Source organism: Methylobacterium currus (genome assembly GCF_003058325.1).
GTDB lineage: Bacteria > Pseudomonadota > Alphaproteobacteria > Rhizobiales > Beijerinckiaceae > Methylobacterium > Methylobacterium currus.
The window spans coordinates 5,799,709-6,252,359 of record NZ_CP028843.1 but is presented as its reverse complement, the minus strand read 5'-3'; the positions used below and the strand labels follow the sequence as shown (position 1 = coordinate 6,252,359).

At 70.9% G+C, this 452,651-nt stretch carries 399 protein-coding genes, 1 tRNA gene, 17 pseudogenes and 3 other annotated features (1 of these 420 running past the window's edge); of the genes and pseudogenes, 197 read left to right on the top strand and 220 right to left on the bottom strand.

Going from position 1 to position 452,651, the window contains the following annotated elements; translation table 11 throughout:
- The first annotated feature begins 140 nt into the window (after window positions 1-140).
- The 4 genes from DA075_RS28730 to trxA all read left to right on the top strand — a co-directional run bounded on the left by DA075_RS28730 (window position 141) and on the right by trxA (window position 7,602).
- On the top strand, window positions 141-1,880 hold the full coding sequence (locus tag DA075_RS28730) for a type I secretion system permease/ATPase (RefSeq protein ID WP_099956863.1): 1,740 nt from the start codon (window positions 141-143) through the stop codon (window positions 1,878-1,880).
- Window positions 1,880-3,205 (top strand): HlyD family type I secretion periplasmic adaptor subunit, encoded by a 1,326-nt coding sequence (locus DA075_RS28725; protein WP_099956106.1) that lies wholly within the window; start codon window positions 1,880-1,882, stop codon window positions 3,203-3,205. The genes DA075_RS28730 and DA075_RS28725 overlap by 1 nt, the downstream gene beginning before the upstream one ends.
- A gap of 481 nt (window positions 3,206-3,686) precedes the next feature.
- Window positions 3,687-7,142: a double-strand break repair helicase AddA gene (gene addA / locus DA075_RS28720; RefSeq protein WP_099956105.1), complete on the top strand. Its 3,456-nt coding sequence runs from the start codon at window positions 3,687-3,689 to the stop codon at window positions 7,140-7,142.
- A 139-nt stretch (window positions 7,143-7,281) separates the two neighbouring features.
- Complete coding sequence (trxA, locus tag DA075_RS28715) at window positions 7,282-7,602, top strand: thioredoxin (RefSeq protein ID WP_099956104.1); 321 nt, start codon at window positions 7,282-7,284, stop codon at window positions 7,600-7,602.
- Between the two features lie 199 nt (window positions 7,603-7,801).
- On the opposite strand, the gene DA075_RS28710 is transcribed toward trxA, so the two are convergent.
- Both DA075_RS28710 and DA075_RS28705 read right to left on the bottom strand, forming a co-directional pair.
- Window positions 7,802-8,155, bottom strand: coding sequence for a hypothetical protein (locus tag DA075_RS28710; protein ID WP_123834476.1), 354 nt, complete (start codon window positions 8,153-8,155; stop codon window positions 7,802-7,804).
- 111 nt (window positions 8,156-8,266) lie between these two features.
- On the bottom strand, window positions 8,267-8,578 hold the full coding sequence (locus DA075_RS28705) for a hypothetical protein (RefSeq protein WP_244936417.1): 312 nt from the start codon (window positions 8,576-8,578) through the stop codon (window positions 8,267-8,269).
- A gap of 138 nt (window positions 8,579-8,716) precedes the next feature.
- Here DA075_RS28705 and DA075_RS28700 point away from each other — a divergent pair, with 138 nt between their 5' ends.
- The gene (locus DA075_RS28700; RefSeq protein ID WP_099956101.1) at window positions 8,717-9,340 is read left to right on the top strand and encodes a glutathione S-transferase family protein; all 624 of its coding nucleotides are present in this window, start codon (window positions 8,717-8,719) and stop codon (window positions 9,338-9,340) included.
- A 97-nt stretch (window positions 9,341-9,437) separates the two neighbouring features.
- Here DA075_RS28700 and DA075_RS28695 read toward each other — a convergent pair whose 3' ends face one another.
- Window positions 9,438-10,289, bottom strand: coding sequence for a tetratricopeptide repeat protein (locus tag DA075_RS28695; protein WP_420813089.1), 852 nt, complete (start codon window positions 10,287-10,289; stop codon window positions 9,438-9,440).
- Window positions 10,276-12,009, bottom strand: coding sequence for a dihydroxy-acid dehydratase (gene ilvD / locus DA075_RS28690; RefSeq protein WP_099956100.1), 1,734 nt, complete (start codon window positions 12,007-12,009; stop codon window positions 10,276-10,278). Before ilvD ends, DA075_RS28695 begins: the two co-directional genes overlap by 14 nt.
- A 524-nt stretch (window positions 12,010-12,533) precedes the next feature.
- Between ilvD and DA075_RS28685 the strand changes: the two genes are divergently transcribed.
- Window positions 12,534-12,995, top strand: coding sequence for a hypothetical protein (locus DA075_RS28685; protein ID WP_123834474.1), 462 nt, complete (start codon window positions 12,534-12,536; stop codon window positions 12,993-12,995).
- Window positions 12,996-13,012: 17 nt separating this feature from the next.
- Here the strand turns inward: DA075_RS28685 and DA075_RS28680 are convergent, their stop codons facing one another.
- Complete coding sequence (locus tag DA075_RS28680; RefSeq protein WP_099956098.1) at window positions 13,013-14,173, bottom strand: zinc-binding metallopeptidase family protein; 1,161 nt, start codon at window positions 14,171-14,173, stop codon at window positions 13,013-13,015.
- A gap of 333 nt (window positions 14,174-14,506) precedes the next feature.
- Here DA075_RS28680 and DA075_RS28675 point away from each other — a divergent pair, with 333 nt between their 5' ends.
- Genes DA075_RS28675 through DA075_RS28665 form a run of 3 tightly spaced genes read left to right on the top strand, consistent with a single transcriptional unit; the run spans window position 14,507 to window position 21,244 of the window.
- Window positions 14,507-17,767: a transglutaminase family protein gene (locus DA075_RS28675; RefSeq protein WP_099956097.1), complete on the top strand. Its 3,261-nt coding sequence runs from the start codon at window positions 14,507-14,509 to the stop codon at window positions 17,765-17,767.
- Between the two features lie 11 nt (window positions 17,768-17,778).
- Window positions 17,779-20,337: a circularly permuted type 2 ATP-grasp protein gene (locus tag DA075_RS28670; protein WP_099956096.1), complete on the top strand. Its 2,559-nt coding sequence runs from the start codon at window positions 17,779-17,781 to the stop codon at window positions 20,335-20,337.
- A 13-nt stretch (window positions 20,338-20,350) separates the two neighbouring features.
- Window positions 20,351-21,244, top strand: a complete 894-nt coding sequence (locus DA075_RS28665; RefSeq protein WP_099956095.1) for a transglutaminase family protein — start codon at window positions 20,351-20,353, stop codon at window positions 21,242-21,244.
- A 656-nt stretch (window positions 21,245-21,900) separates the two neighbouring features.
- Here the strand turns inward: DA075_RS28665 and DA075_RS36140 are convergent.
- The gene (locus DA075_RS36140; protein ID WP_123834472.1) at window positions 21,901-22,242 is read right to left on the bottom strand and encodes a hypothetical protein; all 342 of its coding nucleotides are present in this window, start codon (window positions 22,240-22,242) and stop codon (window positions 21,901-21,903) included.
- A gap of 134 nt (window positions 22,243-22,376) precedes the next feature.
- On the opposite strand from DA075_RS36140, the gene DA075_RS28660 reads away from it, so the two are divergent.
- Window positions 22,377-22,640 (top strand): hypothetical protein, encoded by a 264-nt coding sequence (locus DA075_RS28660; protein WP_099956094.1) that lies wholly within the window; start codon window positions 22,377-22,379, stop codon window positions 22,638-22,640.
- Between the two features lie 300 nt (window positions 22,641-22,940).
- Here the strand turns inward: DA075_RS28660 and xth are convergent, their stop codons facing one another.
- A complete protein-coding gene (gene xth / locus DA075_RS28655) occupies window positions 22,941-23,732 on the bottom strand; it encodes an exodeoxyribonuclease III (protein ID WP_099956093.1) in 792 nt (263 codons plus the stop codon).
- A 106-nt stretch (window positions 23,733-23,838) separates the two neighbouring features.
- On the opposite strand from xth, the gene DA075_RS28650 reads away from it, so the two are divergent.
- The 7 genes from DA075_RS28650 (at window position 23,839) to DA075_RS28625 (ending at window position 28,330) form a co-directional block, all read left to right on the top strand.
- Entirely contained in the window at window positions 23,839-24,504 is a 666-nt protein-coding gene (locus DA075_RS28650) for a hypothetical protein (protein ID WP_099956092.1), read from the top strand.
- 128 nt (window positions 24,505-24,632) lie between these two features.
- On the top strand, window positions 24,633-25,955 hold the full coding sequence (locus DA075_RS28645) for a homoserine dehydrogenase (protein ID WP_099956091.1): 1,323 nt from the start codon (window positions 24,633-24,635) through the stop codon (window positions 25,953-25,955).
- 171 nt (window positions 25,956-26,126) lie between these two features.
- Entirely contained in the window at window positions 26,127-27,125 is a 999-nt protein-coding gene (gene glpX, locus DA075_RS28640) for a class II fructose-bisphosphatase (protein ID WP_099956090.1), read from the top strand.
- Window positions 27,126-27,229: 104 nt separating this feature from the next.
- A complete protein-coding gene (locus DA075_RS28635) occupies window positions 27,230-27,679 on the top strand; it encodes a GNAT family N-acetyltransferase (RefSeq protein ID WP_099956089.1) in 450 nt (149 codons plus the stop codon).
- A gap of 121 nt (window positions 27,680-27,800) precedes the next feature.
- Window positions 27,801-27,944: a hypothetical protein gene (locus DA075_RS38660; RefSeq protein WP_420813088.1), complete on the top strand. Its 144-nt coding sequence runs from the start codon at window positions 27,801-27,803 to the stop codon at window positions 27,942-27,944.
- A complete protein-coding gene (locus tag DA075_RS38655) occupies window positions 27,941-28,093 on the top strand; it encodes a type II toxin-antitoxin system RelE/ParE family toxin (protein ID WP_420813087.1) in 153 nt (50 codons plus the stop codon). Before DA075_RS38660 ends, DA075_RS38655 begins: the two co-directional genes overlap by 4 nt.
- Window positions 28,094-28,108: 15 nt before the next feature.
- A complete protein-coding gene (locus DA075_RS28625) occupies window positions 28,109-28,330 on the top strand; it encodes an addiction module antidote protein (protein ID WP_099956088.1) in 222 nt (73 codons plus the stop codon).
- A 205-nt stretch (window positions 28,331-28,535) separates the two neighbouring features.
- On the opposite strand, the gene DA075_RS28620 is transcribed toward DA075_RS28625, so the two are convergent.
- The 4 genes from DA075_RS28620 to DA075_RS28605 all read right to left on the bottom strand — a co-directional run bounded on the left by DA075_RS28620 (window position 28,536) and on the right by DA075_RS28605 (window position 31,643).
- Entirely contained in the window at window positions 28,536-29,417 is an 882-nt protein-coding gene (locus DA075_RS28620) for a tetratricopeptide repeat protein (RefSeq protein WP_099956087.1), read from the bottom strand.
- Between the two features lie 289 nt (window positions 29,418-29,706).
- Entirely contained in the window at window positions 29,707-30,807 is a 1,101-nt protein-coding gene (locus DA075_RS28615; RefSeq protein ID WP_099956086.1) for a 5-(carboxyamino)imidazole ribonucleotide synthase, read from the bottom strand.
- Complete coding sequence (gene purE / locus DA075_RS28610) at window positions 30,804-31,301, bottom strand: 5-(carboxyamino)imidazole ribonucleotide mutase (RefSeq protein WP_099956085.1); 498 nt, start codon at window positions 31,299-31,301, stop codon at window positions 30,804-30,806. The genes DA075_RS28615 and purE overlap by 4 nt, the downstream gene beginning before the upstream one ends.
- Before the next feature lie 123 nt (window positions 31,302-31,424).
- Window positions 31,425-31,643, bottom strand: coding sequence for a YdcH family protein (locus tag DA075_RS28605; RefSeq protein ID WP_099956084.1), 219 nt, complete (start codon window positions 31,641-31,643; stop codon window positions 31,425-31,427).
- Between the two features lie 215 nt (window positions 31,644-31,858).
- Here DA075_RS28605 and DA075_RS28600 point away from each other — a divergent pair, with 215 nt between their 5' ends.
- Entirely contained in the window at window positions 31,859-32,041 is a 183-nt protein-coding gene (locus DA075_RS28600; RefSeq protein WP_099956083.1) for a YdcH family protein, read from the top strand.
- Between the two features lie 153 nt (window positions 32,042-32,194).
- Here the strand turns inward: DA075_RS28600 and DA075_RS28595 are convergent, their stop codons facing one another.
- Together DA075_RS28595 and DA075_RS28590 are read right to left on the bottom strand one after the other, a co-directional pair.
- On the bottom strand, window positions 32,195-33,841 hold the full coding sequence (locus DA075_RS28595) for an acyl-CoA synthetase (RefSeq protein WP_099956082.1): 1,647 nt from the start codon (window positions 33,839-33,841) through the stop codon (window positions 32,195-32,197).
- A 165-nt stretch (window positions 33,842-34,006) separates the two neighbouring features.
- The gene (locus DA075_RS28590) at window positions 34,007-35,020 is read right to left on the bottom strand and encodes a substrate-binding domain-containing protein (protein ID WP_099956081.1); all 1,014 of its coding nucleotides are present in this window, start codon (window positions 35,018-35,020) and stop codon (window positions 34,007-34,009) included.
- Between the two features lie 353 nt (window positions 35,021-35,373).
- Here DA075_RS28590 and DA075_RS28585 point away from each other — a divergent pair, with 353 nt between their 5' ends.
- Entirely contained in the window at window positions 35,374-35,991 is a 618-nt protein-coding gene (locus DA075_RS28585; protein ID WP_123834470.1) for a hypothetical protein, read from the top strand.
- A 412-nt stretch (window positions 35,992-36,403) separates the two neighbouring features.
- On the opposite strand, the gene DA075_RS28580 is transcribed toward DA075_RS28585, so the two are convergent.
- The 12 genes and pseudogenes from DA075_RS28580 to DA075_RS37795 all read right to left on the bottom strand — a co-directional run.
- Window positions 36,404-37,384 carry a PLP-dependent cysteine synthase family protein gene (locus DA075_RS28580; protein WP_099956079.1) on the bottom strand — a complete coding sequence of 327 codons (981 nt, stop codon included), beginning with the start codon at window positions 37,382-37,384 and terminating at the stop codon, window positions 36,404-36,406.
- A gap of 76 nt (window positions 37,385-37,460) precedes the next feature.
- A complete protein-coding gene (locus DA075_RS28575) occupies window positions 37,461-38,492 on the bottom strand; it encodes an LLM class flavin-dependent oxidoreductase (protein ID WP_099956078.1) in 1,032 nt (343 codons plus the stop codon).
- 4 nt (window positions 38,493-38,496) lie between these two features.
- The gene (locus DA075_RS28570; RefSeq protein WP_099956077.1) at window positions 38,497-39,432 is read right to left on the bottom strand and encodes an ABC transporter substrate-binding protein; all 936 of its coding nucleotides are present in this window, start codon (window positions 39,430-39,432) and stop codon (window positions 38,497-38,499) included.
- Between the two features lie 34 nt (window positions 39,433-39,466).
- Window positions 39,467-40,393, bottom strand: coding sequence for an ABC transporter substrate-binding protein (locus DA075_RS28565; RefSeq protein WP_099956076.1), 927 nt, complete (start codon window positions 40,391-40,393; stop codon window positions 39,467-39,469).
- A 41-nt stretch (window positions 40,394-40,434) separates the two neighbouring features.
- A complete protein-coding gene (locus DA075_RS38260; protein ID WP_099956075.1) occupies window positions 40,435-42,201 on the bottom strand; it encodes an amino acid ABC transporter permease/ATP-binding protein in 1,767 nt (588 codons plus the stop codon).
- Between the two features lie 58 nt (window positions 42,202-42,259).
- The gene (locus tag DA075_RS28555; protein ID WP_099956074.1) at window positions 42,260-43,438 is read right to left on the bottom strand and encodes a M20 aminoacylase family protein; all 1,179 of its coding nucleotides are present in this window, start codon (window positions 43,436-43,438) and stop codon (window positions 42,260-42,262) included.
- Window positions 43,435-44,781 carry an LLM class flavin-dependent oxidoreductase gene (locus tag DA075_RS28550; protein WP_099956073.1) on the bottom strand — a complete coding sequence of 449 codons (1,347 nt, stop codon included), beginning with the start codon at window positions 44,779-44,781 and terminating at the stop codon, window positions 43,435-43,437. The genes DA075_RS28555 and DA075_RS28550 overlap by 4 nt, the downstream gene beginning before the upstream one ends.
- Window positions 44,782-44,798: 17 nt before the next feature.
- The gene (locus DA075_RS28545) at window positions 44,799-45,788 is read right to left on the bottom strand and encodes an MsnO8 family LLM class oxidoreductase (RefSeq protein WP_099956072.1); all 990 of its coding nucleotides are present in this window, start codon (window positions 45,786-45,788) and stop codon (window positions 44,799-44,801) included.
- Window positions 45,789-46,222: 434 nt separating this feature from the next.
- On the bottom strand, window positions 46,223-47,554 hold the full coding sequence (locus tag DA075_RS28540) for an NtaA/DmoA family FMN-dependent monooxygenase (RefSeq protein WP_099956071.1): 1,332 nt from the start codon (window positions 47,552-47,554) through the stop codon (window positions 46,223-46,225).
- A gap of 69 nt (window positions 47,555-47,623) precedes the next feature.
- Entirely contained in the window at window positions 47,624-48,247 is a 624-nt protein-coding gene (locus DA075_RS28535; protein WP_099956070.1) for a GNAT family N-acetyltransferase, read from the bottom strand.
- A gap of 302 nt (window positions 48,248-48,549) precedes the next feature.
- A complete protein-coding gene (locus DA075_RS28530) occupies window positions 48,550-49,926 on the bottom strand; it encodes an LLM class flavin-dependent oxidoreductase (RefSeq protein ID WP_099956861.1) in 1,377 nt (458 codons plus the stop codon).
- A gap of 248 nt (window positions 49,927-50,174) precedes the next feature.
- Window positions 50,175-50,372 (bottom strand): annotated as a pseudogene (locus DA075_RS37795) (ABC transporter permease); the annotation flags it as partial.
- A 587-nt stretch (window positions 50,373-50,959) separates the two neighbouring features.
- Here DA075_RS37795 and DA075_RS28520 point away from each other — a divergent pair.
- The 3 genes from DA075_RS28520 (at window position 50,960) to DA075_RS28510 (ending at window position 53,844) form a co-directional block, all read left to right on the top strand.
- Window positions 50,960-52,183, top strand: coding sequence for an acyl-CoA dehydrogenase family protein (locus tag DA075_RS28520; protein ID WP_099956860.1), 1,224 nt, complete (start codon window positions 50,960-50,962; stop codon window positions 52,181-52,183).
- A gap of 306 nt (window positions 52,184-52,489) precedes the next feature.
- The gene (locus DA075_RS28515; protein WP_099956069.1) at window positions 52,490-52,714 is read left to right on the top strand and encodes a hypothetical protein; all 225 of its coding nucleotides are present in this window, start codon (window positions 52,490-52,492) and stop codon (window positions 52,712-52,714) included.
- A 182-nt stretch (window positions 52,715-52,896) separates the two neighbouring features.
- Complete coding sequence (locus DA075_RS28510; RefSeq protein ID WP_099956068.1) at window positions 52,897-53,844, top strand: sulfonate ABC transporter substrate-binding protein; 948 nt, start codon at window positions 52,897-52,899, stop codon at window positions 53,842-53,844.
- 15 nt (window positions 53,845-53,859) lie between these two features.
- Here DA075_RS28510 and DA075_RS28505 read toward each other — a convergent pair whose 3' ends face one another.
- Entirely contained in the window at window positions 53,860-55,224 is a 1,365-nt protein-coding gene (locus tag DA075_RS28505) for an LLM class flavin-dependent oxidoreductase (protein WP_099956067.1), read from the bottom strand.
- A gap of 2,201 nt (window positions 55,225-57,425) precedes the next feature.
- Here DA075_RS28505 and DA075_RS28495 point away from each other — a divergent pair.
- From DA075_RS28495 to DA075_RS28480, 4 genes are all read left to right on the top strand, one after another.
- Window positions 57,426-57,779, top strand: a complete 354-nt coding sequence (locus DA075_RS28495; RefSeq protein ID WP_099956066.1) for a hypothetical protein — start codon at window positions 57,426-57,428, stop codon at window positions 57,777-57,779.
- 306 nt (window positions 57,780-58,085) lie between these two features.
- Window positions 58,086-58,943, top strand: a complete 858-nt coding sequence (locus DA075_RS28490) for an IS5 family transposase (protein ID WP_099956065.1) — start codon at window positions 58,086-58,088, stop codon at window positions 58,941-58,943.
- 250 nt (window positions 58,944-59,193) lie between these two features.
- The gene (locus DA075_RS28485) at window positions 59,194-60,576 is read left to right on the top strand and encodes a transposase (RefSeq protein ID WP_099956064.1); all 1,383 of its coding nucleotides are present in this window, start codon (window positions 59,194-59,196) and stop codon (window positions 60,574-60,576) included.
- Between the two features lie 957 nt (window positions 60,577-61,533).
- Window positions 61,534-62,300 (top strand): IS5 family transposase gene (locus tag DA075_RS28480; RefSeq protein WP_099952440.1). Its coding sequence is split into 2 segments (ribosomal slippage): window positions 61,534-61,849 and window positions 61,849-62,300, totalling 768 coding nucleotides; the frame shifts between segments, so codons are not numbered across the junction.
- Between the two features lie 515 nt (window positions 62,301-62,815).
- Here DA075_RS28480 and DA075_RS28475 read toward each other — a convergent pair.
- From DA075_RS28475 to DA075_RS28465, 3 genes are read right to left on the bottom strand one after another with little or no spacing between them, the layout of a single operon-like run.
- Window positions 62,816-63,394 carry a hypothetical protein gene (locus DA075_RS28475; RefSeq protein WP_099956063.1) on the bottom strand — a complete coding sequence of 193 codons (579 nt, stop codon included), beginning with the start codon at window positions 63,392-63,394 and terminating at the stop codon, window positions 62,816-62,818.
- Window positions 63,391-63,798: a hypothetical protein gene (locus tag DA075_RS28470; protein ID WP_099956062.1), complete on the bottom strand. Its 408-nt coding sequence runs from the start codon at window positions 63,796-63,798 to the stop codon at window positions 63,391-63,393. Before DA075_RS28470 ends, DA075_RS28475 begins: the two co-directional genes overlap by 4 nt.
- A 3-nt stretch (window positions 63,799-63,801) precedes the next feature.
- Window positions 63,802-64,302, bottom strand: coding sequence for a hypothetical protein (locus DA075_RS28465; protein ID WP_099956061.1), 501 nt, complete (start codon window positions 64,300-64,302; stop codon window positions 63,802-63,804).
- Window positions 64,303-64,463: 161 nt separating this feature from the next.
- Here DA075_RS28465 and DA075_RS28460 point away from each other — a divergent pair, with 161 nt between their 5' ends.
- From DA075_RS28460 to DA075_RS28415, 10 genes are all read left to right on the top strand, one after another.
- Window positions 64,464-65,366: a hypothetical protein gene (locus DA075_RS28460; protein WP_099956060.1), complete on the top strand. Its 903-nt coding sequence runs from the start codon at window positions 64,464-64,466 to the stop codon at window positions 65,364-65,366.
- Between the two features lie 11 nt (window positions 65,367-65,377).
- Window positions 65,378-65,629, top strand: a complete 252-nt coding sequence (locus DA075_RS28455; protein WP_099956059.1) for a hypothetical protein — start codon at window positions 65,378-65,380, stop codon at window positions 65,627-65,629.
- A 108-nt stretch (window positions 65,630-65,737) separates the two neighbouring features.
- Window positions 65,738-66,220, top strand: coding sequence for a hypothetical protein (locus DA075_RS28450; RefSeq protein WP_099956058.1), 483 nt, complete (start codon window positions 65,738-65,740; stop codon window positions 66,218-66,220).
- Window positions 66,221-66,312: 92 nt separating this feature from the next.
- Window positions 66,313-66,852: a hypothetical protein gene (locus DA075_RS28445; protein ID WP_244936416.1), complete on the top strand. Its 540-nt coding sequence runs from the start codon at window positions 66,313-66,315 to the stop codon at window positions 66,850-66,852.
- Window positions 66,853-66,925: 73 nt separating this feature from the next.
- A complete protein-coding gene (locus tag DA075_RS28440) occupies window positions 66,926-68,545 on the top strand; it encodes an AAA family ATPase (RefSeq protein WP_099956057.1) in 1,620 nt (539 codons plus the stop codon).
- A gap of 12 nt (window positions 68,546-68,557) precedes the next feature.
- A complete protein-coding gene (locus tag DA075_RS28435; RefSeq protein ID WP_099956056.1) occupies window positions 68,558-68,803 on the top strand; it encodes a hypothetical protein in 246 nt (81 codons plus the stop codon).
- The gene (locus DA075_RS28430) at window positions 68,800-69,138 is read left to right on the top strand and encodes a hypothetical protein (protein ID WP_099956055.1); all 339 of its coding nucleotides are present in this window, start codon (window positions 68,800-68,802) and stop codon (window positions 69,136-69,138) included. The genes DA075_RS28435 and DA075_RS28430 overlap by 4 nt, the downstream gene beginning before the upstream one ends.
- A complete protein-coding gene (locus DA075_RS28425) occupies window positions 69,120-69,530 on the top strand; it encodes a hypothetical protein (RefSeq protein ID WP_099956054.1) in 411 nt (136 codons plus the stop codon). Before DA075_RS28430 ends, DA075_RS28425 begins: the two co-directional genes overlap by 19 nt.
- Before the next feature lie 113 nt (window positions 69,531-69,643).
- A complete protein-coding gene (locus tag DA075_RS28420; protein WP_123834468.1) occupies window positions 69,644-70,069 on the top strand; it encodes a hypothetical protein in 426 nt (141 codons plus the stop codon).
- Between the two features lie 542 nt (window positions 70,070-70,611).
- On the top strand, window positions 70,612-72,795 hold the full coding sequence (locus DA075_RS28415) for a hypothetical protein (RefSeq protein WP_099956052.1): 2,184 nt from the start codon (window positions 70,612-70,614) through the stop codon (window positions 72,793-72,795).
- Window positions 72,796-73,041: 246 nt separating this feature from the next.
- Here the strand turns inward: DA075_RS28415 and DA075_RS28410 are convergent, their stop codons facing one another.
- The 5 genes and pseudogenes from DA075_RS28410 to DA075_RS36810 form a co-directional block, all read right to left on the bottom strand.
- Window positions 73,042-74,109, bottom strand: coding sequence for a Cj0069 family protein (locus DA075_RS28410; RefSeq protein WP_099956051.1), 1,068 nt, complete (start codon window positions 74,107-74,109; stop codon window positions 73,042-73,044).
- Between the two features lie 5 nt (window positions 74,110-74,114).
- A pseudogene (locus tag DA075_RS28405) lies at window positions 74,115-75,071 on the bottom strand (DUF1259 domain-containing protein).
- 382 nt (window positions 75,072-75,453) lie between these two features.
- Window positions 75,454-76,863 (bottom strand): annotated as a pseudogene (gene chrA, locus DA075_RS28400) (chromate efflux transporter).
- Window positions 76,864-76,865: 2 nt separating this feature from the next.
- Window positions 76,866-77,009: pseudogene (locus tag DA075_RS28395) on the bottom strand (sulfurtransferase); the annotation flags it as partial.
- A gap of 520 nt (window positions 77,010-77,529) precedes the next feature.
- Window positions 77,530-78,447: a hypothetical protein gene (locus DA075_RS36810; protein WP_164712506.1), complete on the bottom strand. Its 918-nt coding sequence runs from the start codon at window positions 78,445-78,447 to the stop codon at window positions 77,530-77,532.
- On the opposite strand from DA075_RS36810, the gene DA075_RS38650 reads away from it, so the two are divergent.
- Window positions 78,437-78,751, top strand: coding sequence for a transposase (locus DA075_RS38650; RefSeq protein WP_395411361.1), 315 nt, complete (start codon window positions 78,437-78,439; stop codon window positions 78,749-78,751). The genes DA075_RS36810 and DA075_RS38650 overlap by 11 nt on opposite strands.
- Complete coding sequence (locus tag DA075_RS38645; RefSeq protein ID WP_123834466.1) at window positions 78,652-79,275, top strand: RNA-guided endonuclease InsQ/TnpB family protein; 624 nt, start codon at window positions 78,652-78,654, stop codon at window positions 79,273-79,275. Before DA075_RS38650 ends, DA075_RS38645 begins: the two co-directional genes overlap by 100 nt.
- Here the strand turns inward: DA075_RS38645 and DA075_RS28375 are convergent.
- The 9 genes and pseudogenes from DA075_RS28375 to istA form a co-directional block, all read right to left on the bottom strand.
- Window positions 79,211-79,990, bottom strand: a complete 780-nt coding sequence (locus DA075_RS28375) for a COG4705 family protein (protein ID WP_099956047.1) — start codon at window positions 79,988-79,990, stop codon at window positions 79,211-79,213. The genes DA075_RS38645 and DA075_RS28375 overlap by 65 nt on opposite strands.
- A 30-nt stretch (window positions 79,991-80,020) precedes the next feature.
- Window positions 80,021-80,803, bottom strand: a complete 783-nt coding sequence (locus DA075_RS28370; protein ID WP_099956046.1) for a COG4705 family protein — start codon at window positions 80,801-80,803, stop codon at window positions 80,021-80,023.
- A 29-nt stretch (window positions 80,804-80,832) separates the two neighbouring features.
- Window positions 80,833-81,240, bottom strand: coding sequence for a histidine kinase (locus DA075_RS28365; RefSeq protein ID WP_099956045.1), 408 nt, complete (start codon window positions 81,238-81,240; stop codon window positions 80,833-80,835).
- A gap of 68 nt (window positions 81,241-81,308) precedes the next feature.
- Window positions 81,309-82,085, bottom strand: coding sequence for a COG4705 family protein (locus DA075_RS28360; protein ID WP_099956044.1), 777 nt, complete (start codon window positions 82,083-82,085; stop codon window positions 81,309-81,311).
- 92 nt (window positions 82,086-82,177) lie between these two features.
- Window positions 82,178-83,473 carry a sensor histidine kinase gene (locus DA075_RS28355; protein WP_099956043.1) on the bottom strand — a complete coding sequence of 432 codons (1,296 nt, stop codon included), beginning with the start codon at window positions 83,471-83,473 and terminating at the stop codon, window positions 82,178-82,180.
- Window positions 83,470-84,129: a response regulator transcription factor gene (locus DA075_RS28350; protein WP_099956042.1), complete on the bottom strand. Its 660-nt coding sequence runs from the start codon at window positions 84,127-84,129 to the stop codon at window positions 83,470-83,472. Before DA075_RS28350 ends, DA075_RS28355 begins: the two co-directional genes overlap by 4 nt.
- A 67-nt stretch (window positions 84,130-84,196) precedes the next feature.
- Window positions 84,197-84,592 (bottom strand): EamA family transporter, encoded by a 396-nt coding sequence (locus DA075_RS28345; RefSeq protein ID WP_244936411.1) that lies wholly within the window; start codon window positions 84,590-84,592, stop codon window positions 84,197-84,199.
- A 148-nt stretch (window positions 84,593-84,740) separates the two neighbouring features.
- A complete protein-coding gene (istB, locus tag DA075_RS28340; protein WP_420813085.1) occupies window positions 84,741-85,475 on the bottom strand; it encodes an IS21-like element helper ATPase IstB in 735 nt (244 codons plus the stop codon).
- Window positions 85,476-85,477: 2 nt separating this feature from the next.
- Window positions 85,478-86,665 (bottom strand): annotated as a pseudogene (gene istA / locus DA075_RS28335) (IS21 family transposase); the annotation flags it as partial.
- A 56-nt stretch (window positions 86,666-86,721) separates the two neighbouring features.
- On the opposite strand from istA, the gene DA075_RS28330 reads away from it, so the two are divergent.
- Entirely contained in the window at window positions 86,722-87,942 is a 1,221-nt protein-coding gene (locus DA075_RS28330; RefSeq protein ID WP_099956039.1) for an IS256 family transposase, read from the top strand.
- A gap of 41 nt (window positions 87,943-87,983) precedes the next feature.
- Here the strand turns inward: DA075_RS28330 and DA075_RS28325 are convergent.
- Window positions 87,984-88,298, bottom strand: a pseudogene (locus DA075_RS28325) (IS21 family transposase); the annotation flags it as partial.
- Between the two features lie 75 nt (window positions 88,299-88,373).
- Entirely contained in the window at window positions 88,374-88,910 is a 537-nt protein-coding gene (locus tag DA075_RS28320; RefSeq protein ID WP_244936409.1) for a MerR family transcriptional regulator, read from the bottom strand.
- Window positions 88,911-89,040: 130 nt separating this feature from the next.
- On the opposite strand from DA075_RS28320, the gene DA075_RS28315 reads away from it, so the two are divergent.
- The gene (locus DA075_RS28315) at window positions 89,041-89,688 is read left to right on the top strand and encodes a methyltransferase domain-containing protein (RefSeq protein ID WP_164712504.1); all 648 of its coding nucleotides are present in this window, start codon (window positions 89,041-89,043) and stop codon (window positions 89,686-89,688) included.
- A gap of 610 nt (window positions 89,689-90,298) precedes the next feature.
- On the opposite strand, the gene DA075_RS28310 is transcribed toward DA075_RS28315, so the two are convergent.
- From DA075_RS28310 to DA075_RS28300, 3 genes are all read right to left on the bottom strand, one after another.
- Window positions 90,299-91,147: a transporter gene (locus DA075_RS28310; RefSeq protein WP_099956036.1), complete on the bottom strand. Its 849-nt coding sequence runs from the start codon at window positions 91,145-91,147 to the stop codon at window positions 90,299-90,301.
- 29 nt (window positions 91,148-91,176) lie between these two features.
- A complete protein-coding gene (locus DA075_RS28305) occupies window positions 91,177-92,538 on the bottom strand; it encodes a hypothetical protein (protein ID WP_099956858.1) in 1,362 nt (453 codons plus the stop codon).
- Between the two features lie 466 nt (window positions 92,539-93,004).
- The gene (locus DA075_RS28300) at window positions 93,005-93,307 is read right to left on the bottom strand and encodes a metal-sensitive transcriptional regulator (protein WP_091887263.1); all 303 of its coding nucleotides are present in this window, start codon (window positions 93,305-93,307) and stop codon (window positions 93,005-93,007) included.
- A gap of 162 nt (window positions 93,308-93,469) precedes the next feature.
- On the opposite strand from DA075_RS28300, the gene DA075_RS28295 reads away from it, so the two are divergent.
- The 10 genes from DA075_RS28295 (at window position 93,470) to DA075_RS28250 (ending at window position 105,705) form a co-directional block, all read left to right on the top strand.
- The gene (locus tag DA075_RS28295; RefSeq protein ID WP_091887265.1) at window positions 93,470-93,802 is read left to right on the top strand and encodes a four-helix bundle copper-binding protein; all 333 of its coding nucleotides are present in this window, start codon (window positions 93,470-93,472) and stop codon (window positions 93,800-93,802) included.
- Window positions 93,803-94,732: 930 nt separating this feature from the next.
- On the top strand, window positions 94,733-96,025 hold the full coding sequence (locus tag DA075_RS28290; RefSeq protein WP_099956035.1) for a type II restriction endonuclease: 1,293 nt from the start codon (window positions 94,733-94,735) through the stop codon (window positions 96,023-96,025).
- A gap of 558 nt (window positions 96,026-96,583) precedes the next feature.
- The gene (locus DA075_RS28285; RefSeq protein WP_099956034.1) at window positions 96,584-98,011 is read left to right on the top strand and encodes a calcium-binding protein; all 1,428 of its coding nucleotides are present in this window, start codon (window positions 96,584-96,586) and stop codon (window positions 98,009-98,011) included.
- A gap of 424 nt (window positions 98,012-98,435) precedes the next feature.
- Window positions 98,436-98,780 carry an NADH-quinone oxidoreductase subunit A gene (locus tag DA075_RS28280; protein WP_091887272.1) on the top strand — a complete coding sequence of 115 codons (345 nt, stop codon included), beginning with the start codon at window positions 98,436-98,438 and terminating at the stop codon, window positions 98,778-98,780.
- Between the two features lie 8 nt (window positions 98,781-98,788).
- Window positions 98,789-99,673, top strand: a complete 885-nt coding sequence (locus DA075_RS28275) for an NADH-quinone oxidoreductase subunit H (protein WP_236012532.1) — start codon at window positions 98,789-98,791, stop codon at window positions 99,671-99,673.
- Window positions 99,670-100,608 carry an NADH-quinone oxidoreductase subunit J gene (locus DA075_RS28270; protein WP_091887277.1) on the top strand — a complete coding sequence of 313 codons (939 nt, stop codon included), beginning with the start codon at window positions 99,670-99,672 and terminating at the stop codon, window positions 100,606-100,608. Before DA075_RS28275 ends, DA075_RS28270 begins: the two co-directional genes overlap by 4 nt.
- Window positions 100,605-100,916, top strand: coding sequence for an NADH-quinone oxidoreductase subunit NuoK (nuoK, locus tag DA075_RS28265; protein WP_060850433.1), 312 nt, complete (start codon window positions 100,605-100,607; stop codon window positions 100,914-100,916). Before DA075_RS28270 ends, nuoK begins: the two co-directional genes overlap by 4 nt.
- Entirely contained in the window at window positions 100,913-102,763 is a 1,851-nt protein-coding gene (locus tag DA075_RS28260) for an NADH-quinone oxidoreductase subunit 5 family protein (protein WP_091887279.1), read from the top strand. Before nuoK ends, DA075_RS28260 begins: the two co-directional genes overlap by 4 nt.
- Window positions 102,764-102,778: 15 nt before the next feature.
- Window positions 102,779-104,254, top strand: coding sequence for a complex I subunit 4 family protein (locus tag DA075_RS28255; protein WP_091887281.1), 1,476 nt, complete (start codon window positions 102,779-102,781; stop codon window positions 104,252-104,254).
- Window positions 104,251-105,705 (top strand): NADH-quinone oxidoreductase subunit N, encoded by a 1,455-nt coding sequence (locus tag DA075_RS28250; protein ID WP_091887283.1) that lies wholly within the window; start codon window positions 104,251-104,253, stop codon window positions 105,703-105,705. The genes DA075_RS28255 and DA075_RS28250 overlap by 4 nt, the downstream gene beginning before the upstream one ends.
- A 121-nt stretch (window positions 105,706-105,826) precedes the next feature.
- Here the strand turns inward: DA075_RS28250 and DA075_RS28245 are convergent, their stop codons facing one another.
- From DA075_RS28245 to DA075_RS28185, 13 genes are all read right to left on the bottom strand, one after another.
- Complete coding sequence (locus DA075_RS28245) at window positions 105,827-107,116, bottom strand: multidrug ABC transporter ATPase (protein WP_091887284.1); 1,290 nt, start codon at window positions 107,114-107,116, stop codon at window positions 105,827-105,829.
- Window positions 107,117-107,378: 262 nt separating this feature from the next.
- Window positions 107,379-108,194 carry an aminoglycoside adenylyltransferase domain-containing protein gene (locus tag DA075_RS28240; RefSeq protein WP_099956857.1) on the bottom strand — a complete coding sequence of 272 codons (816 nt, stop codon included), beginning with the start codon at window positions 108,192-108,194 and terminating at the stop codon, window positions 107,379-107,381.
- A 135-nt stretch (window positions 108,195-108,329) separates the two neighbouring features.
- Window positions 108,330-110,690 (bottom strand): heavy metal translocating P-type ATPase, encoded by a 2,361-nt coding sequence (locus tag DA075_RS28235; RefSeq protein ID WP_099956033.1) that lies wholly within the window; start codon window positions 110,688-110,690, stop codon window positions 108,330-108,332.
- Window positions 110,691-110,772: 82 nt separating this feature from the next.
- A complete protein-coding gene (locus tag DA075_RS28230; RefSeq protein WP_395411332.1) occupies window positions 110,773-111,306 on the bottom strand; it encodes a lytic transglycosylase domain-containing protein in 534 nt (177 codons plus the stop codon).
- 388 nt (window positions 111,307-111,694) lie between these two features.
- A complete protein-coding gene (locus tag DA075_RS28225) occupies window positions 111,695-112,003 on the bottom strand; it encodes a hypothetical protein (RefSeq protein WP_099956024.1) in 309 nt (102 codons plus the stop codon).
- 179 nt (window positions 112,004-112,182) lie between these two features.
- Window positions 112,183-112,638 (bottom strand): hypothetical protein, encoded by a 456-nt coding sequence (locus DA075_RS28220; RefSeq protein ID WP_099901528.1) that lies wholly within the window; start codon window positions 112,636-112,638, stop codon window positions 112,183-112,185.
- Between the two features lie 231 nt (window positions 112,639-112,869).
- Window positions 112,870-113,736, bottom strand: a complete 867-nt coding sequence (locus tag DA075_RS28215) for an outer membrane protein (protein WP_244936405.1) — start codon at window positions 113,734-113,736, stop codon at window positions 112,870-112,872.
- A 1,419-nt stretch (window positions 113,737-115,155) separates the two neighbouring features.
- Window positions 115,156-115,626, bottom strand: a complete 471-nt coding sequence (locus DA075_RS28210) for a DUF411 domain-containing protein (protein ID WP_099956031.1) — start codon at window positions 115,624-115,626, stop codon at window positions 115,156-115,158.
- Window positions 115,627-115,676: 50 nt separating this feature from the next.
- Window positions 115,677-118,841 (bottom strand): efflux RND transporter permease subunit, encoded by a 3,165-nt coding sequence (locus tag DA075_RS28205; RefSeq protein ID WP_099956030.1) that lies wholly within the window; start codon window positions 118,839-118,841, stop codon window positions 115,677-115,679.
- On the bottom strand, window positions 118,838-120,367 hold the full coding sequence (locus tag DA075_RS28200) for an efflux RND transporter periplasmic adaptor subunit (RefSeq protein WP_091891549.1): 1,530 nt from the start codon (window positions 120,365-120,367) through the stop codon (window positions 118,838-118,840). The genes DA075_RS28205 and DA075_RS28200 overlap by 4 nt, the downstream gene beginning before the upstream one ends.
- The gene (locus tag DA075_RS28195; protein WP_091891552.1) at window positions 120,367-120,912 is read right to left on the bottom strand and encodes a FixH family protein; all 546 of its coding nucleotides are present in this window, start codon (window positions 120,910-120,912) and stop codon (window positions 120,367-120,369) included. The genes DA075_RS28200 and DA075_RS28195 overlap by 1 nt, the downstream gene beginning before the upstream one ends.
- Before the next feature lie 237 nt (window positions 120,913-121,149).
- The gene (locus DA075_RS28190) at window positions 121,150-121,551 is read right to left on the bottom strand and encodes a hypothetical protein (RefSeq protein ID WP_099956029.1); all 402 of its coding nucleotides are present in this window, start codon (window positions 121,549-121,551) and stop codon (window positions 121,150-121,152) included.
- A 135-nt stretch (window positions 121,552-121,686) separates the two neighbouring features.
- Window positions 121,687-121,971, bottom strand: a complete 285-nt coding sequence (locus tag DA075_RS28185) for a hypothetical protein (RefSeq protein WP_060850918.1) — start codon at window positions 121,969-121,971, stop codon at window positions 121,687-121,689.
- A 117-nt stretch (window positions 121,972-122,088) separates the two neighbouring features.
- Here DA075_RS28185 and DA075_RS28180 point away from each other — a divergent pair, with 117 nt between their 5' ends.
- Together DA075_RS28180 and DA075_RS37790 are read left to right on the top strand one after the other, a co-directional pair.
- A complete protein-coding gene (locus tag DA075_RS28180) occupies window positions 122,089-122,580 on the top strand; it encodes a hypothetical protein (protein ID WP_123834464.1) in 492 nt (163 codons plus the stop codon).
- On the top strand, window positions 122,577-123,476 hold the full coding sequence (locus DA075_RS37790; protein WP_244533648.1) for a DUF6036 family nucleotidyltransferase: 900 nt from the start codon (window positions 122,577-122,579) through the stop codon (window positions 123,474-123,476). The genes DA075_RS28180 and DA075_RS37790 overlap by 4 nt, the downstream gene beginning before the upstream one ends.
- 65 nt (window positions 123,477-123,541) lie before the next feature.
- Here the strand turns inward: DA075_RS37790 and DA075_RS28165 are convergent, their stop codons facing one another.
- The 3 genes from DA075_RS28165 to DA075_RS37215 form a co-directional block, all read right to left on the bottom strand.
- Complete coding sequence (locus tag DA075_RS28165; RefSeq protein WP_099956028.1) at window positions 123,542-124,192, bottom strand: NrsF family protein; 651 nt, start codon at window positions 124,190-124,192, stop codon at window positions 123,542-123,544.
- Window positions 124,189-124,797 carry a sigma-70 family RNA polymerase sigma factor gene (locus DA075_RS28160; protein ID WP_099956027.1) on the bottom strand — a complete coding sequence of 203 codons (609 nt, stop codon included), beginning with the start codon at window positions 124,795-124,797 and terminating at the stop codon, window positions 124,189-124,191. Before DA075_RS28160 ends, DA075_RS28165 begins: the two co-directional genes overlap by 4 nt.
- A 258-nt stretch (window positions 124,798-125,055) precedes the next feature.
- Window positions 125,056-125,346, bottom strand: coding sequence for a hypothetical protein (locus DA075_RS37215; RefSeq protein ID WP_082742923.1), 291 nt, complete (start codon window positions 125,344-125,346; stop codon window positions 125,056-125,058).
- 334 nt (window positions 125,347-125,680) lie between these two features.
- Here DA075_RS37215 and DA075_RS28150 point away from each other — a divergent pair, with 334 nt between their 5' ends.
- The 4 genes and pseudogenes from DA075_RS28150 (at window position 125,681) to DA075_RS28135 (ending at window position 128,390) form a co-directional block, all read left to right on the top strand.
- Entirely contained in the window at window positions 125,681-126,052 is a 372-nt protein-coding gene (locus DA075_RS28150) for a DUF305 domain-containing protein (RefSeq protein WP_060850413.1), read from the top strand.
- A gap of 427 nt (window positions 126,053-126,479) precedes the next feature.
- Window positions 126,480-126,743: pseudogene (locus DA075_RS28145) on the top strand (nickel/cobalt efflux protein RcnA); the annotation flags it as partial.
- Window positions 126,744-126,750: 7 nt separating this feature from the next.
- Window positions 126,751-128,085, top strand: a complete 1,335-nt coding sequence (locus tag DA075_RS28140; RefSeq protein WP_099956026.1) for an MFS transporter — start codon at window positions 126,751-126,753, stop codon at window positions 128,083-128,085.
- Between the two features lie 92 nt (window positions 128,086-128,177).
- Window positions 128,178-128,390, top strand: a complete 213-nt coding sequence (locus tag DA075_RS28135) for a hypothetical protein (protein WP_244936403.1) — start codon at window positions 128,178-128,180, stop codon at window positions 128,388-128,390.
- Window positions 128,391-129,505: 1,115 nt separating this feature from the next.
- On the opposite strand, the pseudogene DA075_RS28130 reads toward DA075_RS28135, so the two are convergent.
- A pseudogene (locus tag DA075_RS28130) lies at window positions 129,506-129,829 on the bottom strand (IS21 family transposase); the annotation flags it as partial.
- A gap of 484 nt (window positions 129,830-130,313) precedes the next feature.
- Between DA075_RS28130 and DA075_RS28125 the strand changes: the two are divergent.
- The 12 genes from DA075_RS28125 to DA075_RS28065 all read left to right on the top strand — a co-directional run bounded on the left by DA075_RS28125 (window position 130,314) and on the right by DA075_RS28065 (window position 142,417).
- A complete protein-coding gene (locus DA075_RS28125; protein WP_099901528.1) occupies window positions 130,314-130,769 on the top strand; it encodes a hypothetical protein in 456 nt (151 codons plus the stop codon).
- Window positions 130,770-130,948: 179 nt separating this feature from the next.
- Window positions 130,949-131,257 (top strand): hypothetical protein, encoded by a 309-nt coding sequence (locus DA075_RS28120; protein WP_099956024.1) that lies wholly within the window; start codon window positions 130,949-130,951, stop codon window positions 131,255-131,257.
- Window positions 131,257-132,864: a TolC family protein gene (locus tag DA075_RS28115; protein WP_099956023.1), complete on the top strand. Its 1,608-nt coding sequence runs from the start codon at window positions 131,257-131,259 to the stop codon at window positions 132,862-132,864. The genes DA075_RS28120 and DA075_RS28115 overlap by 1 nt, the downstream gene beginning before the upstream one ends.
- Window positions 132,865-132,898: 34 nt before the next feature.
- Complete coding sequence (locus DA075_RS28110) at window positions 132,899-134,320, top strand: multicopper oxidase family protein (RefSeq protein ID WP_091891621.1); 1,422 nt, start codon at window positions 132,899-132,901, stop codon at window positions 134,318-134,320.
- A 171-nt stretch (window positions 134,321-134,491) separates the two neighbouring features.
- On the top strand, window positions 134,492-134,776 hold the full coding sequence (locus DA075_RS28105) for a copper-binding protein (RefSeq protein WP_091891596.1): 285 nt from the start codon (window positions 134,492-134,494) through the stop codon (window positions 134,774-134,776).
- Between the two features lie 71 nt (window positions 134,777-134,847).
- Entirely contained in the window at window positions 134,848-135,546 is a 699-nt protein-coding gene (locus DA075_RS28100) for a copper-binding protein (RefSeq protein WP_091891599.1), read from the top strand.
- A 105-nt stretch (window positions 135,547-135,651) separates the two neighbouring features.
- A complete protein-coding gene (locus tag DA075_RS28095) occupies window positions 135,652-136,290 on the top strand; it encodes a c-type cytochrome (protein ID WP_091891602.1) in 639 nt (212 codons plus the stop codon).
- Between the two features lie 233 nt (window positions 136,291-136,523).
- Window positions 136,524-136,904, top strand: a complete 381-nt coding sequence (locus DA075_RS28090; protein ID WP_060850403.1) for a hypothetical protein — start codon at window positions 136,524-136,526, stop codon at window positions 136,902-136,904.
- Between the two features lie 203 nt (window positions 136,905-137,107).
- The gene (locus DA075_RS28080) at window positions 137,108-138,403 is read left to right on the top strand and encodes an RNA-guided endonuclease InsQ/TnpB family protein (protein ID WP_099956022.1); all 1,296 of its coding nucleotides are present in this window, start codon (window positions 137,108-137,110) and stop codon (window positions 138,401-138,403) included.
- A gap of 251 nt (window positions 138,404-138,654) precedes the next feature.
- Window positions 138,655-139,827, top strand: a complete 1,173-nt coding sequence (locus DA075_RS28075; RefSeq protein WP_236012695.1) for an SIR2 family protein — start codon at window positions 138,655-138,657, stop codon at window positions 139,825-139,827.
- The gene (locus tag DA075_RS28070; RefSeq protein WP_099956021.1) at window positions 139,827-140,357 is read left to right on the top strand and encodes a hypothetical protein; all 531 of its coding nucleotides are present in this window, start codon (window positions 139,827-139,829) and stop codon (window positions 140,355-140,357) included. The genes DA075_RS28075 and DA075_RS28070 overlap by 1 nt, the downstream gene beginning before the upstream one ends.
- A complete protein-coding gene (locus DA075_RS28065; RefSeq protein WP_099956020.1) occupies window positions 140,354-142,417 on the top strand; it encodes an ATP-binding protein in 2,064 nt (687 codons plus the stop codon). The genes DA075_RS28070 and DA075_RS28065 overlap by 4 nt, the downstream gene beginning before the upstream one ends.
- Before the next feature lie 213 nt (window positions 142,418-142,630).
- On the opposite strand, the pseudogene DA075_RS28060 reads toward DA075_RS28065, so the two are convergent.
- Both DA075_RS28060 and DA075_RS28055 read right to left on the bottom strand, forming a co-directional pair.
- Window positions 142,631-143,608 (bottom strand): annotated as a pseudogene (locus DA075_RS28060) (3'-5' exonuclease).
- 199 nt (window positions 143,609-143,807) lie between these two features.
- The gene (locus DA075_RS28055; RefSeq protein ID WP_164712502.1) at window positions 143,808-147,104 is read right to left on the bottom strand and encodes a DEAD/DEAH box helicase family protein; all 3,297 of its coding nucleotides are present in this window, start codon (window positions 147,102-147,104) and stop codon (window positions 143,808-143,810) included.
- Window positions 147,105-147,424: 320 nt separating this feature from the next.
- On the opposite strand from DA075_RS28055, the gene DA075_RS28050 reads away from it, so the two are divergent.
- Window positions 147,425-148,069: a hypothetical protein gene (locus DA075_RS28050; protein ID WP_099956018.1), complete on the top strand. Its 645-nt coding sequence runs from the start codon at window positions 147,425-147,427 to the stop codon at window positions 148,067-148,069.
- A 465-nt stretch (window positions 148,070-148,534) separates the two neighbouring features.
- Here DA075_RS28050 and DA075_RS28045 read toward each other — a convergent pair.
- Window positions 148,535-148,916: pseudogene (locus DA075_RS28045) on the bottom strand (transposase domain-containing protein); the annotation flags it as partial.
- A 335-nt stretch (window positions 148,917-149,251) separates the two neighbouring features.
- Here DA075_RS28045 and DA075_RS28040 point away from each other — a divergent pair.
- The gene (locus DA075_RS28040; protein WP_099956017.1) at window positions 149,252-149,644 is read left to right on the top strand and encodes a transposase; all 393 of its coding nucleotides are present in this window, start codon (window positions 149,252-149,254) and stop codon (window positions 149,642-149,644) included.
- Between the two features lie 9 nt (window positions 149,645-149,653).
- Window positions 149,654-149,998: a zinc ribbon domain-containing protein gene (locus DA075_RS38640; protein WP_099956016.1), complete on the top strand. Its 345-nt coding sequence runs from the start codon at window positions 149,654-149,656 to the stop codon at window positions 149,996-149,998.
- A 686-nt stretch (window positions 149,999-150,684) separates the two neighbouring features.
- Here the strand turns inward: DA075_RS38640 and DA075_RS28030 are convergent.
- From DA075_RS28030 to DA075_RS28010, 5 genes are all read right to left on the bottom strand, one after another.
- Window positions 150,685-151,512, bottom strand: coding sequence for an aminoglycoside adenylyltransferase domain-containing protein (locus tag DA075_RS28030; RefSeq protein ID WP_099956015.1), 828 nt, complete (start codon window positions 151,510-151,512; stop codon window positions 150,685-150,687).
- A 160-nt stretch (window positions 151,513-151,672) separates the two neighbouring features.
- Entirely contained in the window at window positions 151,673-153,028 is a 1,356-nt protein-coding gene (locus DA075_RS28025) for an adenylate/guanylate cyclase domain-containing protein (protein ID WP_099956014.1), read from the bottom strand.
- 5 nt (window positions 153,029-153,033) lie between these two features.
- Window positions 153,034-153,510: a hypothetical protein gene (locus DA075_RS28020; RefSeq protein WP_123834462.1), complete on the bottom strand. Its 477-nt coding sequence runs from the start codon at window positions 153,508-153,510 to the stop codon at window positions 153,034-153,036.
- Between the two features lie 328 nt (window positions 153,511-153,838).
- A complete protein-coding gene (locus tag DA075_RS28015) occupies window positions 153,839-154,243 on the bottom strand; it encodes a hypothetical protein (protein ID WP_099956012.1) in 405 nt (134 codons plus the stop codon).
- A gap of 126 nt (window positions 154,244-154,369) precedes the next feature.
- Complete coding sequence (locus DA075_RS28010; RefSeq protein ID WP_174800129.1) at window positions 154,370-154,573, bottom strand: heavy-metal-associated domain-containing protein; 204 nt, start codon at window positions 154,571-154,573, stop codon at window positions 154,370-154,372.
- 209 nt (window positions 154,574-154,782) lie between these two features.
- Between DA075_RS28010 and DA075_RS28005 the strand changes: the two genes are divergently transcribed.
- Both DA075_RS28005 and cueR read left to right on the top strand, forming a co-directional pair.
- On the top strand, window positions 154,783-157,347 hold the full coding sequence (locus tag DA075_RS28005; RefSeq protein ID WP_099956011.1) for a heavy metal translocating P-type ATPase: 2,565 nt from the start codon (window positions 154,783-154,785) through the stop codon (window positions 157,345-157,347).
- A gap of 16 nt (window positions 157,348-157,363) precedes the next feature.
- The gene (cueR, locus tag DA075_RS28000) at window positions 157,364-157,858 is read left to right on the top strand and encodes a Cu(I)-responsive transcriptional regulator (RefSeq protein WP_099956855.1); all 495 of its coding nucleotides are present in this window, start codon (window positions 157,364-157,366) and stop codon (window positions 157,856-157,858) included.
- A gap of 567 nt (window positions 157,859-158,425) precedes the next feature.
- Here cueR and DA075_RS27990 read toward each other — a convergent pair.
- Window positions 158,426-159,654, bottom strand: a protein-coding gene (locus tag DA075_RS27990; RefSeq protein WP_099956009.1) for an IS3 family transposase whose coding sequence is annotated in 2 segments (ribosomal slippage) — window positions 158,426-159,360 and window positions 159,360-159,654 — 1,230 coding nt in all. Because the reading frame shifts where the segments join, the coding sequence is not laid out codon by codon here.
- Window positions 159,257-159,373 (bottom strand) — a sequence feature (AL1L pseudoknot). Its footprint overlaps the gene before it by 117 nt.
- Window positions 159,655-160,138: 484 nt before the next feature.
- On the opposite strand from DA075_RS27990, the gene DA075_RS27985 reads away from it, so the two are divergent.
- Window positions 160,139-161,322, top strand: a protein-coding gene (locus DA075_RS27985) for an IS3 family transposase (RefSeq protein ID WP_099954489.1) whose coding sequence is annotated in 2 segments (ribosomal slippage) — window positions 160,139-160,403 and window positions 160,403-161,322 — 1,185 coding nt in all. Because the reading frame shifts where the segments join, the coding sequence is not laid out codon by codon here.
- A 254-nt stretch (window positions 161,323-161,576) separates the two neighbouring features.
- On the opposite strand, the gene DA075_RS27980 is transcribed toward DA075_RS27985, so the two are convergent.
- Genes DA075_RS27980 through dsbD form a run of 4 tightly spaced genes read right to left on the bottom strand, consistent with a single transcriptional unit; the run spans window position 161,577 to window position 165,231 of the window.
- Window positions 161,577-162,038, bottom strand: coding sequence for a DsrE family protein (locus tag DA075_RS27980; RefSeq protein ID WP_099956008.1), 462 nt, complete (start codon window positions 162,036-162,038; stop codon window positions 161,577-161,579).
- Complete coding sequence (locus DA075_RS27975; protein ID WP_099956007.1) at window positions 162,025-162,873, bottom strand: L,D-transpeptidase; 849 nt, start codon at window positions 162,871-162,873, stop codon at window positions 162,025-162,027. The genes DA075_RS27980 and DA075_RS27975 overlap by 14 nt, the downstream gene beginning before the upstream one ends.
- Window positions 162,873-163,508, bottom strand: a complete 636-nt coding sequence (locus DA075_RS27970; protein WP_099956006.1) for a DsbA family protein — start codon at window positions 163,506-163,508, stop codon at window positions 162,873-162,875. Before DA075_RS27970 ends, DA075_RS27975 begins: the two co-directional genes overlap by 1 nt.
- Before the next feature lie 40 nt (window positions 163,509-163,548).
- Window positions 163,549-165,231 (bottom strand): protein-disulfide reductase DsbD, encoded by a 1,683-nt coding sequence (dsbD, locus tag DA075_RS27965; protein ID WP_244936642.1) that lies wholly within the window; start codon window positions 165,229-165,231, stop codon window positions 163,549-163,551.
- 159 nt (window positions 165,232-165,390) lie between these two features.
- Between dsbD and DA075_RS27960 the strand changes: the two genes are divergently transcribed.
- Both DA075_RS27960 and DA075_RS27955 read left to right on the top strand, forming a co-directional pair.
- The gene (locus tag DA075_RS27960; RefSeq protein WP_091890996.1) at window positions 165,391-166,053 is read left to right on the top strand and encodes a response regulator; all 663 of its coding nucleotides are present in this window, start codon (window positions 165,391-165,393) and stop codon (window positions 166,051-166,053) included.
- A pseudogene (locus DA075_RS27955) lies at window positions 166,050-167,367 on the top strand (ATP-binding protein). The gene DA075_RS27960 and the pseudogene DA075_RS27955 overlap by 4 nt, the downstream one beginning before the upstream one ends.
- Window positions 167,368-167,373: 6 nt before the next feature.
- Here the strand turns inward: DA075_RS27955 and DA075_RS27950 are convergent.
- Window positions 167,374-167,697 (bottom strand): ArsR/SmtB family transcription factor, encoded by a 324-nt coding sequence (locus tag DA075_RS27950; protein WP_091891003.1) that lies wholly within the window; start codon window positions 167,695-167,697, stop codon window positions 167,374-167,376.
- Window positions 167,698-167,886: 189 nt separating this feature from the next.
- Between DA075_RS27950 and DA075_RS27945 the strand changes: the two genes are divergently transcribed.
- Complete coding sequence (locus DA075_RS27945; RefSeq protein WP_099956005.1) at window positions 167,887-168,360, top strand: YidB family protein; 474 nt, start codon at window positions 167,887-167,889, stop codon at window positions 168,358-168,360.
- Window positions 168,361-168,902: 542 nt separating this feature from the next.
- Here the strand turns inward: DA075_RS27945 and DA075_RS27940 are convergent.
- The 3 genes from DA075_RS27940 to DA075_RS27930 all read right to left on the bottom strand — a co-directional run bounded on the left by DA075_RS27940 (window position 168,903) and on the right by DA075_RS27930 (window position 170,775).
- Window positions 168,903-169,355 (bottom strand): Ros/MucR family transcriptional regulator, encoded by a 453-nt coding sequence (locus DA075_RS27940; protein ID WP_099956004.1) that lies wholly within the window; start codon window positions 169,353-169,355, stop codon window positions 168,903-168,905.
- Between the two features lie 32 nt (window positions 169,356-169,387).
- A complete protein-coding gene (locus tag DA075_RS36800; RefSeq protein ID WP_091891016.1) occupies window positions 169,388-169,732 on the bottom strand; it encodes an Hpt domain-containing protein in 345 nt (114 codons plus the stop codon).
- 362 nt (window positions 169,733-170,094) lie between these two features.
- On the bottom strand, window positions 170,095-170,775 hold the full coding sequence (locus tag DA075_RS27930) for a LuxR C-terminal-related transcriptional regulator (protein ID WP_091891019.1): 681 nt from the start codon (window positions 170,773-170,775) through the stop codon (window positions 170,095-170,097).
- On the opposite strand from DA075_RS27930, the gene DA075_RS38440 reads away from it, so the two are divergent.
- Together DA075_RS38440 and DA075_RS27920 are read left to right on the top strand one after the other, a co-directional pair.
- Window positions 170,705-171,367, top strand: coding sequence for a response regulator (locus tag DA075_RS38440; RefSeq protein ID WP_099956003.1), 663 nt, complete (start codon window positions 170,705-170,707; stop codon window positions 171,365-171,367). The genes DA075_RS27930 and DA075_RS38440 overlap by 71 nt on opposite strands.
- 179 nt (window positions 171,368-171,546) lie before the next feature.
- Entirely contained in the window at window positions 171,547-175,344 is a 3,798-nt protein-coding gene (locus tag DA075_RS27920) for a CHASE domain-containing protein (protein WP_164712498.1), read from the top strand.
- A 10-nt stretch (window positions 175,345-175,354) separates the two neighbouring features.
- On the opposite strand, the gene DA075_RS27915 is transcribed toward DA075_RS27920, so the two are convergent.
- Entirely contained in the window at window positions 175,355-175,825 is a 471-nt protein-coding gene (locus tag DA075_RS27915) for a response regulator (protein ID WP_099956001.1), read from the bottom strand.
- Window positions 175,826-175,943: 118 nt separating this feature from the next.
- Here DA075_RS27915 and DA075_RS27910 point away from each other — a divergent pair, with 118 nt between their 5' ends.
- Complete coding sequence (locus DA075_RS27910; RefSeq protein ID WP_395411288.1) at window positions 175,944-177,437, top strand: PAS domain-containing protein; 1,494 nt, start codon at window positions 175,944-175,946, stop codon at window positions 177,435-177,437.
- Between the two features lie 80 nt (window positions 177,438-177,517).
- Here DA075_RS27910 and DA075_RS27905 read toward each other — a convergent pair whose 3' ends face one another.
- The gene (locus DA075_RS27905; RefSeq protein ID WP_236012929.1) at window positions 177,518-177,862 is read right to left on the bottom strand and encodes a TDT family transporter; all 345 of its coding nucleotides are present in this window, start codon (window positions 177,860-177,862) and stop codon (window positions 177,518-177,520) included.
- Between the two features lie 133 nt (window positions 177,863-177,995).
- On the opposite strand from DA075_RS27905, the gene DA075_RS27900 reads away from it, so the two are divergent.
- Window positions 177,996-178,421, top strand: coding sequence for a hypothetical protein (locus DA075_RS27900; RefSeq protein ID WP_099955999.1), 426 nt, complete (start codon window positions 177,996-177,998; stop codon window positions 178,419-178,421).
- A 290-nt stretch (window positions 178,422-178,711) separates the two neighbouring features.
- Window positions 178,712-179,023: a hypothetical protein gene (locus DA075_RS27895; protein WP_099955998.1), complete on the top strand. Its 312-nt coding sequence runs from the start codon at window positions 178,712-178,714 to the stop codon at window positions 179,021-179,023.
- A gap of 137 nt (window positions 179,024-179,160) precedes the next feature.
- On the opposite strand, the gene DA075_RS27890 is transcribed toward DA075_RS27895, so the two are convergent.
- Entirely contained in the window at window positions 179,161-179,733 is a 573-nt protein-coding gene (locus DA075_RS27890) for a hypothetical protein (RefSeq protein ID WP_099955997.1), read from the bottom strand.
- 47 nt (window positions 179,734-179,780) lie between these two features.
- Window positions 179,781-180,197: a hypothetical protein gene (locus DA075_RS27885; protein ID WP_099955996.1), complete on the bottom strand. Its 417-nt coding sequence runs from the start codon at window positions 180,195-180,197 to the stop codon at window positions 179,781-179,783.
- A 278-nt stretch (window positions 180,198-180,475) separates the two neighbouring features.
- On the opposite strand from DA075_RS27885, the gene DA075_RS27880 reads away from it, so the two are divergent.
- The 11 genes from DA075_RS27880 to DA075_RS27830 all read left to right on the top strand — a co-directional run bounded on the left by DA075_RS27880 (window position 180,476) and on the right by DA075_RS27830 (window position 185,103).
- Window positions 180,476-180,742: a helix-turn-helix domain-containing protein gene (locus DA075_RS27880; RefSeq protein ID WP_164712172.1), complete on the top strand. Its 267-nt coding sequence runs from the start codon at window positions 180,476-180,478 to the stop codon at window positions 180,740-180,742.
- Window positions 180,739-181,197, top strand: coding sequence for a hypothetical protein (locus DA075_RS27875; RefSeq protein WP_099955994.1), 459 nt, complete (start codon window positions 180,739-180,741; stop codon window positions 181,195-181,197). Before DA075_RS27880 ends, DA075_RS27875 begins: the two co-directional genes overlap by 4 nt.
- Complete coding sequence (locus DA075_RS27870; protein WP_099955993.1) at window positions 181,194-181,418, top strand: hypothetical protein; 225 nt, start codon at window positions 181,194-181,196, stop codon at window positions 181,416-181,418. Before DA075_RS27875 ends, DA075_RS27870 begins: the two co-directional genes overlap by 4 nt.
- A complete protein-coding gene (locus tag DA075_RS27865) occupies window positions 181,415-181,729 on the top strand; it encodes a hypothetical protein (RefSeq protein WP_099955992.1) in 315 nt (104 codons plus the stop codon). The genes DA075_RS27870 and DA075_RS27865 overlap by 4 nt, the downstream gene beginning before the upstream one ends.
- Window positions 181,722-182,042, top strand: a complete 321-nt coding sequence (locus tag DA075_RS27860) for a hypothetical protein (RefSeq protein WP_099955991.1) — start codon at window positions 181,722-181,724, stop codon at window positions 182,040-182,042. Before DA075_RS27865 ends, DA075_RS27860 begins: the two co-directional genes overlap by 8 nt.
- On the top strand, window positions 182,039-182,353 hold the full coding sequence (locus DA075_RS27855; protein WP_099955990.1) for a hypothetical protein: 315 nt from the start codon (window positions 182,039-182,041) through the stop codon (window positions 182,351-182,353). The genes DA075_RS27860 and DA075_RS27855 overlap by 4 nt, the downstream gene beginning before the upstream one ends.
- Window positions 182,350-182,781, top strand: coding sequence for a hypothetical protein (locus DA075_RS27850; RefSeq protein ID WP_099955989.1), 432 nt, complete (start codon window positions 182,350-182,352; stop codon window positions 182,779-182,781). The genes DA075_RS27855 and DA075_RS27850 overlap by 4 nt, the downstream gene beginning before the upstream one ends.
- A 10-nt stretch (window positions 182,782-182,791) precedes the next feature.
- A complete protein-coding gene (locus DA075_RS27845) occupies window positions 182,792-183,265 on the top strand; it encodes a hypothetical protein (protein ID WP_099955988.1) in 474 nt (157 codons plus the stop codon).
- Entirely contained in the window at window positions 183,262-183,564 is a 303-nt protein-coding gene (locus DA075_RS27840) for a hypothetical protein (protein WP_099955987.1), read from the top strand. Before DA075_RS27845 ends, DA075_RS27840 begins: the two co-directional genes overlap by 4 nt.
- Window positions 183,565-183,599: 35 nt before the next feature.
- Entirely contained in the window at window positions 183,600-184,283 is a 684-nt protein-coding gene (locus DA075_RS27835) for a hypothetical protein (RefSeq protein ID WP_099955986.1), read from the top strand.
- 169 nt (window positions 184,284-184,452) lie between these two features.
- Window positions 184,453-185,103, top strand: coding sequence for a hypothetical protein (locus DA075_RS27830; RefSeq protein WP_123834460.1), 651 nt, complete (start codon window positions 184,453-184,455; stop codon window positions 185,101-185,103).
- Here DA075_RS27830 and DA075_RS27825 read toward each other — a convergent pair.
- Together DA075_RS27825 and DA075_RS27820 are read right to left on the bottom strand one after the other, a co-directional pair.
- Window positions 185,100-185,660 (bottom strand): metallophosphoesterase family protein, encoded by a 561-nt coding sequence (locus tag DA075_RS27825; protein WP_099955984.1) that lies wholly within the window; start codon window positions 185,658-185,660, stop codon window positions 185,100-185,102. The two genes, DA075_RS27830 and DA075_RS27825, sit on opposite strands and share 4 nt — an antisense overlap.
- Window positions 185,661-186,188: 528 nt before the next feature.
- A complete protein-coding gene (locus DA075_RS27820; protein WP_099955983.1) occupies window positions 186,189-187,841 on the bottom strand; it encodes an integrase family protein in 1,653 nt (550 codons plus the stop codon).
- Between the two features lie 286 nt (window positions 187,842-188,127).
- Between DA075_RS27820 and DA075_RS27815 the strand changes: the two genes are divergently transcribed.
- A tRNA-Arg gene (locus DA075_RS27815) sits at window positions 188,128-188,204 on the top strand.
- Between the two features lie 469 nt (window positions 188,205-188,673).
- On the opposite strand, the gene DA075_RS27805 is transcribed toward DA075_RS27815, so the two are convergent.
- Window positions 188,674-189,567 (bottom strand): outer membrane protein, encoded by an 894-nt coding sequence (locus DA075_RS27805; RefSeq protein ID WP_099955981.1) that lies wholly within the window; start codon window positions 189,565-189,567, stop codon window positions 188,674-188,676.
- Window positions 189,568-191,031: 1,464 nt separating this feature from the next.
- On the opposite strand from DA075_RS27805, the gene DA075_RS27800 reads away from it, so the two are divergent.
- Window positions 191,032-191,277, top strand: a complete 246-nt coding sequence (locus DA075_RS27800) for a hypothetical protein (RefSeq protein ID WP_099956854.1) — start codon at window positions 191,032-191,034, stop codon at window positions 191,275-191,277.
- 525 nt (window positions 191,278-191,802) lie between these two features.
- Here DA075_RS27800 and DA075_RS27795 read toward each other — a convergent pair.
- Window positions 191,803-192,693, bottom strand: coding sequence for an AraC family transcriptional regulator (locus tag DA075_RS27795; RefSeq protein ID WP_099955980.1), 891 nt, complete (start codon window positions 192,691-192,693; stop codon window positions 191,803-191,805).
- A 198-nt stretch (window positions 192,694-192,891) separates the two neighbouring features.
- Here DA075_RS27795 and DA075_RS27790 point away from each other — a divergent pair, with 198 nt between their 5' ends.
- On the top strand, window positions 192,892-193,470 hold the full coding sequence (locus tag DA075_RS27790) for a DUF308 domain-containing protein (protein ID WP_099956853.1): 579 nt from the start codon (window positions 192,892-192,894) through the stop codon (window positions 193,468-193,470).
- 147 nt (window positions 193,471-193,617) lie between these two features.
- Here the strand turns inward: DA075_RS27790 and DA075_RS27785 are convergent, their stop codons facing one another.
- Window positions 193,618-194,478, bottom strand: a complete 861-nt coding sequence (locus tag DA075_RS27785) for a LysR family transcriptional regulator (protein ID WP_099956852.1) — start codon at window positions 194,476-194,478, stop codon at window positions 193,618-193,620.
- Between the two features lie 168 nt (window positions 194,479-194,646).
- Between DA075_RS27785 and DA075_RS27780 the strand changes: the two genes are divergently transcribed.
- From DA075_RS27780 to DA075_RS27765, 4 genes are all read left to right on the top strand, one after another.
- Window positions 194,647-195,543 carry an NAD(P)-dependent oxidoreductase gene (locus tag DA075_RS27780; RefSeq protein ID WP_099955979.1) on the top strand — a complete coding sequence of 299 codons (897 nt, stop codon included), beginning with the start codon at window positions 194,647-194,649 and terminating at the stop codon, window positions 195,541-195,543.
- A complete protein-coding gene (locus tag DA075_RS27775) occupies window positions 195,540-196,364 on the top strand; it encodes an oxidoreductase (RefSeq protein WP_099955978.1) in 825 nt (274 codons plus the stop codon). Before DA075_RS27780 ends, DA075_RS27775 begins: the two co-directional genes overlap by 4 nt.
- A 51-nt stretch (window positions 196,365-196,415) precedes the next feature.
- The gene (locus DA075_RS27770; RefSeq protein ID WP_099955977.1) at window positions 196,416-197,264 is read left to right on the top strand and encodes an alpha/beta fold hydrolase; all 849 of its coding nucleotides are present in this window, start codon (window positions 196,416-196,418) and stop codon (window positions 197,262-197,264) included.
- Between the two features lie 106 nt (window positions 197,265-197,370).
- Window positions 197,371-197,901, top strand: coding sequence for a VOC family protein (locus tag DA075_RS27765; RefSeq protein ID WP_099955976.1), 531 nt, complete (start codon window positions 197,371-197,373; stop codon window positions 197,899-197,901).
- Between the two features lie 628 nt (window positions 197,902-198,529).
- Here the strand turns inward: DA075_RS27765 and DA075_RS27760 are convergent.
- On the bottom strand, window positions 198,530-199,828 hold the full coding sequence (locus DA075_RS27760; RefSeq protein WP_099955975.1) for a Y-family DNA polymerase: 1,299 nt from the start codon (window positions 199,826-199,828) through the stop codon (window positions 198,530-198,532).
- Window positions 199,825-200,145, bottom strand: a complete 321-nt coding sequence (locus DA075_RS27755) for a LexA family protein (RefSeq protein WP_099955974.1) — start codon at window positions 200,143-200,145, stop codon at window positions 199,825-199,827. The genes DA075_RS27760 and DA075_RS27755 overlap by 4 nt, the downstream gene beginning before the upstream one ends.
- A gap of 64 nt (window positions 200,146-200,209) precedes the next feature.
- Between DA075_RS27755 and DA075_RS27750 the strand changes: the two genes are divergently transcribed.
- Window positions 200,210-201,393 (top strand): IS3 family transposase gene (locus tag DA075_RS27750; protein ID WP_099954489.1). Its coding sequence is split into 2 segments (ribosomal slippage): window positions 200,210-200,474 and window positions 200,474-201,393, totalling 1,185 coding nucleotides; the frame shifts between segments, so codons are not numbered across the junction.
- 24 nt (window positions 201,394-201,417) lie between these two features.
- On the opposite strand, the pseudogene DA075_RS37785 reads toward DA075_RS27750, so the two are convergent.
- Window positions 201,418-201,528, bottom strand: a pseudogene (locus DA075_RS37785) (LexA family protein); the annotation flags it as partial.
- Between the two features lie 312 nt (window positions 201,529-201,840).
- On the opposite strand from DA075_RS37785, the gene DA075_RS27740 reads away from it, so the two are divergent.
- Window positions 201,841-202,032: a hypothetical protein gene (locus DA075_RS27740; protein ID WP_099955973.1), complete on the top strand. Its 192-nt coding sequence runs from the start codon at window positions 201,841-201,843 to the stop codon at window positions 202,030-202,032.
- A gap of 528 nt (window positions 202,033-202,560) precedes the next feature.
- Here the strand turns inward: DA075_RS27740 and DA075_RS27730 are convergent.
- The gene (locus DA075_RS27730) at window positions 202,561-206,544 is read right to left on the bottom strand and encodes a hypothetical protein (protein ID WP_123834458.1); all 3,984 of its coding nucleotides are present in this window, start codon (window positions 206,542-206,544) and stop codon (window positions 202,561-202,563) included.
- Window positions 206,545-206,991: 447 nt separating this feature from the next.
- Here DA075_RS27730 and DA075_RS27725 point away from each other — a divergent pair.
- Window positions 206,992-207,953 (top strand): IS630 family transposase gene (locus tag DA075_RS27725; protein ID WP_099955970.1). Its coding sequence is split into 2 segments (ribosomal slippage): window positions 206,992-207,337 and window positions 207,337-207,953, totalling 963 coding nucleotides; the frame shifts between segments, so codons are not numbered across the junction.
- A 263-nt stretch (window positions 207,954-208,216) separates the two neighbouring features.
- On the opposite strand, the gene DA075_RS27720 is transcribed toward DA075_RS27725, so the two are convergent.
- The 6 genes from DA075_RS27720 to DA075_RS27695 all read right to left on the bottom strand — a co-directional run bounded on the left by DA075_RS27720 (window position 208,217) and on the right by DA075_RS27695 (window position 212,693).
- Complete coding sequence (locus tag DA075_RS27720) at window positions 208,217-208,546, bottom strand: hypothetical protein (RefSeq protein WP_099955969.1); 330 nt, start codon at window positions 208,544-208,546, stop codon at window positions 208,217-208,219.
- A 4-nt stretch (window positions 208,547-208,550) separates the two neighbouring features.
- Window positions 208,551-208,820, bottom strand: a complete 270-nt coding sequence (locus DA075_RS27715; protein ID WP_099955968.1) for a Pam3-gp28 family putative phage holin — start codon at window positions 208,818-208,820, stop codon at window positions 208,551-208,553.
- Between the two features lie 46 nt (window positions 208,821-208,866).
- Window positions 208,867-209,442: a glycoside hydrolase family 108 protein gene (locus DA075_RS27710; RefSeq protein ID WP_099955967.1), complete on the bottom strand. Its 576-nt coding sequence runs from the start codon at window positions 209,440-209,442 to the stop codon at window positions 208,867-208,869.
- 98 nt (window positions 209,443-209,540) lie between these two features.
- On the bottom strand, window positions 209,541-210,140 hold the full coding sequence (locus DA075_RS27705; protein WP_099955966.1) for a hypothetical protein: 600 nt from the start codon (window positions 210,138-210,140) through the stop codon (window positions 209,541-209,543).
- Window positions 210,141-210,147: 7 nt separating this feature from the next.
- Window positions 210,148-211,740, bottom strand: coding sequence for a hyaluronate lyase N-terminal domain-containing protein (locus DA075_RS36790; RefSeq protein WP_164712497.1), 1,593 nt, complete (start codon window positions 211,738-211,740; stop codon window positions 210,148-210,150).
- Complete coding sequence (locus DA075_RS27695) at window positions 211,737-212,693, bottom strand: GTA baseplate fiber-binding domain-containing protein (RefSeq protein ID WP_099955965.1); 957 nt, start codon at window positions 212,691-212,693, stop codon at window positions 211,737-211,739. The genes DA075_RS36790 and DA075_RS27695 overlap by 4 nt, the downstream gene beginning before the upstream one ends.
- Before the next feature lie 55 nt (window positions 212,694-212,748).
- Between DA075_RS27695 and DA075_RS27690 the strand changes: the two genes are divergently transcribed.
- Window positions 212,749-213,977 (top strand): IS3 family transposase gene (locus DA075_RS27690; protein WP_099952597.1). Its coding sequence is split into 2 segments (ribosomal slippage): window positions 212,749-213,043 and window positions 213,043-213,977, totalling 1,230 coding nucleotides; the frame shifts between segments, so codons are not numbered across the junction.
- Window positions 213,030-213,146: a sequence feature (AL1L pseudoknot), on the top strand. Its footprint overlaps the gene before it by 117 nt.
- A 52-nt stretch (window positions 213,978-214,029) precedes the next feature.
- Here the strand turns inward: DA075_RS27690 and DA075_RS37780 are convergent.
- From DA075_RS37780 to DA075_RS27675, 3 genes and pseudogenes are all read right to left on the bottom strand, one after another.
- A pseudogene (locus DA075_RS37780) lies at window positions 214,030-214,656 on the bottom strand (phage tail protein); the annotation flags it as partial.
- 530 nt (window positions 214,657-215,186) lie between these two features.
- Window positions 215,187-215,648: a C40 family peptidase gene (locus DA075_RS27680; RefSeq protein WP_099955963.1), complete on the bottom strand. Its 462-nt coding sequence runs from the start codon at window positions 215,646-215,648 to the stop codon at window positions 215,187-215,189.
- Window positions 215,645-216,358 carry a DUF2163 domain-containing protein gene (locus DA075_RS27675; protein ID WP_244936641.1) on the bottom strand — a complete coding sequence of 238 codons (714 nt, stop codon included), beginning with the start codon at window positions 216,356-216,358 and terminating at the stop codon, window positions 215,645-215,647. The genes DA075_RS27680 and DA075_RS27675 overlap by 4 nt, the downstream gene beginning before the upstream one ends.
- Between DA075_RS27675 and DA075_RS36785 the strand changes: the two genes are divergently transcribed.
- The 4 genes and pseudogenes from DA075_RS36785 (at window position 216,273) to DA075_RS27655 (ending at window position 217,635) form a co-directional block, all read left to right on the top strand.
- A complete protein-coding gene (locus tag DA075_RS36785; protein WP_099955961.1) occupies window positions 216,273-216,536 on the top strand; it encodes a hypothetical protein in 264 nt (87 codons plus the stop codon). The two genes, DA075_RS27675 and DA075_RS36785, sit on opposite strands and share 86 nt — an antisense overlap.
- Window positions 216,536-216,799 (top strand): annotated as a pseudogene (locus DA075_RS27665) (trna delta -isopentenylpyrophosphate transferase); the annotation flags it as partial. The gene DA075_RS36785 and the pseudogene DA075_RS27665, both read left to right, overlap by 1 nt.
- A 249-nt stretch (window positions 216,800-217,048) precedes the next feature.
- Complete coding sequence (locus tag DA075_RS27660) at window positions 217,049-217,342, top strand: hypothetical protein (protein WP_099955960.1); 294 nt, start codon at window positions 217,049-217,051, stop codon at window positions 217,340-217,342.
- On the top strand, window positions 217,342-217,635 hold the full coding sequence (locus tag DA075_RS27655; RefSeq protein WP_099955959.1) for a hypothetical protein: 294 nt from the start codon (window positions 217,342-217,344) through the stop codon (window positions 217,633-217,635). Before DA075_RS27660 ends, DA075_RS27655 begins: the two co-directional genes overlap by 1 nt.
- A gap of 50 nt (window positions 217,636-217,685) precedes the next feature.
- On the opposite strand, the gene DA075_RS36135 is transcribed toward DA075_RS27655, so the two are convergent.
- Complete coding sequence (locus DA075_RS36135) at window positions 217,686-218,231, bottom strand: hypothetical protein (protein WP_123834456.1); 546 nt, start codon at window positions 218,229-218,231, stop codon at window positions 217,686-217,688.
- 297 nt (window positions 218,232-218,528) lie between these two features.
- On the opposite strand from DA075_RS36135, the gene DA075_RS36130 reads away from it, so the two are divergent.
- From DA075_RS36130 to DA075_RS36780, 4 genes are all read left to right on the top strand, one after another.
- Window positions 218,529-219,041 (top strand): hypothetical protein, encoded by a 513-nt coding sequence (locus DA075_RS36130; RefSeq protein WP_123834454.1) that lies wholly within the window; start codon window positions 218,529-218,531, stop codon window positions 219,039-219,041.
- 5 nt (window positions 219,042-219,046) lie between these two features.
- Window positions 219,047-219,481 carry a hypothetical protein gene (locus DA075_RS27650; RefSeq protein WP_099955958.1) on the top strand — a complete coding sequence of 145 codons (435 nt, stop codon included), beginning with the start codon at window positions 219,047-219,049 and terminating at the stop codon, window positions 219,479-219,481.
- Between the two features lie 8 nt (window positions 219,482-219,489).
- Entirely contained in the window at window positions 219,490-219,711 is a 222-nt protein-coding gene (locus DA075_RS27645) for a hypothetical protein (protein ID WP_099955957.1), read from the top strand.
- Between the two features lie 229 nt (window positions 219,712-219,940).
- The gene (locus DA075_RS36780; RefSeq protein WP_164712171.1) at window positions 219,941-220,117 is read left to right on the top strand and encodes a hypothetical protein; all 177 of its coding nucleotides are present in this window, start codon (window positions 219,941-219,943) and stop codon (window positions 220,115-220,117) included.
- Window positions 220,118-220,153: 36 nt separating this feature from the next.
- Here the strand turns inward: DA075_RS36780 and DA075_RS27640 are convergent.
- A protein-coding gene (locus DA075_RS27640) for an IS3 family transposase (protein WP_099952597.1) occupies window positions 220,154-221,382 on the bottom strand; the annotation gives its coding sequence in 2 pieces (ribosomal slippage) (window positions 220,154-221,088 and window positions 221,088-221,382; 1,230 coding nt in all).
- Window positions 220,985-221,101 (bottom strand) — a sequence feature (AL1L pseudoknot). It overlaps the preceding gene by 117 nt.
- A gap of 59 nt (window positions 221,383-221,441) precedes the next feature.
- On the opposite strand from DA075_RS27640, the gene DA075_RS27635 reads away from it, so the two are divergent.
- Entirely contained in the window at window positions 221,442-222,464 is a 1,023-nt protein-coding gene (locus DA075_RS27635) for a site-specific integrase (protein ID WP_099955956.1), read from the top strand.
- Between the two features lie 557 nt (window positions 222,465-223,021).
- Here DA075_RS27635 and DA075_RS27630 read toward each other — a convergent pair.
- Window positions 223,022-224,440: an FAD-binding oxidoreductase gene (locus DA075_RS27630; protein WP_099955955.1), complete on the bottom strand. Its 1,419-nt coding sequence runs from the start codon at window positions 224,438-224,440 to the stop codon at window positions 223,022-223,024.
- Between the two features lie 230 nt (window positions 224,441-224,670).
- Between DA075_RS27630 and DA075_RS27625 the strand changes: the two genes are divergently transcribed.
- A complete protein-coding gene (locus tag DA075_RS27625; RefSeq protein ID WP_099955954.1) occupies window positions 224,671-225,234 on the top strand; it encodes a thioesterase family protein in 564 nt (187 codons plus the stop codon).
- Window positions 225,235-225,256: 22 nt separating this feature from the next.
- Here DA075_RS27625 and DA075_RS27620 read toward each other — a convergent pair whose 3' ends face one another.
- A complete protein-coding gene (locus tag DA075_RS27620; protein ID WP_099955953.1) occupies window positions 225,257-225,505 on the bottom strand; it encodes a hypothetical protein in 249 nt (82 codons plus the stop codon).
- Between the two features lie 174 nt (window positions 225,506-225,679).
- Between DA075_RS27620 and DA075_RS27615 the strand changes: the two genes are divergently transcribed.
- The 4 genes from DA075_RS27615 (at window position 225,680) to DA075_RS27600 (ending at window position 230,630) form a co-directional block, all read left to right on the top strand.
- Window positions 225,680-228,022, top strand: a complete 2,343-nt coding sequence (locus tag DA075_RS27615; RefSeq protein ID WP_099955952.1) for an ATP-dependent helicase — start codon at window positions 225,680-225,682, stop codon at window positions 228,020-228,022.
- 432 nt (window positions 228,023-228,454) lie between these two features.
- Window positions 228,455-229,171, top strand: a complete 717-nt coding sequence (locus DA075_RS27610) for a PhoH family protein (RefSeq protein WP_099955951.1) — start codon at window positions 228,455-228,457, stop codon at window positions 229,169-229,171.
- Between the two features lie 201 nt (window positions 229,172-229,372).
- Window positions 229,373-230,023 carry an NAD(P)-dependent oxidoreductase gene (locus tag DA075_RS27605; protein WP_099955950.1) on the top strand — a complete coding sequence of 217 codons (651 nt, stop codon included), beginning with the start codon at window positions 229,373-229,375 and terminating at the stop codon, window positions 230,021-230,023.
- Between the two features lie 4 nt (window positions 230,024-230,027).
- Complete coding sequence (locus tag DA075_RS27600; RefSeq protein WP_099955949.1) at window positions 230,028-230,630, top strand: SOUL family heme-binding protein; 603 nt, start codon at window positions 230,028-230,030, stop codon at window positions 230,628-230,630.
- A 273-nt stretch (window positions 230,631-230,903) separates the two neighbouring features.
- Here the strand turns inward: DA075_RS27600 and DA075_RS27595 are convergent, their stop codons facing one another.
- Window positions 230,904-231,926 (bottom strand): alpha/beta hydrolase, encoded by a 1,023-nt coding sequence (locus DA075_RS27595; protein ID WP_099955948.1) that lies wholly within the window; start codon window positions 231,924-231,926, stop codon window positions 230,904-230,906.
- A 213-nt stretch (window positions 231,927-232,139) separates the two neighbouring features.
- On the opposite strand from DA075_RS27595, the gene meaB reads away from it, so the two are divergent.
- The gene (gene meaB / locus DA075_RS27590; protein WP_099955947.1) at window positions 232,140-233,117 is read left to right on the top strand and encodes a methylmalonyl Co-A mutase-associated GTPase MeaB; all 978 of its coding nucleotides are present in this window, start codon (window positions 232,140-232,142) and stop codon (window positions 233,115-233,117) included.
- Window positions 233,118-233,119: 2 nt separating this feature from the next.
- Here the strand turns inward: meaB and DA075_RS27585 are convergent, their stop codons facing one another.
- The gene (locus tag DA075_RS27585; RefSeq protein WP_099955946.1) at window positions 233,120-233,728 is read right to left on the bottom strand and encodes an NAD(P)-dependent oxidoreductase; all 609 of its coding nucleotides are present in this window, start codon (window positions 233,726-233,728) and stop codon (window positions 233,120-233,122) included.
- Between the two features lie 135 nt (window positions 233,729-233,863).
- Here DA075_RS27585 and DA075_RS27580 point away from each other — a divergent pair, with 135 nt between their 5' ends.
- Window positions 233,864-234,232, top strand: coding sequence for a winged helix-turn-helix transcriptional regulator (locus DA075_RS27580; protein WP_099955945.1), 369 nt, complete (start codon window positions 233,864-233,866; stop codon window positions 234,230-234,232).
- A gap of 120 nt (window positions 234,233-234,352) precedes the next feature.
- On the opposite strand, the gene DA075_RS27575 is transcribed toward DA075_RS27580, so the two are convergent.
- The 5 genes from DA075_RS27575 to DA075_RS27555 all read right to left on the bottom strand — a co-directional run bounded on the left by DA075_RS27575 (window position 234,353) and on the right by DA075_RS27555 (window position 237,933).
- Window positions 234,353-234,874 carry a prolyl-tRNA synthetase associated domain-containing protein gene (locus tag DA075_RS27575; protein ID WP_099955944.1) on the bottom strand — a complete coding sequence of 174 codons (522 nt, stop codon included), beginning with the start codon at window positions 234,872-234,874 and terminating at the stop codon, window positions 234,353-234,355.
- Window positions 234,871-235,827, bottom strand: coding sequence for a threo-3-hydroxy-L-aspartate ammonia-lyase (locus DA075_RS27570; protein WP_099955943.1), 957 nt, complete (start codon window positions 235,825-235,827; stop codon window positions 234,871-234,873). Before DA075_RS27570 ends, DA075_RS27575 begins: the two co-directional genes overlap by 4 nt.
- 1 nt (window position 235,828) lies before the next feature.
- Window positions 235,829-236,602 carry an enoyl-CoA hydratase gene (locus DA075_RS27565; RefSeq protein WP_099955942.1) on the bottom strand — a complete coding sequence of 258 codons (774 nt, stop codon included), beginning with the start codon at window positions 236,600-236,602 and terminating at the stop codon, window positions 235,829-235,831.
- A gap of 78 nt (window positions 236,603-236,680) precedes the next feature.
- A complete protein-coding gene (locus DA075_RS27560; RefSeq protein WP_099955941.1) occupies window positions 236,681-237,421 on the bottom strand; it encodes a phosphatase PAP2 family protein in 741 nt (246 codons plus the stop codon).
- Complete coding sequence (locus tag DA075_RS27555; protein ID WP_099955940.1) at window positions 237,421-237,933, bottom strand: 2'-5' RNA ligase family protein; 513 nt, start codon at window positions 237,931-237,933, stop codon at window positions 237,421-237,423. The genes DA075_RS27560 and DA075_RS27555 overlap by 1 nt, the downstream gene beginning before the upstream one ends.
- Window positions 237,934-238,018: 85 nt before the next feature.
- On the opposite strand from DA075_RS27555, the gene DA075_RS27550 reads away from it, so the two are divergent.
- On the top strand, window positions 238,019-238,960 hold the full coding sequence (locus DA075_RS27550) for an alginate O-acetyltransferase AlgX-related protein (RefSeq protein ID WP_099955939.1): 942 nt from the start codon (window positions 238,019-238,021) through the stop codon (window positions 238,958-238,960).
- 10 nt (window positions 238,961-238,970) lie between these two features.
- Here the strand turns inward: DA075_RS27550 and DA075_RS27545 are convergent, their stop codons facing one another.
- The 3 genes from DA075_RS27545 to DA075_RS27535 form a co-directional block, all read right to left on the bottom strand.
- On the bottom strand, window positions 238,971-239,816 hold the full coding sequence (locus DA075_RS27545) for a metallophosphoesterase family protein (protein ID WP_099955938.1): 846 nt from the start codon (window positions 239,814-239,816) through the stop codon (window positions 238,971-238,973).
- Entirely contained in the window at window positions 239,813-240,742 is a 930-nt protein-coding gene (locus DA075_RS27540; protein WP_099955937.1) for a diacylglycerol/lipid kinase family protein, read from the bottom strand. The genes DA075_RS27545 and DA075_RS27540 overlap by 4 nt, the downstream gene beginning before the upstream one ends.
- A 132-nt stretch (window positions 240,743-240,874) precedes the next feature.
- On the bottom strand, window positions 240,875-241,735 hold the full coding sequence (locus DA075_RS27535) for a glycoside hydrolase family 25 protein (RefSeq protein ID WP_414468076.1): 861 nt from the start codon (window positions 241,733-241,735) through the stop codon (window positions 240,875-240,877).
- Between the two features lie 202 nt (window positions 241,736-241,937).
- On the opposite strand from DA075_RS27535, the gene DA075_RS27530 reads away from it, so the two are divergent.
- From DA075_RS27530 to DA075_RS38435, 3 genes and pseudogenes are all read left to right on the top strand, one after another.
- Complete coding sequence (locus tag DA075_RS27530; protein ID WP_099955936.1) at window positions 241,938-242,381, top strand: DUF488 domain-containing protein; 444 nt, start codon at window positions 241,938-241,940, stop codon at window positions 242,379-242,381.
- Between the two features lie 100 nt (window positions 242,382-242,481).
- Window positions 242,482-242,694 carry a hypothetical protein gene (locus tag DA075_RS37775; RefSeq protein ID WP_244936396.1) on the top strand — a complete coding sequence of 71 codons (213 nt, stop codon included), beginning with the start codon at window positions 242,482-242,484 and terminating at the stop codon, window positions 242,692-242,694.
- Window positions 242,695-242,718: 24 nt separating this feature from the next.
- Window positions 242,719-243,309, top strand: a pseudogene (locus DA075_RS38435) (MFS transporter); the annotation flags it as partial.
- Window positions 243,310-243,457: 148 nt separating this feature from the next.
- Here DA075_RS38435 and DA075_RS27520 read toward each other — a convergent pair.
- A complete protein-coding gene (locus DA075_RS27520) occupies window positions 243,458-244,561 on the bottom strand; it encodes a glycosyltransferase family 4 protein (RefSeq protein ID WP_099955935.1) in 1,104 nt (367 codons plus the stop codon).
- Window positions 244,558-245,457, bottom strand: a complete 900-nt coding sequence (locus DA075_RS27515; RefSeq protein ID WP_099955934.1) for a UDP-2,3-diacylglucosamine diphosphatase — start codon at window positions 245,455-245,457, stop codon at window positions 244,558-244,560. The genes DA075_RS27520 and DA075_RS27515 overlap by 4 nt, the downstream gene beginning before the upstream one ends.
- A 266-nt stretch (window positions 245,458-245,723) precedes the next feature.
- Between DA075_RS27515 and DA075_RS27510 the strand changes: the two genes are divergently transcribed.
- From DA075_RS27510 to DA075_RS27495, 4 genes are all read left to right on the top strand, one after another.
- A complete protein-coding gene (locus DA075_RS27510; RefSeq protein WP_099955933.1) occupies window positions 245,724-246,707 on the top strand; it encodes a DMT family transporter in 984 nt (327 codons plus the stop codon).
- A gap of 132 nt (window positions 246,708-246,839) precedes the next feature.
- Window positions 246,840-247,544: a thiamine phosphate synthase gene (thiE, locus tag DA075_RS27505; protein WP_099955932.1), complete on the top strand. Its 705-nt coding sequence runs from the start codon at window positions 246,840-246,842 to the stop codon at window positions 247,542-247,544.
- On the top strand, window positions 247,541-248,374 hold the full coding sequence (thiD, locus tag DA075_RS27500) for a bifunctional hydroxymethylpyrimidine kinase/phosphomethylpyrimidine kinase (RefSeq protein ID WP_099955931.1): 834 nt from the start codon (window positions 247,541-247,543) through the stop codon (window positions 248,372-248,374). Before thiE ends, thiD begins: the two co-directional genes overlap by 4 nt.
- Before the next feature lie 194 nt (window positions 248,375-248,568).
- Complete coding sequence (locus tag DA075_RS27495) at window positions 248,569-249,189, top strand: helix-turn-helix domain-containing protein (RefSeq protein WP_099955930.1); 621 nt, start codon at window positions 248,569-248,571, stop codon at window positions 249,187-249,189.
- A 337-nt stretch (window positions 249,190-249,526) separates the two neighbouring features.
- Here DA075_RS27495 and DA075_RS27490 read toward each other — a convergent pair whose 3' ends face one another.
- From DA075_RS27490 to DA075_RS27470, 5 genes are all read right to left on the bottom strand, one after another.
- Complete coding sequence (locus DA075_RS27490; RefSeq protein WP_099955929.1) at window positions 249,527-250,126, bottom strand: ABC-type transport auxiliary lipoprotein family protein; 600 nt, start codon at window positions 250,124-250,126, stop codon at window positions 249,527-249,529.
- Between the two features lie 119 nt (window positions 250,127-250,245).
- Window positions 250,246-251,325, bottom strand: a complete 1,080-nt coding sequence (locus DA075_RS27485; protein ID WP_099955928.1) for an MlaD family protein — start codon at window positions 251,323-251,325, stop codon at window positions 250,246-250,248.
- Between the two features lie 128 nt (window positions 251,326-251,453).
- Entirely contained in the window at window positions 251,454-252,248 is a 795-nt protein-coding gene (locus DA075_RS27480) for an ABC transporter ATP-binding protein (RefSeq protein ID WP_099956850.1), read from the bottom strand.
- Window positions 252,249-252,314: 66 nt separating this feature from the next.
- Window positions 252,315-253,469, bottom strand: a complete 1,155-nt coding sequence (locus tag DA075_RS27475; protein WP_174800128.1) for an ABC transporter permease — start codon at window positions 253,467-253,469, stop codon at window positions 252,315-252,317.
- Window positions 253,470-253,562: 93 nt separating this feature from the next.
- Window positions 253,563-254,762, bottom strand: coding sequence for an MFS transporter (locus tag DA075_RS27470; RefSeq protein ID WP_167456064.1), 1,200 nt, complete (start codon window positions 254,760-254,762; stop codon window positions 253,563-253,565).
- Between the two features lie 169 nt (window positions 254,763-254,931).
- Between DA075_RS27470 and DA075_RS27465 the strand changes: the two genes are divergently transcribed.
- Window positions 254,932-255,837 (top strand): hypothetical protein, encoded by a 906-nt coding sequence (locus tag DA075_RS27465; RefSeq protein ID WP_099955926.1) that lies wholly within the window; start codon window positions 254,932-254,934, stop codon window positions 255,835-255,837.
- A gap of 221 nt (window positions 255,838-256,058) precedes the next feature.
- Window positions 256,059-256,499 carry a DUF1489 family protein gene (locus tag DA075_RS27460; protein WP_099955925.1) on the top strand — a complete coding sequence of 147 codons (441 nt, stop codon included), beginning with the start codon at window positions 256,059-256,061 and terminating at the stop codon, window positions 256,497-256,499.
- Between the two features lie 316 nt (window positions 256,500-256,815).
- Here the strand turns inward: DA075_RS27460 and DA075_RS38255 are convergent, their stop codons facing one another.
- A complete protein-coding gene (locus DA075_RS38255; RefSeq protein WP_099955924.1) occupies window positions 256,816-266,382 on the bottom strand; it encodes an apolipoprotein A-IV repeat region-like domain-containing protein in 9,567 nt (3,188 codons plus the stop codon).
- Window positions 266,383-266,809: 427 nt separating this feature from the next.
- Here DA075_RS38255 and DA075_RS27450 point away from each other — a divergent pair, with 427 nt between their 5' ends.
- The 3 genes from DA075_RS27450 (at window position 266,810) to DA075_RS38250 (ending at window position 268,960) form a co-directional block, all read left to right on the top strand.
- The gene (locus tag DA075_RS27450) at window positions 266,810-267,127 is read left to right on the top strand and encodes an Hpt domain-containing protein (RefSeq protein ID WP_099955923.1); all 318 of its coding nucleotides are present in this window, start codon (window positions 266,810-266,812) and stop codon (window positions 267,125-267,127) included.
- A 200-nt stretch (window positions 267,128-267,327) separates the two neighbouring features.
- Window positions 267,328-267,648, top strand: a complete 321-nt coding sequence (locus tag DA075_RS27445; RefSeq protein ID WP_099955922.1) for a 2Fe-2S iron-sulfur cluster-binding protein — start codon at window positions 267,328-267,330, stop codon at window positions 267,646-267,648.
- Window positions 267,649-267,901: 253 nt separating this feature from the next.
- Window positions 267,902-268,960 (top strand): methyl-accepting chemotaxis protein, encoded by a 1,059-nt coding sequence (locus DA075_RS38250; protein WP_099956848.1) that lies wholly within the window; start codon window positions 267,902-267,904, stop codon window positions 268,958-268,960.
- 87 nt (window positions 268,961-269,047) lie between these two features.
- Here the strand turns inward: DA075_RS38250 and DA075_RS27435 are convergent, their stop codons facing one another.
- The 4 genes from DA075_RS27435 to DA075_RS27420 all read right to left on the bottom strand — a co-directional run bounded on the left by DA075_RS27435 (window position 269,048) and on the right by DA075_RS27420 (window position 272,583).
- Window positions 269,048-270,223, bottom strand: a complete 1,176-nt coding sequence (locus DA075_RS27435; protein ID WP_099956847.1) for a vWA domain-containing protein — start codon at window positions 270,221-270,223, stop codon at window positions 269,048-269,050.
- A gap of 32 nt (window positions 270,224-270,255) precedes the next feature.
- Entirely contained in the window at window positions 270,256-271,152 is an 897-nt protein-coding gene (locus DA075_RS27430; protein WP_099955921.1) for a DMT family transporter, read from the bottom strand.
- Between the two features lie 9 nt (window positions 271,153-271,161).
- On the bottom strand, window positions 271,162-272,058 hold the full coding sequence (gene hemF / locus DA075_RS27425) for an oxygen-dependent coproporphyrinogen oxidase (RefSeq protein WP_099955920.1): 897 nt from the start codon (window positions 272,056-272,058) through the stop codon (window positions 271,162-271,164).
- 69 nt (window positions 272,059-272,127) lie between these two features.
- Window positions 272,128-272,583, bottom strand: coding sequence for a tRNA (cytidine(34)-2'-O)-methyltransferase (locus tag DA075_RS27420; protein WP_099955919.1), 456 nt, complete (start codon window positions 272,581-272,583; stop codon window positions 272,128-272,130).
- A 123-nt stretch (window positions 272,584-272,706) separates the two neighbouring features.
- Between DA075_RS27420 and DA075_RS27415 the strand changes: the two genes are divergently transcribed.
- Window positions 272,707-274,566 (top strand): ABC transporter ATP-binding protein, encoded by a 1,860-nt coding sequence (locus tag DA075_RS27415; RefSeq protein WP_099955918.1) that lies wholly within the window; start codon window positions 272,707-272,709, stop codon window positions 274,564-274,566.
- 307 nt (window positions 274,567-274,873) lie between these two features.
- On the opposite strand, the gene DA075_RS27405 is transcribed toward DA075_RS27415, so the two are convergent.
- The 12 genes from DA075_RS27405 to DA075_RS27350 all read right to left on the bottom strand — a co-directional run bounded on the left by DA075_RS27405 (window position 274,874) and on the right by DA075_RS27350 (window position 284,806).
- Window positions 274,874-275,335: a hypothetical protein gene (locus tag DA075_RS27405; protein ID WP_420813162.1), complete on the bottom strand. Its 462-nt coding sequence runs from the start codon at window positions 275,333-275,335 to the stop codon at window positions 274,874-274,876.
- Window positions 275,336-275,379: 44 nt separating this feature from the next.
- The gene (locus DA075_RS27400) at window positions 275,380-275,607 is read right to left on the bottom strand and encodes a hypothetical protein (RefSeq protein ID WP_099955917.1); all 228 of its coding nucleotides are present in this window, start codon (window positions 275,605-275,607) and stop codon (window positions 275,380-275,382) included.
- A 36-nt stretch (window positions 275,608-275,643) separates the two neighbouring features.
- Window positions 275,644-276,633 carry a formate dehydrogenase subunit gamma gene (locus DA075_RS27395; protein ID WP_099955916.1) on the bottom strand — a complete coding sequence of 330 codons (990 nt, stop codon included), beginning with the start codon at window positions 276,631-276,633 and terminating at the stop codon, window positions 275,644-275,646.
- Window positions 276,634-276,646: 13 nt separating this feature from the next.
- Entirely contained in the window at window positions 276,647-277,243 is a 597-nt protein-coding gene (gene fdh3B, locus DA075_RS27390) for a formate dehydrogenase FDH3 subunit beta (RefSeq protein ID WP_099955915.1), read from the bottom strand.
- A 14-nt stretch (window positions 277,244-277,257) separates the two neighbouring features.
- The gene (locus tag DA075_RS27385) at window positions 277,258-280,200 is read right to left on the bottom strand and encodes a formate dehydrogenase subunit alpha (RefSeq protein WP_099955914.1); all 2,943 of its coding nucleotides are present in this window, start codon (window positions 280,198-280,200) and stop codon (window positions 277,258-277,260) included.
- 7 nt (window positions 280,201-280,207) lie between these two features.
- Window positions 280,208-280,444 (bottom strand): formate dehydrogenase, encoded by a 237-nt coding sequence (locus DA075_RS27380; RefSeq protein ID WP_099955913.1) that lies wholly within the window; start codon window positions 280,442-280,444, stop codon window positions 280,208-280,210.
- A gap of 56 nt (window positions 280,445-280,500) precedes the next feature.
- Window positions 280,501-281,097 carry a TorD/DmsD family molecular chaperone gene (locus DA075_RS27375; protein ID WP_099955912.1) on the bottom strand — a complete coding sequence of 199 codons (597 nt, stop codon included), beginning with the start codon at window positions 281,095-281,097 and terminating at the stop codon, window positions 280,501-280,503.
- Window positions 281,098-281,229: 132 nt separating this feature from the next.
- Window positions 281,230-282,021, bottom strand: a complete 792-nt coding sequence (locus DA075_RS27370; RefSeq protein ID WP_099955911.1) for a DUF3306 domain-containing protein — start codon at window positions 282,019-282,021, stop codon at window positions 281,230-281,232.
- Window positions 282,018-282,539, bottom strand: coding sequence for a DUF3305 domain-containing protein (locus DA075_RS27365; RefSeq protein WP_099955910.1), 522 nt, complete (start codon window positions 282,537-282,539; stop codon window positions 282,018-282,020). The genes DA075_RS27370 and DA075_RS27365 overlap by 4 nt, the downstream gene beginning before the upstream one ends.
- Window positions 282,539-283,546: a DUF6352 family protein gene (locus DA075_RS27360; RefSeq protein WP_099955909.1), complete on the bottom strand. Its 1,008-nt coding sequence runs from the start codon at window positions 283,544-283,546 to the stop codon at window positions 282,539-282,541. Before DA075_RS27360 ends, DA075_RS27365 begins: the two co-directional genes overlap by 1 nt.
- A gap of 13 nt (window positions 283,547-283,559) precedes the next feature.
- Window positions 283,560-284,117 carry a DUF6505 family protein gene (locus DA075_RS27355; protein ID WP_099955908.1) on the bottom strand — a complete coding sequence of 186 codons (558 nt, stop codon included), beginning with the start codon at window positions 284,115-284,117 and terminating at the stop codon, window positions 283,560-283,562.
- Complete coding sequence (locus tag DA075_RS27350; RefSeq protein ID WP_244936389.1) at window positions 284,114-284,806, bottom strand: biotin/lipoate--protein ligase family protein; 693 nt, start codon at window positions 284,804-284,806, stop codon at window positions 284,114-284,116. The genes DA075_RS27355 and DA075_RS27350 overlap by 4 nt, the downstream gene beginning before the upstream one ends.
- A gap of 181 nt (window positions 284,807-284,987) precedes the next feature.
- On the opposite strand from DA075_RS27350, the gene DA075_RS27345 reads away from it, so the two are divergent.
- Window positions 284,988-286,967: a 4Fe-4S binding protein gene (locus DA075_RS27345; RefSeq protein ID WP_099956844.1), complete on the top strand. Its 1,980-nt coding sequence runs from the start codon at window positions 284,988-284,990 to the stop codon at window positions 286,965-286,967.
- A 3-nt stretch (window positions 286,968-286,970) separates the two neighbouring features.
- Here the strand turns inward: DA075_RS27345 and DA075_RS27340 are convergent, their stop codons facing one another.
- Entirely contained in the window at window positions 286,971-288,251 is a 1,281-nt protein-coding gene (locus DA075_RS27340) for a hypothetical protein (protein ID WP_099955907.1), read from the bottom strand.
- Between the two features lie 131 nt (window positions 288,252-288,382).
- Between DA075_RS27340 and zigA the strand changes: the two genes are divergently transcribed.
- The 8 genes from zigA (at window position 288,383) to DA075_RS27300 (ending at window position 296,436) form a co-directional block, all read left to right on the top strand.
- Window positions 288,383-289,603 (top strand): zinc metallochaperone GTPase ZigA, encoded by a 1,221-nt coding sequence (gene zigA, locus DA075_RS27335; protein WP_099955906.1) that lies wholly within the window; start codon window positions 288,383-288,385, stop codon window positions 289,601-289,603.
- A 7-nt stretch (window positions 289,604-289,610) separates the two neighbouring features.
- On the top strand, window positions 289,611-289,904 hold the full coding sequence (locus tag DA075_RS27330; RefSeq protein WP_244936387.1) for a hypothetical protein: 294 nt from the start codon (window positions 289,611-289,613) through the stop codon (window positions 289,902-289,904).
- A 298-nt stretch (window positions 289,905-290,202) separates the two neighbouring features.
- Window positions 290,203-291,312 carry a molybdopterin-binding protein gene (locus DA075_RS27325; protein ID WP_174800127.1) on the top strand — a complete coding sequence of 370 codons (1,110 nt, stop codon included), beginning with the start codon at window positions 290,203-290,205 and terminating at the stop codon, window positions 291,310-291,312.
- Entirely contained in the window at window positions 291,309-293,282 is a 1,974-nt protein-coding gene (locus tag DA075_RS27320) for a molybdopterin biosynthesis protein (RefSeq protein ID WP_099955904.1), read from the top strand. Before DA075_RS27325 ends, DA075_RS27320 begins: the two co-directional genes overlap by 4 nt.
- Window positions 293,283-293,284: 2 nt before the next feature.
- Entirely contained in the window at window positions 293,285-293,833 is a 549-nt protein-coding gene (gene mobB / locus DA075_RS27315; protein ID WP_099955903.1) for a molybdopterin-guanine dinucleotide biosynthesis protein B, read from the top strand.
- Window positions 293,817-295,070, top strand: coding sequence for a molybdopterin molybdotransferase MoeA (locus DA075_RS27310; RefSeq protein ID WP_099955902.1), 1,254 nt, complete (start codon window positions 293,817-293,819; stop codon window positions 295,068-295,070). The genes mobB and DA075_RS27310 overlap by 17 nt, the downstream gene beginning before the upstream one ends.
- Window positions 295,071-295,150: 80 nt before the next feature.
- A complete protein-coding gene (locus DA075_RS27305) occupies window positions 295,151-295,525 on the top strand; it encodes a VOC family protein (protein ID WP_099955901.1) in 375 nt (124 codons plus the stop codon).
- A 122-nt stretch (window positions 295,526-295,647) separates the two neighbouring features.
- Complete coding sequence (locus DA075_RS27300; RefSeq protein ID WP_244936384.1) at window positions 295,648-296,436, top strand: transporter substrate-binding domain-containing protein; 789 nt, start codon at window positions 295,648-295,650, stop codon at window positions 296,434-296,436.
- Window positions 296,437-296,484: 48 nt separating this feature from the next.
- On the opposite strand, the gene DA075_RS36125 is transcribed toward DA075_RS27300, so the two are convergent.
- From DA075_RS36125 to DA075_RS27280, 4 genes are all read right to left on the bottom strand, one after another.
- Window positions 296,485-296,985, bottom strand: coding sequence for a hypothetical protein (locus tag DA075_RS36125; protein WP_123834452.1), 501 nt, complete (start codon window positions 296,983-296,985; stop codon window positions 296,485-296,487).
- A gap of 345 nt (window positions 296,986-297,330) precedes the next feature.
- Window positions 297,331-300,504, bottom strand: a complete 3,174-nt coding sequence (locus DA075_RS27290; protein WP_099955899.1) for an efflux RND transporter permease subunit — start codon at window positions 300,502-300,504, stop codon at window positions 297,331-297,333.
- Between the two features lie 14 nt (window positions 300,505-300,518).
- A complete protein-coding gene (locus DA075_RS27285) occupies window positions 300,519-301,721 on the bottom strand; it encodes an efflux RND transporter periplasmic adaptor subunit (RefSeq protein WP_099955898.1) in 1,203 nt (400 codons plus the stop codon).
- A 231-nt stretch (window positions 301,722-301,952) separates the two neighbouring features.
- Window positions 301,953-302,339 (bottom strand): hypothetical protein, encoded by a 387-nt coding sequence (locus DA075_RS27280; protein ID WP_099955897.1) that lies wholly within the window; start codon window positions 302,337-302,339, stop codon window positions 301,953-301,955.
- Between the two features lie 142 nt (window positions 302,340-302,481).
- On the opposite strand from DA075_RS27280, the gene pcaF reads away from it, so the two are divergent.
- From pcaF to DA075_RS27265, 3 genes are all read left to right on the top strand, one after another.
- Complete coding sequence (pcaF, locus tag DA075_RS27275; RefSeq protein ID WP_099955896.1) at window positions 302,482-303,696, top strand: 3-oxoadipyl-CoA thiolase; 1,215 nt, start codon at window positions 302,482-302,484, stop codon at window positions 303,694-303,696.
- A 306-nt stretch (window positions 303,697-304,002) separates the two neighbouring features.
- On the top strand, window positions 304,003-304,947 hold the full coding sequence (locus tag DA075_RS27270; protein WP_099955895.1) for a helix-turn-helix transcriptional regulator: 945 nt from the start codon (window positions 304,003-304,005) through the stop codon (window positions 304,945-304,947).
- A 207-nt stretch (window positions 304,948-305,154) separates the two neighbouring features.
- A complete protein-coding gene (locus tag DA075_RS27265) occupies window positions 305,155-306,198 on the top strand; it encodes a KpsF/GutQ family sugar-phosphate isomerase (RefSeq protein WP_099955894.1) in 1,044 nt (347 codons plus the stop codon).
- Between the two features lie 7 nt (window positions 306,199-306,205).
- On the opposite strand, the gene DA075_RS27260 is transcribed toward DA075_RS27265, so the two are convergent.
- The 5 genes from DA075_RS27260 to DA075_RS27240 form a co-directional block, all read right to left on the bottom strand.
- Window positions 306,206-306,625, bottom strand: coding sequence for a YybH family protein (locus DA075_RS27260; protein WP_099955893.1), 420 nt, complete (start codon window positions 306,623-306,625; stop codon window positions 306,206-306,208).
- A 97-nt stretch (window positions 306,626-306,722) separates the two neighbouring features.
- A complete protein-coding gene (locus tag DA075_RS27255) occupies window positions 306,723-307,301 on the bottom strand; it encodes an NADPH-dependent FMN reductase (protein ID WP_099955892.1) in 579 nt (192 codons plus the stop codon).
- A 57-nt stretch (window positions 307,302-307,358) separates the two neighbouring features.
- Complete coding sequence (locus tag DA075_RS27250) at window positions 307,359-308,684, bottom strand: TRAP transporter large permease (RefSeq protein ID WP_099955891.1); 1,326 nt, start codon at window positions 308,682-308,684, stop codon at window positions 307,359-307,361.
- Window positions 308,681-309,283, bottom strand: coding sequence for a TRAP transporter small permease (locus DA075_RS27245; RefSeq protein WP_099955890.1), 603 nt, complete (start codon window positions 309,281-309,283; stop codon window positions 308,681-308,683). The genes DA075_RS27250 and DA075_RS27245 overlap by 4 nt, the downstream gene beginning before the upstream one ends.
- Window positions 309,284-309,333: 50 nt before the next feature.
- Window positions 309,334-310,143: a glutathione S-transferase family protein gene (locus tag DA075_RS27240; RefSeq protein WP_099955889.1), complete on the bottom strand. Its 810-nt coding sequence runs from the start codon at window positions 310,141-310,143 to the stop codon at window positions 309,334-309,336.
- A gap of 185 nt (window positions 310,144-310,328) precedes the next feature.
- Here DA075_RS27240 and modA point away from each other — a divergent pair, with 185 nt between their 5' ends.
- The 3 genes from modA to DA075_RS27225 all read left to right on the top strand — a co-directional run bounded on the left by modA (window position 310,329) and on the right by DA075_RS27225 (window position 312,455).
- Window positions 310,329-311,117, top strand: a complete 789-nt coding sequence (modA, locus tag DA075_RS27235) for a molybdate ABC transporter substrate-binding protein (RefSeq protein ID WP_099955888.1) — start codon at window positions 310,329-310,331, stop codon at window positions 311,115-311,117.
- 294 nt (window positions 311,118-311,411) lie between these two features.
- Window positions 311,412-312,122: a carbonic anhydrase gene (locus tag DA075_RS27230; RefSeq protein ID WP_099956841.1), complete on the top strand. Its 711-nt coding sequence runs from the start codon at window positions 311,412-311,414 to the stop codon at window positions 312,120-312,122.
- Between the two features lie 66 nt (window positions 312,123-312,188).
- A complete protein-coding gene (locus tag DA075_RS27225; protein ID WP_099955887.1) occupies window positions 312,189-312,455 on the top strand; it encodes a hypothetical protein in 267 nt (88 codons plus the stop codon).
- 112 nt (window positions 312,456-312,567) lie between these two features.
- Here the strand turns inward: DA075_RS27225 and DA075_RS27220 are convergent, their stop codons facing one another.
- A complete protein-coding gene (locus DA075_RS27220; RefSeq protein ID WP_123834450.1) occupies window positions 312,568-313,824 on the bottom strand; it encodes a GGDEF domain-containing protein in 1,257 nt (418 codons plus the stop codon).
- A 316-nt stretch (window positions 313,825-314,140) separates the two neighbouring features.
- Here DA075_RS27220 and DA075_RS27215 point away from each other — a divergent pair, with 316 nt between their 5' ends.
- Entirely contained in the window at window positions 314,141-315,412 is a 1,272-nt protein-coding gene (locus tag DA075_RS27215; protein ID WP_099955885.1) for a multidrug effflux MFS transporter, read from the top strand.
- A 58-nt stretch (window positions 315,413-315,470) separates the two neighbouring features.
- On the top strand, window positions 315,471-316,007 hold the full coding sequence (locus DA075_RS27210) for a DoxX family protein (protein WP_099955884.1): 537 nt from the start codon (window positions 315,471-315,473) through the stop codon (window positions 316,005-316,007).
- Between the two features lie 63 nt (window positions 316,008-316,070).
- Here DA075_RS27210 and DA075_RS27205 read toward each other — a convergent pair whose 3' ends face one another.
- A complete protein-coding gene (locus DA075_RS27205) occupies window positions 316,071-317,237 on the bottom strand; it encodes a PAS domain-containing protein (protein WP_099955883.1) in 1,167 nt (388 codons plus the stop codon).
- Window positions 317,238-317,626: 389 nt separating this feature from the next.
- Window positions 317,627-318,328: a response regulator gene (locus DA075_RS27200; protein WP_099955882.1), complete on the bottom strand. Its 702-nt coding sequence runs from the start codon at window positions 318,326-318,328 to the stop codon at window positions 317,627-317,629.
- Between the two features lie 282 nt (window positions 318,329-318,610).
- Between DA075_RS27200 and DA075_RS27195 the strand changes: the two genes are divergently transcribed.
- From DA075_RS27195 to DA075_RS27180, 5 genes are all read left to right on the top strand, one after another.
- Window positions 318,611-319,705 carry an extracellular solute-binding protein gene (locus DA075_RS27195; protein WP_099955881.1) on the top strand — a complete coding sequence of 365 codons (1,095 nt, stop codon included), beginning with the start codon at window positions 318,611-318,613 and terminating at the stop codon, window positions 319,703-319,705.
- 125 nt (window positions 319,706-319,830) lie between these two features.
- Complete coding sequence (locus DA075_RS27190; protein ID WP_099955880.1) at window positions 319,831-320,775, top strand: alginate O-acetyltransferase AlgX-related protein; 945 nt, start codon at window positions 319,831-319,833, stop codon at window positions 320,773-320,775.
- A gap of 65 nt (window positions 320,776-320,840) precedes the next feature.
- Entirely contained in the window at window positions 320,841-321,005 is a 165-nt protein-coding gene (locus DA075_RS36775; protein ID WP_164712496.1) for a hypothetical protein, read from the top strand.
- Window positions 321,006-321,677: 672 nt separating this feature from the next.
- Window positions 321,678-323,060, top strand: a complete 1,383-nt coding sequence (locus tag DA075_RS27185) for an MATE family efflux transporter (RefSeq protein ID WP_099955879.1) — start codon at window positions 321,678-321,680, stop codon at window positions 323,058-323,060.
- Window positions 323,061-323,063: 3 nt separating this feature from the next.
- The gene (locus DA075_RS27180; RefSeq protein WP_099955878.1) at window positions 323,064-323,519 is read left to right on the top strand and encodes a MaoC family dehydratase; all 456 of its coding nucleotides are present in this window, start codon (window positions 323,064-323,066) and stop codon (window positions 323,517-323,519) included.
- 105 nt (window positions 323,520-323,624) lie between these two features.
- On the opposite strand, the gene DA075_RS27175 is transcribed toward DA075_RS27180, so the two are convergent.
- Window positions 323,625-324,179 carry a sugar O-acetyltransferase gene (locus DA075_RS27175; protein WP_099955877.1) on the bottom strand — a complete coding sequence of 185 codons (555 nt, stop codon included), beginning with the start codon at window positions 324,177-324,179 and terminating at the stop codon, window positions 323,625-323,627.
- An 83-nt stretch (window positions 324,180-324,262) separates the two neighbouring features.
- Between DA075_RS27175 and DA075_RS27170 the strand changes: the two genes are divergently transcribed.
- The 5 genes from DA075_RS27170 to DA075_RS27150 all read left to right on the top strand — a co-directional run bounded on the left by DA075_RS27170 (window position 324,263) and on the right by DA075_RS27150 (window position 332,832).
- A complete protein-coding gene (locus tag DA075_RS27170; RefSeq protein ID WP_099956840.1) occupies window positions 324,263-324,826 on the top strand; it encodes a TetR/AcrR family transcriptional regulator in 564 nt (187 codons plus the stop codon).
- A gap of 62 nt (window positions 324,827-324,888) precedes the next feature.
- Window positions 324,889-326,721 carry a molecular chaperone HtpG gene (gene htpG / locus DA075_RS27165; protein WP_099955876.1) on the top strand — a complete coding sequence of 611 codons (1,833 nt, stop codon included), beginning with the start codon at window positions 324,889-324,891 and terminating at the stop codon, window positions 326,719-326,721.
- A 457-nt stretch (window positions 326,722-327,178) separates the two neighbouring features.
- Window positions 327,179-328,153 carry an HpcH/HpaI aldolase/citrate lyase family protein gene (locus tag DA075_RS27160; protein ID WP_099955875.1) on the top strand — a complete coding sequence of 325 codons (975 nt, stop codon included), beginning with the start codon at window positions 327,179-327,181 and terminating at the stop codon, window positions 328,151-328,153.
- A gap of 229 nt (window positions 328,154-328,382) precedes the next feature.
- On the top strand, window positions 328,383-329,651 hold the full coding sequence (locus DA075_RS27155) for an efflux RND transporter periplasmic adaptor subunit (RefSeq protein ID WP_099955874.1): 1,269 nt from the start codon (window positions 328,383-328,385) through the stop codon (window positions 329,649-329,651).
- Window position 329,652: 1 nt separating this feature from the next.
- Window positions 329,653-332,832 carry a multidrug efflux RND transporter permease subunit gene (locus DA075_RS27150; RefSeq protein ID WP_099955873.1) on the top strand — a complete coding sequence of 1,060 codons (3,180 nt, stop codon included), beginning with the start codon at window positions 329,653-329,655 and terminating at the stop codon, window positions 332,830-332,832.
- A 13-nt stretch (window positions 332,833-332,845) separates the two neighbouring features.
- Here the strand turns inward: DA075_RS27150 and DA075_RS27145 are convergent, their stop codons facing one another.
- The 10 genes and pseudogenes from DA075_RS27145 to DA075_RS27100 all read right to left on the bottom strand — a co-directional run bounded on the left by DA075_RS27145 (window position 332,846) and on the right by DA075_RS27100 (window position 340,914).
- A complete protein-coding gene (locus tag DA075_RS27145) occupies window positions 332,846-333,553 on the bottom strand; it encodes an aspartate/glutamate racemase family protein (protein ID WP_099955872.1) in 708 nt (235 codons plus the stop codon).
- A 303-nt stretch (window positions 333,554-333,856) separates the two neighbouring features.
- A complete protein-coding gene (locus tag DA075_RS38635; RefSeq protein WP_164712495.1) occupies window positions 333,857-334,315 on the bottom strand; it encodes a transposase in 459 nt (152 codons plus the stop codon).
- Window positions 334,316-335,118: 803 nt separating this feature from the next.
- Window positions 335,119-335,594: pseudogene (locus tag DA075_RS27135) on the bottom strand (DUF1348 family protein); the annotation flags it as partial.
- Window positions 335,595-335,668: 74 nt separating this feature from the next.
- The gene (locus DA075_RS27130) at window positions 335,669-336,619 is read right to left on the bottom strand and encodes a class I SAM-dependent methyltransferase (protein ID WP_123834448.1); all 951 of its coding nucleotides are present in this window, start codon (window positions 336,617-336,619) and stop codon (window positions 335,669-335,671) included.
- 8 nt (window positions 336,620-336,627) lie between these two features.
- On the bottom strand, window positions 336,628-337,176 hold the full coding sequence (locus tag DA075_RS27125) for an RBBP9/YdeN family alpha/beta hydrolase (protein ID WP_099955869.1): 549 nt from the start codon (window positions 337,174-337,176) through the stop codon (window positions 336,628-336,630).
- A gap of 78 nt (window positions 337,177-337,254) precedes the next feature.
- Entirely contained in the window at window positions 337,255-338,358 is a 1,104-nt protein-coding gene (locus tag DA075_RS27120; protein ID WP_099955868.1) for an apurinic/apyrimidinic endonuclease family protein, read from the bottom strand.
- 147 nt (window positions 338,359-338,505) lie between these two features.
- A complete protein-coding gene (locus tag DA075_RS27115) occupies window positions 338,506-339,309 on the bottom strand; it encodes a hypothetical protein (protein ID WP_232386818.1) in 804 nt (267 codons plus the stop codon).
- A 108-nt stretch (window positions 339,310-339,417) separates the two neighbouring features.
- Window positions 339,418-339,813 carry a DUF3618 domain-containing protein gene (locus tag DA075_RS27110; protein ID WP_099955867.1) on the bottom strand — a complete coding sequence of 132 codons (396 nt, stop codon included), beginning with the start codon at window positions 339,811-339,813 and terminating at the stop codon, window positions 339,418-339,420.
- Complete coding sequence (locus tag DA075_RS27105; RefSeq protein WP_099955866.1) at window positions 339,810-340,235, bottom strand: phage holin family protein; 426 nt, start codon at window positions 340,233-340,235, stop codon at window positions 339,810-339,812. Before DA075_RS27105 ends, DA075_RS27110 begins: the two co-directional genes overlap by 4 nt.
- Window positions 340,236-340,251: 16 nt before the next feature.
- A complete protein-coding gene (locus tag DA075_RS27100) occupies window positions 340,252-340,914 on the bottom strand; it encodes a hypothetical protein (RefSeq protein WP_331254756.1) in 663 nt (220 codons plus the stop codon).
- Window positions 340,915-341,227: 313 nt separating this feature from the next.
- On the opposite strand from DA075_RS27100, the gene DA075_RS27095 reads away from it, so the two are divergent.
- Window positions 341,228-342,646, top strand: coding sequence for an alpha,alpha-trehalose-phosphate synthase (UDP-forming) (locus DA075_RS27095; RefSeq protein WP_099955865.1), 1,419 nt, complete (start codon window positions 341,228-341,230; stop codon window positions 342,644-342,646).
- 545 nt (window positions 342,647-343,191) lie between these two features.
- The gene (locus DA075_RS36120) at window positions 343,192-343,677 is read left to right on the top strand and encodes a hypothetical protein (RefSeq protein ID WP_123834446.1); all 486 of its coding nucleotides are present in this window, start codon (window positions 343,192-343,194) and stop codon (window positions 343,675-343,677) included.
- A 146-nt stretch (window positions 343,678-343,823) separates the two neighbouring features.
- On the opposite strand, the gene DA075_RS27090 is transcribed toward DA075_RS36120, so the two are convergent.
- Together DA075_RS27090 and DA075_RS27085 are read right to left on the bottom strand one after the other, a co-directional pair.
- Window positions 343,824-344,462 (bottom strand): TetR/AcrR family transcriptional regulator, encoded by a 639-nt coding sequence (locus DA075_RS27090; protein ID WP_099955864.1) that lies wholly within the window; start codon window positions 344,460-344,462, stop codon window positions 343,824-343,826.
- A gap of 93 nt (window positions 344,463-344,555) precedes the next feature.
- A complete protein-coding gene (locus DA075_RS27085) occupies window positions 344,556-344,753 on the bottom strand; it encodes a hypothetical protein (protein WP_099955863.1) in 198 nt (65 codons plus the stop codon).
- Between the two features lie 168 nt (window positions 344,754-344,921).
- Between DA075_RS27085 and DA075_RS27080 the strand changes: the two genes are divergently transcribed.
- Window positions 344,922-345,488 (top strand): glutathione peroxidase, encoded by a 567-nt coding sequence (locus DA075_RS27080; protein ID WP_099955862.1) that lies wholly within the window; start codon window positions 344,922-344,924, stop codon window positions 345,486-345,488.
- Between the two features lie 21 nt (window positions 345,489-345,509).
- Here DA075_RS27080 and DA075_RS27075 read toward each other — a convergent pair whose 3' ends face one another.
- The 3 genes from DA075_RS27075 to DA075_RS27065 form a co-directional block, all read right to left on the bottom strand.
- Window positions 345,510-347,324, bottom strand: a complete 1,815-nt coding sequence (locus DA075_RS27075) for an NADPH-dependent assimilatory sulfite reductase hemoprotein subunit (protein ID WP_099955861.1) — start codon at window positions 347,322-347,324, stop codon at window positions 345,510-345,512.
- A gap of 235 nt (window positions 347,325-347,559) precedes the next feature.
- Window positions 347,560-349,335, bottom strand: coding sequence for a diflavin oxidoreductase (locus DA075_RS27070; RefSeq protein ID WP_099955860.1), 1,776 nt, complete (start codon window positions 349,333-349,335; stop codon window positions 347,560-347,562).
- Window positions 349,336-349,443: 108 nt separating this feature from the next.
- On the bottom strand, window positions 349,444-349,935 hold the full coding sequence (locus DA075_RS27065; protein ID WP_099955859.1) for an Lrp/AsnC family transcriptional regulator: 492 nt from the start codon (window positions 349,933-349,935) through the stop codon (window positions 349,444-349,446).
- Between the two features lie 213 nt (window positions 349,936-350,148).
- Here DA075_RS27065 and DA075_RS27060 point away from each other — a divergent pair, with 213 nt between their 5' ends.
- The 7 genes and pseudogenes from DA075_RS27060 (at window position 350,149) to DA075_RS27035 (ending at window position 357,227) form a co-directional block, all read left to right on the top strand.
- On the top strand, window positions 350,149-350,982 hold the full coding sequence (locus DA075_RS27060; protein WP_099955858.1) for a phosphoadenylyl-sulfate reductase: 834 nt from the start codon (window positions 350,149-350,151) through the stop codon (window positions 350,980-350,982).
- The gene (cysD, locus tag DA075_RS27055) at window positions 350,979-351,914 is read left to right on the top strand and encodes a sulfate adenylyltransferase subunit CysD (protein WP_099955857.1); all 936 of its coding nucleotides are present in this window, start codon (window positions 350,979-350,981) and stop codon (window positions 351,912-351,914) included. Before DA075_RS27060 ends, cysD begins: the two co-directional genes overlap by 4 nt.
- Window positions 351,914-353,326: pseudogene (cysN, locus tag DA075_RS37745) on the top strand (sulfate adenylyltransferase subunit CysN); the annotation flags it as partial. The gene cysD and the pseudogene cysN, both read left to right, overlap by 1 nt.
- 33 nt (window positions 353,327-353,359) lie before the next feature.
- Window positions 353,360-354,334: a sulfate ABC transporter substrate-binding protein gene (locus tag DA075_RS37740; protein ID WP_244936639.1), complete on the top strand. Its 975-nt coding sequence runs from the start codon at window positions 353,360-353,362 to the stop codon at window positions 354,332-354,334.
- On the top strand, window positions 354,331-355,200 hold the full coding sequence (cysT, locus tag DA075_RS27045) for a sulfate ABC transporter permease subunit CysT (protein ID WP_099955855.1): 870 nt from the start codon (window positions 354,331-354,333) through the stop codon (window positions 355,198-355,200). Before DA075_RS37740 ends, cysT begins: the two co-directional genes overlap by 4 nt.
- A complete protein-coding gene (gene cysW / locus DA075_RS27040) occupies window positions 355,193-356,089 on the top strand; it encodes a sulfate ABC transporter permease subunit CysW (protein ID WP_099955854.1) in 897 nt (298 codons plus the stop codon). The genes cysT and cysW overlap by 8 nt, the downstream gene beginning before the upstream one ends.
- 1 nt (window position 356,090) lies before the next feature.
- On the top strand, window positions 356,091-357,227 hold the full coding sequence (locus DA075_RS27035; RefSeq protein ID WP_099955853.1) for a sulfate/molybdate ABC transporter ATP-binding protein: 1,137 nt from the start codon (window positions 356,091-356,093) through the stop codon (window positions 357,225-357,227).
- A gap of 46 nt (window positions 357,228-357,273) precedes the next feature.
- On the opposite strand, the gene DA075_RS27030 is transcribed toward DA075_RS27035, so the two are convergent.
- The gene (locus tag DA075_RS27030) at window positions 357,274-357,993 is read right to left on the bottom strand and encodes a GntR family transcriptional regulator (RefSeq protein WP_099955852.1); all 720 of its coding nucleotides are present in this window, start codon (window positions 357,991-357,993) and stop codon (window positions 357,274-357,276) included.
- Between the two features lie 153 nt (window positions 357,994-358,146).
- Between DA075_RS27030 and DA075_RS27025 the strand changes: the two genes are divergently transcribed.
- The 3 genes from DA075_RS27025 to DA075_RS27015 all read left to right on the top strand — a co-directional run bounded on the left by DA075_RS27025 (window position 358,147) and on the right by DA075_RS27015 (window position 362,843).
- Window positions 358,147-359,199, top strand: coding sequence for a TRAP transporter substrate-binding protein (locus DA075_RS27025; RefSeq protein ID WP_244936381.1), 1,053 nt, complete (start codon window positions 358,147-358,149; stop codon window positions 359,197-359,199).
- A 282-nt stretch (window positions 359,200-359,481) separates the two neighbouring features.
- Window positions 359,482-361,044, top strand: a complete 1,563-nt coding sequence (locus tag DA075_RS27020; RefSeq protein WP_099955851.1) for a class I adenylate-forming enzyme family protein — start codon at window positions 359,482-359,484, stop codon at window positions 361,042-361,044.
- Between the two features lie 68 nt (window positions 361,045-361,112).
- On the top strand, window positions 361,113-362,843 hold the full coding sequence (locus DA075_RS27015) for a thiamine pyrophosphate-binding protein (protein WP_099955850.1): 1,731 nt from the start codon (window positions 361,113-361,115) through the stop codon (window positions 362,841-362,843).
- A 155-nt stretch (window positions 362,844-362,998) separates the two neighbouring features.
- Here DA075_RS27015 and bcsN read toward each other — a convergent pair whose 3' ends face one another.
- From bcsN to DA075_RS26955, 12 genes are all read right to left on the bottom strand, one after another.
- Entirely contained in the window at window positions 362,999-364,027 is a 1,029-nt protein-coding gene (gene bcsN, locus DA075_RS27010; RefSeq protein WP_099955849.1) for a cellulose biosynthesis protein BcsN, read from the bottom strand.
- On the bottom strand, window positions 364,024-366,051 hold the full coding sequence (locus tag DA075_RS27005; protein ID WP_244936378.1) for a hypothetical protein: 2,028 nt from the start codon (window positions 366,049-366,051) through the stop codon (window positions 364,024-364,026). The genes bcsN and DA075_RS27005 overlap by 4 nt, the downstream gene beginning before the upstream one ends.
- A complete protein-coding gene (locus tag DA075_RS27000; RefSeq protein WP_244936375.1) occupies window positions 366,036-367,343 on the bottom strand; it encodes a family 8 glycosyl hydrolase in 1,308 nt (435 codons plus the stop codon). The genes DA075_RS27005 and DA075_RS27000 overlap by 16 nt, the downstream gene beginning before the upstream one ends.
- Window positions 367,340-369,913 (bottom strand): cellulose biosynthesis cyclic di-GMP-binding regulatory protein BcsB, encoded by a 2,574-nt coding sequence (locus tag DA075_RS26995; protein WP_244936372.1) that lies wholly within the window; start codon window positions 369,911-369,913, stop codon window positions 367,340-367,342. Before DA075_RS26995 ends, DA075_RS27000 begins: the two co-directional genes overlap by 4 nt.
- 148 nt (window positions 369,914-370,061) lie before the next feature.
- Window positions 370,062-372,575 (bottom strand): UDP-forming cellulose synthase catalytic subunit, encoded by a 2,514-nt coding sequence (gene bcsA / locus DA075_RS26990; protein ID WP_099955848.1) that lies wholly within the window; start codon window positions 372,573-372,575, stop codon window positions 370,062-370,064.
- A 608-nt stretch (window positions 372,576-373,183) separates the two neighbouring features.
- Complete coding sequence (gene bcsS / locus DA075_RS26985; protein WP_099955847.1) at window positions 373,184-373,954, bottom strand: cellulose biosynthesis protein BcsS; 771 nt, start codon at window positions 373,952-373,954, stop codon at window positions 373,184-373,186.
- Between the two features lie 173 nt (window positions 373,955-374,127).
- On the bottom strand, window positions 374,128-376,620 hold the full coding sequence (locus DA075_RS38245; RefSeq protein ID WP_099956835.1) for a response regulator: 2,493 nt from the start codon (window positions 376,618-376,620) through the stop codon (window positions 374,128-374,130).
- A 117-nt stretch (window positions 376,621-376,737) separates the two neighbouring features.
- The gene (locus tag DA075_RS26975; RefSeq protein ID WP_099955846.1) at window positions 376,738-378,261 is read right to left on the bottom strand and encodes an FAD-dependent monooxygenase; all 1,524 of its coding nucleotides are present in this window, start codon (window positions 378,259-378,261) and stop codon (window positions 376,738-376,740) included.
- A 152-nt stretch (window positions 378,262-378,413) separates the two neighbouring features.
- On the bottom strand, window positions 378,414-378,737 hold the full coding sequence (locus DA075_RS26970; protein ID WP_099955845.1) for a helix-turn-helix domain-containing transcriptional regulator: 324 nt from the start codon (window positions 378,735-378,737) through the stop codon (window positions 378,414-378,416).
- A 51-nt stretch (window positions 378,738-378,788) separates the two neighbouring features.
- Window positions 378,789-380,045 carry a UDP-phosphate alpha N-acetylglucosaminyltransferase gene (locus tag DA075_RS26965; RefSeq protein WP_123834444.1) on the bottom strand — a complete coding sequence of 419 codons (1,257 nt, stop codon included), beginning with the start codon at window positions 380,043-380,045 and terminating at the stop codon, window positions 378,789-378,791.
- Window positions 380,042-382,018 carry a GumC family protein gene (locus tag DA075_RS26960; RefSeq protein WP_164712494.1) on the bottom strand — a complete coding sequence of 659 codons (1,977 nt, stop codon included), beginning with the start codon at window positions 382,016-382,018 and terminating at the stop codon, window positions 380,042-380,044. Before DA075_RS26960 ends, DA075_RS26965 begins: the two co-directional genes overlap by 4 nt.
- Window positions 382,019-382,256: 238 nt before the next feature.
- Window positions 382,257-383,453: an acyltransferase family protein gene (locus DA075_RS26955; protein ID WP_099955842.1), complete on the bottom strand. Its 1,197-nt coding sequence runs from the start codon at window positions 383,451-383,453 to the stop codon at window positions 382,257-382,259.
- A gap of 220 nt (window positions 383,454-383,673) precedes the next feature.
- On the opposite strand from DA075_RS26955, the gene DA075_RS26950 reads away from it, so the two are divergent.
- A complete protein-coding gene (locus DA075_RS26950; RefSeq protein WP_099955841.1) occupies window positions 383,674-383,928 on the top strand; it encodes an acyl carrier protein in 255 nt (84 codons plus the stop codon).
- Between the two features lie 249 nt (window positions 383,929-384,177).
- Here the strand turns inward: DA075_RS26950 and DA075_RS26945 are convergent, their stop codons facing one another.
- The 5 genes from DA075_RS26945 to nth all read right to left on the bottom strand — a co-directional run bounded on the left by DA075_RS26945 (window position 384,178) and on the right by nth (window position 391,014).
- Window positions 384,178-384,555 (bottom strand): hypothetical protein, encoded by a 378-nt coding sequence (locus DA075_RS26945; RefSeq protein WP_099955840.1) that lies wholly within the window; start codon window positions 384,553-384,555, stop codon window positions 384,178-384,180.
- Window positions 384,556-384,577: 22 nt separating this feature from the next.
- Complete coding sequence (locus DA075_RS26940; protein ID WP_099955839.1) at window positions 384,578-387,727, bottom strand: efflux RND transporter permease subunit; 3,150 nt, start codon at window positions 387,725-387,727, stop codon at window positions 384,578-384,580.
- Window positions 387,728-387,739: 12 nt separating this feature from the next.
- Window positions 387,740-389,452: an efflux RND transporter periplasmic adaptor subunit gene (locus DA075_RS26935; protein ID WP_244936368.1), complete on the bottom strand. Its 1,713-nt coding sequence runs from the start codon at window positions 389,450-389,452 to the stop codon at window positions 387,740-387,742.
- A gap of 131 nt (window positions 389,453-389,583) precedes the next feature.
- Complete coding sequence (locus tag DA075_RS26930) at window positions 389,584-390,006, bottom strand: hypothetical protein (protein WP_123834442.1); 423 nt, start codon at window positions 390,004-390,006, stop codon at window positions 389,584-389,586.
- Between the two features lie 252 nt (window positions 390,007-390,258).
- Complete coding sequence (gene nth / locus DA075_RS26925; protein ID WP_099955836.1) at window positions 390,259-391,014, bottom strand: endonuclease III; 756 nt, start codon at window positions 391,012-391,014, stop codon at window positions 390,259-390,261.
- Between the two features lie 20 nt (window positions 391,015-391,034).
- Between nth and DA075_RS26920 the strand changes: the two genes are divergently transcribed.
- Window positions 391,035-391,571 carry a DUF2244 domain-containing protein gene (locus DA075_RS26920; protein ID WP_099955835.1) on the top strand — a complete coding sequence of 179 codons (537 nt, stop codon included), beginning with the start codon at window positions 391,035-391,037 and terminating at the stop codon, window positions 391,569-391,571.
- Window positions 391,572-391,737: 166 nt separating this feature from the next.
- On the opposite strand, the gene DA075_RS26915 is transcribed toward DA075_RS26920, so the two are convergent.
- Window positions 391,738-392,349: a 2-dehydro-3-deoxy-6-phosphogalactonate aldolase gene (locus DA075_RS26915; protein ID WP_099955834.1), complete on the bottom strand. Its 612-nt coding sequence runs from the start codon at window positions 392,347-392,349 to the stop codon at window positions 391,738-391,740.
- Window positions 392,340-393,218 carry a 2-dehydro-3-deoxygalactonokinase gene (locus DA075_RS26910; RefSeq protein ID WP_099955833.1) on the bottom strand — a complete coding sequence of 293 codons (879 nt, stop codon included), beginning with the start codon at window positions 393,216-393,218 and terminating at the stop codon, window positions 392,340-392,342. Before DA075_RS26910 ends, DA075_RS26915 begins: the two co-directional genes overlap by 10 nt.
- Before the next feature lie 315 nt (window positions 393,219-393,533).
- On the opposite strand from DA075_RS26910, the gene fahA reads away from it, so the two are divergent.
- Complete coding sequence (fahA, locus tag DA075_RS26905; protein ID WP_244936365.1) at window positions 393,534-394,859, top strand: fumarylacetoacetase; 1,326 nt, start codon at window positions 393,534-393,536, stop codon at window positions 394,857-394,859.
- 10 nt (window positions 394,860-394,869) lie between these two features.
- Window positions 394,870-395,196: a Rieske (2Fe-2S) protein gene (locus DA075_RS26900; RefSeq protein ID WP_099955832.1), complete on the top strand. Its 327-nt coding sequence runs from the start codon at window positions 394,870-394,872 to the stop codon at window positions 395,194-395,196.
- A gap of 67 nt (window positions 395,197-395,263) precedes the next feature.
- Here the strand turns inward: DA075_RS26900 and DA075_RS26895 are convergent, their stop codons facing one another.
- On the bottom strand, window positions 395,264-396,181 hold the full coding sequence (locus DA075_RS26895; protein WP_210207002.1) for a 2-dehydropantoate 2-reductase: 918 nt from the start codon (window positions 396,179-396,181) through the stop codon (window positions 395,264-395,266).
- Window positions 396,182-396,363: 182 nt separating this feature from the next.
- Here DA075_RS26895 and zwf point away from each other — a divergent pair, with 182 nt between their 5' ends.
- Genes zwf through DA075_RS26880 form a run of 3 tightly spaced genes read left to right on the top strand, consistent with a single transcriptional unit; the run spans window position 396,364 to window position 402,536 of the window.
- A complete protein-coding gene (zwf, locus tag DA075_RS26890; RefSeq protein ID WP_099955831.1) occupies window positions 396,364-397,884 on the top strand; it encodes a glucose-6-phosphate dehydrogenase in 1,521 nt (506 codons plus the stop codon).
- Window positions 397,885-397,887: 3 nt separating this feature from the next.
- Complete coding sequence (locus DA075_RS26885; protein WP_099955830.1) at window positions 397,888-399,804, top strand: amylo-alpha-1,6-glucosidase; 1,917 nt, start codon at window positions 397,888-397,890, stop codon at window positions 399,802-399,804.
- Between the two features lie 20 nt (window positions 399,805-399,824).
- Window positions 399,825-402,536, top strand: coding sequence for an MGH1-like glycoside hydrolase domain-containing protein (locus DA075_RS26880; protein ID WP_099956832.1), 2,712 nt, complete (start codon window positions 399,825-399,827; stop codon window positions 402,534-402,536).
- Window positions 402,537-402,540: 4 nt separating this feature from the next.
- On the opposite strand, the gene DA075_RS26875 is transcribed toward DA075_RS26880, so the two are convergent.
- Window positions 402,541-403,788, bottom strand: coding sequence for a class I SAM-dependent RNA methyltransferase (locus DA075_RS26875; protein ID WP_099955829.1), 1,248 nt, complete (start codon window positions 403,786-403,788; stop codon window positions 402,541-402,543).
- Entirely contained in the window at window positions 403,785-404,528 is a 744-nt protein-coding gene (locus tag DA075_RS26870; RefSeq protein ID WP_099955828.1) for a TlyA family RNA methyltransferase, read from the bottom strand. The genes DA075_RS26875 and DA075_RS26870 overlap by 4 nt, the downstream gene beginning before the upstream one ends.
- Before the next feature lie 114 nt (window positions 404,529-404,642).
- Here DA075_RS26870 and DA075_RS26865 point away from each other — a divergent pair, with 114 nt between their 5' ends.
- Window positions 404,643-405,179: a superoxide dismutase family protein gene (locus DA075_RS26865; protein ID WP_099955827.1), complete on the top strand. Its 537-nt coding sequence runs from the start codon at window positions 404,643-404,645 to the stop codon at window positions 405,177-405,179.
- 37 nt (window positions 405,180-405,216) lie between these two features.
- On the opposite strand, the gene dxs is transcribed toward DA075_RS26865, so the two are convergent.
- The 6 genes from dxs to serB form a co-directional block, all read right to left on the bottom strand.
- Window positions 405,217-407,211, bottom strand: a complete 1,995-nt coding sequence (gene dxs, locus DA075_RS26860) for a 1-deoxy-D-xylulose-5-phosphate synthase (protein WP_174800125.1) — start codon at window positions 407,209-407,211, stop codon at window positions 405,217-405,219.
- A 60-nt stretch (window positions 407,212-407,271) separates the two neighbouring features.
- Window positions 407,272-407,562: an exodeoxyribonuclease VII small subunit gene (locus tag DA075_RS26855; RefSeq protein ID WP_099955825.1), complete on the bottom strand. Its 291-nt coding sequence runs from the start codon at window positions 407,560-407,562 to the stop codon at window positions 407,272-407,274.
- A 131-nt stretch (window positions 407,563-407,693) separates the two neighbouring features.
- Window positions 407,694-408,206 carry a tyrosine phosphatase family protein gene (locus tag DA075_RS26850; RefSeq protein ID WP_099955824.1) on the bottom strand — a complete coding sequence of 171 codons (513 nt, stop codon included), beginning with the start codon at window positions 408,204-408,206 and terminating at the stop codon, window positions 407,694-407,696.
- Window positions 408,207-408,243: 37 nt separating this feature from the next.
- Entirely contained in the window at window positions 408,244-408,828 is a 585-nt protein-coding gene (locus tag DA075_RS26845; RefSeq protein WP_099956831.1) for a YfbR-like 5'-deoxynucleotidase, read from the bottom strand.
- A 26-nt stretch (window positions 408,829-408,854) separates the two neighbouring features.
- Window positions 408,855-409,517, bottom strand: coding sequence for a DNA-3-methyladenine glycosylase I (locus DA075_RS26840; RefSeq protein ID WP_099955823.1), 663 nt, complete (start codon window positions 409,515-409,517; stop codon window positions 408,855-408,857).
- A gap of 36 nt (window positions 409,518-409,553) precedes the next feature.
- A complete protein-coding gene (gene serB / locus DA075_RS26835) occupies window positions 409,554-410,450 on the bottom strand; it encodes a phosphoserine phosphatase SerB (RefSeq protein WP_099955822.1) in 897 nt (298 codons plus the stop codon).
- 58 nt (window positions 410,451-410,508) lie between these two features.
- Here serB and miaA point away from each other — a divergent pair, with 58 nt between their 5' ends.
- On the top strand, window positions 410,509-411,408 hold the full coding sequence (gene miaA, locus DA075_RS26830) for a tRNA (adenosine(37)-N6)-dimethylallyltransferase MiaA (RefSeq protein ID WP_099955821.1): 900 nt from the start codon (window positions 410,509-410,511) through the stop codon (window positions 411,406-411,408).
- A 251-nt stretch (window positions 411,409-411,659) separates the two neighbouring features.
- Here the strand turns inward: miaA and DA075_RS26825 are convergent, their stop codons facing one another.
- The 6 genes from DA075_RS26825 to DA075_RS26800 form a co-directional block, all read right to left on the bottom strand.
- Window positions 411,660-413,738, bottom strand: coding sequence for a hypothetical protein (locus DA075_RS26825; RefSeq protein ID WP_099955820.1), 2,079 nt, complete (start codon window positions 413,736-413,738; stop codon window positions 411,660-411,662).
- Window positions 413,739-413,766: 28 nt separating this feature from the next.
- The gene (locus DA075_RS26820; RefSeq protein ID WP_099955819.1) at window positions 413,767-416,589 is read right to left on the bottom strand and encodes a DUF4159 domain-containing protein; all 2,823 of its coding nucleotides are present in this window, start codon (window positions 416,587-416,589) and stop codon (window positions 413,767-413,769) included.
- A gap of 11 nt (window positions 416,590-416,600) precedes the next feature.
- Entirely contained in the window at window positions 416,601-417,515 is a 915-nt protein-coding gene (locus tag DA075_RS26815) for a DUF58 domain-containing protein (protein ID WP_099955818.1), read from the bottom strand.
- A gap of 4 nt (window positions 417,516-417,519) precedes the next feature.
- A complete protein-coding gene (locus tag DA075_RS26810; RefSeq protein ID WP_099955817.1) occupies window positions 417,520-418,530 on the bottom strand; it encodes an AAA family ATPase in 1,011 nt (336 codons plus the stop codon).
- A 176-nt stretch (window positions 418,531-418,706) separates the two neighbouring features.
- Window positions 418,707-419,381 carry a hypothetical protein gene (locus tag DA075_RS37730; protein WP_420813080.1) on the bottom strand — a complete coding sequence of 225 codons (675 nt, stop codon included), beginning with the start codon at window positions 419,379-419,381 and terminating at the stop codon, window positions 418,707-418,709.
- A complete protein-coding gene (locus DA075_RS26800; RefSeq protein WP_164712493.1) occupies window positions 419,378-422,533 on the bottom strand; it encodes a beta strand repeat-containing protein in 3,156 nt (1,051 codons plus the stop codon). The genes DA075_RS37730 and DA075_RS26800 overlap by 4 nt, the downstream gene beginning before the upstream one ends.
- A 334-nt stretch (window positions 422,534-422,867) precedes the next feature.
- Between DA075_RS26800 and DA075_RS36115 the strand changes: the two genes are divergently transcribed.
- Complete coding sequence (locus tag DA075_RS36115) at window positions 422,868-423,104, top strand: hypothetical protein (protein WP_123834440.1); 237 nt, start codon at window positions 422,868-422,870, stop codon at window positions 423,102-423,104.
- Between the two features lie 84 nt (window positions 423,105-423,188).
- On the opposite strand, the gene DA075_RS26795 is transcribed toward DA075_RS36115, so the two are convergent.
- From DA075_RS26795 to DA075_RS26775, 5 genes are all read right to left on the bottom strand, one after another.
- Complete coding sequence (locus DA075_RS26795) at window positions 423,189-424,115, bottom strand: dihydrodipicolinate synthase family protein (protein ID WP_099955815.1); 927 nt, start codon at window positions 424,113-424,115, stop codon at window positions 423,189-423,191.
- Window positions 424,116-424,137: 22 nt separating this feature from the next.
- Entirely contained in the window at window positions 424,138-424,896 is a 759-nt protein-coding gene (locus tag DA075_RS26790) for a FadR/GntR family transcriptional regulator (protein ID WP_099955814.1), read from the bottom strand.
- A gap of 96 nt (window positions 424,897-424,992) precedes the next feature.
- Entirely contained in the window at window positions 424,993-426,063 is a 1,071-nt protein-coding gene (locus tag DA075_RS26785) for an endonuclease/exonuclease/phosphatase family protein (RefSeq protein WP_244936362.1), read from the bottom strand.
- Window positions 426,064-426,141: 78 nt separating this feature from the next.
- On the bottom strand, window positions 426,142-427,062 hold the full coding sequence (locus DA075_RS26780) for a site-specific tyrosine recombinase XerD (protein ID WP_099955813.1): 921 nt from the start codon (window positions 427,060-427,062) through the stop codon (window positions 426,142-426,144).
- Window positions 427,063-427,072: 10 nt separating this feature from the next.
- Entirely contained in the window at window positions 427,073-427,219 is a 147-nt protein-coding gene (locus tag DA075_RS26775; protein ID WP_048433578.1) for a hypothetical protein, read from the bottom strand.
- Between the two features lie 288 nt (window positions 427,220-427,507).
- On the opposite strand from DA075_RS26775, the gene DA075_RS26770 reads away from it, so the two are divergent.
- Together DA075_RS26770 and aroB are read left to right on the top strand one after the other, a co-directional pair.
- Window positions 427,508-428,185 carry a shikimate kinase gene (locus DA075_RS26770; RefSeq protein WP_232386778.1) on the top strand — a complete coding sequence of 226 codons (678 nt, stop codon included), beginning with the start codon at window positions 427,508-427,510 and terminating at the stop codon, window positions 428,183-428,185.
- Window positions 428,186-428,219: 34 nt separating this feature from the next.
- Window positions 428,220-429,329, top strand: a complete 1,110-nt coding sequence (gene aroB / locus DA075_RS26765) for a 3-dehydroquinate synthase (RefSeq protein ID WP_099955812.1) — start codon at window positions 428,220-428,222, stop codon at window positions 429,327-429,329.
- 45 nt (window positions 429,330-429,374) lie between these two features.
- Here aroB and DA075_RS26760 read toward each other — a convergent pair whose 3' ends face one another.
- Window positions 429,375-430,343, bottom strand: coding sequence for an MBL fold metallo-hydrolase (locus DA075_RS26760; RefSeq protein ID WP_210207001.1), 969 nt, complete (start codon window positions 430,341-430,343; stop codon window positions 429,375-429,377).
- Between the two features lie 205 nt (window positions 430,344-430,548).
- Here DA075_RS26760 and DA075_RS26755 point away from each other — a divergent pair, with 205 nt between their 5' ends.
- Together DA075_RS26755 and DA075_RS26750 are read left to right on the top strand one after the other, a co-directional pair.
- Window positions 430,549-430,764 carry a hypothetical protein gene (locus DA075_RS26755; protein ID WP_099955810.1) on the top strand — a complete coding sequence of 72 codons (216 nt, stop codon included), beginning with the start codon at window positions 430,549-430,551 and terminating at the stop codon, window positions 430,762-430,764.
- A 245-nt stretch (window positions 430,765-431,009) separates the two neighbouring features.
- Entirely contained in the window at window positions 431,010-431,819 is an 810-nt protein-coding gene (locus tag DA075_RS26750; protein WP_099955809.1) for a universal stress protein, read from the top strand.
- Between the two features lie 99 nt (window positions 431,820-431,918).
- Here the strand turns inward: DA075_RS26750 and DA075_RS26745 are convergent, their stop codons facing one another.
- Window positions 431,919-432,761 (bottom strand): universal stress protein, encoded by an 843-nt coding sequence (locus DA075_RS26745; protein WP_099955808.1) that lies wholly within the window; start codon window positions 432,759-432,761, stop codon window positions 431,919-431,921.
- A 256-nt stretch (window positions 432,762-433,017) separates the two neighbouring features.
- Between DA075_RS26745 and DA075_RS26740 the strand changes: the two genes are divergently transcribed.
- The 3 genes from DA075_RS26740 to DA075_RS26730 all read left to right on the top strand — a co-directional run bounded on the left by DA075_RS26740 (window position 433,018) and on the right by DA075_RS26730 (window position 438,008).
- On the top strand, window positions 433,018-434,175 hold the full coding sequence (locus tag DA075_RS26740; RefSeq protein WP_167456062.1) for an ISAs1 family transposase: 1,158 nt from the start codon (window positions 433,018-433,020) through the stop codon (window positions 434,173-434,175).
- A 123-nt stretch (window positions 434,176-434,298) separates the two neighbouring features.
- Window positions 434,299-437,211, top strand: coding sequence for a cation-translocating P-type ATPase (locus DA075_RS26735; protein ID WP_244936359.1), 2,913 nt, complete (start codon window positions 434,299-434,301; stop codon window positions 437,209-437,211).
- 158 nt (window positions 437,212-437,369) lie between these two features.
- Window positions 437,370-438,008 (top strand): hypothetical protein, encoded by a 639-nt coding sequence (locus DA075_RS26730; RefSeq protein ID WP_099955806.1) that lies wholly within the window; start codon window positions 437,370-437,372, stop codon window positions 438,006-438,008.
- A gap of 49 nt (window positions 438,009-438,057) precedes the next feature.
- Here the strand turns inward: DA075_RS26730 and DA075_RS26725 are convergent, their stop codons facing one another.
- Both DA075_RS26725 and DA075_RS37210 read right to left on the bottom strand, forming a co-directional pair.
- Window positions 438,058-438,327 carry a hypothetical protein gene (locus DA075_RS26725; RefSeq protein WP_099955805.1) on the bottom strand — a complete coding sequence of 90 codons (270 nt, stop codon included), beginning with the start codon at window positions 438,325-438,327 and terminating at the stop codon, window positions 438,058-438,060.
- A gap of 17 nt (window positions 438,328-438,344) precedes the next feature.
- Window positions 438,345-439,190, bottom strand: coding sequence for a hypothetical protein (locus tag DA075_RS37210; RefSeq protein ID WP_210207000.1), 846 nt, complete (start codon window positions 439,188-439,190; stop codon window positions 438,345-438,347).
- 282 nt (window positions 439,191-439,472) lie between these two features.
- Between DA075_RS37210 and DA075_RS26710 the strand changes: the two genes are divergently transcribed.
- The 3 genes from DA075_RS26710 (at window position 439,473) to DA075_RS26700 (ending at window position 442,998) form a co-directional block, all read left to right on the top strand.
- Window positions 439,473-442,505 carry a DUF2272 domain-containing protein gene (locus DA075_RS26710; RefSeq protein ID WP_099955804.1) on the top strand — a complete coding sequence of 1,011 codons (3,033 nt, stop codon included), beginning with the start codon at window positions 439,473-439,475 and terminating at the stop codon, window positions 442,503-442,505.
- A 37-nt stretch (window positions 442,506-442,542) separates the two neighbouring features.
- Window positions 442,543-442,815, top strand: coding sequence for a hypothetical protein (locus DA075_RS26705; RefSeq protein WP_099955803.1), 273 nt, complete (start codon window positions 442,543-442,545; stop codon window positions 442,813-442,815).
- 69 nt (window positions 442,816-442,884) lie between these two features.
- A complete protein-coding gene (locus DA075_RS26700; protein WP_108394329.1) occupies window positions 442,885-442,998 on the top strand; it encodes a DMT family transporter in 114 nt (37 codons plus the stop codon).
- A 3-nt stretch (window positions 442,999-443,001) separates the two neighbouring features.
- Here DA075_RS26700 and DA075_RS26695 read toward each other — a convergent pair whose 3' ends face one another.
- Window positions 443,002-443,265 (bottom strand): hypothetical protein, encoded by a 264-nt coding sequence (locus DA075_RS26695; RefSeq protein WP_099955802.1) that lies wholly within the window; start codon window positions 443,263-443,265, stop codon window positions 443,002-443,004.
- Window positions 443,266-443,500: 235 nt separating this feature from the next.
- On the opposite strand from DA075_RS26695, the gene DA075_RS26690 reads away from it, so the two are divergent.
- From DA075_RS26690 to DA075_RS26680, 3 genes are all read left to right on the top strand, one after another.
- A complete protein-coding gene (locus DA075_RS26690; RefSeq protein ID WP_099955801.1) occupies window positions 443,501-444,493 on the top strand; it encodes a Gfo/Idh/MocA family protein in 993 nt (330 codons plus the stop codon).
- A gap of 472 nt (window positions 444,494-444,965) precedes the next feature.
- Complete coding sequence (locus DA075_RS26685) at window positions 444,966-446,168, top strand: glycosyltransferase (protein ID WP_244936357.1); 1,203 nt, start codon at window positions 444,966-444,968, stop codon at window positions 446,166-446,168.
- A 4-nt stretch (window positions 446,169-446,172) separates the two neighbouring features.
- Window positions 446,173-447,003, top strand: a complete 831-nt coding sequence (locus tag DA075_RS26680; RefSeq protein ID WP_099955800.1) for a WecB/TagA/CpsF family glycosyltransferase — start codon at window positions 446,173-446,175, stop codon at window positions 447,001-447,003.
- On the opposite strand, the gene DA075_RS26675 is transcribed toward DA075_RS26680, so the two are convergent.
- From DA075_RS26675 to DA075_RS26660, 4 genes are all read right to left on the bottom strand, one after another.
- On the bottom strand, window positions 446,936-448,921 hold the full coding sequence (locus DA075_RS26675; protein ID WP_099955799.1) for a right-handed parallel beta-helix repeat-containing protein: 1,986 nt from the start codon (window positions 448,919-448,921) through the stop codon (window positions 446,936-446,938). The two genes, DA075_RS26680 and DA075_RS26675, sit on opposite strands and share 68 nt — an antisense overlap.
- A gap of 92 nt (window positions 448,922-449,013) precedes the next feature.
- Window positions 449,014-450,087 carry an alpha/beta fold hydrolase gene (locus tag DA075_RS26670; protein WP_099955798.1) on the bottom strand — a complete coding sequence of 358 codons (1,074 nt, stop codon included), beginning with the start codon at window positions 450,085-450,087 and terminating at the stop codon, window positions 449,014-449,016.
- A gap of 260 nt (window positions 450,088-450,347) precedes the next feature.
- The gene (locus DA075_RS26665; RefSeq protein WP_099955797.1) at window positions 450,348-452,489 is read right to left on the bottom strand and encodes a GumC family protein; all 2,142 of its coding nucleotides are present in this window, start codon (window positions 452,487-452,489) and stop codon (window positions 450,348-450,350) included.
- Window positions 452,490-452,586: 97 nt separating this feature from the next.
- A protein-coding gene (locus DA075_RS26660) for an O-antigen ligase family protein (protein WP_099955796.1) crosses the window boundary here: on the bottom strand, window positions 452,587-452,651 show its 3' end. The gene runs 1,306 nt beyond the window's last position; the window shows 65 of its 1,371 coding nt (coding positions 1,307-1,371); the start codon falls outside the window, past its right edge; its stop codon occupies window positions 452,587-452,589.

Genomic DNA, 452,651 nt, shown 5'->3' with positions numbered 1-452,651 from the left:
CCCTGTTCAGGGTGCGCGACCACTTTGCCTCTCCCCCCGCCGAGGGGACCGGCACGACCGGGCCCCGCGAGGACGGACTCCGACAGGACGCGCTGACCGCCTTCGGCCTCGGGCCATCCCGGGCCGCCTCGGCCCCGCCGATGGCGGCGGCCCTGGCGCGGTTGCGCCACGTCGTCATCGGCGTCGCGGTGCTCAGCGGCGCCGTGAACCTGCTGGCCCTCGCCGGCTCGTTCTACATGCTCGAAGTCTACGACCGGGTGATCCCGAGCCGCAGCGTGCCGACGCTGGTGGGCCTGAGCCTGATCGTGCTCGTGCTCTATCTCGGGCAGGGGTACTTCGACCTGATCCGCTCGCGCCTGCTCCTGCGGGCCGGGCGTGCCTTCGACGAATCCCTGAGCCGGCAGGTCTTCCGTGCCGTCGTCACCCTGCCGCTGCGCGGGAGGCAGGAGGCCGACGGCCTGCGCCCGATGCGCGACCTCGACCAGATCCGCTCGGCGCTCGCCGGCGGCGGCCCCGGCGCGCTGTTCGACCTGCCCTGGATCCCGGTCTATCTCGGCCTTCTCTTCGCCTTCCACGTCTGGATCGGCCTCACCGCGCTCCTCGGGGCGGTGGCGCTCGTCGGCCTGACGGCGCTCGCCGAGATCCTCACCCGCCATCACGCCCGCGACGCCCGCGAGGCCGCCGCCGCCCGCGGCTTCGTCGCCGAGGCGAGCCGGCGCAACGCCGAGACCGTGCGGGCGATGGGCATGGAGCCCGACCTCTCTGGCATCTGGGCCAACGTCAACGCCGCCTCGCACGCCACCCAGGAGCGGACCGCCGAGATCACGGGCGCGATCCACAACGCCTCGAAGGTGCTGCGGGTGGTGCTGCAATCGGCGGTGCTCGGCGTCGGCGCCTTCCTGGTGATCCGCCAGGAGGCAACCGCGGGCGTCATCATCGCCGGCTCGATCCTGAGCGCCCGGGCGCTGGCGCCGATCGACCAGGCGATCGGCTACTGGAAGAGCTTTTCCGCCGCCCGCGAGTGCTGGCGCCATCTCGGCGCGGCCCTCTCGGCCGCAGGCTCGGAGCCGGAGGGGCTGATCCTGCCGGCGCCGCGCGATTCCCTCACCGTCGAGCAGGCGAGCGTCGGACCGCCCGGGGGCCAGCGCCTCACCGCCCTCGACGTCAGCCTGACGCTCCAGCCGGGGCAGGGGCTCGGCATCGTCGGCCACAGCGCCTCGGGCAAGTCGTCCCTCGCGCGCCTGCTCGTCGGGATCTGGCCCGCCGACCGCGGCGCGGTGCGCCTCGACGGCGCCCGCCTCGACCAGTGGCGTCCGCAGGATCTCGGCCGCCATGTCGGCTACCTGCCGCAGGAGGTCGAGCTGTTTCCCGGCACGGTGGCGGCCAACATCGCGCGCTTCCGCCCGGGCGCGGAGGCCGACGGGGTCATCGCGGCCGCCAAGGCGGCGCGGGTCCACGACCTGATCCTGGCCCTGCCCGAGGGCTACCAGACCCAGATCGGCGAGCGCGGCGCGCTGCTCTCCGCCGGCCAGCGCCAGCGCCTGGCGCTCGCCCGCGCCCTCTACGGCGATCCCTTCCTGGTGGTGCTCGACGAGCCGAACTCGAACCTCGACCAGGAGGGCGAGGCCGCGCTCACCGAGGCGATCGCCGGGGTGCGGGCGCGCGGCGGCATCGTGGTGGTGATCGCCCACCGGCCGAGCGCTCTCGCGGCGGTCGATCAGGTGATGGTGATGGCCCATGGCCGGGTCCAGGCGCTCGGCCCCCGCGACGAGGTCCTGCCCGCCCTCAACCGGCCGCGCCCGATGCAGCCGATGCATGCCGGATCGGCGAGCTTCACGCCCGGCTTCTCCCTCAAGGTCGCCCAGGGAGGGCGCGCGTGATGAGCCCGAACACCCCCGAGACCCAAATATCCCCGGAGACACGGGCTTCGATCCGCCGCCATCTCCTGGCCGGCGCGGTGGGCGGCGCGCTCCTGTTCGTCGGCGCCGGCGGCTGGGCCGCCATGGCGGAATTCTCCGGTGCCGTCGTCACCGCCGGCTCGCTGGTGGTCGAATCCGACGTCAAGAAGGTGCAGCACCCGACCGGCGGCGTCGTCGGCGAATTGCGGGTGAAGAACGGCGACCGGGTCGCCGCCGGCGACGTGCTGCTGCGCCTCGACGAGACGGTGCTGCAGGCGAACCTCGCCATCGTCACCCGGTCGATCGACGAATCGACCGCCCGCCGCGCCCGGCTCGAGGCCGAGCGCGACGGCGCCCCGGACGTCACCTTCCCGGGCGAGCTGATGGCGCGGATCACCGATCCGGTGGTGGCCGGCCTGATGAACGGCGAGCGCCGCCTGTTCCAGACCCGGGTCAGCGCCCGGGAGGGCCAGAAGTCCCAGCTCGCCGAGCGGGTCGGCCAGCTCGACGAGCAGATCCGCGGCCTCGACGAGCAGATCGCCGCCAAGGCCCGGGAGATCGTCCTGATCGAGCGGGAGCTCGGCGGGGTTCGCGACCTGTGGGAGAAGAAGCTGGTGCCGATCCAGCGGGTCAGCGCGCTCGAGCGCGACCTCGCCCGGCTGGAGGGCGAGAAGGGGACGCTGATCTCCACCATCGCCCAGGTGCGCGGCCGCATCACCGAGACGCGGCTGCAGATCCTGCAGATCGACCAAGACCTGCGCACCGAGGTCGGCAAGGAGCTGGCCGACATCCGCAGCAAGGTGTCGGAATATGCCGAGCGGCGCATCACCGCCGAGGACCAGCTCCGGCGCGTCGAGATCCGGGCGCCGCAGGACGGGCTCGTGCACCAGCTCGCGGTCCATACGGTGGGCGGCGTGGTGGCGCCCGGCGCCGAGATCATGCAGATCGTGCCGACCGCCGATCATCTGACCGTCGAGGCCAAGCTCGCGCCGCAGGACATCGACCAGGTCCATGTCGGCCAGGCGGCGACCCTGCGGTTCTCGGCCTTCAACCAGCGCACCACGCCGGTGATCACGGGAACGGTCTCGCGGATCTCCCCGGACCTGACCACCGACCCGCGCACCGGCCAGAGCGCCTACACCACCCGCGTCGCCGTGACGGAAGCCGAGCTGAAGCGCCTCGGCACGGTGCGGCTCACCCCGGGCATGCCGGTGGAGGCCTTCATCCAAACCCAGAGCCGCACGGTGATGAGCTTCTTCACCAAGCCGCTCGCCGACCAGGTCGCCCGGGCCTTCCGGGAGAAGTGAGTGATGCAAGGCCCGTCCCCGCGTCGGGGGCGGGCCTCGCGGTTGTTCCCTCAGCCCCCGATGGCGCCGGAGGCGCCGACAACGGCCACCACCAGCCCGCAGGCCAGGACACCGATCATCGCGTAGGTGATGGTCTTCAGCATCGAGGATCCTCGCTGTGCCGGTTGGTCGATGTCCGCCACTGACGCAGTCTCGCGTTCTTCATTCGCGGACGGCTCCAACGTAAAACGATGGACGCAGCGGAAAGTTCACCGCACCGCACCAATCCCGCATGCCCGATTGAGACGGGGGCGTCGGGATGTGTGCCGGCGCACGTCGCCCTGTTCCGGGCGATCTTCTCCGTCCCTGCGCCGGCCGCCGCTGTGCCCCCGCCGCCACGTGTCCCGAAATCCCTGTGCACCGCCCCCCGAAGCCGCTTGAGGCAACGCCCTGTTGAGTGCGAGCGCGTCAGGATGGCCGCCTGGCCTCTGGGGGAGCTCGGATGGGGATCGAGGGGTTCGTCGTCGACGGCCTGACGCAGGCGGCGCAGCGGCGGGCGGCGGATCCGCGCGCCTCGGCCTGGGTGTCGGCCAATGCGGGGGCGGGCAAGACCAAGGTGCTCACCGACCGGGTGGTGCGCCTGCTGCTGCACGGCGCGGCCCCGGCCAAGATCCTCTGCCTCACCTTCACCAAGGCGGCCGCCGCCAACATGGCGATCCGGGTGTTCGAGCGGCTCGGCCGCTGGGTCACCCTCGACGAGGCGGCGTTGCGCGAGGAACTGACCGCTTTGGAGGGCGCGGCGCCGGACGGCGCCACCTTGCGGCGGGCGCGGCGCCTGTTCGCCCGGGCGGTCGAGACGCCGGGCGGCCTCAAGATCGAGACCCTGCACGCGCTCTGCGAGCGCCTGCTGCACCTCGTGCCGTTCGAGGCCAACGTGCCGGCCCGCTTCGTGGTGCTGGACGAGGCCCAGACCCGCGAGGCGATCGACCGGATCATCGACAACGTGCTGGCCGACGCGGTCGACGCGCGCCATCCGGTGCTGGCCGCCGCGCTGTCCCTCGTCGCCCCCGAGGCGGCGGGCGAGACCCTGCGCCGCGCGATGGTCGCGGCGGTGCAGAATCGCGGCCTGATCGGCCATCGCGACGGTCTGCCCGCCCGCCTCGACGCCCTGCGCGGCGCCCTGGGGCTTGCCCCCGGCGAGAGCCTGGCGGCGATCGAGGCCCGGATGCTCGGCGAGGGGCCCGACCTCGCCGGCCTGATCCAGGCCCTGCGCACGGGCAAGTCCACCGACGAGAAGCGTGCCGACGCCCTGGCACTGGCGGCCTCCGCCACCGGCCCGGCCCGGCTGACGCTCACGCTGGCCGCCTACTTCAAGGACGAGGGCGAGGGCGATCCTTACGCCGCCTCGTCCCTCGGCACGAAGGCGGTGCCCACCGCCGCCAAGGAGGCGCTGATCGCCGAGCAGGCCCGGCTGGCCGCCTTGCGCGACCGCCTCAAGGCGGCCCGGGCCTTCGCCCGGACCGAGGCCCTGTTCACGCTCGCGGCCGAGATCCACCGCCGCATGGAGGCGCAGAAGGCGCGCCTCGGCGCCCTCGACTTCGACGACCTGATCCACAAGACGCTGGACCTGCTGACGCGGGTCGATTCGGCCTGGGTGCTCTACAAGCTCGACCGCGGCGTCGACCACGTGCTGATCGACGAGGCGCAGGACACCAACCCGCAGCAATGGGAGATCCTGCGCCGGATCACCGAGGATTTCTGCGCCGGGGAGGGGGCCCGCGAGGCGGGCAACGGCCTCGCCCGCACCCGTTTCGCCGTCGGCGACCCCAAGCAGTCGATCTACAGCTTCCAGGGCGCGGCGCCGGAGGAGTTCGAGACCACCCGGCGGGCCTGGCGGCGCGACGCGGAAGGCGCCGGCCTGCCCTTCGCCGATGTCGGCCTCACCCTGTCGTTCCGCTCGGCGATCGGGGTGCTGCGGGCGGTCGACGCCACCTTCGCGATCGGGGACCACTATCGCGGCCTATCCTTCGGCGACACGGCGGTCGGCACCGTGCATTCCACCGCCCGGGTGCGCGCGCCGGGCCAGGTCGAGCTGTGGCCGGTCGAGCGGCCGAGCGCCGAGGAGGAACCCGACGCCTGGACCCACCCGGTCGATGCGATCGAGGCCGGGGCGCCGGCGCTCGTCACGGCGCGCCGAGTCGCGCGGGCCGTGCGGCTCTGGACGACGACCGGCGACGAATTCGGCCGGGTCTGGCGGCCGGCTGAGGTGCTGATCCTGGTGCGCAAGCGCTCGGCGGCCTTCGAGGGGGTGATCCGGGCGCTCAAGGCCGAGGGCGTGCCGGTGGCCGGCCAGGACCGCCTCGACATCGCCGCCCATATCGCGGTCCTCGACCTCGTGTCGGCGGGCCGCGCCGCCCTGCTGCCGCAGGACGACCTGACGCTCGCCACCGCCCTGAAGACGCCCCTCGTCGGTCTCACCGACGACGACCTCGTCGGCGTCGCGGCCGGCCGCGACCCGGCCGAGTCGCTGGTCGCGGCCCTGCGCCGCCGCGCGCAAGGAGGCGACCCGGCGGCGCTTCGCGGCGTCGCGGCCCTCGACGGCTGGACGGCGCTTGCCCGGGCGCACGGGCCGTTCGGCTTCTACGCCGAGCTGCTCGGGCCGCTCGGCGGCCGGGCGCTCCTGGTGCAGCGCCTCGGCGGCGAGGCGGGGGACGCCATCGACGTGTTCCTCACCGCCGCCGCCCAGGCCGAGGCCGGGCCCGACGCGCCCTCGCTCACCGGCTTCCTGTCCCGCTACGCCCCGAGCGGCGGGCGCGATGCCGGCGGCCACACGGTCAAGCGCGACCTCGATTCGGCCCGCGACGAGGTGCGGGTGATGACGGTGCACGGCGCCAAGGGTCTGGAGGCGCCGCTGGTGCTGGTGCTCGACGGCTGCGACGCGATCGGACGCGATCCGCCGCTGATCCCGATGCGGCTCCCCGACGGCAGCACCGTGCCGGTCTGGTCGAGCGCCAAGGCCCATGACAGCTCAGGCGTCGCGGCCGCCCGCGATGCGCTCCACGCCAAGGCCGGCGAGGAGCACAACCGCCTGCTCTACGTCGCCATGACCCGGGCCAAGGACCGGCTGGTGATCGCGCCCTTCGCGAACAACGACAAGGAGACGCCGGCCGAGGCTTGGTGCGAGATGATCCGCCGCGGCCTGGTGCACAAGTTCGGGGGCGTCGAGGTCACGGAGATGCCCTACGGCCCGGCGGAGAGCTGGCGCGAGGGGGCGGCGGTCCCGGAGCCGCCCGCCACCGCCGTGCCGGTGCCCGAACCCGAGGCTTTGCCGGACTGGCTGCACCGCCCGGTCGTGCCCGAGGCCGAGCCGCTGCCGCCGTTGCGTCCCTCCGGCCTCGGCGCCGCCGACGAGCCGCGCCGCTCGGATGCCCGCTCCAGCGACCCGGCAGCCCGCCGCCGCGGCGTTCTGGTCCACGCCCTGCTGGAGCACCTGCCGGGTCTCGTGCCCGAGCGGCGCCCGGCCGCCGCGGAGGCCTTCGTCGCCGCCCGGGCCCCGGGGCTCGACGCGGACCGGCGCGCCGCCATCGCCGCGGAGGCGCTGCGGCTCCTCGACGATCCCGACCTCGCGATCCTGTTCGGGCCGCAGGGCCGGGCCGAGGTGACGCTCGCCGGCACCATCGCGGTCGGCGGGTCCTTGCGCCCGGTGCATGGCAGGGTCGACCGCATCGCGGTGACGGACGAGGCGGTCTGGCTCGTCGACTTCAAGACCGGCCGCCCGCCGCCACGCGGTGCGCCGACGCCGCGGGGCCAGGCGGCACAGGTCGCGCTCTACGCGCGCCTCCTGGCGTCGATCTATCCGGGACGCACCCTGGTGCCGCTCCTGGTCTGGACCGCCGGTCCGGTGATCCGCCGGCTGACGCCGGAGGATTGCGCGGCGGCTCTCGGCACGCTGGCGTGATCGGGAGTGCGCCGGCACACGGCAGAACGGGGATGGCTTGGCGGTTGCGCTTGATCGGCTCCCGCCCGGTTCTTACCTTCCCACTCACGCGGGCCGGTCCGCGCCGTCGGCCGGCTTCACGACGAAAGGATTTTTTGCGATGGCAACCGTGAAGGTGACCGACGCGAGCTTCGAGCAGGACGTGCTGCAATCGGCCGAGCCCGTCGTGGTCGATTTCTGGGCCGAGTGGTGCGGCCCCTGCCGCGCCATCGGCCCGGCGCTGGAGGAGATCTCCACCGAGATGAACGGCCGGGTGAAGATCGCCAAGGTCAACGTGGACGAGAATCCGGGCATCGCCTCTCAGTACGGCATCCGCTCGATCCCGACCCTGATGATCTTCAAGGGCGGCGAGCTCGCCGGCCAGAAGGTCGGCGCCGCGCCGAAGGGCGACCTGTTCCGCTGGATCCAGGCCAGCGCCTGACCTGCTACAGAATCATTGATGATGAGGAGCCCGGCCGAGAGGCCGGGCTTTCTCATGCCTGGATGGGCGGTCGCTCTGTGAATCGTCTGTCGAACGACAAATCGGACTCGACCTCTCAGGTTCATCCAGGCTCCGCTGCACGGCTCCGGATCGATGTGGAGGGTATGAACTCGCCGAGGGCCAATAAGCGGTCGCCGTCTCATCCCCGCCGCAGCAACTGCAACGGGCTCCCCGGCCCATACGCCACCCAGATCGCCGCGCAGGCCGCCTGCCGGTCGCTCCGCATCCGGCCGTCGAGGTCGTCGAGGGCGGCCTGGAGGCGGACGGAGCGGGGCTTCTGGAAGAACTCGGCGTGGTTGAGCTGCGTCCGGGCCGCGAAGGCCCGGAAATGCTCGGCATCGATCCGGACGCCGTCGCAGCGGCGGCTGGCGAGGTCGGCCTGGATGCCGGAGAGGAGCACGGGATCCTCTGGAGAAACCTGCTCCCGGTGGGGCTGAGCCGTGAAGCAGAAGGCTGCCCAGGCGGCAGCGACGACGAATGGCCGAAGAAGCATGACAGCGCTCGCGCGATGGCACGGGATGGTCCTGCGCCGAAAAATCGCCGGCGCCGACCCGCGTTCCCGTCCCCGCCTCCCGTCATGTGCGCGAGCGCACGAGGAGCCGTCTCAGAGCGGGTCGCGCTCGATCCAGGCCGGGTCCATCGTCGCCACCACGTCGTCGAAGGACGCCGGGCCGGGCGCCTCGCCGCGGATCAGGGTCTCGGCCTCGTCGTGGTCGACGTCGCGCATCTGCTCGGCCAGCAGGGCGAGGTAGCTCGCCGCGGCGGCCGTGCCGAACAGTTCGGCGAAGCGGGCATGCGCCACCGCCGTCATCGTCTCGACCACCGCGTCCGGCGGGCTGCCGGCCTCGACGGCATTGTCGAACACCGCCCGCCAGGCGCGCGACAGGCGTTCGCGCAGTTCGAAGGTGTCGTCCACGGTCGGCCTCTCCGGGCCGGGAACGGCCATGCGGGAGTATGGGCCCGCGAGCCCGCGGTTTCCAGGCGGGGGAGGGGTGCCAACCGGCCGGTCCGGTGCGATACCGCGCCGGCGGTCCTCAGCCGCAGGGAGAGCCTCATGAAACTCTACGGCACCAGCCTGTCGCCCTTCGTCCGCAAGGTGCTCGTCGTCCTCGCCGAGAAGGGCATCAAGGTCCGGCACGTGCCGCTGCGCTTCCACGATCCCGATCCGCGCTTCCGGGCGGCGAGCCCGTTCGGCAAGATCCCGGCCCTGGAGGACGGCGAGTTCCGCCTCGCCGATTCCTCGGCGATCATCCATTACCTGGAGCGCAAGCATCCGGAACCGGCCATGCTGCCGGCCGGCGCCCAGGATCTCGGCCGGGCGATCTGGTTCGACGAGTTCGGCGACACCGAGCTGTTCCCGCTGCTGGTCAAGCCTTTCGTGCAGCGGGTGCTGCGGCCGCAGCTGATGAAGCAGCCCTGCGACGAGGCCGTGGTGGCCAAGTGCATGACCGAGGAATTGCCGCGGCCGTTCGATTATCTCGAGGGCGTGATCGACGGGCCGTATCTCGTCGGCGGCGCCTTCGGCCTGGCCGACATCTCGGTCGCGACAGGCTTCCACAACCTGCATCTCGCCGGCGAGGCGGTCGAGCCTCAGCGCTGGCCGCGGCTCGCGGCCTATGTCGCGGCGATCCTGGAGCGCCCGTCGTTCCAGGCGGCGATCGCGGCCCGGCAGGGCTGACGAGGGGAGGGAGAGGAGGGGGCGGTCACGTCCCCTCCCAGCGTCCCATCTCCCAGCGTCCCATCTCCCAGCGTCCCATCTCCCAGCGTCCCATCTCTTACCGTCCCTTGGCGCTGCGGCGGTAGAAGCCGTCGACCTGGGCCTGGGCCTCGGCCCGGTCCCGCTCGTTGGCCGCCGCCATCGCCTGCTCCTGCAGGGTGACGATCCACTGGTCCTTCGGCCCCTCGGCGGCGTCGCGGGCCAGCGTCAGCCAGGCGAGGCCGCGGGCGCGCTGCACCGTGACCCCCTGGCCGTTGATCAGGAGCTGGCCGAGCAGTGCTTGCGCGGCCGGGTGCCCCTTCTCGGCGGCGAGGTTGAACCAGCGCGCCGCCTGGCGCGGGTCCTGGGTCACGCCGGTGCCGTCGAGGTAGAGGCGGGCAAGGTTGTACTGCGCGTTCGGGTCGCCGTAATACGTCGCCGCGTAGTTGAACATGTCGTAGGCGCGCTCGACGTTCGGGCGCACGTAGGAGCCCTTGATCCCGTCGAGGAAGTAGCGGCCGAGCGCCGTGAAGGCGCTCGCCACCACGCCGGCATTCGGCGCCTCCGGGCCCTCGTCGGCGTTCTCGTCGGCGATCTTCGAGAAGAACTCGAACGCCTTGAGGTCGTCGTGCGGGACGCCGTCGCCCTCCGCATACATGCGGCCGAGCTTCCAGAGGGCAAGGGCGTGGCCCTGGCCCGCGGCGTATTCGAGGGCGCGGGCGGCGCCCTCCTTGTCGCCGGCATTGTAGTCGCGCATGCCCGTCCGCATCGCCTCGCGGGCGTTGCGGTAGCCCGCCGCGGCGGGCACCGGGGTCCGCACCGCAGCGTCGAGCGCCGCAGCGGGTCCCGCCCCGGCCATGACGAGGCCGAGGAGCGCGAGGAGGAACCGGCGGCCCGCCCTGTGGGGCAGGCCGGCCTCAGATATCCGCATAGGAGAGCGTCTCCTGGGCCCCGCCCGGATGCGTCACCGCGCCCGTCACCGCCGGGCCGACGGTCTGCGCGTACTTCCACAGGTAGCCCGAGGTCGAATCGTTGGCCCGCGGCTGCCAGGCCGCGCGCCGCTGGGCCAGCTCCTCGTCCGACAAGTCGACCGAGAGCGTGCCCTGGACCGCATCGATGCGGATGAGGTCGCCGTCCTTGAGGAGGCCGATCGGGCCGCCAACCGCCGCCTCCGGCCCGACATGGCCGATGCAGAAGCCGCGGGTGGCGCCGGAGAAGCGCCCGTCGGTGATGAGCGCCACCTTGTCGCCCATGCCCTGGCCGTAGAGGGCGGCGGTGGTCGCCAGCATCTCGCGCATGCCGGGGCCGCCGCGCGGGCCCTCGTAGCGGATCACCAGGACCTCGCCCTCCTTGTAGGTGCGGTTCTTTACCGCCTCGAAGCAGGCTTCCTCGTTGTCGAAGACTCGGGCGGGACCCGCGAAGGTTTGCTTCTCCGGCGGCATGCCGGCGACCTTCACGATCGCGCCCTCGGGCGCGAGGTTGCCCTTGAGGCCGACGACGCCGCCGGTCGGGGTGATCGGCTGGTGCGAGGGACGCACCACGTCCTGATGGGTATTCCAGGACACCTTGGCGAGGTTCTCGGCGATGGTTCGGCCGGTGACCGTCAGGCAGTCGCCATGCAGGAAGCCGCCGTCGAGCAGCGTCTTCATGAGGAGCGGGATGCCGCCGACCTCGAACAGGTCCTTGGCCACGTAGCGCCCGCCGGGCTTCAGGTCGGCGATGTAGGGGGTGCGCTTGAAGATCTCGGCGACGTCGAACAGGTCGAACGAGATGCCGCATTCATGCGCGATCGCCGGCAGGTGCAGCGCCGCGTTGGTCGAGCCGCCGGAGGCCGCCACCACGGTCGCGGCGTTCTCGAGCGCCTTGCGGGTGACGATGTCGCGCGGGCGGATGTTCTTGGACAGCAGCTCCATCACCATCTCGCCGGCGGTGGCGCAGAACCGGTCGCGGATCTCGTAGGGGGCGGGCGCGCCGGCCGAGTAGGGGAGCGCCAGGCCGATCGCCTCGGAGACGGTCGCCATGGTGTTGGCGGTGAACTGCGCGCCGCAGGCGCCGGCCGACGGGCAGGCGACCTGCTCCAGCTCATCGAGGTCGTCGTCGCTCATCGCGCCGACCGAGTGCTTGCCCACCGCCTCGAACAGGTCCTGGATGGTGACCGGCTGGCCCCGGAAGGTGCCGGGCAGGATCGAGCCGCCATAGATGAAGACGGAGGGCACGTTGAGGCGCACCATCGCCATCATCATGCCGGGCAGGGACTTGTCGCAGCCGGCAAGGCCCACGAGCGCGTCGTAGGCGTGGCCGCGCATGGTCAGCTCGACCGAGTCGGCGATGACCTCGCGGGAGGGCAGCGACGCGCGCATGCCGCGGTGCCCCATGGCGATGCCGTCGGTGACCGTGATGGTGCAGAACTCGCGCGGGGTGCCGCCGGCGGCGGCCACGCCCTTCTTCACCGCCTGAGCCTGGCGCATCAGCGAGATGTTGCAGGGCGCCGCCTCGTTCCAGCACGAGGCCACGCCGATCAGCGGCTGGTGGATCTGCTCGCGGGTGAGACCCATGGCGTACAGGTACGACCGGTGCGGCGCACGGTCCGGACCCTCGGTCACGTAGCGGCTGGGCAGCTTCGATTTGTCGGTGATGTGACGCGCGTCCATGGCCCTGTCCCGTACCCGTGGTTTCTTGAAAGGCCGGTGTTTCCCCGGTCCCGCTCCCTGCGCCGCCTTGGGACGGCTTACGCGAAACGAACCCGTTGCCGGGTCAATCCGCCAGCGTCGCCCGCGATCCCCGGGAACCCGGAAACACCGCGATAAATCACTGTGGGGACAGTCGCTTAACGTGGCCGTTGAGGTGCCGCCGGTTTATGGCGGGAACGCGGCGGCGCGGGGGGCGGTCTGGGGCAAAGCTGGGATGCTTTCGCGGTGTTGCGACCTCGCCACAGCTAAGCTTGTGGCGGAGAGGTGATGCGAGGTGAGAGATGCCGTTTGGCACGCGGCCTCCACATGACAGGCGTTTGTGCCCGGGATGAGGCAACTGGTTTCGGCCCGCGGGCACCGGCCGCCCGATTCGACTTGCCGACCGGCGGACTTTTGGCCTCTGTTCACGTAGCGGCAGTCGGTTCGTGATGCGATCGAGGGCAAGGGCGATGCGAGGCTGGGCGATCCTACGGACGATCCTGTGCGTGATCGGCGCGGCGACGGTTATGATGGGGGCGGCCCTCGCGGCCTACGCGGTCCTGTTTCTCGAATTTCCGAGTGGCGGCAATACTCTTACAGAGACCTATCCATCCCCTGAAAAGACGATGAGCGCTGTCGTCGTCACCAAATCTGGCGGAGGTGGTCTCTCGCCTTATTGCACGGCGCGCATCTATGTCGTTGAGAATAGGCCTCTTCTAAGAAAATTTTTGTACGACAATGACGAAGTTTTCGCCGGCGACTGCTTGGCACTGGTCGACTTCGAGACGATGGGGACGCCGCATCCGGTTCTGGTCAGGTGGCTCTCGGACGCGCTTCTGCAGATCCGGGTACGAGTCGACAATTCGCCTGTATCGCTGCACAGCCGCGATCGGACGCGGAAGGTCAGGGTCGCCTTTCTCTTCGACGACCTGCCCTCGGTGCCAGAGGTCCCTGCAACAGTGCCGTGACGGGGACGAGGGGGTTCCTACGCCGATCTCGGCGCCGCCACCCGTTGGCGCAGGCCCGCGATCACCGCCCGGAGCGTGCCGGCCTCGGCCTCCGGCGCGTCGGTGCGCGCATAGATCCGGTCATGCACGAAGGACAGCTTGCCGATCGTCGCCGGCGTCATCCGGAACGGGTAGAGGTCGGGCTGGCCCATGCTGCGGTTGAGCGAGTTCATCGCGAAGGTGAGCGGCAGCCAGGCTTCGATCAGCCGGCCGAAATCGGGGCTGCGATAGGGGTCGAAATCGACCTTCGCCGCGAGCGTGATCGGCGCGTGGAGCGCGGGTCCGGCCTGGAGCTTGGGCTGGACCCGCAGGCCGAACTGGCTGGCGGTCTCCAGCGTGTCGACGATGTGCATGTAGTGGGCCCAGGTCTCGGCGAAATCCTCCCAAGGGTGGGACGTCGCGTAGGCCGACACGAAGGTCTCCTGCCAGCCCTCGTCCGGGCCGTGGGCGTAGTGGCGCTGGAGCGCCGCGCCGTAATCGGCCCGCTCGTCGCCGAACACCTGCCGGAACGCGTCGAGGCAGGGATCGGCCCGCACCAGCACGTTCCAGAAATAATGCCCGATCTCGTGGCGGAAATGCCCGAGAAGTGTGCGGTAATGCTCGCCGAACTGCGTGCGCCGCCGCTCGCGCTCGACGTCGTCGGCCTCCGCGATGTTGAGGGTGATGAGGCCGTTATCGTGCCCGGTCAGCACCGGCGGGCCGATCAGGTAGGATTCCGCCGGATCGACCAGGAAGTCGAAGGCGAGGCCGGCCGGGTCGTCGCGCCGCGAGGCCAGCGGCAGGCGCAGGCGCAGCATGGCGTAGAACAGCCGGCGCTTGGCCGCCTCGACCTCGCGCCAGCGGATCCGGTTCCAGGGCACCGACAGGTCCGGCACCACCCGGTTGTGCCGGCAGGCGAGGCAGTAGGTCTCGCCCGAGCCGACCGGCACGAGCCAGTTGCAGCCGCCCGACTCGCGGTTGGCGCAAGCGCGGTACCGGCGACGCGGATCGGCCAGGCCCCGCCAGCGCGAGCCGGCCCGGACCATCGCCGTCAGGTCGGCAAGGTCGGGGTCGTAGCCGAGGCGGCACTCGCAGCTCTCGCAGGCCTCGGCTTCGAAATGGGCCGGCTGCGCGCAGGCTTGGCACTGGAAGATCTTCATCGCGGCGTCCGGGCAGGCCCCGTGGAACGCCCGGATGGAAGCCCGGCGGGGCCTGTCCTCACCAAGGAGCTTTCCCGACCGGAGGTTCCGTTCCCCACGGCACGGGACTTGCCTCAATTTTTCGCCCTGCCGCTTCGGGACCCGGCTTCGAGATGACGCAGAGACACGCGACACCGGTGCAAGGATGCCGTTCGTCAAGCCACGCGGCGGCTGACGCGGGCCCGGCCAAGGTGTAGAAGCCAAGGCCGGAAGCCCAGAGTTGGAATCCACCGAACGCGCTCGGACAGGCCGGCGGGCTCACCCCTCACGTCTAGCAGAAGGTTCGGACTCGTCGTGTCGATCAAGGCCGCCCTGCACCACGTCACGTCCTACACCTACGACCGGCCGATCGCGCTGGGCCCGCAGGTGGTGCGCTTGCGCCCGGCGCCGCATACGCGCTCGCGGATCGAGAGCTACGCCCTCAAGGTCACGCCGGCCAACCACTTCGTGAACTGGCAGCAGGATCCCAACGGCAACTGGCTCGCCCGGCTGGTCTTCCCGGAGAAGACGACGCAGTTCCGCATCGAGGTCGATCTCGTCGCCGACATGGCGGTGATCAACCCGTTCGACTTCTTCGTCGAGGATTACGCCCAGACCCGGCCCTTCGCCTATCCGGACGAGCTGAAGGCCGAGCTCGGCCCCTACCTCGCGGTCGAGGCGGGCGGCCAGGAGGACGGAGATCAGCAGATCGACGCCCTGATGGCGCGGCTCCCGGACGAGCCCAACACCGTGCAGTTCCTGGTGGCGCTGAACGCCCTTGTGCGCGACGCGGTCAATTACGTCGTGCGGATGGAGCCGGGGGTGCAGACCCCCGCCGAGACCCTGGCCAAGGGCAGCGGCTCGTGCCGCGACTCGGCCTGGCTGCTGGTGCAGGTGCTGCGGCGCCTCGGCCTCGCCGCCCGCTTCGTCTCCGGCTACCTGCTCCAGCTCGTGCCGGACACCACCGCCGTCGACGGGCCGGCCGGCACGTCGACCGACTTCACCGATCTCCACGCCTGGGCCGAGGTCTACGTGCCGGGCGCCGGCTGGATCGGGCTCGACGCCACCTCCGGCCTCCTCTGCGGCGAGGGCCACATCCCGCTGGCGGCCACGCCGCATTACCGCTCGGCGGCGCCGATCGCCGGCCTCGCCGAGCCGGCCGAGGTCACCTTCGACTTCGCCATGACCGTCACCCGCGTCGCCGAGGCGCCGCGGGTGACGAAGCCGTTCTCGGACGAGGCGTGGGCCGCCCTCGACGCCCTCGGCGACCGGATCGACCGCGACCTCGCCGACCAGGACGTGCGCCTGACCATGGGCGGCGAGCCGACCTTCGTGTCGGTCGACGATTTCGAATCGCCGGAGTGGAACGCCGCCGCGGTCGGGCCGACCAAGCGGGGTCTCGCCGACCAGCTGATCCGGCGGCTTCGCGATCGCTTCGGTCCCGGCGGCTTCCTGCATTACGGCCAGGGCAAGTGGTATCCCGGCGAGAGCCTGCCGCGCTGGGCCTTCGGCCTCTACTGGCGCAAGGACGGCGAGCCGGTCTGGCGCGACCCCGCCCTGATCGCGTCCGAGACCGGGCCGCGCAAGGCCGGGATCGCGGAGGCGGAGGCGCTGGCCCGGGGGCTTGCCCGCCGGCTCGGCCTCGACCCCTACATCCAGCCGGTCTTCGAGGATCCCGAGCACTGGGACCGCAAGGTGGCGGAGCTGCCGGTCAACGTCACGCCGCTGGACCCGAAGGTCGGCGACGAGGAATCGCAGCGGCGCATGGCCCGGGTGTTCACCCGCGGGCTGGAGAATGCGGTCGGCTACGTGCTGCCGCTCGCCAACGTGGCGGTCGGTGCCGACCGGCACTGGGTCTCGGAGCTGTGGCAGCTCAAGCGCGGCGCGATCTACCTGGTGCCGGGCGATTCGCCGGCCGGCTTCCGCCTGCCGCTCGCCTCGCTGCCCTACGTGCCGCCGGGCGCCTATCCGTATTACGTGCCGCAGGATCCCCTGGAGCAGCGCGGGCCGCTGGCGCCCGTCGCCGCGCCGCCGCGCAAGCCCGTCCCGGTCGGCGTCGCGGTGCGCACGGCGCTGGCGGTCGAGCCGCGGGACGGGGTGCTCTGCGTGTTCATGCCGCCGGTCGAGCGGGTGGACGAGTATCTGGGCCTCCTCTCGATCCTGGAGGAGACCGCCGCCGAGATCGGCCAGCCGCTCCATGTCGAGGGCTACGAGCCGCCCTACGATCCGCGCCTGTCGGTGATCAAGGTCACGCCCGATCCCGGCGTGATCGAGGTCAACGTCCAGCCGGCCAAGACGTGGCGCGAGGCGGTCGCGATCACCACCGGCCTCTACCAGGACGCCCGCCAGACCCGGCTCGGCGCCCAGAAGTTCATGATCGACGGGCGCCATACCGGAACCGGCGGCGGCAACCACGTCGTGCTCGGCGGCGCGACCCCGGCCGATTCGCCGTTCCTGCGCCGGCCCGACCTGCTGAAGAGCCTGGTGCTCTACTGGCAGCGCCACCCGTCCCTGTCCTACCTGTTCTCCGGGCTCTATGTCGGCCCGACCAGCCAGGCGCCGCGCATGGACGAGGCGCGCCATGACGGGCTCTACGAGCTCGAGATCGCGCTCGCCCAGGTGCCGCCGCCGGGTGGGCCGGAGGTGCCGCTCTGGCTCGTCGACCGCCTGTTCCGCAACATCCTGACCGACGTCACCGGCAACACCCACCGGGCCGAGATCTGCATCGACAAGCTCTACTCGCCGGACGGGCCGACCGGGCGCCTCGGCCTGCTGGAATTCCGCTCCTTCGAGATGCCGCCCGAGGCGCGGATGAGCCTCGCCCAGCAGGTGCTCCTGCGCGCCCTCGTCGCCTGGCTGTGGCGCGAGCCGCAGGAGGGCGGGTTCGTGCGCTGGGGCACGGCGCTCCACGACCGCTTCATGCTGCCCCACTACCTCTGGGAAGATTTCCAGGCCGTGCTCGGCGATCTCAACCGCGCCGGCTACGCCTTCGATCCGGCCTGGTACGAGGCGCAAGCCGAGTTCCGCTTCCCGCGCTACGGCGAGGTCGAGCGCGGCGGCGTGAAGCTCGAACTGCGCCAGGCCCTGGAGCCCTGGCACGTGCTCGGCGAGGAGGGCGCCATCGGCGGCACGGTGCGGTACGTCGACTCGTCGGTGGAGCGCCTGCAGGTCAAGGTCTCGGGCTACGTGCCGAGCCGGCATGTCGTCACCTGCAACGGGCGGCGCCTGCCGCTCTCCGATACCGGCCGCTCCGGCGAGGCGGTGGCGGGCCTGCGCTTCAAGGCCTGGCAGCCGGCCTCGGCCCTGCACCCGACCATTCCGGTCCACGCGCCGCTCACCTTCGACGTGCTCGACACCTGGAGCGGGCGCTCGCTCGGGGGATGCGTCTACCACGTCGCCCATCCGGGCGGGCGCAACTACGAGACCTTCCCGATCAACACCTACGAGGCGGAAGGCCGGCGTCTCGCCCGCTTCCAGGAGAACGGCCACACGCCGGGCCGGGTGAGCGCGCCGCCGGAGGAGCCCCGGCGCGAATTCCCCGTCACGCTCGACCTGCGCACGCCCAATCTCCGGTGAGCGAGTCCCCGATGAGCGCGGCGCTGGCGAAGGCAGAGATCCCGGCGCCGGCCCCGCGCGAGGACGTGCCGCATGAGGACCGGCCGCACATCATGGACGGACCCGTGGAGCGGCTGGCGCGCTGGACCGCCGCCTACGCCGCCCTGCCGGGACTGCCCGACGAGCTACTCGACTCGGACGGGTCCTTGCGCCCGGCCTGGCACCGGTTCCTGCACCACCTCGCCGGGCTCACCGATGCCGAGATCGCCGCCCGCCTCGCCGCGGCCGGGCGGCACATCCACGAGACCGGCATCGCCTACCGGGCCTACGGTGAGGCGACCGAGCGCGACTGGCCGATCGGCGCCCTGCCGCTCCTGATCGAGGGGGCGGAATGGCAGGCGATCGCCGCCGGGGTGGCGCAGCGCGCCGAGCTGCTGGAGGCGGTGCTGACCGACCTCTACGGCGACGGCGCGCTCGCCCGGTCCGGCCTGCTGCCGGCGGCGGCGGCCGCGGGCGATCCGGAATTTCTGCGCCCGCTGGTCGGCGTCACGCCCCCGGGCGGGCGCCACCTGCATTTCTACGCGGCCGACCTCGCCCGCGGGCCGGACGGCGCCTGGCGGGTGCTGGCCGACCGGACCCAGGCGCCGTCCGGCGCCGGCCACGCCCTCGAGAACCGTCTCGTGATGGCCCGGGCCCTGCCGGAGGTCTACGGGGCGCTGGACGTCGAGCGCGTCGCCTCGTTCTTCCAGGCGTTTCGCGATGGGCTCGCGGCGGCGGCGGCCCGGGCCGAGCCGCGCATCGGCCTGATGACCTCGGGCCCCTACAGCGACACTTACGTCGAGCAGGCGGTGCTCGCCCGCTATCTCGGCTTCTCCCTCGTCGAGGGCGACGACCTCCTGGTGCGGGACGGGATGGTGTCGATCCGCACCGTGGCGGGCCTGAAGCGGGTCGACGTGCTGTGGCGGCGCATCGACGGCGACTTCGTCGACCCCCTCGAGCTGAACCCCGCCTCCCGCCTCGGCGCCCCCGGCCTGGTCGAGGCCCTGCGGGCCGGTGCCGTGGCGATGGGCAACATGCCCGGAACCGGCCTCGTCGAGAGCGCGTGGCTCGCCGCCTCGCTGCCGGCCCTGTGCGAGCGGCTGCTCGGCGAGCCCCTGCGCCTGCCCGGCCTGCCGACTTGGTGGTGCGGCGACCCCGCTCAGCGCGAAGCCGTGCTGGAACGGTTCGATTGCCTCGCCTTCCGCCCGGCGGCGGCGCCGGCGCAAGGCGCGTTCAGCAGCCGGGCCTTCGGCGAGGGGCGCGACGCGGCCGAGACGGCGCGCCTGCGCGCCGTCCTGCGCGACCGGCCGGGCGACCTCGTCGCCCACGAGCCGGTGCGGCTCTCCACCGCCCCGGTCTGGGACGGCACCCGGCTCGTGCCCCGGCCCTTCGTGCTCCGCGTCTTCGCCGCCGCGACCCCGGAGGGCTGGCAGGTGATGCCCGGCGGCTTCTGCCGCATCTCCGAGACGCCGGACGTGCGCCCGGTGGCGATGGGAGCGGGCGTCCGTGCCGCCGATGTCTGGGTTCTGTCCTCGGGCCCCACCGCCACCCAGGCGAGCCTCCTGCCCCCGAGCGACCGGGTGGCGGTGCGCCGGGTGCCGGGCCTCCTGCCGAGCCGGGCCGCCGACAACCTGTTCTGGCTCGGCCGCCACCTGGAGCGGGCCGAGGCGGTGATCCGCCTCACCGCTTGCCTCCTCGACGGGGCCGGCAGCGTCTCGATGGCCCCGGAGGACCGCGCCACCTCGGGCCGCATCCGCGCCCTGCTGCACGCCTGGGGCGCGGTGCCCTCGGCCGAGGGGCCGGCGGCGGCGCTTGCCCACCACGCCCTCTCGGATGGGGGGCAATGGGGCTCCGGGCTGGCCCACGCCCTCTCGGCCCGTCGCAATGCGTCGTCCCTGCGCGAGCGGCTCTCCGGCGAGACCTGGCGCGCCCTCTCGGCCCTGCGCGAGGTGCTGGAGGCGCCGGCGGACGGCGCCGATTCGGAGGCCGTGCTCCTCGACCGGGCCGAGCGCGCCCTGTCCCTCACCGCGGCGCTCGCCGGCCTCGCCCAGGAGAACATGAACCGGGCCGGCGGCTTCGCCTTCGTGGATCTGGGCCGGCGGGTCGAGCGCGCGGTCAATGCCTGCCGCTTCGCCCTCGAATTCGGCGGGGCGGGGGCCAGCACCGACGATCTCGGGGTGCTGCTCGACCTCGTCGATTCCCGCATCTCCTACGGGGCGCGCTACATCCTCGGCGTAGCCCTGGCGCCGGTGCGCGACATGGTGCTGCTCGACCCCTACAACCCGCGCTCCCTCGCCTTCCAGGTCGAGCGCCTGGCCGAGCGCCTGGCCGGCCTGCCTCCCTTACGCCAGGACGGAGTAGCGGAATTGCCGGTGCGGCTCGTGGCGGGCCTGTCGGGCGAGATCGCCGCGGCGGAGGCCGCCACCCTGCCGCTCGGCACCGTGGCGGCCTGGGAGACGCGGCTGTGGGAGATCGCCGAGGCGGTCGGGGCGCGCTACTTCCCGGGCGGGTCGGATGCCGCCCGGCCCGAACCCCTCACCACCCTGGCGTGATCTCTCCTCATCGATGCTCTATCGCCTGCGCCACCTCACGGCCTACGCCTACCGCAACCCGGTCGGTTTCGCCCGCTGCACCTTGCGCCTCGCGCCGGCGGCGGGGGACGGGCAGGCGCTCCTGTCGCACGAGGTGGTGGTCGAGCCCGCGCCGCAGATCGCGGCCGAGCGCACCGACTTCTTCGGCAACCGCACGGTGTCGCTCAACGTCGAGACGCCGCACCGGGAGTTCCGGATCGACGCGCGCTCCCGCGTCCGGGTCGAGCGGCCGCCGCTGCCCGATTCCGGGACCGGATTGGCCTGGGAGGAGGTGCGGGCGCGGGTGCTGACCTGGGCCGGCCTCGGGCCCGAGGCAGCCCTGCACTTCGCGGCGCCGAGCCGGCGGGTGCCGCTCCTGCCCGAGATCACCGATTACGCCCGGGCGAGCTTCCCGGCCGGCGGCGGCGCCTATGCGGGCGCCTTCGACCTGATGCGCCGCATCCGGGCCGATTTCGCCTTCGATTCCGAGGCGACGGAGGTTGGCACGCCGCTCGCCGAATCCTTCTCCGGACGCCGCGGCGTCTGCCAGGATTTCTCCCACATCATGATCGCGGCCCTTCGGGGCCTCGGCCTGCCGGCGGCCTATGTCAGCGGGTATCTGCGCACCCTGCCGCCCCCGGGCCAGCCCCGGCTCGAAGGAGCGGATGCCAGCCACGCCTGGGTGTCGGTCTGGTGCGGGGAGGGGTGGATCGGCCTCGATCCCACCAACGGGATCGGCGTGCAGAACGACCACATCGTCGTCGCCCGCGGCCGCGACTACGCCGACGTCGCGCCGGTCGCCGGCATCATCGCCGGATCGGGCACGCAGAGCCTGCAGGTCGCCGTCGACGTCGTGCCGGAGGACGAGGAGGCGTGCGGGCCGGGCTGATGCGCGAGACTCGAGGGGAGACGAAGTCCCGGCCCGCGGATGCGACACCAGCCGAGTGCCGTCGGGTGGACGGGACAGGGCCGGCGTGGCGAGGGGGACACTGGGCCGGTTTCAGGCTGCTGTCCTCAACTTGGATCAATCATCGGCGATTTCGCGGGAGCTTGGCGGCGATCCCTGCGTCAGCGCGCGTCCGAAGCGGGGCCGTGATTGGCGACGATCGGGCGAGGCCGCGGGCTCTTCTCTATCGAAGCCGGGCACGGTCTCCTCTCCCCGATGCGCCGCCGATCGGGGAAAGACGTAGCGCGGGTTCCTCCTCTCCCCGACCGATCCCGGGCTTGCCTGGGATCTGCAAGCGACGGACGAAGCCGGGCAAGCCCGACTTCTCACGGGGAGAGGCCTGAACTCCGTAGGGGCTCAGGGAGCAGCGAACCGTAGGTTCGCCGCGAGGGTAAGGGGGGGAGTTTCCGGAGCAGCCACACGTGTCGGGGTCCTCTCACCCTCGCTTCGGCTGCGCCTGCCGCTTGCACGACAAGGTGCAAGTGGCCCGCTCCGGCGGGGAAAGGAGAAACCTGCGCCTTGTTCGTTGCTCGGACAGCCCTGGTCATGGGAAGGAAGACCCCTCGACTTGGCCTGATCGGATCGTCGCTGGAGAAAGCTCAGCGTGTGACGACCGCGGCGCTCCCCGCCCCGGCTCGCCCGCTCCCGTCGCGCTGCCGCCGGCGTGTTCGCCGGGGGCAGCGCCGCCGTGCCGGTGCTGAGGTGCCGTGACCGGCGCCCTTGCCGCTGTCCTGGCTAAGGCCCGGCGGGTCGGCGGCGCCGGTGCTGTTCGGGGTGCCGGAGCCCGCGCCGACGCCGCCTCCGCCGGACCCGCCCGAGCCTCCACCCGATCCCGCCGCCGCCGCGAGCCCGGCACTGCCGACGACGAGGGCGACCGCGATCATCGTGGCGTGAGTGATTCGGGCGGCGATGCTCTTGCCGCCGGTCATCCGGGCCGTCATGCCCGGCTCCATCGTGACGGGAGGCCCGCCCTGCGCCGGATGTCCGGTCAAGCGGCGCCGGCTGCCCGCGTTCCGGGACGCAGCCATGCCCGCGACGCACCAGAACCAAGCCAGTTGCACCTCGTTGCCCCGGTATGGAACTCACGCTCCAGCCCGTTCGCGTCAGGACCGGGGGCGAGGCCGAGCAGGGACTGCTCGTCTTCGTCGACGGCGCCCTCGCGGCCGTGCTGGTCCGCCTCTCCGACGAGTATGGCGAGGCGGCCGGCCTGTGGTTCCTCGAAGCGGGGTTCGGCAGCCTGGCCTCGCCGCAACCCGAGACCTTCGCCGATCTCGACGCTGCGGAAACCTGGATCGCGCAGCGGCTCGCGGGCGCTAAGCAGATGTCACCAAAGCGGTAGTCGCTTCTGCGGCAAAAACCCGCGACAAACGCAAGACTTCAAGCGGACGAAGCATTGGCCTGCCAACGCAAGTCTGCTTCGTTGTTGGACCGCGGATCGTCGGTGGGGCGACGAGGGACGGCTCCGACCTCGTACTGACGCGGCAGGATCTCGCCGACACGACCGTCCTGTCGAACGTCTGCGTCAACCGGGTGCTGCGCCTGGTGGCGGTCGGCGGCAAGCGGGCCGCCATCCCCGATCTCTCCGGCCTGCTGCCAATCGCGGCGTTCCAGGAATGACCTGCGGCCCAGCGCCGGCCGATCAGCCGAGGTCCAGCTCCACCGTCACCGGCACGTGATCGGAGGGCTTTTCGAGGCCGCGCAGGTGCTTCTGCACCGAGGCCGAGACCAGGCGGTCGAGGGCTTGCGGCGAGAGCAGCAGGTGGTCGATCCGGATGCCCTGGTTGCGCGGCCAGCAGCCGGCCTGGTAGTCCCAGAAGCTGTAGAGTCCGGGCCTGCCGTCGCAGGCGCGCAGGCCGTCGGTGAAGCCCTCGTTGATCAGGCTGCGGAACGCCGCCCGGGTCTGGGGCAGGAACAGCGCGTCGTTGACCCAGGCCGCCGGGTCGGCCACGTCCTCGGGCTCGGGGATCACGTTGTAGTCGCCCGCGAGCACCAGCACCTCCTCGCGCGCCCGCAGGGACACGGCGTGGGCCTGGAGCCGGCGCATGAAGGCGAGCTTGTAGTCGTATTTCGGCGTGCCAACGGGGTTGCCGTTCGGCAGGTAGATCGAGGCCACCCGCACCGGCACCGTCGCGGTCGGGATCACCGCCTCGATGTAGCGCGCCTGTTCGTCGGCGGCGTCGCCCGGCAGGCCGCGGCGGATCTCCTGCAGCGGCAGCGGCCGGCGGGCGAGGAGCGCGACGCCGTTGAAGGCCTTCTGGCCGTGGGTCGCCACCACGTAGCCGGCCTCCTCGACCTCGGTACGAGGAAAGGCGTCGTCGACGCATTTCAGCTCCTGGAGGCAGACCACGTCGGGCTGCGCCTCGGCCAGGAAGGCCAGGAGATGGGCTAAGCGCTGCTTGACCGAGTTGACGTTCCAGGTGGTGATCCGCATCGCGTCCCGCGCCGCTCGCAACCGCACTCGTACCGAAGATCCCGTCATCGGGGTTTCGCGCCGCGCTGGCAAGCCGCGGGGAACGGCGAGGTGGGGACCGGGCGGAATGGCATCGGAATGGTGGGAGCCCGTGCGCGACTATTGCGAGCGCACCGGGCCGGAGCTTCTCGCCGAGCCGCTGAACGCGGTCTCGAACGGTGCCTTCGTGGTCGCGGCGTTCCTGCTCCTGCGGCGCGGCCGGTCGCCGGATCCGGTCGCCGACGGTTTCGCGTGGCTGATCGGGGTGATCGGGCTCGGCAGCGCGCTGTTCCACACGCTGGCGGTGCAGTGGGCGATGCTCGCCGACGTGATCCCGATCGCGCTGTTCATCCACGCCTACTTCTTCCTCGCCCTGCGGCGTTTCCTCGGGCTCTCCGCTCCGGCGGCGTTCGCCGGCACCCTCGCCTTCGCGGCGGCGGCGGCGGTCTTCGAGCCCGTCCTGTTGCGCCTCGCCGAGCAGCCGCTCGGGCTCCTCAGCAACGGCTCGGTCGCCTACGCGCCCGCGGCTCTGGCGCTGTTCGGCGTCGGGCTGGCCTCGCTCCGGTTCGGCAAGCGGGACGGCGGCGCCCTGATCGGGATCGGGGTGCTGTTCCTGGCCTCGCTGACGGCGCGCACGCTCGATGCCGCCCTCTGCCCGGTCCTGCCGCTCGGCACCCACTGGCTCTGGCACCTGCTGAACGCGTGCGTGCTCTTCGGCCTGGTGCGGGCGGCCCGCCGCGCGGGGCCTGCCTGACGCAGCAGGACCTGCCTGACCTCGTGCCGTCCCGCCTTCCTTGCACGGGTCCGGAAACCGTTGCAGAAGGGCGCCGCTGCGGGGCCGCGACATTCGGGCCCGGCGCCTGACTGCCCGGATTGATCGCCATGACTCAAGCCCTCCGCCTCGGCATCGCCGGTCTCGGCACCGTCGGAGCCTCCGTCGTCCGCATGGTCGCGCGCCGTGCCGAGGCGATCAGCGCCACCGCCGGGCGGCCGGTCCTGGTCACCGCCGTCGCGGCCCGCGACCGCGCGCGCGACCGCGGCCTCGACCTCCAGGGCGTGACCTGGTTCGACGATCCCGTCGCGCTCGCCCGCTCGGCGGATGTCGATTGCGTGGTCGAGCTGATCGGCGGCGCGGAAGGGCCGGCCCGCCAGACCGTCGAGGCGGCGCTCGCGTCGGGCAAGCACGTCGTCACCGCCAACAAGGCGCTGCTCGCCCGTCACGGCCCGGCGCTCGCCCGCGCCGCGGAAGCCGCCGGCGCCGCGCTCGCCTTCGAGGCCTCGGCGGCCGGGGGCATCCCGGTGGTGAAGACCCTGCGCGAGGCGCTCGCCGGCAACCGGATCTCCCGCGTCTACGGGATCCTCAACGGCACCTGCAACTACATCCTGAGCCGGATGGAGCTGGAAGGCCTGACCTTCGAGGCCTGCCTCAAGGACGCGCAGGCGCTCGGCTACGCCGAGGCCGACCCGACCTTCGACGTCGAGGGCTTCGACACCGCCCACAAGCTCGCGATCCTGACCAGCCTCGCCTTCGGCACCGAGCTCGACGCCGAGGGCGTCTCGGTCGAGGGCATCTCGGCGATCACACCCCTCGACCTGCGCATGGCCGACGAGCTCGGCTACCGGATCAAGCTGCTCGGCGTCGCCGAGGCGACCGAGGGCGGCATCGAGCAGCGGGTCCACCCGACCATGGTGCCGAAATCCTCCGCCATCGCCCAGGTGATGGGCGTGACGAACGCCGTCACCATCGACACCGATGCCCTGCGCGAGCTGACCCTGATCGGCCCCGGCGCGGGCGGCGAGGCCACCGCCTCGGCGGTCGTCGCCGACATCGCCGACGTGGCGGCGGGCCGCACGCCGCCGGCCTTCGGCCGTCCGGTGGCGGCGCTGACCGCCCCGGTGCGGGCCGAGATGCAGCAGCACCAGGGCGGCTACTACATCCGGCTGACCGTGCACGACCGCCCCGGCGTCGCCGCCGGCGTCGCGACCCGGATGGCCGAGCGCGAGATCTCCCTCGAGAGCATCCTCCAGCACCGCTCCGAGAGCGCCGCGGCCCGTGACCGCCACGGCCGCTCGGGCCTGCCGGTGCCGCTGGTGCTCATCACCTACGCGGCGACCGAGGCGGCGATCCGCGAGAGCCTCGACGCGATGGCGGCGGACGGCCTCCTCTCCGAGCCGCCCCAGCTCATCCGCATCGAGCGCGAGTGAGTCCAGCCGAGCGCCGCAGCAAGTTGCCGGCCCTGGTGGCGACGGATTGAACGGAAAACGTTCCCCCGCCATCCACCGCTGAGCCGGTGGCGATTGACAAAATTCAGTTCAGCCGCGCCGGTTTCTCCTTTAAGACCCGGCCCGAAGGATCAGCACGAGGATCACGAACGCATGTCGGACGCCAAGAAGCCGGGGCCGAGCCAGGTCATCGAGCGCATCCTGACCCTCGAACTGGTGCGCGTCACCGAGCGGGCCGCGGTGGCGGCGGCGCGCCTGCGCGGCCAGGGCAACGAGAAGGCCGCCGACCAGGCCGCCGTCGACGCGATGCGCCGCGAGCTGAACCGCCTGCCGATCGACGGCACCGTGGTGATCGGCGAGGGCGAGCGCGACGAGGCCCCGATGCTGTTCATCGGCGAGACCCTCGGCAACGGCTCCGGCCCGAAGGTCGACATCGCGGTCGATCCGCTCGAGGGGACGACCCTCTGCGCCAAGGACATGCCGGGCTCCGTCGCCGTGATGGCGATGGCCGAGGGCGGCACCCTGCTGGCCGCCCCCGACGTCTACATGCACAAGATCGCCATCGGCCCGGGCTACCCGGCCGGCACCGTGCATCTCGACGCCTCGCCTGAGGAGAACATCCACGCCCTCGCCAAGGCCAAGGGCGTGCCCCCGGCCGAGATCACCGCCCTCGTGCTCGACCGGCCGCGCCACACCGACCTGATCGCGGCGATCCGCCGGACCGGCGCGGGCGTGCGCCTAATCTCCGACGGCGACGTGGCCGGCGTGATCTTCACCACCATGCCGGACGAGACCGGCATCGACATCTATCTCGGCATCGGCGCCGCTCCCGAGGGCGTGCTGGCGGCGGGCGCTTTGCGCTGCATCGGCGGCCAGATGCAGGGCCGCCTGATCCTCGACACCGAGGAGAAGCGCGACCGCGCCGCCAAGATGGGCGTCGCCGACCCGAACCGTCTCTACGCCCTCGACGACCTCGCCCGCGGCGACGTGGTGGTGGCGCTCACCGGCGTGACCGACGGGGCGCTCGTGAAGGGCGTGAAGTTCGGACGCAGCACGATCCGCACCGAGACGGTGGTCTACCGCTCGCATACCGGCACCGTGCGCCGGATCGAGGCCGAGCACCGCGACTTCGACAAGTTCCACCTGAAGTAGGATCTTTCTGAACGGGGCCGCGCCGTCGTCACGGCGCGGCCCTTGATCCGCGGGCCTTTCCCCGCGACCCTTCCGGCGATTCCCTCCGAGAGGACAGCCGCCGGATGTCGACCCCCCTGATTCGCCCGCTGCGCCCCGACGAGCGCGCCGCCTGGGATCCGCTCTGGCAGGGCTACCTCGCCTTCTACGGCGCCACCGTCGCGCCCGAGGTCACCGACCTCACCTGGGCCCGCCTGCACGACCCCGCCGAGCCGATGCACGCCCTCGTGGCCGAGCAGGAGGACGGCACGGTCATCGGCCTCGTCCACTACATCTTCCACCGCTCGACCTGGACCGCCGGCCCCTACTGCTATCTCCAGGACCTGTTCACCGCCAAGGCCGCCCGCGGCCAGGGGGCGGGGCGGGCGCTGATCGAGGCGGTTTACGCGGCGGCGCGCGAGGCGGGGGCGAGCCGGGTCTACTGGCTGACCCAGGAGGCCAACGTCACGGCGCGGGCGCTATACGACACGCTGGCGGACCGGCCGGGCTTCATTCAGTACCGGAAGGTGTTCTGACGCAGCGCTTCGGTTCGCGCAGGGCTGATTCTCACTGTCCGACCGGTGGCGCGGGGCTTCCGAGCACGCCCGGTCGCGTGTTCGCGAAGGGATGGGACGGGCCTGAAGGCAGGCTGACACGATGCCGACGATCCGCCAGACACCACACTTCCGGGCCTGGATCGCCGGCCTCGGCGACTATCGGGCGCGCCTGCGCATCCAGACCCGCATTCGACGCCTCTCGATCGGCAACCCGGGCGACGTGAGCCGGTCGGCCAGGGCGTGAGCGAGCTGCGGGTCGATTATGGCTCAGGCTACAGAATCTGCTTCGTCCAGCGTGGATCGGAGATCGTGGTCTTGCTCTGCGGCGGCGACAAGCGCACGCAGGACGAGGACATCCTTCACACCAGGCAGCTTGCCAATCAGGACTGGTGATAGAGGATTGGGACCATGCCACTCGAAACCATTCCCTGGGATGTCGTGGACAGCCTCGATACGCCCGAGCGCATCGCCCTCTGTCTCGAGGCGGTGCTCGACGACGGCGATCCTGCCCTCGTCGCGGCCGCGATCGGCGATATCGCCCGCGCGCAGGGGATGAACGAGGTCGCCCGGAAGGCGGGCCTGTCTCGGGAGACCCTGCACGAAACCCTCTCAGACGAGGGGAACGCGTAGCTCGTGATCCTGATCTCCGTGCTCAAGGCCCTCGGGGTGAAGTTGAGTGTCTCACCCGCGGTCGACGCGGCCTAAACGCGCCCGCGGGGCGTGCCTCATCCCGTTCGTCTCTCCCGTCGAAGAATCGATCGAGCTTGGAGGTTCAACGAAAAGGCCCCCGACGCAGCGTCGGAGGCCTCGTTCATCCGCGAAATCCGCGCCGCCCCTACCGGAACAGCGACGCCATCCCGCCCTGCATCCGGCCCAGGCCCTGCTTGGCGACGGTGTTGCCCTGGTCGATGGCGACGGCGCGCTGGTAGCTTTCCAGCGCCTCCTGGCGGCGGTTGGACTTCTCGTAGGCGAGGCCCCGGTAGGCCCAGGAATCCGCGTCCTTGTTGTTGACGTTCAGCGCCGCGTTGTAGTCCTCGATCGCCTTGTCGTACTGGTTGGTGGCGATCAGGCTTTGGCCGCGGGCGGCGTAGGGCGCGGCCACGAAGGGGTTGCGGTCGATGGCGGCGTCGAAGTCGCCGATCGCGGCGCGATGCTGCCCCTGCGCCTGCCGCACCAGGCCGCGGGCGTGGTAGGCCTCCGCCGATTCCGGCGTCAGGCGGATCGCCTGGCTGAGGTCGCTGTAGGCGGCCTCGAAGTTCCCTTGCGCCCGCTGCAGGTTGGCGCGGCCGATATAGGCGGCGGTGTAGTTCGGGTCGGCGTTGATCGCCTTGGAGAAATCCTGCAACGCGGCGTCGTTGCGGCCCGACTGGCGGTAGGCCAGCGCCCGGTTGCCGTAGGCCGAGGCCGAGTTCGGGTCGAGCTGGATCGCCTTGGTGAAGTCGGCGATCGCCGAATCGAAGTTGCCTGCCCGGGCATAGGCCGCACCGCGGGTATTGTAGGCCGCCGCGTCGCTCGGGTTGCGCTGGATCACGTCCGACAGCGAGGCGATGTTGACCTCGGTGGCGCCGGACTTGTCGGCCTCGACCACCGCGAATTGCCGCGTCGCGGTCGCCCGGCTGACGGTGTCGCAGCCGGCGAGCGCCAGCGCGGTCAGCACGGTCGCCCCCAGCACCCGGGCCGCCGGTGTCACGCGGCTCAAGCCGATCACGTTGTTCATCGCCCGCTCCCCCGGGGCGGCGCATCCACGTCGCGCCGCGCACCTTCGCCATTCGCACGCACGCGCCGCTCTCGAAGCCGCGGTCCCGGTGCCGGACGACCATTCCGGATCGGGGTGAACGCCAGCTTAAAGGGCGATGCGTCCCCGACGCTTGTGCGGGCCGATGTGGCGAAGGTGTGGCTTCGCGCCTCCGCTAGGGCAGGGAAAGGCGCCGCGGGGCCTGTGTGTGGCCGGGAGGCCGCACCGCGAGGGCGGATCCGGAACCCGATCCCTCGGATTCCGGCGTCGCTCAAGGACCGGTCGTGACCCGGGTGACGTGGCCCATCTTGCGGCCGGACCGCGCCTCGCCCTTGCCGTAGAGGTGCAGGTGGCTCCCCGGCTCAGCGAGGATCCGGGTCCAGTCGTCGGCCTGATCGCCGATCAGGTTCAGCATCTCGACCGACCGGCCGGTGAGGGCCGGGCTGCCCAAGGGCCAGCCGCAGATCGCCCGGACGTGCTGGGCGAATTGCGAGGTCTCGGCCCCCTCGATGGTCCAATGGCCGGAATTGTGCACCCGCGGGGCGATCTCGTTGACCACCACGCTCGCCCGGCCATCCGCTCCGCGCACCAGGAACATCTCCACCGCCAGCACGCCGACATAGTCGAGGGCGTCCGCGATCCTGCGGGCGATCGCCGTCGCGTCCGCCGCGGTCTCCGGCGCCATGCCGGGGGCCGGCACGATCGTGCGGGCGAGGATGTGGTGGCGGTGCTCGTTGGCGCAGGGGCTGAAGGCCGAGAAGCGCCCCTGCGCGTTGCGGGCGGCCACCACCGACACCTCGGCCTCGAACGGCACGAAGCCTTCGAGGATGCAGGGCTGGTCGCGCAACGAGGCCATCACGGCGGCGGGATCGGCGACGGCGTCGCGGAGCATCACCTGCCCCTTGCCGTCATAGCCGAAACGCCGGGTCTTCAGCACCGCCGGCAGGCCGATCTCCCGCACGGCGTCGGCCAGCCCTGCGGCATCGTCCACCGCCCGGAACGGCGCCACCGGGATGCCGAGGCCGGCGACGAACGACTTCTCGGTCAACCGGTCCTGCGTCGTCGCCAGCGCCGAGGCGCTCGGATGCAGCGGCCGGCGCGCGGCCAGGATCTCGGCCGTCTGGCTCGGAATGTTCTCGAACTCGTACGTCACCACGTCGACGGACTCGGCGAAGGCCATGAGCGCCGCCGCGTCGTCGTAAGGCGCGACCGTGCGCCGGCCCGCCACCTCGAAGGCCGGACTGTCGGGATCGGGGCAGTAGATATGGCATTTCAGCCCGTACTGCGCCGCCGCGACCGCGATCATGCGGCCGAGCTGGCCACCGCCGATGATTCCGATGGTCGCGCCGGGCGCGATAGGGGGCGTGCTCACGGGGCGCTCGTATCCGGGTGCTCGGCCACCGCCGCGCTCTGGCGGGCGCGCCAGGCGTCGAGGCGCACGGCCAGATCGTCGTCGGTCAGGGCCAGGACGGCTGCGGCCAGCAAAGCCGCGTTGACGGCGCCGGCCCGGCCGATCGCCAGCGTGCCGACCGGGATACCGGCCGGCATCTGCACGATCGACAGGAGGCTGTCCTGGCCGGAGAGCGCCTTCGATTCGACCGGCACGCCGAAGACCGGCAGCGGCGTCATCGCGGCCGCCATGCCGGGCAGGTGGGCCGCACCCCCGGCGCCCGCGATCACCACGCGGAACCCCGCGGCCTTCGCGCCCTTGGCGAAGGCGACCAGCCGGTCAGGAGTGCGGTGGGCCGAGACGATGCGGGCCTCGTACGGAATGCCGAGCGCGTCGAGGGTCTCGGCGGCGTGGCGCATCGTGGCCCAGTCCGACTGGCTGCCCATGATCACCGCGACGGGGGGCGCTGCCGCCATCGTCAAGCGCATCCTCTAGAAAGCGCTGCAACGCCGCGAGCGGGCCGCAGCCGGTCCTGTCGCAGTAGCGGCGCATCGGCGTTCATGCAAGCAGGGCGCAAACGGCCCGGCTGCCCGAGCGCGTCAGGCGATGATGTCCGGGGTGAGCTGGTCTTCCAGGAAGGTGATGCGGTCGCGAAGGGCCAGCTTGCGCTTCTTGAGGCGCTGAAGCTGCAGGCGGTCGCCGGCCATGACCCCGGACAGGGCCTCGATCGCGTCGTCGAGGTCGCGATGCTCTTCCCGGAGCCGCGACAACTCGCTCTCGAATTCCGCCGCCGATTCCGCACTCAACTCGAACGCCATCGCCGCCCCAGCCCTGGAGATATGGAGCGGAGCATGAACCAGGGCCCGGCCTGCGGCAAGGGTGCGGTGCGGGAGTCGGCGGGGTTGTGCAGCGTCTCTCTCGGGCACGCCGCCCCAGCGGTGCATGACGCAGGTGCAGCAACAAATACCTTCGACACGCGCCGCGGGCTGTGGCAGGCTGGGTGTGTCACCTACATGACAGGAGGCAATGGCTGATGTCGCTGCACACGCATCTCTCCGAGCTCGAGCGTAAGCACGAAGCCCTGGAGCGTGAGATCCAGGACGCAATCACCCACCTCTCCACCGACGACTTGCGAATTGTAGAGCTTAAACGGCGAAAGCTTCACTTGAAGGATGAGATCAGTCGCCTGCGGACGTCCACCCGCGTGATGCACTAGCCCAGAAAAATCCTCTTGCGCCGCCGCGCCAGCGTTCGGCGCGGCGGCCCCTGATCCCGGCATCGCTTCGATCCGGGCGTGACGAAGAGAGCGGCGGGGCCCCCCGAGGAGAGCCCCCGGCCGGAAGGCCCCGCAGCCCCGTCACGGCGCCCGTCACAAGGCCTTGGCCATCTCCCGCAGCACGAATTTCTGCACCTTGCCGGTCGAGGTCTTCGGCAGCTCGGTGAAGACCACGTGCTTGGGCACCTTGAAGCCGGCGAGCGACTGGCGGCACCAGCCGATCAGCTCCTCGGCCGAGACCATCTCGGAGCCCTTCAGCTCCACGAAGGCGCAAGGGCACTCGCCCCATTTCTCGTCGGGCTTGGCCACCACCGCGGCCGCCGCCACCGCCGGATGCTTGAACAGGGCTTCCTCGACCTCGATCGACGAGATGTTCTCGCCGCCGGAGATGATGATGTCCTTCGAGCGGTCCTTGAGCTGGATGTAGCCGTCCGGGTGCTTCACCCCGAGATCGCCCGAATGGAACCAGCCGCCCCGGAAGGCGTCCTCGGTGGCCTTCGGGTTCTTGAGGTAGCCGCGCATCACCACGTTGCCGCGGAACATCACCTCGCCGAGGGTCTCGCCGTCGGCCGGGACCGGCTGCATCGTCTCGGGGTCGAGCACGTCGAGGGCTTCGAGCGGCGGGTAGCGCACGCCTTGGCGCGCCTTGCGGGCCGCCTGCTCGTCCTTGCTCAAGCCGTCCCAGTCGGCGTGCCACTCGTTCACCACCGCCGGGCCGTAGGTCTCGGTCAGCCCGTAGACGTGGGTGACGTCGAACCCGGCCTCGGCCATGCCGGCGAGCACGGCCTCCGGCGGCGGCGCCGCCGCGGTGAGGAACGAGACCCGGCGCGGCAGCGCCCGCCGCTCGGCCTCCGGCGCGTTGATGAGGAGGGACATCACGATCGGCGCGCCGCAGAGATGCGTGACGCCGTGATCCGCGATGGCGTCGTACATGGCCTTCGCCCGGACCTGCCGCAGGCAGACATGGGTGCCGGCCACCACCGACAGGGTCCAGGGGAAGCACCAGCCGTTGCAGTGGAACATCGGCAGGGTCCACAGATAGACCGGGTGCCGGCCGAGATTGCCCGCCACCACGTTGCCGACGGCGAGCAGCGACGCGCCGCGATGGTGGTAGACCACGCCCTTCGGGTCGCCGGTGGTGCCGGACGTGTAGTTGAGGGTGATCGCGTCCCACTCGTCGCCCGGCATCGCCCAGGCGTAAGCAGGATCGCCCTCGGCGAGGAAGGCCTCGTACTCGACCGCGCCGAGGCGCTCGCCCGGGCCGTCATAGTCGGGGTCGTCGTAGTCGATCACCAGCGGCGTGACGCCGGCCTGGCCTAAGGCCGGTCCCATGATGCGGGCGAATTCCCGGTCGGTGATCACCACCTTGGCCTCGCCGTGGTCGAGGCAGAAGGCGATGACCGCGGCGTCGAGCCTGGTGTTGAGGGTGTTGAGCACCGCGCCGGCCATCGGCACCCCGTAATGGCATTCGATCATCGCCGGGGTGTTGGCCAGCATCACCGCCACCGTGTCGCCCCGCCCGATGCCGCGGGCCCTCAAGGCCGAGGCGAGGCGCCGGCAGCGGGCGTAGAGGTCGCGGTAGCTGCGCGTCAGGCTTCCATGGATCACGGCCGTGTGGTCGGGGAAGACGGTCGCCGCCCGCTCCAGGAAGGTGAGGGGCGTGAGCGGCTGGTGATTGGCCGGGTTCCGGTCGAGGCCGTGGTCGTAGATCATCGAGGGGGCGGGCGAGGGGACGGTCATGGCGGCACTCTCCGGGTGGGGCACGGGGAGCGGTGTCGCACGCCCCTTGCGGCATGATGATCGGACCTTCGGTCGAATCAAGCGCGGCGATCGACGCCCGCCGCTCGACCTTCGGACCCGCGGCACCCGCTTCGGCGGAGGCTTGCGCGGGCGCCCTGCCGCCCGTCACCCCGGCAGGCGATATCCCGGAACATCCCCGATCCGCTCGCCCAGCAGCGCCTGCACGCGGTCGAGCCCGTCTCCCGGCAGCGAGGCGCTGGCGGCGAGATGGTAGACCTCCCAGCCGACCGGCACGAAGCCGAGCCCGAACCGTTCCGCCGCCGCCCGGGCGCCCAAGCCCGCATCGGCCGCACCCGACGCGATCACCGCCGCCACCGCCTGATGGGTGAATTCCTCCAATCCGTAGCCGGCGATCTCCTCGGGACGGATTCCGGTCCCGGCGAGCAGGCGGTCGAACCAGGCCCGGGTGCCCGAGCCCTTCTGCCGGTTGACGAAGCGGGCTTTCTTGGCGCGCAGGTCGTCGGGCGTCTCCAGGCCGAGCGGGTTGCCGGCGGCGACCAGCCATCCCTGCTCGCGCGCGAAGAGCGGACGCACCCGGAAGGCGGGATCGGCGACGAGGTCGGAGAAGGGCGGGCCGGCCGCTTCCGGCGCGATCGCCCCGCAATGGAAGCCCGCCGCGTCGGCCCGCCCGTCCATGAGCTGCACCACCGCGTCCCGGCTGCCCATCACGGCGATCTCGGCCTCGCCCCACTGCGCCAGCCCCTCCATCAGCAGGGGGTCGTGGCTCGCCGCCACCGTGAGGCGCCGCGGATGGTGGAGCAGCGCGGCGAGGCGGGCCTGCATTGCCCGCGCCTCGCGGGCGAGCGGCTGGGCCAGGCCCGCGGCCGCGCTCGCCAGGGCGTCGTGCAGGGCGGCGCCGGTCTCGGTCAGCGTGGTGCCGTAGCCGCGGGTCTTGCGCACGAGCGGCCAGCCGACCGCCGCCTCAAGCGCCCGGACGCGCTCCCAGGCGGCGCGGTAGGACAGGCCGATCTCGGTGGCCGCGCCCTGCACCGAGCCGGTCCGGGCGATGGCGCGCAGCAGCGCGAAGGTGTCGGCGACGGCGATGCGCGCCTGCCCGATCCGCAGCGAGCCGCCGAGCCCGAGCCCGACCGCAGGACCGTCATCGGCCGGTATCGTCATGGCGAGCCCCTTGTCGTGTTCGTCCGCCTGCCGCGTCTGAGCCCCGGGGACGGCCCTCCGCCGAGCATGACGGGGGGCGCGGCCCGGTCCGGCATCTGCGGCAAAGCTCTCTCCGTATTGGAAGCATACGTTTTATTGATGCGTCTGTAACGGCATCGTACCGCCGATAGCCTGGCGCTCGGCACGGAGCGTGCGCCGGCTTCATGCCGGTGCGCCTCGGCTGCGAGGCCCGCAGGGACGCAGACGACCGCATGATGCATCCGGAGCTTCTCCCCCCGCCGCGGAATCCGGCCCGCGCCCGGCCCGATCGGCGGACGGCCGTGACGCCCGCGGGGAGGGCGCGTGGAGGCCGGGTGGTCCCCCTGCCGGCGGAGTGGATCCGTGCCGGCGGCCTGCGCGCCTTCCGGGCCGATGCCGGTTATCTCGGCCGCTCGATCGCGGCGCTCAAGCTCTATCTCACCCTGGTCGTAAGCCAGGATGCAGCCGGCAGCGATCCGGCGCCGATCCTTCTGTCCTACGAGCGGATCGCCGCTCTGTCCGGCCTCTCGGACCCGCTGATCTGCGCCGGCAAGAAGGCGCTCCTCGATCAGGGCCTCGTCACCACCTGTGACGATCGATCGGGTGGGACGATCGCCTACCAGCTGGCCGGCCTGCGCCCGTGGGACGCCGCGGCCTGCCTCGTCCTCGGGCTGCCATTCGGCGCTCCGATGACCGCCCTGCATCGCCTCACCTGCCGGAAGACGCCCAACCTCGCGGCGCTGAAGACCTATTTGGTGCTCTGCGCCTGCGGCAGCGACCCGGACGGCATCGTCTCCCTCGACGTCGATCGTGCGTCGGTCCTCACCCGGACCAGCCACGTCAAGATCATCGCCGCGCTCGCTCCTCTGCAGGAAATCGGGCTCGCCGAGCCGGTCGGGACCCCGTCGCGTCTGGGGGAGCATCGCCGGGTCCGCGTGCTGCCGCTGCGGTGATCCTGCTGCGCGGATCGCCACTGGCCCCGGGACGGGGGTCGTTGCCGGTCCGCGGATGGCCTGATCGGCGGCCGGCATCTGCGCCGCGTACCTCTTGCCGTCCGGATGCCAGGGCCCTGGGGGCGAGGCCTGATTCGTGGCGGCAGCGGCAGGCTTGGCGCAGATGGCGAGCCTCGGCGCTTCGCCGTCTCAGCCCGATGCGCCTGATCGGCGAGGGCCGCTCGACGAGCGCAGGGAGGACGCCGTGCCTCGCCCGAGGCGAGAGCGCCGGGACGGGGCCTTCGACCGCATCGCGCCGGGGGCGGCGCTCCTAAGCAGACTTGCGTTGGCAGGCCCACGCTTCGTCCGCTTGGAGTCTTGTTTTGTCGCAGATTTTTGCCGCAAAACCGGCCACCGCTCTTGCGAAATCTGCTTAGGGCCGTTCGGCCGCCGTCGCCGCATCGCGCGCAGCATCCTGGGACAGATAGCGCTCGCCGCTATCGGCGAAGATCGCGACGATCGTTTGCCCGGCATGCTCCCGCCGTCCGGCGAGGACGGTGGCAGCGTGCAGGACCGCGCCGGAGGAGGGGCCCGCGAACAGGCCCTCCTCGCGCGCGAGCGTCCGCGCCGCCGCTCGCGCCTCGTGGGTCTCACACGGGAGGAACGCGTCAACGACGCCCGCGTCGAAATTCGCCGGAAGCAGCCGTGCCTCGACCCCGGTCACCCGGTGCACCCCCTCGACGGTGTCGACCTGCGGCCGCTCCGGGCTGGGGACGGAGCCGGGCCCCGGCTCGACCGCCACCACCTTCACGCCCGGCTTGCGCGCCTTGAGGTAGCGGCCGGTGCCCGAGATCGTGCCGCCGGTCCCGATCGCCGTGACCAGGATGTCGACGGCGCCGTCCGTGTCGCGCCAGATCTCGGGGCCAGTGGTGTCGTGGTGGATGCGGGGATTGGCCGGATTGGCGCGCTGGTCGGTGTAGAAGGCGCCGGGGTTCTCGGACCGCACCCGGCCGATGATCGCGTCCAGGCCGCCGGGCGCCAGGAAATCCGCGTCGTCGATCAGCACGGTCTCGGCGCCGTAGCGCTGGATGAGCGCGACCTTCTCGGTGCTGGTCGAGGCGCGCAGGTAGAACTTCGCCCGGTAGCCCCGGGCGGCGGCGAGCGCCGCGAGGCCGATCCCGGTATTGCCGCTGGTGAGGTCGACGAGGAGCTGCCCCGGCGCGAGCCGGCCTTCGGCCTCGGCGGCGCGGATGATGCCCCAGGCGGTGCGGTCCTTGATGCTGCCGGCCGGGTTCAGGGCCTCGACCTTGGCCAGGATGCGGGCCCGAAGGTTCCGCCGCTCGCCGAAGCGCCGCAGCGCGAGGAGCGGCGTGCCGCCGACGAGGGCACCGAAATGGTCGTGCGATTCGTCCATGATCTCTCCGCTCCCTCGTGGCCAGCCCTTCGGACAGCCGGTCACCGTGACGACGACGCATGCGTTGCGGGCGGGATCACGCCGCGCACCAGCCGAGCCCGGGCGCGACGAGGGTCGCGATATCCGCGAGGATCTGGCGATAGTCGGCGGCGGCGAAGGCGTAGGGCAGCTCCACCCGCAAGGTGTCGGCGAAGGGCAGGATCGGGTCCGCCCGCAGCCGCTCGACCAGCTCGGCCGCGGTGCCGACGAGGTCGGGCGCGAACAGGGTGCGGCGCTCGCCCGTCCCCTGTCCGAGCTGGGGCGCCAGGGTGCGGGCGTGACGGCCGGCGGCGAAGGCCCGGTAGCGCTCGCGCGTCGCCGCATCGGCGCCGTCGAGCGGCAGGATCACCCGGCCGACCGCGATCCGGGGCGCGTCCGCGCCGCGCCACTGGCTCCGGAAGGTCGTGACGTGACGGGCCTGCACGTCGAGGAAATCCGCCGTCTCCTCGGCCGTGTTGACGTTGCCGACGAGGAGATGGAAGCCGTTCTCGGCCGCCCAGCGCACCGAGCGCAGGGATCCGGCGCCGTACCACAGGCGCCGGCGCAAGCCCGGCGCGTGCGGCCGCAGGCGCGGCCGGTGGCTGCCGGCGGCGGAGGTGATGCGGGCGTCCGGCTCGCCGAGCCAGTCGCCGTCGAGGTTCCCGGCCAGGCGTGCGACCCGGCGGTGCGAGTGATCGACCGCGTCCGGATCGCCGTCGTGGAAGCGCCCGCCGAGGAGGCGCCCGAGGGGCGGCGGCCCGGCGCTGAGCCCGACCTCGAGCCGCCCGCCGGACAGGACGTCGACGAGGGACAAGTCCTCGGCCAGCCGGAACGGGTTCTCGTAGCCCATCTGGATCACCGCGACGCCAAGCCCGATGCGGCGGGTTCGCTGGGTGGCGGCGGCGAGGAAGGTCGCCGCCGAGGAGATCCCGGGTTCGAGATGGCGCTGGCGCACCCAGGCGCCGTCGAAGCCGAGCGCCTCGCCCTCGGCGAGGAGCGCGAGGGTCTCCTCGAGCCCGGTGCGCGGATCGGCGTCGTCGTAATTGCCCGGGACCAGGAAGGCGAGGCGCGGGACCGCGAGGGGCGCCATCGCGTCAGTACTTCGGCAGGCCGGGCGGGTTGGTTTCGGAGCGCGCCAGCGCCTCCTCCTCGAGGCCCCAGCGCGCCAGGGCCTGACGGTATTGGCCGTTCGCGATCAGGCCGTTGGTGGCCTGGGTCAGCGCGTCGACGAGGCCGCTGCCCTTGCGGGTCGCGATCGCCACGTCGGAATTGAGCGGCCAGCCGGCGCTGAGCGTGCCGACCCGCCGGATGTCCCGGTCGCGCGCCGCCACGAAGACCAGCTGGGCGTGGGGCTGCACGACCGCGTCGGCCCGGCCCGAGCGCAGGGCGAGGAGGCGTTCCGCCTCGTCGTCGAAGAGTTGCAGGGTGATGGGTTTCAGGCCCGCCGCGACGGCCTGCCGGCTCCATTCGACCAGGATGCGCTCCTGGTTGGTGCCGCCGCCGACGCTGATCGTCAGGCCCGCCGCGTCCTTGGGCTCGCGGATATGGCCGTTCTTGCTGTCGGCGCGCACGAAGAAGCCGTGCAGGCCCTGCCGGTAGGTGGAAAAGTCGAACTTCTCCTTGCGCTGCTCGGTGACGCCGACATTCGAGATCACCGCGTCGTAGCGGCCCGAGGCGAGGCCGAGCGGCCAGTCGGCCCAGGCCACCGGGACGAGGGCGAGCGTCAGGCCGAGGCTGTCGGCGACGAGCTGGGCGAAGTCGGGATCGGCCCCGACCACGGTCCTGGCATCGGTCGCGTAGCTGCCGAGCGGTGGCGAGCCCGGGTGGATCGCCACCGTCAGGGTCCCCGGCGCGACGAACCGGTAGCCCTTCGGGATCCGGGCGATCGCCGCGGGGTCGGCTTCGGCGCGGATCCGGCCCGGCTGTTCGGGGCCGAGATCGAACGGGGCGCCCTGCGCCGAGGCGGGCAGGACTTGGCCGGCGCCAACCGCGCCGACGAGGAGCGACAGGAGCCATCGCCGCACGCGCATGGGGAATCTCCGACTCATGAGGGGGCTCCGGATCTCACGCGCGCGGCAGGCCGGGCGGGTTCGTGCGCGATTCTTCGATCGCCTCGTCCGAGAGGTTCCAGCGGGCCAGCGCCCGGGCGTAGGTGCCGGTGCGGATCTGGGTGTTGATCGCGTGCGTGATGGCGTCGGCGAGGCCCGCGCCTTTGCGGGTCGTCACGGCGATCTCGGCCAGCACCGGCCAGCCGCCGCTGAGGGTGCCGGCGAGCCGGGTACGCCCTTCCCGCGCCGCCCTGAAGCCCAGGAGCGCATTCGGGCCGAGATAGACGTCGGCGCGGCCCGATTCGAGGGCGAGGTAGAGCACCACGTCGTCGTCGTAGTACTGCACGTCGACGGGCTTGAGGCCCGCCTTCACGTTCTGGTCGTTCCAGCGCAGCAGGATCTGCTCCTGGTTGGTGCCCGAGGAGACGATGACCTTGAGCCCGGCGATGTCCTTCGGCTCGCGGATGACGAGCGGGTTGGTGGCCTTGACGTAGAAGCCGAGCAGGTCCTTGCGGTAGGTCGAGAAGTCGAACTTCTCCTTGCGCTGCTCGGTGACCGTGACGTTCGAGATCACCGCGTCGAACCGGCCCGAGGCGAGGCCCAGTGGCCAGTCGGCCCAGGAGGTCGAGACGATCTCGAGCCGGCGGCCGAGCGCGTCGGCGACGAGCTGGGCGAGGTCGGGCTCGGCCCCGATCACCGTCCTCGTGTCGCTGGCGTAACCGGCGAAAGGGAAGCGCCCGGTGCTGTTGCCCACCGTGAGCACGCCGTCACGGGCGAATTTCGCCTCCTTGCCGATCAGCCGGATCGCCTCCTCGTCGCGGGGCGCGCGGACGCGGCCGGGCTGCTCGGGGGAGAGGTCGATCGCCTGCGCGCCGGCACGGCCGGTGAGGAGGAGGGTCGAGGCGGCGGCCAGGAGGGCGAGCGAGTCGCGACGGGTCGGCACGGGACGAGGTCCTTCGGGGGAGGGCTGAGGGTCGGGGAAGGTCAGAGCACCTTGGCGAGGAATTCGCGGGTGCGGGGGTGGTCCGGGGCGGCGAGCACCCGGGAGGGCGGGCCCTGCTCCAGGATCCGGCCGCCCTCCATGAACACCACCTGGTCGGCGACCTCGCGGGCGAAGCCGATCTCGTGGGTGACGATCACCAGGGTGGTGCCGGAGCGGGCGAGCTCCTTGATCACGTCGAGCACCTCACCGACGAGTTCGGGGTCGAGGGCGGAGGTCGGCTCGTCGAACAGCAGCACCTTCGGCCGCAAGGCCAGGGCCCGGGCGATGGCGACGCGCTGCTGCTGCCCGCCCGAGAGCTGGCGCGGATAGGCGTCGGCCTTGTCGGCGAGGCCGACCCGGGCGAGCAGATCGTGGGCCTCGGCCAAGGCCTGCGCCCGGGGAAGCCCGCGCACCGCGATCGGTGCCTCGACGAGGTTCTCGATCGCCGTCAGATGCGGGAACAGGTTGAAGCCCTGGAACACCATGCCGACATCGACGCGGCGGGCCAGGATGTCCGACTCCTTGAGCTCGTAGAGCGTGTCGCCGTCCTGGCGGTAGCCGATCAGCTCGCCGTCGATGGCAATGAAGCCGGAATCGACCCGTTCGAGATGGTTGATCGTCCGCAGGAGCGTCGACTTGCCGGAGCCGGACTGGCCGATGATCGCCGTCACGCTGCCGGCGCGGAGGGTCAGGCTGACCTCGTCGAGCACCTTGAAGGGGCCGAAGCTCTTCGAGACGCCGGTGATGCGGATCTCCCCGCCTTCGCGACCGGACAGCCCGGCCGGGGTCGCCACGGCCGGGACCGCGGACCGGGCGGGCGCGCCGGTCCGGCGCCACCGGCCGAGCGCCGTGCCGATCAGCGAGGGCGGCGGGTTCCGCAGCGCGCCGCGGGCGTAGTAGCGCTCGACATGGCGCTGCACGAAGGACAGGACGCTCAGGATGACGAGGTACCAGACGGTCGCCACCATCAGGAGCGGAATGACCTCGAGGTTCCGCCGATAGATGACCTGGATCGTGTAGAACAATTCGGGCAGGGCCAGGATGTAGACCTGCGAGGTGCCCTTGGCGATGGTGATGATCTCGTTGAAGGCGGTCGGCAGGATGGTGCGCATCGCCTGCGGCAGGACGATGCGCGAGACCTGGCGGCGGCGCGGCAGCCCGAGCGCCGCGGCGGCCTCGTGCTGGCCCTGGTCGACCGCCAGGATGCCGCCGCGCACGATCTCGCACGAGAAGGCGGCGGCGTTGAGGGTCAGGCCCAGAACCGCGGCGAGGAACGGCGTGATGAGCTGCGTCGTCGGCCAGGAGGCGAGCGTGATTTCGGTGAACGGCACGCCGAGCCAGACCGTGTCGTAGAGGTAGCCGAGGTTGTTGAGGATCAGGAGCAGCACGATCAGCGGGATCGAGCGGAAGAGCCAGACATAGCCCCAGGCCAGGCCGGAGAGGAGCGGCGAGCCGGAGACCCGGGCGAGCGCCAGCAAAGTACCGAACAGGAAGCCGAGCACCGTGCCGAGCCCCGTCAGCAGCAGGGTGCGCCCGAGCCCGACCAGCACCGGCTCGGCGAGGAACCACTCGGCGAACACGTCCCAGCCCCAGCGGGGATTCGTCAGGACCGAATGCAGGATCGCCGCGATGACGAGCCCGGCGAGGATGGTGCCGGCCGTGCGGGCCGGGTAGCGGGCCGGGACGATCCGGGTGCGGCTGAAGTCGCGGCCGGGGGAGGCCGCGCGGGCCTGCGCGGGCAGGTCCGCCGCGTGGCTGGCGAGGGGCATGGCGGGCGTCGGGCTCTGGCGTCGGGGGAGGGTTTTGGGGTCGGCGGCAGTCGCGGGATCAGGCGAGGAAGGTCTGGGCGAGGCGGACCCAGTAGCTCGCGGCGGGCGCGATCAGGGCGTCGTCGAAATCGTAGCCGGGACTGTGCAGCGGCGGCCCGTCGCCGTTGCCGACGAAGAGGAAGCTGCCCGGGCGCGCCGCCGCCAGGTGGGCGAAGTCCTCGCTCGCCATCCGCGGGCGGAAATCCTCCGCAACGCGCTCCGGCCCGAAGGCCGCGAGCGCCACGTCGCGGGCGAAGGCCGTCTCCGCCGGGTGGTTGCGCAGGGGCGGCAGGCCGCGGCGATAGTCGATCTCGGCGCGCGCGCCGTAGCTCTCGGCCTGGGCGCGGGTGATCGCGGTGACGCGCTCCTCCAGCCGGTCGCGCACGGAATGCGCGAAGCTGCGGATGGTGAGCGCGAGGTCGACGCTGTCGGGGATGACGTTGGACGCTTCCCCGCCATGGATGGCCCCGACGCTGATGACCGCCGCCTCGCGCGGGTCGACGTTGCGCGACACCACGCTCTGGAGCGCGAGCACGATGGCGGAGGCCGCCACGACCGGATCGACGGTCTCGTGCGGGCTGGCGCCGTGGCCGCCGCGGCCGACGACGCGGATCGTCGCCTTGTCCACCGCCGCCATCGCCGGCCCGGCGACGAAGCCGAACTGCCCGCGCGGGACGCCGGGCCAGTTGTGCAGGCCGAACACGGCGTCGACCGGGAAGCGCTCGAACAGGCCCTCGTCGAGGAGCCTGCGCGCGCCGGCGCCGATCTCCTCGGCGGGCTGGAAGATCAGGGTCAGCGTCCCGGAGAACGCGGCCCCGGCGAGGCGCCGGGCGGCGGCGAGCAGGATCGCGGTGTGGCCGTCATGGCCGCAGGCATGCATCGCGCCCTCCGTGGCGCTGGCATAGGGCAGGCCGGTGCACTCGTGGATCGGCAGCGCGTCCATGTCGGCCCGCAGGCCGAGCCGGCGCGCGCCCGCCCCCTTCCGCAGCACCCCGACCACCCCGGTGCCGCCGAGCCCGGTCGTCACCGCGTAGCCCCAGGCGTCGAGCCGCTCGGCCACGAGGCCGCTCGTGCGGGCCTCCCGGAAGGCGAGTTCGGGATGGCGATGAAGGTCGCGCCGCAGGTCGATGAACTCGCCCACCGTCGCGAGGATGCCCGGGTCGATCCCGCGTTCCGTCTCGCTCGCGTGGACCGTCATCGTGCGCCAGCCCGGCGCGCCGGCGCCACGTCCCCGGTGGCGTAGCGGCTCTCGCGGCGCGGCAGGCCGAGATGGTCGCGCAGGGTTTTTCCCGGCAGCGTGCGGTCGTAGACGCCGCGCGCCTCCAGCACCGGGATCACGAGGTCGACGAAGTCGTCGAGGCCCTGGCCGATCACGGGGAAGCCCAGCACGAAGCCGTCCGCCGCCCTCTGCTCGACGCGGGTGATCAGCTCGCCTGCGACCGCCTCGGCCGAGCCGATCAGGTCGGTGCGCGGGGTCGCGGCCTCGAGCGCCGCCTCGCGCAGGGTCTGGCCCTTCTCGGCGGCGTTGCGCTTGATGCGGTCGGTGGTGGAGCGGAAGCTGTTGCGGCCGATCTCGCCGAGGTCGGGGAAGGGCGCGTCGAGCGGGTAGGCGGTGAAGTCGTGATGGTCGAAGAAGCGGCCCAGATAGGCGAGCGCGTCGTCGATCGAGATCAGGTCGCGGATCGCCCGGTACTTCTCCTCGGCCTCGGCCTTTGTGCGGCCGACGATCGGGCCGGCGCCGGGAAACACCCGGATGTCGTCCGCCGGGCGGCCATGGGCGAGCGCGCTCGCCTTGAGGTTGCGGTAGAGCGCCTGCGCCTCGGCCAGCGGCACGTGGTTGGCGAAGACCGCGTCGGCGTGGCGCCCGGCGAGCCCGATCCCGGCCTCGGACGAGCCGGCCTGGAATACCACCGGCTGCCCTTGCGCCGAGCGCTGGATGTTGAGCGGGCCCTCGACCTGGAAGAAGCGCCCCACGTGGTCGAGGCGGTGCAGCCTCGAAGGGTCGAAGAAGCGGCCGGTCTCCCGGTCGCGCGGGAAGGCATCGTCGTCCCAGGAATCCCACAGGCCCTTCACGACGTCGAGGTGTTCCCGCGCGATCTCGTAGCGCAACGCGTGCTCGGGATGCGGCCGGCTGTAGTTCCGCCCCGAGCCTTCGAGCGGCGAGGTCACGGCGTTCCAGCCGGCCCGGCCGCCGCTGATCAGGTCGAGCGAGGCGAATTGCCGGGCGATGGTGAAGGGGTCGCTGTAGGAGGTCGAGACCGTGCCGACGAGGCCGAGTTTTTCGGTGCTCGCCGCCAGCGCCGACAGGATGGTCAGCGGCTCGAAGCGGTTGAGGAAGTGCGGGATCGACTTCTCGTTGATGTAGAGCCCGTCGGCCACGAACGCGAAGGCGATGCTGTTCTGTTCCGCCTTGCGCGCCTGGCGGATGAAGAAGTCGAGATTGACGCTGGCGTCGGCCGGGTTGCTCGGGTGGCGCCACGCATTCATGTGGCTGCCGCCGCCCTGGAGCATCAGGCCGAAGGTGAGACGGGTCTGGGACATCGTTGGGGCTCTCACGGTCAGGCCGCCAGCGCCGGGGCGCCGCCCGCGAGCAGGGTCACGGAGGCGAGGCGCTGGCCCGTCGCGGGCGGGGGGGTATCGATGACGAATTCCTCGATGCCGAACCGGGCGTGGAGCCGGTCGAGCGCGCGCCGCACCTCCTCAGCGGTGCCCGACAGCACGTGCGGCCGGCGGGCCTCGGTCCGGTAGGACGCGGCGCCGGCCTGCCGGGCGAATTCCGCCGCCTGCGCCTCGCTGCCGAGATTGACGCTCTGGCCGTCGGGCAGCGTGACCCGCACCACCTGGAGCGGATCGGTCAGCGCCCGCGCCTCCCCGGTGGTCGTGGCCGCGAGGGCGGTGACCGCGAGGAGGGGCGGGGCCGCGGCGCCGGCCTGCACGTAGGCCTTCAGGCTCGCCTCGATGGCCCGCGGGTCGCCGTTGAGCTGGCCGGCATAGACGAAGCGCCAGCCGAGCGCGGCGGCCGTGCGCGCGCTGTCGGGGCTGGCGCCGAGGAGGAACCGCTCCGGGACCGCGGGCGGCGTCGGCAGGGCGCGCAGGCCCGCCGACCCGGGCGGCGCGAGGTAGCGGTCGAGCTCGGCCAGGAGGTCGTCGAAGGCGTGGGGCTCGGCCGGATCGTGCCGCCGCCGCAGGGCGCGAGTGGCGTCGGGCAGGCCGCCCGGGGCCTTGCCGATGCCGAGGTCGATCCGGCCCGGCGCCAGCGTGGCGAGAAGGTTGAAGGTCTCGGCGACCTTGTAGGGGCTGTAATGCGGCAGCAGCACGCCGCCGGAGCCGAGGCGGATGTGCTGGGTACGGGCGGAAAGATGCGCGATCAGGATCTCGGGCGCGGTCCCGGCCAGCCCCGGATTGGCGTGGTGCTCCGCCACCCAGAAGCGCGCGTAGCCGAGCCGCTCGGCCGCCTGCGCCAGGACGATCGTACGGTGGAGGGCGGCGGCGGCCGGCTCGCCGGGCAGCAGCGGGCTCTTGTCGAGGAGGCTCAGGCGGTAGCTCATCGGGAACTCAGGTCGTCGGGACGATGCGGTGCCGGAAGGGTGCCGCGCGGGCTGCTGCGATCGGGGGTGACGGTGACGGCCTCCGCCGGGGGAGGCCGGCGCGCCGCCGATCCGGCGGTTTGACCGGGAGCCGGGACCTTGGCGCCTCCGCTTCGCGGCCGGGCGATCGAGGTGAGGAGCGCGGTCAGGATCATGGATGGTTTCCCGGTCTCTCGAGCTTCGATCGCGCCGTGGCGTCACAGATCGTCCTGACGCAAATCATAGGATGGTGAAGGACAATCGTGCCGTTGCGCGATCCTAGTCCCGCGCTCGTCATGATTTTTATTACGTCGATGCCTTTCGTCAACGAAAGACGCTTCCAAATATTGTCGAAGACGGAGGATGTCGCCCTGTCGTCCAGGGCGGGCCGGAAGAATTGTTCTCTCCGGCGGCGCTCAGGCGATCCGCGCCTGCGCGGCCGTGCCGGGAAGCGGCGGCAATTCGAGGTTCTGGCGGAAATCGTCGCCGACATAGTCGGTGTCGATCAGACCGCGCCGCCGCAGCTCGGGCAGGAGGCCGTTGAGCAGCAGATCCTCCTGGTCAGGATTGCCGAGGCCGTGCAGGGTGACGACGTCGAGGATGCCGGCGCGATAGCGCTCCTCGAGGGCGTCGGCGAGCCGTTCGGGTGTGCCGGCGACCGACCAGTGGCCGGTCTCCTGGGCCTCGATGATGAGCCGGCGCAGGGACAACCCCTGCTGGGCGTAGCGGCGGAAGATCGCCACCTGTCCGCGCCGGCGATTGATGCGGGCCACCTCCGGCAGCAGCGATTCGGGCAGGGGCGCGTCGAGGGAAAGCCCCGACAGGTCGACCTCCCCACCCAGCATGTCGGCGAGCTTGAGGCGGCCCTGGTCGTAGTCGATTCGGGCGTGCTTCTCGGCGAGCCGGCGGGCGACGTCGGACTCGGACTCGCCGATGAGGCCGTGGAAGGAGTTCATCACGAAGGGCAGGCCGCCTCCGCGACCGAAGGCGGCGGCGCGCCGGCGCAGCTCGGTCGCGAAGGCGACCGCGCCCTCGAAGCTCGGCTGCGAGGTGTAGACCACCTCGGCATGGGCGGCGCCGACGGCCATGCCCGCCTCCGACTGCCCGGCCTGGAACTGGACCGGGCGCCCCTGCGGCAGCGGCGGCACATTGAGCGGCCCGGCGACCGCGAAGTGCCGGCCGCGATGGTCGATGCGGTGGAATCGCGCCGGATCGATCGCGAGCGCTCCCGACGCCGTGCGGGTCGCCGCGTCGCGCGCGTTCGCGTCGAACAGGGCGTTGACGACCGCGATGAACTCGGCCGCCCGGGCGTAGCGCGCCTCGGGGCTCGGCAAGATCCCGTCGAATCCCTCCTCCCCGAAATTCTCCTCGCCGACCGAGGAGGTCACGGCGTTCCAGGCGGCGCGGCCGCCGCTGACGTGGTCGAGGGTGGCGAGCTGCCGGGCGAGGTTGAAGGGATGGTGGAAGGAGGTCGAGACCGTCGCCACCAGCCCGATCCGGGAGGTCGCCTGGCTGAGCGCCGCGAGGGCGATCAGCGGCTCCTGCACGCCGGCGGTTCCGGCGAGGCCGGCGGGGTCGATCTGCAGCAGGTCGGCGGTGAACAGGCCGGTGATCCGCTCGGCCTCGGCCCTGCGGGCGATGTCGACCGCCCGGCGGAGCCCGAAGCCGGGATCGCCGTCATTCGCGGCCGCGACGAGGGTGGGTGCGCCGACGAGGGTCTTGAGGCGGCGGGGTCGTGAGGAGGCCATGACGGGATCCAGGCGGCACCCGCCGGCCGGGCGGTCCGGCGGGGCATCGTGGCGGCGGGGCGGTTCGGGTCAGGCGGCACGCGCCCGGTGTGCCGCGATGCGGGCGAGGAGCCGCTGTTCCTGCTCCGCCTTCAGGACGTTGACGCGGGCGGTCGCCTCCTCGAAGGAGGCGGCGGGCGGCTCGACGGGGGTCGCGGCGACGCCGCCCGCCGGGCTGAGGGCCTTCTGGAACGGCAGGGATCGGTACAGCACCGGGTCGACCGTGACGTCGAAGAGCGGCCGGTAGCCGAGGGAAGCGTAGAGCGCCGTGGCTTCCGGCTGGCGAAACCCCGTCGTCAGGTAGGCCCGGGTGTAGCCGAGGCGGAGGGCGGAGGCCTCGAGCGCCTGGACGACGCGCTTCGCGAGCCCCTGGCGGCGCAGGTCGGGCCGGGTCCAGATGCGCTTGAGCTCCACGGTCGCGTCGTCGTGGCTCATGAACGCGCCGCCGGCGATCGTCTCCCCGTCGCGCAGCACGAGCAGGAAGTCGCCGAGTGTCGGGCGGTAGGCCTCGGCGGGGTACCGCAGGATCTCGGCCCGGGCGCCGCCCGGCCGGGTCACCGCGCCGTAGCGGCCGTCATACTCGGCGACCAGCCCGTCGAGGAGCGGTTGCGCGGCGGGCTCCAGGGGAGACGAGTGCACGATGATCTCGGCCATGGCATGCCTTCGGATAGGGGGGCGATCGACGGATCGTCGCACCGGTCGCGTCGAGGTCGGCGAACCTGATCTTAGATTGACAGGTTGAGGATCCGCACAGAGCACGGATAATTTCGGATCAGATCTGCGAAAGCAATTTTATTTGTTTGATATATTCAGCCTGGATCGTCGACGTCGTCAATGAAATCGGTCTCTCTTTTGTGGCGTCTTCGGAGAACGAAGATGCCGCCGGCGCCGTCGCGCGTGGAAAGGCCGCGATCCGTCGCGCGATCGATGGGCCATCGGGTGATCGGGAGCCCTATTCAGTCCTTGGCGGGCCGGCGGAAGCCGGCACCGGGATGGCTGTCGGACAGGCGCGGGCCGCGCCCGGCAAACAGCTTCTCGCGCAAGGTCCCGTCCCGATAGGCGGTCTTGAACGCGCCGCGGGCCTGCAACTCGGGCACCAGGAGGGTCACCACCGCGTCGAGGGATTCCGGCATCACCGTGCGCACGAGGTTGAAGCCGTCCACATCCGTCTCCGCCACCCAGGACAGGAGCTCGTCGGCGACCTCGCTGGGCGAGCCGACCAGAACCGGCGCCCGGGCGCCGGCCGGCGTGAAGTCGAGGAGGTCGCGCACCCGGGTCGGGCGCTCGGCGCGGGTGAGGTTCTCGACCGTCGAGCGGATCGCATTGGTGCGCTGGAAGGCGAGCGGATCGTCGAGGGACAGGCCCGAAAGGTCGATCCCTGTCCAGCCGGAGACCAGCGCCAGCTGCCCCGCCGCGTCGATATAGCGGCGATATTCGTCGCGCAGGTCGCGGGCCTCGGCGGAGGTCGGCGCCACGATCACGGTCGCGCCGAGGAAGGTGAGCACGTCGTAGGGACCGCGACCCGCCTCCCGGGCCGCGTCCCGGACGGCGCGGACCGCCCTCGCGGCGGCGGGCTTCGTCGGGCCGTTGAGGAAGACGCTCTCGGCGTGGCGCCCGGCGAAGCGAACGCCCCGCTCCGAGGTGCCGGCCTGGTAGAGGACCGGCGTGCGCTGCGGCGAGGGCTCGGCGAGGTGGCGGGCATCGACCTTGTAGAAGGGACCGTCATGCACGACGCGGTGCACCTTGTCGGGTCGCGTGAACACGCCCGCCGCCCGGTCCCGCAGGACCGCGTCGTCCTCCCAGGAGCCCTCCCAGAGCTTATAGATGGCGGCCATGAAGTCCTCGGCCGCCTCGTAGCGCTGGTCGTGGTCGCGCGAGTCCGTCAGCCCCATGCCGCGGGCGCCGCTGTCGAGGTAGCCCGTCACGATGTTCCAGCCGAGCCGGCCCCCGGTGAGGTGGTCGAGGGTGGTGAAGCGGCGGGCGAACGGGAACGGGTGGTCGTAGGTCAGGTTCTGGGTGATGCCGAAGCCGAGATGGCGCGTGACGTGGGCCATCGCCGAGACGGCGAGGACCGGATCGGCGTTGGGCGCCTGGGCGCCGGCGAGGAGCGCGGCGTCGCCATTGCCGGCATAGACGTCGTAGAGGCCGAACACGTCGGCGATGAACAGCCCGTCGAGGAAGCCGCGCTCGGCCGTCTGCGCCATGTCCGTCCACCAGGACAGCGTGTTGTAATCGGCCTGGGTGTCGCGCGGATGGCGCCACAGGCCGGCCCAGTTGTGCGACGGGGCGGCCATCTGGAAGGCGTTCAGGCGAAGCTCGCGGCGTGGCGTCATGATTCCGATCAAGTCTCTCACCGCGGCCGGTGCCTGCGGCTCCCGGCCTGTGTCCCCCGCGGCAGCCACGATGTCAATTTCGTGTATCGAATTAGTAGACTATTTCGGTCGGGCATCGCGGGTGTGACGGCGCGACCCTCGGCCGGATCCGTGAGGCTGACGAGAGCCATGGGCGAGCCTGTCCGTATCGTGTCCGTCAGAGGCGGTGCGCCCGGTGGCACGCCGGGTCTTGGCTCACGCAGCCCCCTCCAGCGCCGGACCGTCACGCGCTCGAGGCTGGCGAACACCACCGGCTCGACCACCAGGCCGATCGCGACGACGAGAAGCAGGCCGGCGAAGACCCGGTCGGTAGAGCGCTCGTCGCGATTCCCGGAGACGTCCCGGCCGAGGCCGCCCCGGCCCGATGAGGTGCCGAAGACGCGTTCCGCGGCGATCGGGGTGCGCCAGCCCTGCCGCTCGCGGGGAGACCAGCCCTGCGAGCTATGCCTCTGTCCCCCGCCGGAACCGCGCCGCCGGATCGCTCGCCGGCAGCAGCCTGCGCCGCAGATCGCGCTTCTCGGGGGAGATCTGCCGGGCGTGAGCGATTGGGCGAGGGCCGAAGCGGCAGCGGCGAGCAGGGCAGCCAGAAGGCCACGGCAGGCGAGCATCACGCCGCCCTCGCGGCGCGGCCGTTCGCAGCGTGCGAGGGGGGATCGGCGGGCATGGTGGTCTCCCGCGAGGACGATGAGGCCGGCTCGGCCCGAGCATGGCCAGTGTCGACGAGAATGTCCTTTTTATAGAACCAACCCATTGAGGGCGGTGTTGTCGCCAAAGCGCCTATTACGGCGAAAATCTTTCAAATACGCCGAAAGATCGATATTGCAGGCTGCCGATGCTTGTTTCGGGACCTGGATCCTGCGCAAAATCCGCCCTCATGAGATCGGCCTTCCGCATTCTGTTCTTTGAAAAGAACGAGACGGCGAGGTTCGGTGCGAGCTTCGACGCGTCGGCGCTCCGTGATCGGCGCATCGACCGACAGGATGGGACGACCGTGATGACGCAGATCCAGGCCGGATGGAGCTCGGGCCCGAGCACCCGCTACGAGGATCTGGCCGAGCGCTTTCGGCCGGTCTTCCGCGACATCCGCGACGGAGCCGCCGCCCGCGACCATGCCCGGCGCCTGCCCCATGCCGAGCTCGCGGCGCTGAAGGAGGCGGGCTTCACCACCCTGCGGCTTCCGCCCGAGGAAGGCGGGCTCGGCGTGAGCCTGCCGGAGCTGTTCGGGCTCCTCATCGCGCTGTCCGAGGGCGATCCCAACGTGACGAACGCGCTGCGCGCGCATTTCGGTTTCACCGAGGACGTGCTGAACTCACCCCATCCCGGTTGGCGCAGCCAGTGGCTGCCGCGGATCGCCGCGCGCGAGACCGTGGGGAGCGGCGTCTCCGAGACCGGCGCCGCCAAGGTCGGCAGCTTCGACACCGTGCTCAAGCGGCGCGGCGACGCCTACGTGCTCGACGGCACCAAGTTCTACACGACCGGCTCGCTCTTCGCCGACTGGATCCACCTCGCGGCGGTCGACGAGGCCGGCCAGCCTGTCGGGGCGGCGGTGCCGCGACGCGCCGCCGGGGTCACCGTGCTGGACGATTGGGACGGGTTCGGCCAGGCGCTGACCGCGAGCGGCACCGCGCGCTTCACCGACGTGGCGATCGAAGCGGCCTGGGTGAACCCCGATCCCGGCCGGTTCCGCTACGCGATGGCGTTCTACCAGCTCGTCCACCTCGCGACGCTCGCTGGCATCGGCCGTGCCGCTTCCGGCGACGTCGCCCGCCTCGTCTCCGAGCGCATCCGGGTCTACAGCCATGGCAACGCCGCCCGCACCGCGGACGATCCGCAGGTGCTCCAGGTGGTCGGTCGGGTGCGGGGGGCGGCCTATGCAGCCGGCGCCATCGTGCTCAAGGCGGCGGAGGCGCTTCAGCGCGTGTGGGAGGCCGACCGGGCTGGGGACGGGGAGGGCGCGGCCGTCGCCGCCACCGTCGCCGATGTCGAGGTCAACCAGGCGGTGACGGTGGTGACCGGGCTGGTGCTCGACGCCACGACGCAGCTCTTCGACGCGCTCGGCGCCTCGGCGACCCGGCGCGGTCTCGCCCTCGACCGGCACTGGCGCAACGCCCGCACCATCGCGTCGCACAACCCCCGCATCTACCGCGACCGCACCGTCGGCGACTTCGCCGTCAACGGCGCGGCCCCGCCGCGGCAGTACCGCGTCGGCCAGGCCTGAGGCAAAGGCCCTCCGCGCCCGATCGCGGGCGATCCCGTCACGGCGCGCGCCGGGCTTGCCAACAGGACGACCGCGCGGTGTGGCTGGGGCACGCCGTCGCCGCGGCCCAGCGCCGGGTCATCGGCAGCGCCGAAAAATCGAATATCCGGAATGCGGGCATCACGAAAATAACATTCTCCATCAATGGAAATATATAGCTATAAAAAGCTATCGACTTGCGTCTTCGCTCGATCTTATCATGTGTCGACGCATAGGGCAGATGCTCGACAGGGCGCCCTGGTCTCAACAACATGAGGAATGACTGCGATGAGCCTGTGGCTGCGCCAGCCGTCCCGCCAGACGTCCGCACGCCTCGACACGGCGGCTCGCAGGAGCGCCGGCGGGCTCAGCCTCGGCGCTGCCGCCCGGCAAGACGCGGCGGACGGCCGGAGCGAGGCCTGGCGAGGAGACGGCGCGATCGACGACGATCGGCAAAGGTCGCAGCGTTTGGCGGTCGCCAAGCAGTTCGACCTCGACGGTCAGATCGGCTGAGCACGTCCCGACCCTCTCGCTCCCCGTGATCCGGACGAGGACAGGCCGCGCAGCCCGGCATCCCGCCGCGGAGGACATCGTCGGTGCCGGGCACCGGCGCCGCCATTCCGGCGGTTTCGTCAGATGCGGGCGCCGGGTGGCGGCCGGCCACCTCGCCCTCTGACCATGAAAGACCTCACGCCATGACGTTCTCCAGGCGCTCCTTCGCTGCTGGACTCGCCACTTCCCTCGGCGCCCTCGCGACCGGAGGCCCGGCCCGGGCCGACCGTGTCCTGCGCGTCGGCTACCAGAAATACGGCACCATGCTGCTGCTGAAGGCTCGCGGGGCCCTCGATCCGGCGCTCAAGCCCCTCGGCTTCCGGGCCGAGTGGCGGGAATTTCCGGGCGGGCCGCAGCTCCTGGAGGCGGTCAACGCCAAGGCCGTCGATATCGGCGTGGTCGGCGAGACGCCGCCGATCTTCGCGCAAGGCGCCGGCGCGCCCCTCGTCTACCTCGCCCACGAGCCGCCCGCCCCGAAGAGCGAGGCGATCGTCGTGCCCAAGGACAGCCCGATCCGCGCCGTCGCCGACCTGAAGGGCAGGAAGGTTGCGCTCAACAAGGGCTCGAACGTTCACTACCTGCTCGTGCGCGCGCTGGAGGAGGCCGGCCTCGCCTACACGGACATCCAGACCGTCTTCCTCGCTCCGGCCGACGGGCGGGCGGCGTTCGATGGCGGATCGGTCGATGCCTGGGTAATCTGGGACCCGTTCCTGGCCGCCGTCGAGGTGTCGAGCGGTGCCCGTATCCTGCAGGACGCGACGGGGCTCGCGGCCAACCACCAGTTCTATGTCGGCGAGCGCTCGTTCACGGAGGCGCAGCCGCAGGCCATCGACACGGTGCTGGCGGCGATCGCGGCCATCGACCGCGAGACCAACGGGGTGACCGAGGCGGCGGCGCGCGAGCTGAGCCCGGCGGTCGGCATGCCGGTGCCGATCCTCTCCCGGGCCCTCGCCCGCCAGAGCTGGGGCGTGACTCCACTCAGCCCGGAGGTGGTCGCCGGGCAGCAGCGCATCGCCGACATGTTCCTGCGCCTCGGGCTGCTGCCGCGGCCGATCCAGGTGGCGGAGGCCGTCCGGCAGGCGCGCTCATAGGGCGGGGACCCGCCCTCAGGCCGCGCCGGTAACGGACCGGTGGCGGGCGGCCGGATGGGCCGGGTCGACGCGGTCGCGCCCGAACAGCTTCCGGCGCAGCGGGCCGTCGCGGTAGGCCATCGGGTAGCGCCCGCGCCGCTGCAACTCGGGGACGACGAACTCGACGATGTCCGCGAAGGTCTCGTGCGCCACCGCGTAGGCGAGATTGAACCCGTCGATGCCGGTCGCCGCCACGAAGGCCTCGAGCGCGTCGCAGACGGTCGCGGGCGAGCCGCAGAAGACCGGGCCGATCCCGCCGATCCCGACATGCTCGGCCACCTCCCGCACCGTCCAGACCCGGCTCGGATCGGCCCGCGTGACGTTGTCCATCGCCGAGCGCCCGGCATCGTTCTCGACGTGGCGGACCTCGGCGTCGAGGTCGAGCGTCGAGAAGTCGACCCCGGTCCACCCCGACATCAGGGCGAGCGCCCCCTCGTGGCTGACATAGGAGCGGTACTCGTCGAGCTTGGCCTGCGCCTTGGCGTCGGTCTCGGCGACCACGAGGGTGGCGAGCGCGTAGATCAGGAGGTCGTCCGGCCGCCGGCCTTCCTCGACGGCCGCCTGCCGGAGCGCGGCGACGCGCGGAGCGATCACCTGCGGCGAAGGACCCGACACGAACACGCATTCGGCGTGGCGGGCCGCGAAGCCACGCCCCTTCGGCGAGGTGCCGGCCTGGTAGATCACCGGGGTCCGCTGCGGCGAGGGCTCCCCGAGATGGACGCCCTCGACCCGGAAATGCGGACCCTCGTGCCGGATCGCCCGGACCCGGGCCGGATCGGCGTACACGCCCGCCGCCCGGTCGCGCCGGACCGCGTCGTCGTCCCAGCTTCCCTCCCACAGGGCATAGGCGACCGCCATGTACTCCTCGGCGAGGTCGTAGCGGTCGTCGTGGGCGCGCTGGCGGTCGAGGCCCATCGCGCGCGCGGCAGAATCGAGGTAGCCGGTGACGACGTTCCAGCCGATGCGGCCGCTCGTCAGGTGGTCGAGCGTCGTGAAGCGACGGGCGAGCAGGTAGGGCACCTCGTAAGAGAGGTTCACGGTGACCCCGAAGCCGAGATGCTCGGTCACCGCCGCCATCGCCGGCACGACGAGGAGCGGATCGTTGACCGGCACCTGCGTGGCCTGCCGCAGGGCGGCGGCGGGGGAGCCGCCAAAGACGTCGTAGAGCCCGACCACGTCGGCGAGGAACACCCCGTCGAAGCCGCCCCGCTCCAGCAGCCGGGCGAGGTCGGTCCAGTAGGCGAGGGTGTTGTAGTCGCCGGAGCGGTCGCGGGGGTGGCGCCACAGGCCGGGCGACTGGTGCCCGACGCAGTTCATCTCGAAGGCGTTGAAGCGGATCATGGCTCGGCCGGCGCGGCGGGAGGGAAGGTGACGCTCGACGCGACCACGCCGGTGCCGTCGAGGCGGGCGAGGACGCGCTGCGGGGCGATCCGGTGCGATCGCCGTCGAGCGTTGGACGCGTCACCCATACTGAGCCGGCCCGCCGGGAGATGCCATTCCAAAATCGAGCATGAAAACACAATGCTCTTCCTCGATTTTCGTCGCGAGGAATAAACGATTCCATCACCCCGTGATGACGGTTCTTCGCCCGGTTATGCCCTTGCGACGGTCCGACCATCTCGCAGCGAGGGTCGACGACGGGGAAGAGTTCAATCCCATGTCCCTGGCCGGCCGGACCGGACATGATCGATGGGCTGTCTCACCGCACCGGCGCGGCGCAAGCTCTTCCGCGCCGCAGCGCGATCATCCGAGGACCCGATGCCGACCTCCCGCCGAATCCTGCTCGCGGGCCTCGCCGCCTCGGTCCACCTGAGCCGCCCTGCCCGCGCCTCCGCATCGGCGACCAGCGCTCCCCGACGCTGATCGCGCTGCTGTGCTAAGCAGACTTGCGTTGGCAGGCCAACGCTTCGTCCGCTTAGGTTCTTGTTCTGTCGCAGATTTTTGTCGCAAAACCGGCCACCACTTTTGCGAAATCTGCTTAGGACGGGAGCCTGGAACAGGCTGTGTCCGCAAGGCGTCGGCCTGTCCTGGCAGGAATTTACCGGCGGCCTGCCGTTCAAGGAGCACTGAACGCCGGATCGATCGACATCCCGGCCGACATCGCCGCCACCGTGCCGGTCCTCACGCAGGCGGCCCGCGCACCCATCGTCGCCCGGATCCGGCGTTGGTGCTTTCCGCCCGAGCCCACTCCTTCGACGCCGGTGGCCACCCCAGCGAGAGATCCCACCTGCTACAGCGCTGCGCAAGGCGCGCAGCCGGGATCGCTCGCTCTCGGTCAGCTGCACCAATCCAAAAGACACGACCTGCTGCGCGCTGCCCGGTGCACGCGCTTTGCCGTTTCGACCCGTCTCCAAGGGGGAAAGTGCGGGATGGCGAAACGCTTGACCGGGGACCGAACCCGTGGCTTTTGGGGGCCGCTGGCACCAGACTCCGTAGCTCAGCTGGATAGAGCAGCCGCCTTCTAAGCGGCTGATTGCAGGCTCCGCCGGACCCTTTTCCCCCTACGCGGAGCCGCCGCCGGACCGGCGGCCAAGCCCAACTCGGACGGCATTCGGACGGCCGGAACCGCGCCACAGGGCGCTCGGACGGCGTTGGGTGGCGTTTGGGGCGGTGGGCTAGCGGGACGTCGATTCGAGGGCGATCTTCGCTGCCGGCAGGTCCGGGCGCAGGCGAGGGCCGAGGCCCCTAGCGAACGTCGTGAGGCTTGTCGGGACCCCCTACGCCCACGGGCTGAGGCACCCAGCATAAGACACCGGCCACCCATGCCGTCGACCGCCAGCGTCAGGATCCCCGGCAGCCGCCTTGTCCGGCCGGGGCACCTCAAGGGCGGGAGCGCCGCGGCGGCGCCCGGGGACGTTCGCGAGCCCCTCGTCGCCTCTGTGTCGAACTCCGGCGCCCCCGCGCGAAGGATAGGTGGTGACCCTCCGGAGGCCGCCATGCCCGCCAACGCCTACCTCTCAGCCTGACCTCGCTCTCCCGGACGCGGCCGCATGCCGTCCCCGACGACGTGCGGGGATTCCGCCGCGAGGACCCCGCCGGCCGGTGCGCGGCCTGCCGCCACCATGCCCGCAGCGAGGGACCGGCGCCGGCGACGCGCTACACGGGGGAGGCCGCGGTCGCGGACGTCTGCCTGGCGTTCCGGCGTGAGCTTCTCGTCGCCCGGCCGACGACGCGGCGGTGCGGGCGGTTCGAGGCGTTGCCGGCGCCCGCACTCCTTAACGGGGTCCGCCCGCACGGGGCGGGGGCGGACGGCCCGGGGCGCCGTCGAGGCCGCCGTCCATGAAAAAATCTGCGCCCTCAAAAGTTAACGTCGGGCCTCGGGCGGGGCGCCAGAATGTATTTTATACGAGTCATTTCGGAGAACGGACCGAGAACATGACTTACACAGAAGGCATTAATTCTTGGGATTTTATGGACTGCATTAATATTTCCAAGTGGTAAACGCAGATTATTGAGCATTGCGTCGAATTTTATGAAATCTATTCAACTAAACGTGATGCGCCCGTCGGCACGATATCATCATCAAGGGACGGGGGAGCACGATGCAGCGGACTATCCTGAAGGGCATGACCGAGGCCGAGATGGCCAAGCACATCGCCGAGGGCATCGAAAACCGCATGGCCATCGACGCCGCGCCGGACCGCACGGCCAAGCTGGCCGAGATCATCGCCCGCGGGGATCTCGTTTGGGCTGTTTGGCCCGAGACGGACAAGAGGAAGCCGAAGATCGCCGGCCACGCCCTCGCCTTGCTGAAGGGACGTCCCATTCTGAAGTACATGTCGGATAACAAGTCCAGCGGATACTTGGAGCAGATCACCATCATGCTCAACAGCCATTCGTCCGCGTGCGGGGCCTGCGGCCTGTACGGTGACGAGGCCGAGCCCAAGGCGTCTTAATCGGCCTTGGCCTTCCCCGCCCGCCGCTCGGCATCCCGCCGGGCGTAGCGGGCGCCCGCCTCGGCGGCATCGCGAGGCGGCCCCTCCTGACAGGGGGCCGCCTCGCGCAGCGTTTGGGCGAACCGCGGCGCGAAGGGGGGATGACCGGTCGGGGCGGCGGCCTCACAATTCCCCTCCGTCCTGCCCAGCGAACCCCCGACATTCAGGCGGACATGGGTGATGCCTGTTTACGCCCACACCACGTACACCCCGATATAAGAGTCCGTTGGGAAAGGGTGACAACAGTATATTTCAAGGTTATGCGGAATGGCAGCGCGTCGTGAATGGCTTGATGGCTCGACCGTGGCTTGGACCAAAGAGAACAGGGCGCGGTACGATCGCCGCAATCAGAGATATCCGAGTGATTTGACACCCGACGAATGGCGCGAATTGGAACCCCTCCTGCCCGTCGCTCAAAGGATCGGCCGGCCACGGACCTACAGTCTTCAGGAGGTCATCAATGGCATCCTCTACGTGCAGCGGTACGGCATCCCATGGGATGCTTTGCCCAAAGATCTACCGCCGTCCAGCATCTGTTATGACTACTGGCGAGTTCTGGTCGATGGCGGCCATCTGGAACGCATCAATCATCATCTCGTGATGCGTGACCGTGAGAAAGACGGGCGCGAGGCCAGCCCGACACTCGCGATCATCGATGCTCAGTCGGTCAAGTGCGATGCCCCCCAAGGCGAGCGCGGCTATGACGCGGGCAAGAAAGTGTTCGGCCGCAAGCGACACCTGGTGGTCGACAGCGGCGGGCGTCTGTTGGCCGTCAGTGTGACACCGGCCAACGTCCAGGATCAGGATGGAGGCCTCGCCTTGGTCAAGCGTCTGGTGCGCCTTTATCCCTGGGTGGAGACCATTGTCGTCGATGGCGGGTACAAGAAACGGTTCATTGATGCCGTTCAATCCGGGTTGAGGCGTGCGGTCGAGGTCGTCCTTCGACCGGAGGGGGCGAAGGGCTTTGTTCTTCTGCCAAAGCGGTGGAAGGTCGAGCAGAGCATAGGTGCTCTCACGGGCTCGCGGCGCCTCAAGACGGACTACGAAACGTTCCTCCATGTCTCGGCAGGTGCGATGCTGTTCGCATCAATCGGCCGACTCCTCGCGTCAATTACTATGGATTAATTCTTTCCTAACGGACTCTAAGGATAGCTGCTCTCCCGAGAGGCTATCGATCCCAACCTAGAGGGGGAGCTTGCGACATCGCTCCGGAGTTTGCCGCGTGCTGTGTTGACCCGTGCTTTTGACCCAAAGCGGCTCCTCGCAAGCTCTGTCGGGAATGTCCGGTCGCGAGTAGATTGTGTTGAAAAACTCGGCTGTTGCGGCGGCGGGTGCGGGGTGATTCACTCTCGTTGTGAGGCGAGGATTGACGCAGATGATGGGTCCGCGGCAGGTCGAGCAGGGCGCTCTGTTCTACGAGTTCTCCCTCGATACACACGTTCCAGCCGATCACCTCCTGCGCGCCATCGACCGCTTCGTCGACTTGAGCAACCTGCGGCGGGACCTGGCGCCCTTCTATGCCTCAACGGGCCGGCCCTCGATCGACCCCGAGCTCATGATCCGCATGCTGCTCATCGGCTACTGCCTCGGCATACGCTCCGAGCGACGGTTGTGCGAGGAGGTCCACCTCAACCTTGCTTATCGCTGGTTCTGCCGGCTCGGCCTTGACGGCCGGGTGCCGGACCACTCGACGTTCTCGAAGAACCGGCACGGTCGGTTCCGTGACAGCGATCTGCTGCGCGAGGTGTTCGAGGTCACCGTGCAACGCTGCATCGAGGAGGGGCTCGTCGGGGGCGAGGGTTTTGCGGTCGATGCCAGCCTGATCCGGGCCGATGCCAACAAGCAGCGCTCTGCCGACGCCTCGGAGACCGTTGACTGGACCGATCTCGCCCGGACCCGCCGGTCAGTGCGCGAGTACCTCGACACCCTCGACGAAGCCGCCTGGGGAGCAGCGAGCGAGACCCAGCCGAAGTTTGTCTCCCGCTCCGACCCGGCGGCGCAGTGGACGGGCGCGCTGAAAGGTCATGCCTTCTTTGCCTACGCCACCAACTACCTGATCGACCTCGACCACGCCGTGATCGTCGATGTCGAGGCCAGCCGCGCCATCCGGCAGGCGGAAGTCGGGGCAGCCCGCACCATGATCGCGCGGACGCAAGATCGCTTTGGGCTGTGGCCAGCCCGGCTTGCGGCCGACAGTGCCTACGGGTCGGCTGAGCACCTCGCTTGGCTCGTGCACGAGCGCGGGATCGAGCCGCACATCCCGGTCTTCGACAAGTCCGAGCGCCGCGATGGCACCTTCAGCCGGTCAGCCTTCAGCTACGACCCTGCAGCTGATGCCTACACCTGCCCAGCTGGCCATCAGTTGCGGCCACGCCAGAAGGTCTATCGGACGCCGTTCCCGCTCGTCGATGACGATGGGATGATGCGCTACCGGGCGAGCCAGCGCGACTGCGAGCCCTGCACGCTGAAGCCGCGATGCTGCCCCAACACACCCGCCCGCAAGGTCCCACGCTCGATCCATGAAGGCGCCCGGCAGATGGCGCGCGACATCTGCGCCTCGGACGAGGGCCGCACCTCACGGCGTGAGCGCAAGAAGGTCGAGATGTTGTTTGCCCACCTCAAGCGGATCCTGAAGCTGGATCGGCTTCGGCTGCGGGGACCGAACGGCGCTCGGGACGAGTTCCACCTCGCCGCAGCAGCCCAGAACCTCCGGAAGCTCGCTAAGCTGATCCCGCTCCAGCAGCTGAGCCCGGCCTGATCGGCCGGGACCGCCCCCACGTGGGAGCGGTCTGCTCAGCCGATTGGTGCCCGATCCAGATCGGCCGCGAGTTTTTCAACAAAATCGGCGCGAAGCCGAAACAGGCGATGGTGAACTCCCGTGCCTTTCGGGCTGCCATGGCGACTCCTCCGAAGGCTCGCATGGGGCAAATGACCCTGTTCCGCTGCGATAACGTCACGGTCATCGTGCGGCGGCTGATTTCACGGATAGACAGGGGAGGGGAACCGATACCAATCAGAGAAGATAGGCTGACGGACTACGACCCGCTGCCTCTCAGGGAAGGGGAGGGGACAGTGGGCCGGTCGCGTCAACATCTGATTTTATTAGCTGGCAGGATGCTGCGCAGCCTACAATCCCCGCTCTGGAATAAAGCCTGCTCGGATCTGCTTAGGTATAGCTGGCCAGTGTGCGTACCAGGCGCCAAAAGCGCACTCTCGGCCGCCATAGGCGGCCCGGCATAGCCGAGCTATTTGCTTACCGGTCAGGCGCCCGCGCTGCATAAGCGCATCGGCTACAGCCTTGATAGCAGCGGCCCCCGGCTTAGACTGAACAAGGGCGGTGGCCCTTGCTTGGGACAGCTGTAAGATCTCCCGCTGTTCTTCGTGTGGCAAATCCCAGGCATCGACCAGAAACTGGGCATGTTTCATGTCCTGTATGCCGCCTGCCAACATACAGGCGCTTACCGACGCATGTCGGTAGTGTGCTTCAGCTATAAAGCCTGCGAAGCAATTAACAAGCTCCATATCTCGGTTGATGGCACGGAGATAATCGGCGCGATCCTGCTCCTCTGCAGATCCTGCGGTCGGTATACGCCCATACGGATAACCGTGGATATCATATCCCTCGACTATACCCTCGCAGCCGACGACTAGGGCCTGTTGTCGCTTGAACTCTCTGCGAGGATGAGCGTTTCCCCGCTTTGAGCGAGGAGACACGATGCTGACGGACGCTCAGTGGGCCGAACTGGAACCGCTGGTGGAAGCCTGCCGGCCCAAAGGCAAGACGCCGCCCCAAGAGCTGCGCCGCACGATCTCAGCCATCCTCTGGCGGCATCACAACGGCGCCTCTTGGAGGGCCATTCCAGCCGAGTTGGGTCCCTGGTGGCAGGCCGCCCAGATCTTCATCCGCTGGGCGCGCGCCGGCGTCTGGGAGCGGCTGCTCGACCTCGTGCAGAGCCGCGGCGTCGCGCTGGGCATGGTGTTTCTCGACGGCACGAACATTCGAGCCCACCAGAAGGCGGCGGGCGCGGCCAAAAGGGGGGATCTGGAGCCGAGCGAGACCATCGTGAAGCTCTTGGCCGCTCGCGTGGCGGCTATGGCACCAAGGCCTGCGTGATCGCCGATGGACGGGGCCGCCCCGTCGGTTTCCGCCTCGCGCCCGGTCAGGCGCATGAACTGCCCCACGCCCTTCCGCTGCTCGATCAACTGCCCGGGGTGCCGAAGTGGGTGGTGGCCGACCGTGGCTTCTCCAGCCACGGCTTTCGCGAGGCGATCTGGACCGCCGGGGCCCGGCCCGCGATCCCGACCAAGAGCAACGAGGCCCCGCTCGCCTGTCCTGACTGGATCTACACCAATCGCAACATCGTCGAGCGACTGTGGGCGCGCCTCAAGGAATGGCGGGCCGTTGCCACACGCTACGAGAAGACTGCCGTCAGCTTCATGGGCGTCCTCTGCCTCGCCGCTACGCTCCTCTGGATCAAGTGACGACAGGCCCTACTATGCCCTTACGATTTTTAAAGACCTTGCCGGCGCGAACCTCGTCAACGGTAAGGACCAAGGCGCGATCCGTTTTATGTCCGAAATACCATCGCGCAAGCGCGTGTCCGGCTTCGTGATGGCAGGTCAACCGGCGACGACCTTTCGTCCTTACCATTCGCCTAAATGCTCCTCGCGGGTGGCGTTCCGGCGCATGCGGAATGAGATGCCCTTGCTTCAACATCATATCGGAGCAACTTAAGCCTGCGTAGATGGATTTGGCACCCCTTGATTTGTTGATTATGGTAAATGTCTTATCAGCAGCACTGAATACCAAATTTGTTGCCGCTTGCTTTGCTGCCGTGAGTACATGTTGAGTCGTGAATGCGTTTCTGTTGAAATTTTATTTATAGTATCGGTCAACATCTAATTTAGCGGCGATACTGTGGTTGAAGAAAGGGGCCCTTCCCGGTGATGGACGGCGCGGCGTCCTCAAAGGGCTCGCGGGTGACACGGTCCACCGGTCAGGTTCTCTCGTTAGGGTAGGCGAGCGCACGGCCGGCGGCCGCGAGGATGGCGCAGGGCTCCCGGTGAGGGCCGTCGGCATGGGGCAGTTCTTCGTGCCAGCCGACCTCGGCCACGCCGTCCCGGGGCCATTCCCTGAGGAGGCGCTCGCCGTCGGGGCCGCCGTAGTCCGGGCCGACGGAGGCGTGCCCGAACCGCGCGCAGGAACCCGAGACGAGGAAGAAGCCGGGCAGCGTGCGGGCGACGAAGGCCCGGGCGGCATCGAGGCTGGTGGTGTAGGGCGGGACGTCGCGCAGGGCGGTGGCGCTGTCGCGTATGCATCCGCCGTGCGCCAGGACCTCCAGGACCGCGTCGAGGACAAAGGCGGCGGTCTCGTCGCTCGCCGGGGCCACGAGCTCGATCTCGACGCGGCGGAGGTCGCTGGCGCGGCAGGCGCGCGCGGTCGCGGCCGCCTCGCCCCCGGAGAGGGCGAGGCCGACGAACAGGTCGTCGTTGGCAGCGCCCCGGGCGGTCTCGGGATTCCCGCGGGCCAGGAGCGCGCGGTACTGCTCGATGGCGGGGAAAGCGACGACGTTCACGGGCGGCTCCGTGCGCGCTCGGCGGCTCGGCGCTGCTGACGGGTCACTTTGTCGGTGGACGGATATGGGCGCTGACGATCCAGCCGTGCAGCAAATGCCCTCGCGTCGGCCGCGATGCCCGCCACCCATTCCGGTTCTGACGCCGGGGGCGGTCCCTTCGTCGCGGTCGCCCGGAACATGGCGGCCAGCTCGGGCGTGCACAGGAAGACGGCCTGTCCGTCGAGGAGCCAGCCGCTCGGCGTCGCGGTCATCTCACGGCTCCGGACGCGGGCGCCGCGGCGAAGCTGCGCCAGGGCCGCCTGGTCCTCGCAGTAGATGCCCGGCCGCAGCGCGTCGGCGCGGATCTCGCCGTCGGCGTCGCGGTCGGCGGCGGTCCAGCCGGGCTTGTGCCAGAAGGTGCCCATGGCTCAGGCCCCCAGCGGAAGCATGGCGGGGCGGCCGCCGATGGCCGAGGCAGCGGCGATGAAGGACCAGTAGACGCGGGTCGCCTCGTCGGCCGGCACGCCGGCGGCGGGCGTCAGGACGACGTCGGGGCGGGAGCCGAACGTCAGGACGACGGCGAAGCGCTGCTCGGGCTCCGCCTGTGCGGCGGCCTCGGGCTCGTCCTCGACGATGCCGAGGCAGAGGCTCTCGACGATGCTGTTAAGCTGGACCTTGAACCATTGGCGGTCACGCCGGACCCGCTCGAACGCGGTCAGCTTCTCCGGCGCTACCTTCCTCGGGATGTCGACGTCGAAACGCGCCCTGGCTCCGTCGTTGCGCGTCGCCGCGAGGGCAAATCCCGCCTCGTCGGAGCGCTCGATCTCCAGGAGGAAGCAGTAGCCGGCCCTCTTAAGGAGGGCGTCCTCCGCCGCGTTGAACGCGGCTTTGATGAAGGTCTCGTCCGGAACCCGAATGCCCGCGCCCATGTCCGCCTCGCGAATCCGCCACTCAGGGGAGGCTATCGATTCGCGACGCGAGGGACCTACCGGCCCGGCGGAGGGGACCTTGACGGCAGGTTAATGTCGCCCTACAAACGACATTACGACGACGGCTTAGCCGCGTCATCCACGACGAGCGGGATCGAACCATGGCCACAGCCACCATACAGACGCAGCGCGTCGACCTTTCCGCGCTTTTCCGCGACGCCTGGCGCCTCGCGCGTGCCGGCGCCATTGCATCGGCGTGCTCGGTGCGCCTCTGCCTCGGCAACGGCCTCCGTATGGCCTGGGCCCGCGCCCGCGCCGCCCTGGCGCGCCGCGCTGCCGCCGCCGCTCTCCGCGAGCTCATCGCGGATAACGACCGCCTCATGCTGGAGACCCAGTCCGAGATCGACGCCGGGTGGGGGATTTTCGCTCCCTCGCCTGAGGAACTCCGCGCCCAACTCGCCCGCCTCCACGACCATGGCATTGCCATGCGGGACGAGCTCGCCGAGCTCGAAGGCGCCGCAGCGGCCCCGCAGCAGGCCGACGGCGGCGCGCCGGAGCCCGTCGAGCCGTCCGCGCCCGCTCCGGTGCAGCTATGCCTCATCGCGCATATCGCGAGCCTGCCGCCAGTGCCCCCGGCGCAGCGCGTCATTGAGGAGGCTCGCGAGGCCGAGCCCACGCCGGTCGTCCCGCAGCCCGAGCCCGCCCCGGCTCCCGAGCCTGACCTGTCCACCGTCGAGGGACTCGCTGCCGTCCTAGTTGGACGGCGGGTCGTCATGCCCCTCATGGGGTGGGACGCTCCTTACGAGGTCACCGGCGTCGAGCGATGGGAGTCCAATGACGGGAAGCTGGTCCGCGACTACGTGAACCTGGATGTCACCGGGGTGAAGCCGAGCAAGGGACCGGTGAAGCTCTACGTCGACCGTAAGGGCTGCGGTCGCGGACCGTTCCTCGACACGAAGGCGGGTCGAGCCTACTGGGCCTACGGCTTTTTGTGCAACAGCGGAAGCAAGCACTGCAACGCGGACGCTATCGTCCGCGAGATCCTCGCTCCCATCGCTCTTTGAGGGAGGCGGTCATGACGACCAAGATCTCTTTCGACAACGACTACTACACATACGACGACGGCCTGCGCCTCATGACCGAGGGCGAGGTCCGCTACAATGGGCGCTTCGTCTGCCGCGTCGGCGTCTACCGCCGCAGCGAGTACGACCGGGCCTACGTCCGCGAGGCCACGGTCCTCGTCCCGACCGGGCCGACCGCCCGCTCGATGACGGCCGAGAAGCTCCGCACCGCGGTCGAGCGCCGGCTCGACGCCATCGACGCCTAAGCGCGACGCTGCCTTCTCCCCCGTCGTAGCCCGGCGGGGGAGCGGGGAGCGCCGACGAGCACTCCGTCGCCACGGTTTCCGGGCGTCCTGACGAGAGGGATCACGACAATGAGCCAACTTGATACCGCCCTGCTCACCGTGCAGCAGGCCGAGACCGTGTGGTGCCCCGAGGCCCGCAGCCCCGACACCGAGCAGGCCGATACGCCAGTTGCCGGGGTCAACCGCACGTTCAGGGGAGGCGCGGACAGCGGCTCCACCTGCCTCGGCGATTTCTGCGCCTTCTGGCGTTGGCACGACAGCGGCAGGCGCCACCAGGCGCATCTCGCCCGGGTGAAGGCCAAGTGGATCGAGGACGCGGTGATCGGCATCGGCGCCGGCGGGCATGAGACGGTCGGCGGCGCGTGGGGAGGGATGCCCGGGGATAACCGGGACTGGCACCTCGATGAGGACGAGGGCGAGTGGTACCTGCCGGCCCCCTCGCTTCCGCCCCGGGGCTACTGCGGCAAGGCGGGGCATCCCCGTCAGGCAGCGCTCATCGAGATGCAGACAGAGCTCCTGCAGCACCAGCTCAACGAGGCCCGCCGGGCCTGAGGTCCCTCGCTCCCGCGAGTGCTAACATCCGAGGGGCGGTCCTGACCGGGGCCGCCCCTCATCGATTCCCACCCCCCGCAGGATTTCCCGCCGTGAAGATCGTCTTGAAGCCCATGCCCCAGCCCGACGACGGCGTCTGCATCGGGACGCTCGACGGCGTCCCCCTGACGTATCGGGACCAAGACCTCTACGCAGGAGAACGCCACGTCACGATGGCGGAGGTTGGATCCGCCTTCGTCGATGCCGTCAACGAGGCGGCGACAGCAGTGCTCGGCCATGAGTGGGTCTCGTCGCTCGCCCGCCTAATGCAACTCAACAAGAGGACGACGAGCCGGGACCGCATCGCGAAATTCGGACTCCCCGAATACGTCTGTCTCTTCCTCGGCCAGGCCGCCGCGCATTCCCATCCCCGCGCCCTCGGGCATGCGCTCATGTGCGTCGAAGAGATCCAGGAAGCGAATACTGTCGAGCGCTATCACACAGGTCGACCGTCGCAGATCGACATCATCGGCCGGGACATGGACGCGAAGGAAACGCTGCGGCGTGCCCTGGCCGCCGTCGACGAAGTGCTCGCCGAGCGCGAGGCATTCCGGTTGGGGAAACGGAGCTCGTCGTCGTTAACTAGCGAGTAAGACATGCCGGGGTACACCGGCGTTTGAACTGCGCGCCCACGGCATCCGGGGCGTACGGCCATGGAGACCGATCATGACGAGCACCCCCCTTGATGAGGGGGCGCGGGCTTGCGCCGTCGAGAGATATCTCTCGGGCGAAGCCGAGGCGCCCCGCCGCGGCAGCTTCCCGTTCGCGCCTGCCGCCCTCCTTCTCGCCGCCCGCTACGGCCGGCACATCCCTTCGCTCCGGAACGCGGCCGCGTTCGGCGAGGACATCCGCGTCGTCGGCATCTACCGCGCCCTGCGGTTGTCGTTCGATTCGTACGCCCATGACGTGAAGCGGGACCGTCGGGAAGCCGAGCAAACTCTGGCCGTCCAGGTCTGCGCGGCGTTCGACACCGTCACCGGCTGGCTGCGCGAGAGCAGTTTCTCCGCAGATTTCGGTTTCGACTACTCGGACGAGCAACAGGACGTCGACGAGCACCTCCGCCTGCTCGCGGGCGTCCTGGCGCTCTGCCTCTGGGAATGCGGCCATCCTCCGGCGCGCGAGTACATCCGCGGGCTGCTGCCGGACCTGCTCGGCGGGCCCGACGGGTACCGCTATGTCCGGGCGAGCGTTGGCATGGCCGAGGACGTCCACGCCGCGCTAGATTGGAGGCCCGGCCGCGGGGCGATGGGGGCCTTGCTGATCACGCTCGCCCGCGGCGGCCGCCTCGTCGGGGACGCGTCCCGGGGGGCGCCCGAGACCGAGCCGGCATTGGTGACTGAGGCCCGCGAGAAGGCCGCCGCGAAGGTGGCGAAGACGGCGCTGGAGACGGGGCCGAGCTTGCTGGTGCTGGCCGGCGTCGAGCATTTGCCGGGCCTGGCGAAGGCGGGCGAGAGCCGGCCCGGCGGGGCGACGGGTTCGACGCCGAGGAACGAATGGGCCCCGATTGCCGGCCGGCGGCTCCGCCTGGTCCCTGTCCCGGACCTCGCCGCGGCGCGGGCGACGCTCGCCGCCGAGTTCCCGGACGACACGGCGGTCATCGACGCGATCCTTCGACCGCTCGCCGGGCGGGCCTTCGTCGCCATCCCGCCGACGCTGCTGCTGGGGCCGCCCGGCACCGGCAAGAGCCGTTTCGCCCGGCGGCTCGGCGAGGTTCTCGGGCTGAACGTCACGGTCTACGGGTGCGCCGGGGTCAGCGATTCCTCGTTCATCGGCACGTCGAGGCAGTGGTCGACCGGCCGCGCCTGCGTGCCCCTGCAGGCCATCCGGCGGGCCGAGGCTGCGAGCGTCCTCGTCGTCCTCGACGAGCTCTCCCGCGCCGGGACGCGAGCGGACAACGGCAAGCTCGTCGACGGCGTCCTAGCCCTGACCGAACGGGAGACCGCGCGGGCGTACCAGGACCCCTACCTCGAATGCCCGGTGGATCTCAGCGCCGTCTCCTACATCGCGACGGCGAACACCCGCGTCGGCCTCGACGCGGCGCTGCTCTCGCGGTTCCGGGTGCTGGAGATGGGGCCGCGCACGTCTGCCTCGCTCCCGGCCCTAACGCGCGCGATCTTCGCGGACATCCGGGCCGAGCGCGGCCTCGACGACGCGTGGCTGCCCGGACCCGATCCGGAGGAGGAAGCCGTCCTCGCCGCGCATTGGCGGGACGGCAGCGTGCGGACGCTCCGTCAGCTCGCCGAGGGAATCGTCGCCGCGCGCGACGCCCTCGCGACGCGCATGTGACGGGAGGCGACTATGTGCTGCCCCTCCGCCCGCCTCGACACCGTCCCGTCCGAGATCTCCGACGCGGCCGCACGCATCCAGGCTCTCTGGGAGTCCGGCCGCGTCTGCCCGCACACCGGCCGCGGCCTGCGGGACCGCGTCCTCGAAGCAGGCCGCCTCGCCGCGGCCGGGCACGTGTCGGCCGACGACGCCCGCCGCGTGGCCTACGAGGCCGAGAACGTCGCGGCGGCGTTCGGCCCGCTCCGGAGGGCGTCATGACCGTCGACGTCTACTGGAACCGGCGCCTGCGCCCGCGCGCGTGGTCCGTCCGGGATGGCGGCCGCGTCTCCCGGTACGTCCGGGAGATCACCCTCATGAACGTGCGCTTCGTCGTCCATCCCGCCGCCGTCGCCCGCGTGCAGCGCCTGCGCCAGCGCGCCGTCTGCGCCTACGCCAGGGGGATTCCCTGCGAGGCCCCCCGGTACCCGTCGGCCATCCGCGTGCGCTTCGACCCCTACGACGGCCCCCACTTCGTCACCCCGGACGGCTTCGTCGTCCTGAAGGCTTCCCTCGTCCACTTCCTGGAGAACGGCCAATGCTACGCGGTGCTCTGATCCTCGCCCTGGCGCTCGCCGCGGCCCCGGCCGCCGCGGTGGAGCCCGCCCGTTTCCCGCAGCCCGACGACCGGTGGCTCTACGACGTGCGTGTGCCCGCCGGACCCCACAGGGTGCGGTTCTCCCGCGTCGACGCGGTCCCCGGGCCGGCGCAGGGCTGGCGCGTGACGGTGACGTGCGGCCTCATCGACACGCGCACGGACCGCGAGACGACGCAGCTCACCGCACGCGGCGAGGCTGGCCGCGGGCGCATGGTCGCCATTGGCGGCGGGTGGGATTCGCCTAAGCCGGGCGCGAGCTTCATCATCGACGAGCGCACCGAGGCGCGGAAGAGCCAGTTCACCGACGCGCGCTGCGCCTCCGGACCGGGCGACCTTTCATCCGGCGACTGACCCCCCCATGCAGGTGACCTATGACTAAGATCCCTTTCCCAAAGCTTCCCGGCCCCGACCCGTACACGGGGTTCGATACGACAGACCTAAAGACTAGACAGCGCATCGCTGGATTGCAGAAACTTCGCAATTATCTCTATGACCTGTGCGTCAAGGAAATGCACCCCCGCGATGGGTATGCCATCATGGAGCTCGTTGATAAGCGCATCGCAGTCTTAGAGGATCTCGACCGCGAGGAGCAGGAGGCCGCCGCGTACTGCACGTATGCGCGCCCGGAGGACCATGCCGATTTAATGGCGGATCTCCCCGCTGCTGGCGAACGCCTGCACGCTGCCTGGGAGGCTGGGCTTCTGCCGGACTTTATGGGGCGCGGCGGCAGAAAGATTATGCTGCAATTCCAGGATGCCCTCAGGCGGGGCGTGCTGACGGTGTGGAAGGTTGACGATCTGCGGCGCTGGATTGCCGAGATTGACGAAGCATACGCTCGCATCCCCGCCAAGGGTTCCAAGATGTCGACGAAGACCATGCAAGAAGGTTGACATGGCTTGCAGCTTGCGCCTGCCGCAGGGCACCCCACGAGTCGTCGACGCATCCCCCAGGCAACATCCGAAAGGCCAATCGACGGCGGGGGCGTGACAACCTGAACCAGAGCTCTTCCAAGAGAAACGGGGTCCCCTGTGCGGATGGGTCTATATAAGGGTCGGGGCGAAATTGGTCCTTTCGGGGCGGCGGGGTTCCGGTTTTCGTACCGGTGCCTCATCAGGCCACGCAGGAGGTGGGCTTGGCAACTGGCGTGACAACTCGAACAGGGATGTTGACGAGGGGAGCGGGGCGCCTTGTGCGGATGGGTCTATATAAGGGTCGGGATAAGGCATGGTCGGTCGGAGACCCGCGGGTCGGGGTTGCCCCTGTCCGGTTCCGTCTAGCCTCGCGGCGAGGCGCTCCGGCGACCCGGCGTGACAACCTCGAACCCCGAAAACCTGCTCTTTGCGAAGACGAAATACGTGTCTCAGAGTTGTGGTGTGCGGATCGGTTCATATAATGGTCGGTGGGGAATGGTCCCCGGAGCCCCGTCCTCTCCGTGTCGGCGTCAACCGAGATCTTCGAAACTCTTCGCCGTGAGGCCGCGGGCTTCACGCGCCACGTCCACCGGACGACGGGCGCGCCGGTCACGCCCCAGGCCGTGACGATGTTCCTTGGCGAGGCCGTGAAGCGGTACGTGTCCGCCGGTGGCGTTTCCGAGTTGACCGACGCGGTCATCGCGGACACGTGCCGCAGCATCGCCGCGTTCTCCGTCCGCCAGCCGGTGCGGGTCTACAGCGACGCGCGTCAGAGGCTTTTCCGGGCGATATGCCCGAAGGCGAAGGCATGGGCCACGGCGAACCTTCGTGCCCAGTGTGCGGCAGGACGGGACGTGCAGGTCGTGGAGGTCGACCGCGTCGGGCTCGGGGCCTACGTCGAGCGCGAGACCACTGCCTTCGTGGCGGTCCCCGGGCAGGCGTGCAGCGACAAGGAGCGCGAGGCCGTTTGCGCTGCACTGACCAAGTACTTCGGGCGGATGAAGCCGGGCCAACAACGCCCGGTCGTCCGTCCGAACCGGACGACCGCAGGGATGCAGGAGACGTCCTACCAGGTTGAGACCGTCGTGGGCTACGAGGACGCCTTGGCGGCGGAAGACGGGAGGGCGGCCCGCCTACTCTCTATCGATGCCATCCTGGCCCGGTTGCAGTCGGACCACATCGTCATGTCGGGCGGAACGACGCCCGAAGGCTTGATCGATGTAACGACAATGGTGGGCTTGAAGGGCGTCACGCGGGCATCGGTCCGCGGCGCCGTCGAGCGCCTAAGGGGCCAGCCCCGCCGCACCGCCGCCATCGACCGCCTGAACCCCACCGCCAGGGACCTGGCCGGCGCCCTCGAAGCTGAGCTTCCGCAAGGGCACGTCTCGGTCGTGGAGGTCGACGCCGTCTGCCAGAAGCTGTGGGCACCGTCGCGGACGCCGGAGGGACGTCGCCAGCACGTCCGCCGCCTGCGCGTCGCCGCCGAGGCCATCGAGACCGCCGACGTCGGCCTGCACATCGCCGTAGTCGGATCGCACGTCGTCGTCGGGCGCGGCCGCCGACTCCCCGAGGCCGAGGAGCTCAAGGGCTTCGTCGACAGGGCCGTCGCGCACCGGCGCGGAAGGAAGGGCGTCACCGTCCTGTCCCGCGGCCTCGTGCCGTCCCGGCAGGGACTGTGGGGCACGGTCGAGGGCGAGGTCGCCAAGAGCGTGTGCCGCGTCTCCGCGTCCCAGGCAGGTCACGACGACGTTTGGACCACCCTCGCCGCCGTCGGCAAGACCGGGGCAGCGCAAGATTTTTCGACGGTCTGGGATGCCGCCGGCGAGCCCGTCCAGGCCGATTCCCTCGTCCTCGCTGACGCGGTCGAGAAGGCGGCGCGGAGCGACGTCTACGGACGGCTCTCGAAACAGGCGCAAAGCGGTGTCGATCTCGTCCGCACCGTCGTCAACCACGCTCGCGAGGTCGGGCTCGATCAGGCCTGGGCGCTCTATGCCGCCAAGGGCGAAATGGCCGCCCGCCTCCGCGATACGCGGCACGCCGGTGCACGCGAGCGTATCCGTCGCATCGGGGCGGCGCTCAGCAAGGCCCCGTGTGTCGAGGCATGGGAAGCGGCGATTTTGGTCGATGCCTACGCATCCCGGCCTGGTCGTCGCCACCGCCATCCGGTCGTCGTCATGCCCCGCGCCCCCAAACCCGTCGCCGCCCCGGCGCCCGCCCCCAAGCCCCAGTTCTACCCAACATACGTCGCGGACGCGGTCCTCAGCCTTGAGATGGCGGAGGAGGTCTCAATGCACTGGTCCCGGAACCGGGTGAGGGAGGCGTTCCGCGCCCTCCACTCGGTCTACCTGGGCTACGACGTCGAAGACACGAAGCTCGTCGTTCTCGACGACCTGCCGCGCCCTTCAACAGTCGAAGAGGTCACCGAGGGCATGCGGCGCATCCTGCGTTGGTGGAAGGCCTCCGAGTTCGTCATGGTGGCGCGCGTCGACCAGGACCTGCATGGCGCCATACAGGCAGCCATCATGGCCGCCGGCCTTGCCCTGCGCGAGCACGGCGCCTGCGCCCTCTACCATGCCGCCAGCACGCTTTCGACGATCTGCATCTACTCCTCCAGCGTGGAGGCCCTGCAGGGCCTGCCGCGCCGCCTGTCGCACATCCAGCAGCACCTGCGCTGGTCGCTCGCGCAGGCTCCCTCGGCGGCCTGATGCCCCAATGGGGGTTGTCCGCTGCATGACGGGGCAGCCCCGATGCCGGAGCCATGCGCCTCGCCACAGCCTTCCTCGACGCGCTCCCAGCCGCTACTGCCACATGGCGACCCGATGCCATCGTCAGCACCTATTCCCCGTTCCAGCCGATGTAGGCGCCTTGGGGGACCGTGGCTGCCTCTTGCCTTTCTCGATGCAGAGGGGTCTGCCACCGTGGAGCCCCCTTGTCCTGCTCGCCCGCGAGCCTCAAGGGTTGGGAGCATGCAGCATCGCCTTGGACCGGCCGGCGCGGGCCTCGGTCAGTCGTCGCAACGTCGTCGTAGCGAGGGCGTCGTGCGCCTCGTCGGGGATGGGGTACACCGAGCTCGCGTTGATCTCGCAGAGCACGTAGGTGTCCTCGCCGGCCGCATCCTTCGGCCCGAGCAGGAAGTCGGCGTCCCAGACGGCCGGCAGGTCGTCCGGCCCCAACACCAGCCGTTCCGCCATCTCGGGTATCCACGCCGCTTCCATCAGGCCGCGCAGGCGCTGGAACCGACCGTCGTCCGGTCCCGAGTAGAGGCGTGGCGGCGCGCGCCCGTGCTCCGGCGGGGCGAGCGCGGTCACGTGCTGGGCACCGAATCCCGCGACCCGCGTGCCGCTCACGTAGCAGCGGACCATCCCCTCCAGGTGCCGCGCCTGGAACGGCTGGTCCACGAGGGTGCCGCCGGCCCCGAAGTCGGCGGCGCGCTCGGCCAGGAACGCGTCGAGCGTCACCGTGCGCCGGGTCCGGTCGCGCGCTTCCTGTGCCAGGACGTCGGGGCCCGCGGCGCGCTCGACCTTCCAGACGCCGATGCCGCCGTTGCCGCGGCTGCGCTTCAACACCCGCGGCCCCTCGGCCACGCGCCCGGGAAACCCCGCCGCGAGGGCGGCTTGGCTCGCGTAGAGGTGCGTGTCCGTCCCCCAGCCCATCTCCCGCGTCCGGACCAGCACCTCCTTGGTGCCGATCCGGTCGACCACGTCAGGGTGGCCGCTGACCAGGACGCAGGCGGCGGCCACCTCCCGCAGCACAGCGTCCAGGGCGGCGCGGCCCTCGCCGGTGTCCTCCGCCACCGGGTTCACCCAGACCAGCGCCGCGTCCGTCGTCAGGAGCTGGGCCCGGAAGGCGTCGGCCTGCCCCTCGGCCCAGACGGCGGGCTCGGCGGCGAGCCCGTGCCGCTTTAGGGCGGCGAAGACCGCCGCGAACCGGCTGGTCTCGGGGCGAGCCTCGGCGCGGGCCTGCGCATCGCCCCGCCAGACGACTGCGACCTTGAAGGGAGGGGAGCCGGAGTTCGCCATCCGCGTCAGCCCTTCGCAACCTTCACTCGGTCGAGGGCGTCCCGCAGGCCCTTGGCCAGCTTGCCCGTGTCGTCGTTCGCTCAGAAGTGCATGAAGAACAGCCGCGGCTCGTCGTCGAGCATGTGGTTGTGCAGCGCCGTCACCTCGATGCCGCTCGCCCGCAGCGCCTTGATCACCGGGTTCACCTCGTCGGCGGTGAGCACGAAGTCGCCGGTGACGGCCGCCTTGCCGCCGCCGGTCGGCTGGAAGTTGATGGCGATGGCCGATCCCATGGCCTCGGGGACCACCATGCCATGGTCCTTCGGCGTCTCGGACCGCGGCACGCTCACGGCGTAGACGCCGCCGTTGACCTTGCCCTTGCGCCCGATGGCAGCGTCGATGGCAACGGTGTCGAGGTCCGGGTCCGGCGCGGTCGCCTTCGCCGGCACCGGTCCCTCGCCGGCCGAGGCCGGTTCAGTTTTCCCGGAAGGCGGGGAGCCGCCTGCGGTCTCGCCGCCGATGGGTGTCCGGCTGGCCCCGAGCGCCCCGGCCAGGACCGTGGCGAGCTTGCCGGGCTCGCCGTGCCCCGAGACGTGCATGTAGAGGGTGCTCGGCGAGGCCCGCAGCAGGTGGTTGTGAATGGCGGTGATCTCGACCCCGTTCTCGACGAGGCGCCTCATCACCGGGCTCACCTCGTCCTCGGTCAGGACGAGGTCGCCCATCACCATCACCTCGTTCCCGCCCCCGTGCCGCACGAAGGCGAGCCAGGAATCCAGGGCGAAGGACGGTTTTAGTTGCATACCGTCGAGGGTGACGTTCAGGTCGGGCCGGGGCAGGCCGACGCAGTAGACCCCGCCCGGCATGGCGATGCCGGGCTTGCCGAGCCCGGTGGCGATGGCGTTTTGCCAGGGTTCGCCCGCCGACGCGGCGAACGCGAGCGAGACCGTGCCCAGCACGGCGAGGGATGCAAGCAAGCGGCGCATGGTTGTCTCCTCTCTGGGTTTCGCGTTCCCCAGCGCCGGCTGGCCGGCGCCTGCAGCACACCCTCCTCGGGCAAGGTCCCTTCGCCGTGCCTTAATTCGATGCAGTCCCCGGCCATCCAGACCTCAACGCAGGGCTGGCTATCGAGGCAGAGCCCGTCGCCGTCGATCCGCCACCGCGCGGCGCGGGTCCGCCCGAGCGACACCACGCGCAAGCCGCCTCGCTCGAAGGCATAGGCCCAGTGCACGTCGTCCGTGACCTCCTTGCCGACGAGACGAGCCCGGATCTCGGAGCCGGACAAGCGCCGGAACGTCTCGCCGGCGAACGCCGGGCCTTCCATGACGACGAGTATGACGGCCAAAGCAGTGACGCGTCCGGCGCCCATCAGACCAACCCCGCCAGGTGCAGGGCCACTCCGGCCACGGCGCAGGCCGCTAACGTTGGGACCATGCCGACCTTGAAGCGGAACACCGCCAGCACCGCCGCGGCCGCCAGGGCGAGCGCCCACGGGTTCAGGCTCGACGGCACCGGCACGTCGAACCGGATCGGCCCGGTCGTGAACGGCCGGGTCTCGGCGAAGGCGGTGTGCAGGGCGAACCAGACCGCGAGGTTGAGGATCACGCCGACAGCCGCCGCGGTGATGGCCGAGAGCGCGCCGGCCAAGGCCCGGTTGCCGCGCAGGCGCTCGACGTAAGGGGCGCCGACGAAGATCCAGAGGAAGCAGGGCGCGAAGGTCACCCAGGTGGTCAGCAGACCGCCCAAGGTCCCGGCAAGCAGGGGCGGCATCACGCCCGGGGACCGCTAGGCGGCAAGGAATCCCACGAACTGCGTGACCATGATGAGCGGGCCTGGTGTGGTCTCGGCCATGCCGAGGCCATCCAGCATCTCGCCGGGCTTGAGCCAGCCGTAGTGCTCCACCGCCTGCTGGGAGACGTAGGAGAGCACCGCGTAGGCGCCCCCGAAGGTCACCATCGCCATCTTGGAGAAGAACACCGCGACCTGGGCGAAGACGTCGTCCGAGCCGAGGGCGAGCAGGATGGCCGCGACGGGAACCAGCCAGATCGCTCCCCAGACGAGTAGCATCCGCAAGGTGTGCCCGGCGGCGGCCCGCTCTCGGGGGAGTTCGTGGTCGTCGAGCAGGAAGGGGCCCGCCACCGCCTTGCCGCCGGCCCCGTGCCCGCCGGCCTTGAACTGCGGCAGGCCGGCCCGGCCGCCGAGGTAGCCGATGACCCCGGCCGTCAGCACGATCAGCGGGAACGGCACGCCGATGAAGAAGATGCCCACGAACGCGGCAGCCGCGAGCTCGACCATGACGGGGGCCCTAAGCGCGCGCTTGCCGATGCGTATCACGGCCTGGAGCACGATGGCGAGCACCGCCGCCTTCAGACCGAAGAACAGGCCGGCGACGAGGCCGACGTTGCCGTAGAGCGCATAGACCCAACTCAGCGCCATGATGGCGAGGACGCCCGGTAGGACGAACAGGCCGCCGGCGACGAGGCCGCCGCGGGTGCCGTGCATCAGCCAGCCCACGTAGGTCGCAAGTTGCTGCGCCTCCGGCCCCGGCAGGAGGGTGCAGAAAGTCAGGGCGTGCAGGAAGCGGTTCTCTGAGATCCAGCGCCTCTCCTCGACGAGGACGCGGTGCATCACCGCGATCTGCCCGGCCGGGCCGCCGAAGGAGAGCGCGGCGATGCGGGCCCAGACCGGCAAGGCTTGCGCCAGTGTCACAGGCGGCGGCGCGCCCTGGGTGATCACGCCCGGCCCGGGAGCGGTCTGGATGCGAGCAGTACCGGCCATGGTCACGCCTTCCCCTTGGTGCGGTCGCGTTCCCAGGAATGGCGCTCCGCCGTCGCGTCCCGGCACCAGCGATAGAAGGCGTCGTAGAGAAGCATCCCGGCGTCGAGCTGCTCCAGGTCGTCCGCGTGTATGCGCGACAGTCCAAGTCTGCCTGTACCCATAACAGCTCCAGTTTGACCCAATTGGGCTACAACGGGAGCTGTTTTTCACCCAAAAGGCCCATCCATTCGCTAGTTTACACCCATATTGCTTAGGACCCGTCTGGTTGCCGCTGCTGAGCGGCTCGCTTCCGAGTTGCAGCACAACGGCCTCCGCAGCAAGGACCATCCGAATAATTTCGGCTATCGGGAAATTTAGGGTGATACCCGTGTTTCACGACTCTCCGTCGCGGCGGCCGTCCCGGGGTGAGCCGGGCGCTTCACCGCCGTCGGCCGGAGCACGAGCCCCGGTCGACGGCGGTGGCCGAGGCGCGACACCGCGTGGCCCGGCCCGCTGACGCTGGACGTGCCATCGGACCCAGAGGTGACCTCCGGGTGCGGTCGGCGGACGCCAAGGGCCGCCGATTTGATTTCCCGATGAACCGCCCGCCACGTCCCCACCTGTCGCAACCGCGCGAGCGCGGCCGCATTGGGCACGCCCGAATCCTTCCACAGGCTCGAGAACGCCTCAGAGCATGGGAATGGCAGGAGATCCTTCTCCACCCCGCCCTTGGGCAGGGAGCCGTTCAGGCGCGCCGCGCGGGTGCGCGCGCCAGTCCAGTTCGGCCAGGCCGCGCTGCCCGATCTCGGCGGTCGCCGCGCAGGCCTCCGGGAGGGCGAAGGTCACGTTGCCGATGGTTGTCGAGTAGCCGGCCCACACGGTCACCAGCGACGCCTCGCGCAGGCCCAGCCTGTGCTCCAGCATCGCCTTCAGCCGGTTCCGGTCCCACGAGTTGAGCTTGTGGTTCAGCGAGCGCGAACGCCCGCCGGAGCGGAGCTTTCCGAGCCCCTCTTCCATCGCGACCAAGCCGACGCCGTGCACCTCGCACAGGCCCACGGCCAGGCCCGCGACCTTCGCCAGCGCCTCGGTGACGAGCTCGGGCGAGGCGCCGCGCGGCAGGTCGAGACTGACCAGGCGATGGTCGATGACATGGGTGGCGGGGAGGCTGCGCAGGTCGCCGCGGTTCTTGACGACGATGAGGCCGATCAAGCCCGGGTTGAGGTCGATGCCGAGGCAGCGGCCAGGCAGTGCCGTGATGGCTTGCCCCCACTCGGGGTGGACGGGGCGGCGGACGTCCGCCCAGCGGAACGGAGGCGGCTTCCAGCCCTCGCCGCGCGGCCGGCCGCGGGGCTTGTGCCCCTTGGCGGCGAGGCGGGCGTCGTCGTCCTGCTGGAGCGTGACGCCGGCCGGCAGGCGGCGCAGGTCGGCGGGGTCAAAGATCACCGACAGCCTGTCGTGACCGAGCCTGAACTCGACGTTGATCTCGCCGGCGGCGGCGGCGAGCGCGGCGACGGCGCGGAGGAGCTCGCCGCGCTTGCCGCGCATCTCCGGCAGGGCCAGGACGACCGCGTTCACCGTCGAGACGACCGAGGTCGTGGTGATCACGCCGCCCGTCGGAGAGGCGGTGGGCGGCGACCTGGGCGTGGAGGCGCTGCTGACGCTGTCCACCGGCGAGCGCATCCCGAACGTCCGTCCCGCCTCGCGGCGCGAGCGCGAGATCCGCGTCTCCCGCCGGGCGCTGGCACGCTGCCGCAAGGGGTCGAACCGGCGGCGCAGGTCAAGGCGCGGCTGGCGCGGCAGCTTCGCGCCGTGGCCAACACCCGCGACCAGCATCTCCACCGCATCTCGGCGCGGCTGGCGCGCGAGCACCCGCTCGTCGTGCTGGAGGACTTGCGCATCCGGAACATGACTCGCTCGGCCGCGGGAACGGTCGAGGAGCCGGGGACGAACGTCGCACAGAAGAGGGGGTTGAACAGGTCCATCCTGGACGCGGGATGGGGCAAGCTCGTGCAGTTCGTCCGCTACAAGGCTGCCAGGGCCGGTGGCGAGTTGGTCTGCGTCGATGCTCGGAATTCGTCGCAGGAGTGCCGGCGGTGCAAGGCGGTGGCGGCGAAGCCGCTGTCGCTGCGCCGGCACGTCTGCCCGTGCGGGCTGGACGAGCACCGCGACGTGAACTCGGCCGGGGTGATCCGGGACCGAGGTCTTGCGGTCAAGGCCGCAAGCGAGGGGGGGTCAGCCCCTCGGGGACGCCGACGTGGGCCGTCGGGCCGTGCGTCGTGCCGGGACGCTCCTCGCCGCCTGAGGGCAGCGCTGGAGAACGTTAGGAGGGGTCATCAACCCCGAATGACGAATGACCGAAATTTCCGGGTCATTGAGACGCCTGTACGCCCTCTCCCGGGTGCCGACCGGCCCGTTGCGGTAGCAGGACGATGAGCGCCACGATGAAGGCCGCGATCACGGCGGAAGCGAGCGGCCGGCTCAAGTTCAGCCCGCCGTTGGCGACCGGCTTGTCAAGGAAATCGCCCACCGTGGCCCCGAGCGGGCGGGTCAGGATGAACGCCGCCCAGAAGAGCGTGACGCGCGAAACCGAGGTTCGGTAGTACAGGGCGATGACGACCGCGAGCGCCGCCGCGAAGACGAGGGCGCCGCCCTCGTAGCCGAGGCCGCCGGTGTCTGCGAGCCAGTCGCCGAGCGCGGTGCCCAACGTCTGCGAGAAGGTGATCGCCCCCCAATAGAACGCTTTGACCCGCGGGGTCGAAACAGTGTCCACCGACACGGTGCCCTCGGTCGCGTACCAAAGCCCGAGCACGGCCGCGAGGCAGGCGAGGAGCAGGGTCGACCCGCCGGTGTATCCGATGCCGAGCGACCGGTCGGCGAAGTCCGCCATCGTCGTACCGAAGGTGGTCGAGGCGACGATCGTGGACCAGTACAGGACTGGGTGGAACCGCTTCGCCATGACCTGTGCGACCACGAGGCCGACCAGCACCAGGGCGAATAGGACGGTTCCGGCGAGGTAACCCCAGGCGAGGGTCATGGTGACGGTGTCGCCGCCGGTCTCGCCGAGCGTGGTGGCCAGGATCTTGATGACCCAGAAGCCGAGCGTGACCTCGGGTACCTTGCTTAAGGCGCGTTCACGGACGTCGTTCATCGGGTTGGATCCTTGGGCTGGAGGTGGGCCTCAAGCGGCATCGGACCCGACCGCATGGCGACCGGCCCGCTGCGGTACGAGGAGCACGAGCGCCACCATGGCGAGCGCGAGCACGCCGGAGATCGTGATGTCGTCGGTGCCCAGGCCGCCCGATGCAGCGGGCTTGTCGAGCGAATTGGCGAGGGTGGCGCCGAGCGGCCGCGTCAGGACGAACGCCGTCCAGAACAGTATCGGCCTGGAAACGCGCGTTCGCAGGTAGAGGGCCGTGACCACGGCCAGCGCGACGAGGATGAGGAGCGCGCTCCCGTTGTACCCGAGCCCGCTGCTGTCAGCCATCCAGTCGCCCAACGCGGTGCCGAGCGTCTGGGAGAACATGACCGTGGCCCAGTAGAAACCTTCGGCCTGCGGGGATCGCACCGTCTCGACGGCGACCGTGCCGAGCGTGCGCTTCCACAGGATCAGGGTCGCGACGACCGATCCGAGCAACACCAGGGACCCGCCCGCGTAGCCGATGCCGAGGGACCGGTCGCAGAAGTCGGCGAGGGTCGTGCCTGCGAGCGTCGTCGCGGTGACCACGGCCCAGTACAGGAGCGGCTGGAAGCGGTCCGCCCGGACCTGTGCGGCGAGCAGCACCGCCAGGGCGGCTCCGAAGATCGCCGTGCCGGCGAGATAGCCGAGGCCGAGCGTCAACGTGACGGCGTTGCCGCCGACCTCGCCCAGGGTCGTGGCCACGATCTTGATGGCCCAGAACCCGGCGGTGGCTTCTGGCACCTTGGCGGGTTCGACGTGTCCGGGTCGCTCGGTCGGTTGCATCGGGCTGCCGTGGGAAAGCGAGGGCTGGCTCACGCGGTGTGGGTCTGGTCGATGATGGCGAGCAGGTCGTCGACCGCGCGACGGCAGGCGGCCGGATCGGGGTTCGACGCCCGCAGCGCGTCGAGGGCGCGGTCGATGGCCTTGTCCACGACGTGCCAGTCGGCGGCGGCTCGCGGCTTCAGGCCGGCCTCGGACGCGTCCCAGGACAATTCCAGGTCCTTGATGCGGGTCTTGGCGGCGGCGAGGTCGCCCCGGTCGGTCATCGTCTTCACGTCGACGACGATGGTCCGGAACTTGGAGAGGTCGCCTAGCTTCGAGGCCGCCATCGCCTCGGGCGTCGCTCCGACGGCGGCGTCCTGCATCGCCAGCAGGCCCAGGGGGGCGGCCGTGGCACCGATGACCGTCGCGGCGATGGCGGCGAGGAGGATGTTTCGCATGGTCGTTCGCTCCGTGTCGTGCGGCGTTGGAAGGACTGGAGGATGGCGATGCGGGAGGCGGCGGACGGTCAGGCCCGCCGCTGTCCGGCCGGCTCGCCAGGGCGGCCGGAGACAAGGCTCAGGGACGTAACCAGGGCGACGATGACGGCGAAGAAGGCGAGGCTGGTGGAGGCCGTGCCGAACCCGAGGCCGCCGTATTCCCGTGCCTGCGACAGCAGATCGCCCAGCGATGCGCCAAGGGGGCGCGTGACGATGTAGGCGAGCCAGAAGGTCGTCACCGGGTTCGCGCCGAGGCGCCAGGCGAGGGCGAGGGCGGCCAGGATCGTGCCGAAGATGACGACGCCGAGATTGAAGCCGAGCCCCAGCGCCTCCGTGGCCAGGTCGCCCGCGGCTGTGCCGAGCGCGAAGGTCAGGAGTATGGCGAGCCAGTAGAACGCCTCGCGGCGCCGGGTCACGATGGCGTGGATCGAGAGCGTCCGCTCGGTCGCGTACCATAGGGCGAACACGGCGGCGAGGGCGGCCGCGAACACGCCGGTGCTGACGAAGAGGCTCACGCCGAGCTTGTCGGTCAGGATGTCGGTGACCTGCGTGCCGACCACGCTGACGAGGACGACGGTCGACCAATAGGTCCAGGGCACGTAGCGCCGCTCGCGCACCTGCAGGGCGAGGACGGCCGCGAGGAGGCCGGCCGTGATGGTGGCGGTAACGGCGGCACCCAGGCCGACGTTCACCGCGAGGTAGTCAGCGCCGGTCTCGCCGACGGTCGTGGAGAGAATCTTGATGACCCAGAAGGCCGCGGTGACCTCCGGTACCTTGTTCAAGGCCTGGCGCTGGATCTCGCTCATCCCCGTCTCCCGTCCGTCATGGTCGGGCACGGTGATAGCGCGCCAGAATGAGGGCAGAATGAGCTTCGTCCGGAGGAGCCGCGGGCTCGGCCTCAGGCCGGCAGCCTGACGGTTGCGAGGGTTCCCTGCCCGCCACGTCGGTTTTCAACCGTCAGGCCGAGATCATTGCGCTCCGCGATGCGGCGGGCGATGGCGAGCCCGAGCCCCGTGCCTTCGACATCCGGTGGCGCGGCCCGGAAGAAGCGCTCGAACAGGCGGCCCTCGCTTCCCGGCGGCAGCCCGCAGCCGGTGTCCCGAACCGTGACGACGCACGCACCGTCCCGGTTCAGCAGACGGACGTCGACCTGGCCTCCCGACGGCGTGTAGCGCAGGGCGTTGTCGACCAGGTTGGCGAACAGGACGCGGACTTCGTCCTCCGACGCGTGAAGCGTCGCGGGTGTCTCGATATGCACGCCCAGGTCGATGTCCTTGCGCTGGGCGACCTCGACGTGGTCGGCGACGCAATCGAGCAGCAGCTGGCCGAGGTCGACGGATGCAGGACGGGCTTCGGCACCGTCGTCGAGCCGGGCGAGACGGAGTAGTTGATCCACCAGCCGGTTCACCCTCCGGAGGCCGTCCGCCAGCGCCATACGCCGCTCATAGCTCCCGCCACCGGCCAGCCCGCCGAGGGAGTCGAGTTGGATCTGCATCGCGGCGAGCGGCGTACGCAGTTCGTGCGCGGCGTCGGCGACGAACCGCTTCTGGGCGGCGAGAGCGGCTTGTAGACGCAGGATGAGCCCGTTCATGGCCTCGACGAGAGGCGCCACCTCCGTCGGCACGCCGCGGGTCGGCAGGGGGCCTTGGGCGGCGGCACCGCGCCCGGCGAGGTCATGCACCAAGCCGTCGAGCCGCCCGAGCGCCCGGTTCATCGCCCAGCCGACGACGATCCAAGACAGCGGGACGAGGAGCAGCAGGGGGGCCACGGCACCGAGCGCCGCATTGCGTGCGAACTCCGCCCTCACGACGTCGCGCTGGGCGACCCGGACCGTCGTTGTGCCGTTGGCGGTCGTGTAGGTGCGCCAGAGCTCGCCGCCCATGACGACGTTCGCGTATCCCGTGCGGCCGGGGTGGCGGACGTCGACGCCGCGGTCGTCGCGCAGGACCTGCCCGTCCTTCCAGATGGTGACGGCGAGTTGGTCCTCCGGGTCCTGGTCGGCGGCGGGCGGCGCGTCCGCGTCCGTTAGCCCGGGACCGGCGTTGAGGGCGACTTGCCGCAACTGCCCGTCGAGGAAATCGGCCGCCTCGATCCGCGCGAGGGCATAAGCCGCGACCATCGCGGCCAAGCCGATTCCGGCAAGCAGGGCGGTCATCCAGCCGAGCGTCGTGCGGCGCAGGGAGGCGGCCCTCATGGCTTGGGCACCATCCAGCCTGCGCCGCGGACGTTGAGGATCACGCCCTTGCCGACCTTGCGGCGGACCGTAAGGATCAAGGCGTCCACCGCGTTGCTCTCGACCTCCTCGCCCCACCCGTAGATGCGTTCCTCGATCTGCGCACGAGAGAGGATGCGCCCCGGTCGCTCCATCAGGGCGTGCATGAGGGCGTATTCGCGCGCCGACAGGACCGCGACGGTCCCGGCGTGGGACAGGACGTGGCTTTCCGTGTCGAGTTCGGTCTCGGCGGCCACGAGCCGCGCGCTCGCCTGCCCGGCCCGACGGCGCAGGATGGCCCGCATCCGGGCGAGCAGCTCGCGCAACTCGAACGGCTTGACCAGGTAATCGTCCGCCCCGAGGTCGAGGCCTGCGACGCGGCTTTCGAGGCCGTCCCGCGCCGTGATGATGAGCACCGACGTGTCGATCCCGGCCGCCCGGGCGGATCGAAGCACCCGAAGTCCGTCCCCGCCCGGCAGGCCGAGGTCGAGCAGCGCGAGCGCGTGGCCGCCGTTGAGCAGGGCCGTCTCGGCCTCGCCGCCGTCGCGGACCCAATCGACGGAATAGCCCTCGGCCGAGAGGCCGTTCGACAGCCCTTCGCCGATCATCCGGTCGTCCTCGATCAACAGCACGCGCATCGGTCGGTCCGTCCGGTTTCGAGCCCTCGCCCTGGACTGCGCCGCGACGCATCCCTTCCCGCCGGCTTCATCCTAGATAGGCGACGAGCACGGCCCCGGCGGCGATGAGGGCGACGCCGAGCCAATTCGGCGGAGATAGACGTTCGCCGAGGAAGACAACCCCGAAGACGGCCACCAGCACGACGCTGAGCTTGTCGACCGGGGCCACGCGGCTGGCCTCGCCGAGCTTGAGGGCGCGGAAGTAGCAGATCCATGAGCCGCCGGTGGCGAGGCCCGAGAGCACCAGGAACACGTAGGTCCTGGCCGAGACCGACCCGACCGGTACCCACTGGCCCGTGCCGACCAGGATGGCGCCGAGGGCGCAGAGTATGACGACCGTGCGGATGAAGGTAGCGAAGTCGGAATTGACGTTCTCGATGCCGACCTTGGCGAAGATCGCGGTCAACGCCGCGAAGGCTGTCAAACGGCATCGGAACGGGACCCCTGATCGGCGTCCAATCGGGACCCTTTGTTGCGCGTGGCGCGACGCCCCTGCTCAGCCCGGCGAAGCGGGTCGGGGTGGCGCAGCCGGGCTGAGCAGGGGTCCAGGATGAGCTGCGCGCAGGCCGCCCTCACGCCCGGTTCTTGAAGCGCCAGCTCTCGTTGCCGGTTTCGACGATCTCGCAGTGGTGGGTCAGCCGATCGAGCAGTGCCGTCGTCATCTTGGCGTCGCCGGCAAACACGCTCGGCCACTCCCCGAACGCCAGGTTGGTCGTCACCACGATCGAGGTCGTCTCGTAGAGCCGGCTGATCAGGTGGAACAGCAGCTGACCGCCCGACTGCGCGAACGGCAGGTAGCCGAGCTCGTCCAGCACCACTAGGTCGAGCCGGGCGAGGTGGTCGGCGATGCGGCCCTGCCGGCCGGCTCGCGCCTCGGCCTCGAGCCGGTTGACGAGGTCGACCACGGTGTAGAACCGGGCCCGCGCCCCGTCCCGGATGCACGACCGGGCGAGCGCGATGGCCAGGTGCGTCTTTCCCGTGCCGGTGCCGCCCACCAGCACGACGTTGCGCTGGTGGGCCAGGAACTCGCCGCCGCAGAGGTCGCGCACCAGACCCTCGTTGATCGGCGTCCCGGCAAAGGCGAACTCGGCGAGGTCCTTGGCCAGGGGCAGCTTGGCAATCGTCATCTGGTAGCGGATCGAGCGCGCCTGCTTCTCGCTGATCTCGGCCTGCAACAGGTCGCCGACGATCTGCTGCGGTTCGTGGCTGCGCTTGAGGGCGACCTTGATGATCTCGTCGTAGGCCGCCTTCATCCCGAACAGCTTCAGCTCGCCCATGGTGGCGAGGATCTGCTGACGTTCCATCATGGGGCTCTCCTCAGACTGTCGTAGCGGGCACAGTCGGCGACCGGCTCGTGGCGCAGCCGCAGGCTCTCGGGCGTCAGCAGCGAGACGGGCGCGGGCGGCTCCCGCTGGCGGGCCAGGATGTTGAGCACCACGTCGGCCGAGTGCACGCCCTCGCGCAGTGCCTCGGCGCAGGCCGCTTCGACCGCGGAGAGGCCGTCGCCGAGCACGGCGGTGAGGATCTCGACCATCTGGCGGTCGCCGTCGGCGCTGCCGGTGAGCTTGCGGCGGATCCGTTCGAGGGCGGCGGGCAGGACCCAGTCCTTGAACGGTGCGCCGTTGCGCAACGCGCCGGGCTTGCGGGCGAGCACGGGGACGTAGTGCCAGGGGTCGAACACCGTCTGGCCGCGGCCGAAGGCCCGCGGGTGCTCGGCGACGACGCGCCCGTCTTGGCGGATCTCGATGCGCTCGGCATAGGCGCGCACCTCGACCGGGCGACCGATGGCCGAGGCCATGACCGAGTACTTGTTGTTGTCGAAGCGCACCAGGCAGGTCGAGGACACGGCCGCCGGCGCGGCGTGGAAGCCATCGAAGCGTCCGGCGTAGGGGACCAGGGCTCCCCGTTCGGCTTCGAAGGCCTGCCAGATCGTCAGGTCGCGCTGCTCGGGATGCGGGTGGGCCTTGGCGTAGGCGACGACCCCGTCGAGCATCAGGGCGTTGAGCTCGTCGTAGCTTCTCACCCGGACACGCGGGGTGAACAGGCGCTCGCGTACCAGCCCGACCTGGTTCTCGACCTGCCCCTTCTCCCAGCCTGACGCCGGCGTGCAGGCCACGGGCTCGACGAGGTAGTGCGAGCACATCTGCAGGAAGCGGCGGTTGTAGGCGCGCTCGCGCCCGACGAAGATCGTCTCGACCGCGGTCTTCATGTTGTCGTAGATGCCCCGCTGGCAGGTGCCGCGGAAGAAGGCGAACGCCCGGTCGTGGGCGTCGAAGACCATCTCCTGGCTCTCGCGCGGATAGGCCCGCACGAACAGCATGCGCGAGTGGCAGAGCCGGACGTGGGCGACCTTGATCGTCGTGGTGACGCCGGCGATCAGGACGATCTCGTGGCTCCAGTCGAACTGGTAGGCCTCGCCCGGGGCGAAGGCGAGCGGCACGAAGGCGGGAGCCGTCACGCTGGCCTGCTGGCGCTTCCACGTCTTGGCGTAGCGGCGGGACTGTCGGGAATTTCGTGTGGGGGCGGCCATAGTGGACCCGAAGGAGGTTCCCGATGGCACGACGCAAAGCGCCCCGCATCCCTGACGCGATCCTAGACCAGCTGCTGGCCGGCGCTGATCCGAAGTCGGCGTTCGAGGCTGACGGCCTGCTGGACGAGCTGAAGAAGGCCTTGGCCGAGCGCGCCCTCAACGCCGAGATGGACCATCATCTGGCGGGAGAGGACGCCGGCAACACGCGCAACGGCTACGGCCGCAAGACCGTGACCACCGAGACGGGCCGGATCGAACTGTCGATCCCGCGCGACCGGCAGGCGACGTTCGATCCGCAGCTGATCGCCCGCTATCAGCGCCGCTTTCCCGGCTTCGACGGCAAGATCGTGTCGATGTACGCCCGCGGCATGAGCACCCGGGAGATCGTCTCCCACCTGCGCGAGCTGTACGGCATCGAGGTCTCGCCCGACCTGATCAGCGCGGTGACTGACGCAGTGCTCGACGAGGTCGCCGTCTGGCAGGCCCGGCCGCTGGAGCCGGTCTACCCGATCGTGTTCTTCGATGCCCTGCGGATCAAGGTGCGTGACGAGGGGGTGGTCCGCAACAAGGCCGTCCACATCGCGCTCGGCGTGCGCGCCGACGGATCCAAGGAGATCCTCGGCCTCTGGCTGGAGCAGAACGAGGGCGCCAAGTTCTGGTTGCGGGTCATGAACGAGCTCCGGAACCGCGGCGTCGAGGATGTACTCCTGGCGGTGGTCGACGGCTTGAAGGGCTTCCCCGACGCGATCCGGGCGGTGTTTCCCGAGGCGCTGGTCCAGACCTGCATCGTCCACCTGCTTCGTCACAGTCTCGACTTCGTCTCCTACAAGGACCGCAAGCTCGTGGCGGCCGCGCTGAAGGACATCTACCGCGCGCTCGATGCCGCCGCTGGCGAGGCGGCGCTGTCCGCCTTCGAAGCGGGCGAGTGGGGCCGGAAGTACCCGGCCATCGCCCAGAGCTGGCGGCGCGCCTGGAGCGAGGTGGTGCCGTTCTACGCCTTCCCCGGCGAGGTGCGCCGGATCCTCTACACCACGAACGCCATCGAGGCCCTGAACGCCACGCTGCGCCGGGCCGTGCGCGCCCGAGGCCACTTCCCGACCGACGAGGCCGCGCTGAAGCTGCTCTACCTGGTCTTGAACCGCTCCGAGAAGGCGTGGAAGATGGGCCCGCGTGAGTGGGTCATGGCCAAGGCGCAGTTCGCCGTCATCTTCGGCGAGCGCTTCACCCGGGCCATGGCGGCCTGATGTTCAACCCGCCGCCCCTACACGGAATTCCTGACAGTCCCGTAGCGGCGGACGGCATCATAGCCGCCCTCGTAGCCGAGCCCCCGCAGCGCCTCGAAGATCCGGGTCAGCGTCAGCCGCTCCCGCGCCGGCTTCCCGGCATTGGCCGTCAGCATGCGGTCGAGCTCGTCGCGCCAGGGCCCGAGCTTGGGTGCAGGCTGGACGCTGCGGGTGTAGCGGAAGGCGGTGGCCTCCGAGCGGATCACCTTCCTGACGACCTTGCGGGAGAGCTTCAGCTCCCGGCAGATCTGCTTGATCGGCTTATGCTGCACGAAGTACGCGCGGCGGATCTTCGCGACCGTCTCCACGACCAACATCCTCCGCGAGCCTCCCGTTCCGAGTGCGGGAGGCAGTCTGGATGAAGTATCCTGGGGGTCCCGTTTGGACGCCGATCACCCCGGAAACGGGGTCCTTATTCCACGCCTAATCACATCCGCGATATCCGGTTGCGCAAGCACCTCAAGGAGACGCCCTCCATGGAGACGTCCACGGCCGTATTCGGCCGCAAGACGCCCAAGCTCGGACCGGAGTGCCGTGAGCAGGGCGATCCGCCGGTCCGTTTCGTCCCTGTGGCGCAGGGCCAGCCTGGCAGCTTCCTCGGGCGAGCCACTATGCCCTGTTCCCAGTTCGAGGAGTTCGCGGATCGCATCGACCTCCAATCCGAGTTCTCTGGCCTGTCGGACGAAGCTCAACCGAACGACGTCCTCCTCAGTGTAGCGTCGCTGCTGGCCCTCGGTTCGAGCCGGGGCCGAAATGAGGCGGTTCTGCTCATAGTACCTTATCGTAGGTATCCGCACGCCCGAGCGTCGCGACAGTTCACCGATTGAAATCGTCACCCGAAGGCCTCTCCCACTTCCGAGTGCGTGGACCTTAGCGCATGAGGTGGGTGGAGGACATGGTCCGAGTTCTCCGCTTGCGGTGAGTGCCATGTACCCTTACCCTGTAGCGGTACACCCATGGCCAAAAGCGGCTATGGTCGGAATGGCCGCCGTCACCCTGAGGCCGACACGCCCCAGGCCGACGTCGCCAGTGGCGTCGATCCGAACGGTTTCTTCGGCAATGGCCCTCATCCTTGGCGCGCGCCGGTGGATTGCCAGGCGCGGCTTCGAGCGGACCTATCCCGTCCTGATGCGGGACCCGGCCTGCACCGAGCCTCTTATAGCCGCCCTTGCTCCCGAGGCCGGAGAGCGCATCCTCTATGTCAGGGGGCCGCAGGCCGAACCCGTGCTCGGGCTCGCGAAGAGGTTTCCGGGTACCAAATTCGTCGGCTTGGAAGCGGACGCAGAGCGCGCCGCCGCGACCCGGGCCGATGCGGCGGCGGCGGGCCTCACGAACGTGAAGGCGTTCGCGTACGAGGCCCACGGTCGCTTGCCGTTCCCTCCCGCCTCCTTCGACAAGGCGGCTTCGGTGATGGCCCTGCATTCCGAGCCACCGGAAGGAAAGCTTCGGATCGCGCGCGAGTTGTTGCGCGTCCTGCGGCGGCAAGGAAGCCTGCTCGCCTCGGATCTTGATGCGGCGCGTGGGGCGCAGGAAGGCGCCTTGGTCAAAGTCGCGTCCATGATGCTCGGCGAGCCGCGTCTCCAACCACACACGGACGGAACGTGGCCCGACATCCTTTCCGAAGCTGGCTTCGCGCGCGTCAAGCGCCTCGGCTCGCATTCGGTGCTCGTCGCAAGAGTGGCCCTGGTCCGGGCATCCAGGCGCTGAGACGCTGCCATCATGCCACCGTTGATGCCGGGCGCCTGCACCTTGACGGAATGTCACGCACGAGGCGCTGGAGATCATCGGTCGAACAGAGCGCGGGGCCCGCCCGAAGGCGTTCGCAGTTGCTGGCCAATGGCCGTCATCATCCGTCTACCGCTTGCCAGGACGCTCTCGCAACCAGGTTCCCGACCCGAGCGGTGACAGCACAGCGTTCTACGCCTAGGTCCGTTTGACTTGCTGAACGCGGGTCCCGGGCGGCGCCTCATGGGCCTTTGCCCTTTGGGCAAGGTGACGGCCATCGACCGCATCCGGCTGCCGGAGCGCACGGCGCATGCAAGGTCAGACGCCGGCCCGCTCAGTGCCCCACAACCCGTTCGGCCTGTTGCATTGCGAGGCTACGGCGATGGCCTCCCGCTCCACGGAGGCGAGCTTCTCGGGAGGCTTGGCGACGAAGCTGCGACGCAGGCTCTTCTGGTACCGGAATCGGCTTGCGTGATGGCCAGGGTCGGCGCTTTCGTCCTCTTCACGATGGCTCCGGCGTTGGGCGAAGGCGACCCGGTACGTAGGGCCGAGCCGATCCCGCGGTGGGCGGAACTCGTACCGGCGCGGCCGCTCATCGGGGCGGGTCGAAGCTGAACGGGTAGCTCAGCGTGTGCTGGATTCCGGCCACGAACCGGAAATCCTGGTTGCGGTCGCCGCCGAACCCGACGCCGGCGCTGCCCGAGAGGACGGTTTGGGGCGTCAGCAGGTAGCGGACACCGACCTCGGCCATGTTCGACGCGCGCCTGCGGTCCCTGTCCGTCTCACGGTAGACATCCGCGACGACGACCAACTCGTTCGTCACGGGCTGGCTGTAGGCCACGCCGACGCGGTAGCGGTCCGTCCTCTCGGCATCGCGACCCGTGAGCGGGTCGAAGTTGTGGAACCAAGACGCGTTGAAGTGGATCTGACGCGGCACGTAGGAGAATGGCGACGTTCCTTCGGGGTCCGGCGTTCCCAGCGACTTCGTCGCGAGGAACTTCAGCTCGGTCTCGGTCCCGCCGTTCCGATACCCATAGGGTCGGCTCACGCCGGCCGCCACCGCGAAGGCCGGCAGATAGAGGCTTTCCGTGTTGAGGTTGTAGAGGCCCTGAACCGTGGCGGCACCCTGCTTCGTCTCGCTCGCATCGCCAACCGCGTATGGCGTCTCGACTGACAGTTGGAAGTTCTTGGTCGCGCCCCACTCCACGCGCGGGACCACGAACAGGCGACTCCGGCCGTCAGGGTCACTCCGGGGAACCCTGTCGTAGCGGAGGTACCCCTGGATCTCCAGGCCGTTCTCCTTGATCGGGTAGGCATCCTCGATGACGACGGGCAGGCCCTGTTCGAGGTTCGTATGGTCGGCGGCTCGCACCGGGAGGGCGTCGCAGGCAATGATGGCGAACGCGGCGGCCCCGGCGGCCAGGCGCACGTGATGCTTCATGACGGAGTTCCTGTCGGGCGTCGGGGCAGTCAGCGGGAGGCGACGCGGGCGGCGCCCAGCGAGGGCTCGACGCCCATGTCGATGGGAGCGATGTCGGGCATGCGCTCGGCCTTCCGTCGCCAGTTCGCCTCCATCGTCTCGGTCATCATCCGCGGCGTCTCGCCCGGTTCGGTCGCGCCGGGCATCATCCTCATCCCGGGCGCGACACGCATCATGGCGTCGTGCAGAGAGCCCGGGATCTCGCCCGGCTCAATGCCGAGCCGCCCGTTCTTCATCATCTGCTGCATGACGGCGGACTTCTCCGCCTTGGATAGCCCCCCAGGGTACATCATGGGCAGCATCTCCATAAGCATGTCCATCATGATCATGCCCATGGCGCCCTGTGGCGAACGCACCCAGTTCGGGTAGGTGCGCGGGTCGTATGCGGGATGGGGCTCGCCGAACTTGCGGGCGTAAGCCTCGTCCCCCGGTTGGTACCCCATGGCCTGGATGACGCGGTACATCTCGGCCCGCTTCTCCTCGACGGACCAGCCCTTGTAGGCGAGGATCGAATAGGCGATGCCGTGGAGCATGTGCAGATTGTCGAAGATGTTCGCGCTCTCCGGGGTCATGCGAGAGTAGCGCGGCATGATCTCGCGCGAGAGCACCATCCGGCCCGGGCGGTTCGGGATGACCTCGCGATGCATGACGTCCTCCACGCCCTTGATGGCGGCCTCCTGGTCCTGGTTGCCCGAGATCATCTGCGCCTCGTAAACCGCCGGGTGCCACCAGTGCGCGACGTAGAATAGGCTTTGGTCGAGCGGATAAAAATTCCGGAAGTAATTGAAGTAGGGCTTCATCATGATGCCCGCGCGCCGCATCGTCAGCTCCAATGGCGCCGGACTACGCGGGACACCCTCGGTCTGCATGGTCAAGTAATACTTGACCGCACGATCTGTCCAAGCCTTCTTCTCGGCCCACGGGATCTCACGAAAGGCCATCACGTCGTAAGTCTGCTCGTGGTGCATATGCGTCCAGTCGATGGTCCGAAACAGCGTGTGCATCGCCCGGTCGACATAGGACGAGTAGTACGGCATCTCCGGCTCGGTCGCCGGCGGGTTGAGCAGCCACTCCAGAGCTTCCTGGTCGAAGCGCGCATCGACCGCGGCGTGGTCCTCGAAGCGCGTCAACTGCAGCAGGTCGTGTTGCTTCGAGTGGAAGAAGTGCATGCCGGCCCCGATGCGGTAGGCCAGGTTGTGCCGGTAGAAGAATGCCAGGTTGTAGGGGCCTCGCAGGAAGTCGACGCCGTTGCGCTGTTCGAGCGCGAACGCCCGCCTCGCGCCCGCTCCTTGCGCCGCCAGTGCGACCGCGGATGCCGCGGCGCCACCCAGGAACGCTCTCCGCGTCGCCATCCTCATTTGTCCCCTCCAAGATTATACCCCAATGGGGTAAAACCGTCGGGAACCGGGGTCAAAGGCTATTCACCCGTGATCCCTTGGGCGGTTCTCATCGGGCCGAAGTGTTGCCTCACCGCCACTCTTGAGGGCGAGGGACAGGGCGGGCCTTGTCGGCCATGCGCCGGCTTCCGCCGCCTGGAGGTGTGCCGGGACCGATCCCCCCAGTCCGCGGCGGCTGGTCGGCCTGCCAGGACCGAGCCGACCATCGCTATGCATGGCCCAAGGCCCGCGGCCGTTCCAGGGCCGCATCGCGCTTGGACGCCAGGGGGCGTACAGGTTGTGCCGCCCGCGGTCCCGCGGCGCCGGTCGGCCTTCGGGACCGCGCATGCGTCCGGGCCGCAACGCCGGGATGCGGCACGAGGGGCGACCCGGTCGTGGCAGGGCGCTCGCAGCGCCTGACATCCGACAGTCCTGCCCTCGGCTACACGATCCTGCCGATAAGGCTGCCGATCTCGTCGGCCAGGCGCTGCCGCTCCTCCTGCGAGAGGTTGCTCGCGACGGAGGCTTGCACCAACCCGTGCATATGGTCGCGGATCATGTCGGACTGCACTCGGCGCAACGCGGCGATGACGGCATCGATCTGGTGCGCGACGTCGACGCAGTATCGCTCCGTCTCGATCATTTGCTGGATGCCACGCACCTGCCCTTCGATGCGACGCAGCCGGGGGAGTTGCTGCTTGTGGTTGACCGTGACCCCACCGTGGTCCTTTTCGGAACCCGACATGCTGCCTTGCGCCTCTGATGGGACGGGCGGCCGCCGGCCCAGGGTTTTGGAACCATACCCTGCCAGGGTATGTTGCCTCTTCGTCGTGGGCCCGCTCCGCGCGGGCGGGCCCACGCAGCCATAGTAAGGCTTGGCCGAACGTCCAACAATGCGAGCGACACAATGCACCAGATGAGACCGGACATGCAGGCATGCATCGACGAGTGCCTGCGCTGCTACCAGACCTGCCTCGGCATGGCATCCAACCACTGCCTGCCCGCCGGCGGGAAGCACGTCGAGGCGGAGCATCTTCGCCTCATGCTCGCCTGCGCCGAGATCTGCCGCACCTCGGCGCACTTCATGCTCCTCGGCACGAGCCATCATAAGCACACCTGCCGCGAGTGCGCCGACGTGTGCGAGGATTGCGCGCGGAGCTGCGAGCAGGTGGGCGATATGCAGCACTGCGTCGACCAGTGCCGCCGCTGCGCGGAAAGCTGTCGGAAGATGGCGGCCTGAACCGCTCGTCCGGGGCGGCTCAGGACACGGCCGCTCGGCGGCATTCCCTGCGCGCCGCCTCGTCCCGGTTGTCCCGCCGGCCCTTCTGACCGATGCCCTGCCCGGGCCGGCTTGGGAGGTGTCAGGTGCAATCGCTTCGGGCCTCATGGCACATATCACTGCCCCCGCGCCCGGACAGCCGAGCCGGCCAGTCCGCCGGAGGGATCCACCAGGCTTCGCGGCGAGTTCATCGGTTCGTCGGACGCCATCCTTGTCGGGGCCGGGCTGGCCCCGGGCTGCGCCAGGCTCTCCGGCATCCCAGAGGCTCCCCGCTCGCCTTCATGGGCGTGGAGGAATTGCGAGGAAGGCCGACCAGCTCGTGCCGCGTGCCGCTGGGACCACTGGCGGCGCAGCGTCCTCGAACGGCGTCGCCACGGCCAGCGCACCGCCGGCCCGCGCGGGGCGAGATCCCCGCATGCCGACGATGCACGTACAGGCACGGTGCCGGACCGTCAGCGCCCGGGCCCAGAACATGCGGATGGGCGGGACCAATCGGCGCGGCGGGACCGCCTCGCCTGCGTGGCGGTCGCCGTGGGCGGCCCCCGGGTCTCGCGCCGTCGGCCCCGGCCTTGATGCGCAACGGACGCAGGCCGCAGTGCGCCCGTCACCTTGCGCCGCGGACTCGCCCACGGCAGTCCGCTTCTCATGTGTGCGGGACCGCCGGTTAGGAAAAGCTTCACGGGATGAGCCGCGGTACTGATCTCCGGGAGCTGCTATCGGCATGCCGCCTGGGCGCGTGCGCCCCGCCATCACCGACGCCTCTCGCATCTGTTGCACGGTTGCGACACCCTCCCGCCATCATCGGAAACCCTGCCTGCGCGTCCACGGCCCTGTGGTGCCTGATACCCCGACCAGGCATATTCGGGAGCCACGACCACCAAGCCCCCGAATATGACGAACGTGAACGACGCCTGGATCGGCAATCTCATCCGGCACTGGCGCGAGGACCCAGGCGCCTCCTACAGAACGTGGTTCCTGTGGGAGGAGCGCATCAAGAACTTCCGCTCGATCCGGCGCGGCATCCAGGCGGTCATAGACGAGATCCGGTCCGACACCTTCGGCAACGCCTACCGCGGCTCCTCGCTGGAGACCATCGTCTCCTCCATCGCCGAGCAGCGCCAGGTGTTCAAGGGCGCCGACCATGCCTTCCTCTGGAAGCCCAAGCTTCGCATCCCTGACATCTACGAGGATCGGGCCAACCAGCTGGCCTTTGGGCGCTTCCTCGACGCCTGCCTTTGCTGCAACGCCGAGGCGCAGGTCCTGGCGGCCATCCGAACGCTCGACCAGTCGCGCATTAAAGGGCTTGGCCCGGCCGCGGCGAACCTGCTGTACTTCCTGCATCCGACCGTGGCCTCCCCGTTCAACACCGCCATCGTCAAGGGCTTCAACGCGCTCATGGGCGCCAACGTGAAGCTCGGCAGGTGGGACGAGTACCTCGCGATGCGCCAAGGCATCCTTGCCCTCAACGCCGCCCACCGGACGCTCCTGTCGAACGACCTCGGCGCCGTGGCCGGCTTCCTGTTCGACGTCGGGTCGGGGCGCTACCCGCTTCCCGAGCGGGATGCCACCGGGGCGCTGGAGCGATGGCGGGAGGATCTCGAACGCGTGCGGGCGGAGGCGGCCGGCGCCGCCTCGAAGGCGGCCCAGGCCGCAAGCGAGGCCGACCATACCCACACCGAGATCCAGGGCTGGCTCCGGGACCTCGGGCTCGCGCTCGGTTTCGACGTCTGGGTCGCCTCGAATGACGGGGGCCGTCCTTACGCAGGCGGCAGGCTGTCCGACGGCTGCCTCGACCGGTTACCCGAACGGCTCACCGCCAACGGAACGGCCGAAACGGTCCGGCTCATCGACGTGATCTGGCTCGAAAAGGCGAGCAGGGACGTGGCGGCGGCCTTCGAGGTCGAGCATACGACGAGCATATACTCCGGGATCGTGCGGATGCTCGACTTGGCGCTCGGCGTCGAGGGCGGGACGGCCCGCAACCTCTTCCTCGTCGCGCCCGACAACAGGGAGGAGGACGTCCGGGCGCAGTTCGCCAGACCTGCCTTCTCGCGTGTGAGCGAGCTGGATCTTCGTTACCTGCCGTACAGCGAGCTGCGGGGGCATCGCGAGACCATCGCGCGCTTCGGAACCGGCCTCAAGGGAGTGCTGGCCATCGCACGGCCGGTCGGCGCGCCCAGGTGATGTCCAGGCCGCGCGGCCCCTCTCTCCGGCCTAGTGAGACATCACGAGCGTTCGTGCCGGCCGCGCCGGCCAAAGCCGACTCGGGCACCCCGTCCCCTCGACGACGCTGACTTACGCTTGGCCCCGGCTGCTTCGTAAGGCGCATCCGGGCAAATCGCGGGGGATGCGGACAACTACCGCCTTGGGCCGGTGGCCACCTTTCCGCGGTCAACCTGATCGGGCATCCACCCCGGTGGTCGACGCCGTCAGCACCCCGCCGCGACGAAGGGCCCACTCAAGAGTGGGATATACCCCGAGGGGGTTCGGGACACGTATTCCGAACACCTGCCCGTTTCCTGGAACCAGGTGTCAAGGCGTCCGGAGCGGCGGGACCGTGGCAATCCGTTCCGACGCGGAGCGCACGGCGGGGCCTGCGTCAAACCGCCCCGCGCCGCGGTAGGGATGAAACAGCTTCGCGGGCGGGGTGTTGGAAGCCTGCCTACCCCGATGGGGTATAGGCGGATGCGCAACCCGGGCGGGTTGGCTTCCGATTCTTGGCTCATCGGCACGAGATCCCTCATGTCGCATCGCTCGCACCACCAAGTCCCTGCGAACGACCACAACGTTCAGGAGGACTTCGGCGACTACCGATTGCTCATCGGAGAGCGAGATCCCGACGCCTACCCCGGCACCGGCCGGATGGACATCGCCTTCGGCCGAGGCGGGAGCGACTATCTCGCCGGCCGAGGCCAAGACGATGACCTGCAGGGCGGCAAGGGCAACGACGTCCTCCTGGGGGGCGCCGGCATGGACCACCTCGACGGCGGCAAGGGAAACGACGTCCTGATCGGCGGCGGGGCCGCGGACGCATTGCGTGGCGCCGAAGGGAACGACTATCTCAACGAGGGCGTCGGACACGGCGATCTTGAGGGCGGTCCCGGCAACGACATCCTGACAGGCGGTCCGGGAGGCGATGCCTTCGTCATCTCGCCCGACAGCGGCAACGACGTCATCACCGACTTCTCCGCCGGTCCCGGCATCCTGGACCACCTCGCGGTACGGGACCTCGCGCCCGAGGACCTCAGATTCCAAGACACTTCCGCCGGTGTGAAGATCAGCTGGGACGTGACCGGGGGCGAGGGCTCGGTCCTGCTGGCGGGCGTCCGGAAGACGGACCTCGCGCAGGACGATTTCATGTTCACGGACGACAGGATGCTCATTCAGCCGACGAGCGCGGACGCGGACCACGTCACCGCCTTGAGCTACGCGAAGGACGAGGGCTTCAACCTCGGTGCCCCGAACCCGGGGAGTGACACCGGTTCCGCAAACACGTTCCGCTTCGACGAGTTCAACGTAAGGGAAGGCTCCAGCCAAGCCGATACGTTCCAAGGCACCGGCGAGCGGGACTACTACTTTGGCCTAGGCGGGAACGACCTGCTGTTCGGGGCTGCCGGGGACGACGATCTACGCGGCGATGCCGGCGACGACGTCCTCGACGGCGGTGCGGGCCAGGACGACCTCAGGGGCGGCGCCGGCTCGGACCGGTTGTACGGCGGCGATCAGGCCGACAACCTCATGGGCGAGGACGGCAACGACAAGCTCTACGCCGGCGCCGGCCACGACATGCTCGACGGCGGCAAGGGGAACGACGAGCTGAACGGCGGCGACGGCGCCGACGCCTTCATCGTGGGACCCGATACCGGGAACGACGTCGTCACCGGCGGCTTCGACGCCGGCCCGGGCGCCTTCGACCATATCGCATTCCGGGACATCCTGCCGAGCCAAGTCACCGTTGCCGACGGGGTCTCGGCGCACGACGACGGGCACACCGGCGTCCTGGTCAGCTGGCAGACGGACCAGGGCAACGGGTCGATCTTCCTTGAAGGCCTGACGAAGAGCCAGATGGCCCAGGACGATTTCATGTTCAACGCGGACGACGGACGGGCAGGCGCCTTCGTGAACGACCCGGCCATCACGTCGGTCGGCTCCCAGCTCATCTTTCAATAGCCGGCGATACCTGCGGCTGGCGAGCCTCACCTGCCACGGTGTCTGAGGCAGGATGGTGCCCGCGGCACGGCCGCGAGCGCCCGACCATTTCCCCAAGCCGCCGGACCGTGCGTTCCCACGCCGGCCTAGATCCCCGGACCACCCCGTAGCAGGGCCGCCACGATGAGCCGCATCGAGAGTTCGTCCACCCCCGGGGGTGCCGAGGTCGGGGAGGAGGGGGGAAGGCCCGCTCCGCGGGGCCGAAGCCGCGCTTCCCGCGGTCGGTCTGCTCAGCGCCTTCGCCAACCTCCTCCGCCTGTCGACGACCATGCGGGGCGGGCGTTCGCGGAGGATTGACGCCGTCGACATGCGGGCCACGTCGCCTAGGCGTCCCAGGCCACGGAGGGGCCCTGCCTCGGGTGGGGGCGGTCAGCAGGAGAAGGGAATGGAGCGGATGCCGGCGCAAAGCCCAGTCCTGGGTGATTTCGGGTTCGTGGCCCTCGTGCTGCTCATGGCCATGGGCCTTGCGCTGCTGGCCGTGGCCGCGTTCGCGCGCGCGCCAACGCGGACCGTCCGCGCTCCCCCCGCGTGGGCGCAGTTCCGCTTCGGTTACGCGGTCTACGCGCTGATCTTCCTCGCCTTCGACATGGAGATGATCTTCATGTACCCGTGGGCGGTCGTCTTCGCCGACATCGGCATGAGCGCCTTCCTCGACATGCTGGTCTTCATCGCGCTCCTGTCGGCTGGCATCGCCTACGCCTGGGGCATGGGCGGGCTGCGATGGGAGTAGCGGCGGCCTTGGCGGTCCTGGGCGCCCTGCTCGGGGGGGCTGCCCTGACGCTCGCGGTCGAGCACGCGTTCGTTCGCATCGACCAGGAGGCCGGCCCGGCGCGGCACACCGAGCTGCGGCACAACCTCCAACTGCCCAACGCCGACCGATGGCTGCTGCCGGCCGGTCCGGTCGTGGCGCTCGCGGGCGTCGCGCTCGCCATGGTCGTGCTGCCCCTCGGCCCCGGGTTGATCGGGAGGGACCTCGGCATCGGCCTCTTCTACGTCATCGTCGTCGTGGATTTCGTGGTGCTGGGCCTGGCTCTCGCCGGCTGGGGCGCGAATACCCCCGAGGGGGTCGAGGCATGCTACCGCATCGTCGCCCAGCTCGTGGCGTACGTCGTGCCGCTCGGGCTCGCCTACGTCGGCGTGATCATGATGGCCCGTTCGTTGTCGACCGTAGTGGTGGTCGACGCGCAGCGCGGCCTCTGGTTCGTCGTCCTACAACCCTTGGGCTTCCTGCTCTACGTCGTCACCGGGCTGATGCAGTCGTATCGCGCCCCGTTCCTGGAGCCGTTCGCGGCCTCGCTGGGCGGCGGCGTGCTCGGTGTCGTGGGCGGCTGGTCCGCGCTCGTGTGGCGGGTCGCACTCGCCGGCGTGCTCCTGGTCGTCGCCGCGGTCGGGGCGGTGCTCTATCTGGGAGGTCCCTCGGGTCCCTGGCTCCCGGGATGGGCCTGGATGCTCGCCAAGACGTACGGCCTGATGGCGCTGATGCTCGGGCTCGGGCGCCTCGTTCGCCCGCTCTCGACGGCGGAGACGCTGGCCCTCTCCTGGAAGATCCTGATCCCACTCGGCCTCGTCAACGTGCTCCTCGTCGGCGGCCTGATCCTCCTCGGGGTGGGGCCCGGCGCATGATGGCCGCCTTCGATATCCTTGCCTTCGGGGCCTGCTCCTTCGTCGCCGTCGCCGGCGCGCTCGGCATGGCGACGACGATGAGTATGTTCCGCTCCGGCATCTTCCTGATGGCCTCGTTCATCGGCGTCGCCGGCCTGTTCATCCTGCTGTCGGCCGACCTGATCGGGCTGCTCCAGGTCATGATGTACATCGGGGGCTTCCTCGTCATGATCCTGTTCATGGTGCTGGTCATGCACGATCCCGGCGGGGCGATGATGGCCGGCATGGAGCTGTCCCCGCTGGAGCGCTGGTTCAGCAAGGGCCTGGTGCCGCGCGACGAGGCCACAAGCGCGGGACAGGACGACCCTGCGAGCGGCGAGGGCCGCAGCCACGCCGGGAACCGGCACGAGGGCCATGCCATGCCGCACGGCGAGGGACGGCACGGCCACGCGCGCGACCACGGGGGCGGTGCCATGCCACACGGCGCCCACGGCGGACATGCGGAGCACCGGCACGCAGACCACCAGCACGGGGATGGCGGCCACGGCGGAATGGACATGTCCATGGTGACGCCCGTGCGCCCCCTCGCGGCCTGGCTCGCAGCCGCCGCCGGGGTCGTCCTAGTGGGCATGCTGTTCCTGCGGCCGGCTTGGCCCGTGACCGACGCGGTACCGGATCCCGACTCGGCCCGGCGGGTCGGCAACCTTCTCATGGACAAGTACATGGTCGCTTTCGAGGGCGCAGGCTTCCTGATCCTGATTGGCATCTTCGGCGCCGTGCTGCTTGCCCGGCCCTCGACCCACCCGGACGACCCCTCGCGCGCCGCAAAGGCCGCCGTCGACGCGAAGCCGGAGGCCATCCGGGACGACCGATTGGCTCCGCTCGCGGAAGCGGGCGGCGCGCCCGAACCGGAGCACCACGGGAGCCACCACGGACACGAGGACCACGTCGGATGACCGTGCCGCTGACCGCCTATCTCGTCGTCGCCGCGCTCCTGTTCGCCATCGGCGTCTACACTGTCGTCGCCCAGCGCTCGGCGGTCATGGTCCTGATGGGGGTCGAGGTGCTCCTCAACGCCATCGGCCTGAACGTCGTCGCGTTCTGGCGCTTCACCGCGCCGACCGACTACTCCGCGCAGGTCCTCGCCATCCTGGTCGTCACCGTGGGGGCTATCGAGATGGCCATCGGTCTCGCCCTCGTACTGCTGCTCTACCGGCAGCGCCGGACCGTCGAGGTCGACGCCTACACCGACCTGAACGGATGACGGCGCTCCTGGCCATCCCCCTCCTGCCGCTCCTCGCGGCAGTCACGGCCCTCGCCGCCGGCCGGCGCCTGCCATGGGGCGGCGGCGAACTCGTGGTCGCCGGGGTCGCCCTCTCCCTCGTCGCGCTCGCGCTGGTCCCAACCGGGGCAACGATGACCGTGAGCTGGTTCGAGAGCGGGGACTACCGGCTGACCGTCGGGCTCGCGGCGACCCCTCTCACCCGGTTCGTCGCGATGGTCGTCGCCGGCGTCGCCGTATGCGTCGCCACCTACGGGGTCGGATACATGGGCGGCCGCCCGGACCGGCCCCGCTTCTTCGCCGAACTCGGCCTGTTCGTAGGGGCCATGCTGGCCCTCGTCCTGGCGAACTCCCTCGCGCTCCTGTTCGCGGCCTGGGAGATGGTCGGTTTGGCGTCCTTCCTGCTGATCGGCTTCGAGCACGCCGCGCCGGGGGCCGCCGGTGCAGCCTCCAAGGCGTTCCTGATGACGAGGGCCGGCGACGTCGGCCTCCTGCTCGGATGGTTGCTGGCGCTCGCAGCCACGGGGACCACGGACGTCGACGCGCTCGCCGGGGCCGTCGAGGCGGGCAGGGTCGCTCCCGGCGCGGTGACCGCGATGGCGCTCCTCATGCTCGCCGGCGCGCTCGGCAAGAGCGCCCAGCTGCCGTTCTCCGCGTGGCTCCCCGACGCCATGGTCGGGCCCACCCCGGTCTCGGCCCTGCTGCACTCGGCCACCATGGTCGCCGCCGGCGTGTTCCTCGTCCTTCGCCTCGACGCGGTCTTCGCCGCGGCCCCGCTCGCGATGGCTGCCCTGTTCTGGGTCGGTGCGGTCACGGCGGTCTTCGCGGCGCTCGTCGCGACCGCCGAGGCGGACCTGAAGCGGGTGCTCGCCTGGTCCACCTGCTCCCAACTCGGCGAGATGATGGTCGCGCTCGGCCTCGGCGGCGCCCGCGCCGCGGCCTTCCACCTCGCGGTGCATGCGGCCTTCAAGTCAACCCTGTTCCTGGCGGCAGGCATCGTGCAGGAGCGGGCGGGCACGCGCGCGCTCGACCGCCTGGGCGGTTTCCTCCGCGCCCTGCCCCTCGCGGGAGCCGCCTTCCTCGTCGCGGCCCTCGCACTCGCCGGCGTTCCGCCGCTCTCCGGATTCTGGAGCGAGGAGGGCATCCTCGCCGTCGCGTCGCAACACGGTCCGGGGGCGGGGGCGCTCGTCGTGCTGCTCGTCCTTCTCGGCGGGACCTACATCGGTCGCGCGGGGACCGCAGCCTTCCTAGGCCGGCGCCGAGACCGGGCCGGGACCGGCAAGACCGCCTGGACGATGCGCGCGGGCACGCTCGCGCTGGCGCTCGCCGCGGCGGTACTCGGCTGGCTGCTGGCCGGCAGCCTCGGCGCCCTCCTGCCGTTCGAGGCCGACCCCGGGGCGGAGGTCTCCTTGCGGAACCTCGGCATCGCGGCCGGCCTCCTCGGCCTCGGCATCGGGGTTGCCAGGGGAAGGGGCGGATCACCCGCGCTCGGCCCGTGGCCGGCTCGGCTCGCCGCCGGGCTTTCGGCGGCCACGGCGGCCCCGGCACGCTGGACGACGCAGCTCGCCCGGCGCCTCGGACCCCTTGAGGACGCGCTCGACGCGGCGGCCCGACGCGTCGCCGGGTGGACCTGGGGCGCCGGCGAGGCGGCCGGTCGCATCGAGGTGCGCGGCTTCGCACGCCTGGGGGACGGGCTCGCGGCTTGGCTGGCCGCCGGGGGCGAGCGGCTCCGCGCGCTCCAAGCCGGCCGCCTCTACCTCTACACGCTCGGCCTGTTCGCCTGGGCCACGGCCGCCCTGGCGGCCGGCGCCCTCCTGCTCTGGCCCTGAACCCGAGTTGACCCGATGCTCACGGCGACGATCTTCCTCCCCCTCCTGACGGGCCTCGTCGTGCTGGCGTTGCCGCGCGGCCGCCCGGGTCTCGCGCGTCACGTCGCTCTCGGCGGCGCGATCCTGACGCTCGCCGCGGCGCTGGCGCTCTGGGCCGGATTCGAGCCAGGGGGAGGCCTGCAATGGCGGGCGACCCTGCCGTGGATCCCGTCGGTCGGGGCGGCGTACGACGTCGCCGTCGGCGGCCTCTCCCTGTCGCTGATCCTGCTCACCGCCCTCCTGCTCACGGTGGTGATGGTCTACGTGCTGGGCGAGCACGACCGGGCGCACGCCCACGCCTTCCTCTTCCTCCTGCTCGCGACCGGGCTGATCGGATTGTTCGCGGCGCAGGACCTGCTGCTGTTCTACCTGTTCTTCGAGGTCGGCCTGGTGCCGATGTACTTCATCGTCGGCATCTGGGGCGGGGAGCGGCGGCGGTACGCGGCGCTCAAGTTCTTCCTCTACACCCGCGCCGGCAGCCTCGCCATGCTGCTCGGCTTCCTCGCCCTCTACCTCGCCATGGAGCCCCACACCTTCTCGCTTCCAGCCATCGTCCAGGCGCGGCCGCTGGACCGGACCCCGCTCGCGGGCGGCCTCGTCTTCCTGGCCCTCCTCCTCGGGTTCGGGGTGAAGCTCCCGGTGGTGCCGCTGCACAACTGGTTGCCCGACGCGCATGTCGAGGCGCCGACCGAGGGCAGCGTCGTGCTGGCCGGTCTCCAGCTCAAGATGGGCGGCTACGGCATGCTCGCCGTGCTGCTGCCGACCCTGCCGGACACGGTCGCACGGTTCGGCTGGCTTCTCGTCGCGCTGGCGTTGGCCTCGCTCCTCTACGGGGCCCTGGCGGCGCTGGCGCAGTCCGACATGAAGCGGCTCGTCGCCTACACCTCCGTCAACCACATGGGCTTCGTCACGCTCGGCGTCGCGGTGGCGGCGCTGGCCGGCAACGAGGGCGTGCGCCGGCTGGCGCTCAACGGCGCCGCCGTGCAGATGGTCAGCCACGGCTTCCTGACCGGCGGCATGTTCCTGCTCGTGGGAATGCTCCAGCACCGCGCCGGCACGCGGGAACTCGCCCGCTTCGGCGGCCTGATCGGCGCGATGCCGGCCTTCAGCGGGCTGTTCGGCCTGCTCGCCTTCGGCTCGCTCGGGCTCCCGGGCCTGTCCGGCTTCATCGCGGAGTTCCAGGCCATCGGCGCCGCCCTGCAGCTCTCCGCCTGGGTCGCCGCGCTCGCCGTCCTCGCGCTCGTCGTGACGACCGCGGTCTACCTCCGGTTGATGACGGGCCTGCTGATGGGTCGGGCGCCGCCCGACATGCCGGCGCTGCCGCCCCTCACGGCGGCCGAGGCGGGCGCGGCGGGGGCGCTCGCGGCCCTGGCGGTCGGCATCGGCGTCCTGCCGGCCGTCCTCGTCGCGCTGCTCGACGGCACGACCGCAGCCCTGGCGCACCTTCCATGACCGGCGGGCAGACGATGGGCGGCTGCATGGATCTCGGCGCCGTCGCGCCCGAGATGGTCCTGGCGGGAAGCGCCCTCGCGCTGGTCCCGGTTGCCGGCTGGGTCCGGGGCCGGTGGCGCCGCCTGCCCGCCGCCGTCGCGCTCCTCGCCCTGCTCGTCGCGATGGGCCTGACCGCGCCGATGCTGACGGCCCCGCCGCGCGAGGCCTTCTGCGGCACATACGCCGTCGATCCGTTCCGGGGCTTCTACCAGTTGGTCATCGAGGCCGGCGCCCTGGTGAGCCTGCTCGCGCTCGGGTCCCACTTCCGCGGGAGCGAGCAGGAACCGCACCACCCGGTCGCGCTGCTCATGGCGACCGTCGGTGGCATGGGGCTCACGGCGGCGACGGATCTCGGCCTCATCATCCTGTTCCTGCAGATGGTGAGCTTCCCCTCCTACCTGCTCGTCCTGCTCGTGCGGAGCGACGGACCGGCCCAGGAGGCGACGCTCAAGTACTTCCTCTACGGCGCCGCCGCGCTGGCGGTGATGGCCTACGGCCTCACCTTCCTGTTCGGCCTCACCGGCAGCCTGAACCTGCGGGCCATCGGGGCGGGGTTGGCCGGCGCCGACCGGGCCTGGGTGGCGCTGGCCTTCGGCTTGGTCCTCGTCGGCTACGGCTTCGAGATGACGCTGGTGCCGTTCCACGTCTGGGCCCCGGACGTGTTCCAGGGCGGGACGGCCCCCGCCTCGGGCTTCGTCTCGGTCGTGCCGAAGGTGGCAGCCTTCGCCGGCCTCATCCGCTTCCTGCTGGCGGCGATGCCGGACGGCCTCGCCGCCTGGCCGACCGTGCTCGCGCTCCTGGCCGCCGCGACGATGACCTTCGGCAACCTGGTGGCCCTCCGCCAGGCGAGCCTGAAGCGCCTGCTGGCCTATTCGAGCATCGCCCAGGCCGGCTACGTGCTGATGGGGGTTGCGGTGGCCGGGCAGGCCCCGGACGCCCTGCCGGCCATAGGCTATTACCTCGCGGCCTATCTCCTGATGAACCTCTCGGCGTTTGCGGTGGTCGCGCAGGTCGAGCGCATGACCGGGAGCGACGCCCTCGCCGCGATCCGCGGCCTCGGACGGCGGGCGCCGGGGCCAGCGGCGGCGCTGGCGCTCGCCCTCCTGTCGCTCGCGGGCGTCCCGCCGTTGGCGGGCTTCGCCGGCAAGGTCTTCCTGCTCGTGGCCGCCATCGAGGGCGGCTTCGCTTGGCTGGCCGTGGTGGCCGCCGCCAACATGGCGGTGGCGCTGTTCTACTACGCGGCCGTCATCGCGGAGACGTACTTCAGGGACCCGGACCGTGCCGAGGGGCCGGCATCCGGCTCCGGCTACGCATGGGCGCTCGGCTTGTGCACGGCAGGGACGCTGGGCCTCGGCATCGCGCCGGGCCTGGGGCGCGGGCTGGCACAGCTCGGCGCGACGCTGCTGCGGTAGGAGCGGCCGTGCCGGAGGGTGAGGGAGGTGCCGCCTCCCAGGGGCGCCCGGCCATGCGGGATGGCGTCGTCGCGCGGGGCCGGACGCCATCTCGCGAGGCTCCGGCGCTCGCCGGCTTCGCTCAGGCCGCCCGAACGGTCCGGTCGCGCGCTGACCTCTCCGTCGCGCGATCCCCATGCCCCGCCGGCCCGAGGGCCTTGGTGACCTCCTCGAAGCGCGCGCTCGCGTCGGACCAGGCTTGGGCGAAGTCGAACAGCTCGCGCATGGCCGGGGCGATCTCCTTGTAGGCGGCCAGGGCTGCGACGAGCGCGCCGAGCGAGAGCTGACCCTGCACGACGAGGTAGCCGCCGATCGAGAAGAAGAAGAACGGGGTGAGGTTTGAGGTGTAGTTGTAGAGGCCCTTGAGCCGGCCCTTCAGGTCGTTGATCTCGATGCGCACCCCCTCAAGCTTCCGGGCCTGCCGCATCTGCCGGCTCAGGTCGGAGGGCTCGCACGCCTCGCGGCCGGCCTGCCGCGCGAGCGCGGGAGCGGTGAGGAGCGCCCCCAGCTCCCGCGTGGCATGCACCCTTTGCCGGACCTTCGCGTTCAACCGCCCCTGCAACCGCGGCAGGATACTCAGCTGGACCGGCAGCATGATCAGGGCTGCCATGGCCAGGGCGGCGTTCTGCAGGAGGAGGAACACGATGCTGGTCACGAGCGTGCCACCTTGGACGAGCGGCACCACCACTAGGCTGCCGCCGAAGTAGCCGATGGGCTCGATCTCCTGGACCGCGACGGCGGCTAGCGTGGCCCCCCGTTCGGGGGAGCGCTCGCCGCGCGCGCGACGGACGACGGCGAGGCGGAGGCGGCGCACGAGGCGCTCGTTCACGCGCCCCCGGACCCGACTGACCGCGTACTTGGCGAGACCGCTGAGCGTGAGCACGGCCAGGTAGCTGGCGCACAGCGCGAACAGCAGCTCGATGCGGCCCAGATGGAGGCCGACGAAGGCCATCTTCGGGTGACCGTCGCCCGCGTCATCGGCAAGCGCGTGGTTGATGATGTGCTTGGGGATCTCAAGGAGGAGCCAGGCCGCCGGCAGCGTCAGGACGGAGAGGAGCACGAGACGGACCTGCAGCCGCGACGTCGCACGCACGACGTAGGACTCCAGCCGCGCCGCCACGGCCGGACGAGAGCTCGGCCGTCCCGGCTCGTCCATGGCCGCGGCGGGTGGCGGAAGCGCCGCCATCCCGCGGGTGCGATGCCACCGGGCGGCGGCCCAGCGCAGGCCCGACCGGGCAGCGAGCCAAGCGGTCCAGCCAGGCGCCACGACGAGGACCAGGACGGTGACGAGGTCCACCCACCAGTGGGTGCGGGTGTGGTCGAGGCCCAACGTCTGATGGATCAGGTCGTGGATGATCGGCGGGGTAAGCAACGGGTACTCCTGGCGACAAGGCTCTGGCGGTTGTCCGGGCAGAAGGGCGCAGCGCGCCTAGCCCGAATACCTCCGAATAGGCTAAGGCCTGCCTCTCCCGGGACCGCCGGAGGGGCGTCCGGCAGAACGAAGGCCGATCACGTTGGCTCCCTTTCCGCGGCCCGCCCGCATGCCTGGCGTAACGGCCAAGCTCTGGACGGCGTAGGCTACCGCGAACCGCAGCGCGGCCGTTCCCGACCGGGCGATTTGGGGACCAGCCCCTTCAGCCCGGTCTTGAACCGCCAGGACTGACGACGAGCGTTCGTGCATCGTCCGCGACGATGCGGACAACAGCCAACGCGTCGCGGCCGCGCTCTCCAAGCGTCCCGTAGAGGCCGGCCACCTCGGGCTCCCTACGGACGCGTAGGGCTTCGTCGATGATGCGATGCCACTCCGGCTGGAAAGTGATCAACCCATACAGGCCGGCGTTGCTCTTCGAGGGTACGACCTCGGTTGCGAGTACGTAATGGAGCCGGCACATACCGAGGACGAACCGTTCGACCCCGTCCGCCGCGAGGAGTGTTTCGTCCGCCGTATCGGGTCCGAGCCATATGCCCCAGCATCCATTGGCGCTGGCCAGGGCCCATCGTTCGAGATGGGCCGCACCACGCCAGAGCCCGGTGCCCGCGCAGAGTGGACCGCGAACGGTGACTGCGCTGGCCCTTAGGACGCTCCAAGTGAGCGGATGCTGGTCGTGGCACCCGGACTCGAAAAGTCGCCCCCGCTGGACGCAGGGGCTGTTCGGGACGGCAAGCGGGCCGGCCCGCAGGTCGTTCCAGGTCAGGTAGATGCCGCCGAGCGCCGGGGCCGGCCAACCGAGCGCGAGGTCGGCGTGGGCCTCGGCGAGGGCGGCCAGCTCCCCCCGCCCCGGGCGAGCCAGGGACACCGCCACGAAATTCACGTCGCTGAGCGGGGGCCGGAAGTCGCCCATGGCGGCGGAACCGACGAGGTACAAGGTCTCGACGAACTCCGGGACGACGGCATCGACCAGGGCGAGGTAGGCGTCCGCGACGCCGAGTGCGAGCGGGTGCGTGGTCACGGTCTCCACGGGCTCATGCGGTTGCTCGGAGGGGGAGGGGGCACGTCCCCGGCTTCGACTGCGCCGGGCCTGCACGCCGCGGGTTGGGCGAGGTCCGTCGGCGAAGGATGGCGATGCGCAGGTCACGGCCGCGTCTCAGCCGAACCGCGCCGCGCGCAGGCGCAGGGCGTTGCCGATCACGCTGACCGACGAGAGCGCCATCGCGGCCGCCGCGATGACCGGCGAGAGAAGGATGCCGAGGAACGGGTAGAGCAGTCCGGCGGCGACCGGCACGCCCAGCGCGTTGTAGATGAAGGCGAAGAACAGGTTCTGGCGGATGTTGCGCATCGTTGCCCGGGACAGGCCCCGGGCCCTGACGATGCCGAACAGGTCCCCGCGGAGCAGCGTAACGCCCGCGCTCTCGATGGCCACGTCGGCGCCGCCGCCCATCGCTATGCCCACGTCCGCCGCGGCTAGGGCCGGCGCGTCGTTGACTCCGTCACCAGCCATCGCCACGACCGCGCCGTGACCCTGGAGCGTCCTGACCACCTCCGCCTTGCGGTCGGGAAGAATCTCGGCCTCGACCTCGTCGATGCCGAGCGCCTTGGCGACGAACTCGGCCGTCGTCCGGCTGTCGCCGGTCAACATGACGATGCGCAACCCTTCCTCCCGAAGCCGTCGGAGGGCCTCGAACGTGCTCGTCTTGATGGGGTCCTCGATGGCGATGACGCCGGCCGGCTTCCCGCCCACGGCGACGAGGACCGCCGTCGCGCCTCGGCTCCGCACCTTCTCGGCCCGCGCCTGGAGAAGCGCCACGTCCGTCGCATGCTCCTCTAGGAAACGCGCGTTGCCGATGGCTACGCGACGCCCCTCGACCGTGCCGAGCGCCCCCTTGCCGGTCGGTGCCTCGAAGTCGGACGCCACGGCGCCCGGGACGACGCGCGCGTCCGCGGCCCGGACGATGGCGAGGGCCAGGGGATGCTCGCTCGCGCGTTCGACCGCGGCGGCGAGGCGCAGCACGTCGGCGTCCGTGAAACCGGGGGCCGGGAGCACGCCGGTGACCTTGGGCCTGCCCTCGGTTAGGGTCCCGGTCTTGTCGATGACGAGCGTGTCGACCTTCTCCAACCGCTCCAGGGCCTCGGCGTTCTTGACCAGCACCCCGTCCCGGGCGCCGCGACCGACCCCGACCATGATCGACATCGGCGTCGCCAGGCCGAGGGCGCAGGGGCAGGCGATGATGAGGACCGCGACCGCCCCGAGGAGCGCGTAGGTGAAGCGTGGCTCCGGCCCGAAGGCCATCCAGGCGACGAAGGCGAAGGCGGCGACGGAGATGACCACGGGGACGAACCAGGCCGCCGCATCGTCCACCAGGCGCTGGACGGGCGCGCGCGAGCGCTGGGCCTCGGCGACCATCGCGACGATGCGGGCCAGCGTGGTCTCGGACCCGACTCGCGTTGCGCGCATGACGAAGCCCCCGGTCGTGTTCAGGCTCCCGCCCACCACGAGGGAACCGGGCTCCACCGAGACGGGGAGAGGCTCGCCGCTGATCATCGACTCCTCCACCGCCGAGCGCCCTTCGACGACCTCGCCGTCGACCGGCACCTTCTCGCCGGGCCGGACGCGCAGGTGGTCCCCGACAGCCACCGCCGAGACGAGCACCTCCTCGTCGGCCCCTCCCGTCCCGAGACGCAGGGCCTTCTGCGGGGCGAGGTCGAGCAGCGCCCGGATCGCGCCCGAGGTGCGCTCGCGGGCCCCGTGTTCCAGCACCTGCCCGAGCAGCACCAGGACGGTGATGACCGCCGCGGCCTCGAAGTAGGCCGGCACCGCCCCGTCATGGCCGCGCAGGCCTTCGGGGAAGAGCCCCGGCGCCACGGTCGCGGCGACGCTGTAGAGGTAGGCCGCGCCGGTCCCGAGGGCGATGAGGGTGAACATGTTGAGGCGGCGGTTCACCAGCGACTGCCAGCCCCGCTCGAAGAACGGCCACCCCGCCCAGAGGACGACCGGCGAGGCGAGCAGCAACTGGACCCAGTTCGAGGTTTGCAGGCCGAGGCGGTCGACGAGGCCGGTCAGATGTCCCCCCATCTCCAGGGCGAAGACGGGCAGGGTCAGGACGAGGCCGACCCAGAAGCGGCGGCTCATGTCCTTGAGCTCGGCGTTCTCGACCGGACCGCTCGTCGGCGTGAGCGGCTCCAGCGCCATCCCGCAGATCGGGCAGCTGCCCGGTCGGTCGCGGCGGATCTCCGGGTGCATCGGACAGGTGTAGATCGCCCCGCCAGGGGCTTCCGGTGGCCCTTTGTCAGCCGCCAGGTAGCGTGCCGGCTCGGCCACGAACTTCGCGCGGCAGCCCGCCGAGCAGAAGTGGTAGGTCGCGTGCTCGTGCTCGGCATGGTGGGGCGTGACCGAAGGGTCGACCTGCATGCCGCAGACGGGGTCCGTCGCGGTTTCCCCGGCAGCGCACGCCGCGCCGTGGCCGTGACGGTTCCCGTGGGCATGGTGCGCATGGTGGGCGTGGGCCATGGGTTCAGACCTCCAAGCTGCCGCCGACGGCGGGCGGGACCGGGCTGGAGCGGACGTTCACGTGGCTTGCTCCGACAGGTTCTCAGCCGCCGCGCATGATGCGGTCGATGCGCGCCCCGATGCCGCGGACACGCGCCGCATGCTCGGCCCACAGGCGCCGAGCGATTGCCGAACGGGGATCGCTTTCCGTGAGGCGTGCCGCGGAAACCCCGCGGACGCTCCCCCGGAAGGAGGGTGAGGCGGTCCCGGCGAGGGAAGCGTCGGTCGCCGCGAGGCGGACCCGCACCCGCTGGCAGTACGTGGCGGAGCGCGGGCTCATCCGCTCCTCGCCGTGACCGGCCCTGTACTTCATCAGCGTGCGGCAGAGATCGCCCTTCGTGAGCTTCCAAGCTTGTGCGAGGTAGGCGACGCCGAAGCGGACGTTGGTCGCGGGATCGAGGAGGGCCCCGGCGGGACCCGTGTGACCGAGCATGGCCGCGGTCGTCGGCCGGACCTGCATCAGTCCGAGCTCGCCGACCCCGCCGACCGCGCCGGCATCGTACCCGCTCTCCACGTACGCGACGGCATCGGCGATGGCCGGGGGCACTCCGCGCGCTTCGGCCTCGCGCGCGAGCATCCGCCGATAGCTGGCCTGATCCGACGCCGTGCGAGCCGCATCGCCCGCGGATGACGTTACGGTAGGGGCGGACGCGCCCGCGGGCGCGTCCCCGACGGCGACCGCCGGGGATGAAAGGAGGAGTGCCGCGCACGGGACGAGGAACAGCCGGGGACGAGGCAGGACGAGGGCGCCCGGCACCCCCCCTCGCATGCCGGCGGCCGCTTCCGCGGACAGGGACGCCGCCCTCGTCGGGGATGATTGCCTCATCGCGGCTTCCGGAAGCGCGCGACCCCGAAGGGCGGCAGCTTCATCTCGGACATCGAGCGCATGCCGGTCGCGGTCATCCGTGGGTTCCCTTTGGGGGTGAGTCCGTGGGCGGGCGGGGTTTGGTTACAGGGCTCGCGCATCACCGCCCTCCCGTGTCGCGCTTGCCGCCCATGCCGGGCATGGTCATGCTGGGCATGCGGGAGTGGTCCATGCCCTCCATGCCGCCCGAGCCGGACCTCGGTGTCACGGCGCGGTTGAGCTCGCGCCAGTCCTTGGGATCGACCACGTCGTAGCGCGTCACGCCCGCGGTGACCGCGGAGTAGCGCGGCGCGCGCACGGCGGCGGCGGGGTTGGCCGGGGCAACCAGCCAGTCCGGCGCGGCGGTGGGCACGCAGGCCGCGAGCGGCAAGGCCGTGAGCGCCACGGCCGGCCTGAGGAAGGTGAGCATCGCTTCGGATCCCGAACGGGGGCTGGCGGCCGCGCTCAGGGGCGCGGACCGGCGGACAGGGAGGGGGCGCGGGCAGGCGCGGCTGAGCCGGCCGGGCCGGGCGCGGCCTGCGCAGGCAGGATCCTGGTCAGGGCGCGGCCGGGAGCGGCGGGAGGGGGCGGGCGTCTGGCCCGCCGCGGTCAGGCGCGGTGCCTGGGGGGCCGCTCGATGCGCAGGGGACGCGGCTGGGCGACGCCGTCCTCCTGGGCCAGGCCGATGGGCTCGGAGGGGCGCAGGACCAGCGCCGTGCCCGACCAGGGCGCGTCCGGCAGGGCCGCCTGGCAGGCCAGGGGGCAGCAGGTGGCCACGCAGCCGGCCGGCCGCGTGTGGTGGCCGTGCGGGTCCGGGTGGTGCTGGCCGGCCGAGGCGAGCCGGTGGCACTCGGGGACGTCCGCGCCGTCCGCCTGGCCGCTCGCTGCCGCGGGCGCGTCGGCGGGGCCGGCTGCGGGCCGATGCTGGGCGTGCGGGTCGGCGGGGGCCTGGTCGACGGCGGCGTGGTCGGCCGCGGCGTGGCGCTGCATCGTGCACGGCGCCGCCGGGGCGATGGCCACGGCCATCGCCAGCACCGCGAGCAACATTGCGCGAAGAACTGCCAAGGACCCAGAGACCCTCTCTTACCCAGGCCGATCCTTGCACAGGCCGCCAATATCGGCAACGCACGAACACTTCTGCTGTTGGTGGAGCGTCCGAAGCCGTTTCCTGGCGATTTGAGGCTGCCAGCCAATCGCCCCTGCCGCGCACGCCCCCCATCCTGCCCGCGTGGTCGCCGCCGTCCCGGCTCGGGGGAGCCCGCCACCGGCGCGAGTGCCGTGCGGGACCGCGCGACCTCAGTACCGGCGCACCAGCGGCGCCTGCTCGGCCGGGGCGGTCGCGGCCCATGGTGCCCAGCGCAAGCCGAGCTTCACGTCGTGCGAATCGACGTTCTTGAAGGTCAGCGCCTCGCAAGACCCGCACTGGCCGGCATAGTTGTAGACCGTGCCGGTCTTTCCGTCTCCGAGATTGAGGTAGCGGTATGCGAGCTCGACCGTGAAGTTCGGGCTCACCTCGTAGCCGACACCCGCGTGCAACGCCCACGCAAGGTTCGTCTTCGAGCCTGCCTTCGCGTAGGCCAGGCCCTGCGTGACGACGTTCGTGTCCTTGAAATTGTCGAGCGTAAGCCGCACCGCGCCGACGCCGGCGCCCAGGAACGGCGTGAGGCCGTACCAATTGCCGAGATCGACGTAGCCGTTGAGAAGCACGGCCAATTCACGTTTCGACGCGGTGTACTCGTCGGTGCCGTAACCGAGCGGCAGTCTCGCGTCGCGGTAGCGTTCAAGCCCGGTGAACGCAGCGGCGCTGCGATACTCGCCTACGACGTCGGCCCGAAACCACCGGCCGAAGCGGTAGCCGGCGCCGACGCCCGCGAGCGGGGCGCCCGCGAAACCGAGATTGACCTTCTCGATCGTCCCGAGCGCGTCCAGGCTGTTGGAGAGCCGTTCCACGGATTGGTTGCTGAAACCGATGTCGCCGCGGAGGTAAAAGCCGGAAACCTCGGCCTCCGGCGCGAGTGCTCCGCGCAGGTCCGGCAGCGGCGCGACCGGCGGCAGGTCGGCCGCGTGTGACGGCGCCACGAACGTTGCGGAGATCAGGCCGAAGCCGAGCAGCCCGAGCGTTCTCACGATGCAACCCATTCCACCCATTGTCCAGTCCTTCACCCACAGTCCTCTTTACCTAACCCTCCCACCGCATGGTTGATTTCCCCTTAATTACCCCGCAGGGGTAATTGCTGAAGGGCTGCCGCCATTGACGGCGGAAGATGAGGTTTTTAAGGGTAAGGCGTGCACGTAGTGCCTGAAGACGCGGTTATGCGCGTCCGGACAGGCTTCAAACGCCCTGCGTTCCGGGGGATTCGCGGTCCGGCCATGCCGATTACCCCTTAGGGGTGTGCGACCGTGCCCCGCCGCTCGTGCGTTACTTGCTCCCGAAGGGGGAGTTCAACGGCAGGAAACCAGCAGGAAGGGATGCGCGATGCTCAGACGAGTTCTCCACATCTCCGCACTCGCCCTGGCCTTGGCCCCGACCGGGGCAGGTGCCGTGGGCTTTCGGATGTCACGGCCACCCTACGGTGGAGCATCCGACATCGGTTCGACCGCCAGCCTCGCACCGACCGGCAGGACAATCCGGGTACATTACAGCCCAGTCTTTCTCGGCTGCGTTTATTCCTATCACGAGTGCGAGCACCTCGCCCATTCCCGTGGCTTCTACAACCACTTCACGCGTCATGATCACGGCACGTGTCACCATGGCCCCTCATATGCTTGCTTCGGCCAATAGAACCGGACGGAGCGCTCGTTTGCATCACGGGACCAGTGCGTGCGCCGACGGCTTCAAGGGGGTTGGTACATCTATCTGGGTCTCCCGTGCCGTTCGGCCTGAACTTACATCGGGCAAGCCGGTCCGGGCGCGTCGTTGCCGGGTGGCGCCGGCAAGTCTAGAAGGGCGCGTCCGGCCCGAGCCGGTGGGCCGAGGGACGACCGCCGCGTCGTGTCCTTCGGCTGGCCGCTTGGATCGAGGATTAGCGGCGCGACCCTGCCGTTTTGCCGGAGGTCGCCACGCGAGGGCGGTCGCCTCTTCGACCGCACAGTCCCAAGGCCGCCGTCTCGGCGCGGCGCCCGGTTCGGGTGCCCCGGTTCGAACCAGATGTTGGCTGGGCTCGCGACGACCGCGACGTTGTGGGCCCCTGCGTCCAGCCACAGCGGTGGGTGGGCCCCGGGTTAGGAAGACCAGCACCGCCGCCAGTGCCGTCGCGCTCCCGTTGGTTAACCTACGTCGATGTCTCAGGGTCGGCATCGTCACCGCACCCAATCCTCACCTCGACGAGATCGTCGATGTCGCTTGCCTCGGTAGCCCTCGACAGGAACCGCCTCGGCTCCTCCGCCTGTGGCGGACGTTGCCGAATTGGCACAAGCAGGCCAATGTTCCGCTCTCGTTGACGATGGCGACGGCGGTGCACGGGCCGCCCCCGCAAGACACGCCGTCGTCCGCGTCGTGCTCGAAGGTCAAAGCCGCAGCGTTCCGGTCGACCTCGGCCAAGAATCCCCCCGCTTGCCACGGTGGCGTGCCGCCATGCCCGGCTAGACGGCCTGCCCACCGCGAAACCGCGCGAAGGTGTTGCGCCCGTGAGGGCCGAACAGCACCACCTCGTAGGTGGCCGGTTCCACCCCTTCGACCTCCATGCCGGGCGAGCCGACCGGCATGCCGGGCACGGCGAGGCCGGTGCCGGCAGGCTTCTCCACCAGCAGCCGCTTGATGGCCGACGCGGGCACGTGCCCCTCGATGACGTAGCCGCCGACCTGGGCCGTGTGACACGAGGCCAGCTCCCGAGGCACCCCGAGCCTCGCCTTGACCGGGTTCACGGGGGCGTTCACGACCTGGACGCGAAAACCCTCGTCGCGCAGGTGCTTGACCCAGGCCTCGCAGCAACCGCAGCTCGGGTCCTTCGTGGCGACGACCTCCGGCAGATCCTCCGCCCACGCCGCCTGTACGCCGGCAGCCGCCAGGCCGAGGACCACGATGCGTCGGGACGGTCGGAAAAGTTTGCTCATAACCAACTCCTGTCTGCTCACGGCCGCCGGGACGGTCCGTCCAGCCACGCTTACTCGGCGGCCCGGGGGAGGCCCGCGTGCACGGCGGCCAATCCTTCGTGCCGGAGGGCCAGCCTCCATCCCTTCACGAGCCCGTAGATGGCCGGGATCACGACGAGGGTCAGCACGGTCGAGGAGACCATGCCGCCGATCATGGGCACCGCGATCCGCTGCATGATCTCCGACCCCGCGCCGGTGCTCCAGAGGATGGGCAGCAGGCCCGCCATGATGGCGACGACCGTCATCATCTTCGGGCGCACCCGCTCGACCGCGCCCACCATGATGGCTTGGTACAGGTCCGCGCGCGTGCTCTCCCGCCCGGCGGCCAGGGCGGCAGCCCGCCGCTCGTCCCAGGCATGGTCGAGGTAGACCAGCATGATCACGCCGGTCTCCGCGGCAACGCCGGCGAGCGCGATGAATCCCACCGCCACCGCGACCGACATGTTGAAGCCCATCCACCACATCAGCCACACCCCGCCGACCAGGGCGAAGGGCAGGGACAGCATGACGATGAGCGTCTCGGTCAGGCGCCGGAAGTTCAGGTAGAGGAGCAGGAAGATGACGAGCAGGGTCACGGGCACCACGATCTTCAGCCTGGCCTCCGCCCGCTCCAGGTACTCGAACTGCCCGCTCCACTGGATGCTCATGCCCTGCGGGAGCTGGACCTCCTTGGCGACCGCGTCCCGGGCCTCGGCGACGTAGCCGCCGAGATCGCGCCCGGCCAGGTCGACGAAGATGTAGACCGCGAGCTGCCCGTTCTCGGTGCGGATCGAGGTCGGCCCCCGGGTCAGCTGAACCTTGGCCACCTCGCCGAGCGGAACCGTACCGCCGGCCGGCAACGGCACCTGCACTTCGGTGGCGATGGATTGCGGATTTGAACGGAAGGCGCGCGGGTAGCGCACGTTGACGGTGTAGCGCTCGCGGCCCTCGACCGTGTTCGTGACGCTCTCGCCGCCGAGCGCCGTCGCGATGATGTCCTGTACGTCCCCGACCATGAGGCCGTAGCGCCCGAGCGCCTCCCGGTCCGGCGTGATGTCGAGGAAGTAGCCGCCGATGACCCGCTCCGCGTAGGCGCTCGACGTGCCCGGCACGTTGCGCACGACCGCCTCGACCTGCCGGGCGACCTTCTCCATCTCGGTCAGGTCGATGCCGTAGATCTTGATGCCGACCGGCGTGCGGATGCCGGTCGAGAGCATGTCGATGCGGGCCCGGATCGGCTGCGTCCAAGCATTCGACACACCGGGAAACTGCAGGGCCTTGTCCATCTCGGCCTTGAGGCTCGCCAGCGTCACGCCGGGACGCCACTCCGCCTTCGGCTTCAGGGTGATGATGGTCTCGAACATCTCGGTGGGGGCGGGGTCCGTCGCCGTCGAGGCACGCCCCGCCTTGCCGTAGACGGAGGCCACCTCCGGGAAGGACTTGATGATGCGGTCCTGGGTCGCCAGCAGCTCCCCGGCCTGGGTCACCGAGATGCCCGGCAGGGTCGTGGGCATGTACATCAGGGTGCCCTCGTTCAGGTCTGGCATGAACTCGGATCCGAGTTGGCGGGCCGGCCAGATGGTCAGGCCGAGCGCCGCCACCGCCAGCAGGATGGTCAGCACCTTGGCCCTGAGCACAACCTTGATGACCGGGCGGTAGACCCAGATCAGCAGCTGGTTCAGCGGGTTGCGATGCTCGGGGATGATGCGCCCGCGCACGAACAGCACCATCAGGGCCGGCACCAGGGTGACCGACAGGACCGCCGCGGCGGCCATGGCGAAGGTCTTGGTGAAGGCAAGCGGCCCGAACAGGCGCCCCTCCTGGCTCTCCAGGGTGAAGATCGGCAGGAAGCTCACCGTGATTACCAGGAGGGAGAAGAACAGCGAGGGGCCGACCTCGGCCGCGGCCTCCACCAGGATCTCGACACGGGGCTTCCCCTGGGGCGCCCGCTCCAGGTGCTTGTGGGCGTTCTCGATCATGACGATGGCGGCGTCGATCATGGCCCCGACCGCGATGGCGATGCCGCCCAGCGACATGATGTTGGCGCCGATCCCGAGGAGATGCATCGCGCCGAGCGCCATCAGGATGCCGACCGGCAGCATCAGGATGGCCACCAGCGCGCTGCGCAGGTGCAGCAGGAACACGATGCAGACGAGCGCCACAATGACGCTCTCCTCGACCAGGGTGTGCTTCAGGGTGTCGATGGCTGCCTCGATCAGCTGTGAGCGGTCGTAGACCGGCAGGATCTCGGTGCCCTTCGGCAGGCTCGCGGCGACCTCGGTCAGGCGACGCTTGGCGCCCTCGATGACGTTGAGGGCGTTGGCGCCGAAGCGCTGCAGGATGATGCCGCCCGCGACCTCGCCCTCGCCGTTCAGCTCGGTGATGCCGCGCCGCTCGTCCGGCCCGAGCTCGACCCGGGCGATGTCCCGCACCCGCAGCGGGGTGCCGGCCTCGGTCTTCAGCACGATGTTCTCGATGTCGGCGACGCTCTTCAGGTAGCCGCGCCCGCGCACCATGAACTCGAACTCGGAGAGCTCGACCGTGCGGCCGCCGACATCCGCGTTGCTCGACCGGATCGCCTCCCGGAGCCTGCTGAGCGGGATGCCCTGGGCGCGCAGGCGGTTCGGATCGACGACGACGTTGTACTGCTTCACGAAGCCGCCGACGCCCGCGACCTCGGCCACGCCCTCGGCGCGCGAGGCCCCGAAGCGCACCACCCAGTCCTGAAGCGAGCGCAGCTCGGCGAGCGTCTGCTGCTTGGCAACGATGGCGTACTGGTAGACCCAGCCCACCCCCGTCGCGTCGGGCCCGAGCGTCGGCGTCACGCCGGTCGGCAGGCGCTTGCCGGCCGCGCTCAGGTATTCGAGCACGCGCGAGCGGGCCCAGTACGGGTCGGTGCCGTCCTCGAAGATGACGTAGACGAACGAGACCCCGAAGAAGGAGAAGCCGCGTACCACCTTCGACTTCGGAACCGTCAGCATGGCGGTGGTCAGCGGGTAGGTGACCTGGTCCTCGACGACCTGGGGCGCCTGCCCCGGGTACTCGGTGTAGACGATGGTCTGCACGTCCGAGAGGTCCGGGATAGCATCGAGCGGCAGGGTGCGCACGCTGTAGAGACCGGCCGCCACCACGAAGACGGTCCCGATCAGCACCAGGACGAGGTTGCGGGCCGACCAGCCGATGAGGCGCGCGATCATTCTGGCTTCTCCTCGGCCTGCGCCCGCGGCTCGGTGGGGGGCTTGGGCGCCGCCATGCTCTGCAGCGCCGCCTTCAGGTTGCTCTCCGCGTCGATCAGGAAGTTGGCCGCGGTCACGACTTGCTCGCCGGCCTGCACGCCCTCGCGGATCTCGGTGTACCCCTCGCCGCGGGCGCCGACCTTGACCTCGCGCGGCTCGAAGCGGCCCTCGCCCTTGTCGACGAGCACGACCTGGCGCGCGCCCGTGTCGATGATGGCATCGTTCGGGACCGCGACGACGGGCTTCGTCGCCCCGGTCCCGATCTCGACGTCGGCATACATATCGGGCAGGAGCACCCCGTCGGGGTTCGGCAATTCGACCCGCACGCGGGTGGTGCGGGTTTGGGCGTTCACCTGCGGGTAGATCAGCCCGACCTTACCGGCGAAGCTACGCCCGGGCAGCGAGCGCACGCGCACGCTGACGGGCTGGCCAACCTTGACGCTGCCGAGGTCGTACTCGGGTACCTCGGCCAACACCCACATCGTCGAGATGTCGCCGATCCGGAACAGGGTGTCGCCGGCCGCAGCCTTCATGCCCTCGATGGCAGTGCGCTGCAGGACGAGGCCGTCCCGGGGCGCGGACCAAGTGATGGCCATCGGCACCTTCCGGGTCCGCTCCATCTCGTTGATCACCTCCTCCGAGACGTTCAGGTTCTGCAGGCGCCGCCGGGCCCCGTCGAAGCCGGGATTGGCGATGAGCTGGGCGGCCGCCGCGTTGATCTCGGGCGAGTAGACGTGGACCAGGGGCTGGCCCTTCCGCACCCGGTCGCCCGTCGTCACGTTCTCGACGTGGTCGACGTAGGCATCCGAGCGTGTCGCCACGACGGTGACGCGCCGCTCGTCGAGCGTGACGGTGCCGGGGACCCGCACCGGTCGGCTGACGACGCGACGTTCGGCCCGCTCGGTGCGCACGCCGGTGCGCTGGACCTTGCCGGGCGAGATCTTGACGGTGTTCCCGTCCTCGGCCTCGCCCTCGTAGACGGGGAGGTAGTCCATCCCCATCGAGTCCTTCCTCGGCACCGGCGAGGTGTCGGGCAGGCCCATTGGGTTGCGGTAGTAGAGGATCTTCCGGCCCACGGCCGGGGGCGCGGCGTAGGTGGCGTTCGCCGTGGCTTCCTTCGCCGCTGCGGGCCGCGGCTCGAAGTCGACATCCTCGCCGACATGCACCGGAAGGTAGTCGCGTCCGTCGGGCGTCCGCGCCGGGGCGAGCGCGTAGGCCGCCTTTCCGTCGGGGTCACGGTAGTAGAGCACGGGCGCATCCGCGGCCGCGGCCGGCTTCGCGTCGCGACCGACGAGCAGACCGGAGACCGAGGCTGGGAACCATGCCGGCAGGGGCCATCCCGCCTCGCCGGCCTTCAGCCCGGCGAGGGCGCCGCCGCCGACGGCGAGGGGCAGGAGAACGAGGGCCGCGACCCACGCCTTCGCCTGGCCGCCCGGGTGCGCGCGGTCACGTCGCCGCGCCAGGTGGATCGGTGTCGTCTGGTCCATCACTCGACGGCCCTGAGCACGAGTTGGTCTTGGACTGTGCCGGTCTCGCCCGGCACCTTCGCGGCCAGCGAGAGGCGCCAGCGGCCATCCATCGCCAGATTGGCCCTGAAGGCGTAGATGCCCGGCTCCGGGCTCGCCTCTGGCTTCATCTTACCCGTCATCGTCGGCATCCCGTCGGGTGCCATGTCGAGGCGTCGGGCGTAGACAAGCGCGTCGGCCACGGGCTTGCCGGCGCGCTTGTCGAGCAGACGCACCCTGAGTGTCGCCTCGCCCGATTTAGTCTCGGGATCCAGGAGCTCGAAGGAATAATCCTTGAGGTTTGGGGGCATGAGTGGCGCGCCCTTGGGCAGCCACGCCGCGACCGGTTCCGGAAGCCGTGCCGCGACCGCGCCGGGAATGACCCATGCGCCGCGCGCGAGCCCGTAGCCGGCGCCGGCTCCCGCTAGGGCTGCTACGATGAGGACGAGCCCGAGCAGGAGCCAAGCGCCTCGCACTGCCGGCCGGTCCTCCTGGTAAGCATCGAAAAAATCCTCCCGGCCCGTCATGGCGCCATCCTTGGGACTGAGAGGATGGGGAGACGGGCCGCGCGTGGCTCGGGGCGTGCGGGATGCGCCGGGGCAGGACGCGGCCGCGGGGATGCGGGATGTTCGGTGGACACGGGGATGATCCTGTTCCGGAGCGTCTGGATGCGGGAGCCCGACCGTTCGGGCCGTCGCGGCGCGGCGGTGCGCGAAGGCTGCCGTGCATGCTCACGCACGGGGCGGCACCGCTCTCGGGCGTGCTCAGGAACGCGGTTTGGGAGGGGGGGCCTGCGGGGCTGCGGCCAAACTCGGCCCGATATGGTCCTGCCGAACGGGCAGGAGGACCGGAGCGACCGGGCCGCCATCGGCAGGCGGGGAGGGCAGGATCCCCGGCACGATCTTCGCGGCGCAGGCCGCCGCGAAGGGGCAGGCCTTGGTGTCGCGGCAGTCCGGGCCCGAGGGCTCGGGATCGCAGCACGACATGTCGTCGGGCATCGGCGCGACGTGTGGCGTCGTGACGCCACCTTGCTGAGCGACCATGCCCCGCTGAACGCCGTCGCCCACGAAGGCGCGCGCCTGCGCGGGGGCGACGGACGCCCCGGCGATCAGGCCGAGCACGGCGAGGGCCGTGAGCAGGCGCGCTATGGTGGATCGGATCGACATCCGCTCCCAAGATCCCACTGATCGGGGGCTTTGCCTAGCCCCGGACGCGCCGGGCTCGCGATGAGTCCGGCGAATACAAGTTCGCGGGTGCGGGCCCACGGGTTACAGCCGCTCCCGCAACGTGCCCGACGTTGATTAGAACGCGGGTCCACCCGAAGTGGTGCCGAGGTTCTGGGCCGCGGCGGGACGCTCGGGGAACTGGGCATTTCCGCGCGTGCTGCTCCTCAGGTCCCGTCCCTGGAGATCACGCCCCTCCCAAACGCGGCCGAGGCTGCCCGTCACCTCGGGCGCGGCTCCCGTTGGGCCTTCCAGGACGCTCCAGCCTGCCGAGGGAACGGCCTCGCCGGTCAGCCGCGGATGCGCCCAAGCGCCGCCCGTCATGATCGTGGAGGCCGCCAGGGCTGCAAGGATGTACTTCATCGAATGCTCCATCGTCGTTTGCGTATGCCTTCGAGGCGCCGCTACGAACGACTTCGGGACCCGCAGATCCTGGGTTACAGAGGACCGAGCCCTGCCTCCCCGGAGAGCCAAGGCTCTGTGGACGCCGAACCGAGCCTCGATTTCGACGTTGTCGGGTTTCCGGGCGTCGGGCATAATGGCCACCGTCCGAAACACGAGCGGCTCCGGAGGCATCCCGTGCGTCCCGAGGTAAACAGGGAAGTCGTGAACGACCGTGCCAAGCTGATGATCCATCGGCTGGTGGCGCGTCGGCTCGCGCGCGACCCGGGCATCCTCGATAGCGCCAAGATGGCCGTCATGCGGCTTGAGGCGGACTACCCCGAGCGCACCTTCGTCTCCGAGTGGCGCGAGATCCTTGGGCAGCCGCCGGGGACGATCCGGCAACTCCTCACCCGGCGGGACGAGGGTATGCAGCGGCTTCGGCTGTCCTCGCCGTTCCTGGAAGGGGAGGGCGTGTCGTTCGTGCGCGACCCGAACGTCCGGAAGCGGATCTGGCGCCTGGCACGTAAAGGCGCGGCCGCCCAACGCGCGGCGCATGCCGGCCGCCAAGGCTCCTCCGTTCCGGCGTGAGCCGTCCGATTGAGATCCGGACGGTCGCGGACCTGGAGCGCACAGCCCGTTCGCTGGCGTTGCACTTCAAGGCTCGCACCGTGGTGGTCGTCGGCAGCCAGGGCATCCTCGTGGGCTGGCCCGGCGCGCCGGTCACGATGTGCATGTCGCCCGAGATCGACGCCTATCCCGCCAACGCTCGGGCCTGGGAGGCAGCCCAGGACGACGACCTCGCGGAGGCATCCGAAGAGATCTCCGTGATCTTCGGCGAGGGCTCGCACTTCCACACGGCGCACGGTTTCTACATCGACGGCGTCGACGACCGCACCGCCCGCCTGCCGCCCTCGTGGCCCTCGCGCGCGGTGGTGCGGGAGGTGAGAGGCCACGGCACGGCGACCGTGACGGTGGTGGCCCCCGGCCCGGAGGACCTGATCGTTTCCAAGCTCGCCCGCCTCGCCGACAAGGACAGGGACTACATCGCGGCCTACCATCGGGCCCGGCCTCTCGACCTTGCCGTCATCCAGGCGCGCGTAGCGGAATGCGGGTTCGAGGAGGTTCTGGCACAGCGTGCGCTCGCCTTCCTCGCCGGCCTTCCCTCGCCTCCCGGGCGCGCGACCGCTGCACCCGTGCGGGCAGGGGCTGTCCTGCCACCCCATCCCGCGGGGACGCACTGCGCCTTCCTCATGGACGAGCGCCGTTCGGTTTCGGTCCGCGCCTGGAACGAGGCGGCCGGGCTCTACGATATCCTCGATAATCCTCTCGGCCCCGCGGTGGTGGCACAGGACGGGGCGAGCGCCTTCCTGATCGACGGGGAGGAGCTGACGCAGGAGGCGTGGGATGCACATCCGCGCGTCCGCGCCGCGCGACACGGTGACCTGTCCGGGTACCCACGGCCGAACTGGACGCCTCCGGGCTGACCCGCCCCTGAAGCGCGCGGCGGGCCGGGAGCGGTTCGCTTTTGCGTATGGGTGAGCCGACGGCCTTACCAGCGCAGCAGGCGAGGCCCGAGAAGCGCGCCCGCCAGCGTGCAGAGGGCAATCGTGCCGCCGTACCAGAGCGCGATGAAGGGCACGGTGTCGTCCATGCAGTGAATCGCGTAGCCCATCGCGCTCACACCTCCCGAAGCGAGCCCGACCAGGGCCCCGGCCCGGACGAGGTCCGTCGGCGCGCCGAACTTCCGGACCACCCACATCAGGGTCGCGAAGGGGACCACCGCGATCACCGGGATGGAGATGAGGCATTCGAGCCACATGTGGCCGGTGAGCATAGTCCCCCAGTGTGCCGCAGGCGCGTTGGCGAGGCTGAGGGCAGCGAGGACCATGACAGCCGCGAACGGCAGGGCCGCGATGCCGAGATGCACCCTCCTCTCGCCCCCTGGGCGAGCGATGCGACCGAGGTAACGCAGGGCCAGGCCACCGACGGCGAGGGCGAAGGCCAGCTTGGCCAGGAGGAAGGTCAGTGACTTGCCTTCACCCAAGTCAGGCCGGACGCCCAATGCGAGAAGGGCGAGGCAGAGCGCCCCGGCGGCCCCGATGGCGGCCCCGAGCGCGATCCGCCGCAGCATGCCAGGAGACTTGGCAGGCTCGCTGGCGAAGCTCGCGCCGAGCAAGCCGATGAGTTCGTCGGTCTTCATTCCCCTTTGCCTCCTGCCATGGCGGCCAACGCCTTCAACCCGCGGTGGACGCTGACCTTGATGGCCGATTCCGACATGCCGGAGCGCGCCGCGGCCTCGGCCACGCTCAGGCCTTCGACCTTCATGGCCCGGATCGCCTGCCGCATCTTGCCCGGAAGCTGACCGAGCAGACGCTCGACGTCGAGCGTGCTCTCTACGGCGGCGTGGTCGTCATGCGCGACCAGTTCGCCCGCGTCCTCCACGGGCACGTCGGCGAGCGAGGCGCGCGTGCGTCTCAGGTGGTCGATGAGCTTGTAGCGCGCGATCGCGTAAAGCCAGGGCGTGACCGGCTGGCCGACATCGTAGGTGTGCCGTCGCGTGTGGACCGCCATCAACGTTTCCTGGACGAGATCCTCCGCTTCCGGCGCCGCGCGTCCGGAGCGGGCGAGCTTACCCTTGAAGTAAGCCCTCAGGTGCGGCCCAAGCCGCTCCAGGAACAGGCGGTAGTCCGTCGCGCTTCCGGCCAGGCCGGACGACAGCAAGGCCCGCAACTCGTTTTCCTGACCGATCAAGACGCCTCTCTCGGCCGATCCGCGGAAGCCGCCACCGACCCGGTCACTGGACATGTCCTTGCGGCCCGCCCCGCGCCCGACACGAGCGTGCCCGCCCGGAATAAACGCCGCGGGCCGCGCAGCCGCCGCTCCGCCGCCTCCGGCAAACCCGCGACGAGACATGGCCGACCGGCGCGGCCGCGCTCGTCCGGCCGTCTCGCCTGAACCGAATGCCCACTAGGGACAATCCGTAGCGCATGAGCGGCCGGTTACAGTGCCCCGCGCGGAACGCCGCGAGAGAGGCCAGCGTCGCGATATACCCCCGGATCGTATTTAAGGCCAAGAGCGTTTCTTGAGCCTCCGAGCAAGGATGGAGATGACGAGATGCCTAGGTTGTTGCAGGTCGGATTGCTCATGGTCGCCACGGCCGGGTTCGGGTCCGCGGCAGGGCCAGCCCGCGCCCTCGACGAGGTCGGGATCGGCCATGCCGACCACCACGGCGCGGAGCGCCACGGCCACATCATCGAGCGCAGGGAGACGCATGGCCACCGTGGCGAGGCGGTCCATCGCGAGGAACATCATGAAGTCGTGCGCGAGGGCGGCCACCACGGCGAGGAGCGCCACTGACGGGGAACGCCGAAGCCGGGACTGACCGGGTCCCCCGTCGCCGGTTCTTTCCCGGCGGCGGGTGCCCGCGTAAACCGAGGAGCCTGTCGATCACCGATCCGCTCGCCTCCTGACCGGGCGGCGCGCTCTCTCCGGTCGTGCGGCGCGCCCGCGGCGTCGCGGCCGACCGCGGCGGTCGCCCGCCGAGGACAGGCGGGTGGCCGGCCGGCGGGCACCGACGCGCGGCCGAGTTCGGCATGGGACCGGGCCGCACAGAAAGGCGTGCCGACCGCGAACTTGGACCACTCCAACCGGGTTGTACCCCCGTAGGGTATAGAAGAGAGAGGCACGCATGAAGGTCGTGAGAACCGCGCTCGTTGCCATGGCGATCATGGCTCCCGGCGCGATGCCGTCGTTTGCCCAAGGCGGCCAGGGCGCGTCCATGTCGGACATGGACATGAAGAACATGGGCCCACTGCAGAAGGCCTCCATGGAGGCCATGGACAAGATGAACAAGGCGATGATGCAGGGGATGATGGATCCCGATCCCGACCTCGCCTGGATGAAAGGCATGGCGGCGCACCACCAGGGCGCGGTCGACATGTCCGAGGCCGCCATCAAGCACTCGAAGGACGAGACGGTCGTGAAGGAAGCCCGCAAGACGAAGGAGGAGAACGAGAAGAGCCTGCGCGAGATTCAGGCTAAGATCCGCAAGGAAAAATAGCCTTCGGCCGTCGGCTCGGCCTCGGACTGCAGACAGGCCAGGTCGGCACTTCGACGGCTGGGCTGCCGGACCGCCTGCCGCCGCCCGACGGCATCCGAGCAGGTCGAGATCAAGACGGACAGACGCGCCTCTCCCCGCCTCCGGAAGCGCCCACGGACGCGGCCGGAGGCGGGGAGAGGCCGGGTGGCGTCACGCGATCCCTTATCGCTCGGGCGCGCCCGCGCCCCGGCCGCTCGGCATCGGGCCCGGTCCCCGAGGCTCGGCCCTACTGAGACGCCGGATCACGTGGGATTGCGGCCGGGCAAATTGCCGTGTCATAGGCTCCTGCGAACTGCCTCACTTGGCGCGTCGGCGGTCCAAGGGCGTTCAACTCAAGAAGCGTCGCCGACGCTAGAGGAAAGACACTCCGCCGCCTCAAGCGTTACCGACGCTTTGCTTCGTTCTGGTCGCCTGCTTCGGCATCGGCTTGGCGCTCACCATGGTGTCGGCCGGGGTACTGGCGGCGTTGGGCGTCCGGCACGCCGCCTCGCGCTGGCCTGGGTTCGGTGCCTTCGCACACCGGGCCCCCTATGCCTCTGCCGTCCTGATCGTGCCGGTCGGCCTCTATACCGGCTGGCTCGGAGGGCAGGGTCGCCACCACGAGGCGACCACGCTCGCGGCCTGGCTCTACCGGCCGGTCGGTTTTCCCTGAGGCCGGCATGTTGAGCGTCCTCGCGAACCGCACCTACCGCCACCTGTTCGCCGCGCAGGTCATCGCCCTGATCGGCACAGGCCTGCTGACGATGGCCCTCGGTCTGCTGGCCTATCAGCTGGCCGGCGCGGAGGCCGGGGCGGTGCTGGGCACGGCGCTCGCCATCAAGATGGTGGCCTACGTGCTGGTGGCGCCCATCGCGAACGCCTTCACCGGGCAGTTGCCCCGCCGCGCCTTCCTGGTGGCGACCGACCTCGTCCGGGCCGGCGTCGCCCTGATCCTGCCCTTCGTCGGCCAGGTCTGGCAGGTCTACCTGCTGGTGTTCGTCCTGCAGGCGTGCTCGGCGGCCTTCACGCCGACCTTCCAGGCGACCATCCCGGACATCCTCCCGGACGAGCGTGACTACACCCAGGCGCTGTCGCTCTCGCGCCTCGCCTACGACCTGGAGAACCTGCTCAGTCCGACACTGGCCGCCTTGCTGCTGACGGTCATCGACTTCCACTGGCTGTTCGGCGGCACGGTCGTCGGATTCCTGTGTTCGGCCGTCCTGGTCGTCTCGGTGGCGCTCCCGTCCCCGACGCCGCCCGAGCGCCGGGCGGGGGTCTACGAGCGCACCACGCGCGGTCTGCGGATCTACCTCGCCACGCCGCGGCTGCGCGGGCTTCTCGCCCTGAACCTCGCGGTGGCGGCGGCCGGCTCCATGGTCATCGTCAACACGGTGGTGATCGTGCAGGCCCTCCTGCAACGGCCCCAGAACGACGTCGCGGTGGCGCTCGGGCTGTTCGGGGGCGGTTCGATGCTGGCGGCCCTGCTGCTGCCGCGGGTGCTCGACCGGCTGCCCGACCGCACGGTCATGCTCCCGGCGGCGGTGTTCCTCGGCGTCGTTCTGCTCGGCTTTGCCGCCACGACCTGGGGCGGCGTCATCGGCTGGCCTATGCTGCTGGCCGCCTGGCTGGCGCTCGGGATCGGCTACTCCGCCGCGCAGACCCCGACCGGACGGCTGCTCCGGCGCTCCGCGACGCCCGGCGACCGCCCGGCCGTGTTCGCCGCCCAGTTCGCGCTCTCGCACGTCGCCTGGCTCTTGACCTATCCACTTGCCGGTTGGCTCGGCGCGAAGGCGGGCATGCCGGTCACGCTGGCGGTGCTGGGCGCGCTGACCTTGGTCGCCATCGCCGCGGCGGCGGCGCTCTGGCCGGTTTCTGACCCGGACGTCGTCGAGCACGCGCACCCCGACCTCGACCCCGGCCATCCGCACCTGGACGGTGTCGGGACGCGCCGGCATGCCCACGCCTTCGTCATCGACGACCTGCACCAACGCTGGCCCGCGGCCCGGCCGGGTTGACGCTGGCGGCACGCCTGCTCGCGCTCGCGTTGGTCGTGGCCTGCGGACCGGCAGGAACGGTTGAGTGCGTCGGCTTCCTCAGGATGCACGGCATGCTGCGGCAGGCGCAGGCCCAGTGCACCTTCGAACGCTTCAACCCCGAGATCGTGGACACGGCACGGCGCTGCTACGAGCATCTCGGTGCCGGGACGGGGGCCCCGGCCATGCGTGCCGGCGCGGCCGAGTTCGACCGGATGGCGGACCTGCGGGGCGTCCGCGCCGCCTGTGCCCTGATCGAGCGGCATTTCCCGATGGCGGTGCGGTGAGGCGGGGCAAGAGGCCGTCGGACGCCCCGGGACGCGGGGCTCGTCGCCAAGCTCCGCCCAGAGCGATTTGTTGCCGTCCCCGCGACCGAGGGTCGGCCCGACGGGGGAGGGGGAACCGCGCCGCTTCCGAAGGACTCGAACTCGGGCGAGGTTGCCTCCAGAGCTGGTCTCGCGACGTCCCAGGCTGCCGTGACGCGGCACATCGAGTCTCGAAGGCGGCGGGCTGGGGAGGCCATCACCCTGAGCGAAGCGCTTGGCGAAACGGCGTTCGGCCGGCTCCGCACGTGCGGCGGCACGCCGGGACGGCGTCTGCCCTTTATATCTGAGCTGCCACGACGGTCCGGCCGCGAACGCGTGCGCGTTCCGGGCCGTGAGAACGGGGAGGAGGCCGCAACGCTGGGCCGGGCTCCCCGACGCGGTTCCCGAAGCCATCCCTGGGACCGCAGGCCAAGAGATTGCGACCGCCTGCAACCTTCCCGCGTCGGGCCCGAACTCATTCGAGGAAGCGTCGAGCTTCTTAAGGATGGGAAACGTAGCCATGATCCGCGCCGCCATTCTGAGCGCCGCCTTGATGTCCGAGATACCGGATCAGGCGATTGCGAGCGCCTGGGACAACGTCCCCCCGTCGTGGCGGGCTGAACGGTATCGAAACTCGCGCCCCGCGTTCGGTTCGCCGGACGCCATACTGACGACGGAATCGATCCGGCCGGCGCCCCCACGTGTCTTGATCGAGCGTCCCCGGCCAGCCGGCGCTCAGCGTTGAGACGCGGTGGCAGGGTCTGGATCGCGGCTCGTTCGGTGCCTGGTCCGTGTCCGGCAGGCGCTGCGCCCGTCACGGAATTGCCCCCCCCGGAACGCCACGGGGACACGCGTCCGAGTATCACGGCCCGACGCGTGCTTGCGCCCTTCCGGGAAGACTTGAAGTGCCAACCTGGCGGCCTGCGGGGGAGGGCGGCGCCACGAGCGCCGCTGCACATACGTCGGCGGTGCGCGCATGGGCATGCCCGGCTCAGCGTGTCAAATTGCTTCGAAGATCAGCCCCTCTTTCGCGTCCAAGGTTAGCCCCCTTGCTGTCGGATCTGAGCGCGGCTCGGGCCGTGCTACGTCGTCCGTCAGGTCTTCACGAAGCGATGCACGCTGTCGTGAGCGCCCTCGTAGCCGCGCCCGCGCAACTCCTCGAAAAGGCGCTGGGTCGAGCGCCGCTCGCGCCGGGGCAGCCTGGCTTCCGCTTCCAGGATCGCCGTCAGGACCGCCACGAAGGTGCCGAGCTTGGGCTGCGGCTGGACTTCGCGTTTGTAGGCGAAGACGGTGGCGTTCGAGCGCAGCACCTTGCGCACCGTATCGCGCGCGATGCCCAGCTCGCGGGCGATGCGCTTGATACCTTTGCCGTTTTGATGGTGCTCGAACCGGATCCGCGCGATCGTGTCCACACCCGTCATCCTTTGTCCCTCCGGCCCTCGGCCAGAGAGGTCCATCGCCAGGGACGAGGGGGCTAGGATTGGACGCGATAATCGCCCCTCAGGGGGCTAACATTGCAGGCGATCTCACAGCTCAGCGGACCGGTGCCATCGGTTTTGGGACCCCGTCGTCACCGAGGGGGAACGAGGGCCTCGGCGGGCCGGACCGGGGCGCCGGCTCACCTTGATGCCCTGGCGGCAGCCTCACCGACGCGAGCTCGGCGAGACCATGAACAATCGCAAGTTCCGCGGGGACTTCCAAACCATGCACCGCCAGGCAAGCACTGCCATAGCCTCCGGCCGAAGTCCCGACGGCCGATATCCGCCGCGTGCGGGGACGGCCTGTGACCGAATTCCAACAGCGCCGAGCGCCGACGCCGCTTCATCTTAAATCAAAGTGTTCGTGCATTGCCGGGCAAGTCCATTTGTGCGACGACTCCTCCGGGTTTGAAGGGTCTCTGGGTCCTTGGCAGTTCTTCGCGCAATGTTGCTCGCGGTGCTGGCGATGGCCGTGGCCATCGCCCCGGCGGCGCCGTGCACGATGCAGCGCCACGCCGCGGCCGACCACGCCGCCGTCGACCAGGCCCCCGCCGACCCGCACGCCCAGCATCGGCCCGCAGCCGGCCCCGCCGACGCGCCCGCGGCAGCGAGCGGCCAGGCGGACGGCGCGGACGTCCCCGAGTGCCACCGGCTCGCCTCGGCCGGCCAGCACCACCCGGACCCGCACGGCCACCACACGCGGCCGGCCGGCTGCGTGGCCACCTGCTGCCCCCTGGCCTGCCAGGCGGCCCTGCCGGACGCGCCCTGGTCGGGCACGGCGCTGGTCCTGCGCCCCTCCGAGCCCATCGGCCTGGCCCAGGAGGACGGCGTCGCCCAGCCGCGTCCCCTGCGCATCGAGCGGCCCCCCAGGCACCGCGCCTGACCGCGGCGGGCCAGACGCCCGCCCCCTCCCGCCGCTCCCGGCCGCGCCCTGACCAGGATCCTGCCTGCGCAGGCCGCGCCCGGCCCGGCCGGCTCAGCCGCGCCTGCCCGCGCCCCCTCCCTGTCCGCCGGTCCGCGCCCCTGAGCGCGGCCGCCAGCCCCCGTTCGGGATCCGAAGCGATGCTCACCTTCCTCAGGCCGGCCGTGGCGCTCACGGCCTTGCCGCTCGCGGCCTGCGTGCCCACCGCCGCGCCGGACTGGCTGGTTGCCCCGGCCAACCCCGCCGCCGCCGTGCGCGCGCCGCGCTACTCCGCGGTCACCGCGGGCGTGACGCGCTACGACGTGGTCGATCCCAAGGACTGGCGCGAGCTCAACCGCGCCGTGACACCGAGGTCCGGCTCGGGCGGCATGGAGGGCATGGACCACTCCCGCATGCCCAGCATGACCATGCCCGGCATGGGCGGCAAGCGCGACACGGGAGGGCGGTGATGCGCGAGCCCTGTAACCAAACCCCGCCCGCCCACGGACTCACCCCCAAAGGGAACCCACGGATGACCGCGCCTCAGTCTCGCGGGTCCGGTGCGTGCCGGGTCGCCGCAGCGTCGCCCGGCCGTCGCGCCCGGACCGCCGCCCTCCTGGTAACGGTCGGGGTGACGCTTGGCGGCTGCGTGGGCTTCTCGGCCGACGGTGGTCTTGGCCCGGCGCACGGCTACGCCGCCCTGGAGCTGCGGAAGGACATCGTGAAGGTGTCCGACGAGACAGCGGCAATCGGCGCCGCGGCCCGTGCGGAGCAATTGCTGCGGCGCCCGCTCACGCCCGACAGCGCGGTACAGGTCGCCCTCCTGAAGAACCGCGCCCTGCAGGCGTCCTTCAACGACCTCGGCGTGTCGGAAGCCGAGTTCGTCCAGGCGACGTTGCCGCCGGTCCCGCGGCTCTCCCTCAGCCGGACCGGGGGCGACTTCACCCTGGAGGTCGAGCGCTCGCTCACCGCGAGCCTCATCGAGCTCCTGACGCTGCCGGTCCGCATCCCCATCGCGCGGAACCGTTTCAGGGCGGAGCAGTACCGCGCGGTCGGGCAGGTCCTGCGCCTCGCCGGCGAGGCGCGGCGCCAGTTCTATCGCACGGTGTCGGCGAACCAGTCCGTCGCCTACCTGGAGCAGGCGCTCGCGAGCGCCGGCTCCGCCTCCACCCTGGCCAAGCAGCTCGGCGAGACGGGCGCGTTGAACAAGCTGGAGCAGGCGCGCGAGCACGCCTTCTACAGCGAGCTCGGGGCGCAGCTCGCCAAGGCGCGCGTCCTGCAGCGGGTCGAGCGCGAGAAGCTGATCCGCCTGCTCGGCCTGTGGGGGCGCGAGATCGACTTCAAGCTGCCGAACGGCTTGCCGTCGCTGCCCGGTCGGCTGGTGAGCGGCACCCAGATCGAGGCCGAGGCGATCAAGAAGCGCGCGGACATCCAGACGGCGCGCTTCGAACTCCAGTCGCTCGCGGGCCAGTACGGCCTCAACCAAGTCAGCGGCTTCATCAACGTGCTCGATATCGGCTACTCCGACCGTTACGAGCGCTCGAAGGCGTTCGAGCTGAACGAGCAGGGCGGCTTCAACGTCACGCGCGACAAGAGCTTCGGCCGCGGCTACACCGTCGACTTGGTCATCCCGATCTACGACTTCGGGACGACGGTGGTGCGCGGAGCGCGGGAGGCTTATCTCGGCGCCGCCCATCGCCTCGCGGAGAAGGCGGTCAACGCCCGTTCGGAGGTCCGCGAGGCCTACCAGCGCTACCGCGGCCAATACGACATCACCCGGCACTACCAGGGCAGCGTGCTGCCGCTGCGCAAGACGATCCAGGACCAGGCGTTGCTGCAGTACAGCGGCATGCTGATCGACGTCACCACGCTGATCATCGACGCCCGCTCGCGGATCCTGAGCAATATCCAGGCCATCGAGGCCCAACGCGACTTCTGGATCGCGGCGACCGACCTCAGGGCGGCCGTCATCGGCGGCGGCTTCACCGGCGAAGGCTTCGGGGGCGAGTCGGCCGGAGCCGAGGCGGTGGCCGGCGGCGGAGGCGAAACCCTCGCGGCCGCCACGCCCGGCGGCTGATGCCGCTCCCCCCACGAGACCCATGGAGAAACCGATGACTGACATCTCGCGAAGGGGACTGCTGGGCGCCGGGGGGCTCGTCCTCGCAGGAACGTCCATGATCAGCGGCCGCACGCAGGCCGCCGGCCTGCCCGAGGCTCCCTCGATGGACAAGGCGACGACGCAGCCGCCGCTCGTGCCGACCACTGGGGTGGACTACCAGCCGGTGGTGACGCTCAACGGCTGGACGCTGCCCTGGCGCATGCGCGGGGACTGGAAGGAGTTCCATCTCGTGGCCGAGCCGGTCGTGCGCGAGATGGCCCCCGGGATGAAGGCGCATCTCTGGGGCTATAACGGGCAGTCTCCCGGGCCAACCATCGAGGCGGTAGAGGGCGACAAGGTGCGCATCTTCGTCACCAACAAGCTGCCGGAGGCGACCGCCGTCCACTGGCACGGCCAGACCCTGCCCAACGGGATGGACGGGGTGGCGGGCCTGAACCAGCCCGGCATTCCGCCGGGCAAGACGTTCGTCTACGAGTTCATCCTGAGGCGCTCGGGCACCTTCATGTACCACCCGCACTCGGACGAGATGGTCCAGATGGCGATGGGCATGATGGGCTTCTTCGTCGTGCATCCGCGCGATCCCGCCGAGCGGCGGGTCGACCGCGACTTCGTCTGGCTCCTGAACGCCTACGACATCGAGGCCGGGTCCTACGTGCCCAAGGTCAACACGATGCTCGACATGAACATGTGGTGCTTCAACAGCCGGGTCTGGCCGGGCATCGAACCCATGGTCGCGCGCCAGGGCGACAAGGTGCGGATGCGCTTCGGCAACCTGACCATGACCAACCACCCGATCCACGTCCACGGCGTCGACTTCAAGGTCACGGGCACCGACGGCGGCTGGATCCCGCCCGAGCGCCAGTGGTTCGAGGTCTCCGCGGACGTCGCGGTCGGCCAGATGCGGGCCATCGAGTTCAACGCCGACAACCTGGGGGACTGGGCGGTCCACTGCCACAAGTCGCACCACACCATGAACGCCATGGGCCACTCGGTGCGCACCTACATCGGCGTGAACCTGAAGAGCACGGCGAAGCGCATCCAGAGGATCGCGCCCGGCTACATGCCGATGGGCTCGACCGGCATGGGCTCCATGGCCGAGATGGAGATGCCGCTCCCCGAGAACACGCTGCCGATGATGACCGGCGCCGGCCCGTTCGGATCGGTCGAGATGGGCGGCATGTTCACCGTGCTGAAGGTCCGCCCCGACGTGGCGCCCGGCGACTACAGGGACCCCGGTTGGTACCAGCACCCGGAGGGCACGCTGGCCTACGAGTGGACGGGCGAGCCCCTACCCGAACCCAGCCGCGATCCGAACACCCCCCGGGGCAAGCGCGCCCGCGAGACGGACCTGCGCGTGGTCGACCCGCGCAAGCGCCGGACGGCCTCCAACTCGGGCGGTCACGGAAACCACTGACCCGGCGATGCCGGATGTCATCCGAGCTTCCGCCGGAACGGCGCCCCGATGCGGGCGCGGACCGGCGGACGAATTCGGGTGGACCTAGTCCGCCCGAAAGCCGCTGCGCGGGCACCATCGCCCCCTGAACAAGTGCCCGTGCAGCGGCACAGCGACCATCAGGAGAATACGATGAGGAAGGTACCTCCCTTCGCCCTTGCCGCGCTGCTGGCCCTGGCGAGTCCGGCCTGGGCGCAATCGGTCAAGGCCACGGTCACGAAGGTCGACGAGGCGTCCGGCAAGGTCACGCTGGACCACGAGCGCATCCCGAAGCTCGACATGGACGCCATGACCATGGCCTACAAGGTCAAGGACCCGGCGATGATCAAGGACCTGAAGTCCGGGGACAAGGTCGAGTTCGACGTCGACGAAGCCGGCGGCCAGTACACCGTCACCAAGATCCAAAAAGCCAAGTAGCGCCTCGAACGGGCCCGCCGCGCGGACACGCCCGATCCCGCGCGGCGGCCCCATGCCGCGGAGGAAGTCACATGCGACGTTTATCCCTGTTCGCCGCCGCCATGGCCGTGGCGCTCGCCGGCCCGGTATCGGGGGCGGCTTGGGCGCAACCTGCCAAGGGTGCCCCGGCCGCCCTGGAGCGCGTGCGCGAGGTCATGGCCGACCGCTTCAGGAACCTCAAGCTGACCGGCGACCCCGACCGGGACTTCGCCGAGCTCCTGATCGCGAGCTACGAGCAGTCCCTCTTCCTTGCCAAGGCGCAGCTCGACTACGGCGGCGACCGGCAGCTGCGCGAGACCGCGCAGAAGATCCAGGACGAGCAGCAGCAGAAGATCGACGCCCTTAAGGAATGGCAGGTCCGGAACCGACAGTCGGACTACCGGCCGCAGCCGAACCAGACGCCGTCCGGCCAGGGTCCGTTGGACCGCCAGGCCCAGGCGGGGGGCTCGGCCCAGCCCGCGTCGCCGTCGCCCGCTCCGGCGTCCCCCGCCAAGCCCGTCGCCAACACGCCTCTCGTGAGCGGGACCGTCCAGAAGGTCGACGAGGCCTCTGGCAAGGTCACGCTGGACCACGAGCGCATCCCGAACATCGACATGGACGCCATGACCATGGCCTACCGGGTCGCCGACCCCGCCATCCTGAAGGGGGTGAAGGCCGGTGACCGGGTCCGGTTCTCCGCCGACCGGGTGAACGGGCAGCTTGCCATCACGCGCATCCAGAAGGCGCGGTGAGAAGACCAATCCGACGAGAGCGCGCTCATCCCAGGTCGGCCGACGGCGCCCCCGCACCTGACGCGTGGGCGGCCCGGCTCGAAACCGGTCACTCAGGACACCTCCATGCGAACCGCCAAGATCGTCTTCCTCACGTTGCTCTCGGCCGGCATCCTGGCGACGGTCGCCGCCGCGGCCGTGGTCTACGCGGGCGTCTTCAACGTCGCCGCCACGGAGCCTCACTGGGCCCTGACCACGTGGGTGTTGGACACGGCACGGGTGCGCTCGATCCGAGCCCATGCGGCCGGCCTGCTGCCTCCGCCGGGCTACGACGAGCAGACCAGGTTGGTGCCGGCCGTCGGACACTTCGCCGAGCACTGCGCCACGTGCCATGGCGGACCGGGCGCCAAGCGCAGCGAGGTGGCCGAGGGCATGTATCCCGAACCGCCTAACCTCAAGGGTGCGGCGGGGCGCTACAGCCCGGGCGAGCTGTTCTGGATCCTGAAGAACGGGATCAAGATGAGCGGCATGCCGTCGATGGCGAGCGACGGGGACGAGATGCTCTGGTCGACGGTCGCGCTGCTGCGGAAGCTGCCGGACCTGTCCGACGACGACTACAACGACCTGTGGATGCAGGCGCAGGCAGCCGGCGACCACGGCAGCATGAATCATGGTACCGCCGGCATGGACGGCACGAAGCCGGCTGACCTACCCTCGACTGCGTCGCAGCCGGACGGGGGCCCAGGCCACAAGCACAGCCATTGAAGGCCGCGGCCCGCGACGCGGTCGCCGACAGGGCCTTCACACCGGCCCGGCGGCGCATTGGAGGCCCGTCCGTCGTCCCCCGAACCAAGCCGTCGCGGCATACGCGTCCAGACGGCATGGGCGGCAGGATCGGACGCTTGCCGTCAGCCGCTCCGACCCTGCGGCCTTCGGCGGCGAAGGTCGCGCGGAATGGCACGCGGCCAGATGAACACAAGACCGCACGGAGACTTGCAATGAAGACCCACGCGATACCGTTGATTCTCGCCCTCAGCCTCGCATCCGGTTCTGCCCTCGCCCATGGCGAGCCGCCCCAGGCCGTGCACGGCGGCCTCGTGCAGGAGGCCCAGGAGCTCTGGCTGGAACTCGTGGTGAAGGACACCGACGTGACGGTCTACATCCTGGACGAGATGCGCAAGCCCGTTCCGGCAGCGCAGGTCTCAGGCACCGCAACGGTGCTCGTCGGCGGCAAGAGCTACAAGGTCGCCCTCAGCCCGGCCGGGGCCAACAGCGTGCAGGGCAAGCTGCCCGTCGCGGCGACCGGCCAGGTCGTGGCCACGGTGTCGCTCAAGGTCGGCGGCAAGGCCGCCTCCGCGCGGTTCACGAACAAGGCTTGAGCGGCCGGGTTCACGAACCGGCGGCCGGGACGGTGACTGTCGGCGCCGCGGCTCGCTTGTCAGGCGGGCCAGTTCGCCGGCCGTCCCAGGAAGCCGCGGCCCGGCATGCCGCGAAGCCATGCCACGAAAGCGTCCACCCGGTCGGGTGCGAATTGGTTCCGGTGACCGTAGAAGCGCGGAAGGCCCCGTCCTTCAGGGCGGGGATGGATAGCGCCGGCCGCGACAGAAGCCTGCCCGGGCACCGATCCAATCCCCTTGCCTTCGTTCCGCATTCGTTCTATCCTCGGCCTGTGCTTCGCGTCCAGGCATACCGATTCGTCCTCCGGCCCGACGGCGCGCAGGAACGGCTCATGCGCCGCTCCTGCGGCGCGCGCCGCTACGTCTTCAACAGGGCCCTCGCCCTGCGGAAGGAAAGGTACGCCGCCGGCGGGAAGCACCTCTCCTACGCCAACCTCTGCAAGCACCTCACCGCCTGCAAGGCCGAACCCGACACTTCCTGGCTCAAGGAGGTGCACAGCCAGGTTCTGCAGCAGGCGCTCAAGGACCTCGACCGCGCCTACCGCAACTTCTTCGAGGGACGGGCCGAGTTCCCCAAGTTCAAGAGGAAGGGCAAGAACGACGCCTTCCGCCACCCGCAGAAGGTCGAGCTCGACCAGCCGAACGGGCGCATCCGCATGCCCAAGCTCGGCTGGATGCGCTGCCGCGCCTCCCGCGCCGTCGAGGGCGGGGTCGGGCAGGTCACCGTCTCGCTGAAGGCCGGCAAGTGGCACGTCTCGGTCCAGACCGAGCGCGAGGTCGAGCGGCCGGTCCACCCGTCGACGACGCTTGTCGGCATCGACGTCGGCGTGACGCGCTTCGCCACGCTGTCCGACGGCACCGTCATCGAGCCGGCGAACGCGTTCCGCAAGGCCGAGGCGTCGCTCGCCAAGGCGCAGCGGGCGATGGCCCGCAAGATCAGGTTCAGCAGCAACTGGAGGAAGGCGAAGGCGAAGGTACAACGGGTCCAGGCACGCATCGCCCGCATCCGCTCCGACTTCCTGCACAAGGCCTCGACGACCGTCAGCAAGAACCACGCGGTGGTCTGCGTCGAGGACCTGGACGTGCGGGCGATGACGGCGAGCGCGGCCGGGACGGTCGAGGAGCCGGGCGTGAACGTCCGGCAGAAGGCGGAACTGAACAAGGCCATTCTGGACCAGGGCTGGGGCGAGTTCCGCCGGCAGGTCGGGTACAAGCAGGAGTGGCTCGGCGGCTGGTTGCTGCCGGTGCCGGCTCCGAACACGAGCCGGACGTGCCCCGAGTGCGGGCACGTGGCGGCGGGGAACCGCCCGAGCCAGGCCGTGTTCCGGTGCGTGGCGTGCGGCCATGCGGGGAATGCGGACGACGTGGCGTCGATCAACATCGCAAGGGCGGGGCACGCCCGGTTAGCCTGCGGAGATGCTTCGCCCGTTCGGGCGTCGGCCCAGGAACCCACCGAGGCGGGCCCGGCCCTGGCGGCCTGACACGCGGTAGGAATCCCCGTCCTTCAGGGCGGGGAGGATGTCAACTTGAGTGTGATCTCGGTCTATCGCCATCGCGAAGGTTTGCGCGGCAAAGGGGGGGCGGCTTGGACGCAGCGGTTCGTGCGCGATTGCTCGCCTCCATGGAGGCGGGGCGCCTCGTCATACTCTGCGGTGCCGGCCTGTCGATGGCGCCGCCGAGTTCACTACCGTCGGCATGGTCCGTGGCCGCCAGTTGCTACGACCGGTACGTTATGAGCATCGACCCCGCGTGCCCGCCGGAGTTGCGCGGCGACCTGGAAGCCTTGGCGGAGATCTTCGCGAGGGACGACACCCTCGGCTCGGTCTTCATCGAGGCCCTCGTTCCCTGGGAGAGCTTCGTCAGGCCGCCGAACGCCGGCCACGCGGCGGTGGCGGACTTCCTGATCACGCGCATGGCTGCCGGCGCCGTCTCGGCAAATTACGACAACCTGATCGAGCGTCGCGCGCAGGATTACGGGTTCGACCTCGCCGCCTCGCTCGACGGCGACGAGGCGACCGTGCGGGCCCGTAAGCACGCGCCCTTGCTCAAGTTCCATGGCTGCTCGGTGCGCGAGCGCCGCGCCACGGTCTGGACGGCCTCCCAGCTCACCGAGGACGGCGTGGTCGCCGCGCGCATCGCCAAGACCAAGACCTGGATGGCGGCGAACCTGCGCGAGAAGGACCTGCTCGTCGTCGGCTTCTGGTCGGACTGGTCCTACCTCAATGCCGTTCTCGCCGAGGCGATGACGGGCGTCGCGCCGCTGTCGGTGACCTTGGTCGACCTCGCGGGCGAGGACGTCCTGCAGGCCAAGGCCCCCGAACTCTGGACGTTGGCCAATTCGGGGAACGTCCGCTTCGCGCATGTCAGGCGCTCGGGGGCCGAGGTCCTGGACGAACTTCGCAGGGCGTTCTCCCAGGGTTACCTCCGCAAGGTGCTGCACGCCGGACGCGCCGCGTTGGAGAGGGAAACGGGAGCGGCGTGCGAGCCGACCTGGCTTGATCCGCCCGATCTGGGCAGCGAGGACCTCTACGGCCTTCGCCGGGACGCCGAGGGGGTGCCGGCCACCGCCGCCGCAACCTTGCGCAACCCCGGCCACTCCGAGGTCTTGGGCTACGCGCACCTGTTGCTGCGCCGCGCCGGCGCCGTCCAGACATCCATAGGCTATGATCTCGCGGGCCGTCGTGTCAGGGTCGTGAACGGTTCGGGCACGCTGCTCCAGACGACGCAGGACCGGTTCAGGGAAACGCCGTTCGACGTCGCCGACGTCGTGGTCTGCGCCGGAGCCATCGACGTCGGCCTGCCTGTGAACCTCGTGCGGGAGGGCCGTCCGGGCGACATCATCCGGCCGGGCGCATCAGCGGCGTGGCTCGACCTTCCCGCCGCACGCCAGGAGCTCGGTGTGTGATGGACATCGCGACCCAATCCGAAGTGCTGCTCCGCTCGGCCGGCTACGAGACATGGACCTGGCCGGGCGGCAGCGTGCCGGTCGTCTGCTTCGAGAACGCCTCCGTCGCCGGGTTCCTGCACGTCTTCGGGACCGGCGAGAGCCTGCTCGCCGACTGGCGGCAAGTCCAGCAGGCCACGCTCGGCCGACATGCGGCCGCACTGCGCTCCGCGGGCGCGAAGGCCTGGAACGTCTACGCCTTGTTCCTGGCCAGCGATTCCGACCCCGTCCTCGCGCGGCAGATCGAGCGGATCGAGGAGGACTTCTCCATGACCCGCAAGATCGCGCGCGGCGACCTGCGCACGGCCGCCGACCTGCGCAGGTCGCTGTTGCCCCTGCTGCCGGTGCTCAGCGCGCCCGCGATCGGCGGCGCCGACTACCGGGCGCGGTTGCGGGCGCGGTTGAGCGACGTCCCGGACGCCGCGGTGGCCGCCTTCCTGGGCGCCGCGAGCGCTCCCGACGTGGCGCGCATCCTGGTGGATGCGCCATGAGGCTCGACTACCTCGAACTGTGCGGCTTCCGGGGCTTCCGGGAGCGCCAACGCGTGGATTTCGGCCCCGGCTTCACCGTCATCTGCGGCCGCAACGGCGTCGGGAAGAGCACGCTGTGCGACGCGGTCGAGTTCGCCCTCACGGGCCAGATCGACAAGTACCTCGTCGACAAAGCGGCGAAGGAAAGCCTCGACGACTATGTCTGGTGGCGCGGCGAAGGGCAGCCGGAGGCGCATTTCGTCACGGTGGGATTCCGTGCCGATGACGGGAGCGGCTTTGCCGTGACGCGCTCGCGCGAGACCGGCGCCGACCGGGACGCGGCGCGCATCGAGGCGATGCTCTGCGTTCCGGGCGCGAAGCCGGAGCGGGCGCTGCAGCAGGTCTGCAGGACCTCCATCATCCGCGACGAATGGATCGCGGCGCTCAGCCTCGACCTCACGGAAACGCAGCGCTTCGAGCTCGTGCGCGCGGCGCTGGGTGCCATCGAAGGTCCGGATTACGCCGCCAAGGCGCGAGAGGTCCTGTCCGCCGCCGAGGGCACGCACAATGCCGCCGCGCACGCCTACGAGGAGGCGCGCGCGCGCCTGACGGCGGCGTTGACCGACCTGGAGGAAACCCGGGACGTCGCCCTGAAGGCCGGCGACATCGCCGCGGCCCTGTCCAGCCTGGATGGGCTGACGGCGGCCGGCGGCCAGGACTTGGGGAGCCGGGTCTCGGCGGCGCGGCAGGCGCTGGCCGGCCGCCGGCTGGGCCTCGGCGAGATGGGCCGGGTCGCGGACGAGGTTCGCGCGGTGACCGCGTTGCGCGACACGGTCGCGGGCCCCGACTTCCGGGCGGGCCGGGACGCGGCGGCGGTGGCGGCGGCCGAGGCCGAGGCCGCGGTCCGGGAGGCCCGCCACGCGCTGGAGGCCGCCGAGGCGCGCCTTCGCCGGGAGCAGGAGACCGACGCGCTCGCCGCGTCGCTGGCCATCCTGGTCGACCATGGCAGCCGGGTCGGGCTTCATGACGACCGCTGCCCGCTCTGTCGCGCGCCGCAAGGCGCCTCCGAATTCGAGACAGGGCTCGCGGCTGCGCGCGAGCGGCTCGCCGCCCGGCACTCGGGGGTGCCGGAGGCGCGCGCCGAGCTCGCGGCGGCCCGGACCCGGCACGAGGCCGCGGCCGAGATCCTGCGGGAGACCGAGGCAGCGGTCCTCCGGTTCGCGTCCGCCGAGGCCGAGCTGTCGGCCCGCGAAGAGGCGCTGTCGGCCGAGCTCGTGCGACGCTCGCTGGACGGGAAGCTCGCGCACGACGCCGGCGCCCTCGACGCGGCCGTGCAGGCCGAACGGAGTCGGTTGATCGACCTGGAGCGGAGCATCCTCACCTTGGAGGCCTCGCAAGCGGTGGAACGCGTGACGGATCTCGAAGCGCACGTCGAAGCGCTCCGGGTGGAGGCCGACGCCGCGGGGGACCGGCTCGCGCGGGTCCGGACGGCCGTGACCACCGCCCGGACGCTGGACCGTACCGTCCGCAGGACGAATGCCGAGATCATCGACGAGCGCCTCGCGGTCATCAGCCCGCTGCTGAACGAGCTGTACCAACGGCTACGCCCGCATTCCGAGTGGCGCACCATCGATTACGGCATCCGCGGCGACGTGAAGCGCTTCCTGAGCCTGAGGGTCGGCAACGGGCTGAACCCGCAATTCGTCTTCAGCAGCGGGCAGAGGCGCGCAGCCGGCCTGGCCTTCCTCCTCTCCGTGCACCTATCCCGACCGTGGTGCACCTGGCGGACGCTCATGCTCGACGACCCGGTTCAGCACATCGACGATTTCCGGGCCCTGCACCTTGTCGAGGTGCTCTCCGCCCTGCAGCGGTCGGGTCGGCAGATCGTCTGTGCCGTCGAGGACCCCTCGCTGGCCGAGTTGCTGTGCCGGCGCCTGATCAGCGAGCCCATGGCCCCCGGCCGGCGTCACGACCTGGATCTGGTTTCCGGGGGCGGGGCCTCGGTCACGCGCTCAACGGACATTGCACCGGCGATGGCGGGCGTGCTCGGGAGGACCAGGGACCTGAGTGCGGCTGGCTGAATCGGCGCGGGTGTCAGCCAGAGCGTCGCGGCCTATCTTGCCGGGGCGTGCTCGCCTCGGCCCAACGGCGTCGAGGACGTCCGGCGGGACAGGACGGCGTGTTCTATCCCTTCCCAGGGGGCTCGGCTCACGATGGTTGCCCCCGTCCGACCAAGCCCGCGGCGCCGGCGAGCCCGTCCCGGCCGTGCGCGGGAGCGTCCGGGCCGGCCGATCTCAACCCGCGACGTCGGGCCAAGACCGCGGCGGCCGGGAGACGAAGGCGGGCCGGGATTCGGTCGCCCGCCGCCATGCGTCCACGAAGACACCGAGATGCGGGCGCGCCAAGCGTTCGGCTCCCAGGTACCAGATCAGGCCGTCCACGGCCGCGTCGTGGGCCTCCGGGCTGGTCTTTCCGGTGAGGTGCGCCCAGCGCAGGTACAGCACGAAGAGGTTCAGGCAGTCGGTCTCGCAGTAGGCCCGCACGCGCCCGATCTCGCCGCGGGCGACCATGGCGGCGACCTGCGAGCCGTGCTCGCCCAGCTTCCCGGGCAGGGCCACGAGCCCGGCGGCCTCCTCCAGGGTCAGGCGCGCGCAGGCCCCGTACTCGGCCATCGCCTCCATCAAGTCCGCATGCCAGTCCACGGCGTAGCGGCGGCCGTAGCCGTCTCACTTGGTCCCCCTCCTGTACCAGGAGGGCACCGCGATACCGTGCATCAACGAGCGCAGCAGGAGCGTGGGGAGGTCGAAGCTGCGGCCGTTCCAGGTCACGACCCTGTAGCGGCCGGCCGCGAAGAACTTCCAGAAGGCCCGCAGCAGGCGCTCCTCGTCCCATCCTGGCTCGCCCCCGCTCCGGCACGACCGGATCTGGTATGCCTCGGTCCCGGTCGCCGCGTCGCGGGCGATGGCCGCCTCGACGAAGGAGACCGCGATCACCTTGTGCCAGGCCGCCTTCGGGAACCTGTCGGACGGCCAATCCGCCGGGACCTTCTCCTCGTCGGGCACCGTCTCGATATCGAGGACGAGCAACGCCTGGTGGAGGCCGACAGGCTCCGCGGCGCCGGCCCACGCCTCCGGCCAGGCCGGACGGTGTCTCCGCGGGGTCGCGGGGGCTTGGCCGTCGAGCGACGTCGCGCCCGCAGCGGGGCCGACCGTGCCGCCCGATGTTGGGGTGCCACGGCGCGCGGTCACGTTCGCGATGGACCTCAGGGACATGTTCGAGACCTCACAGGGTTCGCGCCGCGGCGCGGATGCTACTCCGAGGCATTGCCACCACATCTGAACGCACCCGGACTTAGGTGGCCATATCCCGGGGCGGCTCCCCCCGCGCGCGGCCCGGCCTATGGGAAGGGGGACTGCGCCGTCAGGTCTGCGCCGCATCCCACCTCATGGCGGTGCCGGACCCCTCAACCACTTACGGCGAAGGGGCGGTCTCGGAGAGTTCCCTTACGGAATCGAGAAACCCGGCGACGTCGTCCGGATGGACGGCCAGCCCGCCTTCCGGAAGCCGCTCGAAGCGCAACCCCTCCCGCCCGAGGAGCGACAGGGGCGAAGCGTCGGCGAGCAGCCCGTCCACTTCCTCGGCCACGAGGTCGAAGGCGTCCAACGCCCCCTCGACGGCCTCGCCCGCGCGCAGGTCCGCGAGGGGGACGTAGGGCCTCGGCACGGGGGGACGCCGCTTCGGCCAGGTTCGCTTGCCGAACCATTCGAGCTCGTCCCGGTGAAGGCACCAGACGGCCTTCGTCGCCGTCCGGTACTCGAACCTCACGGCGCGTGCGCCGTCCAGCACCGGCCCGTCCTCGGCCGCCACCACCAGGGCCTGCCAGGACCGCCGGAAGGTCGGGTCCGTCGGATGCTTCCCGAAATGGCCGGCGGCGTCGGCCATCCCCTGCCACGCGTCGCCCTTGGGTCCGGCGGACCTGCGCCCGCCCGTCATGCGCCCGAGCGCGTCGACCTCCGAGACGTGCAGGCAAGGGACGGGCTTGCCGCCCAGTAGGCGGGCCTCCATACGCAACGCCACGCCATCCAGGACGGGGGGCTCCCCCGCCTCCAGGCATTCGAGGAGGCCGTCCCACACCTCGCGGAACCTCCCCCTGTCCGGGTTCTGGTTCAGGAGGGCGGCGACCTTCTTCGCGCTCAGCCACTCGTCGGTCATGAGCCGGTCCCTGCCGCGCCCGATGGCGGCGGCGAGCGCGTCCATCTCGGACCGGTGCAGCCGGAAGGCGCCGACCTCCGTCCCCTTGGCCATCGCGCTGTGCCACTCCCGGCCCGCCGCCCTGCCGACGCCGGTCTCCTCGTAGGAGCGCCGGATCTCCATCCAGAGATCCTTGAGCGCCGGCGTGGCGTAGGGCGACGTCGAGATGGCGCGCCCCGCCTCGTTGATGGTGAGCCACTCCTCGGACGGCTCGATCAGGCCGGCGACGCCGGTGAGCTGCGCGAACCACGCGATCTCGGCCCTGTCCAGCGCGGGGACGGGGCTGCCGTTCGCCCCGCGGACGAACCCGAACCCAACCCGGCGCCCGTCCCGGACGACCTGCCCGTCCCGCATGCAGTCCTCGACCATCCGGTCCCATTGCTCCCGGAACCGGGTCAGGCGCTTGCTGACGCCCAGCGCGCGCATCACCTCCCACACCGACGCCTGGTCGGCGCGCTTGGCGGGCAGCGTGGGACCCTGGACGCCCAGGTGCCGGCGGAACACCTCCAATCCCCGCTCGTGCACGTGGAGCTTGGGCTTGCCGCCGTCGCGCAGCAGCCGGATCAGGGGGCCGCCCTCGAACGCGCCGAGCGTGCCGGCCAGCGCCGCGTCCCAGACGGCCGTGAAGGCGGGGTGGTAGGGGTTCAGGTTGCAGGCGAAGGCGGCCTCGGTGCGCGTCAGCCATCCGGCCTGGCGCTCGGCGCCGAAGTTGTCCGGCATGGTCCCGGCCGCCAGCGTCCGCCCGGATCGCCTGAAGACCTCGACGCCGACGCGTGGCACGTCGTCGACGTGGACGTAGAACGCGCGCTGGCGCTCGAACCTGTGGAAGCCCGCATGGACGGCGACGCCCGCGACCTCAGGGGTCAGGCCAGCCCGCGCCGCCTCCTCCAACTCGCCGAACAGGTCCTTGAGGTGGGGGTCGTCCGTCCGGATGCCGATGGCGCGGGCCACCTGGACGCGGTGCAGCATGCCTTCCAGGCGCCGCGGGCCCTCGCGCTCGGCGAGCAGGTAGTGGATGCCATCCAGGCTACCCATGACCGAGAAGGCGTCCGCCCACCGCTCCGCGTCGACGGGCGCGCGGGGCCCCGCCCCTCTGGCGCCCGACCGTCGGCCCTCCTCCAGGCGACCGATGGCCTCGTCCATCTCGGACGCCTCCTCCCGGTCCTCCTCCCCGCCCGCCTCCGCCGGCCGGTCCCGCACGATCTCGCGCGCGAGCGCCGCCGCGTCCTGGCGGGGCGTGTCGTAGACCCGGGCCACCGACAGGTCGCCGATGGCCTCGGCGTAGATGCGCTGCGTGTCGAGCGGCATCCCGTCGATGCAGACCATCGCCTCGACCACGGAGGACATCTGCCGCGGGTCGGATCGGTCGAGCGCGGGGTCGAGGCGCCTGGCGCGCCCGCAGCGCTGGACGTGCTTGACCAGGGACGAGGTCGCATCAAAGGCGACCACGCCGCGCGCCTGCGGCAGGTTCACCCCCTCCACGAGCACCTTGTCGTTGACCAGCGCCCGCAGGTGCCCGTCCCGCAGGTCTAGAAGGTTGGCCTTCAACGCCTCCAGGCCGTCGCTGCCCTTGACCCCGCGGGCCGGCATGCCCGCCGCCGTCATCGCGGCGGCGAGCCCCTCGGCCTGCCGGATGCCGTTGGCGTAGCCGAAGAAGGCCTTGTCGCGCAGGCGCAGGCCCGTGGCCGGCTCCTCGTAGGTGGCGAGGAAGCCGACCAGGGCTTCGTGTCCGGCCTTCCTGAGGATGGCGCGCCTGAGGGCGGGGTCGTCCGGCAGGGCGCCGACGACGTCGACGCGCAGGACGTAGTTGGCCACGGGGGAGATGATCCCCTCGCGCCGTAGGCGCTCGTCCGCGACCTTGATGACCTCGTTCTCCGAGCCGAGCAGCGCGTGCACGGTCTTGTTCGCGTCGAAGGCGGGCGTGGCGCTGAACGCCGTGACCACGGCGTGGTCGAGGAACCGGCGGATCAGGTCCTGCCGCAGGTCCGAGAGCCCGCGGTGGGCCTCGTCCATGACGACCGCCCCGACGTCGCCGGGGAGCAGCCTGCCGTCGCGGAGCATGTTGACGAAGAGATCGTAGCTCATCACCGTCACGTTGCGCGGCCGGTCGTCCGGCGCGAGGAGCCCGGACACCTGCAGGGCCGGGAAGCGCTCGCGGAACGTCTCGACTGTCTGCCGGATGAGGTGGCGCGAGGGCTCCAGCACGATGGTCGGGACCGCCAGGCGCGCGCCGCCCGCGTCGAGACCGGTCGCCTCCACCAGCCTGACGATGATCTCGGTCTTGCCGCCCGCGGTGGGGATCACCGCCAGGGCCCGCGGGTCGCACGCCGGGTCGGCGAGGTGGGCCGCCAACGCCGCCAGGGTCTCGGCCTGGTGGTCCCAGAGCGGTCGGCCGCGGGAGCCGGCGTGCCCGAGCCCGGCGACGAGGTTGTTGCGCACCGCCTGCAGGGGGAGCGCGCGCAGCAGGTCGTGGACCTTGAGGTGCGTGCCCCCAAGACCGGCGGCGCTCCCGCGCATCGCGTCCGCGAACCAGGACCCCGACCCGCTCAATTCCTTCACTCCGACGCGACGCGCGCGGCCGCCTCGTGCCCAGTTTGGGAAGGACCGGGCAATCCACAACCCGGGCGCCATCGCTGACGACGCGACGCCTCGACGGACGGTCGGCTCCGTCGGCGGACACCGGGCGCACGAACGCGCCGACGACAGGTTCCGGGGCCGGGCCGGCCGGCGCGCGCCCCTCCGGCTCGACCCGGTACGGGCGCGCCCTTGCCATTCCTGCGAAAGCGGCGATCGTCTCCCCTGTCAGGCGCTCCCGCCGCGTCATCCCGGAGGCTGACATGAAGGCCGGAAACCAGAACCGCGTCGTCCTGCTCGGGGAAGGCGGCAGCCCATGGGGCGTGGCCCTGGGACACGACTGCAAGGCGGAGCACGAGCACGGCTGCGCCGGGCTCCGCGCGTGGCTCGGCGTGGCGGAGGACGCCATCACGGTCGAGGATGCCCTGTGCCGGCCGAAACCGGCCGGACCCGACTGGGCGTTCGTGCAGCACGACGACCCGAAGCTGGCCACGCTGCTCGTCCTCAACGACGCCTACGCCCGGGACTGGGCCGCCAAGCGGCAGGGGGTGCGCCGGAAGCACCTGCGCGACGGCGAGGGTTTTCACGACGCCTGGCAGGAGGACGACGCCCTCGCGACCGCCTACGACGAGGCGAGCGCGGCGCTCGCCGCGTTCCGGCCCGACGACAGGCGCCTGCTCGCCGACCTGGCGGGAGCCCTCGCCGCAGGCCGGCTCGCTCTCGCCCACGGCGGCGGCGTCGGGCCGATACTGCTCCTCGCCGACCGGTTGCCCGGGAACGCCTTCCTGCAATCCATTCACTATGCCGCCTTCGCCGCCGCGGAGGACGAGCAGGGAACGGGCATCGACTATGCGAGGCACCCGACCCGCCTGCTGGAGAGGTGCGTTGGGTGGAGTCCCGTTCGGTAGGCGCGGTCCGGGTCGCGAAGGAACGCTTGCCCCGACGCCTCCGCGGCGTCCGGCCCGGGTGAAAGACGCCGCCCGGGCCGGGCGGTCAGGGCGCGAAGCCGGCGGAGCGGCGCCCGCGTGCCGATGGTGCCGTTTGTGGCTTTCCGGGCGGCCCCCGAAATTGGGCCCGCGTCCGATTCCCCGGCGCCGTCCAAGGGTGGGAGCGCCCTGCGGGGGCCTCCCTCCACGCGTGGGAGGGGCCGCATCGGGCTTCGGCCGGACGCCAGCCCATCCGGGTCACCGTCCGGCCATGCGTCCTGCCCCGCCGCCACCGGTCGGCCCCGCCGGCATCCGTTCGAGGCATCGCGAACGAACGCTCGTCCCGACGATGGAGGTCGCCGATGCATCCTGAGAGGATGGTGCACGTCAGTCACCGTACGCGTTCGGCGACGGCCGCGCGGCGAGCATCATTGCGCGCTCGCGAGGTCAGGCGGCACTCTGGGATTGCTGGGGCGGTGTCCAGTTCCAGGGGAGGAGTTCGTCGATCCGGCGCGCGGGATGGGCCGGCAGTCGGGCCAGCACGTCGGCCAGCCAGGCCCGGGGATCGACCGCGTTGAGCTTGGCGGTCTCGGTCAGCGTGTACAGCGCCGCCGCGCGCCGCCCGTCCGCCCGCGTCCGAGCCAGCGAACGTCCAGTTGCGGCGGCCCACCGCGATCCCGCGCAGCGCCCGCTCGGCGGCGGCGGCGTTGCTCAGGTAGACCCGCCCGTCCTCAAGGAAGCGCATGAACGCCGCCCAGAGCTTGAACAGGAAGTCCATCACCCCGGCCATCGGCGTCTTGGCCGACAGCCGGGCCCGGTTCTCCCGCAGCCCCCCCAGCGCGACGACCAGGCTGGCCGCTCCGGCCAACATGGGTCGCTGGACGCTCAAGCGCGTCGAGGACGGCTTCACCGGGTTCTTCGGACGGATCAAGCGCGGGCTCAAGCCTGGATTCCCACGCTTCAAGCCAGTCTCGCGCTGGAACACCTTCGGCCTGCTTGAGGCCGCAGGCCTGCGGCACGAGGGCGACCGCATCCGGCTCAAGGGTTTTGACCGCCCGATCCGCCTTAACCACGACCGGGCGCTTCCGTCCGACGCCAAGATCCTGGGCGTGACGTTCACCCGCAAGGGCCGGCACCGGTACGTCGGCTTCACCGTCGAGACCAATGAGGTGGTGGCGGCTACGCCACCCGCCGGCGAGGCGGTGGGCGGCGACCTTGGCGTCGAGGCGCTGCCGCATCCCGAACGTCCGACCAGCCTCGCGTCGCGAGCGCGAGATCCGGGTGTCCCGCCGGGCGCTCGCACGATGCCGCAAGGGCTCGAACCGCCGGCGCAAGGTCAAGGCACGGCTGGCGCGCCAACTCCGGGCGGTGGCGAACACGCGGGACCAGCATCTCCACCGCGTCTCGGCGCGGCTGGCGCGCGAGCATGCGCTCGTCGTGCTGGAGGATCTGCGCATCCGGAACATGACCCGCTCGATTGCGGGGACTGTCGAGGAGCCGGGCACGCACGTCGCCCAGAAGAGGGGGTTGAACAGGTCCATCCTCGATGCGGGATGAGGCAAGCTCGTGCAGTTCGTCCGCTACAAGGCTGCGAGGGCCGGTGGCGAGTTGATCTGCGTCGATGCCAGGGGGACGTCGCAGGAGTGCCGGCGATGCGGGGCGGTTGTGCCAAAGCCGCTATCGCTGCGCCAGCACGTCTGCCCGTGCGGGCTGGACGAGCATCGTGACGTGAACTCGGCCGGGGTGATCCGCGACCGAGGTCTCGCGGCCAAGGCCGCGAGCGAGGGGGGCAGCCCCTCGGGGGCGCCAACGCGGGCCGTCGGGCCGTGCGTCGTCCCGGGACGCTCCTCGCCGTCTGAGGGCGGCGCTAGAGAAAGTCACGCGGGGCCATCAACCCCAAATGACGAATGACCGAAATGTCGGTCCGCCCTCGTCCGGGAATGGTCCTGCAGACATTCGGCTCGGCCTCGACCTAGCCTGACGCCCGAGCACGTCCGCCTGGATCCGATCCGAACCAAGCATCGCTTCGGGGCAGTCGCGGCCCACTTGCCCTCGCTTCGCCTTCCGGGCCGGCGTGCCGGCAGGCACGATCCACCTTGCGGCAACCCCCCTTTCGGTTGGTCCCGCGTTGCAGGCACGCGACGATCCGTCGCGGCACCCCCGGCATGCCGTTGGCTGCGATTTAACGCTCAGGCCTGAACCCTCTGGGAGCGCCCAATCCCGGCAGGGGACAAGCGAGGAAGACCGCCGTGACACATGACGATGAGGCGCTGTGGTACGATTCCGAGACGGAGGAAACGGCGAAGAACCGATTTCCATTCTGGGATGTGCCCTGACCCTCGTTGCCACTGTTGTGGCGGTGTACCTGATCTTCTGATCCCGCCCCCTGTGACGAGCTCAAAGCCGCTTGAGAAGCCGTTTAGCCCCCACAAGGGCGCGATGCCCGAAGCGCGCCATAAGCGCCCTTCGAGCGACGGCACGCGGCGACCCCGTGGCGCGCTCGGACGCGTGGCTGCCGCGCCCGGGATGTCCACGTCGCGACCCGCGTAGGCGGAGCAACGCCGCGACGCCGAACGGAACCCGCGCCGACGTGAACGTCATCCGCGCGCCTCCGGGGCGAGTTCCTCCATGTCGGCGGCGACCATGGCGGCAAAAGCCTCGACCTCCCCGGCCTGGAGTACCGCCGCGGAACCCGCGCCGTCCCGTCGGACGGCTAAGGCCCGGTCGAGGACCGACGCCCAGCACGGCGAGAACGTAACCAGTCCGTACAGGCCGGCGTCGGTCTTCGTCGTCACCCGCCCGGTGAGCAGGGTGTAGTGCAAGCGCGCGGTGCCGAGGACGAGGGAGGACGCCTCCCAGGCGCTCGGCGCCGCGCGACGGGCGGCCGTGACCGCCTTCCCCGCCAGCAGCACGAGGTCGCGGTTGATGTCCCGCGACGAGATGCGATGCTCCAGCCCCGTCGGCGTCGTCCCTCGGGCGGCGACGGCGCCGGTCGCGAACGCGTACCGATCCAGTGCCCGGCGCCCGTGCGGTCCGGTGGGGATGAACCGCCCGCGTCGAACTTGCGGTCCGGTCACCTCCCACGTCCCGAGGCGCAACTCGTCTTCCGTGACGTAGATCCCGTCGAGTCGCGAGAGCGGATGCCCGGGCGCGATGTCCTGGTGAACGGCTTCGAGCGCCTGAGTCGGGGCCGGACCGTGCGTCCCGGCAACGAAGTTCACGTCGCTCGACCCGGACCGGAAGTCGCCCAGCACGGCGGAGCCCACGAGGTGGAGGGACCGGACGAGGCCGGGCAGGGCGGCGTCGGCGAGGGCGAGGTAGGCCTGCGCGGCCTCGGCCGCCCCTGGATCCACTGGCGTCAGGGCGGACCAGGACGAGCGCAGCAGCGGAATTCCTTTCGGACAGCGCTTTACGGGGCGTGTCATGGTCGCGGCCTCCTTCCGTTCATCACTCGCGGGGAGCGGACGGAACGTCGCCACGTCGCGTCGTCGGGCGCGGCGACGTTCCTTCCGTGGGGGCCTGCAAAGCCGGGCGTGCCGCTGCCTTCGGCGGGGGAAGGCGCTGTGCCGGACGACGGGGTGGCTTTCACGGCACGCTTCCCGGGTCGGTGACAATGGAGGGGGAGGCTGACGGGAGGCCGCGCCCGCCTTTCTCCGCCGGCCGCTCGGCTGCGCCGAGGCGGAGTGCGAAGAGGCGCGGCAGGGTTGTTTCCCCCGAGGGCGGCAAAGAGCGGGGAGCCAGCCGTTCGGGCGCGTCGGCGCCGAACCGGCGCAGGACGTCGGCGCTGGCGACCACATCCAGGTCTTCCTCCTTGGCGCGCCGCTCGATCCGCGACAGGTCGTTCATGACCGTCCCGAGCACCGTGAACTCGGCGCGCCGGCCGTCGTCGAACACGCCGGCCAGGACCGGGCCGCAGTGCAGTGCGGCGATGACCCGCAGCGTCGGGCGCCCCGCCCTGGACCGCTCGCGGTTCAGCGCGGTCAGGGTGTCGAGCATCGCCTCCGCTGCGGCCAGTGCCCGGCCAGCCTGCTCGCCGGCATCGCCGTCGAGGAACAGCGCCAGCACCCCGTCGCCGACGTACTTGTCGACTACGCCGCCATGGGTCGTCACCGCGTCATGGACGAGCCGCCGGAATTCCAGCAGCCAAGCGATGGAGAGCGCAGGCGGGTACGCCCTGGCGAGAGCCGAGGAACCCCGCAGGTCCACGCTGAGCAGGGTCGCGTGGCGCTCGGCCACGGAAGCCGTGCCGCCCGTGCGGACGACCTCGGTGGCCACGCCGTCCGGCAGGAACCTGGACAGCATCAGCCGCTCCTCCCCGGCGCGCAACGCCGCGGCGGCCGCGGCACGCATCCACGCCGTCGTCGACACGACGAAGCCCGACGCGACAGCGAACGCAGCGAGGCCCATCCCCTGGCGGACCAGGACGTGCGCGCCGTCCGGACCGAGGCGCGCGGGGTCGAGGAGCAAGGCCAGCGCCGTCGCCCACCCGGCGGCCACGAGCGCCGCGAAGAGCGCGGCGAGCCGGGGCCTGAGACGCATGCCGGTCTGCAGCAGGAACAGGTACGCCGGCAATAGACTGACCGCGTCGGTCGCGAGGTGGGCCTCGCCGCTGTAACGAGGCACGTGGTCGGCGACCACGTAGACCGCGATGGCCGCGTCGGCGCACGTCGCCGCGAGCGGGAGCCAAGAGCGGACGCGTTCGGACCGCGCCCGGGCGCCGGCCGCCGCCAGCAGCGTGACGAGGCCGTAAGCCCCGAGCACGACCCAATGGCCCGTGCGTTCGCCGTGGCCGTAGTCGGCGAGGGCACCCAGCAGGAGGATGAGGACGACCCCGATCCGGGGGGCCAGCGCCCGCCGCTCGAAGCCCTGCTCGATCCGGGCGGGCAGCTCCGCCGAGAAAAGCCCGGCGGTGTCGGCCAGCGATATCGGAGGTGGTGGCATGCCGCTCACCGGGATGCCCGGGCCGAGGGTGTGCCGGCCGCAGGCATGCCGCCCACATGCAGCGTGACCGGAACATCGAAGCTGTCGAACCGGATGACGGCCGGGACCGTCGCGCCGTCCGGCAGCTCGTTCCGAAGGGGGCCGATGTCGATCCAGGCCGTGCGGTCGCCGAGCCCGTAGACGTCACCCGCCCCGACGCGCACGCCGGCCATCGCGGCGCTGTGGCCCCCACCCAGGAACCCGCGCACCTGCGACGGCTCGCCGGTGGGCAGGAGCAGTCCCACCAGCACGGCCCGGTCCGGCCCGTCGTTCTCGATGGTGAACGTGACCCGGCTCGTCTCGCCTGGTCTCGCCGGGGTGGCGGCGATCCCCTCGATGTGGATCCCGCCCGCCGTGGCGCCCTCGTCATGCGACAGGGCGGGCCCGGCCACGAGGGCAAGCGCCCCGGCCGCGGCGAATGCCCGGAACAAGTTCGTTGTCACTGGTCGATCCTGGTACGATGGCCTGGTCGGTCCCTGGGCACGACCGGCCTGCGCGAGCCTCGCCATAGGCCAGGCAGGACGCGGCGCGGGTGGTGCCGTTCGGGACACGCGAATGGACGACCGGTCGGTGGTCACGCCGCCTCGCCCTCCGCCTCGACGAGGCAGCGGTTCCCGGTCCGCCGCCGGGTGGCGTCAGGCAAGCGGCCGAAGGGGGCAGGCACGGGACATGGCCTTGCCCGCGGGCAAGGACGCGAACCGGTCAGTCGAGCGACGCGATGAGTTCCGCTGACGGAAGCCTCGCGCGAGGTGGACGCGGGTCCGCCCCGGTTCAGGCTGCCCTGGGTGGGCGCTCGATGCGGAAAGGCGTGCCGCCCTCGACTTGCTCGTCGTTCGTCACGTGGCAATCGGAGGTGCGGCTGGGCGGGTCCGTCAGCCCGGGCGCGAGCGAGGGCTCGAAGGCATGGCAGGCGAAGCCGCAGCAGGTTGGGGCACAGCGCTTGCCGCCGGACGCGTGATGCATGCAGCCGTCGTCATCGGGCTCGGCCGTGAGCGAAACCGGGGCGTCCTCGTGCGGCCCGGTCATGCCATGGTGGTGACCCGCCCCGCCATGCGCGTACCGCACGCCGTCCGCGGCGCGGGACGCAGTCACGCCGATGGGTGCGGATGCGCGCCAGATGCCGGCCGGGAAGGCCGCCAGGCACGCCGCGACCATCGCGACGAGGAGGGTCCTCAACGATAGCAAGGTTCGTCCGCTTCGAAACACGCCCGCCTGAACTGTCTCACGGCTGTGCCGGACAATGCAAGCCAGGGGCCGCGGGATCCCGGCACTCGCTGCCGGTGGATCCCGCAGGCGCGTGATTTAGGCGCCCAGCGCCCGGGCTTCGTACCCGGCTTGCCTGAGGGCTGCCACCACTCGCGATGGGTCGACGGCGCCGCGGACGGTGATCTCCCGGCTGGACAGGTCGACGTCGACCTTCACGTCACCGTCAAGACCCTGGACGGCACGGGTGACGCCCTTGGCGCAGCCGCCGCAGTTCATGTTGGACACGTGGAAACGCAGCATGACCATCTCCTTTGTAGCGCGTTCCCCTCCCACATGGTCCTTCCAACGATGGGAAGGTCAAGGGCCGGTGGCCTTTCGCGCGGCAGGTGCGATCCCGCTCCGCCCAGTTCATTGGTCCATGTGGGTGGCATCGCCGGGATCCCGTTGACCCTCCCATCGTTGGAAGCCTTATCTGTCCGTGGAAGTCGAGACAGAGGAGTGCACCGACCATGGGTCAGGACGTCGTCCAAGCTTCCACTCACCATGCCGCCCCGGGACGGCAGCTCAGCCTACCGGTGGAGGGCATGAGCTGCGCATCCTGCGTCGTTCGGGTCGAGGCCGCGCTCGGTCGGCTTCCCGGCGTCGCCGAAGCGGCGGTGAACCTGGCGACGGCCCGCGCGCGTGTGCGATTCTCCGGCGCCGCGGACCCGGCCGCCGCCGTCCGCGCCATCGAGGAGGCGGGCTACGCCGTGCCGGAGGCTCGGACCGAGATCGCGGTTGACGGCATGACCTGTGCGTCCTGCGTCTCGCGCGTCGAGCAGGCCCTTGCCCGCATACCCGGGGTGACAGGCGCCGCCGTGAACTTGGCGACGGGACGCGCGACGGTGCGTCACCCGGCGGGCGCCGTGAGGGAGGCGGACCTCCTGGAGGCCGTGGAAGGGACGGGATACGAGGCGCGCACGGTCGGGGAGGACCGGGGCACCGACCGGGCGCGCGAGGCACGCGAGTCCGGGGCGGCCGGCCTACGCCGCGACCTCCTGCTCGCGCTCGCCCTCGCGCTCCCGCTGTTCGCCGTCGAGATGGGGTCGCACCTCGTCCCCGCGCTGCACGCGTGGGTGACGCATACCGTCGGCATGCGTGCGACCTGGACGGTCGAGGCGGCGCTCGCTGGCCTCGTCCTGTTCGGCCCGGGCTTGCGCTTCCTCAGGAAGGGCGTCCCGGCGCTGCTGCGAGGGCACCCGGACATGAACTCCCTCGTGGCGCTCGGCACGAGCGCGGCCTACGGCTACTCGCTTGTGGCGACCTTCCTGCCCGGGCTGCTGCCGGCGGGCACGGGGAACGTCTACTACGAGGCGGCAGCCGTCATCGTCTTCCTCGTCCTGCTCGGGCGTTACCTCGAAGCGCGTGCGAAGGGACGCACGGGCGCCGCCATCGAGCGGCTGGTGTCGCTCGCTCCGACGACGGCGCGCGTGGTCCGGGACGGTGGCGAGGCCGAGGTGGAGGTCGCGGCACTGTGCGTCGGCGATATCGTCCGGGTGCGCCCCGGCGAGAGGGTCGCGGTCGACGGCGAGGTCGTCGCCGGATCCAGCCACGTGGACGAGGCGATGATCACCGGCGAACCCGTCCCGGTCGCCAAGAACACGGGCGACATGGTCGTCGGAGGCACCGTGAACGCGACTGGCGGTTTCGACTTCCGGGTCACTGGCGTGGGCGGCGACACGGTGCTCGCGCGCATCGTGCGCATGGTCGAGGAGGCGCAGGGCTCGAAGCTCCCGATCCAGGCCGCCGTCGACCGCGTGACCGGCTGGTTCGTCCCCGCCGTCATGGCGGCGGCCACCGCGACGTTCGTCGCCTGGGTCGCGTTCGGCCCGACGCCCGCCCTCGGCCTCGCCCTGGTGAACGCCGTCGCCGTCCTGATCATCGCCTGCCCTTGCGCAATGGGCCTCGCCACGCCGACCTCGATCATGGTGGGCACGGGCCGCGCCGCCGAACTCGGCGTCCTCTTCCGCCACGGCGACGCGCTCCAGGCCCTCCGTGACGTGGGCACGGTGGCGTTCGACAAGACCGGGACGCTGACGGAGGGGCGCCCGGAGCTGACCGACCTCGCGCCGGCCGCAGGGTCCGGCGGCGACGAGGTGCTGGCCCTGGTCGCCGCGGTCGAGGCCCGCTCGGAGCACCCGGTCGGCGCCGCCGTGGTGGAGGCGGCGAAGCGCCGCGGGCTGGCCGTCGGCCCCGTCCAGGAGTTCGAGGCTGTGCCGGGCTGCGGCGTCTCCGGCCGCGTGGGGGGCCGAAAGGTGGAAGTGGGGGCCGACCGGTTCATGGCCCGCCTCGGCTACGACGTCTCCGGCTTCGCGCCCGAGGCGGCCCAGCTCGGCGGGGAAGGCAAGAGTCCTCTCTACGCCGCGGTCGACGGCCGTCCGGTCGCCATCCTCGCCGTCGCCGACCCGGTGCGGGAGAACTCGCCGGCCGCGGTCAGGGCCCTCCGGACGCTCGGGCTTAGGGTGGCGATGGTCACGGGCGACAATCGCCGGACCGCCGAGGCCATTGCCCGCAAGGTCGGGATTGACGAGGTCGTGGCGGAAGTGCTGCCCGACGGCAAGGTCGCAGCCGTGAAGGGGCTTCGCTCGGCCGCGGGCGGCAAGGTCGCCTTCGTCGGGGACGGCATCAACGATGCTCCCGCCCTCGCCGAGGCGGACGTCGGCCTTGCGGTGGGGACCGGGACGGACGTTGCCGTCGAGAGCGCCGGCGTCGTCCTGATGTCGGGTGACCTGCGCGGGGTCGTGAACGCGGTCGCGGTGTCGCGGGCGGTGATGCGCAACATCCGACAGAACCTGTTCTGGGCCTTCGCCTACAACGTCGCCCTCGTCCCGGTCGCGGCGGGCGTGCTGTATCCCCTGAACGGGATGATGCTGTCACCCGTCCTGGCCGCCGGCGCGATGGCTCTGTCCAGCGTGTTCGTGGTCACGAACGCCCTGCGTCTGAGGCGCTTCTCGCCGCCGGCCATCCCGGGCCCGGCCGGCGGCGGGAGGGCCGGGCTCGCCCCAGCGCCGGGACGGGTGGCCCCTGCGGAGTGAGCGGAGCGTTGCCATGCTGAACATCGGGCAGGCCGCCGAGGCGTCGGGCGTCTCGACCAAGATGATCCGGTACTACGAGAGCATAGGCCTGATCGCTAAGGCCGGGCGCTCGGATTCCGGCTATCGCCACTACGGCGAGGCGGACGTCCACGCGCTTCGCTTCATCCGCCGCGCCCGCGATCTCGGCTTCTCCGTGGAGCAGATCTCCGGGCTGCTGGCCCTCTGGCGCGACCGGGACCGGGCGAGCGCGCAGGTCAAGGCCGTGGCGCTGGAACACGTGGCGGCGCTGAACAGGAAGGTCGGGGAACTGCAGGCCATGGTGCGCACGCTGTCGGACCTTGCCGAGCACTGCGGCGGCGACCACCGCCCAGACTGCCCGATACTCGACGATCTCGCGGGCGCGGGCGGCGACTTGGCCGTGGCATCGCCCGCGCCGGGGCTCCGCTTCGGTGCCCGGGCGCTTCGGGAGGGCAAGCGGACCAGGAAGGTCGTGTCGGCTCCGCCGGGGTGAGGTGCCACCCGAGGAACCCGTAGGACCTCGGGTGAGGGGAAGCTCATGTTCTGGGAGAGGGAGGACACGCTTGCCCCCTGGACATGATCGTCGGACGACTCTGCCCCTACCTCACCCAGAAACAGGCAGCGGCAGGTCTGCTGACCAACGAGTGTGTCGTGCGCTCGCCGCCCCGTCCAGGCTCGATCACTGCCAACGGGCCCGGTTCGGCGACTTTCCGTGAGAGCGACATCGAAGACTTCGGGGACGAGTACATGCTGAGCAGCATGGCGGCCGAGGCGCTCGGGGTAAGGACCGCGCCGGTGCGGGACCGGATGACCGAGAGGGGGTTCTGTCCGGCGTTGGTCTTGGCGTCGGGCGCCGCTGTGGTCTGGCACCGCCGCGACATTGACCGGGCGTCCGAGGAGGCATGTGCCCTGAGGAGACCGTTTGCTGCCGCATGGATCACTCCATGGGTGGCGCCCTCATCCGAGGGGTGGCCGCGGACACCGGCTCCGCCAGCCCAAGGGGCGCTTCGGGGGTCGAGGCTGAACCGCTCCGGGTTTGTCGGAGGCTGATTGTCTTGGGTCAGGCGGCCAGGGCTTGGTCGCCGACGTTGGCATGATAGCGCGCTTCGGCCTCGGCGGGAGGAACGTTGCCGATCGGCGCGAGGAGGCGACGGTGGTTGTACCAGTCGACCCATTCCAGGGTGGCGTACTCGACCGCCTCGAAGGATCGCCACGGCCCGCGTCGATGGATGACCTCTGCCTTGAACAGGCCGTTGATCGTCTCCGCCAAGGCGTTGTCGTAGCTGTCACCGACGCTGCCGACCGACGGCTCGATGCCGGCTCCAGCCAGGCGCTCGGTGTACCGTAGAGCTAAGTATTGCGAGCCACGGTCCGAGTGATGCACCAGCCCGCTGCCCTGCACAGGACGACGCTCGTGCAGCGCCTGTTCCAGAGCATCCAGCACGAAGCTCGCATGAGCGCTACGTGAGGCTCGCCAACCGACGATGCGCCGGGCGAACACATCGATGACGAAGGCCATATAGACGAAGCCCGACCACGTCGCCACGTACGTGAAGTCACTGACCCACAAGGCATTCGGTCGGGGAGCCTTGAACTGACGGTTGACCCGATCGAGCGGGCAGGCTGCGGCTGGGTCGGGGATCGTGGTGCGCACGGTCCTGCCACGTACCACCCCCGCCAAGCCCAATCGGCGCATCAACCGCGCCACCGTGCATCGCGCGGTCACGATCCCCTCCCGGGCCAGTTGCCGCCAGATCTTCCGCACGCCGTAGACGCAGAAGTTCGCCTCGAACACGCGCTTGATCTCGATCATCAAGGCCGCGTCGCTGCGGGCACGAACCGGTTGCTTCTCGGGATCGGCACGCCGGGCAGCATGCAGGTAGTAGGTCGATGGGGCAATCGGCAGCACCCTGCAGATCGGCTCGACCCCGTAGACCTCGCGATGATCGTCGATGAAGCTGATCATGGCCGCGACCGGCGGTCGAGCTCCGCCATCGCGAAATACGCGCTCGCTTTGCGCAGGATCTCGTTAGCTTGGCGCAGCTCACGGTTCTCTCGCTCGAGCGCCTTGATCCGCTCGCGCTCGTCCGTCGTCTGGCCAGGACGCACGCCCTGGTCACGCTCGGACTGGCGCACCCAGTTCCTCAACGTCTCGCCTGAGCAGCTGATCTTGGCCGCAATCGACTGGATCGCTGACCACTGCGAGCCGTGCTCGCCCTCGTGCTCGCGCACCATCCGCACGGCACGCTCGCGCACCTCAGGGGAAAACGGGGTTGTTCGCTTCGTCATGGCTCCATCCTCTCAGAAGTTGGAGCCTCCTGTCTGTCGCTGTTGATCTACTCTGCGCCCGCGGACGGCATCCCGCGAGCCTCCAGGGTGTCTGAGCCCAGTTCCCGGATCGGGAGCCGTCCGCGCCATGAAGCATCAGCCTGAACAGTTGATTGGGACAGCTTCGGCCGATCCCGCAGGACAGGAGCAGGGATCATGATGCAAGACGTCTTCGTCGGAGTTGATGTCGCCAAGGACTGGCTCGACGTTCACCATGTACTCAGCGGCGCACGCCGGATCGCAAATACGGCTGCTGCAGCACGAAGCTTCGCCGCTGCATGTGCAAAGCAGGGAGCATGGGTCATCTTTGAAGCAAGCGGCGGTTATGATCGCGTGCTGCGCGATGCTCTCGAAACTTGCAATGTCCGGTTCAGTCGCGTTGGTCAGCCCCCAGCGGAGTGGTCCGCCCTGAAGTATGGCTCTGAGCCGACGGAGGACGGACGCGATGGGAACGAAGAAGCACAAGCCGGAAGAGGTCGTGACCAAGCTGCGGCAGGTGGACGTGCTGGTCTCGCAGGGGCAGAGCGTGGCTGATGCGATCCGGGCGATCGGCGTGACGGAGGTCACCTACTATCGTTGGCGCAAGGAGTTCGGCGGGCTGAAGTCCGACCAGGTGCGCCGGATGAAGGAGCTGGAGACCGAGAACCAGCGGCTGCGCAAGGCGATCGCAGATCTCACGCTCGACAAGCTGATCCTGCAGGAGGCCGCCCGGGGAAACTTCTGAGCCCCGCGCGCCGGCGCGCCTGCATCGAGCATGTCCGGACCGTGCTGACGGTCTCCGAGCGGCGCGCCTGTCGCGCGCTCGGGCAGCATCGCTCGACGCAGCGCAAGGTGCCGCGGGGGAGAGACGACGAGGCGGCGCTGCTCGCCGACTTGATTGAGCTGGCGCGCCGGTACGGCCGCTACGGCTACCGCAAGATCGCCGCCCTGCTGCGGGCGGCGGGCTGGCTGGTCAACGACAAGCGGGTCGAGCGGCTGTGGCGGCAGGAGGGGCTCAAGGTGCCGGCTCGCCAGCCCAAGAAGGGTCGGTTGTGGGACGGGGATGGCTCCTGTGTCCGGCTGCGGCCCGAGCACCGCGATCATGTCTGGTCCTACGACTTCGTCGAGGCGCGCACGCATGACGGGCGCAAGGTCCGCCTGCTGAACGTCATCGACGAGTTCACCCGCGAGTGCCTGGCCATCCGGGTGGCGCGCAAGCTCAAGGCCCCGGACGTGATCGATGTGCTCTCGGACTTGTTCATCCTGCGTGGCGTACCTGCGCACGTTCGCTCTGACAATGGGCCGGAGTTCATCGCACAATCTGTGCAGAAGTGGATCGCCGCCGTGGGCGCAAAGACGGCCTATATCACGCCTGGCTCACCGTGGGAGAACGGCTACATCGAGAGCTTCAACGCGAGGCTACGGGACGAGTTGCTGAACGGGGAGATCTTCTACTCGCTGCGGGAGGCGCAGATCCTGATCGAGAGCTGGAGGAGACACTACAACGGAGTTCGGCCGCACGCCTCGCTCGGCTATCGCCCGCCGGCCCCGGAGGTGTTCGTGCCGGCCTTGCCCGCTTGGCCGGCTGCGCTCGCCCGACCGGCTCCGCCGGCCAAGCTACCCGTGGTGGAAAGGCCCACGGTCCACTAACATTCCACTCGGGCCACCTCGTGGGGGCTGATCACCCGGCTGGCTGCAAGGGACGTCCTGCCCTGCCGAGCCGGCACATTAGATAACTCTTATTTAGCATCAACTAATGTAATAGCAAGCGTGAAACCGACGGCCTGGATTGGGATGCGCTGAGGGGGTGCGATGGCGCACGGACGCCTTCGCCTTTGGGCAGACGCCATCGATGGCGTGGCGTCGATGCCGACGAGAAGATCGTCTTCCCCCGTTCGACCAACTCACGGATGGATGTAGGCGAATCCCATGCCCTGCAGCCGCGCCAGTTCGGCGACACCGCTCGGCACGACGTCGTCCTCGGTGACGCCGTAGAGCGTGCCACGGTCGATCTTCCGTTCGCGCAAAGTGTTGGCGCAGATGAGGAACCGGACTCCTATCCCCTTGAGGGCATCGATACGGGCGGCGACCTCCTTGTCGTTCACGGCCGACTGGAAGAGCGCGACCCCGTCGCCGTGGCTCACCACGCGGATCTCGACATGGGCCTTGCCCACCGCCTCGACGTAGTTGCGCAGGTTGCCGAGAAGGCGCTTGAAGTAGGCGGCTCCGTCGAGGCCGCCGTCATTGTGGTAGACCACCTTCTGGTCGGCGTAGTACCCGGCCGGCGCCTCCGAGCCGGCATGAGCCGCTCCTAAGCCCAGGGTCGCAAGAACGACCGCGATCATCAGGCTCCTAAAGACCGTCATCGTCCGCCTCCCTGTCGTAGGCCGGAGGCTCGGGTGCTTCCGACGCGTTGCGCGAAAGGTCGTCGAGCCCCGCATGATCGAGGCCGTCGTCCGGCGTCAGTCCGGCGGATGCGCTGTTCCCGAGGCTGCCCGTCGGCTCCGGCGCTGTTGGCCGTGCGGCGTGGACGGTGCCCCGGGACCCGAGCACCACCACCTTCGTGCCGGTGGGGACGCGCCGGTGCAGGTCGATCACGTCCTGGTTCAGCATGCGGATGCATCCCGAGGACACCGCCTCGCCAATGCTCCAGGGCTCCGTCGTGCCGTGGATGCGGTACAGCGTGTCCTTGCCGTCCTTGAACAGGTAGAGCGCCCGGGCCCCGAGCGGGTTCCTGTCGCCGCCCGGCATGCCGCCGGCCCAGCGCCCGTTCCGCTCCGGATCACGCCGGAGCATGTCGGGGGTCGGCGCCCATCGCGGCCAGGAAGCCTTGCGGGCGACGGTCGCCTCGCCGGTGAACTCGAATCCGGCCTTGCCCACCCCGACCGCGTAGCGCATCGCCTTGCCGCCCTCCATGACGGGGTAGAGAGAGCGCTTGTATGGATCGACGACGAGGGTGCCGGGCGGCTCCTTCGACGGGAAGTCGACCAACTGGCGGACGTTGCGCGCCTTGAGGTCACGCGGGTCGACCGCCTCGACCGGGAAGGGTTCGTCCGTGACGGCGGCGTACCGGCGCAAGACCTCCGGGGCGATCTGCTGCCGGGCCACCGCGACGGAGGCCGGCGCCCCCTGCGAGGTCGAGCAGGCGCCGAGCGCCGAGGCGAGGGCGATCACCGTCGGAAGGCGGAGGGGCCGCGGCATCACGAGCGTCCTCGCGCGCGGGCCTGGACGACCGCCTGCCTGAAACCGTCGAAATCGAGCGCCGCCGCGACCTTTAGCTGGCCGATTAGGAAGACCGGGGTTCCCTGCAGGCCGAGGGCGTCGGCTTGGTCGAGATTGCGCTGGAGCAAGCCCGCGATCTCGCCGGCAAGTGCCATGCGGTCCCGCTCCAGCCGGGTCATGTCGACGCCGGAGGCCTCGACCGCCTCCCGCATCCGTTCCTTGGTGATGCCGCGGCCCGGAATGCCCATCAGGGCCGCGTGGACGGTCTCGTAGCGCCCCTGGTAGCGCGCCGCGAGGGCGAACTGGGCGCCGTAGACGGAGGCGTCCCCGAGGATCGGCCAGTCCTTGTGGACGAGGCGGATGCGCCCGTCCGTCTTCACCAGCCGGAGAAGGTCGGGCTCGGCCTTCTTGCAGAAGGGGCAGTTGTAATCGAGGAACGCGACGATGGTCAGGTCGCCCTTCGGGTTACCGGAGACCGGCGCCTGCGGGTCGTTGAAGATCGCGTTGGGGTCGACGCCCTGGGCGAAGGCTTCCTCGGTCGGCGGCGCCAGCGAGAGCAGGGCGGGCGCAAGCGCGGCGGCGGGCAGAAGGGCGAGCAGGGTCCTGCGGTCCATCGTGGTCTCCGTGAAACTTAATTTGTCGAAAGGGGGTGGCTCAGGCGCCGACGAGGGCGAGACGACGCTTCAGGTCATCGACCGTGAATTCGCCCTCGGTGCGGGCCTCGCGGACCTCGGCGCCGTTGGGTCGCATCAGGATGAGGGTTGGCGGTCCGACGACCTCGAAGCGCCGCATCAGGGCGCGTGTGGCGTCGTCGTCGCGGGTGACGTCGGCGCGGATCACCGAGACGGCCCTCAGCCTCGCTCGGACGTCGGCATCGGCCAGGACCGTCCGTTCGTTCGTCTTGCAGACGGTGCACCAGTCGGCGGCGAACTCGACGAGCACCGGCTTGCCCGCGGCACGGGCCGCCGCGAGGGCGGCCTCGAAAGCCGGGACGAAGGAGACAGTCCGGCCTTCCTCGACGTGGGCTGCCTGCGTCCGGCCGAGTCCGGCGAGCGGCCGGAGCGGGTCGGTCCCGCCGCTCGCGGCGCCGACGACGAGGGCGCAGCCGTAGGTTACGGCAACGATACCAGCGCCCTTGCCCAGCCGGCCCGCGGCGCCCGCCGTGACGACGTCGAACGCCCCGACGAACACGCCGATGTCGATCGCCAGCGCGCCCCAAAGCACGAGGGAGACCTCGGACGGCACGAGGCGCGAGACCATGGTGATGGCCAACGCGAGGAAGACCACCCCGAAGGCCTGCTTGGCGACGACGAGCCATGGGCCTGACTTCGGCAGGATCCCTGCCCCGAACGTCCCGAACGCGATCAGCGGCAGGCCCATGCCGAGGCCGAGCGCGAACAGGACGGCGGCACCCCGCACCACGTCTCCGGTCTGGGCGACATAGAGGAGTGCCGCGGCGAGCGGCGGCGTCACGCAGGGCCCGACGATCAGGGCGGAGGTGAACCCCATGACGGAGGCGCCACCAAGCGCGCCAAGCCTGCCTACGCTCAGTCGCGACAGGCGGCCGGCGGCACCGGACGGCAGCGCCAGGTCGAACACGCCGAACATCGACAAGGCCAGGGAGGCGAAGGCCGCGGCGAGCAGTCCGAGCGCAGTGGGAGTCTGGAGCGCGACCTGGAGGTTGCGCCCGGACCATGCCGCCGCCACGCCAAGCGTCCCGTAGGCTAGCGCCATCGCGAACACGTAGGTGCCGGACAGGACGAAGCCGCGCCCGGCCGAGAGCCGCTCCCCGGACCGGGCCAGCATGCCGGCCAGCACCGGGACCATCGGGAGCACGCACGGGGTGAAGGCCAGGAGCAGGCCGAGCCCGAGGAAGGTCGCCAGGACGCCCGCGAGTTGGCCCGAGAGCAGGCCGCTCTCGGGCTCGGTCTGCGCGCCAGTGGCCGGCGTCTCGGCGGTCGCCTGTGGACCTCCCGCGGGGACCTCGATGACCTTGCTGATCGGCGGGTAGCAGATGCCCTTCTCGGCACAGCCCTGATAGGTGACGCGCACCTCGCGCAGCCCCGCGAGAGCCGCACCTGGAACGATGGCCTCCGTCGCGCCGTGATAGACTTCCGTCGGCCCGAAGTTGGGGTCGTCCTTGGTCTCGCCGGGCTGGGTGCCGACGGGCAGCTCCCTGCCGCTTCCGTCGGAGGCGGCGATCTTGTCACGGTAGAGGTAGGTGCCGGGGGCGATGGTCCATCGCAGGCGCAGCGAGAGGTCGGGGTCACGGGTGACATCGACGGTGAAGGGCGTCGGCCTCGCACCGGGCTCGCGGCACTGCCCCGGCGACCACAGCGAGGAGCCGGTTCAGAGCAGGGCAGCGAGGACAAGGTGGGTGAACACGTTCGGCATAGGTGGGGTCCGGGCTCGGATCGGCCCGACGCGGATCGGAAACGCAGCTTAAGCCAGGCTTAAGCGGGGCCCGGAGGATGGAGGCGGTGAAGGGAGACACGCATGCGCATCCTCGTCGTCGAGGACGACACCATCCTGTCGGACGGGCTCCGGGCTGGTTTGGGCTTGGCCGGGGCGACGGTCGATTGCGTCGCGACCTGCGCCGACGCCGAGGCGGCGCTCGCCACGAGCGCGTTCTCGGCCATCGTGCTCGACCTGATGCTGCCCGATGGCTCTGGCCTCGACGTGTTGCGGGGGCTTCGCCGCCGGAACGACCGGACGCCGGTCGTCCTGCTGACGGCCCGGGACGCCGTGGCCGACCGGATCGCCGGGCTCGACGGGGGCGCCGACGACTATCTCGGCAAGCCTTTCGACCTCGACGAGCTCTCCGCCCGCATCCGCGCCGTCGTCCGGCGGGCTTCGGGGCGGGCCGCGGCGATCCTGGAACACGGCGCCATCCGGCTCGATCCCGGCAGCCTCGCCGTCACCGTCGACGGTGTGCCGGTCGCCGTCTCCCGGCGCGAGGTTATGGTTCTGGCGGCCCTCATGGAACGACCTGACGTGCTTCGCTCGAAAGCGGAGTTGGAGGAGCGCCTCTACGGCTGGCAGGAAGAGGTCGAGAGCAATGCCGTCGAGGTTCACATGCACAACCTGCGCGCCAAGATCGGCCGACACGCCATCGAAACGGTGCGCGGCCTCGGCTACCGCATGAGGGCCCTGACATGAGGTCGCTCCGCGCCAGGCTGTTCGCCATCCTGCTGCTCGCCACCGGCCTGATCTGGCTCAGCGCGGTCGCCTGGATCTACTTTGGCTCAAAGCGCGAGGTGGAGCAGGTCCTCGACAACCGCCTGCAGGAAGCAGCCCGCATGGTCAGTTCCCTGGTGGGCGCGGTCGGCGGCCCGGGACCGGACGGGGCTATCCGCACCATCCCGGCGCAGACCGCCTACGAGCGGCAGCTCTCATGTCAGATCTGGTCGCTCGACGGGCGCATGGTCGCGCGGTCGACCGGGGCCCCGGAGCGGCGCCTGACGGATGCGCCCGCCGGCTTCTCGCAGCGCGAGGTCGACGGCGAGACTTGGCGTGTCTTCACGGTGGAGGACGCCGGCAAAGGCGTTCGCGTGATGGTCGGCGACCGCCTCGGCCTGCGCGAGCGCCTCGTCAACGACCTCATCATGGGCTTGGTCACGCCCGTGCTGCTCGTGGTGCCGCTGTTGGGGATGCTGATCTGGGCGAGCCTCGGGCGCGGCCTGCGACCGTTGCGGCTGATGGCGCGCGACCTCGCAGGTCGCGACGCGGACGACATGAGCGCCATCGACGCGAGCCGCCGCGCTCGCCGAGGTCCGCCCCCTGGCCGACGCCCTCGACGGGCTGTTCCTCAAGGTCGAATCGGCCCGTCGGCACGAACAGGAGGTGACGGCGTTCGCCGCGCACGAGCTGCGCACCCCGCTCGCTGGCCTCAAGGTTCAGGCGCAGGTCGCCATGGCCGCCACCGACCCGGACGTGGCGAAGGCAGCCTTGCGCCAGATCGTGGCGGCCGTCGACCGGACCACGCGCCTCGTCCGCCAGTTGCTCGACGCCGCCCGGCTCGACGCCGCGGGGGAGGCGCCTTCCCTGGCTGAGGTCGACGTCGGCGCGCTGGTAACGGAAACCGTTGAAGGCATGCGGATGCCACCCGGGGTCCGGACCCAGATCGATCCGGGGCTACGGGGCTATACGCTGCTGGCCGACCCGGAAGGCCTGCGCCTCGCCGTCCGGAACCTGCACGAGAACGCCGTGCAGCACATGGAGACAGGCACGGTGGCGTGGGTCGCCCGGCCGGATGGCGGGGGCATCGTCGTCCGCGACGAGGGGCCGGGCATTCCGGAGGACGAACTGCCCCACGTCACGACACGGTTCTTCCGAGGGTGCCACAAGAGCGCGACGGGTAGCGGCCTCGGCCTCGCCATCGCCGAGATGGCGTCCCGCCGGAGTGGCCTCAGCCTGCGGCTGCGCAACCGGACGGATCGCCCGGGGCTCGAGGCCGAGATCCTCCCGAGCTGAGACCGATCAGCCGAGTTCCGGGCAGAAGATATCCTTGAGGGTCGCCAGCACCCGCGCGGCCCTAGGGTCCTCCAGCCGATAGTGGATCGTCTGGCTCTCGCGTCGGAAGGCGACCAACCCGTCCTCGCGCAGCTTGGCGAGGTGCTGCGACAGGGCCGACTGGCTGAGCTCGACCTCTCGCGCGAGGCTGGTCACGTCCATCTCGCCGCGGGCGACCAGTAGGCACAGGATCAGCAACCGCTTCTCGTTGGCGAGGAGGCGGAGCAGGCGGGCCGCGTCGGTGACCTTGTCCTGAAGCCGCATTAGGTCGGTCGACGTGACGGCGTACATCGGTTCGTGTCCCTAAATGGCAGATCCAGCTTATTTAGGTCCTCCTAATATAATGTCACTGCATGCAGCTGTCTTCTCCCGAGCCGCAGACCATCGGGGGATGCATCGCATCGGCGCCTAGGCGCGTTTTCCGACCTGACCCCATCGGCGGATGGCCACCGCCTATCCGTCGTAAGCCGGAGACGACCCATGAGTGACGGCTACCCTTCGATGACGGCGCTGCTCGGCCTCCTGGCCCTGGCCGGCTACCAGAACCGGGACAAGATCGCCGAGATGCTGGGCGGTGCCGGGCAAGCCGCGCCCGCGCCCGCCGGCCCCGGCCAGACGACCGGCGGTACGGGCAGTGGCCTTGGAGGGCTTCTCGGCGGCCTGTTGGGCGACCGGCGCGGCGAGGCGCCCGGCGGCTTCCTGAACAGCGGCTTGGGCGAGGTGCTCCAGCGCTTTCAGCAGGCCGGCCACGGGGCGGCCGCGCAGTCCTGGGTCGCCCAGGGGCCTAATCAGGAGCTTCCGCCTCAGCAACTCGAGCAGGCCATCGGGCCGGAAGTCCTCACAACCCTGACCCAGCGCACCGGCCTGTCCCGCGAGGAGCTTCTCTCCCGCCTGTCGCGGGAGCTGCCCCAAGCCGTCGACCGCTACACTCCAGACGGTCGGATGCCTGCCTAGGCTAGCGGTCCCCCGAACCTCGACGGTCCATGGCTGCAGCGCCCCGTTACCGAGGCGTTCGAGGTCTCCAGCCGGCGTTGTGACATCCCGCGGGCGGATGCGTTCCTTGGCCGCCATGGACGGCCTGCTGCCTCTTCATGGCGTGGAAAGGTTCAGGTACCGGAACCGTTTCCAGGAGGCCTGGTCGTACGGACCGCCACGTGGCGGTTAAGGTCCTGACGTTTGAAGGCTGCATTCGCGCAATTCGGAGCATGCCCGTCGTCCATGCCGGAGATGGACCCGACTGCCAGCTTTTCGCCTCGCGTTGGTTGGAAACGGAGCGTCCCTTTTCAGGATCGCCCGATGAGTGACAGCCGAACGCTGATGCCTGGGCGCGACCTGAACGTAGTGTCCATAGCGCTGCGGCGCTGCCGGCGTCTGGTCCCGGGAGCCTGCTGCATCGGCTTCGATGCGGTCGCTTCCGACCTTGTTACGCTGGCGCTGTCCTTCCGTCAGGACGGGCAGCTCACGCTGGCGATCGACGCTGACGCCGGGGTCGAGGCTCACCCTGCGGCGGCCCGACCGCTCATTTCCAGGCCGTCCGGTGGGACGCCGGCGCGACCGAGACCGTTGCTCCGGGCGATGTCCGCGCGCAGCGCCGAATAGGACGGGCACACCATCGGGTAGTCCGGCGGCAGGCCCCACTTCAGCCGGTAGGCGTCAGGGCTGAGGCCGAGACTGCCCAGGTGCCGCCGGAGCGAGGCGTAGCGCTTGCCGGTCTCGAAGCTCAGGATGCCGCCGGGGCCGAGGGAGGCCCGGACCTGGGCCGACGACAGCAACCGTGGCGCGGTCGGCTCGGGAGCGGCTTGGCGTCGACCGTGGAGGGCCGCGTATACGTCCGCGATCACGGCAGGCACCTGTGCCGGCGGCACGGCGTTGCCCGCGACGTAGGCCGACACGATACGGCACGACAACGCGACCGCGTCCGCTAGGACGCGACGTTCGGCTTTGCGCATTGGGGGTGACCTCGGTTGGGGGAAGCGGGATATTAGGGCTCGGCCTCGCCGAGCGCGTCGGCCGTGGCCAGCGCCGAGGCGATAGCTACTCGCAGGCTTCGCAGGTCTTGCGGCGGGACGGCGCCACGGGCGCCGGCGGTGTCGACCGCCTCGCAGGCCTGAGCGAGCCGGTCGAAGCCCATGAGGCCGGATTCCGACTTGAGGCGGTGGACCAGGGCCAGGCCGGATGGCCCGGCGAACTCCTGCTCGGGCATGTCACCGAGCCGGACCAGTGTCTCCCTGAGCAGGGCCATCATCTCGGCCGCCTGCGCCGGTCCCAACAGCTTGGCCACCTGCCGGTGGGTCTGTGGATTGAGGTCGGCTGGCGTGTCCGGCATTGGGTCCTCGCGTCGGTACGGTTTCGCGTTCAACGCCCGGCGAAAGGCGATGCAAGAACTACTCGCACCGCCTGCGTCGAGCCTGCCGCGGGCATGGCGGGATGGTCGATGGTGCGCCCCGGGATGGCTTCCACGCCGAAGGGCGGACATGACAACCAGCGTTGGCAAGTTACCTGGAAGCGGGGCCTGGATGGGGCGTAAGCCGAGGCCGACGCCGAAGGCAGCCGCCGCGAGGGCTGGAGGGATCAGGAGGTGCGTCATGTCGGTCGTGCCTGAATGGGATGTCCCGTTAGGCCACGGCCCGTCATGGGCGTCATCTCGGCCTGCCGGACTGCCCCGGCAGCCCCGATAGACCGGGTGGCCTAGGGGGTGGCGCGGGGGCGGGCGAGGTTCGCCCCGCCCCAGGCCGCGGCCGCCGACCGGTTCGGGACGCCGAGCGCCTTTAGCAGGGCGGCGACGTGGATCTTGACCGTGCCCTCGCCGAGCGACAGCGACCGCGCGATCTCCTTGTTCGACTGCCCGGCCACGATCAGGTCGAGCACCTGGCGCTGGCGGGGTGTCAGGGCCGCGGTTGGGTCCGCCGCGGCCTCGCGCCATGCCGTCGGGGTCGGCGCCCCGGACGCGCCACCGGGCACCCGCGTGACGAAGGCCGGCACGTAGACGAAGCCGTCGACTACCATGCGCAGAGCTCGGATCAGCGACTCGACGTCGGAGCCCTTTGGAACGAAGCCATGCACGCCAGCCTTGAGAGCGAGGAAGACGTCCTCCCGCTCGGTCGAGCCCGACACAACGACGGTAAGGACCTCCGGGAAGCACTCCCGCACGGCGGACAGGCTGGCCGGGCTCTCCATGCCGGGCATGGCGAGGTCGAACAGGGCGAAGCGGACGTCCTGCTTCTCGGCCAAGGCCTCTAGCGCCTCGTCCAGGGAGCCGACCTGCTGCACCTCCGAGATACCGAGCTGGTCCCGCAGGATGCTGGTGAGCGCGATGCGGAAGAACGGGTCGTCGTCGGCGACGACGGCCTTACCGGTGATGCTGGTCATGGGCGTCCAGTCCGAATTCCGCGGGCCTCGCGACGGCGACGATAGTCCAGGTGGACTATTCTGGCTTCGGATCATGCCCGTGAAGCCTAGTGGTTCCCAAACCCTGTCGCGGCGTAGCGTTTTCGTGTGGATCGGGCGCGTCGTCGCGCCATCGGACGGGGAGCGCTCCATGCACGAACCAGTCAGGCGCCCCGTGGTGGTAGTTGCCGAGGATGACCCCATCGCGATGCGGGTCGTGGCCGCCGAGCTGGAGGCTGCGGGCTACCAGGCCGTGACCTGCTCGAACGGCATCACCGCGCTGGAATACGTGGCCTTCGGCGAGCGGCTCGACGCACTGGTCACCGACGTGCACATGCCTGGCTCCGTCGATGGGCTGTTCCTTGCAACCGAGGCGCGGTCGATGCGCCCCCGCTTGCCGGTAGTCTATCTTTCGGGGCGGGCCATCGAGGCTCGGCACATGGTTCCGGGGTCGTGCTTCCTTGAGAAGCCTTACGAGGTCGGACGTCTCGCGGTCCTGATGCGGGCGGTGACGCGCGGCGGCGTGGTGAGCCTCATCGCGGGGACGCGGTCGCCGCGCCCGGAGACTGACTGAAGACCAGTCTTGCCCGGATGGCGACAAGCGCGGGCCTACCGCGCGTCCGTACCGGCGCAGACTTTGGAAGGGGGAACGGGACCATGGCGAAGGGCGTGATGAACACAGGCGGCACGGGGAAAACCTCGGGAGGCCGGGGCTCGACGTTCGGCGGCCGGTCGGGGTGCCCTGCGCCATGCGTGGCCGCGCTGGCGGTCGTCGTCCTTGGCTTCGTCGCCGCGCTCGCGGCCGCCCAGTGGACGCAGGCCCGGAACGCTCACTCGGCCGCTGAACGCTTCCAGGCCGTGGCGACCCGCGTCGCGTCGCTCGTCGAGGGACGCATGGCCCGCTACGAGTATGGCGTTCGGGGCGCGCGCGGCGCAGTAGTGGCGGCTGGCGACACCGGCATCACGCGCGACGGCTTCCGACGTTATGCCGACAGTCGGAATCCGGAAAGAGAGTTCCCGGGCGCCCGCGGCTTCGGCTTCATCCGTCGCGTGCCCGCCATGGACGAAGCGGCGTTCTCGGCGGCGGCGCGCCGCGATGGCGCCCCGGACTTCCGCATCCGCCAACTCACGCCGCACGACGGCGAGCGCTGGGTGATCCAGTACGTCGAGCCGATGACGGCCAACCGAGAGGCCGTCGGCCTCGACGTCGCCTCCGAGGCGCATCGGCGCGGTGCGGCGCTCCAGGCGATGGAGACGGGCGCTGCGACGCTGACCGCTCCGGTGACCCTGGTGCAAGCGACCGGCCTGAGAGAGCGGGGATTCCTCCTGTTCCTGCCGGTGCTGCGCCCCTTCATGCCTGCGGACACCCCGGATGCGCGCCGCGCCGCGACGCTGGGATGGACCTACGCGCCGCTGATCATCGACGAGATCCTGACCGGTCTCGACCTCGATGCGGGGGATCTCGACGTCGCCATCCGGGACGTCACCCCCGACACCGTCACGCCGTTCTATGCCGGCCGGGACGCGGCCGAACCGCCGGCCGGCGGCCTGACGTCGACCCGGCGGCTGTCTGTCTTCGGCCGGACCTGGGACGTTGACGTCGCAGCGCGGTCCGCCTTCGTCGAGGGGCTTAACCTCGTCCGGCCGACGACCGTGGCCATCGTCGTCCTCGTCGGTTCGCTGCTTCTCGCCGGGCTGGTCTACCTACGCCTGCTCGGCCGACGCCGCGAGGTGCTCGCCGCCGTCGAGAAAGCGCGACTGGCGGCTATCGTCGAGAACGCCGACGACGCCATTGTCGGCAAGTCCCTCGACGGCGTCGTCGCCGACTGGAACCCCGGGGCGGAGCGGCTCTTCGGTCATACGGCTGCCGAGGCCACGGGGCGTAGAGCGGAGGACTTCATCGTCCCCGGGAGCCTCTGGGCGCAGGAACGCGACGTCCTGCTGCGCATTCGCCGCGGCGAGGCGGTGCCGCCATTCTCGACCCTTAGGATGCGCAAGGACGGCACGATCTTCCCGGTGCAGGTGACCGCCTCCCCGATCCGCGCGCCGAACGGTTCGGTCGCAGGCATCGCCACGGTCATCCGCGACATCTCCGAGCAAGCGGCCGCGGAGGAGCGCATCCGCGCGGCCAACGCCTCCCTCGAACGGCAAGTCGCGGAACGGACGGAGGCGCTAAGGGCCGGCTCCGCGTTGCAGAAGGCGATCCTGGACCATGCCGGCTACGCGGTCATCGCCACCGACCTGCAGGGGACCATCACCCTGTTCAACCCGGCCGCCGAGCGGATGCTGGGCTACGCCGCCGACGAGCTGGTGGGCAAGGCGACGCCGGCGGTGTTCCACGATCCGGTGGAAGTCGGGCGACGGGCCGGCGTCCTGTCGCGCGAATTGGGGTGGGCCGTCGAGCCGGGCTTCGAGGTGTTCGTCGCCAAGGCCCGCCGCGGGCAGCCCGATCCCGGGGAGTGGACCTACGTGACGAAGGGCGGCGAGCGCCTGCCGGTGCTGCTAAACGTCACCCTCCTTCGCACCGGGGACGGGGCCGACCTGGGCTTCCTCGGCATCGCCCTCGACCTGAGCGAACGCTACCGGCATGAGGCCGAGATGAAGGCCGCCCAGGCCGGTACCTGGAACTACGAGGTCGCCACCGGTCGGGTGCGCTTCTCGGCGGAGTGCGCCCGCCAGCACGGGCTGCCGGAACGGGAGATCGAGCTCGACGTCGAGCGGGAGTGGAAGCCGATGGCCCATCCCGACGACGTCCCGCGGGTCCTCGCCGACCTCGCAGGCGCCATCGAGACCGGTGGCGGCTACACCACCGAGTTCCGGGTGCCGCTGGCGGACGGAGGCATGCGCTGGATCACCGCCATCGGCCGCGTCGAGGCGGACGCCTTCGGCCGGACGGCCCGGGTGATCGGCCTGACGCTGGACACCACCGCCCGCAAGGTAGCCGAGATCGCCCTGTCGGACGCGAAGGCGGTGGCGGAGGCGGCGCGCGCCGAGGCCGAGCGGGCGAACCGGGCCAAGACCGACTTCCTGGCCTCGATGAGCCACGAGATCCGTACCCCGCTCAACGCGGTCATCGGCTTCACCGACCTGATGCTGGCCTCGGGCCGGCTTGACCCGGGCAACCGCCGCCAGGCCGAACTCGTGCGTTCGTCCGGCAACGCCCTGTTGACGGTCGTCAACGACATCCTCGACTTCTCCAAGGTCGAGGCCGGCGCGGTCGACCTGGTCGAGGCGCCGTTCCCGCTGCTCGCCATGGTCGACAACTGCGTCTCCATCGTTCGGGGCCCCGCCGACGCCAAGGGCCTGGAGTTCAGACTGCGGATGGATCCGGCCCTGCCGCGTTGGGTCAAGGGGGACGAGAATCGCTTGCGGCAGGTGCTGTTCAACCTGCTCAACAACGCGGTGAAGTTCACGGCGGCCGGCTCGATCACGCTCGACGTCGCGCCCGAAGGCGGCTTCTCGGGCGGGGAGCGCCTGCGCTTCCGCGTCGTCGACACTGGCATCGGTATCCCGAAGGACAAGCAGAACCGGCTGTTCCAGCGCTTCAGCCAGGTCGACGGCTCGATCCAGCGCGACTTCGGCGGCACCGGGCTCGGACTGGCCATCTGCCGACACCTCGTGGAACTCATGGGCGGCGAGATCGGCGTCTCCTCGATCGACGGGGGCGGCTCCACCTTCTGGTTCACCGTGCGCATGCCGCGGACTTGCGCTCCGGCCGAGGCCGAGCCTTCCGTCGTCGCGGCCACGCCGCGCCGGACGGGCCGCCTGCTGCTGGTCGACGATTCCGCCATCAACCAGGAACTCGCTCGCGCGGTTCTCAGGGCGGCCGGGCACGTCGTCGAGACGGTCGGGGACGGACAGGCGGCGGTCGAAGCGGTTCGGGAGCGGGTCTTCGACCTGGTGCTGATGGACGTGCAGATGCCGGGCATGGACGGGATGACGGCGACCCGTCGCATCCGGGCGCTCCCCGGGCCCGTGTCGCGGCTTCCCGTGATCGCCATGACGGCGAACGTGCTGCCGGAACAGGTTTCCGCCTTCCGCGACGCCGGCATGGACGATCATGTCGGCAAGCCGTTCGACCCGGAGAAGCTCTACGCGACGGTCGAGCGGTGGCTGCCGCAGGAAACGGTGCCCGCCGAGGTGCCCCACCGGCCGTCGTCTCCCGTCGAGTTCGACGAGAACGCCTACCGCGAGGTGTGCCGCTTCCTGTCGCCGACCCGCCTTCGCGAGGTGCTAGTGTTGCTGGCGGAGGAACTGGACACCAGCTTCGAAGGTGATGGCGGTAAGGAGGACGACCGGTCACGCCTTCGGCTCCGAGCCCATTCGCTGGCGTCCGCCGCGGGCATGGTCGGCTTCTCCGAACTGGCCAAGGCTTGCCATGGGCTGGAAACGTTCGGAGAGGCGCGGGTGGTGTCCGAGGGGCTCCCGTCGTTCGTGGCTCAGCTCGCGAGCGTGCGTCGCCTCGCCGAACGAGCCGCGAGGGCGGCCGAACGCATGGCGGCAGACCTGGATGTCCCGACGGGCCCGCGGCTGGTCTGCGGGCGGGCATGAGCCCCGGCCGTCAGGGAGCGCTTCCCGCCTGTTCCCGATTGCGCAGCGGCGCCGGCTTGCGTCCGTCCGGCAAGATGTCCCGGAGGTGGTCGTGAACCATGTCGGAGGTGAAGGGCTTCCCGATGAAGCGGGCGACCTCCGGCATCTCTCCCGGCTCCGGCCGCACGTGGCCGGACGCGACAACGATGGCGATGTGCGGCCACCGGCTGGCGGTCTCGCGTGCGACGGCGAAGCCGTTGCGCGTTCCCGGCATCTGCACGTCGGTGAAGAGCAGGACGATGACGGCATGCTCCCGGGCGAGGAGCGTCATGGCCTTGTCGCCGTCGCTCGCCTCGAAGGTCCGGAAGCCGGCATCCTGCAGGATGTCCATAGCATCCATGCGGATGAGGCCGTCATCGTCGACGACCAGGGCGCAGGGCTCGGGATGGGAAACGGACTCGCATATGCAGCGATAAGTCGTGATCGGGGAAGAAGGCTCCATTGCCTGGGACCGCTCGGGCGGGACTGCGTAGTGCGAGCGAAGCTTGACCTGTGATAGGGTCGTGCCGGGTCGGTGGTGAGGACGTACCGCCAGGCAATTGCGGGAGAGGGTTGGACCGGTGACGGACGTGATGGAGCGCAGGCGGTTCGAGGCGGAGTTCGCTCGGACAGGCGCGAGCACGGACCCGTTCGTGTCCGCGGTGCGCGCGACGCGCATGCCGATGGTGATCACTGACCCCGGCCAGCCCGACAACCCCATCGTCTTCGTCAACGACGCCTTCTGCCGGCTGACTGGTTACGCCTACGACGAGATCGTCGGCCGGAACTGCCGCTTCCTGCAGGGCCCGGCGACGGATATGGCGGACGTCGCCAAGGTCGGTGCGGCCATCGCGAGGCGGGAGTCCATCGAGATCGACCTCTTGAACTACAAGAAGGACAGGGAGACGTTCTGGAACCGGTTGCTTGTCTCGCCGGTGTTCGACCGGGACGGCGACCTGACGTTCTTCTTCGCTTCGCAGTTCGACGTGACCTTGGAGCGCGAACGCCTGGTGCGACTGCAGCAGGACCGCGACGCGTTGGAGGCCGCCTTCGAGCGCCGGACCGCCGCATTGAGCGACAGTGAGCAACGCCTGAGGTTCGTCCTCAAGGCTGGCCGGATGGGCACCTGCACCGTTGACCTGCAGAGCGGCTACACCGTCGCATCGGACGGCTGCAAGGCCATCTTCGGCCGACGGGCCGACGAGACGTTCCAGTACGCCGACCTGCTCGCGATGATCCACCCGGACGACATCGAGCGCATGCAGACGACCCTGGCGGCGTCCGTGGCGGACAAGGCGGACTACGAGGTCGAGTACCGGGTGAACATGCCCTCCGGCGAGGTGCGCTGGGTCGAGCTGCGCGGCCAGCCCTTCTACGCTCCGGACGGCACGCCGCTCAGCATGGTTTGCGTGTCCCTCGACATCACCGACCGCAAGCGGTCTGAGGAGCATCGGGCGCTCCTGGCAGACGAGCTCACCCACCGGGTCAAGAACTCGATGGCGACGGTGCAGTCAGTGGCGCTCCAGACCCTGCGCAACGCCTCCTCGCTGGAGGATGCGCAGGAGACCCTGGTCGCTCGGATCAAGTCCCTGGCGGCGGCCGACAACGTCCTGACCCGCGAGAGTTGGGCCGGGACGACCCTGAGCGAGGTCGTCGCTGAGGCCCTGCATGCCTTCCGCGACGACGCGAGGCAGCGCTTCCTGGTCAACGGCCCACTGGTCTGGCTGGACCCGCGCCTGACGCTCGCCTTCACGATGGCGTTCCACGAACTGGCGACCAACGCCGTCAAGTACGGAGCCCTCTCCAACGAAGGTGGCCGCGTCGTGGTGGACTGGGAGGTCCGGGACGCATCGACCTCGCCGCGGCTGCAGCTGCGCTGGGAGGAGGTCGGAGGCCCCTCGGTGGTCGCGCCATCGCGCACCGGGTTCGGGACGCGCCTGATCGAACGGGCGCTCGCGACGGAGATGGGAGGCACCGCCAGGATCGAGTATCACCCGCGCGGCATCGCGTTCCTGTTGGAGGCGCCCCTGCCAGACTGTGTCCCTCCCACCAACGTGACGGGTTCTCTCGTCTGAGCCGTCCTGCCTGGTAAAGGCACTCGACAACTGCTTGGCGGAGGTCGTCGGGTTCGTTGATGGCATGCCGGGGGACGCGGTCACGTCCGTGCCCGGCTGGCCGTCACCGGTGCCACAAACATCCGGCCCCGGACCAGCAGCGCCAAGGTCATGGCTGCGAGGCCGAGGACGAGGCCGTTCGCGGCCTGGAACAGCGCCGGGGCGAGGACGGCGAGCGCTCCGGCATCGCCTTGGGCGACCAGGCAAGTCGGGGCCGTGGCCAAAGCGTTCGCGCCGAAGCTGAAGGCCCACAGGCCCGGCACGGCGCCGGCCCTCGCGATCCACGGCGAGAGCCGGGCCAGGACCAGCATCTGGAGCAGGCCGTAGCCGATCAGGGCATGCGCGAGAAGGTCCAGAGCCCCGCCGCCGACCGAGAGGTAGGCCAAGCCGATCCGGCGCGCGCCGCGCGCTTCAGGAGAGACGTGCCATGGGCCACGGTCGCCGGGGCGCACGCAACGGCCCCCCCCGCACGTCACGTCGCTCCTGGTCCCATGCGTGACGTGCGGGCACCATGCCGGCATGCAGACCGAAACTGAACGCACCCGCTGGGCCGCTGCCTTCGCCGACCAGTTGGCCGGATTCGCGCCCGGCCCCTATCCGGAAGCGCCCGAGGAGGCGCCGGCCCGGCTCGCCTCTCCGGCGACGCGCCTCAAGCGGTCCCAGGAGAACGCCAAGGCGCGCGCCCAGCGCGCCCGCGACAAGGCAAAGCGGGCCGCGGAGCTTGACGCCGCCATCGCGCAGGGCCTGAGGTCGATCCTCCGCCAACGCCGGGTCTACGAACGGATGCGGGACGGCGAGGAGCTTTCGGGCATCGCCGTCCGCGTCGAACCCATTTTTGCCGAGGGGATGCGGTACCTCGTCGAGCACTGCGAGTGGGAGCGTCCGCTTGCCTCTCGCGCCCTCACGGCCCGCCTGCTCCGCCCGGCCAAGCCACCGCCGGCATAGGCGTCACCGACGCACTGCCTTCGAGGCCGCCCCATCCCGGGCGGCCTTTTTCATGCCCGGCGCCGTGCCGTTCGCGGCTCCCCCGTTCCGTGCGCCTCGCCTGCCCGGGCATCACGTACGAAGAAGTAACGGAAGCGCTACTGCCAGGAGAGAAGGCACCCCGAGAGCACGTTTCCCCCTTCGGGCCAGGAGGTTTTTCACCGAGACCACAGCCTCTTGGCGCGGGACTCTTGGCGAAGGATTCGAGAGCTGCGATGTCAGGCAGGCACACCGCTCCGAGGAGGCCCGCCATGTCGTATCACCGCAACGCCCATGACGTCGCTGGCGCCTTCGACGGCGCCATGCAGGGGCTTGCCATGGGCCTCGGCGCGGCCCTCGTCCGGGACCGGGCGATCCGCCGGGAGCGGGACGCCATGCTGGCCGAGGACTACCGCGCCATCGCGGCCCAGGCCCGCGCCGCCCGCCTGACCGTCGCCCGGGCCCGGCAGGACGCCGCCCGCCAGGCCGAGGCCGACGCCCATCGCGAGGCCCGGGACCTTGCCGCCGCCGCGCAGGTCGCCCTGCTGCGCCGCCGCATTGCGGAGCGCGCCTCCGCCGCGTGATGCCACCATGGCATTAGCGCAGCATGCCGTAGCATGCCGCGGCAAACATCAAGCCCCCGGACGCCCTATTCTGGCCCCGGGCATAAAAAAGCCCGCCTAGGGATGACCGGGGCGGGCTTCGCGTTTGGGCGGCAGCGTCAGCGAGCGAACGCCGCCTTGCGGGCTTCTTCGAGGCCCGCGTTCTCGTCCACACGGAGGAGCGGAACCGCCGCCCGCTCGGTCTCGGCCACGAGCCGCTTGATCTCGGCGCCCCAGTACGCGTGCGGGCTGCCGGCCTGCGGGAGCGACCGGATGGGGTTGTACCCCGTCAGGTGGCGGCCGATGCGGTCCGGCGGGAAGGCCGCGAGGCGAAGGCCCTCGTCCGGCGTCAGCTTCTCCAGGTAGGAGATGGCGGCCTGATCGAGGATGCCCTTTCCGGCGTCGCGGTCACCGGCGAGGACGTGCAGGGCGGCGGTGCCCCACTCCCAGTCGGGCGTGCCGACGGGCGAGGAATCCTTCGCCTTTGCCGGGGCGGCCTTGGCGGCGGCGACTTCCTGCGCCGCGGCTGAGATCTCCGCCGCGGCTTGGGCCTGCGCGGCGGCCGCGCCGCCACCGGCACCGCCGGCGACGACTTCGCGCATGATCCAGCGGCCGCCCTCCCAGACGAGGCGGGGGACGAGCGTGATGGCGGCGAGGGCGAAGCGGGCGACGCTGGCGAGGAACTTGAGCATGACGGTCTCCTGACTGTGGGGATGCTGCGGGGTGGGGCGGAAAGGGACTAGCGGGTGACGCCGAGCTCTCGGGCCTCGGCGTAGGTGACGTTGCGGACCCACGCGAACCGGCCTTGGACGCGCTCGCAGACAACATGCGCTAGGCCGTCGTCGTCAGTCGGGTAGGCGCCGTCGGCCTGCCAATCGTGGCCGGGCTCGGCCACGATTCGCTTGAGCTCGTCGGGCCAGCCCGCGGCGACGACGGCCGCGCGGTACCGGCGCTCCGGGGCGCCGGTAGGATCGACCAGGTCCTCGGCCTCCTGCTCGGACACGCTGACGAGGGCGCCGCCACGGATGACGGCGTGGCCGTCCCGTGTCGCGACGACGGTTTCCTCGGGCGGCAGGGCTGCGAGGCGCTCGACGCGGCGGAGGCGGCCAAAAACGCCCCCCCGCATCTCCACGCTCCATAGTCCGGTCTCTCCCATGCGCCCCTCCTCCTGTCCGCCGATCTGCGGACAGTCTGATTCTCCCCCTCGGCCCGGAAAGCCGCAATGCCCGGAAGCCGACTTTTTTTGACTTTCTCAAGATGTCGTGGGGCGCCCCAAAAGATACCTAACTCGACTTAGCTTCCCAAAACCGTACAAATCGATGCTGCAGCGCAGCAATTCGCGATTTCGGCCCTTGCGCGGGAAACGGCGAGTGTAAAATACCCCCGCAGATCCGCGGATTCGCGGCCGGGTGGGGACAAGCAGTGACTCAATACGTGGAAGAACGCGCCGTCCTGGCGCGGCTGGAAAGTCGTGTCCGAGACGCGGGCAGCGCTCAGGCGCTCGCCGAGAGCGTCGGCCTGTCGCCGCAGCACCTGTCGGACGTGCGCCGAGGGCGGCGGTCGGTGACGGGGGCGCTCGCCGAGGCGCTCGGCGTCCACGTGCGCCGGGTCTACGTCGAGGGGCCGCGGCCGCCGGAGCCCGTCGAGCTCGTCGGTGCCGACGGCGAGGTCCTCGTCAGGGCGGAAAGGATCTTCTCATGAGCCGCCGCAGCCACCGCATCGATGACTGCCACGCCGTCGCGGACGACCTGGAAGGCAAAGTCCGCGTCCGCCCGTCCCCCGAGCAAGTCGCACGCCTTTGGGATTCCCATCATGGCTGGGAAGCCGTGATGGAAAGGTGGGGCTGGATCGGTCGTTGGAGCCTGGAGCACATGGCGGTCCAGGGCCGCCGGCTCATCCGTGCCCGGGCCGGTGACACCACCGCCCGCAGCACGCGCCGTGCGACGACGCCCGAGCAAGATGCCGCCGCCTACGAGGCCATCCAGCGCATGGGCGTCTGCCGGGCGGCTGAGGCGACCGGCCTGAGCATCGCGGTGATCTATCGCCTGCTTCGGGAGCGGGGCGTCGAGCAGTCGCCCGTGCTGCCGGCGGGAGAGCGCGCCAGGGCGACCCGCGAGGGGATGGCCCGGGCCAGGGCGGCGAGGGCCGCGGCATGAGCCGGCGCGACCGCGACTTCGACTTCGATTCCCGGCAGCGGGCGGAAGAGCAGGCTGCCGAGGATGCCCTGCACGCCATGACGACGTTCCTCTGTCGCGGCTGCGCCGAGGAGCACGACATCGAGGACCGCGTGGTCTTGAGGGCGCATCCCGAGATGCCGACGCTGTGCTGGATCTGCGCCACGTACCCGGGCGTCGGCGGCGGGAGGACGTATCCGTGAGCATCTTCGACCAGTACCAGACCGAGCGCGAGTTCGACGTCGAGATCGAAGGCATCCGCTACGTCGGCAATGTCGAGGTCACATACGACATCGTGCCAGGCGAAGACGTCTCAGGTCGCCCGCGGCCTCGGTTCGAGTTCTTCCCGTTCGGCAACGTCGTCGTCGAATGGATCGACGACGATGAGGGTCCGGGATTGCTCCTGGACGACGACCCCACCGCGGTCGCGCTTCTGGACGTGCTCGACACCCCGGCCGAGCGCTACGAGATTGAGGTCCAGCATCGATTCCCCGCGGAGGAAGGCGATGCCTAGGCCGGTCGCCCGCCCTCTCCTCGTCGATGGCCTCAACTCCCTCGACGCCGCCGAGCTCCGCAAGAGGCTCTCCCTGGCGATGGCCGTGGTCCGCGCCGCCTCCATCGAAGGCGGCGGCGTCCGGTCGCTCGATAGCGCGATCCGCCGCGCCCAGGCCGACCTCGCCTCCGCCTCGCGTCTCGCCATCCAGGATCTCGCGTACGCCCTGGCGGACCACGAACGCGGAAGCGGCCGCGGGCCGCCGCCGGACACGCCCCCGGTGGCAGCCATCCATCCCGCCCGCCTTCCGCGTCTCACTCCGAGGACCCCATGACCTCTCGCCATCCGCCCGTCAGCCACATCGCCGGCGTCCTCGCCGCGCAGGAGAGCCGCATCCCGTCGCACGAACTCGCGCAGGCCATCATGGACCGCCTCACTCGCGAGGGATTCGCCATCGTGCCGGCCGACGGCGACACGGCCGCCGCATGGAAGGCCTTGGCGGAACTCGATGAGGTCCTCACGCTGCCGGGCACGCCGGAACTCGTCGCGGGATTCGCCCAGCAGCTTGAGATCGAGGACGACCAGGATCTGGCCCGCGTCTGCGGCCGCGTCCGCGCGCTGCTCGACTACGGAGCCGCACCGTGAGCGCCGTCGTTATCGTGGAGTGCGGGCGCGAGACCCGCACTGCCTTCGTCTCCGAGCGCGACGCAAACGGGGACGAGCGCACCGAGGCCGCCGCTTCCATCATCGCGGGCTTCCACGTCGACGGCTACATCCTGGCCACCGGCCCGATGCCCGACGGCGACGTGGCGCCCGCCCTATGGCCGTTCCCCCTGAGCAAGACCCTCGACATCCATACTCAGATCGCCCGCTTCCCGCGGCGATTGGGCAGCGGACTGCATTCCGAGCGAGCCGCGGTGTTCAAGGCCATCCGTGGGACGGTCCGGACCGTGACGCCCTCCGAGATCGACGCCTACCTCGGGCGCCCGCCCGCTGCGGCGGCCAAGCCGGTTCGCCGCAGTGCCTCACCGCCGGCGCGCCCGAACGCCCCCATCCAACTCGCTCTCTTCTAGGAGCCCGCCCGTGTCGCACCTGCGCCTCGTCCCCGATTCCCCGCCGCCCGCGCCCGAGCCCGAGATGCCCCGGGCCTACGCGCCGCCCCCGGCGCCGGCCCGGCTTCCCTCGGCGGCGTTCCATTCCCATGGGCGCCGCCTCGCGCCGTCCCGGTCGGAACCCGACAAGCCGGTTCCGCCTCCAGGCGGGCGGGCGCACATCACGGCATGCTGGGACGACCTCGACGTCGAGGAAGCGGTTCTCGCCGGGTTGGAGCGCCTCACCCGCGGGCGAGAGCTTAAGGACGAGATGGGCCGTGCCATCGAACGCAACGAGATCCAGCGCCACGCCGGCCTGCGCGCGGCGGGGCTCGCCGGCCTTCAGGCGCGGATCAAGCCCCACCTCAGCGGCAGCCATCCATGGGTCGAGCAGGCCCGCGAGCTCGTCGAGCGCCTCGCCGCCGAGGAGGCCTATTGGATCTCGGTCGAGGGGAGGCGCCGGTGACGACGTCGCACGCCGAATACGCCCGGACCTGCCTTGAGCGCGACGACGACGGCCCGCCGCCCGGCCTGCGCATCCTGTCCGAGCGCCGGCTCGTCGCCCGCGTGGCGCACGACTGCGACGGCTGCAACGAGGCCGGCGGCATCCGGCCGGATGTCCCGTACGCGCAAGTCGTAGAGCTCGAAGGCAGGCGTTTCGCCATCCGCCGGTACTGCCTCAACGGCCGCTGCCGGCCGGATGACGAGCCCGTCCCGCCACGCAGGTCGGAACCCGAATGGGCCCCCGACGAGCTTCCCTTCTGAACCTTCCCCGCAACCCCGGTTTCCCCGAGCGGACCATGGACTACATCGACGAACTTCGTGACGGCGCTGGCGAGCACTTCAAGGAGTGGCTCCGCGCCCTCGCCGCGGGGGAACCATCCGCCCGTGCGGCCGCATGGGGCCTGCGCCTCAGCCTCGGCGGCCTATCGCCTGCCGACGCCCTGGTGCGCGTCGCCGAGGGCATGGAGCGATATGCCGGCCATCATCGCGTCCTCTACGCCGCGGCCGTAGCGGGCGGCCCGTACGACGACGCCGACGCCATCGAATCGGTGATGGAGACCGTCGAGGCCATCCTGTCCGACCTGGCGCTGCCGAAGTTGGCTCACGAGGCGACCCGGGTCGCGCGCATCGTTAAGCGCATCCGCCGGGGCGACTGGTCCGAGGTTGACATCTCCTGGCTCCAGGAGCGCGCAGCCCTGATGTCGGACGCCGAGATCCTGAGCATGGCGCCCTTCGACGGCGAGCGCCTCACGGAGATCTCCCGCCACGTCGCGCGGGCCTCGACGCCCCAGGTCGACCACTGGACGCGCCGGGAGATCCCCGTGGGGCAGCGGCACCTCGTCCTGCGGGAGTCCCTGCGCGGCCGGGAGCATGCGACGCGGCACTCGCTGCTGTCGGCGTATCTCCACGTCGTCGCCGGCGACGGGGGCGCGACGGAGTTTTTGTCGGCCTGCGACGAGCACGTCGCCCTGGCAAGTTAACTACTTCTTAACCAAACCAGAGACATCCACTTGCATCCGGCGCCCGGATGTAGCGTTAATGATTGACGACAAGAGTCTTGGCGGGCGCCCTCGCGCCCCCTGGACTTCCCGATGTTTGACGCCTTTTCTCCTGCGCATGGGGCAACCCGCCCCGCGTGGGACTTTCGTCATGGGAAATGGAAAGGTGTTCGGGCCGGTATGGCCTGACAAGGGCCTGGAGCAGGCCAAGACTCAGTGGGCGAAGGGGGAAAAGGCCCTCGGGCTGCGCCCCCTCGCGGTGGGGTGGTACGTCCTCCGCCACCTGCAGGAGCGCGACGTCCGCAACTTGCGTCGCGCCATGAAGATCGCGGCGCGCGACGAGGACGATGAGTGGAACATCGACCTCGGGAATGCCGGCTACGGGCTGACGGTAGTCGAGGGCCAGGCCATCACGACGGAACACCTCGCCCTGATGCTCGAATACCTGGCCATGGCCAGGGTCGAGACGCAGATGGACGCGGATGACTGGTACAACATCCTCCGGGGCGCCTTCGGGCAGGGGCGTGCCTTCGAGGTGGCGCGCATCTACGCCCGTGCGACCGGCCTGGACGACAAGATCCTCTTCCACGAGCTGATCGGCGACGAGATGCGCGAGCGCCTGCGCGTGCAGCGCCAGGTGCTCATCGATTCGGGCTATCCGGCCCCGGTGGCATACGCCCGGCCGGCGCTGCACCGGTACCGGCCGGACGCGCCCGAGCTCGCCGAGCCGGCGCAAGAGCAGATGCCCCTGTTCGGGGGCATCGAGGGCGCAGCCCGGGAGGACGGGGGCGGCGAGGGCTAGTCCCCCTCGGCCTCCAGGGCACGGGCGAGCCGGATCTCCTCCGGCTCCTCGGCCACGCCGGCAAGGCGCTCGCGGATCTCGTCGAGCGTCACCGGCCGGTAGGCCCACGCGTCCACGCCGACGTCGCAGGACTGCCGGGTCGGCGGCAGCGTCCCGTGCGTGTGCCCGTAGAGGTGGAGGGCGCCGCGCCAGACGCCCGGCCAAGCCCGCGCCGCATAGTGGCAGAGGAACAGGCGCTGCCCGTCCACCGTCACCTGGACGAGGTCGTGCTGGCTCGACCACGGCAGGTCGAGCACCCGCTTAGCGTCGTGGTTCCCCCGCACGAGATGCTTGACCCCGTGCAGCCGGGCGAAGATCGCGGCGCACTCCGCCGGGCTCGAACCCATGGCGAAGTCGCCGAGGTGCCAGACGGTGTCGCGCGGGCCGACGACGGCGTTCCAGGCGTCTACCAGGTCGCGGTTCATCTCGGCGACGTCGGCGAACGGCCGGTTGCACATGCCGATGACGCCGCGGTGGCCGAAGTGGTGGTCGGCGGTGAAGAAGGTTCGGTTGGTCATGAAGGCAGCCTCCGGTCTGGGGGCTGCCGCCGCGCGGTCACGCCCCGGGATGGGTCTCGGTCGGGTAGGGGCGTATGCTCGGTTTCACGGGTCGCTCCATCGCGTCGGTGTCCCGGGATCGCAGCTCGGGAATCCCCCGGTCAAGCGTCGTCGCCCGACACGGTTAACGGAAATCCAGGCCGGTCGGGCGGCCTGCGGCCCCCGAGCTCGGCGAACCTCGCCCGGCACCAGGGCAGATATTTTCCCGGGCGCCTGGCGTGCCACGGCGCCGGCCACCGGCACCGGACAAGGGCGGCTAGGACGTCCTCGGGGGTCGCCCGTGGCCCGAGGCGCGCGGTCAGCCTCTCGACGCAGTAATCCCCCCGCCGCCCCGGGCACCAGGGGCAGACGAGCCGCACCCGCCGGTAGGGGAACTCGCCCAAGCACCGCGGTACCCGCATCCTGCCCCCCGTCGACCCGATCCTTCCGTTCACTATCTGTTCGCTTTGGCGAAGGGGTCAATGCCGAGCCCGCTCGATGTCGGGCGAGTTATCCCGGGTCCGTCGCTGCCGGCGCGTCCTTCGCGGCCCGCTTCCGCTGCCGGTGCGTGCGGCCCTCCGCGTACTGCGCCGCCGCCACTTTCCGCAGCCGCGCCTTGTCCGCCTCGGGGTCGACGCCGCGCTGCTCGGCCCGGCGCCGGACGAGCTCGGCCTTGAGCTCCTCCCTTGGCAGGAGGACGGCGGCCGCGGCGGCTGGCTCCAGAAACCGCTCCCACGCCTCCATGACCGGCTTCTTGAACCCGAGGAGCTCCGCCTCGGTGTAGCGCCTGGTCATTCCGTTCGCTTGCCGGACGGTCTCAGTCTCGTCGCTGTGGTCGAGGATGTAGCCGACGAGGGCCACGTGGACGCCACCCCGCTCCTGAACGGTCGACGAGAGGCCGCGGCGCAGGTCGTGCGGCGAGCTCTTCGAGCCCGGGATGGCGGTGATGGTGTGCGTGAGCGTGTCCTCGGCGATGTGGCCCATGGGCCGATTCGAGCCCACTTTCGCCGGGCGTTGTTGCGGGAAGGCCCATCGCTGGTCCTCGCCGTATTCCAGGCGGTGCCACGCCAGGTAGGCCGTGAACGGGCCCCACGCGGCAGGCGGCAGGGGGATGACGTGCTCCTTGCCCTTCTTGCCGCTGGGCTTCCGGTGCCAGCACCGCCACAGCCCCCAGCCTGGCTCGCCATCCCATGGCTCGAAGTCATCGCGGTAGGCCGTGACGATGGACATGCGGCGCTGCCCCGTCCAAGCTGTTAGCTGCACCGCCGTGCCGACGGCGGGATTCAGCACGCCGCACCGCGCCGTGGCCAGGATGAGGGCGCATTCATCCAGAGGCGGGAAATGCTGCCGCCCCTTCACGCCGACGAGCCTGGGCGCCTTCAGCCGGTCCATGTCCGTCGTCTTGATGCCCGAGGCTCGCTCACGGTCGGGAGTACGCATCCACCGCCATAGCATGCGGACCTTCCTGACGACGTCGGCGGCCTGGGTACGCTTGCCCGCCTTCCGGAGCTCCTCGACTTCCTGTGCGATGCTGGAAGGGGTGATGTCGACGACCGCCTTGTCGTCGAACGCCCTCAGCGTCGGGCATCGGAGCGTCTTGCGATAGTTGTCGACCGTCGCCTGCGCGTAGACTCCCTCGCTGCACTCTGCCTGCGCCCACGATAGGTAGGCCTCGCAGGCCTGCGCGTAGCTCCACGTCGTCACCGGCGCCTGCCGGGGCATGACCTCGGGGACGTAGGGCCCCGCATCGGCGGTCTTGCCCTTCTTGCGCGCGTCGACGTGCAGGAAGGCTTGGCGCTTGAGCTCGATCCATTCCTCGCTCGGCACGCCGTTGCCCGTCGCGACATGCGAGAGGATGGCGGTGCAGACCAACCTGGCGTGCGCCAGGCTCCATGCGTCCGCGCGCCCGATCCGGACGCGGTACTCCCGTCCGGCGTGCTGGACCCGGGCGAAGTATGTCGGGCCGCGGGGCTGGACGCGGAGGCGGAGCCCCTGGTGCCGGATGTCTGTGATCTCGGTGGTCCCCTTCAGTTCTCCGGACCTCCACAACTCCATGAGCTCGGCTACGACATTGTCGTGGAGCGGCATCTTGTGCGACCGGTTCTTCGGTTCCGGCTTCGGCGGCGCCGGCGCCCAGGCCGTCCCGGCGAGCGCATCCTCCACGGGGACCGGCGCCGGGGGAGGTCCTCCGCCCCATACCGACGCTGCGCTCTTCCGCTTCCTTCCCATGGCCGGCCGTCCGAGTTCGCCTCTTCCGGCCGATTCGTAACTCGGACGGTATTCGGACGGCCAGGGACTTCGTCCACCGGCAAAACGGGGATCCACCGCCAAAACCGTATCACCCCCCTGGGCTTGGCGTTTTCGACCCCTCTCCAAGGGGGAAAGTGCGAGGTAGCGGAAACGCTTGACCGCGGGCCGAACCCGTGGCTTTTGGGGGTCGTTGGCGCCAGACTCCGTAGCTCAGCTGGATAGAGCAGCCGCCTTCTAAGCGGCAGGTCGTAGGTTCGAGCCCTACCGGGGTCGCCACTGAAACTCACAGTATATCAATGAGTTGGCGCCTTTCCGAAGGCTCTAGGCCAGCCCCATCAGGGCAACGGAACGGGAACGAAAAGCGTCGAAAGCTCCCGATCGCCGCGCAAGGTCCCGAAAAGCCTCCCGAAGGATGTTCTGCGGACGTTCTTCCATGGCGTTGCCCACCCGGTTAGGCAGTGGGATGCAAACTGCTTCACCCACCATCCCACCCACCGTCCTCGAATGGTCCCGCGGCCTCGCCAGCCTGTCGCCCGGCGTCCCGCCCTGTGTGGAGGGGTTCGGCGGCGGCGCAGATGGCTCTTGGAACCATCCAGATCCGGAGTCGTGGCCGAGCAAGCCTCCGCAGCTTCGGTGCACCCTGGCAACGCGCAACGCCCCAGGAGAAACTCCTGGGGCGCCGTCTGGCAAAGCGGCCAGTTGATCAGGGGCTGGGGACGCTCCGCCAAACCTCGCTGGTGGTCACTTAGTACGAGCCGAACTTGTAGTTGACTCCGGCGCGCACCACCGCGAACTCGTCCGAGCGGCGACGGTTGGCGATGGCCACCGCGGCTACGTCGGCGTCGCTGACCCGGTAGGTACGGCCTCCCACCACCGCGAACGCGCCGTTCAAGCCCGTACCGCGGTCGAGGTTGACGTACAGGCCCTCGACCCGGATCGTCACGGCCGACGACCGGAAGAAGTTCAGGAAGGAGTCGTTCGGCAGGGCGTACTCAATGCCGCCGCCCGCGGTCCAGCCGGTCTTGAAGTCGTTGTTGGACCCGTTCGGCAGGCCGAAGTCGCGCCCGCCGCCCGAGCCGTAGGCGAAGCCGCCGGTCCCGTACAGGAGGGTGCGGTCCCAGGCGTAGCCGAGGCGGCCGCGCACCGTGCCGAAGAAGTCGAGGCCCGACAGGCCGTTCGGATTGAACACCAACGCGCCCGGGTTCAAGCCCGGCGTGAAGGCGAAGCGGTTGCGGTCGCGGCCGAAGTCGACGTACTGGGCGTCGGCCTCGAAGCCGATCACGACGCCGCGGCCGGGTGTGAACTGGTAGTTGTAGCCGATCTGGCCGCCGCCCGAGAAGCCGTCGATGCTGTTGCGGCCGCCGAAAGCCACAACGCCTGTGGCCGGGACGAGCACGCCCCCAGCGTTTGCCAGGAACAGGCTGGTGGCCGGGGTCGCACCCCGACCGACCCCGATGACCGTGGCGGTGTTGTTCTGGTTGGAGGCGTCGAAGCCGTAGCCGAGGTTGAAGCCGGCGTAGAACCCCGTCCAGGTGAAGAGCGGCAGCGGTGGCGGCGCTTGGCGGGGCAGATCGGCGGCAGACGCAACGCCCGACAGGAGTGCGGAAGCCACGCTGGTGAGCAAGAGCCTTCTGATCATCTGGTCCTATTCCCTTTCGCAGGAGCTGCAAGTTCCCCGTTCGTGGGAGCCGCGGGTCAATCACAGCGCTGATGGCCACACACTGGATAGTGCAATCATACAACTCTGACCATTAATTCGAAGGACAAATGAGATTAATTGGCATATTTCGATGAAGATTTGCAGCAAGTTGCTGATTTACAACATATATAAAAGATATTAAAAGAGCAAAAAAATCTCCATCAACCTTGCGGTTGTGGAGATAGTTTGCTGAAGCTACAGATTTCCAGGACCAGTCCGGAAATCTTCGTCTTTATGAAACCAGAATTTAAACAATTATTCAAGAAATTTTTTTACTTTTTCTGATAAAAATGAAGAAACTATGCCAATCAGATTGATTGATGCCTCTAATCACCATACCAGAGACAAGGTTCGTTTCGCTCAACGCTGGATGTGCCTGCATCCACCCCGTCGGCGCTGGTGCCGATTGGTCAGGCAATCTGGCTAAAGGCATCCATGTCCGCGCGCTCACGGCATGGCACATGCCTCCAGTCCCACTTGAGCTGGCAGCTTTGACCAGCGGTGGATTGGCGTCTCGATATCCAGCTCTGCCAAGCACTCAAGCTGCTTGACGACCCAGCCGCATCGATGCGGCAGCAGTTGCCACGCGGAATATTGCGATGATTTATGCACCGTCGCTCCTGTGCGAATAGGGCGACAGGCTATCAAGCGTCGCATTGCCGCCCGCTACATTTGTTAAGCTGGCGATGCCAACGGCGAAGTAACACGTTAGGAGCGGCTTAAGGCGCATTGCGCGGGCAAGGCCGGCCACCCAATAGGCTCTGGATCTCACGAGGTGCCTGGCAACCAGCGGGCATAACCGAGCGATTTCTGCGCTGCACACCACCCGGCCGATGCGAATAGCCTGCTGCACCCCGAATAACCCGCGCACCGGCCACGAAGAGAGAAGCCACAGCCCGCGCCAGCCGCGTGGAAAGCTCTCCGAAGCAACAGGATGGCCGCCCCTGCTTTCGAAGCCGCATAGTCCGGCCGCTCCATTTCGCGCGGGTGGCTGATCCGCCTCAGGGCACCGCCGTGTTCAAGCCCGCATACGATCGGCTACGAGATACGGCTGCCATCCCACCGACCGTCCTCGAATGGTCCTGCGGCCTCGCCAGCCTCTCCCTCGGCGTTCCGCCCTGTCCGGGACTCCGCCCCGACGAATGGCCGAGACGCACCGGCGCTGCGGCGAGTTCGTCGAGCGGTGGGGGATGCAGGCGCACGCTGCGGGGTGGGACACGCTGCGGCTGTTCGGCGTCGGCCCGAAGACTGGCACGATGCGCGGTGATTTCTGCGGGATCCTCATGCCCCTCTCGGTCGACGTGCACGAGGTCACGCCCGAGTATCAAGCTCGGGAAGTGGACGGCGTACCGGCACGAGCCGGTGGAAGATGCCGGGCATGGTGCCGATCTGGGAGTTCAAGCAATGACCGGCGGCGAGGCATACAGGGCGAAGCTCATCACCGACGACGCGCTCGACGCGGCGATCGCGGCCTATCTCGCTGATCCGTCGAAGCCGGTCGTGCTGGAGATCGGGAATGGCAGCCTCGACGTCGCCGCGGCCGTCCTGGCGAACGCCTACAGCACGGAGGTGCTGGCGCGGGACGGCGTGACGGCGCCGCAGCGGCGGAATGCGGTGAAGACAGCTATCCTGCTGGCGCCGGTCGGATGAGCCCGGTCGCCTACGTCGTCTTCACGGCGGCCCTGGCGCTGGCATGCGCGGCTGCCGCCATCGTGGCGTTGTGGCGAGCGGCGCAGCGCCTCCACGGCAGGGGCCGCCGATGTCACATACGCCCGCTGACCCTGAACCCTCGACGTCATCATCCGCGAGTTGCACGAGCCGATGCACCTGAGCAATCCAGGCTGCCGGGCTTGGGAGGATCTCGGTCCAGCCGATCCCGTGAAGCCGGCCTGATCCGGCTGGCGCGCGAGAAGGCGTACGAGTTCATCCCTGAGCGAGGACGACCAAGGCAAAACCCGATCAGCTTGACTACGGAGGGGGCTGCTTTCGACCCCACTCGGACATTCCGGCGGCGTCCGCGCAATCCATGCTGCTGACCCCTTGCAGACCTTCAAGCCTGCTGGCTCACGCGTCCGTTTGGTAAGAAGAAGCGGACCTTCCTGCATTGGTCACAGTATCAAAATGTCGTGTTCAGTCACGCTGCTGCTATCCCAAGAAGACGACTCGTTTCTGCAATCATGTCTCGCTCGACGGTGCAGGCTCGTCCCTCGGTGGATAGCCGAACATCGCCTTGTAAGCACGGCTGAACGCTGCTTCGGACTCGTAGCCGACGCGTAGCGCGACCTCGCCGACACGTGCCTCGCGGGCGACCAGCATGTCCCGGGCAAGCGTGAGCCGCCACTCGTTCTGGTAGCGCAGGGGCGAGCGTCCGACGAGGGCTGTGAACCGCTCGCAGAAGCTCGACCGGGACATGCCAGCTGCGTCGGCCAGGGCCTCGACGCCCCAGCGCGGCAGCGGTCGCTCGTGCATGGCCTTCAGCGCTCGGGCGATGCGGGCGTCGGACAGCCCTCCCAGCCATCCGGTGGTGCCCCCCCGCTGCACCCAGGTCCGTAGGGTGCGGATGACGATGACGTCGATGATCCGTGAGATCATCAGGGCCGCGCCGGGCTCGTCGTCGGTCACCTCGACCATCAGGAAGGGCACGATGCCGTCGAGCCACCCGGCTCCCTCGGCGCTCCGGATATGGATGCGCCCGGGAAGGGCCGAGATCATGCCGCGAAGACTGTGGGGATCGAACCAGAACCGGCAGACGATCACCGATGCGTGCGAGGCGGATGCCACCAGCCGGGATCCTCCGAGCCCGCGGGGCAGAAGCACGAGGTCGCCCGTGTCGATCACGACACGCTCCCCACCCTCGTCCTCGACGTCGAGCGAGCCGTCGGCGACCACGAGGACGTGGGCGGCCCCGGCCTCCAGGTCCAAGCTCGCCGACCGCGCGACGGCGTACGGCCGGACATAGTCCCCGGTGAGCCGAATCTGCGCCAGCACGTGCGAGAGCAGGTCGCCGGAGACGCCGCCCGGTCCGCCGTCCGGAAGAACGGTCAAGTTTTCCAGTGATCCGGTCATGGGTGCCATCGGCGTCCGATCGTAAACCTGCCTTCCGAAGCGACGCGCATCTCTCTGAAAAGACGCTGCTTTCACGAAGCTCGGCGTGCGAAGCGCCGGGTCCGCCGCGTGATGGCCCGTCGCCCCGATCCCCCACGGAACTCGGGTTTGCCCAAGTTCCGCATCCTCCGCCGCGCCGCGCACCCGAAGGGAAAGCCGATGACGACCATCCAACAATCCGGCCGTGACGCTTCGCGCTGGCTGAGCTCCTATTACTTCCTCCGTGCCGGGGTGTCAGTCGGCTGGGTCGCGGCGTCGTTCACCATCGGCAGGACCGTGCCGCCGGCCGCGGCGGCGCTCCTGGTCGCCTATCCCGCCTGGGACGCCGTCGCGAACGTCATCGATGCGCGCCGCAACGGCGGCTTCATCGCCAATCCCAGCCAGGTCCTCAACGCGGCGGCCAGCACCTTCGTCGCCGTCGCGGTGGCGGTCGCGCTCGGATGGGGTCTGCACGCGGTGCTGTCGGTGTTCGGGGTCTGGGCGATCCTCTCCGGCCTGCTCCAGCTCGCGACCGCCGTGCGGCGCTGGCAGGCCGGCGCCCAGTGGGCAATGGCGCTGAGCGGCGCGCAGTCGGCCCTCGCGGGTACCCACTTCATCGTCAAGGCGAACGGTGCCGCGACGCCCGAGATCACGGACATTGCGCCCTACGCGGCGTTCGGTGCCTTCTACTTCCTGGTCTCGGCCGTGTGGTTGACCGTTGCGCGGGTGCGGAGAGGAGCGACGGAACGGACCGCGTGATCCGGCGCGGCGAAGCGGGCCGTGCGTGCTGAGGGCTACTTCCTCGTCCGCAGCCCGACGTCGTCCTGCAATCTGGAGACGGTATCGATGCGCCATTCCTGCACCCGGCCGGTGGCTTGGAAAGGGCGGCGCACTGCCGGGTCGGTATCATGCGGTCGCATTCACCAGATGGTCCGACACGGTCGCGATGAATGCACGAAGACGCTGCAGGCGCCGTAGGTCCCGGTGATACCCCATCCAGATGTCTCGCGCCGGCGGCGGCGTCGGCATGTCCAGGTTGCGAATCCCCGGGATCTGATCGCCGACTACGCGCGGCAGGACGGCGATGCCGACGCCCTGCCTGCACATGCGCCCCTGGACGTTGCGGTTGTTCGATCGCAGGACCGGTCTCGCGTTCGGGAAGCACTCGATGAGCCACGCGATGTCGGGAAAATGACCCGTCGATGTGTCGTGGGTGATCAGCCGGAAGCCGGTCCCGTCGCCAAAAGTGGGATCGGGCGCCTCCTCGGCGATGTAGACGCCGTATTCGAGCCTGAAGAGCCGCCGCTGAACGACATCCGCCGTGTCGAACGGAACGATGCGAAAAGCGACGTCCGCCTCTCGCTGCGCCAGGTTGAACAGGCGCGTGCCTGTCAGGATCTCGACGTCGACATGGGGGTAGGCCTTCGTGAAATCCGCCAGGATCGGAGGGAGGACATAGGCCCCGAACCAGTCCGCCGACGAAATACGCAGGCTGCCTTTGAGATTCTGTTCCCGCCCCGCGAGTCGGCGCTGCATGGCCAGCGCGCCTTCTTCCATCTGCTCGGCCAGCGCAATGATCCCGTGGCCCTCGTCGGTCAGAACGAGACCGTCCGCCGTGCGCTGGAAGAGCGTGTGACCTATTGCCTGCTCGAGGGCGCGCAGGCGCCGGCCGACGGTCGGGTGGCTCGTCTGGAGGGAACGCGCGGCGCCGCCGAGCGTGCCGGATCGCGCGATGGCAAGAAAGATTCTGACGTCACTCCACTCCATCGCGACCACCCGTACGAAAATGAACGTGGAAAGTACAGTCATGTCAGTTAAAGAACAAATCTAAGCATCTAGATTGGCGTCATCGCCGGGGGAAGCGTCCTTCCGCGGATCCTCCCGACCCACGAGGGCGGTCGCCCGGGCTCCCATCCGAACGACAGGAGACAGATCATGCAGATCGGGTTCATCGGCCTCGGCAGCATGGGCTCGGCGATGGCCCTGAACCTGGTGAAGGCCGGCCACGACGTGCGGGCCTGGAACCGGAGCAAGGTCGCTCAGGACAGCGTTCCCGGCGTGACGCTGGTCGAGCTCCCGGCGGATGCCTTCGACGCCGACGCAGTCTTCACGATGCTGTCCGACGACCCGGCCATCCGGGAGGTGATACTCGATGCCGGCCTGCTGGCGAGCGCGCGACCAGGGCTGACGCACATCGTCACGTCGACGATCTCGGTCACTTTCGCGCGGGACCTGGAGCGCCTGCACGAAGAGGCGGGCCTCGGCTACGTGTCCGCACCGGTCCTCGGTCGGCCGAACGTCGCGGCGCGCGGCCAGCTCAACATCCTGGCGGCCGGGAAGGCCGAGGCCGTCGCGGCCATCGAGCCGCTGCTCGCCCTCCTCAGCAAGAAGGTCTGGAAACTGGGGGAGGACCCCGCCCGGGCGAATGCGGCGAAGCTCGCCTGCAACATGATGATCGCCATGGCCATCGAGGCGATGGCCGAGGGGATCGTGCTGACCGAGAGCGTCGGCCTCGACCGTGCGGATTTCTTCGAACTCATCCTGGCCACCCTGTTCTCGGGCCGCGCCTACGAGAGCTACAGCGCGCAGATCGCGGAACGGTCATTTGAGCCCGGTTTCAAAGCCAGGCTCGCCCTCAAGGACATGCGCCTGGCGACCGCGGCCGGCAACGCGATCGGACGCACGCTCCCGATGCTGGAAGCCGTCCGCGAGGGGCTCGGCAAAGCAGTCTCGGCGGGCCTCGGTGAGAAGGACTGGTCGATCATCGCCGAGATGACTGTTCGCGGCGGCAGCGTGGCGTCGCTCGAAACGACGACGGAGAAGACGCAATGAAAACCTGGCTCATCACCGGCTGCTCGAGCGGCTTCGGCCGCCGTCTTGCCCTGGCCGCGGCACAGCGCGGCGATCAGGTCGTCGCGACCGCGCGCACCGTCCGGTCGATCGAAGAGATGGCGGCCCCCTTCGCGAGCCGCTTGATCGCGCTGCCGCTCGACGTGACGGATGCGGCGGCCGCGAGGTCAGCGGTAGCGAAGGCCGTCGAGACCTTCGGCGGGTTCGACGTGCTCGTGAACAATGCCGGCTACGGGCTGTACGGCGCGATCGAGGAAGGCACGCCCGAGGAATATCGGCCGATGTTCGAGGTGAACGTCTTCGGCCTGATCGAGACGACCCGAGCCGCCCTGCCCGTCCTGCGGCGCAGGGGCGGGACGATCGTCAACATGTCCTCCGGCGCCGGCATCGCGGGCGGTGGCGGAGGGGGCTACTACAATGCCGCCAAGTTCGCGGTGGAAGGCGTGTCTGAGGCGCTCGCGGGCGAGTTGAAGCCCTTCGGCATCCGCGTGCTGATTGTCGAGCCCGGGCCGTTCCGCACCGATTTCCTCGGCCGCTCGATCACCATGGCCGCGAAGGAGATGCCGGACTACGCGGCGAGCTCGCGCAGGCACTATCGCGAGACCAGCGACGGCAACCAAGCCGGCGATCCCGACAAGGCCGTTGCGGTGATCCTGCGGGCGGTCGACGCCGACGATGCGCCGCTTCACCTGCCGCTCGGCCCGGTCGCGCACGCGATTGCCGAGCGGAAGCTGGCTTCCTTCCGCGGCGACATCGACGCCTGGCGTGAGATCTCGATCGCCATGGATTTCGACCAGCCCTGAGCGCCGGCCGCCCACGCTGCTCCAACCCCACCATCCGACCGGAGTGCGATCATGATCGCAACCTTGCAGGGATTCACCCAGCAACTCGTGCCGGCGAACGGCATCAAGCTCAACGCGGTCACCGGGGGCGCAGGCCCGCCGATCCTTCTGCTTCACGGCTGGCCCGAAACCTGGTGGGAATGGCACCACGTGATGCCGCTGCTAGCCGAGCATTTCAGCGTGGTGGCCATCGACCTGCGCGGCGCGGGCTTCTCCGACTGTCCTCTCGACGGCTACGACAAGGCGACAATGGCGCGCGATGCGCACGAGGTCATGGCCGCCCTCGGGCATGGGCGCTACGCGGTGTGCGGGCACGATATTGGCGGCATGGTGGCGCTGCCACAGGCTGCGATCTACCGGGAGGCGGTCACGCACCTGGCCGTGCTCGACGTGCCGCTTCCCGGCTGGACCGGATGGGAGACGACGACCGCGAGACTCTGGCACTTTGGTTTCCACATGAACCGGGACCTGCCCGAGCGCCTGATCCACGGCCGCGAATATGACTACGTATCGGCTTTCATGGCCGAGCGGTTCTACGATCACAGCACCTTCGATCCGGCGGATATCGAGATCTACGCGAAGGCGATGGCGCTTCCCGGCCGCACCCGCGGCGGCATGGAATGGTATCGCACTCTCGCCGCCGATCACGCGGCTGCCCTCGCGTACAAAAAGCGGCCGCTCGCGATCCCGGTGCTAGGCCTCGGCGGAGATCGGCGCTTCGGCGCGCAGATGGTGCCGATGCTGCGAGAGTTCGCCAGCCATGTGACGGGCGGCGCGATCGCGCGGTGCAGCCACTATGTCGCCGATGAGCGGCCGCACGATGTCGCAGCCGCCCTGATCGATTTCCTCAAAGCCACCTAAAAGCCGGCGCCCGCGGGAGATTGCGGGCCAAGCCGGCCGCGGCCCTCCGGGCAGAGCCCGTTCGTGAAGCGGCGGTCGATCGACCCAGCCGAGAGAGGAGACTGTCATGTCCGCACCCGTCATCCGCGGCGTCAATCATATCGGCATCACGGTGCCCGACATTGAGGCGGCAAAATCGTTCCTGGTGGACGCCTTCGGCGGCCAGGTGATCTACCAGTCCTTCGGACCGCAGGATCCGCCGCGGCAGGGACCGGACTTCGAGCAGGCGGTCGGCGCATTACCCGGAACGGTCGTTCGCGCCCAGGCGATGGTCAAAATCGGCACCGGAGCCGACATCGAGCTGTTCGAGATGCACGGCCCCGAACAGGCCCCGCCGATCCGGGCGAGCGACTTCGGCCTCACGCATTTCGCGCTCTACACCGACGATATCGACGCGTCGGTTGCGCGCTTCGAGAGGGCCGGCGGCACGCCCCTGACCGCGCCGCGCGCCATTCCCTACGCGACCGAAAAAGGTCCGGGGAACAAGGTCTGCTACTGCCGAATGCCCTGGGGCACGACGATCGAATTTATCACCACACCCGCCCGCATGGCCTATCACGACCAGACGGATCTGCGGAGATGGCAGGACGAGGACTGAGCAGGGCGCGAGAAGGGAGCCGTATCAGTTCAGTCGCTGCGATGCCGTGACGGTGTCGGACGATCCGGCGAGCGCGCAGCCGCGACGGCTGGCATGCCGGATCGACCGCGCCGGCCGTCACTCCTTCCGGGCGAGCTCGACCTTCTCTAGCCTGTGCCTCATGCCGCGATGCGCTCCCAGCGGCGAAGTTCGTAGGACTTCAGGGGCGCGTAAACCACCGAGAGTATCGGACAGGCGGCGAGAGCTTGCCTAGGCCTCGGGGCCACAAACCGGGCCAGAACCACGTCGGCTCAAAGCCATACTCCAGAGCGGGTCGGCCCGAACGGCAGACGGCCGCACGATGCGACTGCGGCACGTCGAATGCTGAGACGTGGAGGTGGGCCGACCGGAGCTGTACCGGCTCCATTATTGCGAACTCAGCAGGTCCTATGGGTCAAGCTTAAGCGAGCGGATGGAGGCTGAAGCAGGGCCGGTGAGATCGAAAGGTCCGCTGCCGGATGACGTGCGGCCGTAGAAGTAACTCCAAACGGAGGTCCGGAAGTGGCGCGATACAGCCGCTCGGCATCGACCAGCCGAACCGCCGCTTCCCACCCATAGCAGCGGTTGCGCCACCAATGTGAAGGCGGGCTCACTGAACGGCTGCGCTCACCATCGGCACATCGCTCACCCGCGTGGTGAACCGCGGCGAGCGCATCTCGAACTTGGTCGACCAGGCGCGCTTCTCGACCAAACCAGCCCTCGCCGGCACGACGGAACCACGTCCGAATCGGCTGTTGCAGGCATCCATCGCCGCCATCAGCGCACCTGACTTCTCCCGGTCGAGGGCCCCGAACAGCGGGCGGGGGGCCCCGTCGAGCGGCACCAGATCCTTCGTGACGAGCCCGGCCTTGCTGTAGCGCCAGGGCGTCGGCCCCTGCTCCTTCCAGGTCTTCGCCACGCCATGAAGGGCAGCCTGGATGAGGTGGCGGCTGTCGTTCGTCGCTTCGGGCAGGTGCACGACGGTCGAGACCGAGCGCATCGGGTCACCGCGGTCGTGTTCGCTGGTGTGGTAGAAGACCGTCACGGCCGAGACCGCGAGCCCGTCGCGCCGCAGCTTCTCGCCCAGCCGCGTGGCATGCGCTGCCACCGCCTGCTCGAGCACCGTCCGCTCCGTGATGCGGGACGAGAACGAGCGGGTCACCGCGCAGCCCTTGCGCCTGGCCGGTACGATCTCGAGCGGCAAGCAGGCGCGGCCGAGCAGCTCATGGATGATCCGCTCGCCCACCACCGTGAGCGACTGGCGGGCTGGCCGGGGGTCGAGGTCGCGCAGATCCGCCACCGTGTCGACGCCCATGGCGGTCAGCCGGGCCAGCGAGGCGCGCCCGATGCCCCAGACCTCGCCCACCGAAATCCCAACCATCCAGGCGGCGCGCTCCGCCTCGTCGGATAGGTCGCACACGCCCCCGAGCTCGGGCACCGTCTTGGCAATGTGGTTGGCGAGCTTGGCGAGCGTCTTCGTCGGCCCGATCCCGACGCAGGTCGGCAGCCCGGTCCACTGCCGCACCGTGGAGCGCAGGTCCCGCGCCAGCGCAACCCGGTCACGCTCGCGCACATCGGACAGATCAAGGAAGCTCTCGTCGATCGAGTAGATTTCCACGTCCGGCGCGAACTGCCGATAGACCGTGTTGGCCCGGGCCGACATGTCGCCGTAGAGGGCGTAGTTCGAGGAGAAGACGCGCACCTTCTGCCGGCAGCACAGGTCGCGGATCTTGAAGAAGGGCTCGCCCATGCGGATGCCGAGCGCCTTGGCCTCGGCGGTCCGCGCGATGGCGCAGCCGTCGTTGTTCGAGAGCACGATCACCGGCACGCCCGTGAGCTTCGGATCGAACACGCGCTCGCAGGAGCAGTAGAAGCTGTTGCCGTCGATCAGCGCGATCGCCCGGCTCATCGCGCGACGCTCGCCCGAGCCTTCACGTGGTGCCAGCGCACCGAGAACAGCAGCACGCCCCAGAGCAGGCCTTCCTCGAGATCCTCGACGGCGAAGTCCTGATCCATCTCCGGGTTGTCGAACGTGAGCGCCAGCCGGTTGCCGGTCATCACCAGGCGCTTGAGGCTCATCTCGCCGTTGACCACTGCGACCACAACCGCACCGGAGGAGGGCGAGAGCGAGCGGTCGACCACAGCCAGATCCTCGTCGTGGATGCCGGCGCCCTTCATGCACCAGCCGCGCACGCGCCAGATGAAGGTGGCGGGCGGGTTCGGCATGGTCAGCCCCCAGCGGAGTGGTCCGCCCTGAAGTATGGCTCTGAGCCGACGGAGGACGGACGCGATGGGAACGAAGAAGCACAAGCCGGAAGAGGTCGTGACCAAGCTGCGGCAGGTGGACGTGCTGGTCTCGCAGGGGCAGAGCGTGGCTGATGCGATCCGGGCGATCGGCGTGACGGAGGTCACCTACTATCGTTGGCGCAAGGAGTTCGGCGGGCTGAAGTCCGACCAGGTGCGCCGGATGAAGGAGCTGGAGACCGAGAACCAGCGGCTGCGCAAGGCGATCGCAGATCTCACGCTCGACAAGCTGATCCTGCAGGAGGCCGCCCGGGGAAACTTCTGAGCCCCGCGCGCCGGCGCGCCTGCATCGAGCATGTCCGGACCGTGCTGACGGTCTCCGAGCGGCGCGCCTGTCGCGCGCTCGGGCAGCATCGCTCGACGCAGCGCAAGGTGCCGCGGGGGAGAGACGACGAGGCGGCGCTGCTCGCCGACTTGATTGAGCTGGCGCGCCGGTACGGCCGCTACGGCTACCGCAAGATCGCCGCCCTGCTGCGGGCGGCGGGCTGGCTGGTCAACGACAAGCGGGTCGAGCGGCTGTGGCGGCAGGAGGGGCTCAAGGTGCCGGCTCGCCAGCCCAAGAAGGGTCGGTTGTGGGACGGGGATGGCTCCTGTGTCCGGCTGCGGCCCGAGCACCGCGATCATGTCTGGTCCTACGACTTCGTCGAGGCGCGCACGCATGACGGGCGCAAGGTCCGCCTGCTGAACGTCATCGACGAGTTCACCCGCGAGTGCCTGGCCATCCGGGTGGCGCGCAAGCTCAAGGCCCCGGACGTGATCGATGTGCTCTCGGACTTGTTCATCCTGCGTGGCGTACCTGCGCACGTTCGCTCTGACAATGGGCCGGAGTTCATCGCACAATCTGTGCAGAAGTGGATCGCCGCCGTGGGCGCAAAGACGGCCTATATCACGCCTGGCTCACCGTGGGAGAACGGCTACATCGAGAGCTTCAACGCGAGGCTACGGGACGAGTTGCTGAACGGGGAGATCTTCTACTCGCTGCGGGAGGCGCAGATCCTGATCGAGAGCTGGAGGAGACACTACAACGGAGTTCGGCCGCACGCCTCGCTCGGCTATCGCCCGCCGGCCCCGGAGGTGTTCGTGCCGGCCTTGCCCGCTTGGCCGGCTGCGCTCGCCCGACCGGCTCCGCCGGCCAAGCTACCCGTGGTGGAAAGGCCCACGGTCCACTAACATTCCACTCGGGCCACCTCGTGGGGGCTGATCAGGCACGAGCCAGCGCGGCAGCTCCAGGGCGCCCTCGATGAAGTCCTCGGCGGGGCTCGGGAAGCCGGCACACAGGGTCGGGAGCATGAACGGAACCCGCACGAGCCCGCCCGCATCCGCCGCCTGTGCACCGACCCGATAGAGACTAACGCGCGCCCTCCGTTTTAGAACGAAAAGAGAACAAACAGGCAGAAGGTTCCCGGTCAAGGCCGAGCTTCGGGCCTGTGCGGATCGGGGATGGTGCGTTCAGGAAATCGTGATAGGGATGCGGACGACCTTCATGGTGCAGACTTTCGAGGTGCACCGGGAGCGGCTTCGGCCGGGCCGCCGCCGGGACGTATCGCCGACGGAGAGCGGCACGCTCAGGCAGACTGAAGCAATAGATCAGCCTCAGTACCGAGCAGGGGATCGAGCTTGTACAAGGTAACAGGAACCGACCCGACTGGCCGCGCGCTGTCCTTCGCCTGCGGCACGGACTTGCAGGCGCTCGACAAGGTCCGGGAGTTGGCGGCGCGCGGCTTCCGCGACATCTCGGTTGCTGACCCTAAAGGGCAGCAGACAAGCGGGACTGCGTTCGAGCGCTCCGTGGGCCTGGAGTACGACTGACACCCGCCGAGCCTACGCCTTCGCGGTCGTTTGCGTAAGCTTGGCCAATGGAACTAGGCATGTGAAAGATTTGCCGTGTTGCTCCATCGATCGATGCGACTCGGCACGCATCAGATCATGATAAGACGGTGTGGTCAGAATGTCGACGCGATCACCCCAGGTGAAGAGGTGGTGGGTAAGTTCGAGCAGACCACCGGCTTTGAAGCGGACTGATAGGCCACAACCGAAGGACGCGCTTGCCGGGCACGTCGATGAGCTCCTCGCCCGCCGGGACGCCGGCGAGGAGCCGGAGGGGCTCCTACTCGCGGAAGCCTTCGCGGTCGAGGCGAATGCCATGGCCGCGCCCTGCCGACAGCGCCGCGGCACCCTACAGGCGCGCCGCCGTGCCTCCCTGTGATACCCTCGCGCCTTGGCATCGACACGTCGATGCCAAGGCGTCCGGCGCATCAGCGCCGACGCTCGTTCGGGCTTGCCTTGCGCCTCCAAACGAGGCCGTTCGGATGCGCGGCGGTATCAAATGAAACTAGATCAAAGTTTAAATTTAACCCCCTCCTGGCCTCCTTGTGGACCGAGCGGACCCGTAATAACGTCGATATATACTTTAGTGTCGACCAGCCAGATAGCCATTTCACCAGCACGGCCATTTATTTCTGGTATCCAGGCCGCAACTGCTGGGCCACAATCTCGGTAGAGGCCGAATTTCTGAAACTCGGCTAAGCGAAGCCCCATCCAGGGCATTGATGCCGGGCCTCGCCAGTTTGCGACGGAGCCTGGCAAGGTCAGAGCCCCGAAATCCGGCTCTCTGCCTTGCGCATCCGTCCATTTGCCGGCTGAAAGGCCCCCGATCGCCACGAAGCAATGCTGTTCCGTCCGCCCGCCCGTTCGTGAACCTCCCCAATATCGGAGATTGTCGATGGTGAGAGGATGGGAGCCATACTTGTCATCAAGTGCCTGCATCAGCTGACGCAGGTCGAACGCCCCCATGCCACCGAAGAGGTAGCGGCCGACTGCGAGCACCCGCCCACCGGATCGGCTGGGCTCAGTCACCAATGCCACGTATTGCTTCAAATCCTTCGATACGAAGACCTGTGCATGGGCGAAGGCGAGTGGTGGTGAGCCAGGAGGCGGGGTGAGCGTGAGCCGGTGCTCGATCTCCATGGCTGATTGCACGATTGCCTCAGCCTCCGCGACATCCATCCCGAGCTTTACCCCCAGGACGTCGTAGGGGGCGGTCGGCCGTACCGGTGGCGGCGCGGCCGGGGAGGCCGGAGCGGCCGTGGCCGGGGCGGTGGTCAGGCCGGCAGGAGGAATGGCGGGAGGTGAAAGGGCCGCGCTTTCTCCGACAGGACGCTCGACCGGAATTGTCGCCAGCAGCCGCCGTCTCTGGACGGCTGTCTGACCGCTCCACCAGCGCAGTTCGGTTGGGGTTGCCGCGAGCGCCAGCCGCAGCGGCTGGCCTGGCCGCGGCTCCCGTGCGACGATCCGCAGGTCCACGTCCATGTAGAGCCGATACTCGATCTGATCGGAACCGGTCAGGCGCGGCGCGGGCAGGTCCGGCACGTACAGGTACATGTCGTGGTTTTCGGTATTGACGGTTCCCCTCCAGAACGCGAGCACACCTCCCTTGAAGTACGGCGCGCCCCCATCCGGCACTTCGTATCGCATGGGATGTGTGTACATGCCGTAATAAAGCTTCATGAATTGATCTTTATCGAAACCGAAATGAGCCATAATCGGCATAAAATTTGATGATTTTCCAAACTGCATTGCGCTACCGGACGGATTCGGGAACCAAAGTACGGTTGCCTTCATGGGTAGTGCGTCTCGGCGTAACTCGTTCCAGCGCCTGAAAGACGGGAGAAAGCGGGTAATGTCAGCTTCCGTCGGGCGACGATAGTTCCTCGGGAAGAAGCGGCCCCACGCCGGCTCGGTTGCGCCATTGTACGGATCGTTCGTGTTTTCGATCTCCCAGCGGCCGAGGAGGTGCGAACGGAGCGCGTCGTCGTCCGGCTCTCCACCAGCCTCCCTCTGAAGAAGGAGGTAGAGCGTATCCCGATCCATAGGAACGCGCGTTGGACGAGCAGCGAGACTCACTTGGTCCTTCCGGCCCGTCGCTGGGCTGGCTTGCACCGTCCCGGCGCTGACTTGCAAGAGGATGCGGTTGGGCTCCCGGGGATGCATGACAAGGATGCCGACGATCTGCACGGTCAGACTGGCCGCCGCCGTGGTGTCGCTATCCCGGCGCTCCGCGCTCACCTCCTGGACACGGAACACCGCCCGGAACTCCCGTGAGCTATTTCCGGCGACCATCGGCTTGGCGAGGCGTGGATCGACGGGAAGTTTGATCAGGGTCTCCGGATTGGCGATCTCGATCGTGAGGCTGTTGGTACTCGGCGAAGGCAGGTTCTGCGGCACGGCCGTGCCTACCCTCCAAGTTCGCATGCCGAAGGAGCCCCCGTCGTACTCGCCGAGCGTGAGATTTCCGGGCAGATGGAAGGGCCTGCCATTCTCGGGCGTGCCGTTCGCAATCGCGGTTTTGAGACGGTCGACGAGCGCAGGCCGATCGAATTCGTTGGTGTTGCGGACCGCGTGCGAGGAGAGGACCGCGGCTTGCGCGAAATCCGCTCCGGCGCCGGCGCGCGCCGCGACTCCGATCAGCCCCCAGCTGTTGAGCGGGGTGGCGGTCATCGCATCACCCGAGCCGAGAGGGTCGACTTCCTTGACCGGTGCCCGGTATCGCTCGACCGCCCCGGAGAGTCCGTCAATACGTCGGGTCATGGCGGCATCCTCGAAGAAGGTCAGGGCCTCGAACCGGGCGCTCAGCGGCCCCCGGATCAGTTGCGCGGAATAAGGACTGGTCTCGCTGAGCGTGCCGACATCCCGCTCGGGAGCCGCCGGTCGGCCGCCGGTCAGTTCGAGGTCGAGAGCGGCGTAGATGCGGGCGATGCCGTCGCCCGTCGGAGTGCCAAGCTGGCGCCAGCGTGCGATCAGGGCACGTGCCCGCTCCTGCTCGAGTGGAATGCGTGTGGGCAGCTTGACGATATCCGACGTCGTCTGCCAATCAGGAAAAAGCCGCGGGAGGTACATGCCTCCTGGCGCGGATCCGCCGCCGTCGAGTTGCATCCCGACCTGGAGCGCGGACGTCTGGAAATCGTAATCGACGATCCGGACCGGCACCGCCATCCGCACCTTGACGGGCATCCTGGGTGCGGCCGCGATGAGGCGGGGCAGGTGCTCGCGACCGAAACGCTCGATGATGTCCTTGCGCCGGAACGGGTTCCCGCTCACCTCGCGCAGCAGAGCGTTGTCAGGCCGTCCACCGAAGAGGCCCGCAATCTCGCGCGGGCTGAGATAGCGACGCGCGAGTTCGTGCACGGCCGGCAGGGTGCCGGCGAGCCTCGGCTCCGCCGCGAGTGCTTGCAGTTGCAGGGGCTTGAGGAAAGGATCGACGCTGTCCGATCTGTAATCGCTGCGCCACGCCACGAACAGGCGGTCCCCTGCTGTGGGCACCCCGAAGGCCTTCCACGTGTCGATCGCTGGAGTGCCCCCGCCGACCCGCGGCAACGGCGGCGGCTCAAGGGCACCACCGACCGCAATCTGGCCGATCCGCACACCGAACCGCTGGCCTTTGATTCGCGGCGGGAGGTGGACGGAAACGTCCATGACCTTGGCTGCTGCCGTTGGCCCGCTCGACCCCGAATCTGCCCTCGATTGGAAGTCTCGCAGCGCGATGCGCGTAACGACCTGCACGTAGCGCATGTTGCCGAGATCGCGCGTCAGCGTTTGTGCCGTCTCGACGTCCATCTTGAGCAGAGATGCATCCGGCATCTCATCGAGCTTCGCGACGATGGGCGGACCAGACCCGATATACTCGTTGCCGGTGTCGCTCAGGCCCGTAGCTCCCTGGAGCAGGAAGCCGCCGCGGGCCCTGTCGTAGGGAGGAAGGGGGACCAGGCGGACGCGAGCGATCGTGAGCGGGGCCACCGTAGCCTGGGCCGTGAGGAACTGCTTTAGCTCATCCATGACCGCATCGCGGTCAAATTCGGTGCCGTTCGCGTAGCGCCTATCAAGCGCTACCATTTGCGGACCGGTCCAGGCGGCTCTCGTCTCGCGTGCGAAGGAGTTGAGCCACATCGCCATGATCCGGCGGTCATCGAGCACCGAAGGCTGCGCAGCGACGATGCGCCGGATGATCTCTCGGCGGAACACCGACTCGTCCTCACCAAACCAATGGGTTCCGCCGGGCCATTCGTAGACTGGTTGGCTCGTGCTGGCGGGGAGCGAGGCCGGCTGGGCGGAGCTTGCCGCGGGTGCACGATCGAGCCGTTGCGCTATCGCGAGAGAAGGCGGCGATGAAGACGTGGCGGTCGGCGAGTGGCGTATGGCCACGCCGCCCGTCGCGGACCGAGCGCCCAGCCCCCGGTCGTAAATGTTATCCGAAATTTGATGGCGCTCATCTGATAGAGCTAAACTAAGATTTGTACTCGCCATCATGAAGAGCGCGAGCAGCATGATTTTACATAGGAGAGTGTCAACGCGGGTTCGATGTACCGCGTAAGAGGGTATCGGCCGCGCATGATTTTTCTGGATGTGGGGCACGCACATTCCAGCAGCTCCATCTGTTAACAGATGCGAGCGCCGCCCATCCTAGAACAGACGACGCCATACCTATAATAAATGTAAATCAATTCAGATTTGAATATTGCAAAATTTAAGGCGCGATTTTTCATCCAATAGTATTAGATGGCAGCGTCGTTTGTATGAATTGATTGAGCAGATGGCCCCGACGGACGGCATTAGCCCGTGGCGCCGGCCTGCCGAGCGTCCAGGCCTGAGGTTCTCATCGATCTTGGTGCGGCCGAGGGTGGCCTTGGCCTTGGCGAGTCCGGCTAGAGCGCTGTGCGATCGGCCTGCAACGGCCAAGTTGGTTAGGGCGTTGGCTGGGTGAAGGAGCCAGCGATGACCTCACCCTTGTCCGTCGATCTGCGTGAGCGTGTGGTGTCCGCTGTCATAGCGGGTGCGTCCTGCCGCCAAGCTGGCGAGCGGTTCGGTGTCAGCGCCGCCAGCGTCAGTCGCTGGCATGCCCGTCATCTCCGGGACGGCCACGTCCGGCCCAAGCCGATGGGCGGCGACCAGCGCTCGCACGTCATCGAGGCTCACGCCTCGCGGATCCTGAGGCTGTGCGAGAAGCGCGGCAACATCGTGCTGTCGGAACTGCGCGACGCCTTGGCCGAGCAGGGCGTCACCTCCAGCACCAGCAGCCTGTCGCGCTTCCTGGCCCGCCATCGCATCACCCGTAAAAAGGGGCGCTCCACGCCGCCGAGCAGGACCGTCCGGACGTAGCGGAGGCCCGCCAGGCGTGGTTCGAGGGCCAACTCGATCTCGATCCGGACCGTCTGGTGTTCATCGACGAGACGGCGGCCTCAACCCGGATGGCGCGCCGCTATGGCTGGGCCCCGCGCGGCCAGCGCTGTCGCCTGCCGATGCCGTGCGGGCACTACAAGACCACCACTATCACGGCGGCTCTGCGCACGAGCGGCCTGACGGCAACGGCGATCTTCGAGGGGGCCACCAACGGCCGGCGCTTCCTGGACTACGTCACCGACACTCTGGTCCCGGCGCTCCGGCCAGGCGACACGGTGATCCTCGACAACCTCCAGGCCCACAAGGTGGCGGGCGTGCGCGAGGCCATCGCGGCGGCCGGCGCGCGGGTGGTGTACCTGCCGCCCTACAGCCCGGAGTTCAATCCGATCGAGCAGGCCTTCGCCAAGCTCAAGACGTTGCTGCGCACCGAGGCCGCGCGCACGGTAAAAGCGCTGCAGGACGCGATCCAGCAAGCCTTCGCCGCCTTCGCGCCGCAGGAGTGCCGCAACTACATCAATGCACCCGGATACCAGAATGACTGCTACGTTTCAGACTGATCGGGCGACGCTCTAGATGGTGGCCAGCGAACATCGGGCCCGAACTGGTCGGCTTCGCGAGGGGCGCTCACTATTGCGCCCGCACCTGCTGATGTCGTGGCCGCCGTTTCCAGGTCCGCTTCCTCCCACTGAGCGGACTCCTGGGCTGGGACGATTGAGAGTCTGAAAGGGGGTCAGCAGCATGGATTGCGCGAGCGCCGCTGGAATATGCGAGTGGGGTCGGAAGCAACCCCTCATAAGGTCAAGCCGATCAAGATTTAACCCTAGCGCCGGGGCGGCGGACGGATCTCCTGCCGGATCTCGCGTAGGAGGTCAGTCGCGATCCGCACCTGCTCCTCCAGGCGCACCAATCGGTCGCGATCGCGCTCCAGGCTTTCGAGGCGGCCGATGACCAGGCCGTAGCGCTCGTCGTCGCGCTTGGCCTGGCGCTGATCGGAGGCGGCCAGCTCCTCGAGCCGGGCGTCGATCCGGGCTGCGTAGGAGCCAATCCAGAGGAGTTGCCCGGCAAGCCCTACCACCAGGGTCGCCATGGCCCAGAACGAGGTTCGGCGCGGCAGGATGATGACGCCCTCGGCGTCGTCGGGAGGAGGCACCGGGCTACTCCGCCGGCTGGACCTTGGCGCTCGGGATCGCGTTCGCGGTCGCCGGGTCGGCCAGGATCGTCCTCACGGCCGGTACCGCGGCCGCGGCGGCGACGAGGCCGGCATTGCGTCGCACGTAGAGGCCCCAGCCGGTGACGAGGAGCGTCACCAGCGCGCCGCTCAGCGCGGTGGCGGTGTCGGCATCGATCCAGCCGCGCCCGACGGCGATCCCGCCGCCGAACTGCAGCAGGGTGCGCAGCAGCGTGGTGAGCTGTTCCTGGTTCATGGCGATCTTCCTCTGAAAGCTGGTACGACGGGGGTATGAAAGGGGGTCAGGCCGCGACACGCTTGCCGCAGGTGGGGCACACGAACGGCGCGGCGGCTCCGTTCGGGGCGGCCTGGAAGCCGAGGGCCGCGGCGCGCACCTCCTCGACCCGCCGGCCCCAGCCGCGGCCGAAGCGCGGCCAGGTCGAGAGCGCCCGCAGGAACGTCAGCCGCCCGTCGCACACGGCGTCGATCAGCCCCGGCCCGTCCCGGCCCTGAAGCGCTGCCAGCGTCACCGGGCCGAGCCGCCCGTCATCGGCGAGCCCGAGCGCCCGCTGCAGCCCGATCACGGCCCGCTTCGGCCCGCTGTTCACCGCGAAGTCGAACAGCGCGTAGTCGAGCCCCGCCGGCAGCGCATCGCCCTGGATCGCGTCCCAGAACCGGCGACGGTAGAGCGGCGCCACGCTCGCCGGCGTCAGCGCCCGCACCTCCGCCCGCGTCGCCGGCCGGCCGAGCCACAGGCTCAACGTGCCGATCGTCACCCCGAGGTTGGTGGCCCCGCCCGGGTCGGCCGGGTCGTCCGACCATCCGCCTTCATGAATCAGGACGAGCGAAAGCGCCCGCTCGAACGTCGTCGCGGCCATGGGTCTCTCCGGATTGTGCAGGGTGGTGCGGCGGCGCCGGCCGGATGGCCCGGGCGCGGATCAGGCCGAAGTCGGCCTTTGTCTGCAGAGGGCGGCCGTCACAGGGCGGCCGCTTGGCGCCACAGCGCGTCCAGCGCCGCCGCGTCGTAGCCGAGCGCGGCGCCGAGCCGCGCCACCATCGGGTGCCCGCGCTCGAACGTCGTCGCGCCGGACACCAGCATCCGGGCGGCGAAGCGCTCCGCCTCCGGCAGGTTCGCCACCGCCGCCTCGATCCGCGTCGGCAGTGTGCCGGTCATCACCGCCGCCAGCGCCTCGTCGGGCGTGATCGCCCCGGCCTGCGCCAGGGCCTGGAAGAACTGCCGGTCCGACACGGCAGGTAGGCCCGCAGCCGGCGCGGCTTGCAGCGCCGCGAGTTGCGCCGCCAGGGCATCGCGCTCCTGCCGCGCCGCCGCCGCCTCGGCCAAAGCCGCATCGCGCCCTGCGAGCGCCGCCGCGTCGATCCCCGCCAGCACCGCCGAGAGCGGGAACCCCGCCGCTTCGGCCTGCGCCGGCGTGAGCGCCCCGCTCGACACGAACTGCGCCTCAACCGCACCCGGCGGCGTCACGTGCTGACCCAGCACCACGTGCCAGGCCGGCGCCTCGGTCGATCCCGCCGGCCGGCCGCGATACAGGAACTCGTACAGGTAGGGATCACTCATCACGCCCTCACGCCGCGATCGCGCTGTCATCCGACAGCCGCCGCCAGTTGCCGTTGGAGTAGTAGGCGACCACGCCGGTGCCGGCGCCCGCGCCCTCGCCGACCTTGCGACCGTTGGAAACGTACAGCACCGTGCCTGAGGTGCCGGTCGGCAGGGTGGCCACCGTGTAGAAGCCGAGGGACAGCGGCCCGCTCACGGCCACAGGGCCGGAGACCGCCAATGACAACAGCGACGTTTTACCGGTCGCCCGGCTGACGACGAACGGGCTGTCGAGGTAAGCGCTGCTATCCGCGTACCGGGCTAAGAACAGATCCGATCCGGCGTTGCTGCCCGTCTCGGCGTTGTCCGTCGCGAGAAGCGCCCAGCGCAGGCTTGTCCCCGACGACCAGACGAGACGGCGCTGTGTGCCGGCAGAACCTGCGATCGCCACGCCGGAGAAGGTCGCGTACCCTCCGTTCAGTACGCCGCCGAACGTCGCCGCTCCCGTGCCGTCCAACCGCAGCGCCTCGACCGTGTTTCCGGCGCCGTTGAGAACGGACAGCCTCATGCCGCCGCCGATGCCTTGCGTCAGGTAGCCGGCGATCTCGCCGCCGTAGTTCGGGCCCTTCTCGATGCGGAGTGTCGTGTACGAGGTGCCCGATGCCGCCGCCGGGCTCAGCAGCCGGGCTATCTGGACCGTGTCGGCGCTGGAGGACGAGGACAGGATCACGCCGGCCAGGGTCGGGCTGTTGCCCGTCCCGAGCCCCAAGGCGGTCGCGCCCTGCGCCGCCGTACCGGTGAGGACGCTGCGGCCGGTCGCGCTGGCGTCGGTGATGTCGGCGGCGGCCGGGCCGGTCACCGGCTTGCCGGAGACGCGGACGTAGTCCCGCACCGTCCAGGTGCCGGCGGCGTCGGAGGTCGCGAGCGCGGTGTCTCCGGCGGCGGTGACGAGGGTCGCGCCCCCCGGCAGGATCAGGCTGGCGGGGTTGTGGGTGAGCGTCGCGGCGCCGGTGAAGCGCAGGAGCCGCACCCGGTTCGGGCTGGTGCCGAAGCTGGTGACGGTGCCGGTGCCGGTGAGCGCCACCTTGAGGGCGGGCAGCGCCCCGAGGTCGACCGTGGCGGCGACCGGGGCCGAAACCTCCGCCGCCGTGAGGTCGAGGCCGCCGGTGGCGCGGTCGATCCGCAGGGCCTCGCGCCAGGTGCTGCCGTCGGGCGAGACCTTCACCCGCAGGTCGTCGTCGCCGGTCAGGCCCAGCTCCGCCCGGCCGGAATAGCCGGACTGGAGCAGCAGCGACAGGGTGTTGCCGGAGGCCTCCTTGTTGAGGGTGTACCGGAGGTCCCCGGTCCCGCCTTCGCCCGCCGTCAGGGCGGTCCAGAGCGCCGTGTTGAGCTTGGCGGCGAACGGGTTCTGCGCGTCGGCGGTGGTGCCGAGGCCGAGGAGGGTCACGGTCTGGAGCGTCTTGAGGTCCGCCGCGGTCACGGTCGGGAAGCCGCCCGGGGTGGTGCCGTCATGCACGACGAGGCGGTTGTTGGTCGTGTCGACCGCGACCTCGCCGGGGCGGCCGGTGAAAGTGCGCAGGAACGCCCACGCCTCGCGCAGGAACTGCAGACGGATGCTCATGAGGAGGCGAGCCCGAGATCGATGACGGTCGGATAGGGATCGGAGGCGAGGCCGAAATCGTCGGCTTGTGCTGCGACCTGCGAGGCGAGGCCGAGATCGACCGGGTTTCCGGCCGCCAGCGTGGCCGCGACGGGACCGATCCTGCCGGACCCTGTCGGCGTGTAGGGGTAGGCTGTGCAGGTCGCGAGGTCCTGTAGGCCGCCGCCGAATACATTGAAGCTCTGGAGCTTCACGGTGACCGGCACCCCGATCCAGGCATCCGGCAGGGCATAGCGGAACACCGCGTCGTCGAGGCGTGCGAAGGCAGCTCCGGCCGGATGTGCCGTCGGCGCCGAGCCGTGGAGCCCCCGCATCAGGGTGGTGAGGGCGTAGGCGTTCGGGCCGGTGAGCGTCGCGCCGGCGTAGGCGACGAGCTCGTGGTCCACCAGCGCGAGCGTGACCGCGTTCTGCGCGTCGGCAAGGCTCGCCCCGGCCAGCGCGCCCCCGGATCGGGAGAGGTCCACCGCGAGCGTGCTGGCAGTGTCGGGGTTCGGGCCGGCCGGCGCCGGCAGGGGCGCGGTCAGGACGCCGTGCCGGGCCGGCGCCGTGATGGTGCCGATCTCGGCGTAGCTCACGCCATCGCGCGAGATCCAGACGTTGGCCCCGCCCCAGTTCGGATCGGCGACCCCGCCGCTTCCGCCCGAGGCAGCGATCCACACCTCGGCCCGGCCGCCGGTGAGGTCCGGCGGCGGCTCGACGATCACCGGCGGGTTGACCGCTGCGGCGGCGACGTCCCGGTTGATGCTGCGGCCGGCGGACCCGGCGACCGGATACAGGGGCGCGGTCGCGACGCCGCCGGGGAACTCCTCCGCCACGACCGTCAGCAGGCCCGCCTCGTCCTCCTCGATCTCGCGGATGCGCACCGGCGTCCGGGCCAGCCCCAGCCCCGGATCGGTCAGGGTGACGACGTCCATCGGCTTGAACCGCTCCGGGTTTTTCGGAGGCTCCAACTTCTGAGAGGATGGAGCCATGACGAAACGAACAGCCCCGTTTTCCCCTGAGGTGCGTGAACGTGCCGTGCGGATGGTGCGCGAGCACGAGGGCGAGCACGGCTCGCAGTGGTCGGCAATCCAGTCGATTGCCGCCAAGATCGGCTGCTCGGGCGAGACGCTGAGGAACTGGGTGCGCCAGTCCGAGCGGGATCAGGGCGTGCGACCCGGGCAGACGACGGACGAGCGCGAGCGGATCAAGGCGCTGGAGCGAGAGAACCGCGAGCTGCGCCAGGCCAACGAGATCCTGCGCAAAGCGTCGGCGTATTTCGCCATGGCGGAGCTCGACCGCCGGTCACGGCCATGATCAGCTTCATCGACGATCACCGGGAGGTCTACGGGGTCGAGCCGATCTGCAGGGTGCTGCCGATCGCCCCGTCGACCTACTACCTGCATGCGGCCCGACGTGCCGATCCCGAGAAGCAGCCGGTTCGTGCGCGCAGCGACGCCGCGTTGATGATCGAGATCCAGCGCGTGTTCGAGGCCAACTTCTGCGTCTACGGCGTGAGGAAGGTCTGGCGGCAACTGGCCCGGGAGGGGATCGTGACCGCGCGATGCACGGTGGCGCGGCTGATGCGCCGATTGGGCTTGGCGGGGGTGGTGCGTGGCAGGACCGTACGCACCACGATCCCCGACCCGGCCGCTGCCTGCGCTCTCGACCGCGTCAACCGCCACTTCAAGGCTCCCCGGCCGAATGCCTTGTGGGTCAGCGACTTCACCTACGTGCCGACGTGGTCGGGCTTCGTCTATGTGGCCTTCGTCATCGATGTGTTCGCCCGGCGCATCGTCGGTTGGCGGGCCTCACGCAGCGCTCACGCGTGCTTCGTCCTGGATGCTCTGGAACAGGCGCTGCACGAGCGTCGCCCTGGTCAGGGCAGCGGGCTGGTGCATCACTCGGACCGCGGCTCGCAATACTTGGCTCTACGCTATACCGAGCGCCTGGCTGGAGCAGGCATCGAGCCGTCGGTCGGCAGCGTCGGCGACAGCTACGACAATGCCTTGGCGGAGACGATCAACGGCCTGTTCAAGGCAGAGGTCATCCACCGACGCGGACCCTGGCGCTCCTTCGAGGCCGTCGAGTACGCCACCCTGGAGTGGGTCGACTGGTACAACCACCGTCGCCTCCTCGCGCCAATCGGCAACGTCCCTCCCGCCGAGGCCGAAGCGCGCTACTATGCTCACGTCGGCGACCAGGCCTCGGCCGCCTGACCCAAGCCAACAAGCCTCCGAAAAACCCGGAGCGGTTCAGCTCGAGGAGGCAATACTCCCAGGACAGCCGGAACGTGTAGGTGTTGCGGATGTAGAGCGCGCGCTGGAGCAGGAGCTGCGCCACGAGGCCCGCGACCGGCAGCGCGCAGATCTCCCGGGCCGTGACGCTCGCGCCCGCCTTGAGGCCGAAGCGCTCGATCGCCGCCTGGTCGTGGGCCTCGACGGTGGTGGCCGCGTAGGCGTGGCCGCGGTCGGAGCACTCGATCCGCTGGAGGTTGGGGATGCCGTGCGGGTCGCTGCGGGTGAGGCGGACCGGATCCTCGTCCTCGGCGTGCAGGACATCGTCGTCGGTGAGATCGTAGACCGGCGCCACGTTCGGCTGGAAGGTGACCGTGCCGCCGGCGAGCGTGGTCCCGGTGACCGGCAGGTCGCCGTAGGGGACGATCTTGAGCAGGCCGCCCGACCAGACCGGGGCGGCGTTGGTGAGGAGGAGCCAGCGGGTCAGGATGCTGCTGGCCGTCTCCTGATCGGCGAGGACCGGACTCAAGCTCAGGCCCAGAGCCGCACAGTAGGTCTGGTAGGACCCGTCGCCCGGGCTGCCCAGGATCGTGCGCGCATCGAGGGAGGCGGCCGGAAAGCCGGTGCCGTACTGCGCGTTGGTGAGGAAATCGACCAGCATGGCGGCCGGATCGGCGTCGTCGGCGCTCGACGGGCTGCCGACGAGCCGCCCCCGCACCTCGAAGGCGAGCTGCGGGATCCCGGCCGATGAGCCGAGGTCGAAAGCGGGTGACGCCGCATAGGCGGTGCCCGGATAGGCCAGGGCGGCGTCGGGATACCGGACCGCGGCCGGCGCCCAGGGATCCTGCGGCGTCGTGCCGGGGATCAGGCTCAGGCCGTAGGCCGGATAGGCGGCGCTGGCCTGCCCGTTCCAGATCGTGCCGATGCCCTGGATCGGCCCCTCGCCGACGCCGAGCATCAGCCAGGTCGAGTAGGTGGTGCCGGTGACGGTGGCCTTCTGGCCGCCGCCCTTGCCGCCGGCCGCCTTGCTGCGCTGGGCGTGGGTCTGGAAGCCGTCGTGCCAGATCAGGTTCGGGGCGGCGCGGTTGGTGCCGTAGACGATCGCCACCGGCAGCGCGCTCGAGGCGGTCTGCGTCTGGAGGCCGGTATAGTCGGGCGTGACCGCCCGTTTCTTCTTGGCTCCGAACAGGCTCACGGCGCGCGCCAGAGGCTGAAGAAGCGGGGCGCGCGATGCGGCTGTGCCAGCAGCCCGTTGCGGCTCACGGGTTCCTCGATCACCGCCTGCGCGGGCGAGAAGGCGTGCACGAGGACGAGCGGGTCGGGCGCGGTGACGATGCCGCCGTGGGAGTAGGTCCGGCCCTGGCGGACCATCACGATGTCGCCGGGCCGAGGCGCCGCGACCTCGCGGGTGCGCCCGAGCAGGAAGCCGAGGTAGCGCTCGTCGTCGCGGTGGAGGTGCCAGTCCTGCGGGTAGGGCCGCGGGTCGAAGGGCGGGACCAGGCCGGTATCGACGAAGACCCGCACCAGCAGCATGCCGCAATCGACGCCGACGCCATGGACGTCGGCGCCCGGATGGTAGGGCGTGCCGATCCAGCGCCGCGCCTCCGCGACGACGCGGGCGCGCGCCTGAACCTCGCTGAGGTTTGCGATCATCCGAGCGCCGTCTCGGGAGTGGGCACGAACGGGAATCCCCGGAACCGGCCCGCGTTGGCGAACTTTGCCCGGCAGGTCGCGAGCGTGTGGTCGCAGCCCTGGTAGGCCACGAAGGTGTCGCCTGGCGCCGGCGCGGTCGGGAGCGGATAGGCCAGGGTCAGGCCCGTGGTGTCCGCCGCCTTGATGGTGGCGGTCGCGCCCGCATTCGCCCCGCCCGTGACCGTGAGCGTGCCCTGCGCATAGGCCGGCGAGGCGCCCGCCCACGGGATCCGGGTCGGGGTGGCGCCGGCACCCGCGGCGCCCGCGGCCCCGAACGCCTCCTTGGGCAGGCCGCAGCCGGAGTCGAACAGCACGTGGTTGCAGGTCGGCTGCCAGACGTTGCGCGGCATGTCGACGTCGAGCAGCACGAGGTCCGAGGCGACCGTGATCCGGGCGGCAGTGCGCCCGACCGCGTCCACCGTCGAGACGCGGCCCTGGAACAGCAGCACCGCGCCGACCGGCGGCAGGGTCCAGTCGGTCAGGAAGGCACGCTCCCGCCGGACCGTGGCGCCGTCGAGGACGCCGTTGCGGATCGCCACCAGGGCGGGCACGCCGCCGATCAGATCCGTCGGGCGGGCCGACAGGGTGATCTGCTGCTGGTCGACGTCGAGGGCCGCGCACCGGGCCGAGCAGGATCGTGCTGCCGCCCGGGGCGGCGCCCGCGCGACCACGCTCCGCACCACCTACCGCGCCGAGCTGACCGACCCGCGCGCCTTCGCCCGCTGGGCCTGGGAGAACGCCCACGACGAGCTGATCGGCCACCTCACCACTATGGCCGAGCGCCGCACCGCCGCCGGCTTCCGGGACCTGCCCGGTGTCACCCTGCGCGAAGATCGGAAGGCCATCTGATGAGCGTCGAGAGCGACAAGCAGATCGCCGACATCCTGGCGACCTACGGCGAGCCGCTGGCCGGCAACGTCTGGCGCGTGCAGGGCACCGCGGTCATCTACCACAAGACCCTCGAGCGGATCGCCGCGCAGGCGCAGATCGCCTTCGCGCCGCCCCAGATCCTGCGCGCCGAGCGTGACGAGGCCGTGATCCTCGTCACCGGCGAGGTGCGGCTGGCGAACGATGCCGGGACGCGCCAGGAATGGTCGATTGGCGAGGCGCTGAACCGCCGCGAAGACCGGTTCATCGGCGTGCATCAACCGAAACAGCCAGTGCCACCCGGCAAGCCGCTCCCGGGCGCCTCGCCTGCGCATCGCGCCACGGCGCCGCTGAGCAAGCAGCTTCCTCCCCGCCGATCCCTCTACATTCCGGAGCCCCGCCGATGACCCAGGCCAAGTCTGCTCGCGACATGGGCGGGATGAGCCGCGCCCAGGCGAGGGCGTCGGGGCGGGTTGGTGCGGAGGGCTCGCGCCGTGGGTGACCACCACCATCCCGAGACGCCCGTCGAGCGCTCGCCGACCGAGGCGATGATGGCGGTCCTCCGCCAAGTCGTCGCGACCAACGGCGGCGGCCTCTCGCCCAGCGGCATCCCGCACAGCATCCTCAAGGGCCTCGTCGCCCGGCACCTCGTTCAAGGCAAGGCGGGCGCACCGTCGCGCGTCGTGCACACGAAACTCGGGCTCAAGCTCGTGCGTGAGGAAGCCGCCCGCACCACCCCCGCCAACATCGACAGCCTGCCGGAGACGGCGGGGGGAGGGCGGGCGTGATGGCATCTCCCGAGACTGGCGAGCGCACCGCCTCCATCACGAAGCGCCAGGACGACCGGGCGTGGCACGACATTGAGCGTTCCCTGCACGAGGGTGGCCGCCTGTTCCGACCGGCCCGCCTACGGGACTGCTACGTGCAGATGCCAGACCCGAGCCATCCGCTCCACCACATGCGCAGCCTTTCGCTCTCGCGCGTGAAGCGCCTCGTCGCCGACGGCGTGCTGCGATCGACAGGCGTCGACACCTACGCGCTGGCCGCCCCCGGCCCCCTCTTCAGCCAGGAACGCTCCTGATGCCGCGCGACCTCATCATCGACAGCTTCGCAGGCCTCCGAATGCCTGCTTCAGTGAGAGCGCCCGTCCTGCGGGATTTGGTGGAAATGGGTCACTGCATTGTGCAGTGCGGTAAATCCACCCTTCAGCTCATCAGCTTCAACCAAGAATTCGTTTGGCACTCCAGCCTTTCCAGCAGCAGCATGATTGATCTTCATGCGTCTCATATTTTTGGAAATGTCATCGGAATGAAAGGTTTTGAACAGCAATATTTTTCGCGAGGAATGATCTACAATACTTACCGCGCGAATAGCGCTCCATGGTATCCAGTCTGTCGAAATACGGCGATCAAAAATACCTTGGTCGCCAATCGAAACAACATATTTAGAATATATAAGATCTTTGGAGAGAAACGCGATGTAAATTGCGAAAACGAACAAGGCAAAATATATAGAAAATTCACCAACGCCTCCTTCAATCATGCTGTTTGTCCCCCTCGCTCCTGGCCTGATATAGAGAAGTAAACCACAAAAAACCAACGCTACGGCCGTAGCGGTGAATATAATTACCGTCTTTTTTTGGGAAACGGGCATGTCGACTTGTGTATGGCTGGTCATGACAACCTCCATTGTACAAAAGGCATCCTAGCACGTTTGACAAGGTTACATAGGTATTTCTTAAGCTTTGCTTTGATGATACCGGTATGCGGTAAGGTTGACCTCACACGAGCAGCAATTCGTCGACGGAGCGGCAGCCGGGGCAAGCCGGGAGATGCGGACGCGAACGCGCCCATTTCCCTCGTCGCCAACAACCTCGTTGGCCTGCTTGGCCAGCGACGAGACGGCAATCCATGTGACCGGCGATCCCGTCAACGCGGACGGCATCGTGCAACCCCTGCTTACCTGAGGCGCAACATGTCACGCGACTCCATCATCGACGGCTTCGCGGGCGGCGCATCTGCGGACGGTTCAGCACGATCGCGATGCGAAATTAGCTGTCACTTGCTTGGAAATAAAAATTACAGCGATTTCGTGTTGCCCGCGCCACATAATACTGCAGAAAATGTAGTCTTTGACACTCTGAACGCTAAGGATCAGATGATCGCGCGGGCAAGCTTTTGGATCGATAATTATGATTGCGCCGGAAAATCTAAGATCCGTCACCTTGCAGGCTATGCATTTAATTTCCCCCTCGATCCAAACAGTGGCGCACTGGGTCTTTGGCGAAGATCGAAGATATGTCATCTGACGTTTTTCAACAATGCCACGAAGACAATCATTTGTTTGCACCTTCCCGGCATAATGTTTATTTTATATGTGTCGAAAATTCAGACAATCAAGCGCAAATACTCGCCACTTGATGGCCTAGGCCGCTTCACGCGCGGGTGGGATGAGGCCAATGACCTTCCTCTCTTCGCCGGGGAGTGAGCGCCATGCCCGAGACCGTAGACCGGGACGCGATCCGCGCCGCCGCCCGCGCGCAACGTCTCGCCACCTGCAAGCACTGGCGAGGCGCCCTCGCGCAGCCGCCATGCGGCGCCGGCGTCGATCTTGTCGAGCGCGTCGGCCCGCGCCGGATGGTGGGGTGGGCCTTGCGCATCCCTTGCTGTACGGCGCCGGACCCCGCCTTCCTGTGCGAAGGCAAGGACGCGCCGACGGCCGAGGAGGACGAGGCCAGCGAGTGCGACATGCACGAGAGCTTCGGCTGCGTGCTCGCGGTGATGGCGGCGATCCCGGCCGACAAGACCATCACCCACGGCGAGGTGCCGTGCCCGAAGTGCGCGGGCCCCGTCTGCTGGGAGCGCTCGCCCGTCAACGGCCACGTGCGCGCTGCCTGCGCCGCCGGCTGCGTCTCGTTCATCCAGTAGGAGCGGACATGCCCACCATCACCGTCCCCGCCACCTGCTCCGGCACCGGCTGGGCCAGCCACGAGGACCGACACATCGAGACGCGGCAGGACCAGTGCCGGACCTGCGGCGGGGCCGGCCAGGTGGCGGCCCGCCCGGGCGAGAGCCGCGAGACCTCGTGGCCGTGGGCCGTGCCAGGGGCGCAGCAGGTCGCCGCCCCGGTCACCACAGACACAGGAGAGGGGGCCTGAGCATGCCGCGCGCCGTGCCCGATGCCATCGCGATCGCATTTCGTCAGCGCCTCACTCTGCCGGCAAGTGCGGTCTGCGACCTGCTAAATATGGATAGCAAGACCCTCCGCCAGCACGTCCAGGCGGGCAACATCCGCTATGTCCTCAAGGGGTTCGGCGAGCGACGCCAGCACCGGGAGTTCACGCTTGATGATGTGATGGGGTTTTTGGACAAGAGGACGCGCGAGGAATGTCCGTCTACAAGCCAAAGAACTCGCCGTTCTACCTCTTCGACTTCCGGAGGGGAGGTCGTCGCTTTCACGGATCGACAGGCCAGACAGAGAGGCGGCAGGCCGAGGCCGTAGAGCGCGACGAGGTCAAGAAGGCCGAGGCGCACGTCGACAAGCTCAAGCGGCAGTCGAAGTGAACCGCTCCGGGTTTTTCGGAGGCTTGTTGGCTTGGGTCAGGCGGCCGAGGCCTGGTCGCCGACGTGAGCATAGTAGCGCGCTTCGGCCTCGGCGGGAGGGACGTTGCCGATTGGCGCGAGGAGGCGACGGTGGTTGTACCAGTCGACCCACTCCAGGGTGGCGTACTCGACGGCCTCGAAGGAGCGCCAGGGTCCGCGTCGGTGGATGACCTCTGCCTTGAACAGGCCGTTGATCGTCTCCGCCAAGGCATTGTCGTAGCTGTCGCCGACGCTGCCGACCGACGGCTCGATGCCTGCTCCAGCCAGGCGCTCGGTATAGCGTAGAGCCAAGTATTGCGAGCCGCGGTCCGAGTGATGCACCAGCCCGCTGCCCTGACCAGGGCGACGCTCGTGCAGCGCCTGTTCCAGAGCATCCAGGACGAAGCACGCGTGAGCGCTGCGTGAGGCCCGCCAACCGACGATGCGCCGGGCGAACACATCGATGACGAAGGCCACATAGACGAAGCCCGACCACGTCGGCACGTAGGTGAAGTCGCTGACCCACAAGGCATTCGGCCGGGGAGCCTTGAAGTGGCGGTTGACGCGGTCGAGAGCGCAGGCAGCGGCCGGGTCGGGGATCGTGGTGCGTACGGTCCTGCCACGCACCACCCCCGCCAAGCCCAATCGGCGCATCAGCCGCGCCACCGTGCATCGCGCGGTCACGATCCCCTCCCGGGCCAGTTGCCGCCAGACCTTCCTCACGCCGTAGACGCAGAAGTTGGCCTCGAACACGCGCTGGATCTCGATCATCAACGCGGCGTCGCTGCGCGCACGAACCGGCTGCTTCTCGGGATCGGCACGTCGGGCCGCATGCAGGTAGTAGGTCGACGGGGCGATCGGCAGCACCCTGCAGATCGGCTCGACCCCGTAGACCTCCCGGTGATCGTCGATGAAGCTGATCATGGCCGTGACCGGCGGTCGAGCTCCGCCATGGCGAAATACGCCGACGCTTTGCGCAGGATCTCGTTGGCCTGGCGCAGCTCGCGGTTCTCTCGCTCCAGCGCCTTGATCCGCTCGCGCTCGTCCGTCGTCTGCCCGGGTCGCACGCCCTGATCCCGCTCGGACTGGCGCACCCAGTTCCTCAGCGTCTCGCCCGAGCAGCCGATCTTGGCGGCAATCGACTGGATTGCCGACCACTGCGAGCCGTGCTCGCCCTCGTGCTCGCGCACCATCCGCACGGCACGTTCACGCACCTCAGGGGAAAACGGGGCTGTTCGTTTCGTCATGGCTCCATCCTCTCAGAAGTTGGAGCCTCCGAAAAACCCGGAGCAGTTCAAAGGGCCCGATGACCTTCGACGTGGCAGCCGGCCGGTACTGCGCCGAGATCGGCGATCACACGGCCACCGCACGGGAGACCGAGCGCAACATGGCTCGCCTGGTCGAATGGATCGGGCCGGACACCCTCCTGACCGACATCACCGATGACCTTGTGGCTCGCCTGGTGGCGCGCCGTCGCGCCGACGAGAAGGTGAACGCGGCCAGGAAGAAGCGCCCCGGCAAGGCGCTGGCGCCACTCGGCCGGGTTTCGAACGGCCAGGTCAACCGGTCCGTACCCGAGCTGCTGCGCCGGGTGCTCACCCGGGCCCGCAAGGTGTGGAAGGTGGCGCTGCCCGACGAGCCGAACTGGACTGAGCACCGCCTGCCCGAGCCTCGAGAGCGTGTGCGCGAGTTGCACTACGAGGAGGAGGCCCGCCTGGAGGACGCGGAGCGGGACGACTATCGCGCGCCGCGGCTGTTCGCGCAGATCACCGGCGTGCGCCGGCGAGAGGTCGCCAGCCTCACATGGCGCCAGGTGGATTTCGAGGCGGAGGTCATCCGCGTCATGGGCAAGGGCGACAAGCCGCACATCATCCCGATCACGCCAGAACTCTACGCGCTGCTCTGGCCTCTCCGGGATCAGCACGAGACAGCGGTGTTCACCTATCTCTGTCGCCGGACCAGGAAGTGCGCCACATCGGGCCGGAAGTTCGTGCGCGGCCAGCGCTACCCGATCACCTACAACGGCCTGTCCACCGCCCTGCGGCGCTCGTTCGCAAAGGCCGGCATCGCCGACTTTCGGCTGCACGACCTGCGCCACACGAGCGCGACACGCACGCTCCGGGCAACCGGGAACCTCAAGCTGGTGCAGAAGCTGCTCAACCACTCGGCGTTGAGCGTGACCGAGAAATACGCGCACGCAGATCTCGACGACCTCCGGCAGGCCATGGTCGAGACGGCCGCCGACGATGCCGCCCGTCGCACAAAGTCCCGAACAGCTTCCCGAACAAAAAAGACGACCAAGGGACAAGTGCTTGATGTTACAGCATAGATCTGACCACAGAGCGCAATGCTTCTAAGCGGCAGGTCGTAGGTTCGAGCCCTACCGGGGTCGCCACTCCAAACCAATCCAAATCAACGGATCGGTATCTTGGCGATCGCTCTTTGTCGCTTTCTGACAAAGCAACGGAAGGGGAACGAAAGGCACCAGCATTTCTAACTGGTGCACGGGGTTCCGAATAGACTCCCGAAAAACGTTCGGTGCTCGTTGGTCCCGGACAACGGCCGAGGGCGTAGGGCAGGGGCACGTAGCCATGGTGCCCGCAACCCGATCCTGACCCGTCACCGCCCAAGGCTTGGCCCTGCAAGGATCCCGCCTGGTCCAGCGCTTTGGAGGGCGCGCAGGCGGGATCTCTCGCTGCCGATCAGCCACACCACTCCGAGGGACACGCCCCCGCCTGCCATGCCTGGGGTCCCGCTTGGTCTCGGTGCACCGGCCCCGAACCGCGAGGATCCGTGGAGGCGAAACGGCCTGAACGGGAAACCCACCCGCGGATGCTGGCCTGGGCGCAGACATCCGCGGGGTCCGCAGGCTCCATCCGGCGCCGCTTACACCGCCACGACCTTCCCCGGATTCATGATGTTATCCGGGTCGATCGCCCGCTTCAGCGTCCGCATCAGGTTCAGCGCCTCCGGCCCGTGCTCCAGCTCCATGAAGCGCATCTTCTTCTGGCCGATGCCGTGCTCGCCGGTGCAGGTGCCCTCCATGGCGATGGCGCGGGCGACCAGGCGCTCGATGAAGCCGGTGACCCGGGCGATCTCGTCGGGATCGTCCATCATCACGAGCGGCGAGGTGTGGAAGTTGCCGTCGCCGACATGGCCGGCGATCGGCGCCGTGATGCCGCTCTCGACGATGTCGCGCTTGGTCGCGTCGACGCATTCCGCGAGCCGCGAGATCGGCACGCAGACGTCGGTGGCGATGACCCGCGCCCCCGGCCGCATGCCGACCGCCGCCCAGTAGACGTCGTGGCGCGCCTGCCAGAGCCGGGTGCGGTCTTCGGCCTTCGTCGCCCACTCGTAGGGACCGCCCTCGAACTCCGCCGCGATCTCGCCGAAGCGCTCGGCCTGCTCGCGCACGCTGGCGTCGGTGCCGTGGAACTCGACCAGGAGCAGGGGGGTCTCCGGCAGGGTCAGCTTCGAGTAGGCGTTGCAGGCCGCGACCTGGACCTCGTCGAGGAGCTCGATCCGCGCCACCGGCAGGCCGGACTGGATCGTCACGATGACGGCGTCGCAGGCCGCCTTGATGCTCGGGAAGGGGCAGACGCCGGCGGAGATCGCCTCCGGGATGCCGGCGAGCTTGAGGGTCAATTCGGTGATGATGCCGAAGGTGCCCTCCGAGCCGACGAGCAGCCGGGTGAGGTCGTAGCCGGCCGAGGTCTTGCGCGCCCGCGGGCTGGTGCGAACGATGTCGCCGTTCGGCATCACGGCCGTGAGCGACAGGACGTTGTCCTTCATCGTGCCGTAGCGCACCGCGTTGGTGCCGGACGCCCGGGTCGCCGCCATGCCGCCCAGCGAGGCGTCGGCGCCCGGATCGATCGGGAAGAACAGGCCCTGGTCGCGCAGGTGCTCGTTCACCGCCTTGCGGGTCACGCCGGGCTGGACCACGCAGTCGAGGTCCTCGGCGTGGACCGCCAGCACCTTGTTCATCCCGCTCATGTCGATCGAGATGCCGCCGAACGGCGCGTTGACGTGGCCCTCGAGCGAGGTGCCGGTGCCGAAGGCGACGACCGGCATCTTGTGGGCGGCGCAGACACGCACGATCGCCTGCACGTCCTCGGTGCTCTGGGCATAGACCACCGCGTCCGGCGGCTGGTTGGCGACCCAGGTCAGGGTGCTGGCATGCTGCTCGCGCACCGCCTGCGAGGTGACGACGCGGTTGCCGAACTGCGCGGTCAGCTCGCGGATGACGGCGTCCACGGTCTCGGGACCAGGGCGCTCGCGCGACGGGGCGGGGCTCGGGGCGTTCATGGCGGGTCTCCCGGACGTTCTCTGGCGACCGGACGGGACCGGCCTTTTGCCGGCCACTCTAGCAGCCGTGTCCCGGCCGGCATATCCGGAGGCCCGGTCACGGAGAAGTGCGCTCCGTGGCTGGCACCTTGCCCCAAGGTGCAAGGCATCCGGGGATGCATCCCTCACCCAAGCGTGGTACGTCCCAGGGCGCCCTTGTCATCCCGCCTGCGCTCACCGGGAGCCCCACAATGGCTGACGACCGTCCCGCCTCGGTCTTCTTCTTCGCGCCGTTCGTGTCGTCCACGATGGCGATCGAGCCGGGCTGGATCGATTACAACGGCCACCTGAACATGGCGTATTACCACGTCCTGTTCGACCGGGCGGTGGACGAGGCGTTCGGCGTCGTCGGCCTCGGGCCCGACTACATGGAGACCGGTCGCGGCACGACCTTCGCGGCCGAGGTCCATGTGCGCTACCGCCGCGAGCTGATCCTGGACGATCCCGTGCGGGTGACGCTGCAGCTCATCGCCTTCGACGAGAAGCGGATCCACTTCTACTCCGAGATCCGCCACGCCACCGAGGGCTGGGTCGCCGCCACCTCCGAGAACCTGTCCCTCCACGTCGATCCGGCGACGCGGCGCGTGGCGCCGTTCCCGGAGGACATCCAGGCCAATCTCTCGGTCATGCTCGGCTCGCATGCCCGGCTGCCGCGGCCCGACGATCTCGGCCGGGTGATCGGCGTCCCGGCCCGCGGCCATGCCCGGCCGGACACCATGGCCTTCGCGGCTGCCGGCGCCCGGGTGAGGCACTGACGGGTCGGCGACCCGTGACGGGTCAGCGACCCGGCACGATGATCGGCGCCGGCGGCGGCGGCAGGCTCTGCTGGCGCTGGATCTGGCCCTGAAGCTGGTTGGTCTCGAACCGGTTCTGCTGCTGGATGCTGCGTGACTCGGCCCGCGATTCGATCGAGCGGTTGATCCCCTCGACGGATTGCTGGGAGCGGTTGGCGGGAACCTGATTCTGCGCCAGCGCCGGGAACGGCATGGCGACGAGCGCCAGGATCAGGAGGCTGTGGGCGCGCATGGGATACCTTTCGAAAACCGATGGCCTGTCCGTGAGGGACGACGCCGAGGTTCCTGCAAGGTTCCGGTGCGAGGGTGCGGTACAAGGGTGCGGTACAAGGGTGCGGTGCTCGGCGAAAGAGGGATGCGCCCACCGCTCTCGACGCCGTTCGCGTTTTGGTCCAGTGATGCGGGCATGACTCGCGACTTCCCGGCCGGGACCGCCCCCACCTCGATCTCCGCCCGCGCCCGCGCTGCGGTGGTGCCCCAGGACGCGCCCTATCTCACGGGGCTCAACCCCGAGCAGCGCCGCGCCGTCGAGGCGACGGAAGGGCCGGTGCTGGTGCTCGCCGGCGCCGGGACCGGCAAGACCCGGGTGCTCACCACCCGCATCGCCCACCTGATCGCCACCGGCCGCGCCCGGCCCTTCGACATCCTGGCGGTGACCTTCACCAACAAGGCCGCCCGGGAGATGAAGGAGCGCATCGGCGCCCTCATCGGCCCGGCCGGGGAGGGGATGCCGTGGCTCGGCACCTTCCACGCCATCGGCACCAAGATCCTGCGCCGCCACGCCGAGCTGGTGGGCCTGCGCTCCGACTTCACGATCCTCGGCACCGACGACCAGCTCCGGCTGCTGAAGCAGGTGATCGCCGCCGCCGACCTCGACGAGAAGCGCTGGCCCGCCCGCAGCCTCGCCGGCACGATCGACGGCTGGAAGAACCGCGGCCTCGGCCCCGAGCAGGTGCCGGCGGGCGAGGCCGGCGCCTTCGGCTTCGGCAAGGGCGGAACGCTCTACGCCGCCTATCAGGAGCGCTTGCGGGCACTGAACGCGGTCGATTTCGGCGACCTGCTGCTGCTCTGCCTTCGGCTGTGGCGCGAGAACCCGGATGTGCTGACCAATTACCAGCAGCGGTTCCGCTACATCCTGGTCGACGAGTATCAGGACACCAACGTCGCCCAGTATCTCTGGCTGCGCCTGCTGGCGCAGGGCCACCGCAACGTCGCCTGCGTCGGCGACGACGACCAGTCGATCTATGGCTGGCGCGGTGCCGAGGTCGACAACATCCTGCGCTTCGAGCACGACTTCCCCGGCGCGCTGGTGGTGCGGCTGGAGAACAACTACCGCTCGACCGGCCACATTCTGGCCGCCGCCTCGGTGCTGATCGCCCATAACGAGGGCCGCCTCGGCAAGACCCTGCGCACCGACAGCCCGGAGGGCGAGAAGGTCACGGTCACCGGCGCCTGGGATTCGGAGGAGGAGGCGCGCCTCGTCTGCGAGGAGATCGAGAGCCTGCAGGCCAAGGGCCACGCGCTGTCGGAGATCGCCGTGCTGGTGCGCATCTCGGCGCAGATGCGCGAGGTCGAGGACCGCTTCGTCCAGCTCGGCCTGCCCTACCGGGTGGTCGGCGGCCCGCGCTTCTACGAGCGGGCCGAGATCCGCGACGCCCTGGCCTACCTGCGCATCGTCGCCAACGGCTCTGACGACCTCGCCTTCGAGCGGATCTTCAACACGCCGAAGCGGGGCTTGGGCGACGCGACGCTCCAGGCGCTGCACGGCCTGGCGCGGCGCGCCAAGGTGCCGCTGCTCCAGGCCGCCCGCATGATGAGCGAGACCGAGGAGCTGAAGCCCAAGCCCCGCTCGACCCTGCGCGCCCTGTGCCAGAGCTTTTCCCGCTGGGCCAAGCTCCTGGAGGACCAGCCGCACACCGAGGTGGCGCAGACGATCCTGGAGGAATCCGGCTACACCGAGATGTGGCAGAAGGAGCGCACCGCCGACGCCGCCGGCCGGCTGGAGAACCTGAAGGAGCTGGTGCGCTCGATGGAGGAGTTCCCGGACCTCGCCGGCTTCCTCGAACACGTCTCTTTGGTCATGGATGCCAACGAGGCCGAGGGCGGCGACCGGGTGAGCCTGATGACGCTCCACGCGGCGAAGGGCCTCGAGTTCGACACCGTCTTTCTTCCCGGCTGGGAGAACGGCCTTTTTCCGAACCAGCGCGCCCTCGACGAGAGCGGTCGGGCGGGGCTGGAGGAGGAGCGGCGCCTCGCCCATGTCGGCCTGACCCGGGCGCGCAAGCGGGCCAAGATCTCCTTCGCGGTCAACCGGCGCATCCACGGCCTGTGGTCCTCGACCGTGCCGAGCCGATTCATCGACGAGCTGCCCGAGGCCAGCGTCGCGGTGCTCGACGCGCCCGCGAGCTTCTCGCAGGGCCCGTCGCGGTTCGACCGGCAGGCGCCGGCCTTCGGCTCGTCCTACTCCACCCCGGGCTGGCAGCGGGCTCAGGCCCAGGCCGCCGCCCAGGACCGGTTCGGCGGGGGCGGGCGCAGTGCGGCGCCCGGCCGGCGCGGGCCGCAGCAGATCGAGGGCACGCTGGTGGCCAAATCCACCGGCACGCCGTCGGCCTTCGAGCCCGGCGCACGCATCTTCCACACCAAATTCGGACCGGGCTCGGTGGCGGCCGTCGACGGCAACAAGCTCACCGTTGACTTCGACAAGGCCGGCCGGAAGATGGTCCTCGACAGCTTCGTCCAGCCGGGCTGAAGCGGTCCCGCGGGCGCCCGTCTGCGGGATCTACGTTCCGTCTGCGGGACCTCGCTCCCGTATGCGGGCCAACCGGGAGCGGCGATCAGGTGGCGAGCTCATCCGGCCAGCCGGTCCTCACGGTCCGCGCCGACGCCGCCCATCCTCCAGCGTCGGCTCACTCCACCTCTGTGTGGTTTTCATCACAATTCGTCGCTCCGTACGATGCCCCTCCGGTTTCGCAGGGGCATGGTGCGGCGCGACAATTGCTCGTTCATCATCGGCTGCTTACCCTGTCGGATGAAACAGGCGGACTTGTCCACCGCCTGCGTCAACCCCGACCGGAACCGTTGCGGCCGATGAGGCTTTGAGTCGTCACAAGACCAAAGGAGATCTGGGACACGAGAGGGCACACGATAATCGGCACCGCAAGTCCAGTGGGAGTGTTGATCCGTGAAGAGACGACGCGCACGACTTGAACTGGTTGATGACCGCCCGATCCGGGTGCACCGCACTCGCTTCGAGGAAGAGCGCAACCCGCCACCGATCCAGCCGATGACGGCCCGCCAGGCCGAGTATCTGGAAGCCCTCGGGTCCCACCCGCAAGTCATCGTTCTCGGCCCCGCCGGCACCGGCAAGACCTACATCGCCGGAACCCGCGCCGCAGACCTGCTGCGCCAGCGCCGCGTCGCCAAGGTGGTGATCACCCGGCCGAACGTGCCCTCCGGCCGATCCCTCGGCTTCTTCCCCGGCAGCCTCGAGGAGAAGATCGCGCCCTGGGTCGCCCCCCTCACCGAGACCATGAAGGAGCGCATGGGCGACGGCGCCTTCGAGATCGCCGTCAAGGCCCGCGAGATCGAGGTCGTCCCCTTCGAGGTGATGCGCGGACGCACCTTCAAGAACTGCCTGGTGATCCTCGACGAGGCCCAGAACACCACCCCGGCCGAGATCAAGATGTTCCTGACCCGGATCGGCGACGACACCCAGGTCATCATCAACGGCGACGTGTCCCAGACCGACCTGCGCGAGACCTCGGGCCTGCGCACCGTGATCCATCTGGTCAAGAGCCGGATGATGCCGATCCCGATCGTCGAGTTCGGCCTGGACGACATCGTGCGCTCAGGGATCTGCGCCGAATGGGTACGGGCCTTCGAGGAGGCGCGGGTCTGAGATCGCGACGCCTGCCCGGCCGGAGGGCCGGGCAGGTCGTTTCAGGCGCGTCACTCCGATCCCGATGGCCGTAGCGTCTGGCCGCCCTCTTCCCGGGCACATCATCGCAACCCCCGAAATCTGCCCTGGCGCCAGCAACCATCGCACGCCCGAACGCTTCCTAGGGTCGACCGCCTCCTTACGCTGACCCAGGACGCATCCATGGCTCATCTCCTCGTCATCGGCGCCAGCCAGGGCATCGGCCTGGAGACCGTCAAGGCCGCGCTTGCCGCGGGGCATCGGGTGCGGGCCTTCGCCCGCTCGGCGGGCAAGATCGCGCTGTCAGACCCGAATCTCGAACGGTTTCCCGGCGACGCCCTGTCGGCTCCCGACATCGCCGGGGCGCTCGACGGGATCGATGCCGTGGTGCAGGCCCTCGGCGTGCCGTTCCGCGACCTGTTCGGGACGGTGCGGCTCTTCTCGGACGCCACCAACGTGCTGGTTCCGGCGATGGAGGCGGCGGGCGTGCGCCGGCTGGTGGCGGTGACCGGCTTCGGCACCGGCGACAGCCGCTCGGCGATCGGTCCGCTGCAACGGCTGCCGTTCCGCCTCGTCTTCGGCCGTGCCTATGACGACAAGGATGCGCAGGAAATGCGCATCCGCCGCAGCACCCTCGACTGGACCTTCGTCCGCCCCGGCGTGCTCACCGGCGGGCCTGCGACCGGGCGCTACCAGGTGCTCGACCGGCCGTCCTCCTGGAAGAATGGGCTGATCGCCCGGGCGGACGTGGCGCAGTTCATCACCCGGGAGATCGAGAGCGGCGAGCATGTCCGGCGCGCCGTCGTGCTGATCAGCCACCCGCTCCCGGTCTGATCCCATGGACAAGATCCTCTACTATGCCGTCACGCTGATCGAATCGGTCCTCGGCGTGTTCGGCATCCGGTCGTTCTACGATCAGCCCCGCTACGCGGTGGTCGAGACGCTCGACCGCGGCGTCGAGATCCGCGCCTATGAAGGGCGTGTGGCGGTCGAGACCGACGCGCGCGGCCAGGGCGACGGCGAGGCGTTCGGGCGCCTCTTTCGCTACATCACCGGGGCGAACCAGGCTGGCGACCGCATCGCCATGACGGCACCCGTGGAGGCCGGCGGCCAGCGCATCGCCATGACGGTGCCGGTGGAGCAGGGGACCGGCGGGACGATGCGGTTCTTCCTGCCGCACGCCGTCGCGGCGGCCGGCGCGCCGGAGCCGACCGAGCCCGGCGTGCGGCTCGTCCAGGTGCCGCCGGAGCGGATCGCGGCCCTGCGCTTCTCCGGCCGCATCACGCCAGAGATCCGGGCCGAGCAGGAGAGGATCCTGACCGAGGTGCTGCGCAAGGCGGGACGGAGCCCGGCGGCGGCGCCGTTCTTCATGGGCTATGACCCGCCCTTCGCGCTTCCATTTCTGCGGCGCAACGAGGTGGCGGCGCGGTTGGGGTCGTGATCGTTCGATATTGACGTGCGATGACGTTCAAAAGGATAGCGCGTCCCCATCTCCCGTGTGGGAGAGGGGTCAGGAGTGAGGGTGGCTCGACGTCCGGACAAGGCTGGAAATGTCGAGCTGCGCAGCGCGACGCTCAGCGGATTATCCTGGACCGGAGACACCCTGCTCGATCTCCGATCGCCCCCGACTCCTTTTCCATATGGGAGAAGGGATCCCGCGCTTTTGTATTTTTAGTTTACTGCAAAGGAAGCGGAGAAAGCCATCGGCGGCCGCTCATCGCCCGTCTGCCCGCGCCACCGCCCGCTTGATGACCTGCTGCACCTCGACATTCGACAGGAAGAGGTCGTGGTTGATGAGGCCGCTGCCATAGTCCGAGGCGTCGGCGACGCGCACGCCGAGCGCCTCCAACCGGCTGCGATCCGCCGCGCCCGCCCGCACCACGCCGCCCGCGATGGTGCTCGAGAGTTCCAGCGCCCGGTCGTTGGTCGAGGAGATGACGGTGATCTTCTGCGCTGCGGTGCCGAGACGCTCGATGCCGTTGGTGAACAGGTCGATGTCGATGTCCGGCGCGGCGAGCACGATGGCGCCGATCCGGTCGAGGGCCGCCTCGCCGGCATCGGCCCGCAGCATGCGCAGGGTCTCGAGGGTGAGGAGAGTGCCCATCGAATGGGCGACGAGGTGGATGCGCCCGCCCTGGGCGGTCGCGAGCGCCCGCAGCAGGTCCTCGAAGGCGTCGCGCGACCACAAAGCGCTCTCGCGGTCGTAGCCGTAATCGAAGGTCTTGCCCGCCGAGGGCCAGGTGAACAGGCCGGAGACGCCGCGGAAGCGGATCCCGTCGGAGAGCTGCGCCGCGCTCACCGCCGCGGTCTCGAACGACTCGCGGTAGCCGTGGACGTAGAGCAGCACGTCGCGGCCAAGCGCGGCTTCCGCGAAGGCGGTGGCGGCCTCGGGGCCGGTCACCACCCGCGGCGCCGAGGCGATGCGCCAGTCGCCGGTCACCACCGACGAAACCTTGCCGATCAGCGAGCGGTCGGGCGCGGCGAGGCGCACGGTCGCGAAGGCGAGGCCGCGGCCGCGCTGGTCGGTGAAGTAGGGCGGGCGGCCGGCGGGATCGGCGGGGCGGCGGGTGGTGGCGACGAGGAGCACCGGGCTGACGTCGAGGGCCGATTGCTTCTCCGGGCCCGCCGAGTCGCCGATCAGGCCGCCGCCGAGGCAGCCGCCCAGCGACAGGCTGGCGAGGGCGGAGAGGCCGAGGCGGGCCAGGCCCCGGCGCGTCGGCGCGGCGTTCGCTGTCATGTCGTCCCACTCGTCACCGGCGCGGCCGGCTGTCGCCTGCGCATTCAGGCCGGTGATGCGGCATGATCGTGGCCGTGGCGCGTCGTGCCACGGCACAATGGCGCGTCGCCCCCGGGCAAAGCCCCGGCTGTTGCCCGAAGGTCACGCGTCTTCCGCCCTTCGTCCACAGCCGGGGCCCTCGACGGACGGGCGACGAGCCGGCAGAACGCTGTCATGACCGTTCCGGCCCCCGACCTCGCCCAGCTCCTGTCCGGTAACCGCGCCGCCCTCGCCCGCGCCATCACGCTGGTGGAGTCGAAGCGGGCCGACCATCGAAGCGCCGCCCGCGAACTCCTCGACGCCGCCTTGCCGCATGCCGGGAAGGCGGTGCGGGTCGGCATCACCGGCGTGCCGGGGGTGGGGAAATCCACCACCATCGACGCGCTGGGCGCGAGCCTGACGGCGCGGGGCCACAAGGTCGCGGTGCTGGCGGTCGATCCGAGTTCGTCGCGCACCGGCGGCTCGATCCTCGGCGACAAGACCCGGATGGCGCGGCTCGCCGTCGATCCGAACGCCTTCATCCGGCCCTCGCCCTCCTCCGGCACCCTCGGGGGCGTCGCCGCCAAGACCCGCGAGACGATGCTCCTGTGCGAGGCCGCCGGCTTCGACGTGGTGCTGGTGGAGACGGTGGGGGTCGGCCAGTCCGAGACCGCGGTCGCGGACCTCACCGACTTCTTTCTGGTGCTGATGCTGCCCGGCGCCGGCGACGAGCTGCAGGGCATCAAGAAGGGCATCCTCGAACTCGCCGACATGATCGCCGTCAACAAGGCCGACGGCGAGGAGGGGATGCGCCGCGCCATGGCCGCCGCCGCCGAGTACCGGGCGGCGCTGCACATCCTGACCCCGGCGAGCGCCACCTGGGCGCCGCCGGTGACGACGATCTCGGGCCTCTCCGGCCAGGGGCTCGACGCCCTGTGGGATTCTGTGCTCGACCACCGCCGGAAGCTCACCGCGACCGGCGAGATCGCCGCCAAGCGCCGCGAGCAGGACGTGAAATGGATGTGGGCCCTCGTCCACGAGCGGCTGCACCAGCGCCTCACCGGCAGCGCCGAGGTGCGCCGGCGGACGGCGGAGGCCGAGCGGATGGTGGCGGCGGGCGAGCGCTCGCCCGCCGCCGGTGCCGACCTGATCGCCGAGACGGTCGGCCTGTAGCGTCAGTAGCCGACGGTGAAGCGTCGGCGGAGATGGGCGGGCCGCTCGATCTCGTCGACGAGGGCGACGGCGTAGTCCTCGTAGGTAATGCGGCTGCCGCCCTCGCCGACGAGCAGCTGGTCGCCGCCGAGGCGGAACCGGCCGGTACGCTCGCCCGGCTCGATCAGGGCCGAGGGCGACAGGAAGCTCCAGTCGAGGTCGCTGACGGCGCGCAGGGCATCGAGGAAGGCCACGCCCCTCGTCGCCTCCTCGCGATAGGCGTCGGGGAAATCGGGCTGGTCGATCAGCCGCCGGCCCGGTGCGACCTCGAGCGAGCCGGCGCCGCCGACCACGAGGTAGCGCGTGACACCCGATTCCCGCACCGCACCGATCAATGCCGCGGGGTCGCAGAGGCCGAAGCGCACCGCGCTGACCACCGCGTCGTGACCGGCGAGCAGGCGGGCGAGCCCGGCCGGATCGCCCGCATCCCCGGCGACCGGCTCGACCAGCGGCGAGGCGGCCGGCGCGGGATGGCGGGCGATGGCGGTGACGCGGTGGCCCCGCGCGACCAGTTCGTTGACGAGGCGCGAGCCGACGTTCCCGGTCGCGCCGATGACGGCAACCTTGGCCATGAGACTCTCTTGGTTTGGTTTGGCGATCTGGTCTATATTCGAGACCGAGGACAGAGCTAGACCGCCGCGACGGGGTGCGCAAGACGTCACCGGCTCGGGACCAGGTCAGCGCGCAATGACCATCGGAGAAAACCTTTGCTCGACGGGAAGAAGCGGGCTGTGACCTTGGGGCATCCTTGCCCGATCCGCGACGTCCTCGACCGGATCGGCGACCAGTGGAGCCTGCTGGTGCTGGCGACGCTGGAGCCGGGCGTGAAGCGCTTCAGTCAGATCGAGCGCGAGATCGGCGACATCTCGAAGCAGATGCTGTCGAAGACCCTGCGTCGCCTCGAGCAGGATGGTTTCGTGCTACGCGAGGTCCATGCGGAGGTGCCTCCACGGGTCGAGTATCGGCTGACCCCCCTCGGCCACTCGTTCCTCGACCCGATGCGGGCGCTGATCCGGTGGGCGGACGAGAACCACGCCGCGATCACGGCGGCGCGGCAGGAGGCGGGGGCGGCGTGACGGCACCCTGCGCAGCGAGACCCCGGCTCGGCGGGCTGGCTCTTACCCAGGACGCCGCCTGCCACGCGGCCTTCCTCCGAGCCCGGGGGAACGGGGTTCGCGGAGCGTGATCCGGAGCGCCTACGCGGCTTCGTCCGCCGGCTCCGGCAGCACCATCACCCGTGGCGTGTGCCCCGTCGCCTCCAGGAAGCGGATCAGGTCACCCGGCGCCACTGCCGTGGTGGCGCCGTTGTGGAGCGGGTGGAAGTTGACCGGGTCGTGCGCCATCAGCCCGGCATCGAGGATCACCGCGACCGTGCCGTCGCGGTCGTTGATGAGGCCGAAGGGCGTCACCGAGCCGGGGCGCACGCCGAGCCGCTCGTAGAGCAGCTCGGCCGAGCCGAAGGACAGGCGGCCGGTGGCGCCGAGCGGCCCGTGCAGGCGCTTGAGGTCGATCCGCGCCTCGGCCTCCGCGACGACCAGGAACAGCCGGCCGCGCTTGTCCTTGAGGAAGAGGTTCTTCGAGTGGCCGCCCGGCATCGCCGCCTTGAGGTCGCGGGATTCCGCAACCGTGTGCACGGGGACGTGCTCCACGGTGGCGTGAGCCACGCCGAGATCGTCCAGGAAGGCGAACAGCTCCTCCGGCGTCGTCACCCCGCTCATGCCGCGAGATGCCGGGCGAGCGCCGCCGGGTCGACGTTGCCGCCCGACAGGATCACGCCGACGCGCTTGCCCTTGACGGGGACTGCGCCCTCGAAGGCGGCGGCGGCGGCGAGGCAGCCGGTCGGCTCGACCACGAGCTTCATCCGCTCGACGAAGAAGCGCATCGCTGCGACGAGCTGCGCGTCGGTGGCGGTGACGATGCCGGCCGCGTCGCGCCGGATGATCGGAAAGGTGTGCTGGCCCAGATGCGTGGTGAGCGCCCCGTCGGCGATCGAGACCGGGACAGGGATGCGCACCACCTCGCCCTTGGCGAGCGATTGCTGGCCGTCATTGCCGGCCTCCGGCTCGACGCCCCAGATCTCGACCCCCGGCGACAGGGCCTTGGCCGAGAGGCACGAGCCGGCGAGGAGCCCGCCGCCGCCGAGGCAGACGAGCAGCAGGTCGAGGGGGCCGACCTCCTCGATCAGCTCCTTCACCGCGGTGCCCTGGCCGGCGATCACGTCCGGATGGTCGTAGGGCGGGATCACCGAGAGGCCGCGCGCCTCGGCGAGGCTGCGGCTCACCGCCTCGCGGTCCTCCTCGTAGCGGTCGTAGGTGACGATCTCGGCGCCGTAGCCGCGGGTCGCCGCGACCTTGATGGCGGGCGCGTCGTGCGGCATCACGATCACGGTCGGCACGCCCTGGAGCGCGCCCGCATAGGCGATCGCCTGGGCGTGGTTGCCGGACGAGAAGGCGAGCACCCCGCGCGCCCGCTGCTCGGGCGAGAGCGCCGCGATGGCGTTACAGGCACCCCGGAACTTGAAGGCGCCGGCCCGCTGCAGCGGCTCGGCCTTGAAGAACAGGCTCGCGCCCGTCCGCGCATCGGCGGTGCGGGAGGTGAGCACAGGAGTGCGGTGGGCGATGCCGGCGATCCGTCCGGCCGCGGCCTCGACGTCGGCGAAAGTGACGCTCATCTCAGCGGTTCTCGAAGTTGGGCTTACGCTTCTCGACGAAGGCCTTCATGCCTTCCTTCTGGTCGTGGGTGGCGAAGAGCCCGTAGAACACCCGGCGCTCGTAGCGGATGCCCTCGGTCAGGGTGGTCTCGAAGGCCCGGTCGACGCTCTCCTTGGCCACCATCACGGAGGGCAGCGACATCGACGCGATGGTCTCGGCCGCCTTCATCGCCTCGTCGAGGAGGTCGGCCGCCGGGATCACCCGGGCGACGAGGCCGGAGCGCTCGGCCTCGGCCGCGTCCATCATCCGGCCGGTGAGGCAGAGATCCATCGCCTTGGCCTTGCCGACCGCGCGTGTCAGGCGCTGCGTGCCGCCGGCGCCGGGGATCACCCCGAGCTTGATCTCGGGCTGGCCGAACTTCGCGGTGTCGGCGGCGAGGATGAAGTCGCACATCAGCGCCAGCTCGCAGCCGCCGCCGAGCGCGTAGCCCGCCACCGCGGCGATGATCGGCTTGCGGCGCCGGCCGACCTTGTCCCATTCGCCGAACGGATCGGCCATGTAGAATTCGGGATGGGTGCGGTCCTGCATCTCGCGGATGTCGGCGCCGGCGGCGAACGCCTTCTCCGAGCCGGTGATGACGATGCAGCCGATGCCGTCGTCGCGCTCATAGCCGTCGAGGGCGTGGTTCAGCTCGGCGATCAGCGCGTTGCACAGGGCGTTCAGCGCCGCCGGACGGTGCAGGGTGATGAGCGCCACCCGCCCGCGCGTCTCGACCCGGATGTTTTCGTAAGCCACGGCGTTCTCCCGATCCTCTTCCCTGCTTGGCTAGGGGAGGGCGACGCGGCGCGCAAGCGTTCGCCCAGGCCGTCGGCGTCAGCCCGGCGGCGGCGGATCCGGCGCCTCCACCACCTCCTGGCGCTGGAGTTGGAGGGCGACGAACCAGCACAGGGACGCCCAGGCGGCGCCGACGCACCAGCCGGCGAGGACGTCGCTCGGCCAATGCACCCCGAGATAGACCCGGCTCATCCCGACCAGCAGCGTGGTGACGACGCCGAGGCCCATCACGAAGGCCTTGACCTTGCCCGAGCGCTCGACCCGGGCGAGCAGGATCGCCAGCGTCAGGTAGGCGATCGCCGACAGCATGGCGTGGCCGCTCGGGAAGCTCGCCGTGAAGGTCTCCATGCCGTGCGGCACCAGGTCCGGCCGCGGGCGGCGGAAGAACAGCTTGAGCCCCGTCGACAGGATCTCGCCGCCGCCCACCGCCACCAGCACGAACAGGGCGGCGCGCCGCCGCGCCGTGACCGCGAGGTAGAGCACCACGCAGGCGGTGACGTAGACGATGCCGAACACGCTGCCGAAGGCGGTGATGTCCCGCATCGTCTCCGGCAGCCAGTGCGGCCCGATCGGCTGGGCGAGGTCGCCGGGCACGCGGAGCGCCAGCAGCAGCCGGTCGTCGAAGCCGAACGAGCCGCCCTCGCGCACCTCGTCGGCGAGCTTGAGGAACCCGAAACCGAACAGGCTGACGGCGAGCAGCGAGGCGAGCGGCCCGATCTCGTTGAGGCGCAGGCGCAGCCAGACCGCGGTGGCATGGCGCCGGAACGGGATCTCGACCATCACGCGCCCCCGAACGGAAACCGGCCGCGGGCCTCCCACGGGCCGCCGAGATAGCGCCAGAGCAGGAGGCCGGTGCCGGTGATCTCCCGCGGCACGAAGGCGGCCCCGAGCTCGCGGTGGAGCGCCCGGGCCTCCTCCGGCGCGACCTTGTTCTGCACCGTCACGTGCGGCCGGTAGCCCTGGCGGTCCTGCGGCGTCAGCCAGGGCGCGAAGCCTGCGGCGAGCCGACCGCGCAAGGACGACAGGCGGGGCGACTCGAGCGCGTAGGCGACGCCGCGGCCGATGAAGCGCAGGGACGCGACCTTGACCGGCAGCGGGCCTTCCGCCCGCACCTCCGCCGCCAGGGTCTCGACGATGCCGCGCTCCTCCTCGCCAGGGAGGTGGTGGAAGAGCGTGACGTGGGCCGGAATCCGGTTGAGGGCCGGCGGGAAGTAGCGGCGGCGCTGGCCGTCGAACTCCGCGAAGGCGGCCTCGTCGAGCTCCAGGGTGAGGATCAGGGGGTCTTGCGGCATGCTCCCGGCGAAATGGCGCGGGCTTCGGGAATGGCCAGGGCCGGCGGCGCTGTTCAGCTGAAGCCAAGCCCGCTACACGGCGCGGATGCGCGACAGCACCGACATGGTCCATCTCGGCCGGGATGGCTGGCTCTTCCTGACCGGCGGCACCAACCGGGTGCGCCAGCAATACCGAGCGAGCGTGAGGATGGCCTGGCGGCTGTGGCGCTGGCGCCGGCTGGTCGAGGCCCGCACCGCCAAGGCCGCAAGCCTCGGCATCCGCGCCTTCCACGTCGTGGTGCCGGAGAAGCTGAGCATCTACGACGACCGGCTCGACGGCCTTCCCCTGGACGCCGCCCTGTCGCCGGCCCGGCGCCTGGGCGCGCGCCTCGCCCGCTCGCCCGCGGCCCGGGCCTGGATCGATCTCGTCGGGCCGTTGCGGGCGGCGCGGGACGCCGAGCCGCCGCTGTACCTGCGCACCGACACCCATTGGAGCCAGGAGGGCTGCCGCCTCGCCTACGGGGAGATCATGCGGGCGCTCGGCGCCGCGCCGCCGGCCGATCTCGCAGCGCGCCCATTCCACGACCATGACGGCGTGCGCGACCTCGGGGCTAAGTTCGATCCGCCGTTGCGCGAGACGATGCGGGTCTACGAGGTCCAGCGCGACGCCGTGCGGGTCTACGCCAACCCGCTGGTCGGGGCTTACGAGGCCCGTGGCAAGGCCGCCGACCTGCATGTCGGCGCCCACGTGGTCTTCCGCAACGAGAGCCCGGCCGCCGATCCCCGGACCCTGATGCTGTTCGGCGATTCCTGCTCGCATTTCCACCCGATCTTCCTGACCGGGCTGCTCGCCGAGAGTTTTCGCGAGCTGCACTTCGTCTGGTCGGCCAGCCTCGACTGGTCTTACGTCGAGCGGGTGCGCCCGCACCTGCTGGTGGTCGAGGTGGCGGAACGCTTCCTGGCCCGGGTGCCGACCGACCTTTTCGACGTCGAGGCGGAGGGCGTGCGGCGTCGCGACGGGCGGGAGAGCGGTGAGGCCGGGATCTGAGCGGCGTCCCTCACTCCTCCGCCGCACACCGCGCCGCGCCCGATTCCGCCGCGTCGCACCAATCCGTCCCGGTCCACAGCCGCACCTGCACGGTGGCGACGCCGTCCGCGACGGTGATGCGGTTATAGGCGTTGGGCTCGTTGCCGCGCAGTCGGGTCGAGGTGGCGGAGCCGGCCTGGACCGCGAGGAGCTTGCGGGCGCTCGCCTTGGCCTCCGGCCGGTCGATCTCGGCCTTCGGGCCGTCCGGGGTCGGCTCGGCGAAGCGGGCATAGCCGCGGTGGAGGTGGCCGGCCAGCGTCAGGCCGACGCCGCAGCGCCGGAAGGCGTCGAGCGCCTCGTCGGCGCGGCCGACCAGGCGTGCCTCCTCGTCCCAGGGCGGCGGCATGAAGGGGTGGTGGCCGACCACGATGCGAAACAAGCCCGGCGGCAGGGCGTCGAGGCGGCCTTCCGTGCGCTTGATCTGCGCCCGGGTGATCTTGCCCTGCGACCAGTCGGTCTCCGGCGCCCAGGTCCGCACGGTATTGAGGCAGATCACCGCAATCTCGTCGTCCTGGAAGACCGGCTCGGTCTCCGGCGCGACGTAGCGGCGGTAGCGCCGGAACGGATGGAAGAAGCGCTGCCAGAGCCGGAACGGCGAGATGTCGTGGTTGCCCGGCACGGCGATCCAGGGATTCGGCAAGCGGTCGAGGAAGGCCTTCGCCTCCAGGTATTCCCGGGTGCGGGCCCGCATGGTGAAGTCGCCCGAGATGATGATCAGATCCGGGTGGTCGCGGTTCAGCTCCGCCACCAGGCCCTCCACCACCGCCCGGTCGGTGCGGCCGAAATGCAGGTCCGAGATATGGGCGATCCGCCTCACCGGGGATCCTCCGCCGGCACGAGGACCCGCAAGGCGTTGCGGTGGAGCCGGTAGCGCAGGGGTGGGGCGATCAGCACGACCTCTCCGTCATTCATCACCCGCAGGGTCTTGCGGGCATCGAGGGTCAGGGCGTCGGTCTCGTGCCGCTCCAGCTCCGCCAGGCGGCGCCATTCGCCGATTGCGAAGCCGAGCCCGAGGCGCACGAGCCGCGCCGCCGACAGGGTCTCGACGAGGTAGAGCGTGAGGTGCCCGCCGTCGACGCCCGCCCGCGACAGAACCTGGCCCAGCTCCTCCCGGTAATCGCCGCAGACCACCGCGAGTGCCCGGAACCGCACCCGCCGGGTCCCGCCGCCGAGGGTCAGCGTGGCGCGCTCCCGCGGGTAGCGGCCGAGATGGCGCAGCAGGCCGGCGACCATCCGCAGCCCATCGAGGAGGCCCATCCGGCCCCGCTTCGCCTCGCGGTGGCGTGCCATCCGGGCCGGCATGCCAAGCACCGAGTTGATCAGGAAGACGTGGCCGTTGACCTCGCCGGCATCGATCGCGCGCGCGGTGCCGGTCGCCAGAACTGCCACCGCCGCATCGAGGTCGAGGGGCAGCCCGAGGTCCTTGGCCAGCAGGTTCATGGTGCCGAGCGGCAGGATGCCGAGGGGAATGTCCTGTCCGGTGAGGACTTGCGCCGCGCAGGCCAGCGTCCCGTCGCCCCCCGCCACGGCGACCGCGTCGATGCCCGGGACCGAGGCCGCGGCCTTCAGCCGCTCGGGCAGGGGCGCGTCGGGCCGCGGCTCCGGCACGACGGCGAGGCCCGCCGCTTCCAGCCGTCCGCGCAGGAATTCGGGCGTCAATCCGCCGTCGACGAGGGAGCCTGCTGCGACATTCGCCACCAGCACGACCCGGCGGGCAGGCGCCTTACCACTCTGTGTCGTCACGCGATCGTCCCGGGCGGCGAAGGCGCCGCCCAGGCAACATGCCGGGCCCGTGTCTCAGGCGGATGGCAGTACGAAGCCCGGCCGCGCGCCGCGGGCCGGGCTTCGGCGCCTTGGGTCACGGCATCGCCGGACTTACTTCTCGGTGCACAGGCCCGCCGCCGAGAGCCGGCGATGGTGGCGCGGATCGCAGTCGGTGGCCAGGAACGAGGCCCACTCGGCCTTGGAGCCGTAGAAGGCGTTGCGGTCGACGTCGCCGCGCACCCCCGGAACGCGCCCGGTCGAGGTGAACTGCCACAGCATCCAGTCGCGGTTGGCGTAGCGCTGCTCCGGCTCGGCCGCGGTCGAGCGGACCCAGTGCGGGTAATCCGGCAGCTCGCCCTCCAGCACGTCCTTGTGGAAGGTGATGTCGGTGTAGATGATCGGCCGCTTACCCGTATAGGCCTCCATCTCCCGCAGCATGTACTCGGTCATGGCGAGGGCCTGGGCCTTCGGCAGCTTCTTCGGGCAGGTCTGCGAGTGGCCGTTCCACTCGACGTCGAGGACCGGAGGCAGGGCGGTCGGGTCGTTGGGGACGTTGCGCTTGAACCAGTCCATCTGGTCCTTGGCCGAGCGGCACCAGAACACGAAGTGGTAGGCCCCCCGCGGCACCCCGGCCCGGCCGGCGCCGTCCCAGTTCTCGCGGAAGCGCTCGTCGACATGGTCGCCGCCCTCGGTCGCCTTGATGTAGGCGAACTGGGTGCCGGCGCCCCGCACCGAGGTCCAGTCGATCGGACCCTGCCACTTCGAGACGTCGATGCCCTGGATCGGATGGTTCTTGGCCCGGGCGACGCCCGGATGGGGCTTCACGTCGCCCTTGGTCGGGTAGAAGTCGGCGCCCCCGCCGGCGCAGGCCGTCAGCGCGGCGAGGCTGGCCGCCGCCAGCGCGCGCTTGCTCCATCGGACGCCGCGCGACACCACGGAGGACCACGGGGCGGAGGGGATCGTCGACTCCATCGGCATCGGGGCGCGGCCTGACTTGACGCGGAACACTATGGCTATTCGATGCGGTGGGGCCGGTTAATGGAAGCTTGACGGGATCTGAACGGAATTTCGAAACGCGTGGCCAATAAGCCACGTAGGGCAGCCGCGAGGCTCGCCCCGACCTCGTCCATCGGGCATAAGCCCTGGATGGAAAAGATGTTTGTCGGGGCGGGGAATGGCCAAGGTTCTGTTTACCATCGGTTACGAAGGCGCGGACTCCGAGCGCTTCACCGCCGCCTTGCGCGATGCCGGCGTGGCGACCCTGGCCGATGTGCGGGCGGTGGCCCTGTCGCGCAAGCGCGGCTTCTCGAAGAGCGCCCTGGCGGCCGGCCTCGCCGAGGCCGGGATCGGTTACGCGCATCTGCGCAGCCTCGGCACGCCGAAGGCCGGCCGTGAGGCGGCCCGCGCGCACGATGCCGGGCTGATGCGGCGGATCTACTGCGACGAGGTGCTGGACACGGCCACGGGCGAGGCTGCCCTCGACGAGCTGGCGGCTTTGGCCGCCGTCGGGCCGACCTGCCTGCTCTGCTTCGAGCGCGACCCGGAAAGATGCCACCGGCGGGTCCTGAGCGAGCGGCTGGCGGGGAGGGGGTTCGAGGTGGTGGACCTGTTCGCGTAAGGCGCGAGCGCCGCCCTCGGTGCTGCTCGCCGATTCGACTGGACCCATGAACCGCCACGCCGCACCATGCCGGCGTCCCCGGTGCGATCATTTTCCTCCGATGCTCATCCCGTCACCGACGGCCCGTGCCGTCGCCGCCCTCTGCGTGACCGAGATCGCCGGCGGGACGGCGCGCCAGGCGCTCGGCGTGCTGGTCCTGGCCGGCGGGCTGACCTCGACGATCGTCTGGCCGCTCTCGGGGCTCCTGCAGGCCCCGGGGCTCCTGCAGGCCCAATGGGGCTGGCGCGCGACGACGCTGGCCCACGTGTCCTGATGCTGCTCGTCTGCGTGCCGCTGCATGCGGCGCTCGCGCGGCGGCCGGGGAAACGACCCGGCGCGGAGAACCGCCGAGCCCGCCCGCATCGACCGGGCGCGCTTCATCCTTCTCGCCCTGAGCTTCGCGGCGAGCGGCTTCTTCACCTGGGGCTTCGCCCTCACCTTCATCATCCTGTTCGAGGCCGCGGGGCTCAACCATGCCGGCGCGCTGGCGGCGGCCTCCTTCATCGGCATCGCCCAATGGGCGGGGCGCATGGTCGATGTCCTCGGCGGCCGGCGCTGGTCGGGCTTCGTCCTCGGCCTCGCCGCCTATGCACTGTTCCCGCTGAGCTTCGTCGTCCTGCTGATGACCAGCACCTTCGCCGGCGCCATGCTCTTCGCCACGCTCTACGGCGTCGCCAGCGGCGTCGGTGCCATCACCCGCGCCACGCTCCCGTTGCAGATCTTCCCCTCCGGCACGTATGCGCGCGCCTCGGCGCGCCTGGCGGTGCCGCTCAACCTCTCCTTCGCCGCCGCGCCCCCGGTCTTCGCCGCCATCGTGACGAGGGCCGGTCCCCATGCCGCCCCGTGGCTGGTCCTGGCGATCTCGGTGGTGGCGTTCGGCCTCCTGTTCAGCTTGCGGCCGCGGGTCCGTCGCGTGGCGCAGGAACCACGGCCGAGCCTCGCGCTGAGGGTCGAATCACAGCGGCGCGCGCGATCGCGCCGCACGCATCCCGGGGTCGGGCGCCGAAGGCAGCCCGCCTGCGCGGTGCCCGGCTGCATTATCTCTCACCCACCCGCGGCAGCGGCGCCGGCGCCTCGCCCGGCAGCGGCAACCCGATCCGTCGGCGCCTTTGCGCCGTCGCGCCATCCGCATGGGCGGCCTCGATATTGCCGTAGAACTGGTCGGCGCTCGCTTCCCAGGTGTAGCGCAGGGCCTCCGTCCGGCAGGCCTCGCGCGGGATCGCGAGCGCCGCGCGGGCCGCGGCGCCGAGATCGGGGTCGAGAATTCCGACCGTGGTGCCGCCGATCACGTCGAGAGGGCCGGTCACCGGGTAGGCTGCCACCGGCAGGCCGCTCGCCAGCGCCTCGAGCAGGACGATGCCGAAGGTGTCGGTCAGGCTCGGGAAGACGAAGACGTCGCTCGCGGAATACACCCGCGCCAGCGCCTCGCCCGTCAGGGTGCCGAGGAAGCGCGCGCCGGGATCGATGCCGGACAGCCGCGCCCGGTCCGGCCCGTCGCCGACGACGAGCTTGGTCCCGGGCAGGTCGAGGCGCAGGAAGGTCTCGACGTTCTTCTCCACGGCGAGCCGCCCGACGAACAGGAAGAACGGCCGGGCCAGACCGGCGAGCGCGTCGGGCGGCGCCTCGCCGTCGCGGGGGCGGAAGAGGTCGGTGTCGACGCCGCGGGTCCAGCGCATCAGCCGGGTGAAGCCGCGCCCGGCGAGGTCGCGCTCCAGCGAGGGCGTGCTCACCATCGTGCCGCTCGCGGCGCCGTGGAAGCGGCGCAGCCAGGCATAGCTCCAGCGTTCCGGCACCGGCAGGCGGGCGGCGAGGTATTCGGGGAAGCGGGTATGGTAGCTGGTCGTGAAGGGGCGCCCCTGCGCCAGGCAGACCCGGCGGGTGGCGAGCCCGATCGGCCCCTCGGTGGCGATGTGGACGTGGGTCGGGGCGAGGCTCGGGAAGCGGGCCGCGACGCCGCGGGCGGTGACCAGGGAGAGCCGGATCTCGGAATAACCCGGCAGCGGCACGCTGGCGAACTCGAGGGGCGTCAGCATCACCGGGTCGTGGCCACGCCGGCGCCCCGCCGCGACCATGTGCTCGAGGGAGCGGACGACGCCGTTGACCTGCGGGTGCCAGGCATCGGTCGCGACGAGGAGCCTCACGCGACGGCCCGGGTGCTGTGAGGGCCGGCGCCGGGGGCCGGGGAGGCGGGCAGGGAGTTGCGCGCGGCGGGCGCCAGCTCTTCGACCAGGGTGGCCGGGCGGCTGCGCGAGGTGAGGGGCGTGGGGGCCTCGGCGTGGGCGCGCTTCCACTCGGCGAAGCGGATCACCTCCATCGTGCCGTCGTAATGCTCGACGACCGCCGTGCAGGATTCCACCCAGTCGCCGGTGTTGAGGTAGTGCATGTCGCCGACCATGCGGCTCGCCGCATGATGGATATGGCCGCAGATCACCCCGTCGGCCTCGGCCCGCCGGGCCTCGGCGATCAGGAATTCCTCGAACCGGCCGATGAAGTTGACGGCGTTCTTCACCTTCAGCTTGGCCCAGGCCGACAGCGACCAGTAGGTCAGGCCGAGGCGCCGGCGCACCCAGTTGAGATGGGTGTTGACGAACAGCGCCGCCGTGTAGGCGCCGTCGCCGAGCAGAGCCAGCCAGCGGGCATGGCGCACCACGAGATCGAACTGGTCGCCGTGGATGACGAGGTAGCGCTTGCCGTCCGCCGCCTCGTGCAGCACCTGATCCTGGATCTCGATGCCGCCGAAATGCATGTCGAGGAAGTCGCGCAGGAACTCGTCGTGGTTGCCCGGCACGTAGACCAGGCGAGATCCCTTGCGCACCTTCCGAAGCAGCTTCTGCACGACGTCGTTATGCGCCTGCGGCCAGTACCAGCCCGAGCGCAGCTTCCAGCCGTCGACGATGTCGCCGACCAGGTAGATCTCGTCGGCATCCACTTCGCGCATGAAGTCGAGCAGCAGCTCGGCCTGGCAGCCCTTGGTCCCCAGATGGATATCCGAGAGGAACAGGGTTCGCACGCGCAGCGCGTCGGCGTCCTCGGCCACGTGCAATCTCCTTGGCGGCGTCTCGCGCCAGCCAAACCCTATTCGCGTATCACTTTGATGACGTGGACGTCGCACACGGAACCTTGGCCGGGGATCGGGACTCGAATTCGTTTGCGGAGGCTTAATCCACATCATGCGGATTGCGCAGGTCAGGCGCCCGCACCGGCCTCTACCTCGGCCGTGGCGATTCGTGGTTCTGAACCATTGCCCCGTCGCGTTCCCGCGGCCGCGGCCACTTTCCCGACCTTGAGAAAAGCGCCCCGCCCATGGCAGCCCCCCTCGTCGTCCCCGGCCGGTCGGTCACCGGATCTGGCGCGTCGGGGCGCGCGGCCGCCCGGCCCTATCTCGGCATCGGGCTCAAGGTTCTGTCGGCCCTCGCCTTCACGCTGATGTCCGCCGGGGTCAAGACGCTGGCCGACCGGTTCCCGACCGGCGAGATCGTGTTCTTCCGCTCCTTCATCGCGATCGCGCCGCTGCTGATGTGGCTGCGCTGGCAGGGCGGCGTGCGGGAGGCGGTGGCGACCCGGAACCTCAAGGGCCACGTGCTGCGCAGCATCATCGGCGCCTGCGGCATGTTCGCGGGCTTCGCCGGCCTCTCGTTCCTGCCGCTCTCCGACGCCGTGGCGATCGGCTACGCCTCGCCGCTCCTCGTGGTGGTGCTGGCCGCGATCGTGCTGCACGAGCGGGTCCAGGCCTATCGCTGGGCCGGCGTCTCCGTCGGCTTCCTCGGCGTGCTGATCACGCTCGCCCCGCACCTCGAATTCGGCGGGGCCGGCGGTGGCGGGTCGACGGGCGCGCTGTTCGCGATCCTGGCGGCGGGCTGCTCGGCGGCGGCGACGATCCAGGTGCGCAAGCTCACCGGCACCGAGCGCACCGGCGCCATCGTGCTGTACTTCTTCCTGTTCACCTCGCTCCTCGGCCTCTCGACCCTGGTCCTGGGCTGGCGGATGCCCGGCTGGTCGGATCTGGCGCTGTTCGTGGTCGTCGGCGTCCTCGGCGGCATCGGCCAGATCCTGCTCACCGAGAGCTACCGCCACGGCGACGCCTCGCTGGTCGCGCCCTTCGAGTACACCACCATGCTGTGGTCGGTGCTGATCGGCTGGTTCGTGTTCGGCCAGCTCCCCACGGCCTCGATCGCGCTCGGCGGCGGCATCGTGGCGGCGGCCGGCGTGTTCGTGGTCTGGCGCGAGCGGCGCCTGGTGGTGGAGCGGGCCCGCGAGGCGGCAGCCGGAGGGGCGCGGGCCGGCTGATCACGGGCCGTTGACGCCCGCGCTCGCTCGCCCTTACTCCGGGGGGCATGCATATCGGCCCGCAGCCCCGGGCCCAGCAGGGAAGCGCTCCATGCCCGCACGCCCCCGCCCGCCCGCACCGGGAGCCCGCCCGTGAAGCCTGACGGTGGGCACGCGGCCGTGCCGGTCGATCTGCGGCTCTACGGCCTCCTCGATGTCGGGGTCTGCGGCGGCGACGCCGATCACCTCGCCCGGATGGCGGCGGAGGCGGCGGCCGGGGGCTGCACCCTGCTGCAATACCGCGAGAAGACCATTGCCAACGCCCGCGAGACCGTCGCGCGCCTGCGCCGGATCCACGCGGCGCTTCAGGGGAGCGGCGTGCCGCTCCTCGTCAACGACCGGGTGGATCTCGCGCTCGCCGCCGGCGTCGAGGGCGTGCATCTCGGCCAGGAGGACCTGCACCCGGCCGACGCTAAGCGGCTTCTGCCCCGCGGGGCGATCGTCGGGCTCACCGTCAAGAATGCCGCCCAGGCCGACGAGCTCTACCGGCTGCCGGTGGATTACGCCTGCATCGGCGGCGTCTTTTCCACCACCAGCAAGGACAACCCGGACCCGCCGGTCGGGCTCGACGGGCTCAACCGCATCGTCTTCCGGGCGCGCCTCGCCCGCGGCGCCGGCCTGCCGGTCGGGGCGATCGCCGGGATCGACCGCAGCAACGCCGCCGCGACGATCGGGGCGGGCGCGGACGGAATCGCGCTGATCTCGGCGTTGTTCGGCACCGGCCGCGACGTCGAGGCGCGGGCGCGCGACCTGCGCGCCGTGATCGACGGGGCCCTCGCGGCGAGAGGCGCGGCATGAGCGGGCTCGGGACGATATCGGGGTCCGGCAGGATCGCCGTCACGATCGCGGGTTCGGATTCCGGCGGCGGCGCGGGCATCCAGGCCGACCTCAAGACCTTCTCGGCCCTCGGCGTCTACGGCGCCAGCGTGATCACCGCGCTCACCGCCCAGAACACCCGCGGCGTGCAGGCGATCCACGACGTCGACCCGGAATTCGTCGCCCGTCAGATCGAGAGCGTCTTCACCGACCTCGACGTGAGGGCGGTGAAGATCGGCATGCTGTCGCGCTCGGCCGTGATCGCCGCGGTGGCGGAAAACCTCGCCCGCTACGCCGCCGGCCTGCCCCTGGTGCTGGATCCGGTGATGGTGGCGACGAGCGGCGACCGGCTGCTCGCCGACGACGCCGTCGAGGCCCTGCGCCGCAAGCTCCTGCCCCATGCCGCGGTGCTGACGCCGAACCTGCCGGAAGCCGCGGTGCTGCTCGGGGAGGGGGTCGCCGGCACCGAGGCGGCGATGCTCGACCAGGGGCGGCGCCTCCTGGCGCTCGGCCCCCGCGCGGTGCTGATGAAGGGCGGCCACGGGGCGGGGCCTACGAGCGTCGATCTCCTGGTCGGGCCGGATGACCGCATCTTGCGCCTCGAAGGCCCGCGGATCGCGACGCGCAACACCCACGGCACCGGCTGCACCCTCTCGGCGGCCCTCGCCGCCGGTCTCGCCCGCGGCCTGGCTCTGCCAGACGCAGCCCGGGAGGCCAAGACGTACCTGACCGCCGCGCTCGCCGCGTCGGAGCGGCTGCGGGTCGGGCACGGCAACGGGCCGGTGCACCACTTCCACGCCTGGTGGAGCTGAGACGGTGGCGCCGTCGAACGGCCCCTTTCGAAGGGATCGGCCAAGCCCCGGGCAGCGATGCGTCATCCCGCCGGAATCGGCCCGCGCGGCCGCATGAACTCTTGCGCGCTCCGGGCGATTGCGTTTGATGGAGCGTACGGGCGTTCGGATTGCGGAACGCTGCGCGGTGATTCAGTGGGATTCAAGGGCGGGCGATGGGCGTCGAGCGGGGGCGGGAACGCCCCAAGGATCTGATGACCGGGGCGCAGGTGCTGTCGGGGCAGCTCGGCAAGACCATCCAGCGCCTGCGCAAGGCCTATAACCTGTCGCTGTCGGAACTGGCCGAACAGTCCGGCGTCGCGAAGTCGATCATCAGCCAGATCGAGCGCAACGAGACCAACCCGACGCTGGCGACGATCTGGCGCCTGAGCCAGGCCCTCGACGTCTCGATCGAGCGGGTGCTCGCCACCGGCGACGAGGAACCCTTCATCGAGAAGTCGTCCCGGGCCGACACGCCGATCCTCGTCTCCGATGACGGCCGGATGCGGCTCGCCATCATCGGCTGGATCAAGACCGTCGAGTGGCTGCAATGGTACGACCTCTCGGCCGATCCCGGCGGGGTGCTCGATTCCGATGCCCACCAGCGCGGCTCGGTCGAGTGCCTGTCGGTCACCGAGGGCGAGTTCGAGGTCGACGTGGCCGGCGCGGTGCAGCGGGCCCGGGCCGGCGAGACCCTGCGCTACCGCTGCGACCGGCCCCACACCGTGCGCTGCGTCAGCGAGGGGACGGGGCGGGCCTTCATGGTGGTGATCATGAAGGCGGCTGTGATGGAGTGAGGGCCTGAGGATTCAGGCGGCCTGACCCGCCTCTCCGGGCCCCGCTCGACGACACCGGCTTTCCTCGGCGCGTCGATGTCGGCCCGCGGCGCTTGACCGGCCCTCCCGGCGACCCCGGTGGTCACCGCCCTCCTACGGCCTCCGAACCGCTCTCCCAACGCTCGAACTCATCCCGAGGTGCTGACGCTTGCGGCAGCGTCGAAAGGGGCACCGGTGATTTCGGAGACTTCCCGTGCCCTCCTTCGAGGCCAACCGATCGTCGATCGGCCGGCACCTCAGGACGAGGTCGAGGATGGGACGGAGGGATACGGCACGCTCCCGGCGGGAGCGGGCAAGCTCAACCCCCGGCGTTGATCCATCGCACCAGATCCGCCAGCACCAGCGACAACGCCCGGTCGAGGCCGTTCGCCGCCACCCCGGCGTTCACCTCCGCCACCGGGACGCGGGCCTGGAACACCTTGGCCGCCACGACCGTGCCGGTGCTCTCCTGGATCAGCTTGGCTGAGAGGTCGACCACCGCCTCGCGGGTGCCCGCATGGATGTCGAAGGACCGCAGCTCGGTGATCAGCACCGTGTCGGCCGCGACCTTGTCGCCGGGGCGGCTGACCGACTTGAGGCGGTTGGCGTTCTCGAGGCTCTGGATCAGCCGGGTCTGGACCAGCCGGGGCAGCCGGTCCGCCCATTGGCCGCCACCGAGATAGGACACCGCGCCGCCGGGCTCGCGCACGATGATCCGGTCGGCCTCGAAGGGCTGCAGCCCGACCGGCTCCGCCACCACGATCGAGCGCCGCGCCGCGCCGCTGCGGGCCGCGCCCGGCAGGGCGGTGAGGTCGAAGGTGGTCGGCACGGCGCCGCTGCCGCAGGCGCCGAGGACGAGGGCCAGACCGACGGCCAGCAGGCCGGGAGCATGACGCGGGGAAGGGACCTTGAGGAGCATGGGAGCGGGCGGACCGGAAGGCGGGACCGGGACAGGCCCGGAAGCTTGACCGAAGACGGACGGACAACGCCCGGCCGGGCGCGCGGGTGCAACCGCGGCGAGGCCGCACCGCAACATGATCAGCGACCGTTGTATTCGGGCAACGACGGCTTGCCGCCGAAGATCACCTGCGAGGGGTCGCGCTCGATGTTGCGCACGGCGCTGTTGAGGCTGTTGAGGGTGCGCTGGCCATCGGTCGCCAGGGTCTGCACCTCGCGCCGGCCGGTGCCGCTGAGGCGGCTGACGCTCTGGGTCAGGGTGGCGGTGCGCTTGTCGAGGTTCTCCGACATGGTGCGGAAGGCCCGGCCCGCCTCGCGGATCGAGATCGCGGCGTCGCGCACCTCGGCGAAGGTGCTCTTGCCGGCATCGCCCGCGGCGGAGCCGAGGAAGCCCTCGGCGCCCTTCAGCACCGCGTCGAGCCGGTCGGCGGAGGCGTTGAGCTTGCCCGCCAGCGCCCGCGCGTCGTGCATGCCGGCCTGGACGTCCGGCGAGGCGGCGGCGAGGGCGGCCGAGAACCTGTCGGCATTGTCGATCAGGCTCGCGAGCTTGCGGCCGTCCACCGCCTTGGTCAGGGCGTCGAGGGCCGGCGCGCTGTCGCCGAGCGTCTTCGAGAACCGCTCGACATTCGCGAGCGTGCGGTTGATCGCGCCCTCGTTGCCGGCGACCACCCGGTCGAGGCGCTGGAGCATGTCGTCGGCGCGCTGCGCGATGGTGCGGGCCGCGGCCATGAGGTCCTGGATGTCGGAGGCGTCGGCGAAGATCGTCGGAACGGGATCGTTGTTGGTCGGCGCGAGCGGCGGGGCATCGGCGCTGCCACCGACGAGGGCGATCGAGGCGACGCCGGTCAGCATCGTCATGTCGAGGCGCGCGCGCGTGTCGGCGCGCAGGGGCGTGCCGCGATTGACCTCGATGATCGCCGTCACCCGGCGCGGGTCCTGCGGCAGCAGCCGGACGTCGGTCGCCTCGCCGACCCGGATGCCGTTGAAGGTGACGACCGCCCCCTTGGCCAAGCCCCCGACGCCACCCGAGAACACGATGCGCACCGGCATCCGGGCCTGGTTCGCGGAGCTGCCGCGCAACCAGAACGCGAAGGCGAAGCCGAGTGCGATCACCGCCAGCGTGAAGGCGCCGATCAGGACGTTGTTGGCGCGGGTTTCCATGCCTTAACGGTTTCCATGCTCGTGCGGGGCGGAGAGCGGGAGAGACGCCCTCGAAGGCGCCTTCGGGGCATGGTCTAACCCGCCAAGCTTAGGTGAGGCCCGGCGACGGGCGGGTGCGGGATCGCACATCAGGCGACGCCCTCCACTGTTGCGCGGGATGAAACGACTTCCGCTCCCGGCACCACGATCGAGCGGGCGCGCTTGCCGTGGAAGTAGGAGCGCAGCCACGGGTGGTCGGAGGCCAGCATCGCCTCGATCGGCCCCTCGGCGATGATCAGTCCGTCGCCGAGGGCCGCGATGCGGTCGCAGGCGGTGTAGAGGCTGTCGAGGTCGTGGGTGACCATGAACACGGTCAGCCCGAGCGTGCGCTGGAGCGTCGCCACCAGCTCGTCGAACTCGCCGGCGCCGATCGGGTCGAGGCCCGAGGTCGGCTCGTCGAGAAACAGCACCTCGGGGTCGAGGGCCAGCGCCCGGGCGAGGGCGGCGCGCTTGATCATGCCGCCGGAGAGCTCGGAGGGCAGCTTGTCGGCGGCGTCGGGCTTGAGGCCCACCATCTCGATCTTGAGCCGTGCGAACTCGTCGAGCAGGCGCTCGGAGAGCTTGAGGTGCTCGCGCATCGGCACCTGGATGTTCTGCTTGACGGTCAGCGCCGAGAACAGGGCGCCCTGCTGAAACAGCACGCCCCAGCGCCGTTCGATCACCCGGCGCTGGGCCAGGCTCAGCCGGTCGACGTCCTCGCCGAAGACCTCGATCGTGCCCGAGCGCTTCGGCACCAGGCCGAGCAGCGTACGGGTGAGCACCGACTTGCCCTGGCCCGAAGGGCCGACGAAGCCCAGGATCTCACCCCGGCGGATGTCGAGGTTGAGGCCCTTGAGCACCGTGCGGTCGCCGAAGCCGACCACGAGATCGCGCACGCGGATGATCGCGTCGCGGCCTGGAGGCGCAGGGTGGAGGGGGGCTGGGATCGCCAAGGGTGGGGGTCGCCTCGCTCAGAAGTCGATGGCCGCGAAGAACACCGCGAAGAGTCCATCGAGGACGATGACCATGAAGATTGACTTGACGACTGAGGCGGTGACGTGGCGGCCGAGCGACTCGGCCGAGCCCTCGACCATGAATCCCTCGACCGAGGCGATGATGCCGATGATGAGCGCCATGAACGGCGCCTTGATCAGCCCGATGGCGAGGTGACGGAAGCCGATCGCGTTCTGGAGCCGGAAGGCGAAGGCTTCCAGCGACAGGCCGCCATAGAGGAGCGAGGTCAGCGCACCGCCGGCGAGCGCCGCGAGATCGGCCAGGAAGGCGAGCAGCGGCAGGGCGAACATCAGGGCGATGATGCGCGGGACGATCAGGATCTCGATCGGGTCGAGGCCCATGACGCGCAGGGCATCGACCTCCTCGCGCATGCGCATCGAGCCGATCTCCGCCGTGAAGGCCGAGCCGGAGCGACCCGCCACCATGATCGAGGTGAGCAGCACCCCGAGCTCGCGCAGGGTCAGGATGCCGATCATGTTGACGACGTAGGTCTGGGCCCCGAAGCGCTGGAGCTGGATGATGCCCTGCTGGGTGACGATGCAGCCGACCAGGAACGAGATCAGCATGATGATCGGCGCGCCGCGCAAAGCGATCTGCTCGACCTGGTTGACGAGCGCCGGCCCGCGGAAGCTGCGCGGCCTGGCGAGCACCCGCAGGCAGCCCGCCACCACCTCGCCCAGGAAGGCGAGCCCGGCCAGGCCCTGGTGGCCGAGGCTGCGCATGCCCGACCCCAGGCTGGCGACCGGGTCGAGGGGGTTGAAGCGCCGGCGCCGCGCCGCCGGCGCGGCCTCGCGGTAGGCGACCTCGCGCAGCAGGATCAGGTGTTCCGGGGAGGCGCCGGCGTAGGTCGTGCCGGCGGGCAACGCGGCGCGCGTCCGCTCCAGCACCCAGGCGCCGAGCGTGTCGAGGCGGGCGAGGCCCGAGAGATCGATGACGAGGGGCGAGCCGGCAGACAGAGTATCGGCGGCCAGCATCTCGGCGGAGGCGGCCTCGACGGCAGGGGCCTGGTCGGCGGTCCAGCGGCCGGCGAGGCGCGCGGCGACGCCGTCGCGCACGCGCTCGACCGCGACACGGGCCGCATCGGCCCCCCGCGTGTTGGGTGCGGTCGGCACGGGCCGGCCTCCCTCGTTCGCCAAAATCCCCTCAGGCCGGTCCTATACCCCGTCATGCTAACAATTCGCAAACCATGGGGCGAGGACCGCAACTCAGCGGCGAGTTGCACATGCCGTCCGGGCGATCCTCGTCCGGGCGGTTCTTGCGGCCGCAAGGGTCAGGGCGAGGCCGAGCCCCGCCACCGGCAGCATCAGCCCGAAGGCGAGGGGCCCGCCGCCGGTCCGGTAGGCGGCCCCGCTCGCCAGGGTGGCGGTGGCCGAGGCGAGGGCGGCACAGGCCGCGTAGGTTCCCTGCGCGGCGCCGCGCCCGCCCTCGGGGGCAAGGCGCGACAAGGCCGCCATGGCGCCGAGCTGCGTCGCCCCGAAGGTCAGGCCGTGCAGGGCCTGCAGCGGCAGCACCAGGCCCGGCAGGCCGGCCGCGGCGAGCAGCCCGGCCCAGCGCAGCAGCGCGGCCACGGCCCCGAGCCCGAGGAGCCGGAACGGCGCGTCGCGCAAGCAGGGGACGCGGCCCACGACGGCAAAGAACACGATCTCGGCGACGACGCCGATGCCCCAGGCGATGCCGGTCGTCGCCGGGGTGAGGCCGAGGCTGCCCCAGTGGATCGACCCGAAGGCGTAGACCGCCGCGTGGCTCGCCTGGATCGCCGCGCCGGCCGCGATGGCGAGCCACAGGGCCGCCGGCAATCGTACCCGCCCGGGTCCACGGGGGCCCGTGCGCGCGCCGTCCGCCCGGTGCAGCAGGAGGGCGGCCCCGCAGGCCGAGGCGAGTTCCAGGCCGGCGAGGAATCCGGTGATGCTGCCGGTGCCGACGAGGCCGAGGAGCCATCCCCCGAGAAGGCTGGCGGCCAGGAAGCCGAGCGAGCCGCCGAGCCGGATCCGGGCATAGTCGAGACCCTGCCCGCGCCGCACCGCGGCGAGACTCTGGTAGTCGAGGCAGGGCACGAGCGGCGCACCGGCGACCGCGTTGAGGACGATCAAGCCGGCCAGCACCGGCCAGCCCAAGGACGAAGCCGCCGGCATCAGCGCGTAGGTGACGGCGAGGCCGAGGCTGCCGGCGATCATCAGCGTGCGCGGCGCGAGGCCGCGGTCGATCAGGCCGACGAGGGGCGCCGTCGCCCCGATCCGGACCAGGATCGGCAGGGCCACCAGGGCTCCGATCAATTCGGGTCCGAGGCCGAGCCCGGCGAGCCAGAGGGGCAGGAACGGCATCGCCACGCCGATGCCGGCGAACACCGCCGCGTAGAGCAGGGCGAGGCGCGGGCCGTCGCCGAGGAAGAGCGGAGGAGGCGGCACGGTGATGTCGGCGCGGGGAGGGCCGGGGCGCGGACCGAATCAGCCCCCCCGGAAGGGACCCCGCGTAAGCCGCCGTTAACGCCGGGATGTCAAGTGTAAATACAGATACGCCTCCGGGCGAGACGCCGCCGAAGCGTTCCGTCGGACCGGCGATGACAGGGCAGGTGAGATGGCCGGGACCCCTTCGCTCCCCGTACCGCGGGAGGAGTACGACGTCATCGAGGGCGCGATGCTGGAGACGGCGCGGGGGCGCTGGTTCCTGGGCGAGTACGCCAGGCGCAACCGCTCCGCCGATACCGACGTTCTGCTGCAGGCGATCGGCCGGCTCGAGAATGCCGTGATCGGCGAGCGCGGCCCCTCCGGGATGGAGCGCCTGCGCTACGACCTGATCGAGATGGCGAAAGCGATCAGCCGCACCAAGTCCGAGATCGCGGCGATCCACACTCCCGACCAGGACCAGAGCCAGCTCGGCGCCGCCTCCGAGGCCCTCGACGGCATCGTGCGCACCACCGAGCGCGCCACCTCCGACATCCTCCAGGCCGCCGAGGAGGTGCAGGAGGTCGCCTGGACCCTGCGCGAGACCGGGGCCGACAGCCGGGTCTGCGACCGCCTCGACCAGAATGCGACCCAGATCTACACCGCCTGCTCGTTCCAGGACCTGACGGCGCAGCGCACCAGCCGCATCGTCAACACCCTGCGCTACCTCGAGCAGCGCCTGACCGCCATGATCGAGATCTGGGCCAGCGAGGACGACCCGCCGGCGCCCGCCGCACACCGGCCCGAGGTCCGGGAGACCACCCTCGACCAGGACGATGTCGACGAGATCGTGGCGACGGGCAAGGGCAGGGCGACCGAAACGACGGGCGAGGAGCAGGGCGAGGAGCGGGCAAGGGACGAGGAGCCGGCCTCGGCGCCGCGCCTGCGCCTGGTCGAGCCGATGGTGCTCGACGACGACATCGCCTTCGTGCCGGTGCGCGACGAGGCGCCGGCCGCCGGCGACGTGATGGCGCTGGAGGATATCTTCTCGGAGATCGACGACCTCGCCCTCGACGAGAAGCTCGCCCGCTTCACCTGACACCGCCGCGCCTTCGAACGGACTCGTTCGAAGGCGCTGGCTAAGCCCGAATGGGCGCCGGCGCGGATGCGCCGGACACTTTCGCGTCGAGGTGTCGATGCGAAAGCGCGATGGTATGAGACCTGACCCCCTGGCGCGGGACGCCCGCCTTCGCGGCGCCAGAATCGCGCCGCAGGGAGCCCGCCTGCCTTTCTCACGCCCGACGCCCCCATCAGGTTGCGATGTCCCTGCACCTCCTCAAGCTCTGCGTCGGCTGCGAGTCCATCGCCGACCTCGAGGAGTGGATCGCCGCCCGCCGGGCCGAATCGGCGCGCCTGGGCCGCCCGCACGAGCAGGCCCACATCACCCGCATGATTCCCAAACGCGGCGACGAGATCGTCGGCACGGGCTCGCTCTACTGGGTGATCCGCGGCCAGATCGCCTGCCGCCAGCCGGTCCTGGCGATCCGCCCCTTCACCGACGGGGATGGGGTCGGCCGCTGCCGCCTCGTCCTCGACCCGGAGGTCACCCCGGTCGAGCCCCGGCCGTGCCGGCCGTTCCAGGGCTGGCGCTACCTCGCGCCCGCGGACGCCCCGCGCGACATCTCACGCCACGCCGCCGGCGACCTCGCGGCGATGCCCGAGGCGATGCGGCGGGAACTGGCGGCCCTGGGGCTGCTCTGACCGGACGGTGCATCGGGCGCCGAGCCTGCGACGCATCGCTCCTGCAACGCCCGGTTCCTGACTTTCCCTGGCATAGGGTTCTCGCTCGTCCTCGGCCTCACCCCCTCGCGCTTCTTCGGGACGGCTGATGCCGCTTGCTGCTCGTCCGCGCCGGCCGGAGCCGAGGCTTCGTCGGCGGCCGGTCGGCGTCACGCGACGGCCGCAGCTCGGGCGCCGTCCCCATCTTCAAACGGTGAAGCCGACCTCCGGTCCCGCGGGACCGGAGGGCGGCTTCGTCATTCAAGGCGGCATGGTCTGGAACGGCCGCCCCGGGGGCTCATGCTCCCTCGAAGCGCCCGCTGGCATGGGCCAGCATCGTGTAGACCTTGCCGCTCTCCGAGGTGAGATAGGCGTTGGCCCGCCGCGGGTCCTTGTCGGTGCGGGAGACCTCGCCGAGCAGGCGCTCGAACTCCCGTACGTAATGGTCGACGGTCCGGCGGAAATCCGGCTCGGCGCGGTAGCGGCGACGGATCTCGTCGAAGGTCTGCTGGCCCTCCGCCGTGTAGAGGCGACGGGTGAACAGCTCCGTCTCGCCGCGCCGGTAGCGCTCCCACAGGTCCACCGCGGCGGCGTGCTCGATCATCCGGGCGATGTTGCTGGAGATCGAGTCGATCGTTGCCGCGCCGACCCGGTCGGGATCGTTACCCTGGCCCGCCTCGTCGGCGCCTCGTCCGGTCTTGACCGTCCCTTGGCCAGCCTTGTTCTCCTGACTGGTCTTGTTCTCCTGGCTGGCCTTGGCCCCGGCCTTGCCGGCCGAGGCCAGCTCGTCCTCGTCCTCCTGCGAGGCGCGGGAGAGGAGGTCGGAGAGCCACCCACCGCTGCCGGAGCGGGGGAGGGCGGCGTCGCGCCGTGCCTCGGCGGCGGGCCGGGCCGCCGCCTGCGGCGCGGCCGGGCGCGCCGGGCCCTGAGCCGTGCCTTGCGTCGGCGCCGGACGGGCCGGACCCTGGGCCGGACGCGCCGGGACGGCGGCCTGAGCGGGAGCCTGAGGCGCGGGCTGGGCAGGAGCCTGCGCCGGCGTCTGGGCTGGACCTTGAACAGGCCCCTGGACCGCGGATTTCGGCGCCGTCGGCCGGGCGGCCTGCACCGGGGCTTGGCCCGGCCGGACCGGAGCCGGGACCGGAGCCTGCGGCCTCTGGGCCGCGGGACCCGAAACCGCCGTGGCGGGCCGGCCGGCTTCCGCGGTGCGGGGCTGCGCCAGGGGCTGCGCGACGTCGACCGCGCGGGGCGAGCGCGAGACCAGGGCCGAGAGCTCGTTCAGGGCCTTGATCTGCTCGGCCACCACCCGGCGCATCTCGCCGGTGGCGTCCTGCGCCTCCTGCGGGATGCTGACCACGCCGCGCTGCAGATCGCCGCGGATCTCCTCCAGGGTGCGGCGGATCTCGGTTGCCATGCCGCGCATGGAGTCCACCGTGCCCTGGAAACGTTCGGCGGCGTCGCCGAAGGCCTCCCGCAGCTCGCCGGACGCGCCTGCTACCGCCTGGCGGACCGATTCGGCCGCTCGCTCGCCCTCCTGGCCGGTGCCGGAGCGCAGGCGCTCGAACGCCTCCGTCACGGCGCTGCCGGCCTGGCGGGCGCTGGTCTCGATCTCGCGGCCCAGCGCCTGGGTGCGGGCCTCGATGGTCTTCAGCGTCGCCTCGACCCGGGCACCGACCCCCTCCGTGGCGGCGGCGAGTGCCGCCGAGCGGGCATCGATGCTGCCGAGCAGGGCGTCGATCTCGGCCTGGCGCTCGCCGAGGGAGGCGTTGACCCGGCCCTCGGCGCCTTCCAGCGCGCCGGCGGCCGCCGTGAGGTCGCCGATATGCTGGCGCGCGGTCTCGGTCAGGGCCTTGCCGCGGGCGTCGAGCGTCGCGGCGAGGCCGGCCGCCTGGCGGAGCGCCCCGGTCGCCGCACCCTGGAGTGCGCCGACCTGCTCGGCCACCCGGTCGGAGGCCTTGCCCGTCTCGGTCGCGATCTCGGCGAGGGCCGCCTGGATCTCCTGCACCCGGCCGGACAGCCCGCCCTCGATCGCCGAGAGGTTCTCGCCGGACTTGCTGATGAGATCCTGGAGGGCGCCGGAGACGGCCTCGATGCGGCCGATCAGGCCGCCGAGTTCAGCCCCGAGCCGCTGGTTGACCTTGGTCACGGCCTCGACCGCCCGGGCCGCACCCTGGTCGGCCGCCCGGCGCAGGGTCTCGGCCGCCTCGGAGGAGAGGGCCGCCAGCGTCTCGGCCCGTTCGCCGAGCGCCGCCACGGCGCCCCCCATCCCCTCGGTCACCGCCCGCTCCAGGGCCTCGCTGCGCTGCGCCAGCGCCGCCACCAGCTCGCTGCCGGGGCCCTCGACCAGGTGGCGCAGCTGCGCCACCTGGCGGTCGAGCCCCTCGACCGTCTCGCCGCTCGCCGCCAGCGCCGCCACCAGGGCGCCGCCGCGCTGGTCGATGGTCCGCTGCAGCGAGGCGGTCGTCGTCTCGAGGGTCTGGCCGAGGGCGCCGCCGCGCTCGTCGACGATCCGGCGCAGGGTCTCGACCTGCTCGGAGAGGCCGCGATTCAGCTCAGCCCCGCGCCCGTCGATCGTCTGGGTCAGGTCGCGGGCGGTCTCCGCCAGCGCCCGGGTGAGGGTGGTGCTGCGCTGGTCGATCAGCGCCGCGAAGGCCGCGGCGCGGCGGTCGAAGCCCGAGCTGAGCTGGGCGCTGCGCTCGTCCACCGCCGCGGCGAGGGCCGCGGAGCGCTCGTCCATGGCGCCATGCAGGCTCGCGACCCGCTCGTCGAGGGCCGCCGTGAGCGCCGCGGTGCGGGCGTCGACGAGGGCCGCGTAGGCGTCGCTGCGGTCGTCGAAGGCGTCGGCCAGGGCCTCGCCGCGGGCCGCCACCAGGGCCGCGAAGGCGCGCATCCGGCCGTCGATCCGGGCCGTGAACGCGGCGGACCGCTCGTCGACGCTGCCCGACAGGGCCTCGGTACGGGCCTGCATCAGGGCGGCGAGCTCGGCCGCCTTGGCATCGACCAGCATCCCGAAGGCCGCCGCGCGCTCCTCGACGGTGCCGCCCAGCGCCTCGATGCTCGCCCGCAGGCGCTCGGCCACCGCCTCGCCGCCGGCATCCAGCCGTTGCGCCAGAGCCTCGACCTGCCCGCCGAGCACCGCGTCGAGGGCGGCGCGGCTGCGCTCGAGGGCGGTCGACAGCTCGGCCACGCGGGCATCGAGCAGGGCGGCCAGCGCCGTGCCGCGGCCCTCGAAGGTCTCGGCGAGGTCGCTGTTGCGCGAGTCGAGCAGGCCCGCCAGGGCATCGCCGCCGCTGCGGATCGTGGTGGCGAGCACGTCGATGCGCTCCTGCACCCGCCGGGCCAGGATGTCGCCGGCGCCGGTCAGCTCGGCAAGCGCCCGCTGGCGGCCGTCGATCAGCTGCACCAGGTTGCCGCCGCCCTGCTCGATCGTGCCGGCGATGGCCGCCTCGCGCTCGCGCAGCACGGCCGCCAGGGCCTCGACGCGACGATCGAGGGTCTGGGCGAGCGCCGTCCGATGCCCGTCGAGGGCGTCGCCGAGACCGGCCTGGCGCTCGGCAAGGAGGCCGGACACCGCCTCCGCGCTGCGCGACACCGCGTCGCCCAGCGTCGCGACGCGGGATTCGAGCAGGCCGGCGGCCTCCTCGCCCCTTGCCGCGATCAGGCCCGCCAGGGCCTCGCCGCGTTGGTCGAGGCTGGTCGCCAGCGCCTGCGCCCGGGCCTCGATCAGGCCGTCGAGGTCGCGGAGCACCGCCTCGATGTGGCCCGACAGGCGGGTGCCGCCGGTCTGCGCCGCCCGGGCGAAGTCCTCGGTGCGGGACTCGAGCATCCCGGCGAGCGCCTGGGCGCGGGCTTCCACCGCCTCCGCGAAGGCCGCGCCGCGGCTCTCGACCAGATGGTCGAGGGCAGTGAGGCGGTCGTCGAACAGGCGCGCGAGGGCGTGGGTCCGCTGGTCGACCGTGCCGACCGCGCGGCCGACGCGCTCCTCGAGCGAGGCGGCCAGGATGTCGCCACCCTCGGCGAGCGCGTCGCGCAGGGTCCCGACCCGGTCGTCCAGCACGGCGCCGAGGGCGCCGGCCTGGTCGTCGAGGATCTGGCGCACCGCGCCGGCACGCTGCTCCAGCGCGTCGTGCAGCGCGCGGATCCGGTCGTCGAGGCCGGCATGGAGCGCCGCCGACTGCCCGTCGAGGAGCCCGCGCAGGGTCGCGGCCTGCTCGTCCAGCAGGGTGCCGAGCGCCCGCAGCCGCTCGCCGAACAGGCGCTCGACATGGCCTTGACGCTCGTCGAGCAGCCGCCCGACATGCCCTTCGCGCTCGTCGAGCAGGGTAACCAGAGCCGTCCCGCGCTCGCCCACGACGGTCTCCAGGCGGCCCGAGCCCTCGGCGAGGACGCGGTCGGCCTCCTGGATCGTCTCGCGGAGCGCCCCGAGCACGGCTTCGCCACGCTTGCCGATGAGGTCTGACAGGGCGGTGCCGCCGCGGTCGAACAGCCGCGCCAGCTCGGTCATGCGGCCGGCGAGCGCGCTGAACATCGCCCGGCCGCGCTCGTCGATCTCCTGGGCCATCGCGGCCGTGCGCTCGTCGACGAGGCGGGCCAGGGTCTCGGTGCGGCCTTCGAAGGCGGCACGGATCGCCTCGGCCTGGGTCGCGAGGTCGCGGCTCGCCTCGCCGCTATGGGCCTCCACGAAGGTGACGAGCTCGCGGGTGCGGGCCCCCAGCTCCTCGTCGAGGCCGCGGGTGCGGCTCTCGATCAGGCGCAGGGCCTCCTCGGCCTTGAGCCCGAAGGTCTCGTCGACGATCCGGCCGCGCTCGTCGAGGGTCTGGGCCAAGCCCTCGAGGCGGGCGATGACCCGCTCGTCGAAGCGGGCGGCGCCGGCATCGAGGGAGCGGGTCAGCTCCTCGGTGCGGCGGCCGAGCTCGTCGCCGATCTCGCTCACCCGGGCGGTCAGCGTGTCGCTCATCGCCTGGCTGCGGGCCGTGATGGCGCGGGCGAGTTCGTCGGCACGGCCGTCGAGGGCCTGGGCGACCTCGCGGCCGCCCTCGGCCATCACCCGGGCCATCTCGCCGGCCCGCACGATCAGGGCCTCGTTCAGCGCCGTCGCGCGGGCGCCGATATGCTGGTCGACATGGGCCACCATGGTGCTGAAGGTGGCGCCGATCTCGGCGGTGCGCTTGGCCGAGCGGTCCTCGAGCGCCCCGAGCTGGGCCTCGACGGCCTCCCGGGCCTCCCGGGTGCGCTCCGCGATGGTCTCGGCCACGGCGCGGCCCTGGACCGTGATGAGGCGGTCCATCTCCTCGAGGCGGCCGGAGACGCTCTCGGCGAGGTGGTGGGTGTCGCGGGAAATCCGGTCGGCCAGGATGTCGCCGCGGGCGATCGCGTCCTGGAGCGCCGAGAGGCGGCTGGTCAGCACCTCCTCGATGGCGCGGCCGCCGGTCTCGGCGGCGCTGGCGAGCGTCGCGCCGGTCTTGTCGAGGGCGTCGTTGACCCGGGCGCCCTGGCTCGCCACCGCCACGACGATGTCGCGGCCGGTCGCGGCGAGGCGGGTATGGGTCTCCTCGGCGTGCCGGCCGATCATGTCGGTCAGCGCACGGCCATGGCCGTCGAAGGCGGATCCGACCTCGGCGAGGCGGGTGTCGAGGGCGCCGGTGGCGCTCTCGGCGGCGAGCGCGAGGGCCGCGGCCACGTCCTCGGCCTGGCGCGTCAGGTGCTCGACCGCGTTCCGCAGGGTCGCGTCGGTGGCCTGCGTGCGCTCGGCCACCAGGCGGCCGGCCGCATCCGCGGCCTGCGCGAAGGCGGTCGTCGCCGCGATCGTGCGCTCGTCGAGGGCACCGGTCGCCGTCTCGGCCGCACGGCCGATCGCAATCGCCGCTTCCTCGGCCCGGCCCGCCAGGCCCACCACCGCGCCGTGCAACGCCGTGTCGGCCTCGCCGGCCCGCGCCCCGATCAGCTGCGCCGCCTCCTCCGCCACCCGGGCGAAGGACGAGGCCGCCTCGGCCAGACGCACCTGCAGCGCGCCCGCAGCCTCCTCGGCCCCTTGCCGGAACGCCTCGACGCTCTCGGCCGTACGCGCACCCACCGCGCCCGTCGCCGTCTCGGCGGCGCGCCGCAGCACCTCGGCAGCCTCTTCGGCCCGCGCGCCCAGCTCGCCGGTCGTCGCATTCGTGGCCTGCCGGAACAGCTCGGCCGCGGCCTGGCTGTGGGCGTCGAGCTCGGCGCCGGTCGTCTCCAGGGTGCGCCGGAAGATATGCGCCACCTCGACCGTGCGGGTGCCGAGCGCCCCCGTCGCCTGCTCGGCGGCGCGGCGCATGATCTCGGCGGCTTCCTGCGAGCGGCCCTGCAGCGCGTCGCCGACCGTGTCGGCGGAGGCGGTGAGGGCGGCAGCCGCCGCTTCCGCGCGCTCGGCGAGGCCGGCGAGCGCGGTGCGCAAGGCGGCGTCGGCGGTCTCGGTGCGCTCGCCGATGAGGCGGCCGGCCTCCTCCGCAGCGGCCACGAAGGCGGCGGCGGCGGCGGCGGTGCGGCCGTCGAGGGCGCCGGTGGCGGACTCGGCGGCCAGCGCGATCGCGGCGGCGACATCCTCCGCCTGGCGCGTCAGGTGCTCGACCGCGCCACGCAGGGTCGTGTCAGTCGTCTCGGTGCGCTCGGCCACGAGGCGGCCGGCCTCCTCGGCGGCGCGGGCGAAGGCCGAGGCCGCCGCCAGCGTGCGCGCGTCGAAGTGACCGGTCGCCTGCTCGGCGGCGGCGGCGATCGCGGAGGCCACGTCCTCGGCCCGCTCGGTCAGGCCGTCGACGGCGCCGCGCAGCGTCGCGTCGGCTGCCGCCGCGCGCTCGGCCACCAGGCGGCTGGCCGCATCCGCGGCCTGCGCGAAGGCGGTCGTCACCGCGATCGTGCGCTCGTCGAGGGCACCGGTCGCCGTCTCGGCCGCACGGCCGATCGCGATCGCCGCCTCCTCGGCCCGGCCCGCCAGGCCCACCACCGCGCCGTGCAACGCCGTGTCGGCCTCGCCGGCCCGCGCCCCGATCAGCTGCGCCGCCTCCTCCGCCACCCGGGCGAAGGACGAGGCCGCCTCGGCCAGACGCACCTGCAGCGCGCCCGCAGCCTCCTCGGCCCCCTGCCGGAACGCCTCGACGCTCTCGGCCGTGCGCGCACCCACCGCGCCCGTCGCCGTCTCGGCGGCGCGCCGCAGCACCTCGGCAGCCTCTTCGGCCCGCGCGCCCAGCTCGCCGGTCGTCGCATTCGTGGCCTGCCGGAACAGCTCGGCCGCGGCCTGGCTGCGGGCATCGAGCTCGGCGCCGGTCGTCTCCAGGGTGCGCCGGAAGATATGCGCCACCTCGACCGTGCGGGTGCCGAGCGCCCCCGTCGCCTGCTCGGCGGCGCGGCGCATGATCTCGGCGGCTTCCTGCGAGCGGCCCTGCAGCGCGTCGCCGACCGTGTCGGCGGAGGCGGTGAGGGCGGCAGCCGCCGCTTCCGCGCGCTCGGCGAGGCCGGCGAGCGCAGTGCGCAAGGCAGCGTCGGCGGTCTCGGTGCGCTCGCCGATGAGGCGGCCGGCCTCTTCCGCAGCGGCCACGAAGGCGGCGGCGGCGGCGGCGGTGCGGCCGTCGAGGGCGCCGGTGGCGGACTCGGCGGCGAGCGCGAGGGCCGCGGACACGTCCTCGGCCTGGCGCGTCAGGTGCTCGATCGTGCCGCGCAGGGTTCCGTCAAGGGACTGGGCGTGGGTCGCCACGGCGCGGCCGGCTTCCTCGGCTGCCCGGGCGAAGGCGGCGGCGGCCTCCTCGGTCTGCTCGCCGACCTGGCCGGTGGCCGCGGCGGCGGCGGCACGGAACCGCTCGGCCAGGGCGGCGGCACGGGCGTCGAGGTCGGCCCCGATCTCGTCCGCGGTGCGGCGCAGGGCCTCGCCGGCGCCGGCGGTGCGGGCCTCGAAGCCGCCCTGAAGGGCGTCGGCCGCAACCGCGAGGGCGGCCTGCGTCTCCTGGGTGCGCCGGTCGATGCCGTCGGCGAGGTCGCGGCTGCGGGCCTCGAAGGCGGCGGCGAGGCTGGCGAGGGCCTGGCCGATCCGGCCCTCGGCCTCCCCGGTGCGCTCGGCCACCAGGGCGGCGACGCGCTCGCCGGTCTGGTCCAGGCTGCGCTCGAGGCTGCCGCCATGGCCGACCAGCACCTCCTCGACGCGCGCGATCGTCTCCTCGAGGCGCGACGCGAGGTCGGCCCCGCGTACGCCGAGGGCCTGCGCCGCATCCTCGACGAGGGTCGAGAGATCGTCGCGCACCCGGTTGGCACGGTCGCCGAAGGTCGTGATGACGCCGTCGCTGGCGCGGGCGAGCCCGGCCTCGGCCGCCGCCGCCCGGGTCTCGATCGCAACGGCCACGCCGTTGCCGGCCTGCTCGATCTCCTCGCGCAGGGCGATGCCGCGGTCGGAGATGTGGGCCGCGATGGCGCTGCCGGAGGCGGCGAAGCGCTCGGTGATGGCGGCGCCGGTCTCGGCGAAGCGCTCGGTCAGGTCGCCGCCGCGGGCGAGGAAGCGCTCCTCCAGACCCTGCGCCGAGCGCTCGAAGGTGTCGCGGACCTGGGCGCCCTCGCGGTTCAGGGCTTCGATGACCTCGGCCCCGGTCTCGGCCAGGGTGCGGGCGACGGTGCCGGCATTCTCGGCCAGCGTCCGGGTGAGGAGGCCGCCGGTGCGTTCGAACGCCTCCGTGACTTCGACCGCCCGGGTCTCGAGCGCCCGGCTCAGCGAGTCGCCGACGGTGCCGAGATCGGCCTTCACGCCCTCGCTGGTGGCGACGAGGCGCTGCACCAGGTCGTCGCCGCGGCCGGCCACCGCCTCGACCACCCGGTCGCCGGTGGCGGCGAGCGCCGCCGTGACCGCCTCGCCGCGATCGCCGATCGCCGCGGTGATCGCCTCGCCGCGGGCGCCGAGCGCGGCGGTGACCCGCTCGCCGGCGCCGTCGACGGCCGTGACGATCCGCTCGGCCGCGGTGTCGAGCTCCTGGGTCAGGTTCTGGTGCGAGCCCTGGATCGCGCCGCGCACCCGCTCGGCATTGGCGACGATCGATTCGCGCTGCGCCACCAGCTCCTCGACGAGGGAGCGGATGCGGATCTCGTTGTCCGAATAGGCGCGCTCCAGCGTCGAGATCTCGCCGCGCACCAGGGTCTCGAGCTCGCCGGCGCGGGCGAGCGCGCGCTCGACGCCGTCGCCGACCGCCGCGACCTCGCGGCGGACCGCCTGCGACATGGTCAGGACCGCGTCGGTGGAGAAGCCCTCGGGCTCGGCGAGCCGGATCGCCACCTCGCCGACCGCGCGGGCGACGTGGCGCATCTCCTGGGCGCGCACCGCCAGCATGGCGGCGATGAAGAACAGCATGACGGGGGCGAGCACCGCCGCCGCGCCGACGGCGCCCTGGAGGCTGCTCAACCCCGAGGCGAAGCCGCGCAGGTCGCCGCCGGACTGGCTCCAGGCCAGGCCTGCGAAGCCGGCGAGCCAGGCCAGGGCGGCGAGGGTCGCGACGATGTAAGGAGCGCGCGAGGGCTCGATCCGCAGGGTCTGCTGCAGGGCTCCGACGCTGCGGCGGTCGTCATTGGCGACGAGGGAGCGGTCCGGCGGCAGCAGCCCGCCCTCGCGGCGGTCGCGGGAGGCCGGCAGGGCGCTGCCGTCGAAGCCGGGCTCGCGCGCGGCGCCGGGACTCGTCAGAGGATCGGACAGGGGGTCGGCATCGTGCACGTCGGGCAGACGGGGCTCGACGCGGGCGCCGTCGGAGGCGTCCGTCGATCGGGGATCGGGCGACCGGGCATCCGGCCCTGCCGGATGGTCCAGGTTGAGAGCCTGCTCAATCGCCGACAGCGCCGCTTCCGCCGGATCCTTGAGCTTCTTTTCCGTCGCCATCGAACGCCTCGTTACGCCGTGAACGCCGCCGGGCGACCCGTGAGAGCCGCCGCGCCGCATCATCCCCGAGATCCCGCGAAACCCGCGCCGTGTCGCCAGCCGGCGCGATCTCAGCGGTTTACCACGAGAACCTTAGACGCAAGGAGTACCAGCCGGATACCCGGAGGACGCCAACCCTCCCAAAAAGCTTAACGGAATGGTTACCATGTGTCCGGCACGCCGCTCCCGGATCCGCTATCCTGCCGCAGGGACTGGGGTTTGCCGGCCGGGGGGCGGGATCGTCCGGGCCTTGAGCACGCTGTGGACAGAGTTCCACCGGAACTGCGGACTCACAGGAGCCCGGGCCCATGACCTTGCGTCCGGCTTGTCCTTGCGGGATCTGGCCCGATCCCTTCCTGCCCCGCGAGGGCAACCGCGAGACGCCCCGATGGAGACGCTCCTCGACCGCGCGCACCTGGACCGGCAGACCTTCGGCGATGCCGACCTCGCCCGCGAGGTGCTGGCGCTGTTCGCGGGCCAGTGCGACCGGCTGATGCCAGGGCTCGCCGACCCGGAGCAGGCGCCCGAGGCACGGGCGGACCTCGCCCATACCCTCAAGGGCTCGGCGCTCGGCGTCGGCGCCGACCGGGTGGCGGCGCTCGCCGGGCAGCTCGAAGCGGCCCTGCGGGGTGGCGACGGCGCGACGGCGCGCAACCTGGAGCCGGCGCTGGCGCGGGCCGTGCGGGAGACCCTGGCGCTGTTCTGAGCCCCGGCCGCGCCGCGGCTCCGGCGCCAAGCCGCAAGTCATCAGTCACTAGCCGCAAGTCACAAGTCACCAGCCATGCTGCGGCGCGTGTGCCGCGCGACGCACGGCGCGCTTGCATTCCGGGGCGGCACCCGCCAATCAGACCGCGCCGCGTCCTTAAGTCCGATCCGCGGCCGCGCTCGAGGCTTCCGGAGTCCCAGATGGTCCAGATCACTTACGTCGATGCCGCCGGCACGCCCCGCACCGTGAAGGGCGAGGTCGGCTCGACCGTGATGGAGACCGCGATCCGCAACAACGTGCCGGGCATCGACGCGGAATGCGGCGGCGCCTGTGCCTGCGCGACCTGCCACGTCTATGTCGCCGAGGACTGGGCGGAGGCCGTCGGCCCGGCCGAGCCCATGGAGCAGGACATGCTCGACTTCGCCTCGGACGTGCGGCCGAGCTCCCGCCTGTCGTGCCAGATCCGGCTCAAGCCCGAGCTCGACGGTCTCACCGTCACCACCCCGGCCCGCCAGGGCTGAGGCGCAGGCAGACTTGCTCTTCGTTCCGGCTTATCCTCATTCCGAAGGGGAAGGACGACGCCTCACCTTGGGCCGGGCGCCGCGGGAGCCCGGCCTCAGCCCCGCCTGCGGGATGAAACTCGGCGACGAGACTGATCAGGCCATCGGCCTAAACCGCAGCGAGCACGCACTTCCTTAATCAACGACGGTCGACAATCGCCGCCGACATCCGGGGCCGGCCCGGACGAGGAGGCGCGCCGTGACGAACCAGGCCCTGAGGGCGGGCAACGACCGGGCAGGGGAAGATTGCGCGCTGTCGGACATCGCCGCGGCGGCGACGACCCTGCGTCAGGCCGCGCACGACAAGACGCAGCGCATCCGCCAGATCACCAGCCAGGTGAAGATGCTGGCCCTGAATGCCCGCATCGAGAGCAGCCGGGTCGGCGAGCACGGGCGCGGCTTCACGGTGGTGGCCAACGAGGTCGGCGCCGTCGGGGAGGCCATCGCCGGCCTCGCCCGGGAGCTGGAGGCCGATGTCGACGGGCGCATCGTCGGGCTCCAGGCGCAGGTCTCCCGGCTGGTGACCCGGGCGCAGGGCGAGCGTCTCGTTGACCTCGCCCTCAATGCCGTCGAGCTGATCGACCGCAATCTCTACGAGCGGACCTGCGACGTGCGCTGGTGGGCGACCGACGCGGCGGTCGTGGCCTGCGCGGCGGATCCCTCCGCTGCGGCCGCGGCCTTCGCCGAGAAGCGGCTCGGCGTCATCCTGTCCGCCTACACGGTCTATCTCGATCTCTGGCTCTGCGATCTCGACGGGCGTGTCATCGCCACTGGGCGGCCCGGCCGCTTCCCCGGTTTGCGCGGCCAGAGCGTGGCGCAGGAGGCCTGGTTCCGGCAGGCCGCCGCGCTCGCCTCGGGCGACGAGTATACGGCGGCCGACATCCGGGCGGAGAGCCGTCTCGGCGGCGCCCAGGTGGCGACCTACTGCGCCAGCGTGCGCCAGGACGGCGAGGCCTCGGGCCGCCCCCTCGGCGTGCTGGCGATCCATTTCGACTGGGAGCCACAGGCGCGGGCGATCGTCCAGGGGGCGCGGGTCGCGCCCGAGGACCGGGCCCGCACGCGGGTGCTGCTCGTCGATGCCGCGCATCGGGTGATCGCCGCGAGCGACGGCGCCGGCCTCCTGAGCGAGCGGCTTCCGGTCGACCTCGCCGACCCGGAGAGCGGCGTCGTTCCGGCGAAGGGCGGCAAGGGTCTCGTCGCCTATCACCGCACGCCCGGCTACGAGACCTACCGGGGCCTCGGCTGGTACGGAGTGATCGTCCAGCGGCCGTGAGTGTCTCTCACAAAGCTCCCGGTCATTGTCATTGCTCACTGTGGCGGCGTCGGCGCAGCGGGAGTTCTGTGAGGGTGCACTGAGCCGTCAGCGCAGCAGGGCGCGCGTCGCCTGGTCGATCCCTTCCAGCGTCAGCGGGTACATCCGGTCGGAAACGATCTGCCGGATCATCGCGTTCGACTGCGAGTATCCCCACTGTGCCTGCGGCACCGGGTTGAGCCAGGCCACCTTCGGGAAGTGGGCCAGCACCCGCTCGAGCCAGACCCGGCCGGCCTCCTCGTTCCAGTGCTCGACCGATCCGCCCGCCATCGCGATCTCGTAGGGCGACATCGCGGCGTCGCCGACGAACACCACCCGGTAATCGGACGGGTAGGTGCGGATCACGTCGAGGAGCGGCGTGCCCTCGGTGTGGCGCCGTCGGTTCTCCTTCCAGACCGTCTCGTAGAGACAGTTGTGGAAGTAGAAATGCTCGAAGTGCTTGAACTCCGAGCGGGCGGCGGAGAAGAGCTGCTCGGCGAGTTCCACGTGCCAGTCCATCGAGCCGCCGACATCGAGGAACAGCAGCACCTTGACGGCGTTGCGCCGCTCCGGCCGCAGGCGCAGATCGAGCATGCCGTGGCGGGCGGTCTCGCGGATCGTGCCGTCGAGGTCGAGCTCCTCCGCCGCGCCGGTGCGGGCGAAGCGGCGCAGGCGCCGCAGGGCCAGCCGGATGGTGCGCGAGCCCAGCTCCGCCGAATCGTCCAGGTCCTTGAAGGTGCGCTGGTCCCAGACCTTCACCGCCCGGAAGTTGCGGTTGCCGTCCTGGCCGATGCGGATGCCTTCCGGGTTGTCGCCGTAGGCGCCGAAGGGCGAGGTGCCCCCCGTCCCGATCCATTTCGAGCCGCCCTGGTGGCGCCCCTTCTGCTCGGCCAGCCGCTCCTTCAGGGTCTCGAACAGCTTGTCCCAGCCGAGCGCCTGGATCTGGGCCCGCTCCTCCGCGGTGAGGTACTTTTCCGCCAGCTTGCGCAGCCACTCCTCGGGGATGGCCTGCGGCTCCACCGCCTCCCCGACCGTGACCACACCCTTGAAGACGCGGCCGAACACCCGGTCGAACTTGTCGAGGTTGCGCTCGTCCTTCACCAGGGCGGTGCGGGAGAGGTAATAGAAATCCTCCACCCGCTGGTCGGCGAGGTCGCGGTCGAGGGCCTCGAGCAGGGTCAGGTACTCGCGCAGCGAGACCGGGACCTTGGCGGCGCGCAGCTCGGTGAAGAAGGTCAGCAGCATGGCGTCGATCAACGCGCCAGCGCGGTGATTGGTCAAGCCCCTTCGGGCTGGACGGCAGGGGCCCGTCGCCGCGCCTCCGCCGCGAGGTTCCAGACGATGCCGCCGACGATCAGCCCGGCGCCGACGAACAGCCATGGATCGAGGGGCTCGCCGTAGAGGCGCCAGCCGAGCAGCGCGATCAGCGGGATCCGCAGGAAGTCGAGGGGCATGACCAGGATGGCGTCGCCGCGCCGGTAGGCGCTGGTCAGGCACCAATGCGAGGTGAGCCCGGCGATGCACAACACCGCCAGCGCCAGCCCGTGCCGCCCCTCGAAGGCGTGGACCGGCACCGCCGGAAAGATCCGGCCGGCCACGAGGTTGAGCGGCAGCTGGATCAGGTTCATCCAGAACAGGATCGACAGCACGCTCTCGGTCCGGGTCAACGCCTTGGTGGCGACGGCCGTCAGCGCGAACATCACGGCCGCGCCCAGCACCACCAAGCTCGCCGGCTGCAAGGCGGCCAGCCCTGGCCGCAGCACCACCAGCACGCCGAGGAAGCCGAGGGCCACCGCCGCGAGCCGGCTCGCGGTCAGCCGTTCGCGCAGGATCAGGACTGCGAGAAGCGTGACCCAGGCCGGCGTGGTGAATTCGAGGGCGAAGACGACCGCGAGGGGCAGGAGCGTGACCCCGAGCGACCAGGCGTAGTTGCCGCCCCAGTGCACGAGGTTACGGGCGAGATGCAACGGCAGCCGCCGCGCCGGGAGCGGCCGGCGGCGTAGGACCGCGACCATCCCGACGATCGCCACCCCGGCCCCGGCCCGGGCCGCCAGGATGTCGAACAGGCCGAGCGCCGGCGCCACCTCGCGCACGGCGATGGCGGTGGCCGAGAACGACAGCAGGGCGCCGGCCATCCAGAGGACGACGGCGAGGAGGTCGGGGAGGGGTCTCACCGCTCGTCTTTAAGGCCAGCGCACCGTCGGCGGCATCGAGGACAGGATCGACGCGACGTTGCCGCCGGTCTTGAGGCCGAAGATGGTGCCGCGGTCGTAGAGCAGGTTGAACTCGACGTAGCGGCCGCGGCGGACCTGCTGCTCGTGGCGGTCGGCCTCGGTCCAGGGGATGGTGACATTGCGCCGGACGATCTCCGGATAGACGCCGAGGAACGCTTCGCCCACCTCGCGGGTCAAGGCGAGGTCGGCGGCCGGATCGCCGGTCCAGTGATAGTCGTAGAAGATGCCGCCGATGCCGCGGGGCTCGTTGCGGTGCTTGAGGTGGAAATACTCGTCGCACCAGGCCTTGTAGCGGGCGTAGTCGGCAGCCGGATGCCGGGCGCAGGCCTGCTCGAAGGCGGCGTGGAAGGCGATCGTGTCGGGGTCATCCTGGCGACGGCGCCGGTCGAGGACCGGGGTCAGGTCGGCCCCGCCGCCGAACCACGTCTTCGTCGTCACGACGAAGCGGGTGTTCATGTGCACGGTCGGCACGTGCGGGTTCCACGGATGGGCGATCAGCGAGATCCCGGTGGCGAAGAAGCGCGGATCCTCCGCCGCGCCCGGGATCTGGCCGCGGAACTCGGGGGCGAACTCGCCGTGCACCGCCGAGACGTGGACGCCGCATTTCTCGAACACCCGGCCGCGCAGCATCGCCATGGTGCCGCCGCCGCCCGGGGTGCCGGAATGGTCGGTCCGCTCCCAGGGCGTGCGCTCGAACCGCCCCGGCCCGCCGGCCTCGGGGTCGAACGGCCCCGTCGCCTCCTCCTCCAGCCGCTCGAAGGCGGCGCAGATCCGGTCGCGCAGGGTGGAGAACCAGGTGGTCGCCTCGGTCTTGAGCGCGGCGATGTCGGGAGCGGCGTCGGTCATGGCCTTCTCATCCCATACCGGCGGGCGCGGGCCAAGGTGGCAGACGGGCAACGCATCAGCCAGAAGGCGTCAGACGGAGCCGAGCTGGCGCAATCCCTCGCCCAGGATCATCCCGGCCGCCACCGCCACGTTGAGCGAGCGCATCCCCGCCCGCATCGGGATCGCCACCCGGGCCTCGGCATCGGCATGGACCGCTTCCGGCACCCCGGCCGATTCGCGCCCGACCATCAGGCAGTCGCCGTCCCGGAAGGCGTGGGACGTGTAGGGGACGGATCCTTGGGTGGTGGCGAGCACCAGCCGGATTCCGGCGTCCCGGCGCCAGGCATCGAAGGCGGCGTAGGAGCGGTGGCGGGTGATCGCGACGTGGTCGAGATAGTCGAGGCCGGAGCGGCGCAGGTGCCGGTCCGAGACGTCGAAGCCGGCCGGCTCGATGATCTCGACGGCGACGCCGAGGCAGGCGGCGAGGCGCAGCATCGTGCCGGTGTTCTGCGGGATGTCGGGCTGGTAGAGAGCGAGGCGCAGCATCGTTCCAGGGCTGTCAGGGCCGATGCCCCGTCATACGCCGGTTGCCGGCCTGCGGCATCACCCCCCGGTTGGCGAAGAAGCGCCGCCGCATAGCTGAGACACCCGTCACCCTAGGTATCCCCCATGTTCCTCGACTGGCTCGAGCGCCGCATCGATCCCTTCGCCCCCTTCGAGGAGGCGCGCCGCCCGCCCGACACGGTGGCGGGCTTCGCCTGGTTCTACCTGCGGCCGGTGCGGGGCCCGCTCGCGGTGCTGTTCGTGACGGCCCTGACCGCCGGCAGCGTCGAGGCCTCGCTCTACCTGCTGATGGGCTGGTTCGTGGACATCCTGGCCCGGTCCGGCCCGGAGAACCTGTGGCGCGACCACGGCACCGGATTGATGCTGGCCGCCGGCCTGATCCTGGTGGTGCGCCCGGTGCTCGCCTGGCTGCACGAGGCGATCTCGAACCAGCTCGTGGTGCCGCAGACCACCGGGCTCATCCGCTGGCGCACCCACCTCTACACCCTCGGCCACGCCCTGTCGTACTTCCAGGCCGACTTCGCCGGGCGGCTCGCCAACCGGGTGACGCAGGTCGGGGTGGCGGTGCGCGAGCTCGCCATCGTGGTCATCGACACCCTGCTCTACGTCGCGATCTTCGCCGTCACGGCAGTCAGCCTGTTCGGGTCGATCAGCCCGTGGCTGGTGCTGCCGGTGCTGGTGTGGATCCTCGCCTATGCGGGGCTGACCACCTACTTCGTGCCGCGCGCCCGGGCGCGCTCTCTCAAGGTCGCCGATACCCGCTCGGTCCTCGTCGGGCGCATCGTCGACAGCTACACCAACATCCTGACCGTCAAGCTGTTCGCCCGCGACCGCGAGGAACGCTCGGCGGTGCGGACGGCCACGATCGACCACACCGACGCCTACCTGCACTCGTTCCGCCTCGTCACCGCCATCACCGGCACGCTCTCGCTCCTCAACAGCAGCCTCATCGTGGCCACCGCCGGGGTGGTGCTGGCCCTGTGGTCGCGCGGGCAGATGACGACGGGCGAGGGGGCGGCGGGCCTCGCCCTGGTGCTGCGGCTGATCGCGATGTCGGGCTGGGTGATGCAGACCGTGCGCGGGCTGTTCGAGCATATCGGCGTGGTGCAGGAGAGCATGCAGACCATCGCCCGTCCGCACGCGCTGACCGACCGGACGGGCGCCCGCGACCTCGCGGTGACCGGCGGCGAGGTGCGGTTCGAGGGCGTCAGCTTCCATTACGGCCGGGAGGAGGCTGGGATCATCGAGGATCTGACCTTGCGGATCGCGCCCGGCGAGAAGGTCGGTCTCGTGGGCCCGAGCGGGGCGGGCAAGACCACGCTGACCTCGCTGCTCCTGCGCCTGCACGACCTCGAGGGCGGGCGCATCCTGATCGACGGGCAGGACATCGCCGCGGTGACGCAAGCGTCCTTGCGCCGGCAGATCGCCGTGGTGACCCAGGACACCTCGCTCCTCCACCGCTCGATCCGCGACAACATCGCGTATGGCCGCGAGGACGCCACCGATGCGGCGATCGTGGCGGCGGCGAAGGCGGCGCATGCCGACGCCTTCATCCGCGACCTCACCGACCACAAGGGCCGCGGCGGCTACGACGCCCAGGTCGGCGAGCGCGGCGTCAAGCTGTCGGGCGGCCAGCGTCAGCGCATCGCCATCGCCCGGGTGATCCTCAAGGACGCGCCGATCCTGATCCTCGACGAGGCGACCTCGGCCCTCGATTCGGAGGTCGAGGCGGCGATCCAGAGCTCCCTCGACCGGCTGATGCAGGGCAAGACCGTGCTCGCCATTGCGCACCGCCTCTCGACCATCGCCGCCCTCGACCGTCTGGTGGTGCTCGATCGCGGCCGTATCGTCGAGGAGGGACGGCATGCCGACCTGGTGAAGGCCGGGGGGCTCTACGCGCGCCTGTGGGCGCGGCAATCCGGGGGGTTCCTGGGGGAGGCCGAGGAGCGGGCTGCGGCGGAGTAGGGGTGGGGTTTCGCAGCGCGGTGCTCGCCTTCGCGTCCAGCAAGCCGACGTCGAACCGCTTCATATCGGACGTCGGTGAAGTCTCGTCGATCACGCCGTCGTATTGCTGACCCTCTTCGTCATCCCGGGGCCGCGCAGCGGAACCAGGGACCCATGACCGCGGACGATTCAGCATCAAGCGGACGGCGTTCAGCCTGAATCCGCACCGTCGGCGGTCATGGGTCCCGGGTTCTCGCCTGCGGCGAGTCCCGGGACGACATGGCGGGTGTAGAAACTGTCGAAGCGAACTCAACGGTTCGCGGTGCCGTCACTGCTGCGCAAAAAACTTCGGATCGAGCGCCGTGAGGGCGAGCAGCGGCGCCGGCATGACCACCCCGGCCTTGCGCATCAATTGCGCCGCGGCGCGGCAGGCCTGGATGTCGTTCGCACCCGCCGCCGCGTCGACCTGCGCGACCTGCTCAGGTGCCGGCCCCTTCTGCGCCGGCGCACCGCTCGGGGCGGGGGCGGCCTGGGACTGGGACTGCGCCTGACCCTGCGGGCCGGAGGCGCCCGGGCCGGTCTGCGCCACCGGGCCGCTCAGGCCCGATTTCTGCTGCGTCTCGCCGGCACCGCTGCTCGGCTGCTGCGCCGCGCCCTTGTCGGGCGCCTGCACGGCGGTCTGCGCCGGCTGGCCGCCGCCCGCCGGAGCGTCCGGCGCCTTCGGATGCACGAAGGCGACGAGTTCCTGGCACAGGTTTGCCGGCGGGCCGGCGGCCTGCGCGGCGCTCATGCTCGCGGCGAGGCCGGCGGCGGCGAGGATGATCTTCACGCAGCTCACGATCCCGCCTCCGCCTTGTGACCGGCAGGCTTGTGGGTGCCTTGGCCGGGCTCCTTGATGTCGCCGGTCCAACGCGGCCCGACGAGGTTGGTGCCCGGATCGGAGACCCGGGCGCCGGAGGTGGCGAAGGCCTGGTAGGCGAAGCGCTGGTTCTCGGCGAGCAGGAAGCTCGCCGCCGTCGCCAGCACCAGGGCCGCCGCCACCGCGACCAGGAAGGCTTTCATCGCTGTCTCCGCACCCTGCTTCTACTCGGCCGGGACCTAGGAGCGGCCGAGCTGCGGCCCGCTCGCGGTCTTGGCCTGCTGCTCCTTCACCCACAGGTCGTGGTGCACCTTGGCCCAGGCCAGATCGACCTCGCCGCTGCCCATGGCGTCGTAGGCGCCCTCCATGCCGAGGGAGCCGATATAGATGTGGGCGAGGATGCCGGCGATGAACACCACGCCGATCAGCGAGTGGATCACCTGCATGACCTGCATCCCGTTGATGTCGGTCACGGCGAACGGGAAGATCATCATCAGCCCGGTGGCGCCCATGGCGAAGCCGAAGCCGACCACCATCCAGAACACCATCTTCTGGCCGGCATTGAAGCGGCCGGCGCTCGGATGCGCGTCGCCGATCAGGCCGCCGCCCTGCTTGAGCCAGATCCAGTCGATCTTGCCCGGGATGTTATCCTTGATCCAGAGCACGAGCATGAACAGCACGCCGAGCATGAACGGCCAGGCGAGATAGATGTGCGCGTACTTGCCGTACTGCGCCAGCGTCGCGAACGCCTCGGGGCCGATCAGCGGCATCAGCAGCCGCTTGCCGAAGATGTAGTTCAGCCCCGAAAGCGACAGGATGATGAAGCAGGTCGCCGTCATCCAGTGCGAGAAGCGCTCGAAGCTGTTGAAGCGCAGGATCTTGCGCCCCGATTCCTCGCTGTGCTCGAGGCGGATGCGCCCGCGGGTGAAGTAGAACAGGCCGAGCGCGACGATCATGCCGAGCACGGCGAGCGCGCCGATCCATGGCATCCAGGATTCGCGGAAGTCGCGCCATTCCCGCCCTTGAGGCTGGATCAGGTTGGCGGCGGTCTGGTTCGGGATCGAGATCCGGCCGTGGATCGTCGGCTCCTGCTTGAACAGCATCTCCTCGTTGACCGAGGAGGCGGTCGGGTTCGGGGCGCCGTCCGGCGCGCGCACCTGGGCGCCGGCGGGAGCCGCCAGCATCAGGGTCGCCGCCAGGAGGGCGATGGAGGTCAGCCTGCGCCGCATCGGCGTCTCTCCCTTAGATGGCGATCGTCTCGCGATAGGCCGTCTTCCAGCCCCAGGCGCCCGAGCCGTAGCCGCGCTTGATCACCCGCTCCTTGTAGATCTGGGCGATCATCTCGCCGTCACCGGCGAGCAGCGACTTGGTCGAGCACATCTCGGCGCAGAGCGGCAGCTTGCCCTCGGCGAGACGGTTCGAGCCGTACTTCTCGTATTCGGCGACCGAGAGATCGATTTCGGGGCCGCCCGAGCAGTAGGTGCACTTGTCCATCTTGCCGCGGGAGCCGAAATTGCCGACCCGCGGATATTGCGGCGCCCCGAACGGGCACGCGTAGAAGCAGTAGCCGCAGCCGATGCACAGGTCCTTGGAATGCAGCACCACCGCGTCGGCCGTGGTGTAGAAGCAGTTCACCGGGCACACCGCCGCGCAGGGCGCGTCGGTGCAGTGCATGCAGGCCATCGAGACCGAGCGCTCGCCGGGCTTGCCGTCGTTGAGGGTGATGACCCGGCGACGGTTGATGCCCCAGGGCACCTCGTGCTCGTTCTTGCAGGCGGTGACGCAGGCGTTGCACTCGATGCAGCGGTCCGCGTCGCAGAGGAACTTCATTCTGGCCATGAGGATCCCCTCCCTTACGCCGCGCTGATCTGACAGAGGGTCACCTTGGTCTCCTGCATGCCCGTCACGGGATCGAAGCCGTAGGTGGTCACGGTGTTGACGCTCTCGCCGAGAACGACCGGGTCGGCGCCCTTCGGGTAGTACTCGCGCATGTCCTTGCCCTGGTACCAGCCCGAGAAGTGGAACGGCATCCAGGCGACGCCCTTGGCGACGCGGTCGGTGACGAGGGCCTTCACCTTGGTCTTCGCGCTGTTCTCCGGTCCGTAGACCCAGACGAACTGCCCGTCCTTGATGCCGCGCTCGGCCGCATCCTGGGTGTTGACCTCGACGAACATGTCCTGCTGCAACTCGGCGAGCCAGGGATTCGAGCGGGTCTCCTCGCCGCCGCCCTCGTACTCGACCAGGCGGCCCGAGGACAGGATGATCGGGAAAAGCTTGGCCACGCCGCGATCGACGGCCGCCTTCTGCACCGAGAAGCCGACATTGGGCATGCGGAACTGCCGCTCGTCCGGCCGGGTCGGGTACTTGGCGACGAGGTCGGGCCGGGGCGAGTAGATCGGCTCGCGGTGGACCGGCACCGGGTCGGGCAGGTTCCAGGCATTCGCCCGCGCCTTGCCGTTGCCGAACGGGATCACGCCGTGATCGAGGCAGACCCGCTGGATGCCGCCCGACAGGTCGATGGCCCAGCTGACCGCATCCGGGTTGTTGCCGCCGATCCGCTGGATCGTCGCCAGTTCCTCCGCCGTCAGGTCCTTGTCCCAGCCGAGCTTGCGGAACACCCCGAAGGTGAATTCCGGGTAGCCGTCGGTGAGGTCGGAGCCCTTCGTGAAGGAATCCTCCGCCAGCAGCGTCTGCCCGTTGCGCTCGGTGCCGAACCGAGCCCGGAAGGTGCTGCCGCCCTCCTTCACGTGGAGCGTCGTGTTGTACAGGATGTGGGTACCCGGGTGGCGGATCTCCGGCTTGCCCCAGCACGGCCAGGGCAGACCGTAATAGTCGCCGCCCACCTCCGGATCGTCCTTCGGCGCCCGCAAGGTGACGAGGTCGAACTTGTGCTGGTTCTTCATGTGCGCCTTCAGGCGCTCGGGGCTCTGGCCGCAATAGCCGGTAGACCAGCCGCCACGGTTGATCTCCCGCAGCAGATCCTCGGCCATGGGTACGCCGTCCACGACCTTGATGTTCTTGAACAGCGACTCGGCGAAGCCGAGCTTCTGCGCCATCCGGTAGATGACCTCGTAGTCGGTCCTCGACTCGAAGGCCGGCTTCACGATCTGCTCGCCCCATTGCAGCGAGCGGTTCGAGGCGGTGCGCGAGCCGTCCATCTCGAGGGAGGTGCAGATCGGCAGGAGGTAGGTGTTGTCCTTACGCGCGTCCATCGCCGCGAAGGTGGTCGGGTGCGGGTCGGCGACGACGAGCAGCTCCAGCTCCGCCATGCCCTTCACCGCCTCCGGCATCCGGGTCACGGTGTTGCCGCCGTGGCCGAACACCATCATGGCCTTCAACGGCGTGCGCTGGTCGACCTGCTCGGCCGGCAGGCTCACGGCGTCGAACCACCGGGTCGAGGTGAGACCGGGGGTCTCCATGTTCTCCTTGCGCGAGCGGGCCTTGCGGCCGGCGCTGGCGGGCACCTCGTCGAAGCGCGACTGGAGCCAGTCGTACTCGACCTCCCAGACCCGGGCCCAGTGCTTCCACCCGCCCTCGACGAGGCCGTAATAGAGCGGCAGCGTCGTCACATCGAGGCCGAGATCGGTCGCACCCTGCACGTTGGTGTGGCCACGGAAGATATTGGCGCCGGTCCCCGGCTTGCCCACATTGCCGGTGGCGAGGCACAGGATGCAGAGCGCCCGCACGTTGGCGGTGCCGACCGTGTGCTGGGTCGCGCCCATGCACCAGATCAGGGTGGCGGGCTTCTCCTTGGCGAAGAGCTCGGCGACGCGCTTCAGCTGCTCGCCCGGCACGCCCGAGACGCGCTCGACCTCCTCGGGAGTCCACTTCGCGACCTCCTTGCGGACGTCGTCCATCGCGTAGACGCGCTGGTTGATGAAGTCCTTGTCTTCCCAGCCGTTCTGGAAGATGTGCCAGAGGATGCCCCAGATCACCGGGATGTCGGTGCCCGAGCGGATCCGGACGTACTCGGTCGCGTGTGCCGCCGTGCGGGTGAAGCGCGGATCGATGACGATCATGTTGGCGCGGTTGATCTCCTTGCCCGACAGCACGTGCTGCATGGAGATCGGGTGCGCCTCGGCGGGATTGCCGCCGAGGATGATCATCGTCTTGGCGTTGCGGATATCGTTGTAGGAATTCGTCTGGGCGCCGTAGCCCCAGGTGTTGGCGACGCCCGCCACCGTGGTCGAGTGGCAGATGCGCGCCTGATGGTCGACGTTGTTGGTGCCCCAATACGCCGCGAACTTGCGGAACAGGTACGAGGCCTCGTTGGTGAACTTCGCCGAGCCGAGCCAGTAGACCGAATCGGCGCCGGACTTGTTGCGGATCGCCTGGAGCTTGTCGGTGATCTCGGTGATCGCCTGGTCCCAGGAGATGCGCTGCCACTCGCCGTTCGCGAGCTTCATCGGGTAGCGCAGGCGGCGGTCGCTGTGGACGAGCTCGCGGATCGCCGCGCCCTTGGCGCAATGGGCGCCGCGGTTGATCGGGCTTCCCCAGGACGGCTCCTGGCCGACCCAGACGCCGTTGACCACCTCGGCCGTCACCGTGCAGCCGACCGAGCAGTGGGTGCAGACGTTCTTGCGGATCACCGCCTGGGCCGGTTCGGCCGAGGAGCCGGCGGCCTGGGCCGGCCGCACCGCGCCGAGCCGCACCGTGCCGAGGGCCGCGAGCCCGCCGGCGGCCAGCCCCGATTTCCGCAGGAAGCCGCGGCGGTCGAGGGTATGGGCGGTCAATCCCGCGGCGAGGGTCTGGTGGCTGCCGCGGCCCGCCACGCCGTTCCTGCGCTTGGTCAGCATGCCGGTCTCACTTCTTCAGCGTCTCGTAGCCGTTGGTGCGGTAGAAGGCCTTGACGTGGTCGGTCTCGCGGTAGCGCGACCGGGTCTCGGCATTGCCGGGGTCGTAGGCCTTCGCCTCGGTGGGCGTGAGCGGAACGGAAGCGACCGCGGCCGCCGCCGCGGCGGTGCCGCCGCCGAGCGCGCGGAAGAATTGCCGCCGTCCGAGCCCCGTGCCGACCTTCCTGGTGTCGTCGTCCTGCCGCATCGCGGCTCTCCTATCGATATCCGGTCCCTGGTCCTCACGCCGTCGTTCCGGGGGCATCACGCCTCCATGGCGAAGGCTTCGGCCTCGACCGTCGTGAACACCTCGCCGAGCTGGCCGACAGCCCGGTAGAACGGCGTCGTCGCCTGCGCCGCAACGTCGGTAAAGAAACGCCCGATCCACGGGTTAAGATGCCGCTCGAAGAAGCGATGATCGGCGTCCGGCTCCGCCGCCAGGCGCCGCCCCGCGAGGGTCGCCATCACCTCGAGCAGGGTGGCGGCATGGTCCTCCGGCTCGCTCGATGCCGGGTCCCGCTCCAGCCCGAGTGCGGCGAGGTCCTGGCGCACCCGGGCGAGGGGCCGCTCGTTGAGGAAGCCGGTGAGGTAGTAGGAGGCGTAGGGCATGATCAGCCCGCGTCCGACGCCGACGAACAGCGCGAAGTAGTCGCGCCCGACCACCCGCGGCTCGGCTTCGCGGGCGGCGCGGCCGAGGGCGGCATGGGCCTGGCCGAGGGGCGATCCATCGCCGTCGAGGCCTTGCAGGCCCGCGACCAGCTCCGGCGCCGGCGCGCGACCGAGCAGGGCCGCGAGGAGGTCGTATTCCTGCGCGCGCAGAGCGTCGATCTCGTCGATCGGACCGGGGCCCTGGTTCACCATCACCTCGCGCTACGCACAACAACCTGTCGGTGGCGGCCGGCTCTCGCACCCCTCCTTCATTTGGAGGATGCCGTGCTCGCCGCCGGTACCATAACGAGGAATCGGTAGGGCGCAATTCGACTTTCTAACGCTTCAAATCGGCAGCGCCCCGCCATGGCGTCGCAGGCGGGGCGGGGAAAGGGACGTTCCAGGCTCTGCCACCGGTTCTCCGTGGTCCCGAGCGTCGCCTCTCCCCGCGGGTGCAGGGCTCTCCGGGGAGATGATCAAGCCCTGGTTCTCTCCTCTCTCCGAGGGCGGGGAGAGGGCTGTTGCGCCGTCCAGGGAGAACAGCGAGCCCGAAGGGCGGGGGTGAGGGGATGTCTCCGGAGGAGCCTCACTTGGCGACACCCCCTCGGCCTCGCGGCGAACCTGCGGTTCGCCGCTCGCTGCGTCCCCGACGAGGGGGGCGCAGCGCCCACGGGGAGAGGAGAGATGTGCGACATCTCCGGCAGCGTCGCCTTCGCCGGAAGCAGAGGCTCGCTTCTCCTCCCCACCCCCGAACACCCGCTCCACCATCGCCCGAACCTCCTCGGCCGGGATCAGCCCTCCGGTGCCCGGCACGCCGCCGGGGGTGTTCCAGTCATAGGCGTATTCCCGCGCCTCGCTGACGAAGTCGCGGATCGCCGGATCGACCGACCACATCCGGCGCAACGCCGCGTTGCGCAGGGCCCGCGGCACGCCGGCGCGCAGGAAGGGCGCGAGGTCGGTCGCGGCGGTGAGCGCGTCGAGGGAGGGAAGCTGCGCCAGCTCCTCGGGGCTCAGGGAGCCGTCGTCCTCGGCGGGTTCCGCCGCAGGCTCGGCCGGCGCAACCGGCGGGATCTCCGCGGGGCGGCGCGCCTCGTCGCGCTTGCGCCGCGACCAGCGGGCGAGGAAGCCGTCGCTCACGGCTCGTCCGGCCGGCGCCGCGCGCCGGCTCCCTGATGGGCCCCCTGTCTGGCCAGGGCCTCCGGATCGGCCCGGTCGCGCTTGCGCTTGTGGAACACCCGCTCGACGTGGAAGGCCCGGTAGAAGGCGCCGACCTCGGCCTGGATCTCAGGCGGCATCGGCACCGCCTCGACGATCTCGCCGATGCCCTCGGCGAGCGACTCGCCCTCGTAGGGGTCGGCGGTCACGGTGGCGACCGCGTAGGTCTCCGGCGCCGTCTCGCGCAGGGCCACCCAGAGCGAGGGCTGGGCCGCCGCGAGGTTGTCGCCGTAATGGGCGGTCTCGGCCGGGTGCAGCTCGACCTCGTACGAGCCGGCGTAGAACGTCTCCTCGTCCTCCGAGACGGAGAGGCGGGTCCAGGGCGCAGTGCCGGGCAGCCCCGGCAACACCGCGACCGGGAGCCAGGCGTGGCTCGCCCACGGGCCCTTCAGCCTGCGCTTGGCAACGACGACCCCGACGGAGATCAGCTGCGTGCTCATCAGGCCTCTCCCGCCTGGATAACGGGGAGGCCCGCGATCAGGTTCTGCGGTTTCATCGTCACCAGCCGGTCCGGAGTCATGGCGAGCAGCAGGTAGACCGGCCGGTCGCCGACCCGCGGATCGGCCCTGGCCGCATCGCGGATCGTGAGCCGGAACAGGGCGATCACCCGCTCGGCCGTGGCGGGCTCGACCGTCTCGCCGCGCCACAGGGCGTTGCCGATCCGCGTGCCTTCGGCGTCGAGGCCGACGAACCAGCGCCAGTCCTTGTCCTCGATCTGGGCGAGCGGCGCGACCTCGACCTCCACCGCCAGCAGGTGCCGGACGAAGGCCTGGATCGCCCGCCCCAGCCCCTCGCGGCTCTTCGGGTTCGAGCCGAGGTTGAGCGCCATGCTGAAGGCGTCCGACCGGCTCCAGTAGGTCCAGGCATTGTCGGCCGTCAGCACGTCGAGCTCGGAGACCGGCTCGCGCCCGAGCATCGCCACGAGCGGCGATTGTGTGCCCGCCCCCTCGGCCTCGTCGATCAGCTCGGCATCGGCGAGGAGCAGCGACCCGTCGGTCACGGAAGCCCGCTGCGGGCGGAAGAACAGCTCGGCGGCGCGCAACGTATAGGGGTCGTCGCAGCCGTCGAGCGCGTTGCGCAGGATCAGGTGGACGAGCTGGTTGAGGAAGAGCGGCGGCGTGCCGGAGGCCCCCCGCCGGACGAGGTCGAGATAGGCCGCCTCGACGGAGCGGGCGGCGAGCAGGCGGTCGCGGAAGGCCAGGATCATCTCCCAGTTCTCGCGCGCGTCGGCATCGGCCAGGGCCGCCACCTCCGCCGGCGTCACCGGGCGGCGGGGCTCGCGCAGCAGCGCGGCGTGCAGCGCCCGCTCCGCCCGGCAGGCCTCGTCCGGCGGCACCAGCTCGGGCCGGGCGAGATAGGCCAGCAGCAATTCGTCGGTGACGACGAGCCCGCCGCCCGCGTCGCGCCGGGTGAGATGGTGACCGCTCGAGACCCAGAACTCCGTCATCAGGGTTTTTCCATCACGGCTTGCCGTCGAGCAGGCCCGCGAGGTCGACCCGCTCCTCGGGCGCCTCGTCGGTCTCGTAGAAATCGAAGGCACGGGCATAGGCGTGGCGCCGGTCGGTGCCGGGGACCGCATCCTCCCGCGGGCGCAGAGCCCGGAACCGCTCGCGGATCTCGCCGTCCTCCAGCGTCCGGTGCAGGGCCAGCACCGTGCCGACCGGCGGGCCGCAGAGCGATTCGGCCACCGCGATCTCCTCGCGGGCGGCCGCAAGCGCGCTCGCCCGGTCCGGCGCGCCGAGGCGGGCCTGGAATTGCGCCGCCAGCGCCTCGGTCGCGGCGTCGCGCTCGGCCGCGCTCGCCTGGCTCACCACCACCAGAGTCGAGAAGCCGAAGGACGCGATGCCGAGGAAGCCGGCCCGGAATGCCGCGCGGTCCTTGCCGGCCAAGGCCGCCGGATCCTCGTCGAGGAACAGGAAGCTGCCGGTCACCGCCCACTCGCCGGGCGGGGCGGCGTGGGGGAAGACCAGGGTATCGGAGGGGTCGAGCCGCAGGGTGCGGGGAAGCTTGAGGCTCACAGGCGCGGACCTCCCCGGGACGGGTCGAACCAGCCGGTGCCGTCGAGGTGGAGCGTCGCGGGATCGGCGTCGAGGGTGGTGCGGGCCCGCGCGAGGGCCGCCGCGGGGCCGTCCTCGGCCCAGAGCGCGAGCCCGCGCAGCAGGTGGCGGGCGAAGCTCTCGACGAGCGCATCGGCGCCGGTCTCGAACCCCTCCTCCTCCAGGGATGTCGATTCGGGGGTGTGGCCGGGATCGCCGGCCTCGCGCTTCGAGGCGATCAGCATGGCGGAGAAGACCAGCCAGCCCGGAACCGCATCCTCGGCGCAGCCCTCGGGCCAGGCCAGACGCCCGCCGCCGAGGCGGGCCCGGTCGAAATGCAGGGTGCCGGCCGCGTCGAGCGTCACCGGCTTGTCGGGCGGGGCGTGGCTGCCGACCGCCTCGGCCAGGGCGGTGAGGCCGACGAGACCGACCAGGCGGGCCACGGATAACGGTTCCTCGGGCGCCAGGACCACCGCGACCTCGACGGTACCCGGCCGCCCGCCGACCACCAGGGTGCCGGCGGCCTCGTCGTCGCCCTCGGCGAGGGCCCGGGCCCGGTCATGCGCCGTACCGGCCGTCGCCGTCAGGCGCAGCGGCCGGAAGGCGGGAGGCAGCATCAGGCCGGAAGGATCCGCGAAGGTCATGAGGGAGATGGCGTTGCCTGCGCGCACGTGTCGGGTCGTACTTTTGAACGGCTCGTATATAGCGCTGTCTCAGTGAACAAGGGGCATGACGCCCCAGGGGGTGGCGGCCGGCTCCGGCTCGACAAGCCGGCAGAGCTGGCCGCACGCCCGGTCGGAGACGCGTGTGGTGTCGGATCGGATCGTGATCGCCTGTTCCTGCGAGGGCAGCATGCCCCTCGATGCGGCGGCGATCGGCAAGGCCTGCGGCGGACAATTGCAGACGGGCGACCAGCTCTGCGGCCGCGAGCTGGAGCGGGTGAGGGCCGCGATGGCCTCAGGAGTGCCGGTCACCGTGTCCTGCACCCTTAAGGCACCGCTCTTCCGCGAGGTGGCCGAGGAGCTGGGCGCCGGGGACCGCGTCGCCTTCGCCAAGATCCGCGAGAATGCCGGCTGGGCGGCGGAGGCTGCTGCCGCGGGGCCGAAGATGGCGGCTCTGCTCGCCGCGTCCGCCGAACCGACGCCGGCCCCGGCGAGCGTGAGCTTCGAGAGCCAGGGCGTGGCGCTGGTCTATGGACGCGACGAGGTCGCGATCGAGGCCGGCCTGCGGCTCGCCGACCATCTCGACGTCACGGTGCTGCTCTCCCGCCCCGGCGAGGTGGCGCCGCCGCGCTCCGGCGAGATCCCGGTGCTGAAGGGCACCGTGCGGGCGGCGACCGGCCATCTCGGCGCCTTCTCCCTGACGGTCGACGACACCGCCCTGCCGGTGCCCTCGTCGCGGCGGGCGCTCGCGTTCGGGCCGGCCCGGGACGGGGCGACCTCGACCTGCGACATCGTGATCGACCTCACCGGCTTCACGCCGCTCTTCCCGGCCCACGACCTGCGCAGCGGCTACCTGCGGGCCGATCCCCGTGACCCCGCGGCCGTCGAGCGGGTGCTGTTCGAGGCGTCCCACCTCGTCGGCACCTTCGACAAGATCCGCTTCATCGACGTCCACGCCGAACTCTGCGCCCATTCGCGCTCGCGCATCACCGGCTGCACCCGCTGCCTCGACGTCTGCCCGACGGGGGCCATCGCGCCCGCCGGCGACCACGTCGCCATCGACCCATATGTCTGTGCCGGCTGCGGCTCCTGCGCCTCCGTCTGCCCGACCGGCGCCGCGGCCTACGCCCTCCCGCCCGCCGACGCGCTGCTGCGGCGCCTGCGCACCCTGCTCGGTGCCTTCCACAAGGCGGGCGGCACCGCCCCGGTGGTGCTGATCCACGACGAGGCGCATGGCGCCCCCCTGATCGACGCGCTCGCCCGGTACGGCGACGGGCTGCCGGCCGACGTGCTGCCGTTCCCCGTCAACGAGGTGACGCAGATCGGTCCCGAGACGATCGCCGCGGCCTTCGCCTACGGCGCAAGCGCGGTGCGGTTCCTCGTCCGGGCCAGGCCGAAGCACGACGTCGCCGCCCTCCGGCGCAACGCCGCCCGGTTCGACGCGGTGGCGCAGGCCCTCGGCTACGGGTCGGGCGCGGGCGATCCGGTGGTCTCGCTGATCGAGACCGACGATCCCGATGCCTTGGGCGCCGCCCTCGGCGCCGGCGCCCGCGGCACGCCCGCCCCGGTGCCGTCGGGTTTCATGCCGGACGGCGACGTGCGCAGCGTCCTGCGCTTCGCGGTCTCGGAGATGCGCCACGCCGCGCCACAGCCCACCGACCATGTGCCGCTCGATGCCGGCGCGCCGTTCGGCGGCCTCGATTTCAGGGCGCAAGCCTGCACCCTCTGCCACGCCTGCGTCGGCGCCTGCCCGACCGGGGCGCTGGCCGACGATCCCGACCACCCGCGCCTGACCTTCGCCGAGAGCGCCTGCGTGCAATGCGGCCTCTGCGCCGCGACCTGCCCGGAGGACGCGATCGGCCTGATCCCGCAGCTCGACTTCGCCGCCTGGACGGCCCCGCGCCGGGTCCTCAAGGAGGAGGAGCCGTTCGACTGCGTCACGTGCGGCAAGCCCTTCGGCACCCGCAGCACCGTCGAGCGGGTGATCGGCCGGTTGCGCGACCGGCACTGGATGTTCGCGGGCCAGGCGGGCGAGCAGCGGATCAAGGCCCTGATGATGTGCGACACCTGCCGGGTCTCGCACGTCCTCACCGAGGGGTTCGACCCGCATGCCGCACAGGAGAACCGGCCGCGGACCTCGGAGGATTACATCCGGGCGCGGGACGCCTGAGGCTCACCGCGTCGCCTTCTCCAGGAACCGCACCAGGGCCGCCCGGTCCTCCGCGGCACCGATCGTCTGTTCCGGCATCTTGGTGCCGGGGGTGAAGCGGGCGGGGCCGATCTCGAACAGGCGGGCGATGGTCTCGGGCGTCCACACGATGTCGAGCCGACGGAAGGCCGGGGAATAGGCGTAGCCGGGCACCGTCGCGATGCGGCGGCCGAACACGCCGTGGAGGGTCGGCCCGGCCCGGTTGCCGCCGTCCGGGGTCAGGGTGTGGCAGGCCTCGCAGGCGCGGAACACCTCCGCGCCCCGATCGCCCGCGTAAGCCGCGAGCGCGTCCGCCGGGCGGCTCATGGCGAGCGGCCCGATCGGCTCGCCGGTGGCGAGATCCCAGCGCCGCACCAGCCGGTCGCCGCCGCCGGTGACGAGCTCGTCGGGGCCGCGGAAGGCCAGCGACCAGACCGGCAGGCCGGGCCCGACCAGGGTGAGCCGCACACGCGCCTCGGCCCGGTCGACCACCGCCACCGCGCCACCGACCGTCGCGGCGCCGAGCCTGCGCCCGTCGGGCGAGAGCGACAGGGCCACCACCGGACGAGGGCCGATCTCGAGGCGCACCCGGGAGGTGCCGTCCGGCCGCAGCAGGTGCAGCGTCCCGTCGGCGGCTCCCGCCGCGATCTCGCCGTCGGGCGCGGCCGCCACGGCGTTGACCGGGGCCTCGAACGGCACCGTGAGCGGAGGACCGGTCTCGGGCCAGATCCGGACGCTCGCATCGTAGCCCGCGGTGACGAGGCGCCCGTCGGGCAGGAAGGCGACGCCGTTGACGTTGCCCAGATGTCCCTCCCGCACCAGGGCGGGACCGCCGTCGAGGGGCGTGATCCGGGCGCTGCCGTCCCAGGACGACGAGGCGACCCGCCGCCCGTCCGGCGCCACCGCGAGGCCGGAGACCGGGCCTGCATGAGTCGCCAGGATCCGCTCCGGCTCGGGACCCTCGCGCCAGAGGATGACGCGCCCGTCCTCGCCACCGGTGAGGAGCCCGCCATCGGGCAGGAAAGCCACCGCGTTCACCGCCCCGTCATGGGCCCGCAGCACCCGGAGCGCCGTCCCGTCCTCCACCGACCATAGGATCGCCGAGGCGTCGAAGCTGCCGGAGAGCGCCCGCTGCCCGTCCGCCGTCACGGCAAGCGCCCGCACCGGGCCGCCATGGCCGCGCATCGGCGCCTCGGCGCGGGACGTGCCGGCGAGAAGACCCAGGAGAGCGGCGAGAAGCGCGGCGAGGCGGAGGGAGGTCGGCATGCGGGAACGGTCCTGGCGGGGCGTGCCGGGTCTACGCGCCCGGGTCCCGGGTCCGGAAGGCGCCGGAACGCCACGGGCTCCGACCTTGACAGCGAGAGAAATGTTATATTGTTACAAATTTGGAGGTGCCCATGCCCGACGCTCGCCCGCAAAAGTCCCGCCTGCCCGTCACCGTCCTGTCCGGCTTCCTCGGCGCGGGCAAGACGACCCTTCTCAACCACGTGCTCGCCAACCGCGAAGGGCGCCGGGTCGCCGTCATCGTCAACGACATGAGCGAGGTGAACATCGACGCCGACCTCGTCCGGGCCGGCGAGGCCGGCCTGTCGCGCACCGACGAGCGCCTGGTCGAGCTGACCAATGGCTGCATCTGCTGCACCCTGCGCGACGACCTGATGCGGGAGGTGCGCCGCCTCGCCGAGGAGGGCCGCTTCGACGCGCTCCTGATCGAGAGCACCGGCATCTCCGAGCCGCTGCCCGTCGCCAGCACCTTCTCGTTCCGCGACGAGGCCGGGCATTCCCTGTCGGACGTCGCCCGCCTCGACGCGATGGTGACGGTGGTCGACGCGGTGAACCTGCTGCGCGATTACGGCTCGCACGACTTCCTGCGCGACCGCGGCGAGACCGCGGGCGAGGAGGATACGCGCACCCTGGTCGACCTCCTGGTCGAGCAGATCGAGTTCGCCGACGTGGTGGTGATCAACAAGGCCGACGACGTCGGCCCCGAGCAGCGCGACCTCGTGCGCAAGGTCGTGCGCGGCCTCAACGGCGATGCCCGGATCGTCGAGGCCGGGTTCGGCCGGGTGCCCCTCGGGGCCATCCTGGAGACCGGCCTGTTCAGCGAGGAGAAGGCCCAGGCCCATCCGCTCTGGTACAAGGAATTGTACGGTGCCGCCGAGCACGTGCCCGAGACCGAGGAATACGGCATCGGCTCCTTCGTCTACCGGGCGCGCCGGCCGTTCCACCCGGCGGCCTTCGACGCCTTCACCAAAGCCACCTGGCCGGGCCTGATCCGGGCCAAGGGCCATTTCTGGCTCGCGACCCGGCCGGACTGGGTCGGGGAATGGTCGCTCGCCGGCGCCGCCGCGCGGGTGACGCCGCTCGGGCGCTGGTGGGCCGCGGTGCCGCGCTCGCGCTGGCCCGATCATCCCGAATGGCGCGACCAACTCGCCCGCCACTGGAGCGACGTGTGGGGCGACCGGCGCCAGGAACTCGTCTTCATCGGCACCGGGCTCGACGAGGCGGCGATCCGGCATGCCCTCGATGACTGCCTCGTCGGATCGGAGCGCGGCTTCGTGACGGCGGACCGGACCCTGCCCGATCCGTTCCCGGCCTGGGAGCCGGGCTCGGTCTGAGGCACCCATGGTCCCGGCACCGATGTTCCCGAGCCTCCAGGCCTTGCGCGCCCGGGCGCGGGAGCAAGCCTCGGCGCGCCAGGACCTGACGGCCCGGGCCCGCCGCATGCTGGCGCTCACGGATGAGGACGCCCTCTCGGTGAACGAGATCGCCTGCGCCGATCCCGGCTGCCCGGACACCGAGACGGTGATCCTGCTGATGCGCGCCCGCATGCCGACCCGGGCCCTCAAGATCGGCAAGCCGATTGAGGGGGTGACCGATGCCGACATCGTGGCGGCGGAGCAGGGGGCTCCTGCGTAGCACCCTCGCCGGTCCTCCCCGGGGCGACCGGAGCATCGGGGCGGTTCCGGAGCGCGTCGGCGACGGGAGGAGGGACCGTCCCGCCGTCACGGCCGCCGGATGGCGCCGCACCGGTCGCGGAGCGCGGATTTCCGCGACATTTTCTCCGCCGGCTCCCCCGCCCGGCGCCGAAACCTTGATCCGGGCCGGCGCTTGCCGCATCGGCTCACCCTTCGTTCCGGGATCAGGACCAGACCATGGCCTCGCCACCCCATCCGGGCGCCCGCCGGTGACGCCGCGGGCATCCACGACCGCGCTGATGCCCGTCGCCGAGGCCGTGGCGGCGCTCGCCGCCCTGGCGCGTCCGGTCGCGGCCGTGGAGACGGGGACGGCCGAGGCCGGGGGCACCGTGGCTGCGCGGGACATCGTGGTCGGAACCGGCCGGCCGGAGGCGCGGACCGCCTTGCGTGACGGCTGGGCGGTGAGCGCCGCCGCGATCGTCGGCGCCTCGCCCTACGCGCCGGTGCGGCTCGCCCGTGCCCCCGCCTGGGTCGAGGCCGGTGCGCCGCTGCCCGCCGACGCCGACGCCCTGCTGCCGCCAGAGGCGGTGCCGCCAGAGGCGGTGCCGCCAGAGGCGGTGCCGCCGGAGGCGGCCGGTGGCGAGCCGCTGGAGATCGAGGTCGAGGTCGCCGCAGGGGAGGGAACGCGGGCTCCCGGCGCCGAAATGCCGTCCGGCGCGCGCCTCGTCATGGCGGGCGAGCGGGTGACCGCGCTGCAGGCCCTCGCCCTCGCCGCGGCCGGACTCGCGCAGCTGACGGTGCGCCGGCCACGCCTGCGGCTCCTCGCGGCGGTGCCCGACACCCTCACGCCGCTGCTCGGCGCCTGGATCGCCGCCCGCGGCGGCGTCGCCGAACCGGCGGCGCGGCCGGCGGAGGTCGATCCCCTCGCCGACGCCATCCTGGCGCCCGGCGCCGACGCCGTGGTGGTGATCGGCGGGACCGGACTGGGACGGCGTGACATCACCGCCTCGGCGCTCGCACGGGCCGGACGCCTCCATGCCCACGGCATCGCCCTTCGGCCCGGCGAGAGCGCCGGCTTCGGCGAGGCGGCGGGGCGGCCGGTGCTGCTGCTGCCGGGCCGGCCGGACGCAACCCTCGCCGCCTGGCTCGCGCTGGGTCGGCCGCTGCTGGCTGCCCTCGCCGGTGCCGGTCCGGAGACGACGCCGACGTTACCCCTTACCCGCAAGGTCGCCTCCGTCATCGGCCTCACCGAGGCGGTGTTCCTGCATCGGACGGCGTCCGGCGTCGAACCCCTCGGCGGGGCCGAGATCCCGCTTCACCGCCTGGCCCGGGCCGATGCCGCCCTGCTGGTGCCGCCGGCCCACGAGGGCTATCCCGCCGGGACCGCCGTCGAGGTGCTGCCGCTTTGACCCGTCCGCTTGCCGATACCTTCCTCGCCCGCCTCGCCGCCGCCGCGCGCCAGGAGCAGTTCCTGGCGGTGGTGAGCCGGGACGAGGCGATGGCGCGCTGGCGCGAGGCCGTGCCGCACGCGCCCCTGCTCCCTGAGACCGTGCCGCTGCCGGAGGCCCTGGGCCGGGTGCTCGCCGCCGACATCGCCTCGCCGATCGACGTGCCGCCCTTCGACCGCGCCCTGGTGGACGGTTTCGCGGTGCGCAGCGCCGACACGGACGGCGCCAGCGAGGCGGAGCCGCGCCGCCTCGTCCTCAACCGCGAGATCCTGGCCTGCGGGGTCGCGCCGGCGCTCACGGTCGGTCCCGGCACCGCGACGCCGATCGCCACCGGCGGCGTGCTGCCCCGCGGCGCCGACGCGGTGGTGATGATCGAGGCGACCGAGTTCGAGGACGGCCCCGAGCCGGGGATCGCCTTGAGCCAGCCGGCCGGCCCTGGCCGGTTCGTCGGCTATGCCGGCGCCGACATGGCGCGGGGCGAGACGGTGCTGCGCCGCTTCACCCTGGTGACCGCCCGCGAGATCGGCATGCTGGCAGCCTGCGGCCTCGCCGAGGTCCCGGTCGTGCGCCGGCCCCGCGTCGCGGTGCTCTCCACCGGGGACGAATTGCTGGCGCCGGGGTCGTCCCTGGCGCCGGCAAAGCTCTACGATTCGAACGGCGCCATCGTGGCGGCGAGCGTGACCGAGAATGGCGGCCTCGCCCTGCCGGGCGGCATCGTGCCGGACGACGAGGCGGCTTTGGAAGCGGCGCTGAACGGTGCCCTTGCGTCGGCCGACCTCGTGGTCCTGTCGGGCGGAACCTCGAAGGGGGCGGGCGACGTCTCCCATCGCATCCTGTCGCGGCTGGGCCAGCCCGGCATCCTGGTCCACGGCGTGGCGTTGAAGCCCGGCAAGCCGCTCTGCCTGGCCAAGGCCGGCGACGTGCCGGTGGTGGTGCTGCCGGGCTTCCCGACCTCCGCGATGTTCACCTTCCACGAATTCGTGGTGCCGCTGATCCGGGCCCTCGCCGGCCTGCCGGCCCGCGAGGAGGAAAGCGTGGAGGCGCGACTGCCGCAGCGCCTGCCCTCGGAGCTCGGCCGGACCGAATACGTGATGGCGGCGCTCTCCCGCGGCACGGATGGGCTGGTGGCGCTGCCGCTCGCCAAGGGCTCGGGGGCGGTCACGGCCTTCTCGCAGGCCGACGGGTTCTTCGCCGTGCCGGCGACCCGGGCGGGGATCGAGGCCGGCGAGACGGTGCGCGTGTCCCGGATCGGCCGGGCGGCACGGCCGCCGGACCTGATGATCGTCGGCAGCCACTGCCTCGGCCTCGACCGCCTGGTCGGGCGTCTCGCCGGCCGCGGCGTGTCGGCCCGCACCCTCTGGGTCGGCTCCGCCGGGGGGCTCGCCTCCTTGCGCCGGGGGGAATGCGACCTCGCGGCGATGCACCTGCTCGACCCCGAGACCGGGCGCTACAATGCGCCCTACCTCACCGCCGGCCTCGCCCTGGCGCCGGGCTGGCGCCGGCTTCAGGGCGTGGTGTTCCGCGCCGGCGATCCCCGCTTCGAGGGCGTCTCGGCGAAAGACGCGGTGAGCCGGCTCCTCGCCGACGACGCGGCCGTGATGGTCAACCGCAATACCGGCGCCGGCACGCGGGCCCTGATCGAGGGGCTTTTGAACGGCGCCCGGCCTGCCGGCTACTGGAACCAGCCGCGCTCGCACAACGCGGTCGCCGCGGCGGTGGCGCAGGGCCGGGCCGATTGGGGCGTGGCGATCTCCACGGTGGCGAAGGATTACGGCCTCGGCTTCCTGCCGCTCACCGAGGAGCATTACGATTTCGCCTACCGGGAGGCGCGCCGCGACGAGCCGGCCCTGGCGGCGTTCCTGAGCCTCCTCGATGATGAAGGTCTCGCCGCCGAGCTCGCCGGCCTCGGCTTCACGCGGGCAGGAGCGTGACGATGCGGGTCATCGGGCTTGCCGGCTGGTCGGGTGCGGGCAAGACGACGCTGCTGGTGCGGCTGATCCCGGCCTTCCGCGCCCGGGGCTTGCGGGTGGCGACGGTCAAGCACGCCCACCATGCCTTCGAGGTCGACCAACCCGGCAAGGATTCGTTCCGCCATCGCGAGGCGGGAGCGACCGAGGTGATCGTGTCGTCGAGCCGCCGCAATGTGCAGATCCGCGAGGTCGAGGAGGAGGCGCGCCTCTCCGCCCTGCTGCGGCGGCTCGGGCCGTGCGACCTTGTGGTGATCGAGGGCTTCAAGCGCGAGGCGCATCCGAAGCTCGAGGTCTACCGCCACGCCAATGGCCGCCCTCCGCTCCACCCGGATGATTCCCGCATCGTCGCGGTGGCGAGCGACCATCCCTTCCCGGAGGCCGGCCGGCCGGTCGTGCCCCTCGACGCGGTGGAGGCCGTGGCCGATATCGTGCTGGCGCGGTCCGAGCCTCTCGCCGCGGTGCTGGAGAGGCTTGAATCTCAAAGGGTCGAAACTCATGGCGCAGCTGACTGACGACTGCTTCGCCTTCGGCGGCCCGCTGCTCTCGGTGGACGAGGCCGCCGCCCTGATCGGCGAGCGGCTGCCGGTGCTCGCCGGGATCGAGACGCTGCCCCTGATCGAGGCCGACGGGCGGATCGCCGCCGCGGACGTGACGGCCGGCCTCGACCTGCCGCCCTTCGACAATTCCGCCGTCGACGGCTACGCCGTGCGCTTCGCCGATCTCGCCGCCGGGACCGAGACCGTGCTGCCGGTGCGCGGCCGCCTGCCCGCTGGCGCCGCGCCGGAGGGCGCGGCGCTCGCACGATGCGCGATGCGGATCTTCACCGGGGCGCCGATGCCGCCGGGGGCCGATACGGTGTTCATGCAGGAGGACGCGCGGCGCGAGGGCGACGCGGTCGCGCTGCCCGCCGGCCTCCAGCCAGGCGCCAACCGGCGGCTCGCCGGCGAGGATGTCCGCCGCGGCAGCCTCGTGATCCCCGCCGGTCGCCGCCTGACCCCGCCCGACCTGGCGCTCGCCGCGGCCACCGGCCACGCTCGGATCGCGGTGCGCCGCCGCCTGCGTGTCGCGGTGTTCTCGACCGGCGACGAGCTGGCCGAGCCGGGCGCTCCGTTGCGGCCCGGCGCGATCCACGATTCGAACCGCGTGCTCCTCGTCGCGCTGCTGCGCCGCCTCGGGACCGAGGTGAGCGATCTCGGCATCCTGCGCGACGATCCCGCCCTCCTGCCCGAGCGCCTGCGCGCGGCCGCGAGCGGCCACGACCTCATCCTCACCTCGGGCGGCGTCTCGACCGGCGAGGAGGACCACGTCAAGGCGGCGGTGGAGGCCGCGGGCCGGCTGGTGTTCTGGCGCCTCGCGATCAAGCCCGGCCGGCCGGTCGCCATGGGGCTCATCGGCGACACCGCCTTCGTGGGACTGCCGGGCAACCCGGTCGCGGTCTACGTCACGCTGCTGTTCGTGGTCCGCCCGCTGCTCGCCCGTCTCGGCGGCGCCAGGCTCGACGCCCCGCCGAGCGAGCCTGCCCGCGCGGCCTTCCGCTACGCCAAGAAGGCGGGGCGGCGGGAATATGTCCGCGTCTCGCTACGGCGGGGCACCGACGGCGTGGTGGAGGCGGTGAAGTTCCCCCGCGACGGCGCCGGCGTGCTGTCCTCGCTCACCGGCAGCGACGGTCTCGCCGAGCTGCCCGAGGCGATGACGGGGGTGGAGGAGGGGGACCGGGTCGAGGTGTTTCGCCATCCGCTGCTGTGGTGAGGCGAAAGTAGTGGCTGTCCGCCCCGGAAGCGGCTTACGGACGTCGACACGGGCGGATCCCGCCTGGGAAAGGGACGCTCATGATCGGCTACGTGACCCTCGGAACGAACGACCTGGAGCGGGCGGCGCGGTTCTACGACGCCCTGGCCCGGGAGATGGGCGCCGGCCGCATGATGGAGAGCGACCGCTTCATCGCCTGGGGCACGCCCGGCGGCGCCGGCATCGGGCTGATCACGCCCTATGACGGCAACCCGGCCAGCGTTGGCAACGGCGTCATGGTGGCGCTCGCCGCGAAGGACCGGGAGCAGGTCGACCGCCTGCATCGCCTGGCGCTCGACCTCGGCGGCGGCGACGAGGGGAAGCCGGGCCCGCGCGGCGGCTCCTACGCGGCGTATTTCCGCGATCCCGACGGCAACAAGCTCAACGCCTTCGTCATGGCGGCGGATGGAGCGTGAGGCCGTGGCGGGGCGGGGCACCCGGTCCCGGTCCGCCCGCCTTCGCGGGGTAAGCTGGACGGTGTCCCGTCGCGCCCTTACGGTGCCGCCGTGACATTCATAGCTGACGGGGAGTGGGATTCATGGGCGCGGGTGCGAAGACGTCGCGGTGGGTGACGGGTGCGATGCTGGCGCTCGCGGCGACGCAGGCCCTCGCGGCCGATGAGCCCTCGCGCCTCGACCAGGTCATCGAGCGCAAGGTCCTGAACATCTGCACGACCGGCGACTACCGGCCGTTCTCGTACCGCCCCGACGGCGCCAACGACTTCGTCGGCATCGACATCGATCTCGGCCGCTCCCTCGCCAAGTCGCTCGATGCCGAGGCGGTCTTCATCCAGACCAAGTGGTCGAACCTGCTCGCCGACTTCAAGGCGAAGTGCGACGTCGCGATGAGCGGCATCTCGGTGACGCTGCCGCGCCAGCGCGAGGCCTTCTTCAGCGACATGTACCTCGTCAACGGCAAGGCGCCGATCGTGCGCTGCGACGACGTCTCCAAGTACCAGACGACGGAGGCGATCAACCAGCCCGCGACCCGCGTCGTCGTCAACCCGGGAGGCACCAACGAGAAATTCGCCCGCGCCAACCTCGCCAAGGCGCAGATCCAGCTCTTCCCGGACAACCGCGTCATCTGGCAGGAGATCGCTCAGGGGCGCGCCGACGTGATGGTCGCCGAGTCGGTCGAGGTAAAGCTGCAACAGACGCTGCATCCGGGCCTCTGCGCGGTGAACCCCGACCAGCCGCTCCAATACGGCGAGATGGGCTTCCTGCTGCCGCGCGGCGACACGGTGTTCAAGGCCTATGTCGACCAGTGGCTGCACCTGGCGAAGGCGTCGGGCGAGTTCGACCGGATCTTCAATGCCAACATGAAATGACCATTGGCAGGGGTGTTCGACGCTCGCCGAACACCGCGAACAGGACGGTCACGCGTAGAGCTTGAGCAAGCTTTGGGCAGATTGATAAGCCAGAGCATGCGCGGGTGAACCGATCGCGTCCCGATTGCTGGCGTTCCGCAGGTTCGCCCCTTCGCCGGCGGAGTCGGCCTCTTTCAGGGAGCCGAGTCCGCCGGTCGCACCCGGTGCCACCCGGCCTTTCGATGAATCGGGCGAGGCACCAGCCACGTCGCCGTCCGTTCTTGCCTGGGTGGAGGCTTCGTCGCTCCCGACGTCTTTGGGCTTCTCGTCGGGTGCCGAGGTTTGCAGCGTGAGAATGGTGCTCAGCGACACGCGATCAGCCGGGGCACGCGACCAAACGACCGACATCGGCGTGGAGGATGGCGGCTTGGGTGTCTCCGAGGAGCTGGTCGTCTCCGGAGGCGCCGTCGAACCGGTCGTCGCTCGTTTGGTGTCGGCCGACGGGATGGAGGAGTACGTCTTCAGTCTCGCGAGGGACGTCAGACTCGAATGGGCACTGAGGCTCGTCACGACGTACGTTTCCTTGGGGATAGAGAATATTTTCTCACCTCGGCGCTCGGCCTTACCGTCGCGATCCCAAGAATAGTCGAGACCTGTTGATCTCCCGTGCGGGGGATGCGTCGCATTTGAGGCATCGGGTCCGGGTGGGGGCGACGGCCGCCATCCCACACGGCGCGATACGACGTCCCGCCTGGGCTTGTGGTAGCCGGTCCGCTCGCCGCTCCTGGCCGAAATCCACGGTGTCCGGCGGCCGGGATCACCGCCGACGGAGCCGCGCCATCGGCGCGAAGGTCAGATTGGCACCCGGCATCGTTGCGGGCCGGCCCGGAAGAGCCGGCCCGCCTGCGCGATCCGTCAGTGACCGTGCGCGGGCTCCCGCGCCGGCTCCGGCGCGTGCACCGCCCCCGGTGCCGCGTCCAGGTTCTCCGCCCGCACCCGCCGGCGCTGGAAGAACCGCATCGCGACCACGAAGAAGACCGGGACCAGGATCACCGCCAGCACGGTGGCGGAGATCATGCCGCCCATCACGCCGGTGCCGATCGCCTGCTGGCTCTTCGAGGCCGCGCCAGTCGCGATGGCGAGGGGCACGACGCCGAAGATGAAGGCGAGCGAGGTCATCACGATCGGGCGGAAGCGCAGGCGCGAGGCCTCGATCGTCGCCGGCACCAGCCTGGTGCCGGGCTTCCACAGCTCGCGGGCGAACTCGATGATCAGGATAGCGTTCTTGGCCGACAGGCCGATGATCGTGATGAGGCCGATCTTGAAGTAGACGTCGTTCGGCATCTCGCGGATCAGCACGCCGGCGACCGAGCCGATCACGCCGAGCGGGATGACCAGCATCACCGCGAGCGGGATCGACCAGCTCTCGTACAGGGCCGCCAGGCACAGGAACACGATCAGAACCGAGAGGGCCAGCAGCAGCGTCGCCTGCGAGCCGGCCTGCTTCTCCTGCAGCGACTGTCCGGTCCAGGTATAGCCGAAGCCCTTCGGCAGCTGGGTCATCAGCCGCTCCATCTCGGCGATCGCCTCGCCCGAGGTGAAGCCCGCCGCCGGCTCGCCGGTGAAGCGGACCGACTGGTAGCCGTTGAAGCCGATGATCTGGGCCGGGCCGACGCTCCATTTCAGGTCGGCGAAGGACGACATCGGCACCATCGTGCCGAGGTGGTTCTTCACGCCGTAGTTCAGCAGGTCGGTGGCGTTGAGGCGCTGACCGTCCTCGGCCTGGACGATCACCCGCTGCATCTTGCCCCGGTTGGGGAAGTCGTTGGTGTAGACCGAGCCGAGATTGACCTGGATCGTGTCGTTGATGTCGGCGAAGTTGACGCCGAGCGCCGCCGCCTTCTCGCGGTCGATCACCAGCTCCGCCTGCGGCGCGGGCGGAAGGCCCTCGACATAGACGTTCTTGAGGATCGGGCTCTTGCGGGCCAGCGCCAGCAGCTGCTCCTGGGCGGCCATGAGGGCCGCGTAGCCCTTTTGGGCCCGGTCCTGGAGGCGGAAGCTGAAGCCCGAGGCGTTGCCGAGGTTGTCGATCGGCGGCGGCTCGAGCGCCTGGATCACCGCGTCGCGGTAGCTCGCCATCGCCTTGTTGGTGCCCGCCACCAGGGCAGCGGCGCTCTGGTCCTTGCCGCGCTGCGACCAGGGCTTGAGCGTCACGAAGGCCTGCGAGGTCATCTGGCCCTGGCCCGAGAACGAGAAGCCGTTGACGATCGTCACGGTCGCCACGCCCGGCTGGGCCAGCAGGTGCTCCTCGGTCTTCTTCACCGCCGCGAGCGTGCGGTTGAACGAGGAGCCCGGCGGGGTCTGGATGTCGACGGTGAAGAAGCCCTGGTCCTCGACCGGCAGGAAGCCCTCGGGCAGGCGCACGAAGGCGTAGGCCACGCCCGCCACCAGGATCAGGTAGACCACCATCATGCGGCCGGACTTCGCCACCGCCCAGGCGACGCCGCGGCCGTAGCGCGCGGTCTCGCGGTCGACGATCCGGTTGAACCAGCCGAAGAAGCCGCGCTTGGCGTGGTGATGGCCGGGCTCGACGGGCTTGAGGAGCGTGGCGCAGAGCGCAGGCGTCAGCGAGAGCGCCAGGAAGGCCGAGAAGGCGATCGAGGTCACCATCGCGATCGAGAACTGGCGGTAGATGATGCCGACCGAGCCGGGGAAGAACGCCATCGGGATGAACACCGCGACGAGCACCAGCGTGATACCGATGATCGCCCCGGTGATCTGGCCCATCGCCTTGCGGGTCGCCTCCTTGGGCGACAGGCCCTCCTCGGCCATGATCCGCTCGACGTTCTCCACCACCACGATCGCGTCGTCGACCAGGATGCCGATGGCGAGCACCATGCCGAACATGGTGAGCACGTTGATCGAGAAGCCGGCGAGCAGCATGATCGTGCAGGTGCCGAGCAGGGCGATCGGCACCACGATCGTCGGGATCAGGGTGTAGCGGATGTTCTGGAGGAACAGGAACATCACGATGAACACCAGCACCACCGCCTCGACGAGGGTGTGCAGCACCTTCTCGATCGACGCCTCGACGGCAGGGGTGATGTCGTAGGGAATGTCCCACTTCACCGTGTCGGGGAAGAACTGCGACAGCTCCTCCATCTTGGCGCGGATCGCCTTGGCGGTGTCGAGGGCGTTGCCGTCGGGGGCGAGGGTCACCGAGATGCCGGCCGCTGGCCCGCCATTGAGGCGGGTGGTGAACTTGTAATCCTCGCCGCCGAGCTCGATCCGGGCGACGTCGCGCAGGCGCACGGTCGAGCCGTCGGGGTTCGCCCGCAGCACGACCGCGCCGAACTCCTCGGGCGCCCGCATCTGGCCCTTCACGACGATCGGGAAGTTGACCTTGTGCGCCTCCGGGCTCGGCTGGGCGCCGACGGCGCCGGACGCGATCTGGACGTTCTGGCGCTGGATCGCCTGGGTCACGTCGGAGGCGTTGAGCGACAGGCCGCGCAGCTTGTCGGGGTCGATCCAGACCCGCAACGAGCGCTCGGTCGAGTACAGGGTGGCGCGGCCGACGCCCGGGATGCGCCGGATCTCGTTGATGACGTTGCGGATGAGGAAGTCGCCGAGCGCGACCTCGTCCATCGAGCCGTCCTTCGAGACGAGGGTGATGATGTTGAGGGTCGCAGCCGAGGCCTCCTCGACCAGGATGCCCTGCTGGCGCACTTCCGCCGGCAACCGCGCCTCGACGCGCTTGAGGCGGTTCTGCACCTCGACGCCGGCATAGCCCGGATCGGTGCCGGGCTCGAAGTTCGCGGTGATCTCGACGACGCCGAACGAGTCGCTCGCCGATTCGAAGCTCTGGATGTTGGCCGCGCCGTTCAGCTCATCCTCGATGAGGCGCGTGGTGCCGGTATAGAGGTCCTCGACCGAGGCGCCCGGGAAGGCGGTCGAGAGGGCGATCGAGGGCGGCGCGATGATCGGGTACTGCGCCACCGGCAGCATCGGGATCGTCAGCACGCCACCGAGACAGATGAACAGTGCGACGACCCAGGCGAAGATCGGCCGGTCGATGAAGAAGCTCGCCAACGTGGTGCCCTCCCTCAGCGCTGCTCGGTCGAGGCGGGCGCGGACGGGGCGCCAGCTCCGGCCGCCGCCATCGTGGTGGTCTCGAACGGCACGGTCGCGACCTTCGTGCCGGCGACGATCTTCTGGAAGCCCTCGGCGACGACCCGGTCGCCCTCCTTCAGCCCCTCGCGGATCACCCACTGGCCCTCGACGACGGGACCGACCTCGACCGGCTGGAGCACCACCTTCTCGTCCTGGCCGACGAGCCAGACCTGGGCGCGGCCGTCGTTGGAGCGGTGCACCGCCTGCTGCGGCACCGCGATGGCGTCGGAATCGATGCCCTGCTTGATCCGGGCGCGCACATACATGCCGGGGAAGAGTTCGCCGTGCGGGTTCGGCACCACGGCACGGAGCGTCACCTGGCCGGTGCTCGGATCGGCGGTCACGTCGGAGAACAGCAGGCGGCCGGGCTCGGGATAGAGCGAGCCGTCATCCATGATCACGCGCACGCTCGCCACGTCGGCGGCGAGGCGGTCGAGCTCGCCGCTGGCGAGGTCGCGGCGCAGCTTGTTCAGCTCGCCGACCGACTGGGTGATGTCGACATAGATCGGGTCGAGCTGCTGGATCGTCGCCAGGTTGCTGGCGCCGCCCTGCTCGACGAGAGCCCCTTCCGTGACCAGCGCCCGGCCGATGCGGCCCGAGATCGGCGCCCGCACGTCGGTGTAGCCGAGATTGAGCTGGGCCCGGTCGCGTGCGGCCTTGGCGCCGGCGACCTCGGCCTCGGCCTGCTTCTGGGCCGCGAAGGCGGCGTCGTACTGGGCCTGGCTCGCGGTCTGGCGGGTGAGCAGGGTCTCCAGGCGCTCGGCCTGCTGGCGCGCGAGCACCAGGGCGGCCTCGGCCTTGGCGAGGGTCGCCTCGGCGCTGGCGAGGTCGGCCCGGAACGGCATCGGGTCGATCTTGTAGAGGACGTCGCCCTCCTTGACCTGGCTGCCCTGCTCGAAGGTGCGCTTGATGACGAGGCCGGCGACGCGCGCCCGCACCTCGGCGATGCGGGTCGGGGCAGCCCGGCCCGGCAGGTCGCGCTCGTAGGGGATCGGCTGGTGCTTGACCGTGACGATCGAGACTTCCGGCGGGGCGGCCGGGGCCGCGGGGGCGGCGGCCTGCTCGGCCGGCTTGCAGGCGGCGAGCCCGAGGAAGAGGGCGGTCGCTCCGAGGAGGATGCGGCGGCGTTGGGTCACGGGCGGGTCTTTCCTGCGCGGTTTTCGGGAAGCGGCCGGGGCGCGTCGCGCCGCCGGGCGTCCGGGCAAAGGTCGGGCAAAGATCGGTCCTGGCTCGCAATCGGGCGAGCCTCGGGGCACGCGCGTCGGCGCTAAGGCCACGCGGCAGCGGCGAGCCGTCAGGCTCGCAGCGTTCGGAGGCGGAGATGTGACGGTGCGTCCGCTTCCGCCACGGAAGCGACGGGCGGGCCGTCAGCCGCGGCCCTTCGGCGGGCGCTCGGGCAGGGCGGCACCGGCCTGGACCAGGGCGCCGAGGCGGCGCGGCGGCAGCAGCGTGGCGGCGGAGGCGGCCGGGCCGTCGGTCGGGCAGGCGAGGTTCGGGCTCGCCGCACCGCTGTCGTCCGGACGGGGATTGTCGACGCCGCCCGCCGTGAGGGTGCAGGCCGGGCTCTTCACCCAATGCGCGTGCAGGCTGGCCATCGGCGAGGCGCCGTGGCTGGCGCGCAGGACCGGCTCGGGACGGCCGGACGCGGCATCCGCCGCCGACATCGCCAGAAGGGCGAAGCCGAGGCCGAGAAGGGCGGTCGCGCAGAGACGCGCGAGAGATGTCCAGATGCGGCCGGTCACGGAGCGGAACATTGGGGGTTCCGACCGCACCGCACAAGGCGCCGCGACATTCTGTCAAGGCCGGCACCGGGTCGGGGCGGCCGCATCCGGGGGCTTGATCGAACCGGCGCACAGCCGTACCGGTTTTTCGAAATCAAGCCGGGGAGGGAAGCCCATGAGCGCGGCGCGGGACGTCTACATCTGCGATTACGTGCGCACGCCGATCGGCCGCTACGGCGGGGCGCTCGCCAAGGTGCGGGCGGACGATCTCGCGGCGGTGCCGCTGGCGGAACTCGCGCGGCGCAACCCGGCCCTCAAGGAGGCGGTGGAGGAGGTCTTCCTCGGCTGCGCCAACCAGGCCGGCGAGGACAACCGCAACGTCGCCCGCATGGCGCTGCTCCTCGCCGACTACCCCGAGCGGGTGCCGGGCCTGACCCTCAACCGTCTCTGCGCCTCGGGCCTGGATGCGGTCGGGGCGGCGGCGCGGGCGATCCGGTCCGGCGACCTCGACCTCGCGGTGGCGGGCGGCGTCGAATCGATGACCCGGGCGCCGTTCGTGATGGGCAAGGCCGAGGGCGCGTTCCAGCGCCAGGCCGAGATCCACGACACCACGATCGGCTGGCGCTTCATCAACCCGGTGCTCAAGCACCAGTACGGCGTCGATTCGATGCCGGAGACCGCCGAGAACGTCGCCGAGGATTACCAGGTCGCCCGCGCCGATCAGGACGCCTTCGCCCTGCGCTCGCAGCAGCGGGCGACCCGGGCGCAAGGAGACGGCACCTTCGCGCGTGAGATCGTCGCGGTCGAGATTCCCGACCGCAAGGGCGGCCACGTCAAGGTCGAGCGCGACGAGCACCCGCGCGCCGACACGACGGCCGAGGGCCTCGCCAAGCTCAAGCCGTTCGTAAGGAAGGACGGGACCGTGACTGCCGGCAACGCGTCCGGCGTCAACGACGGCGCCGCCGCCCTGGTGCTGGCCAGCAGAGAGGCCGCCGAGCGCCACGGCCTCACCCCGATCGCCCGGGTGCTCGGCCTCGCCTCGGCGGGCGTGCCGCCGCGGGTGATGGGCATCGGCCCGATCCCGGCGGTGGAGAAGCTCTGCGCCCGCCTCGGCCTCAAGCCGTCCGACTTCGACGCGGTGGAGCTGAACGAGGCCTTCGCCTCGCAGGCGCTGGCCTGCCTGCGCGGCCTCGGCCTGCCCGACGATGCCGACCACGTGAACCCGCATGGCGGCGCGATCGCGCTCGGCCATCCGCTCGGCATGTCGGGCGCCCGCATCGCCGGCAGCGTCGCGCTCCAGCTCGCCCGGACGGGCGGGCGGCTCGGCCTCGCCACGATGTGCGTCGGCGTCGGCCAGGGCGTGGCGCTGGCGGTCGAGCGCGTCGGCTGAGCGGACGCGTCCGCGGCGGGGCGACGCATCGCCGTCCCGTCCCACCGTGGAAAAGGTCCGGGGCAGGAGCGAATTCCCCGTGATCGGCACCGTCCTCCCGCACTGCACCATGGCATGGCGGGGCGGCATGGTCTAAGCATGGCCCACTCTCGCCCGTCCCCCAGGAACCGCCCGGACGCTTCTCCCTCCGGAGATCGCCGCGGCGCAGACGATCCCATGACCCGCTACAGCCTCACCTCCGGCCCCGCCCTCCCGTCGCCCGGACGAAGCCGCCGCTTCGCCCTCCGGTCCCGGTAAGGCAGCCCGATGCCCAGCAAGAACGGACCGCGCCCGGGCTCGGACGAGCCCCTGGCCGGCGCCACCGAAGCGGACGACCCGGAATCGGAGTTCCTGGCGGTCCTCGGCCAGCGCGTCCGCACCATGCGGGCGGTGCGGGCGATGTCGCGCAAGGTTCTGTCGCAGACCTCCGGGCTGTCGGAGCGCTACATCGCCCAGCTCGAGGGCGGGCAGGGCAACGTCTCGATCATCCTCCTCCGCCGGGTGGCGCTCGCCATGGGGGTGCGGCTCGAGGACCTGATCGCCGCGGTCGAGAGCCCGCCGGACTGGCCGGTGGTGCGCGACCTGCTGGCCAAGGCCGGGCCCGACCAGGTCGCCGAGGCCAAGCGCGTGCTCTCGGGCGCGGCGGCGCCCGGGGAGGGGCCGACGCAGCGCGTCGCGCTGATCGGCCTGCGCGGCGCCGGCAAGTCGACCCTCGGGCGGATCCTCGCCGAGCGGATGGGCTGGACCTTCGTCGAGCTCAACCGCGAGATCGAGCGCGAGAACGGCCTGTCGGTGGCGGAGATCTTCGCGATCTATGGCCAGGAGACCTATCGCCGCCTGGAGCAGGGGGCCCTGCGCCAGCTCGCCGAGCGGCCAGGCCCGATGGTGCTGGCGACCGGCGGCGGCATCGTCGCCGAGCCGGTCACCTTCGACCTGCTGCTCTCGTCGTTCTTCACCGTCTGGCTCAAGGCGCGGCCTGAGGAGCACATCCATCGGGTGCGCGAGCAGGCCGCCAAGGGCCTCGCCCAGGCCCGGATGCCCGACAGCGACAACGCGCTGCGGGAGATCCGGGCCGTGCTGATGAGCCGCGAGCCGCTCTATGCCCGGGCCCGCGCGGTGATCGACACCGCCGACCACACCGTCGCCGAGACCGCCGCCGAGCTGACCGGCCTGGTCGAGGGCTATCTCGGCGGCACGCGGCGCGGGGCTTGAGCACATGTCACGACACTCCCGCCGCGCCATCGCGAGCGGCGCCGGTGATCGGGAGTGTCGTGAGAGACGCTGAGGCCCGGCCGCCACAGACGGCGCGGGCTTTTCGGAAAATCGCCGTCGCCGCGGCAGACCGCACGCATTCTGGCCGCAAATGAGTCGGCAGGCTCATCGGCTCTGATAGGGAACGCGTCGGGGTCGAGGAGCACGATGGAGAGTTCGAACCGGGCTGAGAGCTACGAGCCGGCGCGCGGCGCGGCTGCGGGCGAGGTGGTCGAGGCGGCGCATTTCTCCGCCATCCGCAGCGTCCGCACCGAGGCCGAGGCGCTCGTGACCCTCGCCCGCGCCCTCGACCACGAGCTGAAGGCCGGCTTCGGCGCCGCCGTCGCGGCGATCCATGACATCCCGGGCCGGGTGATCGTGTCGGGCATCGGCAAGAGCGGCCATATCGGGCGCAAGATCGCCTCGACGCTGGCCTCCACCGGCACGCCGGCCTCCTTCATCCACCCGAGCGAGGCCAGCCACGGCGACCTCGGGATGATCACCTCGCAGGACATCGTCATCGCCCTGTCCTGGTCGGGCGAGACGACCGAGCTCGGCGACCTCATCAGCTTCGCCAAGCGCTTCGCCGTGACGCTGATCGGCATGACCGCGAACCCGGGCAGCACGCTCGGCCAGGCCGCCGACATCCTGCTGCCGCTGCCGCTGGTGAAGGAGGCCTGCCCGCACAACCTCGCGCCGACCTCGTCGAGCGTGATCCAGCTCGCGCTCGGCGACGCGCTCGCGGTAGCGCTTCTCGAGCGCCGCGGCTTCTCGGCCAGCGACTTCAAGGTCTTCCACCCCGGCGGCAAGCTCGCGGCCCGGCTCAAGACCGTGGCCCAGCTGATGCATGCCGGCGAGGAGATGCCGCTGGTGCCCCGCGGCATCCGGGTCTCGGAGGCGCTGATCGCCGTGATGGGCAAGCGCTTCGGCTGCGCCGGCATTGTCGACGAGGGCGGCCGGCTCGTCGGCATGATCACCGACGGCGACGTGCGCCGCCACATGAGCCGGGGCGACGGCCACAGCGACCTCCTCGCCCGCCGGGTCGAGGAGGTCATGACGCCCGCGCCGATCACCACGACCCCCGGCACCTTCGCCAGCGCCGCCCTGGAGCTGATGAACCGCAGCCAGATCACCGCCCTGTTCGCGGTGGAGCGCGGACGCCCGGTCGGCATCCTGCACATCCACGACATCCTGCGGGCGGGAGTGGTCTGACGCCGGGTTATCGCGGGAGCAGGCGCGACAGCGTCCCGACCCCGACCCAGCCCCAGTAGACCCGATGATGGGCGATGAGCCCATTGGCGGACAGGTCGATCATCTCCACCAGGTCGATCTGGTCGCCGTCGGGCGTCTCGCGCGGATATTCCCACGCCAGCTGGCGCCCCTCGGAGAGGACGACGTTCGTGCGGTACCAGCGGCCGAGGCCGTTCTCCGGCGACCGGAACCCGTCCTCGAAGAAGACCCGGATCGCGGTCCTGCCCTCGAGGATCCCGGTGCCGCCCTCAGGCCGGGCCACCCGGACCAGCGGACTCTCGAAGACGGCATCCTCAGCGTAGAGCGCCATCAACCCGTCGATGTCGCGACGCGTGACGGTCTCGTGCCACTGCTCGTGGATGTGGCGGATGGCGGTGTCTGCGCTCATGGTCGAGTCCCCTCCGGCGCCGATCGATGGCCGGTGCCGGACGGTAGCCCTGCGCATGCCGCGGACGCTTCGGTGGCCGCCGAAGCGAACGCCCCGCTCAGTACGGAACGCCGCCTTGCCGCTTGTCCCGCAGCGCCTCGGCGTACCACGTCAATTCGTCGAGGAACCGCCCGGCCGGGCGCTCCAGCCAGGGCTGGAGCGGGCGGCCCTCCTCGTCGAGCGCCTTCTGGATCTCGGGGATCGGCAGCAGGGAGGGGATGCTCGGCGTGCCGAGCTCGCCCAGCATGGCGCGCAGCTGCATCGCCGCCCGGACGCCGCCGTAGCGGCCGGCGGAGTAGCAGACGATGGCGGAGGGCCGCCAGAAATACTCCTCCAGGAAGTGGTCGAGGGTGTTCGACAGGGCCGGCGGGATGCTGTGGTTGTACTCCGCCGAGACCACCACGAAGGCGTCCGACCGGCGGAGTAGCGTCGCCAGCCGCTCCAGCGGCTCCGGCGCCTCGCCCTTGGGATATTCCTTGTACATCCGCGTGAGCAGGGGCAGGGCCAGTTCGGCCGGATCGACCACGGGCGCCTCGTGGCCGCGGGACGCGAGGGCGCCCGCGACGTAGCGGGCGGCGCGCAGGCCGCTGCGCCCCTGGCGCACCGAGCCGAGGATGACCGGGATGACGAGAGCCATGGTGGAACTCCGGGTGGATGTGACGCCTCCCGGAGCCTACAGGGTCGTGGCAGGATCTCACATCATGCCGAGGAACCGCGGCAGCCACAGCGAGATCGCCGGGACGTAGGTCACGATGACGAGGAAGATCAGCATGGTCAGGAGCCACGGCCAGACCGCGACGGTCAGCTCCGTGATGCCCATGCGGGTGATGCCCGACGCGACGTAGAGATTGAGGCCGACCGGCGGGTGGCACATGCCGACCTCCATGTTGACCACGATCAGGATGCCGAAATGCACCGGATCGATGCCGAGCTTGGCGGCGATCGGGAACAGGATCGGCGCCATGATGAGGACGATCGAGGACGGCTCCATCACGTTGCCGGCGACGAGCAGCAGCAGGTTGACGATCAGCAGGAACACCACCCAGTTGAGGCCGGCCCCGGTGATCCAGCTCGCCATCGCCTGCGGGATCTGCTCGCTCGTCATCAGGAACGAGAACAGCACCGCGTTGGTGATGATGTAGAGCAGCATCGCGCTCATGTTCGCCGAATCGAGCAGCACCCGCGGCACGTCGCGCCAGGTGAGGTCGCGGTAGACGAACAGCGCGATCACGAAGGCGTAGACGGCGCTGACCGCCGCGGCCTCGGTCGGCGTGAAGGCGCCGCTATAGATGCCGCCCAGCACCAGGACGATCAGCAAGAGGCCCCAGACCGACTTGCGGAACGCGACCCAGCGGTCGCGCCACGTGGCCTTCGGCATCCGCGGATAGCCGAACTTGCGCGCGCGGTACCAGGTGGTGAGGCCGAGCAAAGCGGCCAGCATCAGGCCCGGGATCACGCCCGCGACGAAGAGCGTCGAGATCGAGGCCGAGGAGACGCGCTGGCCGTCGGGCCCGAACACCACCGCGCCGCTCGTCGCCACCGAGTACATCACCATGACGATCGAGGGCGGGATCAGGATGCCGAGCGCCCCCGAGGTGGTGATCACCCCGGCGCCGAAGCGCTTGGGAAACCCTTGCGCCACCATGGCGGGCAGGATGATCGATCCGATCGCCACCACGGTGGCCGGGCTCGATCCCGAGATGGCGGCGAAGAGCGCGCAGGCCATGACACCGGCCAGCCCCAGGCCGCCGTGCCAGTGGCCGACCATCGCGGTGGCGAAGTTGATCATCCGCCGGGCGACGCCGCCATGGGTCAGGAAGTTGCCCGACAGGATGAAGAACGGGATCGCCATGATCTCGAAATTCTCGATCCCGGTGAACAGCTTGAGCGCCACCGCCTCGATCGGCACGGTGGTCATGGTGAACAGGAAGGTGAGCACCGAGAGGCCGAGCGCGATCGAGATCGGCATGCCGGTGAGCATCAGGGCGATCAGCAGCCCGAAGATGATGGCAGCGTTCATCGGGCAGGGCCTCCGGTGCGGGCTTCCTCGGCAGCGAGGTCCTGTGCGGCGTGCGGGCTCTCGACAACGCCCTCGACATGGCCCGGATCGTGGTGGGGCAGCTCTCCGGTGCGCCAGAAGCTCCACGCTACCTGCAGGAAGCGGAAGCACATCAGGTAGGAGCCCAAGGGGATCGCCAGGTAGACGATCCAGCTCGGCAGCTCGAGGTCCGGCGTGGTCTGGTCGGTATCGACGAGGCCGTAGACGAAGCGCGCTCCCATCGTGCCGACGATCGCGGTGAACAGGGCGCCGCAGAGGAGGCCGAACAGCACGATCCGGTTGCGCCAGGCCGGAGGCAGCTGGTTCACCGCCACGTCGACGCCGACATGGATGCCGGTGCGCACGCCATAGGCGGCGCCGAACTTCGCCATCCAGACGAACATGTAGATGCACAGCTCCTGGGCCCAGGAGAGGTGGATCGCGGCGGTGATGGAATAGAGCGCGTCGATGCCCGACGCGTAGCGGTGCACGACGGCGACGAAGATCAGAAGCGTCGCGCCCGCCATCAGGCTCGCGATCAGGATCTCCTCGAGGCGGTCGAGGATGCGCAGGGGGTGCATGGGGTCTCCCGGGGGGCGGAGCGAAGCGTGTTGTCTCGAGTGGGGGGGCGTCAGGGCGCGTCGCCCGCGGGCCGAAGGTCGGCCTCCGGCCAGGGAAAGCGGATGGTGCGGTCGCGCAGGCCCGCCAGCACCACCTCGACGCCGCCGGACTTCACCATCCATTCGAGGCGGTGGTCGCGGTATTCCCGCCGGCGTCCCCCGGTGGTGTAGAGGTCGGCGGCCTCCGCCATCCGGGCCGCCGCCGCGTCGAACTCCCGAAAGGTCTCCGCGACCGAGGGGCGCTCGCACATCCGGGCGTGCCAGCGCGCGAGCCGGCTGCCCTCCGCCGGGCCGAGCCCGTAATGCGCCGAGCGGTTGACCATCGGGGCCACCGCCGCGTCGGCCCAGCCGAAACGCTCGCCCCCGAACCACGGTGCGTCGCCGAGGCGGCCGGTCAGCCAGTCCTGCAACACTTTCGTCTGTGCCGCGGCTTCAGCGCGCAGATGGTCGGCGAGCGCCCCGGTGGCGCGGCGGAACCACAGGATCTCGCCGAAGCCCCAGTTCACCGCCTCGTACTGGGTGTCGCAGACCTCCTCGGTCATGCGGGCGACGGCGCGGGCGGCGGGATCGCCAGGCAGCAGCGGCGGCTCGGGCCAGCGTTCCTCGATGTATTCGAGGATCACGGTCGATTCGAAGATGCTGACATCGCCGTCGACCAGCACCGGCACCTCGGTGCGGGGATTGGCCGCCGCGAACCGACCGTCGCTCCGGCCGGTCCCGAAGGTCTCCGGCAGCTCGGCCGTGAAGGCCACGCCCTTCTCGCGCAGGGCGATCTTGACCTTCTGCGCATAGGACGAGAGCGGGTGCTCGTAGAGCAGCATGGCGTTGGTCCCCCCGCAAACCGTCCCGTTCGTTTGGCGGCAGTGTCGCACGCGGCGGCACGTCGGGTGAACCCGACGATGGTTGGTGCCGACCGAAAAGATCGGTCCCCGGCCCGGGGCTGTTCGGCACGATGCGCGGCGGCATATGACGCGGAGCCAACGCCACGCACCGAGGACCCACCGCCATGCGCCGCATCCGCGCCCTCCGGGCCGCCTGCCTGCTCGTCGCCGCCACCCTCGCCCTCCCGGCTCGGGCGGCGGAGCCCGCGACGGTGTTCGCGGCGGCGAGCCTGAAGAACGCCCTCGACGAGGCCGGCAAGGCCTTCACGGCCGAGAGCGGGATCCCGGTGCGGGCGAGCTACGCCGCCTCCTCGGCGCTGGCGCGCCAGATCGACCAGGGCGCCCCTGCCGACCTCTTCGCCTCGGCCGACCTCGAATGGATGGACTACCTCGCCGTCCGCAAGCTGATCCGGCCCGAGACCCGGGTGAACCTTCTCGCCAACCGCCTCGTCGTGGTCGCCCCGAAGGACGCGAGGCTGTCCGAGGCGGCGTTCACGCCGGACTGGTTTGCCCGGGCGCTCGGCCCCGGCGGGCGGCTTGCCACCGGCGAGGTCAATTCGGTGCCGATCGGCAAATACGCCAAGGCGGCGTTCGAGAAGCTGGGGCTGTGGGCGCAGATGCAGCCGCGGCTCGCCCAGGCCGACAACGTGCGGGCGGCCCTCGCGCTGGTCTCCCGCGGCGAGGCGCCGCTCGGCGTGGTCTACGAGAGCGACGCGAAATCCGATCCGGGCGTGAAGGTGGTGGCTGTGTTTCCGGAGGGCAGCCACCCGCCGGTGGTCTATCCCTTCGCGGTGACGGCGGAGGCGAAGGGCGAGGGCGGCGCCCGCTTCCTCACCTACCTGAGGAGCAAGGCTGCCCGGCGCTTCTTCGAGGCGCAAGGCTTCACGATAATCGGGGAGGGGGCGTCGCAGTAGGACGGCCGCGCGTCACGCGAGCCTGCCGACGCGTGGCGCGTGCGCCAGGACGGCGTCGGGCGCGCCAACGCCGCCGCGCGAGCGGCCGATGCCCCCGCCGCCGGCCACAGCAGGCCGGATATGTGGCCACGCTCGACGGCCGGCCTCTCATCCCGCGCCGCCGGCGGGCCAGATGACGCAGAGGGAGAGTCGCGATCCGGGGCAACCCGCCGGGGCCTCCGACGTTCTCGGCACCGTGGCGCGGCCCTTTTGCGGGCCTGCGTGGTTGCGGCCAGCGAAAGGAGGTTGCCGATGATGGACAACATCGTTCAGGGATTCACCCAGTTCCGCGAGCAGGTTTTCCCGAGCCAGCGCTCCGTCTATCAGCGCCTCGTCCATGACGGCCAGAAGCCGAAGGCCCTGGTGATTTCCTGCGCCGATTCCCGCGTCGTGCCGGAGCTGATCACCCAGGCCGGGCCAGGGGAATTGTTCGTCACCCGCAACGTCGGCAACATCGTGCCGCCCTTCGCCACGATGATGGGCGGCGTGACCGCGGCGGTCGAGTACGCCGTGATGGCGCTCGGCGTGCGCGACATCGTGGTCTGCGGCCACTCGGATTGCGGCGCCATGAAGGGCCTGCTCACTCCCGGCCTCGCCGAGACGATGCCGAGCGTCGCGGCGTGGCTGCGCCACGGCGAGGTCGCCCGCAAGATCGTCTGCGACGCCTATCCGGACGACATCGACGACAAGCGCCGCCTCCACGCCCTGGCGATGGAGAACGTGCTGGCGCAGCTCAACCACCTGCGCACCCATCCGGCGGTGGCGAGCGCGCTGGCCTCCGGCCAGCTCACCCTGCACGGCTGGCTGTTCGAGATCGAGACCGGGCACCTGCTGGTCTATGACGGCGATGTCGGGCGCTTCGTGGTCCTGGCCGAGGAGGACACGCTGCCGGTGGCCGAGGCCGCCGTCGCGCCCCGCCTCGCCGCCGCCGGCGTGGCGACGCCGGAGGCGCGGGCGGCCGAGTAGCGCAGCGATCGCGAGAAGCGCAGCGACGGATTGACAGGCGAGGAGCGGCAGGTGAGGACCCCCGGCATGGCCGAGACCCGACCCGACCGCTCCCGCGACGCCGCCTTCGCGTGGATCGCCGCCATTGCCACCCTGGCGACCATCGTCGTCGCCAATGTCGCGCCGGCCCGGGGGCCGGCGCCCCAGCCCGCGGTCCTGTCGCCGGCCGACGATCCCGGCTGCCGCGAATGGACCGATTCCTGCCGCGTCTGCACCCGCGACGCCGACGGGATCCATTGCTCGACGCCCGGCTTCGCCTGCCAGCGCGCGGCCCTGCGCTGCACCGGACGCTGACCGACGCCGCGATCCCGTCCACGGTTCCGCCGAGGCGGGCTCCCATGTCGATCCGGGCCGTCACGGGACACCGCCGGGTGACGCGGTACGGTCCCGGCTCCGGCGCGGCGGGTCAGGCGGAGGTCGAGATCGCCGCCACCCATGGGGGCGCCGTGCCGGTGCGGTCCTCCGCCAGGGCATAGCCGTTCCGGCCCAGGCGCTTGGCCCGATAGAGCGCCGTGTCGGCCGACGCGAACAGCGCCTCCCGGTCGCACGCGGCACCGGCGCCCTTGAGGGCGATGCCGACGCTGACGGTGACGACGCCGTGCCCGTCCGGACGTCCCGGATGACCGATGCCGAGCGCCTCGACGGCGCGCACCAGGGCGGCGCCGAGCCGGACCGCCTCCGGCGCGCCGACGTCGCGCACGATGAAGGCGAACTCCTCCCCGCCGAAGCGGGCGGCCAGGATGTCGGGCAAGGTGCCGGGACCCTGCACGAAGGTCGCCAGCACGGCCGCCACCCGGCGCAGGCAGGCATCGCCCGCGGGATGCCCGAGGGTGTCGTTGAACGGCTTGAAGTGATCGACGTCGATCATCATCAGGGCGGCGGGGCGCTCCTCGGCGAACCAGGCCTCGGCAGTCTCGTCGAGGACGCGGCGGTTCGGCAGCCCGGTGAGGGCGTCGGTGCCCGAGAGCCCCTGATAGAGCCGGCGCGCCTCTTCGGCCGCCTCGGAGGCGAGCTGCGCCGCCAGGGTCCGCAGGTACTCGCGGCAGCGCAGTTCCTCCATGCGGAAATTGGCGTAGAGGCTGAACGCGCAGGCGGTCGCGAATTGCAGGCAGAACACCTCGCGCAGGGTCGGGTCGAGGCCCGCCTTGGTGTCGACGGCGAGGACGGCGCAGGCGAATGCCACGATCGAGAAGGCGAGCGCGTGGCGGAAGCGCATCGCGATCAGGACGTTGCCGTAGATGACGACCAGGATCGACTCGGCGAAGGTGTAGTTGCCCAACGGCGCCTGTGTCAGCCAGAAAAACAGGATCGGACCCGCGACGCCCACCATCATGCCGGCCAGGACCAGCGCTTCGCGAGCGGTCGGCCCGACATGGGCGATCAGCCCGGCAATCACCAGCGCCATCGGCGTCACGATCAGCAGGCGGATCACGATGCTCAGTCCGGCGATGTCCGGGGTGAGCGAGAAGCTGGTGAGGTTGTAGACGTTGTAGATGATCATCCCGACCGGGATGAGCCGCAGCAGCCCGGCGACGCGGGCCCGGCCGTGCTCAGCCTCGTGTCGGGCCTCGACGAAGTCATCGAATCGCAGCAGCCGGTCCAGGCGCCCGGTGAGGTCCGGCTCGCGCTGGCGCATGGCGTTGTCGTCGACAGTCAAGGTCACACGCCGTTGCCGGTCCTGCCAGAGGGATATCTTCCGCTAGGGCAAACCGACTAACTATCCGTGAATCGCGGCCGAACGCTCGGAAAGGAGCTTCTCGTAAAATGGGGCTTGCTCCTCGGTTTCGATGATGGTCGTCCTTCGATGATCGTCGTGAGCGGGGATCTCGCGACGCCCCGCGCCCGCGCCGGACCGGTCGTGGGAGCCGCCGCATCGCTGCCATGCCCCTCCACGTCTTGCGGTTGCGGGCGGCCTCCGGCACTCCTCGGCGACCATGCCGGCCGCCCTTCTTCCCGCGGGCCGGTCTCTCAGGATGACCATGGCGAGCAGCGCGAGCGGCGGAGCGAGTCCCGTCGAGACCATTCGGGCCGAACCGGGTTGGGCCGGTCCAGGCTTCGTCGAGTTCGTCGCCCTGATGGCCCTGATGATGGGCCTAACCGCCGTCACCATCGACAGCTTCCTGCCGGCCTTCCCGGCGATCCAGCGCGACTTCGCGGTGGCGGACCCGAACCGGCTGCAATTGCTGGTCTACGTCTACATGCTGGGCTTCGGCACCGCCCAGCTTCTCTACGGGCCGATCTCGGACGGGACCGGGCGGCGCCCGGCCCTGATCGCCGGCATCGGCATCTATCTCGCCGGCAGCGTGCTCGCCATGGTGGCGCCGAGCTTCGAGGTGCTGCTCCTCGCCCGCGCCATCCAGGGCGTCGGGGGCGCGGCGGGGCGCGTGCTCGCGGTGGCGATCGTGCGCGACCGTTACGAGGGGCGCGACATGGCCCGGGTGATGTCGTTCTGCATGATGGTCTTCCTCATCGTGCCGATCCTCGCGCCCTCGCTGGGCGGCGCGGTCCTGTTCGCTGGCAGCTGGCGGCTGATCTTCGGCGTGATGCTGGCGCTGGCGCTCGTCACCCTGGCCTGGTTCGGCACGCGGCTGCCCGAGACCCTGCACCCGGCCTTCCGCCGTCCTGTCTCGGCCCGGGCGATCGGGGCGGGTATCGGCGTCACCGTGCGCACCCGCGTCTCGTTCGGCTACGCCACGGCGCTGGGCCTCACCACCGGCTGCATCATGGGCTATGTCGGCTCGGCACAAGCCGTGTTCGACACCGGCCTCTATCATCTCGGGCCGCTCTTCCCGGTCGCCTTCGCGCTGATCGCCGGAGCGATGGGCGTCGCGACGCTGATCAACGCGCGCCTGGTGCGCCGCCTCGGCATGCGGCGGCTCGCCCACGCGGGCACGCTCGGCCTCTTCCTCGCCGCCTGCCTCCAGCTCGCCCTGATCCTGGCCTTCGCAGGCAAGCCGCCCCTGTGGCTCCTGATCGTCACCCTGGCGGCGTGCCAGTTCCTGATGAGCTTCGCGATGCCGAACTTCAACGCCCTGGCGATGGAGCCCCTGGCGGCGATCGCCGGGACCGCCTCGTCGTTCATCGGCTTCTACACTACGCTGCTCGCCGCGTTCTGCGGCCTCCTCGTCGGCCAGTCCTTCGACGGCACCGTCACCCCGCTCGCGCTCGGCTACTGGGCCTTGAGCAGCCTCGCCCTCGCCATGGTGCTGTGGACCGAGCGCGGCCGGCTGTTCGGCAGCGGAGTCCGGTAGAGCCGCCTTAACCGGTCCCGCGCCACCGTCCCGGCATCGACAACGGGGGTGTCTCGGGATGGCTGGGCGCAACGACGGAATCCTGCTCGCCGGGCGGCTGCTCCTGGCCTCGGCTCTGCTGCCGGCGGCGATCGCCCGGGCGCTCAACCCGTCGGGTTTCGCGCTCACGCTCGCAGCGACCGGGATGCCCTATCCGAACGCCGTCGCGACCGCCTCGGTGGTGATCGGGCTGTTCGGGCCGCTGCTCCTCGCGCTCGGCCTCGTGCCGCGCCTCGTCGGCCTGGGCTTGAGCCTCCACGCGGTGGTGGCGGGGCTGCTCCTGCACCGGTTCTGGGAATTCTCCGGCGCCGTCGCCCGGGTCGAGCAGGAGCTGTTCCTCGCTCAGCTCGGCCTCGCTGCCGGCTTCGTGCCCTACGCCGTCACCGGCCCGGGTCACTGGAGCTGGCAGGGCTGGTGGCACGGGAGCGAGCACGCCGCGCCGGCCGCCCGGGTCTCCGCCACCAAGACCCTTGCGGCCAAGGAGTCCACGCCGAAGCCGCCCCGCAAGCGTGCCGCTCCGCCCCGCGGACCCCGCCCGGCCAAGGCCGCGGCCTGAGGCGCGCCGGCGCGAGCCGCCCGGCGGGCGTCATGCCGGCCGCGCGGTGTCGGTCCGGCCGCGTCAGGCCGACATCCGACGCTCGCCGGTGCGGCGCGGATTGATGTAGCGGCTGGAGATGTCGCAGGCGACCCCGATCAGCCGCCTGCGGCCGTCCGACGCCGTCATCACGCTGCCCCGGGCGGAAAGCCAGCGCACATGGCCCTCGTGGTCGGTGATGCGGTACTGCGCGTCGTAAGTGCCCTCGCCGCGCAGGGCCGGCTCGAGGCTGGCGAGGACGGCCGGGAGATCCTCCGGCAGGATCATCGCCAGGAACTCGTCGAGCGGGCCGGTCGTCACGCCCATCAGGCTCTCGCCGATCTCCGAGCAGGTGACCTCCCGGGTCGACAGATCGATGTCCCAGGTCATCATCTCGGCCGCCGCCATGGCGAGGCGCAGGCGTTCCTCGCTGGTGCGCAGGGCCTCCGCGGCGCGGACCTGCTCGTCGATGTCGGCCATGGTGCCGACCCATTCGCGGATCGCGCCCTCGGCGTTCTCGAGCGGCACGGCGCGGCCGAGCATCCAGCGATACTGGCCGTTACGGTGGCGCACCCGGTAGGTCGCGTCCAGCGGGGTCCCGCTCAGGCAGCAGGCCCGCCACAGGGCCTCGACGGTGTTGCGGTCATCCGGATGCAGGGTCGACAGCCAGCCGAAGCCCTGGAGCTCGGTGTCGCAGAGGCCGGTCCGCGCGCTCAGGCCAAAGGTCTGGGTCAGGCTGCCGTCGGGACCGGAGCGCCATTCCACTGCCGCGCTCGCCTCCACCAGGGCACGGTAGCGCTGCTCGCTCTCCTGCACGCCCCCCGTCGCCGGAGCCTGCGGACCGGAGGGCACGGACGATTCCGCCGCCGGCGCGATCTGCCGGAAGCTCGGCTCGTAGCGGCCCAGGGGCAGGTCGATGCGCACGTCGAGCGGGCAGGCGGGGTCGGCGTAGATCTGCTGCAGCACCTGGCGCAGGCGCCGGGCCTCCACCCGCACGATGGCGTCCGTCGCCGGATCGAAGCTGGTCGAGCGGCCGAGGGCGTCGGTCGCGATGGTGTAGGATTTCAGCAGGCTGCCGCGCCCGGCCAGGCTCTCACGGACCACGTAGGCCAGGAAGGCCGAGAGTTGCGGCGACTTCTTGAGCGGCGGCAGGTTCAGCAAGGCGTCCAGGGCAGCGTGGATGTTCTCGGCACCGATCGCTTCCCGATCCATCGCTCGTTCCCGTCGCATTCCATGCTGCGGCGGACCCGGTCGTGGCAGCGATGCGGCCGCGCTCCGTCTTGCCGCGATCAAGCTGCCGCCCGTTGGAGCGAGGCCCCGCGCCCTCTCCACCACCACGTCTTAAGCTGATAAAGCAGCCGGCCCCAGTGTCAAGATACAAACCGTCGTAAAGATATGACCTAGGGTCAGTATCGATCAATCGACCTGCCTCCCTCAGCCCGACGATGAAAGAGGACAGGATCAAGTCCGCCTGGCTTCGCGCAACGAGTGCGGGTGATGGGTGGACAAGCGCGCCAGCAACATTGGGATTTTATTTCCACACAATCGTCGCTCGCGACTCTTTGCCGAACCGTGGGATGTCCCTCGCAACACGTCCCGGTTCAATCGGCCAGCAGCCGCGCCCCGACCACTGCTGCCGCGGCCCGGTTCTGCACACCGAGGCTGCGCAGGAGGGCCGCCATGTGAACCTTGACGGTGCCCTCGCCGAGCTGGAGCCGCCGGGCGATCTCCTTGTTCGAGCGCCCCTCGACCAGGAGGGCCAGCACGTCGCGCTGGCGCGGGGTCAGGTCGGGGATGCGAAGCTGGCGTCCGTCCTGGCGCCAATCCTGCCGTCCGTCGAGGCCGGCGGGGCGCGCCTCGAGCGCTGGGCGCGGACCCGCGCCGTCGAGCACGGCCAGGGAGGCCGGCACGTAGATCTGGCCGTCGAGGATCATGCCCACCGCCCGGGTCAGCTCGGCCGAGCCGATTCCCTTCGGCACGTAGCCGTGGACCCCGACCTCGAGGGCGGTGAGGATCTTGTTGCGCTCGGTCGAGGCCGAGACCACCGCCACCTTCACGGCCGGGAAGCATTCGCGCACGGCGCTCAGGCTCCCGGGCCCCTCCATGCCCGGCATCGCGAGGTCGAACAGCGCCAGGGTCACGGCGCCGCGGCGGGTCGAGAGCTGGTCGAGGGCGGCGTCGAGGGAGCCGGTCTCGACGACCTCGGCGAAACCGAAGCTGCGGGTGAGAATCGCCACCACGGCGAGGCGGAAGAAGTCGTCGTCATCCGCGATCAAGGCGACTGGCGGAGTCGGTTGGGTCATACCGTGGCGTCTCTGGAAACGGTCCGTGCGGCCGTCATCCTAGAGCAGGTCGGGGGTGGGTGGGTACCCTCTCGGCACGGAACAACTGGCAATATCAACGACCTATCGTGTGACTCGCAATGACTGCCAGAGTTGCGCCAAGACCATGCGGCCTCCCAGGCGAGAGAGGCTCCGGGCCCGGGCGTGCGGCACGCCATCGCAGCGTCTCATCGGGCTTCCCCCGTAGGGGAGGCCCGCGTCGAAGCAGCAAGCGAGCCCGGGTCGGGCGGGAGGGAGCGCGCGATGCGCAGGCCGGCATCGTTCAGCGGAAGGGGCGGACGCCGCGCGACCGCCCGGCGGCTCCGCGCGAGGGTCGTCCTCGCCGTCCTCGTCCTCTTCGTCGTCGTCCTGGCCATCCCCGAATTGGCGCCCGCCGCCGGGGCGGAGCGCACCCGGCTCGTCGCCTATACGGCGCTCGAGCCCGAGCAGCTCGACCCGATCCGCCGGGCGATCGAGGCGGCGGTGCCGGAGGTGGAGATCGCGTGGCAACGCGCCTCGACCGGGATCGTCACCGACCGCGTGCTTGCCGAGCGGGCCGCGCCGCAGGCCGACCTCCTGATCGGGGTCGCGGCCACCAGCCTGCTGCAATTCGAGGCGGCAGGCCTCCTGGATCCCTACCGGCCCGCCGGGGTCGAGGCGCTGCGGCCGTTCTTCCGCGATCCGACCCCGCCCTACAGCTGGACCGGAATGGACGCCTATCTGGGGGTGATCTGCTTCAACGTCGAGGTGGCGGGCCGGGAGCGCATCACGCGTCCGAGCTTCTGGCGCGACCTCCTCGGCCCCGCCCTGAAGGGACGGATCGTGATGCCGGATCCGGCAGCTTCCGGCACCGGCTACCTCCTCGTCGCGGGCTGGCTGCAGACGTTCGGGGAGGATGCGGGCTGGGCCTACATGGATGCCCTGCACCAGAACGTCGCCGCCTACCTGCCGAGCGGGTCGTCCCCCTGCCAGGACGCCGCCGCGGGCCACGCCGCCGCGGGCCTCTCCCTCGACATGCGGGGCGCCGCCGAGAAGGCGGCGGGCGCCCCGATCGACATCGTGGTCCCGGTCGACGGCACCGGCTGGGAGGCGGAAGGATTCGCGGTCGTGGCGGGCCGGCCGCACCTGGCGCTGGCCCGGCGGGTGGCGGACTGGGCGGCGAGCCGCGAGGCCAACGCGCTCTATGCCCGCAGCTACGCCATCGTGGCCTATCCGGGCGTCTCCAGCCCGGGCCCGCTCTACCCGCCGCATGCCGAGGCGCGGATGATCCGCAACGATCTCGACTGGATGGCCCGCAACCGGCCCCGCATCCTGGCCGAGTGGCGCCGCCGCTACGGCGCCAAGGTCCGGCAGCGATGACTTCGCGAGCGTCGATCCGGCTCCGGATGATCCGACCCGCTGGCCACCTTTATTTTTCCGTTTCGGCGTAGCAGACCCCCTCGGAGTGGCGGACCTCCCGTGCGGGGCCGCGGGTAGGACAGCGGATGTATCACGCGGGCAAGGACGGCTGGCTCTTCCTCACCGGGGGCACCAACGAGGTCGCGGACCAGTACCGGCGGATCCGCCCGATGGACCGGGTCCTGCGCCAGTGGCGCCGCCAGATCCTGCGGCGCATCCGCCGCGGCCAGGGCCTCGGCACCCGCTACCTGCACCTGGTGGTGCCCGAGAAGCTCAGCATCTACGAGGACCGCTTCGACGGCCTCGCCCTCGACCCGCGCCACGGGCCGGCCCGCCGCCTCGGCACCCTGATGCGCTGGTCCTGGCCGGGCCACCGGGCCTGGATCGACCTCCTCGGGCCGATGCGGGCGCAGCGGGACGAGCCCCTTTACTACCGGACCGACACGCACTGGACCATCCATGGCTGCCTGCTCGCCTACCGGCTGGTCTGCCGGGCCTGCGGCGCCACCCCGCGCGCCGACTTCCTGGCGCGGCCGTTCCACGAATTCGAGGCCGTGCTCGACATCGGCAACAAGCTCGATGCGCCGCCGCTCGAGACTGTGCGCAACTACCAGCTCTTCCGCGATGCCGAGCGGGTCGGCGGCGGCCGCCTCATCGATGCCTATGCGGCCGCCGGCCGCCTCGGCGAGCTGCATAGCGGCGCCCATGCGGTCTACCGCAACCGCTCGGCCGACGCCGATCCCCGCACCCTGGTGCTGTTCGGCGATTCCTGCGCCAACTTCTCCCCGAACGGCCTGACCGCGATGCTGGCCGAGACGTTTCGCGAGGTCCACTTCATCTGGTCGTCCAATCTCGACTGGGGCTACGTCGAGCGGATCCTCCCGGATATCGTGCTGTGCGAGCAGGTCGAACGCTTCCTGCCCCGCGTGCCGGAGGACGATTTCGACCTCGCTTCCGTCGAGGCGGAGCGCCTGGCGGCTCTGGAGGGCGCCGGCGGAGGAGAGCTGGAGCGTCGGAGAAATTCGGCGTGACGCTCGGGCCTCGTCTGTAGGGTTCCGGGCGGCCCACCGGTATCGATTCAACCTGAGGAGCGACCGTGACCGACGGCTCCGCACCGTCAAATCGGAAGAGCGAGACGGAAGTAACCATGGTTGCCAGGCAAGCCATCGCCACCGCGAAGAACTGGATCGCGGAGGTTCACGCAGACGAGGATCTGCGCCACCTCAGTCTCGAGGAGATCAGGAAGAGCGACGATACGTAGCGTATCACTGTCGGGGTCTCGTATCCCTGGGATGAGGAACGGAATAGCCCGGGATCTTCTGCGCGCGAGCGCGTCCTCAGCCGAACATACAAAGTTTTTACGATCGACGATCGCACGGGAGAAATGCTCTCGTCGGAGAACCGGGAGCCGACGCATCGAGAGATACACCTATCATACTCGACACTAATCTCATGGCGCTTCTGACCGCAAGTCTTGCGTCACATTAATATATTTTGCGCCACGAGCGGACTCAAGCCAATATGATCGAGGATTTATCTTTGCTGCAACGCACTTTAGGCGATGCAACGTCGATCGCGACCATCCCACACGTCCTCGCCGAGACATCCAAGCTCGTCCGGCCATTCGCTGAGCCGGGTCGCACCCGCATCTGAGGTGTCTTCCGACGTTTCGTACGCGATTGCATCGGGACGACCGTCGCGAGCGGCTCGGCCGCGCGTCGACCCGAGTTTCGATCGCTCGGGGTGACCGACGACCTCGATCTTTACGTGGCGAGCGTGAGTGCCGGTCGGCAGGCGACCAATGTTTCCCATTTGCGCGCTCACTGACCCGCACTGCCCCTGCCAGCCCGCTTGACGAAAAACTTGCATATGCCACTACTTGCTCGGCGCCGGACCGGCCGGGCGCGCTGACTCACAGAAGGAGTGCCGCCGGATGGACGCGCGCACCCACCGCCTGCTTCACGCCCCGATCGGGACGACGCTGCTGCGCCTCGCCGCGCCCAACGTCGTCGTGATGCTAGTCCAGGCCCTGGTCGGGCTGATCGAGACCGCCTTCGTCGCCGGTCTCGGCACCGACGCGCTGGCCGGCATGGCCCTGGTCTTCCCCGTGCTGATGCTGGTGCAGATGATCTCCGCCGGGGCCATGGGGGGCGGCATCCTGTCGGCGGTGGCCCGCTCCTTGGGGGCCGGGCGGCGGGAGGAGGCCGACAGGCTGCCATGGTACGCCGCCGCCATCGCCCTCGTCCTCGGCCTTCTCACCACGGCGCTCGAACTCGCCTTCGGGCCGGCGCTCTACCGGGCGATGGGCGGGGAGGGCGCCTCCCTCGACGCGGCCGCCACCTATGGCGGCGTGGTCTTCTGCGGCGCGGTGCTGGTCTGGTGGTTCAACGCGCTCGCCGCCGTGATCCGCGGCACCGGCAACATGGCACTGCCGGCGATCGTCATCAGCGTGGGCGCTGCCGTGCTGGTGCCGCTCTCGCCGGCGCTGATCTACGGTCTCGGGCCGGTTCCGGGCCTCGGCATCGTCGGCGGCGGTGTCGCGGTGCTGGGCTACTACGCCGCCGGCTCGGTGGTGTTCGCCCATCATCTCTGGGCCGGGCGCGGGCTGCTGCGGCCGAGCCCCCGCCCGCCGCGCCTCGCCTGGCCGCCGTTGCGCGACATCCTGCGGATCGGCGCCGTCTCGTCGATCGTCAGCGCGACGACCAACATCACCATCGCCGCCGCCACCGCCTTCGCGGGGGCGGCCGGCCCGGCCGCAGTCGCGGGCTACGGCACGGGGGCGCGGCTCGAATACCTGCTGGTGCCGCTCGTCTTCGGCCTCGGCGCGCCGATCGGCGCGATGGTCGGCACCTGCATCGGCGCCGGCGACCGGACCCGCGCGCTCAAGGTGGCCTGGACCGGCGCGGCGATCGCCGGGGCTCTCACGGAGGCGATCGGCCTTGCCGCCGCCCTGTGGCCGCTCCCGTTCCTCACCTTGTTCGGGCACGATCCGCAGATGCTCGGCACCGGCAGCCGCTACCTCCATCTCGTCGGGCCGTTCTACGGCTTCGCCGGGATCGGGCTCGCCCTCTATTTCGCCTCGCAGGGGGCGGGCCGGGTCGGCTGGCCCCTGGTGGCGGGGCTTGCCCGCATGGCTGTGTCGATCGGCGGCGGCGTCCTGGCCTTGCGCCTCGGCTTGGGGCTCGACGGGGTCTTCCTGGCCCTCGGCCTCGGCCTTGCCGCGCTCGGGCTCATCAATGCCGGCGCTGTCGCCGCCGGGGTCTGGTTTCGCGGAGAGCGGGCGGCGCCCGTCCTCGTGGCTGCGGGAGGGGAATAGGCGATGACGCGAGATCTGTATCTCGAAGACCTGGCGCCGGGCCAGGTCTATGGCTCGGGCGAGATCACGGTGACCGAGGCCGACATCGTCCGCTTCGCGACGCACTTCGACCCGCAGCCCTTCCACCTCGACGCAAACAAGGCCACGACGACCTTCTTCGGGGGCCTCGCGGCGAGCGGCTGGCACACCGCGGCCCTCACCATGCGGCTCCTCGTCGACAGCGATCTGCGGCTCGCCGGCGGCATCATCGGGGCCGGCATGGACGAGCTGCGCTGGCCCAAGCCCCTGCGCCCCGGCGACAGGATCCGGCTAGAAAGCGAGGTGATCGAGGTGCGCCCCTCCCGCTCGCGGCCGAGCCAGGGCCTCGCAAGGGTGCGCACCACGACGCTCGACCAGCACGGCGAGGCGGTGCAGGTGCTCGTGGCCAACCTGCTGGTGGTGCGCCGGCCGGAGGAGTGAGGGGCCGTTCGCGTGCGTCCCGACTTGTCCCACCCGCCACCGCCGGATGAGCCGGCGGGCGGGACCAATCCTTGAACGGTCGAACAGGGTTCGGAGCGAGACCCGCTATGGCGTCCCCCGCAACCGCGCCGGGTTGCCGACCGCGACCCCGCCCGCCGGCACGTCGCGGGTGACCACGCTGCCCGCCCCGATGATCGCGTCGTCGCCGATCGTCACGCCCGGCAGGATCATCGCCCCGCCGCCGATCCAGACATTCGCCCCGATGACGACCGGCCGGCCGAATTCGAGCATCTGCCGGCGTCGGGCCGGATCGCGCGGGTGGTCGGCGGTGAGGATCTGCACGCCCGGCCCGATCTGCGTCATGTCGCCGATCGTCACCTGCACCACGTCGAGGATGCAGCAATTGAAGTTGAGGAAAACGCCGCGGCCGAGGCTGATGTTGTAGCCGTAATCGCAATGGAAGGGCGGACGGATGTTGCAGCCCTCGCCCACCCGGGCGAAGGCCTCCGCCAACAGCGCCTGCCGCTCCGGCTGGCTCAGGGTGTTGCGGGCGTTGTAGCGGTCCATCCATTCCGAGATGCGCCGGTTGTCGGCCACCAGCTCCGGATCGTCGGCGATGTAGAGCTCGCCGGCGAGCATCTTCTGCTTCTGGCCCGTCATGGTTCCTCGCTGTCGTTGGCTTGCGGCCGCGATGCGTACATATGTACATATCGGATGCGGAAGCCAACCGACGCGAGACCCGCTTGCCCGCCGTCACCCGCCGCCACGATCCCGACCGCCGCGCCCGCATCCTCCGGGCCGCCCTCGACACGATCGCCGAGCACGGCGTCGCCGGAACGACCCATCGGCGGATCGCCGCGGCGGCGGATGTCCCGCTCGGCTCGATGACCTACCATTTCGCGGGCCTCGACGACCTCCTGACCGCGGCCTTCACGCTGCTGGCCGACGATGTGGCGACCCGGTTCACCGAGCGGCTCGCCGCCGCCACAACCCGCGCGGAGGCCTGCGAGGCGGTGATCGACCTCGTCGTCGACGAGAGCTGGGCCACGCCCCGTAATTTGCTCTTGAGCTACGAGCTCTACGCCTATGCCGCCCGGGTGCCCGCCTTCCGCCGCGTGATGCAGGGCTGGATGGGCAAGAGCCGGGCGGCTCTGGAGCAGCACTTCGCCCCGGAGACCGCCCGCGCCCTCGACGCGATGATGGAGGGCCTGTCGATCCACCGCTCGGTCGACCTGGCGCCGGCCGACCGGAGCGAGGTCCGGGCGATCGTCGCCCGCCTGACGAGCGACGCGCTCCCGCTTCCTTGAAAAGCACGCCGGCGCCCCGCATATCCGCCCGCGACGATTTGTTCCCATCGGAGAGCCAACACGTGAGCGAGACTGTGGAGCGGCATTCGTTCGGCGCCGAGGTCGGGCGCCTCTTGGACCTCGTGGTCCACGCCCTCTACTCCGAGCGCGAGATCTTTCTCCGCGAGCTCGTCGCCAACGCCGCCGACGCGGTCGACCGGCGCCGGTTCGGGGCGCTGACCGACTCCGCCCTGGCGCTGCCGGCGGATGCCAAGGTTCGGATCAACCCTGACAAGGCGGCCCGGACCCTGACCATCTCGGATCCCGGGATCGGCATGGCCAAGGACGAGTTGGCGCAGAATCTCGGCACCATCGCGCGATCCGGCACCCGGGCCTTCAGCCAGTCGCTTGCCGATGCCAAGCCCGAGGAGCGCCCGAGCCTGATCGGCCAGTTCGGCGTCGGCTTCTACTCCGCCTTCATGGTGGCGGACCGGGTCGAGGTCACCTCGCGCAAGGCCGGCTCGGACGAGGCCTGGACCTGGGCCTCGGAAGGGCAGGGCGAGTACACGCTGGCGCCCGCCTCCCGCGCAGAGCCCGGCACCGACATCGTCCTGCATATGAAGGCCGATGCGGAAGAGTACCTCGAGAGCTTGCGCCTCGAGACCATCGTGCGCAAATGGGCCGACCACATCACCGTGCCGGTGACCCTGGTGCGCGACGGCGAGGAGGTGCCCGGCACCAAGGGCACGGCGCTCTGGCGCAAGCCCAAGTCGGAGGTGAGCGAGGAGGAATACACCGAGTTCTACCGCCAGGTCGCCCACGCCTTCGACAAGCCCTGGGCGACCCTGCACTGGCGGGCAGAAGGCCAGCTCGAATTCACCGCGCTCCTGTTCGTGCCGGGCATGAAGCCCTTCCTCGCCGTCGAGGAGGAGCGCGAGAGCAAGGTGCGCCTGCACGTGCGCCGGATGTTCATCACCGACGAGGCCGGGCTGCTGCCGTCCTGGCTGCGCTTCGTCCAGGGCGTGGTCGATACCGAGGACCTGCCGCTCAACGTCTCGCGCGAGATGCTGCAGGCCACCCCCGTGCTCGCCCGCATCCGCCGCGCGGTGACGGGCAAGGTGCTCTCCGAACTCAAGACGCGGTCGAAGGACGCCGACTCCTACGCCACCTTCTGGCAGGCTTTCGGGCCGGTGCTGAAGGAGGGGCTGTGGGAGGATGCCGAGCACCGCCAGGACATCGCGAACCTTCTGCGCTTCCGCTCCTCGACGGTCGAGGGCTGGACCTCCCTCGCCGACTACGTCTCGCGCATGAAGCCGAACCAGGAGGCGATCTACATCCTGGTCGGCGACGACACCGAGGCGCTGAAGCGCTCGGCCCAGATCGAGGGCTTCTCCGCCCGCGGCCTCGAAGTGCTGCTGCTCTCCGACCACGTCGACGCGTTCTGGCCCGAGCGGCTCGACAGCTTCGAGGGCAAGCCGATCCGCAGCATCACGCAGGGCGGCGACGACCTCTCGGCCTTCGAGCCCGAGGTGGCGGAGGCCGATGCGCCGGCCGACCTCACCGACCTGCTGACGAAGCTGAAGGAGGCGCTCAAGGACGACGTCTCCGACGTCAAGGCGAGCCAGCGCCTCGTCGACAGCGCGGTCCTGCTCTCGGCTCCGGCCTTCGGGCCCGACCTCCAGATGCAGCGCCTGCTGCGCCGGGCCGGCCGCGGCATGGGGGGTGGCCAGCCGGTGCTGGAGCTGAATCCGCGCCATCCGCTGATCCGCCGCATCGCCGAGCGGGCGGCGGCGGGCGAGGAGGTGGGGGAGGCGGCCCAGACCCTCGTCGACCTCGCCCACGTCCAGGGCGGCGACCCGCCGCGCGACCCGGTCGCCTTCGCCCGCCGGGTGGCGGCGGCCCTGGCGCAGGGCTGACGATCAACCGGTCCGTCATGGGGGAGGGGGCGACGAGCCTCCTCCCCTTTTTTGTCCGAGGCCGCCTTCGACCTCTCGCCCCTGTCGGTCCGCCCCTCGAACCCGCCGGTTCTCCCACTGCGTCCCCTCTCGGCTCCGCGAGGCGCAACCGGACCGGACGTCCCGGACAGAATTCTCCACCCTGTTGCGGCTTCCTCGGCCCGATCGCCCTGGCCTATTGGGGCATTCCGGCCGCTGCGCGACACGGGTATTGTTCGCTTGCAAGTACTGCCTGGACACCGGTCCCGCCAGGATGGTCGCGTCCCGATGACCCGACACGTCCCGGATGGCAGGAGATGCACTCGCACCAGCATTGTCCCCGAATAACCATGCCGTAAGCAGGACGAGGGGAGCCCCCACCTTCTGGTACGTTGTATTCCGCAAAGGAAGACCGAACACTCGCCACGGAGGAATCCCGATGAGCTTCACCCTCGTCCAGCAAGCCACGCCGCGCCTGCACCGCTCCGAACTGGCGGTGCCGGGCTCCAACCCGACCTTCATGGAGAAGTCGGCGAAGTCCGCCGCCGACGTGATCTTCCTCGACCTGGAAGACGCCGTCGCGCCCGACGACAAGGAGCAGGCGCGCAAGAACATCGTCCAGGCCCTCAACGACATCGATTGGGGGACGAAGACGATGATGATCCGTATCAACGGCCTCGACACCCACTACATGTACCGCGACGTGATCGACATCGTGGAGGCTTGCCCGCGCCTCGACATGATCCTGATCCCGAAGGTTGGCGTACCTCAGGACGTCTACGCCATCGACGTGCTGGTGACGCAGATCGAGCAGGCCAAGCGCCGCGAGAAGCGGATCGGCTTCGAGGTGCTGATCGAGACGGCGCTCGGCATGGCCAATGTCGAGGCGATCGCCCAATCCTCGAAGCGCCTGGAGGCGATGTCCTTCGGCGTCGCCGACTACGCCGCCTCGCTGCGCGCCCGTTCCACCGTGATCGGCGGCGTGAACCCGGATTACTCGGTGCTCACCGACAAGGACGAGGCCGGCGGCCGCCAGACCCACTGGCAGGATCCCTGGCTGTTTGCCCAGAACCGAATGCTGGTCGCCTGCCGGGCCTACGGGTTGCGGCCGATCGACGGGCCGTTCGGCGATTTCTCCGATCCGGACGGCTACCGCTCGGCGGCCCGGCGCTGCGCGGCGCTCGGCTTCGAGGGCAAGTGGGCGATCCACCCCTCGCAGATCGAGCTCGCCAACGAGGTCTTCACCCCGAGCGAGGCCGAGGTCACCAAGGCCCGGCGGATCCTCGCGGCGATGGAGGAGGCGGCGAAGGCCGGCCGCGGCGCCGTCTCCCTCGACGGACGGCTGATCGACATCGCGTCGATCCGCATGGCCGAGGCGCTGATCGGCAAGGCCGACGCGATGGCACGCGCCTGACGCTCCGAAGGCCGCACGCGGCGACAAGCGGCGGTGCGCCAGGAAACAGCGCGCCGTTCCGCCTCTGCGGCGGCGGGCCTTGCCCGCCGCGCAGAAACGACGCACGGACCTCGCATACTGCAGAAACAGTCCAATGTCATACGCCTGAAGCATGCTGGTCCGCGTGACCGCTTCGGCGGCCCGGACGATTGTCGCGGGCCGGCTCCGGACTTGTGGAAGCGCGCGACCGATGAGATCAGAACAGGGCGCTGGACGAAGGAAGCGCCGGCGCGGTGGGTGGCTGCTGGCCGTCGTGATCCTGGCGGGGGCGGGCGGTGCCTATGCCTGGCGGAGCCGCCAGCACGCCGAGACCGCGAAGCCCGCCGCGCGGGCCCCGGCCGCGGTGCCGGTGACCGTCGCGCAGGTCGAGCAGGGCCCGTTCGGGGTGGTGCTCGGCAGCCTCGGCACGGTGCAGGCCTACAACACGGTGCAGGTGCGCAGCCGGGTCGACGGCGAGATCCTGAAGATCGGTTTTCGCGAGGGCCAGGTGGTCAGGAAGGGCGACCTGCTTGCCCAGGTCGATCCGCGCCAGTACCAGGCCGCCCTCGACCAGGCCAGGGCGAAGAAGACCCAGGACGAGGCGAACCTCAAGAACGCCAAGGCCGACCTCGAACGTTACACCAAGCTCGGCGACTACGCCTCGCGCCAGCAGACCGAGACGCAGGGCGCCCAGGTGAGCCAGCTCACCGCCCAGGTCGCTTCCGACCAGGCGGCGATCGACAACGCGGCGACGCAGCTCTCCTACGCGACGATCCAGGCGCCGATCGACGGCGTCACCGGGTTCCGCCAGATCGACGTCGGCAACGTCGTCAACGCGGCGCAACAGACCGCGATCGTCACCATCACCCAGGTCGAACCGATCTTCGTGGTCTACACCGCGCCCGAGGAGCAGCTGCGCGAGGTGACGAAGGCGCTGGCCGCCGGCACGGTGCCGGTCGAGGCCTGGAGCACCGACGGGCTGACCAAGCTCTCGGAGGGCCGGCTCGATCTCGTCAACAACCAGGTCGACACCGCGACCGGCACGGTGCGGCTGAAAGCCTCCTTCGCCAACAAGGACCACGCCCTCTGGCCGGGCCTGTCGGTCTCGACGAGGATGCGCACCGGCACGATCCCCGATGCCGTCACGGTGCCGGACGACGTGGTGCAGCACGGGCCGAACGGGCTCTACGCCTTCGTGGTCGACGACCAGAGACGTGCCCGCATGCAGGCGATCACCGTCGGCCGCTCCACCGACGGCCGCACCCGGGTGACGAAGGGGCTGACGCCCGGCCAGACGGTGATCTGGCGCGGCCAGTCGCGGGTGCAGGAGGGCGCCCTCGTCGCCGAGGCCAAGCCGGCGGCAGCCGAAGCCAAGCCGGCGGCAGCCGAAGCCAAGCCGGCGGCAGCCGAAGCCAAGCCGGCGGCGCAAGAGGCGCATGGCGCGGACAACGCCGCCCTGGCCTCGAGCGAGGCACACTGACATGCAGGTCGGATCCGGGCAGGAGACAGCCGCGCGGAGCGGCATCTCCGGCTATTTCATCCGCTTTCCCGTCGCGACCTCGCTCATCATGGCGGGGATCCTGTTCATCGGCATCGTGGCCTACCCGCTGCTCGGCGTGGCGCCGCTGCCGCAGGTCGACTTCCCGACAATCCAGGTGACGGCGCAGCTGCCCGGCGGCAGCCCGGAGACGATGGCGTCCTCGGTGGCCCAGCCGCTGGAGCGCCAGTTCGCCCAGATCCCCGGCGTCAGCCAGATGACCTCGACGAGCGCGCTGGGCATCTCGTCGATCACGGTGCAGTTCGACCTCACCCGCAACATCGACGCGGCGTCGAACGACATCCAGGCGGCGATCAACGCCGCCGGCGGGCAACTCCCCAAAACCCTGCCGAGCCCGCCGACCTACCGCAAGGTGAATCCGGCCGATTCGCCGATCCTGCTGCTCTCGGTCACCTCGGACACCCTGCCGCTGATCGAGGTCGACGACGCCGCCGACGTGCAGCTGGCGCAACGCATCAGCCAGGTCTCGGGCGTCGGGCAGGTGCTGATCGGCGGCCAGCAGAAGCCGGCGGTGCGGGTGCAGATCGACCCGGCGAAGCTCGTCGCCAAGGACCTGTCGCTGGAGGACGTGCGCACCCAGCTCGCGATCACCACGGTCAACAGCCCGAAGGGCAGCTTCGACGGCGCGACCCGCAGCTACACCGTCTACGCCAACGACCAGCTCACCCTCGCCAAGGACTGGAACGACGTCATCATCGCTTATCGCAACGGCGCGCCGTTGCGGGTGCGCGACATCGGCAAGGCGGTGGCAGGGCCGGAGGACACCAAGCAGGCGGCCTGGGCCAACGGCCAGCGTGGCGTATTCCTGGTGATCTTCAAGCAGCCCGGCGCCAACGTCATCGACACGGTGGACCGGATCAAGGCCGAATTGCCGCGCATCACCGCCTCCCTGCCGGCGGGGGTGACGGTGAAGACGCTGAGCGACCGCACGCAGACCATCCGCGCCTCGGTGGAGGACGTGCAGTTCACGCTGCTCATCACCATCGCGCTCGTGGTGGCGGTGATCTTCGTGTTCCTGCGCTCGGTCTGGGCCACCATCATCCCGAGCGTGACGGTGCCGCTGGCGCTGCTCGGCGCCTGCGCGCTGATGTGGATGGCCGGCTACACCCTCGACAACCTGTCGTTGATGGCGCTCACCATCGCGGTCGGCTTCGTGGTCGACGACGCGATCGTGGTCTTGGAGAACATCGCCCGCTACGTCGAGGAGGGGATGAAGCCGATGGAGGCGGCGCTCAAGGGCGCCGGCGAGATCGGCTTCACCATCGTGTCGATCTCGGTGTCGCTGATCGCGGTGCTGATCCCGCTGCTCCTGATGGGCGGCATCATCGGCCGTCTCTTCCGGGAGTTCGCGGTCGTCCTGTCGATGACGATCGGCGTCTCGGCCTTCGTGTCGCTGTCGCTGACCCCGATGATGGCCTCGCGTTTCCTGAAAGAACACAAGGCCGAGCAGCACGGAACACTCTACCGCTGGAGCGAGCGCTTCTTCGACGGGATGCTGCGGGCCTACGAGTCGGCCCTCGACGTGGCTTTGCGCCACCACGTCGTCACCTTCCTGACCTTCCTCGGCACGGTGGCGCTCACCGGCTACCTGTTCGTCGTCATCCCGAAGGGCTTCTTCCCGCAGCAGGATACCGGCCTCATCGTCGGCATCACCGAGGGCGGGCAGGACATCTCGTTCTCCGCCATGGAGGACCGCCAGCGGGCCGTCGGCGCGGTGATCCAGTCCGATCCGGACGTGGCGAGCGTGGCGATGTCGATCGGCGGCAGCGGCCAGGCGCTCAATTCCGGCCGGATGTTCATCACCCTGAAGCCCCGGGACGAGCGCGAGGCGAACGCGTTCCAGATCATCGACCGGCTGCGGCCGAAGCTCGGCCAGTTGGAGGGCGTCAAGGTCTTCCTCCAGGCCTCGCAGGACGTGCGGACCGGAGGGCGCGCCTCGCGCACCCAGTTCGAGTATACCTTGCAGGACCCGAACCTCGACGAGCTCAACACCTGGTCGCCGCGGCTCCTCGACAAGCTGAAGACCCTGCCGGAGCTGCGCGACGTCGCCACCGACCAGCAGACCAGCGGCACCACCCTGACCCTGTCGATCAACCGTGACGCCGCCTCGCGCTTCGGCATCACGCCGCAGCTCATCGACGACACGCTCTACGACGCGATCGGCCAGCGCCAGGTGGCGCAGTACTTCACCCAGCTCAACAGCTACCACGTGGTGATGGAGATCCTGCCGGCGCTCCAGGGCAACCCGGATTCCCTGCACAACATCTACGTGAAGTCGCCGACGACCGGGGGCCAGGTGCCGCTCGCGGCCTTCGCGACCTGGACCACCGAGCCGGTGCGCCCGCTCTCGATCAGCCACCAGGGCCAGTTCCCCTCGGTGACGATCAGCTTCAACCTCGCCCCGAACGTCGCGCTCGGCCAGGCGACGACGGCCATCGACAACGCCGCCAAGGAGATCGGCGTGCCGGCGACGCTCGCGACCGGATTCCAGGGCACCGCGCAGGCGTTCCAGCAATCGCTCTCGACGGTGCCGCTGCTGATCCTCGCCGCCCTGGTGGTGGTCTACCTGATCCTCGGCATCCTCTACGAGAGCTACATCCACCCGCTGACCATCCTGTCGACCCTGCCCTCGGCCGGCGTCGGCGCGCTCGCGATGCTCCTGTGGTTCGGCTACGATTTCAGCCTGATCGCGCTGATCGGCATCATCCTGCTGATCGGCATCGTGAAGAAGAACGGCATCATGCTGGTCGACTTCGCAATCGTGGCCGAACGCCACGAAGGGATCGCCCCCGAGGAGGCGATCCGGCGCGCCGCGCTGCTGCGCTTCCGCCCGATCCTGATGACCACGATGGCGGCTCTGCTCGGCGGCATCCCGCTGATGTTCGGCACCGGCACCGGTTCGGAGATCCGCCAGCCGCTCGGCTACGCCATGGTCGGCGGCCTCGCGGTGAGCCAGGTGCTGACGCTGTTCACCACGCCGGTGATCTACATCTACCTCGACAAGCTCTCGACCTTCCTGTCCGGCGGCTCGCACGGGCCGCAGGACGAGGACGAGCCCCAGCAGGACGAGGAGCCGCCGCAGTTGCGCGAGGCGGCGGAGTAGAAAGCGGACACCGTCACCGCTCGCGCGCTCGCCTGAGGGCGGCCCGGGCGAGAAGCCGGGTCGAATCGAGAATGGGCAGGGGCGAGTTCCCGTCGTTGAGGAGCAACGGCAACTCGGTGCAGCCGAGGATGACGGCATCGCAACCCGCCGCGGCCATTCGGGCGACAACGCCCTGGCAATAGGCCAGCGCCTCCGGCGTGACGCGGCCACGGACCAGCTCATCCATGATGAGGCGGCCGACCTCGGCCTGCTCCGCGTCGCTCGGCCGGCGATAGTCGAGACCGCGCGTCGCCAGGGCCTGCGGGTAGACGTCGCCGGCGACGAGCCAGTGGGTCCCAGTCACGCCGAGGCGCCGGTAGCCGCGCCGCTCCGCCTCCGCCGCCACGACCTCGGCAATGTGTAGCCAGGGTCGCGGCGAACGGGGCAGCACCCATGGCATCGCCTGGTGGATCGTGTTGTCCGGGCAGATCAGAAACGTCGCGCCCGCGGCGGCGAGCTTAGCCGCCGAGGACAGCATGAGCGCAGCGACGCCGGCCCAATCCCCTGCGTCCAGGCACGCGACGTGCGCCGCCAGCGAATGGCCGTGCAGCATGATTTCGGGGTGACCGTGAGGGCCGAACTCGGCCTCGCCCTCGGCGCAGATGGTACAATAGCAGAGGGCTGCTCCCTCCGCCGAGCAGCTCACGATGCCGATGGAAGGCGACGCCGTTCCGTGACGCATGGCAGCGACCCCGCAGGCTCAGGACACTTGACCGGGAGTGGGTCGCGCCCCTTCCAGACCGTCAGTTCAGGGGGCTCCGAGATTGGCACTCGTCACGGAGGCGCGGCTCGGCGAGACGCCGACCGTGCCTCACTCCGCGATACGCCCCACCCGTACCCGGTCGGGCAACCAGGGCGCTATCGGCGTCTCGCCGCAGGCCAAAGGGGCGAGTTGGCGCCTGCCGGGGACGAGCATCGATGCGGAATAGGGTGAGAGCGCGATCCACCGCGGTGCCGTGGCCGGCCGCGGCCGAGTCCGCCGCCCTCAGGCCACCGCCGCCCGCTGCTGCAGGCTCAGCAGCATGTTGGCGATCTGGCGCACTTGGAGCTCGCTGTCCTGCAGCTCCTTCTTGCGGGCGCCGCCATAGGCGAATTCGTCATGGTCGATCCCCGGAACCGGAAGGCCGGTTTCCTGGAAATACCGCTCGAGGCGGGCGAGAAGCTGCTCCCAGACGCCGAGGCGCGACCAGCGGATGAAGGTCTGGGCCGCCATCCACCATGGGCCGTAATGCGTCGGAACGGCGCGCCAGTTGGTGTCGTGCCAGTGACGCCAGAGTATCGCGTCGATGGTTCGCTTGAGATCGTGAGGCTGCGTCTTGCCGCGAGGCCTGCAGCCTTCGAGCAAGGGTGCGAGCACCGCCCACTGCGCCTCCGTCAACATAAACATCCCCTCGCCCACGCTGCTTCCGGGAATCATATTACCAAGGGTAATCTGCTTCTTCAATCGGCTTACCCACCGCCGTTTGAAGTTTGTTGTCTCGTCGTGACATGGGAAGGGTCGCCGTTCGTTTGTGTTCGAACGTGCCATCGGGATAAGATGTCCCATTATTACTTTAAAGAATAGACATTTCGGTATGTAAATACTTGTAAATCATAAAAACCTAGGCCAAAGCATAACTAGATTAGAAACATGAAAAAGTAAAACTGACTGCACCGAATCATTGCCGTCGATGACGATGAAATCCAACCCAGGATCGACCCGGAGCGTCAGGTTTATTTTCTCAATTGAGGCAAATGAGGATTGTTGTCAGCAGGCAGACCAATGATCTTACGCAGGACTTTCGCTGCGTCGCAACAAACGTCAGAGACTGCACGATCCTCCCGCCTTTAGGACAGCCGGCAAGACAAACCATGAAGTCCGGACAATGCGCGAGCGTCGGCGCGAGCGGTGCCTTCACCGCGATATCGGTCGCGAGGAACGCGGCGCGGGAACCGGGAAAGGCACTTCCGGCGCAGTTCGAGGGACGGCGCGCCGATGAACCGAACCCGGGGACGCGATTCCCGGCTCCGAAGCGCCCGAGCCGGTCGGGGACCCGGCGGACATGGTCGCACTTGTCTTCGATCCCGGACGTGCCCGGGATCGCCTCGATGCATCGGCCTCCAGGTCCGTCGGCATGACCGCAACGGACCTGGAGGCCGACGCATCGGGGGCGTTCACCCATCTCGGAAGGTCGACGCCGCACCGGAACCTTGATGGGAATCCGGGACCGGAACCAAAAGTCGCTGCAACGACCATCGGGACCAAACGCCGAAATGGCTGAGCCCCGGATGATCGTCCGGCAGCCGGCCCGAGGGCCCGTGAAGCGGCGCTCCGCAGCCACGATCGGCTGCTCGTTGATACTGGACTGGCGGACGCGCATCAGACCGTCCCCGGCAAATTCCCGGTTCTCGTTGCCCTAGGCCCGGAACTGCTGGCCGCGGTCGTCGCGATACTCGCCGGCGTCGCGCAGGGCGATGCGGTTGCCGACGACGGCCCCGAGTTCCTTGAGGAGCGGTCATCGCGTCCCCGGTTCCACTTGCGGTCGGGAACGCCTCGACCTCCTGGCGGCCGTTCAGGAACTCGACGCGATTTTGCCACCGCGTGTCGATCGTGTGGGCCAGGACCGCCTTGGCGGGATCGCGGCTGTTCCAGCCGTCCCGGCGAGAGGAACCTTCACGATGGCGCTCTGGTCGTCGACGGGCGGCCGCGGCGGACGGGAGGGGCGTGCTCCTGAAGGCCGCACGAGGGGACGAGGGATGGAGCGAGGCCGCGGGCTCCCGGCCCGCATCGACGGGTGCCCCCGGCCCGACGCGTCCGCTATTCCTTGTGCGCGAACAGGTAGGTGCCGCTCGCCAGCTCCATGTTGGTGCGGTCGCTCAGCTGCGTCACGTAAGGCTCCTGGAGCAGCGAGAGCGGGTCGGCGGTGAAATCGGAGAGGCGGCGCGACAGGAAGCGCTTGCGCGCATCCGGCGGCAGGCCGGCGGCCCAGGACTGGACGATCCAGGTCAGGCTCCAGATCGGCAGCAGCGAGGCCGGGACGTATTGGTGGTCCACCGCCAGATGGCCGGCGAACAGGTTGCGCAGGCCCTCGCCGGTCATGTTGTAGTAGTGGTGCGGATAACCGTGCAGCGGCTGCAGGAACGGCACGGCGCAGACCAGCCGCCCGCCGGGCTTGAGCACCCGGGCGATCTCGCGGGCGCAGGCGAAGGGATCGCGGACGTGCTCGAGCACAGCGATCGAGATCACTCCGTCGAAGCTGGCATCGCGGAACGGCAGGACCTCGCCGATGCCGAGCACGTCGGTCGTGTCGTAATCGGCGATCTCGAGATTGACGACGTTGGCGTAGTAGCGATCGCGGCGGCCGGCGCCGCAATCGAGGATCAGCCCGTCGGCATTCGCGGCGATCAGCTCCTGGACATGGCCGTCATAGGCGTTCTGCGAGACGTTGGGGCTGTCCTCGGCCCCCGACAGGGCGCGCAGATCCTCGCTGAGGTAATCGTACTTCGCACCGAGGCGGCGATGGGGCAGGTCGTCCCGCATCAGCGGCGCCAGCCGCGCGAGCTTCTCGGCACGCATGGCCTCCAACCCCTCGGGAAGGCGGCTCTGGCGCCGTCCCTGGCGCAGGCCGTGACGCTCGAAATGCGCCCGGCCGCTGGCGAGGCGCCCCTCGCGCACCGCGAGGTGGAGATCCGGATTGGCCGCCAGATAGTCGGCCTCGCGGAAGGTCGCCGCCGTCGCCGGCTCGACCATGTCGAGATAGGATACCACGGCCCGCCCTAGAGGGTGCGCAGGAAGCCGGCGAAGCGCATCAGCCCCTCGGGCCAGGGCCCGTGCCCGCTCTCGGCATTGAGATGCCCGGACTCGCCGGCATCGACCAGCTCCGCCCCCCAGGCGGCGGCGAATTCGCCGGCCCGATCATAGGCGGTGTAGGGGTCGGTGCGGCTCGTCACCAGGACCGACGGGAAGGACAGCGGCGCACGGGGGATCGGCGCAAAGGTGCGCAGGGGCGCCGGCGTGTCCGGCCGCTCGACATCCGGCAGCGCCACCAGGAAGGCGCCGGCGACGCTGCCTGGGGCCAGGTAGGGCGCTGCCTGAAGGCAGGAGATCACCCCGAGGCTGTGACCGACCAGCACCGCCGGCCGGCTCGCGGCCTGGACGGCCGCGATCACGGCGTCGCGCCAGGCCTCGGGCTCGGGATGGTCCCAGCTCTCCTGGGTCACCCGGCGGGCGGTCGAGAGCCGCTCCTGCCAGCGGCTCTGCCAGTGGTCGGGCCCGGAATTGGTGTAGCCCGGGACGACGAGGATGTCGCAATCGGCCGATTTCATGCCGCACCGTTACAGGCAGGACGCGGGAGCGTCGAGAGCATCCTAAGCCGCCGCAGCCGCTTCCAGCGATGCGCCGCGCTATTCCGCCGCGACCGCGGCCGGGGCGGTGCCGAGGAGGCCGGGGCCGACATGCAGCGCCAGTCCGGTCGAGGCGAGGTTCTTCAGCTTGGCCTCGACCTCGATGTCGCACCAGGCGAGGTGGCGCGCCACCACGTCGTTGAGCGCCCGGTTCCACATCATGTCGGAATGGGCGGCGAGGTCGCGGCCTTTGAGGCCGGCGCCGGTGAGGGAAGCGAAGTTCGGCAGGGCATCCGGGTCGTGGCCGGGCAGCACGTCCTCGCGCGACACGCTGACATGGCCGACCGGCCGCACCCCGCGCCAGGACTCGATCACGCGGGCGATACGGGGATCGTCCGGCTCGATGTAGTCGCCGCGGCTGTGGATCCAGTGGTGGTGCAGGTCGAGCACCACCGGCACCCGGTCGGCGAGGCGCAACACGTCGTCGAGACCGAAGGCCGATTCGTCGTTCTCGACCGTGACGAGGTCGCGGGCGACCTGCGAGACACGTGCCAGGTTCTCCCGGAACGCATCGACCCCGGGGTCGCGGGCGCCGACATGGATGTTGACATGGGCGCCGTGCAGGTGCCACCCGCCGCCATAGCCCATCATCGCCATCACCTCGGCGTGGTAGTCGAGCTCGGCGATGCCGTTCGCGAGCGCCGCCGGGTTGCGGCTCGCCAGGATGCAGAACGGGCCCGGATGCATGCTGAGCCGCACGCCGCCGGTCCGCGCCGCCTCGCCGACCGCGGCGAGGCCCGCCTCGATCGCGCGGCGAAAATCCGGGTCGGCGTAGAGGTCGCGGACCTCCGGATGGGTGTAGCCCGGGAGGATCGAGCTGGCGAGGCGCAGGAGCCGCTCCAGCGGTGGCCGCGCGGCCACCCAGGCGACCTGGCGCCCCATCGCCGCGAGGTTGTGCGTCACCACCGCGACCAGCTTCTCGCGGGCCGCCGCCGGATCGAGGCGGCGCAGATGCGCGATCGTCACCGTGGTGACGTTCATCACCATCGCGGCGTCCTTCGCCGCCTTCTGGGTCTTGTGCCGGCCCGGCGGCTCGTCCGGGATGAACTTGCAGCAGAAGCCGAGGCGGGGGCCGGCGTCGAGGGGGAGGGCGGAGGCGGTCATGGGGCGACAACGCCGTGCGTGCTGCCGCGGGTCCAACCGATCCATTGACGAAGTCCGGCGGCCACGCGGGACAATGGTGGGACAGCGGCCAAGAAAAAGGCCGGCCCCGAGGGGCCGGCCGGTCGTGAACGAATGACGGTGCAGGGATCAGTGCGTCTGCCGGCCCGGCTCGGAGGCTCCGGGAGAGGCCTGACCCGGCTGGCTCTGACCCGGCTGGGTCTTGCGCAGCTCGTCCGTGGCGGCATGAGCCGCCGCGACGGCGGCGTCCTGGGCCTGGTCGAGGGCGCTCTCGACGAACTGGCGTCCGCGCTCGGTCGCCTCGCGGGCATAGCGCAGGCCCTGGTCGCGAACCTCGTCCGCATAGGCGCCGACCGTCCGGTCCTCTTGCCGGGTGCGCGGCAGAAGCGCGCCGAGCAGCATGCCGGCGGCAAGGCCGACGACGCCGACGAGAACCGGATTCTCGGTGACGAAGCGCTCGACCGCGTTCTGGCCATGGGCGAGGCGCTCGGCGCCGCGGTCGCGCAGGTCGGCGTAGCGCTGGGAGCCGGTCTCGATCCGGTCGCTGGCCCAGTCGCGGGCCCGGTCGAGGGCCTCCGCGCTGCGGCCGCCGACGGCGCCGTAGGCCTGGCTCGCCTGGGCGTGGGCGCGGTCGACCGCCTCGCTGGCGCCCTGCTTCAGCCGGTCGGCGGCAGCGTCGGCCTTGGCGCGCAGCTGGTCCGCGGTCTGGCTGACGCGCTCGCCGATGGCGGAGGCCGCATCGCTCACCCGCTCGGAGGCGTGGGCGGCGGCATCCTTCACCGTGTGGCCGGCATCGTGGGCCGCGCCCTGCGCCGCGTCGAGATTCTGGCGGACGGTGTCGTGGTCCTGGTGCAGGTTGCGCTCGGGCCCCGTGGCGGGGGTGTGAGCCGAGGGTGCGCCCGGATTGGCCGGGTTGATGGTGTGCTCTGCCATGACTCGGAAACTCCCTGGCAGGTCGCGCGACGGCGGGGCTGGTGCCGTCGGAGCCTGCGGCCGATCGAAGGTTCGCTAAACGGGCGCCGGCGCTGAGCCGGCGCCGCCTTACATCCGTAATCCGTCGGCGACGCGGTCGGCGGCCGGGTGGGCGGTCGGCCGGTCGGGGTCGTAGACCCGGGCGGCTCCGGTCTTGAGCACCGGCACCGCCTCGGCGCCGTTCATCGTGGCGTCGAGGTGCTGGCGGCGCTGCGACTCCCGGGCGACGCGGTGGATCAGCCAGCCGACCCCGGCGACGATCAGCATGACCGGGACGGGGTTGCGCCGCACCGCCTCCAGCGCCCCGTCATAGAGGCCGCTCGCCGGCGATTGCCGCACCGTGCCGAGCATCTCGTCGACGATGCTGGCCGGGGAGAGCCGGCCCTGGATCTGGTCGATGGTCCGGTCGAGCCGGGCCCGGGTCTCCTCGATGTCGTGTTCGAGCTCGTTGATCGATTGGGTCATCCCGACACCCTCTCGGACAGGACCCTCGCATCCTGGCGCACCTGGCGCGTCGTGCGGGTCGGCGTCAGCGTGGACAGGGACATGGCGCTGCGACCCCACAGGGCGAGCCCGATGCCGATCGCCAGGAACACAGCCCCGACGATCAGGGCGGCGAGCGCCTCGGAATTCACCACCGTGGCGAGCCACTTCACCAGGGCGTCGGTCAGCACCAGGAGGGCGACGACGGCGAAGACCGCCGCCCCCACCATCATGCCGAGCCCGAGGAACAGCGACCTCAGGTTGTTCGACATCTCGGTGCGGAAGAGGGCGATCTCCTTGCGGGCGAGGTCGGTGGTCTCGCGCAGGGCATCACCGAGGAGCCCCTGGATGCTCCCCGGGGCTCCGGTGCCGCCGATCGGGCGGCCGGCATTGGGGTCGGCCATCGCTCAGGTTCTCCCTTCAGGCCGAGTAGCGCGGGCCGGACGCGCCGGTGCGGTAGGGGTCGGGCCGCGCCGTCTCGGGCTCGCTATGGGCGCCCGGCACGTCCCGGTAGCCGGTGCCGCGCACGCCGTAGGGATCCGAGGCCGGGCCGGCGGAGGTCCCGCGCGAGCGGTCGCCGCCGACCTCCGGCCCACGCGCGAAGGCCTCGCGGCCGTCGAGGACGTGAGCGGGATGGGCCGAGGCGCGGATGAAGCGGGCGGCGAGGAAGCCGGTGAGGAAGGTCGCCACCGCGACGGCCGCCGGCCGGCGCCGGGCCACCGACTCGATCTCGCTGTAAAAATCCTCGAAGCTGCGCTCGCGGATCGAGCCGGAGAGCTGCTCCAGGCCGTCGGCGGCGCTGTCGAAGAACGCCTTCACGTTCGGCTGCTGATCGAGCTTGCCGCCCGAGTCGCGCAGGGCCTGGGCGAGGTCGGAGACCGACTGGGCGGCGTCGCCTTTCCGCCGGTCGACATAGCCATGGACCTGCTCGCGGGCCGACTCGACCAGGCTGAAGCCGCGCTCCATCGCGACGTCGCCGAGCTGGCGCACGTCGTGGCGCAGGTCGTTCCAATCCGCCGGGCGCTCGCCCGGGGCATTCCGATCATCGGCCCGGTGCTGTCCGTTCTCGTAACCCGCGCTCATCAGGCAACTCCGTTCTCGGTGACACGGCGGGCCGGCCCGACCGGCCACCGCGCGCCGACCACATGCGACGATATTGCGGGTAACAGCAGCCAAGGCGCCCGGTTCCGGCCTCATCCAAGGAGGAATCGCGGCGGGAATCCTGTGGAGCGCCGGGCACAGCCCGTACGGGTGCATCCGCCCCCGGATTCGCCGAAAGGGTTGACCAAATCGCACGGATCGCGCTTGCTGCCGGTGCGTTTTCTCCGTCGGGGGCGGATGGACGCGGCGACGTTCCCGCCCCACAAGGTCCGTGCAGCCGGAGTCCATACCCGCCGTGTCACGCCTCATCATCGTGTCGAATCGCGTCGCCGTCCCGGATGCGGGCTCCAAGGCGGTCGCGGCCGGCGGGCTGGCCGTCGCCCTCAAGGAGGCCTTCACGGCCTATAAGGGGCTGTGGTTCGGCTGGAGCGGCAAGATCACCGACAACCCGTCCTCCGAGCCGGTCATCGCCGACCGGGGCCGGGTGCAATACGCCGTGATGGACCTCTCCCCGCAGGACCATCGCGAGTATTACAGCGGCTTCGCGAACCGGGCGCTCTGGCCGATCATGCATTACCGCCTCGGCCTGGCGGCGTTCTCCCGGGCCGACTATGCCGGCTACCAGCGGGTCAACCGGATCTTCGCGCAGGCTCTGGCCGGGCTGATCGAGCCGGGCGACCTGATCTGGGTCCACGACTACCACCTGATCCCGCTCGCCTCCGAGCTGCGGGGCCTCGGCGTCTCGAACCCGATCGGCTACTTCCACCACATCCCGTGGCCCTCGGGAGAGGTGTTCAACACCCTGCCGGCCTCGACCGAACTCCTGCGCGCGGTCTCCGATTACGACCTGATCGGCCTCCAGACCGACAGTGACGTGCACAACCTCTCGCGCAACCTCGTCGACGAGTTGCGGGCGATCCCGCTCGGCGGCGGCTCGCTGATGGTCGACGGGCGCCGCACCCGCATCCGCAGCTTCCCGATCGGCATCGACGTCGACGGCTTCCGCCAGGCCGCCGAGCGCGCCGGCATGAACCGCACCGTGCGCGACACCGTGGCGGGCCTGCGCACCCGCAAGCTCCTCATCGGCGTCGACCGGCTCGACTACTCGAAGGGCGTGCCCGAGCGGATGGAGGCGGTGGAGCGCTTCTTCGCCTCCAACCCCGATCAGCGCGGCAACGTCGTGTTCCTGCAGATCGCTCCGAAATCCCGCACCGAGGTGCCGGAATACGAGCAGCTCAGCCGCGACGTGAACGAGGTCTTAGGGAACATCAACGGCTCGCTCGGCGAGCCGTCCTGGACGCCGATCCAGTACGTCACCAAGGCCTATCCGCGCGCGGTGCTGGCCGGCCTCTACCGGGCGGCGCGGGTCGGCGTCGTCACGCCGATGCGCGACGGCATGAACCTCGTCGCCAAGGAATACGTCGCCGCCCAGAGCGAGGACGATCCCGGCGTGCTGGTGCTGTCGAAATTCGCCGGCGCGGCCCGGCAGCTGCCCGAGGCGCTGCTGGTCAACCCCTACGACCGGTTCGAGGTGGCGGAGGCGATCCGCGCTGCCCTCTACATGCCCAAGGCCGAGCGCGTGGAGCGCTGGAAGCCGATGTTCGAGCGTATGTCGCGCGAGGACGTCGATTGGTGGGCCCGGAGCTATCTCGGCGAGCTAGAGGGTTTCCGCACCGTCGAGCGCGAACCGCCGGCGGCGGCAGAGGCGCGGTAAGCCTGATATTCGGCGCATGGTGCCATGCACCTGCCCCCTGTGCGGGGAGTGCCCGCGGGTACGGGACGGGGGAGGGGATGCCGCTTCCGGAGAGAGGCCGCTCGCTTGATGGAGGGCGCCGTGTGGACCACGGTCGCGCTGCCCCTCCCGGCGGGATTTCACCCGGTGCGCTCGCTGCCTCTGCCACCCTCGCCTGCAGGGGAGGGCGGGTTGATCCGCAGGATGCGTCGAGATGCTCTCGTAAAGTAGAAGGATACGGTCCCAGATCAATCAGCTCGACGTCGCGGAGAGCTTCTGAAGGGGAGCACCATAAGATCGCTTGTCTTCCGGAACAGAAACTTCCGCTTCGCCCGCCCCACCCTCTCGTGCAATCACGCCGGTCGGCGGGTGCCTCATAGGAACTCAAGACCGGGACGAGAGATCAAGATAGGATATTGCTCCGACTGCGGCCAACAAATCTGGCTGCTCGTTAATCATGTTTTCGCGCTACGTTTGACTTTAAATTTCTGGCCGCCGAGAAGCAGAAGCTGCCTCGAGAGGTCATCATGAAACTGTTTTTTACTGCGGTCGCCCTAACGCTGTCGGTGGCAGCCCCCGCTTGGGCGAAGAACTTTGCATTCCCGCAGGCCAATCCGACCGCCACCATCTCAATCCCCGACACTTGGAAAACCAAGTCAGTCGAGTACGGTTTTGAGGCCAAATCACCAAACGAAGACGTTTATCTCTCCATCGAAACGGCCTCCGCAAAAGACATGAAGAAAATGCTGGCCGACAACATGGCATGGATGAGGAATAACAAGATCACCGTAACAGGCAAACCAAAGGAGAACGATGTCAATCTAGGCGGACTCCAGGGCAAGATGCAGGTTCTTCCGGCCAAAGATGAGAATGGGAATACCCAGATTATGCTCATCTACGCCGAAGCAGGGGAACGCTTGATTTTCATTACGCTATGGGCGTCAGAGGATGAACAGAAAGCCAACGACAAAGATATCAATGCTATCATGAACAGCATCAAAGCCATCCAATAATCCGACTGAGGCTGCAGAGCTCCTCGCTTTCACCAGCGCGGGTCTCTGTGATGTGACTGGGCTGCCCAGCACCGGACGGTCTGACCGTCAGGAATGGATCGCAAGCGGCCCTCACAAAGCCAGGCTGGTCGGATTTCGACCCCGGCTCAACCCGTTTGCGGCCCGGCCCGCCCCGCCTTCAGCGCCCCCAACAGGAACGCAATCATCGCGTCGAGCGCCGGTACGACATCCTCCGGGCACTGCACCACCAGCACCGGGTGGCAGAAGCGCACGATCGCCGTATGGACGCAGCGCGCCGCCACCGCCGAATCTTCGACCGCGAACTCGCGCCGGGCGACCCCGTCGGCGATCACGCGCTCCAGGACGGCGGTGATCCGATCGACATGGTGGCGGCAGACGTCCCAGCTCTCGGACATCGCCGCCTCGATCATCTCGTGCATACGGGGATGGCCGGTGAAGCGGCCGACGGCGTCGCGGTGCAGGAAGACGATGATCTCGCGCAGGCGGGCCTCCGCGGGGAGACCAGGCCGGTCCGCGAGGGCGGCGATCCGCGCCTCGACCTCGCCGATGAGGCGAGCCACGACGGCCTCGTTGATCGCCTTCTTCGAGTCGAAGAAGCGGTACACATTGGCCGGGCTCATCCGCAACGTCTTGGCGATGTCGGCCACCGTGGTCTTCTGGTAGCCGATCTCACGAAAGAAGCGCTCCGCCGTCGCCAGGATGCGGCAGCGGGTATCGGGCAAGGTTTCCTCGACCGGTGAGGGTGCGGACAGGGCAGGGATCATCCGCGAAGCCTATCGTGCCGATCACATGCTGGTCAAAAGGCGCTCGCGACCTTCGCGCAGGGTGTGGCATCTGCGTCACCCTGCGAGCCCCCGTCAGGACCCGAACTGGGAGCCCAGCCGCTCCAGATACTCGGCGAGATCGATGCCGCCGACCTTCTCGCCGTAATCGAACCGCATGCCGGGGCGGATCGCCACGCTCGCACGGGCGGTCGTCAGGGTGACCGGCCGGGTGCACACCCAAGCCCCGTCACGGCGATGCTCGAAGTAGTTCAGGATCTCGTGCCCGTCCATATCCGCCTTCCCGTCCAATCCTCCCGGACAACGTGACAGTCGGGTGGAAGTTCACGCGAAGTTGCGCTCGTGCGACGGACTGGGCGCGAGCTTGAGCGTACGCGGCGGCTTGCGCCGCTCCGGCGTCCGGAGGACAATCGGACGAGTTCCGCGAAAGGAGGCATCCCGATGCCGGTCGCCCGCCGTGAGGCCCTGTTCCTGATCGCCGGCGCCGTCGCCGTACCGGCCCGGGCCGCACCGCTCCAGAGCGGCGCCACGGCCTCCGCCTTCAGCTTCGCGAAGCCCGAGGGCGGCAGCCTGGCCCTGGCCGAGCATGCCGGAAAGCCGATCCTGGTGGTCAACACCGCGACTGCTTGCGGCTACGCCCCGCAATTCGCCGGGTTGCAGCAGCTCTGGACCCGGTTCGGCTCCCGGGGGCTGACGGTGATCGCCGTGCCGTCGGCCGATTTCGGGCGCCAGGAGCCCCTGGACGGGGTGGCGATCGCCGAAGCCGCGCGCAAGAACCACGGCGTCACCTTCCCGGTCGTGGCGAAGACCGCCGTGACGGGTCCGCAGGCGCACCCGTTCTATCGCTGGGCCGCCGCCGAGAAGCCGGCCGAGACCCCGCGCTGGAACTTCCACAAGTATCTGGTCGGCCGCGACGGCCACGTGGCGGCCGCCTTCGCGACGCCGGTCGAGCCGACGGAGGCTCGGGTGATCGCGGCGATCGTCAAGGAGCTGGATGCGGCGGGATAGGCAATCCCGCCGCAGCACGGATCAGGCCACAGCCTTCTGCGCGCCGGTCTGCACGTGGAAGTCCGGCCCGTTGCCGGTCTTGGCCACGTAGCCGGCCCGGATCACGAAGTCGCCGAAGCGCTCGCCGGTCTCCCGGTCCTTGGCATAGGCCGCGAAGAGCGGGTCGAGCGTGGCCCGGATCTCCGAGGCCGCGACGTCGTCGGCGTAGAGCTTGCTCAGCCGCGAGCCGTCGAAGGCGGCACCGAGATAGAGGTTGTAGCGCTCGGGTCCACGGCCGACGAGGCCGATCTCGGCGATGAACGGCCGGGCGCAGCCATTCGGGCAGCCGGTCATCCGGATGGTGATCTCGTCCTCGGACAGGCCGTGGGAGGCCAGGCTCTCCTCGAGCTCGTCGATCAGGCTCGGCAGGTAGCGCTCGCTCTCGGCCAGCGCCAGGCCGCAGGTCGGCAGGGCCACGCAGGCGAGGCTGTTGCGGCGCAGGGCCCCCGCGCCGACGGTCAGCCCGTATTCCTGCACCAGCGCGTCGATCTCGACCTTCCGGTCCGCCGGGACGTTGGCGATGATGACGTTCTGGTTGCCGGTGAGGCGGAAATCGCCCTGATGCACCTCGGCGATGCGGCGGAGCCCCGAGAGGATCTGCGGCCCGCCCTCGATGTCCTTGATCCGGCCGGACGCGACGTAGAGCGTCAGGTGATGCTTGCCGTCATCGCCCTCGACCCAGCCGTAGCGGTCGCCGTTATTGGTGAACGTGAAGGGCTTGGGATCCTGGAAGGCGCGGCCGACGCGCTTCTCGACCTCGGCCCGGAAGGCCTTCAGGCCGTAGCGCTCGATCGTGTATTTCAGGCGGGCGTTCTTGCGGACGGTGCGGTTGCCCCAGTCGCGCTGGACGGTCATCACCGCCTCGGCGACCTTGAGCGCGTAGTCGGGCTCGCAGAACAGCATCACGTCGGCGGTGCGCGGGAAGGTGTCGGTCTCGCCATGGGTCATGCCCATACCGCCGCCGACGGTGACGTTCCAGCCCGTCACCTGGTTCGTCTCGTCGAGGATGGCGATGAAGCCGAGGTCGTGGGCGTAGACGTCGACCTCGTTCGAGGGCGGCACCGCCACGATGGTCTTGAACTTCCGCGGCAGGTAGGTCTTGCCGTAGACCGGTTCGACCTCGCCCGCATCCTCGCCTCCGACCACGCGCTCGCCGTCAAGCCAGATCTCGCGCCAGGCGCTGGTCTTCGGCAGCAGGCTATCGGAAATGTCCTTGGCGAGCGTGTAGGCGGCCTCGTGGGCGCCCTTCTGGGCCGGGTTCGTCGCCGCCATCACGTTGCGGTTGACGTCGCCGCAGGCCGCGATCGTGTCGAGCAGAGCCGAGTCGATCGCCGCCATCGTGCGCTTGAGGTTCGACTTGATGACGCCGTGATACTGGAAGGTCTGGCGCGTCGTCGCGCGCAGGGTCCCGTTGGCGTAGGTGCGGGCGATCTCGTCGAGGATCAGCCACTGCTTCGGGCTCACGACGCCGCCGGCGATACGCAGGCGGATCATGAACGAATAGGCCTTGTCGAGCTTCTTCTTGGTCCGCTCGGGGCGCAGGTCGCGGTCGTCCTGCAGGTACATCCCGTGGAACTTCACGAGCTGCCCGTCATCGTCCGAGATCGCGCCGCTGGCGTTCTTCAGGAGCCCTTCCGCGAGGGTGCCGCGCAGGTAGCCGCTGGCGATCTTGATATGCTCGTTGGCCGACAATTTGGCGGCCCGGGCGGCCTCCGCGTCGGTGATCGGGCGCTCGGTCGGCGGCGTCTCGTAGACGCGCTCGGCGGTCGGAGTCTCGGCGGTCTTGTGGTCGGCCATGAGGTGGTGTCCGTTCGGTCGCCTCGCGCGAGGCGTAGACTACCCGGGTCCTCCTGGCGAGCGCCTCGCCGAAAGACACGCGGGAACCCCTCTCCCGGGTGGGAGGAGGGGCGGGGTGAGGCTTGACGCCTCGGCATTGGTCGCCGGCGACGAGAGCCGACACGTTGGCGGATGCGGGGACCTTTTCCTCTCACCGCCCGCGGTGAGAGGAGATGCGCACCGGGCAGCGCGGGTTTTAGTAGACGTCCTGCTGGTAGCGGTGGCTGCGCTCCAGGCCCGCCACCGCGGCCTCGGCGGCCGCAGCGTCCAGGCCCTTCACGTCGGCGAAGGCCTTCACCAGCGCCGCCCGCACGTCCTTGGCCATCGCCTTGGCGTCGCCGCAGACGTAGAAATGGGCGCCGCCATCGAGCCAGGAGACGAGCTCCCGGCGCTGCTCCCAGATCCGGTCCTGGACGTAGATCTTCTCGGGCTGGTCGCGGGAGAAGGCGACGTCGATGCGCGCCAGCGACCCGTCCTCCAGGGCCTCCTGCCATTCGAGCTGGTACAGGAAGTCGTGGGTGAAGTGGCGGTCGCCGAAGAACAGCCAGTTGCGGCCGGGCGCCTCGGTGGCGCGACGCTCCTGCACGAAGGCGCGGAACGGCGCCACGCCGGTGCCGGGGCCGACCATGATGATGTCGGTCGCCGGATCCTTCGGCAGGCGGAAATGCCTGTTCGGCTTCACCCGCACCTTGAGCTTGGCGCCGGTGCGGATCCGGTCGGCGACGTGGACCGAGGCGACGCCGGTGCGCTCGCGGCCATGGGTGGCGTAGCGCACCGCCGCGATGGTCAGGTGCGCCTCGTCGCCGACCTCGGCCCGCGAGGAGGCGATCGAGTAGGCCCGCGGCGGAAGCGGCCGGGTGATGTCCGACAGATGTTGCGCCGTCAGCTTGGCCGGATAGGTCTCGATCAGGTCGATCAGGTGCCGGCCCTCGATCCAGGCCCGGACCTCGCCGTTGTCGATGAGGCGGCGCGCCTCCTCGTGGCCGGTGGCCTTCACGAAGCGCTCGACCGTGGCGGCCGACAGGGTGGTGATGTCGCGCTCGGCAAGCAGAGCCTGGCGCAGGACCGAATCGCCTTCCAGGCTCGCGGCCTTCAGGATCTGGTCGACCAGGGCCGGGTCGTTCTCGGGGTAGAGCTCCAGGGAATCGCCGGGCTCGTAAGCCGGTGCGGCATCCTCGAAGGCGAGGGCGAGGTGGATCGTCTCCTTGTCGGAGCGCGACGAGTTCAGGTTGACGTGCTCGATCACCTCGACGGTGACCGGCTCGCGGCTGACCTCGGCCTCCTCGTCGGCGCCGGCCGCGCGGGCGAAATCCACCGCCACGACGTTGCCGGCGGGCTCGGCCGGGGCGAGGGCCTTGAGGGCGTCCTTGATCCAGGCGGCGGCCGGCTTGTCGAAGTCGAGGTCGCAATCGATCCGGGGCAGCACCCGCTTGGCGCCGAGTTCCTCCAGCCGCGCGTCGAGGCGCTTCCCGATGGCGCAGAACTCGGCATAGGACGTGTCGCCGAGGGCCAGGACGCCGAACTCGACCCCGTCGAGACGCGGCGCGCCCTCGCCCATGATCTCGCCGTAGGCACGCACGGCCCGGGCCGGCGGCTCGCCCTCGCCCCAGGTGGCGGCGATGACGACCAGGCGCTTCTCATTGCCCAGAGCCGCCACGTCGAGGTCGGCGAAGTCGACGACCTTCGGCTTGAAGCCGTTCTTGCGCGCGAGCTTGCCCACGTCGCCGGCGAGCTTCTCGGAATTGCCGGACTCGCTGGCGTACACGATCGTCAGCGGCTCGGCGGCGCGCGGGGGCGCGGCCGGGACCGGGGCCTCGGCGGCGGCGGTGCCGCCGGCGGCGTCGAGGCCGGCGAGGAAGCCCGCCAGCCACGCCCGCTGCAGCGCGGTGGTGGAGCCGAGGGCGGCGTCGAGATGGGCCCGCTCGGCGTCGCCGAAGGGAGCCGTGCGGGGAAGAAGCGCGGAGCGAGACATGCCCGCACAGATGTGCCCGCGACGCCCCGGAGTCAACCAAAATGTTCTTTTTGAAGAACGGGTCCGCCGGAGATGATCGCTATCGTCCGCGCGGCCGAAAAGAGAATATTATTTTCCGCCGGCCGCGGCGGGCTGGACGAAGGGCGCCGTCGGGAGCGGCAACGCCGTGGTGCTCTTCACCTTCTCCATGGCGAAGCGCGACGTCACGTTCTTCAGCGGCAGCACCGCGATCAGGCGCTTGTAGAAGGCGTCGTAGGCCTGCATGTCCGCCACCACGACGCGGAGCATGTAATCCACGTCGCCGGCCATGCGGTAGAATTCCAGCACCTCCGGCATGGCCGAGACGGTGGCGGCGAAGCGTTCAAGCCACTCGCGGGAATGGTCGCTCGTCTCGATCGAGACGAAAACCGTCAACCCTAGGCCCAGTTTCACCGGGTCGAGAACCGCCACCCGGCGGTCGATCACCCCGTCGGCCTCGAGGCGCTGGATGCGCTTCCAGCAGGGGGTCTGCGACAGGCCGACGCGCTCCCCGATCTGGGCGATCGACAGGGTGGCGTCGTTCTGGAGCAGGGCGAGGATCTTCAAATCGATGGCATCCACTGCGCGGCTCCGATTCTGGAGAAGATTCTTTCAAGGGTAACCCTGGGGCATGGAACGAATGTTCTGCCGGGCCGTTTGCCGGGTCCCGATTATCCCGAGATGCGGGCGCGGGGTTTGCGAAAAACACCGGGGCCGTATCCCAGCCATGCCTTGACAGTGTTCGGTATAGCGAACAGTTACCGTCTCACACAAGCAGCCAATCCCGGGCTCCCCATGACCCTTCCCCTCGACGGCGCGGCGCAGGAGCTGGCCTCGCGCCTGCGTCCCCTCGCCCTGCCGGCGCGCCTCGCGCTGATCGACGCGACGGTGGACGGCCGCCTGGTCTTCACCACGAGCTTCGGCCTCGAGGACCAGGCCCTCACCCACGCCCTTCGCATGGCGAAGTCGCGGGTTGAGATCGTCACCCTCGATACCGGCCGGCTCTTCCCCGAGACCTACGACGTCTGGGCCGAGACCGAGGCGGCCTACGGCTTCCGCATCCGCGCCTATGCGCCCGAGCGCGAGGCCTCGGAGCATTTCGTGTCGGAATCCGGCATCAACGGGTTTCGCCATTCGGTGGCGGCGCGTCAGGCCTGCTGCGGCTTCCGCAAGGTCGAGCCCCTGGGCCGGGCGCTGGCCGGCGCCGCGGGCTGGCTCACCGGCCTGCGCGCCGGGCAATCGGCCAACCGGGCCGAGACGCCGCTGGCCGAGGCCGATCACGCCCGCGGGCTGATCAAGCTCAACCCCTTGGCCGACTGGACCCGCGAGGCGATCGCCGAGCTGATCCACCAGAACTACGTGCCCTACAACGTCCTGCACGATCGCGGCTTCCCGTCGATCGGCTGCGCGCCCTGCACCCGCGCCGTGAAGGTCGGCGAGCCCGAGCGCGCCGGCCGCTGGTGGTGGGAGCAGGCCGGCAAGCAGGAATGCGGCCTCCATGTCGCCGGGGCGCCCGGCAGCGAGATCAAGCCCGGTCGGGAGCCCGCCGCCTTCGAGCCGGCACAGTCCGACAGTAAACACTCGCCCGAATCATCCTCGACCAAGACCAATCCGGAGCTGGCCGCATGAGCGCCGCCCTCAAGACCCGTACGGACGGCCTCGACCGCCTGACCCACCTTCAGCGACTGGAGGCCGAAAGCATCCACATCATGCGGGAGACGGTCGCCGAGACCGAGAACCCGGTGATGCTGTACTCGATCGGCAAGGATTCCTCGGTGCTGCTGCACCTGGCCCTGAAGGCCTTCGCGCCGGGCCGGCTGCCGTTCCCGCTGCTCCACGTCGACACGACCTGGAAGTTCCGCGAGATGATCGCGTTCCGCGATCGGCGCGCGAAGGAGCTCGGCCTCGATCTCCTCGTCTACACCAACCCGGACGGGCTCGCCCGCGGCATCGGGCCGGTGAGCCACGGCTCCGAGGTCCATACCGACGTGATGAAGACCCAGGCGCTTCGCCAGGCTCTCGACAAGTACAAGTTCGACGCGGCCTTCGGCGGCGCGCGTCGCGACGAGGAGGCCTCGCGGGCCAAGGAGCGCATCGTCTCGCTGCGCACCGCCCAGCACCGCTGGGACCCGAAGCGCCAGCGCGCCGAGCCCTGGCATCTCTACAACATGAAGAAGCAGCGAGGGGAATCCCTTCGCGTGTTCCCGCTGTCGAACTGGACCGAGCTCGATATCTGGCTCTACATCGAGCAGGAGAACATCCCGATCGTGCCGCTCTACTTCGCGGCCGAGCGCCCTGTGGTGAGCCGCGACAGGCAGCTGATCATGGTCGACGACGAGCGCCTGCCGCTCAATCCCGGCGAGACGCCGGAGATGCGCCGGGTGCGCTTCCGGACGCTCGGCTGCTACCCGCTGACCGGGGCGGTGGAGAGCGATGCCGCGACCCTGCCGGAGATCATCGGCGAGACGCTGGCCGCCCGCACCTCCGAGCGGCAGGGCCGGGTGATCGACAAGGACGGCGCCGGCGCCATGGAGCGCAAGAAGCAGGAAGGTTACTTCTGATGACCGTGCACCAATCCACCCGCGCCTTCGGCTACGAGGCCTTCCTCGCCGCCCACCAGCGCAAGGAAGTGCTGCGGTTCATCACCTGCGGCTCGGTCGATGACGGCAAGTCGACCCTGATCGGGCGGCTTCTGCACGACACCAAGCAGATCTTCGACGATCAGGTCAGCGCGCTGGAGCGCGACTCGCGCCGCCACGGCACCCGGGGCGGGGAGCTGGATCTGGCGCTCCTCGTCGACGGCCTTCAGGCCGAGCGCGAGCAGGGCATCACCATCGACGTCGCCTACCGGTTCTTCTCCACCGAGCGGCGCTCGTTCATCGTCGCCGACACCCCCGGCCACGTCCAGTACACCCGCAACATGGCGACCGGCGCCTCGACCGCCGAGGTCGCGGTGCTGCTCGTGGATGCCCGCAAGGGCCTGAGCCCGCAGACCCGGCGCCACGCCCTGCTGGTCTCGATGCTCGGCATCCGCCGCGTCGTGCTGGCGGTCAACAAGATGGACCTGATCGGCTGGTCTGAAGGCCGGTTCGAGGCGATCGTGGCCGAGTTCCAGGCCTTCGCGACGGGACTGAGCTTCGCCGAGGTCACCGGCATCCCGCTCTCGGCGGCGAACGGCGACAACGTCGTGCTGCCCGGCGCTGCCGCCCCCTGGTACACCGGTGCGCCGCTGCTGCAATACCTCGAAGAGGTGCCGGCCCATGTCGAGGAGGAGGTCGCCCCCTTCCGCATGGCGGTGCAGTGGGTCAACCGGCCGAATTCCGACTTCCGCGGCTTCTCGGGGCTGATCGCGTCCGGCTCGGTCGCGGTCGGCGACGCGGTGGTGGTGGCGCCCTCGGGCACCCCGTCCACGGTCGCCCGGATCGTCACCTATGACGGCGACCTCACCCGCGCCATCGCCGGCCAGTCGGTGACCCTGGTCCTCGCCGACGAGGTCGACGCCTCGCGCGGCAGCGTCATCGCGGCGGCCGGGCAGGCGCCGATCGTGAGCGACCGGCTCGATGTGCGGCTGTTCTGGGCCAACGAGACCGAGCTGAAGCCGGGAGCGAGCTACCTCGCCAAGGTCGGCACCGTGACGGCGAACGCCCTGGTCGAAGCGGTGCGCGCGCGCATCGACACCGAGACCGGGCAGGGCGTGCCGGCCGAGTCTCTGAGCGCCAACGACATCGGCGACGTCACCTTGAGCCTCGACCGCAAGGTCGCGGTCGATGCCTATCGCCAGAACCGCGACACCGGCAGCCTGATCCTGATCGACCGCACGACCACCGACACGGCGGCGCTCGGCCTGGTCCAGGCCCTGCCGGCGGCCCCGCAGGGCGGGACCAAGGCCGAGGCGCCGCGATCCGAGGCGAAGACCGAGGCGGCGCCCGCCCGCGGCGGGCTCCTCGGCTCGCTGCGCAGGCTGTTCCGGGGCGCCTCCCCGGCGCTCGTCGCCGGGGCCTCGCTCCTGGCTCTCGCCGGAGCGCCCGCCCCGGCGAGGGCGCAAGCCCTCCTGAACGTCTCCTACGACCCGACCCGGGAGCTGTACCGGGCGATCGACGCGGCCTTCGCCAAGGAGTGGAAGGCCAAGACCGGCGAGACCGTGACGGTGCGCGCCTCGCATGGCGGCTCCGGCGCCCAGGCCCGCTCGGTGATCGACGGGCTGCCGGCGGACGTGGTGACGCTGGCGCTCGCCAGCGACATCGACGCCATCGCCGCCCGGTCGAAGAAGCTGCCGGCCGACTGGCAGAAGCGGTTGCCGCACAACTCGACGCCCTACACCTCGACCATCGTGTTCCTGGTGCGCAAGGGCAATCCGAAGGGCGTGAAGGACTGGGACGACCTGGTGAGGCCGGGGATCCAGGTCATCACCCCGAACCCGAAGACCTCGGGCGGCGCGCGCTGGAACTACCTCGCGGCCTATGCCTACGCGCTGTCGAAGAACAACGGCGACGAGGGCAAGGCGCGCGAGTTCATCACCGCGCTGTTCAAGAACGTGCCGGTGCTCGACACGGGAGCGCGCGGCGCCACCACCACCTTCGTGCAGCGGGGCTTGGGCGACGTGCTGATCGCCTGGGAGAACGAGGCGTTCCTGGCCGACGAGGAATTCGGCAAGGGCAAGTTCGACATCGTCGTGCCCTCGCTCTCGATCCTGGCCGAGCCGCCGGTGGCGCTCGTCGACGCCAATGTCGACCAGAAGGGCACCCGCAAGCAGGCTGAGGCCTACCTGCAGTTCCTCTATACGCCGGCGGCGCAGGCCCTCATCGCCAAGAACTTCTACCGCCCGCGCGACGAATCCGCGGCGGCCAAGGAGGACCTGGCCCGCTTCCCGAAGCTGAAGCTCGTCACCATCGACGACACCTTCGGCGGCTGGGCGAAGGCCCAGAAGACCCATTTCGACGATGGCGGCGTGTTCGACGCCGTCCTGAAGTCCCGGCAATGAGCGACGCCGCGGCCCTGTCCGCGGGGCGGGCCGCCTCCCGCTTCCGCCGCCCGAGCGCGCTGCCGGGCTTTCGCCTGACCTTCGGGATCACGCTGACCTACCTGACCCTGCTGGTGCTGCTGCCGCTGGCAGTGCTGCTCCTGCGGGCCGCCAGCGTCGGTCCGGCCGGATTGTGGGCGCTGATCACCGATGCCCGCAACCTCGCGGCGCTGAAGACCTCGTTCGGCCTGTCGCTGGCCGCCGCCGCCATCGACGCGGTGTTCGGCCTCCTGATTGCCTGGGTGCTGACCCGCTACCGGTTTCCGGGCCGGCGGATCATCGACGCGTTGGTCGATCTGCCCTTCGCGCTGCCGACGGCGGTCGCCGGCATCGCGCTGGCCAGCCTCTACGCGCCGAACGGCTGGCTCGGCGAGCCCCTGATGGGCCTCGGGATCAAGGTCGCCTATACGCCCCTCGGCATTCTGGTGGCGCTGGTCTTCGTCGGCCTGCCGTTCTGCGTCCGCACGGTGCAGCCGCTGGTGGCCGAGATCGACAAATCGAGCGAGGAGGCCGCCGCGATCCTCGGCGCCTCGCGCTTCCGGGCCCTCGTCACGGTGATCCTGCCGCCGCTGATCCCCGCGATGCTCACCGGCTTCGCCCTCGCCTTCGCCCGGGCGGTCGGCGAGTACGGCTCGGTGATCTTCGTCGCCGGCAACCTGCCTTTCGTCTCGGAAATCGCCCCGCTCCTGATCGTGATCAAGCTCGAGGAGTTCAACTATGCGGGCGCCACCGCCATCGCGGCCGTGATGCTGCTGATGTCCTTCGCCGCGCTCCTCGCCATCAACCTGGTGCAGGATGTCAGCCGCCGCAGGTTCGGGCATGTCTGAGACCGCCGTTCCCTCCATTCGCCCGTCGATCCGCCCCGCTTCAAGCGGGCCGCACGCGGCGCTGACCGAGCCCCGCCCGGTCCGCATCGCCCTGACGCTCGCGGCCGTCGCCTTCCTGGGCCTGTTCCTGCTGCTGCCGCTGGCGGTGGTGTTCGTCGAGGCGCTCAGCAAGGGCGTGGGCGCCTACCTCGCCACCTTCGCCGAGCCGGACGCGCTCGCGGCGATCCGCCTGACCCTGCTCGTCGCGGTGATCGCGGTGCCGCTCAACGTCGTGTTCGGGCTGTGCGCCTCCTGGGCCATCGCCAAGTTCGACTTCCGCGGCCGCAACCTGCTCATCACCCTCATCGACCTGCCGTTCTCGGTCTCGCCGGTGGTGGCGGGCCTGATCTACGTGCTGATCTTCGGGGCGCAGGGGCTGCTCGGGCCGTTCCTGAACCGCCACGGAATCGAGATCATCTTCGCGGTTCCGGGCATCGTGCTCGCCACGGTATTCGTCACCTTCCCGTTCGTGGCCCGCGAGCTGATCCCGCTGATGCAGGACCAGGGCACCACCGACGAGGAGGCCGCGTTGACCCTCGGGGCGAGCCCGTGGCGGGTCTTCCGGACCGTGACGCTGCCCAACGTGCGCTGGGCTTTGCTCTACGGCGTGCTGCTCTGCAACGCCCGGGCGATGGGCGAGTTCGGCGCCGTCTCGGTCGTGTCGGGTCGCATCCGGGGGCTCACCAACACCATGCCGCTGCACGTCGAGATCCTGTACAACGAGTACAACTACGTGGCGGCGTTCGGGATCGCCTCGCTGTTGGCGCTCCTGGCGCTCGTCACCCTGGCGGGCAAGACTTTCCTCGAATGGCGCCACGCGGATGCGCTGGCCGGACGCGGAGCCCACTGAGATGACGGCAGGATTCGCTCCCACCGCCCTGTCCCTGCGCCGCGACGCGCAGGCCCGTCCGGTCGAGGCCGCATCCCCCGAGCGCCTGCGCCATGCCGGCACCGCGGTGCGCGTCGACGGCATCGTCAAGCGCTATGGCGGCCCCGGGCCGGCGGCGCTCGAAGGCGTCAGCCTGGCGATCGAGCCCGGCGAGCTGCTGGCCCTGCTCGGACCCTCGGGCTCAGGGAAAACGACGCTTCTGCGCGTCATCGCCGGCCTCGAGATCCCGGATGGCGGCAGGGTGTTCTTCGGCTCGCAGGACACCACCGACATCGCCGTCCAGCGCCGCGGCGTCGGCTTCGTGTTCCAGCACTACGCCCTGTTCCGCCACCTCACCGTGTTCGAGAACATCGCCTACGGCCTGCGCTCGCGGCCCCGGGCCCACCGCCCGAAGGAGGACGAGATCCGGCGCCGGGTCGAGCGCCTGCTGGAGCTGGTGCAGCTGCCCGATCTCGCCAAACGCTATCCGGGCCAACTCTCCGGCGGCCAGCGCCAGCGCGTCGCGCTCGCTCGCGCCTTGGCCGTCGAGCCCTCCGTGCTCCTGCTCGACGAGCCGTTCGGCGCGCTCGACGCCCAGGTGCGCAAGGACCTGCGCCGCTGGCTGCGCGAGATCCACCGCGAGACCGGCCAGACCACGATCTTCGTCACCCACGACCAGGACGAGGCGCTGGAGCTCGCCGACCGGATCGCGATCCTCAACAAGGGCCGCATCGAGCAGGTCGGCGCGCCGCACGAGGTGCAGGACCACCCGGCCTCGCGCTTCGTGATGTCCTTCGTCGGCGAGACCGCGCGCCTGGCCGCCGATGTCTCGGGCGACGAGGTCCGGGTCGCGGGCCGCCCGGTCATCGCAGCGGAGCCCGGCTGGCCGCAAGGCCCCGTCGATCTCTGCCTGCGGCCGTGGGACCTCACGGTCGGGCAGGGGCCCGGCACGCTGCCGGGCACCGTGCGCGAATGGCGCCGCACCGGGCGGGGCACCGTCGCGGAGATCCTCCTGGATGGTGCCGAGGCGCCGATCGAGGTGAAGGTGACGGACGTCTACGAGCCGGGCGACCGGGTGGCGCTCGCGGTGGGCGCGGCGCGGGTGTTTCCGCGCGGGTGAGCGCGGGGGGCGCTGCCTCCGTCCGGCTCCGCACCCGTGCTTGCGGCTACCGCCTGACCCGCCGGCTCCGCGCCTCCTGCGCGGAAACATCCTCCTGTGCCCGCAGCCGGTCGACGAACACCGTCGCGGCCCGGGCGATGTGCTGGCGCGAGAGACGATCGGCGGTCTCGCCGTCGCCCGCCGCCACCGCCTCGAGGATCGCCGCGTGCTCGTCCCAGATGCGGCGCGGCATCGTCTCGTCCTTGCGCAAGACCTCGCCCATGATCCGCTGCAGGTGGTTGAAGTGCGGCGCCGCCGTCTCGACGATGATCGGGTTCTCGGCGATCTCGCCGAGGAAGCGGTGGAAGGCGATGTCGGCGGCGATCAGCTCTGCGACCGAGCCGGCTTCCGCGGCGGCGCGTCCCGCCGCCACCAGGGGCGGGCCCTCCCGGCCGGCGCGGGCGGCGTTGCGCTCGGCGGCGAGCCGGCTCGTCAAGCCTTCGAGCACGCCGCGCACCTCGTAGAGGTTCTGCACGAACGAGGCTTCGAGCGGCGCCACCACCAGCCCGCGGCGTGGCGCGTCGCGCACGATGCCGTGGTTGCGCAGGAGCAGGAGCGCCTGCTGCACCGGCTGGCGCGAGACGCCGTAGGCATCGGCCAGCTCGTCCTGGATCAGACGCGCGTTCGGCGCCAGACGGCCTTCCGTGATCTCGCTGAAGATCGCCCCGTAGACCTGCTCGACGAGCCGGTGGCGCGTCAGGCTGCGGGCGTCAGACTCGCCGGCCATGGCCGGAACCCCTTTCACGCAAAAACCCCTCCCAGACGTGTTGCGCAAACCGGGCGCCCGTGCAATACCGAATTCGAAATTCAAATTCCGAATTCAATGAAGGTCGCGGTCGAGAGAGGCCGACGGCTCCGGAATTTCCGAGGGAGAAACGCCATGACCGATCCCTGGATGTCTCGCCCACGCTCGGCGAGTCTCCACCGGCGGCACCTGCTGGCCTCCGGCCTCGGTGCCGCCGCCGCGCTGGCCGCCGGATTCCCGCGGCCGGCCCTGGCGCAGGGACAGAAGCTCGCCTTCAAGCTCGGCACCGACCTGCCGGTGCCGCACCCGGTCAATGTGCGCCTCAAGGAGGCGATCGCGGCGATCGCCCAGGAGACGAGTGGCGCCGTCGAGATCAGCCTGTTTCCGTCGAACCAGCTCGGGAGCGACTCGGACATGCTGTCCCAGATCCGCTCCGGGGCGCTCGAACTCGCGACCTTCCCCGGCACCGTGGTCTCGACCCTGGTGCCGGCGACCTCGCTCACCGGGATCGGCTTCGCCTTCACGAGCTACGACAAGGTCTGGGCCGCGATGGACGGGGAGGTCGGCGGCTATATCCGCCGGGCGATCGAGAAGGCGAACCTCGTCCCCTTCGAGACGACCTGGGACAACGGCTTCCGGCAGATCACCACCAGCACCAAGCCGATCCGGACGCCCGACGACCTCAAGAACTTCAAGATCCGCGTGCCGGTAGTGCCGCTCTGGGTCTCGATGTTTGCTGCGCTCGGCGCCGCGCCGGTCAGCATCCCGTTGAGCGAAGCTTATTCGGCACTGCAGACCCGGATCGCCGACGGGCAGGAGAACCCGCTGGCGCTGATCAACTTCGCCAAGTTCTACGAGGTGCAGAAATACTGCTCGCTCACCAACCACGCCTGGGACGGGTTCTGGATGATGGCGAGCGGCCGGATCTGGCGCGGCGTGCCGGCGGATGTGCGCGGCATCCTGGAGAAGCACCTCAACGCCGCGGCCTTGAAGGAGCGCGACGACATCGCCCAGGCCAACCGCGATACCCAGAAGGAGCTGGAGGGGAGGGGGTTGGTGTTCAACACCACCGACCCGAATGCCTTCCAGGCCGCGCTCAAGGCGACCAAGTTCTACGGCCAGTGGCGCGAGAAGTTCGGGCCGGAGGCCTGGGCGCTGGTGCAGAAATATGCCGGGGATATCGGCTGAGGTATTTGAATCGCGTTCACGCGGACCGATTCGACCACTTTCGCTCGTCCGATCTCCGACCCCATCCTGAGGTGCTGAGCGATCGAAGATCGACGCGATCTTTGATCGACCAGCCTCGAAGGCGATTCCAGGGACCGCGAGACGTCTGGAAGCCTCCTTCGAGGCTCCCTGCGGGCGGCGACCGTCGACCGCCGGTCACCTCAGGGGAGGCTGTAGGCGGGGTAACCCGCGCAAACTATTCACCCGCGTCTTGAGCAGAGAGACTGAGCGAGGACCACGACGATGAGGGATGTGCTCACGCCCGGGCAGATGCTCGCCGTCCAGGCGCGCCTGCAGCCCGACCGGATCGGCGCACGCGACCTCGAGCGCGAGATGACCTTCCGGCAGTGGAACGCCCGCGCCTGCCGCCTCGCCAACGGCCTGCTGGGCCTCGGCTTGCGCAAAGGCGAGCGGGTGGCGGTGCTGGCCTACAATTGCGTCGAGTGGCTGGAGATCTACGCCGCGATGGCGAAGGCCGGCCTCGTCGCGGTGCCGATCAACTTCCGGCTGGTCGGCCCGGAGGTGCGCTACATCCTGGAGGACGCCGAGGTCTCCGCCCTGATCCTGCAGGACGAACTGGCCGGCACGATCGAGGAGATCCGCGCCGACCTGCCGGTCGCGGAATCCCGGGTGGTGTGGTTCGGGGCGAGCCCGTGCCCGGCGGGCTTCTCGTCCTACGAGGACCTGATCGGCAAGGCGCGGGAGGACGAGCCCGGCACGGCGATCGACCCGGCCGATCCCTGGATGCTGATGTATACGTCCGGCACCACCGGCAAGCCGAAAGGCGCGATCCGCTCGCATCGCGGCGCCGCCATGCTGTCCATGATTACCGACATCGAGCTCGGCGTCCATCGGCGCGATTCGGCGCTGCTGGTCATGCCCATGTGCCACGCCAACTCGCTCTACTTCTTCGGCGCGTTCAGCTATTGCGGCGGCGTGACGAGCGTATACTCGCGCAAGAGCTTCGATCCCGAGCATTGCGTGCGCGCCCTCGCCGAGGGCGGTGCGAGCTTCACCTCCCTGGTGCCGACCCATTACGCGATGATGCTGGGCCTGAGCCAGCAAGTGCGGAGCCGCTACGACCTCACCCGCATCACCCGCCTGATGATCTCCTCGGCCCCGGCCCGGCCCGACACCAAGCGGGCGGTGATGGAGTTCTTCCCCAATTCCGGCCTCTACGAATTGTACGGCGCCACCGAGGTCGGCTGGGCGACGATGCTGCACCCGCCCGAGCAATTCACCAAGCTGGGCTCGGTCGGCCGCGAATGCGTCGGCTCGGCGCCGATCCGGCTGCTGGATGAGGCCGGCAACGAGGTGGCGGACGGCGAGGCCGGCGAGCTGTATTGCAACAATCCCTACCTGTTCGACGGCTACTGGAAGCTGCCGGAGAAGACGAAGGAGGCCTTCCGCGGCGAGTATTGCACCGTCGGCGACATGGCCCGGCGCGACGCGGACGGGTTCATCCACCTCGTCGACCGCAAGAGCAACATGATCATCTCGGGCGGTGAGAACATCTATCCGTCCGAGGTCGAAGCCCTGCTCGGCGGCCACCCGGCGGTGCACGACGTGGCGGTGATCGGCCTGCCCGACGAGACCTGGGGCGAGCGCGTCCACGCGGTGATCGTCCTGCGCGACGGCGCGACCGCCACCGAGGCCGAGATCCTCGGCTGGTGCAAGGACCGGCTCGCCGGCTTCAAGCGCCCGCGCACGGTCTCGTTCCTGGAGGACGGGGCGATGCCGCGCACCGCGACGGGCAAGAACCTGCACCGGAAGCTGAAGGAAAGGCTGGTGCGGGGGGACGTCTGATTCGACGTCCGCACCCCATCAAACGCCCCTCCTCCGGGAGGAACAACGACACAACGGGAGGGAAACCCATGAGCCAGACCGTCCAGGACCTCAACGCCGACGCGCAATCCTGCGCCGCCTGGATCGCGCAGTTCCTGAAGGCGCGTGGCGTCGACCGGGTCTTCGGGCTCCAGGGCGGTCATATCCAGCCGATCTGGGACCATTGCGCCCGCCTCGGCATCCGCATCGTCGACGTGCGCGACGAGGGCGCGGCCGTCCACATGGCCCATGCCCACGCGGAGCTGACTGGGGAACTCGGGGTCTGCATGGCGACCGCCGGGCCCGGCGTCACCAACTGCGTCACCGGTATCGCCAACGCCTCGCTCGCCCGCGTGCCCGTGCTGCTGATCGGCGGCTGCACCTCGCGGCCGCAGGCCAATCTCGGCCCGCTCCAGGACATCCCGCACGTCGACATCCTGCGCCCGGTCACCCGCCAGTCGCGCACCGCCCGCGTCGCCGACCAGGTGATCCGCGAGCTCGACGAGGCGGTGGCCCGTGCCATGGGCGATCTGGCTGAACCGGGCCCGGTCTACATCGAGATCCCGACCGATGTGCTGCGCGCCCACGTCCCGCCGCAGCTGGTGCTGGACGACTGGATGCGCCCCAAGGCGCCGCGGGTGCTTCCGCCCGATCCGGCCGGGGTCGCGGCCGCCGTCGAGGTGCTGTGGGGGGCGCGTCGTCCGCTGGTGGTGAGCGGCCGCGGCGCCCGGAATGCCGGGCCCGAGCTGGTCCGGCTCCTCGATGCGCTGGGCGCGGTCTATCTCGACACGCAGGAGAGCCGCGGCCTGGTGCCGGCCGACCATCCCGCGACCGTCGGCGCGATGCGGGCCGCCGCCATGACCGAGGCCGACGTGGTCCTGGTGGTCGGCCGCAAGCTCGACTACCAGCTCGGCTACGGCTCGCCGGCGGTCTTCCCGAATGCCCGCTTCGTGCGCATCGCCGACACCGCCGGCGAGCTCGTCGACAACCGCCGCGGCGAGCCGGAATTGCTCGCCACCCCGGCTTTGGCGCTGGCGGCGATCGTCGACGCCGCCGGCAACCGCGCGCCCTCCCTCGACAAGGCCTGGTCCGAGGGCCTGCGCGAGCGCCACGTCCGGCGCTCGACCGGGGCCAAGGTGCCGCAGACGGGAGAGGACGGCCGCGTCCATCCGGCGGCGATCTTCGAGGCGATCCGCCAGGTCGCGGCCCCCGACTACATCGCGGTGGCCGATGGCGGCGACCTCCTGAGCTTCGCCCGGGTCGGCCTGGAGGCGCGGACCTACATGGATGCGGGCGCCTTCGGCTGCCTCGGCATCGGCGTGCCCTACGCCACCGCGGCCTCGCTCGCCTATCCGGACCGGCAGGTGATCTGCGTCACCGGCGACGGCGCCTTCGGCATCAACGCGATGGAGATCGACACCGCGGTCCGCCACGGCGCCAAGCCGGTCATCATCGTGTCGAACAACGCCGCCTGGAACATCGAGCGCTACGACCAGGAGTTCAATTACGGCGGCCGGGTCGTCGGCACGCTGCTGGCCGATTCCGACTACGCCGCCATGGCCCGGGCGCTCGGCGCCCATGGCGAGCGGATCGAGCGGCCGGAGGATCTGCCGGCCGCGATCGAGCGGGCCCTCGCCAACGCCCCGGCACTCATCGACGTCACCACCTCGCAGGTCGCGGTGTCGTCGGATGCCCGCAAGGGCCTCGGCTTCGTGCCCGACTACCAGCCGCTCACCGCCTGGGACGATGCCGAGCGGCGGCGGCGCGGCGAGGCCGTGTGATACCATCGCGCTTTCGCATCGACACGTCGATGCGAAAGCGTCCGGCGCATCAGCGCCGGCGCCCGTCCGGGCTTAGCCAGCGCCTTCGAACGAGTCCGTTCGAAGGCGCGGCGGTATGACGCGCCGCGTCCGGACGCGGATCGCGACCCGCGGCGTCACCGCCCCGGGCCGCGATCCGGCGGCGGGCGATAGGCCTCGGGGGGCAGGTCGCGCGACAGGGTCTCGCCGGCGCCGCGGCCCGGCGCCGGGCTCGGTGCCGGGGTGGCGCCGGGGGGTTCGGCCGGCGGGGGGCTGTCGGTGATGTAGCGCTGGGAGCCGCTCCGGGGCGTCGCCTCGGGCGCCGGCGGGGCTTCGGGTGGCCGTGTTTCGGGGGGGCTGGGCGCGAGGTAGCGGCGCCCGCCCTCGGCCGGCGGCGGCACAGGGACGGTCGGGCGGGTCGGGGCCGGCTCCGCCTGGGGTTGCGGCCGCGGCTGTGGTTGCGGGCGTTCCGGAGGGGGCGGCACCGGACGGGCCTCCGGCGCGGGCTCCGCTTTGGCGGGGCGGGGCACCGCCTTGGCCGGGCGCCGGCGGGGGGCCGGGCGCGGCGCGGGCACCTGGACCACGCCGTCGACGGGCAGCGCGATCGTCAGGTGCTGGACCGCCGCCACGAGGTCGTCGAGGCTCGCCTGGGCGGTGCGGCAGAGCCGGATCCGCAGCGACAGGGCGCGGCGCGGCGCGGACGGATCGGCGACACCGAAGATCCCGTCGCGGGACGTCGCCTGCGCGCCGCGGCGGGGCCGCTCGAACCACTGCCACGCGTAGAGGCAATCGGCCCCGAGCGCCATGCCGACCGGGCCGTAGGCGTTGCGCCCCGGCCTCGCCTGCACCCGCATTGTCTCGCCGGGGAAGCGCACCGCGATCTCGCCCGCGATGCCGAACTCGCTCGGCTTGGCGAGCCGCGGCGGGAAGGCGAGGAGCAAGTCGCCGGTCTCGTTGCGCAAGCCGATCTCGGCGTGGTTGCGCCCGTCGCCCCCCCCGTAGGTGATGCGCTGGTCGAAGCCGTCGCGGTGGCGGGTCTCGATCACCGCGGTGACCCGGCCGGCGCCCGGCAGCCGCAGGGCCGGGGCGGCCTGCGCCAGGGCGCTTCCCGCGCCCGCGAACCCGGCGATCACGGCGAGAAGGCAGAGGGGGAGGCGGGCGCTCACGGATAGCCTCTCTCGGAGGGGAGCGCGCGCTCCGAGGTGGAGCGGGCCGGCACCGAGAAGCGGACGCTCTCAGGGGAGGCGGACCGGGTGCGGTCGCCCTGCTGGTCCTGCCACAGCGTCCCGGGCGGGGGCGCGCTCAGGCCCTCCGGCTTGTCGAGGCCGTTATAGCCCGGCAGGAGCGTGTAGCCGTAGCGCTCGTAGGGCATCGCGCCGGCACCGGGCACCCGGCGGGCCACCAGCGGCGGCGCCGGCACCGCCGGCTCGCGGGCATAGGTCCCCGCAGCCGCCTGACCGGGGCCTTGGCCGGCCGCCGGATAGCGGAGCGGATTGTCGAGGGGCACCGCCAGGGGGAACTCGCCGCGCTGGACCGCCGGGGGCACCGCCTCGGCCCGGCCGCCGGCGCCCGGGGCGTCCGGCCGGGGCACGCGGCCGTAAGTGCCCTGAGGCTCGGGCCGCGGGGCGTTGGCCGCCGCGGGCGCGGCCCGGCCGGTTGGCGCATTCGCGACCTGCACGGCGCAGGGGAGCGGCGGGCCGCCCTGGCTCTCGCGGAACAGGAGGTCGACCACCTTCGGGAAGAGGCCGTCGTAGCGGTTGACCACCTCGAGATACGGGCGCTGGCGCCGCAGGCGCTGCAGGGTCAGGGCGTAGCCGAACACCGTGCTCTCGCTCGGCATCCAGGCGACCGCGCGCTGGAACCATTCGAGGGCGGCGTCGAACTGGCAGGAATTGTAGGCGTACCAGGCCAGGCCCTGCGCGCCCTCGCCGGAGGCGGTGGCGTTGACGACGCGGGCGTAGCGCTCGATCCGGGCCGGCTCGATATAGGGCGGGCTCGCCAGCGTCAGCTTGCGCTCCAGGAGGTCGATGAACAGCAGCTCGTTGCCGACGAAGCGGTCGCGCCAGGCGAACGCCACCTCCTCGGCCTCGCGCATCATGTTGAGCTCGCGCAGGGTATGGGCGAGGCCGTGCGCCACCATGGCGTCGCCGCCCCGCGCGATCGCCAGCTTGAACCATTCCAGCGCCTCGCGGAACTGGCGCCGCTTGTAGGCGTACCAGCCGAGCAGCCCGGTCTGGCTCGGCTCGGCGGTCTTGCGGGCATAGGCCTGGAAGGCGCTGAGCTCAGGGAGCGTCGGCGTCTGGGCCGGCTCGTCGTGCAGGAAGGCGGCGATCCGCGCCCGGGTGATGTCGAGGCGGATCGGCTCGAACTCGGACACCCCGGACGAATCCTGGCGGCCCGGATCTTGTCGGCCCATGGCGATCAGGCGCTCGGCCTGCTCCATTTTGATATGGGCCATCGCCTTCTGGATCGTGGCGAGGCGCGCGCCGGTGTCGGCGTTGCCGTCCAGCACCGACTTGTAGAGGTTGAACGCGTCCTCGGTCGCCCCCGTGGCGGCAAGGTCGTCGGCGATCGTCCAGATGCTCTCGACGTCGGCCGGGTCGAGGGCGCTCGGATCGGCGCGGTAGAGCGCGACGACCTCTTCCGGGTTCTTGCCCGCCGCCGCCGCGATGCTGGAGCGGAACTCGGCCCGGCGCAGCTTGCGCCCCAGCTCTTCGGAGGGCTGCCAGGACGGCTCGACCGAGCGGCGCGCGGTGATCGCGGCGCGCAGGTCCTGGAGGCGGCCGGCAGTGAACAGGTCCCAGAGCGGCGCCTCCTCGGGCGGGCTCGGCTGCAGGCTGTCGAGGTCCGGCGGCTCGGTCCAGCCCGGATAGAGCCGCTTCAGGCGGGCGATCTCCGCCTTCATCCGGGCGGTCTGCTTCTGCGAGGCGTAGTAGCGCAGGGCGCTCTCGTCGACCATGCCGGGCGTGCGGGAGGTCTCGGGGTCGACCATGATGGCCGGCGCGCGCACGCCGTCGCCGTAGACGACCCGCGGCACCGCGGTCTCGGGCGCCTGGGCGAAGGCAGGCGCCGCGGCCAAGAAAAGTCCCGCCGCGGCCAGGAAAAGTCCCGCCGCGGCCAGGACAAGTTCCGCCGCAGCGAGGCCGAGGGCGAAGGCGGGCGGCAGGCGGAGTCTCACGACTTGAGGCATGACGGGGTGCGCATCCGGGCCGCGACCAGGGCGAGGAGGTGGAGCGTCGCCGGGTAGTAGTTCTGCCCGTCCTGCACGCTGCGTAAAGCCTCCGGGAAGGGCGTGCCGTCCTGTGCACAGGCGACGAGGGCCGGCAGCGCGGTGTAGCCCGGCTCGGTCAGCCACTCGACCGGGCGGCCGTCGCGGGTATCGACGATCGGCAGGCGCTCGCGGTCGATCCCGCCCCACAGGGTCCGGAACGGCGCGTAATCCTCCGGCCGGCCGACGCCCGCCCAGGCGAGGTAGAGCGGGATGCGGATGGCATTGTAGGAGAAGAGCGGCGGGAAGCCGTCGGCAGGGCGCAGGGCCTCGTCCTTGGCGGAGATCCACTCGGTCGGCAGGCCGCTCGGTCCGAAGCGCGAGCGGCGCAGGATCTCGATGCCGCTGCGGATCACCGAGGCCCAGTCGTATTCGGGCGCGACGATGCTCAATCGCTGGAAGGCCGGGAAGACCCAGTAGGAGAGGTTGACCAAAGGCCCGTCGGCCCGGTCGCGGGCGGCGAAGCCGGCGACCGCCGGCAGCACCAGGGGTCCGGGGGCGGCACGGAACAGGATCGTCTTGCGGCCGAACTCCACGGCGATGCGCCGTGCCGCCGTCCGGTAGGACGGCTCGCCCCAGGCCTCCGCCGCCTCGGTCAGGGCCCAGGCGACCAGGATGTCGCCGTCGGTGGCGTTGTTCATGTCGGCGACCGCGGGGCGGTGGTCCGGCGCCCAGCGCCAGGCCAGCAACTCGTCGGAGCGCACCAGCAGGTTGGCGCGGGTCCAGCCCCAGATCCGCTCGAAGGTGGCCCGGTCATTGGCCGCCACCGCCAGCAGCATGCCGTAGCCCTGGCCCTCGCTGTGGCTGATGAAGCCGTTGGCGGTGTCGATGATCCGGCCCTTCTCGGTGACGAACCGGGCCCGGTAGGCGCGCCAGCCCGGATCGTCCCCGAGGCTGCCGGCCAGCGCCGGCACGGAAGCGCGGCCCGGCATGTCGCCCGGACTGGCCGGGGGCAGGCTCGGCACGGCGATGGCGGGGGGCACGGGGGTTGCCTCCTGTCCTTGCGCGAGTTGGCCCGGCGCACCGTCGGGCGCAGGAACGGCCTGCTGCGGTACTTGCAGATCTTGGACGGCCTGCGGCGCCTGACCAGCCTGGGCCGCCGGCTGGGGCGCCTGCGGCATCGGGTCGGCCTGCGGCGCCTGTGCCCATCCGGTCACCGTCGTCAGGAGCAGGAACGCGGCGCAGGCGGGCGCGGGGCGGGACCGGCGGCTCATCGGTTCCTCCGGCCGAGCTGGCGTACCAGGCTCGTCGTCGCGAGCCCGAGGCAGAGCGCCATGACCAGCGTCATCGCCACGTAGGCGCCGGGATTGAGGGAGAGCCAGGCCGCCGAGACGAGGCGCAGGTTCGCGAGGCCCCGGCTTTGCGTCTCGATCAGCCCGATGCGCTTGGGCTGCACGGTGCTGAGGCTGCCGTCCGAGGCGTCGAGAAAGGCGGCCTGGCCGACGAGGCCGGTCCACACCACCGGATCGACGAGGCAGGAGACCGACGCCTTGAGCATCGAGGCATTCGGTGCGGTCACCAGCACGGTCCCGTCCGCGAGCCGCCCTCCCGCCCCTTGCGCGATGATCACCGAGGCGCGGGGATTGAGCGGCACCGCCTCCGGCGCCGGCCCGCCGGCGAGGCGAAGCGCGAGGTCGCGGGTCTCCGCCGCCCGCTGGATCAGGCCGGTCCAGGCATTGGCAAGCACGGCCGGGACGACGCCGAAGCCGCGCGCCGACTCGTCCCAGCGCGCGAACAGGTCCGCCTCGCTGTCGGCGGGCGCCTCGGCGGGGTCGGGCGCGGGGGCAGGCGTCGTGGCTTGCACCGGTGCTTGCGCCGGGACCGCGGCGGCCGTGCGCAGGGGCGTGGTGAGGGCCGGCAGGGCGCAGCGCATCGGCAGGTTGCGGCGCAGGCGGTCGAGGGTGACGACGCCCTCGGCCCCGAACGGGCCGGGGGTGGCCACGGTCTCGGCCCGTCCCTCCCAGATCCCCCGGATCTGTGCCGGATCGAGGCCGACCGCCTCGAGGGCGGCGGGGGTGAGGGCGCGGACCGGGGCGACGATGAGGTGGGCGCCGCCGCCCGCCTCGCGCTCGTCGCTGCCGATCTCGAAATCGATCACGCGCCCGGCCGCGATGGCCAGGCGCGCCGCCAGGGTCGCGGCGGCGGAGGCCGAGTCGCGGTCCGGGGTGGGCAGGACCAGGCGCGGGCGCGGGCCGGCTGGCGAGAGACCGGGCGCCAGGAACGGCACCGCGCCGGCCTTGACGGCGGCGAGGTCGGGGCTGCGCACCGCGCGGGCGAGGGCCGGGACGTCGATCCGGGTGCGGTCGAGGAACAGGAAGCGGGCGCGCTTGGCGCCCGGCGCCAGGGTGTCGCAGGTCCGGTCGGCGGCGGTGGGAAGCTGGGCGCTGATCTCGACGCGGTTCAGACCCGGGCGCCACAGGCTCAGGGGCAGCGGGATCGCGCTGTCGGTGAACACCTCGCCGCGGCTGTAGGGCAGGGGCACGCTGGCGGCGTTGCGGCCGTTGATGTCGACGACGATCCGGGCGCTCGGCTCCAGGCCGGCCGCGTAGCCCCCGGCAAGGTGCAGGATCACCTTGCCGTAATCGGCCGGGACGAAATCGGCCGGGAAGCGCACCGCGAAGCCGACCCGCAGGAGCCGGCCGTTGAACTCGCGGCTCGCGACCCCGAGCTGCTCGAGGGTCAGGCTCTCGCCGCCCTGGACCGGGTAGCCCCGGCTCAGTTCGGCGAGCCTCGTCCCCGCCGGCGTGCCGGACCCGTCGCCCGAGGCAGCGAGCGTCGCGATGGCCTGGCGGACATCCGCCGCGGACGGACCCGTGACGACGACGGTCGGGGCGCGGCTGCCGCGGGGCGCCAGCACGGCGACCCGTGGGCCGGTGATCGGACCCAGCTCCTCCAGCCCTTCCGTGCCGCGGATCTCCGCGGCGGTGCCGACGACGAGGTTGAGGCCGGCGCGGCCGGAGAGGGCCTGGCCGAAGCTCACCGCCGGCCGGGCCAGCCGCCCGACCAGGGCGACCGCCTGCACGGCGCCGATCATCCGCTCGAGCCGCTCCGGGCTCGGCCGCTCGGTGAGCAGCACGCCGATCGGCAGCGCGCCGCTCTCGTCGGGCTCGAGCGCCGCCAGGGTCTTGAGGTCGAGGTCGGCGGCCTGGCCCACGACGAGGCCGGAGCGCGACGGATCGATCTGGGTCCACAGCTCGTAGGTGGCCTCGGTCGAGCAATCGACCCGGTGGCGCTGGCTCGCGGCGAGCGCCACCGCGTTGTAGCCGGGCCGGAGCAGGCCCTCGGGGATGGGGAACTCCACCACCTTGACGGCGCCGGGCGCCTGGATCCGGGTCCAGCCGACCTTGGTGCCGTTGACGCTGCCCGACAGCTCGGAGGATTCCGGCGCCACCGAGATCGCCGACAGGTACGAGACGCGCAGCTTCGCCGATCCCCGGGCCTGCGCCTCGGTCAGGTAGACGGGGAATTGCAGCGCGTCCTCCTCGCCGGCGAGGCGATAGCCGCGGGCGCCGGCGGGAAACCGCCGCGCCGCCTCGACCGCCGCCACGACCGCCATGCCGCGGCGGGCGGGATTGGCCTCGGGCGGCTGTCCCTGCGGCCCTTGCCCTTGGGTTCCCTGTCCCTGCGGCCCTTGCCCCAGCGGTCCTTGCCCTTGCGGCCGCGGCGGCGCAGCGCGAAAGGGCTCGCCGGCGGGCGGCAGGGTCAGGCGCTCGGTCGGGCCGGTGCCGAGGAAGCTCTGGGCGAGGGTAGGAGTGGCGGACAGGCACAGGACGAGTGCCGCCACCGTCCGCCCGCAGGATGCGCGCCTCTCCTGCCCGGCCGAGCCCGCGCCCGTCCGGTCGCGGGCAAGCCCGGAAACGGCTGGGACGGGGACAGTGCCACGTACGACGAACCGTCGAAGGGCAGCGAGGCGGCGCAGCATCATCCCGGCCTCACGCCGCATCGGTGCGCCGGCCGCGAGCGGCGGCGAGCGCGCGGTCGTTCTCGAAATCGAGCATCAGGCGGACCCAGTCGCCGTCGGCCTCCGCCTCGGCAGGAGCCTGGGTCTGGGCCGAGGTCGGGGCGTGAGCCTGGGCGTGAGCTTGCGCGTGAGCCTGGGTCCGGATCGGGATGGTCGGCCGTATCGGCGGCGCCAGGGGAAGGTCGACCGGCTGCAAGGGCGCGGGCTCCTTGGCAGACTCCTTGGCAGGCTCCTTGGCCGCCTCCGGGGCGAACCCGGTGGCAACCTCCCGGGCAGGCTCGTCGTAGACCGGGGCCAGCGCCTCGACCGGCACGGGGCGGCGCACCTCGCCGGCGAACGCGTAGCGCAGGGCGCGGACGGGCTCGGCGAGGCCCCACCAGATGAATTGCAGCGTGCCGGTGAACAGGTCCTTGTGGCGGCGCCGGCGCAGCTGGAACCGACGCATCGCCTCGGCATCGCCGTACATCAGGCCGGCGAGCGCGACGTAGTCCTGGGTCCGCAGGGTCCCGAAGGCGAGGCGGCAGACCGCGTCGGCGCCGGCCCGCGTGACCGGCCCGAGCACCACCGGCAGGGCCCCGGCGGGGCGGCTGCCGGCCATCGGCACCACCGTGAGCGTGCCGGGAACCGGGCGGTGACCGGCGCCGGGGGCGAGGAAGGCCGCCGGCATCCGCACCGTGCAGGCCTCCGCCGAGACCCGCTCGATCGCGACATCGACGGCCCGCCCCCCGAGGGTGAGCTGCCCACGGCGGCTGACCGGGAGCGACGGGGTGCGCTCGATCTGGCGGCGCTCGGCGCAGACCCCGAGCGCCGCCCCGGCGGTGAGCAGGTTGAACAGGTTCCACAGGCCGACGACCAGCATCAGGTTGGTCACGCCGGGTTCGAACAGGTAGCGCCAGGCCGCGACCAGGCAGCCGGTGAGGAGCAGGCCGTAGACGGCGAAGAACGGCAGCGACAAAGCCGACAGGTGGTCGTGGTCGAGCGTCGCGCCCTTGTTGGTGACGTTGAAGGTCGGCTTGCGCGGCGACCAGATCACCGAGACGATCGCCTTCGACAGGTACAGACCCTGGACGTATTCGTACAGCTCCGAGACGAACGGCCAGCGAAACTTTCCGTAGACGTAATTCTGCATCATCAAGTTGATGACGATGTAGGTCGCCGTGTAGGCGATCGATTCGTCGACGCTGGCGACGAAGATCTTCAGGTCGAAGAAGATGTGCAGGAGCGGCGCGAACATGAAGACGAGCCGCGGAACGGGGAAGAACCAGAATGTCATGCTCGACAGGTAGGCGAGCTTCTGGATCGGCTTGAGGCCGCGCTGCAGGGCCGGGTTCTTCAGGATCAGGATCTGGAACATGCCCTGGCACCAGCGCGAGCGCTGGCCGACGAAGTCGGCGAGCGTGTCGGGCTGGAGGCCGGCGATCAGCGGCTTGTCGACATAGGCGCTGGTCCAGCCGCGGGAATGCAGCTCGAAGGCGGTCTCGCAATCCTCCGTGATGGTGATGCCGGCGAAGCCCCCGGCCTCGTCGAGAGCGGCGCGGCGCAGGAGCGCCGCCGAGCCGCAGAAGAACGAGCCGTTCCACTTGTCGAGCCCGGCCTGCGTCACCGCGTAGAACATCTCGTTCTCGGACGGCATCCGCTCGAAGGTGCGCAGGTTCCGTTCGATCGGATCCGGGTTGAGGAAGGCGTGCGGGGTCTGGACCAGGAAGAGCCTCGGATCCTCGGCGAAGTAGCCGACGGTCTCGGCGAGCAGCGAGCGGAACGGCACGTGGTCGGCATCGAGCACCAGCACGAGGTCGCCGGTGGCGGCAGCAAGGCCGTTGTTGAGGTTGCCGGCCTTGGCGTGCTCGTTGCGGGCCCGCGTCAGGTAGCGGGCGCCGAGTTCCTCGCAGAGCGCCTGCAGCTCGCGGCGCCGGGCCTGCGCGCCTTGAGCCTTCTCGGGGTTCGGGTCGGCGCATTTCTGGTCGGTGCCGCCGTCGTCGAGGAGCCAGACCGTCAGCTTCTCGGGCGGGTAGTTCATCTGGCGGGCGGCGGCCAGTGTCATCGCCAGGATCTCGGCATCCTCGTTGTAGCTCGGCACGAAGACGTCGACGGAGGGAAGGTCGGCCGCCGGCGCGGCCGCGGGCGGCGGGCGGCGCAGCGGCTCGGCGTTGATGACCAGGCTGACGAACAGGATGAAGACGCAGTAAAGCTCGCAGAGCAGCAGCAGGAGCCCGAAGCCGAAGCTGACCGGATCGCCCGGCGAGGGCAACGTGTCGGTCACCCGCCACAGGATGTACCGCAGCACTACCAGGCTGCCCATCGCCAGGAAGACGAAGCGGGTCCGCGGCCCGTCGAACACGAGCCAGAGCCCGGCCATCGCCGCCATGGCGGCGAGGCTCATCGCGAGCTGGTTCTGGGTGCCGACGGGCTGGCTCAAGAGGGCGAGGCCGGCCGCCGTCGTCCCGATCCACGCCAGCCATCGCAACGCACGCACCACGCCCGCCACCTCAGAATCGCCCAAGCCTCTGCGCCCAAGCCCCTACGCCATAGGAATATGTCGGTTTCTCGTTACGAGAACCTGTTTTTTGTCGATGAGCCGAGAGGTCTTTGGATCCAACATTGCGTGATTCCGGAATCGAAACGCCACGCTTGGCTTGAGACCGATTTAGGACATTTCGGAGAATTCGCAAATCTCAACCGCAAGTTCGGTTGCATTTCCTAGGACTATTTTGTTAGATCCCCATATGACGGCAAGATTCCGCGCTATCGACGTTGCATCATGTTCGACCGGGCACGCCGGTTTGCGCGTCGTCCGGGCGGCCGGGAGCGGCCGGTGACGCGCGTCGCACACGGCATCGTGCCTTTTGGGGCGATCGGAGACCTGCTGGGAGGTCAGGGAGCGCGCGGCATCCCGAGCTTTCTCTAGGTCATCCCGGCACCACGCGGGGGAGCCCGGCATTGGGGGCGCCGCGGGCGGGCGACAGCCGGTGCGACGCAGGACGACGCGACGCACGACCGAACGAGCCCATGCCGCCTCGCCGAGGAGGGTGCGGGGGAGGAGGGTGCGGGGGGAATCTCGACCCGCCCACCTCGCCTCCGCCGGTGCGGCGGGCCTCAGAAGTTCGCCCGCGCCTCGATGCTCGAATAATAGCCCGAGCCCTGGACCCGGTCCTGCACGTAGCCCGCCGCCAGCGACATCTGGACCGGCCCGAACTTCACGCCCGACAGATGGGCACCGATGCGGTACTGGCGGAAGAAGTCGTCGCCGAGGAACAGCGCCTCGGGACCGATATAGACGCCGTCGGCGACCATGTAGCCGACGCGGAGGCGGGAATAATAGGCGTTGAACTTGGTCGAGTAGGAGCCGTACGCCGACACCATGGTGCGATCGGTGGGATTGGCGTAGAAGTTCGCGGCGACGCGCAGGCCGATCCCGGTTCCGACCACCGGGTTGCCGGGATCGGGGATCGAGAGCTGGTTGCTGCGCACGTTGAAGCCGATGAAGCCGGCGAGGGCGGCGTCGCGCCAGACCCATTCGTAGCCCGCCATCGCCGAGCCTTCCTGCTGGTAGCCCGTCACCCGCGAGGCGACGGCCTGGCCCGGATAGGAATAGGTGCCGGCGATGGCCTCGACCCGCACCCGCGGGCCGCTCTGGGTCGGCGGGCCGGCGAGCGGCGCCGTGACGGTGATCGAGCCGAAGGCCGAGCTGTTGGAGGTGACGCTGGTCGAGCCGTCGACGGCGATCGCCCAGCTGTCGTCGACCGCCTGGGTCTGCGCGCCGGTATACCAGTCGGCATCCGCCGCCGGCGCCCGCAGATCCGCCGCCCGGACCATGCCGGCCGTGGCGATCACGGCCAGGCTCGCGCCCCCGAGAAGACGCATCATTCGATACTGACCCGAGGCAATCAACGCCGCCTCCTACGCAACACACCGATAGACTGTGCACTGCTTTATGCGGGCGGACGGTTAAATTTCGCTTGCCTGACCCGCAGATCGCATCGGCAAATTTTACCGATTGGGCGAGAACGTTTCCCGCGCGGTCCGGACCGGCGCGCGGATCAGGCGGCGCGGGCGGCCAGCACGGCGGCGAGGTCCTCGCGCCGGAACGGCTTGTCGAGCTGAAGGAACCGGCGCGCGGCGGCAGGCAGCTGGCCGTGCGGGCTCGCCAGGATGACGCGGATGCCAGGGTGGCGCTCGACCACGGTGGCGGCGAGCTGGAGACCGGTCATCACCGGCATCGCCTGGTCGGCGATCATCGCGTCGAAGGCGGCGTCGCGGGCGAGCAGCTCCAAGGCGTGCTCGCCGGAGGCGGCCTGGACCACGCGATGGCCGAGCTCGGCCAGGGCCTCGACGAGGCTGGCGCGCACGAGGCTGTCGCTCTCGACGAGCAGGATGCGCAGCGACGCCTGCGGCACCGGACCGGCGATGGCCTCCCGGCGCGGCTCCGCACGGCCCGCTCCGACAGCGCTCGCCTCCACGGTGCGCGCTTCCGCATTGCGCGCTTCCGCGCGCAGCCAGGCCTCGGCGAGGAACGCCTCCTCGCCGCAACCGTCGCTGAGCACGCGCCAGCCGCCGCCGCTCCCGCTCAGGAGCCGCCCCACCGTCTCGAGCGCATGGACCTGCGACCGCGCGGCGGTACCGGGCGGGCGGCGCCCGCTCGCGAACAGCACGCGCAGGGCCGGCCCCTCCGGCATGCCGGGAACCGGCGGGGCGCCGGCCGGATGCTCGGCCGCCCCGATCGCGAAGCCGTGCAGGCCGAGGTCGCGGACATGGAAGGCGAGGTTGAGCAGCACCAGCTCGACGAGCCGCTCGCCGCAGGCGGCCTTCGGCAGGTCCTCGGGGATGCGGGTGATGAGCGGCGCGTCGTGCAGGACGTTCGCCTCGAGGAAGGGCAGGAACGCCGCCACGGTGGCGGCCAGGTCGGAGGAGGACAGCTCGGCCGGAACAGGATCGCCGCCGATCTCGCCGCCGCGCACCAGTCCGAGCAGGCGCCGGGTGAGCGCCGCGCCGCGCTGGGCGCCGGCCAAGGCCGCATCGGTCAGGGCCGTCTGGCGCGGATCGAGGCCGGTCTGGCGCCGCAGCACCCCGAGATTGGCCAGCACCACCGTGAGCACGTCGTTGAAATCGTGGACGATGCCGTCGGTGACCCGGCGCAGGACGAGGTTGCGCCGCCGCTCGTTGGCGCCCGCCGGGGTCTCGGCGGCGTCCCCCTCGCGGATCGTCCGGCTGAGGGCGTGGACCCGGATCCGGCCGGCGGCGTCGCGGCCGCGCAGGAGCCGCACCAGCAGCCGGCGGCCGGATTCGGGCCCCGGCCCGCTCATGCGCATCACGACGTCATGGGGGCCGTCGGCCCCGAGCGCCGCCGCGAGGGAGAGGTCGAGGAGCGGGCGGTCGGCGGGCTCGAACCGGGCGCCGAGGTCGGCCAGCGTCGCGACGCGGTCGGCCGCCGCGAGGGCGCCGGCACCGTCAGGGTCCGACCACACGACCTGCCTCGTCTCGGGATCGATCTCCCAGCAGGTCCAGCCCGACATCTCCTCGAAGGTGTGCAGGCGCCCCCGCACGCGGTCGAGGCCGGTCCCGGCCCCGGCGAGCCGGGCATCGAGGCTCTGGGCCCGGTCGCGGACGGTGCCGGCGATCGCCGCGATCTCGCGCACCCGCGACACCGGTCCCTCGCCGTCGTCGGCGGTGCCGGCCTCCTCGGCGAGGCGCCGCAGGCGCGCCGAGACCCGCCCGCCGAGGGCGTAGCCGAGGCCGCCGGCGGCGAGCACGAGTCCGATCCCGAGGGCGATCAGGCGCGGATCGGGCCGCGGCTCGGGCCGCAGCGGGAGCCCGGGCGCCGAGGCGGTGACGAGCCAGCCCGGGCTGGCGATGTCGCGGCTGCCGCGGGTGGGCGCGGCCTCGTGCGGAAGCGGGTCGTCCGCGGCCGGCAGCGGGCCGACGAGCGCGCGCCCGTCCGCTCCGGCCACCGCGAAGCGGATCCCGTCGCCGGCTCCGAGCGTCCGGCGGACCCGCTCGGCGATGCCGTCGAAATAGGCCGGCGCGGCGCGCAGCAGGAGGCGGTCCGACCGGCCGGGGGCACCGAGCGCCAGGGTCAGCGCGAAGGGCGCCTCCTCGGGGCCGGCCGCCACCGCGACCTGAGCGTTGCGGGCGGGCGAGCGGTCGACCCGCAGCCCGCCGGGTCCGCCGGCGGCGCGCAAGGCGCCGTCGGGGGCCAGCAGCGCGGCGTCGCGGTAGCGCGGGTTGAGGGCAAGCCAGTCCCGCAGCCGGCCGGCGCGCCAGGCATCGGACAAGGTGGCATCGTCGAGGCGCAGGAGCAGGGCGGCGTTGCGGGCGTCGTTGATCGAGGCGCTGAGTTCCTCGTCGAGCGCGTCGGCATAGGAGCGCGCGGCCTGGACGAGATTGCGGGCGAGGGCGGGATGCGCCGTCGCGGCGTCGCGCGGGGGGCCGGAGAGCGCGCCGCCGAACCAGGCCAGCCCGAAGGCCGCGGCCGCCACCGTGGCGAGCTGGGCCGCGTTCAGCACCTTGAGCGAGATCCGGACCGAGTCCAGCATGAACGGGTTCCACGGCGCGAGCGCGACCACCGGCCGTCAGGTCGGTCCTCACGTCCGTTACCCTGGGCGGATTCGTGCTTAAGACGAGGTTAACGCCGCGCCGGGGCGGTCCGGCGATCAGGCTTTCGCGCCGATTCCCCAGCGCCCGCAATAGTCCGCGAGCGCCCCCGGCTCCGGGCCGGCCAGCGCCACGTAGCCGTCCGGTCGCACCAGGTAGGCGGCACCCTCCGCGAAGCCCGCCTCCCGCGCCGCCTCCGTCCACCGGAAGGCCTGGAGCGGCAAGCCGAGGCGGTCCGCCTCCTCGGCGAGGTCGGGGCGGCCGGCGCCGTAGACGTGGACCTGCCAGGACAGGCTCGCGAGGGGCACGAAATTGTCGGGGTCTCCCAGCCAGGGCAGGCGGTCGCCGCCCTGCACCCGCCCGGCCCGGCCCGCGCTCAGGGGGCTGTCGTGATAGGCGATGCGGACCTGCGACACGGTGTCGAACAGCGCCTTGCGGGCCGCCGCGAAGCCCCAGAGCGCCGGCAGGAGATGAGGCAGCAGGACGGTGCGCAGCACCTGGCCGCCGAGCCCGGGTCCGGTCACTGCGCGGAATGCCCGGTCGGTCGTGGCGACGAGGCTCCGGGCGAAGGCGATCCGCTCCGGCTCGTAGCTGTCGAGGAGGGCGGGAGCGGCCCGGCCGGCGACGGCCTCGGCGAGCTTCCAGCCGAGATTCACCGCGTCGCCGATGCCGGTATTCATCCCCTGGCCGCCGGCCGGGCTGTGGATGTGGCCGGCATCGCCGGCGAGGAAGCAGCGCCCGGCCCGGAACCGCTCGGCCACCCGGTGATGGACGTGGTAGGTCGAGAACCAGTTCACCCCCTCGACCCGGATGCCCATCAGCGCCTCGATGCCCGGGCGCAGATCCTCGAAGGTCAGGCCGGGACGAGAGGTGAGCGCGGCCGGCACGAGCCCGATCAGGCGCTGCATGCCGGAGAGGCGCACCGGCAGCATCAGTCCGAGGCCGTGGGCGCCGAGCGTGACGGACAGCTCCTCGCGAAACCCGCCGGCGACGCGCGCATCGGCGACGTAGAACAGCTGGTCGTAGGTGCCGCCCGGAAACCCGATGCCGAGCGCCTCGCGCACCCGGCTATGGGCGCCGTCGCAGCCGCACAGATAGGCGGGCGTGCAGACCTCCTCGGTGCCGCCGCGCGACAGCGTGGCCCGGACGCCTGACCCGTCCTGCGACAGGGCCGTGAGCCCCGTGCCCCACTCGACCGCGACGCCGGCCCGCGCGAGCTGTCCCACCAGCAGGCGCTCGTGATCGTCCTGCGCGTAGGCGAGGACGAAGGGATAGGGGCTCTCGCCGGCGCCGAGGTCGCGGAAGCTGACGCAGGCCACCTCCTCGCCGCCCTCGCGCAGGCGTACAGCCGGAATCATGACGCCCCCGGCCACGACCGCGTCGGCGAAGCCGAGCTGTCGGTAGAATTCGAGGGTGCGGGCCTGCACCACCATCGCCCGCGAGGCCGTGCCGGGGCCCTCGGCCTGATCGACGATCCGGAACCGGACGCCGTGCCGGGCGAGCTGCAGCGCGAGGTTGAGCCCGGTCGGGCCGGCGCCGACGATCAGGACCGGCGGGGCGACGGGCTGGGGGGTGGTGGACATGGCGCTCCTCCCACGCGGCGACGAAGACCAGGGGGACAGTCTCGGCCGGGAACGGAGAAGCGGCAAGATGGCCGGGTCGGCGCCGCATGCTGCCCTCTTCCGGGCGCGGCCTTCCCGACCCGATCCTCGGGCCGGAGACCGGCCGCGACGGTTCAGCCGGAGGAGGCGGCCGTGACGACGAGATGCACCCCCGCCGCCTTCTGCACGATGTGCAGCACAGTGAACAGGTGGCTGGCGGTCGGATTGCCGGTCGGTCCGAGCATGTGCATCAGGCTCTTGGACGAGGTACCGGCTTCTTCCGCCAGGCGCTCGAAACCGATCGTCGCGTCGATGTCGTCGCGCAGGATCGCCTTGCCGGTGTCGAGGTCGCCGGCGAGCAACGGGTCGACGGCTTCGGTCAGCAGGGCATCGCGGAAGGCAGGGTCGCGCTCGGCACGCGCCTTGAGGGTGTCCTGTACGCTGCGGGTCGGGGCCATCGCTCCTCCTTGCACCATCGCATCGCCGGAGGCCTGCCGAAGAGCCCGGGTCTACGCCTCGGGCTCCGCCCCATCGGCCGCCCCGAGCATGAACCACACCAGGGCCGCGGTCTTGATCGAGTACGGCGAGTCGCTGATGACGAGGAGCAGGCAGAGATAGATCGCCATGGCGCAGCGCAGGCGCCAGCCGTCGGGGTTGCGGGCCGGCATCAGGACGAACAGGCCCCAGGCCGCCAGCGCGCCGGCGATGCCGACCTGGGTGAGCGTGTAGGCGTAGCCGGAATCCGACAGGAAGACCTTGTCGGCCATGATGCCCCACACGCCCTCGAGCGGCAGCGAGGTGATGAGCAGGGCGGCCCAGAGCAGGCGGCCCGAGATGTCGTTCTGCCAGCTGACCTGGATGCTCTCGAAGCCGTAGATCGCCAGCGCGAGCAGGATCGTGAAGGGCAGGGCGAACCAGAGCAGGCGCGGCAGGCGGTACCCGACCAGCATCGCCCCAGCGATGGCGACGCAGACATAGGCGCCGAAGCGCGCGTCGGCCAGGATGATGGTGAGGGCGGCGCAGAGGAAGAGCCAGGCCCGCCCCCGCATAGTGCGGCGGTAGAGCGCCCAGGCGAACAGCACGGCGCCGAAATTGCCGGCCGAGACCGGCTCGAGGAAGACCGACGAGACCCGGTGCGGCCCGAGGAACGGCAGGATGGTGCGCGAATCCGGCCGGATGCCGCTGGTGAACAGCGAACCGGTCAGCTCGCTGATCTCCGACGCCGACATGCTGCCGCGGGCGACGTAGTACCGCACGATGTTGAAGTATTGCTGGTAGATGTCGAACAGGCCGTACTCGAACAGGCCCATCGCCACCACGATCACGCCGCTCGCCAGCACCGCGCGGTCGGCATCGCGCAAGGCAAGGCTGCGCCTGCCGAGACTGTAGAACACGACCGGGATCAGGAAGTCGCGGATGCCCTTGACGTCGGTGTTGCCGCGCAAGGTGACGAGCAGGAGCCCGTAGGTCACCAGCCCGGCGAGGACGAGCCATGGGCCCGGCCGCTCGTCGAGGGCGAATCCGAGGGTCACCGCGATGATCGCCACCTCGGCGCCCATGACGGTGCCGCCGGAGACCGGGAGCCCGGCGGTGTTGAGGAAGCAGAGGGCGGCGTTGAAGACCAGCGCGCCGGTCAGCACCACGAGAGCGGCCTGCCCCTGGTAGGGCGCGCGCCAGTCGGCGGGGGGACGAATGGCGGGCGCGGCGGCCGGCGGCAGGCCGATTGTCAGGCCGGCCTTCATGCCGGCCTTCATGCCGGCCGTCACGCCGCCCGCACCTGACCGGCGGCGACCGGCCCCGCCGGCACCCGCCGGCGCAGAGGTGAACTCCGCCGCGCCTCGACCGTGACGAGGCCGAACAGCCCTTGCGCCCGGAAGCGGCCGGCGCCGTCGAGGGTCTCGAGCAGGCGTTCCAGGCGGGTGCGGGTCATCCGGCCGGGGGCGACGAGGAGGAGGATCGCGTCCGAGGTCTCGGGGATCGACAGCCAGCCGTCGCCGCGGGCGAGGTCCCGCTCCGCCACGATGATCTCCGGCCGGGTCAGGCGCTCCACCCCGCGGGCCGGATCGACGACGGCGAGATGGCCGCGCAGGGGCGCGTCGGTGCGCGGGCCGTCGCCGAAGCCGAGGCGGGCATGGGCCTGCTCCGGCACCATCAGGGCCGGCTCGCCGAGGCGGATCAGCAGGTCGGTGAGGATCTCCGCCGCGTGCAGGCGCTCTGGCGCGAGCCCGTCCGAGGCTACCGTGACGATCATCGGCTGGCCGCGGCCGGCAAACCGGGTGCGCAATTCGCGCGCCGCGGTGACCAGGGATTCCTCCGTACTCGCGCCCCGGCCGGCGCGGCCAGGCCGCTGCAGTCGGGCCCAGACCGGCGCGGCGGCGCCGAACCCCGAGACCGTGGTGATGCTGCCGCGCCAGACGTCGTAGAGGAAGCCGAGGATCAGCCCCAGCACGGCGCCGAACAGGCCGGCGGCCACCACCACGATCGGCGCCGGGGTGTCCGACGGCTTGAGCGGCGGGGTGGCGCGCGACACGATCTGCGAGTTGCTCGGATTGATCGATTGCTGCTGCTCGAGGTCCTTCGTCCGGTCGAGGACGAGGTTGTAGGTGCGCCGGATCGCCTCCGCCTCGCTCTCGAGCTGGCGCAGGCGGATGCCCTCCTGGTTGCTGCTGGTCTGGTTCTGGATCAGCCGCTCGGCCCGCCCGCGCAGCTGGCGCAAGGATTCCTCAGCCCGGCGCAGGTCCTCCTCGATGGTGCGGCGGATCCGGTCGGCCTCCGCCGCGATCAGCCGCGCGGTCGCGGCGCGCTGGGCGGCGAGCGCGATCATCTGCGGATGGCTCGGGCCGAGGCTGCGGGAGAGGGTCGCGATCTCTTGGAGCGTCTGGGCATACTGGGTGCGCAGCGAGACCATCACCGGCGAGGTGTCGGCCTCCGGCACCGCCTGGACCTGTCCGTCGGCCACCCGCAGCTGGCGCACCTGCTCGCGCCGGGACGAGAGCCGGGCGAGGTTAGTCTCCGCGGCGGTGATCTGGGTGTAGAGGTCCTTGATCTGCTGCGACACCAGGAGGCCGGCATCACCCGAGCCGATCAGGCCCTTCTCGGCCCGGTAGCGCTCCACCGCCACGTCGGCCCGGTTGAGCTGGGCGCGCAGGTCGGCGGCCTGGGTCAGCAGCGCCTCGTTGGCCCGGCGCACCGCCGAGACCCGGTCCCGGGCGCCGACCTCGAAGAACTGCGCCGCGATGGTGTTGGCGATCTCGGCCGCGCGCCGCGCATCCGGATAGGCGACGGTGAGCTGGAAGTTGAACGAGGTCTCGACCCGGCGCACCACGGCGCGCTTGCGCAGGGCCTCGAGCGCCACCACCGCCGGATCGGCGCCCGGCGGCGCCCCCCGGACCAGCACCGGGTCCTCGGCGAGGCCGAGCTGCGCGATCACCGGATCGAGGAGCTTGGCCGAGAGCAGGACCAGCCCCTGGCTCTCGAGATTCGCGAAATCGAGCTGAGCCGGCGCGTCCGCCCGCGACAGGCCGCGCCCGACGATCTGCAGCGCCTGCGGATCGATCAGGAGTTCGACCGTGGCGCGGTAGGTCGGCACCTGCCTCATGGCGTAGAGCCCGCCCAGGGAGGCCATCACGCCGGCGCTCGCGACGATCCAGATCGCCCGCCGGCGGGCCGATCCCCACAGATCCGCCAGCGTGCCGCCAGTCCTGCGGTCGGCCGCAGCAGCAGACTCTGCCGTCGACATCTGGTGCCCCTGCCTCATGCGACTTCCGATTGACTTCTCGGCAATGCGGAAATCAACTCCGCTCGTCCGTCACGCGGGCCGATGACAAAATCCATCGAACATTGTCCTTCGACGGATCCCGTCCCTCACCCGTCCCTGATCCGGCAGGGCACGGACAGCAACTTAATCGTGGTTCGGTTACCGATCCGCCAGCCGGTTCGGCCGCCGGGACATGCCAAACTGAGACAGGTGGGCTCCTCTAGCGCGGCACCAGGGCCGCCGCACCCGCCGGCGGGCGCGCCGCGGGCGCGGACAGGCGGGCGTTTCGGCGGGCCTCCCGGCGCTTGAACCAGGCGAGGGACGGACGTTCGACGAAGCGGTAGGTGAGGGCAGCGAGCGCCACCGTGACGGCCACCAGGCCGGCCGCGACCGCGAGGTTGGCCGGGCCGGAACCGACATCGAGGATGCGGTCGTGCCCGAGGATCGCCGTGCGGGCGGCGCCGGTGCGGTGCTCGACGGCGTGCACGACGGTCGTGAAGACCTGGATCACCGGCAGGTGCAGGAGGTAGATCGAGAACGACCACAGGCCGAGGCGCTGGGGGAGGCGGGTGCGGGCCAGATCCGACACGGCGCCCCGCTGGTGCGAGAACAGTGCGATCGCGACGGCGAAGATCAGGCTCGCGCCGTAGCCGAGGGGGCCCTGGGGCAGCACCAGCACCAGGGCCGGCAGGGCGAGCGCCGCCAGGCTCTCGGCCAGGGTCGCGGCGGAGCGCGGCAGGCGCAGCGCATCGCGCAGGGTGTAGGCAAGGCAGCCCAGGAACAGGTCGAACAGGCAGCGGACGATGCCCCAGTTCTGGATCACGAACAGCGTCCGCGGGCTTAACCACCACAGGGCGAGGGCGCTCGAGACCGCGAGCCCGGCAAAGGCGAGGCGGGCCTTGGGCCCGGCCGCCATCACGGTCGCGGCGAGCACGATCGAGGCCCAGAACTCGACCGCGATGCTCCAGGACGGAAAGTTCCAGCTGTAATCGCCGAAGGTGCGGAAGTTCTGCAGGAACAGGAGGTGGGTGACGATCTCCACCGGCCTGTGACCGGCCCCGAAGGGCGGCGTCGCGACCGGCGTGCCGGCATGGTGCGAGAGGTAGAGAAGGCGCATGCCTTCGAGCAGGATCAGGAATCCGAGCGTCGCGGCGTGGAGCGGCCAGAGCCGGCCGAAGCGCATCAGCACGAAGCGCAGGACCTGCCGGCCCGTCGCGAGCCTTTCGCCGTAGGCGTGAAGCAGCACGAAGCCCGACAGGACGAAGAAGACGTCGACGCACAATTGCAGGTTCGGGAACCAGGCCTGCTGCTGCAGCGGATGGGCGAGCGGCATGTGAAAGAACGCGACCGCGAGCGCGCATACGCCCCGCGCCGCATCCAGCGCCTCGAACCGTTCCGACCCCTCACGCCCGCGCATGATCCGCCACCCGTGCCGTTCTCGAACGCTTCCGTCCGGTCCGGGGATGCCGGGCCGATGCTCGCCCCCCGCCCCGCAGGATCGATGCCGGGCGCGACCGGCCGTCAGCCGGCCCGGCGTCGACCCGTCGGTCTTTGATGATTCACCAGCCTCGCGGAATGCGTTTGATTTCCAGCTTGTATCTGCGCCAAGCTGGACCAGCTTTGAGTGAGGTCGAGCGATGGCGTCTATCCAGGAAATTCGTACGATTCTGGCACGCCACGGCGGACTCGCCCGCACCCTCGCGCGCCTCTCGGACGACGACTGCCTGTTCGACAACGGACTCGACTCATTCGGCGCGGTCCAGCTGATGATGGACCTGGAAGAGCATTTCGAGGTCGAGTTTCCTGAACACCTGCTCAGCCGCGAGGCCTTCTCGACCGTGAGCAACATCCAGTCTCTCGTCTCGAGTCAGGTGCTGCGGAAGGCGGCTTGAACGGATATCTGCTGGCGGGTATCGGGATATACGCCCCGCCGACGGGGGGCCAATCCCGCTCTCCGATGGACGGGCGGCCCAGGACGTCCGTATGTCCTGACGTGCCATTCATCGTGAGTCGCAGCATGCGACAGGGGGCTGCGGCCGTTTCCGCTCATGACGAGCGTCCCCGTTCCTGACCCGGAACGGGGAGGGATCAGGGTCAAGGGCGCCCCCTCCGGCATTCCTGCACGCCGGAGGACATCCCGTTCAGTTGAACTTCCCGCTCGCCGCCGCGCCGTCCGGCCCGGTGATCTGCACCACGCCCTTCGGATTCGGGCCGAGCGGCACCCCCGCCTCGCCGGTGAGCCGCGCCTCGGCCGGCGCCAGGACCACGCGGGCAGGCTTGCCGCCTACGACCAGGATCGCCGTGCCCTTGAAGCCGGCCGGCGACACGGCCTTCTCCTTGGCGTCGTAGATGATGACCTCGACCGTCTTGTCCTTGGTCACCAGCTCGATGTGGTAGGGCCCGGCCTCGGCGAGGCGCCCGCCATGGCGCCCGGTCCCCTCGTGGGCGCAGGCGCGGTGCGCGCAGAGCGGCAGGGCGAGGGCCAGGGCGCCGGCCGTGAGGAATCGCTGGAACAGCATCGTGTCTCTCCGGGTGAGGGGATCAGTACAGGTCGGCCGGCGCGGCGCCCGCGGGAGCGGCGGCGGGGGCACCGGCTCGGGCGGCCTCCCGCGCCGCCATCAGGCGCTCCAGCGGCCGGCGTCCGAAACGCAAGAGCAGCACCGGGGTCAGCAGCGCGTCGAGGAGGGTGGCGCTGACGAGCCCGCCGAAGATCGTCACCGCGACCGGGTGCAGGATCTCCTTGCCGGGGCTCGTGGCGTCATAGAGGAGCGGCACCAGGGCGACGCCGGCCGAGAGGGCGGTCATCAGCACCGGGGTCAGCCGCTCGAGGCTGGCGCGCACCACCAGATCCGGTCCGAACGGGACGCCCTCGTGCAGCGCCAGGTTGAGGGTGTGGCTGACCTTGAGGATGCCGTTCCGGGAGGCGATGCCGGCGAGCGTGATGAAGCCGATCATCGAGGCGACGGAGAGCGGCTGGCCGGCGAGCCACAGGGCCGCCACCGAGCCGACGAGCGCCAGCGGCACGCTGCCCAGGATGATCAGCGCCAGCGCGCCCGAGCGGTAGCGGCTGTAGAGCAGCGCGAAGATCAGCCCGAGGGAGACGAGCGAGAGCGCCCCGATGGTGCGGCTCGCCTCTTCCTGCGCCTGGAAGGTGCCCTCGAGGCTCGCGAACATGCCGGGCGGGAGGGCTTCGGCGGCGACCGCCTGGCGGATCGCCGCCACGACGCCCGCCATGTCGGACCCGGCCGTGGTGTTCGCCATCACGACGAGGCGCCGGCGGCCGTTCTCGCGCAGGATCTGGTTCGGGCCGTCGGTCTCGCGGATATCGGCGACCTGGCGCGCCGGCACCCAGCCGGACGGCGTCTCGATCAGGAGGTCGCTCAAGGCCGCGGTGGTGCGCTGCGCCTCGGCCAAGCGCAGGACCACGTCGAAGCGGCGATAGCCGTCGACCACCGTCGAGACGAGGCGGCCGTTGGAGAGCCGGCTGATCTGCTCGACGATCGCCGCCGGCTGCACCCCGTAGAGCGCCGCCCGGCCGTAATCGACCCGGATCTCGAGCTGCGGGATCCGCACCTGCTTCTCGATCTGGAGATCGGCGAGGCCGGGAATCGCCCGCATCCGCTCCTGCAGGCTGGCCGCCACGCGGCGCAACGCATCCAGGTCCTCGCCGAAGATTTTCAAGGCGATCTCGGCCCGGACGCCGGACAGCATGTGGTCGAGCCGGTGCGAGATCGGCTGGCCGACATTGACCGAGACCGGCAGCACCGCGAGCCGGTTCCGGATCTCGGCCATCAGTTCGGCCTTGGGCCGCCCGCCGCCCTTGAGCGCCACTTCGAGGTCCGACGAGTGGACTCCTTCCGCGTGCTCGTCGAGCTCGGCCCGGCCGGTGCGCCGGCCGACCGCCGCCACGTCCGGGATCTCCATCAGCAGCCGCTCCGCGATGGCGCCTACACGGCTGCTCTCCGTGAGCGAGATGCCGGGGGTGAAGGCCATGGTGACGGTGAACGAACCCTCGTTGAACGGCGGCAGGAAGGCCCGCGGCAGCTGCGAGGCGGCGAATCCCGCCGCGACGACGAGGGCGGCGACCGTGCCGACGAGGAGCCGCTGGTGGCGGAAGACGACCGCCAAGGCGGCGGCGTTGGCGTGCTTGAGCCCGCGGATGAAGCGGCTCTCGTGCTCCTCCAGGCTCTTCAGGCCGGGCAGCAGCCAGGAGGCGAGGACCGGCGTCAGGGTGATCGACACGACGAGGCTCGCCAGGATCGACACGATGTAGGCTTGGCCGAGCGGCGCGAAGAGCCGCCCCTCGATGCCCGACAGGGCGAAGAGCGGCACGAAGACCAGCACGATGATCGCGGTGGCGTAGACGATGCCGGAGCGCACCTCGTTCGAGGCCGCGACCACGACGTCGAACACGGAGCGCGGATTGCCGGCAGCCCGGTTCTCGCGCAGGCGGCGAAAGATATTCTCGACGTCGACCACCGCGTCGTCGACGAGCTCGCCGATCGCGATGGCGAGGCCGCCCAGCGTCATGGTGTTGATCGACAGCCCGAGGAGATGGAACACCAGAGCCGTCGTCAGGATCGAGACGGGGATGGCCGTCAGCGAGATCAGGGTGGTGCGGACGTTCAGGAGGAACGCGAACAGGACCAGCGCCACCACGGCGATCGCCTCGACCAGCACCCGCTCGACATTGCCGATCGAGGTCTCGATGAAATCGGCCTGGCGAAACAGGATCTTGTCGGCGGAGATGCCGGCGGGCAGGGACGGCGCGATGTCCCTCAGCGCCGCCTCGATGGTGCGCGTCAGCGCCACGGTGTCGATGTCGGGCTGCTTCTCGACCGAGACGATCACCGCCGGTCTTCCCTGGTAGCCGCCCTCGCCGCGCTTCGCCTTGGCGGCGAAGGAGACCTCGGCCACCTGCCGCAGGCGCACCGGGGCGTTGCCGGTGGCGCCCACCACGAGATCCCGCAGATCCTCCAGGCTCATCGTGCGGGCGATGTTCCGGATCAGGTACTCGCGCGAATACTGGTCGGTGAAGCCGCCGCCGGCATTGGTGCCGAATTGCTGGAGCGCGGCATCGAGCTGTGCGTTGGTGACGCCCAAGGCCCGCATCGCCGCGGGGTTGGGGGCGACGCGGAACTGGCGCACCTCGCCGCCGATCGGGATGACTTGCGCCACGCCCGGCACGGTGAGGAGGCGCGGGCGGAGCACGAAGTCGGCGGTCTCGCGCAGCTCCATCGGCGACAGGGCCTCGCCGGTGACGGCGATCAGCAGCACCTGACCCATGATCGAGGAGACCGGGCCCATCTGCGGCGTCACCCCGCGGGGGAGCTGGTCCTGGACCAGGCTCAGCCGCTCGGCGACCTGCTGGCGGTTGCGGTAGATGTCGGTGCCCCAGGCGAACTCGACATAGACCACCGAGAGGCCGACGCCGGAGACCGAGCGCAGCCGGGTCACCCCGGGCAGGCCGTTGAGGCGGGTCTCGATCGGATAGGTCACCATCTGCTCGACCTCCGGGGGCGCGTAGCCCTCGGCCTCGGTCATGATGGTGACGGTCGGGCGGTTGAGGTCCGGGAAGACGTCGACCGGGAGCCGCGTCAGGCTGAACGCCCCGTAGAGCACCAGCACGAGGGCCAGCGCCAGGACCAGGAGGCGGTTGCGCAGCGACTGCGTGACCAGGAAGGAGAACATCGGCGGCGCTCCCTACCGGACCTGGTCCAGGAGCTCGGCGCCCTGGACCACCACGCGGGTGCCGGGCTTCACCCCGGCCTCGACCAGCACCCGGGCCCCGTCGAGGGGCGCGACCCGCACGGGTCTCGCCTCGTAGCGCTCGGCGGCGGTGTGGGCATAGACCACGTCCTGGCCGTTCGCCGTGCGCACCACGCTCGCCCGCGGCAAGGCGAGGCCGTTCTGCTCGGCATCGGTCGCGGCGAGCACGGTGACGAACTGTCCGACCCGCAGGCCCTCGGACCCACCTCGGATCGCGAACTGCACCGGGATCGCCTGGTTGCGGTCGGCCAGCCCTGCGCCCTGATAGGCGAGGGGCAGGCTGCGCCCGTCGGCGAGCCGCGCGGCGGCGTCGGCGGCGGGCGTCAGGGCGTCGAAGCTGAGGGCCTCGACCCAGAGCTTTCCCGGATCGACGATCTGGAACACCATCTGGCCCGGATTGGCCATCTGGCCGGCGACCGCGGCGGCCTCGGCGATCACCCCGCCGACGGGAGCGGTCAGCACCTCGGGCTCCTGGCGGATACGGTCGAGGGCGGTGCGGCGGTCCTTCAGGCCCTTCAGCTCGTCCTGCGCCTCGTCGAGCTGCACCTGGGAGACCGCGCCGCCGGGGGCGAGCTTGAGGTAGCGGTCGACCCGGCGCTGCACGATGGCGATCTGCTGGTCGAGCTCGCCCTGGCGCTGGCGCATGTCGGAGAGATCGACCCGCTGCACCGGCGGGGTGACGAGGGCCAGCACCTCGCCCGGGCGGACCTTCGTGCCGAGGCGCGGGAAGGCGCCGGAGGGCGGCGGCGCCAGGCGCCCGCCGACCGAGGATTGCACCACGCCGCTGGCATTCGGGTCCGGGATGATCCGGCCGGGCAGCGAGACGGTGCGGCGGAACGCGCCCTCGGCCACGACCTGCGTGCGCAGGGAGAGCAGGCGCTGGGTGGGTTTCGGCACGAACACCGCCCCGTCGGGGAGGCGCTGGGCGAGGTCGGCGGGGGGCGGCACGAAGGCGGCCCGCGTCTCCGGATGGCCGTGGTCCGCGCCCTCATGCGCGAAGGCGGTGGCGCCGAGCACCAGGGTCGCGGCCAGCACCAGCACGGCGAGGACGGGGGCACGGCGCCCGGCCCGCATCAGCCCCATGGCGGCGAGGCCGAGCACGAAGCCCCCGGCGGCAGCGAGGCCGGCGCCCGGGTCGCGGGCGGAGAACCGGTCGGTCAGGCGCTCGGCGAGCTGGTGCAGCCAGCCCTCGCCCTCGTGCTCGTGGCCGGCATGGCCGGGCGTCACCGGCTCGCCCTCCTTCGGCAGGGCGACCGACAGCGGCAGCACGTCCACATCCGCGCCGGCCGTCACCGTGACGACGAGGTCGAGGTGATCCTGCCGAGGGTCCCGCGCCGCGAGCCAGGGCGCGGGGAGGCGGTAGCTGCCGTCCGGGGCAGCCTCGGCTCTCGCCGGGCCGGCCGGCGTCTCGATGTCCAGCGTGGCGTCGGTGATCGGTTCGCCGGTGGCGAAACGGTCGAGATAGAGCACCAGGGCGTCGCCCCGGGGGATCGCGACCAGTTCGACGACGGCGGAGGCCGCCTCGCCGCGGGGCGCGATGGTCTTCGAGACCGGCGGCTGGGGGGCGCCGTGGTCGTGGCCGTCGTGGGCGTGCACCGGCAGGAGGAGGGCCGAGAGGAACGGCAGCGCCGCGAGGGCGAGCGCCATGGCCAGCGCACGCGAAGCGGCCGGCAACCGGAACGGAGACATCGGAAAAGGAACCTTCGCGAGCGGACGTCGAGGGGCGCCCGCGGAGGCGTCCACCCGTCAGGGCGGCGCGCCGGCGCGGGACGCGGGCGTCAGGCGAAGGATCGCGGCGGTCTCGCGGGCGAGTCCGGCGCGATGCCGGCCGGCAACGCATCCTCGGCCGCCGCGAGGCGGCGGGCCGGCCGGGGGCTCGGGAACGCCGCCAGGCTCTCGGGCAGCAGGCCGGGCACGCAGCAGGAAGCCCCCATCAGGCAGCACAGCCCGTTGCAGGGCCGGGCGGCGGGCGCCTCGTCAGGAGTCACGGCCGTGAGGCGCGGGCCCTGCGCGGCCTTGCGCGCCTCGACCAGCGTCAGCGCCGCCGGGCTTGAATGCAGCGATTGCCCTTGATGCGCGTGGCCCTGGTGAGCCTGGCCCTGGTGAGCCTGCGCCGACGACACCCCGACCAGCGGCGCGCCGAGGCACGCGGCGATCATCACGATCACCACGGCTAGCAGGCGCGCGAGGGGGCGGGGCAAGGACATACGGGCAGGATAGCAGATTCGCGGCCCCAGGGAAGCGGGGGCGGGGCGCGCACCTCCGGCATACTGCCATGCAGCGGAACTACGTCCCCCGCGGACCTTCGCCGCGACATCCCGGCTGCCCACCGGGGGCCTCCACCGCATCCTCGCCCGGCCGATTCCGGCCGAGGCCGAGCGCGGCGAGTGCGTGGTCGGGCTCCCGGTGCCGGCCGGCACCGAGTTCCTGGCGGAGGCCGGCCGGCGCCGACCTCAGACCGGCCCGGGTGTCTTGTCCGGGTAGCGGCAGAGATCGGCGATCGGGCAGCGCCAGCATTCGGGCTTGCGCGCCTTGCAGACGTAGCGCCCGTGCAGGATCAGCCAGTGATGGGCGTTGAGGCGGTAGGGCTCGGGCACGATCGCCTCCAGTCCCGCCTGGACCTTGTCGGTGGTGGAGCCGGGCGCGAGCGGGATCCGGTTGGAGACCCGGAAGATATGGGTATCGACCGCGATGGTCGGCTCGCCGAAGGCGACGTTGAGCACTACGCTCGCGGTCTTCTTGCCGACGCCGGGCAGCACCTCCAGATGCGCGCGGGCGCGGGGCACCTCGCCGCCATGCTCCTCGATCAGGATGCGCGAGAGCGCGACGACGTTCTTGGCCTTGGTGTTGAACAGCCCGATCGTGCGGATGTGGTGCCGCACCGTCTCCTCGCCGAGCGCCAGCATCGCGGCCGGGTTGTCGGCGCGCGCGAAGAGCGGGGCAGTGGCGAGGTTGACGCTCTTGTCGGTCGCCTGGGCCGACAGCACCACCGCGACGAGGAGCGTGTAGGGGTTGAGGTATTCGAGGTCGGAGCGCGGCTCCGGATTGGCGGCGCGCAAGCGCGCGAAGATCTCGGCGAGCGTCGCGGCATCGACCGGCTCCGGCGTGGTCGCGCGGGCGGTGACGGGCTTCACCAGCCCCGCCTTCGCGCGTGCCGCCTTGGCAGGTGCGGTGATTTGGACGGGGGCGGCCTGCTTCCGGCGAGTCATGCGTGCCTTATATTGGGCGGATGGCGAGCGGCAAGGCACCGGACGACGCAGGCGCGCGGCACCCCTACGGGCGTGACCCGGACGCGATCGAGCGCCCGGTCTTCGCCGCGACCATCCGGCCGCATTGCTCGCTCTCGCGCCTCGGCTTCCGGATCGTCATGGTGGCCTGCGGCGGCGTCGCGCTGGTGACGGGCATCGCCTTCCTGCAGATGGGAATGTGGCCGGTCACCGGCTTCTTCGGCCTCGACATCGCGGCCCTGTGGCTCGCGCTCACCCTCAACGCCCGCCGCGGCCGCTCCTTCGAGGAGGTGGTGATCAGCCAGATCGAGGTGCTGGTCGCCCGCGTCAGCCACCGCGGCGAGCGGGCGGAGTGGCGCTTCAACCCGCTCTGGACCCGGCTGCACAAGGTCGAGGACGAGGAATACGGGCTTCTGTCCCTGTCCTTCGTGTCGCGCGGCCAGCGCGTGCTGGTCGCCCGCGACGCCTCGCCAACGGAGCGGCAGACGGTGGCGGAGGGGCTGACCCGGGCCTTGGCCGAGGTGAAGAAGGGATATTGATCCGACGGCCCCCCGGACTCGGACGGCGATCCGTTCTATGAGAAAAACCGCTTATGCGAACGATGTGTGCGGGCGGAGGGCCTGATCGCTCATCCGTGCGGCGGCGGGGCGCCCCGCTCCCTGCCGGCCCGATCGAGGACCGTGTCCCGGTCCTCGCCCGCGGCGCTCAGAGCGCGGCGATCAAGGCCTTCGCCTTGGCGGCGACCTGATCGGGCGTGTCGCCGGGCTTGTAGAGCGAGGAGCCGCAGCCGTAGCCGCTGGCACCGGCCTCGCGCCAAGCCGGCAGGCTCCGCGCGTCGACGCCGCCGACCGGAAGCAGCGGCGTGCCCTTCGGCAGCACCGCCCGCAGGGCCTTCAGCATCGGCGGGCCCCCGGCCTCGGCCGGAAACAGCTTGAGGGCGTCGGCGCCGGCATCGAGCAGGCCGAACGCCTCGGCCGGGGTCAGGAAGCCCGGCATCGCCACCATGCCGCGGGCCTTGGCGGCGCGCACCAGGGCCGGATCGGCATGGGGCGTCACCAGGAGGCGCCCGCCCACGGCGGCCACCGCCTCGACCTCGGCCTCGCGGCGAAACGTGCCGGCGCCGACGAGCGCCCGGTCGCCGAGGCGGGCGGCCAGGCGGCGCACGCTCTCGACCGGCTCGGGCGAGTTGAGCGGCACTTCGAGGATCACCACGCCCGCCGCCACCAGAGCCTCGCCGATGGCCTCGACCTCGTCCGGCTTGACGCCACGCAGGATCGCCACCAGGGGGCAGCGCGAGAGCCAGCCCATCACATCCATGCGGTTTTCTCCCCGATCAAGGCCAGGCCCCGGGCAGCGGCATCCGGGTCGCCCGCGACCGCCTGCCCGCCCATGAGGGCGATCGCCCGGCCGTAGAGCGCCATCAGCGGCCCGGAGCCGACGAGGTGCACCAGGGCGGGCTCGGTCATCGCCGCCGCCACGTCGTGCCCGATCAGCAGGCCCGACAGGTAGCTCGCCGCGTCCTCCGGCGCGAGCCGGCCGAACAGCCCGAGGGCACGGGTGCCGAACAGGTGGTGGAGCAACCCACCCTCGTCCGCCGAACGGGCGACGCCCGCCTCGAAGGCCGGGCCCACTTCCGCCGGCCCGGTCATCATGCGGCCGAGGATCGTATGGCCGCTCAGGGCCGCGAAGGCCTCGCCGGTCATGCTGGTGGTGAAGGCGGCGATGCGACCGCCCGCGACCCGCACCCACTTGGCGTGGCTCCCGGGCAGGCAGATCAGCGCGTCCTCGTCGCCGTTCGCGAGCGCCCCGAAGACCTGGACCTCCTCGCCGCGCATCACCTCGGGTGTTCCGGCCGCGTCCTCGGCGCTGAGGCCCGGCACCAGCCGCACCGTCGCGCCCGCGAAGTGCACCGGGACGACGGCCCCGGCCAGCTCGCTCAGCCCCGCCGGACAGGCGAGATACGGCGCCTCCTGCCAGCCCTGGCGGCTGCCGACCATGCCGGAGAGCAGAACCTGCGTCTCGCCGGCCGCCAGCCAGTCGCCCACCATGTCGGTGAGGGCCGCCGGAAAGCCGCCCTCGGGCACCCGCAGGATGCCGCCCGCGCCCTCGCGCCGCGCCAGCACTGCCCCGTCCGGCGCGAGCCGGTAGGCACGGGCGCTGCTCGTTCCCCAATCCACCGCGATCATGCCCGGTGCTCTGCCTCAGGGGCGCCCCGAGCGCAACTGCCGCTTCGCTTGACGCCCGTCCCGACGACTTCTATCCAGGAGAAACGGTTGCAATTGAAACAATAAGACAGGGCAGGAAAGGGGCGTCGCCGTGTGTGTTCAGGCCATGAACGGTCGGGCGCCGTCCGGGTTTCGGCCCGCCGCCACCGGCTCCGGACGCGCGCCGGGTGATCTGTCGGGTATCGGCCGCGACCCGCCCCAGCCATGCCCCGACGGACTCCGGGCCGAGCCAATCGCCGGTCCGCCTTGCACCGCGCGGCGCGCCATCGAGGCTTGATGATGCAGACCTCGACCCGCACCGATCTCGACCATACCCACGACCCCACCGCCCGCTGCTCCGTGCCGGGGGCCGACGGACACCCGGACTTCCCGATCCAGAACCTGCCGCTCGGGGTGTTCTCGCCCGAAGGCGGGGTGAGGCGGGCCGGCGTCGCGATCGGCGATCAGGTCCTCGACCTCGCGGCCGCGCGGGAAGCCGGCCTCCTCACCGGCGAGGCGGCGCGGGCGGTGGCCATGGCCGAGCCCGGCGACCTCAGCGGTCTGCTCGCCCTCGGCGCCGGCCCGCGCCGGGCCCTGCGCCACCAGCTCGTCGCCCTCCTGCGGGCGGAGAGCCCGGACCGGGACCGGCTGCCGCCGCTCCTTCACGCGGCCATGTCCTGCACGATGCACCTGCCGGCGCGGATCGGCGACTACACCGACTTCTTCGTCGGCATCCACCACGCCCGCGAGACCGGCCGCCGGCTCCGGCCCGACCAGCCGCTTCTGCCGAACTACACGCACGTGCCGGTCGGCTATCATGGCCGCGCCTCGTCGATCCGGCCCTCCGGGACCCCGGTGCGCCGGCCACGCGGCCAGGCGAAGCCGCCGCATCGCGACGCCCCGGTCTTCGGCCCGTCGCGCCGGCTCGATTACGAGCTGGAGCTCGGCGTGTGGATCGGGCCCGGCAACGACCTCGGCACGCCGGTGCCGGTGAGCGAGGCGGCCGGGCAGGTGGCGGGGTTCTGCCTGCTCAACGACTGGTCGGCCCGCGACGTCCAGGGCTGGGAATCCCAGCCCCTCGGGCCGTTCCTGGCCAAGAGCTTCGCCACCACGGTCTCGCCCTGGATCGTCACGCCCGAGGCGCTGGCGCCATTCCGCATCCCGCAGGCGACGCGGCCCGGGGGCGATCCCGCCCCCCTGCCCTACCTCCTCGACGAGGCCGACCAGGCCACCGGCGCCCTCGACCTCGAGCTGGAGATCCTGCTCTCGACCGCGGCCTCCCGCGCAGCCGGGTTGCCCCCGCACCGGGTCGCGCGCTCCAACGCCCGGCACATGTACTGGACGGTGGCGCAGATGATCGCCCACCACACCAGCGGCGGCTGCAACCTTCGCCCGGGCGACCTCCTCGGCACCGGCACGCTGTCGGGCCCGGACCTGGAATCCTGCGGCAGCCTGCTCGAGACCAGCCAGGGCGGCAAGGTGCCGATCCGTCTGGCGAGCGGCGAGGAGCGCCGCTTCCTCGAGGACGGCGATGAGGTGATCCTGACGGCGCGCGGCCGGCGCGAGGGCTTCGCCCCGATCGGCTTCGGCGCCTGCCGGGCGGTCGTGCTGCCCGCATCATGAGGGAACATCCGTGACCTGGCATGCGGTCGCCGACCTCACGGAGTTCGAGGACCGCCCGGTGCTGGCCCGCGAGGCCGGCGGCGTGGCCCTCGCGCTCTACCGCGTCGACGGCGCAGTCTACGCCACGCAGGCACATTGCACCCATGCGGGCGTGTCCCTGGCCGGAGGCGAGGTGGTGGAGGGCTATATCGAGTGCCCGGCGCATTACGGCCTGTTCGAGATCGCCACGGGCCGGGCGCAGGGCGGGCCGGTCTGCCGCGACCTCGCGACCTATCCGGTCCGGGTCGAGGGGACCCGGGTGTGGGTCGAGATCAGGCCGGACGGCGCTCGGCGGTGACCGCACACGCCGAGCAATCCGCTCCTGGAATGCGGCACGGAGATGAGTTCGGTGGGGGCGCCGAACGCTAGCGGTCCCCCGCCAGCCCCTGCCCGCTCGCTGCGCCCACGAGCGCCAGGATCGCCCGGTTCAGCGGCACGTCGATCCCGTGGCGCTCGGCGGCCGCCACGACGGCGCCGGTGATGTGGGCATGTTCCAGGGGACGGCCGGCGAGGCGGTCGTAGAGCATCGAGCTGCCGCCGTCGCCGGTCATGCGCCGATAGCCGTCGAGGATGCGGATCGCGTCCTCCCCGGTCAGCCGCGCGCCCTCCGCATTGGCGACCCGGATCACCTCGTCCATCAGCCCGCGGGCGAGGTCCTGGATCGCCGGCTCGTTGAAGACCGCGACGCGGCGCAGGGTGAGCGCGGTGATCGGGTTGGCCACCGCGTTGCTGAGGAGCTTGCGCCAGGCGACCGTGACGAAATCCGCCTCCTGCGCGACCTCGAACGGCGTGCCGGCAAACAGCTCCGCGAAGGCGGTCCCGTCCGGGCCGGCCGGCACGCTCATCTTCGTGCTGCCGTGATGGGTGATGCGGCCCGGCGCCGTGCGCTCGACCGAGCAGTAGATGATCGCCGGCAGCACCGTGATGTCCGCCGGCAGGTGCGGCCGGGCCCGCTCCGCCTGGCCGACGCCGTTCTGCACCACCACGACGCGCGTCCCGGGCCCGACGAGGCGGCGGAACCACGGCTCCGCGCTCGCGGTGTCCTGGGCCTTGGTGGTCACCAGCACCCAGTCGGCGGCGGTCACCGCGCCCGGATCGGCGACGATCCGGACCGGCACTTCGCGCTCGCCCGCGGCGTCGGTGACGACGAGGCGATCGAACGGCGTGCGGACGCAGAGCGTGACCGCACGCCCCACCCGCTCCAGCGCCCCCGCCAGGTAGCCGCCGATCCCGCCGCTCCCGATCACGGCGACGCTGCCCGCCTGCCTGGTGCCGTCCGCCATCGTCCCGCTCGCTCTCGCTGTTCGTCGGCCGGGACCTTAGGCCGGACAGGGATCTCCGGGAAGGCCGCGCGGCGGCGGAGATGGCCTGCATCCCCCGCGCATCCTCGCTTGCCGCCCGCCCTTGCCTGCTGCGCTGCGGGATCTAGCTTCAGCGCCGTCGCGCCAAAGGCCAGGAGGTCCCCATGACGTCTCACGTCCCGGTGGAGGGGCATGCCGCCTCCGGCAGCAGGCCGGCCCCGCCCTGCACCATCGTGATCTTCGGCGCCGGCGGCGACCTGACCAAGCGCCTCCTGATGCCGGCGCTCTACAACCTCGCGGGCAGCCACCTCCTCGACGGCACGACGACGATCTGGGGCGTCGACCACAGCGACGCCACCGACGAGACCTGGCGACAAAACCTCTCCGATACGATGGAGTCCTTCACCAAGGACGAGACGGCGGAGTTCCACGCCAAGCACATCGACCCGACGGCGTGGGGCTTCGTGCGCGACCGGCTGCACTACCTCAAGGGCGACTTCCTGGCGCCCGAGACCTACCGGCAGATCGGGGACAGGATTCCCGGCAACGCGGTGTTCTACCTCGCGGTGGCGGCACGCTTCTTCGCGCCGATCGTCGAGCATCTGGGCCAGGCCGGGCTGCTGAAGCAATCCGACGACGGATTTCGCCGGGTCGTGATCGAGAAGCCCTTCGGCAGCGACCTCGCCTCGGCGCAGGCGCTGAACCGGCGGATCCTCGCAGTCGCCGACGAATCGCAGCTCTACCGGATCGACCATTTCCTAGGAAAGGAGACGGTGCAGAGCATCATGGCGATCCGCTTCGCCAACGGGATGTTCGAGCCGATCTGGCGCCGGGACTTCGTCGACCATGTCCAGGTCACCGCCGCCGAGACCATCGGCGTCGAGGAGCGCGGCGCCTTCTACGAGCCGACCGGGGCGCTGCGCGACATGGTGCCCAACCACCTGTTCCAGCTCCTGTGCATGACCGCGATGGAGCCGCCGGTCTCCTTCGACGCCGAGGCGGTGCGGACCGAGAAGGCGAAGCTCGTCCAGGCCGTGCGCCCGGTCCAGCCGGAGGACGCGGTGCGCGGCCAGTACCGGGCCGGCACCGTGCAGGGGCGTGCCGTGCCGGCCTACCGCGACGAGCCGCACGTGGCCGAGGACAGCCGCACCGAGACCTACGCGGCCCTGAAGCTCACCATCGACAACTGGCGCTGGGGCGGGGTGCCGTTCTATCTCCGCACCGGCAAGCGGATGACCGGGCGGCGCACCGAGATCGCGGTCCACTTCAAGCCCGCGCCCTACCGGCTCTTTCGCGACACCCCGGTCGACGAGGTCGCCCCCAACATCCTGCGGATCATGGTCGATCCGGTCCAGGGCATGACCACCGAGTTCAACGCCAAGGTGCCGGGCCCGTCGATGCGGCTCGGCGCCGTGCGCTCGACCTTCCGCGAGGGGGATTTCTTCGCGCAGGAGCCGAATGTCGGCTACGAGACCCTGATCTACGATTGCCTGTGCGGCGATGCCACCCTGTTCCAGCGCGCCGACAACATCGAGGCCTCCTGGGCCGTGGTGGATCCGCTGGTGAAGGCCTGGGGAGCGGGCGGCGAGCCGGAATCCTACGAATCCGGCAGTGCCGGGCCGGAGGCGGCCGACGACTTGCTCGCCCGCGACGGCCGGCGCTGGCTCCCGCTCGATCGCGATTAGGCGGTGGACGACGCGCGCGAGTGGCTGGAAGCCGACGGGCTCGGGGGCTTCGCCTCCGGCCCGGTCGCGGGCCCGCGCACGCGGCGCTACCACGCCCTGCTGCTCACCGCGACGACCCCGCCGACCGGGCGGGTGGTGCTGGTCAACGGGTTCGAGGCCGAGGTCGCGACCGCGGGCGAAAACGTCCCGCTCTCGACCCAACGTTACGCCCCGGACGTGATCCACCCGGACGGCTGGCGGCGCGTCACCGATTTCTCGCCTCGGCCCTGGCCGCGCTGGACCTTTGGGCTGCCGGACGGCACCACGATCCTGCACGAGGTGCTGGTCGAGCCCGATTCCTGCGAGACGCTGCTGCGCTGGCAGCGCCTTACCGGCGACGGCCCCTGTGCGCTCACATTGCGCCCGCTCCTGTCGGGGCGCGACTACCACGCCCTTCACCACGAGAACCCGGCCTTCGCCTTCGCGGCGACCGTGCAGGGCGGCAATGTCGGCTGGCGCCCCTATCCCGACCTGCCGGCGATCGCGGCGCTCACCAACGGCGCCTACGCGCACGCGCCCGTATGGTACCGGAACTTCCTCTATGCCGCGGAGCGGGACCGCGGCCTCGACGCCACCGAGGACCTGGCGAGCCCCGGATCCTTCACCTTCGACCTCGCGTCTGCCCCGGCCGTGATGATCCTGCGCAGCGGCGACGGGCTCGGAATCCGGGCGGCAGCACACGCCGAGCGCGTGATGGCGTCCGAGCGGGCGCGCCGGGAGGCGCTGTCGCCCCTGGCGCTGGCAGCGGGCGCCTACCTGGTCGACCGGCCGGGCGGGCGCACCCTGGTGGCGGGGTTCCCGTGGTTCACCGATTGGGGCCGCGACACCTTCATCGCGCTCCGCGGCCTCCTCGTCGCCACCGGCGCCCTGGCGCAGGCCCGCGCGATCCTGCTCGCCTGGGCCGGCGCGGTGAGCGAGGGCATGATGCCGAACCGCTTCCCCGACCGGGGCCAGGCGCCGGACTACAACGCCGTCGATGCCTCGCTCTGGTACGTGGTGGCGGTCCACGATGCCCTCGCCGCCCACGACGCCGCCGGGCGGCCGGTGCCGGAGACGGAGGCGGCCCGCCTCGCCGAGGCCTGCGCGGCGATCCTCGACGGCTACGCCGCCGGCACGCGCTACGGGATCGCCGCCGATGCCGACGGGCTGCTGCGGGCCGGCGTGCCCGGGGTGCAGCTCACCTGGATGGACGCAAAGGTCGGCGACCGGGTGATCACGCCGCGGATCGGCAAGCCGGTCGAGGTCCAGGCCCTGTGGATCAACGCGCTCAGGATCGGCATCGCGCGCTGGCCCGACAGGGCCTCGCGCTGGCGCGACCTGGAGCGGCGCGCCTCCGCGGGTTTCATGCGCTTCGTCTCGCCCTCGGGCGCTCTCCACGACGTGATCGATGCCGACCACGTCGCGGGGGCGGTGGATGCCCGCTTGCGGCCGAACCAGATCCTGGCGGTCGGCGGCCTGCCCCATCCGCTCCTCGACGGCGCTGCCGCGCGCGCGGTGGTCGACGTGGTCGAGGCGCGGCTCCTCACGCCTCTCGGCCTGCGCTCCCTCGATCCCGCCGACCCGGATTATCGCGGCACCTATGCGGGCGGGCCAGCGGAGCGCGACGGCGCCTACCACCAGGGCACGGTCTGGCCCTGGCTGATCGGTCCCTTCGTCGATGCCTGGCTCGGGGTGCGCGGCCGCACGCAAGCGGCGAAGGCCGAGGCGCGGGCGCGTTTCCTGCCGCCGTTCCAGGTCCATCTGGAGCAGGCCGGCCTCGGCCATGTCTCGGAGGTCGCCGACGGCGACCCGCCGCATCGCCCCGGCGGCTGCCCGTTCCAGGCCTGGTCCCTGGGCGAGTTGATCCGCGTGCGGCGGATGCTCGACCTCGATCCGGTGTGATGTCCCTGGAGGATCCCGCGATGCCCGATCCCGCCCCCTGTCTCACCGACACCGAGGAAGGCCGCCGCCTCTCAGCCGTCGCGGCGGAGGGCTGGCACCGCTGGGGGCCTTACCTGAGCGAGCGGCAATGGGGCACGGTGCGGGAGGATTACAGCCCGGGCGGCACCGCCTGGGATTACCTGCCCCACGACCATGCCCGCTCCCGCGCCTATCGCTGGGGCGAGGACGGCATCGCGGGTTTCAGCGACGACCGCCAGCGCTGGTGCCTGGGCCTCGCTCTGTGGAACGGCCGCGACCCGATCCTGAAGGAGCGGATGTTCGGCCTTACCAACGGCGAGGGCAACCATGGCGAGGACGTCAAGGAGCTGTGGTGGTATCTCGACGCCACCCCGACGCATTCGTACATGCGGATGCTCTACAAGTACCCGCACGCGGCCTTTCCCTATGCCGACCTCGTCGCCGAGAACGGCCGCCGCAAGGGACGAAACCGTCCCGAATACGAGATCGCCGAGACCGGCGTGTTCGACGGCGGGCGCTACCACGACGTGACGGTGGAATACGCCAAGGCCGCGCCCGACGACGTGCTGATGCGGGTCACGGTCGTCAACCGGGGCCCGGAACCGGCGGATCTCCATGTCCTGCCGCAGCTCTGGTCGCGCAACACGTGGTCGTGGGGACGGGAGACTTGGCAAGGAGAACCTTGGGAGCCCGAGAAGCCGCTCCTGCGCCTGACCGAGGCCGGCGCCGTCGCGGCGACGCGCAAGAGCCTGCCGCCGATGCGCTTCTCGGCCCTGCAACCGGCCGAGTTCCTGTTCTGCGAGAACGAGACCAACGCAAGGCGCCTCTTCGGCACATCCGGCCCCGCCCACCCGAAGGACGCGATCAACGACCGCGTGGTCGAGGGCCGGCGCGAGGCGGTGAACCCGCTCGCCGAGGGCACCAAATGCGCCGCCTGGACGCAGGTGGCCGTGCCGGCGGGCGGCGTCGCGGTGCTGCGCTTCCGCCTGAGTCCCGCCGCGAGCCCGGATGACCGCGATCCAGCCGCCTTCGACGCCGTGATGGCGCGGCGCCTCGCCGAGGCCGATGAATTCTATGGCGCGCTCCAGCGCGACGTGAGCGATCCGGATGCCCGCCTGGTGCAGCGCCAGGCACTGGCCGGGATGCTGTGGTCGAAGCAATTCTACCATTTCGACGTTCGGCGCTGGCTTTCCGGCGACCCGGCCCAGCCGGCCCCGCCGGACGAGCGCCGTCACGGCCGCGACAGCGACTGGACGCATCTCAACAATGCCGACATCGTCTCGATGCCGGACAAGTGGGAATATCCCTGGTACGCGGCCTGGGACCTCGCCTTCCACTGCGTGACCTTCGCGCTGATCGATCCGGCCTTTGCCAAGGGCCAGCTGATCCTGCTCACCCGCGAATGGTACATGCACCCGAACGGGCAACTCCCGGCCTACGAATGGGCCTTCGGCGACGTGAACCCGCCGGTCCATGCCTGGGCGGCCCTGCGCGTCTACCGCATGGATCAGGCGATGACGGGCAAGCCCGACCGCGCCTTCCTCGAGCGCGTCTTCCACAAGCTGATGCTGAACTTCACCTGGTGGGTGAACCGCAAGGATGCCGGCGACCGCAACGTCTTCCAGGGCGGCTTCCTCGGCCTCGACAATATCGGCATCTTCGACCGCTCGGCGAAACTTCCCACCGGCGGCACCCTGGACCAAGCCGACGGCACCGCCTGGATGGCGATGTACAGCCTCAACCTGATGCGCATCGCCCTCGAACTGGCGATCGAGGACCCGGTCTACGAGGACATCGCCACCAAGTTCTTCGAGCATTTCCTGACCATCGCCGAGGCGATGACCCATGTCGGGGGTGACAGTTCCGGATTGTGGGACGAGGCGGACGAGTTCTACTACGACGTGCTGAGCCTGCCCGACGGCCGCCAGGTGCCGCTGCGGGTGCGCTCGCTGGTCGGGCTGATCCCGCTCTGCGCCGTCGAGGTGCTGGACGAGGACTTTTCCGAGCGCTTCCCCGATTTCGCCCGCCGCGCCCGCTGGATCCTCGCCCACCGCCCCGACCTCGCCGCCCAGGTCTCGCGCTGGGAGGAGCCGGGCCGCGGCAACCGGGTTCTGCTCTCGCTGCTGCGGCGCCATCGCATGAAGGCGTTGCTGCGCCGCATGCTCGACGAGACCGAGTTCCTGTCTCCCCACGGCGTGCGCTCGGTCTCGAAGGCGCACGCGGCGGCGCCGTTCCGCTTCCCCTGGGACGGCCAGACCTTCGCGGTCGATTACGAGCCGGCGGAATCGACCACCGCGGTGTTCGGCGGCAACTCGAACTGGCGCGGCCCGATCTGGCTGCCGATCAATTTCCTGCTGGTCGAGGCCCTGACCGAGTTCGGCCGCTTCTATGGGCCGGACTTCAAGATCGAGTGCCCGGCGGGCTCGAAGACCTATCTCACCCTGCCGGAGATCGCCGACGAGCTGTCCGCCCGCCTCACCCGCCTGGTGCTGCGCGGCCCCGACGGCCGACGGCCGGTGCTCGGCGACAATCCCCTGTTCCAGGACGATCCGCACTTTCGCGACCACGTCCCGTTCCATGAGTATTTCCATGGTGATACGGGGGCGGGCCTCGGAGCCGCGCACCAGACCGGGTGGACCGGGCTGCTGGCCCTGCTGCTCCAGCCACGGCGAACCGTGGCCGGCGGGCAGGTGCCGGCGGCGCCGGAAGCGTGACGGATCAGCGCTTCTTCCCCGGCCGGCGAAACACCCCGACGATCTCGACATGCGGCGAGTGCCGGAACTGGTCGACCGGGGTGACCGCCTCCAGCCGGTAGCCGCCGCGCACCAGCAGGGCGGCGTCGCGCGCGAAGCTGCCGGCGTCGCAGGAGACGCCGACCACCACCGGCACCTTCGATTCGGCGAGCCTCGCGCTCTGCGCCTCGGCACCGGCCCGGGGCGGGTCGAATACCGCGGCGTCGTAGCGGTCGAGCTCCGGCGCCAGCAGCGGGCGCCTGAACAGGTCGCGGCGCTCGGTCGTGATGGTACGCAGGCCCGCCGTCTCGCGAAAGGCGCGGTCGAGGGCGGTGAGCGCCGCAGCCTCGCCCTCGACCGCGTGGACGGTGTGGGCCTCGGCCAGCGCCAGCGAGAAGGCGCCGGCGCCGGAGAAGAGGTCGACGACGCGCTTCGCCTTGCCGACGCCCTCGACGACGAGGCGGGCCAAGGTCGCCTCGCCGTCCGCCGTCGCCTGGAGGAAGCCGCCCGCGGGCGGCACCAGCCGGGAGCGGCCGGCCGGGATCTCCGGCGGGCGGCGCACGATCAAGACGTCGCCGTGGAGGGAGAGCCGGGCGAGGTCGAGTTCGCCCGCGAGCAGCACAAGGGCCTGCCGTACCCGGTCGGAGGCCGGCCCGTGGCCGCGGATATCGACGTCGAGGCCGCCCGCGGTCGCGGTCACCTGCACGTCGAGGGGCTTTCCGCCGCCGCCTCCGAGCGGCCGGCTCACTCGGCGGGCGACCTCCGGGGCGCGGTGCAGGGCCGCTTCAGTGATCGGGCAATGGTCGATCGCCACCAGGGCATGGCTGCGCGCCGCCATGAATCCGGCGACAGGCCCGCCCTCGCCTGCCCTTACGTGCAGGGTGATGCGGCGGCGCCCCGATCCATGCGCGTCGAGGAGCGGCGCCACCGGCGCCTCGATCCCCGCCCGCGCCAGCGCGCCGACGACGAGATCGCGCTTCCACTCGGCGTAAGGCGGAGGCGCAAGGTGCTGGATCGCGCAGCCGCCGCAGGTGCCGAAATACGGGCAGAACGGCTCGATCCGATCGGCCGATGGGTTGAGCACCGCGTCGAGCCGGGCGCGGGGCGGGCGGGTCCCCTCCTCGGCCTGCGCCCGCACGGTCTCGCCCGGCAGGGCGCCGGGCACCACGACCCCGTCCGCCGTCACCCCGTCGCCGCGCAGGCCCAGGCGGGCGATGTCCAGTGTCTCGCTCATCGCCCAAGCTCCCGCACGGCGCCGATCAGGAATTCCCGGTTGCCGTCACCGCCCTCGACCGGCGACGGGATCAGACCGCGGATCGTGAAGCCCAAGGACGCCACCAGCGCGCCGATCCGCGCGCAGACCTCGTCCCGCACGGCCTCGTCACGCACCAATCCGCCGCGGCCGACATGCTCGCGCCCGGCCTCGAATTGCGGCTTGATCAACGCCGCGAGCGCAGCGCCCGGGGCCAGGAGCGGAATCACGGGCGGCAGGACCAGCCGCAGGGAGATGAAGCTCACGTCGATCACCAGGAGGGAGGGCGGCTCGGGGAATGGGGTGAGGGAGCGGGCATCGGTCGCCTCGAGAGCCGAGACGCGGGGATCGCCGGCGAGGCTCGGATGGAGTTGGCCACGGCCGACATCAACGGCGTGGACGAAGGCCGCGCCGCGGCGCAAGAGCACGTCGGTGAAGCCGCCGGTCGAGGCGCCGAGATCGAGGCAGACCCGGCCCGACGGGTCGAGGCCGAAGGCGTCGAGGGCGGCGGCGAGCTTCAGCCCGCCGCGGGAGACGTAAGGGTGCGGCGCCTCGGCGACGAGGGCGGCACCGCGGGCGATCAGGTCGGAGGCCCGGCGCACCACAGCGCCGTCCGCCCTTACCAACCCGGCCTCGATGGCGGCCTGGGCGCGCGCCCGGCTCTCGAAATGGCCCGCCTCCACCAGGAGGCGGTCGGCCCGCAGGCGCTCGCCCGTCGTCATCACCCTCTACCCTTGGTCGGTTACGACCGCTTCTCTCGCGGTTGCATGCGCGCCGGCCTGTCCCCGAGGCCGTTGCGCGCCCTAGCTACACCGCGGCAACGAGGAGAATTTTCCATGAGACTCGTCACGCTCGCGAGCGTCCTGGCCCTTGGCCTCGCAGCCCCGGCCCTCGCGCAGGACAAGCCTGCGGATCAGGCCACCCCGACGACCTACGACGCGCCGATCGTCAACAACAAGGGCGAGACAATCGGCAAGATCGCGCTCCGGGACGGCGCCAACACCCTGGTGATGCGGCTGACGATCCAGGCCGGCGGCCTGCCGCCCGGCTGGCACGGCATCCACTTCCACGCGGTCGGCAGCTGCGCCGATACCGACAAGTTCCAGGAGTCGAAGGCGCACGTCAATCACGACAACGCCAAGCACGGCCTCCTGAACCCGGAGGGACCCGACGAGGGCGATCTGCCGAACGTCTACGCCAATGCCGACGGCTCGGTGAATGCGGAGGTGTCGAGCGACACGCCGCTCACCGGCGAGGGCGGCTTGAAGGACAATGACGGCTCGGCCCTGATCATCCACGCCAACGAGGACGACCACGCCACCCAGCCGATCGGCAATGCGGGCGCCCGCATCGCCTGCGCGGTCATCAAGTAACGGAGATCGGGCCGCGTCCGGCGGACGCGGCCCAGGCTCAGCGCTGGCGCCGGGCGACGCTGACCACGTTGCTGGCGGCCTTGGGCTCCTCGCGGGCCGGCAGGGTCGCCTCGACGACCTTGACGATCGACGGCGCGTCGAGCCCCGCTTCCGCGTACATCCGCTCCGGCGTGTCATGCTCCTGGTAGGCGTCCGGCAGCGTCAGCGTCCGCACCCGCACCCTGCCCTCGTCGAGCGCGCCGCGCGACGACAGCAGGTGCAGCACCATCGCCCCGAAGCCGCCCACCGACCCCTCTTCCAGCGTCACCAGCACCTCGTGGCTCGCCGCCAGGTCCAGGATCAGCGCCTCGTCCAGAGGCTTGGCGAACCGCGCATCCGCCACCGTCACCCCGATGCCCGACGCCTCGAGCCGCTCCGCCGCCTTCAGCGCCTCCGAAAGCCGCGTGCCGAGGCTGAGCAAAGCCACCCGCGCCCCCTCCGGATGCCGGATCACCCGACCCTTGCCGATCGGCAGCACCTCGCCCGTCTCCGGCAGCTCGACGCCCACGCCCTCGCCCCGCGGGTAGCGGAACGCGATCGGACCCGAATCATGCGCATGCGCCGTCGCCACCATGTGCACCAGCTCGGCCTCGTCGGAGGCCGCCATCACCGTCATGTTCGGCAGGCAGCACAGATAGGCGAGGTCGAAGGCGCCCGCATGCGTCGCCCCGTCGGCCCCCACCAGCCCGGCCCGGTCGAGGGCGAAGCGCACGGGAAGGTTCTGCAACGCCACGTCGTGCACCAGCTGGTCGTAGCCGCGCTGCAGGAACGTCGAGTAGATCGCGCAGAACGGCCGGAACCCTTCCGTCGCCAGCCCGCCCGCGAAGGTCACCGCGTGCTGCTCGGCGATGCCGACGTCGAAGGTCCGGTCCGGATGCACCTTGGCGAACAGGTCCACGCCCGTGCCCGACGGCATCGCGGCGGTGATCGCCACCACCTTGTCGTCGACATTGGCCGCCTTGATCAGGCTCTCGCCGAACACGCGGGTATAGGCCGGGGCGTTCGGCTTGGCCTTGGTCTGCTTGCCCGAGATGACGTCGAACTTCACCACCGCGTGGCCGCGATCGGCGGCGGCCTCTGCGGGGGCGTAGCCCTTGCCCTTCTGCGTGACGACGTGGACCAGCACCGGGCCGTCCGGCGCGTCGCGCACGTTCTTGAGGACGGGGAGCAGGTGGTCGAGGTTGTGGCCGTCGATCGGCCCGACATAGTGGAAGCCGAGCTCCTCGAACATCGTGCCGCCGCCGGCCAGGATGCCGCGGGCATACTCTTCCGCACGCGCCGCGGTGTCGTAGATCGCCTTCGGCAACAGGCGGCCGAACTGCTTGGCGGTGTCGCGCAGCGACCGGTAGGTGTCGCCCGAGACCAGCCGGGCGAGATAGGACGACATGGCGCCGACGGGGGGCGCGATCGACATGTCGTTGTCGTTGAGGATGACGATGAGGCGCGACTTCAGCGCGCCGGCATTGTTCATCGCCTCGTAGGCCATGCCGGCCGAGATCGAGCCGTCGCCGATCACCGCCACGACGTTGCGGCGCGGGGGCGTCTCGCCGCGCGCCTTCGCGGCGGCGTCGCTCAGGTCGCGGCCGATGGCCATGCCGAGGCCGGCGGAGATGGAGGTGGAGGAATGGGCCGCGCCGAAGGGATCGTAGGGGCTCTCGGCGCGCTTGGTGAAGCCCGAGAGGCCGCCACCCTGGCGCAGGGTGCGGATGCGGTCGCGGCGGCCCGTGAGGATCTTGTGGGGATAGGCCTGGTGGCCGACATCCCAGATCAGGCGGTCGTCCGGGGTGTTGAAGACGTAGTGCAGGGCGACGGTGAGCTCGACGACGCCGAGGCCCGCGCCGAGATGGCCGCCGGTGACCGAGACGGCGTCGATGGTCTCGGCGCGCAGCTCGGCGGCGAGCTGGGCGAGGTCGCTCTCGGGCAGCTGGCGGAGATCCGCCGGCTCGCGGACGCGGTCGAGGAGGGGAAGATTGAGCGGTGACACCGGAGCCATCCTCACGTCCGGAAGGGGAGACCCCGCCGCCGGAAGCCGGGGCGGGAGGTTTGGGAGCGATCAGGCGACATCGAGCGGCGCCGTCCCGGCGGCGCGTCCGTCCGCCCCGAGAGTGATGCGCTGGATGCGCGCCTCGGCGCGCTGCAGCAGCGTCTCGCAGTGACGCTTGAGGGCCTCGCCGCGCTCGTAGATCGCGACGGATTCGTCGAGCGGCACGTTGCCCTGTTCCAGGCGCTGGACGATGCCCTCGAGTTCCTCGAGGGCCTTCTCGAACGGCAGATCCGCGGTTCCGGCCGGGCCGGCGGGTGCGGAGACGGCCGCGCGGCTGGCATCGGACCGGGCTGCGGACATGCGCTAAGATGCTCCCATGATGAGCGACGGGTTATGGCGAGTGAGATGGCGCGAAACAACCCTTCGGCGGTGCCGCAGGGCCACGTCTATGCCCGTTTGCGCGCCAGGGCTGCGTTTCGGCCACAGTGGAATCAGTCGATGGTGACGCTGAAGGGCTCGCCTTCGAAGGCGTCCGCGCCGCGGCCGATCGCCGCAACGGCCGAGATCATGCGCCCATCCCGCTCCAGCAGCGCGTCCGCCACCGCGACCAGGCGCCGGTTCGGCGTCGCGGACGGCGAGGCCTGGCGAAGCTCGCGGGCGATCTCGGCCTCGTCGCGGTCCGGCCGCAGGGCGCAGGCGGTGATGAAGGCGGCGGCCGTCGAGCGGCTGATGCCGGCATAGCAGTGGATCACCAGGGGCTGCTCCCGCGGCCAGGCGCGCACGAAATCGAGCAGCCGCCGCACATGCGCCTCGTCCGGCAGCACGTGGCCGTCAAGCGCGTCGGTGATATCGCTGATGCCGACGAACAGATGGTCGGCTTCGGCGATGGAAGCGGGCCGCGTCACCGGCGTGCCGACATTGATCAGCGTCACCACGTGGCGCGCGCCCGTCGTCGCCACGGTCTCGGGCAGGCGGGACAGGGCGCAGACGTGCAGGGTCGGCATGGCGGCGAAAAATCCTTCGGCTCGAGATACGGGAGGCTCAAGGCACGGGGATGGCGTGCAAGGCCTCGGCCAAGTCGTGGAAACGGGCGAGGAACGCCCCTTGCGCCTCGGCGGTCGGCCAGGGGTCGAGCAGAGAATCGAGGGGGGTGTCGAGGCGGTCGGGCCGGCCGAAGACCCGCACCGCTTCCGTCTGCGAGAAGCCGGCGAGCCGCGTCGCCTCCAGATAGGCGCTCAAGCGGTCGGCCCGCTTGATCAGGCGCTGCATCGCGGCCGTGGGCGCAGGGGTGAGGCCGAAGCGCAGGCGGATTGCCGCGAGCAGCCGGGTCTCCACCGCCTTGTAGGAATGGCCGATCGCCGCCTTGAAGGGCGAGATGATGTCGCCGATCACGTATTCGGGCGCGTCGTGCAGGAGCAGTTCCAGCCGCCCGGCTGCCGTGAGGCCGGGTTCGAAGGCGCCGCCGATCGCCTCGACGAGGAGTGCGTGCTGGGCCACCGAGAAGACGTGCGGGCCGGCGGTCTGGCCGTTCCAGCGCGCCACCCGGGCGAGACCGTGGGCGATGTCGGCGATCTCGACGTCGAGGGGCGAGGGATCGAGGAGGTCGAGGCGCCGTCCCGACAGCATCCGCTGCCACGCCCGCGGCTGGCGGGTCACGCGAGATCCTCAGGCGATGTCCCAGGACCGCCGGGCCCTCGCAGAGACGTGCAAGGCCCCGGCAGGGCGGCGCAAGCGGCGTGGCGGCAGCAGCCGACGAGGTGGTCGTTGATCATGCCGACCGCCTGCATGAAGGCATAGACGATGGTCGGGCCGCAGAAGCCGAAGCCTTGCGCCTTGAGGGCCTTCGACAGCGCCCGCGAGGCCGGGCTCTCGGTCGGGATGTCGGCGCGGGTCGCAGGTCGCGGCTGGAGCGGGCGCCCGTCGACGAAATCCCACAGGAAGGCCGAGAAGCCGGGGCCGCGCTCCTGGATCGCCAGATAGGCCCGCGCGCTGCGGATCGTCGCCTCGATCTTGGCGCGGTTGCGGATGATGCCGGTATCCTGCATCAGCGCCTCGACCTCTCCAGGTCCGAACCGCGCGATCGCCTCGGGGTCGAAGCCCGCAAAGGCACTCCGGAAACCGTCGCGCCGGCGCAGGATGGTGATCCAGGACAGGCCAGCCTGGAACCCGTCGAGGATCAGCTTCTCGTAGAGGGCGCGGTCGTCGTGCTCCGGCACGCCCCACTCGGTGTCGTGATAGGCGACGTAGAGCGGATCGGTGCCCGGCCACCAGCAGCGCGGGCAGCCGTCGGGATGCGGAATCAGGCCGGTCGACATCCGGCCTCGTGTAGCGGGGGCTGCCCGGAACGCAACCTATTCGGTGAACTCGGCCGCCGCGAAGCCCTGCAGGTAGAGGAGCCCCGTGAGGTCGCCGTGATCGATGCGGGCCTGCGCGGCGGCGGCGACCGCGGGCTTGGCCCGGAACGCGACCCCGAGGCCCGCCTCCTCCAGCATCGCCAGGTCGTTGGCGCCGTCGCCGACCGCCAGGGTCTCGGCCGGGTCGAGACCGAGGCGGCCGCGCAGCTCGATCAGCGCCGCGCGCTTGGCGTCGCGCCCGACGATCGGCTCGGCGACGGTGCCGGCCAGCGTCTCGCCCGCGGTCTCCAGGCGGTTCGAGCGGTGCTCGTCGAACCCGATCTGCGCCGCCACCGGCCCGGTGAACAGGGTGAAGCCGCCGGACACCAGAGCCGTGTAGGCGCCGTGCGCCTTGAGCGTGCGCACCAGCGTGCGCCCGCCCGGCGTCAGGGTGATGCGCGAGGCGATCACCTCGTCGATGGCGCCGAGGGCTAAGCCCTTCAACAGGGCGACGCGCTCGCGCAGGGCCGGCTCGAAGGCGATCTCGCCCCGCATCGCCCGCTCGGTGATCGCCGCCACATGGGCCTTGAGGCCGACCTGGTCGGCGAGCTCGTCGATGCATTCCTGGCCGATCATGGTGGAATCCATGTCGGCGAGGAAGAGCCGCTTGCGCCGGTGCGGCCCTGAGACCTGCACGGCCACGTCGATCGGCTCGCCTGCGAGCGCCGTGCGCAGGCGCTCGGCGAGCGCCGCGGCGGCGGCAGGCGCGCCCTCGACCAGGATCTCGGCCGCGACCTCGCCGTGCAGGATGCGCGGCTGGTGCTCGGTCGCCAGCACCCGCCGGGCCTCGGCCAGCACCGCGTCGGTGATGGCGGGGCGCTCCGGGTTTGCTATCAGGGTGGCGACCAGGGTCATCGGACGGACTCGAGCTTGGCGGGGCGATGTCCCGTCCGCGCGTTGATGAGGGGCAGACATGGACGGGCGGGTTCGGGCGATCCTCATCGCAGGGCCGACCGCCTCGGGCAAGTCGGCCCTGGCGCTGGCCCTGGCCCGCCGGCACGGCGGCGCGGTGATCAACGCCGATTCGATGCAGGTCTATCGCGACCTGCATCGCCTCACCGCGCGGCCGTCGCCCGAGGAGGAACTGCTGGCGCCCCACCGCCTCTACGGCACGGTCGACGGCGCGGTGAACTTCTCCGTCGGCCATTACCTGGCGGAGGCCGGCCGCGCCTTGGCGGAGGCCTGGGAAGCGGGCCGGCTGCCGATCGTCGTCGGAGGCACCGGCCTCTACTTCATGGGCCTGACCGAGGGCCTCTCGGAGATCCCGCCGGTGCCGGACGAAGTCCGCGCCGCTGTGCGCGCCGGCGCCGAGGGGCGCGACACGCCCGAGCTCCACGCCGCCCTCGCCCTCAAGGACCCGGACGGCGCCGCCCGTCTCGATCCCAACGACCGCTTGCGGGTGCTGCGGGCGCTGGAAGTGCTGGCCGCCACGGGCCAGCCGATCGCCGCCTTCCAGGCCGCCCGCCGGCCGGGGCCGCTCACCGGCCTACCCTGCCGCAAGCTGTTCCTCACCCCGGATCGTGAGGGGTTACGGGCCCGGATCGACGCCCGTTTCCTCGCCATGATGGCGGCCGGCGCTCTCGACGAGGTGCAGGCCCTGGCCGCCCGCGGGCTCGACCCGATGCTGCCGGTGATGCGCGCCCACGGCGTGCCGGGGCTGATCGCGTATCTGCGGGGAAACCTCTCCTACGACGAGGCAGTGGCCCGCGGGCAGGCGGATACGCGGCGCTATGCCAAGCGGCAGGTGACGTGGTTCCGGCACCAGGCGGGATCGGACTGGGCGTGGCTGACTCCGGAAGCGGCAATGGCGTGAGTGGGGACCGGGGCTCTGGACGGGCTGGCATGATGCCGGCACACCCGGAGACCCAGGCCCTCGGATCGGCGATGCGCCCTGCCGCGGACAGCCGTCACCCTCGGGTCGGAGCCGACGGGTTTTCGCAGCCGCTTCAGGTCATTGCCACAGGATCTTGCAGGACAGCTTCCGGCAGCCATGCCCTGACGCGCGGCTGCGGGGAAGCCTGAGCCAATCCCGGCAAGTGCTTGTGGCGCTTGGCCGATCCCTGGTCAGACCCGCCCGCGCCGCCCCTCCGCCAGCCACATCGCCAGGACGGCCGCCGCCAGCGCCGCCAGCGCCGCGAGGCCTAAGCCCAGCGGATAGACCGAGACGCCCCGCACCACCGCGCTGTCGCTCGGGCGGAAGCCGATCCAGTCGGAGCCGGCAAGACGGCCGGAGCGGGCGATCTGCAGCCGCGGCACGGCGATCCCGCCGCCGGCCTCGGCGAGGCGGCGGACCGAGCCGCCGGTGGCCTCGGCGATGCTGCGCAGGCGCTCGGTGTCGCTGAACACGTCGACCAGCTCGCGCGGGTTGGCCGGGCCGACGCTGACGAACGCCACCAGATTGCCGGCCCGCAGGGTGTGCAGGCCGAGTTCCTCGGCCTCGAAGCCGGCGGCGAACAGGCCCGGCTTGTCGGGGTTCAGCGTCAGGGTGCGGGCTTTGCCGCTCGGTGCCGTCACGGTGACGGGCTCGGCGGTGTCGCCCATGGTCTGGCGCTCGACCCGGACCTCGCGGCCGTGCCCGGTGGCGGAGGCGCGCAACGCCTCTTCTTCGAGGGCCGGCTCCTTCATCAGCCAGTGGCCGAGGCGGCGCAGCAGGTCGAGATGCGGCCCGCCCTCCTGATAGCCCCGGGCCCAAAGCCAGGCATGGTCGGAGAGGAGGAGCGCCACCCGGCCCTTCTCCTCCCGGGAGAGGGCGAGGAGCGGCAGGGAGTCGGCTCCGGCCATGATCGGGGTGATCCCGGGGCGGACCTCGGCGCCGATCAGGCGCAGCCAGTCGCCCCAAGCGGGCGGCGAGGCCTCGGACCCGGGCAGGTCGCGGGTGACCGGGTGGCGCTGGCCGCTGCCGGTGAGCGCCGCCTTGTAGGGCCGCTCGACCACCCGGCCGTTCGGCTCGCCCGGCAGGATCGCGGCGAGCCGCGTGCGGGCGAGGCTGGCGGCGGAGGCGAATTCAGGCCCGGCGGCGATCAAGAGCGCCCCGCCCTCTCGCACGTAGCGCACGATGTTGTCGAAGTAGCTCGACGGCAGCACACTCTGGTTGGCGTAGCGGTCGAAGATGATGAGGTCGAAATCCTTGATCTTCTGCTGGAACAGCTCGCGGGTCGGGAAGGCGATCAGCGACAATTCGGAGATTGGGGTGCCGTCCTGCTTCTCGGGCGGGCGCAGGATGGTGAAGTGGACGAGGTCGACATTGGCGTCCGACTTGAGCAGGTTGCGCCAGGTGCGCTCGCCCGCATGGGGCTCGCCGGACACGAGCAGCACCCGCAGCTTCTCGCGGATGCCCTCGATCGGCAGCACCGCCCGGTTGTTGGCGGTGGTCAATTCGCCCGGCAGCGCCTCGGCCTCGATCTCCACGACGTTCGGGCCGCCATGCTCGACCCGCAGGGTCAGGCCGAAGGGCTGGCCGGTGCGGACGGACTGGCGCACCACCTCCTCGCCGTCGCGGCGCACGGTCACGACGGCCGAGCCGGTGCCGCCGCGCTCCATCACCTCGGCGCGGATGGTCTGGTCGCGCCCGACGATGCCGAAGCGCGGCGCCTCGATCAGGCGGATCTGCCGGTCGCGCTCGTCGGGCCGGCCGGTGACCAGGACGTGGAGCGGCGCCTTGAAGCTCAGCGATGCGAGGTTCGCCGGGATGTCGTGCACGACGCCGTCGGTCAGCATCACCACGCCGGCGAGGCGATCGGGTGGTACGTCGGCGAGCGCCCCCGACAGGGCCGTGAACAGCCGCGTGCCCTCGTCGCCACCGGATTCCGGCACCTCGACGAAGCGCGGCTCGATCGCGTTGAGGCTGCCGAGGCGCCGCTCCAGCTCCGCCCGCACCCGATCGGTCATCGCCGGCCGGTCGCCGAGTCCTTGCGACCCCGAGCGATCGACGACCACGGCGACCACGTCCTTGACCGGCTCGCGCTCCTCCTGGACCAGCGAGGGGTTGGCGAGCGCCAGGAGCACGAGGGCGAGGACGAGGACGCGCAGCAGCGCGACCGGCCCGCGGGCGACGAACGCGACCACGGCGAGGATCGCGGCGAGTCCGGCCATGCCCCAGAGGACCGGGACGGGGACGAGCGGGGCGAAACTCAGGCTGAGCATGAGGGATACCGTCGGGTGACGCTGTGCTTCACTGCCCCAATCTCTCCAGCAGCGCCGGCACGTGGACCTGGTCGGCCTTGTAGTTGCCGGTGAGCGCGTACATCACGAGGTTGACGCCGCCGCGGAAGGCCATCTCGCGCTGGCGCGGATCGCCGCCGACGAGTGGATAGAGCGCCTCGCCGCGCCGGCCGACCGCCCAGGCGGAGGCGAGGTCGTTGCCCGTGATGACGATCGGCGAGACGCCGTCGCCGGCCCGGGCCGGGCGGCGCTCAGCCCCGTCGCCGGCCGGCGGCAGGGCCTCGACCCAGGTCTGGCCGGTGGCGTAGCGGCCGGGGAAGCCGTCGACGAGGTAGAACGCCTTGGTGAGCACGTGGTCGCGGGGCACCGGCTCCAGCTCCGGCACCTCCAGGGTCGCGAGCATGCGCTGGAGGTAGAGGGCTTCGGGCGTCGGCGGGCCGCCGGGGCGGGCCGTCATCGCGTCGCGGGTGTCGAAGATCACCGTGCCGCCGTTCTTCATGAAGGCGTCGATGCGCCGGATCGTGGCCTCGCCCGGAAGCGGCCGGCTCGGCACGATCGGCCAGTAGATCAGTGGGTAGAAGGCGAGCTCGTCCCGGGCCGGATCGATGCCGGCGGGCTCGCCGGGTTCGAGCGCGGTGCGGCTCGCCAGCATCTGGGTCAGGCCGGCGAGGCCCGCCCGGCTGGTCTCGTCGGTGGTCGCGTCCCCCGTCACCACGTAGGCGATGCGGGTGACGAGGGCCGATTCGATGCCGTTCGGCCGGTTGGCGGCTGGCTCGGCGGCGCGCACCGGTCCGGGCGCGGCACCCAGCACCAAGAGGCCGAGGATCAGGACGGCGGCCGCCGGCCGGCGGCGCAGCCGCGCCGCCATCAGCCCGAGGAAGCCGCCGAGCCACAGGCTCGCCAGGGTGTCGAGGGCGAGGAGCAGCAGGGCCACGAGGAAGAACGGCCCGCGCAGGTCGCGGGTGCGTGCCTCCTCCAGGCCGCCGAAGCGGGCGCCGGCGAGCGCCTTGAGGTCGAGGGGCTTCAGCCGGTCGTCGGCCGTCAGCGCGTTGACCGCCAGCCCGCCATCGGCGGGGCCGTAATAGCCCGGCGGGTGCTCCGGCGTCGCCCGCTCGGTCCAGGTCGCCGGGACCGCCCGGGCGGTGGCCTGTGGCCCCTTCAGGGCGCCGAACCCGTCGAGGGTCAGGCGCGGGGCAAGCACCGGCGGGGGCGCGCCCGGGGCGGCGCCGGCCGTCGGCGGGGTGGTGCCGGCGAGCGCGACGACCCGGCGCAGCATGGTCACGAACAGCCCCGAGAGCGGCAGGTTCGACCAGGTGGTGTCGGCGGTGACGTGAACCAGAACCACCATGCCCTCCCCCCGCTTGGCGGCGGTGACGATCGGGGTGCCGTCCTGCAGGGCGGCCCAGGTGCGCCGGGCGAGCTCGCCGTCCGGCTCGGCGAGGATCTGGCGCCGCACGCCGATATCCGCCGGCGGCGTCAGGCCCGCGAAGGGGCTCTCGGGCGCGAAGGGCGCCAGCGTGCGCGGGCTGTCCCAGGACAGGGTGCCGCCGAGGCTGCGACCGCCGCGGCGCAGGCGCACCGGCACGAGGTCGTCGCTGCCGGCGGCGAGCCGCGGCCCGGCGAAGCGCAGGAGCAGCCCGCCCTTGTCGACGAAGGCGGAGACCCGCTCCAGGGTGGCGGGGTCGAGGGCGCCCACATCGGCGAGCACCAGCACCGAGACCTGGGAATCGAGCATCTGGCCGATCGACTCGGCGACGCCGCGCCCGCCCCGGGGCTCCTGCACGTCGGCGAAGGGGGTCAGCGCCCGGGAGAGATAGTAGGTCGGCGAGAGCAGCGGCTGGGCCTGGTCGCTGGTGCCGCCGAAGACGAGGCCGACGCGGCGGCGCCGGCCGCGCTCGTCGGCGAGCACCACGGCGCCGGCCGAGCGCTCGCCGGCGACCTCGAACCGCGCGATGGTGTTGCGCAGCTCCACCGGCAGGTCGAAGCGGACCTCCGTGGCGGTGGCGTCGCCCGCGAAGGCAAAATTCGTCTCGGCCAGCGGCAGGCCCTTGGCGTCGAGGGCCCGGACCGTGCCGGAATCGCGCCCGTTGGCGGCGGCCCGCACCACGCTGACGCCGAGCTGCCCGCCCGACGAATCAGGGCCGGCCAGCGCCAGAGCCGGCGGACGCTCGGCCTTGAGCACGGTGACGTCGGCGCGGCCGCGGACGGCGGCCTGGGCCAGCCCCGCCGGGAAGGACTCGCCGTCGGGACCCGCGACGCCGTCATGGATCCAGACCACGGCCGAGCCCGGCGCCCGCTCCAGGAAGGCCGACAGCGTGGCGAGATGCGCCGAGCGGTCGGCGAGGTGCGGCAGCGGCTCGACGGCGCGCAGGCGCTCCAGGGCCGGGCCGGGGCCGGTAGCCTCCAAAGCCACGGGGCCCGAGGCGGTGGGAAGCAGCGCCACGGGCCGCCCGGCGCGCGCTGCCGCCTCGACCTCGGCGGTGGCGACGCGGATCCGGTCGCGCCAGTCCTGCGCGGCGGAGAACCCGTTGTCGAGGATGAGGACGAGAGGCGTGCGCCCGTCGCCCGCCCCCTGTGGTGTCGGGTTCCAGACCGGCCCCGACACTGCCAGGATCAGGCAGGCGGCGGCGATGAGGCGCAGGGCGAGCAGCCAGGGCGGAGTGCGGGCCGGGGTTTCGCGCTCCGGCAGCAGGTCCGCGAGGATGCGCAAAGGCGGGAAGTCGATCCGCCGCGGCCGCGGCGGCGTCACGCGCAGCAGGTACCAGAGCGCCGGCAGGGCGATCAGGGCCGCGAGGGCGGCGGGGGCGGCGAAGCTGAGGGGCAGTCCGAACATCGAAGGCGTCCTCAGCCCGCGCCGCGGGCGGCGGCGACCAGGGTGACGACGCGGAGCGCCGCCTCGCTCGCCGGCCGGTCGGTGCGGTGCAGCGTGAGCGTCCAGCCCTGGGCCCGGACGATCTCCGCCAACGCGTCGCGATGCGCGCGGATCCGCCGGCGATAGGCCTCGCCCCAGGCCGCGGCATCGCCGACCCTGAGCGACAATCCGGCCTCGAGGTCGTGCAATTCGGCCTGGCCGGAGAACGGGAACGTCTCCTCGACCGGATCGACCACCATCACCAGGTGGCCGCGGCTGCCGGCCGCCGCGATGGCCGCGACCGAGGCCCGCACCTGCTCGGGGGGAGAGAGGAAGTCGCCGATCAGCACCGCCTCGTCGAAGCGCCCGACGGGTGCGCGGGGCGGCAGGTCCTCGTCGAGGCCGGACGTGTCGGCGACCAGCGTCTCAGCCATCCGCTCGACGATGGTGCGGGCGGCCTGCGGCCGGGAGAGACCGAGCAGCCCGACCCGCTCGCCGGCCTCCACGAACGTGTCGCCGAGCGCCAGCGCCAGGACGAGGGCGCGCTCGATCTTGGGCGCCTGGGCGAGGGCGGAGCCGAAGCCCATCGAGGCCGAGCGGTCGACCCACAACCAGACGGTGTGGGCGGCCTCCCACTCGCGCTCGCGGACGTAGAGCCGGTCGTCCCTGGCCGAGCGGCGCCAGTCGATCCGGCTCGCCGCCTCCCCGGCGACGAAGGGGCGGAACTGCCAGAAGCTCTCGCCCGGGCCGGCCCGCCGGCGCCCGTGCAGCCCATGCGCCAGGGTCGCGGCGACCCGGCGGGCCTCCAGGATCAGGCGCGGCATCCGCTCGGCGAGCGAGAGGGCGGTCTCGGTCTCGCGCCGGCCGGGGGCGCGGGCGGCCGCGTCGAGGACGCGCGTCGAGGCCACCGGGTCAGAGCCGCCCGACGAGGCGGCCGATCAGGCCGGGGATGGTCTCGCCGTCGGCCCGGGCCGCGAAGGTCAGCGCCATGCGGTGCTTCAACACCGGCTCGGCCAGCGCCGCGACGTCGTCGACGGAGGGCGCGACCCTTCCCTCGATCAGCGCGCGGGCGCGCACCGCCAGCATCAGGGCCTGGCTGGCACGGGGGCCGGGGCCCCAGAGGAGCTTGTCGGCGATGGCGGCGTCACCCCCGGCGGGGCGCGCGGCGCGCACGAGGTCGAGGATCGCCTCGACCACCGCCTCACCGACGGGCAGGCGCCGCACCAGGCGCTGGGCCGAGAGCAGGCTCTCGGTGTCCATCACGGGTTGCGCCCGGTGCTCCTCGGCGCCGGTGGTCTCGAGCAGGATGCGCCGCTCGGCGGCGCGGTCGGGATAGCCGACGTCGATCTCGAGCAGGAAGCGGTCGAGCTGGGCCTCGGGCAGCGGGTAGGTGCCCTCCTGCTCGATCGGGTTCTGGGTCGCCAGGACGTGGAACGGCCGCGGCAGGTCGTGGCGCTCGCCGGCCACCGAGACGAAGCGCTCCTGCATCGCCTGGAGCAGCGCCGACTGGGTGCGGGGGCTGGCGCGGTTGATCTCGTCGGCCATCAGGAGCTGGGTGAAGATCGGCCCGCGCACGAAGCGGAACGAGCGGTGCCGGTCCTGGTCCTCGTCGAGGATCTCGGTGCCGAGGATGTCGGAGGGCATCAGGTCGGGGGTGAACTGCACCCGGCGCGCATCGAGCCCGAGCACGGTGCCCAGCGTCTCGACCAGCTTGGTCTTGGCGAGGCCCGGCAGGCCGACCAGCAGCCCGTGGCCGCCCGCCAGCACCGTGACCAGCGCGAGGTCGACTACCGTCTCCTGCCCGAAGATGACCCCGTGGATCGCCTCCCGGGCGCGCCCGACGCTGGCCAGGCAGGCCTCCGCGGCGGCGACGATGCCGTCATCCATCGGGGTCGCGGCGGCCGGCGCGCTGGCTTCTATCATGCGGGGTCCTCGTCGTCGTCCGGGGCGCCGCTGGCGCCGGTCGGTGATCCGCGAGTGTGGATCCCTTCCGCACCGCAAAGCAAGGTCGGCGCGACGACGCAGGGCGGAGGGCCCACACGCCATCCCTCCCCGCCCTGCAAGGATCTCGATCGTAGAATGACCGATGGGGCCGGCTCCTATTGAGGAGCCGATTCCACCGGCTTGTCTTCAGACCCCGCTCTCGGAGTGGTCTTGGGCGGGGTCGCTCTCCTCGGCCCGTGCTTGGGTTCCGGCTTGGGTTCCGGCTTGGACGTGGGTGTGGGTGTGGGTGTGGGCGTGGGGGACGGGACGCCCTGCACCTGCGGCAGTGGAGGCGCCGTCGGCGCGGCGGAGCCGATCACCACCGAGATGCCGAAGACCCGCCAGCGGCCGTCCACCGGCGCGAACAGCAATTCGAAATTCACCTGGGAGGGTACGGACGGAAAGAATCCCGCAAGGTGCAGCAAGCCGTTGCTTTCGATCTGCGGCAGCAGCGTCAGTTGCGGATCCAGGACGGCGACACCCGACAGGTCGAGCTTCTGAGTGCGTTGGCTCGCGAAGATTTCTCCGAGGCGCGCCGCGGTGTTGGCGTCATGAAAGCCAGGAGCCGCGAGGTCCCGCAGGACGGTATAGTTGCCGGTTTCATTGCCGTGCTGCAACGCCAGCAGCGTGGAGCGGATCAGAATGAGGACGCCGTTCCGATCGATCTGCGCCGGCCGTGGCTGTTGCTGCGTCTCCTGGGGATGACCCTGCGCCCATGTCGCGGAGGGGTCTGTCAAGGTGAGCAGGGCGACGAGCGCCGCTGCCCCGCGCGAGCCGGGGAGACGTGTCACAATTCACCCATGATACCAATGCGCGCACCGACATTGCCCGCGCCGCCGGCCACGCCCAACGTGACTGCGACCGGGCGATTGATATCCAGCCGATAGGCCACCGAGCCGCCGACCGCATATTCGCCTCGGAACGTCGCGCCGTTCAGCACGTAACTCAGGCGCCCCGGTGCCGAGGGAAGCGATGCCGAGGCCAGGGCCATCGCCGAAGCGATGCCCCGACGGGCCTCCTTGCGGGACTCGACGGCGTACCGCGACAGGCTGCCGAGGCCGGCCTCAAGGCCGGACACACGTCCGTCGAGGGCCGCGATGGTGTTGGGGCCGATCGAAGAGGCGGCGAGGTTTCCGGATGCGTCGGTGGTCACGAAGGCCGTGGCGCCGGTCTGGGCCGCCAGGCTCTGCGCCGAGGCGAGGCCCGCCAGGGTGTAGGTCTGGGTGGCCGAGCCGATGGCGATCTGGTTCGCCCGTGTCGTGGCGACGCCCTGGCCGATCGCCACGCTATCGGCCTGCATCGCCGAGGAGAAGGCGCCCACGGCCACGGCGTTGGCCCCGCCCGCATGGGCCGAGCGACCCAGAGCGGTGGCGTTGTCGCCCGTCGCGACGGCCAGACCGCCGAAGGCGGACGCCTCGTTGCCGGTGGCCTGGGCGCTGAAGCCGACCGCCGTGGTCGGATCGCCCGAGGCCACGGCGTTGGTGCCGATGGCCGTCGCGCCGGACTGCGTCGCCCGCGCGCCCGTGCCGATGGCGACGGTCGCCTCCCCTCGTGCGACAGCCGCGAAGCCGCCGGCCAACGCGCCGGTGCCCGAGACCGACGGTGCGGCGGCATCGCCCGGATGGGTGGCGACGAACACGCCGCTCGTGCCGTTCTGGAGCGCCGCGATGTTGGCGGTGTTGGTTGTCGTCTGTCCCTGCAACACTCCGAGAGCGCTCGTGTTCGCGGCAAGTTGGGTGTTGGTGGCAAAGAGCTGCGCGCCGTTCACCGCATCGGCGGACGTGGCCGTCAGCGCGCCCGCGGCGACCCCGGTGACCTGACGGTTGCCCGCCGTGCCGGCCATGTTGACCATTGTGCCGCCGGTCGCGGCGCCCACCGTCACCGCGGTATCGGGCGCGGCCTGCTGAACGAGGCCGGATTGGCCCGCCTGGAGCGCCGCGAGGCCGGCCGTGTTCGCCGTCGTGCGGGTATCGAGGTTGCCGAGCGCCCCGCCGACGCTGGTGAACTGCGCTCCGTTGCCGAAGGTGTAGGTCGGGCCGGTGAAGGCGCCGGTCGCCGAGGCGTAGGAGGCGCCGCCGCCCAGCGCCGTGGCGACGGCGTTGCCGGCATTCGCCACGGTCTGGTTCGTCGCGAAGAGCTGCGCGCCGTTCACCGCGTCGGCGGACGTGGCCGTCAAGGCACCCGCGGCGACCCCGGTGACCTGACGGTTGCCCGCCGTGCCGGCCATGTTGACCATTGTGCCACCGGTCGCGGCGCCCACCGTCACCGCGGTATCGGGCGCGGCCTGCTGAACGAGGCCCGATTGGCCCGCCTGGAGCGCCGCGAGGCCGGCCGTGTTCGCCGTCGTGCGGGTATCGAGGTTGCCGAGCGCCCCGCCGACGCTGGTGAACTGCGCTCCGTTGCCGAAGGTGTAGGTCGGGCCGGTGAAGGCGCCGGTCGCCGAGGCGTAGGAGGCGCCGCCGCCCAGCGCCATGGCCGCCCTCGCAACGGCGTTGCCGGCATTCGCCACGGTCTGGTTCGTCGCGAAGAGCTGCGCGCCGTTCACCGCGTCGGCGGACGTGGCCGTCAGCGCGCCCGCGGCGACCCCGGTGACCTGACGGTTGCCCGCCGTGCCGGCCATGTTGACCATTGTGCCGCCGGTCGCGGCGCCCACCGTCACCGCGGTATCGGGCGCGGCCTGCTGAGCGAGGCCGGACTGGCCCGCCTGGAGCGCCGCGAGGCCGGACGTGTTCGCCGTCGTGCGGGTATCGAGGTTGCCGAGCGCCCCGCCGACGCTGGTGAACTGCGCTCCGTTGCCGAAGGTGTAGGTCGGGCCGGTAAGGGTGCCGGTCGCCGAGGCGTAGGAGGCGCCGCCGCCCAGCGCCGTGGCGACGGCGTTGCCGGCATTCGCCACGGTCTGGTTCGTCGCGAAGAGCTGCGCGCCGTTCACCGCATCGGTGGACGTGGCCGTCAAGGCACCCGCGGCGACGTTGCCGAGGGACACCGCCCCGCCCACGCCGACGAGGTTGAGTGCGTTTCCGGGCGTTCCGGGCGTAGCATACTGGATTGGCCCGGCCGCGCCGGACGCCATGGCCTGGAGACCGGAGAGGGCATCGGTGTATGCCGCCTGCGAGCCGTTAAGGCCATAATTCAGGCCTGAGATGCTGTTGGTGGCCGCGTTGTAGGTCGCGCCCCCTCCGATAGCCGCTGCGGTGGCCGTGCCGAGAGCGTTGACGCCGTTGGCCGCCTGCTGGCTCACGGTGAATAGCTGCTGGCCATTGACCGCGTCGGTCGAGCCCGCCCCGATCGTGCCGGGGGCGACGTTGACGATGCGCCGCTCGGCGCCCACCGCGCCGACCGAGACGGTATTCGCCTGATCGGCGACCGAACCCTGGCCGAGCGCCACCCCGCCGGCGCCCGTCGCCGTCGCGCCCTGGCCAAGGGCCGTGGCGTTGGCGCCATTGGCCGTCGCGCCCTGCCCGATCGCCGTCGCGTTGTCCTGACCTGCCGCGCCGGCCCCTGCCCGAGAACCCTGACCGACCGCCGTGGTATTGCTGTTCGAGAAGGCGCTGACCGGCGCCGAGCCGTCGATGCTGGCTAGACCATTGAGCGTCCCTGGGCTCGCGCTGAACGGATCGCCTCCCGAGAACGCATGATCGCCGATGGCGACGCTGTTCAGGCCGTTGCTGAAGGACGAGAAGCCGTAGCCCGCCGCGCCCGTGCCGGGTTGGGTCGAGATCGGCCCCTGCAGGGTGTTCGCGATCACCGGCAGGTTGGCGCCGTAGGCACATGTGTCGGTGCCCGGAACGTAGAAGAAATGGGCACCGAAGCTGGAGCAAATCTTGACATATTCGACCGCGGCCTGTGCAGGATCGCCGCAGCCGATCGTCATCAGGAGCAGCATCGAGCACGAAGCGAGACACGCCTGACGCAATCTACCGCGCGCCTGCAACAGATCATTCATAAGGGGCCCCGCCGGATCCATGCGCTCGTTCGAGCGCAGATCGGATCGGCTGCGCCCACGACGCAGTTCTTATGAAATAATGATGATTCGATACAGACAGGACCGCCGTCGAAACACTGGCGAATTCTATTTTTTCGATTATGTGTTTTTTCAGCAACACAAATTAAACCGAACTTTCCCTAAAGTCATGACCATTGGGTACGGGCGTCGGATTTGTGATCTGAACAGCCCCGAAAAGATTTCGTTACGTAATTCTCTCGGGAGAGTGTAGAGCAGAGCGCCATCTGGCGTGGAACCGGCGGGGTCGCTTGCCTCGTGCCGGGACCGGCGATCGATGACGGTGCGTTGCCGGAATCCGGAATGCGGCCGCTCGGCCGTCATCTGCACCGAGATCGTCGATCTGCCGGAGATCGGTGGCACGCTGAGTTTCGACACGATCGACCACGACACGCCGCTCGCCCGACGACTTGGTGTCTCTCACGAAACTCCCGCTGCGCCGACGCCGCCACAGCGAGCGACGACAGTGGCCGGGAGTTTCGTGAGGTGCCCTTATTCGTTCTGCATGACCTGAGTGTCCGAATTCCGGAACCCGCCGCTGGGCCCTGGAACCACCCTGCGGGTATCAAGACTTCAGGTCGGCTCCGAATCGAGATCGTCACCGCCCCCAGCGCAAAACCGCCGCGTCGAGATTCCGGGCGATCTCGATCAGCCCGGCCCGCGTCGCCGGATGCGGCAGCTCCAGGGGGGCCCGCACCGCGTCGGAGCGGATGATGCCGCCTTCCTTCATCAGGATCTTGGCCGCGGCGAGCCCGGTCTGGCGGTTCTCGTAGTTGATGAGCGGCAGCCAGCGGCCATAGGCCAGCACCGCCTCGTCGCGCCGGCCGGCGAGGTAGGGATCGATGATCTGGCGGATGCCATCGGGATAGCCGCCGCCGGTCATGGCCCCGGTGGCGCCCGCATCGAGGTCGGCCAGCAGGGTGATCGCCTCCTCGCCGTCCCACGGGCCCTCGATCGCGTCGCCGCCGAGCTCCAGCAGGGTGCGGAGCTTCGCCGCGGCCTGGGCGGTCTCGATCTTGAAGTAGGAGACTTGTCCGACCTCGCGTGCGAGCCGCGCCAGGAAGGCGGCCGAGAGCGTGGTGCCGGAGACCGGCGCGTCCTGGATCATGATCGGGATCGAGATCGCGTCCGAGACCTGACGGAAGAACCGCTCGATGCCGGCTTCCGTCACCCGGATCGTCGCCCCGTGATAGGGCGGCATGATCATCACCATGGCGGCGCCGAGATCCTGCGCCCGCCGCGAGCGCTCGGCGCAGATATGGGTGGCAAAATGCGTGGTCGTCACGATCACCGGCACGCGGCCGGCGACGTGCTCGAGCACGGCCTTCATCACCTCGTCGCGCTCGGCATCGGTGAGGACGAACTGCTCGGAGAAGTTGGCGAGGATGCACAGGCCGTGCGAGCCGGCCTCGATCATGAAGTCGATCGCCCGGCGCTGGCCGTCGAGATCGAGGGTGCCGTCATCGTGAAAAATCGTCGGCGCAACGGGGAAGACGCCGCGATAGGGGCGGGACGCTGTCGTCATCGGGGTTTGCCTCCATGTCTGTTCAGGCCGCGGCGCCGTGGCGGCGCAGGCCGTTATGGATGACCTGCCGGACGGCCTCGGCCGCTCCTTCGGGGTCTCGGGCGGCGATGGCCGCGACGATGGCCGCGTGGGCCGCGAGCGTCGTCTCGCGCTCCGCCGCCTCGACCGGGGCGCTGAGCTGGAACGAGGCGCGCAGAGCCACCTCGATCACGCTGCCGATCGAGCGCATGAACGGGTTGCCGGAGGCGACCGTCACCGCGACGTGGAGCGCGAGGTCGCCCTCCGCGAAGCCGGCGGAATCGGACGGTTCGGCCCGCATCTGCGCGAGCCCCGCCTCGAGCGCGGCGAGGTCGTCCTGGGTCCGGCGCTCGGCGGCGAGCGCCGCCGCCGCCGGCTCGACCGCGAGGCGGATCTCCGCGAGGTCGCGCAGGAAGCGCCGGTCGATGCCGGCCTCCAGGTGCCAGGCCAGCACGTCGGCATCGAACATGTTCCAGGCGGCGCGCTCGCGCACCACCGTGCCGACCCGGGCCCGGGTGGTGAGGAGCCCCTTGGCCACCAGGGTCTTGACGCTCTCGCGCAGGACCGGCCGCGACACCCGGAAGGCCGCCAGCAATTCGCCATCCCCCGGCAGCTTGGCGCCGGCCGTGTAGCGGCCGGCGATGATCGCGGTGCCGAGGCTGCGCGCCACCTCGGCGTGATTGGAACGGGCCCGTCCGGCCGGGATCACCACCAGGCCGGCGCCCGGTGAAGCGATGTGAGGCGTGGCGAAGGGGACGCGCATCCGCGTGACGAACCGACCGGGGCGGCGCCCCCGCGGCGCCGGCCGGTCCGTTACAGCACGACGACGCCCGGCTGAAAAGTCATACTGTTTGACTTTTCACGACTCCGCCGCCTCCCGTGCCTCCGCTACCGCCTCGGCGCCCTCCCGCCGGTCCGCGGCATCGGCGGCCGGCGGCTCCTGCACGGCCTCGGCCCGCGGATCCTGGCACAAGGCGATCAGGATCGGGAAATGGTCGGAGCCGATCGGCGGCAGCCGCTCCAGCCGGGCGAGCAGGAAGTGCTCGCTGAAGAAGACGTGGTCGAGGGGCCAGCGCAGGATCGGCCAGCCGGCATGGAAGGTCGGGTAGGCGCCGCGCCCCACCCGCGGGTCGAGGAGGCCGCCGATGGCCTGGAACAGGCGCGTGGTGCGCGACCAGGCGACATCGTTGAGATCGCCCGCCACCACCGCGGGACCACCCTCGCGCGCGACCTCGCGGGCGACCAGCACCAGCTCCCCGTCCCGGGTCGCGCTGCTGTTGCCCGGATGCGGCGGGCGCGGATGCACGCCGTGGAAGGTGAAGCGGTCGCCCGACGGCAGCGTCACGCCGGCGCGCACGGACGGCACGTCGTCCTCGATCAGGAAGCGCACCCGCACGTCGTCGAGGGGCAGGCGGGAATAGAGCATGAGCCCGTAGGTGTTGTCCTGCGGTTGATCCACCCCGTGGGGATAGCGTGCCCGAAGCGGTGCGAGCGCGTCGCGCCAGCCCGCATCGGTCTCAAGGGCCAGGATCAGATCGGGGTCGCTCCGCTCCACCGCGGCCAGCAGCCGGTCGTAGGCCCGGTTCGATTGCAGCACGTTGACGATCAGGATCGCCACGCACCGGGCTGGGTCCGCCTTCGCCGGGGCGGCGCGGGCCGCGGGCCTGGTCACGCGGGTGAAGGGCAGGATGTGCCGCAGTTGCAGCCCGAGCGCGCCTAAGAGCCCCGCTCCGAGGGCGAGGGAAACCGGGTCGTGCCCGGCGACGACGAGCAGGACGAGGACCGGCGGGATCGCGGCGGCGATCTGGAAGCGCGGAAAGTCGAAGGTGCGCACCAGCCCGGTCCGGCTGCGCCAGAACGGCAACAGGGTCGCGGCGATGAGGACCAGGGCCAGGACCTGGGCGACGATGGACAGGGTCGAGATCGGCACGCACACTTCCCCCGCGGCGGTCACGCCGCCTTGCGGGAGGAAATAGGTCGCGCCGGCCGTGACGTCACCGGCGCCGGATCAAGCGCCCGCCAGGGGGTGGAGGTCGCGGACCATCTGCTTCAGCCGCTCGTCGAGGACGTGGGTGTAGATCTGCGTCGTCGAGATGTCGGCGTGGCCGAGCAATTCCTGCACCACTCGCAGGTCGGCGCCGTTCTGCAACAGGTGGCTGGCGAAGGCGTGGCGCAGGACGTGCGGGCTGATCCGGTCGGTGCGGATGCCGGCGGCGGCGGCCACCGCCTTCAGGTCGCGGGCGAAGGCCTGGCGAGTGAGGTGGCCGGTCTCGCTGTCGGCGGGAAAAAGCCAGGGCCCGGGCGCCGTCAGGGTGGCGAGGTGCGCCGCCATGGCACTGCGCGCCACCTCGGTCAGGGGAACGAGGCGCTCGCGCCCGCCCTTGCCGCGCACCACCAGGAAGCGCTCCTTGGTCGAGCCGGCGGCCCGCGGCAGGGCGACCAGCTCCGAGACGCGCAGGCCCGTGGCGTAGAGAAGCTCGATCAGGCAGTGCATCCGCCCGGCCCGCGCCGCCTCGGCCGGGTTCGGCGCCTTGGTGGCGGCCTCCTTGGCGACCGTGAGCAGCCGGTCGACCTCCGCGACCGAGAGCACCTTGGGCAGGCCGCGACCGCGCTTCGGCCCGGAGACCGGCGCGGTCGGGTCGTCCTCGAGCAGGCCTTCCGCGTACAGGAAGCGGTGGAAGCCGCGCACGCAGGAGAGCCGGCGTGCCGCCGAGGTGCTCTTGAGGCCGCGCGCCTCCAATTCGGCGAGGTAGGCCCGGATGCCGGCGGGCTCGACGGCGCCGGGATCAAGCCGCTTCCCGGCCAGGTAGGCGAGGTAGTCGTCGAGGTCGCGCCGATAGGCCGCGAGGGTGTTGGCCGCGGCCCCCCGCTCGGCGGCCAGCATGTCGAGATAGGCGTGCATCAGGCCCTGCGGGCCCATCGCGCTCATGTCACGCCGCTCATTTCGGCTGGAGCTTCGCGTTCGGGATGGTGACGGAGATCTCGCGCGGGGTCGGCTCGACGAAGGTGGCGAGCGCGAACATCGCCGCGAAGGCGAGCCCGGCCAGGATCGCCACCACGGCCAGAAAACGGAAGAGGGTCGGCACGTCGGCAGGGCCCCGGGACTACGCGTGACAACGAGTGGCGCGGACATGGAGGGCCGCGGCCGCCTTGGCCGTCGGTTCGACCACGTGGTGTCCCGGGAGGCAAGGCCGCGCGGGCCCGCCCCGGCGGAATGCCGGCGGCTGTTGCGCGGGTGCCGAGGCGATCGGAGGAGCCAGCACGGGAGCGGTCATGGGATGGGACGCTCATGGGAGGGGACGCTCATGGAACCGGTGGGTTTCACCGATATCCGCCGTTTCGCCCTGCGCGAAAAACAGGCTAAAGAACGCCGCATGAACCAGCGTCCCCCTCATGAACAGTCGATCGAGTCGCGCGTGCGCCGGGGTCTCGGCCTGCGCTCGATCGTGCTGGTCGGGCTCATGGGCGCGGGCAAGAGCACCGTCGGCAAACGCCTGGCGGGGCGCCTCGGCCTGATCTTCAAGGACGCCGACCACGAGATCGAGGCGGCGGCCGGCCTGACCATCCCGGACATCTTCGCCATCTACGGCGAGCCGAGCTTTCGCGATGGCGAGGAGCGGGTGATCGCCCGCCTGCTGCGCGAGGGTCCGATGGTGCTCGCCACCGGCGGCGGCGCCTTCATGCGGCCGGAGACGCGCCAGCGCATCGGCGAGGCCGGCGTCTCGGTCTGGCTCAAGGCGGAACTCGACGTGCTGATGCGCCGGGTGCGCAAGCGCCCCGGGAGGCCGCTGCTCCAGAACGAGGACCCCGAGGGCACGATGCGCCGGCTGATGGACCTGCGCCATCCCGTCTATGGCGGGGCCGACGTGGTGGTGGTGTCCCGCGACGTCTCCCACGACCGGGTGGTGCAGGACGTTCTGGAGGCCCTCGACGCCTACATGGCGGGGGATTCGGGCGATCCGGCCGGCGACCTCCCCGGCCCCGCCCCCCTCGACGGCCCGGGATCCGGCGGCCCGCCCGAGCCCGCCAGCCACGGCCTCGCCGCGCAATAGCCGTCCCCGCCCCCGATCCCCGGATGTGAGACCCGTGCAGACAGAGACCGTTCACGTGCCCCTGGACGGGGGCCGGGCCTACGACATCCTGATCGGCCGCGGGCTGCTCGCCGGGATCGGACCCCGCGTCGCCGCGCTCAACGCCCGGGCCGTCGCGGTGGTGAGCGACGAGACCGTGGCGGCGGAATACGGCGAGGCGGTCACCGCCTCGCTGGCGCAGGCGTCGTTGCGCACTGCCCTGATCACGGTGGCGCCGGGCGAGGGCTCGAAGAGCTATGCGGGCTTCGCCCAGGTCTGCGACGGGCTGATCGCCCACCGGATCGAGCGGGGCGACCTCGTCCTGGCGCTCGGCGGCGGCGTCGTCGGGGATCTGGCAGGCTTCGCCGCCGCTTCCTTACGCCGTGGCGTACGCTTCGTGCAGGCGCCGACCACGCTGCTGGCCCAGGTCGATTCCTCGGTCGGCGGCAAGACCGGCATCAACTCGCCCCACGGCAAGAACCTCGTCGGCGCCTTCCACCAGCCGAGCCTGGTCGTCGCCGACACCGCCTCCCTCGACACGCTTTCCCTGCGCGAGATGCGCGCCGGCTACGCCGAGGTGGCGAAGTACGGGCTGATCGACGATCCCGACTTCTTCGCCTGGTGCGAGGCGAACCTCGCCGAGATCTTTTCCGGCGGTCCCGCGCGCGAGGCCGCGGTGGCCTCCTGCTGCCGCGCCAAGGCCGGGGTGGTGGTGCGCGACGAGCGCGAGGACGGCGAGCGGGCGCTGCTCAATCTCGGCCACACCTTCGCGCACGCCCTGGAGCGCCTGACGGCCTACGACTCCGCCCGCCTCGTCCACGGCGAGGCCGTGGCGATCGGCCTGTGCCTCGCCTTCCGGTTCTCCGCCCGGCTCGGCCTCTGCCCGGGCCAGGATGCCGGCCGGGTCGCCAACCACCTGGCGATGGCCGGGCTGCCGACCACCCTCGCCCAAGTGCCGGGCGGCTGCGGCGACGCCGACCAGCTCCTCGACGCCATGCGCCAGGACAAGAAGGTCCGCGACGGGGCGCTCACCTTCATCCTGGCGCGCGGGATTGGGAAGAGCTTCATCGCCCCGGGGATCGATGCAGGGGCTGTGCGGGAATTCCTGGTGACGGAGCTGGGGTGAGGCGGGGCGAGAACGCCCCCGCCCGACGATCGACGTCGCAGGCGCTCAAAGCTCCATCAAGTCGCGGCCGACGACGATCTCGCCCTTGAAGTGCGGCCGCACGGCGTCGCGCCAGACCTCGTCCGTGATGAACGGGTAGCCGCCCGGCACGAAATGCGACAGGACCAGCGTCCTGACGCCGGCCTCGGTCGCGACGCGCCCGACCTCCGCGGTGGTCGTGTGGCTGGCGATCAGGTGCTCGCGCAACGTCGTGGCGTTGGGCTCCGTGGCGATCAGCTTCTCGAGCTCGGGCAGGTACATCACCTCGTGGACGAGGATGTCGGCCCCCTTGGCGAGCGCGATCAGGTTCGGCGAGAAGCGGGTATCGCCCGAGATCACGATCGACCGGTCCGGGCAGTCGAACCGGTAGGCGAAGGCCGGCTCGACCGGCGGATGCTGCACCAGGGCGGCCGTCACGGTGACGCGCTCGTCGCGCATCACGGGGCCGGGCCCGGTGATCTCGTGCGGCACGATCAGGTCGGCGAGGGCCGGGCGGCCCTCGTCGGCCATGCGGGTCTTGATGTCGTACTCGTTGAGATCGAGGAACTGGCGCGTCATCCGGGCGAGCGGCGGCGGTCCGTAGGTGTCGACGCGGTGGGCGAGGTCGGTCGCCCAGGCGAGCAGCAGCACGTTGCCGTAATCGGCATTGTGGTCCGAATGCTGGTGGGTGAGGAACACCGAGTCGAGCGAGCCGAGCTTCAGCTTCGCCAGTACCATCTGCCGGCCGGTCCCGTTGCCGGCATCGACCAGGTAGGTATGCCCGTCGACCACGATGGCCTGGGCCGGCGCGGCCCGGTTCGGCTTCGGCGTCGGGCCCCCGGCGGTGCCGAGGAGCACCAGGCGCGAGCGGCGCGCGGCGGGTGCGGGTCCGGCCGATTGCGACGCCGCACCCTTGACGGAGAGGATCGCGGCCAGGGCCGCCGTGCCGCCGAGGATCATCCGTCGTGTCGGGGAGCGATCGTCTTTGGTCGTCATGGGGTCCACCAGCGGCAGCTTTCGCCAATCGTCCGCTCGTCCAGCACCGCGCTCCTCCCGTCAAGGCGGTGCGCGGGGTCGAGCCGCGATGACGAGCCGGGCGATGCGGGCCGTGGGCCCCGTACCGCACGCGGCCTTGCGCTGGATCAAGGCCCCTGCCCTTGCCGGGGCCGACGATCCCGTCTCCCGCGGACGGAGACAGGCCATGCGCGAGTACCTCGTGACCTTCCACAAAGTCGTGCTGGACGACACCGGCCATGACCGGCGCGTTCTTCAGCAGCAGGCCGTGGTGTCCGCGCCCTGCGAGACCTCGGCCCTCGCCCTCGCCAAGACCCGCTTCTGCGAGGCGGCCGGCATCGTCGATTGGCGGCTGCGAGCGGACAGTTGCGACGTCGCGGTCCTGTCCGAACGCGCCGCTTGAAGAGACCGCGACGAGCCACGGCCGCGCCGCCGCCATGAAGGGGAAGGCATCCTGTCGGACGCCGCAATTCCGACCCGATGAGGCATGGCGGATCGCCGTCCGGCCGGGCCGCCAAGCATCATTCCGCCGGCCGCGGACGGCCGGTGCCGAGGTGGTCACCGGTTCGGCGGCGAAAGGATGCGAAACCAAGAAGCTGAGCAGAGTTGCGCTATGCAACTTTGATGAGAACCAACCGGAGTGCTCGCATGCCATTCGCCAGCATCATGGTCGCCGTCGATCTCACGCAAGCGGCGCGCGAGCGCCTGCGCCTCGCCGGTCATCTCGCGGACGATCTCGGGGCCGGCCTGATCGGCATCGCGGCGGGCGAGCCGCCCTTCGGGGTCCCCCCGGTCGGCCCGACGCTCGGGAGCAGCTACGCCCTGGCGGCCGCGACCGAGATCGTCATGAACGATCTGACGCGGGCGCAGGCGGTCTTCGAGACCGAGACGGGCGCGCGCAAGCGCGTATCGTGGCGCTCGGGCCTCGCCCCCTCGCTGCCCTTCCTGGTCGCGCAGGCCGCCGCGGCCGACCTCGTCGTGGTCGGCCGCCGGGAGGACCCGGCCTCCTTCCCCTTCGCGATCGATCCGGGCGACCTCGCGATGCAGCTCGGGGGACCGATTCTGGTGGTGCCGCCCGGCATCGACCATCTCGAGGCCCGGCGCGTCCTGATCGGCTGGAAGAACACCCGCGAGGCCCGCCGTGCGGTGCGGGACGCCCTGCCGCTCCTGCGGCGGGCCTCCCAGGTCGTCATCGCGTCGGTCGATGACGGAAAGCCGGCCGGCACGCAGGATCTCGTCGGCCTCCTGAGGGACCATAGTATCGCCACGCGGGTGGTGGCGCCGGACGCGACCGGCGTCACCACCGCCGAAGCGCTCGTGGGTGCGGCGGCGGAATGCGGGGCCGACCTCATCGTGGCGGGCGCCTACGGCCATTCGCGTCTGCGCGAATGGGCCTTCGGCGGGGTCACCCGGGACCTGCTGGCCCACACCCCGGTCTGCTGCCTGATGAGCCACTGACACGGATTTCGAAGGGACGCGCCCGGACACCGCCGCGATACGCGCGAGCCTGCATCCCGATCCGGCCACCGGGCGCATCGCCCGACGGCCGGCCATTCCTCAATGCGCCATCAGGATCGGAACCGGGCAGGAGCCCAGCATGGCCTGCGTCACCCCTCCGAGCACCGTCTCGGCCAGGAGCGAGCGGACGAAGGCGCCCATCACGATCATGTCGGCCCCCATCTCCGTCGCGTGCCGGCGCAGCACGCCCGCGACGTCTCCGTCCCCGGCCGGCAGATCGGTGACCGTCACGGCAACGCCGTGATGCGCCAGACCGGGGGCCACCTCCACCCCCGGCACCGCGTGCGACAGGTCCTTCTCGCCGGTCACCGCGACGATCTCGACGCGTTCGGCCAGGCGGAGGAACGGCAGGGCGTCGTGCAGGGCGCGGGCGGCCTGGGCGCTGCCGTCCCAGGCGACGAGGATGCGGCGCGCCGCGAAGGTCTCGCAGCCCGGCGGGACGACGATCAGGGGGCGGCCGCTCTCGAACAGCAGGGTCTCGATCAGGCCGCGATCGACCGTCAGGCTCCGCGGCGCCGCCTCGATCACCGCGAGATCGTGGAGGCGGGCCTGGGCCGCGAAGCTCGCCAGCAGGCGGTCAGAGGAAAGGTGCTCGGTCTGCGTCGTGCACAGGATGCCGGCAGCGGCCGCATCGCCCCGGGCCCGCTCGGCCACCTCCTCCGCCAGCTCCCGCAGCCGCCGGTTCTCGGCGGCGACGACCATGCCGACGAAGCGGCTGATCCAGGCATGCGGCAAGACGAGGCGGACCGAGACTGCCTGGACGGTCACCCGCGCCTGCGCCTTCTCGGCGAGCGACAGGCCGTAGGCGAGCGCGCCAGACGGGGTTTCGTCGTCCAGCCGCTCGGTCAGGGCGATCAGGATGGTCCGGAGGTTCTCGATCATGGCCGCCCCGCTCGCGTCCGATATCATGAGTGTAAGCAGACTTGCATCGACAGGACAACGCTTTGTCCGCCTAGTTTGGTCGCGCCGCAGGTTTTGATCGTAAAACCAGCGGCCAGTCTCGCAAAATATGCTTAGCAGACAGGCTTCGCGCGCACATTGCGATGGATCAACAGGGCAATCGGGTGAATGCGGGAGGTGACAAGGACCGGAAGCTCTGAATCGGTCGTCCGCCACGACGTGGTTTAGGAGGCGGGCGATGGACGAGGCGAGCGAGCCGGTAGCGGCGGTGTTCGAGGCGACGGTGTTTCTCGATCATTTCGCGGACCTGCCCGATCCGCGCCAGCCCGGCAAAGTCGCCTATCGCCTGGACGAGGTTCTGCTGCTGGCGTTGCTGGCCATCCTGGCGGGGGCTGAAGGCTTCACCGATATCGCCCGGTTCGGTCACACGAAACTCGACCTTCTGCGCCGATTTCTGCCGTTCCGGAACGGCACGCCGAGCCACGATCATCTCGGTGACATCTTCGCGGCGCTCGATCCCGTCGCATTTCGACGCTGCTTTGCGGCCTGGGCCGCGACGCTGACGCAAACGCCGCTCGACGTGATCGCGATCGACGGCAAGACCTCGCGGCGCTCGGGCCGGGCCGGTGCGCGAGATGCCCTTCACGTCGTCTCCGCCTTCGCCGCACGCCAGCGGTTGGTGCTGGCCCAGACCAAGGTGAGCGGAAAGTCCAACGAGATCGCGGTAATCCCGGCCCTGCTCGACCTCCTGTCGATCGAGGGGGCGATCGTCACCATCGATGCGATGGGCTGCCAGCGTGCCATCGCCCACAAGATCCTCGACAAGAAGGCCGACTATGTCCTGGCGCTCAAGGGCAACCAGGGCACGCTGCACGAGGACGTCACGCTCTTCGTCGAGGAACAGAAAGCTCGGGACTTTGCCGATTGCACCGTCAGCACGCACGAGACCGTCGAGGGCGATCACGGGCGGATCGAGACCCGGCGCGTGACTGTCATCCATCAGGTCGCCTGGCTCCAGGCGCGCCACGCCTGGCCGGGGTTGAAGAGCCTCATCGTCGTCGACAGCACCCGTGACTTGAGCACCCGTGACCCGGTAAACAGGATCGAGCGTGAGACGCGCTGCTATCTGACCTCGTCACCGCTCGGCGCCGACCGCCTCGGGCCTGCCGTCCGGCAGCATTGGGCGATCGAGAACGGCCTGCATTGGATCCTCGACGTCACCTTCCACGACGATCAGTCTCGCATCCGTACTGCTCATGCCCCCGAGAACATGCTGACGGTCCGCCACATCGCGGTGAACGTCGCAGCCCGCAAAAAGGGCAAGGATTCCATGCGCCTCGCCCTCAAAACCGCAGGCTGGGACGACGACTACCTCGTCAGGCTCGTCGCACCATGACCCTTCACCCGATTGCCCTGGATGGATCAACACGTTGCGGTGGATCAACGACGCGCCGGCCGATCGGTCATAGCGTCATGTCCAGCGCAGTCGATCGGGGGCCAGCAGACGATGACGGTCCGGATGCGGACGGGCCAGGCCGCGCCCGGCATCGACGCGGCCGCGGCCGGGGGGACGGTCGCGCGCGACATGGCGTTCCTTGCTCCGGACGCGGTCGCCGCTGCCCTCGCCGTCGATCCCGCCACCGGACTGGACCCGGGCGAGGTGCGGGCCCGGGCCGCGCGCTGGGGTCCGAACGCGTTGCGCGCCCGGCCGCCCGTTCCGGCCTGGCGCCGGCTGCTGGCGCAATTCGCCGACCCGCTGGTCCTGCTGCTCATCGTCGCCGCAGCGGTCTCGGCCGGATTGTGGCTCCGGGAGGCGGCGGCGGAGGGCCAATCCGGCCTTCCCTTCGAATCGCTCGCCATCCTGGCCATCGTGCTCCTCAACGCCGCGATCGGCACCATCCAGGAGGCCCGGGCCGCGCAGGCCGTCGCGGCCCTCCGGCGGATGTCGGCGGCCCGGGCCCGGGTCATCCGCAATGGGACGCGCCAGGAGATCCCGGCCGCGGAGCTCGTGCCCGGGGACGTCATCCGGATCGAGGAGGGCGACGCGATCCCGGCCGATGCGCGTCTGGTCCGGGCGAGCGCCCTCCTGACCAACGAGGCCGCCCTGACGGGCGAGAGCGTTCCGGTGCCCAAGGGCGCCCATCCTGAGGACGCCCTGCCCAAGGATGCCCTGCCCAAGGATGCCCTGCCCAAGGACGCCCTGCCCAAGGATGCCCTGCCCAAGGACGCCCTGCTCCTCGATCGCCGTGCCGGAGGCGAGACGGATCCGGCCGAGCCCCGCACCATGGTGTTCAGCGGCACGACGGTCAGCGCCGGGCTGGGCCTCGCCATCGTGACGGCGACCGGGATGCGGACCGAGCTCGGACGCATCGCCGGCCTGCTGGAGGAGACGACGGACGAGGTCACGCCGCTCCAGACCGAGCTCGCCCGGCTCGGGCGGCGCCTCGGCCTCGCGGTCCTCGCCATCGCCGGCGTGCTGGCCGTGACGATCGTGCTGGCCGATCACATCCGGACCCTCCCGGCCCTGCTCGACACCCTGATCCTGGCGGTGGCCCTCGCGGTCGCGGCGGTTCCGGAAGGCCTGCCGGCGATCGTCACCGCGGCGCTCTCCCTCGGCATGCTGCGCATGGCCCGCAGGCGGGCGATCGTGCGCCACCTCGCGGCGGTGGAGACCCTGGGCTCGGCCGACGTGATCGCGTCCGACAAGACCGGCACGCTCACCCGCAACGTGATGACGGTCCGGACCGTGGTGACGGCGAGCGGACGCAGCACGCCCGGCGGTCCCCCGGCCGGCCCCGACGGGCCGCTCCGCTCCGAGCTGCGGCAGGCGCTGCTGGCGGGGGCGCTCGCCAACGACGCCGTCCTGCAGGAGCGGGAGGGCGGCGTGGCCATCCAGGGCGACCCCACCGAGGGCGCCCTGCTCGTCGCAGCGCGGACAGCCGGCCTCGGCGCCGAGGCCCGCCGCTTCGTCCGCCTCGCGGAGATCCCGTTCTCGTCCGAGCGCCGGCGGATGAGCACCCTCCTGCGCGAGACCGGGGGGCCGTCGTGCCTCGTCGCCGTGAAGGGGGCGCCGGACGTCGTGCTGGCGCGCTCGTCGCGCGAGCGCGTCGGCGGGCGGGACCGGCCGCTCACGCCGGAGCGCCGCGACGCGATCCTCGCGGCGAACGCCGCGCTCGCCGGGGACGGCCTGCGGACGCTGGGCCTCGCCCACCGGGCCGTGCCGGAGGGCGAGGCCACGGCTCCGGACGACCGGATCGAGCAGGATCTCGTCTTCCTCGGCCTCGCCGGCATGAGCGATCCGCCCCGCCCGGAGGCGCGCGAGGCGGTGGCCCGCGCCAGGGCGGCCGGCATCCGGAGCGTCATGATCACGGGCGATCACCCGCGGACCGCCGCGGCGATCGCGGCCGAGCTCGGCATCGCCTCCGACGGCACGGCGCTGACGGGGGCGCAGATCGACGCGATGGCGCCGGGGGCGCTCGACGAGGCCGTGCGCCGCGTCTCGGTCTATGCCCGCGTCGCTCCCGCCCACAAGCTGCAGATCGTGCGGGCGCTGCAGCGCAACGGCCTCGTCGTCGCCATGACCGGGGACGGCGTGAACGATGCGCCCGCCCTGAAGGCCGCGGAGATCGGCATCGCCATGGGGGTGACCGGCACCGACGTCTCCCGGGAGGCGGCCGACATCGTGCTGGCCGACGACAACTTCGCCACCATCGTGGCGGCGGTCGAGGAAGGACGGGCGATCTTCGCCAATATCCGCAAGGTCCTGCGCTACCTGCTGTCGTCGAATCTCGGCGAGGTGGCGACGATGGCCCTCGGCGTCGTGCTGGCCCCGCTTCTCGGGCTCGCCGCCGGCCCCGGCGAGGTGGTGCTGCCGCTGCTGGCGACCCAGATCCTGTGGATCAACTTCGTCACCGACGGCGCGCCGGCGCTCGCCCTCGCGGTCGATCCGGTGGACCCGGCCGTGATGAAGCGGCCCCCGCGCCCCCGGGGCGAGGGCGTGCTGACCGGCGCGATGGCGTGGAGCCTCTCTTTCATCGGAATCGTGACCGCCGCCTGCAGTCTGTTCGTGTTCGACGCCTGCCTGCCCGGCGGGCTCGTCGCGGGCAGCGGCACCCTGGCCTACGCGCAGACGATGACGTTCACGACTCTCGTCCTGTGCCAGCTCTTCAACGTGTTCAACGCGCGCTCCGCGGAGGCGAGCGCGGCCGACGGCCTGTTCAAGAACCGCTGGCTCTGGGGCTCGATCGTGCTGTCGCTCCTGCTCCAGGTCGCCGTCGTCTACACGCCCGTTCTCCAGCAGGGCTTCTCGACGGTGGCCCTGAGCCCCGGCGACTGGCTGTTCTGCGCCGGCGTCGCGAGCGCCGTCCTGGTCCTCGAGGAGCTGCGAAAGGCGGTCGCCCGCGCGAGGCGGTCCGCCGCTCCGGGTGCCTGAGAGCGGCCCGGTGCGGATCCGGGAGCCGGGCGCCCTCGTCGGGATTTCGCAGGACCGGCCCGCAGGACCGGCCCAGCCGTGGTCGCCCCCGGCGCCGGAGCGCGATATAGGCCGGGCCGGCACCGGATCCCCGTGCCTGCCCGGAAGAGGTCGAGGTCATGCCGGACGCGCCCATCATCTACGCCAACACCCTGATGGCCTTGAGCCTGCGCCGACCCGGCATCCTGCAGGTGACCCTCGGGACCGCCGGCTTCAGCGGCGACGACGTCGAGGCCGCGGTGCGGCTCGCCGTGCCCGAGGATACCGCGGTCGAGCTGGTCGAGGCCCTGGTCGAAGGATTGCAGGCCGCCGCCGAGGAGGACGAGGACGACGAGGCCCCGGAGCCCTACGAGGCCTCGGTCGGCGACGTCGCGACCGCGGGACTGCTCGCCACCACCCTCGCCACCGCGATGGGCGACGCCCTCGACCTCCTGGCCACGCGCCCCGACTTCCTCGAGCGCCTGACCGAGATCGAGGAGCGCGCCGTGCTGACCACGCGCAACTCCGTCTCCGAGGGCGTCTCCGTCGACGACGAGGCCAAGGCGGTGCGCGACACCGTCGCGGTGCTCCAGAGCCTCTTCGCCCAGTGGCGCAAGGACCATGTTCCGCCAGCGCCCCCGCCCTCCCCCGAGGCCCCGTCGCCCGAAGCCCCCTCGCCCGAGTCTCCCTCACCCGAGTCTCCGTCGCCCGAGTCTCCCTCACCCAAGTCTCCCCCGCCAGACATCCCGGCGCCCGGGGACGACGAGCCGAAGGCCTGAGGGCCGGCCGGGACGATCGCGGCGCGGCGCGCTCACCTCATCCGGGCGCTCACAGGAGGCTTGAGCGCCCGCCCGGCTCGCGGGAGAGGCGGAGCCGCACCACGACGCCGAGGGCGCTTCCCGCCCCCAGGGCGGCCAGCGATCCCGCCTCGTGGACCGCGTCGTCGCGGACCAGGATCAGGACCAGGCCGCCCGCCAGGAGAACGGCCGCGAAGGCGGCCGCACGCAGGCGGTGCCGGCTCCCCTGGGCGACATGCAGCGCGAGCCAGCCGCAGACGAGCCCGAATCCGGCGCTGCCGATGGGGCCGAGCCAGGTCATGGGTCACCGTCGCGGGGTCACGGCACAGAACGCGCCGCGTACACGACCTTGTCGCGGTCGGCGGCGCGCCAGGCCCAGTTGACCGTCTTCGCCCGCTCGCCGACGCCGCCGAGCCGTCCCCAATACGCCGTCGGGTAGAGCCCGCGGGCCAGCGGTCCCGCCACCACCACCACCACGTGCCCATGCGCCGATGGCTCCTGCTGATCGCCTCCCTTGAGGCCGCCGACGACGAACAGGCCCTGGTCCGCCGCGATCTTCGCCTCACGGCCATCGACGAGCGCCTGCCATTCCGCGCCCTTGATCCGGTCGACGATCGCGTTCGCGTTGCCGTCGAGGGCCATGCCGAGGGCGGCCGCGACGTCGCGCACGAAGGCGCTGCAATCGCCCTTCGTGGCCGGCCACTCGTCCTCGCAGGCCCGGATGATCCGCTCGGCTTTGGCGTCGACGGCCTGGAAGCTCTGGACCGAGAGGGCGCTCGCCGTCGCCGATGGAAGCCCCGGCGGGAGCCCCGTCGGGACCGCGAAGCCCGATGCGGGCGGCGGCGCATCGCCCGGGATGTAGATCGGCTCGGCGGGGCGCGTCCGGCGCCCGTCCAGGAACCAGTCACTGCTGAAGTTCTGGCTGCGGCGCACCAAGGCGATCAGCACCAGGAAGTAGCCGAAGAACCCGAGTGCCAGTCCCAGGCCGTAGGCGCCGAAGAGCGCCGGGTCCTTGAACAGGACGGTGACGACCCCGCCGCCGATCACGCCGACCACGGTGGTCAGATCGCCGAGCTGCACGTCGCTGCGGCGATACCGGTTGATGTAGTAGACGTACCAGCCGACGAGCGCGCCGAAGCACGTCGCCCCAAAATACGCGATCATCTCCGTCCTCCGCCTCGCCCGTCGAGCATCCCGCGCCGCGCCGCGGATAGGCGCCCCGGGAGTGCGTCGGCCATTTGATCCACTCGCCCTGCGTTTCAGTTGACGCCGCACGTCACATGCGCGACGCGGGATGTCCGGCAATTCGAACGGTAAGGACGGCTGACCGATCGTCGATTACCGCCAATTGAGATGACGATATCCGATTGACTTGACTGCGTCGATAGGTCCTAATGCGTAAAATTACGCTTTTTGTCGACTAATCAACCAGTCAGAGGGAGCGCCATGGCCTGGTATCCTCTCGCCATCCAGACACCGTTTCCCGGTATCGGCAATTATCGCGACGGGCCCTACAAGATCATCCACCACACGACTGAGGGAAGTTCGGCAGCCGGAGCGATCGCGACATATAAGAAGACGGGCAGCTATCCGCATTTTACCGTTGATCAGGACGTCGTCTACCAGCACGTCGATACCGAGACCGCGGTCACGGCGCTGGAGCATCCCGCCGGGACGCCGGAGACCAACCGAAGCCACGCGATCCAGATCGAGCTCGTGGGCTTCGCCGGCAGCGCCAAGTCGCCGACCTCGCTCGCGACCCTGGCGGCGCTCTGCCGTTGGCTGGAGCAGCGGCACGGCATTCCGGCCGAATGGCCGAACGGCCTGCCGAAGCCGGCGGTCCACGGCCGCGATCCCGGGGGGCACAACCGCGATGTCGAGCACTGGACGACCCGGGGCGGCCATTACGGGCACAGCCAGGTTCCCCACAACAGCCACTGGGACCCGGCCTATACGGCGGAGGAGGTCGCGGTCGTGATGGGTCCGGCCAGTGGAGCGCCGGCGGATGCCGTCGCGGCGGCCCTCCTCGAGGGCGAGCCGGCGGCGCTGCCCGCCATGGCCGAGTTCAGCGGGCCGTCGGCCGCGGAGGCACCGGCGACGACCGGGTATGTCGGGGCGCTCGTCGCCGTCGCGACCGCCGAGCATGCGGCCTATCACGGGATCGCCGAGACGGACGAGCCGCTGCGGTCGCGGATCGACACGTATTGCCGCGGGATCGGCATCGCGCCGCCGGGCGACGTCACCACGTTCCCGTGGTCCGCCACCTTCGTCTCCTGGTGCATCAGGACAGCCGGGGCGTCGCGGAGCGAGTTCGCCTTCTCGGCCTCCCACGCAGTCTTCGTGAAAGCGGCGATTGCCAATGCCGATGCGCGGCGAGGCGTGTTTCGCGCCCGGGCGATCAACGAATACGCCCCGAAGGTCGGCGACCTGATCCACCGCAACCGTTCCGGCGGCGCCGTCACCTATGCGGAGGCGCGGGAGCGCTCGGACTACCCGTCGCATAGCGCGATCGTCGTCGAGATCGGCGAGGACCGCACCGGCCGCTACGCGGTGACGATCGGCGGCAACGAGAGCGACTCGATCCGGCGGACCCGGGTCTCGCTGCGGGCGGACGGCAAGGTCGCGCAGTCCGAGGCCAACCCGTATATCTGCGTGGTGCAGGACCTCAAGGTCGAGGCGGAGACGCAGGCGCTCGTCGCCGAGGCGGCCCGGGCCGGGGACACCCGGCGCCTGGACATGGCGCAGATCATCGTGAACTACGAGGCGCGCCGCGACGGCCAGGGGCGGCTCGAGGTCTATCGCTTGCCGCCCGACGACGGCGGCGGCCGCTACGAGGTCGCCGGGATCAACGAGCGCTTCAACAAGGCGGTCTGCGACGACCTGGTGGCCCTGGTCGAGAGCGGCCGGCAGGCGGAGGCCGAGCGCCGCGCCGTCGCGTTCATCGCGCAGGACACGGACCTGGCGGCGGAGTGGACGTCGAACGCGGCCGTCGAGTTCTACCTGCGCGACTGCGTCTTCAACCGCGGGACCCGCGGCGCCGCCTGGATCCTCCAGAGGGCCGTCGGCGTCGCCACCGATCAATCGGTCGGACCGGAGACCCGCGCCGCCGTGGCGCGCGCGGAGACCGAGCCGCAGCGGCTTCTCGCCGATCTGCGCTCCGCCAGGGAGGCCTACGAGCGCCGGCGGCGCGACGAGACGAGCCGTTTCTGGAAGGGCCTCGTCAACCGGTGGAACAAGGCGCTGGCCGATGCCCGCCGGTTCCTGCCGGAGGACGGGGCGGCGCGGCCCGACGAGGTCGTCGAAGCCGCGCCCGAGCCCCGGCCGGCCTTCGAGCCGCCGCCCGAGCCAGGGAGAATGGAGGTCGTCGCCGAGGCGAGGGCCTTCGCCCCGGCAGATGCGGCCGCCCCGGCGATGCCGGCGCCGGCCGTCGTCATCGGCCGGAGCGACGTCGGCGACGCGCTCGTGGGGATGCATCGGGAGCTCGAGGCGAAAATCTTCGCCCGTCCCGCCGCGGCCGCCTTCGCGCTCGACGGCGCCACCGAGCCGCCCGAGCCGCACCGGGTCGTGGTCGGCGTCGGCATCGGATCGGCGCATCGCGACTTCGAATCGGTCGGCGCGGCCGGCCCGGGCGCCCCGGTCCTCAACGTCTACGTCACCGAACCGATGGGGATGGACGCCGCCAAGGCGGTGCTCGTGGACCATCTGGGGATGCGATCCATGATCTCGGACCGCGAGCGGGTCAACGTGATCAAGTCGGGGCCGATCGAGGCGCATGCCCACACCCATCTGGCGCGGCCCTCGCCCTGCGGCATCTCGGTCGGGCATTTCAAGGTGTCTGCCGGCACCCAGGGCGCGCTCGCGCGCGGCCGGTCCGGCGCGCGCCAGAACCGCCTCTTTATGCTGAGCAACAACCACGTCCTCGCCAACCGCAACGACTGCCAGGCCGGCGATGCCATCCTGCAGCCCGGTCCCTACGACCTGGCTCCGAATGCCGCCAACCAGGTCGCCGTGCTGGAGAGGTGGGTTCCGCTCGACTACGCGGCGGACGGCGTCAACTACGTCGATTGCGCGGTAGCCTGGTGCTGGCCCGACCGGGTGCGCGAGGACTTCATCTACCGGAACGGGGCGGACTGGGCCTACTTCGCCGTGGGAAGCCAGCCGGTCGAATCCCGGGAGGACCTGGTCGTCGGCAAGTCCGGCCGGACGACCCAGCTGACCTCCGGCCGCATCATCGACGTGAACGCATCGATCCAGGTGAATTATGGCGGCGGGCGCGTGGCGAATTTCCGCGACCAGATCACCGTCAAGGGCAACGACGGCAAGACCTTCAGCCAGCCCGGAGATTCAGGCTCCCTGATCTGGACCTGGGGCCAGGGCCGGTCGCCGGTCGGACTCTTGTTCGCCGGTGGCACCGAGCTTACCTTCGCGAACAAGATCAGCCACGTCCTCGACGCGCTCGACATCGCTCTGTTCCCGTGAGCGCCGAGGCGCCGGGGCGACCACAGGGGTCGCAGCCATGTCCAGCGACGTCATCTTCGAAGGCGGGCCGGTTCCGTACCGTCCCAAGCAGGCAGTGTCGGCAGCGCGACAGGAGGCCGAGACCGTGCTCCGGCAGATCCCCGGCGTCCAGGGCGTCGGCGAAGGCCGGGACGGCATCGGCGATCCCGCCTGGATCGCCTATGTGCGCGACGATCACACCGCCCGCCAGCTTCCGGCCCGGATCGGCGACCGGCGGGTGGTGGCCGAGACCTCCGGCGAGATCGGCATCCTGCCGGTCGGAGGGGCCTGACAGCGCAAGCGCCAGCCGCCGGGACGGTCGCGATCCGATGGAGGGCGTCGCGATCCCGGAGTCACCTCGGTGCTGCTCGACCATGACGGCTGGGTCGGCTTCGCGCAGCACCCGGCCGGGTTCGGGCGTCTTCTCGGCTACGGCGTGATGATCGCCGGGGTCGCGCTGATCTCGCTGTCCTGAGCCTCAGCGCCAGCCGCGCGGGTCGTGGGTGCTCCGCAGGTCCTGCGCGTCGCGGCCCGCGACCGGCGGCATCTGCGCGGTGAAGGCCGGCGCGCGGCTCGTCCCCGGATCGACCGTGTTGATGTCGGCAAGCAGCATGGTCGCCACGGAGGCACCGAGCCCGGTGATCACGAAGACGTAGATCACCGCGCGTGGCGCGCCGAAATGCCGGATGATCAGGGCGATCGAAACGGCGACGGCCAGGAAACCGACGGCACTGTGCCACATGTGAACACTCTCTCCCGGGGCGGGACACATTTTCCCGCGCGCAGGAGGGTGGTGCGAGCGGCATGCCGACAGGGTCGCGTGGTTAACGCAACGTTACCGAGACGGGCAAGCCTCGCCGTCGCGCGCCACCGCCGCTCCCGGCGCATTGCTGAGGGCCGGCCCCGCACGGCCGAGGCGCGTTCCCCCGGTGCCCGTTCGGCCTTATGACGGGCGCGTCCGCTCGTCAGGAATCCCCATGCGCCAGCCCTCCGACTCCCTCGCACTCGGCATCATCGGCGCCGGCATCATGGGCGAGCGCATGCTGAACGCCGTCCTCGGGCAGGACGGGGCCCCGGTCCGCGTCGCCGCCCTGTGGGACCCGTCGCCGGCGGCACGGGAGCGCATCGCCGCGCATTGGCCCTCCATCCCCCTGGTGGCGGATGCCGCCACGGTCGTGGCGGCGAGCGACTGCGTCTACGTCGCGTCCCCGCCCGCCTCGCATCTCGGCCATGCCCGGGCGGCCCTGGCGGCGGGGCGGAGCGTCTTCTGCGAGAAGCCGCTCGCCGTCGATCTCGCCGAGGCCCGCGCCTTCGTCGCGATGGCTGGCGGCCGCGGGGCGGTGAACTTCCCGTTCGCCTCCTCCCTCGGGGTCGCCACCCTGGCGCAATGGATCGCCGAGGGCGCGGTCGGCACGAAGCCGCGCCTGACCATCGAGGTCGCCTTCGCCCGCTGGCCGCGGGGATGGCAGGCCGATGCCGCCGGCTGGCTCGACGCGCCGCAGGAGGGCGGGTTCACCCGCGAGGTGGTGTCGCATTTCCTGTTCCTCAGCCGCCGCCTGCTCGGGCGCCTGCACGATCTGCGGGGGCAGGCGCGGTTTCCGGAGCCCGGCCGGTCCGAGCGGGCGGTCGATGCCACGTTCCAGGCCGGTGCCGTGCCGGTGGTGCTGCGCGGCCGGGTCGGCGGGACGGATCTCGACGATCACAACACCTGGACGCTGGAGGGCGAGGCCGGTGCGGTCCGCCTGCGCGACTGGGCGATCGCCGAGCGGCGGGGATCGGATGGACGCTTCGCACCCGCCCCCGACGCGATCCCGAACGAGCGCGCCCGCCCCATCGCCCTGCGGCGCCAGCTCGAGGGCGTGGTGCGGATGACCCGTGGCGAAGCCCATTCCCTCGCCACCCTGGCGGAGGCGCTGGAGGTGCAGGAGGTCGTCGAGGCCATCCTGGCCGGGAACAGCGCGGGCGGCTGAAGAGCCGGACATCGCGTCACACCCTGACGCCTGCCGGGCCAGTCTGCCGCGACGGTGGCTCGCGGTCCGGCCGCGCCGCTCGCCCGCACCCGAATGCGGGTAGGTCCCTGTGATCCCAACAGAATCCCATTCGCTAGTCGATTTCCGGCATGGTTCAGGACAACCCTCCGAATCACCCCGGTCACGTCATGACGATCCGCGTCGAACGACTCTGACCTTACGGGATCGGTAGTCCTCCGCGACTGAAACTCCGTCACGTCACGCGTTATCTCTAGGGCGGCCCGTCGATCATCGTCCCGAATCTCTTCCGTGCCGCGGAGGATGGGACTGGATGATCTCGGCGCGGGATCGCTCCGGCCCATCATGACGGGCGGTGTTCGTCCCGCAGCGGGTCCGCAGCGGAGATCGAGTTGGGAGAGATGGGGATCAGGACGGGACGATTCGGCCGGAACGGCGTGCGCGGGTGCCGGCGATGAACGCCGGCACGGCCCCTCTGCGCGTCCTCGTCGCCCATAACCGCTATCAGGTCCGCGGCGGGGAGGATGCGGCGGTGGCCCGCGATTGTGCCGCCCTCGAACGGGCGGGCTGCGCGGTCGAGGCAATCTTCCTCGACAACGAGGCGATCGATTCCGGCGTCGCGCGGCTGCGGGCGGCCGTTGCGGCGACGCATGCGCCGGAGGGCATTGCCCGGGTGATGACGGCGGCCCGCCGCTTCGCGCCGGACGTGGTCCACGTCCACAACTTCTTCCCGCTCCTCTCGCCGGGCATCCACGCCGCGGCGAAAGCCGTCGGCTACGCCACGGTGCAGACGCTGCACAATTACCGCCTGGTCTGCGCCAACGCCTTCCTGATGCGCGATCGTGCGCCGTGCGAGCTCTGCGTCACCGGCTCGCCCTACCAGGCGGTGCGGTTCGCCTGCTATCGCGGCTCGCGGATCGGCTCCCTCGCGGTCGCCCGGATGATCGATCATCACCGCCGGGCCGGGACCTGGCGGCGGGATGTCGACCGGTTCGTGGCGCTCACTCCTTTCGCCCGCGGTCGCTTCGTCGCGGCGGGCATCGCGGGAGACAAGATCCGCATCCGCCCGAACGGGCTGCCCGATCCGGGGCCGCCCGTGGAGGGCCCGCGGCAGGGCTTGCTCTTCGTGGGCCGGCTCAGCCTCGAGAAGGGCGTGCTCGTCCTTGCCGAGGCCGCCGCCCGGGCGGCCTTGCGGGTCACGGTGATCGGCGAGGGGCCGCTCGCGGGCGCGCTCGCCGGCCACCCGAGCCTCGACCTCAAGGGCGCCCTCCCCCCGGATGCGGTTCAGGCCGCGATGGCGCGGGCCGCCGCCCTCGTCGTGCCGTCGCTCTGGTACGAGGGCCTGCCGATGGTGGTGGCGGAGGCCTTCGCGGCGGGCACCCCGGTCGTCGCCTCGCGCATCGGGGCGCTCGCCGATCTCGTCGACGCGGGCACGACGGGGCTCCTCGCCGAGCCGGGCGATGCGGCCGACCTCGCCGGCGCGCTTGCCCGCATCGCGGGCGACCCCGCATCGGCCTCCGCCATGGGGCGGGAGGCCCGCGCCGTCTACGAGCGGGAATGGCGCGAGGACGTCACCACCAGCGCCCTCCTCGACATCTACCGGGACGCCGTCGCCGCCCGCGCGGCCGACATTCCCCTCGCCGGAACAGGAGCCTGACCCCTTGGCACACGATCCCCTCGTCCCCTCCTTCATGATCGGCGGCGTTCCGGTCTCGGCCACCGACATGGCGGGGCTTGCCGGGGCGGTCGGGCGCCGGCTCGGACAGCCCGGGCCGCCCCAGCCCGGCACCTTCGTGGTGTTCCGCGACGCCCACGGGTTGGTGCGGGCGCAGAAGGACGCCGCCCTGCGGGCCGCCCATCACGACGCCCTGCTGGTGGTCGCGGACGGCCGCCCCTTGAGCTGGATCGGCCGCTGGCGCGGCCTCACCACGATGCGGCAGGTGCCGGGAATCGAATCGGTCGAGGCCCTGTGCCGGGCCGGCGCGGATCAGGGCTGGCGCCACTACTTCCTCGGCGGGGGCGAGGGCGTCGCCGACCTGCTGGCCACGACGATGCGCGCCCGGGTGCCCGGCCTGCAGGTCGCCGGCGTCGAGACGCCGCCCTTCCGACCCCTCGACGCCGCCGAGACAGAGGCGATGCGTGCGCGCATCCGTGCCTCGGGCGCGCAGATCGTCTGGGTCGGCCTCGGCACGCCGAAGCAGGAACTGTTCATGGCCGCCCACGCCCCGCACCTGCCGGGCACGATCGCGATGGGGGTCGGCGCGGCCTTCGATGTCGCCACCGGCCGCATCCCGCGGGCGCCGCGGCTGCTCCAGGTCGCCGGGCTCGAATGGGCCTACCGCCTCGCCCGCGAGCCGGGGCGCCTGTGGCGGCGCTACCTCGACACGATCCCGCGCTTCCTCCTGATCGCGGCGCGGGACGCGATCAGCGCCCGAAAGGCACCCCGGTCGACGACCGGCGCATCCGGCCGGACGGGATCGTCGGCAGCCTGAGCCCGGCCCCCTCGGCGAGCCCGGCGAAATCCGCCGGGTCGTGCGAGGTCCGCGCCAGCGTTTCCAGATCGGCGCGGGACTTCGCCGGGCTGCGGTTGCGGGCGAGCGTCTGCTCGGCCGCCTGGCCGCCGTCGATGAAGCGCGGCGGGTCGCTCAGCACCAGCACATTGTCGGTGATGGCGTTGCCGGTCGCGACCGCCGGGCGGTCGTAGAGCAGGCCGGGGAGCCGCGGATAACGCGCCCGCCAGACCGCAGATTCCACCGGCATCGCCGCGTAGGCGGCGCGCAGCTCGGATTGCGGGTCGCTCACCGCGTCCCTGGCCCAGGTTTGCCCTCGGGAATCGACGTGGATGGCCGGGCTCGACGCGACGAAGACGTTGCCTTCGATCGTGTTGTCGCGCCCGCCCCCGAGGAAGACCGGCTGGTCGACCCGCAGGAAGAGGTTGCCGGTGACGGTGAAGCCGCTCGCCATGTCGTCGAGGTAGACGCCCTTCACCTCGGTGTCGGCGCCGCCCCGGATGTCGTGCAGGAAGTTGCCGGCGATCACGCTGCCCCGGGCGGTCCAGTCGCGCCCGGCATAGATCGCGCCGGTATCGGTGGCGCCGGCGAGCAGGTTCGCGATCTCGTTGCCCGTCACCCGGTGGTCGTTGCCGCGGATATGGACCGCGTAGGCCGGCGAATCGTGGATGTCGTTTCCCGCGACCTCGGCGCCGACGCCGTCGAGGGCGACGGCCGGGTGCTGCGTCGGCTCCCGCCGGGCATAGGCGGTGAGGCGGCTGTCGCGCAGGAACAGGCCGCCCGGGGTGAGCGTGCGGCGCTCGCCCCCCGACAGGATCACCGCCTCCGCGCCGGTCCCGGCGATGTCGCAGCGTTGGAGCCCGCTGGCTGACGCGCCCGTGATCACCGCCCCGCGGCCGCCGGCGAGAGAGAGCACGCTGTCGGCGATCACCACGTCGTGGCCGCCGCGCACGCTCACGAGGTCGCCCCGGGCCATGGCGAGGCGCAAGGACTCGATCCGGAGATGCGAAGCGCCCTCGACCGAGAGCAGCGTCTCGGCCACCGACACCTCGACCGCCTCGCCGCCCCGCGGCCAGGCGAGCAGCGTCCCGCTCGTCGCGTCGCGCCACCAGGTACCCGGCCGGTCGAGCCCGGCGAGCAGGTGGACGAGGCGGATCGGCGCGCTGGCGCGGATGCCCTCGTAGGGCGTGCGGTCGAGGGTGAGGCGCGCTCCGCTCCCGTTCTGCGCTGCGCGCATGACCGGCAGCGCCTCGAACAGCCAGCCCCAGCGCCAATACCCTTCGGCCCACAGGTCGGGCTCGTCGCGCAACGCGTTCGGCGGCAGGTTCGCCAGGGTGAAGGCCGGTCCGTTGCCGTCCTCCGCCTTCGCAAACCCCTCCGCCGGCCAGCGCGCCGGGTGCAGCGCGCCCTCGCCGTCGAAGACCTCGAAGGCGGGGGGCGAGGGCTGGCCGTTGAGGACGATCGGGGCCTGGATCCGCGCCGCTTTTCCCAAGGCCGGAGGCAGCCGGTAGGCCCGCACCCGGCCCCGCGCCGCCGCCGGCAGCCGGGCGGCCAGCGCCGGATCGAGTGGGACCGGCGTGAGGCGCCGGGTGCCGACGAGGCTTGCCGACCCGTCGGCCGGCCCGCGGATCACCAACGGCACCCCGGCGCTGCCGCCGTCCTGGGCTCCGAACCGCACGGCACCGCTGAGGCGGTGCGTGCCGGAGGAGAGCGCGACGGTGATCGCCGAGCGGGGGTCGCGGGCGCGACGCCGGCGCGCCTCGGCCACCGCCTCGGCGAGGGTGGCGACGCCGCCCGGCTGAGGCCGGGTCCCCTCGGCCGCGACCGGGATCTCGATCGGCGCGGCCATCGCCGGGAGGCCGACGAGCAGAGCGGCGGCGTGGAGCAGCAGGGGCCGCATGGTCGGGGTCTCTCGGAGCTTGTCGGGTTCGGGTCCGCGGGATACCGCCCCGTCGCGCCCCGTGTCACGCGGGAGAGCCCGGCCCGGTCCCGCTACATCGCCCGTTTCGGAGCGGCTTGCAGGAAGTCCTGGAGCGGCTGCTTGTAGAACTTGGCGAAGCCCGTCGTGCCGTGGCCGGAGGTCTCGGGGCTGGCCGGGATCATGTACAGGCGCCCGCTCCTGAGGCGCTTCATCTCGCGCTCCATGATCCCGGTCTCGGGCGGGTTGCGCTCGTCATCCGCGGAGTTGATCGCCAGGACGGACGCTTCGATCCTCTCGAGGCCCGGAGACGGATTGTAGCCGCGCGACGACTCCCACTGGTAGATGTAGTCGTTGGCATCCGCGTTGAACGGTGCCGCCAGGCGGGCATCGACGAGCTTGTCGGCCAGCTCACCGGTCGGCCCCTGCTTCTGCAGCGCCAGCGTGCCGCCGCTGGTGGCCAGGGCGAAGAAGACGTTTGCGACCCGCAGCGCGGGCGGCTGGGTCGTGTACGCGCCATCGGCATAGGTCGGGTCGCGCCGGATGGTCTCGGTCAGGAGCCGGCGCAACATCCAGTTGCGGCTCCCCATCTCGCTCGGCTGCGACGCCATGGGGACGAGGGCGTCCATGAAGTCGGGATGCGTCACGCCCAGGATCCAGGCGTGCATGCCCCCCATCGAGTTGCCGATGATGAGCCGGACATGCTTGAGGCCGAGATGCTCCTTGAGCAGCCTGTACTGCGCCTCGGCCATGTCGTCGTAGTTGTACTTCGGGAATTTCGTCTTCAATCCGTCCGACGGCTTGGACGATTGCCCATGGCCGATCGCGTCCGGGAGGATGATGTAGTGTTTGGCCGCGTCGAGCGGCTGGCCGGGACCGAACAGCTCGCCGGCGAATCCGGGAGTCAGCATGCTGGCGGCCGAACCGGTGGTGCCGTGCAGGACGACCACCGGTTCTCCCTTCGGATCTCCGACCGTGGTGTAATGCAGGCGCAGCTCCGGCAGGACCTCGCCGGTGTGGAACTTGAAGTCCTTGATCGTCCAGTCCCCCGCCTTGGGCGCCGGGTAGTCTGCGGCGATGGCGGCGAGAGCAATGAACGACAAGGCCGCGCCCGCGGTTGCGGTCCGCAGCAGCTTCAGAACTCGCATCAGGCTTCCTCCCCAGCATGGATTTTTGTTGGTATGGCCGGGCGAGTATCGCGTCCCGAGCGTCACTGGGCAACAGGCGGGCGATCAACCTGGATGGTGGGCCGCCGGCCCGCCATGCGTGAGGAGCGAGCCCCGCGCGGAGAGCCTGAAATGCTCCCGGTCCCCGCTCGGGACGGTCGAGCTGATGGGAACCGGACCCTGCCCCTCTCCGACGGAAAGGGGGAAAGGTGCCACGCCTCCGACGGGCTTGGACCGCCCGCCTATTCCCGCAGGTCCGCATCCGTGACGACCACCCGGGCCCGGCGGGCCGGTCCGATCGCCTTCAGGGCGCGGTCGACCGCCGCGAGGCGGCCGCGCCGGGCGCTGACGGCGAGGAGGAGCACCGGGATGCGCTCCTCGGCGATCAGGCGCTCGGTCACCACGTCGCCGCCGACGAGGCCGAGATCGACCACGACGAGGTCGGCCTCGCTGCGCAGGAGCGCGTCGGCGAGGGCGCCGGCGAGGTCCCGCGGCAGGTCGGACGGACGGGGCAGAACCCGCAGGCCCGAAGGCAGCGTCACGAGGGCGTCGCCCAGGGGCGCGCGGGCGCGCAGGAGCCCGGCGAGATCCCGGGGCGCCGCGGCGCCGAGGTCGCGGGTGAGCAGCCCCTTCGGATCGGCATCGACCAGGATCACCCGCTCGCGGTCGGCCACCGCCGAGAGCGCGAGGGAGCGGGCCAGCACCGACTTGCCGGCCCGGTCGTCGCCCGCGGTGACGAGGACGACCAGGGGGGTGGCGCCCGACCGGGTACCCGGTTTGGTGCCCGGCTCGGCAGCGAGGCGGTGGCGCAGGCGCGCCAGCGCCACCTCGTAGGGCGTGTCGCCCCGGGCGGTGCCGAAATCGGCCCGCAGGGAGGCGGGCCGGGCGGCCTTGCGGGGCGCCCGCGGCAGGGCGTCGAGGCCGGTGCGGCCGAGATGGCCTTCGAGGCGCCGGCGCGAGCGGACGCGGCCGGCGAGCAATTCGAGGCCCAGGCCCCCGACGAGGCCGAGGCCGAGGCCCGCCACGACGGCGGCGACGAACACCACCGGCGTCGGCGGGCCGATGCGCTTCTCCGGCGGCGAGGCCGGCGAGATGATCCGCGAGGCGGAGGTGTCGAGGCGCTGCTGCTCCTGCAGTTCCCGGGCCCTGACCAGGAAAGCCTCGTAGACCGCCCGGCTCGCCTCGACCTGGCGCTCCAGCTCGCGCAGCTGCACGAAGTCGTCGCCGACCTTCAGCGCGTCGGCCTTGCGCCGCTCCAGGGTCGAGGCGAGGACGCGGGCGCTCGCCTGGGCGGCCTCGAAATCGTTGCGGCTCGCCGCCGCGATGCGGCGGATCTCGGCCTCGATCGCCGCGCGCAGGGCCTTCTCCTGCACCACGGCCGCCATGTAGCTCGGATGGCGCTTGCCCAAGGTCTCCTCGGCATCGGCGCGCAGGCGCTCGATGCCGGCGAGCTGCCCGCGCAGGGCGGTGATGGTCGGGTTCTGGACGATCTCGCTGACCGATTCGGAGCGCCCGCCGGCGAGCACGCCTTCGACCTGGCGCAGGCGGGTGCCGGCATCGAGGGCCTTGGCCCGGGCGGCGCCGAGCTGGTCGCTGAGCTGGGTCAGCTGCTGCTCGCTCACGAGCTGCGAGCGGGTGCCGACGATGTTGTGCTTCGCCCGGAATCCTTGAGCCTTGTCCTCGGCCCGGCGCAGGGCCTCGCGCAGCTCGGCCAGACGCCCCTCGATCGCCTCGCCGGCCCGGCGGGTCGTGTCGGAGCGGGTCGCGGCGTCGCGGGCCAGGTAAGTCTCGGCGATGCCGCGGGCCAGCCGCGCGGCCTTCTCGCGGTCCTCGGAGGTGACGCCGAGCTCGACCACGAAGCTGCGCTCCAGGCGCCGCGCGCCGACCCGGTCGCGCAGGATCCTGAGCGCCGTCAGCCGGGGCTCGGCCGGCGGCTCGGTGCGGCCGGTGAGACGCGCGATGAAGCCCTTGATCGCGCCGATCAGGGTCTCGCGGCCCTGGAACTCGGGGTCCCGGGCGAGGTCGAGCCGGTCGACGGCGCGGCCGAGCACGTCGTCGGAGGTGAGGACCCGGAGCTGGCTGTCGACGAGGAGGAGGCTGGCGTCGCTCGCCTGGTCCGGCGGGGTCAGCCCGTCCTTGACCACCTGCAGCCCGCGCGGATCGATCAGGATCTGGGTCGAGGCGGCGTATTGCGGCGGGTTCAGCTGCGTCCAGGCCGCCGCGGCGCCGAGGCACAGCAGGACGGGCAGCAGCACGGTGAGCCAGCGCAGGCGCACGGTGCGCAGGATCTCCCGCGGGTCGAGGAACCAGGGCTCGCGCCCCTCCTCCCCGCGCGGGGCCGCGCCGATGAGCAGCCCGCTTCGGACATTCTCGACCATCGTCATGATGCGCCCAAGGCTCCCCAGAGGCTCCCGCTGCGGGTCGGATCTGTTCCGGTCCGGGACGATCGGATCGGAATTCAGTCCTTGTGCCGACTCCGCTTCAAGCCGCGGGCCAGGCCGGCCCGGTCTCGCGGGGGGACATGACGGAGCCGATCACGGCCTCCG

What these genes read in the sequence shown, in the direction of transcription:
- DA075_RS28190 (WP_099956029.1), bottom strand. Translation starts at nt 121,551, where the DNA reads ATGTCGATCCGATCCACCATAGCGCGCCTGCTCACGGCCCTCGCCGTG.
- DA075_RS28635 (WP_099956089.1), top strand. Translation starts at nt 27,230, where the DNA reads ATGTCGACCCCCCTGATTCGCCCGCTGCGCCCCGACGAGCGCGCCGCC.
- DA075_RS27760 (WP_099955975.1), bottom strand. Translation starts at nt 199,828, where the DNA reads ATGAGCCGGGCGATCGCGCTGATCGACGGCAACAGCTTCTACTGCTCC.
- addA (WP_099956105.1), top strand. Translation starts at nt 3,687, where the DNA reads ATGGGGATCGAGGGGTTCGTCGTCGACGGCCTGACGCAGGCGGCGCAG.
- DA075_RS28250 (WP_091887283.1), top strand. Translation starts at nt 104,251, where the DNA reads ATGACCGGCGGGCAGACGATGGGCGGCTGCATGGATCTCGGCGCCGTC.
- fahA (WP_244936365.1), top strand. Translation starts at nt 393,534, where the DNA reads ATGATGCAGACCTCGACCCGCACCGATCTCGACCATACCCACGACCCC.
- DA075_RS28260 (WP_091887279.1), top strand. Translation starts at nt 100,913, where the DNA reads ATGACGGCGCTCCTGGCCATCCCCCTCCTGCCGCTCCTCGCGGCAGTC.
- DA075_RS27950 (WP_091891003.1), bottom strand. Translation starts at nt 167,697, where the DNA reads ATGTACGCCGTCACGTCGACCGACCTAATGCGGCTTCAGGACAAGGTC.
- cysD (WP_099955857.1), top strand. Translation starts at nt 350,979, where the DNA reads ATGAGCGCCGCCCTCAAGACCCGTACGGACGGCCTCGACCGCCTGACC.
- DA075_RS27070 (WP_099955860.1), bottom strand. Translation starts at nt 349,335, where the DNA reads ATGTCTCGCTCCGCGCTTCTTCCCCGCACGGCTCCCTTCGGCGACGCC.
- zigA (WP_099955906.1), top strand. Translation starts at nt 288,383, where the DNA reads ATGCCCGACGCTCGCCCGCAAAAGTCCCGCCTGCCCGTCACCGTCCTG.
- DA075_RS36790 (WP_164712497.1), bottom strand. Translation starts at nt 211,740, where the DNA reads ATGAGCATCCGTCTGCAGTTCCTGCGCGAGGCGTGGGCGTTCCTGCGC.
- DA075_RS27030 (WP_099955852.1), bottom strand. Translation starts at nt 357,993, where the DNA reads ATGGCCGGCGAGTCTGACGCCCGCAGCCTGACGCGCCACCGGCTCGTC.
- DA075_RS28590 (WP_099956081.1), bottom strand. Translation starts at nt 35,020, where the DNA reads ATGACGATACCGGCCGATGACGGTCCTGCGGTCGGGCTCGGGCTCGGC.
- DA075_RS27940 (WP_099956004.1), bottom strand. Translation starts at nt 169,355, where the DNA reads ATGCGCAAAGCCGAACGTCGCGTCCTAGCGGACGCGGTCGCGTTGTCG.
- DA075_RS28450 (WP_099956058.1), top strand. Translation starts at nt 65,738, where the DNA reads ATGAGCCAACTTGATACCGCCCTGCTCACCGTGCAGCAGGCCGAGACC.
- DA075_RS28435 (WP_099956056.1), top strand. Translation starts at nt 68,558, where the DNA reads ATGTGCTGCCCCTCCGCCCGCCTCGACACCGTCCCGTCCGAGATCTCC.
- trxA (WP_099956104.1), top strand. Translation starts at nt 7,282, where the DNA reads ATGGCAACCGTGAAGGTGACCGACGCGAGCTTCGAGCAGGACGTGCTG.
- DA075_RS26935 (WP_244936368.1), bottom strand. Translation starts at nt 389,452, where the DNA reads ATGGCGCTCGCCCTCGCGGCGCTGCCGTTCCTCTCGGCCCTCCTCCTG.
- DA075_RS28710 (WP_123834476.1), bottom strand. Translation starts at nt 8,155, where the DNA reads ATGCTTCTTCGGCCATTCGTCGTCGCTGCCGCCTGGGCAGCCTTCTGC.
- DA075_RS26820 (WP_099955819.1), bottom strand. Translation starts at nt 416,589, where the DNA reads ATGTTCGGACTGCCCCTCAGCTTCGCCGCCCCCGCCGCCCTCGCGGCC.
- DA075_RS26915 (WP_099955834.1), bottom strand. Translation starts at nt 392,349, where the DNA reads ATGGATGTGATGGGCTGGCTCTCGCGCTGCCCCCTGGTGGCGATCCTG.
- DA075_RS38440 (WP_099956003.1), top strand. Translation starts at nt 170,705, where the DNA reads ATGCTGGTGAGCGCGATGCGGAAGAACGGGTCGTCGTCGGCGACGACG.
- DA075_RS27495 (WP_099955930.1), top strand. Translation starts at nt 248,569, where the DNA reads ATGGGCGTCGAGCGGGGGCGGGAACGCCCCAAGGATCTGATGACCGGG.
- DA075_RS27870 (WP_099955993.1), top strand. Translation starts at nt 181,194, where the DNA reads ATGAGCCGGCGCGACCGCGACTTCGACTTCGATTCCCGGCAGCGGGCG.
- DA075_RS27435 (WP_099956847.1), bottom strand. Translation starts at nt 270,223, where the DNA reads ATGCTGCTGACCTTCTTCACCGAGCTGCGCGCCGCCAAGGTCCCGGTC.
- DA075_RS28645 (WP_099956091.1), top strand. Translation starts at nt 24,633, where the DNA reads ATGACTCAAGCCCTCCGCCTCGGCATCGCCGGTCTCGGCACCGTCGGA.
- DA075_RS27405 (WP_420813162.1), bottom strand. Translation starts at nt 275,335, where the DNA reads ATGAGCGCCGCGCAGGCCGCCGGCCCGCCGGCAAACCTGTGCCAGGAA.
- DA075_RS27015 (WP_099955850.1), top strand. Translation starts at nt 361,113, where the DNA reads ATGAGCCAGACCGTCCAGGACCTCAACGCCGACGCGCAATCCTGCGCC.
- DA075_RS27535 (WP_414468076.1), bottom strand. Translation starts at nt 241,735, where the DNA reads ATGGAGTCGACGATCCCCTCCGCCCCGTGGTCCTCCGTGGTGTCGCGC.
- DA075_RS27630 (WP_099955955.1), bottom strand. Translation starts at nt 224,440, where the DNA reads ATGAACGCCCCGAGCCCCGCCCCGTCGCGCGAGCGCCCTGGTCCCGAG.
- DA075_RS37775 (WP_244936396.1), top strand. Translation starts at nt 242,482, where the DNA reads ATGCTCATCCCGTCACCGACGGCCCGTGCCGTCGCCGCCCTCTGCGTG.
- DA075_RS26845 (WP_099956831.1), bottom strand. Translation starts at nt 408,828, where the DNA reads ATGCTGTCGGGACGGCGCCTCGACCTCCTCGATCCCTCGCCCCTCGAC.
- DA075_RS26895 (WP_210207002.1), bottom strand. Translation starts at nt 396,181, where the DNA reads ATGGCGGACGGCACCAGGCAGGCGGGCAGCGTCGCCGTGATCGGGAGC.
- DA075_RS26950 (WP_099955841.1), top strand. Translation starts at nt 383,674, where the DNA reads ATGGCGTCTATCCAGGAAATTCGTACGATTCTGGCACGCCACGGCGGA.
- DA075_RS27895 (WP_099955998.1), top strand. Translation starts at nt 178,712, where the DNA reads ATGTCGTATCACCGCAACGCCCATGACGTCGCTGGCGCCTTCGACGGC.
- DA075_RS28555 (WP_099956074.1), bottom strand. Translation starts at nt 43,438, where the DNA reads ATGACGGTCCACGCGAGCGAGACGGAACGCGGGATCGACCCGGGCATC.
- DA075_RS27710 (WP_099955967.1), bottom strand. Translation starts at nt 209,442, where the DNA reads ATGGCCGCGACGACGTTCGAGCGGGCGCTTTCGCTCGTCCTGATTCAT.
- DA075_RS26725 (WP_099955805.1), bottom strand. Translation starts at nt 438,327, where the DNA reads ATGACCTGGCTCGGCCCCATCGGCAGCGCCGGATTCGGGCTCGTCTGC.
- DA075_RS27765 (WP_099955976.1), top strand. Translation starts at nt 197,371, where the DNA reads ATGTCCGCACCCGTCATCCGCGGCGTCAATCATATCGGCATCACGGTG.
- DA075_RS26880 (WP_099956832.1), top strand. Translation starts at nt 399,825, where the DNA reads ATGCCCGATCCCGCCCCCTGTCTCACCGACACCGAGGAAGGCCGCCGC.
- DA075_RS27800 (WP_099956854.1), top strand. Translation starts at nt 191,032, where the DNA reads ATGACCGGCGGCGAGGCATACAGGGCGAAGCTCATCACCGACGACGCG.
- DA075_RS28235 (WP_099956033.1), bottom strand. Translation starts at nt 110,690, where the DNA reads ATGGCCCACGCCCACCATGCGCACCATGCCCACGGGAACCGTCACGGC.
- DA075_RS26750 (WP_099955809.1), top strand. Translation starts at nt 431,010, where the DNA reads ATGCCATTCGCCAGCATCATGGTCGCCGTCGATCTCACGCAAGCGGCG.
- DA075_RS27595 (WP_099955948.1), bottom strand. Translation starts at nt 231,926, where the DNA reads ATGACAGCGAACGCCGCGCCGACGCGCCGGGGCCTGGCCCGCCTCGGC.
- DA075_RS27785 (WP_099956852.1), bottom strand. Translation starts at nt 194,478, where the DNA reads ATGGAGTGGAGTGACGTCAGAATCTTTCTTGCCATCGCGCGATCCGGC.
- DA075_RS27460 (WP_099955925.1), top strand. Translation starts at nt 256,059, where the DNA reads ATGTCCCTGCACCTCCTCAAGCTCTGCGTCGGCTGCGAGTCCATCGCC.
- DA075_RS27930 (WP_091891019.1), bottom strand. Translation starts at nt 170,775, where the DNA reads ATGACCAGCATCACCGGTAAGGCCGTCGTCGCCGACGACGACCCGTTC.
- DA075_RS27115 (WP_232386818.1), bottom strand. Translation starts at nt 339,309, where the DNA reads ATGGCAGAGCACACCATCAACCCGGCCAATCCGGGCGCACCCTCGGCT.
- DA075_RS28650 (WP_099956092.1), top strand. Translation starts at nt 23,839, where the DNA reads ATGGCATCGGAATGGTGGGAGCCCGTGCGCGACTATTGCGAGCGCACC.
- DA075_RS28350 (WP_099956042.1), bottom strand. Translation starts at nt 84,129, where the DNA reads ATGCGCGTGCTGTTGATCGAGGACGACCGGATGATCGGCGAAGGGCTG.
- DA075_RS27635 (WP_099955956.1), top strand. Translation starts at nt 221,442, where the DNA reads ATGACCTTCGACGTGGCAGCCGGCCGGTACTGCGCCGAGATCGGCGAT.
- DA075_RS28040 (WP_099956017.1), top strand. Translation starts at nt 149,252, where the DNA reads ATGAGGTGGTGGCGGCTACGCCACCCGCCGGCGAGGCGGTGGGCGGCG.
- DA075_RS27300 (WP_244936384.1), top strand. Translation starts at nt 295,648, where the DNA reads ATGGGCGCGGGTGCGAAGACGTCGCGGTGGGTGACGGGTGCGATGCTG.
- DA075_RS26740 (WP_167456062.1), top strand. Translation starts at nt 433,018, where the DNA reads ATGGACGAGGCGAGCGAGCCGGTAGCGGCGGTGTTCGAGGCGACGGTG.
- serB (WP_099955822.1), bottom strand. Translation starts at nt 410,450, where the DNA reads ATGACCCTGGTCGCCACCCTGATAGCAAACCCGGAGCGCCCCGCCATC.
- DA075_RS27190 (WP_099955880.1), top strand. Translation starts at nt 319,831, where the DNA reads ATGTATCACGCGGGCAAGGACGGCTGGCTCTTCCTCACCGGGGGCACC.
- DA075_RS28535 (WP_099956070.1), bottom strand. Translation starts at nt 48,247, where the DNA reads ATGGCCGAGATCATCGTGCACTCGTCTCCCCTGGAGCCCGCCGCGCAA.
- DA075_RS28025 (WP_099956014.1), bottom strand. Translation starts at nt 153,028, where the DNA reads ATGCCACCACCTCCGATATCGCTGGCCGACACCGCCGGGCTTTTCTCG.
- DA075_RS36130 (WP_123834454.1), top strand. Translation starts at nt 218,529, where the DNA reads ATGTCACGCGACTCCATCATCGACGGCTTCGCGGGCGGCGCATCTGCG.
- DA075_RS27900 (WP_099955999.1), top strand. Translation starts at nt 177,996, where the DNA reads ATGCAGACCGAAACTGAACGCACCCGCTGGGCCGCTGCCTTCGCCGAC.
- DA075_RS27270 (WP_099955895.1), top strand. Translation starts at nt 304,003, where the DNA reads ATGCCCAGCAAGAACGGACCGCGCCCGGGCTCGGACGAGCCCCTGGCC.
- modA (WP_099955888.1), top strand. Translation starts at nt 310,329, where the DNA reads ATGCGCCGCATCCGCGCCCTCCGGGCCGCCTGCCTGCTCGTCGCCGCC.
- DA075_RS27100 (WP_331254756.1), bottom strand. Translation starts at nt 340,914, where the DNA reads ATGAGCGCGGGTTACGAGAACGGACAGCACCGGGCCGATGATCGGAAT.
- DA075_RS28540 (WP_099956071.1), bottom strand. Translation starts at nt 47,554, where the DNA reads ATGGCCTCCTCACGACCCCGCCGCCTCAAGACCCTCGTCGGCGCACCC.
- DA075_RS27775 (WP_099955978.1), top strand. Translation starts at nt 195,540, where the DNA reads ATGAAAACCTGGCTCATCACCGGCTGCTCGAGCGGCTTCGGCCGCCGT.
- DA075_RS26670 (WP_099955798.1), bottom strand. Translation starts at nt 450,087, where the DNA reads ATGCGAGTTCTGAAGCTGCTGCGGACCGCAACCGCGGGCGCGGCCTTG.
- DA075_RS28455 (WP_099956059.1), top strand. Translation starts at nt 65,378, where the DNA reads ATGACGACCAAGATCTCTTTCGACAACGACTACTACACATACGACGAC.
- DA075_RS26690 (WP_099955801.1), top strand. Translation starts at nt 443,501, where the DNA reads ATGCGCCAGCCCTCCGACTCCCTCGCACTCGGCATCATCGGCGCCGGC.
- DA075_RS28055 (WP_164712502.1), bottom strand. Translation starts at nt 147,104, where the DNA reads ATGCGCGGGAGCGCCGCCGGTCTTGGGGGCACGCACCTCAAGGTCCAC.
- DA075_RS26705 (WP_099955803.1), top strand. Translation starts at nt 442,543, where the DNA reads ATGTCCAGCGACGTCATCTTCGAAGGCGGGCCGGTTCCGTACCGTCCC.
- DA075_RS28510 (WP_099956068.1), top strand. Translation starts at nt 52,897, where the DNA reads ATGACGTTCTCCAGGCGCTCCTTCGCTGCTGGACTCGCCACTTCCCTC.
- DA075_RS27875 (WP_099955994.1), top strand. Translation starts at nt 180,739, where the DNA reads ATGAGCCGCCGCAGCCACCGCATCGATGACTGCCACGCCGTCGCGGAC.
- DA075_RS27080 (WP_099955862.1), top strand. Translation starts at nt 344,922, where the DNA reads ATGCCGGTCGCCCGCCGTGAGGCCCTGTTCCTGATCGCCGGCGCCGTC.
- zwf (WP_099955831.1), top strand. Translation starts at nt 396,364, where the DNA reads ATGACGTCTCACGTCCCGGTGGAGGGGCATGCCGCCTCCGGCAGCAGG.
- DA075_RS26745 (WP_099955808.1), bottom strand. Translation starts at nt 432,761, where the DNA reads ATGATCGAGAACCTCCGGACCATCCTGATCGCCCTGACCGAGCGGCTG.
- DA075_RS28670 (WP_099956096.1), top strand. Translation starts at nt 17,779, where the DNA reads ATGAGCGCGGCGCTGGCGAAGGCAGAGATCCCGGCGCCGGCCCCGCGC.
- DA075_RS26870 (WP_099955828.1), bottom strand. Translation starts at nt 404,528, where the DNA reads ATGACGACGGGCGAGCGCCTGCGGGCCGACCGCCTCCTGGTGGAGGCG.
- bcsS (WP_099955847.1), bottom strand. Translation starts at nt 373,954, where the DNA reads ATGATGCGTCTTCTCGGGGGCGCGAGCCTGGCCGTGATCGCCACGGCC.
- DA075_RS28355 (WP_099956043.1), bottom strand. Translation starts at nt 83,473, where the DNA reads ATGAGGGCCGCCTCCCTGCGCCGCACGACGCTCGGCTGGATGACCGCC.
- meaB (WP_099955947.1), top strand. Translation starts at nt 232,140, where the DNA reads ATGACCGTTCCGGCCCCCGACCTCGCCCAGCTCCTGTCCGGTAACCGC.
- DA075_RS28695 (WP_420813089.1), bottom strand. Translation starts at nt 10,289, where the DNA reads ATGCGGATATCTGAGGCCGGCCTGCCCCACAGGGCGGGCCGCCGGTTC.
- pcaF (WP_099955896.1), top strand. Translation starts at nt 302,482, where the DNA reads ATGAGCGCGGCGCGGGACGTCTACATCTGCGATTACGTGCGCACGCCG.
- DA075_RS27770 (WP_099955977.1), top strand. Translation starts at nt 196,416, where the DNA reads ATGATCGCAACCTTGCAGGGATTCACCCAGCAACTCGTGCCGGCGAAC.
- DA075_RS27150 (WP_099955873.1), top strand. Translation starts at nt 329,653, where the DNA reads ATGCAGGTCGGATCCGGGCAGGAGACAGCCGCGCGGAGCGGCATCTCC.
- DA075_RS28440 (WP_099956057.1), top strand. Translation starts at nt 66,926, where the DNA reads ATGACGAGCACCCCCCTTGATGAGGGGGCGCGGGCTTGCGCCGTCGAG.
- DA075_RS27060 (WP_099955858.1), top strand. Translation starts at nt 350,149, where the DNA reads ATGACCCTTCCCCTCGACGGCGCGGCGCAGGAGCTGGCCTCGCGCCTG.
- DA075_RS28150 (WP_060850413.1), top strand. Translation starts at nt 125,681, where the DNA reads ATGAAGGTCGTGAGAACCGCGCTCGTTGCCATGGCGATCATGGCTCCC.
- DA075_RS27730 (WP_123834458.1), bottom strand. Translation starts at nt 206,544, where the DNA reads ATGCTGCTCGCGCTCTTCATGATGGCGAGTACAAATCTTAGTTTAGCT.
- nuoK (WP_060850433.1), top strand. Translation starts at nt 100,605, where the DNA reads ATGACCGTGCCGCTGACCGCCTATCTCGTCGTCGCCGCGCTCCTGTTC.
- DA075_RS28620 (WP_099956087.1), bottom strand. Translation starts at nt 29,417, where the DNA reads ATGAACAACGTGATCGGCTTGAGCCGCGTGACACCGGCGGCCCGGGTG.
- DA075_RS28515 (WP_099956069.1), top strand. Translation starts at nt 52,490, where the DNA reads ATGAGCCTGTGGCTGCGCCAGCCGTCCCGCCAGACGTCCGCACGCCTC.
- DA075_RS27225 (WP_099955887.1), top strand. Translation starts at nt 312,189, where the DNA reads ATGGCCGAGACCCGACCCGACCGCTCCCGCGACGCCGCCTTCGCGTGG.
- DA075_RS28530 (WP_099956861.1), bottom strand. Translation starts at nt 49,926, where the DNA reads ATGACGCCACGCCGCGAGCTTCGCCTGAACGCCTTCCAGATGGCCGCC.
- DA075_RS36135 (WP_123834456.1), bottom strand. Translation starts at nt 218,231, where the DNA reads ATGACCAGCCATACACAAGTCGACATGCCCGTTTCCCAAAAAAAGACG.
- DA075_RS28430 (WP_099956055.1), top strand. Translation starts at nt 68,800, where the DNA reads ATGACCGTCGACGTCTACTGGAACCGGCGCCTGCGCCCGCGCGCGTGG.
- DA075_RS27615 (WP_099955952.1), top strand. Translation starts at nt 225,680, where the DNA reads ATGACTCGCGACTTCCCGGCCGGGACCGCCCCCACCTCGATCTCCGCC.
- DA075_RS28425 (WP_099956054.1), top strand. Translation starts at nt 69,120, where the DNA reads ATGCTACGCGGTGCTCTGATCCTCGCCCTGGCGCTCGCCGCGGCCCCG.
- DA075_RS27265 (WP_099955894.1), top strand. Translation starts at nt 305,155, where the DNA reads ATGGAGAGTTCGAACCGGGCTGAGAGCTACGAGCCGGCGCGCGGCGCG.
- DA075_RS27230 (WP_099956841.1), top strand. Translation starts at nt 311,412, where the DNA reads ATGGACAACATCGTTCAGGGATTCACCCAGTTCCGCGAGCAGGTTTTC.
- miaA (WP_099955821.1), top strand. Translation starts at nt 410,509, where the DNA reads ATGGACGGGCGGGTTCGGGCGATCCTCATCGCAGGGCCGACCGCCTCG.
- DA075_RS26945 (WP_099955840.1), bottom strand. Translation starts at nt 384,555, where the DNA reads ATGCTGTTCCAGCGATTCCTCACGGCCGGCGCCCTGGCCCTCGCCCTG.
- DA075_RS28375 (WP_099956047.1), bottom strand. Translation starts at nt 79,990, where the DNA reads ATGAACGACGTCCGTGAACGCGCCTTAAGCAAGGTACCCGAGGTCACG.
- DA075_RS28370 (WP_099956046.1), bottom strand. Translation starts at nt 80,803, where the DNA reads ATGCAACCGACCGAGCGACCCGGACACGTCGAACCCGCCAAGGTGCCA.
- DA075_RS28460 (WP_099956060.1), top strand. Translation starts at nt 64,464, where the DNA reads ATGGCCACAGCCACCATACAGACGCAGCGCGTCGACCTTTCCGCGCTT.
- DA075_RS26695 (WP_099955802.1), bottom strand. Translation starts at nt 443,265, where the DNA reads ATGTGGCACAGTGCCGTCGGTTTCCTGGCCGTCGCCGTTTCGATCGCC.
- DA075_RS28110 (WP_091891621.1), top strand. Translation starts at nt 132,899, where the DNA reads ATGACTGACATCTCGCGAAGGGGACTGCTGGGCGCCGGGGGGCTCGTC.
- DA075_RS26770 (WP_232386778.1), top strand. Translation starts at nt 427,508, where the DNA reads ATGAACCAGCGTCCCCCTCATGAACAGTCGATCGAGTCGCGCGTGCGC.
- DA075_RS28310 (WP_099956036.1), bottom strand. Translation starts at nt 91,147, where the DNA reads ATGAAGCATCACGTGCGCCTGGCCGCCGGGGCCGCCGCGTTCGCCATC.
- DA075_RS28255 (WP_091887281.1), top strand. Translation starts at nt 102,779, where the DNA reads ATGCTCACGGCGACGATCTTCCTCCCCCTCCTGACGGGCCTCGTCGTG.
- DA075_RS27330 (WP_244936387.1), top strand. Translation starts at nt 289,611, where the DNA reads ATGGTCCCGGCACCGATGTTCCCGAGCCTCCAGGCCTTGCGCGCCCGG.
- DA075_RS28595 (WP_099956082.1), bottom strand. Translation starts at nt 33,841, where the DNA reads ATGACCGTCCCCTCGCCCGCCCCCTCGATGATCTACGACCACGGCCTC.
- DA075_RS26975 (WP_099955846.1), bottom strand. Translation starts at nt 378,261, where the DNA reads ATGTCCACCACCCCCCAGCCCGTCGCCCCGCCGGTCCTGATCGTCGGC.
- DA075_RS27780 (WP_099955979.1), top strand. Translation starts at nt 194,647, where the DNA reads ATGCAGATCGGGTTCATCGGCCTCGGCAGCATGGGCTCGGCGATGGCC.
- DA075_RS27585 (WP_099955946.1), bottom strand. Translation starts at nt 233,728, where the DNA reads ATGGCCAAGGTTGCCGTCATCGGCGCGACCGGGAACGTCGGCTCGCGC.
- DA075_RS27510 (WP_099955933.1), top strand. Translation starts at nt 245,724, where the DNA reads ATGGCAGCCCCCCTCGTCGTCCCCGGCCGGTCGGTCACCGGATCTGGC.
- DA075_RS28605 (WP_099956084.1), bottom strand. Translation starts at nt 31,643, where the DNA reads ATGGCGTTCGAGTTGAGTGCGGAATCGGCGGCGGAATTCGAGAGCGAG.
- DA075_RS28505 (WP_099956067.1), bottom strand. Translation starts at nt 55,224, where the DNA reads ATGATCCGCTTCAACGCCTTCGAGATGAACTGCGTCGGGCACCAGTCG.
- DA075_RS28185 (WP_060850918.1), bottom strand. Translation starts at nt 121,971, where the DNA reads ATGAAGTACATCCTTGCAGCCCTGGCGGCCTCCACGATCATGACGGGC.
- hemF (WP_099955920.1), bottom strand. Translation starts at nt 272,058, where the DNA reads ATGACCGACGCCGCTCCCGACATCGCCGCGCTCAAGACCGAGGCGACC.
- DA075_RS27120 (WP_099955868.1), bottom strand. Translation starts at nt 338,358, where the DNA reads ATGACCGCCTCCGCCCTCCCCCTCGACGCCGGCCCCCGCCTCGGCTTC.
- DA075_RS28490 (WP_099956065.1), top strand. Translation starts at nt 58,086, where the DNA reads ATGGCAGCGCGTCGTGAATGGCTTGATGGCTCGACCGTGGCTTGGACC.
- DA075_RS28285 (WP_099956034.1), top strand. Translation starts at nt 96,584, where the DNA reads ATGTCGCATCGCTCGCACCACCAAGTCCCTGCGAACGACCACAACGTT.
- DA075_RS36780 (WP_164712171.1), top strand. Translation starts at nt 219,941, where the DNA reads ATGTCCGTCTACAAGCCAAAGAACTCGCCGTTCTACCTCTTCGACTTC.
- DA075_RS26795 (WP_099955815.1), bottom strand. Translation starts at nt 424,115, where the DNA reads ATGACGACAGCGTCCCGCCCCTATCGCGGCGTCTTCCCCGTTGCGCCG.
- DA075_RS27175 (WP_099955877.1), bottom strand. Translation starts at nt 324,179, where the DNA reads ATGACGGGCCAGAAGCAGAAGATGCTCGCCGGCGAGCTCTACATCGCC.
- DA075_RS27160 (WP_099955875.1), top strand. Translation starts at nt 327,179, where the DNA reads ATGAGCTTCACCCTCGTCCAGCAAGCCACGCCGCGCCTGCACCGCTCC.
- DA075_RS27215 (WP_099955885.1), top strand. Translation starts at nt 314,141, where the DNA reads ATGGCGAGCAGCGCGAGCGGCGGAGCGAGTCCCGTCGAGACCATTCGG.
- DA075_RS28105 (WP_091891596.1), top strand. Translation starts at nt 134,492, where the DNA reads ATGAGGAAGGTACCTCCCTTCGCCCTTGCCGCGCTGCTGGCCCTGGCG.
- DA075_RS27945 (WP_099956005.1), top strand. Translation starts at nt 167,887, where the DNA reads ATGAGTGACGGCTACCCTTCGATGACGGCGCTGCTCGGCCTCCTGGCC.
- DA075_RS27625 (WP_099955954.1), top strand. Translation starts at nt 224,671, where the DNA reads ATGGCTGACGACCGTCCCGCCTCGGTCTTCTTCTTCGCGCCGTTCGTG.
- DA075_RS38255 (WP_099955924.1), bottom strand. Translation starts at nt 266,382, where the DNA reads ATGGCGACGGAAAAGAAGCTCAAGGATCCGGCGGAAGCGGCGCTGTCG.
- DA075_RS26875 (WP_099955829.1), bottom strand. Translation starts at nt 403,788, where the DNA reads ATGAGCGAGACACTGGACATCGCCCGCCTGGGCCTGCGCGGCGACGGG.
- DA075_RS28075 (WP_236012695.1), top strand. Translation starts at nt 138,655, where the DNA reads ATGAGCATCGACCCCGCGTGCCCGCCGGAGTTGCGCGGCGACCTGGAA.
- DA075_RS28225 (WP_099956024.1), bottom strand. Translation starts at nt 112,003, where the DNA reads ATGCTCACCTTCCTCAGGCCGGCCGTGGCGCTCACGGCCTTGCCGCTC.
- DA075_RS27970 (WP_099956006.1), bottom strand. Translation starts at nt 163,508, where the DNA reads ATGGACCGCAGGACCCTGCTCGCCCTTCTGCCCGCCGCCGCGCTTGCG.
- DA075_RS27570 (WP_099955943.1), bottom strand. Translation starts at nt 235,827, where the DNA reads ATGAGCGTCACTTTCGCCGACGTCGAGGCCGCGGCCGGACGGATCGCC.
- DA075_RS28545 (WP_099956072.1), bottom strand. Translation starts at nt 45,788, where the DNA reads ATGAGCTACCGCCTGAGCCTCCTCGACAAGAGCCCGCTGCTGCCCGGC.
- DA075_RS28495 (WP_099956066.1), top strand. Translation starts at nt 57,426, where the DNA reads ATGCAGCGGACTATCCTGAAGGGCATGACCGAGGCCGAGATGGCCAAG.
- DA075_RS28195 (WP_091891552.1), bottom strand. Translation starts at nt 120,912, where the DNA reads ATGACGGGCCGGGAGGATTTTTTCGATGCTTACCAGGAGGACCGGCCG.
- DA075_RS27090 (WP_099955864.1), bottom strand. Translation starts at nt 344,462, where the DNA reads ATGATCCCTGCCCTGTCCGCACCCTCACCGGTCGAGGAAACCTTGCCC.
- DA075_RS27255 (WP_099955892.1), bottom strand. Translation starts at nt 307,301, where the DNA reads ATGGCTCTCGTCATCCCGGTCATCCTCGGCTCGGTGCGCCAGGGGCGC.
- DA075_RS28080 (WP_099956022.1), top strand. Translation starts at nt 137,108, where the DNA reads ATGGATAGCGCCGGCCGCGACAGAAGCCTGCCCGGGCACCGATCCAAT.
- DA075_RS28070 (WP_099956021.1), top strand. Translation starts at nt 139,827, where the DNA reads ATGGACATCGCGACCCAATCCGAAGTGCTGCTCCGCTCGGCCGGCTAC.
- DA075_RS26760 (WP_210207001.1), bottom strand. Translation starts at nt 430,343, where the DNA reads ATGACGACCAAAGACGATCGCTCCCCGACACGACGGATGATCCTCGGC.
- DA075_RS27380 (WP_099955913.1), bottom strand. Translation starts at nt 280,444, where the DNA reads ATGCGGCAGGACGACGACACCAGGAAGGTCGGCACGGGGCTCGGACGG.
- DA075_RS27555 (WP_099955940.1), bottom strand. Translation starts at nt 237,933, where the DNA reads ATGCCGCAAGACCCCCTGATCCTCACCCTGGAGCTCGACGAGGCCGCC.
- DA075_RS36140 (WP_123834472.1), bottom strand. Translation starts at nt 22,242, where the DNA reads ATGACGGCCCGGATGACCGGCGGCAAGAGCATCGCCGCCCGAATCACT.
- DA075_RS28330 (WP_099956039.1), top strand. Translation starts at nt 86,722, where the DNA reads ATGGCACGACGCAAAGCGCCCCGCATCCCTGACGCGATCCTAGACCAG.
- dxs (WP_174800125.1), bottom strand. Translation starts at nt 407,211, where the DNA reads ATGGCTCCGGTGTCACCGCTCAATCTTCCCCTCCTCGACCGCGTCCGC.
- DA075_RS28135 (WP_244936403.1), top strand. Translation starts at nt 128,178, where the DNA reads ATGCTGCGGCAGGCGCAGGCCCAGTGCACCTTCGAACGCTTCAACCCC.
- DA075_RS28290 (WP_099956035.1), top strand. Translation starts at nt 94,733, where the DNA reads ATGACGAACGTGAACGACGCCTGGATCGGCAATCTCATCCGGCACTGG.
- DA075_RS27360 (WP_099955909.1), bottom strand. Translation starts at nt 283,546, where the DNA reads ATGACGGAGTTCTGGGTCTCGAGCGGTCACCATCTCACCCGGCGCGAC.
- DA075_RS26855 (WP_099955825.1), bottom strand. Translation starts at nt 407,562, where the DNA reads ATGTCCGCAGCCCGGTCCGATGCCAGCCGCGCGGCCGTCTCCGCACCC.
- DA075_RS28320 (WP_244936409.1), bottom strand. Translation starts at nt 88,910, where the DNA reads ATGGCACTCACCGCAAGCGGAGAACTCGGACCATGTCCTCCACCCACC.
- DA075_RS28575 (WP_099956078.1), bottom strand. Translation starts at nt 38,492, where the DNA reads ATGGCGCCCCTCGCGGTCCCGCGCCTCGCCTTCCTGGTCCCGGGCAAT.
- xth (WP_099956093.1), bottom strand. Translation starts at nt 23,732, where the DNA reads ATGCGGATCACCACCTGGAACGTCAACTCGGTCAAGCAGCGCTTAGCC.
- DA075_RS28205 (WP_099956030.1), bottom strand. Translation starts at nt 118,841, where the DNA reads ATGATCGCGCGCCTCATCGGCTGGTCGGCCCGCAACCTCGTCCTGGTG.
- DA075_RS37210 (WP_210207000.1), bottom strand. Translation starts at nt 439,190, where the DNA reads ATGATCGCGTATTTTGGGGCGACGTGCTTCGGCGCGCTCGTCGGCTGG.
- DA075_RS28095 (WP_091891602.1), top strand. Translation starts at nt 135,652, where the DNA reads ATGCGAACCGCCAAGATCGTCTTCCTCACGTTGCTCTCGGCCGGCATC.
- DA075_RS28700 (WP_099956101.1), top strand. Translation starts at nt 8,717, where the DNA reads ATGAAACTCTACGGCACCAGCCTGTCGCCCTTCGTCCGCAAGGTGCTC.
- DA075_RS28465 (WP_099956061.1), bottom strand. Translation starts at nt 64,302, where the DNA reads ATGGGCGCGGGCATTCGGGTTCCGGACGAGACCTTCATCAAAGCCGCG.
- DA075_RS27980 (WP_099956008.1), bottom strand. Translation starts at nt 162,038, where the DNA reads ATGACGGTCTTTAGGAGCCTGATGATCGCGGTCGTTCTTGCGACCCTG.
- DA075_RS28165 (WP_099956028.1), bottom strand. Translation starts at nt 124,192, where the DNA reads ATGAAGACCGACGAACTCATCGGCTTGCTCGGCGCGAGCTTCGCCAGC.
- DA075_RS27465 (WP_099955926.1), top strand. Translation starts at nt 254,932, where the DNA reads ATGGCCGGGACCCCTTCGCTCCCCGTACCGCGGGAGGAGTACGACGTC.
- DA075_RS27645 (WP_099955957.1), top strand. Translation starts at nt 219,490, where the DNA reads ATGCCCACCATCACCGTCCCCGCCACCTGCTCCGGCACCGGCTGGGCC.
- DA075_RS27490 (WP_099955929.1), bottom strand. Translation starts at nt 250,126, where the DNA reads ATGCTCCTCAAGGTCCCTTCCCCGCGTCATGCTCCCGGCCTGCTGGCC.
- DA075_RS28140 (WP_099956026.1), top strand. Translation starts at nt 126,751, where the DNA reads ATGTTGAGCGTCCTCGCGAACCGCACCTACCGCCACCTGTTCGCCGCG.
- DA075_RS28365 (WP_099956045.1), bottom strand. Translation starts at nt 81,240, where the DNA reads ATGCGAAACATCCTCCTCGCCGCCATCGCCGCGACGGTCATCGGTGCC.
- DA075_RS26735 (WP_244936359.1), top strand. Translation starts at nt 434,299, where the DNA reads ATGCGGACGGGCCAGGCCGCGCCCGGCATCGACGCGGCCGCGGCCGGG.
- DA075_RS27365 (WP_099955910.1), bottom strand. Translation starts at nt 282,539, where the DNA reads ATGAGCACGCAGCTGATCTCCGTCGGGGTCGTCGTTGCCAAGCGCAGG.
- DA075_RS27020 (WP_099955851.1), top strand. Translation starts at nt 359,482, where the DNA reads ATGAGGGATGTGCTCACGCCCGGGCAGATGCTCGCCGTCCAGGCGCGC.
- DA075_RS27385 (WP_099955914.1), bottom strand. Translation starts at nt 280,200, where the DNA reads ATGCTGACCAAGCGCAGGAACGGCGTGGCGGGCCGCGGCAGCCACCAG.
- DA075_RS28270 (WP_091887277.1), top strand. Translation starts at nt 99,670, where the DNA reads ATGATGGCCGCCTTCGATATCCTTGCCTTCGGGGCCTGCTCCTTCGTC.
- glpX (WP_099956090.1), top strand. Translation starts at nt 26,127, where the DNA reads ATGTCGGACGCCAAGAAGCCGGGGCCGAGCCAGGTCATCGAGCGCATC.
- DA075_RS26910 (WP_099955833.1), bottom strand. Translation starts at nt 393,218, where the DNA reads ATGATCGCGGTGGATTGGGGAACGAGCAGCGCCCGTGCCTACCGGCTC.
- DA075_RS26920 (WP_099955835.1), top strand. Translation starts at nt 391,035, where the DNA reads ATGGCGAGCGGCAAGGCACCGGACGACGCAGGCGCGCGGCACCCCTAC.
- DA075_RS26800 (WP_164712493.1), bottom strand. Translation starts at nt 422,533, where the DNA reads ATGAATGATCTGTTGCAGGCGCGCGGTAGATTGCGTCAGGCGTGTCTC.
- DA075_RS26755 (WP_099955810.1), top strand. Translation starts at nt 430,549, where the DNA reads ATGCGCGAGTACCTCGTGACCTTCCACAAAGTCGTGCTGGACGACACC.
- nth (WP_099955836.1), bottom strand. Translation starts at nt 391,014, where the DNA reads ATGACTCGCCGGAAGCAGGCCGCCCCCGTCCAAATCACCGCACCTGCC.
- DA075_RS28280 (WP_091887272.1), top strand. Translation starts at nt 98,436, where the DNA reads ATGGAGCGGATGCCGGCGCAAAGCCCAGTCCTGGGTGATTTCGGGTTC.
- DA075_RS27650 (WP_099955958.1), top strand. Translation starts at nt 219,047, where the DNA reads ATGCCCGAGACCGTAGACCGGGACGCGATCCGCGCCGCCGCCCGCGCG.
- DA075_RS26710 (WP_099955804.1), top strand. Translation starts at nt 439,473, where the DNA reads ATGGCCTGGTATCCTCTCGCCATCCAGACACCGTTTCCCGGTATCGGC.
- DA075_RS28010 (WP_174800129.1), bottom strand. Translation starts at nt 154,573, where the DNA reads ATGCTGCGTTTCCACGTGTCCAACATGAACTGCGGCGGCTGCGCCAAG.
- DA075_RS27860 (WP_099955991.1), top strand. Translation starts at nt 181,722, where the DNA reads ATGCCTAGGCCGGTCGCCCGCCCTCTCCTCGTCGATGGCCTCAACTCC.
- DA075_RS27145 (WP_099955872.1), bottom strand. Translation starts at nt 333,553, where the DNA reads ATGCGTCACGGAACGGCGTCGCCTTCCATCGGCATCGTGAGCTGCTCG.
- DA075_RS26850 (WP_099955824.1), bottom strand. Translation starts at nt 408,206, where the DNA reads ATGCCGACCCTGCACGTCTGCGCCCTGTCCCGCCTGCCCGAGACCGTG.
- DA075_RS26955 (WP_099955842.1), bottom strand. Translation starts at nt 383,453, where the DNA reads ATGCGCGGGCGTGAGGGGTCGGAACGGTTCGAGGCGCTGGATGCGGCG.
- DA075_RS28050 (WP_099956018.1), top strand. Translation starts at nt 147,425, where the DNA reads ATGAAGGCCGGAAACCAGAACCGCGTCGTCCTGCTCGGGGAAGGCGGC.
- DA075_RS27240 (WP_099955889.1), bottom strand. Translation starts at nt 310,143, where the DNA reads ATGCTGCTCTACGAGCACCCGCTCTCGTCCTATGCGCAGAAGGTCAAG.
- DA075_RS27310 (WP_099955902.1), top strand. Translation starts at nt 293,817, where the DNA reads ATGGCGCAGCTGACTGACGACTGCTTCGCCTTCGGCGGCCCGCTGCTC.
- DA075_RS27705 (WP_099955966.1), bottom strand. Translation starts at nt 210,140, where the DNA reads ATGAGTGATCCCTACCTGTACGAGTTCCTGTATCGCGGCCGGCCGGCG.
- DA075_RS26960 (WP_164712494.1), bottom strand. Translation starts at nt 382,018, where the DNA reads ATGTCGACGGCAGAGTCTGCTGCTGCGGCCGACCGCAGGACTGGCGGC.
- DA075_RS27400 (WP_099955917.1), bottom strand. Translation starts at nt 275,607, where the DNA reads ATGAAAGCCTTCCTGGTCGCGGTGGCGGCGGCCCTGGTGCTGGCGACG.
- DA075_RS27825 (WP_099955984.1), bottom strand. Translation starts at nt 185,660, where the DNA reads ATGACCAACCGAACCTTCTTCACCGCCGACCACCACTTCGGCCACCGC.
- ilvD (WP_099956100.1), bottom strand. Translation starts at nt 12,009, where the DNA reads ATGGACGCGCGTCACATCACCGACAAATCGAAGCTGCCCAGCCGCTAC.
- DA075_RS27200 (WP_099955882.1), bottom strand. Translation starts at nt 318,328, where the DNA reads ATGACCCAACCGACTCCGCCAGTCGCCTTGATCGCGGATGACGACGAC.
- DA075_RS27005 (WP_244936378.1), bottom strand. Translation starts at nt 366,051, where the DNA reads ATGCCTCAAGTCGTGAGACTCCGCCTGCCGCCCGCCTTCGCCCTCGGC.
- DA075_RS38260 (WP_099956075.1), bottom strand. Translation starts at nt 42,201, where the DNA reads ATGCCCCTCGCCAGCCACGCGGCGGACCTGCCCGCGCAGGCCCGCGCG.
- DA075_RS27125 (WP_099955869.1), bottom strand. Translation starts at nt 337,176, where the DNA reads ATGAAATCGGCCGATTGCGACATCCTCGTCGTCCCGGGCTACACCAAT.
- DA075_RS27395 (WP_099955916.1), bottom strand. Translation starts at nt 276,633, where the DNA reads ATGCGGCGCAGGCTGACCTCCATCGCCCTCCTGGCGGCGACCCTGATG.
- DA075_RS28580 (WP_099956079.1), bottom strand. Translation starts at nt 37,384, where the DNA reads ATGGACGAATCGCACGACCATTTCGGTGCCCTCGTCGGCGGCACGCCG.
- DA075_RS36115 (WP_123834440.1), top strand. Translation starts at nt 422,868, where the DNA reads ATGACGGTGCGTTGCCGGAATCCGGAATGCGGCCGCTCGGCCGTCATC.
- DA075_RS28410 (WP_099956051.1), bottom strand. Translation starts at nt 74,109, where the DNA reads ATGGCGAACTCCGGCTCCCCTCCCTTCAAGGTCGCAGTCGTCTGGCGG.
- DA075_RS26810 (WP_099955817.1), bottom strand. Translation starts at nt 418,530, where the DNA reads ATGATAGAAGCCAGCGCGCCGGCCGCCGCGACCCCGATGGATGACGGC.
- DA075_RS27885 (WP_099955996.1), bottom strand. Translation starts at nt 180,197, where the DNA reads ATGGGAGAGACCGGACTATGGAGCGTGGAGATGCGGGGGGGCGTTTTT.
- DA075_RS38245 (WP_099956835.1), bottom strand. Translation starts at nt 376,620, where the DNA reads ATGCTGGACTCGGTCCGGATCTCGCTCAAGGTGCTGAACGCGGCCCAG.
- purE (WP_099956085.1), bottom strand. Translation starts at nt 31,301, where the DNA reads ATGGCGGCAGCGCCCCCCGTCGCGGTGATCATGGGCAGCCAGTCGGAC.
- DA075_RS27530 (WP_099955936.1), top strand. Translation starts at nt 241,938, where the DNA reads ATGGCCAAGGTTCTGTTTACCATCGGTTACGAAGGCGCGGACTCCGAG.
- DA075_RS27180 (WP_099955878.1), top strand. Translation starts at nt 323,064, where the DNA reads ATGACGCGAGATCTGTATCTCGAAGACCTGGCGCCGGGCCAGGTCTAT.
- DA075_RS28090 (WP_060850403.1), top strand. Translation starts at nt 136,524, where the DNA reads ATGAAGACCCACGCGATACCGTTGATTCTCGCCCTCAGCCTCGCATCC.
- DA075_RS27155 (WP_099955874.1), top strand. Translation starts at nt 328,383, where the DNA reads ATGAGATCAGAACAGGGCGCTGGACGAAGGAAGCGCCGGCGCGGTGGG.
- istB (WP_420813085.1), bottom strand. Translation starts at nt 85,475, where the DNA reads ATGATGGAACGTCAGCAGATCCTCGCCACCATGGGCGAGCTGAAGCTG.
- DA075_RS27550 (WP_099955939.1), top strand. Translation starts at nt 238,019, where the DNA reads ATGCGCGACAGCACCGACATGGTCCATCTCGGCCGGGATGGCTGGCTC.
- DA075_RS28660 (WP_099956094.1), top strand. Translation starts at nt 22,377, where the DNA reads ATGGAACTCACGCTCCAGCCCGTTCGCGTCAGGACCGGGGGCGAGGCC.
- DA075_RS26825 (WP_099955820.1), bottom strand. Translation starts at nt 413,738, where the DNA reads ATGCTCAGCCTGAGTTTCGCCCCGCTCGTCCCCGTCCCGGTCCTCTGG.
- DA075_RS27250 (WP_099955891.1), bottom strand. Translation starts at nt 308,684, where the DNA reads ATGAACGCTGCCATCATCTTCGGGCTGCTGATCGCCCTGATGCTCACC.
- DA075_RS26685 (WP_244936357.1), top strand. Translation starts at nt 444,966, where the DNA reads ATGAACGCCGGCACGGCCCCTCTGCGCGTCCTCGTCGCCCATAACCGC.
- DA075_RS27210 (WP_099955884.1), top strand. Translation starts at nt 315,471, where the DNA reads ATGGCTGGGCGCAACGACGGAATCCTGCTCGCCGGGCGGCTGCTCCTG.
- DA075_RS28230 (WP_395411332.1), bottom strand. Translation starts at nt 111,306, where the DNA reads ATGCTCGCGCGCGAGGCCGAAGCGCGCGGAGTGCCCCCGGCCATCGCC.
- DA075_RS26730 (WP_099955806.1), top strand. Translation starts at nt 437,370, where the DNA reads ATGCCGGACGCGCCCATCATCTACGCCAACACCCTGATGGCCTTGAGC.
- DA075_RS28115 (WP_099956023.1), top strand. Translation starts at nt 131,257, where the DNA reads ATGCGCGAGCCCTGTAACCAAACCCCGCCCGCCCACGGACTCACCCCC.
- DA075_RS28160 (WP_099956027.1), bottom strand. Translation starts at nt 124,797, where the DNA reads ATGTCCAGTGACCGGGTCGGTGGCGGCTTCCGCGGATCGGCCGAGAGA.
- DA075_RS28520 (WP_099956860.1), top strand. Translation starts at nt 50,960, where the DNA reads ATGACGCAGATCCAGGCCGGATGGAGCTCGGGCCCGAGCACCCGCTAC.
- DA075_RS27655 (WP_099955959.1), top strand. Translation starts at nt 217,342, where the DNA reads ATGGCATCTCCCGAGACTGGCGAGCGCACCGCCTCCATCACGAAGCGC.
- DA075_RS26675 (WP_099955799.1), bottom strand. Translation starts at nt 448,921, where the DNA reads ATGCGGCCCCTGCTGCTCCACGCCGCCGCTCTGCTCGTCGGCCTCCCG.
- DA075_RS28725 (WP_099956106.1), top strand. Translation starts at nt 1,880, where the DNA reads ATGAGCCCGAACACCCCCGAGACCCAAATATCCCCGGAGACACGGGCT.
- DA075_RS26840 (WP_099955823.1), bottom strand. Translation starts at nt 409,517, where the DNA reads ATGTCGACCGGCCTGATTCCGCATCCCGACGGCTGCCCGCGCTGCTGG.
- DA075_RS28295 (WP_091887265.1), top strand. Translation starts at nt 93,470, where the DNA reads ATGCACCAGATGAGACCGGACATGCAGGCATGCATCGACGAGTGCCTG.
- DA075_RS27325 (WP_174800127.1), top strand. Translation starts at nt 290,203, where the DNA reads ATGCCCGTCGCCGAGGCCGTGGCGGCGCTCGCCGCCCTGGCGCGTCCG.
- DA075_RS27280 (WP_099955897.1), bottom strand. Translation starts at nt 302,339, where the DNA reads ATGTTCCGCTCCGTGACCGGCCGCATCTGGACATCTCTCGCGCGTCTC.
- DA075_RS27345 (WP_099956844.1), top strand. Translation starts at nt 284,988, where the DNA reads ATGCCCCTCGATGCGGCGGCGATCGGCAAGGCCTGCGGCGGACAATTG.
- DA075_RS27890 (WP_099955997.1), bottom strand. Translation starts at nt 179,733, where the DNA reads ATGCTCAAGTTCCTCGCCAGCGTCGCCCGCTTCGCCCTCGCCGCCATC.
- DA075_RS27415 (WP_099955918.1), top strand. Translation starts at nt 272,707, where the DNA reads ATGTTCCTCGACTGGCTCGAGCGCCGCATCGATCCCTTCGCCCCCTTC.
- DA075_RS28005 (WP_099956011.1), top strand. Translation starts at nt 154,783, where the DNA reads ATGGGTCAGGACGTCGTCCAAGCTTCCACTCACCATGCCGCCCCGGGA.
- DA075_RS28065 (WP_099956020.1), top strand. Translation starts at nt 140,354, where the DNA reads ATGAGGCTCGACTACCTCGAACTGTGCGGCTTCCGGGGCTTCCGGGAG.
- DA075_RS27975 (WP_099956007.1), bottom strand. Translation starts at nt 162,873, where the DNA reads ATGCCGCGGCCCCTCCGCCTTCCGACGGTGATCGCCCTCGCCTCGGCG.
- DA075_RS27575 (WP_099955944.1), bottom strand. Translation starts at nt 234,874, where the DNA reads ATGAGCGGGGTGACGACGCCGGAGGAGCTGTTCGCCTTCCTGGACGAT.
- DA075_RS28730 (WP_099956863.1), top strand. Translation starts at nt 141, where the DNA reads ATGGCGGCGGCCCTGGCGCGGTTGCGCCACGTCGTCATCGGCGTCGCG.
- DA075_RS28625 (WP_099956088.1), top strand. Translation starts at nt 28,109, where the DNA reads ATGCCACTCGAAACCATTCCCTGGGATGTCGTGGACAGCCTCGATACG.
- DA075_RS27375 (WP_099955912.1), bottom strand. Translation starts at nt 281,097, where the DNA reads ATGGTGAACCAGGGCCCCGGTCCGATCGACGAGATCGACGCTCTGCGC.
- DA075_RS27075 (WP_099955861.1), bottom strand. Translation starts at nt 347,324, where the DNA reads ATGGCCGACCACAAGACCGCCGAGACTCCGACCGCCGAGCGCGTCTAC.
- DA075_RS27245 (WP_099955890.1), bottom strand. Translation starts at nt 309,283, where the DNA reads ATGCACCCCCTGCGCATCCTCGACCGCCTCGAGGAGATCCTGATCGCG.
- DA075_RS27560 (WP_099955941.1), bottom strand. Translation starts at nt 237,421, where the DNA reads ATGGTCGAGATCCCGTTCCGGCGCCATGCCACCGCGGTCTGGCTGCGC.
- DA075_RS26970 (WP_099955845.1), bottom strand. Translation starts at nt 378,737, where the DNA reads ATGGCCCCGACCCGCAGCGTACAGGACACCCTCAAGGCGCGTGCCGAG.
- DA075_RS27000 (WP_244936375.1), bottom strand. Translation starts at nt 367,343, where the DNA reads ATGAGCCGCCGGTCCCGCCCCGCGCCCGCCTGCGCCGCGTTCCTGCTC.
- DA075_RS27855 (WP_099955990.1), top strand. Translation starts at nt 182,039, where the DNA reads ATGACCTCTCGCCATCCGCCCGTCAGCCACATCGCCGGCGTCCTCGCC.
- DA075_RS28665 (WP_099956095.1), top strand. Translation starts at nt 20,351, where the DNA reads ATGCTCTATCGCCTGCGCCACCTCACGGCCTACGCCTACCGCAACCCG.
- DA075_RS28570 (WP_099956077.1), bottom strand. Translation starts at nt 39,432, where the DNA reads ATGCGCGTGCGGCGATGGCTCCTGTCGCTCCTCGTCGGCGCGGTTGGC.
- cysW (WP_099955854.1), top strand. Translation starts at nt 355,193, where the DNA reads ATGTCTGAGACCGCCGTTCCCTCCATTCGCCCGTCGATCCGCCCCGCT.
- DA075_RS28485 (WP_099956064.1), top strand. Translation starts at nt 59,194, where the DNA reads ATGATGGGTCCGCGGCAGGTCGAGCAGGGCGCTCTGTTCTACGAGTTC.
- mobB (WP_099955903.1), top strand. Translation starts at nt 293,285, where the DNA reads ATGCGGGTCATCGGGCTTGCCGGCTGGTCGGGTGCGGGCAAGACGACG.
- DA075_RS36800 (WP_091891016.1), bottom strand. Translation starts at nt 169,732, where the DNA reads ATGCCGGACACGCCAGCCGACCTCAATCCACAGACCCACCGGCAGGTG.
- DA075_RS26865 (WP_099955827.1), top strand. Translation starts at nt 404,643, where the DNA reads ATGAGACTCGTCACGCTCGCGAGCGTCCTGGCCCTTGGCCTCGCAGCC.
- DA075_RS36120 (WP_123834446.1), top strand. Translation starts at nt 343,192, where the DNA reads ATGAAACTGTTTTTTACTGCGGTCGCCCTAACGCTGTCGGTGGCAGCC.
- DA075_RS27340 (WP_099955907.1), bottom strand. Translation starts at nt 288,251, where the DNA reads ATGCCGACCTCCCTCCGCCTCGCCGCGCTTCTCGCCGCTCTCCTGGGT.
- DA075_RS28550 (WP_099956073.1), bottom strand. Translation starts at nt 44,781, where the DNA reads ATGTCCCAGACCCGTCTCACCTTCGGCCTGATGCTCCAGGGCGGCGGC.
- DA075_RS27420 (WP_099955919.1), bottom strand. Translation starts at nt 272,583, where the DNA reads ATGCTGCGCCTCGCTCTCTACCAGCCCGACATCCCGCAGAACACCGGC.
- DA075_RS27485 (WP_099955928.1), bottom strand. Translation starts at nt 251,325, where the DNA reads ATGGAAACCCGCGCCAACAACGTCCTGATCGGCGCCTTCACGCTGGCG.
- DA075_RS27620 (WP_099955953.1), bottom strand. Translation starts at nt 225,505, where the DNA reads ATGCGCGCCCACAGCCTCCTGATCCTGGCGCTCGTCGCCATGCCGTTC.
- DA075_RS27805 (WP_099955981.1), bottom strand. Translation starts at nt 189,567, where the DNA reads ATGATCAGAAGGCTCTTGCTCACCAGCGTGGCTTCCGCACTCCTGTCG.
- DA075_RS27260 (WP_099955893.1), bottom strand. Translation starts at nt 306,625, where the DNA reads ATGAGCGCAGACACCGCCATCCGCCACATCCACGAGCAGTGGCACGAG.
- DA075_RS28315 (WP_164712504.1), top strand. Translation starts at nt 89,041, where the DNA reads ATGGCCCTCATCCTTGGCGCGCGCCGGTGGATTGCCAGGCGCGGCTTC.
- DA075_RS27035 (WP_099955853.1), top strand. Translation starts at nt 356,091, where the DNA reads ATGACGGCAGGATTCGCTCCCACCGCCCTGTCCCTGCGCCGCGACGCG.
- DA075_RS27445 (WP_099955922.1), top strand. Translation starts at nt 267,328, where the DNA reads ATGGTCCAGATCACTTACGTCGATGCCGCCGGCACGCCCCGCACCGTG.
- DA075_RS27915 (WP_099956001.1), bottom strand. Translation starts at nt 175,825, where the DNA reads ATGGAGCCTTCTTCCCCGATCACGACTTATCGCTGCATATGCGAGTCC.
- DA075_RS28305 (WP_099956858.1), bottom strand. Translation starts at nt 92,538, where the DNA reads ATGGCGACGCGGAGAGCGTTCCTGGGTGGCGCCGCGGCATCCGCGGTC.
- DA075_RS27305 (WP_099955901.1), top strand. Translation starts at nt 295,151, where the DNA reads ATGATCGGCTACGTGACCCTCGGAACGAACGACCTGGAGCGGGCGGCG.
- DA075_RS28120 (WP_099956024.1), top strand. Translation starts at nt 130,949, where the DNA reads ATGCTCACCTTCCTCAGGCCGGCCGTGGCGCTCACGGCCTTGCCGCTC.
- DA075_RS28600 (WP_099956083.1), top strand. Translation starts at nt 31,859, where the DNA reads ATGTCGCTGCACACGCATCTCTCCGAGCTCGAGCGTAAGCACGAAGCC.
- DA075_RS28030 (WP_099956015.1), bottom strand. Translation starts at nt 151,512, where the DNA reads ATGACACGCCCCGTAAAGCGCTGTCCGAAAGGAATTCCGCTGCTGCGC.
- DA075_RS27795 (WP_099955980.1), bottom strand. Translation starts at nt 192,693, where the DNA reads ATGACCGGATCACTGGAAAACTTGACCGTTCTTCCGGACGGCGGACCG.
- DA075_RS26665 (WP_099955797.1), bottom strand. Translation starts at nt 452,489, where the DNA reads ATGACGATGGTCGAGAATGTCCGAAGCGGGCTGCTCATCGGCGCGGCC.
- DA075_RS27110 (WP_099955867.1), bottom strand. Translation starts at nt 339,813, where the DNA reads ATGACCCAATCGATCAACGAGCTCGAACACGACATCGAGGAGACCCGG.
- DA075_RS27025 (WP_244936381.1), top strand. Translation starts at nt 358,147, where the DNA reads ATGACCGATCCCTGGATGTCTCGCCCACGCTCGGCGAGTCTCCACCGG.
- DA075_RS27085 (WP_099955863.1), bottom strand. Translation starts at nt 344,753, where the DNA reads ATGGACGGGCACGAGATCCTGAACTACTTCGAGCATCGCCGTGACGGG.
- DA075_RS27185 (WP_099955879.1), top strand. Translation starts at nt 321,678, where the DNA reads ATGGACGCGCGCACCCACCGCCTGCTTCACGCCCCGATCGGGACGACG.
- thiD (WP_099955931.1), top strand. Translation starts at nt 247,541, where the DNA reads ATGAGCGGGCTCGGGACGATATCGGGGTCCGGCAGGATCGCCGTCACG.
- DA075_RS26790 (WP_099955814.1), bottom strand. Translation starts at nt 424,896, where the DNA reads ATGCGCGTCCCCTTCGCCACGCCTCACATCGCTTCACCGGGCGCCGGC.
- DA075_RS28300 (WP_091887263.1), bottom strand. Translation starts at nt 93,307, where the DNA reads ATGTCGGGTTCCGAAAAGGACCACGGTGGGGTCACGGTCAACCACAAG.
- DA075_RS38660 (WP_420813088.1), top strand. Translation starts at nt 27,801, where the DNA reads ATGCCGACGATCCGCCAGACACCACACTTCCGGGCCTGGATCGCCGGC.
- fdh3B (WP_099955915.1), bottom strand. Translation starts at nt 277,243, where the DNA reads ATGGCCAGAATGAAGTTCCTCTGCGACGCGGACCGCTGCATCGAGTGC.
- DA075_RS27105 (WP_099955866.1), bottom strand. Translation starts at nt 340,235, where the DNA reads ATGGCCGACCCCAATGCCGGCCGCCCGATCGGCGGCACCGGAGCCCCG.
- DA075_RS27680 (WP_099955963.1), bottom strand. Translation starts at nt 215,648, where the DNA reads ATGATCGCAAACCTCAGCGAGGTTCAGGCGCGCGCCCGCGTCGTCGCG.
- DA075_RS28680 (WP_099956098.1), bottom strand. Translation starts at nt 14,173, where the DNA reads ATGAAGATCTTCCAGTGCCAAGCCTGCGCGCAGCCGGCCCATTTCGAA.
- DA075_RS27195 (WP_099955881.1), top strand. Translation starts at nt 318,611, where the DNA reads ATGCGCAGGCCGGCATCGTTCAGCGGAAGGGGCGGACGCCGCGCGACC.
- DA075_RS27755 (WP_099955974.1), bottom strand. Translation starts at nt 200,145, where the DNA reads ATGCCGAACCCGCCCGCCACCTTCATCTGGCGCGTGCGCGGCTGGTGC.
- DA075_RS26940 (WP_099955839.1), bottom strand. Translation starts at nt 387,727, where the DNA reads ATGTTCTCCTTCCTGGTCACGCAGTCGCTGCGCAACCGCCTCCTGGTC.
- DA075_RS27600 (WP_099955949.1), top strand. Translation starts at nt 230,028, where the DNA reads ATGGACAAGATCCTCTACTATGCCGTCACGCTGATCGAATCGGTCCTC.
- DA075_RS27835 (WP_099955986.1), top strand. Translation starts at nt 183,600, where the DNA reads ATGGACTACATCGACGAACTTCGTGACGGCGCTGGCGAGCACTTCAAG.
- DA075_RS27450 (WP_099955923.1), top strand. Translation starts at nt 266,810, where the DNA reads ATGGAGACGCTCCTCGACCGCGCGCACCTGGACCGGCAGACCTTCGGC.
- DA075_RS27790 (WP_099956853.1), top strand. Translation starts at nt 192,892, where the DNA reads ATGACGACCATCCAACAATCCGGCCGTGACGCTTCGCGCTGGCTGAGC.
- DA075_RS27715 (WP_099955968.1), bottom strand. Translation starts at nt 208,820, where the DNA reads ATGAACCAGGAACAGCTCACCACGCTGCTGCGCACCCTGCTGCAGTTC.
- DA075_RS28360 (WP_099956044.1), bottom strand. Translation starts at nt 82,085, where the DNA reads ATGAGCGAGATCCAGCGCCAGGCCTTGAACAAGGTACCGGAGGTCACC.
- DA075_RS27695 (WP_099955965.1), bottom strand. Translation starts at nt 212,693, where the DNA reads ATGGACGTCGTCACCCTGACCGATCCGGGGCTGGGGCTGGCCCGGACG.
- DA075_RS27605 (WP_099955950.1), top strand. Translation starts at nt 229,373, where the DNA reads ATGGCTCATCTCCTCGTCATCGGCGCCAGCCAGGGCATCGGCCTGGAG.
- DA075_RS27830 (WP_123834460.1), top strand. Translation starts at nt 184,453, where the DNA reads ATGGGAAATGGAAAGGTGTTCGGGCCGGTATGGCCTGACAAGGGCCTG.
- cysT (WP_099955855.1), top strand. Translation starts at nt 354,331, where the DNA reads ATGAGCGACGCCGCGGCCCTGTCCGCGGGGCGGGCCGCCTCCCGCTTC.
- DA075_RS27960 (WP_091890996.1), top strand. Translation starts at nt 165,391, where the DNA reads ATGCGCATCCTCGTCGTCGAGGACGACACCATCCTGTCGGACGGGCTC.
- DA075_RS28200 (WP_091891549.1), bottom strand. Translation starts at nt 120,367, where the DNA reads ATGGACCAGACGACACCGATCCACCTGGCGCGGCGACGTGACCGCGCG.
- DA075_RS27205 (WP_099955883.1), bottom strand. Translation starts at nt 317,237, where the DNA reads ATGGATCGGGAAGCGATCGGTGCCGAGAACATCCACGCTGCCCTGGAC.
- DA075_RS28100 (WP_091891599.1), top strand. Translation starts at nt 134,848, where the DNA reads ATGCGACGTTTATCCCTGTTCGCCGCCGCCATGGCCGTGGCGCTCGCC.
- DA075_RS26780 (WP_099955813.1), bottom strand. Translation starts at nt 427,062, where the DNA reads ATGAGCGCGATGGGCCCGCAGGGCCTGATGCACGCCTATCTCGACATG.
- DA075_RS28470 (WP_099956062.1), bottom strand. Translation starts at nt 63,798, where the DNA reads ATGGGCACCTTCTGGCACAAGCCCGGCTGGACCGCCGCCGACCGCGAC.
- DA075_RS28210 (WP_099956031.1), bottom strand. Translation starts at nt 115,626, where the DNA reads ATGAGCAAACTTTTCCGACCGTCCCGACGCATCGTGGTCCTCGGCCTG.